This window comes from Rhodococcoides trifolii (assembly GCF_014635345.1).
Lineage (GTDB): Bacteria > Actinomycetota > Actinomycetes > Mycobacteriales > Mycobacteriaceae > Rhodococcoides > Rhodococcoides trifolii.
The window spans coordinates 400,448-861,820 of sequence record NZ_BMCU01000002.1 but is presented as its reverse complement, the minus strand read 5'-3'; the positions used below and the strand labels follow the sequence as shown (position 1 = coordinate 861,820).

The 461,373-nt window shown below is 66.1% G+C and carries 445 protein-coding genes, 4 tRNA genes, 1 other RNA gene, 2 pseudogenes and 1 riboswitch (2 of these 453 only partly in view); of the genes and pseudogenes, 159 read left to right on the top strand and 293 right to left on the bottom strand.

The features are described from left to right. The 3 genes in view from IEW02_RS11255 to thyX are tightly spaced (at most 21 nt apart) and all read right to left on the bottom strand, a layout consistent with a single transcriptional unit that may run on beyond the window. A protein-coding gene (locus tag IEW02_RS11255; protein ID WP_188544855.1) for a ribonuclease J crosses the window boundary here: on the bottom strand, positions 1-1,409 show its 5' portion. It extends 406 nt beyond the left edge of the window; 1,409 of the gene's 1,815 nt are visible here — the first part of the coding sequence; it begins with the start codon at positions 1,407-1,409; its stop codon lies off the left edge, out of view. Beyond that, positions 1,406-2,329, bottom strand: a complete 924-nt coding sequence (gene dapA / locus IEW02_RS11250; RefSeq protein WP_188544854.1) for a 4-hydroxy-tetrahydrodipicolinate synthase — start codon at positions 2,327-2,329, stop codon at positions 1,406-1,408. The genes IEW02_RS11255 and dapA overlap by 4 nt, the downstream gene beginning before the upstream one ends. A gap of 21 nt (positions 2,330-2,350) precedes the next feature. Beyond that, entirely contained in the window at positions 2,351-3,100 is a 750-nt protein-coding gene (gene thyX / locus IEW02_RS11245) for an FAD-dependent thymidylate synthase (RefSeq protein ID WP_371829933.1), read from the bottom strand. Between the two features lie 69 nt (positions 3,101-3,169). Between thyX and IEW02_RS11240 the strand changes: the two genes are divergently transcribed. Further along, positions 3,170-3,613, top strand: a complete 444-nt coding sequence (locus IEW02_RS11240) for a hypothetical protein (protein ID WP_188544852.1) — start codon at positions 3,170-3,172, stop codon at positions 3,611-3,613. Here the strand turns inward: IEW02_RS11240 and IEW02_RS11235 are convergent. Next, entirely contained in the window at positions 3,595-4,800 is a 1,206-nt protein-coding gene (locus IEW02_RS11235; protein WP_188544851.1) for a winged helix-turn-helix domain-containing protein, read from the bottom strand. The two genes, IEW02_RS11240 and IEW02_RS11235, sit on opposite strands and share 19 nt — an antisense overlap. 29 nt (positions 4,801-4,829) lie before the next feature. Here IEW02_RS11235 and IEW02_RS11230 point away from each other — a divergent pair, with 29 nt between their 5' ends. Together IEW02_RS11230 and IEW02_RS11225 are read left to right on the top strand one after the other, a co-directional pair. Continuing rightward, a complete protein-coding gene (locus tag IEW02_RS11230) occupies positions 4,830-5,174 on the top strand; it encodes a VOC family protein (RefSeq protein ID WP_188544850.1) in 345 nt (114 codons plus the stop codon). Beyond that, positions 5,153-5,449, top strand: a complete 297-nt coding sequence (locus tag IEW02_RS11225; RefSeq protein ID WP_188544849.1) for a hypothetical protein — start codon at positions 5,153-5,155, stop codon at positions 5,447-5,449. The genes IEW02_RS11230 and IEW02_RS11225 overlap by 22 nt, the downstream gene beginning before the upstream one ends. On the opposite strand, the gene IEW02_RS11220 is transcribed toward IEW02_RS11225, so the two are convergent. From IEW02_RS11220 to IEW02_RS11210, 3 genes are all read right to left on the bottom strand, one after another. Next, the gene (locus tag IEW02_RS11220) at positions 5,423-5,734 is read right to left on the bottom strand and encodes a hypothetical protein (protein WP_229745946.1); all 312 of its coding nucleotides are present in this window, start codon (positions 5,732-5,734) and stop codon (positions 5,423-5,425) included. The two genes, IEW02_RS11225 and IEW02_RS11220, sit on opposite strands and share 27 nt — an antisense overlap. Positions 5,735-5,809: 75 nt before the next feature. Beyond that, complete coding sequence (locus IEW02_RS11215; RefSeq protein ID WP_188544848.1) at positions 5,810-7,741, bottom strand: HNH endonuclease signature motif containing protein; 1,932 nt, start codon at positions 7,739-7,741, stop codon at positions 5,810-5,812. A gap of 100 nt (positions 7,742-7,841) precedes the next feature. Next, a complete protein-coding gene (locus tag IEW02_RS11210; RefSeq protein WP_188544847.1) occupies positions 7,842-8,267 on the bottom strand; it encodes a hypothetical protein in 426 nt (141 codons plus the stop codon). A gap of 126 nt (positions 8,268-8,393) precedes the next feature. Here IEW02_RS11210 and IEW02_RS11205 point away from each other — a divergent pair, with 126 nt between their 5' ends. Continuing rightward, positions 8,394-8,984, top strand: coding sequence for a class I SAM-dependent methyltransferase (locus IEW02_RS11205; protein WP_188544846.1), 591 nt, complete (start codon positions 8,394-8,396; stop codon positions 8,982-8,984). 1 nt (position 8,985) lies between these two features. Here IEW02_RS11205 and IEW02_RS11200 read toward each other — a convergent pair whose 3' ends face one another. Genes IEW02_RS11200 through IEW02_RS11175 form a run of 6 tightly spaced genes read right to left on the bottom strand, consistent with a single transcriptional unit; the run spans position 8,986 to position 16,162 of the window. Then, on the bottom strand, positions 8,986-9,426 hold the full coding sequence (locus tag IEW02_RS11200; RefSeq protein WP_188544845.1) for a flavodoxin family protein: 441 nt from the start codon (positions 9,424-9,426) through the stop codon (positions 8,986-8,988). Beyond that, on the bottom strand, positions 9,423-9,884 hold the full coding sequence (locus tag IEW02_RS11195) for a hypothetical protein (RefSeq protein ID WP_188544844.1): 462 nt from the start codon (positions 9,882-9,884) through the stop codon (positions 9,423-9,425). The genes IEW02_RS11200 and IEW02_RS11195 overlap by 4 nt, the downstream gene beginning before the upstream one ends. Then, positions 9,881-10,627 (bottom strand): 4-hydroxy-tetrahydrodipicolinate reductase, encoded by a 747-nt coding sequence (gene dapB, locus IEW02_RS11190; RefSeq protein ID WP_188544843.1) that lies wholly within the window; start codon positions 10,625-10,627, stop codon positions 9,881-9,883. Before dapB ends, IEW02_RS11195 begins: the two co-directional genes overlap by 4 nt. Before the next feature lie 9 nt (positions 10,628-10,636). Next, positions 10,637-11,746: an alcohol dehydrogenase catalytic domain-containing protein gene (locus IEW02_RS11185; RefSeq protein WP_188544842.1), complete on the bottom strand. Its 1,110-nt coding sequence runs from the start codon at positions 11,744-11,746 to the stop codon at positions 10,637-10,639. Positions 11,747-11,759: 13 nt separating this feature from the next. Beyond that, positions 11,760-14,438 (bottom strand): MGH1-like glycoside hydrolase domain-containing protein, encoded by a 2,679-nt coding sequence (locus IEW02_RS11180; RefSeq protein ID WP_229745945.1) that lies wholly within the window; start codon positions 14,436-14,438, stop codon positions 11,760-11,762. A 20-nt stretch (positions 14,439-14,458) separates the two neighbouring features. Continuing rightward, positions 14,459-16,162 carry an AMP-binding protein gene (locus tag IEW02_RS11175; protein WP_308933173.1) on the bottom strand — a complete coding sequence of 568 codons (1,704 nt, stop codon included), beginning with the start codon at positions 16,160-16,162 and terminating at the stop codon, positions 14,459-14,461. A gap of 89 nt (positions 16,163-16,251) precedes the next feature. On the opposite strand from IEW02_RS11175, the gene IEW02_RS11170 reads away from it, so the two are divergent. Beyond that, a complete protein-coding gene (locus tag IEW02_RS11170) occupies positions 16,252-16,917 on the top strand; it encodes an NADPH-dependent F420 reductase (protein WP_188544841.1) in 666 nt (221 codons plus the stop codon). On the opposite strand, the gene IEW02_RS11165 is transcribed toward IEW02_RS11170, so the two are convergent. The 8 genes from IEW02_RS11165 to IEW02_RS11130 all read right to left on the bottom strand — a co-directional run bounded on the left by IEW02_RS11165 (position 16,914) and on the right by IEW02_RS11130 (position 29,008). Then, entirely contained in the window at positions 16,914-17,708 is a 795-nt protein-coding gene (locus IEW02_RS11165; RefSeq protein ID WP_188544840.1) for an IclR family transcriptional regulator, read from the bottom strand. The genes IEW02_RS11170 and IEW02_RS11165 overlap by 4 nt on opposite strands. Before the next feature lie 11 nt (positions 17,709-17,719). Then, positions 17,720-19,633: a putative nucleotidyltransferase substrate binding domain-containing protein gene (locus IEW02_RS11160; protein WP_188544839.1), complete on the bottom strand. Its 1,914-nt coding sequence runs from the start codon at positions 19,631-19,633 to the stop codon at positions 17,720-17,722. After that, positions 19,630-21,147, bottom strand: coding sequence for a GMC family oxidoreductase (locus IEW02_RS11155; RefSeq protein WP_188544838.1), 1,518 nt, complete (start codon positions 21,145-21,147; stop codon positions 19,630-19,632). Before IEW02_RS11155 ends, IEW02_RS11160 begins: the two co-directional genes overlap by 4 nt. Further along, the gene (locus IEW02_RS11150) at positions 21,144-22,676 is read right to left on the bottom strand and encodes an APC family permease (protein ID WP_188544837.1); all 1,533 of its coding nucleotides are present in this window, start codon (positions 22,674-22,676) and stop codon (positions 21,144-21,146) included. The genes IEW02_RS11155 and IEW02_RS11150 overlap by 4 nt, the downstream gene beginning before the upstream one ends. Before the next feature lie 70 nt (positions 22,677-22,746). Then, on the bottom strand, positions 22,747-24,267 hold the full coding sequence (locus IEW02_RS11145; protein ID WP_371829932.1) for an aldehyde dehydrogenase family protein: 1,521 nt from the start codon (positions 24,265-24,267) through the stop codon (positions 22,747-22,749). Between the two features lie 13 nt (positions 24,268-24,280). Continuing rightward, a complete protein-coding gene (locus IEW02_RS11140) occupies positions 24,281-25,453 on the bottom strand; it encodes an aromatic ring-hydroxylating oxygenase subunit alpha (protein WP_188544836.1) in 1,173 nt (390 codons plus the stop codon). Further along, complete coding sequence (solA, locus tag IEW02_RS11135; protein ID WP_229746011.1) at positions 25,450-26,547, bottom strand: N-methyl-L-tryptophan oxidase; 1,098 nt, start codon at positions 26,545-26,547, stop codon at positions 25,450-25,452. Before solA ends, IEW02_RS11140 begins: the two co-directional genes overlap by 4 nt. Positions 26,548-26,587: 40 nt before the next feature. Continuing rightward, entirely contained in the window at positions 26,588-29,008 is a 2,421-nt protein-coding gene (locus IEW02_RS11130; protein ID WP_188544834.1) for a GcvT family protein, read from the bottom strand. Between the two features lie 251 nt (positions 29,009-29,259). Here IEW02_RS11130 and IEW02_RS11125 point away from each other — a divergent pair, with 251 nt between their 5' ends. The 4 genes from IEW02_RS11125 (at position 29,260) to IEW02_RS11110 (ending at position 32,332) form a co-directional block, all read left to right on the top strand. Then, positions 29,260-29,598 carry a bifunctional 3-phenylpropionate/cinnamic acid dioxygenase ferredoxin subunit gene (locus IEW02_RS11125; RefSeq protein WP_188544833.1) on the top strand — a complete coding sequence of 113 codons (339 nt, stop codon included), beginning with the start codon at positions 29,260-29,262 and terminating at the stop codon, positions 29,596-29,598. Next, the gene (locus IEW02_RS11120) at positions 29,595-30,773 is read left to right on the top strand and encodes an NAD(P)/FAD-dependent oxidoreductase (protein WP_188544832.1); all 1,179 of its coding nucleotides are present in this window, start codon (positions 29,595-29,597) and stop codon (positions 30,771-30,773) included. Before IEW02_RS11125 ends, IEW02_RS11120 begins: the two co-directional genes overlap by 4 nt. Before the next feature lie 72 nt (positions 30,774-30,845). Then, positions 30,846-31,916, top strand: coding sequence for a fused (3R)-hydroxyacyl-ACP dehydratase subunits HadA/HadB (locus IEW02_RS11115; RefSeq protein ID WP_188544831.1), 1,071 nt, complete (start codon positions 30,846-30,848; stop codon positions 31,914-31,916). 26 nt (positions 31,917-31,942) lie between these two features. Then, positions 31,943-32,332, top strand: a complete 390-nt coding sequence (locus IEW02_RS11110) for a thiol-disulfide oxidoreductase DCC family protein (RefSeq protein ID WP_188544830.1) — start codon at positions 31,943-31,945, stop codon at positions 32,330-32,332. 3 nt (positions 32,333-32,335) lie between these two features. Here IEW02_RS11110 and IEW02_RS11105 read toward each other — a convergent pair whose 3' ends face one another. The 4 genes from IEW02_RS11105 to IEW02_RS11090 form a co-directional block, all read right to left on the bottom strand. Next, positions 32,336-33,664, bottom strand: coding sequence for a M16 family metallopeptidase (locus tag IEW02_RS11105; RefSeq protein WP_188544829.1), 1,329 nt, complete (start codon positions 33,662-33,664; stop codon positions 32,336-32,338). 28 nt (positions 33,665-33,692) lie between these two features. Continuing rightward, positions 33,693-35,972: a polyribonucleotide nucleotidyltransferase gene (locus IEW02_RS11100; RefSeq protein WP_188544828.1), complete on the bottom strand. Its 2,280-nt coding sequence runs from the start codon at positions 35,970-35,972 to the stop codon at positions 33,693-33,695. Between the two features lie 301 nt (positions 35,973-36,273). Then, positions 36,274-36,543 (bottom strand): 30S ribosomal protein S15, encoded by a 270-nt coding sequence (gene rpsO / locus IEW02_RS11095; RefSeq protein ID WP_188544827.1) that lies wholly within the window; start codon positions 36,541-36,543, stop codon positions 36,274-36,276. 103 nt (positions 36,544-36,646) lie between these two features. After that, positions 36,647-37,621 carry a bifunctional riboflavin kinase/FAD synthetase gene (locus IEW02_RS11090; protein WP_188544826.1) on the bottom strand — a complete coding sequence of 325 codons (975 nt, stop codon included), beginning with the start codon at positions 37,619-37,621 and terminating at the stop codon, positions 36,647-36,649. 89 nt (positions 37,622-37,710) lie between these two features. On the opposite strand from IEW02_RS11090, the gene IEW02_RS11085 reads away from it, so the two are divergent. Continuing rightward, positions 37,711-38,382 (top strand): metal-dependent transcriptional regulator, encoded by a 672-nt coding sequence (locus IEW02_RS11085; RefSeq protein WP_229745944.1) that lies wholly within the window; start codon positions 37,711-37,713, stop codon positions 38,380-38,382. A gap of 9 nt (positions 38,383-38,391) precedes the next feature. Here the strand turns inward: IEW02_RS11085 and truB are convergent, their stop codons facing one another. The 11 genes from truB to rimP form a co-directional block, all read right to left on the bottom strand. After that, the gene (gene truB, locus IEW02_RS11080) at positions 38,392-39,306 is read right to left on the bottom strand and encodes a tRNA pseudouridine(55) synthase TruB (RefSeq protein ID WP_229745943.1); all 915 of its coding nucleotides are present in this window, start codon (positions 39,304-39,306) and stop codon (positions 38,392-38,394) included. A gap of 37 nt (positions 39,307-39,343) precedes the next feature. Further along, positions 39,344-40,015 carry a 4'-phosphopantetheinyl transferase family protein gene (locus IEW02_RS11075; protein ID WP_188544825.1) on the bottom strand — a complete coding sequence of 224 codons (672 nt, stop codon included), beginning with the start codon at positions 40,013-40,015 and terminating at the stop codon, positions 39,344-39,346. Positions 40,016-40,069: 54 nt separating this feature from the next. Beyond that, positions 40,070-41,005, bottom strand: a complete 936-nt coding sequence (locus tag IEW02_RS11070) for a metallophosphoesterase family protein (RefSeq protein WP_188545296.1) — start codon at positions 41,003-41,005, stop codon at positions 40,070-40,072. A gap of 2 nt (positions 41,006-41,007) precedes the next feature. Further along, on the bottom strand, positions 41,008-42,369 hold the full coding sequence (locus IEW02_RS11065) for an MATE family efflux transporter (RefSeq protein WP_188545295.1): 1,362 nt from the start codon (positions 42,367-42,369) through the stop codon (positions 41,008-41,010). Continuing rightward, complete coding sequence (locus IEW02_RS11060) at positions 42,362-43,333, bottom strand: DHH family phosphoesterase (RefSeq protein WP_188544824.1); 972 nt, start codon at positions 43,331-43,333, stop codon at positions 42,362-42,364. Before IEW02_RS11060 ends, IEW02_RS11065 begins: the two co-directional genes overlap by 8 nt. 10 nt (positions 43,334-43,343) lie before the next feature. Continuing rightward, complete coding sequence (rbfA, locus tag IEW02_RS11055; RefSeq protein WP_188544823.1) at positions 43,344-43,799, bottom strand: 30S ribosome-binding factor RbfA; 456 nt, start codon at positions 43,797-43,799, stop codon at positions 43,344-43,346. A 70-nt stretch (positions 43,800-43,869) separates the two neighbouring features. Further along, positions 43,870-44,160: a DUF503 domain-containing protein gene (locus tag IEW02_RS11050; protein ID WP_188544822.1), complete on the bottom strand. Its 291-nt coding sequence runs from the start codon at positions 44,158-44,160 to the stop codon at positions 43,870-43,872. Between the two features lie 83 nt (positions 44,161-44,243). Further along, positions 44,244-47,174, bottom strand: coding sequence for a translation initiation factor IF-2 (gene infB, locus IEW02_RS11045; RefSeq protein WP_188544821.1), 2,931 nt, complete (start codon positions 47,172-47,174; stop codon positions 44,244-44,246). A gap of 102 nt (positions 47,175-47,276) precedes the next feature. Beyond that, positions 47,277-47,576 (bottom strand): YlxR family protein, encoded by a 300-nt coding sequence (locus IEW02_RS11040; protein ID WP_229746010.1) that lies wholly within the window; start codon positions 47,574-47,576, stop codon positions 47,277-47,279. Between the two features lie 101 nt (positions 47,577-47,677). Next, complete coding sequence (nusA, locus tag IEW02_RS11035; RefSeq protein WP_188544819.1) at positions 47,678-48,694, bottom strand: transcription termination factor NusA; 1,017 nt, start codon at positions 48,692-48,694, stop codon at positions 47,678-47,680. Beyond that, entirely contained in the window at positions 48,691-49,323 is a 633-nt protein-coding gene (gene rimP / locus IEW02_RS11030; RefSeq protein ID WP_188544818.1) for a ribosome maturation factor RimP, read from the bottom strand. The genes nusA and rimP overlap by 4 nt, the downstream gene beginning before the upstream one ends. Positions 49,324-49,433: 110 nt before the next feature. Between rimP and IEW02_RS11025 the strand changes: the two genes are divergently transcribed. Then, positions 49,434-49,991, top strand: coding sequence for a hypothetical protein (locus IEW02_RS11025; protein ID WP_308933172.1), 558 nt, complete (start codon positions 49,434-49,436; stop codon positions 49,989-49,991). After that, positions 49,988-50,428: a ferritin-like domain-containing protein gene (locus tag IEW02_RS11020; RefSeq protein ID WP_188544817.1), complete on the top strand. Its 441-nt coding sequence runs from the start codon at positions 49,988-49,990 to the stop codon at positions 50,426-50,428. The genes IEW02_RS11025 and IEW02_RS11020 overlap by 4 nt, the downstream gene beginning before the upstream one ends. 29 nt (positions 50,429-50,457) lie before the next feature. Here IEW02_RS11020 and IEW02_RS11015 read toward each other — a convergent pair whose 3' ends face one another. Beyond that, on the bottom strand, positions 50,458-51,054 hold the full coding sequence (locus IEW02_RS11015; protein WP_188545360.1) for an O-methyltransferase: 597 nt from the start codon (positions 51,052-51,054) through the stop codon (positions 50,458-50,460). After that, entirely contained in the window at positions 51,051-52,823 is a 1,773-nt protein-coding gene (locus IEW02_RS11010; protein ID WP_188544816.1) for a proline--tRNA ligase, read from the bottom strand. The genes IEW02_RS11015 and IEW02_RS11010 overlap by 4 nt, the downstream gene beginning before the upstream one ends. 45 nt (positions 52,824-52,868) lie before the next feature. Here IEW02_RS11010 and yaaA point away from each other — a divergent pair, with 45 nt between their 5' ends. Further along, complete coding sequence (gene yaaA, locus IEW02_RS11005; RefSeq protein WP_188544815.1) at positions 52,869-53,618, top strand: peroxide stress protein YaaA; 750 nt, start codon at positions 52,869-52,871, stop codon at positions 53,616-53,618. Here the strand turns inward: yaaA and IEW02_RS11000 are convergent. The 9 genes from IEW02_RS11000 to mqo are packed head-to-tail and all read right to left on the bottom strand — an operon-like array spanning position 53,615 to position 64,474. Then, complete coding sequence (locus IEW02_RS11000) at positions 53,615-55,099, bottom strand: MFS transporter (protein ID WP_371829931.1); 1,485 nt, start codon at positions 55,097-55,099, stop codon at positions 53,615-53,617. The two genes, yaaA and IEW02_RS11000, sit on opposite strands and share 4 nt — an antisense overlap. 11 nt (positions 55,100-55,110) lie before the next feature. Beyond that, the gene (gene cobA / locus IEW02_RS10995; protein WP_188544814.1) at positions 55,111-56,328 is read right to left on the bottom strand and encodes a uroporphyrinogen-III C-methyltransferase; all 1,218 of its coding nucleotides are present in this window, start codon (positions 56,326-56,328) and stop codon (positions 55,111-55,113) included. 11 nt (positions 56,329-56,339) lie between these two features. Continuing rightward, complete coding sequence (locus IEW02_RS10990) at positions 56,340-58,043, bottom strand: alkaline phosphatase D family protein (protein ID WP_188544813.1); 1,704 nt, start codon at positions 58,041-58,043, stop codon at positions 56,340-56,342. Between the two features lie 4 nt (positions 58,044-58,047). Next, on the bottom strand, positions 58,048-58,446 hold the full coding sequence (locus IEW02_RS10985) for a cobalamin biosynthesis protein (RefSeq protein WP_188544812.1): 399 nt from the start codon (positions 58,444-58,446) through the stop codon (positions 58,048-58,050). Next, positions 58,436-59,830 (bottom strand): cobyrinic acid a,c-diamide synthase CobB, encoded by a 1,395-nt coding sequence (locus IEW02_RS10980; RefSeq protein ID WP_188544811.1) that lies wholly within the window; start codon positions 59,828-59,830, stop codon positions 58,436-58,438. The genes IEW02_RS10985 and IEW02_RS10980 overlap by 11 nt, the downstream gene beginning before the upstream one ends. Further along, complete coding sequence (gene cobO, locus IEW02_RS10975) at positions 59,824-60,444, bottom strand: cob(I)yrinic acid a,c-diamide adenosyltransferase (RefSeq protein ID WP_188544810.1); 621 nt, start codon at positions 60,442-60,444, stop codon at positions 59,824-59,826. The genes IEW02_RS10980 and cobO overlap by 7 nt, the downstream gene beginning before the upstream one ends. A 13-nt stretch (positions 60,445-60,457) precedes the next feature. Beyond that, entirely contained in the window at positions 60,458-62,404 is a 1,947-nt protein-coding gene (locus IEW02_RS10970; protein WP_229745942.1) for a VWA domain-containing protein, read from the bottom strand. A gap of 27 nt (positions 62,405-62,431) precedes the next feature. Further along, positions 62,432-62,908 (bottom strand): GNAT family N-acetyltransferase, encoded by a 477-nt coding sequence (locus IEW02_RS10965; RefSeq protein WP_188544809.1) that lies wholly within the window; start codon positions 62,906-62,908, stop codon positions 62,432-62,434. A gap of 12 nt (positions 62,909-62,920) precedes the next feature. Continuing rightward, complete coding sequence (gene mqo, locus IEW02_RS10960; RefSeq protein WP_229745941.1) at positions 62,921-64,474, bottom strand: malate dehydrogenase (quinone); 1,554 nt, start codon at positions 64,472-64,474, stop codon at positions 62,921-62,923. 92 nt (positions 64,475-64,566) lie between these two features. Between mqo and IEW02_RS10955 the strand changes: the two genes are divergently transcribed. Continuing rightward, entirely contained in the window at positions 64,567-65,607 is a 1,041-nt protein-coding gene (locus IEW02_RS10955; protein WP_188544807.1) for an alpha/beta hydrolase, read from the top strand. Beyond that, on the top strand, positions 65,604-66,971 hold the full coding sequence (gene mtr, locus IEW02_RS10950) for a mycothione reductase (protein ID WP_188544806.1): 1,368 nt from the start codon (positions 65,604-65,606) through the stop codon (positions 66,969-66,971). The genes IEW02_RS10955 and mtr overlap by 4 nt, the downstream gene beginning before the upstream one ends. A gap of 13 nt (positions 66,972-66,984) precedes the next feature. Here the strand turns inward: mtr and IEW02_RS10945 are convergent, their stop codons facing one another. Continuing rightward, entirely contained in the window at positions 66,985-67,500 is a 516-nt protein-coding gene (locus tag IEW02_RS10945) for an alpha/beta fold hydrolase (RefSeq protein ID WP_188544805.1), read from the bottom strand. Between the two features lie 113 nt (positions 67,501-67,613). On the opposite strand from IEW02_RS10945, the gene IEW02_RS10940 reads away from it, so the two are divergent. Genes IEW02_RS10940 through IEW02_RS10930 form a run of 3 tightly spaced genes read left to right on the top strand, consistent with a single transcriptional unit; the run spans position 67,614 to position 69,591 of the window. Beyond that, positions 67,614-67,973: a GntR family transcriptional regulator gene (locus IEW02_RS10940; protein ID WP_188544804.1), complete on the top strand. Its 360-nt coding sequence runs from the start codon at positions 67,614-67,616 to the stop codon at positions 67,971-67,973. Next, positions 67,970-68,863, top strand: coding sequence for an ABC transporter ATP-binding protein (locus IEW02_RS10935; protein ID WP_188544803.1), 894 nt, complete (start codon positions 67,970-67,972; stop codon positions 68,861-68,863). The genes IEW02_RS10940 and IEW02_RS10935 overlap by 4 nt, the downstream gene beginning before the upstream one ends. Beyond that, positions 68,860-69,591, top strand: coding sequence for an ABC transporter permease (locus IEW02_RS10930; protein WP_188544802.1), 732 nt, complete (start codon positions 68,860-68,862; stop codon positions 69,589-69,591). Before IEW02_RS10935 ends, IEW02_RS10930 begins: the two co-directional genes overlap by 4 nt. Before the next feature lie 9 nt (positions 69,592-69,600). Here the strand turns inward: IEW02_RS10930 and IEW02_RS10925 are convergent, their stop codons facing one another. The 7 genes from IEW02_RS10925 to dxr all read right to left on the bottom strand — a co-directional run bounded on the left by IEW02_RS10925 (position 69,601) and on the right by dxr (position 78,508). Beyond that, on the bottom strand, positions 69,601-71,112 hold the full coding sequence (locus IEW02_RS10925; RefSeq protein ID WP_188544801.1) for a cobyric acid synthase: 1,512 nt from the start codon (positions 71,110-71,112) through the stop codon (positions 69,601-69,603). Beyond that, on the bottom strand, positions 71,112-71,969 hold the full coding sequence (gene map / locus IEW02_RS10920) for a type I methionyl aminopeptidase (RefSeq protein ID WP_188544800.1): 858 nt from the start codon (positions 71,967-71,969) through the stop codon (positions 71,112-71,114). Before map ends, IEW02_RS10925 begins: the two co-directional genes overlap by 1 nt. Positions 71,970-72,089: 120 nt before the next feature. Next, complete coding sequence (locus IEW02_RS10915; protein WP_188544799.1) at positions 72,090-73,886, bottom strand: penicillin-binding transpeptidase domain-containing protein; 1,797 nt, start codon at positions 73,884-73,886, stop codon at positions 72,090-72,092. Positions 73,887-73,948: 62 nt separating this feature from the next. After that, positions 73,949-74,785 carry a GNAT family N-acetyltransferase gene (locus IEW02_RS10910; protein ID WP_188544798.1) on the bottom strand — a complete coding sequence of 279 codons (837 nt, stop codon included), beginning with the start codon at positions 74,783-74,785 and terminating at the stop codon, positions 73,949-73,951. 96 nt (positions 74,786-74,881) lie between these two features. Next, positions 74,882-76,039: a flavodoxin-dependent (E)-4-hydroxy-3-methylbut-2-enyl-diphosphate synthase gene (gene ispG / locus IEW02_RS10905; protein WP_188544797.1), complete on the bottom strand. Its 1,158-nt coding sequence runs from the start codon at positions 76,037-76,039 to the stop codon at positions 74,882-74,884. A gap of 85 nt (positions 76,040-76,124) precedes the next feature. Then, complete coding sequence (locus IEW02_RS10900; RefSeq protein WP_188544796.1) at positions 76,125-77,345, bottom strand: M50 family metallopeptidase; 1,221 nt, start codon at positions 77,343-77,345, stop codon at positions 76,125-76,127. After that, on the bottom strand, positions 77,342-78,508 hold the full coding sequence (gene dxr / locus IEW02_RS10895) for a 1-deoxy-D-xylulose-5-phosphate reductoisomerase (protein WP_229745940.1): 1,167 nt from the start codon (positions 78,506-78,508) through the stop codon (positions 77,342-77,344). Before dxr ends, IEW02_RS10900 begins: the two co-directional genes overlap by 4 nt. A gap of 75 nt (positions 78,509-78,583) precedes the next feature. On the opposite strand from dxr, the gene IEW02_RS10890 reads away from it, so the two are divergent. Continuing rightward, entirely contained in the window at positions 78,584-79,090 is a 507-nt protein-coding gene (locus tag IEW02_RS10890) for a DUF1990 domain-containing protein (protein ID WP_188544795.1), read from the top strand. A gap of 13 nt (positions 79,091-79,103) precedes the next feature. On the opposite strand, the pseudogene puuE reads toward IEW02_RS10890, so the two are convergent. Beyond that, a pseudogene (gene puuE, locus IEW02_RS10885) lies at positions 79,104-79,988 on the bottom strand (allantoinase PuuE); the annotation flags it as partial. A 184-nt stretch (positions 79,989-80,172) separates the two neighbouring features. Between puuE and IEW02_RS10880 the strand changes: the two are divergent. Continuing rightward, a complete protein-coding gene (locus tag IEW02_RS10880) occupies positions 80,173-80,427 on the top strand; it encodes a DUF2631 domain-containing protein (RefSeq protein WP_229745939.1) in 255 nt (84 codons plus the stop codon). Positions 80,428-80,438: 11 nt separating this feature from the next. On the opposite strand, the gene rlmN is transcribed toward IEW02_RS10880, so the two are convergent. Beyond that, positions 80,439-81,551, bottom strand: a complete 1,113-nt coding sequence (rlmN, locus tag IEW02_RS10875; protein WP_188544793.1) for a dual-specificity RNA methyltransferase RlmN — start codon at positions 81,549-81,551, stop codon at positions 80,439-80,441. A 157-nt stretch (positions 81,552-81,708) separates the two neighbouring features. Between rlmN and IEW02_RS10870 the strand changes: the two genes are divergently transcribed. Further along, positions 81,709-82,560, top strand: a complete 852-nt coding sequence (locus IEW02_RS10870) for an HpcH/HpaI aldolase/citrate lyase family protein (RefSeq protein WP_229745938.1) — start codon at positions 81,709-81,711, stop codon at positions 82,558-82,560. Here the strand turns inward: IEW02_RS10870 and IEW02_RS10865 are convergent. The 6 genes from IEW02_RS10865 to rpsB all read right to left on the bottom strand — a co-directional run bounded on the left by IEW02_RS10865 (position 82,547) and on the right by rpsB (position 87,417). Next, entirely contained in the window at positions 82,547-83,254 is a 708-nt protein-coding gene (locus IEW02_RS10865; protein WP_188544792.1) for a class I SAM-dependent methyltransferase, read from the bottom strand. The two genes, IEW02_RS10870 and IEW02_RS10865, sit on opposite strands and share 14 nt — an antisense overlap. A 12-nt stretch (positions 83,255-83,266) precedes the next feature. Continuing rightward, positions 83,267-84,142, bottom strand: a complete 876-nt coding sequence (locus tag IEW02_RS10860) for a phosphatidate cytidylyltransferase (RefSeq protein WP_229745937.1) — start codon at positions 84,140-84,142, stop codon at positions 83,267-83,269. Further along, positions 84,143-84,700: a ribosome recycling factor gene (gene frr / locus IEW02_RS10855; protein WP_188544791.1), complete on the bottom strand. Its 558-nt coding sequence runs from the start codon at positions 84,698-84,700 to the stop codon at positions 84,143-84,145. Between the two features lie 34 nt (positions 84,701-84,734). After that, positions 84,735-85,460 (bottom strand): UMP kinase, encoded by a 726-nt coding sequence (pyrH, locus tag IEW02_RS10850; RefSeq protein WP_188544790.1) that lies wholly within the window; start codon positions 85,458-85,460, stop codon positions 84,735-84,737. A gap of 118 nt (positions 85,461-85,578) precedes the next feature. After that, entirely contained in the window at positions 85,579-86,403 is an 825-nt protein-coding gene (tsf, locus tag IEW02_RS10845) for a translation elongation factor Ts (RefSeq protein WP_188544789.1), read from the bottom strand. A 96-nt stretch (positions 86,404-86,499) separates the two neighbouring features. Then, entirely contained in the window at positions 86,500-87,417 is a 918-nt protein-coding gene (gene rpsB / locus IEW02_RS10840; protein WP_188544788.1) for a 30S ribosomal protein S2, read from the bottom strand. A gap of 348 nt (positions 87,418-87,765) precedes the next feature. On the opposite strand from rpsB, the gene IEW02_RS10835 reads away from it, so the two are divergent. Next, positions 87,766-88,281 carry a M23 family metallopeptidase gene (locus tag IEW02_RS10835; RefSeq protein WP_188545287.1) on the top strand — a complete coding sequence of 172 codons (516 nt, stop codon included), beginning with the start codon at positions 87,766-87,768 and terminating at the stop codon, positions 88,279-88,281. Here the strand turns inward: IEW02_RS10835 and IEW02_RS10830 are convergent. From IEW02_RS10830 to IEW02_RS10725, 22 genes are all read right to left on the bottom strand, one after another. Then, the gene (locus IEW02_RS10830; RefSeq protein ID WP_188544787.1) at positions 88,272-89,408 is read right to left on the bottom strand and encodes a MinD/ParA family ATP-binding protein; all 1,137 of its coding nucleotides are present in this window, start codon (positions 89,406-89,408) and stop codon (positions 88,272-88,274) included. The two genes, IEW02_RS10835 and IEW02_RS10830, sit on opposite strands and share 10 nt — an antisense overlap. 152 nt (positions 89,409-89,560) lie before the next feature. Then, positions 89,561-90,469, bottom strand: coding sequence for a tyrosine recombinase XerC (locus IEW02_RS10825; protein WP_188544786.1), 909 nt, complete (start codon positions 90,467-90,469; stop codon positions 89,561-89,563). Positions 90,470-90,490: 21 nt separating this feature from the next. Further along, entirely contained in the window at positions 90,491-91,261 is a 771-nt protein-coding gene (locus tag IEW02_RS10820) for a siderophore-interacting protein (protein ID WP_188544785.1), read from the bottom strand. A 70-nt stretch (positions 91,262-91,331) separates the two neighbouring features. Further along, complete coding sequence (locus IEW02_RS10815; RefSeq protein ID WP_188544784.1) at positions 91,332-91,676, bottom strand: histone-like nucleoid-structuring protein Lsr2; 345 nt, start codon at positions 91,674-91,676, stop codon at positions 91,332-91,334. Between the two features lie 421 nt (positions 91,677-92,097). After that, a complete protein-coding gene (gene dprA, locus IEW02_RS10810) occupies positions 92,098-93,240 on the bottom strand; it encodes a DNA-processing protein DprA (RefSeq protein ID WP_188544783.1) in 1,143 nt (380 codons plus the stop codon). Further along, positions 93,237-94,745 carry a YifB family Mg chelatase-like AAA ATPase gene (locus tag IEW02_RS10805; protein ID WP_188544782.1) on the bottom strand — a complete coding sequence of 503 codons (1,509 nt, stop codon included), beginning with the start codon at positions 94,743-94,745 and terminating at the stop codon, positions 93,237-93,239. The genes dprA and IEW02_RS10805 overlap by 4 nt, the downstream gene beginning before the upstream one ends. After that, positions 94,745-95,098 (bottom strand): YraN family protein, encoded by a 354-nt coding sequence (locus IEW02_RS10800; protein WP_188544781.1) that lies wholly within the window; start codon positions 95,096-95,098, stop codon positions 94,745-94,747. The genes IEW02_RS10805 and IEW02_RS10800 overlap by 1 nt, the downstream gene beginning before the upstream one ends. 285 nt (positions 95,099-95,383) lie before the next feature. Then, positions 95,384-96,955 (bottom strand): NADH-quinone oxidoreductase subunit NuoN, encoded by a 1,572-nt coding sequence (gene nuoN, locus IEW02_RS10795; RefSeq protein ID WP_188544780.1) that lies wholly within the window; start codon positions 96,953-96,955, stop codon positions 95,384-95,386. Continuing rightward, the gene (locus IEW02_RS10790; protein ID WP_188544779.1) at positions 96,952-98,529 is read right to left on the bottom strand and encodes an NADH-quinone oxidoreductase subunit M; all 1,578 of its coding nucleotides are present in this window, start codon (positions 98,527-98,529) and stop codon (positions 96,952-96,954) included. The genes nuoN and IEW02_RS10790 overlap by 4 nt, the downstream gene beginning before the upstream one ends. Further along, on the bottom strand, positions 98,529-100,403 hold the full coding sequence (gene nuoL / locus IEW02_RS10785) for an NADH-quinone oxidoreductase subunit L (protein ID WP_188544778.1): 1,875 nt from the start codon (positions 100,401-100,403) through the stop codon (positions 98,529-98,531). Before nuoL ends, IEW02_RS10790 begins: the two co-directional genes overlap by 1 nt. 13 nt (positions 100,404-100,416) lie before the next feature. After that, entirely contained in the window at positions 100,417-100,716 is a 300-nt protein-coding gene (gene nuoK, locus IEW02_RS10780) for an NADH-quinone oxidoreductase subunit NuoK (protein ID WP_188544777.1), read from the bottom strand. After that, on the bottom strand, positions 100,713-101,474 hold the full coding sequence (locus IEW02_RS10775; RefSeq protein WP_188544776.1) for an NADH-quinone oxidoreductase subunit J: 762 nt from the start codon (positions 101,472-101,474) through the stop codon (positions 100,713-100,715). Before IEW02_RS10775 ends, nuoK begins: the two co-directional genes overlap by 4 nt. Next, entirely contained in the window at positions 101,471-101,995 is a 525-nt protein-coding gene (nuoI, locus tag IEW02_RS10770; RefSeq protein ID WP_188544775.1) for an NADH-quinone oxidoreductase subunit NuoI, read from the bottom strand. The genes IEW02_RS10775 and nuoI overlap by 4 nt, the downstream gene beginning before the upstream one ends. Further along, complete coding sequence (gene nuoH / locus IEW02_RS10765) at positions 101,988-103,307, bottom strand: NADH-quinone oxidoreductase subunit NuoH (protein ID WP_188544774.1); 1,320 nt, start codon at positions 103,305-103,307, stop codon at positions 101,988-101,990. Before nuoH ends, nuoI begins: the two co-directional genes overlap by 8 nt. Next, positions 103,304-105,691, bottom strand: a complete 2,388-nt coding sequence (locus IEW02_RS10760; protein WP_188544773.1) for an NADH-quinone oxidoreductase subunit G — start codon at positions 105,689-105,691, stop codon at positions 103,304-103,306. Before IEW02_RS10760 ends, nuoH begins: the two co-directional genes overlap by 4 nt. Next, complete coding sequence (gene nuoF / locus IEW02_RS10755) at positions 105,688-106,989, bottom strand: NADH-quinone oxidoreductase subunit NuoF (RefSeq protein ID WP_188544772.1); 1,302 nt, start codon at positions 106,987-106,989, stop codon at positions 105,688-105,690. Before nuoF ends, IEW02_RS10760 begins: the two co-directional genes overlap by 4 nt. A 1-nt stretch (position 106,990) precedes the next feature. Continuing rightward, positions 106,991-107,743 (bottom strand): NADH-quinone oxidoreductase subunit NuoE, encoded by a 753-nt coding sequence (gene nuoE, locus IEW02_RS10750; RefSeq protein ID WP_188544771.1) that lies wholly within the window; start codon positions 107,741-107,743, stop codon positions 106,991-106,993. Next, on the bottom strand, positions 107,740-109,032 hold the full coding sequence (nuoD, locus tag IEW02_RS10745) for an NADH dehydrogenase (quinone) subunit D (protein WP_188545286.1): 1,293 nt from the start codon (positions 109,030-109,032) through the stop codon (positions 107,740-107,742). Before nuoD ends, nuoE begins: the two co-directional genes overlap by 4 nt. Before the next feature lie 29 nt (positions 109,033-109,061). Continuing rightward, positions 109,062-109,730 (bottom strand): NADH-quinone oxidoreductase subunit C, encoded by a 669-nt coding sequence (locus tag IEW02_RS10740; protein WP_188544770.1) that lies wholly within the window; start codon positions 109,728-109,730, stop codon positions 109,062-109,064. After that, positions 109,727-110,281 (bottom strand): NuoB/complex I 20 kDa subunit family protein, encoded by a 555-nt coding sequence (locus tag IEW02_RS10735; RefSeq protein ID WP_188544769.1) that lies wholly within the window; start codon positions 110,279-110,281, stop codon positions 109,727-109,729. The genes IEW02_RS10740 and IEW02_RS10735 overlap by 4 nt, the downstream gene beginning before the upstream one ends. 40 nt (positions 110,282-110,321) lie before the next feature. Continuing rightward, positions 110,322-110,681, bottom strand: a complete 360-nt coding sequence (locus IEW02_RS10730; RefSeq protein ID WP_188544768.1) for an NADH-quinone oxidoreductase subunit A — start codon at positions 110,679-110,681, stop codon at positions 110,322-110,324. Between the two features lie 129 nt (positions 110,682-110,810). Next, positions 110,811-111,221, bottom strand: a complete 411-nt coding sequence (locus tag IEW02_RS10725) for a DNA-binding transcriptional response regulator (RefSeq protein ID WP_188545285.1) — start codon at positions 111,219-111,221, stop codon at positions 110,811-110,813. Positions 111,222-111,327: 106 nt separating this feature from the next. Here IEW02_RS10725 and IEW02_RS10720 point away from each other — a divergent pair, with 106 nt between their 5' ends. After that, positions 111,328-111,642, top strand: coding sequence for a hypothetical protein (locus tag IEW02_RS10720; protein ID WP_188544767.1), 315 nt, complete (start codon positions 111,328-111,330; stop codon positions 111,640-111,642). Between the two features lie 16 nt (positions 111,643-111,658). Here IEW02_RS10720 and IEW02_RS10715 read toward each other — a convergent pair whose 3' ends face one another. From IEW02_RS10715 to IEW02_RS10690, 6 genes are all read right to left on the bottom strand, one after another. After that, positions 111,659-111,964, bottom strand: coding sequence for a DUF2469 domain-containing protein (locus tag IEW02_RS10715; RefSeq protein WP_188544766.1), 306 nt, complete (start codon positions 111,962-111,964; stop codon positions 111,659-111,661). A gap of 130 nt (positions 111,965-112,094) precedes the next feature. Further along, the gene (locus IEW02_RS10710; protein ID WP_188544765.1) at positions 112,095-112,844 is read right to left on the bottom strand and encodes a ribonuclease HII; all 750 of its coding nucleotides are present in this window, start codon (positions 112,842-112,844) and stop codon (positions 112,095-112,097) included. After that, entirely contained in the window at positions 112,841-113,617 is a 777-nt protein-coding gene (gene lepB / locus IEW02_RS10705) for a signal peptidase I (protein ID WP_188544764.1), read from the bottom strand. The genes IEW02_RS10710 and lepB overlap by 4 nt, the downstream gene beginning before the upstream one ends. A 15-nt stretch (positions 113,618-113,632) precedes the next feature. Beyond that, positions 113,633-113,974: a 50S ribosomal protein L19 gene (gene rplS, locus IEW02_RS10700; protein WP_188544763.1), complete on the bottom strand. Its 342-nt coding sequence runs from the start codon at positions 113,972-113,974 to the stop codon at positions 113,633-113,635. Between the two features lie 197 nt (positions 113,975-114,171). After that, positions 114,172-115,026, bottom strand: a complete 855-nt coding sequence (locus IEW02_RS10695) for a hypothetical protein (protein WP_188544762.1) — start codon at positions 115,024-115,026, stop codon at positions 114,172-114,174. A 30-nt stretch (positions 115,027-115,056) separates the two neighbouring features. Beyond that, positions 115,057-117,372 (bottom strand): Tex family protein, encoded by a 2,316-nt coding sequence (locus IEW02_RS10690; RefSeq protein WP_229745935.1) that lies wholly within the window; start codon positions 117,370-117,372, stop codon positions 115,057-115,059. Between the two features lie 62 nt (positions 117,373-117,434). Here IEW02_RS10690 and IEW02_RS10685 point away from each other — a divergent pair, with 62 nt between their 5' ends. Continuing rightward, positions 117,435-118,358, top strand: coding sequence for a serine hydrolase (locus IEW02_RS10685; RefSeq protein WP_229745934.1), 924 nt, complete (start codon positions 117,435-117,437; stop codon positions 118,356-118,358). Here the strand turns inward: IEW02_RS10685 and trmD are convergent. From trmD to IEW02_RS10645, 8 genes are all read right to left on the bottom strand, one after another. Beyond that, positions 118,355-119,041: a tRNA (guanosine(37)-N1)-methyltransferase TrmD gene (gene trmD / locus IEW02_RS10680; protein WP_188544760.1), complete on the bottom strand. Its 687-nt coding sequence runs from the start codon at positions 119,039-119,041 to the stop codon at positions 118,355-118,357. The genes IEW02_RS10685 and trmD overlap by 4 nt on opposite strands. Position 119,042: 1 nt before the next feature. Continuing rightward, entirely contained in the window at positions 119,043-119,585 is a 543-nt protein-coding gene (gene rimM / locus IEW02_RS10675; protein ID WP_188544759.1) for a ribosome maturation factor RimM, read from the bottom strand. A 7-nt stretch (positions 119,586-119,592) separates the two neighbouring features. Beyond that, the gene (locus IEW02_RS10670) at positions 119,593-119,835 is read right to left on the bottom strand and encodes an RNA-binding protein (protein ID WP_188544758.1); all 243 of its coding nucleotides are present in this window, start codon (positions 119,833-119,835) and stop codon (positions 119,593-119,595) included. Beyond that, positions 119,832-120,281 carry a 30S ribosomal protein S16 gene (gene rpsP, locus IEW02_RS10665; protein WP_188544757.1) on the bottom strand — a complete coding sequence of 150 codons (450 nt, stop codon included), beginning with the start codon at positions 120,279-120,281 and terminating at the stop codon, positions 119,832-119,834. The genes IEW02_RS10670 and rpsP overlap by 4 nt, the downstream gene beginning before the upstream one ends. 208 nt (positions 120,282-120,489) lie before the next feature. After that, a complete protein-coding gene (locus IEW02_RS10660; protein WP_188544756.1) occupies positions 120,490-120,879 on the bottom strand; it encodes a universal stress protein in 390 nt (129 codons plus the stop codon). Continuing rightward, positions 120,876-122,402 (bottom strand): tripartite tricarboxylate transporter permease, encoded by a 1,527-nt coding sequence (locus IEW02_RS10655; RefSeq protein WP_188544755.1) that lies wholly within the window; start codon positions 122,400-122,402, stop codon positions 120,876-120,878. Before IEW02_RS10655 ends, IEW02_RS10660 begins: the two co-directional genes overlap by 4 nt. Continuing rightward, positions 122,403-122,921 carry a tripartite tricarboxylate transporter TctB family protein gene (locus IEW02_RS10650; RefSeq protein WP_188544754.1) on the bottom strand — a complete coding sequence of 173 codons (519 nt, stop codon included), beginning with the start codon at positions 122,919-122,921 and terminating at the stop codon, positions 122,403-122,405. Continuing rightward, positions 122,918-123,886: a Bug family tripartite tricarboxylate transporter substrate binding protein gene (locus IEW02_RS10645; protein ID WP_188544753.1), complete on the bottom strand. Its 969-nt coding sequence runs from the start codon at positions 123,884-123,886 to the stop codon at positions 122,918-122,920. The genes IEW02_RS10650 and IEW02_RS10645 overlap by 4 nt, the downstream gene beginning before the upstream one ends. 96 nt (positions 123,887-123,982) lie before the next feature. Between IEW02_RS10645 and IEW02_RS10640 the strand changes: the two genes are divergently transcribed. Then, on the top strand, positions 123,983-125,614 hold the full coding sequence (locus tag IEW02_RS10640; RefSeq protein WP_371829930.1) for a sensor histidine kinase: 1,632 nt from the start codon (positions 123,983-123,985) through the stop codon (positions 125,612-125,614). Between the two features lie 4 nt (positions 125,615-125,618). Continuing rightward, a complete protein-coding gene (locus IEW02_RS10635) occupies positions 125,619-126,284 on the top strand; it encodes a response regulator (RefSeq protein ID WP_188544752.1) in 666 nt (221 codons plus the stop codon). Here IEW02_RS10635 and IEW02_RS10630 read toward each other — a convergent pair. From IEW02_RS10630 to uraD, 16 genes are all read right to left on the bottom strand, one after another. Further along, positions 126,269-127,345, bottom strand: coding sequence for an amidohydrolase family protein (locus IEW02_RS10630; RefSeq protein WP_188544751.1), 1,077 nt, complete (start codon positions 127,343-127,345; stop codon positions 126,269-126,271). The genes IEW02_RS10635 and IEW02_RS10630 overlap by 16 nt on opposite strands. Positions 127,346-127,347: 2 nt before the next feature. Then, positions 127,348-128,910, bottom strand: coding sequence for a signal recognition particle protein (ffh, locus tag IEW02_RS10625; RefSeq protein WP_188544750.1), 1,563 nt, complete (start codon positions 128,908-128,910; stop codon positions 127,348-127,350). A gap of 50 nt (positions 128,911-128,960) precedes the next feature. After that, positions 128,961-131,420 (bottom strand): [protein-PII] uridylyltransferase, encoded by a 2,460-nt coding sequence (locus IEW02_RS10620; RefSeq protein ID WP_188544749.1) that lies wholly within the window; start codon positions 131,418-131,420, stop codon positions 128,961-128,963. A 103-nt stretch (positions 131,421-131,523) separates the two neighbouring features. After that, complete coding sequence (locus IEW02_RS10615; RefSeq protein WP_188544748.1) at positions 131,524-131,862, bottom strand: P-II family nitrogen regulator; 339 nt, start codon at positions 131,860-131,862, stop codon at positions 131,524-131,526. A gap of 3 nt (positions 131,863-131,865) precedes the next feature. Beyond that, positions 131,866-133,230 carry an ammonium transporter gene (locus IEW02_RS10610; RefSeq protein ID WP_188544747.1) on the bottom strand — a complete coding sequence of 455 codons (1,365 nt, stop codon included), beginning with the start codon at positions 133,228-133,230 and terminating at the stop codon, positions 131,866-131,868. A gap of 221 nt (positions 133,231-133,451) precedes the next feature. Further along, entirely contained in the window at positions 133,452-134,894 is a 1,443-nt protein-coding gene (gene ftsY, locus IEW02_RS10605; RefSeq protein ID WP_188544746.1) for a signal recognition particle-docking protein FtsY, read from the bottom strand. 25 nt (positions 134,895-134,919) lie between these two features. After that, positions 134,920-138,555, bottom strand: a complete 3,636-nt coding sequence (gene smc, locus IEW02_RS10600; RefSeq protein WP_188544745.1) for a chromosome segregation protein SMC — start codon at positions 138,553-138,555, stop codon at positions 134,920-134,922. Between the two features lie 37 nt (positions 138,556-138,592). Further along, a complete protein-coding gene (locus IEW02_RS10595; protein WP_188544744.1) occupies positions 138,593-139,525 on the bottom strand; it encodes an alpha/beta hydrolase in 933 nt (310 codons plus the stop codon). A 130-nt stretch (positions 139,526-139,655) separates the two neighbouring features. Beyond that, complete coding sequence (locus IEW02_RS10590; RefSeq protein ID WP_188544743.1) at positions 139,656-139,928, bottom strand: acylphosphatase; 273 nt, start codon at positions 139,926-139,928, stop codon at positions 139,656-139,658. Continuing rightward, a complete protein-coding gene (locus IEW02_RS10585; RefSeq protein WP_188544742.1) occupies positions 139,925-140,335 on the bottom strand; it encodes an OsmC family protein in 411 nt (136 codons plus the stop codon). The genes IEW02_RS10590 and IEW02_RS10585 overlap by 4 nt, the downstream gene beginning before the upstream one ends. Positions 140,336-140,387: 52 nt before the next feature. Then, entirely contained in the window at positions 140,388-141,113 is a 726-nt protein-coding gene (locus IEW02_RS10580) for a 2-phosphosulfolactate phosphatase (protein ID WP_188545282.1), read from the bottom strand. 22 nt (positions 141,114-141,135) lie between these two features. Then, on the bottom strand, positions 141,136-141,897 hold the full coding sequence (locus IEW02_RS10575; RefSeq protein ID WP_188544741.1) for an IclR family transcriptional regulator: 762 nt from the start codon (positions 141,895-141,897) through the stop codon (positions 141,136-141,138). A gap of 30 nt (positions 141,898-141,927) precedes the next feature. Next, on the bottom strand, positions 141,928-143,286 hold the full coding sequence (locus tag IEW02_RS10570) for a nucleobase:cation symporter-2 family protein (RefSeq protein WP_188544740.1): 1,359 nt from the start codon (positions 143,284-143,286) through the stop codon (positions 141,928-141,930). 9 nt (positions 143,287-143,295) lie between these two features. After that, positions 143,296-144,189 (bottom strand): factor-independent urate hydroxylase, encoded by an 894-nt coding sequence (gene pucL / locus IEW02_RS10565; protein WP_188544739.1) that lies wholly within the window; start codon positions 144,187-144,189, stop codon positions 143,296-143,298. A 3-nt stretch (positions 144,190-144,192) separates the two neighbouring features. Then, positions 144,193-144,534 carry a hydroxyisourate hydrolase gene (gene uraH, locus IEW02_RS10560; RefSeq protein WP_188544738.1) on the bottom strand — a complete coding sequence of 114 codons (342 nt, stop codon included), beginning with the start codon at positions 144,532-144,534 and terminating at the stop codon, positions 144,193-144,195. Then, positions 144,531-145,055, bottom strand: a complete 525-nt coding sequence (uraD, locus tag IEW02_RS10555) for a 2-oxo-4-hydroxy-4-carboxy-5-ureidoimidazoline decarboxylase (protein ID WP_188544737.1) — start codon at positions 145,053-145,055, stop codon at positions 144,531-144,533. The genes uraH and uraD overlap by 4 nt, the downstream gene beginning before the upstream one ends. Before the next feature lie 134 nt (positions 145,056-145,189). Between uraD and IEW02_RS10550 the strand changes: the two genes are divergently transcribed. From IEW02_RS10550 to allB, 7 genes are read left to right on the top strand one after another with little or no spacing between them, the layout of a single operon-like run. Beyond that, positions 145,190-145,582 (top strand): allophanate hydrolase-related protein, encoded by a 393-nt coding sequence (locus IEW02_RS10550; protein ID WP_188544736.1) that lies wholly within the window; start codon positions 145,190-145,192, stop codon positions 145,580-145,582. A gap of 11 nt (positions 145,583-145,593) precedes the next feature. Next, positions 145,594-146,397: a hydroxypyruvate isomerase family protein gene (locus tag IEW02_RS10545; RefSeq protein ID WP_188544735.1), complete on the top strand. Its 804-nt coding sequence runs from the start codon at positions 145,594-145,596 to the stop codon at positions 146,395-146,397. A gap of 11 nt (positions 146,398-146,408) precedes the next feature. Next, positions 146,409-147,290 (top strand): 2-hydroxy-3-oxopropionate reductase, encoded by an 882-nt coding sequence (locus IEW02_RS10540; protein ID WP_229745933.1) that lies wholly within the window; start codon positions 146,409-146,411, stop codon positions 147,288-147,290. 1 nt (position 147,291) lies between these two features. Then, complete coding sequence (gcl, locus tag IEW02_RS10535; protein WP_188544734.1) at positions 147,292-149,091, top strand: glyoxylate carboligase; 1,800 nt, start codon at positions 147,292-147,294, stop codon at positions 149,089-149,091. Between the two features lie 2 nt (positions 149,092-149,093). Then, a complete protein-coding gene (locus IEW02_RS10530; RefSeq protein WP_188544733.1) occupies positions 149,094-150,215 on the top strand; it encodes a glycerate kinase in 1,122 nt (373 codons plus the stop codon). Continuing rightward, a complete protein-coding gene (gene alc / locus IEW02_RS10525) occupies positions 150,212-151,267 on the top strand; it encodes an allantoicase (RefSeq protein WP_188544732.1) in 1,056 nt (351 codons plus the stop codon). The genes IEW02_RS10530 and alc overlap by 4 nt, the downstream gene beginning before the upstream one ends. Continuing rightward, entirely contained in the window at positions 151,254-152,570 is a 1,317-nt protein-coding gene (gene allB, locus IEW02_RS10520; protein WP_188544731.1) for an allantoinase AllB, read from the top strand. Before alc ends, allB begins: the two co-directional genes overlap by 14 nt. 31 nt (positions 152,571-152,601) lie before the next feature. Here allB and IEW02_RS10515 read toward each other — a convergent pair whose 3' ends face one another. From IEW02_RS10515 to IEW02_RS10490, 6 genes are read right to left on the bottom strand one after another with little or no spacing between them, the layout of a single operon-like run. Beyond that, on the bottom strand, positions 152,602-153,681 hold the full coding sequence (locus tag IEW02_RS10515; protein ID WP_188544730.1) for an XdhC family protein: 1,080 nt from the start codon (positions 153,679-153,681) through the stop codon (positions 152,602-152,604). After that, positions 153,681-155,123, bottom strand: coding sequence for an NCS2 family permease (locus IEW02_RS10510; protein WP_188544729.1), 1,443 nt, complete (start codon positions 155,121-155,123; stop codon positions 153,681-153,683). Before IEW02_RS10510 ends, IEW02_RS10515 begins: the two co-directional genes overlap by 1 nt. Then, complete coding sequence (locus tag IEW02_RS10505) at positions 155,120-157,459, bottom strand: xanthine dehydrogenase family protein molybdopterin-binding subunit (protein ID WP_229745932.1); 2,340 nt, start codon at positions 157,457-157,459, stop codon at positions 155,120-155,122. The genes IEW02_RS10510 and IEW02_RS10505 overlap by 4 nt, the downstream gene beginning before the upstream one ends. Next, the gene (locus tag IEW02_RS10500; protein WP_188544728.1) at positions 157,456-158,811 is read right to left on the bottom strand and encodes an 8-oxoguanine deaminase; all 1,356 of its coding nucleotides are present in this window, start codon (positions 158,809-158,811) and stop codon (positions 157,456-157,458) included. The genes IEW02_RS10505 and IEW02_RS10500 overlap by 4 nt, the downstream gene beginning before the upstream one ends. Next, positions 158,808-159,281: a (2Fe-2S)-binding protein gene (locus tag IEW02_RS10495; protein ID WP_188544727.1), complete on the bottom strand. Its 474-nt coding sequence runs from the start codon at positions 159,279-159,281 to the stop codon at positions 158,808-158,810. The genes IEW02_RS10500 and IEW02_RS10495 overlap by 4 nt, the downstream gene beginning before the upstream one ends. A gap of 2 nt (positions 159,282-159,283) precedes the next feature. Next, positions 159,284-160,150, bottom strand: a complete 867-nt coding sequence (locus tag IEW02_RS10490) for an FAD binding domain-containing protein (RefSeq protein ID WP_188544726.1) — start codon at positions 160,148-160,150, stop codon at positions 159,284-159,286. A 129-nt stretch (positions 160,151-160,279) separates the two neighbouring features. Between IEW02_RS10490 and IEW02_RS10485 the strand changes: the two genes are divergently transcribed. After that, positions 160,280-161,773, top strand: a complete 1,494-nt coding sequence (locus IEW02_RS10485; RefSeq protein ID WP_188544725.1) for a PucR family transcriptional regulator — start codon at positions 160,280-160,282, stop codon at positions 161,771-161,773. Between the two features lie 10 nt (positions 161,774-161,783). Here IEW02_RS10485 and IEW02_RS10480 read toward each other — a convergent pair whose 3' ends face one another. The 14 genes from IEW02_RS10480 to rsmD all read right to left on the bottom strand — a co-directional run bounded on the left by IEW02_RS10480 (position 161,784) and on the right by rsmD (position 177,466). After that, positions 161,784-164,156 carry a lysylphosphatidylglycerol synthase transmembrane domain-containing protein gene (locus IEW02_RS10480; RefSeq protein WP_188544724.1) on the bottom strand — a complete coding sequence of 791 codons (2,373 nt, stop codon included), beginning with the start codon at positions 164,154-164,156 and terminating at the stop codon, positions 161,784-161,786. A 36-nt stretch (positions 164,157-164,192) separates the two neighbouring features. Further along, positions 164,193-164,894, bottom strand: coding sequence for a response regulator (locus IEW02_RS10475; RefSeq protein WP_188544723.1), 702 nt, complete (start codon positions 164,892-164,894; stop codon positions 164,193-164,195). Then, positions 164,891-167,410: a sensor histidine kinase gene (locus IEW02_RS10470; RefSeq protein WP_229745931.1), complete on the bottom strand. Its 2,520-nt coding sequence runs from the start codon at positions 167,408-167,410 to the stop codon at positions 164,891-164,893. The genes IEW02_RS10475 and IEW02_RS10470 overlap by 4 nt, the downstream gene beginning before the upstream one ends. A gap of 7 nt (positions 167,411-167,417) precedes the next feature. Then, complete coding sequence (locus IEW02_RS10465) at positions 167,418-168,059, bottom strand: potassium-transporting ATPase subunit C (protein WP_188544722.1); 642 nt, start codon at positions 168,057-168,059, stop codon at positions 167,418-167,420. A gap of 3 nt (positions 168,060-168,062) precedes the next feature. Beyond that, positions 168,063-170,153 (bottom strand): potassium-transporting ATPase subunit KdpB, encoded by a 2,091-nt coding sequence (gene kdpB / locus IEW02_RS10460; RefSeq protein ID WP_188544721.1) that lies wholly within the window; start codon positions 170,151-170,153, stop codon positions 168,063-168,065. Next, positions 170,150-171,955, bottom strand: a complete 1,806-nt coding sequence (gene kdpA, locus IEW02_RS10455) for a potassium-transporting ATPase subunit KdpA (protein ID WP_188544720.1) — start codon at positions 171,953-171,955, stop codon at positions 170,150-170,152. Before kdpA ends, kdpB begins: the two co-directional genes overlap by 4 nt. 2 nt (positions 171,956-171,957) lie before the next feature. Beyond that, positions 171,958-172,056, bottom strand: a complete 99-nt coding sequence (gene kdpF, locus IEW02_RS10450; RefSeq protein ID WP_188544719.1) for a K(+)-transporting ATPase subunit F — start codon at positions 172,054-172,056, stop codon at positions 171,958-171,960. Between the two features lie 966 nt (positions 172,057-173,022). Continuing rightward, positions 173,023-173,895 carry a bifunctional DNA-formamidopyrimidine glycosylase/DNA-(apurinic or apyrimidinic site) lyase gene (mutM, locus tag IEW02_RS10445; protein ID WP_188544718.1) on the bottom strand — a complete coding sequence of 291 codons (873 nt, stop codon included), beginning with the start codon at positions 173,893-173,895 and terminating at the stop codon, positions 173,023-173,025. Position 173,896: 1 nt separating this feature from the next. Next, on the bottom strand, positions 173,897-174,676 hold the full coding sequence (gene rnc / locus IEW02_RS10440) for a ribonuclease III (RefSeq protein ID WP_188544717.1): 780 nt from the start codon (positions 174,674-174,676) through the stop codon (positions 173,897-173,899). Between the two features lie 14 nt (positions 174,677-174,690). Further along, entirely contained in the window at positions 174,691-174,873 is a 183-nt protein-coding gene (gene rpmF, locus IEW02_RS10435) for a 50S ribosomal protein L32 (RefSeq protein ID WP_188544716.1), read from the bottom strand. 53 nt (positions 174,874-174,926) lie between these two features. Continuing rightward, positions 174,927-175,451: a YceD family protein gene (locus IEW02_RS10430; protein ID WP_229746007.1), complete on the bottom strand. Its 525-nt coding sequence runs from the start codon at positions 175,449-175,451 to the stop codon at positions 174,927-174,929. Positions 175,452-175,572: 121 nt separating this feature from the next. After that, a complete protein-coding gene (locus IEW02_RS10425; RefSeq protein WP_188544715.1) occupies positions 175,573-176,346 on the bottom strand; it encodes a DivIVA domain-containing protein in 774 nt (257 codons plus the stop codon). A 77-nt stretch (positions 176,347-176,423) separates the two neighbouring features. After that, on the bottom strand, positions 176,424-176,906 hold the full coding sequence (gene coaD / locus IEW02_RS10420) for a pantetheine-phosphate adenylyltransferase (RefSeq protein WP_188544714.1): 483 nt from the start codon (positions 176,904-176,906) through the stop codon (positions 176,424-176,426). Further along, positions 176,903-177,466: a 16S rRNA (guanine(966)-N(2))-methyltransferase RsmD gene (rsmD, locus tag IEW02_RS10415; protein ID WP_188544713.1), complete on the bottom strand. Its 564-nt coding sequence runs from the start codon at positions 177,464-177,466 to the stop codon at positions 176,903-176,905. The genes coaD and rsmD overlap by 4 nt, the downstream gene beginning before the upstream one ends. Positions 177,467-177,537: 71 nt before the next feature. Between rsmD and IEW02_RS10410 the strand changes: the two genes are divergently transcribed. Both IEW02_RS10410 and IEW02_RS10405 read left to right on the top strand, forming a co-directional pair. Next, positions 177,538-180,807, top strand: a complete 3,270-nt coding sequence (locus IEW02_RS10410; RefSeq protein WP_188544712.1) for an ATP-binding protein — start codon at positions 177,538-177,540, stop codon at positions 180,805-180,807. Positions 180,808-180,905: 98 nt separating this feature from the next. Beyond that, entirely contained in the window at positions 180,906-182,285 is a 1,380-nt protein-coding gene (locus IEW02_RS10405) for an FAD-binding oxidoreductase (protein WP_188544711.1), read from the top strand. An 82-nt stretch (positions 182,286-182,367) separates the two neighbouring features. On the opposite strand, the gene IEW02_RS10400 is transcribed toward IEW02_RS10405, so the two are convergent. Continuing rightward, positions 182,368-185,775 carry a pyruvate carboxylase gene (locus IEW02_RS10400; protein ID WP_188544710.1) on the bottom strand — a complete coding sequence of 1,136 codons (3,408 nt, stop codon included), beginning with the start codon at positions 185,773-185,775 and terminating at the stop codon, positions 182,368-182,370. 64 nt (positions 185,776-185,839) lie between these two features. Continuing rightward, entirely contained in the window at positions 185,840-188,107 is a 2,268-nt protein-coding gene (recG, locus tag IEW02_RS10395) for an ATP-dependent DNA helicase RecG (protein WP_188544709.1), read from the bottom strand. Positions 188,108-188,283: 176 nt separating this feature from the next. Here recG and rpmB point away from each other — a divergent pair, with 176 nt between their 5' ends. Further along, positions 188,284-188,475, top strand: coding sequence for a 50S ribosomal protein L28 (gene rpmB, locus IEW02_RS10390; RefSeq protein WP_188544708.1), 192 nt, complete (start codon positions 188,284-188,286; stop codon positions 188,473-188,475). A gap of 77 nt (positions 188,476-188,552) precedes the next feature. Next, positions 188,553-189,332 (top strand): enoyl-CoA hydratase/isomerase family protein, encoded by a 780-nt coding sequence (locus IEW02_RS10385; protein WP_188544707.1) that lies wholly within the window; start codon positions 188,553-188,555, stop codon positions 189,330-189,332. A gap of 12 nt (positions 189,333-189,344) precedes the next feature. On the opposite strand, the gene IEW02_RS10380 is transcribed toward IEW02_RS10385, so the two are convergent. Genes IEW02_RS10380 through IEW02_RS10365 form a run of 4 tightly spaced genes read right to left on the bottom strand, consistent with a single transcriptional unit; the run spans position 189,345 to position 192,060 of the window. Next, positions 189,345-190,025 carry a uracil-DNA glycosylase gene (locus tag IEW02_RS10380; protein WP_188544706.1) on the bottom strand — a complete coding sequence of 227 codons (681 nt, stop codon included), beginning with the start codon at positions 190,023-190,025 and terminating at the stop codon, positions 189,345-189,347. Then, the gene (locus IEW02_RS10375; protein ID WP_188544705.1) at positions 190,022-190,546 is read right to left on the bottom strand and encodes a gamma carbonic anhydrase family protein; all 525 of its coding nucleotides are present in this window, start codon (positions 190,544-190,546) and stop codon (positions 190,022-190,024) included. Before IEW02_RS10375 ends, IEW02_RS10380 begins: the two co-directional genes overlap by 4 nt. Positions 190,547-190,570: 24 nt before the next feature. After that, positions 190,571-191,068, bottom strand: a complete 498-nt coding sequence (locus IEW02_RS10370; protein ID WP_229745930.1) for a GNAT family N-acetyltransferase — start codon at positions 191,066-191,068, stop codon at positions 190,571-190,573. Then, positions 191,053-192,060, bottom strand: coding sequence for a thiamine-phosphate kinase (locus tag IEW02_RS10365; protein ID WP_229745929.1), 1,008 nt, complete (start codon positions 192,058-192,060; stop codon positions 191,053-191,055). The genes IEW02_RS10370 and IEW02_RS10365 overlap by 16 nt, the downstream gene beginning before the upstream one ends. A 107-nt stretch (positions 192,061-192,167) precedes the next feature. Here IEW02_RS10365 and IEW02_RS10360 point away from each other — a divergent pair, with 107 nt between their 5' ends. Further along, positions 192,168-192,410: an Lrp/AsnC ligand binding domain-containing protein gene (locus tag IEW02_RS10360; RefSeq protein WP_188545277.1), complete on the top strand. Its 243-nt coding sequence runs from the start codon at positions 192,168-192,170 to the stop codon at positions 192,408-192,410. Between the two features lie 53 nt (positions 192,411-192,463). Continuing rightward, on the top strand, positions 192,464-192,988 hold the full coding sequence (locus tag IEW02_RS10355) for a DUF3515 domain-containing protein (RefSeq protein WP_188545276.1): 525 nt from the start codon (positions 192,464-192,466) through the stop codon (positions 192,986-192,988). A 1-nt stretch (position 192,989) separates the two neighbouring features. Here the strand turns inward: IEW02_RS10355 and IEW02_RS10350 are convergent, their stop codons facing one another. From IEW02_RS10350 to IEW02_RS10340, 3 genes are all read right to left on the bottom strand, one after another. After that, positions 192,990-194,093 carry a D-alanine--D-alanine ligase family protein gene (locus IEW02_RS10350; RefSeq protein ID WP_188544703.1) on the bottom strand — a complete coding sequence of 368 codons (1,104 nt, stop codon included), beginning with the start codon at positions 194,091-194,093 and terminating at the stop codon, positions 192,990-192,992. 63 nt (positions 194,094-194,156) lie between these two features. After that, a complete protein-coding gene (locus tag IEW02_RS10345; RefSeq protein ID WP_229745928.1) occupies positions 194,157-195,179 on the bottom strand; it encodes a cystathionine gamma-lyase in 1,023 nt (340 codons plus the stop codon). 65 nt (positions 195,180-195,244) lie between these two features. Then, the gene (locus tag IEW02_RS10340) at positions 195,245-196,243 is read right to left on the bottom strand and encodes an NAD(P)H-dependent glycerol-3-phosphate dehydrogenase (protein ID WP_188544701.1); all 999 of its coding nucleotides are present in this window, start codon (positions 196,241-196,243) and stop codon (positions 195,245-195,247) included. Positions 196,244-196,351: 108 nt separating this feature from the next. Here IEW02_RS10340 and cofC point away from each other — a divergent pair, with 108 nt between their 5' ends. The 3 genes from cofC to IEW02_RS10325 are packed head-to-tail and all read left to right on the top strand — an operon-like array spanning position 196,352 to position 200,319. Beyond that, a complete protein-coding gene (gene cofC, locus IEW02_RS10335; RefSeq protein ID WP_188544700.1) occupies positions 196,352-197,095 on the top strand; it encodes a 2-phospho-L-lactate guanylyltransferase in 744 nt (247 codons plus the stop codon). A 46-nt stretch (positions 197,096-197,141) separates the two neighbouring features. Continuing rightward, positions 197,142-199,340: an RNA degradosome polyphosphate kinase gene (locus tag IEW02_RS10330; protein ID WP_188544699.1), complete on the top strand. Its 2,199-nt coding sequence runs from the start codon at positions 197,142-197,144 to the stop codon at positions 199,338-199,340. Between the two features lie 43 nt (positions 199,341-199,383). Continuing rightward, positions 199,384-200,319 carry an NUDIX hydrolase gene (locus IEW02_RS10325; RefSeq protein ID WP_188544698.1) on the top strand — a complete coding sequence of 312 codons (936 nt, stop codon included), beginning with the start codon at positions 199,384-199,386 and terminating at the stop codon, positions 200,317-200,319. 81 nt (positions 200,320-200,400) lie between these two features. On the opposite strand, the gene IEW02_RS10320 is transcribed toward IEW02_RS10325, so the two are convergent. The 3 genes from IEW02_RS10320 to leuC all read right to left on the bottom strand — a co-directional run bounded on the left by IEW02_RS10320 (position 200,401) and on the right by leuC (position 203,313). Continuing rightward, positions 200,401-201,072 carry an HU family DNA-binding protein gene (locus IEW02_RS10320; RefSeq protein ID WP_188544697.1) on the bottom strand — a complete coding sequence of 224 codons (672 nt, stop codon included), beginning with the start codon at positions 201,070-201,072 and terminating at the stop codon, positions 200,401-200,403. A gap of 168 nt (positions 201,073-201,240) precedes the next feature. Next, entirely contained in the window at positions 201,241-201,840 is a 600-nt protein-coding gene (leuD, locus tag IEW02_RS10315) for a 3-isopropylmalate dehydratase small subunit (protein WP_188544696.1), read from the bottom strand. A gap of 51 nt (positions 201,841-201,891) precedes the next feature. Then, complete coding sequence (gene leuC / locus IEW02_RS10310) at positions 201,892-203,313, bottom strand: 3-isopropylmalate dehydratase large subunit (protein ID WP_371829929.1); 1,422 nt, start codon at positions 203,311-203,313, stop codon at positions 201,892-201,894. An 86-nt stretch (positions 203,314-203,399) separates the two neighbouring features. Between leuC and IEW02_RS10305 the strand changes: the two genes are divergently transcribed. Together IEW02_RS10305 and IEW02_RS10300 are read left to right on the top strand one after the other, a co-directional pair. After that, positions 203,400-204,101 (top strand): IclR family transcriptional regulator, encoded by a 702-nt coding sequence (locus IEW02_RS10305; RefSeq protein WP_188544694.1) that lies wholly within the window; start codon positions 203,400-203,402, stop codon positions 204,099-204,101. 60 nt (positions 204,102-204,161) lie between these two features. Then, positions 204,162-204,341 carry a DUF5302 domain-containing protein gene (locus tag IEW02_RS10300; protein WP_188544693.1) on the top strand — a complete coding sequence of 60 codons (180 nt, stop codon included), beginning with the start codon at positions 204,162-204,164 and terminating at the stop codon, positions 204,339-204,341. Positions 204,342-204,391: 50 nt separating this feature from the next. On the opposite strand, the gene IEW02_RS10295 is transcribed toward IEW02_RS10300, so the two are convergent. From IEW02_RS10295 to IEW02_RS10275, 5 genes are all read right to left on the bottom strand, one after another. Next, positions 204,392-204,464: transfer RNA gene (locus tag IEW02_RS10295), tRNA-Glu, on the bottom strand. Between the two features lie 82 nt (positions 204,465-204,546). After that, positions 204,547-204,618 (bottom strand) — tRNA-Gln (locus tag IEW02_RS10290). A 65-nt stretch (positions 204,619-204,683) separates the two neighbouring features. Further along, positions 204,684-205,682 (bottom strand): YihY/virulence factor BrkB family protein, encoded by a 999-nt coding sequence (locus IEW02_RS10285; RefSeq protein WP_188544692.1) that lies wholly within the window; start codon positions 205,680-205,682, stop codon positions 204,684-204,686. 6 nt (positions 205,683-205,688) lie between these two features. Further along, positions 205,689-207,221 (bottom strand): glutamate--tRNA ligase, encoded by a 1,533-nt coding sequence (gltX, locus tag IEW02_RS10280; protein ID WP_188544691.1) that lies wholly within the window; start codon positions 207,219-207,221, stop codon positions 205,689-205,691. Beyond that, positions 207,218-207,991, bottom strand: a complete 774-nt coding sequence (locus IEW02_RS10275) for a fumarylacetoacetate hydrolase family protein (protein WP_188544690.1) — start codon at positions 207,989-207,991, stop codon at positions 207,218-207,220. The genes gltX and IEW02_RS10275 overlap by 4 nt, the downstream gene beginning before the upstream one ends. A gap of 160 nt (positions 207,992-208,151) precedes the next feature. Between IEW02_RS10275 and IEW02_RS10270 the strand changes: the two genes are divergently transcribed. Next, positions 208,152-209,300 (top strand): MFS transporter, encoded by a 1,149-nt coding sequence (locus tag IEW02_RS10270; RefSeq protein WP_188544689.1) that lies wholly within the window; start codon positions 208,152-208,154, stop codon positions 209,298-209,300. Positions 209,301-209,322: 22 nt separating this feature from the next. Here the strand turns inward: IEW02_RS10270 and IEW02_RS10265 are convergent, their stop codons facing one another. From IEW02_RS10265 to IEW02_RS10245, 5 genes are all read right to left on the bottom strand, one after another. Continuing rightward, positions 209,323-210,333: a 3-isopropylmalate dehydrogenase gene (locus IEW02_RS10265; RefSeq protein ID WP_188544688.1), complete on the bottom strand. Its 1,011-nt coding sequence runs from the start codon at positions 210,331-210,333 to the stop codon at positions 209,323-209,325. Next, complete coding sequence (serA, locus tag IEW02_RS10260; protein ID WP_188544687.1) at positions 210,330-211,925, bottom strand: phosphoglycerate dehydrogenase; 1,596 nt, start codon at positions 211,923-211,925, stop codon at positions 210,330-210,332. The genes IEW02_RS10265 and serA overlap by 4 nt, the downstream gene beginning before the upstream one ends. Before the next feature lie 126 nt (positions 211,926-212,051). Next, positions 212,052-213,053: a ketol-acid reductoisomerase gene (gene ilvC, locus IEW02_RS10255; protein ID WP_188545275.1), complete on the bottom strand. Its 1,002-nt coding sequence runs from the start codon at positions 213,051-213,053 to the stop codon at positions 212,052-212,054. A 67-nt stretch (positions 213,054-213,120) separates the two neighbouring features. Next, positions 213,121-213,624 carry an acetolactate synthase small subunit gene (gene ilvN, locus IEW02_RS10250; protein ID WP_188544686.1) on the bottom strand — a complete coding sequence of 168 codons (504 nt, stop codon included), beginning with the start codon at positions 213,622-213,624 and terminating at the stop codon, positions 213,121-213,123. Beyond that, complete coding sequence (locus IEW02_RS10245) at positions 213,621-215,549, bottom strand: acetolactate synthase large subunit (protein ID WP_188544685.1); 1,929 nt, start codon at positions 215,547-215,549, stop codon at positions 213,621-213,623. Before IEW02_RS10245 ends, ilvN begins: the two co-directional genes overlap by 4 nt. Positions 215,550-215,795: 246 nt before the next feature. Here IEW02_RS10245 and IEW02_RS10240 point away from each other — a divergent pair, with 246 nt between their 5' ends. Next, a complete protein-coding gene (locus IEW02_RS10240) occupies positions 215,796-216,317 on the top strand; it encodes a PH domain-containing protein (RefSeq protein WP_229745926.1) in 522 nt (173 codons plus the stop codon). Here the strand turns inward: IEW02_RS10240 and IEW02_RS10235 are convergent. Beyond that, positions 216,314-217,111, bottom strand: coding sequence for a DoxX family protein (locus tag IEW02_RS10235; RefSeq protein WP_188544683.1), 798 nt, complete (start codon positions 217,109-217,111; stop codon positions 216,314-216,316). The genes IEW02_RS10240 and IEW02_RS10235 overlap by 4 nt on opposite strands. A 67-nt stretch (positions 217,112-217,178) precedes the next feature. Between IEW02_RS10235 and IEW02_RS10230 the strand changes: the two genes are divergently transcribed. Then, entirely contained in the window at positions 217,179-218,312 is a 1,134-nt protein-coding gene (locus tag IEW02_RS10230; RefSeq protein ID WP_188544682.1) for a PQQ-dependent sugar dehydrogenase, read from the top strand. 5 nt (positions 218,313-218,317) lie between these two features. On the opposite strand, the gene gatB is transcribed toward IEW02_RS10230, so the two are convergent. The 4 genes from gatB to gatC form a co-directional block, all read right to left on the bottom strand. Next, positions 218,318-219,823, bottom strand: a complete 1,506-nt coding sequence (gene gatB, locus IEW02_RS10225) for an Asp-tRNA(Asn)/Glu-tRNA(Gln) amidotransferase subunit GatB (protein ID WP_188544681.1) — start codon at positions 219,821-219,823, stop codon at positions 218,318-218,320. An 81-nt stretch (positions 219,824-219,904) separates the two neighbouring features. Continuing rightward, the gene (locus tag IEW02_RS10220; protein ID WP_229745925.1) at positions 219,905-220,939 is read right to left on the bottom strand and encodes a 6-phosphofructokinase; all 1,035 of its coding nucleotides are present in this window, start codon (positions 220,937-220,939) and stop codon (positions 219,905-219,907) included. 81 nt (positions 220,940-221,020) lie between these two features. Further along, positions 221,021-222,499: an Asp-tRNA(Asn)/Glu-tRNA(Gln) amidotransferase subunit GatA gene (gene gatA / locus IEW02_RS10215; protein ID WP_188544679.1), complete on the bottom strand. Its 1,479-nt coding sequence runs from the start codon at positions 222,497-222,499 to the stop codon at positions 221,021-221,023. Continuing rightward, positions 222,496-222,795 (bottom strand): Asp-tRNA(Asn)/Glu-tRNA(Gln) amidotransferase subunit GatC, encoded by a 300-nt coding sequence (gene gatC / locus IEW02_RS10210; protein ID WP_188544678.1) that lies wholly within the window; start codon positions 222,793-222,795, stop codon positions 222,496-222,498. The genes gatA and gatC overlap by 4 nt, the downstream gene beginning before the upstream one ends. 159 nt (positions 222,796-222,954) lie before the next feature. On the opposite strand from gatC, the gene IEW02_RS10205 reads away from it, so the two are divergent. After that, on the top strand, positions 222,955-223,605 hold the full coding sequence (locus IEW02_RS10205) for an ACT domain-containing protein (RefSeq protein ID WP_188544677.1): 651 nt from the start codon (positions 222,955-222,957) through the stop codon (positions 223,603-223,605). On the opposite strand, the gene ligA is transcribed toward IEW02_RS10205, so the two are convergent. The 8 genes from ligA to IEW02_RS10165 all read right to left on the bottom strand — a co-directional run bounded on the left by ligA (position 223,573) and on the right by IEW02_RS10165 (position 232,826). Further along, positions 223,573-225,720 carry an NAD-dependent DNA ligase LigA gene (gene ligA, locus IEW02_RS10200; RefSeq protein ID WP_188545274.1) on the bottom strand — a complete coding sequence of 716 codons (2,148 nt, stop codon included), beginning with the start codon at positions 225,718-225,720 and terminating at the stop codon, positions 223,573-223,575. The two genes, IEW02_RS10205 and ligA, sit on opposite strands and share 33 nt — an antisense overlap. 148 nt (positions 225,721-225,868) lie before the next feature. Beyond that, complete coding sequence (locus IEW02_RS10195) at positions 225,869-226,885, bottom strand: methionine synthase (protein WP_188544676.1); 1,017 nt, start codon at positions 226,883-226,885, stop codon at positions 225,869-225,871. Beyond that, the gene (gene mnmA, locus IEW02_RS10190) at positions 226,882-227,958 is read right to left on the bottom strand and encodes a tRNA 2-thiouridine(34) synthase MnmA (protein WP_188544675.1); all 1,077 of its coding nucleotides are present in this window, start codon (positions 227,956-227,958) and stop codon (positions 226,882-226,884) included. The genes IEW02_RS10195 and mnmA overlap by 4 nt, the downstream gene beginning before the upstream one ends. Positions 227,959-227,963: 5 nt before the next feature. After that, positions 227,964-229,175, bottom strand: coding sequence for a cysteine desulfurase family protein (locus tag IEW02_RS10185; protein WP_188544674.1), 1,212 nt, complete (start codon positions 229,173-229,175; stop codon positions 227,964-227,966). Further along, positions 229,075-230,046 (bottom strand): lysophospholipid acyltransferase family protein, encoded by a 972-nt coding sequence (locus tag IEW02_RS10180; protein ID WP_188544673.1) that lies wholly within the window; start codon positions 230,044-230,046, stop codon positions 229,075-229,077. The genes IEW02_RS10185 and IEW02_RS10180 overlap by 101 nt, the downstream gene beginning before the upstream one ends. Next, entirely contained in the window at positions 230,043-230,885 is an 843-nt protein-coding gene (locus tag IEW02_RS10175) for a GNAT family N-acetyltransferase (RefSeq protein WP_188544672.1), read from the bottom strand. Before IEW02_RS10175 ends, IEW02_RS10180 begins: the two co-directional genes overlap by 4 nt. Before the next feature lie 132 nt (positions 230,886-231,017). Beyond that, the gene (locus tag IEW02_RS10170) at positions 231,018-231,974 is read right to left on the bottom strand and encodes an electron transfer flavoprotein subunit alpha/FixB family protein (RefSeq protein WP_188544671.1); all 957 of its coding nucleotides are present in this window, start codon (positions 231,972-231,974) and stop codon (positions 231,018-231,020) included. Positions 231,975-232,025: 51 nt separating this feature from the next. Further along, positions 232,026-232,826 carry an electron transfer flavoprotein subunit beta/FixA family protein gene (locus IEW02_RS10165; protein ID WP_188544670.1) on the bottom strand — a complete coding sequence of 267 codons (801 nt, stop codon included), beginning with the start codon at positions 232,824-232,826 and terminating at the stop codon, positions 232,026-232,028. Positions 232,827-233,012: 186 nt separating this feature from the next. On the opposite strand from IEW02_RS10165, the gene IEW02_RS10160 reads away from it, so the two are divergent. The 3 genes from IEW02_RS10160 to IEW02_RS10150 are packed head-to-tail and all read left to right on the top strand — an operon-like array spanning position 233,013 to position 236,547. Then, a complete protein-coding gene (locus tag IEW02_RS10160) occupies positions 233,013-233,780 on the top strand; it encodes a class I SAM-dependent methyltransferase (protein ID WP_188544669.1) in 768 nt (255 codons plus the stop codon). A gap of 18 nt (positions 233,781-233,798) precedes the next feature. Further along, on the top strand, positions 233,799-235,289 hold the full coding sequence (locus IEW02_RS10155) for a 1,4-alpha-glucan branching protein domain-containing protein (RefSeq protein ID WP_188545273.1): 1,491 nt from the start codon (positions 233,799-233,801) through the stop codon (positions 235,287-235,289). Between the two features lie 7 nt (positions 235,290-235,296). After that, complete coding sequence (locus IEW02_RS10150; protein WP_188544668.1) at positions 235,297-236,547, top strand: glycosyltransferase family 4 protein; 1,251 nt, start codon at positions 235,297-235,299, stop codon at positions 236,545-236,547. Between the two features lie 73 nt (positions 236,548-236,620). Here IEW02_RS10150 and IEW02_RS10145 read toward each other — a convergent pair whose 3' ends face one another. Continuing rightward, a complete protein-coding gene (locus tag IEW02_RS10145; RefSeq protein ID WP_188544667.1) occupies positions 236,621-237,355 on the bottom strand; it encodes an acyltransferase in 735 nt (244 codons plus the stop codon). 47 nt (positions 237,356-237,402) lie between these two features. Here IEW02_RS10145 and IEW02_RS10140 point away from each other — a divergent pair, with 47 nt between their 5' ends. Then, positions 237,403-237,972, top strand: coding sequence for a dihydrofolate reductase family protein (locus tag IEW02_RS10140; protein ID WP_188544666.1), 570 nt, complete (start codon positions 237,403-237,405; stop codon positions 237,970-237,972). A gap of 70 nt (positions 237,973-238,042) precedes the next feature. After that, positions 238,043-239,371, top strand: coding sequence for an outer membrane protein assembly factor BamB family protein (locus tag IEW02_RS10135; protein WP_188544665.1), 1,329 nt, complete (start codon positions 238,043-238,045; stop codon positions 239,369-239,371). Here the strand turns inward: IEW02_RS10135 and IEW02_RS10130 are convergent. Genes IEW02_RS10130 through IEW02_RS10110 form a run of 5 tightly spaced genes read right to left on the bottom strand, consistent with a single transcriptional unit; the run spans position 239,360 to position 243,992 of the window. Then, complete coding sequence (locus IEW02_RS10130) at positions 239,360-240,532, bottom strand: THUMP-like domain-containing protein (RefSeq protein ID WP_188545272.1); 1,173 nt, start codon at positions 240,530-240,532, stop codon at positions 239,360-239,362. The genes IEW02_RS10135 and IEW02_RS10130 overlap by 12 nt on opposite strands. Beyond that, a complete protein-coding gene (locus tag IEW02_RS10125; RefSeq protein WP_188544664.1) occupies positions 240,529-241,551 on the bottom strand; it encodes a class I SAM-dependent methyltransferase in 1,023 nt (340 codons plus the stop codon). Before IEW02_RS10125 ends, IEW02_RS10130 begins: the two co-directional genes overlap by 4 nt. A gap of 33 nt (positions 241,552-241,584) precedes the next feature. After that, positions 241,585-242,364 carry an enoyl-CoA hydratase/isomerase family protein gene (locus IEW02_RS10120; protein WP_188544663.1) on the bottom strand — a complete coding sequence of 260 codons (780 nt, stop codon included), beginning with the start codon at positions 242,362-242,364 and terminating at the stop codon, positions 241,585-241,587. Between the two features lie 30 nt (positions 242,365-242,394). Then, on the bottom strand, positions 242,395-243,174 hold the full coding sequence (locus tag IEW02_RS10115; protein ID WP_188544662.1) for an NUDIX hydrolase: 780 nt from the start codon (positions 243,172-243,174) through the stop codon (positions 242,395-242,397). Beyond that, entirely contained in the window at positions 243,171-243,992 is an 822-nt protein-coding gene (locus tag IEW02_RS10110) for an ABC transporter ATP-binding protein (RefSeq protein ID WP_371829946.1), read from the bottom strand. The genes IEW02_RS10115 and IEW02_RS10110 overlap by 4 nt, the downstream gene beginning before the upstream one ends. A gap of 73 nt (positions 243,993-244,065) precedes the next feature. On the opposite strand from IEW02_RS10110, the gene glgX reads away from it, so the two are divergent. After that, complete coding sequence (gene glgX, locus IEW02_RS10105; protein ID WP_188544661.1) at positions 244,066-246,186, top strand: glycogen debranching protein GlgX; 2,121 nt, start codon at positions 244,066-244,068, stop codon at positions 246,184-246,186. Here glgX and yczE read toward each other — a convergent pair. The 4 genes from yczE to ctaD all read right to left on the bottom strand — a co-directional run bounded on the left by yczE (position 246,090) and on the right by ctaD (position 250,644). Further along, positions 246,090-246,725 carry a membrane protein YczE gene (yczE, locus tag IEW02_RS10100; protein WP_188544660.1) on the bottom strand — a complete coding sequence of 212 codons (636 nt, stop codon included), beginning with the start codon at positions 246,723-246,725 and terminating at the stop codon, positions 246,090-246,092. The two genes, glgX and yczE, sit on opposite strands and share 97 nt — an antisense overlap. A gap of 112 nt (positions 246,726-246,837) precedes the next feature. Further along, entirely contained in the window at positions 246,838-247,557 is a 720-nt protein-coding gene (locus IEW02_RS10095) for a peptidyl-tRNA hydrolase (RefSeq protein WP_188544659.1), read from the bottom strand. After that, the gene (gene serB, locus IEW02_RS10090) at positions 247,554-248,777 is read right to left on the bottom strand and encodes a phosphoserine phosphatase SerB (RefSeq protein ID WP_188544658.1); all 1,224 of its coding nucleotides are present in this window, start codon (positions 248,775-248,777) and stop codon (positions 247,554-247,556) included. The genes IEW02_RS10095 and serB overlap by 4 nt, the downstream gene beginning before the upstream one ends. A gap of 76 nt (positions 248,778-248,853) precedes the next feature. After that, on the bottom strand, positions 248,854-250,644 hold the full coding sequence (gene ctaD, locus IEW02_RS10085; RefSeq protein WP_188544657.1) for an aa3-type cytochrome oxidase subunit I: 1,791 nt from the start codon (positions 250,642-250,644) through the stop codon (positions 248,854-248,856). 156 nt (positions 250,645-250,800) lie between these two features. Here ctaD and IEW02_RS10080 point away from each other — a divergent pair, with 156 nt between their 5' ends. The 3 genes from IEW02_RS10080 to IEW02_RS10070 are packed head-to-tail and all read left to right on the top strand — an operon-like array spanning position 250,801 to position 252,848. Beyond that, a complete protein-coding gene (locus tag IEW02_RS10080) occupies positions 250,801-251,280 on the top strand; it encodes a hypothetical protein (RefSeq protein ID WP_188544656.1) in 480 nt (159 codons plus the stop codon). A 20-nt stretch (positions 251,281-251,300) separates the two neighbouring features. Next, positions 251,301-252,365 carry an ABC transporter substrate-binding protein gene (locus IEW02_RS10075; protein WP_188544655.1) on the top strand — a complete coding sequence of 355 codons (1,065 nt, stop codon included), beginning with the start codon at positions 251,301-251,303 and terminating at the stop codon, positions 252,363-252,365. Between the two features lie 9 nt (positions 252,366-252,374). After that, positions 252,375-252,848, top strand: coding sequence for an NUDIX hydrolase (locus IEW02_RS10070; protein WP_188544654.1), 474 nt, complete (start codon positions 252,375-252,377; stop codon positions 252,846-252,848). Positions 252,849-252,936: 88 nt separating this feature from the next. On the opposite strand, the gene nrdF is transcribed toward IEW02_RS10070, so the two are convergent. From nrdF to IEW02_RS10040, 6 genes are all read right to left on the bottom strand, one after another. Continuing rightward, positions 252,937-253,902: a class 1b ribonucleoside-diphosphate reductase subunit beta gene (gene nrdF, locus IEW02_RS10065; RefSeq protein ID WP_188544653.1), complete on the bottom strand. Its 966-nt coding sequence runs from the start codon at positions 253,900-253,902 to the stop codon at positions 252,937-252,939. Between the two features lie 97 nt (positions 253,903-253,999). Continuing rightward, positions 254,000-256,165, bottom strand: coding sequence for a class 1b ribonucleoside-diphosphate reductase subunit alpha (gene nrdE / locus IEW02_RS10060; protein WP_188544652.1), 2,166 nt, complete (start codon positions 256,163-256,165; stop codon positions 254,000-254,002). Positions 256,166-256,195: 30 nt separating this feature from the next. Beyond that, positions 256,196-256,633 carry a class Ib ribonucleoside-diphosphate reductase assembly flavoprotein NrdI gene (nrdI, locus tag IEW02_RS10055; RefSeq protein WP_188544651.1) on the bottom strand — a complete coding sequence of 146 codons (438 nt, stop codon included), beginning with the start codon at positions 256,631-256,633 and terminating at the stop codon, positions 256,196-256,198. A gap of 16 nt (positions 256,634-256,649) precedes the next feature. Next, positions 256,650-256,886, bottom strand: coding sequence for a glutaredoxin-like protein NrdH (gene nrdH / locus IEW02_RS10050; protein WP_188544650.1), 237 nt, complete (start codon positions 256,884-256,886; stop codon positions 256,650-256,652). A 342-nt stretch (positions 256,887-257,228) separates the two neighbouring features. Further along, positions 257,229-257,351, bottom strand: a complete 123-nt coding sequence (locus IEW02_RS10045; RefSeq protein ID WP_188544649.1) for a ribosomal protein bL36 — start codon at positions 257,349-257,351, stop codon at positions 257,229-257,231. 39 nt (positions 257,352-257,390) lie between these two features. Next, complete coding sequence (locus tag IEW02_RS10040) at positions 257,391-257,951, bottom strand: NAD(P)H-dependent oxidoreductase (RefSeq protein WP_188544648.1); 561 nt, start codon at positions 257,949-257,951, stop codon at positions 257,391-257,393. A 121-nt stretch (positions 257,952-258,072) separates the two neighbouring features. On the opposite strand from IEW02_RS10040, the gene IEW02_RS10035 reads away from it, so the two are divergent. Continuing rightward, positions 258,073-258,705: a TetR/AcrR family transcriptional regulator gene (locus IEW02_RS10035; protein WP_229746005.1), complete on the top strand. Its 633-nt coding sequence runs from the start codon at positions 258,073-258,075 to the stop codon at positions 258,703-258,705. Here the strand turns inward: IEW02_RS10035 and IEW02_RS10030 are convergent. Beyond that, positions 258,651-259,424 carry a fructosamine kinase family protein gene (locus IEW02_RS10030; protein WP_188544646.1) on the bottom strand — a complete coding sequence of 258 codons (774 nt, stop codon included), beginning with the start codon at positions 259,422-259,424 and terminating at the stop codon, positions 258,651-258,653. The two genes, IEW02_RS10035 and IEW02_RS10030, sit on opposite strands and share 55 nt — an antisense overlap. Positions 259,425-259,438: 14 nt before the next feature. Between IEW02_RS10030 and nadE the strand changes: the two genes are divergently transcribed. Further along, a complete protein-coding gene (gene nadE, locus IEW02_RS10025; RefSeq protein ID WP_188544645.1) occupies positions 259,439-260,263 on the top strand; it encodes an NAD(+) synthase in 825 nt (274 codons plus the stop codon). Positions 260,264-260,267: 4 nt separating this feature from the next. On the opposite strand, the gene IEW02_RS10020 is transcribed toward nadE, so the two are convergent. Continuing rightward, complete coding sequence (locus IEW02_RS10020) at positions 260,268-260,510, bottom strand: MoaD/ThiS family protein (RefSeq protein WP_188545270.1); 243 nt, start codon at positions 260,508-260,510, stop codon at positions 260,268-260,270. Then, entirely contained in the window at positions 260,503-261,564 is a 1,062-nt protein-coding gene (moaA, locus tag IEW02_RS10015) for a GTP 3',8-cyclase MoaA (RefSeq protein WP_188544644.1), read from the bottom strand. Before moaA ends, IEW02_RS10020 begins: the two co-directional genes overlap by 8 nt. Before the next feature lie 78 nt (positions 261,565-261,642). Between moaA and IEW02_RS10010 the strand changes: the two genes are divergently transcribed. Genes IEW02_RS10010 through IEW02_RS10000 form a run of 3 tightly spaced genes read left to right on the top strand, consistent with a single transcriptional unit; the run spans position 261,643 to position 264,234 of the window. Further along, the gene (locus IEW02_RS10010; protein WP_188544643.1) at positions 261,643-262,845 is read left to right on the top strand and encodes a molybdopterin molybdotransferase MoeA; all 1,203 of its coding nucleotides are present in this window, start codon (positions 261,643-261,645) and stop codon (positions 262,843-262,845) included. Then, positions 262,842-263,828, top strand: a complete 987-nt coding sequence (moaCB, locus tag IEW02_RS10005; protein ID WP_188544642.1) for a bifunctional molybdenum cofactor biosynthesis protein MoaC/MoaB — start codon at positions 262,842-262,844, stop codon at positions 263,826-263,828. Before IEW02_RS10010 ends, moaCB begins: the two co-directional genes overlap by 4 nt. Next, the gene (locus IEW02_RS10000) at positions 263,821-264,234 is read left to right on the top strand and encodes a molybdenum cofactor biosynthesis protein MoaE (protein ID WP_188544641.1); all 414 of its coding nucleotides are present in this window, start codon (positions 263,821-263,823) and stop codon (positions 264,232-264,234) included. The genes moaCB and IEW02_RS10000 overlap by 8 nt, the downstream gene beginning before the upstream one ends. 1 nt (position 264,235) lies before the next feature. Here the strand turns inward: IEW02_RS10000 and IEW02_RS09995 are convergent, their stop codons facing one another. Together IEW02_RS09995 and IEW02_RS09990 are read right to left on the bottom strand one after the other, a co-directional pair. Further along, the gene (locus IEW02_RS09995) at positions 264,236-265,228 is read right to left on the bottom strand and encodes a CobW family GTP-binding protein (RefSeq protein ID WP_229745923.1); all 993 of its coding nucleotides are present in this window, start codon (positions 265,226-265,228) and stop codon (positions 264,236-264,238) included. Between the two features lie 10 nt (positions 265,229-265,238). After that, complete coding sequence (locus IEW02_RS09990; RefSeq protein WP_188544639.1) at positions 265,239-266,309, bottom strand: N-acetylmuramoyl-L-alanine amidase; 1,071 nt, start codon at positions 266,307-266,309, stop codon at positions 265,239-265,241. A 239-nt stretch (positions 266,310-266,548) separates the two neighbouring features. Here IEW02_RS09990 and IEW02_RS09985 point away from each other — a divergent pair, with 239 nt between their 5' ends. Next, the gene (locus IEW02_RS09985) at positions 266,549-266,905 is read left to right on the top strand and encodes a histone-like nucleoid-structuring protein Lsr2 (protein ID WP_188544638.1); all 357 of its coding nucleotides are present in this window, start codon (positions 266,549-266,551) and stop codon (positions 266,903-266,905) included. A gap of 70 nt (positions 266,906-266,975) precedes the next feature. On the opposite strand, the gene IEW02_RS09980 is transcribed toward IEW02_RS09985, so the two are convergent. From IEW02_RS09980 to IEW02_RS09970, 3 genes are all read right to left on the bottom strand, one after another. After that, positions 266,976-267,048: transfer RNA gene (locus tag IEW02_RS09980), tRNA-Ala, on the bottom strand. A gap of 62 nt (positions 267,049-267,110) precedes the next feature. Next, complete coding sequence (locus tag IEW02_RS09975) at positions 267,111-267,854, bottom strand: DsbA family protein (RefSeq protein WP_188544637.1); 744 nt, start codon at positions 267,852-267,854, stop codon at positions 267,111-267,113. Positions 267,855-267,858: 4 nt separating this feature from the next. Beyond that, positions 267,859-268,350: a MauE/DoxX family redox-associated membrane protein gene (locus tag IEW02_RS09970; RefSeq protein WP_188544636.1), complete on the bottom strand. Its 492-nt coding sequence runs from the start codon at positions 268,348-268,350 to the stop codon at positions 267,859-267,861. 82 nt (positions 268,351-268,432) lie between these two features. Between IEW02_RS09970 and IEW02_RS09965 the strand changes: the two genes are divergently transcribed. Beyond that, entirely contained in the window at positions 268,433-269,173 is a 741-nt protein-coding gene (locus IEW02_RS09965; RefSeq protein ID WP_188544635.1) for a VIT1/CCC1 transporter family protein, read from the top strand. Here the strand turns inward: IEW02_RS09965 and IEW02_RS09960 are convergent. Genes IEW02_RS09960 through IEW02_RS09950 form a run of 3 tightly spaced genes read right to left on the bottom strand, consistent with a single transcriptional unit; the run spans position 269,102 to position 272,673 of the window. Beyond that, positions 269,102-270,346 carry an MFS transporter gene (locus IEW02_RS09960; protein ID WP_188544634.1) on the bottom strand — a complete coding sequence of 415 codons (1,245 nt, stop codon included), beginning with the start codon at positions 270,344-270,346 and terminating at the stop codon, positions 269,102-269,104. The two genes, IEW02_RS09965 and IEW02_RS09960, sit on opposite strands and share 72 nt — an antisense overlap. Further along, positions 270,343-271,983, bottom strand: a complete 1,641-nt coding sequence (gene pgm, locus IEW02_RS09955) for a phosphoglucomutase (alpha-D-glucose-1,6-bisphosphate-dependent) (RefSeq protein WP_188544633.1) — start codon at positions 271,981-271,983, stop codon at positions 270,343-270,345. The genes IEW02_RS09960 and pgm overlap by 4 nt, the downstream gene beginning before the upstream one ends. 48 nt (positions 271,984-272,031) lie before the next feature. Further along, positions 272,032-272,673 (bottom strand): LON peptidase substrate-binding domain-containing protein, encoded by a 642-nt coding sequence (locus tag IEW02_RS09950; RefSeq protein WP_229745922.1) that lies wholly within the window; start codon positions 272,671-272,673, stop codon positions 272,032-272,034. A gap of 75 nt (positions 272,674-272,748) precedes the next feature. Here IEW02_RS09950 and IEW02_RS09945 point away from each other — a divergent pair, with 75 nt between their 5' ends. Together IEW02_RS09945 and treZ are read left to right on the top strand one after the other, a co-directional pair. Then, positions 272,749-273,951 (top strand): lipase family protein, encoded by a 1,203-nt coding sequence (locus IEW02_RS09945; protein ID WP_229745921.1) that lies wholly within the window; start codon positions 272,749-272,751, stop codon positions 273,949-273,951. Further along, positions 273,918-275,741: a malto-oligosyltrehalose trehalohydrolase gene (gene treZ / locus IEW02_RS09940; RefSeq protein WP_268236728.1), complete on the top strand. Its 1,824-nt coding sequence runs from the start codon at positions 273,918-273,920 to the stop codon at positions 275,739-275,741. Before IEW02_RS09945 ends, treZ begins: the two co-directional genes overlap by 34 nt. A gap of 36 nt (positions 275,742-275,777) precedes the next feature. Here treZ and IEW02_RS09935 read toward each other — a convergent pair whose 3' ends face one another. Beyond that, positions 275,778-277,295, bottom strand: coding sequence for an MFS transporter (locus IEW02_RS09935; protein ID WP_188544630.1), 1,518 nt, complete (start codon positions 277,293-277,295; stop codon positions 275,778-275,780). Between the two features lie 93 nt (positions 277,296-277,388). Between IEW02_RS09935 and IEW02_RS09930 the strand changes: the two genes are divergently transcribed. Beyond that, positions 277,389-277,979 carry a TetR/AcrR family transcriptional regulator gene (locus IEW02_RS09930; protein ID WP_188544629.1) on the top strand — a complete coding sequence of 197 codons (591 nt, stop codon included), beginning with the start codon at positions 277,389-277,391 and terminating at the stop codon, positions 277,977-277,979. Here IEW02_RS09930 and IEW02_RS09925 read toward each other — a convergent pair. The 4 genes from IEW02_RS09925 to IEW02_RS09910 form a co-directional block, all read right to left on the bottom strand. After that, on the bottom strand, positions 277,903-279,816 hold the full coding sequence (locus tag IEW02_RS09925) for a primary-amine oxidase (protein WP_188544628.1): 1,914 nt from the start codon (positions 279,814-279,816) through the stop codon (positions 277,903-277,905). The two genes, IEW02_RS09930 and IEW02_RS09925, sit on opposite strands and share 77 nt — an antisense overlap. Beyond that, positions 279,813-281,243, bottom strand: coding sequence for a gamma-aminobutyraldehyde dehydrogenase (locus IEW02_RS09920; RefSeq protein ID WP_188544627.1), 1,431 nt, complete (start codon positions 281,241-281,243; stop codon positions 279,813-279,815). The genes IEW02_RS09925 and IEW02_RS09920 overlap by 4 nt, the downstream gene beginning before the upstream one ends. 113 nt (positions 281,244-281,356) lie before the next feature. Next, positions 281,357-282,754 (bottom strand): threonine ammonia-lyase, encoded by a 1,398-nt coding sequence (locus IEW02_RS09915; RefSeq protein WP_188545268.1) that lies wholly within the window; start codon positions 282,752-282,754, stop codon positions 281,357-281,359. A gap of 58 nt (positions 282,755-282,812) precedes the next feature. Then, positions 282,813-283,250, bottom strand: coding sequence for a nitroreductase family deazaflavin-dependent oxidoreductase (locus tag IEW02_RS09910; RefSeq protein WP_188544626.1), 438 nt, complete (start codon positions 283,248-283,250; stop codon positions 282,813-282,815). A gap of 116 nt (positions 283,251-283,366) precedes the next feature. Here IEW02_RS09910 and IEW02_RS09905 point away from each other — a divergent pair, with 116 nt between their 5' ends. Then, positions 283,367-283,585, top strand: a complete 219-nt coding sequence (locus tag IEW02_RS09905; RefSeq protein WP_188545359.1) for a hypothetical protein — start codon at positions 283,367-283,369, stop codon at positions 283,583-283,585. Between the two features lie 184 nt (positions 283,586-283,769). Beyond that, a complete protein-coding gene (locus IEW02_RS09900; protein WP_188544625.1) occupies positions 283,770-284,390 on the top strand; it encodes a hypothetical protein in 621 nt (206 codons plus the stop codon). On the opposite strand, the gene dnaE is transcribed toward IEW02_RS09900, so the two are convergent. Beyond that, the gene (gene dnaE, locus IEW02_RS09895; protein ID WP_188544624.1) at positions 284,353-287,892 is read right to left on the bottom strand and encodes a DNA polymerase III subunit alpha; all 3,540 of its coding nucleotides are present in this window, start codon (positions 287,890-287,892) and stop codon (positions 284,353-284,355) included. The two genes, IEW02_RS09900 and dnaE, sit on opposite strands and share 38 nt — an antisense overlap. 56 nt (positions 287,893-287,948) lie before the next feature. Further along, positions 287,949-288,884, bottom strand: a complete 936-nt coding sequence (gene rarD / locus IEW02_RS09890) for an EamA family transporter RarD (RefSeq protein ID WP_188544623.1) — start codon at positions 288,882-288,884, stop codon at positions 287,949-287,951. 93 nt (positions 288,885-288,977) lie between these two features. On the opposite strand from rarD, the gene IEW02_RS09885 reads away from it, so the two are divergent. After that, entirely contained in the window at positions 288,978-289,736 is a 759-nt protein-coding gene (locus IEW02_RS09885; RefSeq protein WP_188544622.1) for an SDR family oxidoreductase, read from the top strand. Here IEW02_RS09885 and IEW02_RS09880 read toward each other — a convergent pair. Together IEW02_RS09880 and IEW02_RS09875 are read right to left on the bottom strand one after the other, a co-directional pair. Beyond that, on the bottom strand, positions 289,648-290,550 hold the full coding sequence (locus IEW02_RS09880; protein WP_229745920.1) for an RNA polymerase sigma-70 factor: 903 nt from the start codon (positions 290,548-290,550) through the stop codon (positions 289,648-289,650). The two genes, IEW02_RS09885 and IEW02_RS09880, sit on opposite strands and share 89 nt — an antisense overlap. A gap of 55 nt (positions 290,551-290,605) precedes the next feature. Beyond that, a complete protein-coding gene (locus IEW02_RS09875) occupies positions 290,606-291,232 on the bottom strand; it encodes a LysM peptidoglycan-binding domain-containing protein (protein ID WP_229745919.1) in 627 nt (208 codons plus the stop codon). 135 nt (positions 291,233-291,367) lie between these two features. On the opposite strand from IEW02_RS09875, the gene IEW02_RS09870 reads away from it, so the two are divergent. Further along, positions 291,368-293,122: an ABC transporter ATP-binding protein gene (locus IEW02_RS09870; protein ID WP_229745918.1), complete on the top strand. Its 1,755-nt coding sequence runs from the start codon at positions 291,368-291,370 to the stop codon at positions 293,120-293,122. On the opposite strand, the gene IEW02_RS09865 is transcribed toward IEW02_RS09870, so the two are convergent. Continuing rightward, positions 293,083-294,342: a T6SS phospholipase effector Tle1-like catalytic domain-containing protein gene (locus IEW02_RS09865; protein WP_188544619.1), complete on the bottom strand. Its 1,260-nt coding sequence runs from the start codon at positions 294,340-294,342 to the stop codon at positions 293,083-293,085. The two genes, IEW02_RS09870 and IEW02_RS09865, sit on opposite strands and share 40 nt — an antisense overlap. Before the next feature lie 143 nt (positions 294,343-294,485). On the opposite strand from IEW02_RS09865, the gene IEW02_RS09860 reads away from it, so the two are divergent. Further along, complete coding sequence (locus IEW02_RS09860; protein WP_188544618.1) at positions 294,486-295,712, top strand: FAD-binding domain-containing protein; 1,227 nt, start codon at positions 294,486-294,488, stop codon at positions 295,710-295,712. On the opposite strand, the gene IEW02_RS09855 is transcribed toward IEW02_RS09860, so the two are convergent. Next, on the bottom strand, positions 295,697-296,488 hold the full coding sequence (locus IEW02_RS09855) for an endo alpha-1,4 polygalactosaminidase (RefSeq protein WP_188544617.1): 792 nt from the start codon (positions 296,486-296,488) through the stop codon (positions 295,697-295,699). The genes IEW02_RS09860 and IEW02_RS09855 overlap by 16 nt on opposite strands. Before the next feature lie 24 nt (positions 296,489-296,512). On the opposite strand from IEW02_RS09855, the pseudogene IEW02_RS25350 reads away from it, so the two are divergent. After that, a pseudogene (locus IEW02_RS25350) lies at positions 296,513-296,638 on the top strand (DUF2256 domain-containing protein); the annotation flags it as partial. Positions 296,639-296,653: 15 nt separating this feature from the next. After that, positions 296,654-296,905, top strand: coding sequence for a DUF3253 domain-containing protein (locus IEW02_RS25120; protein ID WP_229746003.1), 252 nt, complete (start codon positions 296,654-296,656; stop codon positions 296,903-296,905). A 3-nt stretch (positions 296,906-296,908) separates the two neighbouring features. On the opposite strand, the gene IEW02_RS09845 is transcribed toward IEW02_RS25120, so the two are convergent. After that, entirely contained in the window at positions 296,909-297,679 is a 771-nt protein-coding gene (locus IEW02_RS09845; RefSeq protein WP_188544615.1) for an MBL fold metallo-hydrolase, read from the bottom strand. 282 nt (positions 297,680-297,961) lie between these two features. On the opposite strand from IEW02_RS09845, the gene IEW02_RS09840 reads away from it, so the two are divergent. Further along, positions 297,962-298,357, top strand: coding sequence for a hypothetical protein (locus tag IEW02_RS09840; protein WP_229745917.1), 396 nt, complete (start codon positions 297,962-297,964; stop codon positions 298,355-298,357). Between the two features lie 30 nt (positions 298,358-298,387). Further along, entirely contained in the window at positions 298,388-299,029 is a 642-nt protein-coding gene (locus IEW02_RS09835) for a dihydrofolate reductase family protein (RefSeq protein WP_188544614.1), read from the top strand. Positions 299,030-299,034: 5 nt separating this feature from the next. Here IEW02_RS09835 and IEW02_RS09830 read toward each other — a convergent pair whose 3' ends face one another. From IEW02_RS09830 to lspA, 3 genes are read right to left on the bottom strand one after another with little or no spacing between them, the layout of a single operon-like run. Further along, on the bottom strand, positions 299,035-299,682 hold the full coding sequence (locus IEW02_RS09830) for a hypothetical protein (RefSeq protein ID WP_188544613.1): 648 nt from the start codon (positions 299,680-299,682) through the stop codon (positions 299,035-299,037). After that, the gene (locus tag IEW02_RS09825; protein ID WP_188544612.1) at positions 299,683-300,609 is read right to left on the bottom strand and encodes an RluA family pseudouridine synthase; all 927 of its coding nucleotides are present in this window, start codon (positions 300,607-300,609) and stop codon (positions 299,683-299,685) included. After that, positions 300,606-301,097 (bottom strand): signal peptidase II, encoded by a 492-nt coding sequence (gene lspA, locus IEW02_RS09820; protein ID WP_188545265.1) that lies wholly within the window; start codon positions 301,095-301,097, stop codon positions 300,606-300,608. Before lspA ends, IEW02_RS09825 begins: the two co-directional genes overlap by 4 nt. A 92-nt stretch (positions 301,098-301,189) precedes the next feature. Between lspA and IEW02_RS09815 the strand changes: the two genes are divergently transcribed. Further along, positions 301,190-302,122, top strand: coding sequence for a hypothetical protein (locus IEW02_RS09815; protein ID WP_229745916.1), 933 nt, complete (start codon positions 301,190-301,192; stop codon positions 302,120-302,122). Next, the gene (locus tag IEW02_RS09810) at positions 302,110-302,853 is read left to right on the top strand and encodes a hypothetical protein (protein WP_229745915.1); all 744 of its coding nucleotides are present in this window, start codon (positions 302,110-302,112) and stop codon (positions 302,851-302,853) included. The genes IEW02_RS09815 and IEW02_RS09810 overlap by 13 nt, the downstream gene beginning before the upstream one ends. Here the strand turns inward: IEW02_RS09810 and IEW02_RS09805 are convergent. The 25 genes from IEW02_RS09805 to IEW02_RS09685 form a co-directional block, all read right to left on the bottom strand. Beyond that, a complete protein-coding gene (locus tag IEW02_RS09805; RefSeq protein WP_188544611.1) occupies positions 302,833-303,339 on the bottom strand; it encodes a WKL family lipoprotein in 507 nt (168 codons plus the stop codon). The genes IEW02_RS09810 and IEW02_RS09805 overlap by 21 nt on opposite strands. Before the next feature lie 106 nt (positions 303,340-303,445). Next, entirely contained in the window at positions 303,446-304,771 is a 1,326-nt protein-coding gene (locus IEW02_RS09800) for a DNA polymerase IV (protein WP_188544610.1), read from the bottom strand. 5 nt (positions 304,772-304,776) lie between these two features. Further along, entirely contained in the window at positions 304,777-305,409 is a 633-nt protein-coding gene (locus IEW02_RS09795) for a peptide deformylase (protein ID WP_188544609.1), read from the bottom strand. Beyond that, a complete protein-coding gene (gene ileS / locus IEW02_RS09790) occupies positions 305,406-308,633 on the bottom strand; it encodes an isoleucine--tRNA ligase (protein WP_188544608.1) in 3,228 nt (1,075 codons plus the stop codon). Before ileS ends, IEW02_RS09795 begins: the two co-directional genes overlap by 4 nt. 227 nt (positions 308,634-308,860) lie before the next feature. Continuing rightward, positions 308,861-309,049: a hypothetical protein gene (locus tag IEW02_RS09785; protein WP_188544607.1), complete on the bottom strand. Its 189-nt coding sequence runs from the start codon at positions 309,047-309,049 to the stop codon at positions 308,861-308,863. Between the two features lie 31 nt (positions 309,050-309,080). Further along, a complete protein-coding gene (gene wag31, locus IEW02_RS09780; protein WP_188544606.1) occupies positions 309,081-309,941 on the bottom strand; it encodes a DivIVA-like cell division protein Wag31 in 861 nt (286 codons plus the stop codon). 166 nt (positions 309,942-310,107) lie between these two features. Then, on the bottom strand, positions 310,108-310,392 hold the full coding sequence (locus IEW02_RS09775; RefSeq protein WP_188544605.1) for a YggT family protein: 285 nt from the start codon (positions 310,390-310,392) through the stop codon (positions 310,108-310,110). A gap of 47 nt (positions 310,393-310,439) precedes the next feature. Next, complete coding sequence (locus IEW02_RS09770; RefSeq protein ID WP_188544604.1) at positions 310,440-311,081, bottom strand: cell division protein SepF; 642 nt, start codon at positions 311,079-311,081, stop codon at positions 310,440-310,442. Positions 311,082-311,151: 70 nt separating this feature from the next. After that, positions 311,152-311,889 (bottom strand): YggS family pyridoxal phosphate-dependent enzyme, encoded by a 738-nt coding sequence (locus tag IEW02_RS09765; protein WP_188544603.1) that lies wholly within the window; start codon positions 311,887-311,889, stop codon positions 311,152-311,154. Further along, positions 311,886-312,620 (bottom strand): peptidoglycan editing factor PgeF, encoded by a 735-nt coding sequence (pgeF, locus tag IEW02_RS09760; protein ID WP_188544602.1) that lies wholly within the window; start codon positions 312,618-312,620, stop codon positions 311,886-311,888. The genes IEW02_RS09765 and pgeF overlap by 4 nt, the downstream gene beginning before the upstream one ends. Beyond that, positions 312,617-313,798, bottom strand: a complete 1,182-nt coding sequence (gene ftsZ, locus IEW02_RS09755; RefSeq protein WP_188544601.1) for a cell division protein FtsZ — start codon at positions 313,796-313,798, stop codon at positions 312,617-312,619. Before ftsZ ends, pgeF begins: the two co-directional genes overlap by 4 nt. 179 nt (positions 313,799-313,977) lie before the next feature. Further along, the gene (locus tag IEW02_RS09750) at positions 313,978-314,742 is read right to left on the bottom strand and encodes a cell division protein FtsQ/DivIB (protein ID WP_371829928.1); all 765 of its coding nucleotides are present in this window, start codon (positions 314,740-314,742) and stop codon (positions 313,978-313,980) included. Continuing rightward, complete coding sequence (gene murC, locus IEW02_RS09745) at positions 314,739-316,217, bottom strand: UDP-N-acetylmuramate--L-alanine ligase (RefSeq protein ID WP_188544600.1); 1,479 nt, start codon at positions 316,215-316,217, stop codon at positions 314,739-314,741. Before murC ends, IEW02_RS09750 begins: the two co-directional genes overlap by 4 nt. After that, entirely contained in the window at positions 316,214-317,356 is a 1,143-nt protein-coding gene (murG, locus tag IEW02_RS09740) for an undecaprenyldiphospho-muramoylpentapeptide beta-N-acetylglucosaminyltransferase (RefSeq protein ID WP_188544599.1), read from the bottom strand. The genes murC and murG overlap by 4 nt, the downstream gene beginning before the upstream one ends. Next, positions 317,353-318,858 (bottom strand): putative lipid II flippase FtsW, encoded by a 1,506-nt coding sequence (gene ftsW / locus IEW02_RS09735; RefSeq protein ID WP_188544598.1) that lies wholly within the window; start codon positions 318,856-318,858, stop codon positions 317,353-317,355. The genes murG and ftsW overlap by 4 nt, the downstream gene beginning before the upstream one ends. Beyond that, on the bottom strand, positions 318,855-320,300 hold the full coding sequence (gene murD, locus IEW02_RS09730; RefSeq protein WP_188544597.1) for a UDP-N-acetylmuramoyl-L-alanine--D-glutamate ligase: 1,446 nt from the start codon (positions 320,298-320,300) through the stop codon (positions 318,855-318,857). The genes ftsW and murD overlap by 4 nt, the downstream gene beginning before the upstream one ends. Position 320,301: 1 nt before the next feature. Beyond that, positions 320,302-321,381, bottom strand: a complete 1,080-nt coding sequence (gene mraY / locus IEW02_RS09725) for a phospho-N-acetylmuramoyl-pentapeptide-transferase (RefSeq protein ID WP_188544596.1) — start codon at positions 321,379-321,381, stop codon at positions 320,302-320,304. Then, positions 321,378-322,871, bottom strand: coding sequence for a UDP-N-acetylmuramoyl-tripeptide--D-alanyl-D-alanine ligase (locus IEW02_RS09720; RefSeq protein ID WP_188544595.1), 1,494 nt, complete (start codon positions 322,869-322,871; stop codon positions 321,378-321,380). Before IEW02_RS09720 ends, mraY begins: the two co-directional genes overlap by 4 nt. Next, the gene (locus tag IEW02_RS09715) at positions 322,868-324,439 is read right to left on the bottom strand and encodes a UDP-N-acetylmuramoyl-L-alanyl-D-glutamate--2,6-diaminopimelate ligase (protein ID WP_188544594.1); all 1,572 of its coding nucleotides are present in this window, start codon (positions 324,437-324,439) and stop codon (positions 322,868-322,870) included. Before IEW02_RS09715 ends, IEW02_RS09720 begins: the two co-directional genes overlap by 4 nt. 77 nt (positions 324,440-324,516) lie before the next feature. Beyond that, positions 324,517-326,328 carry a peptidoglycan D,D-transpeptidase FtsI family protein gene (locus IEW02_RS09710; RefSeq protein WP_188545261.1) on the bottom strand — a complete coding sequence of 604 codons (1,812 nt, stop codon included), beginning with the start codon at positions 326,326-326,328 and terminating at the stop codon, positions 324,517-324,519. A 71-nt stretch (positions 326,329-326,399) separates the two neighbouring features. Then, entirely contained in the window at positions 326,400-327,185 is a 786-nt protein-coding gene (ftsL, locus tag IEW02_RS09705; RefSeq protein WP_188544593.1) for a cell division protein FtsL, read from the bottom strand. Further along, positions 327,182-328,210, bottom strand: a complete 1,029-nt coding sequence (gene rsmH, locus IEW02_RS09700; protein ID WP_188544592.1) for a 16S rRNA (cytosine(1402)-N(4))-methyltransferase RsmH — start codon at positions 328,208-328,210, stop codon at positions 327,182-327,184. Before rsmH ends, ftsL begins: the two co-directional genes overlap by 4 nt. Before the next feature lie 212 nt (positions 328,211-328,422). Beyond that, complete coding sequence (gene mraZ / locus IEW02_RS09695) at positions 328,423-328,854, bottom strand: division/cell wall cluster transcriptional repressor MraZ (RefSeq protein WP_188544591.1); 432 nt, start codon at positions 328,852-328,854, stop codon at positions 328,423-328,425. A 366-nt stretch (positions 328,855-329,220) separates the two neighbouring features. Further along, positions 329,221-329,649: an SCO2097 family morphological protein gene (locus IEW02_RS09690; protein WP_188544590.1), complete on the bottom strand. Its 429-nt coding sequence runs from the start codon at positions 329,647-329,649 to the stop codon at positions 329,221-329,223. A 167-nt stretch (positions 329,650-329,816) separates the two neighbouring features. Further along, a complete protein-coding gene (locus IEW02_RS09685; protein WP_308933170.1) occupies positions 329,817-330,275 on the bottom strand; it encodes an SAV_6107 family HEPN domain-containing protein in 459 nt (152 codons plus the stop codon). 152 nt (positions 330,276-330,427) lie between these two features. Here IEW02_RS09685 and IEW02_RS09680 point away from each other — a divergent pair, with 152 nt between their 5' ends. Genes IEW02_RS09680 through IEW02_RS09660 form a run of 5 tightly spaced genes read left to right on the top strand, consistent with a single transcriptional unit; the run spans position 330,428 to position 335,220 of the window. Continuing rightward, on the top strand, positions 330,428-331,048 hold the full coding sequence (locus IEW02_RS09680; RefSeq protein ID WP_188544589.1) for a GNAT family N-acetyltransferase: 621 nt from the start codon (positions 330,428-330,430) through the stop codon (positions 331,046-331,048). Further along, positions 331,045-332,646, top strand: a complete 1,602-nt coding sequence (locus IEW02_RS09675) for a phytoene desaturase family protein (RefSeq protein WP_188544588.1) — start codon at positions 331,045-331,047, stop codon at positions 332,644-332,646. Before IEW02_RS09680 ends, IEW02_RS09675 begins: the two co-directional genes overlap by 4 nt. A 20-nt stretch (positions 332,647-332,666) precedes the next feature. Next, positions 332,667-333,455, top strand: a complete 789-nt coding sequence (locus IEW02_RS09670) for a carotenoid biosynthesis protein (protein WP_308933169.1) — start codon at positions 332,667-332,669, stop codon at positions 333,453-333,455. After that, on the top strand, positions 333,398-334,090 hold the full coding sequence (locus tag IEW02_RS09665) for an LppM family (lipo)protein (RefSeq protein WP_188544586.1): 693 nt from the start codon (positions 333,398-333,400) through the stop codon (positions 334,088-334,090). Before IEW02_RS09670 ends, IEW02_RS09665 begins: the two co-directional genes overlap by 58 nt. Beyond that, complete coding sequence (locus tag IEW02_RS09660) at positions 334,087-335,220, top strand: glycosyltransferase family 2 protein (RefSeq protein ID WP_308933168.1); 1,134 nt, start codon at positions 334,087-334,089, stop codon at positions 335,218-335,220. Before IEW02_RS09665 ends, IEW02_RS09660 begins: the two co-directional genes overlap by 4 nt. Here IEW02_RS09660 and IEW02_RS09655 read toward each other — a convergent pair. Continuing rightward, positions 335,161-336,174 (bottom strand): methylenetetrahydrofolate reductase, encoded by a 1,014-nt coding sequence (locus tag IEW02_RS09655; protein ID WP_229745914.1) that lies wholly within the window; start codon positions 336,172-336,174, stop codon positions 335,161-335,163. The genes IEW02_RS09660 and IEW02_RS09655 overlap by 60 nt on opposite strands. Before the next feature lie 183 nt (positions 336,175-336,357). Here IEW02_RS09655 and IEW02_RS09650 point away from each other — a divergent pair, with 183 nt between their 5' ends. The 4 genes from IEW02_RS09650 to IEW02_RS09635 all read left to right on the top strand — a co-directional run bounded on the left by IEW02_RS09650 (position 336,358) and on the right by IEW02_RS09635 (position 341,613). Then, entirely contained in the window at positions 336,358-337,446 is a 1,089-nt protein-coding gene (locus IEW02_RS09650) for a polyprenyl synthetase family protein (protein ID WP_229745913.1), read from the top strand. After that, positions 337,446-338,990, top strand: coding sequence for a phytoene desaturase family protein (crtI, locus tag IEW02_RS09645; protein ID WP_188544585.1), 1,545 nt, complete (start codon positions 337,446-337,448; stop codon positions 338,988-338,990). Before IEW02_RS09650 ends, crtI begins: the two co-directional genes overlap by 1 nt. A 79-nt stretch (positions 338,991-339,069) precedes the next feature. After that, on the top strand, positions 339,070-340,656 hold the full coding sequence (locus IEW02_RS09640) for an alpha-(1->6)-mannopyranosyltransferase A (protein ID WP_188544584.1): 1,587 nt from the start codon (positions 339,070-339,072) through the stop codon (positions 340,654-340,656). Then, positions 340,657-341,613, top strand: a complete 957-nt coding sequence (locus IEW02_RS09635; protein WP_188544583.1) for a phytoene/squalene synthase family protein — start codon at positions 340,657-340,659, stop codon at positions 341,611-341,613. Here the strand turns inward: IEW02_RS09635 and IEW02_RS09630 are convergent. Beyond that, complete coding sequence (locus tag IEW02_RS09630; RefSeq protein ID WP_188544582.1) at positions 341,610-341,978, bottom strand: Rv2175c family DNA-binding protein; 369 nt, start codon at positions 341,976-341,978, stop codon at positions 341,610-341,612. The genes IEW02_RS09635 and IEW02_RS09630 overlap by 4 nt on opposite strands. Before the next feature lie 106 nt (positions 341,979-342,084). Between IEW02_RS09630 and pknB the strand changes: the two genes are divergently transcribed. Further along, the gene (gene pknB, locus IEW02_RS09625) at positions 342,085-344,076 is read left to right on the top strand and encodes a Stk1 family PASTA domain-containing Ser/Thr kinase (protein WP_188544581.1); all 1,992 of its coding nucleotides are present in this window, start codon (positions 342,085-342,087) and stop codon (positions 344,074-344,076) included. Positions 344,077-344,117: 41 nt separating this feature from the next. On the opposite strand, the gene IEW02_RS09620 is transcribed toward pknB, so the two are convergent. Both IEW02_RS09620 and IEW02_RS09615 read right to left on the bottom strand, forming a co-directional pair. After that, complete coding sequence (locus tag IEW02_RS09620; RefSeq protein ID WP_188544580.1) at positions 344,118-345,503, bottom strand: class II 3-deoxy-7-phosphoheptulonate synthase; 1,386 nt, start codon at positions 345,501-345,503, stop codon at positions 344,118-344,120. A gap of 17 nt (positions 345,504-345,520) precedes the next feature. Further along, a complete protein-coding gene (locus tag IEW02_RS09615) occupies positions 345,521-346,009 on the bottom strand; it encodes a polyadenylate-specific 3'-exoribonuclease AS (RefSeq protein WP_188545256.1) in 489 nt (162 codons plus the stop codon). A 61-nt stretch (positions 346,010-346,070) separates the two neighbouring features. Between IEW02_RS09615 and IEW02_RS09610 the strand changes: the two genes are divergently transcribed. After that, a complete protein-coding gene (locus IEW02_RS09610) occupies positions 346,071-347,354 on the top strand; it encodes a glycosyltransferase 87 family protein (protein WP_188544579.1) in 1,284 nt (427 codons plus the stop codon). Here IEW02_RS09610 and IEW02_RS09605 read toward each other — a convergent pair. The 6 genes from IEW02_RS09605 to IEW02_RS09580 all read right to left on the bottom strand — a co-directional run bounded on the left by IEW02_RS09605 (position 347,299) and on the right by IEW02_RS09580 (position 351,709). Further along, a complete protein-coding gene (locus IEW02_RS09605; protein ID WP_188544578.1) occupies positions 347,299-348,027 on the bottom strand; it encodes a lysophospholipid acyltransferase family protein in 729 nt (242 codons plus the stop codon). The genes IEW02_RS09610 and IEW02_RS09605 overlap by 56 nt on opposite strands. Before the next feature lie 116 nt (positions 348,028-348,143). Further along, positions 348,144-349,127, bottom strand: a complete 984-nt coding sequence (locus tag IEW02_RS09600) for an ROK family protein (protein WP_188544577.1) — start codon at positions 349,125-349,127, stop codon at positions 348,144-348,146. 57 nt (positions 349,128-349,184) lie between these two features. Next, positions 349,185-349,595, bottom strand: coding sequence for a hypothetical protein (locus IEW02_RS09595; protein WP_188544576.1), 411 nt, complete (start codon positions 349,593-349,595; stop codon positions 349,185-349,187). Then, a complete protein-coding gene (locus tag IEW02_RS09590) occupies positions 349,592-350,818 on the bottom strand; it encodes an ArsA family ATPase (RefSeq protein ID WP_188544575.1) in 1,227 nt (408 codons plus the stop codon). The genes IEW02_RS09595 and IEW02_RS09590 overlap by 4 nt, the downstream gene beginning before the upstream one ends. A gap of 26 nt (positions 350,819-350,844) precedes the next feature. Then, positions 350,845-351,282 (bottom strand): SRPBCC family protein, encoded by a 438-nt coding sequence (locus IEW02_RS09585; RefSeq protein ID WP_188544574.1) that lies wholly within the window; start codon positions 351,280-351,282, stop codon positions 350,845-350,847. A 49-nt stretch (positions 351,283-351,331) separates the two neighbouring features. Then, entirely contained in the window at positions 351,332-351,709 is a 378-nt protein-coding gene (locus IEW02_RS09580) for a polyketide cyclase / dehydrase and lipid transport (protein WP_188544573.1), read from the bottom strand. Between the two features lie 98 nt (positions 351,710-351,807). Here IEW02_RS09580 and IEW02_RS09575 point away from each other — a divergent pair, with 98 nt between their 5' ends. After that, entirely contained in the window at positions 351,808-353,616 is a 1,809-nt protein-coding gene (locus IEW02_RS09575) for an AMP-dependent synthetase/ligase (RefSeq protein WP_188544572.1), read from the top strand. Between the two features lie 2 nt (positions 353,617-353,618). On the opposite strand, the gene IEW02_RS09570 is transcribed toward IEW02_RS09575, so the two are convergent. The 5 genes from IEW02_RS09570 to IEW02_RS09550 all read right to left on the bottom strand — a co-directional run bounded on the left by IEW02_RS09570 (position 353,619) and on the right by IEW02_RS09550 (position 358,338). Beyond that, positions 353,619-354,746, bottom strand: a complete 1,128-nt coding sequence (locus tag IEW02_RS09570; protein ID WP_188544571.1) for a glycosyltransferase family 4 protein — start codon at positions 354,744-354,746, stop codon at positions 353,619-353,621. 16 nt (positions 354,747-354,762) lie between these two features. Next, complete coding sequence (locus tag IEW02_RS09565) at positions 354,763-356,091, bottom strand: hypothetical protein (RefSeq protein WP_188544570.1); 1,329 nt, start codon at positions 356,089-356,091, stop codon at positions 354,763-354,765. Continuing rightward, positions 356,061-357,107: a C40 family peptidase gene (locus IEW02_RS09560; RefSeq protein WP_188544569.1), complete on the bottom strand. Its 1,047-nt coding sequence runs from the start codon at positions 357,105-357,107 to the stop codon at positions 356,061-356,063. The genes IEW02_RS09565 and IEW02_RS09560 overlap by 31 nt, the downstream gene beginning before the upstream one ends. Before the next feature lie 155 nt (positions 357,108-357,262). Next, the gene (locus IEW02_RS09555; RefSeq protein ID WP_229745912.1) at positions 357,263-357,814 is read right to left on the bottom strand and encodes a C40 family peptidase; all 552 of its coding nucleotides are present in this window, start codon (positions 357,812-357,814) and stop codon (positions 357,263-357,265) included. Positions 357,815-357,857: 43 nt separating this feature from the next. After that, positions 357,858-358,025, bottom strand: a riboswitch (cyclic di-AMP (ydaO/yuaA leader). 115 nt (positions 358,026-358,140) lie between these two features. Beyond that, a complete protein-coding gene (locus IEW02_RS09550) occupies positions 358,141-358,338 on the bottom strand; it encodes a hypothetical protein (RefSeq protein ID WP_371829927.1) in 198 nt (65 codons plus the stop codon). Between the two features lie 226 nt (positions 358,339-358,564). Between IEW02_RS09550 and IEW02_RS09545 the strand changes: the two genes are divergently transcribed. Beyond that, positions 358,565-360,280 (top strand): DEDD exonuclease domain-containing protein, encoded by a 1,716-nt coding sequence (locus IEW02_RS09545; RefSeq protein ID WP_188544566.1) that lies wholly within the window; start codon positions 358,565-358,567, stop codon positions 360,278-360,280. 9 nt (positions 360,281-360,289) lie between these two features. Next, positions 360,290-360,565, top strand: coding sequence for an Lrp/AsnC family transcriptional regulator (locus tag IEW02_RS09540; protein WP_188544565.1), 276 nt, complete (start codon positions 360,290-360,292; stop codon positions 360,563-360,565). 4 nt (positions 360,566-360,569) lie between these two features. On the opposite strand, the gene trpD is transcribed toward IEW02_RS09540, so the two are convergent. Continuing rightward, a complete protein-coding gene (trpD, locus tag IEW02_RS09535) occupies positions 360,570-361,607 on the bottom strand; it encodes an anthranilate phosphoribosyltransferase (RefSeq protein WP_188544564.1) in 1,038 nt (345 codons plus the stop codon). A gap of 40 nt (positions 361,608-361,647) precedes the next feature. Beyond that, positions 361,648-362,121 (bottom strand): hypothetical protein, encoded by a 474-nt coding sequence (locus IEW02_RS09530; protein ID WP_188544563.1) that lies wholly within the window; start codon positions 362,119-362,121, stop codon positions 361,648-361,650. 140 nt (positions 362,122-362,261) lie between these two features. On the opposite strand from IEW02_RS09530, the gene ctaE reads away from it, so the two are divergent. The 5 genes from ctaE (at position 362,262) to IEW02_RS25345 (ending at position 367,045) form a co-directional block, all read left to right on the top strand. Beyond that, the gene (gene ctaE, locus IEW02_RS09525; protein WP_188544562.1) at positions 362,262-362,873 is read left to right on the top strand and encodes an aa3-type cytochrome oxidase subunit III; all 612 of its coding nucleotides are present in this window, start codon (positions 362,262-362,264) and stop codon (positions 362,871-362,873) included. Positions 362,874-362,986: 113 nt separating this feature from the next. Next, positions 362,987-363,862, top strand: coding sequence for a cytochrome bc1 complex diheme cytochrome c subunit (gene qcrC, locus IEW02_RS09520; protein ID WP_188544561.1), 876 nt, complete (start codon positions 362,987-362,989; stop codon positions 363,860-363,862). 56 nt (positions 363,863-363,918) lie between these two features. Further along, positions 363,919-365,058 (top strand): cytochrome bc1 complex Rieske iron-sulfur subunit, encoded by a 1,140-nt coding sequence (qcrA, locus tag IEW02_RS09515; protein WP_188545255.1) that lies wholly within the window; start codon positions 363,919-363,921, stop codon positions 365,056-365,058. Between the two features lie 15 nt (positions 365,059-365,073). Beyond that, entirely contained in the window at positions 365,074-366,810 is a 1,737-nt protein-coding gene (gene qcrB / locus IEW02_RS09510) for a cytochrome bc1 complex cytochrome b subunit (RefSeq protein WP_188544560.1), read from the top strand. A gap of 109 nt (positions 366,811-366,919) precedes the next feature. Then, on the top strand, positions 366,920-367,045 hold the full coding sequence (locus tag IEW02_RS25345; RefSeq protein ID WP_268236719.1) for a hypothetical protein: 126 nt from the start codon (positions 366,920-366,922) through the stop codon (positions 367,043-367,045). A 656-nt stretch (positions 367,046-367,701) separates the two neighbouring features. Here the strand turns inward: IEW02_RS25345 and IEW02_RS09505 are convergent. Both IEW02_RS09505 and ctaC read right to left on the bottom strand, forming a co-directional pair. Further along, positions 367,702-368,118: a cytochrome c oxidase subunit 4 gene (locus IEW02_RS09505; RefSeq protein ID WP_188544559.1), complete on the bottom strand. Its 417-nt coding sequence runs from the start codon at positions 368,116-368,118 to the stop codon at positions 367,702-367,704. Between the two features lies 1 nt (position 368,119). Further along, positions 368,120-369,163, bottom strand: coding sequence for an aa3-type cytochrome oxidase subunit II (ctaC, locus tag IEW02_RS09500; protein ID WP_442978696.1), 1,044 nt, complete (start codon positions 369,161-369,163; stop codon positions 368,120-368,122). Positions 369,164-369,386: 223 nt separating this feature from the next. Between ctaC and asnB the strand changes: the two genes are divergently transcribed. Beyond that, the gene (gene asnB, locus IEW02_RS09495) at positions 369,387-371,312 is read left to right on the top strand and encodes an asparagine synthase (glutamine-hydrolyzing) (RefSeq protein WP_188544558.1); all 1,926 of its coding nucleotides are present in this window, start codon (positions 369,387-369,389) and stop codon (positions 371,310-371,312) included. 5 nt (positions 371,313-371,317) lie between these two features. Here the strand turns inward: asnB and IEW02_RS09490 are convergent, their stop codons facing one another. The 3 genes from IEW02_RS09490 to IEW02_RS09480 all read right to left on the bottom strand — a co-directional run bounded on the left by IEW02_RS09490 (position 371,318) and on the right by IEW02_RS09480 (position 373,901). Continuing rightward, positions 371,318-372,295: a carbohydrate kinase family protein gene (locus IEW02_RS09490; protein WP_188544557.1), complete on the bottom strand. Its 978-nt coding sequence runs from the start codon at positions 372,293-372,295 to the stop codon at positions 371,318-371,320. A gap of 105 nt (positions 372,296-372,400) precedes the next feature. Next, positions 372,401-372,781: a HesB/IscA family protein gene (locus IEW02_RS09485; protein WP_188544556.1), complete on the bottom strand. Its 381-nt coding sequence runs from the start codon at positions 372,779-372,781 to the stop codon at positions 372,401-372,403. A 76-nt stretch (positions 372,782-372,857) separates the two neighbouring features. Further along, complete coding sequence (locus IEW02_RS09480) at positions 372,858-373,901, bottom strand: glycerate kinase family protein (RefSeq protein ID WP_188544555.1); 1,044 nt, start codon at positions 373,899-373,901, stop codon at positions 372,858-372,860. A gap of 95 nt (positions 373,902-373,996) precedes the next feature. Between IEW02_RS09480 and IEW02_RS09475 the strand changes: the two genes are divergently transcribed. Genes IEW02_RS09475 through IEW02_RS09460 form a run of 4 tightly spaced genes read left to right on the top strand, consistent with a single transcriptional unit; the run spans position 373,997 to position 377,031 of the window. Then, positions 373,997-374,641 carry a DUF3043 domain-containing protein gene (locus IEW02_RS09475; protein WP_188544554.1) on the top strand — a complete coding sequence of 215 codons (645 nt, stop codon included), beginning with the start codon at positions 373,997-373,999 and terminating at the stop codon, positions 374,639-374,641. An 11-nt stretch (positions 374,642-374,652) separates the two neighbouring features. After that, positions 374,653-375,180 (top strand): bifunctional adenosylcobinamide kinase/adenosylcobinamide-phosphate guanylyltransferase, encoded by a 528-nt coding sequence (locus IEW02_RS09470; protein ID WP_188544553.1) that lies wholly within the window; start codon positions 374,653-374,655, stop codon positions 375,178-375,180. 10 nt (positions 375,181-375,190) lie between these two features. Further along, positions 375,191-376,246: a nicotinate-nucleotide--dimethylbenzimidazole phosphoribosyltransferase gene (gene cobT, locus IEW02_RS09465; protein ID WP_188544552.1), complete on the top strand. Its 1,056-nt coding sequence runs from the start codon at positions 375,191-375,193 to the stop codon at positions 376,244-376,246. Beyond that, entirely contained in the window at positions 376,246-377,031 is a 786-nt protein-coding gene (locus IEW02_RS09460; protein WP_229745911.1) for an adenosylcobinamide-GDP ribazoletransferase, read from the top strand. Before cobT ends, IEW02_RS09460 begins: the two co-directional genes overlap by 1 nt. Positions 377,032-377,114: 83 nt before the next feature. On the opposite strand, the gene IEW02_RS09455 is transcribed toward IEW02_RS09460, so the two are convergent. Together IEW02_RS09455 and gcvT are read right to left on the bottom strand one after the other, a co-directional pair. Beyond that, positions 377,115-378,227, bottom strand: a complete 1,113-nt coding sequence (locus IEW02_RS09455; protein WP_188544551.1) for a branched-chain amino acid aminotransferase — start codon at positions 378,225-378,227, stop codon at positions 377,115-377,117. A 9-nt stretch (positions 378,228-378,236) separates the two neighbouring features. Next, the gene (gcvT, locus tag IEW02_RS09450) at positions 378,237-379,343 is read right to left on the bottom strand and encodes a glycine cleavage system aminomethyltransferase GcvT (protein WP_188544550.1); all 1,107 of its coding nucleotides are present in this window, start codon (positions 379,341-379,343) and stop codon (positions 378,237-378,239) included. Positions 379,344-379,437: 94 nt separating this feature from the next. On the opposite strand from gcvT, the gene IEW02_RS09445 reads away from it, so the two are divergent. Next, on the top strand, positions 379,438-380,949 hold the full coding sequence (locus IEW02_RS09445) for a leucyl aminopeptidase (RefSeq protein WP_188544549.1): 1,512 nt from the start codon (positions 379,438-379,440) through the stop codon (positions 380,947-380,949). Here IEW02_RS09445 and IEW02_RS09440 read toward each other — a convergent pair whose 3' ends face one another. Further along, a complete protein-coding gene (locus IEW02_RS09440) occupies positions 380,950-381,288 on the bottom strand; it encodes an oxidoreductase (RefSeq protein WP_188544548.1) in 339 nt (112 codons plus the stop codon). Between the two features lie 252 nt (positions 381,289-381,540). On the opposite strand from IEW02_RS09440, the gene sucB reads away from it, so the two are divergent. The 5 genes from sucB (at position 381,541) to IEW02_RS09415 (ending at position 386,955) form a co-directional block, all read left to right on the top strand. Continuing rightward, positions 381,541-383,376: a 2-oxoglutarate dehydrogenase, E2 component, dihydrolipoamide succinyltransferase gene (gene sucB, locus IEW02_RS09435; RefSeq protein ID WP_188544547.1), complete on the top strand. Its 1,836-nt coding sequence runs from the start codon at positions 381,541-381,543 to the stop codon at positions 383,374-383,376. A gap of 139 nt (positions 383,377-383,515) precedes the next feature. Continuing rightward, positions 383,516-384,403 (top strand): TIGR01777 family oxidoreductase, encoded by an 888-nt coding sequence (locus IEW02_RS09430; protein ID WP_188544546.1) that lies wholly within the window; start codon positions 383,516-383,518, stop codon positions 384,401-384,403. Beyond that, a complete protein-coding gene (gene lipB, locus IEW02_RS09425) occupies positions 384,400-385,152 on the top strand; it encodes a lipoyl(octanoyl) transferase LipB (protein ID WP_188544545.1) in 753 nt (250 codons plus the stop codon). Before IEW02_RS09430 ends, lipB begins: the two co-directional genes overlap by 4 nt. Before the next feature lie 10 nt (positions 385,153-385,162). After that, on the top strand, positions 385,163-386,173 hold the full coding sequence (gene lipA, locus IEW02_RS09420) for a lipoyl synthase (RefSeq protein ID WP_188544544.1): 1,011 nt from the start codon (positions 385,163-385,165) through the stop codon (positions 386,171-386,173). 38 nt (positions 386,174-386,211) lie between these two features. Continuing rightward, positions 386,212-386,955, top strand: a complete 744-nt coding sequence (locus tag IEW02_RS09415; protein WP_188544543.1) for a DUF4191 domain-containing protein — start codon at positions 386,212-386,214, stop codon at positions 386,953-386,955. A gap of 40 nt (positions 386,956-386,995) precedes the next feature. Here the strand turns inward: IEW02_RS09415 and IEW02_RS09410 are convergent, their stop codons facing one another. Further along, positions 386,996-387,466, bottom strand: a complete 471-nt coding sequence (locus IEW02_RS09410) for an RDD family protein (protein ID WP_188544542.1) — start codon at positions 387,464-387,466, stop codon at positions 386,996-386,998. A 219-nt stretch (positions 387,467-387,685) separates the two neighbouring features. On the opposite strand from IEW02_RS09410, the gene glnA (IEW02_RS09405) reads away from it, so the two are divergent. From glnA (IEW02_RS09405) to IEW02_RS09385, 5 genes are all read left to right on the top strand, one after another. Continuing rightward, positions 387,686-389,122, top strand: coding sequence for a type I glutamate--ammonia ligase (glnA, locus tag IEW02_RS09405; protein WP_188544541.1), 1,437 nt, complete (start codon positions 387,686-387,688; stop codon positions 389,120-389,122). A 156-nt stretch (positions 389,123-389,278) separates the two neighbouring features. Further along, on the top strand, positions 389,279-389,929 hold the full coding sequence (locus tag IEW02_RS09400; protein WP_188544540.1) for an ABC transporter permease: 651 nt from the start codon (positions 389,279-389,281) through the stop codon (positions 389,927-389,929). Next, complete coding sequence (locus tag IEW02_RS09395; protein ID WP_188544539.1) at positions 389,922-391,124, top strand: ABC transporter ATP-binding protein; 1,203 nt, start codon at positions 389,922-389,924, stop codon at positions 391,122-391,124. Before IEW02_RS09400 ends, IEW02_RS09395 begins: the two co-directional genes overlap by 8 nt. Further along, positions 391,121-391,912, top strand: a complete 792-nt coding sequence (locus tag IEW02_RS09390) for an ABC transporter permease (RefSeq protein ID WP_371829926.1) — start codon at positions 391,121-391,123, stop codon at positions 391,910-391,912. The genes IEW02_RS09395 and IEW02_RS09390 overlap by 4 nt, the downstream gene beginning before the upstream one ends. Further along, on the top strand, positions 391,909-392,892 hold the full coding sequence (locus tag IEW02_RS09385) for a glycine betaine ABC transporter substrate-binding protein (RefSeq protein WP_188544538.1): 984 nt from the start codon (positions 391,909-391,911) through the stop codon (positions 392,890-392,892). The genes IEW02_RS09390 and IEW02_RS09385 overlap by 4 nt, the downstream gene beginning before the upstream one ends. Here IEW02_RS09385 and IEW02_RS09380 read toward each other — a convergent pair. The 3 genes from IEW02_RS09380 to IEW02_RS09370 all read right to left on the bottom strand — a co-directional run bounded on the left by IEW02_RS09380 (position 392,889) and on the right by IEW02_RS09370 (position 398,955). Next, entirely contained in the window at positions 392,889-395,912 is a 3,024-nt protein-coding gene (locus IEW02_RS09380) for a bifunctional [glutamine synthetase] adenylyltransferase/[glutamine synthetase]-adenylyl-L-tyrosine phosphorylase (protein WP_188544537.1), read from the bottom strand. The genes IEW02_RS09385 and IEW02_RS09380 overlap by 4 nt on opposite strands. Before the next feature lie 88 nt (positions 395,913-396,000). Further along, positions 396,001-397,341: a type I glutamate--ammonia ligase gene (gene glnA / locus IEW02_RS09375; protein ID WP_188544536.1), complete on the bottom strand. Its 1,341-nt coding sequence runs from the start codon at positions 397,339-397,341 to the stop codon at positions 396,001-396,003. A 105-nt stretch (positions 397,342-397,446) separates the two neighbouring features. After that, positions 397,447-398,955, bottom strand: coding sequence for an alpha/beta hydrolase (locus IEW02_RS09370; protein WP_188545251.1), 1,509 nt, complete (start codon positions 398,953-398,955; stop codon positions 397,447-397,449). A gap of 82 nt (positions 398,956-399,037) precedes the next feature. On the opposite strand from IEW02_RS09370, the gene IEW02_RS09365 reads away from it, so the two are divergent. Continuing rightward, positions 399,038-400,753 carry an NAD+ synthase gene (locus IEW02_RS09365; protein ID WP_188544535.1) on the top strand — a complete coding sequence of 572 codons (1,716 nt, stop codon included), beginning with the start codon at positions 399,038-399,040 and terminating at the stop codon, positions 400,751-400,753. Between the two features lie 17 nt (positions 400,754-400,770). Here IEW02_RS09365 and IEW02_RS09360 read toward each other — a convergent pair whose 3' ends face one another. Further along, complete coding sequence (locus tag IEW02_RS09360; protein WP_188544534.1) at positions 400,771-401,652, bottom strand: DUF559 domain-containing protein; 882 nt, start codon at positions 401,650-401,652, stop codon at positions 400,771-400,773. A gap of 216 nt (positions 401,653-401,868) precedes the next feature. On the opposite strand from IEW02_RS09360, the gene panB reads away from it, so the two are divergent. The 4 genes from panB to IEW02_RS09340 are packed head-to-tail and all read left to right on the top strand — an operon-like array spanning position 401,869 to position 405,594. Then, positions 401,869-402,699 (top strand): 3-methyl-2-oxobutanoate hydroxymethyltransferase, encoded by an 831-nt coding sequence (gene panB, locus IEW02_RS09355; RefSeq protein ID WP_188545250.1) that lies wholly within the window; start codon positions 401,869-401,871, stop codon positions 402,697-402,699. A gap of 10 nt (positions 402,700-402,709) precedes the next feature. Beyond that, positions 402,710-403,111 (top strand): hypothetical protein, encoded by a 402-nt coding sequence (locus IEW02_RS09350; RefSeq protein ID WP_188544533.1) that lies wholly within the window; start codon positions 402,710-402,712, stop codon positions 403,109-403,111. After that, positions 403,111-404,061 carry a prolyl aminopeptidase gene (pip, locus tag IEW02_RS09345; protein ID WP_188544532.1) on the top strand — a complete coding sequence of 317 codons (951 nt, stop codon included), beginning with the start codon at positions 403,111-403,113 and terminating at the stop codon, positions 404,059-404,061. Before IEW02_RS09350 ends, pip begins: the two co-directional genes overlap by 1 nt. A 24-nt stretch (positions 404,062-404,085) precedes the next feature. After that, positions 404,086-405,594 carry a CYTH and CHAD domain-containing protein gene (locus tag IEW02_RS09340; protein WP_188544531.1) on the top strand — a complete coding sequence of 503 codons (1,509 nt, stop codon included), beginning with the start codon at positions 404,086-404,088 and terminating at the stop codon, positions 405,592-405,594. On the opposite strand, the gene IEW02_RS09335 is transcribed toward IEW02_RS09340, so the two are convergent. Continuing rightward, positions 405,591-406,988, bottom strand: a complete 1,398-nt coding sequence (locus IEW02_RS09335) for an RNB domain-containing ribonuclease (protein WP_188544530.1) — start codon at positions 406,986-406,988, stop codon at positions 405,591-405,593. The two genes, IEW02_RS09340 and IEW02_RS09335, sit on opposite strands and share 4 nt — an antisense overlap. 540 nt (positions 406,989-407,528) lie before the next feature. Beyond that, positions 407,529-407,960, bottom strand: an RNA gene (rnpB, locus tag IEW02_RS09330) — RNase P RNA component class A. 42 nt (positions 407,961-408,002) lie between these two features. Between rnpB and IEW02_RS09325 the strand changes: the two genes are divergently transcribed. Then, positions 408,003-408,530 carry a DUF1697 domain-containing protein gene (locus IEW02_RS09325; RefSeq protein WP_188544529.1) on the top strand — a complete coding sequence of 176 codons (528 nt, stop codon included), beginning with the start codon at positions 408,003-408,005 and terminating at the stop codon, positions 408,528-408,530. Continuing rightward, a complete protein-coding gene (locus IEW02_RS09320; RefSeq protein ID WP_188544528.1) occupies positions 408,527-409,756 on the top strand; it encodes an SLC13 family permease in 1,230 nt (409 codons plus the stop codon). The genes IEW02_RS09325 and IEW02_RS09320 overlap by 4 nt, the downstream gene beginning before the upstream one ends. A 26-nt stretch (positions 409,757-409,782) precedes the next feature. Here the strand turns inward: IEW02_RS09320 and IEW02_RS09315 are convergent, their stop codons facing one another. The 3 genes from IEW02_RS09315 to IEW02_RS09305 all read right to left on the bottom strand — a co-directional run bounded on the left by IEW02_RS09315 (position 409,783) and on the right by IEW02_RS09305 (position 412,863). Then, positions 409,783-410,880: a bifunctional RNase H/acid phosphatase gene (locus tag IEW02_RS09315; protein WP_188544527.1), complete on the bottom strand. Its 1,098-nt coding sequence runs from the start codon at positions 410,878-410,880 to the stop codon at positions 409,783-409,785. Next, on the bottom strand, positions 410,877-411,614 hold the full coding sequence (locus IEW02_RS09310) for a zinc ribbon domain-containing protein (RefSeq protein WP_188544526.1): 738 nt from the start codon (positions 411,612-411,614) through the stop codon (positions 410,877-410,879). Before IEW02_RS09310 ends, IEW02_RS09315 begins: the two co-directional genes overlap by 4 nt. Positions 411,615-411,735: 121 nt before the next feature. Beyond that, the gene (locus IEW02_RS09305) at positions 411,736-412,863 is read right to left on the bottom strand and encodes a Nif3-like dinuclear metal center hexameric protein (protein ID WP_188544525.1); all 1,128 of its coding nucleotides are present in this window, start codon (positions 412,861-412,863) and stop codon (positions 411,736-411,738) included. 178 nt (positions 412,864-413,041) lie between these two features. On the opposite strand from IEW02_RS09305, the gene IEW02_RS09300 reads away from it, so the two are divergent. From IEW02_RS09300 to IEW02_RS09290, 3 genes are read left to right on the top strand one after another with little or no spacing between them, the layout of a single operon-like run. Beyond that, complete coding sequence (locus tag IEW02_RS09300) at positions 413,042-413,719, top strand: HAD hydrolase-like protein (RefSeq protein ID WP_188544524.1); 678 nt, start codon at positions 413,042-413,044, stop codon at positions 413,717-413,719. Then, positions 413,703-414,176: a low molecular weight protein-tyrosine-phosphatase gene (locus IEW02_RS09295; RefSeq protein WP_188544523.1), complete on the top strand. Its 474-nt coding sequence runs from the start codon at positions 413,703-413,705 to the stop codon at positions 414,174-414,176. The genes IEW02_RS09300 and IEW02_RS09295 overlap by 17 nt, the downstream gene beginning before the upstream one ends. 16 nt (positions 414,177-414,192) lie before the next feature. Then, positions 414,193-415,095, top strand: a complete 903-nt coding sequence (locus IEW02_RS09290) for an SURF1 family cytochrome oxidase biogenesis protein (RefSeq protein WP_188544522.1) — start codon at positions 414,193-414,195, stop codon at positions 415,093-415,095. Here IEW02_RS09290 and IEW02_RS09285 read toward each other — a convergent pair. Genes IEW02_RS09285 through IEW02_RS09275 form a run of 3 tightly spaced genes read right to left on the bottom strand, consistent with a single transcriptional unit; the run spans position 415,015 to position 417,649 of the window. Continuing rightward, complete coding sequence (locus IEW02_RS09285; RefSeq protein WP_188544521.1) at positions 415,015-415,983, bottom strand: cobalamin biosynthesis protein; 969 nt, start codon at positions 415,981-415,983, stop codon at positions 415,015-415,017. The two genes, IEW02_RS09290 and IEW02_RS09285, sit on opposite strands and share 81 nt — an antisense overlap. Positions 415,984-415,992: 9 nt before the next feature. Continuing rightward, on the bottom strand, positions 415,993-417,156 hold the full coding sequence (locus IEW02_RS09280) for a type III PLP-dependent enzyme (protein ID WP_188544520.1): 1,164 nt from the start codon (positions 417,154-417,156) through the stop codon (positions 415,993-415,995). Beyond that, positions 417,125-417,649, bottom strand: coding sequence for a hypothetical protein (locus IEW02_RS09275; RefSeq protein ID WP_188544519.1), 525 nt, complete (start codon positions 417,647-417,649; stop codon positions 417,125-417,127). Before IEW02_RS09275 ends, IEW02_RS09280 begins: the two co-directional genes overlap by 32 nt. 140 nt (positions 417,650-417,789) lie before the next feature. Here IEW02_RS09275 and IEW02_RS09270 point away from each other — a divergent pair, with 140 nt between their 5' ends. Next, on the top strand, positions 417,790-419,301 hold the full coding sequence (locus IEW02_RS09270; protein ID WP_188544518.1) for a DHA2 family efflux MFS transporter permease subunit: 1,512 nt from the start codon (positions 417,790-417,792) through the stop codon (positions 419,299-419,301). A 36-nt stretch (positions 419,302-419,337) separates the two neighbouring features. Here the strand turns inward: IEW02_RS09270 and IEW02_RS09265 are convergent, their stop codons facing one another. Continuing rightward, the gene (locus tag IEW02_RS09265) at positions 419,338-420,855 is read right to left on the bottom strand and encodes an ATP-dependent DNA ligase (RefSeq protein WP_188544517.1); all 1,518 of its coding nucleotides are present in this window, start codon (positions 420,853-420,855) and stop codon (positions 419,338-419,340) included. A gap of 48 nt (positions 420,856-420,903) precedes the next feature. On the opposite strand from IEW02_RS09265, the gene IEW02_RS09260 reads away from it, so the two are divergent. Further along, the gene (locus tag IEW02_RS09260) at positions 420,904-422,499 is read left to right on the top strand and encodes an ABC-F family ATP-binding cassette domain-containing protein (RefSeq protein WP_188544516.1); all 1,596 of its coding nucleotides are present in this window, start codon (positions 420,904-420,906) and stop codon (positions 422,497-422,499) included. Here the strand turns inward: IEW02_RS09260 and IEW02_RS09255 are convergent. Then, a complete protein-coding gene (locus IEW02_RS09255; protein WP_188544515.1) occupies positions 422,496-423,758 on the bottom strand; it encodes a M23 family metallopeptidase in 1,263 nt (420 codons plus the stop codon). The genes IEW02_RS09260 and IEW02_RS09255 overlap by 4 nt on opposite strands. Before the next feature lie 73 nt (positions 423,759-423,831). Between IEW02_RS09255 and IEW02_RS09250 the strand changes: the two genes are divergently transcribed. Further along, entirely contained in the window at positions 423,832-424,449 is a 618-nt protein-coding gene (locus IEW02_RS09250) for a SanA/YdcF family protein (protein ID WP_188544514.1), read from the top strand. Here the strand turns inward: IEW02_RS09250 and IEW02_RS09245 are convergent. From IEW02_RS09245 to IEW02_RS09225, 5 genes are all read right to left on the bottom strand, one after another. Then, complete coding sequence (locus tag IEW02_RS09245; protein WP_188544513.1) at positions 424,436-424,903, bottom strand: hypothetical protein; 468 nt, start codon at positions 424,901-424,903, stop codon at positions 424,436-424,438. The genes IEW02_RS09250 and IEW02_RS09245 overlap by 14 nt on opposite strands. A gap of 88 nt (positions 424,904-424,991) precedes the next feature. Then, positions 424,992-425,297: a metal-sensitive transcriptional regulator gene (locus IEW02_RS09240; protein ID WP_188544512.1), complete on the bottom strand. Its 306-nt coding sequence runs from the start codon at positions 425,295-425,297 to the stop codon at positions 424,992-424,994. A 58-nt stretch (positions 425,298-425,355) separates the two neighbouring features. Then, a complete protein-coding gene (locus IEW02_RS09235; protein ID WP_371829944.1) occupies positions 425,356-426,444 on the bottom strand; it encodes an AbrB family transcriptional regulator in 1,089 nt (362 codons plus the stop codon). 2 nt (positions 426,445-426,446) lie between these two features. After that, entirely contained in the window at positions 426,447-426,845 is a 399-nt protein-coding gene (locus tag IEW02_RS09230) for a universal stress protein (protein ID WP_188544511.1), read from the bottom strand. Positions 426,846-426,857: 12 nt separating this feature from the next. Next, on the bottom strand, positions 426,858-428,231 hold the full coding sequence (locus IEW02_RS09225) for a CitMHS family transporter (protein WP_188545248.1): 1,374 nt from the start codon (positions 428,229-428,231) through the stop codon (positions 426,858-426,860). Between the two features lie 187 nt (positions 428,232-428,418). On the opposite strand from IEW02_RS09225, the gene IEW02_RS09220 reads away from it, so the two are divergent. After that, positions 428,419-430,077 carry a sensor histidine kinase gene (locus tag IEW02_RS09220; RefSeq protein ID WP_188545247.1) on the top strand — a complete coding sequence of 553 codons (1,659 nt, stop codon included), beginning with the start codon at positions 428,419-428,421 and terminating at the stop codon, positions 430,075-430,077. Further along, positions 430,074-430,727, top strand: coding sequence for a response regulator (locus tag IEW02_RS09215; RefSeq protein WP_188544510.1), 654 nt, complete (start codon positions 430,074-430,076; stop codon positions 430,725-430,727). Before IEW02_RS09220 ends, IEW02_RS09215 begins: the two co-directional genes overlap by 4 nt. Positions 430,728-430,764: 37 nt before the next feature. Here the strand turns inward: IEW02_RS09215 and IEW02_RS09210 are convergent, their stop codons facing one another. The 4 genes from IEW02_RS09210 to IEW02_RS09195 all read right to left on the bottom strand — a co-directional run bounded on the left by IEW02_RS09210 (position 430,765) and on the right by IEW02_RS09195 (position 433,654). Continuing rightward, on the bottom strand, positions 430,765-432,630 hold the full coding sequence (locus tag IEW02_RS09210) for a Na+/H+ antiporter (protein ID WP_188544509.1): 1,866 nt from the start codon (positions 432,628-432,630) through the stop codon (positions 430,765-430,767). 38 nt (positions 432,631-432,668) lie between these two features. Next, positions 432,669-432,743: transfer RNA gene (locus IEW02_RS09205), tRNA-Val, on the bottom strand. A 27-nt stretch (positions 432,744-432,770) separates the two neighbouring features. Continuing rightward, entirely contained in the window at positions 432,771-433,235 is a 465-nt protein-coding gene (locus tag IEW02_RS09200) for a peroxiredoxin (protein ID WP_188544508.1), read from the bottom strand. Beyond that, positions 433,232-433,654, bottom strand: coding sequence for a DUF3052 domain-containing protein (locus IEW02_RS09195; RefSeq protein WP_188544507.1), 423 nt, complete (start codon positions 433,652-433,654; stop codon positions 433,232-433,234). Before IEW02_RS09195 ends, IEW02_RS09200 begins: the two co-directional genes overlap by 4 nt. Before the next feature lie 365 nt (positions 433,655-434,019). Here IEW02_RS09195 and aceE point away from each other — a divergent pair, with 365 nt between their 5' ends. The 6 genes from aceE (at position 434,020) to IEW02_RS09165 (ending at position 442,389) form a co-directional block, all read left to right on the top strand. Beyond that, positions 434,020-436,758, top strand: a complete 2,739-nt coding sequence (gene aceE, locus IEW02_RS09190; protein ID WP_229745998.1) for a pyruvate dehydrogenase (acetyl-transferring), homodimeric type — start codon at positions 434,020-434,022, stop codon at positions 436,756-436,758. A 77-nt stretch (positions 436,759-436,835) separates the two neighbouring features. Beyond that, entirely contained in the window at positions 436,836-438,194 is a 1,359-nt protein-coding gene (locus tag IEW02_RS09185; RefSeq protein ID WP_188544505.1) for a PucR family transcriptional regulator, read from the top strand. Positions 438,195-438,322: 128 nt separating this feature from the next. Continuing rightward, positions 438,323-439,231, top strand: a complete 909-nt coding sequence (locus IEW02_RS09180) for an ACP S-malonyltransferase (RefSeq protein ID WP_188544504.1) — start codon at positions 438,323-438,325, stop codon at positions 439,229-439,231. Positions 439,232-439,319: 88 nt separating this feature from the next. Then, the gene (gene acpM / locus IEW02_RS09175) at positions 439,320-439,616 is read left to right on the top strand and encodes a meromycolate extension acyl carrier protein AcpM (protein ID WP_188544503.1); all 297 of its coding nucleotides are present in this window, start codon (positions 439,320-439,322) and stop codon (positions 439,614-439,616) included. 8 nt (positions 439,617-439,624) lie between these two features. Continuing rightward, the gene (locus tag IEW02_RS09170; protein WP_188544502.1) at positions 439,625-440,875 is read left to right on the top strand and encodes a KasA/KasB family beta-ketoacyl-ACP synthase; all 1,251 of its coding nucleotides are present in this window, start codon (positions 439,625-439,627) and stop codon (positions 440,873-440,875) included. Positions 440,876-440,955: 80 nt separating this feature from the next. Beyond that, positions 440,956-442,389, top strand: a complete 1,434-nt coding sequence (locus IEW02_RS09165; protein ID WP_188544501.1) for an acyl-CoA carboxylase subunit beta — start codon at positions 440,956-440,958, stop codon at positions 442,387-442,389. Positions 442,390-442,535: 146 nt separating this feature from the next. Here the strand turns inward: IEW02_RS09165 and IEW02_RS09160 are convergent, their stop codons facing one another. Continuing rightward, positions 442,536-443,048 (bottom strand): DUF3145 domain-containing protein, encoded by a 513-nt coding sequence (locus tag IEW02_RS09160; RefSeq protein ID WP_188544500.1) that lies wholly within the window; start codon positions 443,046-443,048, stop codon positions 442,536-442,538. 126 nt (positions 443,049-443,174) lie between these two features. Beyond that, complete coding sequence (locus IEW02_RS09155; protein ID WP_188544499.1) at positions 443,175-443,990, bottom strand: serine hydrolase domain-containing protein; 816 nt, start codon at positions 443,988-443,990, stop codon at positions 443,175-443,177. Between the two features lie 40 nt (positions 443,991-444,030). Between IEW02_RS09155 and IEW02_RS09150 the strand changes: the two genes are divergently transcribed. Beyond that, positions 444,031-446,166, top strand: a complete 2,136-nt coding sequence (locus tag IEW02_RS09150; RefSeq protein ID WP_188544498.1) for a molybdopterin-dependent oxidoreductase — start codon at positions 444,031-444,033, stop codon at positions 446,164-446,166. Here IEW02_RS09150 and IEW02_RS09145 read toward each other — a convergent pair. Further along, positions 446,135-447,967, bottom strand: a complete 1,833-nt coding sequence (locus tag IEW02_RS09145; RefSeq protein ID WP_188544497.1) for a putative bifunctional diguanylate cyclase/phosphodiesterase — start codon at positions 447,965-447,967, stop codon at positions 446,135-446,137. The two genes, IEW02_RS09150 and IEW02_RS09145, sit on opposite strands and share 32 nt — an antisense overlap. Positions 447,968-448,233: 266 nt before the next feature. On the opposite strand from IEW02_RS09145, the gene IEW02_RS09140 reads away from it, so the two are divergent. Continuing rightward, complete coding sequence (locus IEW02_RS09140) at positions 448,234-448,716, top strand: PAS domain-containing protein (RefSeq protein WP_188544496.1); 483 nt, start codon at positions 448,234-448,236, stop codon at positions 448,714-448,716. A 174-nt stretch (positions 448,717-448,890) separates the two neighbouring features. Here IEW02_RS09140 and IEW02_RS09135 read toward each other — a convergent pair whose 3' ends face one another. The 4 genes from IEW02_RS09135 to IEW02_RS09120 all read right to left on the bottom strand — a co-directional run bounded on the left by IEW02_RS09135 (position 448,891) and on the right by IEW02_RS09120 (position 451,485). Then, positions 448,891-450,051, bottom strand: a complete 1,161-nt coding sequence (locus IEW02_RS09135) for a tyrosine-type recombinase/integrase (RefSeq protein ID WP_188544495.1) — start codon at positions 450,049-450,051, stop codon at positions 448,891-448,893. Continuing rightward, the gene (locus IEW02_RS09130; RefSeq protein ID WP_188544494.1) at positions 450,052-450,270 is read right to left on the bottom strand and encodes a DUF3263 domain-containing protein; all 219 of its coding nucleotides are present in this window, start codon (positions 450,268-450,270) and stop codon (positions 450,052-450,054) included. Positions 450,271-450,284: 14 nt separating this feature from the next. Then, positions 450,285-450,713, bottom strand: coding sequence for an ImmA/IrrE family metallo-endopeptidase (locus IEW02_RS09125; RefSeq protein ID WP_188544493.1), 429 nt, complete (start codon positions 450,711-450,713; stop codon positions 450,285-450,287). 67 nt (positions 450,714-450,780) lie between these two features. Then, on the bottom strand, positions 450,781-451,485 hold the full coding sequence (locus tag IEW02_RS09120) for a hypothetical protein (protein WP_188544492.1): 705 nt from the start codon (positions 451,483-451,485) through the stop codon (positions 450,781-450,783). 231 nt (positions 451,486-451,716) lie between these two features. Between IEW02_RS09120 and IEW02_RS09115 the strand changes: the two genes are divergently transcribed. The 22 genes from IEW02_RS09115 to IEW02_RS09015 all read left to right on the top strand — a co-directional run. Beyond that, positions 451,717-452,007, top strand: a complete 291-nt coding sequence (locus IEW02_RS09115; RefSeq protein WP_308933167.1) for a helix-turn-helix domain-containing protein — start codon at positions 451,717-451,719, stop codon at positions 452,005-452,007. Continuing rightward, complete coding sequence (locus IEW02_RS09110; RefSeq protein ID WP_188544490.1) at positions 452,004-452,210, top strand: helix-turn-helix domain-containing protein; 207 nt, start codon at positions 452,004-452,006, stop codon at positions 452,208-452,210. The genes IEW02_RS09115 and IEW02_RS09110 overlap by 4 nt, the downstream gene beginning before the upstream one ends. Continuing rightward, positions 452,207-452,380: a hypothetical protein gene (locus IEW02_RS09105; RefSeq protein WP_188544489.1), complete on the top strand. Its 174-nt coding sequence runs from the start codon at positions 452,207-452,209 to the stop codon at positions 452,378-452,380. The genes IEW02_RS09110 and IEW02_RS09105 overlap by 4 nt, the downstream gene beginning before the upstream one ends. Positions 452,381-452,459: 79 nt before the next feature. Then, positions 452,460-452,786: a hypothetical protein gene (locus tag IEW02_RS09100; RefSeq protein ID WP_188544488.1), complete on the top strand. Its 327-nt coding sequence runs from the start codon at positions 452,460-452,462 to the stop codon at positions 452,784-452,786. After that, entirely contained in the window at positions 452,783-452,923 is a 141-nt protein-coding gene (locus IEW02_RS09095; protein ID WP_188544487.1) for a hypothetical protein, read from the top strand. The genes IEW02_RS09100 and IEW02_RS09095 overlap by 4 nt, the downstream gene beginning before the upstream one ends. After that, positions 452,920-453,462, top strand: a complete 543-nt coding sequence (locus tag IEW02_RS09090; protein WP_188544486.1) for a hypothetical protein — start codon at positions 452,920-452,922, stop codon at positions 453,460-453,462. Before IEW02_RS09095 ends, IEW02_RS09090 begins: the two co-directional genes overlap by 4 nt. After that, the gene (locus tag IEW02_RS09085) at positions 453,462-453,728 is read left to right on the top strand and encodes a hypothetical protein (RefSeq protein WP_188544485.1); all 267 of its coding nucleotides are present in this window, start codon (positions 453,462-453,464) and stop codon (positions 453,726-453,728) included. Before IEW02_RS09090 ends, IEW02_RS09085 begins: the two co-directional genes overlap by 1 nt. After that, positions 453,725-453,997, top strand: a complete 273-nt coding sequence (locus tag IEW02_RS09080) for a hypothetical protein (protein WP_188544484.1) — start codon at positions 453,725-453,727, stop codon at positions 453,995-453,997. Before IEW02_RS09085 ends, IEW02_RS09080 begins: the two co-directional genes overlap by 4 nt. After that, a complete protein-coding gene (locus IEW02_RS09075; RefSeq protein ID WP_188544483.1) occupies positions 453,997-455,436 on the top strand; it encodes a DNA cytosine methyltransferase in 1,440 nt (479 codons plus the stop codon). The genes IEW02_RS09080 and IEW02_RS09075 overlap by 1 nt, the downstream gene beginning before the upstream one ends. Further along, positions 455,433-455,777, top strand: a complete 345-nt coding sequence (locus IEW02_RS09070) for a hypothetical protein (protein WP_188544482.1) — start codon at positions 455,433-455,435, stop codon at positions 455,775-455,777. The genes IEW02_RS09075 and IEW02_RS09070 overlap by 4 nt, the downstream gene beginning before the upstream one ends. Next, the gene (locus IEW02_RS09065) at positions 455,777-456,019 is read left to right on the top strand and encodes a hypothetical protein (protein ID WP_188544481.1); all 243 of its coding nucleotides are present in this window, start codon (positions 455,777-455,779) and stop codon (positions 456,017-456,019) included. The genes IEW02_RS09070 and IEW02_RS09065 overlap by 1 nt, the downstream gene beginning before the upstream one ends. Beyond that, positions 456,016-456,873, top strand: a complete 858-nt coding sequence (locus tag IEW02_RS09060) for a PD-(D/E)XK nuclease-like domain-containing protein (protein WP_188544480.1) — start codon at positions 456,016-456,018, stop codon at positions 456,871-456,873. Before IEW02_RS09065 ends, IEW02_RS09060 begins: the two co-directional genes overlap by 4 nt. Beyond that, positions 456,870-457,811 carry a hypothetical protein gene (locus IEW02_RS09055; protein ID WP_188544479.1) on the top strand — a complete coding sequence of 314 codons (942 nt, stop codon included), beginning with the start codon at positions 456,870-456,872 and terminating at the stop codon, positions 457,809-457,811. The genes IEW02_RS09060 and IEW02_RS09055 overlap by 4 nt, the downstream gene beginning before the upstream one ends. Continuing rightward, positions 457,808-458,113 carry a hypothetical protein gene (locus tag IEW02_RS09050; protein WP_188544478.1) on the top strand — a complete coding sequence of 102 codons (306 nt, stop codon included), beginning with the start codon at positions 457,808-457,810 and terminating at the stop codon, positions 458,111-458,113. Before IEW02_RS09055 ends, IEW02_RS09050 begins: the two co-directional genes overlap by 4 nt. Before the next feature lie 41 nt (positions 458,114-458,154). After that, complete coding sequence (locus tag IEW02_RS09045; protein ID WP_188544477.1) at positions 458,155-458,568, top strand: DUF7171 family protein; 414 nt, start codon at positions 458,155-458,157, stop codon at positions 458,566-458,568. 1 nt (position 458,569) lies between these two features. Beyond that, on the top strand, positions 458,570-458,788 hold the full coding sequence (locus tag IEW02_RS09040) for a DUF2188 domain-containing protein (protein WP_188544476.1): 219 nt from the start codon (positions 458,570-458,572) through the stop codon (positions 458,786-458,788). A 103-nt stretch (positions 458,789-458,891) separates the two neighbouring features. Then, positions 458,892-459,035 carry a hypothetical protein gene (locus IEW02_RS09035; protein WP_188544475.1) on the top strand — a complete coding sequence of 48 codons (144 nt, stop codon included), beginning with the start codon at positions 458,892-458,894 and terminating at the stop codon, positions 459,033-459,035. A gap of 216 nt (positions 459,036-459,251) precedes the next feature. Next, entirely contained in the window at positions 459,252-460,049 is a 798-nt protein-coding gene (locus tag IEW02_RS09030; protein ID WP_188544474.1) for an HNH endonuclease, read from the top strand. Between the two features lies 1 nt (position 460,050). Then, positions 460,051-460,407, top strand: a complete 357-nt coding sequence (locus tag IEW02_RS09025; protein ID WP_188544473.1) for a hypothetical protein — start codon at positions 460,051-460,053, stop codon at positions 460,405-460,407. Between the two features lie 192 nt (positions 460,408-460,599). Next, the gene (locus tag IEW02_RS25535) at positions 460,600-460,830 is read left to right on the top strand and encodes a zinc finger domain-containing protein (protein ID WP_442978695.1); all 231 of its coding nucleotides are present in this window, start codon (positions 460,600-460,602) and stop codon (positions 460,828-460,830) included. Then, complete coding sequence (locus IEW02_RS09020; protein ID WP_188544472.1) at positions 460,827-461,000, top strand: hypothetical protein; 174 nt, start codon at positions 460,827-460,829, stop codon at positions 460,998-461,000. Before IEW02_RS25535 ends, IEW02_RS09020 begins: the two co-directional genes overlap by 4 nt. Continuing rightward, on the top strand, positions 460,997-461,373 hold the 5' portion of the coding sequence (locus IEW02_RS09015; protein ID WP_188544471.1) for a hypothetical protein. 241 nt of this gene lie beyond the right edge of the window; 377 of the gene's 618 nt are visible here — the first part of the coding sequence; its start codon is at positions 460,997-460,999; the stop codon falls past the right edge of the window. Before IEW02_RS09020 ends, IEW02_RS09015 begins: the two co-directional genes overlap by 4 nt.

The window sequence follows — 461,373 nt, the reverse complement described above, 5'->3', positions numbered from 1 at the left end:
ACGACGCCGTCCTCGGCGAGAACAATCCGCTCTTCGGGGACACCCGTCGCCGCGGCCAACGCCGCGTTGGCGCGGAGGTGACGCCACTCGCCGTGGACCGGCATCGCGTTGGTGGGTCGGACCGCGTTGTAGAGGTAGAGCAGTTCGCCCGCCGACGCGTGTCCGGACACGTGCACCTTGGCGCTCTGCTGCGTGATGACCTTCGCGCCGCGTTTCGCGAGACCGTTGACCACGGCGAACACCGAGTTCTCGTTGCCGGGGATCAACGACGATGCGAGCACGACCAGGTCGTTCGCGCGGATGTTGATCTGACGATGCTCACCGCGGGCCATCCGCGAGAGCGCCGACAGCGGCTCACCCTGCGACCCCGTGGAGATGAGCACGAGTCGGTCGTCGGCCAGCTTGGTGGCGGCGTCCATGTCGACCTCGACTCCCTCGGGCACCGTGAGGTATCCGAGTTCCTGCGCGATCGCCATGTTGCGGACCATCGATCGGCCGACGAACGACACCTTGCGGTTGTACCGGTGCGCAACGTCGATGACCTGCTGAATGCGGTGAACGTGCGAGGCGAACGACGCCACGATGACGCGGTTCTTCGCCTTGCCGATCACACCGTCGAGTACGGAGCCGATCTCGCGCTCCGGCATGACGAACCCGGGCACCTCGGCGTTGGTCGAGTCGACCAGAAACAGGTCGACTCCCTCGTCACCCAGACGGGAGAACCCGCCGAGGTCGGTCAGGCGACCGTCCAACGGAAGCTGATCGAGTTTGATGTCGCCGGTGTGCAGGACGACGCCGGCGTCGGTGCGGATGGCCACGGCCAACGCGTCGGGAATGGAGTGGTTCACGGCGAAGTATTCGCACTCGAACGGGCCGTGCTGGGTGCTCTCGCCCTCGCGCACCTCGACCAGATTGGGCCGCTGCCGGTGCTCTCGGCACTTCGCTGCGACCAGAGCGAGCGTGAACTTGGACCCGATGATCTTGATGTCCGGACGCAGACGCAGCAGGAACGGCACCGCGCCGATGTGGTCCTCGTGACCGTGCGTCAGGACGAGCGCCTCGACGTCGGCCATCCGGTTCTCGATGTGGCGGAAGTCCGGCAGGATGAGGTCGACGCCCGGCTGGGCGTCTTCGGGGAACAACACGCCACAGTCGACGATGAGCAGCTTGCCCTGGTGCTCGAAGACGGTCATGTTGCGACCGATCTCGCCGATACCGCCGAGAGCGACGACACGCAGCCCCTTGCGCGGCGCCTTGGGCGGGCTGCCCAGGCGGATAGTCTTGTCGACCGGCGTTCGCTGGTCCGGCCGCTGAATGTTGGCCGAGTTCTGTGGTGTGCGCGCGGGCCTGGCGGCAGGGGGACCTGCGCTGCGAGTCGCGCGTCCGCGCGTCCGTGAGGGACGGGTCATACGAGTACTCCTGCTGAGTGGAGATCGGCTGCGAGAGCGTCGAGCTGATCGGTTGACGGAGGAACTTGGGGGAGCCGCGGCTCGCCGACGTCGATTCCGAGAAGGCGAAGTCCGGCCTTGGACGCGGTGACGCCGCCGAGGCGCACGACCGAGTCGACGAGAGGGAGAAGGCTGACGTTGATGGCGCGGGCGCGCGCCGTGTCACCCGATTCGTACGCGGTGAGAAGCTCACGCAGGCGACCGGGAACGAGGTGCCCGATGACGCTCACGAAGCCGACGGCGCCGACGGACAACCACGGGAGGTTGAGCGGGTCGTCGCCGGAAAGGAACTGCAGACCGGTCGATTCGATCAGAGCCGCGCCGGCCGCGAGGTCGCCCTTCGCGTCCTTCACCGCCAGAATCCGGGGGTGCTCGGCAAGCCTGCGCAGAGTGTCGCTCTCGATGGGCACGATGGAACGAGGCGGAATGTCGTAGAGCATGACGGGCAGATCGGTGGCGTCGGCGACCGCCGTGAAATGGGCGTACAGACCGGCCTGCGGCGGACGTGAGTAGTACGGAGTGACCACCAGGAGTCCGTGCGCTCCGTCGCGCGCCGCGTCGCGCGCCAACTCGACACTGTGGGCGGTGTCGAAGCTTCCGGCGCCGGCCACGATGCGCGCGCGGTCTCCGACTGCCGCGACCACTGCACGAAGGAGATCCGACTTCTCCGGCTCCGTGGTCGTGGGAGATTCCCCCGTGGTGCCGGAGACGACCAAACCGTCGCAGCCGTGGTCCACCAGGTGAGACGCGAGGCTCACCGCACCGTCTATGTCGAGCTTGCCGTCCTTCGTGAAGGGCGTCACCATCGCGACGGACACGGAACCGAAGGGTCGGGCGCCCCGATCGGCGATCGCAGGCGTGGCAGGCTCACCAGTGGTCATGGTCGGAAGGTTACCCGTGAACTACACCTCGGTAGTAATGGGACTCTGCGCTACTTCGGTTCCGTCGGGAAGGGTCTCGATCTCGAAATCGCCGAAGACGTGTGGGGCCGTCGAGGCCAACTGGCGCAGACATTCGATGGCGAGTCGACGAATTTCGACGTCGGCGTGTTCGGTGGCGCGCATGGCCACGAAGTGCCGCCAAGCGCGGTAGTTACCGGTCACCACTACTCGGGTTTCGGTCGCATTCGGGAGTACTCCGCGCGCCGCCTGCCGAGCTTGCTTCCCACTCACCACGGCGGGCGAGTCGGCGCCCAACGCAGATTCGAGTGCGTCGAGCAACTCGGAGTACGCCTCTCGACTCGTATCCGTTGCCTTCGCGAACAATTCGGCAAGCGTCGGGTTCGCTTCGATGGCCGGAGGGAGCACGATGTTCGCGTCGCGCTCGGGCACCGACCGCTGCGAGAGTTGAGAGAAGGAGAAGTGCCGGTGCCGGATCAACTCGTGGCTGCACGACCGCGAGATGCCGGTGATGTAGAAGCTGACGTTCGCGTGTTCGAGCACCGACAGGTTGCCCACGGCCAGTAGGTGACCGAGATAGCCGCCGTTCGTCGCGGTCCGCGGGTTGGGCTTGGACCAGCTTTGATAGCAGGCCCGACCGGCGAATTCGACCAACGCTTGCCCGCCGTCGGCGTCCGTACTCCAGGGGATGTCGTCCGGTTGTTCGAAGTGGGTGGTTGCCACCATCCGAACCGACAGGCGAGCGGTATTCATGTCGGTGACTCTATCCATGACATCGCTGTGACAGTTGACTGATGTCATCTGTGACGTCACAGTGGTGTCATGAACCTGGACACATACACCGCCCGCCTGTCCGACGACCTCGTCGCTGCTGCCGCATTGGGCGACGAGCAGACCAAGAACGTGGCGGCTGCTCTCGGGGTAGCAGCGCAGAACTCTGCTCGGCTGATGCTGCTCGCCGCCCTGGCCGACATGGCCGCCGAGGTGTCGAATCAGGCCGACGGAATCTCCGTCCACGTGCGATTGTCCGGAGCCGACGCTGTCGTCGACGTCGTGGCCGCGGAGCCCGGGATGTCCGACGAACGGGTCGACCCCCGAACCGCGTTCGACGACGCTGCCGGCGACATCAGCCGCGTCACCCTGCGCCTTGCCGAGCAGATGAAGTCCCGCGCCGAGGAAGCGGCGCAGCAGAACGGGATGTCGCTCAACTCATGGATGTCGAAAGCCATGCAGGGGGCACTTCGCGATCAGTTGCGTAAGAACTGAGCGAGGTCGCCCCTCTCCCCCACGATCACGTCGTCGAGACCGAGCCACGACGCCATCTCACGAAGACTGTTCGTCAGGGCCGGGACGACCACCCCGCGATCGTGACCGGTTTCGAGGAACGCACCCGGCACCCTGAGCGCGTTTGCTGCTCTGTCCGCCTTGATGTCGACTCGTGCGCGCAACTCACCGTCCAGCAGGAACGGAAAGACGTAGTAGCCGAACTGCCGCTTGGGTTCGGGCGTGTAGATCTCGATGCGGTAATGGAAGTCGAAAATCCGTTCCGTGCGCGTACGGAAGAAGATCAGCGGATCGAACGGGCACAGCAGCGCTGCTCCCACACTCTTGCGTGGAACCGTCGCGTCGACGTGCAGGTACGCCGGACTACCCCACCCGCGGACCGTCACCGGTTCCAGGACGCCGTCGTCGATCAGGTCGACGATCGCGGGAGTGGTCTGCTCTCGTTTCAGACGGTAGTAGTCACGCAGGTCGGGCTCCGTCGCAATGCCCAGTGCGCGAGCCGATTTCGCGACCAACGCTCGGACTGCGTCGCCCTCGGACATATCTGTGCTCGCCAGTCCGGCCGGGAGTACCTTCTCGGGTAGCTCGTACTGCCGCGCGAAACCCACCCTCCGCTCCACCGACAGACGGCCCGACGCGAACAACTGCTCACACACCACCTTCACGTCGGTGGGGTCCCACCACGGGCCCTTCTTGGTGGTTCGCTGCATCCCGAGCAACTTCTCGAGGTCGGCCGAACTCGACGGCCCGACCTCGTCGATGATTGCGCGAATGTCTTGTCCCAACCGAGGATTGCGCTCCGTGACGTGATGGGCGTGGCCGTACCGACCGTTCTCGTACTTGCGCATTCGCCACTTCATCAACGGCCAGTCCTCGACCGGCATCAGCGCCGCCTCGTGCGCCCAGTACTCGACCAACATCCGCGGCTTACGAGCGGTGTGAGCCCACGTCGCAGTGTCGAGAAGGTCCCGGTCGTACGGCCCGATCCGGCTGAAGATCGGTGCGTAATGCGCCCGGACGGCCACCGACACCGAGTCGATCTGCAGAAGTTGCGTCGAGGCAAGCACTTTGGCGAGCGCGCGGCGGTCCGCCTTCACTGGAGGCTTCTGACCGAAACCTTGCGCGGCGACGGCAATGCGCCGAGCAGCGTCGGCCGTCATCTCTCGCACGTACTCAGGGTGCCACTAACATCGCCGCCATGATCGGGCGACTGGACGAAGTGGTGTTCGACTGCAACGACCCTGCAGTGCTGGCGGAGTTCTGGGCCGGGGTGTTAGGAGGCAAGCCGCATCGACGTGACGACGACTGGCACTACGTCGATCCACCGGGAACGCACCGCATCGCGTTCCAGCGGGTGCCCGAAACGAAGTCGATCAAGAACCGCCTGCACCTCGATGTCGATGTCACCGACATCGCGGCTGCAACCTCGGCCGCCGAAGCTATCGGTGCAGTCCGGGTGGGGAACGTGCACTCCGACACCGCCGGTTCGTTCCAGGTCCTGCTCGATCCGGAGGGGAACGAATGGTGCGTGGTGCACGTCTGATTTTCGTGCGGCGTGGGGACGGCCTGAGGTACACCTTCGAGTCGGAGGGTGCGCATGCCTTCAAGCGCGTCGACCTCGACGTGTGGTGCCGCCGGCTCCCCGACTTCGGGTGGGTGGTGTGCGACGGGGACGGCACCGTCTCGAGCCGGCCGTTCACCGAGGCGGGGACGAGTGACATGCCGCCCGAGGGTGTCTGGGTGAGCTACAAGGGTGATCGGTCCTACGTTTACGACATGACACGGATAGCGTCAGCCGACACGAAGCGCCGACAGTAGTTCGCTCGCCACATCGTCGACTTCACGACCTTCCGTGCTGATGACGAGATCGACCCTAGTCAGCAACACCATCGTGTCCGCAAGAGTGCGGGCGTTCCGGACCAAGTCGTCGAGGCCCGACCACGAGGCCGGCTCCCGGTCCCTGATGCGTCGCTGCAAGGTGTCGGGCTCGGCCTCGAGGCGGACAAGCATGGTGTGGTCGGCGTTCAGCGCGGCCATCCGCGCCGCCCGGTAGTCATTGTCCTCGATCGTGGCTGTGACGCAGACCGTCGCTGGACAGGACACTGCTTTTCCCGGACCCGGGTGGTCCGGTGACGATGAGCGCGAACACCGGTCGAGTATCGCCGACAAAACCGAGCGTCAGAACGGCGGCGGCTTCGCTAGATACCGCGCACGCAGGACTGCCCTGTGTTCGAGGTATTTGTTCCGCAGCCGCCTGGCCGTATCGCGATGCTCGGATGACTTGAGTCGGGCAATCGCGGACAACGTGAGATGCTCCCAAGCCTCGTGGTGCAGATGGTGCTTCTCCCACCAGGTCGGGGCGTCGATGTCGTCCGGCAACGGAGTCGAGAGTTTCCGCCTCCACGGTCCGTTGGGCTCAGGATCGGGCTCGGAGACCGCGGGGTCGTCGAATGCGAGGTTCGCCAACGCAACCACGGCAGGTGAGGGCGCGGTGATTCGAACCGCCCCGGTGTCGAGACGCCAGCACACGAACCCACCGGCAAGAAGCGAGGCACGCCATCGTTTCTCGGTCTTCGCCTGATGGTGCACCAGGCACAGAGGTTGGATGTTCTCGACGATCGACCACCCGCCGTTCAGGGGGTTGTCGTGGTCGAACTCGACGACGTGGTCGAGCTGGCAATCGTCGAACGGCCTCATGCACCCGGGCGCGGTGCAGGTGCGATAGCGAGCACGCACCAAGGCCGCAACTTCGACGGTGGGTTTGTAGCTGAGCGCCCCTGTGGGTGGAACTGTGTATCCGCCGTGCCCGTCGGGGTGTACGCCGAGCGCGAGCGCAGGGTTCTTCCGTATTCCCTCGAGCTGGGCATCGATGTGCGCGAGCAGCGCGGCGTGCCATCCGCGAAGGCGTGGGCGGTGCGGCTGTTCAGTACTCGGGTCCGGAAGTGGTGGCGGTTCGTACGTTCGACTGCGACGGCGCATGACGCGCACCCGTTTCAGGCAGGGCGGGGGTGAAGGAGGTGTCGGTGTCTTCGCCGGCTTCTCCGACACCTGGTCGTCTGCGTCGTTGGGCCCGCACTGGTCAGCCACCGCATCGACGTCGTCGTCGGACTCCTCTCGTTCCGACGGCGCGCCGTTGGCCCGACGCTCGATTTCCGGCGCCGCCAGTTCGACCATCTCGGTCAGGATGAGCTGCCATTGAGCATCGGATGCGATGAACCGCGCGATGTCAGGGGGCAACGGTGTTCCGTCGGCGAGGGTCGGCGGGTTCGAGGTCAGGCCGAGCAGCAGTTCGATGTCCATGTGCGCGACGATTCGCTTCGCCGGAGGCGGAACGATGTCGACATCCTTGACGGGGCAATCGGCGAGTCCGCACGCACAGCCGATGGCAGTATTTCCCTGCGCCATCGCGGTCACGGCGGCCGCCTGCAGCTGCCCCTTGGAACGCGTGTCGTTCTTGCAAACGGTGTCGGCTATCTCGGCGACACGAGCCACGAACTCGTCGGCGCTGTGTTCGTCGGTGGTGATGACCACGTCGGCGCCACCGTCAGGTCTCTTCGAGCGACGGACCCCAGTATTGTTGCGCAGGTTTCGCTTTCGCACCTCTGCAGCTTCGTCCGGGTTGTGGTCGAACCACAGTTCCCAGATCGTGTCGCGCAGGGATTTGGGGTTGTACAGCTGAGCCGCTGCGAGAACGTCGGGTTCGAGTACGGCGACGGTGTCGTCGGACGCCTGACGGAGGACGCCGGTAATTACTTTGATCCGAGCCAAATCCAATGTCCCTGCTGTGAATTCGGTATCGATCAGGGGAAGCCGGTGCCAGAGTTCTTCCCCGGCGTCGATCATGGTCGACGCCACGGTGAAAGACAGGTTCAGAGCTTGCGACACGTCGCATGCGGCGGTTCGGGACGCCCGCACATGGTCACCGTCTCCGCTGCGCGCCTCACGGTCGATCTCCGCGCTCAAGCGCAGATCGAGGAAGTCGTAAGCGTGATGCACCCGCACGGCGTCGAGGCGGTTGACCTCGGCCTGGGCGTGGGACAGGGCAGCGGTCAGCTCCGGTGCGGACTTGACCGCACCCAAGACACCACTGGAACCCCCCGGTTCGAACATGTGTTCCATACTAGCTGGTCTGGATCCGACTCGCAACCCAAAGAGTAACTACTGCAACAGAATACGACAGATCAAGTATGTCGTACCCGTGTGCATGGACTTACGCCGGCGCCAAGAAATCCACCGTCCCCGGATAGTTCCCGCCCGTACTCTGATTGGCCAGAACCTGGTGGCAGTGTCCGAACGCGCACAACGGCTGCGGGAGGAACACGACACCCTGCAGAATCCAGTACGTATCACCGATGACTCGGTAGTAGTCCCATTGCGCGGGAGCCGCATTGCCGTATTTGACGGCACGGATCTCCCCGCCCGGCTGCGTGTCGATGGCCCGGTCGGTGGTGAAGAAGTCCTCGACACTGCCAACGGTGAAGACGCGGTACATCTCGCCGCCGGCCTTGGTCGTGTAAAGGAATTCCGTGGACGGCGGCGCGGCCACCGAAGTCGGTTCGGCCGACGCGGGCCAAGAGGCCAATCCGAGGGAGGCCGCTAGAACGGCCAGAACGACGATCACCCGTTTGATGTGCATGAGGGGACGCTAGAACACAGACCTTCCGGTCCGATAAAAAACACGCTTCGGTCGGGTAACGACTCGAACTTGCCGGTTCAGCAAGTTAACTTGCCAAATCGACAGACCCGAGGTCACCATGAGCCCATGACGCACTCGTTCGACAAGAAGTACTGGGACGACATTTGGCAGAGCACGCGCGGCACCGCGATGGCCGACGGCGCACCCAACCCGTACCTGATGCACGAAGTCGCCGAGCTGACGCCCGGCACCGCATTGGAGGCTGGGTGCGGCGCAGGAACCGAGGCGATCTGGCTAGCTCAGCAGGGGTGGCGAGTCACCGGCGCCGACATTGCCGCCGACGCACTGGCCCACGCATCCGCCAGAGCGAGCGGCCTGGACATCGAGTGGGTCGAGGCGGACCTGTCCACCTGGAGGCCCGACGGCACGTTCGACCTGGTGACTACCCACTATGCGCATCCCGCCATGCCGCAACTCGAATTCTACGATCGGCTCGCGACCTGGGTCGCTCCCGCCGGCACGCTGCTGATCGTCGGCCACCTGCATCACGGCCATCACGGCGACCACGAGCCACCCGAGTCCGCGTCCGCCACCGCCGCCGGCATCACGGCGCTCCTCGACCCGGCGGAGTGGGAGATCGTGACAGCTCGGGAGACCAGTCGCCAAGCGCACGAGGCCGAGTTGCACGACGTGGTGGTCAGAGCCCGCCGACGGTGACCTACATCAACGTCGCAGCCAGCGTCCCACCCAGCTCGAGGCACCTCTCACGATCGACCGACTGCAACTCGAGGACTTCGGACGCCTGTGACAGCCCCCACCCCCTGGCGATCCGCTGAATGGACGCGGTTGCGCCCGCCGTGTCGTTGTTTCCGTACACCCATCCGCCCCACGGTTTCCCGGCCACGGCGCCCGAGCACGGGTAGTAGACGGTGTCGAAGAAGTGCTTCAGCGCACCGGACATGTAGCCGAAGTTGGCCGGCGTCCCGAACAGGAAGCCGTCTGCGGCGAGGACGTCCGAAATGGACGCACCGAGGGCGGGCCGCACCACCACGTCGACACCCGTGATCGACGGGTCCCGAGCGCCGGTCAGGACGGCGTCCAGAACGTCGGCGAGCGGGGGTGACGGGGTGTGATGGACAACCAGGAGTGTGGCCGTCACGCGCGTTCGTCACGCTCGAGATCGACCGCACGCTTCATCGTTTCGCGCGCCCGGCCGCGGTCACCCGCGTAGTCGTAGGCCCTGGCCAAACGGTACGAGTTTCGCCAATTGTCCGGGTCGGCTTCCCATTCGGACTTCACCTGCGCGAACAGCTCGTCTGCGGCCGCTCTCTCGATGCGTCCCGACGGCCGCCGCGGAAGATCGGACGGGTCGAGGTCGAGGCCTTCCTCGTGAATCCGACGCGCGAGGTGTTGGTGCGCGAATCCCGCGCGCAGAGTGGCCACCACGATCCACACGCCGATGATCGGCAAGATGATCACACCGATTCCCAAACCGATTCCGACCACACCACCGGACTGGATCAGTTCGATTCCGCGCCTGCCGAGCAGGATGAAATAGAACGCCAACACGGCGACCAGAACGGCAATGATCCCGACGACGCGGGCGGTGCGGTTCACAGATCCATCAACGGTTCGATACCGACGGTGAGTCCGGGGCGCGACGCGATGGCCCGGACTCCGAGCAGCACACCCGGAGTGAACGAGGTGCGGTCGATCGAGTCGTGCCGAATCGTGAGGGTCTCGCCCTGAGTTCCGAGTAGCACCTCCTGGTGCGCGACGAGACCCGCCAAGCGAACGGAATGCACTCGCACACCGTCGACGTCGGCGCCGCGAGCTCCGTCGAGTTCGGTGGTCGTGGCGTCGGGACTGCGGCCCACTCCGGCGTCCTTGCGCGCTTCGGCGATCAACGCTGCCGTCCGGTAGGCGGTTCCGGAGGGTGCGTCGGCCTTGTTCGGGTGGTGTAGCTCGATCACCTCGACCGAGTCGAAGAATCGTGCGGCTTGCTGCGCGAACTTCATCGACAACACGGCGCCTATGGCGAAGTTGGGTGCAATCAGCACGCCCGTCTCGGGTGAGTCCGCGAGCCAGGACCTGACCGTGTCCAGTCGAGCGTCGTCGAACCCTGTGGTCCCGACGACGGCGTGGATTCCCTGTGAGATCAGGTACTGCAGGTTGTCCATGACGACGTCGGGGTGGGTGAAGTCGACAACCACCTCGGTACCACTGTCCACGAACGTGGACAGTGCATCGTCCTTGTCGACTTCCGCCACCAATTCGGTATCCGCCGCGGCTCGGACGGCATCGCTCACTGCTTGTCCGACTTTGCCGCCTGATCCCAATACTCCGACACGAATAGTCACGACGAGAGCCTAATCGGCGAACTCGATCACCTGACGAATGGCTCGTCCGTCCGCCAACTCGTCCATTCCGGCGTTGATCTCGTCCAGTGTGATCGTCGAGGACACGAGCTTCTCGACGGGGAAGTTGCCGTCGCGCCACATCTGCTCGTACCGCGGGATGTCGCGCGCCGGTACGGCGGAGCCGAGGTAACTGCCGACGATGGTGCGCGCCTCCGCCACGAGTCCCAGCGGCGAGATGGACGATCGGGCGTCGGGTGCGGGAAGTCCGACGGTGACGGTCGTTCCGCCGGGAGCGGTTGCCGCAACGGCAGTTTCGAATGCGCGGGCGTTGCCGGCGGCCTCGACCACGATGGTCGCACGGATGCCCTGGTCGGCAACTTCCTGCGGGGTGAACACCCGGGTGGCACCGAGTTCGCGGGCGGTGACGAGCTTCTCCGGTACGGAGTCGACCCCGATCACGTCACCATGTCCGAGCGATGCCGCGGTGAGGACTGCGGCCATGCCTACACCGCCGAGCCCCACCACCATGATCGAATCTCCGGGCTGCGGGTGCGCGGCATTGAGGATCGCGCCTCCCCCGGTCAGCACCGCACACCCCAGTACCGCTGCCACGGCAGGTGGGACGTCGGACCCCACCGGGACCACGGAGCGACGGTCCACCACGGCGTGGGTCGCGAAGCCGGACACACCGAGGTGGTGTTTGACCTCGTTGCCGTCACGGTGCAGTCGCAAGCCGCCGCCCAGCAAGGTGCCCTCGTTGTTGGCCGCGCTGCCATTGACGCACGGCATGCGCCCGTTCGAGTCGCAAGCCGGGCAATCACCGCAGCGGGGCAGAAACGTCATGACGACGCGCGTGCCGACTTCGACGTCGTCGACTCCGGATCCGAGTTGCTCCACGATGCCCGCGGCTTCGTGACCGAGGAGCATCGGGACCGGTCGGACACGGTTGCCGTCGACGACGGACAGATCCGAGTGGCACAGGCCTGCCGCTTCGATCCGGACCAGGATCTCGTTCTCCCCCGGCGGGTCGAGTTCGAGATCGGAGACGGTGATGGGCCGGGAATCGGCGAACGGACGCTGCCGGCCGATCTCCTCCAGAACTGCGCCGCGGATCTTCATGATGCCAACGTACTTACCTCTGATGCGACGGGAGGGAGGGGTTCAGCAGATGCGCCACCAGCGCCGTCCATCCCGTCTGATGACTGGCACCGAGACCCTCGCCGGTATCGCCGTCGAAGTACTCGTTGAACGTGGGATGCGCGGACCACAACGGGTCGTCACTGGACTCGATACGGTCCCCGTCGGCCGGGCGTTTTCCGTTCACGGTCCGGAACAGATCGGCCAGTCCACGCTCGATGATGTTGGCCGCCTCGCGCAGCGTGACGACGTTGCCGGAACCGGTGGGCACCTCGATGGTGAAGGTGTCACCGTAGTAGCGGCCGTACGCCCGAATCTTGTCCGCGAGCAGCACATTGACCGGAAACCACACGGGCCCACGCCAATTCGAGTTCCCACCGAACATTCCGGTACGCGACTCCCCCGGTTCGTAGCCGATGGACAGGCTGCGACCGTCGACATCCATCGTCATGCCGTCGCGGTACGACGCCGACAGCGACCTGATCCCGAACGACGACAGGAACTCCTCCGAGTCGAACATCCGCTCGAGAATGCGCCGCAGTTTGTCGGGTTCGACGAGACTGAGCATGGTCTTGACCTTGCCGCCGGAATTGCGAATCAGCATGGGACTGATCGTCTCCGGTCGCCGGCGCGCCACCCAGCGGAACCGCGACATCAGGTCCGGGCACTCCTCGGCGACCCACGGGTGAATTTCGGTCGCCGCCAGGATCGGGAGCAGGCCGACCATGGAACGCACCCGCATGGGGAGGGCTTCGCCGTTCGACTGCACCAACACGTCGTAGAAGAAGCCGTCCTCCTCGTTCCACAGCGAGGTGTGCGCCGATCCGAACGACCCGACCGCGTTCGCGATGGACAGGAAGTGCGTGAAGAACTTGGTCGCGACGTCGTCCCAGGCCGAGTCGTATCGGGCCAGCTCCAGAGCAATTTTCAGCATCTGCTGGCAGTAGAACGCCATCCAGCTCGTGGCGTCGGACTGCTCGAGTCGAAATCCGGGGGGCAGCGGATCGGACCGGTTGAACAGTCCGATGTTGTCCATCCCGAGGAATCCGCCCTCGAACAGGTTGGACCCCTCTGCGTCCTTGCGGTTGACCCACCACGAAAAATTGAGCAGTAGCTTGGTGAAGACCCGGACCAGAAAGCTGCGATCGCGGTGCCCGTCGATGCGGTACACCTGCCACGCGGCCCAGGCGTGAACCGGTGGGTTGACGTCTCCGAACTCCCACTCGTACGCCGGCAACTGGCCATTGGGGTGCATCGCCCACTCCCGGCACATCAGTACCAGCTGTTCCTTGGCGAAGTCCGGATCGACGTGAGCCAGCGGGATGGCGTGGAACGCGAGGTCCCAGGCTGCGAACCACGGGTACTCCCACTCGTCCGGCATCGAGACGATGTCGGCGAGAGACAGGTGTGACCACGAGGCGTTGCGCGCTTTGGGACCCGAGCGCGAGTCGGGCGCATGCGCTCCCACCGGGTCGCCCTCGAGCCACTGATTGACGTCGTACCGGTACAGCTGCTTGCACCACAGCAAACCTGCGTAGGCACGGCGGGCGATGTGTCGGTCCTGTTCGCCGAGTTCGGGACCGATCACGTGATCGTAGAAGTGGTCGGCCTCCCGGTGCCGGTCGGCCAGGACCGCGTCGAAGCCCGACCCGAAGGTCTCGCTGTCGGGAACGGTGGTCGTCATCCGCAGGCGGATGCGGCGCGTACCGCCGGGTTCGACGTCGTCGAAACGGTAGAAGAACGCTGCCTTGGTACCGACTCCGTCCGGGTTGACGGTGTCCTCGCCCGCCACGACGTACCGGTCGATCCCGTCCTTCGTGTACGCAGACAGATTTGCCTCCTCGCCGAACAGGTCGACGAGATTGGATTCGTTGTCGCAGAACAACAGTTCGGGGTTGCTCTCGCCGGCGAGGAAGTAGCGGCCGAGGAATCCGTGCTCGACCTCGACCGCGGCGAGGCCGCTGACGAGGAGGCCGTTCGTGATGTCGCGGATGGACCCGCCACGGGTGTCGCGCCCCCACGACCATGTGTTGCGCAGCCACAGGTGGGGAAGCACATCCACCGACGCGGACTCCGGCCCGTGATTGGTGACGTCGACGACGATGCAGACGTCGTCCGGTGATGCCTTGGCGTAGGTCATCTGGACATCGAAGAACCGGTTCTCGGCCAGGATGCCGGTGTCGCCCAATTCGAACTCACGGTCGTCGCGTCCGCGGGCGGCACTCTGTGCGCGCAGCTCGGAGTAGGGGTACTCGGCGTGCGGGTACCGGTAGAGCCACTGCATCCAACTGTGGGACGGGGTGCCGTCGATGGACCACCAGTATTCCTTGGCGTCCTCCCCGTGATTACCTTCCCCGTTGGTGAGACCGAAAAGTCGTTCCTTCAGAATCGGATCCTTCCGATTCCACAGCGCAACAGCGAAGTTGAGGAATCCGAACCGGTCGCAGATTCCGCCCAGCCCGTCCTCTCCCCAGCGGTACGCCCGCGATCGGGCGTGGTCGAAAGGAAACGAATCCCAGGCGTTGCCGTCGGCCGAATAGTCCTCGCGCACGGTGCCCCACTGCCGACCGGACAGGTAGGGACCCCAGGTTCGCCAGGCCCCGAGAACGCCGGGTGATTCGGCGAGGCGGGCGTGTTCTGCGGTGGGATGCTCCACTGGCGTCTCGTCGGTCACCGAGACAGTGTGACGGGTGGCTAGTTTCCTCGCAGCGCGGGGAACTGGTCGTCTCGATATTCTCCGCTGATGCCTGCCGACTCCGCCAACTCGCGATTCCGCAACTCGACCCGTCGGATCTTCCCGGACATGGTCTTGGGCAGCTCGTAGAACTCGATTCGACGGACACGTAGGTATGGTGCGAGGTGCTCGCGCGCGTACTTCAGGATCTGAAACGCCGTGTCCTCGTTCGGTTCCCATCCGGCGGCGAGCGCGATGTACGCCTTCGGGACGGCCAACCTGGTCTCGTCCGGAGCAGGAACCACTGCCGCCTCCGCCACGGCGGGGTGCTCGATCAGTACGCTCTCGAGTTCGAACGGTGAGACCTTGTAGTCGGACGCCTTGAAGACGTCGTCGGTACGGCCGACGTAGGTGATGTAGCCCTCCGCATCCCGCGAGGCGACGTCGCCGGTGTGGTAGTAGCCGCCGGCCATCACCTCGGAGTTGCGTTCGGCATTGCCGACGTACCCCGTCATCAGGTTGAGCGGCCGAACCGTGAGGTCGAGGCAGATCTCCCCCTCGTCGGCCAGTTCGCCCGTGGCCGGATCGACGAGGACGACGGGCACACCGGGAAGCGGCCGGCCCATCGACCCCGACTTCAGTTCGGAGCCGGGCGAATTCGCCACCAGAGCGGTGGTTTCGGTCTGCCCGAATCCGTCTCTGATCGTCAGGCCCCACTCGCTGCGGATACGCCCGATGACCTCCGGGTTCAGCGGCTCCCCCGCGCCGATTGTCTCACGCAGCACGCCGGGCCCACCGGACAAGTCGGCTTGAATCAGCATGCGCCACACGGTCGGTGGGGCGCAGAAGGTGGTGACGTTCGCCCGCCGGATCTGATTCAGAAGCGACGGGGCGTCGAACCGCGAGTAGTTGTAGACGAAGATTGTCGCCTCAGCGATCCACGGCGCGAAGAAGCAGCTCCACGCGTGCTTGGCCCACCCGGGCGAGCTGATGTTGAGGTGCACGTCTCCGGGCTTCACGCCGAGGAAGTACATCGTCGTGAGATGGCCGACCGGATAGGACACCTGCGTGTGCTCGACGAGCTTGGGCCGGCTCGTCGTACCCGAAGTGAAGTACAGCAGGAGCCGATCCGTTGCAGCGGTTACGGTCTCGAACGGAGTGGGGTCGGTCACGTCGGACGCATCGCCGTAGGAGACCCATCCGTCCACGGAGGCGCCGACCGCAATCCGCAGGAAATCGCCCGGCACGTCGTCGAACTTGGCCGTGTCGGCCGATCCGACGATGACAGCTTTGGCGCCACCCCGGGTGACCCGGTCGGTCAAGTCGGCTGGACCCGCGGCGGCTGCGGTCGGCATCAGCACGGCGCCGAGCTTCATGACGGCGAGCATGGACTCCCACAACTCGACCTGATTGCCGAGCATGAGCATGACGGCGTCGCCTTTGCCGATGCCGCTGCGCTCGAGCCAGCGGCCCACCTGATCGGAGCGGTGCGCGATCTCGTCGAACGTGTACTTCGCTTCGTCGCCGTTCTCCTCGACGATCCACAGCGCCGTGGTGTCGTTCCCGCGTGCGATGCGGTCGAACCAATCGACCGCCCAGTTGAAGGTTTCGCCTACCTCGGGCCAGACGAATTCGCGTACGGCAGTGTCGTAGTCGTCGCGCGAGGCGAGCAGTCGGTCGCGGGCGTCGCGGAAGGCGTCGTAGGCCGGTGTGATCTGCGTCATGAATCAGACCCTACGGCCACGCTCGGAATTTCCCCATCAGCCCCACGGTTGCCGACTAGTACGCTCCGCTAATCGAAAGAAGGCTCATCATGAAGATCGGCATCATCGGCGCAGGAGACATCGGCGGCACACTGACCCGGCGACTCACCGCGCTCGGCCACGACGTCCGCGTCTCGAATTCCCGCAGCCCCGAGACCCTGGCGGAACTGTCGACGGAAACCGGCGCCACCGCCGTGTGGGCGAAGGACGCTGCAGCCGACGCCGACCTGGTGATTCTGAGCATTCCGCAGAAGAACGTGCCGGACCTCGCCGACGGCATCGTCGACGCCCGCAAAGATGGTGCGCCGGTGATCGAAACGAACAACTACTACCCGCAGCAGCGCGACGGCGCCATCGACGCGATCGAGAACGGCACTGCCGAGAGCGTGTGGGTCTCCGAGCAGATCGGTGCACCGGTCTACAAGGTGTTCAACGGCATCTGGTGGAAGCATCTTCTGAACAGTGCGAAGCCCGCCGGATCGGCCGACCGCATCGCACTCCCCGTTGCCGGCGAGGACGGACCCCAGAAGAACGTGGTGTTCGAGCTGGTGGACGAGCTCGGATTCGACCCGGTCGACGGCGGATCACTCGCGCAGTCGTGGCGTCAGCAACCCGGAACCCCGGTCTACGGCAAGGACTTCGGACGCGACGACGCGGAGAAGGCGCTGGCCGAGGCCACCGAGGAACGCACCGCAGAATGGCGTGCCGCGAGCTAACCGACGTAGCCCAATTTCCGACCGATCTCGTCGGCTGCGCCCCGTGCCTCCGCGGCGACCTCCGCGAAGGTCTCGGGGCGCAGCCTGTAGGACGGGCCCGACACGCTCAGTGCCGCAACGACATCCGACGTATGGTCGCGCACGGGTGCCGACACGGCATTGAGCCCGATTTCGAGTTCCTCGTGCACCGATGCCCACCCGCTGTCGCGGATGGAGGCCAGTTCCTTCTCCAGCGCACCCAACGTTCCGATCGTTGTCTCGGTGAACGTTTCGAGGCGGTGGTTCAGTCTGTCCCGAAGGTCTTCTGCGCTGAGTCCACTGAGTAGAACCTTGCCGCTCGACGTTGCGTGCGCCGGGCTGCTCTGACCGACCCAGGTCCGCAACGCGACCTCGGACTCCGATCGGGCTTCGACCACGTTGATGGCCCTGTCCCCGTCGAGTACCGCGAGGTTCACCGTCTCGCCGACCTTGTCCGCGAGAACGTCGCAGATCGACTGTCCGAGCCGGGCCAGGTCGCGCTGTGCCGTCGCCGACCCGGCCAGGCGCACGATCGAGAATCCGAGCCGGTACTTGCCCCGTTCGCCCATCTGCTCGACGTAGCCGCGCGCATCCAGGACACCGATCAGCCTCGATACCGTGGACTTGTGCACACCGAGCTCGTCCGCGATGGCCGTGACACCCGCACTTCCGTGCCGGGCGATGATCTCCAGGACCAACAGAGCGCGATCGACGGACTGGACTGCGGCGCCCCCGCGCTCCGCGGGTGTCTGGGTGGTCGTGGTCGGGTGCATTGCGGTTCAGCTTAACTACCGCCCGGTATACCCGGCATGGGCACTCCTGAGTTGGCGGCGATGTACCCCACTCTCTTCTGCACGGACGCGACTTCGCGGATGGCATCCATCAGCACGCTCCGCTCCAGCGGGGTCAGTTCGGTCAGGACCACGACGTCGCCCGGAATGTGGTTCTGCTCGATCTGAGATACCTGATGCGCGAATCGAAGACGCTGCAACAGCTCGAAGACTTCGGTGAGGACCCGCGCGTCCTCGGTGCCGATCATTCCGTTGCCGGCCGCCGCGGCGAGTCGAGCGGGTGTCGACGCGGACGCGACGCCCACACTCAACCCTCCCCAGCGTGCGAGGTTGACGATGGGAGCCACTGCGTGCGTCTTGAGGTCGACGGTGTTTCCTCGCCGAGCCAGTACGTCACGCAAGGATCGCACTCGCGCCCGTGTCGCCAACGCCTCTCGCAACTGCAACCGCAGCGCCTCGGGAAAGTCGGTGGCCATCGAACGATAGGACTCCGGGACCGTGTGCAGATCGGCGTTCCCCCAGACGACCCGGCCGTCCACCAACAGGGACGACATGATGATTCCCCGGTCTCCCAACGGGTCGTTCAGCCACTCACGGGCCGCGACGCGCCACTCGCTGGAGGACCGTGAGAACCGAACGCTGCTCGCCACGGCGTTGTTGGTGTCCGCCGGCAGTCCGCACGCGTCGAGTATGCGGTGGACGTCGGTTGCGAGAGCCCGAAGGTCTGCCTCGCGCCCGGCGAGGTGATCGGCCCAGGAGAGAGCACTGTCGACGTCGGAGGACGGCATCGCCTCCCGCCTGCCGACGCTGCCGAGCGAGAGCCAGGCCACGTCACGGGCGTCGATCGGGTCGTGGGCGCCGCGGTCGACGAGCGCGATCTCGACGGCCCGGCGCACCACCGCGTCCACGACGACCGACAGGATGCCGCTCGCAGCGCTCGCTGCGGTCCCGGTGCTGTACATGTCGATCAGCAGCGGCCGTATTCCGGTGCTCGCGGACACGAGCGCCTCGGCCGAGGTCGACATCGCAATGCGCCGGCGCAGTGAGAAGCTCTGCGCGGTCGAATCGGACAGCAGCTCGGAATTCTCGACCACTCCGACCAGACCACCACGGATGTCGACGACGACCATGTGCCGCACCCCGAGCTCGAGCATTTCCATGAGGACACCTGCGGGGGTGCGATCGGGGTCGACGGTCCGGGCCGGGGCACTCATCACGCGTTCCACGGGGGCGTCGACCGGAACCCCCGCGGCGACGACGCGGGTGCGCAGATCCCGATCGGTGAAGATGCCGAATCGCCCGTGTCGAAGCGGTACGACGACGTAGGAGCTGCCCAGCTCGGTCATGGTGCACACCGCATCGCGGATGGACGTGCCCGGATCGACGGTCACCGGCTGCGGCCGGACCAGGGCACCGACGGAGCCGCTGTCGGAACGTCCCATCACCGGATCGCCCGCTGCGGTGGGCAGTGCGGCGCGGGGTCGGGTGTCGAGCGGTCGGCCACCGAAGGACGCGGAGATCACCCCAGCCAGATACTTCGTTCCCGCCGGTCGCGCGAAATACGGTCGCACCGAGTGTCCCGGCAGCCGGTGCACGACTGCGTCCGTGAGCGCACGGGCCACGAATACCGTTCGAGAATCGGACAGCAGCGCCGAGAATCCGAACAACCCGCCCGCGGCGACGACGTCGAGTGGCGCAGATCCCTCGGCATCGTCGGGATGCAGCAGCGCCACGGTTCCGGACCGCACCATCCACACTGCGTCGACGTCATCGACGCCCCGGCCGACGATGGTGTCCCCCGACCGGAAGTGCTCGGTCGTCGCGGACTCGGCGAGCTCGTGCAGCTCGCTCTCGGTCAGCGTCTGAAACGGTGGGTGTCGGCTGAGAAAGTCGGCCGTATCACTCACTCACGCACCAGATCCGCGCATCGCTCGGCCATCGTCATCACGGTGATGTTCGGGTTGACGGCGGGCAACTTGGGCATCGCCGACGCGTCGACCACGCGAAGATTGCGGACGCCTTTGACTCGGAGTTGCGGATCGAGAACCGCCATCGGGTCGGTCGGCGCTCCCATCTTGGCCGTGCCGGCCGGGTGGTAGACGGTGTTGTGCGTCTTGTGAACGTAGTCGAGCAGATCGTCGTCCGTCACCGCGTCCGGCCCCGGCGCGAGTTCGCGTGCAACCCACTCCTTCAACTGTGGCTGATCGGCAATCCGACGGGCGAGTTTGAGGCCCGCGAGCATGACGCGATCGTCGTGCCCGTCCGAGTCGGTGAAGTACCGAGGATCGACCTTCGCGCGGTCACGGTAATCGCGCGACCGCAACCGCACCGTCCCTCGCGAAAGCCCCTGTGTGACATTGGGTGTCAGACAGAACCCGTTGTCGGTCGTGGGATAACCCCACCGCAGCGTGTTCATGTCGAACGGCACGCTGCCATAGTGCATCATGACGTCCGGGTGGTTCAGACCGTCCTGCGTGGTGGCGAAGAGACCGATCTCCCACCATTGCGACGAGGTGGTGACCATCGGCTTCGACGCTTCCCAGAACACCAAGCCCTCGACGTGGTCGTCGAGGTTCGCGCCGACTCCGGGCGAGTCGACCCGAACGTGAATCCCCATTTCGCGCAGATGAACCGAGGGCCCGATGCCGGAAAGCATCAGGAGCTTCGGCGTGTCGATGGCACCCGCGGTCAGGATGACCTCGCGTCGGGCGATGGCCGTGTCGTGACCGGTGAGGTCGGGACGCTGGTACCGCACACCGGTCGCGGTGAGCGTGTCGTCGATCAGGACCTCGCTCACCCAGCAATCGGTGAGCACCTCCAGGTTGGACCGTGTCCCCAGGATCGGGTGCAGATACGCGTGCGAGGTGGACATGCGCAGACCGTCGTCGGACGCATTGATCTGGAACCATCCGGCGCCGTTCAGGACCGTACTGCCGCGATTGAACTGCACCGTCGGAAGGCCGACGCCCGCAGCAGATTCGATGACGGCAGTGCCGCACGGGTCGAGCGGCGGTACGTCACGCAGGTGGACCGTGCCCGCGACCCGATCGACGAACGGCAGGATCTGCTCGGCTCCCCAGCCTGTGGCCCCCATCGCCTCCCAGTCGTCGAGCGCCTCGGCAGGCGTATGAAAGGCGATGCAGGAGTTGTGCGACGAGCACCCACCGAGCACCTTGGCGCGGGCGTGCCGCATGAAGCTGTTGCCCTTCTCCTGCGGCTCGACCGGGTAGTCCCAGTCGTAGCCGGAGTCGAGGAGGTGCATCCACTCGGACAGTTCGAGGATGGCCTTGTTGTCGACGTCGGTCGGGCCGGCTTCGACGAGCGCCACGGTGACGGACGGGTCCTCGCTGAGCCGTGCCGCCAGCACGCACCCTGCGGTGCCGCCACCGGCGATGACGTAATCGAAGGTGCGTTCGGTCACGCCGTTGTCTCCTTGGCCTCTACTGCATGGGATTTCAGCGTACCGATGTTCTTCTTGCCGACCGTGAAGTACCAGAGGTAACCGAGTCCCAGGATCACACCGATGTACACGAACGCTCCCCAGGTGTTGTACCAGGGCGTTCCGTACACCGCCTCGCGCGGCCACGCGAGATTCAGGGCCATCCCGGCGCCCCACACGACGGCGAAGATGTTGACCGGCAGACCCCACCGGCCCATCGTGAAGTAGCCACCCTCCTTCAGGTCCTTCGGCGGCCACTGCCCCTGCAGCCGCTTCTTCAGGAGCGGCCCGGTCACCATCAGATAGGCCAGGTAGATCATGATGATGGCGATCGAGGTGAGCACCGTGAAGATCTGCGGCTGACCGATGTTGATGACCAGAATGACGATTGCGATCAGCCCGATCACGACGGCCGGGACCACCGGGGTCTGGAACCTCGGGTGCACGCGAGCGAGCTTCTCCCCGAACGGAAGTGCGTTGTCTCGCGCCATGGCGAAGGTGAGTCGGATGGCGGCGGTGTGCACGGCCAGCGAGCACACGGTGACCGCTACGCCGATGCAGATCAGGAAGATCGTGCCAAGCGGTCCCCACATGACCGCTTCGACGATTCCCTGCAGGTTGCCGCTCTGCTCGCCCAGGGCGGGATCGTTCAGGTCGGGTGCGGCCATGATGGCGAACACCAGGATGGCGCCGCCGATGACGAACGACGCGAGGATGGCGCGCAGAATCGCCTTCGGGGCGGTGCGACGCGGCTCGACGGTCTCTTCGCCGAGCGAACTCGCGGTGTCGAATCCGTACATGACGTACCCGGACGCGAGCGAGGCGACGAGGAACGCGCCCAGGTAGCCCGAACTCTCCCCCGCGCCGTATCCGTTGGTGGAGAAGAAGACGCTGGGTCCGCGAGTGATGTTGGCCGCCAGCAGGATCGCGATGAGTACGGCCGCGATGAGCTCGATGAACACTCCGGCGCTGTTGATCCTCGACATGAGTTTGACGCCGCACGCGTTGATGACCGTGGTGAACACGATCATGATGGCGCCGAGTAGCACTGCGTTGGCGGCGAAGTCGGTGTCGCCGGTGCCGTCACCGATGATCTGGAACCCGCTCCACAGACGGGGCAGATTCAGTTGCAGGGCAAGAACGACGGCAGAGAGCGTCACGATGGATGCGGTGAGCATCAACCACCCGGACGACCAGCCGACGATGCGACTGCCGAGCAATTTGGCCCAGTTGTAGACCGACCCGGCCACGGGGTACTTGGCGGCGAGTTCCATGAAGCAGAGCGCCACCGCCATCTGACCCACGAACACGATGGGCCAGGACCACAGGTAGGCGGGGCCGGCCGTTCCGAAACCGAAGTAGAACAGCTGGAACGTGCCGGTGAGAATCGAGATGTAGCTGACACCCGCCGCGAAACTCGCGAACTTGCCGAGACTTCGGTCGAGCGATTCCTTGTACCCGAAATCGTCGAGTCCACTGCTGCCGTCGTTGCCTGCGTTGGTCGTGGTCACTTCTACCTCCGGTTGTACGGTGCCGCGTGATCACCTGCTCCGACGCTGCAGCGGTGAGCCGATCGTAGGGTCAGGACGCGCCGAACCACCCCGCTTTCGGCGACGTCGTGTTGTTCCAAATATGTTTCGTCTCCTGATATTCGGACAAACCGGTCGGGCCGAGTTCACGCCCGTTGCCGGACTTCTTGAATCCGCCCCATTCCGCCGCGGCCGTGTAGTAACCGAAGTCGTTGAGCCACACCGTTCCGTGGCGCAGACCGCGCACCATGCGCTCGGCCCTCGCCGGATCGGCAGTGCGCACTCCCGCGGCCAAGCCGTACTCGGTGTCGTTGCCGAGGCGCAATGCCTCGTCGTCGGTGGTGAATCGCTCGACAGTCAGGATCGGACCGAACGTCTCCTCCTGCACGATGCGCATCTCGCGCGAGCAGTGGTCGAACACGGTCGGCAGGAAGAAGCTCCCGTCGGCCAAGGCGGGGTCCGACGGCCGGGTACCTCCGGTCAGAAGCGTCGCGCCCTCGGACTTTCCCAACTCGACGTACTTCTCGATCTTTTCTCGCTGCGCCGTCGACACCAGCGGTCCCGTCTCGCTGGCGTCGTCGAGTCCGGGGCCCATCCGGATGGCCTCGGCGCGCGTGACCAACTCGGCGACGAACTCGTCGGCAACGGACTCCTCGACGATCAGTCGTGTCCCTGCCGAACAGACCTGACCCGAATGCAGGAACACCCCAGTGAGGACTTGGTCGACGGACGCGTCCATTCCTTCGGCGGTGGCGACCGCATCCGCGAAGACGATGTGCGGGTTCTTTCCGCCGAGTTCCACGGCCACCTTGGTGACGTGTTTCGCAGCGGTCTCGAGGATGATGCGACCGGTCGCGAGCCCGCCGGTGAACGAGATGAAATCGACGTCGCCGGTGTCGGTCAGGGCACTGCCGAGAGTGGCGCCGCTGCCCTGAACGAGGTTCACCACTCCTGCCGGTGCGCCCGCTTCCTCGACGAGGCGCACGAACGCAATGGTGCTGAGCGGAGTCACCTCGCTGGGCTTGAGCACCATGGTGCAGCCGGCGGCCAACGCCGGAGCGACCTTCCACGACATCTGCAGCAGCGGATAGTTCCACGGGGCGATCAGAACGCACACCCCGATGGGCTCGTGTACCACCCGCGAGATCACGGCCGGATTGCCGACGTCGACCACCCGATCAGGCGACACGGTGGCCAACTGGGCGTAGTACCGGAACACCGACACCACATCGTCGATGTCGATTCTGCTCTCCGGCAACGTCTTTCCGGTGTCCAGCGTCTCGATCAGCGACAGTTCTTCCTTGTCGCGCTCGAGCAGATCGGCGATCCGAGCCAGCAGCGCGGTGCGCTCGGCCATCGGCGTCGCCGGCCACTCACCACCGTCGAACGCTGCACGTGCGGCGGCGACCGCGGCGGTCGCGTCGGCCGGGGATGCCTCGTCGACGGTCACGATGACGTCACCCGTCGCCGGGTCGATCAACTCCCGCGTCTCCCCGGACGTCGACGCTCTCCAGCTGCCGTCGATGTACTGAACCGTCCCGAACAGCCTGTCCGTGTCCAACGTGGGTGTCACCGGGGTCCTCTCGCTAATGTCCGACCGGCCTCCGGCCTTCCCGCAGGCTCAACCGTTCGTTCAGCCAAGCATGAAAATCCCCGATGTGGTGTTCGGCGGGGACGAGCACGCCCCCGTTACGGTAAGCCCGCGACGACATCGCGGGTTGAGTACGTTCGCACGCGTCGAAATCTTGGACGTTGACCCGGTGGAACAACTCGACGGAGCGTGCGGTGTCCGCGCCCGCCGCGACCACGTCGGGAGCGTAGAGCCAGTCGCATTCCACGACGGTGCGGTCCGCCGACATCGGGAACATCCGGTGCACGATCACGTGGTCGGGAACAAGGTTGACGAAGACGGTCGGCTTGATCGTGATGGCGTAGTAGCGGCGATCCTGATCGGGGTCGAGACCGGGCAGGGACTCGAACCCGTCGGACCCGTCGACGGTGAAACCGCGTACCTCTTCGCCGAACTCGGCGCCGTGGCCGACGAAGTACTGGGCCGCCAGTCCGTCCGCGAACTCGGGAAGGACCTCGGTCAGTTCGGGGTGAATGGTGGCGCAGTGATAGCACTCCATGAAGTTCTCGACGATCAATTTCCAGTTCGCCGCGACGTCGTACACCTCGCGATGGCCGAGCGCGAGACCGTCCACTCCGTAGTGGCCGACCGCCTCGGCTGTCCCGAGACGTTCGGTGACTGCGCCGATGACGTCGTCCTCGAACGGTGGTGGTTCGTCGGCCAGGCACAGCCAGGCGTACCCGAGCCATTCACGCAGTGCGACCGGAATCAGGCCCCAGGCGACACGGTCGAGGTCGGCGCCCGAATCGTCCTTGAGCGACGCGAGATTCGGGGCGGCGATCAGTTTGCCGTCCAGCCCGTAGGTCCACGCGTGGTACGGACACTGCAGGTTGCGCTTGACCTGGCCCGACTCCTCGGTGCAGATCATCGCCCCGCGGTGACGGCACACGTTCAGGAACGCCCGCAGTGCGCCGTCTCGACCGCGCACCACCAACACGCTCTCGCGGCCCACGGTGACGCGTCGGAACGCACCCGGCGTCTCCAGATCCGCACTACGAACGCTGCAGAACCACATCTCTTCGAAGACGCGCTCCTGCTCCGCGGCGAAGATGTCCGCGCTGGTGTAGTACTCGCCCGCCAAAGTCGGCATCAACGACGTGGCGTCAGGGGTGTCCTCTACCGCGGTCATACTGTCACCAACCGTCGCGGATCGAACAGCGCGATCGGATGCTCGGTGCGGCCGGTCGTCGCGAGGTCGGCGAGGATCTCACCGACCACCGGAACGAACTTGAAGCCGTGTCCGGAGAAACCGCACGCCACAGTCACGTTGGCGGCGTCGGGGTGTCGGGCGATCACGAAGTGTTCGTCCGGGGTGTTCGAGTACATGCAGGTTGCCGTGTCGAGGCAATCACCGTCGAGGGCCGGCAACGTTTCGCTGACTCGCGTCCGCATCGCTTCGATCTCCTCGGGGTAGACGGTCCGGTCGATGGTGTCCGGGGTACATTCCTGACCCTTGCGGAAGAAGGCGACCTTCACACCACCGTCGGGGCCGTCGATTGCGGGAAAGCCGTAGTCCTGCATGCCGTCCGCTGCTTCGTGGATGAAGATCGGGTGGTGCTCGAACGGCGTGGTGCCGCCGACCGGATCGAACCAGTACAGAACTTGACGCTCGACGACGATCGGCACACCGAACTGCTCGAGCAGACCGGGCGCCCAGGCACCGGGGCAGATGACGACCTGACCCGCCGTGTACGAGCCCTTGTCGGTGACGACTCGGACGCCGCCGTCGATCTCCGCCCATTCGAGGACCGTTTCACCGAATTGCAGTGTGGCGCCGCGCTTGATCGCCAGATCGATGTGGGCCTGCACGGTGAGCTCGGGGCGGGCGAAACCGGCGGCCGCTTCGAACAGCGCGATCTCGTCGTCGTTCAGGTCGAACGCCGGGAACCGCGACTTCACCTGTGCTGCATCGAGAATCTCGTGCGGCAGCGACCACTGCTGCGAGGCTTTCAGGCTGCCGGCGACGGTGACCGAGTCCTCGCGTCCGATGAACAGGCCACCGGTGATCCGGTACACCTCCTCCCCCGACTCCTGCGCGAGTTGCGCCCAGAGTTCGTACGACCGCAGCAACAACGGGACGTAAGCGGGGTCTTCGAAGTACGACTGACGAATGATGCGGGATCCGCCATGGCTGGACCCCTTGTCGTGCGCCGGGGTGAATTTTTCCAGGCCCAGAACGTTCTGGCCGCGGTCGGCGAGATGGAAGGCCGCTGCACTGCCCATTCCGCCGAGCCCGATGACGATGACGTCGTAGTGCAAGTCTCTATCTCCTGATCAGCTCGCCGGACGGGTCGACGACAGCGTCGTCGGCGACCGTCGCGGTCAGGTCGTGGCCGAAATATGTTGCGGTGACGCTGTCTCCGACGGAAACGGTGAGCGGCAGCCACGCGTAGGCGATCGTGCGACCGATCGTGGCGGAATACCCCGCGCTGGTGACGTACCCGACCACCGCGCCGTCGACGGACACCGGTTCCTTGCCCAGAACGACAGCGTCTGCCGAATCGAACACGATGGTGCGCAGTCGTTTCGTCGCCGGTCGGCCTGCGAGGGCCTCTTTCCCGACGAACTCCTTGTTGTCACGGACCGCGAACTCCACTCCTGCTTCCGCCGGGGTGTGCTCGGAGTTCATGTCGTGTCCCCACGATCGGTAGCCCTTTTCGAGCCGCAGACTGTCGAACGCGAGTCGCCCCGCCGCGATCACACCGTGTTCCGCTCCGGCAGACCACAGCAGATCCCAGAGCGCCCCGCCGTGTTCGGCGCCGGTGTAGATCTCCCATCCGAGTTCGCCGACGTAGGAGACACGCAACATCGTCACCGGAATGGCCCCGATGTACGTCTGCACGGCGCGGAAGTATTTGAAGCCCTCGTGCGAGACGTCCGCGTCGCACAGCGGCGCAACGAGATCGCGCGCGCGCGGACCCCAGACACCGATACAGCAGGTGGCGCCGGTGATGTCGCGGACCGTGACGTCACCGGGTAGGCGGCGTGTCATCCAGTCGATGTCGAGGGGGCCGTTGGCTCCGACCTGATATCGGTCGGTCGCCAGGCGTGCGACGGTGAGATCGCTGCGCACACCGCCGAGTTCGTCGAGCATCAGGGTGTAGGTGACGCTGCCGATGGATTTGTCGACATTGTTGGTCGTCACTTGCTGCAGGAACGCTGCGGCGCCGGGCCCGGCTACCTCGTACCGAGTGAGGGGCGTCATGTCGAACATCGCGACGCGCTGACGCGTCACGGTGGCCTCGGCGACCGAGATCGGCGACCAGAACGAAGCGGACCAGTCGTCGCGGGGAGGAGCGGTCGAAGCTTCGGATGCGTTGGAGGCGTACCAGGCCGGCCGCTCCCAGCCGCCGCCCTGCACGAACTGAGCGCCCAACGCGACTTCCTGCGCGTGAAAAGGACTGCGGCGCAACCCTCTCAGCTTCTCGCGTTGCTGGCGCGGGTGCACGATGTCGTACACCTCGACAAATGCCTGCTTGCTCGTCTCCAGGATGAAATCGGCGCTGCGCTCGGTCTCCTCGAATCGGTAGAGGTCCGATTCGTGGATGTCGACCTCGGGTGCGCCGTCGATCATCCACTCGGCCACGGCTTTCGCGATGCCGGCCGAGTGTGTCACCCAGATCGCCTCGGCGACCCAGAAACCGGACAGCTCACGGTGTTCGCCGACGATGGAATGACCGTCGGGGGTGAAGGAGAAGATGCCGTTGAAACCCGACTCGACCTTCGAATCTCCCAGCGAGGGAAGCAGAGCCATGGATTCGCGCCACGCGGGGGCGAAGTCGTCTTCGGTGAACGGCAACATCGACGGCATCTGCTCGCCCGCCGTGTCGGACTCGAGTGTCGCCATGTCGACAGGCATGGGGTCGTGTCCGTAGTACCCGATCCCGATGCGATCACCGTGCTCGCGGTAGTAGAGGTCCTGATCCTGGTGCCGCAGAATCGGCAGACCCGCTTCGGCGACGTCGCTGTTGCGCCCGACCAGCGGTGCGATCTGTCCGGTCATCGCGTATTGGTGAGCCATGGGGACCAGTGGGACGGTGAGCCCCACCTGCTTGCCCAACTGCGCACCCCAGAACCCCGCTGCGGAGACCACGATGTCGGCGGGCACGTCGCCGTTCGGGGTGCGCACACCGGTCACGCGACCGCCCGCACTGAGGATCTCGGTGACGGGCGTGTGGCCGCGGAACACGGCTCCGCGCGCTTCGGCGAGCCGCGCCTGAGCTTCGGCTGCGCGTACTGCTTTGGCGAGTCCGTCGCTGGGAGTGTGGAATCCGCCGAGAATGCGCTCACGGTCGACCAGCGGGTGCAACGCGACGCATTCTGCTGGGTCGAGAAGCGTTCCCTGGATTCCCCAGGACTGTGCCCATCCCGCCTTGCGCTGGAGGTCCTCCCACCGCTCGGGTGTGGTGGCGACTTCGAGTCCGCCGAGGGTGTTGAAGCACCACCCGCCCTCGTGGTGCAGTCCGCGAAACTTGTCTGCGGTGTATGCAGCGAAGTTGGACATCGAGCGCGACGAGTTCGTCTGGAACACGAGGCCGGGTGCGTGGGAGGTGGAACCACCGGTCGAGAAGAGGGGACCTCGGTCCAGAACGGTGACGTCGGTCCACCCCCGGGAGGTGATTTCGTCCGCGAGGGAGGTGCCGACGATCCCGGCTCCGACAACGACGACGCGAGGTGAAGACACGCGGGACCTCTCATGTTGCAACTGTTGGGCTGTGTGTTGCGCTTTGCGCAACACGTCGTTCACTACGCAACAGTCTCCGGCGTCTGGATGAGTCCGTCAACCCGTGGAACAAAGAAAGGAACACGCCGCCCGCATCGGTTGACGAACCCCCGGTGTATCACGCATTCTGTTGCGCATCGGGATCCATGTTGCGCTCTCGACAACCAGACTTCGATTCCGACATACCGGTGACAATCCGGTGGGAGTGCCTGATGACCGAACTGCTCCAGACCAGTACCCCGTACCCGGTGTGCAACCTCGCGGCACTCCCGATCGGTGAAGTGGTCACGGTGACACCGCCGGGGTGGGACCCCATTTCCGTCTTCCACACCGACGAGGGCCTCTACGCCATCGACGACACGTGCACGCACCAGGACGCGTCTCTGGCCGACGGCTGGGTGGAGAACTGCGCCGTCGAGTGCCCGCTGCACGAGGCCTGCTTCGACCTCCGGACCGGGATGCCCTCGGGAACCCCCGCCAAGGTGGCCGTGCGGACACATGCGGTGGACGTCGTCGACGGTGTCGTCGTGCTCGAGCTCTACCGGCAGTGACCGACACCGCCCGATCCGTTGTCGTCGTGGGCGCGTCCCTGGCGGGCCTTTCTGCGGTACGAGCACTGCGCGACGAGGGGTTCACCGGGCACATTACCGTCGTCGGTGACGAGCGGCACCTCCCCTATGACCGCCCGCCGCTGTCCAAGGCGTTCCTCACCGGATCCGTCACCGACACCTCCCTCGTGACGGACGACGAGGAGTTGAACGTCGACTGGCTCCTCGGCGTTGCCGCAGCCGGACTGGACGGCTCGTCGGTCGTGCTCGACGACGGACGCACGGTCTCCGCCGACGCCACCGTCATCGCCACGGGCGCACGAGCTCGCACACTCATCGGCGCCGACGAACTGGCCGGGGTTCACACGCTCCGAACCCTCGACGACGCGGTGGCGCTCAAAGCATCCCTCGCCGCGGCTCGACACCTGGTCGTCATCGGGGCCGGATTCATCGGTGCCGAGGTCGCCTCCACCGCCTCCGCGGCCGGAATCGACGTCACCGTCGTCGAGGCGTCCATCGCACCGCTCTCCGGCCCACTCGGATTCGACATGGCCGAGCTGTGCGTCGGCATGCATGGTGCCAACGGCGTCGATCTGATCCTCGGTGCGGCTGTCGACACGCTCGTCGGCGTCGATGGAGCCGTGCAGTCGGTTCTCTTGGGTGACGGCAGGTCGCTGCCGGCAGATGTCGTCGTCATCGGCATCGGGGCCGTACCCAACACCGAGTGGGCTGCGGCGTCCGGGCTCGCGATCGACGGCGGCTTCGTCACCGATTCCACGTGCAGAACCACCGTCCCCGGCGTCTACGCCATCGGCGACTGCGCGCGCAGCTTCGACGTGGTTCTTCAGGACCACCATCGCAGCGAACATTGGTCCAATGCCATCACCCAGGCCGCGGTGGTCGCGCGGTCCATTCTGGGAAAGCCCGCACCCGACCGTCGGCCGGCGCCCTACTTCTGGTCCGACCAGTACGGCAAGCGCATCCAGTTCGCCGGATGGCGTCAACCCACCGACTCGGTGCGGGTGATCGAGGGAGATCCCGGCAACGGCCCGTTCGTCGCAATCTACGAACGCGGCGACGAGACCGTGGCCGTACTCGCGGTCGACACACCGCGAACCTTCACGCGCATTCGCAAGCAGCTCGCCACCACCGTTGTCGTCGACCCCGCGATCGCCTGACGTTCGTTGTGACCGACACAGACGTTGGCTCGTGATTATTGGGTACGGCGCGAACCCGGTAATCTCGCCGCGATGAGCATCGATGACCGGACCACAGAATCAAGCACGGACGCGGCGTTCGATCCGGCCGACCACGCTCGCGCCATGGTCGGGTACCACTACCGCGTGGACGACTACTACGAGGTCGGTCGCGAAAAGCTGCGTGAGTACGCCAAGGCCGTCCAGGACCTGAACCCCGTCCATTGGAGCGAAGACGCGGCTGCAGGTTACGGCTACGACGGCCTCATCGCCCCGCTGACCTTCATCTCACTGGTCGGAACCCTGGCGCAGAAGAAGCTGCTCGCTACCATCGCGACCGGATACGACCTCAGCCAGATGCTGCAGACCGACCAGGTCATCGAGTACTACACCCCCATCAAGTCAGGCGACCGCCTGGTGTGCGACGTCTCGCTCGACTCGTTCCGCCAGATCGTCGGGCGCGACATGATGGTCACCAAGAACATCGTGTCGAACCAGCTCAACGAGCTCGTCCAGATCACGTACACGACGCTGCTGATCGGCCGTAAAGGCGACATCGACGAGTCCGTGGCCGACGCCGCACGCGGGATGATCATGCACGGAATGACGTCGTTCGGGGCCGGTGGCGACGACACCGAAACCGAGCTCGAGGACAAGCCGACGTACGACGAGCCGGTGACCCCGCCGCACACCTCCGCTGCGACACAACGATTCGATGACGTAGCCGTCGGTGACGAACTTCCGCCTCGGACGGTCGAACTGACCCGCGGAGACCTGGTGAACTACGCCGGCGTGGCGGGAGACGCGAACCCGGTCCACTGGAGCGACGCGTTCGCGCACATGATCGATCTCGAGACCGTGGTTGCGCACGGCATGCTGACGATGGGAGTCGCGGCCGGCTACCTCACGACGTGGCTGGGCGACCCGGGTGCGGTCCGCGATTACACGGTGCGGTTCACCAGCCCGGTCAGCGTGCACCCGGACCGCCCGGCCGAGCTGCAGTTGGCGGGCAAGGTCAAGTCGCTCGACCCCGAGACACGCACTGCGGTCGTCTCTCTCGACGCCCGATTCAACGGCAAGCGCATCCTGGGGCACCGAGCGACCGCGACGGTTCAGCTGGCCTGAGTGGCGTGGGCGTGCACACTGGAGGTATGACCGACCGACCTCTGTTCCTGTACGACGGTGACTGCGCGTTCTGTTCGTCGTGCGCCCAGTTTCTGACTCGGCGGATACCGAACACCGCGGACGTCGTAGCGTGGCAGCACACGGACCTCGACGGTTTGCCGGTCACGCAGGACGACTGCGAGAACGCCGTGCAGTGGGTCGACGGCGGACGCGCCACCGCCGGGCCTCGTGCTATCGCCGATCTGCTGCGCACGAGCACAGGTGTCTGGAAGTTGGCCGGGCATGCCTTGGCGTTCCCGCCGATCGAGTTGCTGGCTCGGCCGGTGTACCGCGTGATTGCGAACAACCGCGACAAGCTTCCCGGCGGGACGCCCACATGCGCTCTCCCGCAGGCGGAACGGGACAAGCTCGCCTGAAACCTAGCCTGAGACCGCCGTTTTCACGGACGCCGGCAATTGTCGCGCGTTCTTGTACGGGCCGACGACGGCGGCTGCCATCGGGCGGGCGAGCAGGGTTCTCGCGACGTCGCGCACCTCGTCGTTGGTCACCTGATCGATCCTGGCCAACGTCTCGGACACGCTGCGGTGATTGCCGTAGTTCAGCTCGCTACGACCGATCCGGTTCATTCGTGAACCCGAATCCTCCAGTCCCAGAACGAGTCCGCCCCGCATCGACCCCTTGGCGCGCGCGCACTCGGCGTCGGTGATGCCGTCGGCCGCGACCGTGGCCAACACTTCGCGGACCAGTGTGGTCACCTCGCCGAGGTTCTCCGGCTGACACCCCGCATACACCGAGAACGCGCCGGTGTCGGCGAAGGTGTCCACCGACGAGTACACCGAGTACGCAAGACCGCGCTCTTCCCGAATCTCTTGGAACAGGCGCGAACTCAGCCCGCCACCGACCGCTGTGTTGAGCACCGACAGCGCCCACCGATTGCCTTCGTGGCGCCCGAAGGCACGCACGCCGAGCGACAGGTGGGCCTGTTCGCTGTCCCGCGTGGTCACACTGAGAGTGGGTGCCGTCTTGATGCGTCCACTTCCGGTGCGGCGAGGCGCCGGGACCGAGTCGCCCCCGATGCGATCGCCGAAACTGCGCCGAACGCTCGCGACGGTGCTCTCGTGGTCCACGTTGCCCGCAACGGCCACCACGATCCGCGGGGCGGTGTAGCGCCGCACATGGAAGGAGTGCAGCTGCGCTCGGGTCATGTCTTCGATGGACTCGACGGTCCCGATGACGGGCCGGCCGATCGGATGATCGCCGTACAACGCCTCCAGAAATGCGTCGCCGAGCAGATCCTCGGGGTCGTCGTCGCGCATCGAGATCTCCTCGAGCACCACCTGACGTTCGACGTCGACGTCGTCGGCCCGGCACCGCCCGCGCAGGACCACGTCGGCAACCAGATCGAGACCGAGGTCGAGGTCCTCGTCCAACACGTGTGCGTAGAAGCAGGTGTGTTCCTTGGACGTGAACGCGTTCAACTCACCGCCGACACCATCCATGACCTGCGCTATTTCGAGTGCCGTCCGCGTCGGCGTCGACTTGAACAGCAGATGCTCGAGAAAATGGGCGGCACCCGCCACCGATGGACCTTCGTCACGAGAGCCGACCGCCACCCAGACACCGACGGACGCGGAGCGCACACCGGGAACGAACTCGGTCACCACTCTCACCCCACCGGGCAGAGTCGTTCGCGACACGCCGGATTCCTGAGGGGTGCTCACGCGCGGACGGCGCAGTCCGGACTCCATGGACTGCGCCGTCGCGTTCGAGAATTTCTTAATCGGCGCTGACCTCTTCGGAGGTCTCGGCCGGAGCGTCCGCTGCGGGAGCAGCGGCGTCGTCCTCGACCGGAACGAGGCTGATCTTGCCGCGGTTGTCGATGTCGGCGATCTCGACCCGAAGCTTCGAGCCGACGCTCACCACGTCTTCGACCTTGTTGATCCGCTTGCCACTGCCGAGCTTGGAGATGTGGACCAACCCGTCGCGGCCCGGAAGCAGCGAGACGAACGCGCCGAAAGCCGTTGTCTTGACGACGGTTCCGAGGAAACGCTCGCCGACCTTCGGGAGCTGCGGGTTGGCGATGGCGTTGATCATGTCGATCGCGGCCTGCGCGGACGGACCGTCCGCTGCACCGACGTAGACCGTGCCGTCATCTTCGATCGAGATGTTGGCACCGGTCTGCTCGGTGATGGAGTTGATCATCTTGCCCTTGGGTCCGATGACCTCACCGATCTTGTCGACCGGCACCTTGATGGCCGTGACACGCGGTGCGTACGGGCTCATCTCGTCGGGGGCGTCGATGGCCTCGGCCATGACCTCGAGAATCGTCGTACGCGCATCCTTGGCCTGCGACAACGCGCCGGCGAGAACCTGCGACGGGATTCCGTCGAGCTTGGTGTCGAGCTGCAGGGCCGTCACGAAATCCTTGGTGCCGGCGACCTTGAAGTCCATGTCACCGAAGGCATCTTCGGCGCCGAGGATGTCGGTGAGTGCGACGTAGCGGGTTTCGCCGTCGACCTGGTCGGAGACCAGACCCATGGCGATGCCGGCCACCGGCGCCTTCAGCGGCACACCGGCATTGAGCATGCCGAGCGTGGACGCACAGACCGAACCCATGGACGTGGAACCGTTGGAGCTCAGCGCCTCCGACACCTGACGGATTGCGTAGGGGAACTCGGCTTGGCTCGGAAGCACGGGCAGAAGCGCACGCTCGGCGAGTGCTCCGTGGCCGATCTCGCGACGCTTCGGCGATCCCACGCGTCCCGTCTCGCCGGTGGAGTACGGCGGGAAGTTGTAGTGGTGCATGTAGCGCTTGCTGGTCTCGGGTCCCAGCGAGTCGATCTGCTGTGCCATCTTGACCATGTCGAGGGTGGTGACTCCCAGGATCTGGGTTTCACCGCGCTCGAACAGTGCGCTGCCGTGCGCGCGTGGGATCACGGCGACCTCGGCGGACAGCTCACGGATGTCGGTGATGCCGCGACCGTCGATGCGGAACTGATCGCGCAGGATGCGCTGGCGGACCAGCTTCTTGGTCAACGAGCGGAACGCTGCGCCGATCTCCTTCTCGCGACCTTCGAACCGGTCGCCGACGCTTTCGAGGATCTGCGCCTTGACCTCGTCGAGCTTGTCTTCACGCTCGGCTTTGCCGGCGATCGTGAGGGCCTCGCCGAGTGGGATCTGAGCTGCGCCCTCGACGGCCTCGAAGATGTCCGACTGGTAGGGCGGGAACAACGGGTAGTCACCGGTGGGCTTCGCGGCGCTGGCAGCAAGTGCCTTCTGCGCGTCGCAAAGCGAGGCGATGAACGGCTTGGCCGCTTCGATGCCCTCGGCCACGATGGCCTCGGTAGGAGCCTGCGACCCGCCCTCGATGAGCTCGAAGACGTTCTCGGTGGCCTCGGCCTCGACCATCATGATGGCGACGTCGGCGTCGGCACCCGATCCGGAGACGATGCGCCCCGCGACGACCATGTTGAACACGGCCTCCCCCAGCTGCTCGTTGGTCGGGAACGCCACCCACTGCTTGCCGATCAACGCGACGCGAACGCCACCGACCGGGCCGGTGAACGGCAGTCCGGCGATCTGAGTCGACGCGGATGCGGCATTGATGGCCACGACGTCGTAGAGATCCTTGGGATCGAGGCTCATGACCGTGATGACGACCTGGATCTCGTTGCGCAGTCCGTCGACGAAGGTCGGACGGAGCGGCCGGTCGATCAGGCGGCAGGTCAGGATTGCGTCGGTGCTGGGGCGTCCTTCACGGCGGAAGAACGATCCGGGGATGCGACCGGCGGCGTACATGCGCTCCTCGACGTCCACCGTGAGGGGGAAGAAGTCGAAGTGGTCCTTCGGGTTCTTCGAGGCGGTGGTCGCCGACAGGAGCATGGTCTCGTCGTCGAGGTAGGCGACGACGGATCCGGCGGCCTGGCGGGCGAGACGCCCCGTCTCGAAGCGGATGGTGCGGGTACCGAACGAGCCGTTGTCGATGACGGCGGTGGTTTCGTACACGCCTTCGTCGACCTCCACGGCCGCTTCTGTTGTCGTTTCTGCTGTAGTCATGTCTGCTCTCTCGTCCTCTCGTCTTCGCCGCTCCCACCCGGGCGCGCCAGACGGCCCGGTGGCCCTGGCGGCGTGTCCGAACGGCGGCGGAGGCGGTCCACGATCGAAACCCCTGGTGCCGCGCCCCGAACGTCGGGGCGGAACCGAGGAGTCACTACCGGAGACCGACCCGTGTGACCGATCGACCACGAGCGACTTCGTTACTGCTGGTTGTGCTGTGAAGCTGGTGCTGCGGAAACACGTTTAGCCAGCGAGGCTCAGTCTAAGCATGCCTCGCTGGCTAACAGTGCAGGGTGGATATTTATCGACGCAGTCCCAGACGCTCGATGAGCGAACGGTACCGGGCGACGTCGACCTTCTGAACGTACTTCAGCAGGCGACGACGACGTCCGACGAGCAGCAGGAGGCCTCGGCGGGAGTGGTGATCGTGCTTGTGCACCTTCAGATGCTCGGTCAGATCGACGATGCGCTTGGTGAGCATGGCCACCTGCGCCTCGGGCGATCCGGTGTCCGTCTCGTGCAAGCCGTACTCGCCGAGGACCTTCTTCTTTTCTTCGGTGGTCAAAGCCACTGCATAACTCCTGGTGATTGACGTTCGCGTGTGTTCAACGGTGGTGTGGCCGCCGCGAACCGCAGCACGCACCGAGAGAAGAGCCTACCAGCGCGCGACGGTCCTACCGACCATCGGCGACGGCGGTCAGGATCTCCCGTGCGCGAACGACGTCCCGATCCATCTGCTCGACCAGCTCGTCGACGGAGGCGAAGGCCTCCATGCCGCGCAGCCGCTCGACGAAGTCCACGGCAACGTGCTGCCCGTACAGGTCCGCGTCGCCGTCCATGACGAACGCCTCGACGGTGCGGGTCCGTCCGGAGAACGTCGGATTGGTGCCGACGGACACCGCGGCCTGACACCGTTTGCCCGATTTCACGGTGCCCACGACCGGACCGGCGCCCAGGACGGTGAACCAGCACGCGTAGACGCCGTCTGCCGGAATGGCGGCGTGCATGGGCGGCGCGACGTTGGCGGTGGGATAACCGATGGTCCGACCTCTACCGTCGCCGTGCACCACCACGCCCTCCACCCGGTGCGGACGACCCAGCGCTTCCGCCGCCGCCGACACGTCACCGGCGTCGACGCAGGCGCGGATGTAGGTGGACGAGAAGGTGACCGTGTGTTCGGCGAGGAGGTTGACTCCATCGACTGCGAAGCCGAATCTGCGCCCCGCCTGCTCGAGGAACGGCACGGTTCCGAGCGCCTTCTTGCCGAACGTGAAGTTCTCCCCCACGACCACCTCGGCGGCATGCAGACGTTCCACGAGAATGTCGTGGACGTAGCGCTCCGGCGTCAGCTTCATGAATTCCGCCGTGAACGGCATGACGCAGAACACGTCGATGCCGAGTTCCTCGGCGAGTTCGGCCCGGCGGGTGAGCGTCGTCAGTTGAGCGGGGTGACTCCCCGGTCGTACGACCTCCATCGGATGCGGATCGAAAGTCATGAGAACACTCGGAATGCCCCGCGCCGCGGCGGCTTCGACTGCCCGACCGATCAATTGCGCGTGACCTCGGTGCACGCCGTCGAACACACCGATCGTCAGAACGCACCGGCCCCAATCGGCAGGCACCTCGTCGAGACCTCGCCATCGCTGCACAGGAGAGAACACTACGGCCACATCGCGCGACGGTCACGCGCACATGTGTCGCGCGCGTGAGCGGGCACTGGTTTGCCTAAGCTGTGGTCGTGAACCCCCTCTTGCTGTCCGCCGTGGCACAGGACTACCTCAAGGTCATCTGGACCGCGAGCGAGTATTCCGACGAGCCGGTCAGTACCAAGATGTTGTCCGAGCGGATCGGCGTGTCGCCCTCCACCGTTTCGGAGGCCATTCGCAAACTGTCGGACCAAGGCATGGTCGACCACGCGCGCTACGGCGCCATCGCACTCACCGAGACTGGCCGTCGAGCCGCCGTCGCCATGGTTCGACGCCACCGCCTGATCGAGACGTTCTTGGTGCAGGAGCTCGGCTACGGATGGGACGAGGTGCACGACGAGGCCGAAGTGCTCGAACACGCCGTCTCGGATTTGTTGATGGACCGCATCGACATCAAGCTAGGCCACCCGGATCGTGACCCCCACGGCGACCCGATTCCCACTGCCGACGGCGACATCCCCGCTCCGCGCGCCATCCCCCTCAGCGAATTTCGTGTCGGCCAGGAGGGACGCGTAGCCCGCATCTCCGACGCCGACCCGGACATGCTCCGCTACTTCGACACGGTCGGCATCAGCCTCGATCTGACGATCGAGATGGTCGAGCGGCGCGATTTCGCCGGCACGGTCGCGGTGCGTATCGACACCGCCGACACCCCCATCGACCTCGGCCAGATCGCTGCCGAGGCCATTTGGATGACGGTGTAGCTCGACCGGTCAGTCCCGCAACGTCGCCGGCCGCACCACCATCACGGTGCTCGCCCGTTTGCCCCGTTCCTGAAGCAGCGCAATGGTATTGCCGTCCGGATCGATCGCTGCGTAGATGCCCTTCATGCCGATCGGGTCCAACCACCGACCCTGACTGATCGATTCCGCTTCCTCGGCGCTGACGCCGCGATGCTCGTACGCGGTCTTGGCCGCAGCGTCGATGTCGAGGCTGACCGCGGGGGCGGTCTCGAGTTCGGTCAGGGTGCGCGCGTGCTCGAGCGTGAACGGCCCGACTCTGGTGCGGCGCAGGACCGTCAGGTGCCCTCCGACTCCGAGCGCGTCACCGAGGTCGCGAGCCAGGGCTCGCACATAGGTTCCGGACGTGCAGTCGACCTCCACCTCGAGATCGACCACGCCGCCTCCCCGCCGCACCGAGGTCAGCTCGAAGCGGCTCACCGTCACCCGGCGAGGTTCGAGCACCACCGTCTCACCGTCGCGAACCAGCGCGTGCGCGCGTTTTCCGTCGACCTTGATGGCGCTCACACTCGACGGGATCTGGCTGATGTCACCGGTCAACCGCAGCATTTCCGTGTTGATGTCGGTGTCCGCCACCCCGGATGCGTCCGAGGTGGAAAGCGTCTCCCCTTCGGCGTCGTCCGTGGTGGTGGCCGAGCCCAGGCGAATCGTCGCCGTGTACGCCTTGGTCGTCAGGGCGAGCAGGCCCAGCATCTTGGTGGCGCGTTCCACCCCCAGCACCAGTACGCCGGTCGCCATCGGATCGAGGGTTCCGGCGTGCCCGATCTTGCGCGTCTTCAACAACTTTCGGCACGCCGACACCACGTCGTGGCTCGTCATACCGGGACTCTTGTCGATGATGAGCAGCCCGGCACCGACAAGTCCGGTGGGCGGTTTCACATGAGGCACGAGGGCCTATCCTGCCATCTGCTGCAAGGCCAAGACATCAGATCACGGTGATGGCGGTCACCACGAGACCGCGCGCCACTACCCACCGACCGTCGAACGAGCTCAACGGCGGACCGGTGGTGGTGTTGCCGGGCACGAGCAGATCCGTGTGGAAGGTCCCGGTGATGACCTCGGCGCCGGTCGGAGCGTCCTTCGCGAACGTGATGTGCGCGTCCTCGAACCCCAGCCATCGCCCGGTCAGCGGGAACCACGCCTTGTAGGTGGCCTCCTTGGCGCAGAACAACAGCTTGTCCCAGTGGACGGCGCCATCCTGAACGGTCGACAGCCAGCTGCGTTCCTGCTCGATGCTGACCGCGTCCAGCACACCGTCGGGCAGCGCCTCGTGCGGTTCGGCGTCGATCCCGATCGACCGCACCGCCAGAGCATGTCCCAGAGCGGCAGCGCGGTACCCGTCGGTGTGGGTGAGGCTGCCGACCACGCCGGACGGCCACTGCGGCGATCCCATCTCGCCACGCAGAATCGGCGCCTGGTCGACTCCCAGGCGGGTCATCGCCTTGCGTGCGCAGTACCGAGCGGACACGAACTCGCGGCGTCGTTTCTCGACGGCTTTGGCGATGAGGTGCTCCTCGCGAGGGTGCGGAGTCAGGCCCGGCGGATCCTCGAACAATTCCTCGGCCACCACCACGCCCGGCAGAATGCGCTCGATCATGCCGACCGACCTCCGGTCTTCCCGCTCATGCCGACCGACCTCCGGTCTTCCCGCTCATCTCGATCTCCTACCGGACGCGCGCATCTTCTCCACTTCCGCTTCCATCTCCGGCGTCACCGTGAAGTGACCGCCGAATTTGTTCAACGTTCCCGGTGGATACTCCGGGACTGGAAGTATCTGTCGCAGAACAGGATCCGGTAGCCCACGCCGCTTCCACTCTCGTGGGTAGCCGACGGAGACCTCTTCGAACCGAACGCCGTCGTAGTACGTGGTGCGCGGGATGTGCAGGTGCCCGTAGACAGCGCACAGGGCGTTGTACCGGGTGTGCCAGTCCGCGGTTTCCACTGTGCCGCACCACAATGCGAACTCCGGATAGAACAGGACGTCGGTGGGTTGCCGCACCAACGGGAAGTGGTTGATCAGCACGGTCGGGATCGACGGGTCGAGTTCGTCGAGGCGGCGGCGCGTGTACTCCAATCGAGCAGCGCACCACGCGTCCATGGTGGCGTAAGGAGTCGGCTTGATCAGAAACTCGTCCGTCGCGACCACGTTGCGTTCACGGGCGATCGCCAGTCCGTCCGTCTTGCCCGTCGCACCCGCCGGCAGGAACGTGTAGTCGTACAGCAGCGTCAGCGGCACCAGCGTGACCGGTCCACCCTCCCCGGTCCACACCGGATACGGATCCTCGGGCGTGACGACTCCGAGTTCGCGGCACATCGAGACCAGGTAGTCGTAGCGCGCGACGCCGTACATCTGAACCGGGTCCTTGGCCGTCGTGTAGAGCTCGTGGTTACCCGGTACCCAGATGACGGTGTGGAACTTCTGGGCGAGCAACTGCAGCGCCCATTTGATGTCGTCCGTCTTCTCCGAGACGTCGCCGGCCACGATGAGCCAGTCGTCTTCGCTCTCGGGCTCGAGGCCCTCGGTGACCGGTTTGTTGCCGTTGTGACCGATATGGATATCGCTGACGGCCCAGAGCTTGGCTGGCACACTCACGACCTTTCCTTGTTCGAGGGGTCGCGATTCTCCACGCCCACCGTGATCCACTTGCCGGATACCGTTCGCGCGACCACCGCGATCAGCCTGACGATGATGAACACCGCCAACCCCACCCAGATTCCGGCCAGTCCCCAGTCCAGGGTCAGCGACAGCCAGACGAACGGGAGGAATCCGAGAAGTGCGCCCACCAGTGTGGCGGTTCGCAGGAATGCCGCGTCACCCGCACCGAGCAGTACGCCGTCGAGTGCGAACACCACACCGGCGAGGGGAATCATGGCAACGAACAACCACCAGATCCCTCGCATCTCGTCCTGGACCGAGAGGTCGTCGGTGAACACCCCGGGCAGAACCGGGTAGGTCGCCGCGAACGCCGCCGCTAATCCCAGCGCGGCCGCAGTGGACCAGAGTGTGACGCGGCGCGCGAGCGTCATCACCACGTCGCCGTGTGAGGCTCCGAGTGCGGCACCGGTCAACGCCTGCGCCGCAATGGCGAGCGAATCCAGGATCAGCGCAACGAGATTCCACAACTGCAGGACGAGCTGGTGGGCACCCACCGCGGCCGCACCGAAACGTGCCGCCACCGTCGTAGCCGAAAGGAAGCACACCTGAAACGCGGCCGTTCGCAGAATCAGATCGCGTCCGAGTACCAGCTGCGCTCTCATCACCGGAAGCCGAACACCGAGCGGCACGCGCTCTCTCAGGATGGCGGACACGAACAACGTTGCCGCGACGAACTGTCCGACGACATTCGCCACCGCCGACCCCTCGAGCCCCATGTCGGGTGCCACGGACCAGCCGAACACGAGAACGGGACACAGCGCGGTCGACACGACCACACCCGCAACCACGAACCGCAGCGGTCGAACGGTGTCCTGCACTCCGCGCATCCACCCGTTACCGGCCAACGTGATCAGAATCAGCGGCGCACCGACGACGGCGATGCGCAGCCACCGCTCCGCCTCGGTGGAGATGTCTCCCCCACCCCCGATCACTCCGAGGATCGGCGACGCGAACAGCTGAACCGCGACGAGAAGCACCACACCGATCCCGACGGCCAACCAGGTGGCCTGCACGCCCTCGGCGACGGCGTCGCGGTCGCGCCCCGCACCGTGCAGTCGTGCTGCGCGCGACGTGGTGCCGTACGAGAGGAACGTCAGGGCGGTGCTCACCTGCGCGAGAACGATGCCGCCCACAGCCAGTCCCGCCAGAGCGCCGGCGCCGAGTCGACCGACCACTGCGGCGTCGAAGAGCAGGTAGACGGGCTCGGCGACCAGGACGCCGAGAGCCGGTAACGCGAGTCCGAAGAGTCGCCGCGCGGAGACGTCCCCCGTCGCGGGCCCGAGCGCCTCAGCCAAGAGCGGCGACGAGCGCAGCGATGTTGGTGCCGATCTCACCCGTTGCGGTGTAGCCGGCGGAGAAGCGATGTCCCCCGCCGCCGAGCGCAGTCGCGACGAGGGAGACGTCGACGGTGCTCTTGGCTCGAAGGGAGACGGACCACCCGCTCTCGACCTCCTTGAATACCGCGGCCACTTCCGCCTCGGCCGTGGTGCGCACGATGTCGACGACGCTCTCGATCTCCTCCGACCTCAGGCCGCGGGAATCCGCGGTCTCGATGACGGCGTACACGAGGCCCTGTCCGCCGGCTGCGTCCTGCACCAGACGCGCCGATCCCAGCACGGAACCGAGCATGGGGAGCCATGCGAACGGGTGGGTGTCGAGCAGCCGACGTGCGATGGCGGCGCCGTCGATGCCGGTGGCCAACAACCTCTCGGCCAGCGCATGCGACCCCGGACGCACCCACCGGAACGACCCGGTGTCGGTGACGAGACCGGCGAACAGACAATGGGCGATGTCGGCGTCGATCTCGACGGTCCACGCGTCGAACAGAGTCGCAATGACGGCGGTCGTCGATTCGGCGGCAGCGTCGATCAGATGTGCGGTGCCGTATTCGGTGTTGGACCGATGGTGATCGATGACCAGGGTGTGCGGAGCGAAATCGAGCCGGTCGCTCAACGCGCCGAGGCGGCCGCGGCTACCGCAATCGACGGTCACGACCAGGTCCACTTCCTGCCGCACCTCGTGCGGGGCCGCGAGAAAGCGAAGTCCGGGGAGGTCGCCCATCGACTCCGGCAGATCCGCCGGCGCGGAGAATGCCACCTGCACACTCTTCCCCCGCCGCTCCAGAGCCATGGCCAGGGCCAGCCCGCTGCCGATGGTGTCCGCGTCCGGTTGGACGTGACACAGCACCGTGACGGTGCTCGCCGTGTTCAGCAGGTCGATGGCCGCAGCCGTGTCGGTCGGCAGGGTGGTCTCGGTCATGCGCGCGCGCTCAGTCGTCGGCGTCGGCAGTATCGGAACGAGGAACCCGGTACGGATCGGGATCACCGGCGGGAGTAGCGGTTGCAGCAGTCTCGGCGACCTTGTTGTCGATCTCGCGTGCCCGTGCGAGCAGTTCTTCCATGTGACGGGCAGTGTCCGGCACGGTGTCCGCGACGAAGGTGAGGGTGGGCGTGTAGCGCACCCCGGTTCCGGCGCCGACCTTCGATCGCAAGACGCCCTTTGCCTTCTCCAACCCGAGCGCAGCGGCCTGGAAATCGGGTTCGGCGTCCAGCGTCTCGCCGAGGACGGTGTAGTACACCGTGGCGTCGTGCAGGTCGGCCGTCACCTTGGTGTCGGTGACGGTCACGAAGTTCAGCCGCGGATCCTTGATCTCGTGGTCGATCGCGGTCGCCACGATGGTGCCGATTCGCTTGGCAAGCTTGCGCGCCCTGGCCTGGTCAACCACGGTCGAACTCCTCTTCGTCGTCGTCGGCCGTAACCGACGCTGTTCACGTACTTCCGGGGAGGTGCAGGGATCAGTCCTCGGGACCGAACACTCGGCGCCTCACCGCGAGCAAATCGAGCTCCGGTCGTTCGGCGACGTGCCGCTCGCACGAGTCGAGAACACGATGCAGATGCTCCACGTCGCTCGTTGCGATCGCGACGCCAATCATGGATCGGCGGTAACGCTCCTGCTCACCGGTTTCCGCCGCGGACACGCCGAACTTGAGCAAGGCCGCCACGACAGGTTTGACCACCGAACGCTTTTCCTTCAGGGAATGTACGTCGCCGAGCAACACGTCCAACTCGAGGGCACCGAGATACATGGCTGCTCCTCACGCCTGTGGTGCGAACGGGGGCGGTGCGAGCGCGGTGGTCACCGCGCCCGCACCCCCGACTTCGATCCGACTCAATCGCGGGGCTTCTCGCGAAGCTCGTAGGCCTCGATGACGTCCCCGACCTTGATGTCGGAGTAGGTCACCGTGAGACCGCACTCGTAGCCCTCGCGTACCTCGGTCGCGTCTTCCTTCTCACGCCGTAGCGAGGAGATGGTGACGAGATCTTGGACCACCGTGTTGTCACGCAGCAGGCGAGCCTTCGCGTTGCGACGCACGATGCCCGAGGTGACGAGGCAACCCGCGATGTTTCCGACCTTCGACGAACGGAACAGCGCGCGGATTTCGGCCTGACCAAGAGTGACCTCTTCGTAGACCGGCTTGAGCATGCCCTTGAGGGCCTTCTCGATCTCGTCGATCGCCTGGTAGATCACCGAGTAGTACCGGATGTCGACACCCTCGCGGTTCGCCAGCTCCGTCGCCTTGCCTTCGGCCCGGACGTTGAAGCCGATGATGATCGCGTTGGACGCCGACGCCAGGTTGACGTTGGTCTCGGTGACACCACCGACGCCACGGTCGATGACACGAAGCTCGACCTCGTCGTCGATCGCGATCCCGACGAGGGCCTCTTCCAAGGCCTCGACGGTTCCGGAGTTGTCGCCCTTGAGGATCAAGTTGAGCTGCGAGGTCTCCTTCAGTGCTGCATCGAGATCGTCGAGGCTGATTCGCTTGCGCGACTTCGCCGCCATGGCGTTGCGCTTGCGCGCATTGCGACGGTCCGCGATCTGACGTGCGATGCGGTCCTCGTCGACGACGAGCAGATTGTCGCCGGCGCCGGGAACCGAGGTGAAGCCGATGACCTGCACCGGACGCGACGGGAGTGCTTCGATGACGTCGTTTCCGTGCTCGTCGACCATCCGTCGAACGCGGCCGTAAGCGTCACCGGCGACGATCGAATCACCGACACGCAAGGTTCCGCGAGCGATGAGCACTGTGGCCACCGGACCACGACCGCGGTCGAGGTGCGCCTCGATGGCGACACCCTGTGCGTCCATGTCCGGGTTGGCACGCAGGTCGAGCGCCGCGTCGGCGGTCAACAGCACCGCTTCGAGGAGGGCATCGATGTTGGTGCCCTGCTTGGCGGAGATGTCGACGAACATCGTGTCGCCGCCGTACTCCTCGGCGACCAGACCGTACTCGGTCAGCTGCTGCCGGATCTTGTCCGGGTTCGCGCCTTCCTTGTCGATCTTGTTGACCGCGACCACGATCGGCACATCCGCTGCCTGCGCGTGGTTGATGGCCTCGACCGTCTGCGGCATGACGCCGTCGTCGGCCGCGACGACCAGGATCGCGAGGTCGGTCGCCTTCGCACCACGGGCACGCATGGCCGTGAAGGCCTCGTGACCGGGGGTGTCGATGAAGGTGACGAGACGCTCGTTGCCTTCGAGCTCGGTGAGCACCTGGTACGCACCGATGTGCTGCGTGATGCCACCGGCCTCGCCTTCACGCACGGTGGCGTTACGGATGGAGTCCAGCAGTCGCGTCTTGCCGTGATCGACGTGACCCATGACGGTGACGACCGGCGGACGCTGCTCGAGCTCGTCCTCGCCGCCTTCGTCCTCGCCGTAGGTGAGGTCGAACGAGTCGAGCAGCTCGCGGTCCTCGTCCTCGGGGCTGACGACCTGCACGACGTAGTTCATCTCGCTGCCGAGAAGCTCCAGCGTCTCGTCGTTGACCGACTGCGTCGCGTTGACCATCTCGCCCAGGTTGAACAGGGCCTGCACCAGTGCTGCCGGGTTCGCGTCGATCTTGTCCGCGAAGTCGGACAACGACGCGCCGCGGGCGAGACGGATGGTCTCACCGTTGCCACGTGGGAGCCGAACGCCGCCGACGGCGGGCGCCTGCATGGACTCGTACTCGGCGCGCTTCGCACGCTTCGACTTGCGACCACGACGAACGGCGCCGCCGGGACGACCGAACGCGCCGGCTGCCGCACCGCGCTGACCGGGACGACCACCGCCACCGGGACGACCGCGGAAACCACCTGCGGGTGCTCCGGCTGCGGGAGCACCGGGTGCTCCGCCGCCGCCACCGCGGTAGCCGCCGCCGGCTCCGGCGCCGCCACCCGGACGACCGCCGGGAGCGCCACCGGGGCGACCCGGACGACCACCGGCTGCGGGTGCCGGTCGCGCGGAACGCGACGGCATTGCGCCGGGGTTGGGACGAGGAGGCATGGAGCCGGGGTTGGGACGCGGGCCGCCGGGACGGGGACCGCCCTGACCTGCGGGCGGACGACCTGTACCGCCGGTCGGAGCGCCGGCGCCGCCGGGACGCGGAGCGCCCTGACCGGGAGCCGGACGGCCTGCGGCGGGACGCGGTGCCTGACCCGGCGCGGGGCGAGGCGCGGGACGCTCCACCGGGGCCGAGGAGTACGGGTTGTTGCCGACGCGAGGCGCCTTGGGACCCGGCTTGGGTCCGGGCGCTCCGGGCTTCGACTGTGCCGGCGCCGCGGGTGCGGACGCCTGCGCAGCTGCCGGTGCTTCGGCGGCCGGAGCGGCAGCTTCCTGCGGCGCGGCTTGCGGAGCTGCGGGTGTTTCGGCTGCTGCTGGGCGGACGGGCTCGGGAGCGGGCGCTACCGGCTCGGGCGCGGCGGGCTCCGGCGCGGCGGCCGCAGGCTTCGGACCCGGACGCGGCGCGCCGGGCTTGGGGCCCGTGCCCCCACCGTTGGACGAAGCACCGTTCGACGAAGCACCGTTGGACGAAGCACCGTTCGATGCTGCGCGACCGTTGCTCGGCTTGTCGGCAGCGGGGGCGCTGGTCGAGGGGGTGCCGTCGGCAGGTGCCGACGAAGGGAACGATTCCCGGAGGCGGCGGGCGACGGGTGCTTCCACCGTCGACGACGCCGATTTCACGAACTCGCCCTGCTCCTTGAGCCGTGCGAGTAGATCTTTACTTGTGACACCGAGTTCTTTTGCCAACTCGTGCACGCGGGCCTTGCCTGCCACTGCTCTCCTCACTGAGAGGTCGAGCGTGGCTCCCGGTCAGGGTGCCCGCACGACCTCGGGTTATCTCCGATGGACGATCATCGACGACGCTTCACGTTGTGCTCATGAATTCGTGTACCTGTTCTCCTCGTGGACCGACTCGGTGTCGATCCGTGATGCCGACTGAAAAGTTTCGGTCAGCTCCGACGTGTCTATTCGTCCCGACACGCGCAGAGCCCGTCCGAAAGCTCGACGTCGCTCCGCCTGGTGCAGACAGTCGGGACGCAGGTGCAACCACGCACCACGCCCCGGCAACCTACGACGAAAGTCGATCACCGCCACGACGACACTGTCCGCATCGTCACGAGCCACGACCCTCACCAGCTCGGATATCAACTCTCGCTCCCGGCAGCCCACGCACATCCGCACCGGCAGGGCCGGTCGGCGAGTCGAGGACACGGAGAGCTCGTGTTGAGCCATTGACCACTCTAGCGCTGTCGAAGTGGGTTCGAACAATTCCACCCCTAGCCGCGCGGAGCGGAGACCGTGTCGGTGGCCGCCGCATCGCTTCGAATATCGATGCGCCACCCGGTCAATCGCGCGGCCAGACGTGCGTTCTGACCTTCCTTCCCGATGGCCAGCGAGAGCTGGTAATCGGGAACCACCACGCGTGCTGCGCGAGCGGCTTCGTCGACGACGGTCACGGAGACGACCTTCGACGGCGACAGCGCGTTTCCGACGAACCGGGCCGGATCGTCGTCGAAGTCGATGATGTCGATCTTCTCCCCACCCAGCTCGCTCATCACGTTGCGTACGCGCTGCCCCACGGGCCCGATGCACGCCCCCTTGGCGTTGAGGCCGGGAACCGTCGACCGAACGGCGATCTTGGATCGGTGACCGGATTCGCGTGCGACGTTCACGATCTCGACGGACCCGTCCGCAATCTCCGGGACTTCGAGTGCGAACACCTTGCGCACCAGATTGGGGTGGGTACGCGAGAGGGTCACCTGCGGTCCTCGATTTCCGCGCGCCACGCCCACGACGTAGCACTTGATGCGCTCACCGTGCTCGTACGTCTCCCCCGGCACCTGCTCGGCGGGCGGAATGGTGGCGTCCACTCCGTCGGCGTCGGTTCCGATCCGCACCACCACGGTCCCCTTGGCGTTCACCCGCGCGTCTCGCTGAATGACGCCGCCGACGATCTCCCCCTCGTGGGTGGAGAATTCGCCGAAGCTGCGCTCGTTCTCGGCGTCGCGCAAGCGTTGCAGAATGACCTGGCGCGCGGTGGTCGCAGCGATTCGACCGAAGCCCTCGGGAGTGTCGTCCCATTCCGATACGAGATTCCCGTTCTCGTCGATCTCGCGTGCCATGACGCGCACCCGACCGGTCTTGCGATCGACGTCGATGTACGCGTTGGACTGATGCCCGGCGGTGTGCCGGTACGCAGTCAACAAGGCGGACTGGATCGTCTCGATGACGGCGTCGATGGTGATGCCCTTGTCGGCCTCGATGGCGCGCAGGGCGGTGATGTCGATATTCATTTGTCCCTCTCTTCGTCTGTGTCCTCGTCGTCCTCGTCACCGAAGTCCGCTTCGGGTTGCTCGGGCGGGTTCAGCGGGTCGAAGCGACCGGGCGCGACGCCGCCGGCGAGCTCGAACTCCTCGCGATTCGGTGTCCTGAATTCGACCTGCACCACGGCGCTGTGCACCGATGCCAGCGGTACCGGGCGAACCGACGGACCGGTCTTCGACCGCACGACCAGGTCGACGAAGTCGGAGCCGCCGGACTCGGACCCGCCGGACAGGGCACCGACACGGCCCTCGACCTTCTCGATCTCGCCGGACTCGTCGGCTATCTCGAGGGCCACCCATCGACCGCGCGAGCGCCGCCAGTGGCGCGGTTCGGTCAGCGGTCGGTCGATACCGGGCGTGGTCACCTCGAGGTTGTACGGAGCATTTCCGAACTCTTCCAGGGAATCGAGAACCTCGGAGATTCGACGGCTGAGGTCCGCGGCGGCGTCGAGTTCGACGCCCTCGTCGCGGTCGACGACCACCTTCACGACACTGTGGGCACCTGCTCGGGAGACGGTAACGTCCTCGAGATCGAATCCGTTCATGAGCTCGCGGCCTGTGAGGAGCTCGACGACCCTCTCCCTGGATGGAACCGGCATCGTGGATCTGCTCCTCGTTCGTTCAGTTGTGGGCACCGCTGTCGGCGACGTGGACTCCGGTCGGAATGGCCGAACCGGAGAAGTAAGGATAGCGCGGCGACAGGCCGCCGGTGACCATCCACGAGGAGACGGTCCGCACCTGGCACGATGAGCGGGTGCGATCGCCCACCACGTCCCCGTCGTTGTCCAGAAGGGCCCTTCTGCGTCTCGCGGGTGGAGCCGCGGTCGTGGCCGCGTCGGCAGGATGCGCTGCCAACGACGAACCAGCCGCGGCCACTCCCGACGCGCTGCTGGCCGAGGCGACCCGCGCCCGCACCGACGCAGCAGACGCGACAGCCGTAGCGCTTGCGCGCCCCGAACTGGCCGGCGCCCTCGGTGTCGTTGCCGCCGAGCGGACCGCTCACGCCGATGCGCTGACGGCCGAAGTCGCCAGGCTGACACCACCGCCCACGTCGAGTGCCCCGCCGACGACGGACACTGCCACCGCGGCGGATCCCAGCGCGGCGGATGCCGCCCCGCCGCTCACGCTGGACGAGCTACGCGCCAACCTGACCGAATCGTCGACCTCTGCTGCGAATCTCGCCCGCACTCTGTCCGGCTACCGGGCGGGCCTGCTGGGCTCGGTCAGTGCCGCGTGCTCGGTACACGTGTCGGCGGTGCTGGCATGAGCAGCCAAGGACCGGAACAGCAGTCGTTGATCGACGCACTGAACGCCGAGTACGCGGCGGTCTTCGCGTACGGCATCGTGGCCGCGTTCTCGAACCCCAACCGCGGCGACCTGGTCGGGGCATGCGCCGCGGCCCACCGAGCGCGACGAGACTCGACGGTGGACGCACTGAAGGCGGCGAGTGTCAGCGCGCCCGAATCGGCGGCGGGGTACTCGGTTCCGTTTGCGGTGGTCGATCCGGTCTCGGCAGCGCAGTTGGCCGCTCAGGTCGAGGCGGACACCGCCACTGCGTGGCGCTCGGTCATCGAACGCAGCCGATCCGACGCGACCCGAGGTGTCGCAGTGACCGCCCTGACCGAGGCGGCCGGTCGCGCCGCGACGTGGCGAGCAATTCTCGGGACCGATCCGGCGACGGTGCCGTTCCCCGGTCAGCCCTGACCGACTGCAATCATTCGACGACCAGCGGGTCATTCGACGACCAGCGCCACCGCGAACCCGTCCCATCCCGCCGTGCCGACGGTCTGCAGCGCGGCAGCATCCAACCGGGGGTGAGACGCGAGCAGCGCGAGCACCTCGCGCGTGCCCCGCACAGCCGGGTCGCTCGAACTCTCGTCCAGGACCTCGCCGCCACGAACGACGTTGCCCAACACCACCACCGTGCCCGGTCGACCCAGCACCAGAGCCCATTCGACGTACTGCGCGGAGTTCTCGTCGACTGCGTCGACCAACACGAGGTCGAAGGACGAGTCGTCGTCGGTTCGGACGCTGTGCAGCGTCGTGACCGCAGGGCCGACCACGATTTCCACGGCCTCGGCCGATTCGGCACCCTCGAGGTCGGATCGCACCATCGACGCGTGCTCGGTGTTCGAGACGAGCGTGACGACGCGGCCCGACGGGCCTACGCCCCGCGCGAGCCACACGGTCGAACGCCCGTCCTGTGCGCCGATTTCGAGGACTCGCTTGGCATCGACCATGCGCGTCAACAGGTTCAGAAACTTCCCCGACCCGGGGCCGCCGAGCGTGTCGTCAAGGAACTCCTCGACGCCCGCCCAGTTGTCGGTCACGACAAGTCCCGACCGGCCTTCGGCCTGCCGATCGCAGCCAGAACCTCGCGCACCGCCGAGTCCGCCGGCACCTCTCGCACCTCGCCGGTGAAGCGATCGCTGAGTTCGACGGTCCCGTTGGCCCATCCGCGTCCGATCACGACGATCAGCGGAACACCGATGAGCTCGGAATCCTTGAACTTCACGCCGGGAGACACCTTGGGACGATCGTCCAGGACGACCTCGACGGCGTGCAGATCCAGTTCGGCCGCAATGCTTTCCGCACCCTCGCGCGCACCGGCGTCCTTGTTCGCGATGACGATGTGGACGTCGAACGGTGTGACGGCAGCTGGCCAGCGCAGACCCTTGTCGTCGTGCATCTGCTCGGCGATCACCGCGACCATGCGCGAGACGCCCACGCCGTACGAACCCTGAAGCAGGCGAACGGGTTTACCGTTCTCCCCCAGCACGTCGACCGAGAATGCGTCGGTGTACTTGGTGCCCAGTTGGAAGATGTGTCCGATCTCGATGCCGCGGGCCGCGACGAGAGGTCCCGCACCGTCCGGCGACATGTCGCCGTCCCGCACCTCGGCCGCTTCGATGGTGCCGTCCGGGGTGAAGTCGCGGCCCACGACGAGGTCCACCACGTGCTTCCCCTTCTCGTCGGCGCCGGTGATCCAGGCGGTTCCGCTGACCACTCGCGGATCGACGAGGTAGCGAACACCGTTGGCCTGCAATGCTTTCGGACCGATATAGCCTTTGACCAGGAACGGGTTCGCCGCGAACTCCGCGTCCCCGATCATCTCGAACTCGGCAGGCTCGAGCGATGCTTCCAGACGCTTCTCGTCCACGTCGCGGTCACCGGGAACGCCGACAGCCAGCAGTTCCCACTCGCCACCGGGAACTCGAACCTTGAGCAGGACGTTCTTCAGGGTGTCGGCAGCGGTGACGGTACGTCCGAGGTCGGCCCCGTTGGCCCAGTCGACGAGGGTGGCGATGGTGGGGGTGTTTCCGGTCTCGTACGCGACGGCCTCGGGCAGCCCGTCCAGCGGAATCGAATCGGGCGCGTGCGTCACGACGGCCTCGACGTTGGCCGCGTACCCGGACTCGACGCACCGAACGTAGGTGTCCTCACCGATCTCGCTCTCGGCCAGGAACTCTTCGGAGGCACTGCCACCCATGGCGCCGGACGTGGCCGCGACGATCACGTACTTCACCCCGAGCCGGGCGAAGATGCGCTGGTACGCCTCGCGGTGTGCGTGGTAGCTGGTCTTCAGTCCGGCCTCGTCGAGGTCGAACGAGTACGAATCCTTCATCACGAACTCGCGACCGCGCAGGATGCCCGCACGGGGACGTTCCTCGTCGCGGTACTTCGTCTGAATCTGGTAGAGCGTGACCGGCAGGTCCTTGTACGAGCCGTACTCACCTTTCACCGTCAGCGCGAACAGTTCCTCGTGCGTGGGACCGAGCAGCATGTCCGCACCTTTTCGGTCCTTCAGGCGAAACAGGCTCTGCCCGTATTCGGTCCACCGGTCGGTGACCTCGTAGGGGTCGCGTGGCAGCAGGGCGGGCAGCGAAATCTCTTGTGCGCCGATCGCGTTCATCTCCTCGCGCACCACGCGCTCGACCTGTCGCAACACCTTCAAACCCAGCGGCAGCCACGAGTAGACGCCCGGCGCGATACGCCGTACGTATCCGGCGCGCACGAGCAAGCGGTGGCTCGGAACCTCCGCGTCGGCAGGGTCGTCGCGGAGGGTGCGCAGGAACAGGTGGGACAGACGGGTGATCACAGGCCGAAATTGTAGTGGCAGCAGCCGTGGGTAGCGTTGCCGCCCGTGCTCGTTCTTCTCCCGCCCTCCGAAACCAAGTCCGACGGAGGACGTGGCGTCCCCCTCGACCTCGATCGCCTGTGGCTTCCGGAGCTGACCTCGACCCGTCGCACGCTCGTCGACGCTCTGGTGGCGCTGTCCGCCGACGTGGATGCCTCCCGCGCCGCCCTCGGTATCAGCCCGAAGCAACTGTTCGAGGTCGAACGCAACGCCGCGCTGCTCACCTCCCCGACGGCACCGGCCTTGGCGCGTTACACCGGGGTTCTGTACGACGCGTTGGGCGCGAGTGCGTTCACCAAGGCCCAACGGGCACGGGCGGACGCGCGGATCGCCATCGGTTCGGCTCTGTTCGGAGCGCTGCGTGCGACGGATCCCGTTCCCGCGTACCGACTGTCCGGCGGTTCGACCCTGCCGGGGTTGCCCACTCTGCGGGCGCTGTGGAAGCCCGACCTGTCCGAGGCCATCACCGCGGCAGCCGAGGGGCTCATCGTGGACCTGCGCTCGGGTACCTACCAGCAACTCGGTCCGATCGCGGGCGCGGTGACCGCCACGGTGCTCACCGAACAGCCCGACGGGTCACGCTCGGTGGTCAGTCATTTCAACAAACATCACAAGGGATTGCTCGCCCGAGCGTTGACCGTGACCCGTGCGGAACCGAGCGACGCGCGTTCGGTGGCGCGGGTGGCCTCGAAGGCGGGCTTGCGCGTGGAAGTGGCGTCACCGAACGAGGTCGTGGTTCTGACCGATTCGTACTAGACCGACAGATCCTGCGCGGCCTTCGCCTGTGCGACCTGGCCGGGGGTGTACCGAATGAACAGTGCCGCGATGCCGGCGACGACGGCGAGCACCGCACATCCGAGCAGGCCGAAGGTGTACCCCTCCCCGAGTGCGACGATCTGCGGGTCCGTCATCGACACGGCGGGGCCGGACGTGCCGCCGAGGGACAGCGTCTTCGACGTCGCCATGGCGGAGACCACTGCGAGCCCGATCGGCCCACCGAGGTTCTGGGCGACGAGCGAGATCGCGGTGAGCGGCCCGATGTGGTCGTGGTCGACGTTGGCGATGGCGCACAGCGGGAGGGCGATCACGGCGAGTCCGACGCCGAAGCCGATCCCGCCGATAGGCAGGAACAGGTTGGTCCAGTACTGCGCGCCGACGTCGAGGGTGGACGCGTAGATCAGGTATCCGCACGTGATCAGGGCGCCGGCGCCGATGATCCAACGAGGCGCCAGCCTGGGTGCGAGCCAGGACGACAGGACCGCCGCCAGTGCCATTCCCCCGCCGAACGGGATGAACGACAGGCCCGCATGGAGCGGGCTGTACCCGAGGACTTCCTGGACGAACACGGCGACGATGACCGTCATCGAGAACAGTGCCGCCCCGGAGAAGAAGATGGCGACGAAGGTGGCCACGCGGTCCCGGTCTCGAAACAGGGAGAACGGGAGCAGCGGGTTCTGTGCCGTGCGCTCGACGAGGAGGAAGGCGCCGATCAACACGAGCCCGATGACCACGGATGCCACGACGAGCGTGTCGGTCCAGCCTCGCTCCGGCCCCTCCACCAGACCGAGAACGACACCGAACGATCCGAGCGTCGCCAACACCGCTCCCGGCACGTCGAGAGGCGCCCGATCTGCACGGGTCTCCACCAGGGCCTTCGTGCCGAGCACCAGAATCAGCGCACCGATGGGCAGGTTGATGAGGAAGATCCACCGCCAGGACACCTCGGTCAGCGCACCACCGATGATCAAGCCGGAGAACGAGCCGACGCCGGTCATGGCGGCGTAGATGGCGATGGCTTGGTTGCGAACGGGTCCCGGTGCGAACGTCGTGGCCACGAGGGCGAATGCCGTCGGTGACGCGACGGCAGCGCCCGCACCCTGGATCACGCGGGCCGCGATCAACATGCCTTCGTCCTGCGCGAGTCCGCAGGCCGCCGACGCGAGCGTGAACAGGGCGACACCGGTGAGGAACATGCGCTTGCGACCGAACGCGTCTCCGAGGCGACCACCGAGCAGCATGAGTCCACCGAACGCCAGCACGTAGGACGAGACCACCCAGTTACGTCCGGCGTCGGACAGGCCCAGCTCGTTCTGCAGCGGCGCGAGTGCCAAGTTGACGACGGTCCCGTCCAGCACCGCCATCATCTGCATCCCGCTCAGAGCGATGATCGCGAGACCGAAGGCTCGGGTCGTGACGGGGTACGTCACGGCGGGCGATGGCGCAGCAGAATCGGACACGGGGATAGACGTTACTGCGCGTCTCGTCCGAACCCGGCGACCGGACCGATCACGATGATGGCCGGCGGGCGCACGTTCTCCTCGATCACGCGGGACGCCACGGTCTCGAGGTCGGCGGTGACGACCCGCTGCGATCGAGTGGTTCCTTCCTGTACGACGACAACCGGGGTGGTCGTCGGGCGCCCGTTCGCGATCAGGACGTCGGCGAAAGCGCCGATTCGTTCGACCGCCATCATCAGCACGATCGTTCCGCGCAGCCGCCCCAACGACGGCCAGTCCACCAGCGAGTCGGGGTGGTCGGGCGCCAGGTGCCCGCTGACGACGACGAACTCGTGCGTCACCCCGCGATGCGTCACCGGTATGCCGGCCGCCGACGGTACGGAGATGGCGCTGGTGATCCCGGGAACCACTGTCACCGCGACACCGGCGGCGGTGCACGCTTCGAGTTCCTCGTAGCCGCGTCCGAACACGTACGGATCGCCTCCCTTGAGGCGTACGACGAACTTGCCGGCTTTGGCGTGGGTGATCAGCGCGTCGTTGATCGCTTCCTGTGCCATGAACCGGCCGTAGGGAATCTTCGACGCATCGATCACCTCGACGTCGGGTCCGAGTTCGGCGAGCAGCTCCGGCGGCGCGAGACGGTCCGCAACCACCACATCGGCTCGGCTGAGCAAGCGCCGACCGCGCACCGTGATCAGATCGGGGTCGCCCGGTCCCCCGCCGACCAGGGCGACGCCGGCCGGGACGGGCTCCGTCGAGTCGCTGATCGCGCCGGACTGAAGTGCCTCGAGAAGGCCGGTGCGCACGGACGCGGATCGGCGGTGCTCACCGCCGGCGAGAACGCCGAAGGTCAGCCCGTCGTGCTGCGCGCTGGCCGGTGTGACCGCCGTGCCGTCGCGGGCGATGTCGGCGCGCACGCAGAAGATGCGTGAACCTTCCGCCTCGGCGACGATTGCGGCGTTGGTGTCGGGGTCGTCCGTGCACGCGACGGCGTACCACGCATCGTGCAGGTCTCCGGATGCGTAGTCGCGGATCTCGAGGGTGATCTGACCGAAGCTGGCCATCCCCTCGACGGCAGGCGTGGCCTCGCGCGTGATCACCGTGACGTGCGCCCCGCAGGCCACGAGCAGCGGAAGACGCCGCTGCGCCACGCTTCCGCCGCCGACCACCACCACGCGACGACCCGCGAGATTCAGGCCGACGAGATACGGAGATTCGGTCGCGTCCACGGGAAAAGACCCTACGTCACTCGCGCACGCGACTTTCTGGCACCCGCGCTGGTCAACGCCAATTGTGCTGTCGGACGCAAGGTTTGCTCACCGTCGACGACGCTCGCGTGGTCCACCCTGAGTTCGAGTGCACGATCGTGTGTCGTGAGCGACATGACACCGTTGTCGAACCAGGGTCCGGCCTCGGTGGTCCAGGTCGCATCCGGGGGATCGACCTTCGCCGCCCGCGCAAGTCTGCCGAGCGCGCGGGCCACGGGACGCCGGAACGCCAGGCGGTTGACCACGCGTACCGGCAGCTCGAGCGGGTTGCGGAACGGGGACATCGTGAGCTGGTACATGGCGGTCGAGGTCGGCACGTCGGTCTCGGCCTTGGCGACGTACGAGCAGTGGACGTCACCGGACAACCACACGATGCTCTTGGGGGCGGTGGTCGACGAGACCATGTCGTTCACCAGAGACACCATGTCGCCGAACGACTTTCCGAACGCGGCCCAGTGCTCGAGGTCGAGACCGATGCGGAGCTTTTCGCCCAGTTTCGCGAAGCGCTTGCCCCAGGCTCCCTGCGCGACGGCCTCGTTCCACCCCTCGATGTGGTGCAGGCCCGGAAGCATCAGGAACGGCAGCGACGACCCGAGAAGGATGTGGTGGGCATCGGTTTCGAGCGCGCGCTCGCGGACCCACGCCCACTCGACGTCGTCCACCATGGCCCGCCGGTCCGGGTTCAGGTCCCGCGAACAGCGTGAGTCGATCATGATCAGCCGGGTGCGGCCGAAGTCGCGGTGGTAGCTCCACCGCGCGGAACTGGGCTCGCGGTCGGCACGAAGTGCGAACTGCGCCAACAACTTCTCGCGCTCGAGATCCGAGGACGCCGACCGCACGGAGGCGTACATCTCGTCCGACGCGAGCTCGGACGGAGAGAGGTTGCCCAGGTGTTGGTACACCCAGTACGAGGAGAAGGCACCGATGACCCGGTCGTCGAACCACGGCTCCTTGCTCGTCTCCCGGCGCCAGTCGGCCGAGGAGTTCCAATCGTCGCGCAGGTCGTGGTCGTCGAGAATCATGCACGTCGGAATGGTGGCAAGAAGTTCTCGGACGGGTTCGCCACCCCACGACTCGTGGTACAGCCAGGTGTACTCCTCGAAATCGCAGATCTCGTCGGCGATCTCGTCGGACGTGGCGCCCGCGACCCGGTCTCCCGCCGCGCGCCGTGCGTGCAGGCGGTCGACGATCTCCGGCGACGGGTCGTCCGCGTAGACCTGGTCGCCGAGAAACACCAAGACGTCCGGCCACTGCGACGGGTCCTCGTCGTGGATGCGCTTCCCGAGCCCGGCGAGAGCATCGGCGCCGATGCGGGAGAGCGCGTCCTCGGAGTAGGTGTCGCCGCGTCGACAGGAGCCGAAGGCAATCGTGGCAGGCCCGTCGGCGCGGAACGGATGCACCACCGCGCGTCGGCCCGGCAGCGGCCACACCAGGTGATCGTCCAGTCGAACCTCGTAGCTCACCAACTCGTCCTCACCGAGGTCCGACACCGCCACCACGGCGTAATGGTGACCGTGCACGCCCCACGTCTGCTCGCTCACGGTCGACCCGTTGGACGTCGTGACGGTCACCGTGGTGGGCGCGCTGGTCTCGATCCAGAACGTGGCGCAATGCGAGTCGACGTAACGCACGAGCGGCCCCAGAACCACGCGTGGCGAAAGATTGTCCGTTTCCATCCCTCTACAGTGCCACTCGCGTTCGGTGGCACGCCATCGCGGCTGCGGCCACGATGACGGTTGCACTCTTGACTCGCACTGCCAGCAGATTGTCGGCCCCGGACGCGAGAAGCGCTGCCGCCTCGGCGACCGACGCGGTGCCGACCGCAGCTGCGGTGACGTCCGAGCTGCTCACCGTGTCGACGACGGCGAGCGATGCTGCGTCGTAGGCGAGGACGTCAGCACCCAGTTCGGCTGCCAGCTCCGTCACGGCCGGCTCCGCCGATCGCCGGTCCAGCGTGGCGATCACCGCGACGGTCCATTCCGGGCGCAGTACGGAGCGCACGAGGCTGCGGACATCGTCCGCCGAAGTACCCGGTCGCAGCCCGATTCCCAGTGCGACGGGGAACGCGTCAGTCGTCACCGAGGTATCGCCGACCGGCGTCGACGAACCGGCCGATCGCGTGCGGAACGGACGCGGGATGGGTGTGCAGGTACGACGCGTGCACGGACCCGGATACGACGCCTTCGCGCACGGGTGCCTGCTTGTCGCTCCATCCCCACGCGGGATCGAGGGCCTCGGCGCTGCGCACCAGGTGCGTGCGGTGGAACTCGTGCCCGGTGACGCGTTCTCCCACCCGGAACAGGACGGAATCCGTCAACGCCACCGCGGACCGGTAACCGAGGGTCAGTCGCGCGGAGAACGACGCGTCCGCGTCGAGGACGCCGGCCATCGTGTGGCCGTCGAGTGTCGCCCCGAGGTAGAGCAACCCGGCACACTCGCCGTGAATCGGCATTCCGCCCGACGCTCCGGCACGTACGTCGTTCAGCAGTTCGTCGTTGGCGGCGAGCTCGGCGGCGTGTTCCTCCGGAAAGCCGCCGGGCAGAACGAGTCCCGCGGTTCGCGGCGGCAACCGGTCGTGGCGGGGATCGAACGTGACGACGTCCGCGCCGGCTGCTGCGAGCAGTTCGCTGTGCTCTGCGTACGCGAAGGTGAACGCCGGACCACCGGCTACCGCGATCACAGGGCGTTCCGCGCCGCTCGAACCGGACCCGACCGCAGCTTCCGGCGACCACGCCGGTGCCGCGGGGATGCGGGCGGTAGCGGCCAGCCGTGCCACGGCAGCGACGTCGACATGTTTCTCGACCAGTTCGGTCATCGCCGCGACCGCCCGCCCGGCTGCGGATCCGTACTCGGTGGCGGTGATCAGACCGAGGTGACGCGACGGGACGTCGAGCTCGACGCTGCGCGGCAGCGAACCGACGACCGGGATGCCGACGCGCTCGCAGGATTGTCGCAGTACCTGCTCGTGTCGGTCGCTGCCGACGCGGTTGAGGATCACGGCGCCGATGCGCACGTTGTCGTCGTATGTCGAAAACCCGTGCAGCACAGCGCCGATACTCTGACTCTGACCACGGGCATCGATCACCAGTATCACCGGGGCGCCGATCGTCGCGGCGACGGACGCGGTGGAACCCTCGGCCGCCGCCGGGGGAAACGCGTTCTCGGACAGATCGATCCGGCCGTCGAACAGACCCATGACGCCCTCGACCACCGCGACGTCGCACCCCGCACTTCCGTGTTTCAGAAGGGGGACGATGGCGTCGGACCCGAGCATCACCGAATCGAGGTTGCGGCCGGGACGGCCCGAGGCCAACGAGTGGTAGCCGGGATCGATGTAGTCGGGCCCGATCTTGAACGGCGCAACCGACATTCCGACATTGCGCAAGGCGCCCATGATGCCCGTTGCGATGGTCGTCTTACCGCTGCCGGAACCCGGTGCGGCGACGACGACTGCGCCTACCATTCGATCCCGCGCTGACCCTTGCGGCCGGCGTCCATCGGATGCCGCACCTTGGTCATCTCGGTCACCAGGTCCGCCGCCTCGACGAGAGCCTGCGGGGCATCGCGACCGGTGATGACGACGTGCTGATTACCCGGCCGGGTGCGCAGCGTCTCCACGACCTCGTCGACGTCCACCCACCCCCACTTGAGCGGGTAGGTGAACTCGTCCAGCACGTAGAAGCGGTGGGTCTGATCGCGCAGCCGCCGGGCGATCTCACGCCACCCGTCGAGTGCGTCGGCCGCATGATCGGTCTCGCCGCCACGTTTGCGCGTCCAGGACCAACCAGAACCCATCTTGTGCCATTCGACGGCTCCGCCGGTCCCGTCCTTCTCGTGCAGTTCGCCGAGCGACTGGAAGACGGACTCCTCGCCGACCTTCCATTTGGCGCTCTTGACGAACTGGAACACCCCCACGTCGAAGCCCTGGTTCCACGCGCGCAGCGCCATACCGAACGCGGCTGTGGACTTTCCCTTACCGACACCGGTGTGGACCGCGAGGATCGGCAGATTGCGTCGTTGACGGGTGGTCAGTCCGTCGTCCGGGATGCTTCCCTCGACCGGAACTCCTTGTGGCACTGTCATTCTCCGTTCACGCGGCGGCGCGGACGACGCCGGCCACCTGTGAGGAGGACAATTCGGGAAGCGACACGTACGCCGCGCGGAGAGCGGTCGCCATGTCCTTGGCGAGGCCGAGTCGGATCATGCCGCTCTCGCAGTCGACCACCACGGACGCCACCGACTCGGCGACGAGGCGCGACGCCGCGATCTTCGCCCGCCCGACGGGATCGGTTCCGCCCGTGGCCCGCCCGTCGGTCAGGACCACCACGAGTGCACGCCGCTGAGGATCGCGCGCGCGCTCGCGAAGCACCAGTTCGCGGGTACGCAGGAATCCCTGAGCGAGGGGGGTGCGACCACCGGTCTTGAGATCGTCGAGCCTGCGGACCGCGATGTCGATCGACGACGTCGGAGGCAGCACCACGTCGGCATCGCTCCCGCGCATGGTGACCACGGCGACCTTGTCTCGACGTTGATACGCGTCGCGCAGCAGGGACACGACGGCCCCGGTCACCGCGGACAACCGGTCCCGCGCCGCCATCGATCCGGATGCGTCGACGAGGAACACCACCAGGTTGCCCTCGCGGCCCTCGCGAACGACACCGCGTAGGTCGCGGCCGTCGATGCGGACGCGCGACCCACCTCGTTCCGCGTGCTTCTCGGCTGCGGCGAGCAGGGTGCCCACCAGATGAATACCGTTGCCGCTGAACGCGGTAGAGCGCACAACCCGCCCCGATGCGCCGCGCGAACGCGAACGCCGTCCCGGGGCGCCGTCGCCGACGCCCGGTACCTGCAGCAGCCGGGCGCCGAACTCCCGGCCGGGTGTCGAGGACGAGTTTCCCGGCGAAGGGGCCGGCGGTGAATCCGCGGAGTCGTCGGGCGGTGTGGGCTCGCCGGGATCGCTCGGGGGCGTCTGTCCGCCGTCCGGGTCGTCGTCCGGGTCGTCGTCCGGGTCATCGTCCGGGCCGGGGTCGGACTCGTCGGCGGGTGGGTCCGCCTGCGCCGCTGCCTGTTCCATCTTCTCGTCGAGCTCGCCGTCGTCCAGGCCGGGAGCGTCGAACGGGTCGCGTCGTCGCCGGTGCGGCAGCGCCAGTTCGGCGGCCACGCGCACGTCGTCCTCGGTGACTTCGGTGGCGCCGCGCAGTGCCGCGTGGGCGGTGGCGGTGCGCGCGACGACGAGATCACCGCGCATGCCGTCGACGTCGAATGCCGCGCAGAGTGCGGCGATTCGTCGCAACTCCGTCTCGGGAAGGACCACGCCGTCCAGACGCTCACGCGCAGCGGCAATTCCGGCAGCCACCTCGGCGTCCTCCGCTGCGTACCCGGCGGCGAACGACGCGGAGTCACGCTCGTAGTCGAGGCGGCGGCGGACCACTTCCATGCGGACGTCGACGTCACGGGAAGCAGTGACGTCGACGGCCAATCCGAAACGGTCCAGCAACTGCGGGCGCAGTTCGCCTTCTTCCGGGTTCATGGTGCCCACCAGGACGAAACGCGCTGCGTGGGAATGGGACACGCCGTCTCGTTCGACGTGAACACGTCCCATCGCAGCCGCGTCGAGCAGAAGGTCGACGAGGTGGTCGTGGAGCAGATTCACCTCGTCGACGTAGAGAACCCCTCGGTGCGCCGAGGCCAAGAGGCCGGGTTGAAAGGCCCGCTCCCCGTCTCGAAGGATCTTCTCGAGATCGATCGACCCGATGACTCGGTCTTCGGTCGCTCCCACAGGAAGTTCCACCAATCGAGCCGGGCGCGAGCCGTTCTCGTCGTCGACCGGGGGCAGCAGCGCCGCGAGAGCACGCACCACGGTCGACTTCGCGGTGCCCTTCTCACCTCGAACCAGGACCCCACCGATCCCGGTGTGTACCGCGCACAGCACCAAGGCGAGACGGAGCTTGTCCTGTCCCACGATGGCGCTGAACGGGTAGCCGGCGGGCTGCTCTACTCCCGAATTGTGCAGGGACGTACTGGCAGGAGAAGACACCGTGTCAACACTAGTCGAACGGCTATCTCACCCGTTCTGGGCTGGCGTACCGCCTCCGCGGCGCATCGGCGTGTGCGGAATACCGTCTTCGAGGACTTCCTGACCGTCCGGCTCGAACCCGTGCTTGCGATACATGTCGACCAGGTAGCTCTGCGCGTTGATGCGGCACGGCGAGGACCCGACCTCCGCCAGAGCGGCCCGCAGGATGCGCACCGTGTGGCCTTGGCCGCGGGCCGAGCGCTGCGTGCAGAGCCGACCGATGCGGAAGGACTTCTCACCGTCGTCGTGCTCCTCGAGGAGGCGCAGGGTGCAGACCATCTCGCCGTCCCGTTCGAGCCAGAAGTGGCGGGTGTCGGAGAGCAGATCCTTACCGTCGAGTTCGGGGTAGGCGCATGCCTGCTCGACGACGAACACTTCGACTCTGAGTTTGAGAAGGTCGTACAGAGTCTGGTTCGACAGATCGAGTGCCCATGATCGTTTGAGAGTTGCTGTCGCTGTCGTCATCTCGTGTTGCTATCACACAGCCGCGGGCTGTGCGAACCGATCGGCCGTAGGAGTCGCCGTATCGAGTCGAAGAGCACTCGACGTACGCGCCCAGATCTCCTCGAACAGGCTCGGATTCTCGGCGAGCTTGGTGCCCAGCGACGGAACCATGTCCCGCAGCTTGGGCTCCCACGACGCGTACCGGTCGGCAAAGCACTTCTTCATGACGTCGAGCATGGCCGGCACCGCGGTGGACGCACCGGGCGATGCGCCGAGCAATCCGGCGATGGTGCCGTCGCTCGCGTTGATGACGGCAGTACCGAACTCGAGCTTGCCGCCCTTGCCCGTCGGCCGGATGACCTGGACACGCTGACCGGCCGTGACGAACTCGAAATCCTCGGCCTTGGCCGTCGGCATGAACTCACCCAGCGTCTCGATGCGATCGGCTTCGGTCTGCGCGAGTTCGGTGACCAAGTACTTCACCAGAGAGAGCTCGGTGACTCCGACGTTCAGCATGGGAAGAAGATTTCCGGGCTTGACCGACGAGAACAGATCGGTCGTCTTGCCTTTCTTGAGGAACTTGGGCGACCAACCGGCGTACGGGCCGAACAGCAGGCCGGGCTTGCCGTCGATCACACGGGTGTCGAGGTGCGGGACCGACATCGGCGGCGCACCGACCGATGCCTTGCCGTAGACCTTGGCCGAGTGCATCTTGATCAGCTCGGGGTTGGTGCAGCGCAGCCATTCCCCACTCACCGGAAATCCGCCGAATCCCTTGGCTTCCTTGATGCCCGACTTCTGGAGCAGGTGCAGAGCGCCTCCGCCCGCGCCGACGAAAACGAACTTGGCGTTGACCTTGCGGGTCTCACCGGTGCGGCGGTTCTCGACCTTGAGGGTCCACGTTCCGTTGGACTGCTTGGAGATGTCGTGCACCTCGTGGCCGAAGTGGATGGTGCCGCCGGAGGCCGCTCCGTAGTTCAGCAGCTGCTTGGTCAGCGCGCCGAAGTCCACGTCGGTGCCGCCGTCGCTCCAGTTGAGGGCCACCGGGTCGGAGAAGTCACGACCCGCGGCCATCAGGGGCAGGCGACGGCTGAACTCGTCCTTGTCGTCGATGTACTCCATGTCCGGGAACAGCGGGTTGCCGGCCAGCGCGTCGTACCGCGCGCGCAGGTACTTCACGTTCTCGGCGCCGTGCACGAAGCTGACGTGCGGTATGGGGTTGATGAAGTTCTTCGGATCGGACAGCACGCCGTTCTCGAGCGCATAGGTCCAGAACTGACGTGACACCTGGAACTGCTCGTTGACGTTCAGCGCCTTGCTGATGTCGACGCTGCCGTCCTTGTTCTGCGGCGTGTAGTTCAGCTCGCACAGTGCCGAGTGACCGGTACCGGCGTTGTTCCAGGGGTCACTGCTCTCGGCGGCAGCGGCGTCGAGGCGCTCGAAGGTGGTAATGGACCAGTTGGGCTCGACTTGCCGTAGCAAGGTGCCCAGAGTCGCGCTCATGATTCCGGCCCCGACTAGGACGACGTCCGTCGTGACGGGTGCGGATTGCTTCGAAAGCTCGTGTTCGGCCACTGGAGTCGACATCCTTACGTCCCTGGGTGCCCTCATTGGCACCGCATTCGTTTACCCGATTGTGCCCTTCCGAACCGACGAGTAATGCGCATTACGCTGTGAGTGTGACTACATGGACGCCCGACGTACTCGGTGACGGATACGAGCAGCTGACGATCCCCCTCGGACCGGACCCGGACGGCGAGGGAAACGCCGAAGCGACTCTTGTCCGATTCCGACCCGATCGGACCCCGGCTCCGTCGGGCAAGGTCGTTCTCTACGTTCACGGGTTCACCGACTACTTCTTCCAGGCGCACCTCGCGGAGCACTGGGCGGCGCGCGGCTATCGGTTCTACGCCCTCGACCTGCGCAAGTGCGGCCGTTCGCTGCGCGCCGGTCAGACACCGCACTTCACCACCGACCTCGCGTTCTACGACCAGGAACTCGGTCGCGCCCTCGAGATCGTCCGGGACGACACCGGCAGCGCCGAGATCGTGTTCATGGCGCACTCGACCGGCGGTCTGATCGTTCCGCTGTGGCTGGACCGGCTGAACGCAGCACCCGGAGGAACAGCCGCAGCAGGCATCCGCGGACTGGTTCTCAACAGCCCGTGGTTCGACCTGCAGGGTCCACCCGCCATTCGCAGTGTGGGCACGTCCTTCATCGACGTCATCGGCAAGGCTCGCCCCACGGCCACCGTTCCGGGAGGCGGTCTGGACACGTACGGCGTCAGTATCGCGGCCGGGTCCAAGGGCGAGTGGAACTACGACATGGACTGGAAGCCGTTGGCCGGTTTCCCCATCAAGTTCGGATGGATCCGCGCCGTTCGCCGCGGGCACGCGGCGTTGCACCGCGGACTGGACATCGGCGTGCCGTCGCTGATCCTGCGGTCCAAGGTCACCCGGTTCTCGAAGAAGTACGTTCCCGAGGTGGACGCGGCGGACACCGTTCTCGACGTTCGTCAGATTGCCCGCTGGGCAGGGTGTCTCGGCGACCGCAGCACCATCGTTCCCGTCGAGGGAGCCCGTCACGACGTGTTCCTGTCGACGAAGGAACCGCTCGCTCGAGCGTTCGCCGAACTCGACTCCTGGCTCGACTGGTTCGAGTCCTCCTCCACCGCCACCCACTCCGGTGGCGAACACGCAGAGATCAGAGCGGACGCATGACAGAGAAGCACTACGACGTCGCCATCATCGGATCCGGATCCGGTAACACGATCGTCGATCACCGTTTCGCGGACAAGTCGGTGGCCATCTTCGAGGAGAGCACGTTCGGCGGCACCTGCATCAATGTCGGGTGCATTCCGACCAAGATGTTCGTCTACGCCTCCGAGGTGGCCGAGATGATCCGAAAGTCCTCGCGCTACGGAGTCGACTCGCACATCGACGGGGTCAGGTGGACCGACATCGTGGACCGCGTCTTCGGTCGCATCGACCCCATCGCGGTCGGTGGGGAGAAGTACCGACGCGAAGGTTCCCCGAACGTCACGCTCTACTCCGGACACGCGAGTTTCGTCGGCCCACGCCGTATCGACACCGGAACCGGCGAGGTCGTCACGGCCGATCAGGTCGTCATCGCGGCCGGTTCACGGCCCGTGATTCCCGACGTGATCGCCGACAGCGGCGTGAAGTACCACACCAACGACGACATCATGCGCCTTCCGGAGCTCCCGGGGCGCCTGGTGATCGTCGGAAGTGGTTACATCGCAGCGGAATTCGCACACATCTTCTCTGCCCTCGGCTCGCAGGTGACCATTCTCGCCCGCAAGGACGCGTTGCTGCGCGGCCTCGACACCGAGGCCTCGAAGCACTTCACCGACCTTGCGCAGAAGAAGTGGGACGTTCGCCTGCATGTGAACACGGTCGGCGCCCGGACCGAGGGCGAGAAGGTGGTGGTGTCACTGTCCGACGGGTCCGAGGTGCACGGCGACGCACTTCTCGTGGCAGCGGGACGGTGGCCCAACGGCGACGGACTCAACCTCGACGCTGCGGGAGTCGAGATGCACGACGACGGTCGGGTGAAGGTCGACGAATACCAACGAACCACAGCCGAGGGCGTCTTCGCACTCGGCGACGTGTCCTCGCCCTACCAACTCAAGCACGTCGCCAACGCGGAAGCCCGTGTGGTGCAGCACAATTTGCTGAACCATGGGGCGCTCCGGACGATCGATCACCGCTTCGTACCATCGGCCGTCTTCAGTGACCCTCAGGTCGCCATGGTGGGTATGACGGAGGACGAGGCGCGCGACTCAGTCTCGGATATCACCGTCAAGGTCCAGAACTACTCGGACGTCGCCTACGGCTGGGCGATGGAGGATCACGAGGGGTTCTGCAAGGTGATCGCCGAGCGCGGCACCGGCCGCCTTCTCGGCGCTCACATCGTCGGCGCCCAAGCGTCGATGATCATTCAGCCGCTGATCCAGGCGATGAGTTTCGGGCAGACCGCGTCCGACGTCGCTCATGGTCAGTACTGGATTCACCCGGCCCTGCCCGAGGTGGTCGAGAACGCGTTGCTGGGACTCGATATCTAGGTTCGGCCCCGCATCACCACGCACTCGTGCGCATGACGATCTCCGTCGCCACGGACGGAGCGGCGTCCAGAGGCGCCGAGGCGCACGAGTCCAGCGTCACGATTCGGAAGTCGCCGTAGACCCATCGGGAGCTGGCATTCGCGGCGGCCTGCATTGCTGGATCCGCCACCACCACGGTGGTGCGCACCTCGACGGGCGGGCACTCTGCGCCGGGATGTCCACTGTCAATCGCGACCAGGCTGACGACGCGGCCGAAGGTGCGGGCGGCAAGAGACCACGCGATGTCGGCGCCCTCACGATTACCGACGAGGTTGACCCAGGGGATCGACAATTCGTCCAGGACCGCCAGTACGTCCGCGTCGGTGAGCCCGGCGACGGAGTCGATCGAGACGGTCCTGAGCTCGGAATTGTGCAGTCGCTCGGCGACGGCGTCCCACACGTCCGGTGAGTCGTCCGCCCCCGGGATGAGCAACACCGCGTCCCCCTTGGCAGGACCCCCCACACGTACCGGCACCGTCTGCTCCGTCATGGCGGAAAAGGCTACGCCACGCGACCTCTTGCGTTGACGCACAATCGGTCCTATGGTTAGTTACATGAGTGATGAACCAAGTAACCAACTAGCTTGCAGAGCTGGTGACGTGAATGGATGACGACCGGCCCCTGTTTCTGCAGATCGCCGAGATGCTCGAGAACCAGATCATCGACGGGACGCTCCCCGAGGAGTCTCGGGTGCCGTCGACCAACGAACTGGCCGCGTTCCACCGCATCAACCCGGCCACCGCCGGCAAGGGCCTGAACCAACTGGTCGCCGACGGCATTGTCTACAAGAAACGTGGCATCGGCATGTTCGTGACCACCGGATCGCGAGATGCCCTGCGCTACCGCCGGAGCGAGAGCTTCTCCGAGCAGTACGTCCGGCCATTGATCGCGGAAGCCGAGAAGCTCGGCATCACCACCGAAGAGCTCAAGAAACTTATCGACGCCTGGGAGGACGAACAATGACCGACACACGAGTAGTTGCCTCTGTACGCAACGCGCACAAGCGATTCGGTGACGTGACTGCGTTGGACGACGTCAGCTTCGACATCGAGGAGAATCGCATCTACGGCCTGCTGGGCCGCAACGGTGCCGGCAAGACCACCATCATGCAAATTCTCACCGGCCAGTCGTGGGCCGATTCGGGAACCGTCGAGGTGTTCGGGCACTCCCCCTACGAGAATGCGGGGACACTGAGCAACGTCTGCTTCATCAAGGAGAGTCAGCGCTATCCGGACGACTTCAGGGTGAAGCACGTACTGACCGCAGCGGCGAGACTACTTCCGCGGTGGGACAACGACTTCGCCGAGCTGCTGCTCGACGACTTCGACCTGCCGACGTCGCGCAAGGTCAAGAAGCTCTCCCGCGGAATGACTTCGGCGCTCGGCGTGATCATCGGATTGGCATCGCGCGCGCCGCTGACGTTCTTCGACGAGCCCTACCTCGGTCTCGATGCCGCCAGCCGGCAAATGTTCTACGATCGCCTGCTCGAGGACTACGCCGAGAACCCCCGCACCGTCATCCTGTCGACACACCTCATCGACGAGGTGAGCGACCTCATCGAACACGTCGTTCTGATCGACCGCGGAACCGTCGTCCTCGACGACGAGACCGACAATCTGCGCGGTCGGACGGTCAGCGTCTCGGGACCGGCGACGCGGGTCGACGAATTCACTACCGGCCACGGCGTCGTGCATCGGGAGAAACTGGGATCCCTTGCCCGCGCGACGATCACGGGCCACATCAGCGAGCTCGAACGGTCGCGTGCCCGCTCGCTCGGACTCGAACTCGAACCGGTGTCACTGCAGCAGTTGGTTGTCAGCAGCACCACGAACAAGAAGGAGACAGTCGCATGACCGCCACCCTCACGCCCCCACCCGCCAAGGCTGCCCCGCGCGTGGTCCAGGTAGCCCGAATGCATTCCGTCGCATGGCCTCTGGCCGTCGGCGCACCGGCAGCCATTCTGTTCGTCGCATTTGCTATCGGATGGGTTCTGTTCTTCGCCATTCCCAACCCGGACTCCAGAACGCAGTTCACCGGCGGGGTCACGTCGGTGTTCTTCTTCGGTATCGGTTTCTACGTCCAAGCCATGACGCAGACCTTCCCGTTCGCCCTCGGACTGAGCGTCACCCGACGCGAGTTCTTCACCGCGACGGCCTTGGCCGGTCTCGTCCAGTCCGTCGTGTTTGGAACGGTGATCTACCTGTTGTCGCTGCTCGAAACGGCGACATCCGGGTGGGGGGTGCACATGAGAATGTTCGGCATCCTCGACTACGTCACGACCAGTCCCGTGACACGCCTGTTCGCCCTGATCGCACTGTTCTTCCTGGTGTCGAGCATCGGTCTGCTGATCGGAACGATGTACCTGCGGTGGAAGCTGATCGGGCTGATGACCCTCAGCGCTGCGGCCGTCGTCGTGATCGGCGGAGCTGTCGTCCTGATTCTGTGGCGGCAATGGTGGTTCACCGTCGGCGATGCCATCGCCGACACACCGCGATTCGTCACGATGGTGGTGTTGCCCGCGGTCCTCGCCGCCGTGTCGCTGCTCGGAGGCTGGGCAGTACTGCGGCGGACCACACCGTAGAGGACGTCGTCACCCGATCGGGTCGGCCAGCCGGGAGTGCACCACCGGCCGCCGGCCCGATCGCCCGTCGGTGAGAGCGAGAACCGCATCGACGTCGACGTGCATCTCGACCAGATCGGCCAGGAGGTCCAACTGCGCGTGCCGCACCGCGGTCACGTCGGTGTTCGGCGCCACCACGAATCCCGAACGGTCCGAAAGCACTGCGACCTCCGTCAGGAACATCCGACGGAAGTCGTCGCTCTCGAACAACCCGTGCCAATGTGTCCCGAACACGGCGCCGCGACGGCTTCCCTCCCCGTCGACGAGGAAGTCGTCTCCGCTTCGCGTCACCCGCCCGTGGTGAATCTCGTACCCGCTCACGGCGGTTCCCCATCCAGTGCCGCTGACGCGCTGCAAGGTCTTGATCGGATCGAACGTGATGTCGAGGTCGAGCACGCCCAGCCCGTCGACCCGACCTGCGCCCGACTCCACGTCGTCGACGATGCTCCGACCGAGCATCTGGTATCCGCCGCAGATTCCCAGGACCGGGCGCCCCAGCCGCGCACGTTCGACCAGAGCCTGCGCAATTCCGTTCTGCCGCATCCACTCCAGGTCCGATACCGTCGCCTTCGATCCGGGAACGACCACGAGGTCGGCGTCGACCAGTCGTGACGGTTCGGTCGACCAGATCACGCTGACCCCGGGCTCGCACGCCAGGGCTTCGACGTCGGTGGAATTCGACACCCGCGGCAGTCGAACCGCAGCAACACGCAGCCACTGCTGCCCCACCGGTGTAGCCTGACGCCCGACCGGAGCGTCTGCGACGGTCGACAGCGAGTCCTCCGCGTCCAGCCACAGACGGTCGCTGAACGGAACGACGCCGTAGGTGGGCCGACCGGTCAACTCCTGCAACCGATCCAACCCGGGCGCCAACAAGCCGGGATCCCCGCGGAACTTGTTCACGACGAAGCCGGCAATCAATTCCTGGTCTTCCGGCTCGAGCACGGCCAGAGTTCCGAAGAAATGGGCCAGTACGCCTCCGCGGTCGATGTCGCCGACCACGATCACGGGGAGATCGGCGGCGCGGGCGAGCCCCATGTTCGCGAGGTCCGTTGCGCGAAGATTGATCTCGGCGGGTGATCCCGCACCCTCGCAGACGACCACGTCGAATTCGGCTCGCAGCGAGGCCAATTCGCCCGCGATCACCTCGCGCAGGTAGCTTCGGTGCTCCATGTAGTCGCGTGCGCCGACGTTCCCGGTGGCCTGCCCGCGCACCACCAACTGCGAGGTGCGGTCTCCGCCCGGCTTGAGAAGCACCGGATTGAACCGCACGCTCGGCTCGAGCCCGCACGCGAGCGCCTGCATGGCCTGGGCGCGGCCGATCTCGCCGCCGTCGAGCGTGACGACGGAGTTGTTGGACATGTTCTGCGCCTTGAACGGTGCGACGGACACTCCACGACGGGCCAGAAGGCGACAGAGCCCGGCCGCGATGACGCTCTTTCCGGCATCGGACGTCGTGCCGGCGACGAGCAGAGCACCCATCAGGGCAGGGTCAGTATTTCCGCGCCCGTATCGGTGACCAACAGTGTGTGCTCGAACTGCGCCGTCCACGACCGGTCACGAGTGAGCACGGTCCAGCCGTCGTCCCACATGTCCCACTCGATACCGCCGAGATTGATCATCGGTTCGATGGTGAACGTCATACCGGGTTCGATGACGGTGTCCACGTCGGGCTGGTCGTAGTGCAGAACCACCAGACCGTTGTGGAAGGTGGTTCCGATGCCGTGACCGGTGAAGTCCTGAACGACGCCGTACCCGAACCGGTGCGCGTAGGACTCGATGACGCGACCGACCACGTTGAGCGCCCGTCCCGGCTTGACCGCCTTGATCGCGCGCATCGTCGCTTCGTGGGTGCGCTCGACGAGCAGCCGCGCATCCTCGGCGACGTCGCCGGCGAGGAAGGTGGCGTTGGTGTCGCCGTGCACGCCGTCGATGTACGCCGTTACGTCGATGTTGACGATGTCGCCGTCCTGGATCACCGTCGAGTCCGGGATGCCGTGGCAGATCACTTCGTTCAGCGACGTGCAGCACGACTTCGGAAAACCCTTGTAGCCCAACGTCGACGGATATGCGCCGTGGTCGATCATGTACTCGTGAGCGATCCGGTCCAGCTCGTCCGTGGTCACGCCGGGAGCCACCGCCCTACCCGCCTCCTGCAGCGCCCGCGCTGCGATGGTCGACGCCAGCCGCATCTTCTCGATGGTTTCGGGAGTCTGCACCCACGGCTCGGAGCCCTCGTGTGCCGTCTTCTTCCACGCGTACTCGGGCGCTTCGATGGACTTCGGTACGGGCAGAACGGGTGACACGGTGCCGGGCGTGAGGGCGGTGCGAACGGACATGTGGGGAAGTTTAGGCGACCAGGGGCGGGCAGGCCGGAGGCCGGTCGGGAATGATCAGTAGCCAGGCCGGAGGCCGGTCGGGAATGATCAGTAGCCAGGCCGGAGGCCGGTCGGGAATGATCAGTAGCCAGGCGGAAGGGCGGTCATCATGTCTCGGGTGACGGCGACCGCATTGTCGGAGCTGCCTCCCCGCACCACCAAGGTCGCGAAGGCAAGGTCGCCGCGGTAACCGACGAACCAGGCGTGCGACCCGCCCTCGACCTCCGCTTCACCCGTCTTGCCGTACACCTCGCCCTGATCGGCGATACGGAGCGCCGTCCCGCTGGTGACCACCGTGCGCATCATTCCGCGCAGGCCGTCGACCATCGCCGGATCGATGGTCGGATGGTCTCCGTCGATGGTGGTGTCGTCACCCATGATCAGCTGGGGAACCGGAGTCGATCCGTGTGCGATCGTGGCGGCGGCCAGTGCCATGCCGAAGGTCGACACCAGCACCTTCCCCTGACCGAATCCGTCTTCGGTGCGCTGCACCAGGTCGGACGCCGGTGGTACCGAACCGGATTCGGTGGGCAGACCCACCACGCCGTAGTCGGGTCCGATACCGAACTTCGACGCGGACACCGTCAACGCATCGGCCGGCATCTCGCTGGCGAGCTTCGCGAACGAGGTGTTGCACGAGCGCGCGAAGGCCGTCTCCATGGATACGGTGCCGAGAGCGAACTCGTTGTAGTTCGGGATGCTCCGCTCCCCGATCTCGATGCGTCCGGGGCACGGAACCGAGGTGTCCGGGGTGGCCAGACCGGTGGCGATAGCAGCTCCTGCGGTCACGATCTTGAACGTCGATCCGGGCGGATACAGGCCCATGGACGCGACGGGCCCGTCGACGTCGGCGGCCTTGTTCTGAGCGACCGCCAGTACTGCTCCGGTGGACGGCTGAACGACGACCATCATCGCCTGGTCGGTGGGCACCGCGTCGACCGCGTTCTGGGCCGCCACCTGCACCGGACGGTCGAGGCTCACCGAGAAGGACGGAACGGGTTGCGGCGCAGTCTCGGTCAGCACTCCCACGTCGTTGCCGTTGGAATTGACCGCGACGACCGACCACCCGGCCTTGCCGTCGACGTCGTCCGAAACCGCCTTCTTCACCTGGGAGATGAGATCGGGCGCGAACGTGCGGTCGGTGGCCACCAGATCGGCCTGTTCCGACACGGTGACCCCGGACATCGTCGCCAACGGGGCGGCAACGGTCTGGTAGTCGTCGTCGCGCAGCGAGATCACCGAGTAGGGACCGGCGGCCGCGGTAGCGGATTCGACGATGGACTGCGCCGTGATCGAGGGGTCGAACGGAGCCACCGTGCGCTGGAGGAACGTTGCGGTTCCGACCACGTCGGACGATTCCGATGCGTCGAAGAGCACCTGATGCACTTCACCGGGTACGAGGACGTCCGACCCTGCGTGCTCGTTGACGCGAGCCCTCGGCGCAGCCGTCGAGCGCAGCACCATGGTCTGGGTGTCGCCCAGCTGGGGGTGCACGTCCGTCGCCGTCCACCGCACCACCCAGTCCCCGTCGCGCCGACCCATCTGCAGCCGGCCGTCGTAGGTCCACACGCGGTCCTTCGGCAGCTGCCAGGTGTAGGTGTAGTCCACGGTGGCGGTGTCACCGTCGACTGCGACGGCACCGGTGGTCGCGGTCATGGACTCCGCCTGCAGCCCGTTCCACACCCCGTCGAGCGCAGCCGCCGCGGTGTCCACACGATCGGTGTGCTCGGCGGCGGCCGCCGCATCGCGCTCTGCGAACGACGACACGAACTGCTCCGCTGCCGATTCCGGTCCGAGCGGCTTCGGGGTGCAGGCAACGAGGCCCGCCAGCAACAGCAGAACGGACGTCAGGACGGTACCGCGGCGAGGGAGAGACATTGCTTGACATCGTAAGTCGCCGAGTTGATTTCACCCCGTCACGAATCGCCGTCGGCGACAGCTCAATCCAGGAGAACGGTGGTGAATGTCGCGACCTGGCGGAAACCCACCCGTGCGTACGCTCGACGGGCAGCGGAGTTGAAGCTGTTGACGTACAGACTCGCGGTGCGGCCACCCGCAACGATGGATGCCGCGACGGACGAGGTCCCGGCCGAGCCGACCCCGTGTCCGCGAAACAGTGGATGCACCCATACACCCTGAATCTGGCCGACCGACGACGACATGGATCCGACCTCTGCCTTGTAGACGACTTGGCCCTCTTCGAAGCGTGCCCACGCTCGGCCTGCTGCGATGAGACCGGCGATCCGTCGACGGTATCCCCTGCCCCCGTCTCCAGCGCGCGGGTCGACACCGACTTCCTCGATGAACATGGCAATGGCCGCGGTGAGGTAGATGTCGAGTTCGTCCATCGTCACCAGTCGCACGCTTCGATCCGGCGCCACCGCCGGCGCACAGTCGAGCGCCAGCAACGGCTGCTCGGCCCGCAACTCCCGCGGCGGACCCCAATCACCTTCGAGCATCTCCCACAACGGAAGCGTCAGTTCGGCTCGGCCGACCAGTGACGAGCAGAGCCGCGGACCGCGGCTGGCGCGGTCGGCGAAAGACCGCAGATCGTCGATGTCCCCGCGCAGGGGAACGAGATTGGCACCGGAGTAACACAGCGACATCGACGGGCCCCCACGACTCCACATCTCCCCATGGATCAGCCGCGGCTCGACGCCGGATTCCTCGACGCGCGCCGCAACCATGCACGAGGCAACGGGATCGGCGTTCAGAACACGGAGGACTTCGCTGGTATCACGCACACCCAGCGGCTTGGCACCGAGAAGCTTGAGCACCCTTCGTCACCTCTCTTGCGCGCCGAGACCGTTGCGCGCCATACCGCCACGCCGCGAATACAGAATGCCATGAATGGCGCGCCGATCGGTGACGAATCAGCTCACCGACACGACAGGAGCTCCCGACTCCGCTTCACCTTCGTACTGCTCCGCGATGCGCATGGCCTCTTCGATGAGCGTTTCGACGATCATCGCCTCCGGCACGGTCTTGATGACCTCGCCCTTGACGAAGATCTGCCCCTTACCGTTTCCGGACGCCACACCCAGATCGGCTTCGCGAGCTTCACCCGGACCGTTGACGACGCATCCCATGACGGCGACCCGCAACGGAATCTCCATGCCTTCGAGTCCCGCGCTGACCTCATCGGCCAGGGTGTAGACATCCACCTGCGCACGCCCGCACGACGGGCACGACACGATTTCCAATTTCCGGGGGCGCAGGTTCAGCGACTGCAGAATCTGGTTGCCCACCTTGATCTCCTCGACCGGAGGCGCGGACAGGGACACTCGAATGGTGTCGCCGATGCCTTCGGAGAGCAGCGCGCCGAAGGCGACTGCGGATTTGATCGTGCCCTGGAATGCAGGGCCGGCTTCGGTGACACCGAGGTGCAGCGGGTAGTTGCACTGAGCGGCCAACTGGCGGTACGCCTCGACCATGATGACGGGGTCGTTGTGCTTGACCGAGATCTTGATGTCGCCGAACCCGTGTTCCTCGAACAGGCTCGCTTCCCAGAGCGCGGACTCGACCAGTGCCTCGGGAGTCGCCTTGCCGTACTTCTTCATCAGGCGCGGGTCCAGCGAACCGGCGTTGACGCCGATGCGAATCGGAATGCCGGCGGCGCCGGCCGCTTTGGCGACTTCTCCGACCCGACCGTCGAACTCCTTGATGTTGCCGGGATTCACGCGGACGGCGGCACAGCCCGCGTCGATCGCAGCGAAGATGTACCGCGGCTGGAAGTGAATGTCGGCGATCACGGGGATCTGCGACTTCTTCGCGATGATCGACAGCGCGTCGGCGTCTTCCTGACGGGGGCAGGCGACGCGGACGATGTCGCATCCCGACGCGGTCAGCTCGGCGATCTGCTGCAGGGTGGCGTTGATGTCGTGTGTCTTCGTCGTGGTCATCGACTGCACGGAGACCGGCGAATCGCTGCCCACTCCGACGGTGCCGACCTGCAGCTGGCGGGTGACGCGTCGCGGAGCGAGTGTGGGGGCGGGTCCAGATGGCATGCCCAAGCCGACCGAGGTGGTCACGGAATCCCTTCTTTCGTGATTCGTTCGACCTCCACTCTAGACGCGCCGGAGCCCCGTCGACGGTGACGTGAGTGCGAACACTTCTCTACCGGAAGAGCTGGATCGGATTGACGATGTCGGCCGTCAGCGTGAGCAACATGAATGCGCCGCCGGCAATGATCACCACATACGTCGCGGGCATCAGCTTCATGTAGTCGACGGGCCGCCCGGCCGGCAAACCCTTGCGGAACCGCAGCTTGTTGCGGATCCCCTCGTAGATCGTCACCGCGATGTGTCCGCCGTCCAGCGGGAGCAGCGGAAGCAGGTTGAACGCCCCGAGGAAGAAGTTCAATGTCGCGAGCAGACCGACGAACACTTCCCACAGTCCGCGCTCGGCGGCCTGACCGCCGATGACCGACGCACCGACCACGCTGATGGGGGTGTTGACGTCACGCTCGCCACCGGTGACCGCGGTCCAGAGCGCCCCCACCTTGGCGGGCAACTGGACGATCGCGTGGGCGGTCTGACCGAAGATGTATCCGGTGTAGCTCAGCGATCCCGGGATGGCCGTCAGCACGTTGTATCGGATGTTGGGCGGCCCGACGGTCGCGATGCTCATGCCGACCGCACCGACGGTGGTGGAGGTGAGCTCGCCCGATTCCGACTTCACGTAGCGCTGCACCTGCTGCAGTTGTACGGGCAGCGTCACTTGACGGTCGTCGCGGGTGATGCCCAGCTCGACGGTCCCGGTGAGAGGCTGCAAGGCGGACACCACGTCGTCGCTGGTGGGCGTAGACGTTCCGTTCACCGAGGTGATCACGTCGCCCTGCTGCAGTCCGGCCTGCTGCGCCGGTCCCGGCCCGCTGCACGCGGACAGCGACCCGTCCTGCGCCTGCGTCGGAGCGGCGCAACTGAGGCCGCCGACCTGCGCAGTGGGCGCGGTCTCGCGGTCCGGCAAGCCCCAACCCAAGGCCAACGCGAAGACGAGCGCGAACCCGAGCACGAAGTTCATGCCGATTCCGCCGAACATCACGATCAGACGCTTCCAGGTCTTCTGCTTGAACATGGCCCGATCGACCTCGTCGGGGGCAAGCTCGTCGACTGCGGTCATTCCGGCGATGTCGCAGAAGCCGCCTGCGGGAATGGCCTTGAGCCCGTACTCCGTCTCACCTCGGCGCCACGAGAAGATTTTCGGTCCGAAACCGATGTAGTACCGGCGAACCTTCATGCCGAGCTTCTGGGCGGTCCACATGTGGCCGGCCTCGTGCAACGCCACGGAGATTCCGATTCCGAGGGCGAAGAGAACCACTCCGAAAGCGAACATCACGAGAGCGACACCCCTTCACGATTGTCGACGAACGTCGCCGCGGCACTGCGCGCCCACGAGTCCGCCTCGAGAACGTCGCCCACGGTAGTCGGTTCCGCCGACCACCTGGCGGCGCCGGCCTCGACGACGTCCGACACGGCGTCGACGATGGCGGGAAACGACACCCGCCCGTCCAGGAACGCCTGTGCCGCAACCTCGTTGGCGGCGTTGTACACGGCGGTCATGCATCCGCCCAGCTCGCCTGCGCGACGCGCCAACGCCACCGCGGGAAACACCTCGTCGTCGAGAGGCTCGAAGTCCCAATGCGCGGCCGTGGTGAAGTCACACGCCAGGGTGGCATTCGGCACCCGGTCGGGCCACCCCAACGCGAGTGCGATCGGGAGCTTCATGTCCGGCGGGCTCGCCTGCGCGAGAGTCGACCCGTCGACGAAGGTGACCATCGAGTGGACGATGGACTGCGGGTGCACCGTGACGTCGATCCTGTCGTAGGGAATCCCGAACAAGAGGTGCGCTTCGATCACCTCGAGGCCCTTGTTGATCAGCGTCGCCGAATTGAGCGTGTTCATCGGGCCCATCGACCACGTCGGGTGCTTACCGGCCTGTTCGGGTGTCACCGACTCGAGCCCCTCGCGGTCCCAGTTTCGGAACGGTCCGCCGGACGCGGTCACGACCAGTCGGGCCACCTCGTCGGCACGGCCCCCGCGCAGGCACTGGGCAAGCGCCGAATGCTCCGAGTCGACGGGCACGATCTGACCGGGCGCCGCAGCTTTCGTCACCAAGGATCCACCGGCGACCAGGGATTCCTTGTTCGCCAGCGCCAACCGGGTACCGGTCTGCAGCGCGGCGAGTGTGGGCTCGAGACCGAGCGACCCGACCAGCCCGTTCAACACGACGTCCGCCTCGACGCCGCGGACGAGTTCCGTGGCCGCGTTCGGCCCGGTGCGTGGGGTGAGGCCATCGATCTCGGCTCCGGTGCGGGCAACGGCGACCTCGGTGACTCCGGTCTCCGCGATCTGCCTGTTCAGCAGGTCGATGTTCGCGCCTCCGGCAGCCAGGCCGACCACCTCGAAGCGATCCGGCCGCGCTGCGATCACCTCGAGCGCCTGGGTGCCGATCGAGCCCGTGCTGCCGAGGATGAGCACTCGGATTCGCTGTTGTCCCACCTCGCTATTGTGGCCGATCGATTCTGAGAGCCTCCTATGTATCCGGCGGAGGCCGTGCGTGTGAGGATCGGAGCCATGGATCTGAGCGCGTACGCCGACCGCCCACTGACTTACGACGAGGTCGGGGCCACCGCCGGTGACATGCCGCCGGGGTATCACCACGTCGATGTTCGACGACGGATCGGTCAGGGTCGGCAGGCATTCGATCTGGCGGGCCGCCGGATCCTCGAGTTCGACATGCACCGCGGAGCAGGCTTGCGCGTGCGGGCGTCCACCGTGCGCGCCGAGGAGGGATCGATCGTAGTGCTCGGACTGGGCCCGATCTCGATTCCGTGCCGGGTCGTGCGGATCGTCGACGAGCCGACCCGCCGAGGATTCGTCTACGGCACGTTGCCCGGTCACCCGGAGAGCGGTGAGGAGTCCTTCGTCGCCGAGTTCGATCCGGCGACCGAGGAGGTCAGCGCGCACATTCGCGCGTTCTCACGGCCCGGAAACAAGCTCGTCGCCCTGGGCGGCCCGTTCAATCGCGCCACCCAGAAGTTGATGACCGGCCGGTACCTGTCCGCGTTGGCCAGGCCGTAGAACCGCCGGGTGCGTGGTGGGCGTGCCAGTGGCGCGCAATGTCGACACGGCGGGTGATCCACACGTCGTCGTGGCTCTGCACGTGGTCCAGGAAACGCTCCAACGCCACGATCCGAGCCGGCCGCCCGACGATTCGACAGTGCAATCCCACCGAGAGCATCTTCGGCGCACCGTCGACCCCCTCGGCGTACAGCGCGTCGAACGCGTCGCGCAGGTGCGCGAAGAACTGCTCACCGGACGGGAATCCACCGGGCGAGGCGAACCGCATGTCGTTCGTGTCGAGCGTGTACGGGACGACGAGGTGATCGACCGAGGTGGTCCCCGTCGAGACCTTCTCCCAGTAGGGAAGGTCGTCGGCGTACGAATCGGAGTCGTACAGAAAGCCGCCGTGCTCCACGACGAGCGACCGCGTGTTCGGCGAGTCGCGGCCGGTGTACCACCCGAGCGGCGCTGCCCCCGTCAGCTCGGTGAGAATCGAGACTGCCTCGGCCATGTGTTCACGTTCGACGTGCTCGTCGATCAGCTGGTAGGACAGCCAGCGCAAACCGTGGCAGGCAATTTCGTGCCCGAGCTCACCGAACGCGGCGACCGCCTCCGGGTTGCGTTCCATGGCCTTGGCGACGGCGAACACCGTGAGCGGCAGATCACGCTTCTCGAAGGTGCGCAGAACCCGCCACAGACCGGCCCGCGATCCGTACTCGTACAGCGACTCCATACTCATGTGCCGGTTCGGAAACGCCTGCGCCCCTACCATTTCGGAGAGAAAGGTCTCCGACTTGGTATCCCCGTCGAGCACGTTGTTCTCCGCACCCTCCTCGTAGTTGAGGACGAACTGCACCGCAATCTTGGCGCCGTCCGGCCATTTCGGATCGGGAGCGTGGCGGCCGTAGCCGACCATGTCGCGCGGATAACCGTCGAGAGGGTGCGGAAGACGCGTCGAAGTCACGCCGGGAATTGTCGCAGCCCACGCGAGGACTCGCTGGAATGGGCGCGTCCCCGATGGCTACGACGGACGGTCGTATGCCAAGATTGCGGACAATGCGACGGGGAAACCCGCCCGACGAATGTTCAGGAGAGACACCGTGGCCGACAACAACAGTCCCGCATCGATCCACGATCTCACCACGGCCGCCGAGGTTCCCTCCGCTGCCTGGGGTTGGAGCGGCGAGGCTCCGCGTGCGTTCCGCGCGGCGGGGTGGATCGTGGCGCTCATGTTGCTGGTTCAGCTGATCGGTAACCACGTGGGCAAGGTCGAGGACCTGTGGCTGGTCGGGCTCGCGCTCGTTCTGATCCTGATGTTGGTCCTCGACATCGTCAAGCGCCGCCGCCAGCGGTAGCTCGCGCCGAGTCAGTTCTCCGCGGCGAGCTGGCCGCAGGCCGCTGCGATCTCCTGCCCGCGGGTGTCACGCACCGTGCACGACACGCCCTGTGCGATGACCCTCTTCACGAACTCGTCCTGTACGGGCTTCGGGCTCGCGTCCCACTCGCTACCGGGCGTCGGGTTCAACGGAATCAAATTCACGTGTACCAGCGCGCCGAGCGCCTTGTGCAGCTTCTTGCCCAACAGATCGGCACGCCACGGCTGGTCGTTGACGTCCCGGATCAAGGCGTATTCGATCGAGACCCGTCGACCGGTCTTGTCGGCGTAGTAGCGAGCTGCATCGAGAACTTCTTTGATGGCCCAGCGGTTGTTCACCGGCACCAGCGTGTCGCGCAGCTCGTCGTCGGGGCAGTGCAGCGACACGGCGAGCGTCACGGTGAGGCCCTCGTCGGCAAGTTTGCGTATCGCCGGGGCGAGCCCGACGGTGGACACCGTCACCGAACGCTGCGACAGACCGAGGCCCTCCGGTGCCGGTGAGACGATGCGTCGAACGGCGTCGACCACGCGCTTGTAGTTCGCGAGGGGCTCCCCCATTCCCATGAACACCACATTCGACAGGCGGCCCTCGCCCCCCTCGACTTCCCCGTCGCGCAGATCGGCGGCCGCCGAGCGAACCTGGTCCACGATCTCCGCGGTCGACAGATTGCGCTGCAGCCCGCCCTGACCGGTCGCGCAGAACGGGCACGCCATTCCGCAGCCGGCCTGGCTCGAGATGCAGAGGGTGGCGCGGCCCGGATAGCGCATGAGAACGCTTTCGAGCAATGTGCCGTCGCCGGCCTTCCACAGTGTCTTGCGCGTGTCACCACCGTCACAGGACAGGTGCTTGACCGGCGTGAGCAGAGTCGGGAACAGGGCGGTGCCGACGGCGTCACGAACCGATGCGGGGAGGTCCGTCATCTTGGCGGGGTCCGCTTCGAGCCGGCCGTAGTACTGCCGCGCGAGCTGGTCGGCCCGGAAGGCTGGCAGGCCCAGATCGGTGACCGCCTTTCGCCGCTGAGTCGCGTCGAGGTCGGCCAGGTGCTTGGGCGGCATGCCGCGGCGAGGTGCGTCGAAAACCAAGGGAAGCTGTGTTGTTGCCATGATGAGATCAGTGTCCCACTACCGACGGGTAAGTGGCCAATGCTGCTTCGGACAGGCGAAACTGCTGGTGAACAGTATTGACACAATCTTTCGCGAGGAGCGTACTCACGTGCACGATGGAGTTTCGACACCACCGACGACGAGCGAGGAACGCACCGTGACCACCTTTCTGGAGACTTCCGTGCAACCTGCCATCGCCGCCGACAAGGCGCGGTCGTGGCTGCTGGTTCCGGCCACCAAGCCCGAAACGTTCACCGCTGCAGCACAATCGGGCGTCGACGCTCTCATTCTGGACATCGAGGACGCGGTTGCCCCCGCTGCGAAGCCGGCCGCACGGCAGGCCGTGGTGGAGTGGCTGTCGAACGGCGGAACCGCCTGGGTGCGCATCAACGACGCCACCACCACGTTCTGGGCCGACGACCTCGCTGCGTTGTCCGGGGTCCCCGGACTGCAGGGCGTCATGCTTGCCAAGACCGAGAGTGGCAGCCAGGTCGAGATGACCGCGGACCGTCTGCCCGAGGGCACACGCGTCCTGGCGTTGATCGAGTCCGCGGTGGGCCTCGAAGCCACCCCCGAGATTGCTCGCGCCAATGCGACGTTCCGCCTTGCGTTCGGCAGCGGTGACTTCCGGCGTGACACCGGCATGAGCGACGAGCCGCTGGCCATGGCGTACCCGCGTTCACGACTGGTCGTGTCCTCCCGCGCCGCTCGCCTGCCCGGACCGATCGACGGACCGACCCTGGCGGCCAACGACGGCATGCTCAGCCGTGACAGTGCGCTCACGCTCTCGATGGGAATGTCCGGGAAGTTGTGCATGCATTCCGATCAGGCCGCGATCGTCAACCGTGAGCTCGCCCCGAGCCCGGCCGATGTGACGTGGGCCCGCGACGTCATCGACGCGCTCGGTGAGGACGGATCGCGCGTGCGCGACGGCAGTGACCTCCCGCGTCTGGCCAAGGCCAAGAAGATCACCGCTCAGGCGGCCACGTTCGGCATCACCGCAGGTTGATCAGTCCGGTGGGCTTGCGCCGCGTGTGCAGTCGGTAACGCACCGGGAACGACAGACCGGGAACGCTGTCGATCGCGCGGCGGGCGATCTTGCCGGAGAACTCGATCGACAGGACCTCCCGTAGTGAGCGCCTGTCGTCGAACCGCCACAACGTCTCGACCCGTCTCAGGTCGAACCCCTGTGCGTCGAAGAAGCGCTCCACGGCGACCGGGTCGTAGTGCGGCAGGTCTGCCCGCATCCAGTCGCCGTACGGCGACGCGGTGGCGTCGAGGTCTACGACGACCAGCACCCCGCCCGGCCGTAAGACCCGCAGCGCCTCGATGATTCCGGGTCCGCATCCGGCGCCGAAGAAGTAGGCGGTGCGCGCGTGCACGACGTCGACGGACTCGTCCGGCAGCGGTAAGCGTTCCGCGGATCCGAGCGCCACCGATACCGACGGTAGGTTGCGAACTCGCGCCGTGGCGGCCGGAAGGAGCGGCTGGTGCGGTTCGACTCCCAGTACCGACCGAGCGTCGGTGGCGAACCTCGGGAGATGGAATCCGGTTCCGCACCCGACGTCGACGACGTCCTTACCGGCCCAGTCGGCCACCTCGCGAAGCGCGGTGAACAGTGCGTCGTGTGCATCCTGAGCGCGGTTCTCCGCCTCGTACACCTCGGGCCAGTTCCAGATGTTGGGGCTCTTGATCACGGCCATGACAGGGCGGCGTCAGACGAGGGCGGTGAGCACGACCCACGTCACGAACACCGACGGCAGTACCGAATCGAGTCGGTCCATGATTCCGCCGTGACCGGGGAGCAGGGTGCCCATGTCCTTGATCTTGAGGTCTCGTTTGACCTGGGACTCGATCAGGTCGCCCAGGGTGGCACTGAACACCACGAGAATTCCGAGTAGAACACCGATGAGCGGGTTCGCGTGCAGCATGAACGTGACCGTGCACAGGCATCCGGCGATGCAGAACAGCAGTGACCCGCCGAGACCTTCCCAGGACTTCTTCGGGCTGATGGCAGGCGCCATCGGGTGTCGGCCGAACAGAACGCCCGCCGCGTAGCCACCGATGTCGGAGCACACCACCGCGATCATCAGGACCAGGACGCGGAAGCCGCCGTTGTCTTCGAGCGTCAGCATCGTCACGAATGCGCCGAGCAGAGGCAACCATGCGAGCACGAACACCGAGATGGCGGTATCCCGCAGGAAATTCTGGGGCGGAGCCGACAGTCCTCGACCCAGGAGCTGCCACACCATCATCACCAGCACCGTGGCGGTGAACGCAGTGACGGCGCCCATGGCGCCGTACGGCCAAGCGAACCACATCACCGCCTGACCGCCGACGATCAGAGGGATCCGCGGGACTTCGATTCCGCCCTCGCGCAGGCGTTTCGCCACTTCCCACGTCGCGATCGCGACAGCCACCGCGGCAACCCCGATGAACACCTTCGGGACGAAGACGAGCACGACGATGCACATGACGCCGAGGCTTCCCCCCACCGCGATGGCAGCGGGGAGATCGCGGCCGGCTCGGGAGGTCTTCGCCACCGCCTCGGGGTGCTCGGGTGTGTCGAGCGGGGCGCTATCGGAGGTCACTCATACCTCCATCAAGTCCGCTTCCTTGTTCTTCACGAGGTCGTCGATCGACGCGACGTACTTCGCGGTGGTCTTGTCGAGTTCCGCTTCGGCGCGCGAGACCTCGTCCTCCCCCGCCTCGCCGTCCTTCTGGATGCGCTTCAGTTCGTCCATCGCCTTGCGCCGGACGTTGCGAATGGACACCTTCGCATCCTCGCCCTTGCCCTTTGCCTGCTTGACGAAATCGCGACGCCGATCCTCGGTGAGCTGCGGAATCGAGATCCGGATGATGTTGCCGTCGTTCGACGGGTTGACACCGAGATCGGAGTTGCGGATCGCAGTCTCGATGGCGTTCAGCTGCGACTGCTCGTAAGGCTTGACGATGACCATGCGCGCCTCGGGCACGTTGATGCCGGCGAGCTGCGTGATGGGCGTGGGAGATCCGTAGTAGTCGATCACGATGCGATTGAACATGCCCGGATTCGCTCGTCCGGTACGGATGGACCCCAGGTCGTTCTGGGCAACCGTGACGGCCTTCTCCATTTTTTCTTCTGCGTCGAACAATGCTTCGTCGATCACGACCGGTCCTTCCGAATCTTGCTGTGTACGTTCACTATTTGACCAACGTCCCGATTTTCTCACCGCGCACGGCTCGGGCGATGTTTCCCTCGGTCAACAGGTTGAACACCATGATCGGCATCTGATTGTCCATGCAGAGGCTGAACGCGGTGGCGTCGGCGACCTTGAGACCCTTCTCGATGACCTCACGGTGACTGATCTGGTCGTACATCGTGGCGTCCGGATCCGTGCGGGGGTCCGCGGAGTAGACGCCGTCGACGGCCTTGGCCATCAGCACCACCTCGGCACCGATCTCGAGGGCACGCTGCGCGGCCGTGGTGTCGGTGGAGAAGTACGGCATGCCCATGCCCGCTCCGAAGATCACCACACGCCCCTTCTCCAGGTGACGCTGCGCGCGCAAAGGGATGTACGGTTCGGCGACCTGGCCCATGGTGATGGCGGTCTGCACACGCGTCGCGATGCCCTGCTTCTCCAAGAAATCTTGCAGCGCAAGGCAATTCATGACCGTTCCGAGCATGCCCATGTAGTCGGACCTGGACCGGTCCATTCCCCGCACCTGCAGTTCGGCACCTCGGAAGAAGTTCCCGCCCCCGATGACGACCGCAACCTGCACACCGGTCCGCACCACGTAGGCAATTTCCTCGGCGACCTTCTGCACCACGTCGGGGTCCAGACCCACCTCACCGCCGCCGAACATCTCGCCGCCCAGCTTCAGCAGCACGCGCCGAAAGCCAGGTCGTTCGGTTTCCGGTTCGGTCATGGAAAGCTCCTTAGGAGTACGTGGCGACTCTTCGCGGTCTCATCCTGCCTCATGCCCCACTCACGACTGTGCCGTCCACCCCTGAAGGATGAACGGCACAGTCGAGTTGTTCACGAGATCAGTTCGAGCCGACCTCGAAGCGAACGAAGCGGGTGATCGTGACACCTGCGTCGGCGAGGATGGCCTTCACGGACTTCTTCGAGTCCTGAACCGACGACTGCTCGGTCAGAACGACGTCCTTGAAGAAGCCGTTGACGCGGCCTTCCACGATCTTCGGCAGTGCCGCGGCGGGCTTGCCCTCTTCGCGGGCCGTCTCCTCGGCGATGCGACGTTCGCCGTCGACGATGTCGGACGGCACCTCGTCGCGGGTGACGTACTTCGCCTTGAGTGCGGCCACCTGCATGGCGGCGCCGCGAGCGGCCTCCGCTGCAGCGTCGCCCTCACCGGTGTACTCGACGAGGACACCGACGGCGGGCGGAAGGTCCGAGCTGCGCTTGTGCAGGTACGTGGCGACGGGTCCGTCGAAGGACACGACGCGACGGATCTCGAGCTTCTCGCCGATCTTCGCCGACAGCTCCTGCAACGCGACGTCGACGGTCTTGCCGTCGAGCGTCAGCGCCTTGAGCGCGTCCACGTCGGCGGGCTTGCCCTCGGCGGCGACATCGGCGATCGACTGCGCGAATGCCTGGAACTCGGCGTTCTTGGCGACGAAGTCGGTCTCGGAGTTGATCTCGACGAGGACGCCGCCCTTGGCGACGACCAGGCCCTCGGCGGTGGACCGCTCGGCACGCTTGCCGACGTCCTTCGCGCCCTTGATGCGGAGCTGCTCGACGGCCTTGTCGAAGTCTCCGTCGGTCTCGGCGAGCGCGTTCTTGCAGTCCATCATTCCGGAGCCGGTGAGCTCGCGGAGCCGCTTGACGTCAGCGGCGGTGTAGTTCGCCATGGTGGGCGAGCCTCCTCTTGATGTGTGGGATAGAGACAAAGTTCGAAAACCTGACGAAACAGCCCCGGCCAGAAATTCTGACCGGGGCCGCGTCGACTATGCCTGTGCGGCAGGAGCTTCCGTGGCGGCAGGTGCCTCCGTGGCGGCAGGCGCTTCCGTCGCGGGTGCGTCGGTGACCGGCGCCTCGTCGGCGGCGGGAACCTCCGCTGCTGCGGCCGTGGTGGCCTCGGCAGCCGGTGACGCCTGTGCGAGCTGCTCGAGCTCCCACTCGGCGAGAGGCTCGCCTGCGCCGACCTCGGGCTTGTCGTCCGAACCGGTGTTGCGGCCCGCACGCGCCTGCACGCCCTCGGCCACGGCAGACGCCACGACCTTGGTCAGCAGGGCTGCGCTGCGGATGGCGTCGTCGTTACCCGGGATCGGGTAGTCGACCACGTCGGGATCGCAGTTGGTGTCCAGGATCGCGATGACCGGGATGTTCAGCTTGCGCGCCTCGGCAACCGCGAGGTGCTCCTTGTTGGTGTCGACGATCCAGATTGCCGACGGGACCTTGGACATGTCCCGGATTCCGCCGAGGGTGCGGTCCAGCTTGGTCATCTCACGCGTGAGCATGAGGATTTCCTTCTTGGTGCGTCCCTCGAAGCCACCGGTCTGCTCCATCGACTCGAGTTCCTTGAGCCGGATGAGGCGCTTGTGCACGGTGCTGAAGTTGGTGAGCATGCCGCCGAGCCAGCGCTGGTTCACATACGGCATACCGACGCGAGTGGCCTCGGCTGCGATGGATTCCTGCGCCTGCTTCTTGGTTCCGACGAAGAGGACGGTGCCGCCGTGGGCAACGGTCTCCTTGACGAACTCGTACGCCTTGTCGATGTACGTCAGCGTCTGCTGCAAGTCGATGATGTAGATGCCGTTGCGGTCGGTGAAGATGAATCGCTTCATCTTCGGGTTCCAACGGCGGGTCTGATGCCCGAAGTGCGTGCCGCTGTCGAGCAGCTGCTTCATGGTTACTACAGCCATGGCTGAAGAACTCTCTTTCGTAGTGCCGGTTGTCGCGGGAAGCCGTGCTTTCCGCCCTGGCGCTCGTGGCCCCCGGACCTGCACTGCAGGACCAGCCGGAGGCTCGGTGTTCGGACTCCCCGAGGGGTGACTGAACGCGAACGCGCGAAGTCGACCCGTGATGACACGAGCCGCACAGCCAGTGTACGGCGTCGAAGCCGCAGGTCATAACCACGACCTGTTCGCAACCGTTCTGTCAAGACGAACGAACGATGTGTGGATGGCGGTACCCCGTCGTCCACAGGCCGCGAGAACCGCCGCCGCTACCCACCGGCGTCCGGAGATGCTGTCGAGATGGTCCGCCGAACGATGATTCTCCTGAATGCACTGTGTCTCCTAGGTGCACTGTGTCTCTTTAATGCACTGGGGCTGTTCGCTTCGGCGGACGCATCCGCGCAGAACGAGGGATTCGGGTGGCCACTGACGCCGCGCCCCCACGTTGTGAGGGCGTTCGATCTGCCCGACGAACGATGGCTGCCGGGCCACCGGGGTGTCGATCTTGCGACCGAACCCGGAGCGGCCGTGCTCGCTGCCGGAGACGGCGTCGTGGTGTACGCCGGGTTGGTGGCGGACAAACCCGTCGTCTCGATCGAGCATCCCGGCGGCCTTCGAACCACCTACGAACCGGTCGACGCCGGTGTCTCGGCAGGTGACCGTGTGCGGCGCGGACAACCGATCGGAACTGTGGCAGCCGGCCATCCCGGTTGCCCGACGACAGCGTGCCTGCACTGGGGGCTGCGACGAGACCGTGACTACCTCGACCCGACGGCGCTCGTGAACAGCCGACCGGTGCGGCTCGAACCCGTGGTTGCGACCTACCGTTGAGCAGTGGCGTGTCGACCGCCGGCGTCCGGGAAGTCGTCGGCCACCATCGCGGCGAGATCGGTGAACGCCGCTCGGGTGCGCGGGCGCAGTTTCTCCAGGTCGACGACCGACCCCTCCGCCAGATGCTCGTCGAACGGCACCACCACGACGGCTCGACACCTCGCCATGAAATGCCGAGTCAGTTCGTTCATGTCGATGCTGGCCGTTCCCGGGCGGTGCGCGCTCACGACGACGACGGTGCGCTCGACCAGATGCGAATACCCGTGCAGGCCCAGCCAATCCAGCGTGGCGGCCGCGCTTCGCGCACCGTCGACCGCAGGCGAGCTGACCAGGACCAGCGAATGCGCAAGGCTGAGAACGCCGTTCATCGCAGAGTGCATGATGCCGGTTCCGCAGTCGGTCAGAATGAGGTTGTAGTGCACGCGGAGCAACTCGATGACACCGCGATAGTCCGACTCGGTGAACGCCTCCGACGCCGCTGGGTCACGCTCGCCTGCAATCACTTCGAGCCGGCTGGGCGATTGCGACGTGTGGGCGCGAATATCGGAGTACCGGCGAATATAGGGCCCTGCGGCCAGGAGATCGCGCACCGTCGACTTGGTCTGCTGCGGAACCCGTTCCGCGAGCGTTCCGAAGTCGGGATTCGCATCGACGGCGACCACGTTGTCCCCGCGTAGCGACGCGAACGTCGAGCCGAGACCGACCGTGACGGTGGTCTTTCCGACTCCACCCTTGAGAGACAGGAAAGCAATCCGGTAATCACTGCTGATGGGCTGCCGGATGCGACTCACCTGCGATGCGAGCCGTTCTGCCGCCGTCGGCTCTCCGGAGTTGAACGCGCCCGCGGTGAAGCGCTGGATCGTGCGGCGCCATCCCTGCCGCGGATCGCGGTGCGACCGATCGAGCAGCGCGTCGGCACCCAACTCGTGGCCCACGTGCGGCCGCGCCGCTCCGCGTTGCGGCTCTTGCTGCTCGTGGACGTGATGACCGGTGTCGTACACGGTGTCGAAGCGAGTCGAGTCGGCTCGGAACACAGGCGTGGACGTGCTCGAGCCGGGAACCGACCACTCCTGCGACGGGGTTCCGGGCAGCCAGAACCGGTCTCGGTCGTTGACGTGACGATCCACGGTCCTCCCTCGTGCCGTCGACGGGGAATGTTCACCCGCCTGCTACCCGACCCTGCTGCTTCGAGACCGAAGCCTGTTCCACCTCACTACGAAATGGATGTTACTTCGGGTACACCGTACCAAATGGTGACGTACGGTCCGAAAAGGTCGGATTATGCGCGCGGATGCGCTTGATCGTGCACCGCTCGCAGGCGTTCTACCGAAACATGGGTGTACAGCTGCGTGGTCGCCAAGGATGCGTGCCCGAGAATTTCCTGGACCACGCGCAGATCCGCTCCGCCCTCGAGCAGATGTGTGGCGGCGGAGTGCCGTAGACCGTGCGGCCCCAGGTCGGGAGCACCTGGCACCACCGACAGCACATCGTGCACGATGCTCCGCGCTTGCCGCTGGTCGAGCCGCCCACCGCGCTTGCCCAGCAGCAGGGCCGGTCCCGACGCCGGTGCCGCGAGCGCTGGTCGCCCCACCCCGAGCCACGCGTGGACCGCGTCCGCCGCGGGCCTTCCGAACGGAGCCGACCGTTCTTTGTTGCCTTTTCCGATCACCCGCACCAGCCGGCGGCCCAGGTCGACGTCGTCCACGTCGAGTCCGCACAACTCGCCGACTCTGATACCGGTGGAGTACAGCAGTTCGACGACCAGACGGTCGCGAAGCGCGAGAGGGTCGTCCTGCGCAGCGCCCGACTCGGCGGCCGTGAGTGCGGCAGCCGCCTGATCCGCGCGCAACACGGCGGGCAACGTACGGCGCGATGTCGGCGCGACGAGGCGTGCACCCGGGTCTGCGTCCAAGACGCCTTCGCGAAACAGCCACGCGGTGAACGTGCGGGCCGACGATGCCCGACGAGAGACGGATGTGCGGGCGGACCCACTACGAGAGAGCGACGCGAGCCAGCTTCGCAACACGGTCAGGGTGATGTCCGACAGCGCGGAGTCAGGCGCCTCGCGTTCGAGATGGCCGACCAGGCTGCGGGCGTCGGACAGGTACGCACGAATCGTGTGTTCCGAACGCCCCCGCTGCAGCCGCAAGTGCGCGGCGTACCGATCCATCACCGCGCTGTCGGTCATTCGGTCGTCATCCGATCGCTGTCATGATTCGGCGGCGGCCAGTTCACGTTTCCACTCGCGGAAACCCTCTTCGGTGCGGCCGCGTCTCCAGTACCCGGAGATCGACGCCCACTCCGCCGGCACGCCTCGTTCCTTGCGAATGTACGGGCGGATGTTCTGCATCACAGCCTGCGCCTCGCCGTGTACGAAGACCTGAGCCTGTCCGGGCAGCCACTCGGTTGCGCGCACCGCAGCGATCAGCGGGGAATTGTCGCCGGCGTTGTCGTCCCCCACTTCGTTCGACGCTGCGCCCCGGTGAATCCAGGTGACGTCGACCAGTGCCAGCGTTTCCATGTAGATCTCGTCGTGCCGATCGGCAACTTCGATGAACACCTTCGCGATGGCGTCTTCGGGCAGCGATTCGACAGCCGCAGATATTGCGGGAATTGCCGATTCGTCGCCGGCGAACAGATGCCAGTCCGCATCCGGCCGAGGGGAATACGCACCACCGGGGCCGAACATCGTCACACTGGTGCCCGGCTGCACCGTCGACGCCCACGGTCCCGCAATTCCTTCGTCTCCGTGGACGACGAAATCGATGGCAATCTCTCGACGGACCGAATCCACGGACCGGACCGTGTAGGTACGGAGCGTGGGATCGTCGTCGTGCCCGAGATGGATCTTGACGTAGGAGTCGGTGAACTCGCTGGGTTCGAACGCGCCGAAGTCCGGGTCTCCCAAGAAGACCCGGACCATGTGCGGTGTCAGGCGTTCGGTTCTGACGACCGTGAGTGTGGTGGTGCGTCGCGCCACGGGTGCGCCCCCTTCCGGGATAGGTAAGTGTTACCTAATATAGCGCACCGCGCGTCGGCCGCACCGTTGCTCAGTGAGCAGCGTCGTACGCGTCCTGAATTTCCTGGCTGATGCGTCCGCGAGCCGACACGGCAAAGCCGTTGTCCTTGGCCCAGGCGCGAACGTCCTGCAAATCCTGGCGCCCCTTCTTGGGCGCAGCGGCAGTGGTGGAACGGCGAGCCTTGCGACCACCGGTCTTCTCGGCGTGCTCGACCCAGAATGCGAACTGGTCGTACAGCTCGTTGGCGTGCTTGTGATTGAGGTCGATGGTGTACGAAACCCCGCCGAGAGAGAACTCGACGGTTTCGCCTTGACCCTCCTTGATCAGCGATCCGTCGACATCGTCGATCATCTGGACAGTGGTGCGTCGTGCCATTTGTATTGTTCCCTCTCACGGTTTCGGCCCTTGCGTGGATGTGGCCGGCAAGGATTCGAATCGATCATATGCCGCGATAGAAACGAAAACACGCAAGACCCCCGTTGGAGGGCGTGTTCGAGTACATTCACCCGGTCGTCGAACCGACGGACATCGAATTCAGTGGCTGCTGATCATGTTGCGACAGAGGTACTTTGGTTCTTTCTATTCACGTACGCAGATTCTGTTCGGCGATTCTTTCGCAGGAAACAACAGACCGCCGGGTTCTTTATCTGCACGTTGGTTCGGTATCGATGTTCGCACCGAGGGGTAGGACGCGCGTACCGTTTTGCCGGTTTTCGTGCAGCGCCCGCCGGCCGTAATTTCGTTGCGCAAACCGGAGTCGGAAATCCGCACCGAGTTTTCACCGTCACCGATGCTTTCACCGTCGCCTCTGCGCACGCGCCCACCCGGTGTCGTCGCGAACCACCAGTGATTCCATTTCCAGCATCACCAATGCCGCCCGCACGTCGGACATCGGCACACCCGACAATTCCGAGATCTCGTGCGGTCCGAGCGAACCGGACCCTGGCAGCGCGTCGAGAACCAGAATCGCCGGTCCGGTGATGCGATCGTCTCCTCGTGAGAACAGGTGGTCCTGCTCGTCATCGCCCGAGAGCGCCGACCCGATCTCTTCGACGACGTCACGCGCATTCGACACCAACCGAGCCTCGGACTCTCGGATCATCCGATGGCACCCCGCCGACGACGCCGACGTCACCGGGCCGGGTACGGCCACCACCGGCCGGCCCAACGACCGGGCCCACGACGCCGTGTTCCGGGCGCCGCTGCGCCATCCTGCTTCGACCACCACCACTCCCTCCCCGAACGCCGCCACCAGACGGTTCCGTGCCAGGAAGCGGTGTTTGGCCGGAGTCGTCCCCAGCGCGTACTCGCTGACCACCAGGCCCGACGACGTGATCTGCTGCAACAGGCGGGCATGACCGGCCGGATACGCACGGTCGACACCGCAGGCCAACACCGCAACCGTCACTCCCCCGACACCCATCGCGGCCCGATGCGCCACACCGTCGATCCCGAACGCACCACCGGACACCACGGTCCACCCGTCGACGGCCATGTCGCCCGAGATCTCGCCGGCCACGTGCTCCCCGTACGCCGTGGCCGCCCGCGTTCCCACCACGGCCACCGCTCGTTCGGTGACATCGAGGAGAGAGCGTCCCCCGATCACCCACAGCGCCAACGGAACCGACGTGTCGGCGCGGCCGCCGAACTCCCCGGTCTGGAATCCGACGAGTCGCCACGCCGGCCACTCATCGTCCGTGGGAATCACCAGCCGCCCGCCCAACGCCGCGACTGCGTCCAGATCGGCGGCGGCAGTATCGATGTGAGCACGCGCCGACACCCGCTCCGCCACGACTCGGGGAACCACACCGGACTTGATGGCTCGTACCGCCTCCACCACCCCGTACCGTTCGACGAAATCCGACACCACACGCGACGGGCCCTGCGTCACCCTGGACAGATACGCCCACGCCACTCGCTCGGTCTCCCACGCAGTCACGCCGCACCCCGATCGCGAAATCCCATAGCTGCCATCACCGCGTCCGGACCCGGGGACGATGTCCCGGCGAGATCGCTCAGCGACCAGGCCACCCGTAGCGTGCGGTCCGCTCCCCGCGCGGTCAGTACCCCGCGTCGCAACGCTCGCTCGAGCGGGGCCACCGCATCACGGGACAACCGAAATTGTTGGCGCAGAGCAGGTCCGGGGACCTCCGCGTTGGTGTGCCACCCGAACTCGGCCCACCGTTCGACAGCAGCCGCACGAGCGCCGGCAACTCGCGTACGAACCTGCTCGGTCGACTCGCTGGGTTCGTCGGTCAACGCACCTGTCGACACGGAGTTCATCTGCACCCTCAAGTCCACTCGGTCGAGCAACGGACCGGACAGTCGGCCCAAGTACTTTCGGCGGACGGTCGGTGCGCACACGCAGTCCGCGGTTCTCGCCGACGCGCACGGGCACGGGTTCGCCGCCATCACAAGTTGGAAACGCGCCGGATATCGAGCAACCCCGTCGCGTCGCGCGATGCGCACCTCACCGTCCTCGAGCGGAGTGCGCAAGGATTCGAGGACACGGGCCGACATCTCCGCGCACTCGTCGAGGAACAGAACTCCGCGGTGTGCACGGCTGACCGCACCGGGTTTCGCAATGCCCGTTCCGCCGCCGACGAGGGAGCTGACGGAACTGGTGTGGTGCGGAGCGATGAAGGGTGCGGAGGTGATCAGCGGTCGATCACTCGTCAGCGTGCCCGCCACCGAGTGCACTGCCGTGACTTCCAACGCTTCGGCTTCGGTCAACGGCGGCAGCAGACCCGGAAGTCGCTGCGCCAGCATGGTCTTACCGATTCCGGGTGGTCCCGTGAGCATGATGTGGTGGGCGCCGGCCGCGGCCACCTCGATGGCCCACCTCGCTTCCGACTGACCCACCACGTCACGCAGGTCGTTCGTCTGGTCCTCGGGTTGTGTGCGTACCGGACCGGGCGGGGTCAAAGTTGCACGTCCGGCGAGCCACGCGATCACTTCGGCCAGATGTTTGGCCCCGAGAATGTCGATCCCGGTCACCAGACCGGCTTCGGCGAGACTGTCGACGGGCACGACGACGCGCGGCCACCCGGCGCTCCGTGCCGCGAGGACGGCCGGAAGAATGCCCCGGACGGAACGAACGCGGCCGTCGAGCGCCAACTCGCCCAACAGTACGGTTCGCGAGAGTAATTGACGCGGAATCACTTTCGCGGCGTCCAGCACCGAGCACGCCAGCGCCAGGTCGTAAACCGAACCGACCTTGGGCAGGGTCGCGGGTGACAGCGCGAGGATGACCTTCGAATTCGGCCAGGACTGGCCACTGTTGGTGACCGCCGCTCGGACCCGATCACGTGATTCCTGCAACGCAGTGTCCGGCAGTCCCACCACGTGCACACCCGGCAGTCCTCGTCCGATGTCGGCTTCGATCTCCACCAGCACGCCGTCGATTCCGGTGACCGCCACCGAATACGCACGTCCGAGAGCCATCAGAACACCGCCCGGTGATGCACGACCGTCGGTTGTCCTCCGGGAGTGGCGATCACGCCGATGACGTCGAACCGCACGGCTACGAACGGTCCCCCTCGCTCGATCAACCACAACCCGGCCAGTCGACGAATACGACCCTGCTTGGCCACCGTCACCGACTCCTCCGGTGAACCGAACATGGTGCCCGATCGCGTTTTCACCTCCACGAAGACGGTCGTGTCGCCCTCCCGCGCGACCACATCGAGCTCACCGTATCGGCACCGCCAATTACGCTCGACGACTTCGATTCCCGACGCGACGAGAAATGCCACTGCCGCATCCTCGCCCCGTGCACCCAACCCAGCATTCGACATCGTCTCGACCCCCCGACCGCTGTCCTCCGGTCCGAACCCGGAGGCACTCTTCCGAGAAGGATTGCGAACACGGCTGATTCGTCCGGATCGTCGACCTGCGCGGCGGATCGGTCTGTGGATGGGCTGTGCCTGTGGATGAATGGGATGGGGTGGCACCTGTCAGGCCCGGCACGGTATGCGCGCGGTCACGACACCGAGTGCGATCCGCTCACGACGTGGACAAAGGCACGCATCGAGCCGTGTGCCCATGGCAATTCCGTAAGCGAATCGCTCGAGCGCCGCCGATCAGCGCACGAACTGCGCCGCCGAATCCGCGAGGTCCAGGATGGGTTGAGGCGCCAGTCCCAACACGATGGTGACAGCCGTGGCGAGGAACAGAGCCACACCGGTCAGCGCACTGGGCACTACCACCACCTGCGTGTCCGACGTCGGTTCGGTGAAGAACATCGCCACGATCACCCGCACATAGAAGAACGCGGCAATGGCGCTGCTCAGAATTCCCACGAGCACGACCGGAGTGGCGCCACCCTGCACCGCCGCCTGGAACACGGCGAACTTCCCCACGAACCCACTTGTGAGTGGAATACCGGCGAACGCCAGGAGGAACAGCGCGAATGTCGCGCCGATCAGGGGCGAGCGCCTACCCAGACCCGCCCACTGCGACAGCACCGGCACCTCGCCGTCCCGGTCCCGAACCAACCCGACGACGGCGAAAGCGCCGAGGGTGCTGAACCCGTACGCGAACAAATAGAACATCGTCGACGACAGACCAGCCCTGTCCGCAGCGACGAGACCGGTGAGCATGAACCCGGCATGCGTCACCGACGAGTACGCAAGCATGCGCTTGACGTCCGTTTGAGACACCGCCAACACCGCGCCGACAAGCATGGTCAGGATGGCGACACCCCACAGCAACGGACGCCACTCGTCACGCAGGGCCGGCAGCGCGACGTAGAACATACGCAGCATGGCTCCGAACGCCGCCACCTTCGTGGCCGCGGCCATGAATGCAGTGATCGGGGTGGGCGCGCCCTGGTATACATCCGGAATCCACGAGTGGAACGGCACCGCACCGATCTTGAACAACAAACCCACCGCAACCAGACCGGCGCCGACGAGCAGCAACGTGCTGTTCTCCGTCCGCGCTTCCACGACGTCCCCGATGCCGGGTAGTGCCAGTGTCCCGGCGTACCCGTAGAGCAGCGCCACCCCGAAGAGGAAGAACGCGGACGAGAAAGCGCCGAGGAGGAAATACTTGAGCGCGGACTCCTGCGACAGCAGACGGCGTCGCCGAGCCAGTGCGCACAGCAGATACAGCGGAAGCGAAAAGACCTCCAGCGCAACGAACATCGTGAGCAGGTCGTTCGACGCCGGGAACAGAAGCATGCCGCCGACCGCAAACATGGTGAGCGGAAAGACTTCGGTTTGCTCGGCACCTGCGTCCGTGGCCTCGCGTTCGGCATCGCTACCCGGCACCGCCGACGCGCGGGGCGCAAAAGCATCTGCGCCCACCGCTGCGTGCGCCGCTCCCACACTCACGGCGTTCTCCACCCGCCGCTCCCCGATCAACAGGAGAGCGAGGAATGCCACGATCAAGATGGTGCCCTGGAGGAACAGTGTCGGGCCGTCGACCGCCACGGCGCCCATCACCGTGGCGGAACCGGGCGACGAGAAGTTCACGGCGAGCAGCACGACCGCAAGAACAGCTACCGCGGTTCCCCCCAGACCGAGCACCAGATGACTGGTACGTCGCAACCGTGCCGGAACGAAGGCTTCGACGATCACACCGGCGATCGCCACGGTGAAGATGACGAGCATCGGTGACAGCTGTGCGTATTCGACCGACGGAGTAGTCATCGATGTCCACCTTCCGCGCCTACTGTGGACCGATCACCGGAGACCGCGGGTAGCGGGTCCTGCTGATGCACCGCGGTGAGGGTGTGCCCGACAGCCGGGTTCACTATGTCGAGAACCGGTTTCGGGTACACCCCGAGCACGATCAGCAATGCGATCAGCGGAACGAGAACGACGGTCTCGCGCGGAACCAGGTCACGGATGCGAGCGTTTCCGTCGGCGACCGGCCCGGTCATCACTCGTTGGTAGAGCCACAGGATGTAGACGGCAGACAGTACGAGCGCACCGGCTGCGATCACCGCGGCGGCGTTGTAACGGGAGAAGGTACCGACCAGCACCAAGAACTCGCTGATGAACGGGGCCAGCCCGGGCAGGGACAGCGTCGCCAAACCTGCGACGAGGAACGTCCCGGCAAGGACCGGAGCCACTTTCTGCACCCCGCCGAACGACGCGATGGCCCGCGACCCACGCCGGGACACAAGGAACCCGGCAACCAGAAACAGTGCAGCGGTGGAGATTCCGTGGTTGACCATGTAGAGGGTCGAGCCGGACTGACTTTGCGTCGTCATCGCGAAGATGCCCAGAATGATGAACCCGAAGTGCGAAATCGAGGTGTACGCAATCAGTCGCATCATGTCCGTCTGCGCGATCGCCATGATGGCGCCGTAGAGAATTCCGACGACGGCCAACGTGACGATCACGGGAGCGAAATATCGTGACGCATCGGGAAAGAGCTGCAGACAGTACCGCAACATGGCGAAGGTGCCCACCTTGTCGACCACGGCCATCATGAGAACGGCAGTGGCCGGGGTCGATTCGACGGCGGCGTCCGGTAACCACCCGTGGAAGGGCCACAGCGGGGCCTTGACCGCGAACGCGAACATGAACCCGAGGAACAATGCTTTCAGAAGGGCGGGATCGGCGCCCGACTCGCCGGACGTCGCCGCCGCGACGATGTCGCGAAAGTCGAACGTGCCTGGACCGTTTCGGGTGGTCACCACGTACAACCCGATCACCGCGGCCAACATCACCAGACCGCCGACCAGGTTGTACAGCAGGAAGCGGACTGCGGCCGCAGATCTGTTGGCTTGGTCCTTCGCCCGTCCACCGAAGCCGCCGATGAGGAAATACATCGGAATCAGCATTGCCTCGAAGAAGATGTAGAACAGCAGGATGTCGAGAGCGGTGAACGACACCATCACCATGGCTTCGACGATCAGGGTCAGAGCGACATAGGTGTGCACGGTTCGTCCGCGTCCGTGTTCGCCGTCCGTGTCGTTCCAGCCCGCCAGCAGCAGAAGGGGAACCAGAACGGCCGTCAGCAGCACCAGCACCAGCGCGATGCCGTCGACCCCCAGGGTGTACCTTGTCCCGAACGCTGGTATCCACGAACGTGATTCGACGAACTGATATTGTGCACCACTCGGATCGAACCGGAGGGCCAACACGACGGCAAGAACGAGGACCATCGACGACACCACCAGACCGGCCGTCTTGGCGGTCCTGGAGTGCGCAGGCGGGAGCGCGAGTATCGCAACGGCACCGACGACGGGCAGCAGCCACAGAATCGACAGCATCAGCGCACCGCCACCATCATCATGACCGCGAGAACCGCCGCGGCGCCCGCGAACATCGCGAGTGCGTAGGACCGAACGAAACCTGTCTGAAGTCGACGAATGCGCTCTGAGGAGCCGGTGACCGCAGTCCCGACACTGGTCACCACACCGTCGACCACCCGGCGGTCGAGCAGTGCGGTGACCCGCACGAGCCACCGGCCCGAGGTCAGCACGACCTTCTCGTTCACTGTGTCGCCGTACAGGTCTCGACGCGCTGCCGTCGTCAGCACGGACACGTCCTCGGGTGCGACACTCGGGACGTCCCGCGTTCCGTAGGCGCGGTACGCCGCACCGACACCGATCGCCACCACCGCCAGCGTCATGGTGGTGACCACCCACACCGGAAGACCGCCCTCCGCGTGATGCTCCCCCACAACGGGTTCCAACCAGTTCTGCAGCGACGAACCGACGGCGAGCAGTGCGCCCGCACCGATCGAACCCAGAGCGATCACGACCATCGGAGCCGTCATCACGGTCGGTGACTCGTGTGGGTGTTCGTTGCCGTCCGCCCATCGAGGCGCGCCGAAGAAGGTCATCACCATGACGCGGGTCATGTAGAACGCAGTGAGCCCGGCGCCGAGAAGTGTGATCACCCCGAGGATCACGCCGGCGACGCCTCCGGCGCCGAATGCCACCTCGATGATCTTGTCCTTGGAGAAGAATCCGGCAAACGGTGGCACTCCGATGATCGCGAGGTAACCGAGACCGAAAGTCACGAACGTCACCGGCATCACCTTGCGGAGTCCCCCGTAGCGTCGCATGTTCACGTCGTCGTTCATTCCGTGCATCACCGACCCCGCCCCGAGGAACAGGCCGGCCTTGAAGAATCCGTGGGTGAGCAGGTGCATGATCGCGAATGCGTAACCGGCAGGGCCCAATCCGGCCGCCAGGATCATGTACCCGATCTGACTCATCGTCGACGCGGCGAGGGCTTTCTTGATGTCGTCCTTCGCGCATCCGATGACGGCGCCGAACAGCAACGTCACCGCCCCGACCACCACCACTGCGGCTCGCGCCACGGGCGCGAGGTCGAAGACGGCATTGGACCGCACGATGAGATAGACCCCGGCGGTGACCATCGTGGCCGCGTGGATCAGGGCGGACACCGGCGTCGGTCCCTCCATCGCGTCGCCCAGCCACGACTGCAGCGGAACCTGGGCCGACTTGCCGCACGCGGCAACCAGCAACATGAGCCCGAGGGCCGTCACCGTTCCCTCGCCCGCAGAGCCGACGCCGGAGAACACCTCCGCGTAGGAGACACTGCCGAACGTCGCGAACATGATCATCAATGCGATCGCAAGGCCGGTGTCACCGACTCGGTTGACGATGAACGCTTTCTTGGCTGCCGTTGCCGCGGAGGGCTTGTGGTGCCAGAACCCGATCAACAGGTACGACGCGAGTCCGACGCCTTCCCATCCGACGTAGAGGCCCAGGAAGTTGTCGGCCAGAACGAGGAGAAGCATCGCCGAGAGGAACAGATTGAGGTAGGCGAAGAACCGTCGCCGGTCGGGGTCGTCGGCCATGTACCCGGCCGCGTAGAGGTGAATGAGCGATCCGACTCCCGTGATGAGAAGCACGAAGCACATCGACAGTTGATCGAGCTGGAGGCCGAAGTCCACCTGCAGACCGGCCACCGGGATCCACGAGAACAGAGTGTCGACGACGGCGCGGTCGGCGGCGTCACGCCCGACCATGTCGGCGAACAGGCCCACGGCCACCCCGAACGATGCGAACGACGCGGCGACACCCAGCCAATGTCCCCACGCGTCGACGCGACGACCGAGCAACAGCAGCACGATCGCACCGGCCAGCGGTAGCGCGATCAACAACCACATGTCTCGGCCCCCGTCAGTACTTCAGTAGATTTGCGTCGTCGACCGATGCCGAACGGCGGGCACGAAAGATGGTCATGATGATGGCAAGACCCACCACGACCTCGGCGGCGGCGACCACCATGGTGAAGAACGCGAAGACCTGACCGTCGAGGTTGCCGTGCATGCGAGCGAAGGACACGAACGCAAGATTGGATGCGTTGAGCATGAGCTCGATGCACATGAAGACCACGACGGCGTTGCGCCGCAACAAGACTCCAGCGGCGCCGATCGTGAACAGCAATGCCGCGAGGTACAGGTAGTTGTCGGGATTCATCGACGCTCCCGTTCCTTCTCGGGAGCGTCTCTGTGCCCTTGCAGCATCCGGTTGACGGACAGCGGCGAGGACGAACCGTCGGGTAGTCGTGCGGGCATGTCCACCGCATTGTGCTGTGCGTAGACCCCCGGGTTGGGCAGCGGAGTCGCCCGTGCCCCGGCTCGAAAACGCATGACGGACAACTGTTTCTGGTCCTGGCGTTCGTGGAACGTCTCCCGGTGCGCCAACACCATGGCCCCGAGGGTGGCGGTGATGAGCAGTGTCCCGGTCAGCTCGAACGCCCACACGTACCGGACGAAGATCAGATCTGCGAGCGCCTGGACGTTTCCACCTGCATTCACCGCGTCGAGACCGACGTTTCCGATCTGCGCCGTGGCCGAACCGATCCCCGCGATCAGCAGTACCCCGAACCCCAGCCCCGCAGTAATTGCCGCCGCTCGCTGGCCCCGGAGTGTCTCGACCAGTGAGTAGGCCGAATCCACTCCGACCAGCATCAGCACGAACAGGAACAGCATCATCACCGCTCCGGTGTAGACGACGATCTGCACGACGCCGAGAAAGACTGCGCCCTGGGCGATGTAGAGAAGTGCGAGCATGATCATCGTCGTCGCCAGAAAGAGCGCGGAGTAGACCGCTTTGCCGGCGCAGACTGTTCCGAGGGCGCCGATCACGGCGACAACCGCGATCACCCAGAACTGCACTGCTTCCGCCGTGGACGTCGTTTCCGCTGCGAGGAGGACGGTCTGCGAGGCGGTCACTCGGTCTCCCCTGCCGACCCGGTCACGTCCCCGCGGTAGTAGTCCTCCGCACGGGTGCCCGGGGCCATCGGGTGCGGCGCCTCGGTCATGCCCGGCTCCATGGGTCCGAGCAGGCGAGTCTTGTCGTAGATCAGATCCGCGCGGTTGTCGTCGGCGAGTTCGTATTCGTTGGTCATGGTGAGCGCTCGTGTGGGGCACGCCTCGATGCACAGACCACAACCGATGCAGCGCAGATAATTGATCTGGTACGTCCGCCCGTACCGCTCACCGGGTGAGAACCGTTCCTCTTCCGTGTTGTCGGCACCCTCGACGAATATGGCGTCGGCCGGACACGCCCAGGCGCACAACTCACAGCCGATGCACTTCTCCAGACCGTCCGGATGCCGATTCAGCTGATGCCTCCCGTGATAGCGCGGGGCCGTCGGCGTCTTGACTTCCGGATAGTTCTCGGTGACGGGTTTTTTGAACATGGTCGAAAAGGTGACGCCGAACCCCGCGATGGGGCCCAGGAATTCAGGCATCGCTGCTCTCCTTGGTCGACGAAACACCGTCGCTCGTGCGTACCCGGCGGAATGCGGGCATGGTCTGGTTGGGCATCGGAGGCACCGGGAAGCCGCCGGCCATCGGGTCGAACGGCGCGGGATCGACGGGCCGCGGGTTGGACGAGGCTTGTTCTTCGGGAACCGATTTCGCAGCCTTTGTCCTGCGACGCAGCAATCCTGCGGCGACCACGACGACGATCAGACCGGCTACGACAAGGACGACGGACAGCGCCTCGTACCCCTCGTTGCGCAGCGCCCGAACCGTGGCGACGACCATGATCCAGACCAGCGACACCGGAATGAGAAACTTCCACCCGAGGTTCATGAATTGGTCGTAGCGCATCCGCGGCAGCGTCGCCCGAAGCCAGATGAAGCAGAACATGAACATCCATACCTTGGCGGTGAACCACACCAGCGCGAACCAACCGGAATCGGCTCCGTCCCGGAGGCTGAGCGGCCACGGTGCGTGCCACCCGCCGAGGAACAGTGTGGTCGCCAGCGCCGACACCGTCACCATGTTGACGTACTCCGCGAGCATGAACATGGCGAAGTTGAGCGAGGAATACTCGGTGTGAAACCCGCCCACGAGTTCGCCTTCGGCTTCGGGAAGGTCGAACGGAGCTCGATTGGTTTCCCCGACCATCGAGGTGACGTACACGAGGAACGACGGCAGCAGAAGGATCACATACCAGGTGCCCGTCTGAGCCTCCACGATGCCGGAGGTCGACATGGTCCCGGCGTAGAGGAACACCGCTGCGAACGACAGGCCCATGGCGATCTCGTACGAGATCACCTGCGCCGTCGACCGAAGTCCCCCGAGCAACGGGTAGGTGGATCCGGATGCCCACCCCGCCAACACGATTCCGTACACTCCCACCGACGTGACCGCGAGGATGTACAGCACGCCCACGGGAAAGTCGGTCAGCTGCAACGGTGTTCGTGTGCCGAAGATGGAGACGACCGGTCCGAACGGAATGACCGCGAACGCCATGAACGCGGGCACGGTGGCGATGATGGGTGCGAGCAGGTACACGGGCTTGTCCACGCCCTTGGGGATGATGCCTTCCTTCAGTGCAAGCTTGACGCCGTCCGCGAGACTCTGCAGCAATCCGCCGGGCCCGACGCGGTTGGGTCCGATGCGCATCTGCATCCACGCCATGACTTTCCGCTCGGCGAGGATCATCACCAGCACGGTCAGGACCAGAAAGACGAACACGGCCAACGCTTTGAGGACGACGAGCCACAGGGGATCGTGTCCGAAAGCCGACAGGTCCGTCGCAGCGAGGGTCATCGAATCTCGCCTTGCGCGAACCGGATTCGAACGATCTCGCCCGACTTCGATGCGAGTTGTCTGCGCACCGCCGAGCCGGGCGAGTTGACCGGGAGCCAGACCACCCGATCAGGTAGGTCGGACAGGGCCATGGGCAGCGTGATCGTTCCGCGCTCCGAGCTGACCTCGATCGGGTCCCCTTCCGACACGTACAACTCGGCGGCAGTGGCTGCGGACATCCGAACCACCGGAGTCCGCGCAGTTCCCGCCAAGTTCGGTTCTCCGTCCTGCGCACGGCCGGAGTCGAGCAACATTCGCCAGCCGGCGAGAACGGCCTCGCCCGGTCCGGGGACGGCGGGGGTCGCCCCGGGCATCGACGGGGCCGGAACCCGGTTCCCGGTCCACGGACCGAGCTCGTCGATCTCCGCGCGGACGTCGTCCGTCTCGGCCGTACCCAGGTCGGCACCGAGGGCGTCGGCCAACGCATGAAGGACCCGATGATCGGCCAGCGCGCCGACGGTCGGCAGCGCGGCCGCAGAGGGGCGTAGGCGCCCCTCCCAATCGAGGAATGCGCTCTTCTTCTCCGTCGTCGCGGCAACCGGGAACACGACGTCGGCGACGTCGGTCACGGCGCTGGCCCGGATTTCGAGGCTGACGACGAAACCCGGACCGGACAGCGCGGACAGCGCGGCGAGCGGATCCGCCAGATCGTCGACCTCGACACCACCGACGACGAGAGCGCCGAGCTCACCCGATCCGAGAGCAGAGAGCATCGAATCGGTATCGCGGCCGACACCGTCCGGCAGTTCCGGGGTGTCCCACAGGGCAGCCATCTCGGACCGCGCTCCCGGATCGGTAGTGGGACGACCTCCCGGCAGCAGGCCCGGCAGCGCGCCCGCTTCGAGAGCGCCGCGCTCGCCCGCGCGACGAGGAATCCATGCCGTGCGAGCCCCGGTGGCGTCCGCGAGGGCTGCGACCGCGGTCAGGGTGCCCGCGATCTCCGCGGCGCGCTCCCCTACCAGAATCACCGAGCCGGGCGCGCGCAGCGCTTCCCCCACATCGGAGCCGAGCACGGCATCGATGGCAGCGGGCTCCGTGCCGGGAACGGCACGGACGAGTCGTCCACCGAGCTTCTCGAGGCCACGCGAGGTGAAGGGAGCAACGGCGTGGACCACGAGAGATCCGGCCCGCACCGCCTTGCGCAACCGAAGGAAGACGATGGGTGACTCCTCCTCCGGCTCGAACGCAACGAGAAGTACGACGGGCGCGGCTTGGAGGTGCTCGTAGGTGACGTCCAGGGCATGCCCGGCAACACGTGCAGCCAGGAAGGCCGCCTCCTCCGCACTGTGCGGTCGGCTGCGGAAGTCGATGTCGTTGGTGCCGAGCACTGTTCGGGCGAACTTCGCGTAGGCGTACGCGTCCTCGACGCTCGTGCGGCCGCCGACCAGAACACCGGTGGGCGTGCCCGCCAGACCCCGCGCGGCGACCTCCATGGCCTCGGACCACGATGCCTCGCGCAGGGTGCCGTCCACGTCTCGGATCAGCGGGCTCGTGATGCGATCGCGAGCGCTCGTGTACGCGAACGCCCACCGGCCCTTGTCGCAGTTCCACTCCTCGTTGACCGAGGGGTCGTCGCCGGCCAATCGGCGCAGCACCGTTCCCCGGCGGTGGTCCGTCCGCTGCGCACACCCACTGGCGCAGTGCTCGCACGTCGAGGGGGTGGAGATCAGATCGAACGGTCGAGCACGGAAGCGGTAGGAGGTACCGGTGAGTGCACCGACGGGGCACACCTGCACGGTGTTACCCGAGAAATACGATTCGAAAGGCTCCGCACCGTAGATGCCGACCTGCTGCAGGGCACCGCGTTCGAGCAGTTCGATGAACGGGTCACCCGCGATCTGCTCGGAGAATCGCGTGCATCGCGCACACAGAACGCACCGCTCCCGGTCCAGCAACACTTGCGACGACAGCGGAATCGGTTTGGGGTACGTGCGTTTGACGTCCTCGAAGCGCGATTCCGGTCTGCCGGAGGACATTGCCTGGTTCTGCAGCGGGCACTCACCGCCCTTGTCGCACACGGGGCAATCGAGCGGGTGATTGATCAGGAGCAACTCCATGACGCCTGCCTGTGCCTTGGCGGCGTCGGGCGACGAATGCTGCGTCTTGACGACCATGCCCTCGGCGACGGTCGTGGTGCACGAGGCCAGAGGTTTACGCTGGCCCTCCACCTCGACGAGGCACTGGCGGCACGCCCCGACGGGTTCGAGAAGCGGGTGGTCGCAGAACCGCGGTATCTGCACGCCCATCTGCTCGGCAGCGCGAATGACCAACGTGCCCTTGGGAACACTGATGGGAATGCCGTCGATCGTCAGAGTGACCTTGTCGGTCACGGCGTCGGTACTCATGACATCGGTTCTCCCACCATGAGTTCGGCAAGACGGGGATCGAACGGGCATCCACGGTTCTCGACGTGGGCCACGTACTCGTCGCGGAAGTAGGTGAAGGACGACACGATCGGACTCGCGGCGCCGTCACCGAGTGCGCAGAACGACTTGCCGAGGATGCTTTCGCTGATGTCGAGCAACTTCTGCAGATCGGAGTCGTTGCCTTCGCCGCGTTCCATCCGCTGCAGGATCTGCACGAGCCAGTAGGTTCCCTCCCGGCACGGTGTGCACTTTCCGCACGATTCGTGGGCGTAGAACTCGGTCCAGCGCAACACCGCTCGCACGACACATGTCGTCTCGTCGAAGATCTGCAGTGCCTTGGTGCCCAGCATCGACCCGGCCGCCGCGACGCCCTCGTAGTCGAGAGGAACGTCGAGGTGTTCGTCGGTGAACATCGGCGTCGACGATCCGCCGGGCGTCCAGAACTTGAGCCGATGGCCGGTGCGCACCCCGCCGCCGTATTCGAGCAACTCGCGCAACGTGATTCCCAGAGGCGCCTCGTACTGGCCGGGGTTGTTCACGTGTCCCGACAACGAGTACAGCGTGAAACCCGGGGACTTCTCCGATCCCATGGACCGGAACCACTCGATTCCGTTCTGCAGGATGAGGGGGACGGACGCAATGGACTCGACGTTGTTGACCACCGTCGGGCATGCGTACAACCCGGCTACCGCGGGAAACGGTGGGCGAAGTCGCGGCTGTCCACGCTTGCCCTCGAGCGAATCCAGCAACGCCGTCTCCTCACCGCAGATATAGGCGCCGGCCCCGGCGTGCACGATCAGCTCGAGGTCGAACCCGGATCCCCCGATGTCCGTGCCCAGGTATCCCGCCGCGTATGCCTCGGCCACCGCCGTGTGCAGCCGGCGCACGACGGGAATCACTTCGCCGCGAACGTAGACGAAGGCGCGCGACGCGCGAATGGCGTACGCCGCGATGATGATTCCCTCGACGAGAACGTGCGGAGTAGCCATCAACAGCGGCATGTCCTTGCATGTGCCCGGTTCCGATTCATCCGCATTGACCACGAGATAGTGCGGCTTCCCGTCACCCTGTGGAATGAAGCTCCATTTCAGACCGGTCGGGAAGCCTGCGCCCCCGCGTCCGCGCAGACCGGCGTCCTTGACCGTTCCGATGACCTCGTCCGGTGACATGGCAAGAGCCGTGGTCAATCCGGTGTATCCGCCATGACGCAGATACGACTCGAGCGTCCACGAGGACGGCTCGTCCCAGTACCGGCTCAGAACAGGACTCAGGGCCATGTCAGTCCTCCTCCCGCGACGGTACGACCGGTGCCCGCATGTCGCGTTCGCGGGCGACGGTCAGGCCGGCGAGCGACGAATGTCCGGACGTGTCACCGACACCGGGCCGTGGATCGGGGAAGCCCGCAAGAATGCGCTCGGTTTCGCGGAACGTGCACAGCGGCTCACCTCGGGTGGGAACTGCGCCCGCACCCGACCGCAGATCATCGACCAGCGCCCTCGCCGATTCCGGGGTCTGATTGTCGAAATATTCCCAGTTGACCATCACCACGGGCGCGTAGTCGCACGCCGCGTTGCACTCGATGTGCTGCAGGGTGACCTTGCCGTCCGGGGTGCTGCCACCGTGCGCGGTGTCGAGATGATCTTCGAGGGCGGCCATCACGGCGTCACCGCCCATGACGGCACACAGGGTGTTGGTGCACACGCCGACCAGGTAGTCCCCCGTAGGACTGCGCCGGTACATCGAATAGAAGGTGGCGACCGAAGCGACCTCTGCACCGGTCAAGTGCAGATGGTGCGCGCAGAATTCGATACCCGCGGGGGTGATGTATCCGTCCTCGGACTGGACGAGGTGCAGCAGCGGCAGCAGCGCCGAACCCGGGTGCGGGTAGCGGGCGATGATCGTCTCCGCGTCGGCGTCGAGGCGTGCGCGCACGTCGAGCGGGTACGACATGGGCGCACCGGGAACCACCAGCTGGGCCGACTCGTCTTGCCGGGCACCGAGTGTCACGAAGACGGGTTCGCTCTGCGTCATCGGTCCACTCCTCCCATCACGGGATCGATGCTGGCGACGGCCGCAATGACGTCGGAGAGCATGCCGCCTTCGCACATCGCAGCCACGGACTGCAGATTGGTGAACGACGGATCGCGATAGTGCACTCGGAACGGGTGCGCACCTCCGTCACTGACCATGTGGACGCCGAGTTCGCCTCGCGGCGACTCGACCGCGCAGTACACCTGCCCCGCCGGTACTCGGAACCCCTCGGTGACCAACTTGAAATGGTGGATCAGCGACTCCATCGAGCTGTCCATGATGGTCCGCACGTGGGCGGGCGACTGTCCCAGTCCGTCCTTGCCGAGTTTCAGGTCGGCCGGCCAGGCGATCTTCTTGTCCTCGGCCATCACCGGGCCCGGACGCAGCCGGTCCAGACACTGTTCGACGATCTTCAGTGACTCGGTCATTTCGTCGACGCGAATCATGTACCGGCCGTAGGCATCACTCGTGGTGGCGGTGCAGACGTCGAACTCGTAGTTCTCGTATCCGCAGTACGGGTCGCTGACCCGCAGGTCGTGTGGCAACCCGGTGGCACGCAGAATGGGTCCGGTGATGCCGAGCGCCATGCATCCGGTCAGATCCAGGTATCCGATACCATCGGTGCGCGACTTCCAGATCTTGTTGTCGTCCAAGAGATTTGCCATGTCTCGCAGGCGGGTGGGCAGGAGCGTCAACAGGTCCCTGATCTTTCCCACCGCGTCGTCCGGCAGATCCTGCGCCAACCCTCCCGGCCTGACGAAGGCGTGATTCATCCGCAATCCGGTGATGTTCTCGAAGATGTCGAGGATCAGTTCGCGTTCCCGGAAACCGAACAACATCGCCGTGACCGCGCCGAGTTCCATCCCGCCGGTTGCGAGCGCGACGAGGTGGGAGGAAATGCGATTGAGCTCCATCAGCATCACCCGAATCACGTTGGCGCGCTCGGGAATCTGATCGGTCACGTCGAGCAGTTTCTCGACACCGAGGCAGTATGCCGTCTCGTTGAAGAACGGTGACAGATAGTCCATGCGGGTGACGAAGGTGACGCCCTGCGTCCAGTTACGGAACTCGAGCGACTTCTCGATGCCGGTGTGCAGGTAGCCGATTCCACAGCGTGCCTCGGTCACGGTTTCACCCTCGAGTTCGAGGACGAGACGCAGCACACCGTGCGTGGACGGGTGCTGCGGACCCATGTTGACGACGATGCGTTCGTCCTTCATCGTGCTCGCGGCGGCGACCACGTCGTTCCAGTCCTCGCCGCTCACGGTGACCCCGGTGTCGGTGCTCAGCGGGTAGGCCGGAGGCCGGTCGGTTTCCATCAGTGATACCCCCGTCGTTGATCCGGTGGTGCGATACGGGCGCCCTTGTACTCCACCGGTATTCCTCCGAGTGGGTAATCCTTGCGGCCGGGATGCCCGTTCCAGTCGTCCGGCATCTGGATGCGAGTGAGGGCAGGGTGACCGTCGAACACGATGCCGAAGAAGTCGTACGTCTCCCGCTCGTGCCAGTCGGTGGTGGGGTAGGTCGCGAAGAGGGACGGGATGTGTGGATCCGAATCCGGCACGGACACTTCCACTCGCACACGGCGATTGTGAGTGATCGACATGAGGGCGTACACGGCGTGCAGTTCGCGACCGGGCGAGTCCGGATAGTGCACACCGCTCACGCCGAGACAGAGTTCGAAGCGTAGGTCCTGTTCGTCACGAAGTCGGCCTGCCACCGCCGGCAGATACTCCCGCTCGACGTGCAGCGTCAGTTCGTTTCGGAACACCACCACGTCGAGAGCATCCGCGGCGCTGACTCCTACCTCCGCGAGGGATGCCTCGAGTGCATCGACCAACTCGTCGAACCAACCCCCGTACGGCCGAACTGTGCGCTCGGGCAACGACACCGGACGTTCGAGACGCCCGTAACCCGAGGTGTCACCCGTTCCGTGGACGCCGAACATTCCCCGCTGCGGGCTGGAGAACTGTCGAGGCCCGGTCATCGCAGCAGGCCGGTCATTTCGATCGTGGGCTTCGCGGACAGAGCGGCCTTTTCCACCTCGCGGGCAACCTCGTCGCGGTGGACGCCGAGAGGCATCTCCTGAATCTTTTCGTGCAGCTTCAGAATTGCGTGAAGCAACATCTCGGGCCGTGGCGGACAGCCGGGAAGATAAATGTCCACCGGCACCACGTGATCGACACCCTGCACGATCGCGTAGTTGTTGAACATACCCCCCGACGACGCGCAGACGCCCATGGCGAGAACCCATTTGGGCTCGGCCATCTGGTCGTAGATCTGACGCAGCACCGGCGCCATCTTCTGACTGACCCGCCCCGCGACGATCATGAGATCGGCCTGGCGTGGAGACGCGCGGAACGCTTCCATTCCGAATCGCGCAATGTCGAACCGCCCGGAGCTCGTTGCCATCATTTCGATTGCGCAGCAGGCAAGTCCGAACGTCGCCGGCCACAGCGATCCTTTACGGACATACCCGGCCAACCCCTCGACCGTGGTCAGCAGGAAACCGCTCGGCACCTTCTCTTCTATGCCCATGGCCGCTCAGCCTTCCGAAGGTCCGTCTCGATGCTGCAGGTCAATCCCAACTGAGCCCACCTCGTCGCCACTCGTAGGCGTAGGCCACCGCGGCGCTGAAGACGAAGAGCGCCATGGCGACGAGGCCGAAGAATCCGAGCGCGTCGAAATGCACGGCCCAGGGGTAGAGAAAAACGATTTCGATATCGAAAATGATGAAGAGCATTGCCGTCAGGTAGTACTTCACCGGGTAGCGCCCGCCGCCCATCGGAAGAGCCGTCGGTTCGATTCCGCACTCGTACGCGTCGAGCTTCGCCCGGTTGTACCGTTTCGGCCCGACGATGGACGCCACGACTACGGAGAACACTGCGAAGGCCACTGCGATCAGGCCCAGTACGAGTACCGGTACGTACGCGTTCATGACCCTCCTCGCGGACCGAAACTTCCGGTGCTTGTGATCTTGACCACAGAGTAGACGCGTTGTCGGTAACCGCGTATCGGTTTCGGGGCAGAAAGTTCGTTTTGGTGAGTACTCGACCGAAAAAAGCTGTTACGCAGGGAGTTCCGTGTTCGCGATGCGTGAGCGCAGCAGCGACACGACCGTGTCGGTCAGTACGAAGGGGTCGATCGGCCGGGGCACGGCCGCCTCGGCACCCGACCACGCCGCCAGCCAGGCGTCGTCGGCTCGCCCTGTGATGACCACGATCGGCGGGCAGCCCTCGATCTCGTCCTTGAGCTGCTTCGCTATGCCGATCCCTCCCGCGGGAGCAGCCTCGCCGTCCAGAATCACCAAGTCGATGCCGGCGGCGTCCAAGTGAGCCACCACGATGGGCTCGGACGCTACCTCGACGTACTCGAGCCGCGGCAGAGCCAAATGCGGGCGCACGCCGACGGCTCTCATCACCTGTCTCCTCGCGTCGGCGTTGTCGCTGTAGAGCAGAATGATCAGCGGCGCATCCATTCCGGGCACTGTGTCGTCGGTCACACCAGCGATGCTAGACCGACGACGCTGGACCACGGCGGCTATTCGGTACGCAGGACGGCCCGAGTGCTGACAGAATCTGTTCATGACGAGTCTCGTGGACCAGCGTGAGATGCGCAGCCTGCTGGACCCGATGCCGACCGGAGAGCGCTTCGTGCTCCGCAGACAACCGGAGATCGGGTTTCCCGACGACCCGTACCTACTTCTTCTCACCGTGACGGGCGGCCGAACCCCCGACATTCGCGCCCTCGAACGCGGCAATTACGCGTGGGCGCTGCGCAAGGCGCGGGAACTGCGTATCCCGGATTGCAACATTTCCCACGACTACGTCGAAACCGACGGCAGCGACGACGGTTACGAGGGGTGGCACCTCAACGCTCGCATCGTTCGCGGCGCCTGAGCTCCACCGTCGCCTTCTACTCCGGAAGCCGCAGGTCCGGCTTGTCCAGCTCTTCGATGTTGACGTCCTTGAAGGTGATGACCCGGACGTGTTTGACGAAGCGCGCGGGCCGGTACATGTCCCACACCCACGCGTCGGTCATCCGCAGTTCGAAGTAGATCTCGCCGTCCGCGTTGCGCGGAATCATCTCCACCGAATTGGTGAGGTAGAACCGACGTTCGGTCTCGACGACGTAGGTGAACTGTCCGACGATGTCCCGGTACTCGCGGTAGAGCGAGAGTTCCATCTCGGTTTCGTACTTCTCGAGATCTTCGGCACTCATCGGTGGCGACGTCCTCCTTCTGATTCCGACCGGCCTCCGGCCTGCCCGCTTCTGATTCCGACCGGCCTCCGGCCTGCCCGCTTCTGATTTCGACCGGCCTCCGGCCTGCCCGCTGTGCAGTGATGAGTCATCATCGCGCACGCGCGGCGTCGCGGTCCATTCGACCCATGACTGCCGCCACGTCGTCCAGGCCGTCTGCTCTGGTCGCCGCCGCGACGTTGGCGTAGGTCATCCGGTGTTCGCGGCTGGGTCCGAGGTCGGAAAGCATGCGTGCGTGCATCTTCGTGCTGTATCCCTTGTGGACCGAGAATCCGTAGCCGGGCAGCTCGGTGTCCATCTCCCGCATGATGCGGTCGCGATGGACCTTGGCCAGGACGCTCGCCGCTGCGATACACGCCGCCGATGCGTCCCCGCCGATGACAGGCAGCGACGGCGCGCACAGTCCGGGCACCTTGAAGCCGTCGGTGAGGACGTATCCGGGTGTGACACCCAGGCCGGCGATCGCTCGGCGCATGCCTTCGATGTTGGCCACATGGATGCCGATCCTGTCGATCTCCTCGGCGGGGAACGACACGATGCTCCACGCCGTCGCGTATCGCTTCACCTTGGGGTACAACGCTTCTCGCGTCCGCTCGGTGAGCTTCTTGGAGTCGTCGATATCGGCCAGAGACGACAGAGCCCGTTCACCGAGCACACACGCCGCCACCACCAACGGGCCGGCGCAGGCACCGCGCCCGGCCTCGTCGACACCGGCGACCGGACCCAGACCGGAGCGCAACAGGGCCGCTTCCATGGTCCGCAGCCCGGCAGCCTTGCGAATGACGACGCGCGGCGGCCAGGACGTACGAGAGAGCCGCGGAATCGACGTGCGGCGGGTCACTGACCTTGAATGGCCGGGGAGTCGAGCAGACCCCAACGCGACGGGGGCAACACGATCAGCTGCGCCTTGCCGATGACGTTGTCGATCGGGATAGTCCCCTGCAGCTCGTCCCCGACGTGATAGCGCGAATCCGCGGAGTTGCTCCGGTTGTCACCCATCACCCAGACGTTGCCCTCGGGAACGGTGACCGGGTCGAAGCATCGGCCGGACTTCAAAGGCGTATCGCAGGTCTGCTGGCCGGGGGTGAACGGAAAGTCCATCTTGATGTACGGCTCGTCGAGTGGTTTGCCGTCCACCAGAACCCGGCCCTGATCGTCGCAGCACTGTACGGTCTGGCCGCCGGTGGCGATGACACGCTTGACCAGATCGTTCTCGTCCGGTGCGACCAACCCGACCAGCGAGCCCAATTCCTGGAAGCCCCGCTTGATCGTGTTGGACGAGCGGGTGGAGACGAAGTCCCCGTCCCACGACTCCGGCCCCTTGAAGACCACCACGTCACCGGGTTGCGGATCGCCGAATCGGAAGGACACCTTCTCGACGACGATCCGGTCACCGGTGCAGCCGGCACAGCCGTGCAACGTCGGCTCCATCGATTCCGAGGGAATCAGATAGACCCGCGCGATGAACGTCTGCAAAAGAAAACTGAGTAACAGAGCAACGACGATGAGGATCGGAAGCTCACGCCAGAACGAGCGCTGCTTCTTCTCTTTCTTGACGGGTTGCTGAGACCCGTCTGGTTCGCTGCCGCTTTCAGGAGGAAGAGTCTGCGCCACCGGTTCAGGCTAGCGTCAGCGCTTCTCTTTGATCTTGGCAGCCTTGCCGCGGAGCTCACGCAGGTAGTACAGCTTGGCGCGACGCACGTCACCGCGGGTGACGACCTCGATCTGAGCGATGTTGGGGGTGTGCACCGGGAAGGTGCGCTCGACGCCCACGCCGAAGGAAACCTTGCGGACGGTGAACGTCTCGCGGATGCCGCCGCCCTGACGACGAATCACGACGCCCTTGAAGATCTGGACACGCTCTTTGGTGCCCTCGATGACCTTGACGTGCACGTTCAGGGTGTCACCGGCGCGAAATTCGGGGATATCGTCGCGAAGCGACTTGTTGTCCAGGAAGTCCAGGGTGTTCATATTCGTCATCCTTGCGTTGAATCGCGTGAGCAGAGGACCCGAGCGGCTACCGCCGATGCGTGACGCGCCGGCGATGCTCGACTGGTTCGTACTCCGAGTAGGTGTCTACCGCGGCACGACGAACAGAGCCGTGCGTAGGCAACCCGTCGATTGTGCCAGACGGACCCCGGACCGACGAAATCGTGGACCGACGAGCGCTAGATGGACACTCGTCGTCTGTCGTCCCCGGATGTGGGCGGTGGCGGTGCGGCAACCACGGTGCGATCGAGTTCGACCTCGGTGGCCTCGAGAACATGCTCGACGTTCGGCGTCCCGGCGATCATGTCCTGCGTCCAGATCTTGGCGCGGATGAGCGGGCGCCGAATGTTCTTCTCGCGGCGCAGTGCTCGCTCCATGCGTTTCGGCTTGCGGGTGTAGCGCCACCGTGCCCACGGGGCGCTCGGCCGGGACAGCCGGATGGCGCCGACGATCAGCAACGGGAACACGAAGAGTCCGACCAGTCCGGTCCAGATCTTCCCCTTGAGCAACACCATCCCCGCGAGCAGAAGGTTCACGACCGCCAGCGCGACGATCAGACCGCGAACCGCAGGGTTCGGGTCCTCGCGGAATCCCGACACGTCGAAGAGTTCGAGGGGGCGCAGACCGAACAGCAGCATCACGGTGACCGCGATGGCCACGAAGACCGCGTCGACCGACGCGCGACCCTGCTCGGCCCAGTAGACGTCGGCAAGGTAGAAGATCAGCGCGAACTCGTCGAGGACCAGCGCGGCGCCGATGCCGAAGAACGTCGCCAACACGGCGCCGGTGGTTTGCGTCCCGTCGACGTAGACCGCGATGAGCGCGATTCCCGAGGCCAGCATGCACACGACACCGAACACGACGTGATGCACATGATGGCCGCCCGGGGTCACGTTCCCCGGCCACCACCTCACCTGCGCGCGAATCAATCGCACGCTGACGCGAATGAAGACGAAGCCGACGATGAAGCCCACCAGAAAGAAGAGCAGCGGAAGACGTCCGTGCTCCGCGAGATGGTGCATCCACCGATCCATGATCGTGAGCTTAACTGCGACGCGACGGCGCTATTTGCCGAATCCGGCACGTCGCAGCGCGTCCGCCATCGAACCCGCGGCCGGTGGCGCACTCGCCGGACGCGAACCGCTCTGCTTCGGCGAGCGGTTGGGAGCGGCAGCGGGTTTGCTGCCCCCGCGAGGACGGTCCGCCGACTTGCGCGGACCAGCCGGTGCTCCCACCTCGTCGTCCAAACGCAGAGACAGGCCGATGCGCTGGCGTGGGAGGTCCACCTCCATCACCTTCACACGTACGACGTCACCCGACTTCACCACCTCGCGCGGATCCTTGACGAACGAGTGCGACATCGCGGAGACGTGGACCAGTCCGTCCTGGTGCACGCCGATGTCGACGAACGCACCGAACGCCGCGACGTTGGTCACCTGCCCTTCGAGAACCATCCCCGGCTTCAGGTCCGCGACCTTCTCGACGCCGGCTGCGAACGTCGCGGTCTTGAACTCCGGTCGAGGATCCCGGCCCGGCTTCTCGAGCTCGGCCAGGATGTCGGTGACCGTCGGGAGCCCGAACCGGTCGTCGACGAAGTCCGACGGCGACAATGTGCGCAGGACGGCGCTGTTGCCGATCACTTCGCGCACACCGACCCCCGCCTTGCCCACGATGCGGCGCACCACCGGGTAGGCCTCGGGGTGCACGCTGGACCGGTCGAGTGGATCGTCTCCGCCGGAGATACGAAGGAAGCCCGCGCACTGCTCGAAGGCTTTCGGGCCCAGTCTCGCAACGTCCTTCAGCGCACGGCGGTTGGGAAACGGTCCGTGCTGGTCGCGGTGAGCCACGATGGACTCGGCCAGCGAACCCGCCACGCCGGACACACGGGAGAGCAGAGGTACCGACGCGGTGTTGACGTCGACACCGACGGCGTTCACCGCGTCCTCGACCACGGCGCCGAGCGACCGCGCGAGCATCGTCTCGGACACGTCGTGCTGATACTGACCCACGCCGATCGACTTCGGGTCGATCTTGACCAGTTCGGCAAGTGGGTCCTGCAGACGTCGTGCGATGGACACGGCACCACGGATCGAGACATCGAGATCGGGAAGTTCCTGCGAGCCGTACGCCGAGGCGGAGTAGACGGACGCACCCGCCTCCGACACGACGACCTTGGTCAGCTTCGCATCGGGAAACTTGGTGATCAGTTCGGTTGCGAGCGTGTCGGTTTCGCGCGACGCGGTCCCGTTGCCGATCGCGATCAACTCGACCCTGTGCTTGGCGGCCAGTGCGGCGAGCGTCGCGAGGGCGTCGTTCCACTTGCCCTGCGGCTTGTGCGGGTAGATGGTCTCGTAGTCGAGGACCTTGCCGGTGGCGTCGACGACCGCGATCTTCGTACCCGTTCGGAAGCCCGGATCGAGTCCCATCGTGGTGCGGCTTCCCGCTGGTGCTGCGAGGAGGAGGTCCTTAAGGTTGGACGCGAAGACGTCGACCGCGTCCGCCTCGGCGCTCTGCCGCAACCGCATCCGGGTGTCGATCGCCAAGCTCAGCAGGAGCTTGGTGCGCCACGCCCAGCGGACGGTGTCGAGCAACCACGGATCCGCGGGCCGCCCGCGATCGGCGATGTCGAACCGCGTTGCGATGCGGCCTTCGTACACAGAACGGGCGCCGGGTTCCTGCTCGTCGCGCTCGGGTTCCATCGTGAGCGCCAGCACCTCCTCCTTCTCACCGCGCAGGGCGGCGAGAATGCGGTGCGAAGGCACTGTGGTGAACGGTTCCGAGAACTCGAAGTAGTCGGCGAACTTGGACCCTTCGTCCTCCTTGCCTTTACGCACTTTCGCCGTGAGCCGGCCGCGGGCCCACATCAGCTCGCGCAGCTCACCGACCAGGTCGGCGTCCTCGGCGAACTGCTCGACGAGAATTGCCCGAGCGCCGCTCAGCTGCTCCTCGGAGTACTGCGCGGGGTCGGCCGTCGGGTCCGAGATCAGCGCATCGGCGACGGGCTGGTGACCGGCCTCGCGGGCGATCTGCGCTTTGGTGCGACGCTTGGGCTTGAACGGCAGGTAGATGTCCTCGAGCCGCGCCTTGGTGTCGGCGAGAAGCAGGCTGCTCAGCAGTGTGTCGTCCAGCTTGCCCTGCGAGCGAATGGATTCCACGATCGACTCGCGCCGTTCGTCGAGCTCCCGAAGGTAGCGAAGGCGCTCGTCGAGGTTGCGCAGCTGGGTGTCGTCGAGGGTTCCGGTGACCTCTTTGCGGTAGCGGGCGATGAACGGAACCGTCGCTCCCCCATCGAGAAGATCGACCGCAGCGCGGACCTGTTCCTCACGGATCTGCAGTTCTTCGGCTATACGTTGGTTGACTGACTTCTGAACTTGCGTCACGGCGATGGACCCTACCGCGCCGGTACTGTCGGACGGGTATCGAGACCGAGGGGTAGAACGCGATGACGAGGTGGGCGTCTGCTTTCGCGGTCGTCGCGGTGCTCGGTGTCTGCGCATGCTCCGCGCCTGTCGTCGACGAGCCGCCCTCGGTGACCACACCGGAGTTCCCGGCTGCCGACATGGAGACCGCACCGGACCTCACCGGCCGCCTGCAGCAAGCCACGGACGGTGCCGCGGCTCGGGGTGCGCAGCTCTCCGTCGGATTCCTCGACCGCACCACCGGTACGTACATGGGAGTCGGGGACACCGATCCCATCGAAACGGCCTCTGTGGTCAAGCTTTTCATCGCCGACGACATCCTGTTCCGCGAGTCGCGCGGCGAGATCGTTCTGACGCAAACCGACCTGGACAACCTCGCCCCGATGCTGACGTCCTCGGACGACAGTGCCGCCGAGGTCCTGTGGAGTTCGTACGGGGACACCGACATCGTCACTCGCGTCGCCTCCCGGTACGGCTTGGTGGCGACGACTCCGCCCGCGAACGGCAGATGGTGGAACACCGAGACCACCGCCGCGGACATCGTCCGCTACTACGCATCGTTGCTCGACGGGACCGGCGGACTCGCGCGCGACCGCGCCGATCGCATCATCGGCCTTCTCGAATCGTTCACGCCCGAGGGCACGGACGGTTACCCGCAGTCGTTCGGCATTCCGTCGGCACTACCGGGCGAAACGACGCGCGGAGTCAAACAGGGCTGGATGTGTTGTGTCTCGAACCGATGGATCCATCTCTCGACGGGGTTCGTCGGTGACGGCGCACGGTACGTCGTGGCGGTCATGTCGCGCGAAGAGTTGTACCAAGGCGCGGACGGGGCGGCCGACGGTATCGACACCGCCCCCGCGGACGACGACGGCGCGAAGCACGCCCGCGCAACCGTGACGGGCGCACTGAAGATCCTGTTCCCGACCGGGACCGTGGCGGGCTAGGGCTGGTCCGGCAGCAAGTCAGGCCGACGCTCCCGTGTCCGTTGCAGCGACTGCTCCCGGCGCCAGGCCTCGATGCGCGCGTGATCGCCGGACAGAAGGATCGGGGGGACGTCGAGGTCGCGCCACGACACCGGGCGGGTATAACTAGGACCTTCGAGGAGACCGTCGGAGAACGAATCCTGCTCGTGCGATTGCTGATTGCCCAGTACACCGGGTACGAGCCGCGTGAACGCCTCGCACATCACCAGCACCGCCGCCTCTCCGCCGATCAGCACGTAGTCGCCGATGCTGACTTCCTCCACGCGAACACGGCGCGCAGCGTCGTCGACCACCCGCTGATCGATACCTTCGTAGCGGCCGCAGGCGAACACGAGGTGCTCCTCGTGCGACCAGCGCTGCGCCGTCTCCTGGGTGAAGGGCACGCCCGCGGGAGTGGGGACCACGAGTATCGAGTTCTCGTCCAGCACTTCGTCGAGCGCGTCCCCCCACACGGTGGGCTTCATGACCATTCCCGGCCCGCCGCCGTACGGCGAATCGTCGACGGCCTTGTGCACGTCGTGGGTCCACGAGCGGAGGTCGTGCACGCCGAGTTCGACGAGTCCCTTGTCGATTGCTTTGCCCAGCAGGGCAGTTCGCAACGGTTCGAGGTATTCGGGAAAGATGGTGACGACATCGATACGCACGTCAGTCCCCGTCCAGGAGACCTTCGGGAGGGTCGATCTCGATCGTTCGATCGTCACGGGACACGGACGTGACGATGGCTGCGACGAACGGAACCAACAGCTCTCCGGCATCCTGACCGGCGGGTCGGATGGACAGCAATTCGCCTGCAGCGGAATGCAGTACCTCGATCACCGTGCCCACCTCGACACCGGCCTGCGCGTGATCGGCCCCGAACCGCACGGCCATGCCTTCGAGTTCGTGGTCGTAGAACTCGTCCGGATCGTCCGACGGTGGCAGTTCCGATGTGTCGACGACGAACAGCACGCCGCGCAGGGCATCGGCCTCACCACGATCGGTGATCCCCTCGAGACGCAGCAGAAGCCGCCCGGAGTGTTCCCGGACGGCTTCCACCGTGTACTCGGTGACGACGTTCGAACGACGAGGCTTGCCGCGCAGCGTGTTACCCACTGCAAAGCGATCGTCGGGATCGTCAGTGCGTACTTCGACGACGAGCTCACCTTTGATGCCGTGCGACTTGGCCACACGACCGACGACGAGCTCCACTGCGCTGTTACTGATCCGTGTCGACGACGTCGACACGAATTCCGCGTCCACCGATGCCGGCGACGAGGGTCCGCAACGCTGTGGCGGTGCGACCACCACGGCCGATCACCTTCCCCAGATCGTCGGGGTGCACATGCACCTCGACGGTGCGGCCACGGCGGCCGGTGATCATCTCGACACGGACGTCATCGGGATTCGCGACGATGCCGCGAACCAGATGCTCGATCGCATCGGCGACGACGGTGCTCACTTCTCGGCGGCCTCGCCCGTTGCGTCGGCTGCGGTGTCAGCGGCCTCGTCGGTCTTGGCGGCCTTCTTCTTCTTCGGGGTGGTGGCGTCGCCGGTGGGGGCGTCGTCGGCCTGCGCGAGTGCAGCGTTGAACAGGTCGAGCTTCGACGGCTTGGGCTCGGCGTGGCGCAGGGTGCCTTCGGTGCCGGGAAGGCCCTTGTACTTCTGCCAGTCACCGGTGATCTTCAGGAGGGCCTCGACGGGCTCGGTCGGCTGCGCGCCGACACCCAGCCAGTACAGGGCGCGCTCGGAGTTGACGTCGATGAGCGACGGCTCTTCCTTCGGGTGGTACTTGCCGATGGTCTCGATGGCACGGCCACCACGGCGGGTACGCGCGTCGGCGACGACGATGCGGTACTGCGGGTTGCGGATCTTGCCGAGACGGGTGAGCTTGATCTTGACGGACATGCTGGTAGAGCCTCTTTCGATGATTGGTCACGGCGCAATTCAGCGGTGCGCATGGCATGTGCACCCGGTTTTGCGATGAAGGATGTCGTGACCGCCGCGCGGTACGTAACCGGAGACGGGCGAACAGCGGTCCATTCTGCCAGACCGCTGCCCGCCCACGAAATCCCGACCGGCCTCCGGCCTGCCCGCCCGCGAAATCACGCCACACTCACTTCAGCGGCTTCACCGCCAACACCGGCTTGGGGCAGTCCAGCAACACCCGCTGGGCGGTACTTCCCATCAGCAGTTTGCCCACCGGCGACCGGTGCCGGATCCCGATGACCAACAGATCGGCCGCGTCGTCCTCCATGGCTTCCAGAAGCGCCTCCACGAGATCGCTCACCACCGACTGGTCGAGGACGAATTCCAGCCCTGAGTTGTCCAGGGCCCCGCGCAGTTCCCCCACCTCACCGGAATCGGCGAAGTGCGGATCGGCCAGCGCGTCGCCCTTGGTCACGTTGAGCACCTTCAGCGAGGTGCCGCGTACGCGGGCTTCGGCAATGCCGTGTTCGAGTGCCGCGGCACCGTAGACATCCGGGGTGTAACCGACGACGATCATGCGTTTTCCTTCTCTCGGTCGGTCGGGAGGCTCGCGATCTTGGTGCGCGGGCCGATCAATTTGGCCAACAGGGGTGCGGCGAGGAGCACGACGATGATCACGTACACGACCACCGCAATGGGCTCGGAGAACACTCCGCTCCAGTCGCCGCCGTTCAACTGCAACGTCTGTCGAAGCTGACGCTCGATACGCGGCCCGAGGATGACACCGATGATCAGCGGCAGGACCGGTAGACCGAATCGGCGCATCATCAGCCCGAGCAGTCCGAACACCAGCAGGAGTGCGAGGTCGAGCCACTGCAGGTTGACGGCGAACGCGCCGAGGACGGCGAAGAACAGAATGCCGGCGTAGAGGTACGGCCGCGGCGTGCGGAGCAGCTTGGCCCACAACGGCGCCAGCGGGAGGTTGAGCACGAGCAGCAGGAAGTTTCCGATGAACAGGCTCGCGATCAACGTCCACACCAGCAGCGGCTCCTTGTCGAACAGCGTCGGTCCCGGCTGGATGCCGTAGGACACGAACGCCGTCAACATCACGGCCGCGGTGGCGTTGGTGGGAAGTCCGAGCGACAGCATGGGCACGAGAGTGCCTGCGGCAGAAGCGTTGTTGGCCGCCTCCGGACCTGCGACACCCTCGATGGCGCCCTTACCGAACTCCTCCGGGTGCTTCGAGAGCTTCTTCTCCGTGATGTAGGAGAGGAACGTCGGCAGTTCGGCGCCGCCGGCCGGAAGAGCGCCGAAGGGAAATCCGTAGGCGGTACCGCGAAGCCACGGCTTCCACGACCGTCGCCAATCGCTCTTGCCCATCCACGGCCGTCCGACCGGGATGACCTCCGCAGGCTTGCGGCGCAGATGCGCTGCGACCCAGAGTGCCTCGCCGAGTGCGAACACGGCCACCGCGATGACGACGATGTCGATGCCGTCCGAGAGCTGCGGGATACCGAAGGTCGCACGCGGTTGGCCGGTGAGGAAGTCGATCCCGACGAGACCGATCGCCAGACCGAGCAGCAGCGAGATGAGACCGCGCAGCTTCGAGCTGCCCAGAACGGCGGTGACGGCCACCATCGCCAGCAACATGATCGCGAGGTACGACGGTGCGCCGAGGGTGACGGCGAAGCGAGAGACCATGGGCGCGAACAGAACCAGCAACATCGTGCCGATCGATCCGGCGACGAACGATCCGATGGCGGCGGTGGCGAGCGCTTGCGCGGCCCGTCCCGCCTTGGCCATCTTGTTCCCCTCGATAGCCGTGATCACCGACGACGACTCACCGGGGGTGTTGAGCAGGATCGAGGTGGTGGAGCCGCCGTACATTCCGCCGTAGTAGATACCGGCGAACATGATGAACGCGGCGCTGGGGCTGACGTTGTAGGTGATGGGAAGCAGCAGCGCCACGGTCATGGCGGGTCCGATTCCGGGCAGCACGCCGACGGCGGTGCCGAGCAGAACGCCGATGCATGCGTAGAGCAGATTCATCGGTGTCGCGGCTTGGGAGAATCCCTCCAGAAGCCAGTCGAAGTTGTTCATCTAGAGGATTCCGTCCAGTATGCCTGCGGGAAGCGGGATTCCGAGTCCGACGTAGAACGCGTAGAAGCTGATGAGCGAGAGCACCAGACCGATACCGATGTTGCGGATCCAGTGCCGATTTCCGAGAACCGTTGCAGCGCCGCCGAACAGAAGCGCACCCATGATCACCCAGCCGAGCAGGTCGACGAATGCGATCGTGGCGACGAACAACCCGACCAGCAGTCCGACGGTCTTCCAGTCCGCCGGCGACGAGGTGTCGATGTCTTCGCCGTCGTCGGGCTCACCCTTGCTACCGCGAAGGGTTGCGATGACCAGGAGCACCGCACACACCAGCATCGCGATTCCGATGACCAGTGGAAACAGTTTGGGGCCCACCGGATCCACCTTGGCGAACTCGGCCGTCAACGACATCGCGTCGACGATGAGGAACACTCCGACCACCAGAAGGACTGCGCTGACCACGAACTGCGCACGATCCTGTGTCGGTGCCTGACGATCCGGCCGAACCGGGGCGCTCATACGAGACCCAGCTCGGTCAGCGTCGACTCGACACGCTTGTCCTGCTCCTGCAGGAACGTCTCGAATTCGTCGCCCGTGGAGAACGCGTCGATCCATCCGTTGGTCACGAGTGCTTCCTTCCATGCGTCGGTGCCGTGCAATTGCGTCAGGGCGGCGATCATCTCCGCCTTGACCTTGTCGTCGAGGCCGGGCGGGGCCAGGATGCCGCGCCAGTTGGTGAACTCGAGGTCGATCCCGGCCTCGGTCAATGTGGGGGCGTCTATCCCGGGCAGCCGCTCCGCGCCGGAGACGGCGAGCACCCGAACCTGACCGGCTTCGATCTGATCGACGTACTCCCCCAACCCCGAAGTGCCGGCGGTGATCTTGTTCCCCAGCAGCGCGGTCAGGAGGTCACCGCCACCGTCGTAGGCGATGTAGTTGACCGCGGTCGGGTCGATGCCGACGGCTTGGGCGGTTTCCATCGGAAAGAGGTGGTCGGGCCCACCCGGGGACGAGCCGCCGCCGATCGTGACCGTCGACGGGTCGGCCTTCCACGCGGCAATCAGGTCGTTGACCGTCTGGAACGGCGAATCGGCGGGGACGAGGATGCCTTCCTGCTCCTCGACCACCTTGGCCAGCGGTGTCGCGTCCGACACGCGAGCCGACGACCCGTTCGTGTAGACCGCACCGACGACGCCGAGGCCCATCATCATCATGAGGTCGTCGTTGCCCTCTTCGTTCATCAGTCGCGCCATGGCCACCGTGCCGCCGGCGCCGATGACGTTGAACACCTCGACGCGCCCGGTGATGTCGGTGTCCTCCATGATCTTCACCGCCGTTCGTGCGGTCAGGTCGTACCCGCCGCCGGGGCTGTTGGGCACCATCATTCGGATTCGGTGCAGGCCTTCGCCGTCGTCACCTCGGGTGACTCCGCACGACGCGAGCAACAGCAGCAGGGCCACGATGGCCACCAGCCGTCTCGTCATCGGTCCTCGTTTCGTTTGTCGGTTATGTGAGACTGTGATCGAGAGCAATCATGGGCTCGAACGTGAGGCAGGTCACGTATTCGGAGGCAAGGGAAGTTGAGTTCTTTGTGGTCACGACCGGCTGACCGAACGCGCCGACGAGGCCCGTCGTTGGCGGGGCAATTCCTCGTGCTGCAACTCGCGGTCGTCGCCGTCGTCCTGTCGGCCGTTGCCGCGGTGTCCATTCATCAGTCGACTCAGGAGTTTCGCGACCTGCGAGGCGCACGCATGTTGTCGGTCGCCGAGAATCTCGCGTCGACACCCGTCGTTCGGGAGCGACTCGGCGCGCCGCAGCCCGACCTGGTGCTGGCGCCCGAAGTGGACCGAGCGGTGGCGCTGTCCGGTGCGTCGATTGCGGAGGTCGTCTCACCGCAGCGTCGAGTGCTTGCTTCCTCCGATCCCACCCGCGTTCGAGGTGAGGCGGACCTGGGTGACAGTGACGTTCTGCGGGGCCGCGGGTGGTTCGGCGATGTCGACGTGGGCGGCGTTCGGTTCATCGCCGGCCACGTTCCCGTTCTCGATTCGAACGGCCGTGTCCTCGGTGTCGCGACCGTGGCAGAGGAGTATCCGTCGACGTGGACGTTGCTGTCCGACGCCGGGGCTCGGCTGCTGGTCTACCTGGGACTGGGTGCCGGTCTCGGTCTGGTCGGCTCGTGGCTGCTGTCGCGTCGAATGCGTCGACACACGTTCGGATTGGAGACTGCCGAGATCGCCAGCCTGGCCGATCACCGAGAAGCGTTGCTGCACAGCATTCGTGAGGGTGTGATCGCGGTCGGAAACGACGGTGCGATCACCATGATCAACGACAGTGCCAGCGTTCTGCTCGATCTCGACCCCGACGTCGTGGGACGTCGGGTGGCCGACGTGGGGATGGATCCGGGCGTTCGAGATCTCCTGCTTGCCGACGGCGACGTCGAAGATGTCGTGGTGACCACGGCGACGCGGGTTCTTGCGCTCAACCGCCGTAGCGCAACCAGCCGAGGCCAGCACATCGGCTCGGTCACCACCATGCGCGACAGCACCGAGCTTGCGTCGATGCAGAGCCAACTCACGTCGCACAAATCCGTGACGGACACCCTGCGCGCTCAGACCCACGAATTCGCGAACCAACTGCACACGATCTCTGGACTGGCCCAGCTCGGCAGCTACGACGAGGTGACTGCCCTGGTGGGAACGCTGACCCGCAGGCGCGCCGAGATCAGCGAATCCATCACCGCGCACATCAAGGACCCGGCCGTGGCCGCGTTGCTCATCGCCAAGACGTCGCTCGCTGCCGAGACCGGTGTGCGCCTGACCCTCGATCCCCACTCCGATCTCGGCGTCCTCGATCCGAGCATGGCGACCGACGTGATCACGGTGGTGGGCAACCTCGTCGACAATGCGCTCGACGTGTCGCGTCAGCACGGGGAGCGAGCCATCACCGTTGCGATCCGAGACGGCGACGATCTCACCGTCGAAGTCGAGGACTCCGGCCCCGGTGTGCCGCTGGAGCTGCGCGACGTCATCTTCTCGCGCGGAGTGTCCTCGAAACCGGACATGCCGGGTGGCCGCGGAATCGGGCTCGCGTTGGTGCGGTTGGTGAGTGTCCAGCACGGCGGCACCGCGTCGGTGGACGACGCCGAATCCGGGGGCGCACGGTTCCGGGTGCGAATTCCGCTGGCACAAACCAGCAGCGACGGGAGAGGGTGACTCGGTGCCCTCGGTGGTGGTGGTCGACGACGATTTCATGGTGGCGGACATCCACCGTCGTTTCGTCGACGCAACGGACGGGTTCACCACGGTTGCGGTGGCGCACTCGGCTGCCTCGGCTCTCGCGGCCGTGACCGAGTTCTCGCCCGACCTTCTTCTGCTGGACGTTCATCTTCCGGATGCGTCGGGGCTCGACGTACTGCGGTCGCTCCGCGCCGAAAGCAACCCGGTCGGAGTCATCATGATCACCGCCGCGCGTGAATTGGACACCGTGGCAAGCGCTTTGCACGGTGGGGCCGCCGATTACCTGATCAAGCCCTTCGAGTACCCGCAACTCCGGGAGAAGCTCGAAGCGTTCCGGGCGCGCGTAGAGACGTTGGCATCGGGTCGAGCCGACCAGAACCTGGTCGATTCACTCTTCGGGAAGAACGCAGCCGCGTCCGACACGAGTCGGCTCCCGAAGGGGATGTCGACGGAGACCGGTCGGCTCATTCTGCGGTCGTTGTCGTCCGGGACAGAGATGTCCGCGACCGAATGCGCCGACGCCGTGGGCATCTCCCGCGTCAGCGCCCGGCGGTACCTCGAGCACTTCCTTGCCACCGGAGCGCTCGACGTGCGCCTGCAGTACGGAAAGGCAGGGCGACCCGAGCGTCGCTACCGCGGCCGCTGAATCCGGCCGCCGAGCAGGACGAGGTCCGGCGCGGACAACACGTCCGGTCCGGTTCTCGGATCCTGTTCGTACACAACCACATCTGCAGGTGCGCCGTGTTCCAGTCCGGCCCGTCCGAGCCAGGTGCGCGCCGACCACGAGGCCGCACCCAGCGCCTCCGTGGGCGAGAGTCCCACCCGGGTGAGCGCAGCGACCTCGTCCGCGATGCGGCCATGCCTGATGGATCCGCCGGCGTCGGTTCCGGCGAAGATCGGTACCCCGGCGTCGTGGGCCCGCCCGACGGTGTCCGCGACTCGCGCATGGAGATCGCGCATGTGAGCTGCGTAGGCCGGGTACTTCGACGCCGAGTTCGCGATGTCGGGAAACGTCTCGATGTTGATCAAGGTGGGGACCAGCGCGGTGCCGTGGTCCACCATCATCGCCACGGTCTCGTCGGTGAGGCCGGTGCCGTGCTCGATGCAGTCGATTCCGGCGCCGATCAGTCCCGGCAGCGCATCCTCACCGAAGACGTGAGCGGTGACCCGGGCGCCTTCGCGATGCGCGGCGTCGATGGCGTCCTTCAGGATCCTGTCGTTCCACAGCGGGGCCAGGTCGCCGACGCTGCGATCGATCCAGTCCCCCACCAGCTTGACCCAACCGTCTCCCAGACGCGCTTGTTGCGCAACAGCTTCCGGCAGTTGTGACTCGTCTTCGAGATCGACGGCGAGGCCGGGGATGTATCGCTTCGGCATGGCGATGTGTCGACCGGCGCGGATGATGCGCGGCAGGTCCGGGTAGTCGTCGAGGACCCGGGTGTCGACCGGGGACCCCGCGTCCCGCAGAAGCAGCGCGCCTACATCACGTTCGGTCTCGGCCTGTTCTATGGCGCCGGGAAGGTCCTCGTGCCCGCCGCCGTACTTGATGCCCACGTGGCAGTGCGCATCGACGAGACCAGGCAGGATCCACCCACCGTCGCACACGGTCTGCGCGTTCGTGATCGGCTCGAAGGAGATGACCCCGTCGTGCACCCAGAACTCGATCGCGTCGCCGTCGGGGAATCCCACGCCGCGCAGGTGGTACACGGCTACTTCTTCGGAAGCTTCAACTGTGACAGATCGATTCCTTCGAGCCCTGGTGGCAACTGGTCGAGCCCCTTCGGCATTCCGGACAGGTCCGGCATACCGGCGGGCATACCACCCGCCATGCCCGGGAATCCGCCGCGCACCTTCGGCGGGGTGGGTCCGCGTCCACCCTTCTTGCCCTTCTTGCCCTTGACTTTTCGCTGATTGGCCTTGCGGGCGCCAGGCATTCCCATGCGACCGGCCATGGACGCCATCATCTTTCGCGCTTCGAAGAAGCGGTCGACGAGTTGGTTGACGTCCGAGACCTTCACCCCGGACCCGTTGGCGATGCGGAGTCTGCGTGACGCATTGATCATCTTCGGATCGGCGCGCTCTGCGGGCGTCATGCCGCGGATGATCGCCTGCACGCGATCGAGTTGCTTGTCGTCGACCGCCGCCAGCGCATCCTTCATACCCGCCGCTCCGGGGAGCATCCCGAGCAGATTGCCGATGGGACCCATCTTGCGGATTGCCATCATCTGTTCGAGGAAGTCCTCCAACGTGAGCTGGCCGGAACCGATCTTCGCTGCCGCGTCTTCGGCCTGCTGGGCGTCGAAGACGTTCTCGGCCTGCTCGATCAGGCTGAGCAGATCGCCCATTCCGAGGATGCGGCTCGCCATGCGGTCGGGGTGGAAGACGTCGAAGTCCTCGAGCTTCTCACCCGTCGACGCGAACATGATGGGTCGTCCGGTCACTTCGCGCACGCTCAGCGCGGCACCACCGCGGGCGTCGCCGTCGAGCTTGGTGAGCACGACACCGGTGAAGCCGACACCGTCCTGGAAGGCCTGCGCCGTACTGACGGCGTCCTGGCCGATCATGGCGTCGAGCACGAAGAGGGTTTCGTCCGGCTGAGTCGCGTCACGAATGCCGGCGGCCTGAGCCATGAGCTCCTCGTCGATGCCGAGGCGGCCGGCGGTGTCGACGATGACGACGTCGAAATGCTTGTTCTTTGCCTCGGCGATGCCGGCGCGAGCAACTTCGACCGGATCGGCTGCGGTGATACCGAGGGCGTTGTCCCCGCCGCCGATGGATGTGCCGGGATGCGGTGCGTACACGGTGGCACCGGCTCGCTCACCGACGATCTGCAGCTGGCTGACCGCGCCGGGACGCTGGAGGTCGCAGGCCACGAGCAGCGGGGTGTGGTTCTGGTCCTTGAGCCACTTGGCCAGCTTGCCCGCGAGTGTCGTCTTACCGGAGCCCTGCAGACCGGCGAGCATGATGACCGTGGGCGGGTTCTTGGCGAACTCGATGCGTCGGGTTTCGCCACCGAGAATGCCGACGAGTTCCTCGTTGACGATCTTGACGACCTGCTGGGCCGGGTTCAGCGCTGCGGAAACCTCGGCGCCCTTGGCGCGTTCCTTGATGCGCGTGATGAACGAGCGCACCACGGGCAACGCGACGTCGGCCTCGAGCAGCGCAAGGCGAATCTCGCGGCACACGGCGTCGATGTCGGCGCCCGACAGTCTGCCCTTGCCCCGAAGATCCTTGAGGCTTCCGGCCAACCTGTCGGAGAGGGATTCGAACACCGATAACGCTCCTGAACTGAACTATTACTGTGCAGCGGTCGCCATCCACCCTAGTCGGCTTCGGCGTCCTCGGGCTTCCTGGGTTCGAGGCCGGGAACCACGGCGAGGATCGCACGCTCGAGTTCCCGACGCGCCTCCGTGCTGTTCGCGCCCGGCATGTCGATGCAGAACGAATCCACGACGGACGACCCGAGTGTGGCGACCTTGGCCCAGCGCACGTCGGCGCCCTGATGCTCGAGCACCGACGCGAGCCGGCACAGCAGGCCCAGGCGGTCCTCGGCCCGGAGTTCGACGATGACCTGACCGGGCACCGCGGTGTCGAACCAGATGATGCGCGGCGGCGCCTGCGCGTAGAGCGGCACCGCCGACAACTCGTCGGCCGGCACGTCCTCGCGCGCGTCGAGTTCCTTCGCGTCCAGCACGGCGAGCAGGTCGAGTTCACCGTCGAGGGCCCGGATGAGTTCCTGTCGCAGCAGGCCGGGAGGCGGCGGAGCGCCGAACTTGGGCGCGACGACGAAGCGGTTGACGGCGGAACCCCTCGAACTGCCGACGGACGCCGAACTGCCCACGGACGCCGAACTGCCGACCGACGCCGACAGCACCCGTAGCGAGGCGAGGGCCAGAACCCCGGCGGCGTTGGACAGCAATCCCAACCGGTCGGGAGCGGTGACGGTGACCTCGTAGGTGTGCGGTCCGTCGGACGGAACGAGGTTGACGTCCACCTCCCCGTCCGCCGCGCGGGCGACGAGATCGGGATCGAGGGGGTCCGGAACGGGGAGCTCGTCACCCGCCATGACCAGTCGGCACCGACGGACGAGCTCACCGATCAGCGAACTCTTCCAGTCGCCCCAGACTCCGGGGCCCGTCGCCAGCGAGTCGGCTTCGGCGAGCGCATGCAGCAGTTCGAGCAGAGCCTGGTCGCCGCCGATCGCGTCGACGACACCACCGATGGTGGCTGAATCGTCCAGGTCGCGGCGGGTGGCCACCTCCGGAAGGAGTAGGTGATGCCGCACCATCGCGCTCAGCAACTCGACGTCGGTGGGCCAGAGTCCGAGGCGCTTGCCGACCTGGGTCGCAAGTTCGGCGCCGACGACGCTGTGATCCCCGCCGCGCCCTTTGCCGATGTCGTGCAGCAGCGCTCCGAGAACGAGCAGGTCGGGCCGCGAGACGCGGGTGGTCAGCGCGCTGGCGTAGGCCGCGGTTTCCATCAGATGCCGGTCGACGGTCCAGGTGTGAATGGCGTCGCGCGGTGGAAGATCGCGTACCGCACCCCATTCCGGCAGCAGACGGCCCCACAGGCCGGTGCGGTCGAGCGCTTCGATGGCCGCGATCGCACGACGGCCCGCCCCGAGAAGCACGAGCAGGTCGTTCAACGCTTCCTTGGGCCACGGCTCGCGGAGTTCGGGAGCGCTGTCGGACAACCGGCCCAACGTGGACGCCGACATCGGCATCCCGGTCTGTGCCGACGCCGCGGCCACTCTCATGATCAGTCCGGGGTCCTTCCTCGGCCGTGCGTCACGGGCGAGCACCACCTCACCGGCGTGCTCGACCACGCCCTCGTCGAGGGGACGCCGCACCGGAACGCGGCGCAGGCGGGACAGACCCCGCCGCGGGATGGCATTGCCGGCGGTTCTCATTCCGACGTCGACGGAATACCCGATGGTGCGGGCCGAGTCACTGAGCACCCGAGCGAGGTCGAAGCGGTCGCCGATGCGTAGCGCCGCGGCGATCTCGTCGGCGTCCTGCGCCCTGAGTTGGTCGCGTGCGCGACCAGCGATCCGGTGCAGTTCGGTACGCACGTCGAGCAACTTCTCGTGGGCAGCCGTCAGGCCCCCACCGGGAGAATCGGGACCGAGACCGGGCATGGCGTCGGTGAGTTGCGCAATGGAGAGCGCGTCGAGCAATTGCACGTCGCGCAATCCGCCGCGACCACTCTTGAGGTCGGGTTCGGCTCGGTGTGCAATCTCGCCGCTACGCGACCATCGGGACCGCGTCTGATCGACCAGACCGTCGAACCGATCACGTATTCCGGTGCGCCACTGACGGCGAACACCGCCGATGAGCAGGTTGCTGAGTTCGACGTCGCCGGCGATGTGCCGCGCGTCGAGCAATCCGAGGGCGGCGGTGAGGTCCTGCGCGGCCACCTGCAGCGCCTGCGGCACCGTTCGGACGCTGTGATCGAGCTTGATGTGTGCGTCCCACAAGGGGTACCAGAGTTGATCGGCGACCTGCGAGACCAGCGCGGGGTCGATGTCGTCGTGGAGCAGAACCAGGTCGAGGTCGGAGAACGGCAGCATCTCGCGCCGGCCCAATCCGCCGACGGCGACGATCGCGAACCCGCTGTCGGGTTTGATTCCTACGTCGGAACCCTTTGTGGTCAACCAGAATTCGTGTAGATCCGTGAGCGCCAGGCGTAGCGCCGGTGCGTCCAGACGACGACCGAGACTACCGCCCTGCAGCAACTGCTCACGGGCCGCGACGAGGTCGGAAGCAGCGTTGTTCCCAGCCATGGGCTCACCCCTTCACCGAATTTGATCCAGACACCGGTGGCCGCGTGCACGCCGACGAATCGACGCGGACGCGGCCACCGATCGAGCAGAGACTTGCGAACTCCTACAGGGCGTCGGTCCCGCGCTCGCCCGTGCGAACTCGGACGACCGCTTCGACCGGGGAGACCCAGACCTTGCCGTCACCGATCTTGCCGGTGCGGGACGCTTCGACGATGACCTCGACGACCTTGTCCACGGCAGCGTCGTCGACGACGACCTCCACCCGAACCTTGGGAACGAAGTCCACCGAGTATTCCGCACCGCGGTAGACCTCGGTGTGACCCTTCTGCCGGCCGTAGCCCTGCACCTCGCTGACGGTCATACCCAGGACTCCGGCCTGCTCGAGCCCGGTCTTGACGTCCTCGAGCGTGAACGGCTTGACGATTGCCGTGATCAACTTCATCTCTTACGCCTCCTTGCTGGACAAGCGGCCCAGCGAATTTCCACCGAGTGCAGCAAAATCGTATGCCGTCTCGGCGTGTTCGGACTCATCCACACCGAGAGACTCGCTCTCGTCGTCGGCACGCAGTCCGACGGTGAACTTGACGATGTACGCGATGATCGCAGTTCCGACCAGCGAGTACAGCAGAACCGCACCGGCACCGACGGCCTGGCGCCACAGCTGGTCGACTCCACCACCGTAGAACAGGCCTTCGACGCCCGCGGGGGCTTCGCTGGTCGCGACGAGCCCGACCATCAGGGTGCCGACGATGCCACCGACCAGGTGGACGCCGACGACGTCGAGCGAATCGTCGAACCCGAACTTGAACTTCAGTCCCACTGCGAGGGCACAGAGAACACCGGACACGACGCCGATGGCCAGGGCCCCGACCACGTTGACCGACGAGCAGGACGGAGTGATCGCGACGAGTCCGGCAACGATGCCCGACGCACCGCCGAGGCTCGTGGCGTGTCCGTCGCGGATGCGCTCGGTGAGAAGCCAGGCGAGCATCGCGGCGCAGGTGGCCACCACCGTGGTGATGAACGTGGCACCGGCGATACCGTTCGAGCCCACCGCCGAACCGGCGTTGAATCCGAACCAGCCGAACCAGAGCAGGCCGGCGCCGAGCATGACGAACGGGAGGTTGTGCGGGCGGAACGGAGTGCCCGGCCATCCCTTGCGCTTGCCGAGGATGATGCAGAGCACGAGACCGGCAGCGCCGGCGTTGATGTGCACGGCGGTACCGCCCGCGAAGTCCACGGCGGCGAGCTTGTTCGCGATCCAGCCACCCGTTTCCGAGGTGACACCGTCGAACGCGAAGACCCAGTGCGCTACCGGGAAGTAGACGACCGTGGCCCACAGGCCGGCGAACAGCAGCCAGGGGCCGAACCGCAGACGATCGGCGACCGCGCCCGAGATGAGGGCGACGGTGATGATCGCGAACATTGCCTGGAAGGCGACGAACACGGTTGCGGGGATGGTGCCGACCAGCGGAATCGCGGCATCGGCCACGGTTGCGCCCGCGTCGTCGGTCTCGGCGAGGTAGGCACCGCCGATCAGCGACTTCAGACCGAAGTACTGGAACGGGTCACCGACGAAGTTGCCTTTGTCCTCGCCGAACGCCATCGAGTATCCGTAGAGCACCCACAGCACTCCGACGAGTCCCATGGCGCTGACGCTCATCATGATCATGTTCAGCACGCTCTTGGCGCGAACCATGCCGCCGTAGAAGAACGCAAGACCCGGGGTCATGAGTAGCACGAGTGCTGCACTTGTCAGCATCCACGCCGTGTCACCGGTGTCGGGCGCACCGATAGTGGGGAAATCCACCTTGAGCCTCCTCCTTCATCCTCCAGCCCAGCCGGTCGCGGCTGATGACCTGCAGGCAAGAGTGCTGTGGCGAAGTTTCATCGACGACACTGTGGAGTTTCAGGGGTGTGAACGCATGGGCGGTTTATGTTTCGGCCTTGTTGCGTCCACCGGTTTCTCGCCCGATTCGGTGTCGCAGACCAATTGTTGTGACCGAGCACTCAGCTGTTGTGACCGAGCACTCAGCCCAGGAGAGCGTCGACGAACGCCGCCGGCTCGAACGGTGCGAGGTCGTCGGCACCCTCGCCGAGCCCCACCAGTTTCACCGGAACGCCGAGTTCGCGCTGCACCTGGAAGACGATGCCGCCCTTGGCCGTTCCGTCCAGTTTCGTGAGCACGACGCCGGTGATGTCGACCATTTGAGCGAACACACGCGCTTGGGTGAGCCCGTTCTGGCCGATGGTGGCGTCCAGAACCAGGAGCACGTCGTCGACGGGCGCCTTCTTCTCGATGACCCGCTTGACCTTGCCCAACTCGTCCATCAGACCCGTCTTCGTGTGCAGACGCCCGGCCGTGTCGACGAGCACGACGTCGACACCGTCGGTGATGCCCTTGGTCACGGCATCGAACGCCACCGCCGCGGGGTCGGCGCCTTCCTTGCCACGCACCACTTCGGCGCCCACCCGCTCGGCCCACGTCTGCAGTTGGTCCGCAGCGGCGGCACGGAACGTGTCGGCTGCCGCCAACACCACGCGACGACCGTCGGCGACGAGAACGCGCGCCAACTTGCCCGTCGTGGTCGTCTTTCCCGTGCCGTTCACTCCGACCACGAGGAGCACCGACGGACGGTCTCCGTGCGGAAGGGCGCGAATCGCTCGGTCCATGTTCGGGGAAAGCTGGTCGATCAGGACCTCTCGGAGCAGGGCACGCGCTTGCGCTTCCGTGCGCACGTTCCGCACGGCCATCTGCTCGCGCAGCGTCGTCATGATCTCGTTCGTGGTGGCGCTGCCCAGGTCGGCAACCAGCAGCGTGTCCTCGACCTCTTCCCACGAGTCCTCGTCGAGGTCACCGCCGCCGAGAAGTCCGAGAAGGCTACGTCCGACGGCATTCTGTGATCGGGACAGCCGCCCGCGAAGGCGGTCGAGGCGACCGGCCGTGGGATCGATGTCGTCGATGACGGGCGTGGCCGTCGCGATCGGGTCGGGGGCGATGTCCACCGGAGCCGGATCTTCGGCGGACGGGAAGTCGTCGCCTTCCACCTCGTCGGGGGTGGTGACGGTTTTCTCGACGACCGGCTTCTCGGCGACGGGCGTGTCGTCGACCGGCTGTTCGGCGACCGGATCGGGCAGACCGACGTTCGTGATGCCGCGCCTCGGTGCGTCGCGCGGGATCGCTGCGTCGTCACCGACCCGCGGCTGATCATCCGTATCCGTTCGCTCCACCGGCACGGGCGACGGCTTCGGCGGGTCCAGGGTGGGCGTCGACCCGCCCTGCGAGAAATTGAACCCGGTCCCGGCGGTGTACCCACCCGAGCGGTCCTTCTTCTTTCCCTCGTCGACGGCGGCTGTCGTGTCCGCGCTCGACAGCGAGATCCGACGGCGGCGCTGCAGAACCAGGCCGACAGCGAGGGCGATGATCAGGACGGCGACGACGACCGCGACGGCAATCCATGCTCCAGTAGTCACTCGATCATCCTGTCAGCCGGTTCGATCAGGATTCGACGGGGACCTGTGCCGCCGCCTCGGAGGCCGCCGGCTCCGCGACCGGAAGGTCACGTCCGCGCATGCGCTGGGAGATCACGGTGGTGATGCCGTCGCCGCGCATGCTTACCCCGTACAACGCGTCCGCCACTTCCATCGTCGGCTTCTGGTGGGTGATGACGATCAGCTGCGACTTCTCGCGCAGTTGTTCGAACAGGCCGATCAGCCGGCGCAGGTTGGTGTCGTCGAGAGCCGCCTCGACTTCGTCCATCACGTAGAACGGAGACGGGCGGGCGCGGAAGATCGCCACGAGCATGGCCACCGCGGTCAGCGACTTCTCCCCACCGGACAGCAGCGACAGCCGCTTGACCTTCTTGCCCGGTGGACGCGCCTCGACCTCGATGCCGGTGGTCAGCATGTCGGACGGGTCGGTGAGGATGAGCCGTCCCTCGCCGCCGGGGAACAGTTTGGCGAACACACCGACGAACTCGCGTTCGACGTCCAGCCACGCCTCGGTGAATACCTGGAGGATGCGGGCGTCGACGTCGGCGACCACACCCAGCAGGTCCTTTCGGGCACTCTTGACGTCTTCGAGCTGAGTGGAGAGGAAGTTGTACCGCTCCTCGAGCGCCGCGAACTCCTCGAGAGCAAGCGGATTCACCTTGCCCAGGGTGGCCAGGTCCTTCTCGGCGCGCTTCGCGCGACGCTCCTGGCTTGCCCGGTCGAACGGCATCGCCGCCGGGGCGACGACGGTTTCGCCGCGCTCCTTCGCCTGTTCGTATTCCGCCATCTCGAGTTCTGTCGGCGGCAGCGTGACGTCGGGGCCGTATTCGGCGACGAGATCGTCGAGTGCGATCGAGAACTGTTCCGAGATGGTCTGTTCGAGCTGCTCGATCCGTAACGCTGCTTGCGCACGTGCCACCTCGTCACGATGCACGGCGTCGTTGAGCTGAGCGAGCCGACCGGAGAGGGCTCGAACCTGTTCCTTCACCCGCTCGAGCTCGCCGGCTCGGTCCGCGCGTCGACGGCCGATCTCGTCTCGCCGGGTCGCGGCTTCCGTGACGGCAACCTGCAGACGGGCCGCTACCCGTGTGCCGGCATCGGCGACGGCAGACGCGACGGCAGCGGAGTGGGCTCGCGCGGCCATTGCCCGTTCCGCACGCACTCGTGCCTCCCGCTCGATCCGCGCCGTTCGACGTAGCGAATCTGCCTTGCCGCGAACGGATTCCGCTCTCTCTTCGGCAGTGCGGACAGCGAGGCGGGCCTCGACTTCCACGGCTCGAACCTCGACGAGGGCCGCGGCTGCCATCTCACGTTCGGCGGAGGTACCGGTGTTGTCGTCGGCGGTGTCGTCGTCCCCCTGGTCACGCTCCGCGTTACGAAGCCGCTCTTCCAGTTCGGCGAGGGAGGCGAACGCCCCGTCTCGCCCGGTCTCGGCAGCGTCACGCTGCGTCTGCAGCCGCGCCGATTCGGCATGGGCGGCCCGTGCCACCTGACCGAGCCGGCCCAGCTGCTCGTAGACCGCAGCCATGGCCGCGTCGGACTCGTTGAGTGCCGCCAGAGCCTGCTCCTCAGAATCGCGGCGATCGGACTGTTCGTCGAGAGCCCCGGACAGTGCCGCCGCCAGTTCGTCCGCGAGCCGTTCGGACGCCGCAAGCTCCTCGACCGACGAATCGATGGCGGACTGTACTTCGATGGTGCTCGGTTGGCGTTCCGAGCCGCCGGTGATCCATCCGGCGCCCATCAGGTCGCCGTCGCGCGTGACAGCTCGCAGATCCGGATTCGCTTCGGTGAGAGCAACTCCCGCGGCCACCGAGTCGACCAGGACGGTGTGGCGCAACAGCGCGGTGACGGCTCCGCGGACCGACTCCGACGCATCGACGACGGACAGAGCCCAACGGGCGTCGCCGATGGACCGGTCGACGTTCGCCGCGTCGGCTGCGATCCGATGGACGATGGCGGCCCGTCCCCCGTCACCGTCTTTGAGCGCTTGCACGGCAGCGCGGGCTCCGTCGGCGTCGTCCACGGTCACTGCGTCGGCGGCTGCGCCGAGGGCGGCTGCGACGGCAATCTCGTATCCCGACTCGACGGTGATGTCCGTGGACAGGCGCCCCCGTACGGTCGACGAATTGTCGCCGAGCCACGCACCGCCGTCCTTACGCTCGAGACCCATGGCCAGAGCGTCGATGCGGGCGCGCAGCGAGACGACGCGTTGGCTTGCTTCCCGTTCTGCCGCTTGCAGTTCCGTCACGCGCTCGTTCGCGATCCGGAGCGCGTCGACGGCGCGCTCGTGGTGCGTGTCGAGACCCACCTCGCCCGCGTCGAGGACGCCGATCTGTTCCTGGACGCTGTCGAACTCGACCTGTGCGTCGTCACCACGCCTGCGAGCTTCGTCGATTGCCGCGGCGAGGCGGCCCACTTCGGCGTCGATGGATTCTGCTCGCGTGCGCATGGTGTCGACCTGACCGGACAGTCGGGCCAGTCCTTCGCGCCGGTCGGCCACGGCACGAACGGCTGCGAAGTGTGCGCGTTCGGCGTCGGCTGCAGCCTCTTCACGTTCGGCGAGTTGCTCACGGGCGGCGTCCAGCGTGGCGCGTGCCATCTCGACGGCCTCGGTCAACTCGAGTTCTTCCTCGGCGACCCGATCGGCCTGCGCTTCGAGTTGGTCCGGGTCCGGCCCGCGCCGATCGTCGGGTGCACCCTCGAGGTGCCGGGCGCGTTCGGTGGCGATGCGCACGGTCGCTCCGACACGTTCGGCCAGCGCGGACAGTTGAAACCACGCCTGGCCCGCCGCTTCCGCACTCGGTGTGAGTTGCGCGAGGGCGTCCTCGTGTTCGAGCTGCACTGCGTTGCCTTCGGACAGCGCATCCTGGACCGCGGCGTACTCCTCCCGTGCTCTGCTCTCGTCGTGACTCTGTTCGGCCAGCTCGCGTCGGCGGGTGACCAGATCGTCGGCGGCGAGTCGCAACTTGGCGTCACGCAGGTCCGCCTGCACCGTCTGAGCTCGGCGGGCAACCTCGGCCTGGCGTCCGAGGGGTTTGAGCTGGCGGCGTAGTTCGGTGGTGAGGTCCGTGAGTCGCGCGAGGTTGGCCTGCATCGAGTCCAGCTTGCGGACGGCCTTTTCTTTCCGCTTGCGGTGCTTGAGCACCCCGGCGGCCTCTTCGATGAACGCCCGGCGATCTTCGGGACGCGATTCGAGGATCGCGGCGAGACGACCCTGGCCGACGATGACGTGCATCTCTCGGCCGATGCCCGAGTCGCTGAGCAGTTCCTGGACATCCATCAACCGGCACGAGCTGCCGTTGATCTCGTATTCGCCGGCGCCGTCTCGGAACATGCGCCGGGTGATCGACACTTCGGAATAGTCGATGGGCAGTGCGCCGTCCGAGTTGTCGATGGTCAGTGTCACCTCGGCACGGCCGAGCGGCGCCCGCCCGGACGTCCCGGCGAAGATGACATCCTCCATCTTCCCGCCGCGCAGCGCTTTGGCGCCCTGCTCCCCCATGACCCAGGTGAGCGCGTCGACGACGTTCGACTTGCCTGATCCGTTCGGTCCGACGACGCAGGTGATTCCGGGCTCGAAACGCAGAGTCGTCGCCGAAGCGAAGGACTTGAAGCCCTTCAGCGTCAGACTCTTCAGATACATGGCGGTTGAGGTTACCGGGTTGCCCGGCCCGCGCCCGTCACGCGCCGATGGCGCCCGCGATCATCGGCCACGAGTTGTACAGGTCGGCGGTGAACAAGCCCCAGGTGTGTGCACCTTCGGACCGCCGAACGTACGTCGCGGGGATGCCCAGTTCCGAGAGCCGCGACGCCATGGAGGCCGTGCACCCGTCCGCTACCGCCTCGACCGGACTGGGAACCACCAGCGGTCCGTCGATCGGGCCGGGAAGTCCGCTCGCGGCGGAGATGTAGATGGCCTTGCCGCGCAACTCACCGGCACGCAGCCAGGGGTCGTGGGCGGCCCACGAACCGCCGCCGGGCACTCCCCACATGTTCACGATGTTTCCACCGCCGCGGGTGACGACGGCGGCGGTATTCAGCACGCCCACAACGTCACTGGAACGGGCGCATCCGCTGTAGGAGCCGACGGCGCGGTACAGGGAAGGCGCCTGGATCGCAAGATCGAGGGCAGGTCCAGCCGACATAGACACGCCGCTGATGGCGTTCACCCGCGTCGTGTCGTAATGGTTGTCGATCACGCCGGGCAGTTCACGCGTCAAGTACGTCGTCCACTGGTTCCTGCCGAGGATCGGGTCGTCCGCCTGCCAGTCTGTGTACATGCTGAATCGGCCGCCGACCGGCATCACGACGTTCACGTTCTTGTTCGAGAAAAAGCCGACGACATCGGTGTTGTCGAACCACGAAATGCCGTCTTCGCCGCCGCCTGCGCCGGTCAGCAGGTAGAAGGTCGGTGCCCGCTGCCCGCCGACGGGGTGGACGACACGATTAGGAATGACCCGGTTCATCGACGGCGAGTAGACGTACACCACGTCGACGCGATCCGAGAGTCGGTCGATGTGGTCGATCCGGGCTCCCTCGGCGGAAGCCGGAGCGGCGTATGCCACCGACAGCAGAACTGCGGTGACGAGGAACAAGGTGATGCGTCGAAGCACTGCAGCAAACCTTCCGGATGGTCTATTACCGTCCGGGCAGCTTAACCTCGCTAATATTTCGCCTCGGTCACGAAGCAGTTGCGGAGTGGTGTGGAAGTGGTTCAACGCTGGACTGTTTCAGCTTTCGAGGTCAGCGTTCGACGAACCCGTCCAGTCCGCCCTTCGCCTGTTCCCACCTCTCGACCACGGTGTTCACCTGGCCTGGCGTGTCACCCGACCGCAGTTTCGCCAGCAACGATTCCAGCTGCAGGCGAGGTCCTTCCGCGACCACATGCACCCGCCCGTCGACGGCGTTGGTGGCCGAGCCCACCAGTCCGAGTTCGAGCGCGCGCGATCGCGTCCACCACCGAAAACCGACACCCTGGACGTGTCCGTGGACCCACGCGCTGAGGCGCTCGGTCACTGGTCCGCCTCGATGGTGAGGTTCACCGTCGTGCCTGCTTTCAGCGTGCGGCCCACGGTGCACACCTTGTCCACAGCACGACCCACGACCGACAGCAGACGTTCGCGCGCGTCCGGATCGAGCTCACTGAGGTCGAGTTGCAGCACCTCGTTCAGCTCGGGGTAGAGCTCGTTCTCGCGGTCTGCGTCACCGGAAACCTTGACCGTGGCGTCGTAGTCGTCGCCCAATCGTCGGGCAAGCGGCGTGTCCGAACTCATTCCCGTGCACGCCGCCAGGGCGATCTTGAGGAGTTCCCCGGGAGTGAAGACACCGTCGACGTCCTCGGAGCCGATCAGCACCTCCGCACCGCGTGAGCTCTTGCCGGTGTAGCGACGGGTTCCAGTGCGCTCGACCCATAGTTCAGCCATGGAGCAAGTGTAGTTCCGGGTCGGCGGAGGCTCGAGTGGAACTCCACGCCCATCACCCCGCTACGAACACGCCCGCACGGAGCACTGGAACCGACACGCTCGCGTTGACCTCGGTCGCGATGTCCACGTCCTGTGGGAACCCCATCGCTATCAGCTCACGGCCGGAGGCGCAGTCGCGCACTGCCGTCGACACGTTGTCTCGGACCGCAGCCCACGCATCGGCAGCAACATGCGCCTCGGGTGACGCAATCGAACCTGCTTCGATCAGCTCGAGGATCACCGCCCCTGCGCCCCACAAGTCCTCGACACAGGGCCTGAGGGACCCGTCCGGCCACCGCTCCCCTGCTGCAACGATCGACACCGTATCGAACTGTCGCGCAATGTGGTTCGCGACAGCTGACGCGTTGCGCAGGCACGCACCGATCACCGGCCTCGACTGGAGCCCCTGCGCGATGGTCGAACCGTTCGGCGACGGCAGCACCAGGCGTGCGGGCGTCGGCGCCGACCGGATCGTGGCCGGCGACAGGCTGATGTCGTCGGGGCCGGCCGTGCTGCGCGGCACGGCCAGTACGGCGTCGTTGCGCCGAGCGAAGTCGGCCGCCGACTTGTGCCACCGATACGGGAGCACCTCGATTCCCGCGTCGACAGCAACGGACAGCGTGGTGGTGAACGACAGCACATCCACGACTACGGCAGTGTCGGCGGCAATGGCCTCGGCACCGGTTCCGCCCCAGTCGAACCGGACGGCGTAGTCGAGTTGGCGGTGTTCACAGTTCACCGTGCCGACCTCCCGGCGCGCATCATCTGGTCGGTCCATCGCTGGCCAGATCCTTCGCCAACCTCTGTGCGGCCGAAACCAGCAGCGGCACATACCGATCGGCGGTGTCGAGGGTGACGCGGGCAGCCGGGCCGGCAATGGAAATCGCGGTCAGCGTGGGTGCCCCGACGACGGGTACCGCGAAGCATCGCACGCCGACTTCCTGCTCCCCTTCGTCGATCGAATACCCCCGCTCACGAATAACTGCGAGGTCGTCGAGCAACGCCGCAGTGGAGGTGTGGGTGTTCACGGTTTTCGCCGTCATGCCGGTTCGGCCGACCAGAGCGAGCACCTGATCGTCGGGAAGCTGTGCCAGCAGCGCCTTTCCGACTCCGGTGCTGTGGGGGTACACCCGCTGCCCCACCTCGTTGAACATGCGCATGGCGTGTTCCGACGGGACTTGCGCCACGTAGACCGCCATGTCGTCTTCGAGAAAAGCCATGTTCGACGTTTCGTGCGTGATCTTCACCAGCTCGGCCAGATAGGGTCGCGCCCAGGAACCGATGAGCTTCGTCGAGCTCTCACCGAGACCGATGAGCTTGGTTCCCAACGCATATCGCCTCGACGGCAATCTGCGGGCGTACCCGAGAGCGACGAGCGTCTTGAGCAGACGGTGAATGGTGGGCATCGGCAGCTCCGCTGCCTCGGCCAGTTCGCTGACTCCCACGGATCCGCCGGCCCCCGCCATGATTTCGAGCAGTTCGAAAGCACGTTCCACGGACTGCACGCCACCACCGGACTCCATACCGGCCACCTTATTCCACGAAGTGGAAGATCACTCGATCGGCGGTGAGGCTGCGAGCACGGAGGGTGAGGATCGCCGTCCCTTGGTGAACTCGTTGAAGAAGATGTTGAGCAGGACGGCCACGATGCTGGCGGCGCTGATGCCGGAATCGAACACCACATGCACCCATTCCGGGAATGCCGACCAGAAACCGGGAACGGCGATCGGCACGACGCCGAAGCCGATGGCAACCGCGACGATCACCAGATTGAGGTTGCCGTCGAAGTCGACCTTCGACAACGTCCGGATCCCGCTCGCCGCCACCGATCCGAAGAGAACGATGCCCGCGCCGCCGAGGACCGGAAGCGGCACGGCCGCAACCAGTCTGCCCAGAACCGGGAACAGTCCGAGGAAAAGCAGTACCGAGCCACCGGCCGCCACCACGAAGCGACTCTTGATACCGGTGACGGCGACGAGTCCGACGTTCTGCGCGAAGGCACTGGCCGGGAAGGTTCCGAAGATCGGCGCGACGGTGGTGGCAAGCATGTCCGCGCGAAGTCCGTCACCGACGCGTCGGGCGTCGACCTTGGTACCGACGATTTCGCCGACGGCAAGAATGTCCGCTGTCGTCTCGGTCATGATGACGAGGATGACCACCACCATCGAGATGACGGCGCCGATCTGAAATGTGGGAGTGCCGAACGCGAACGGCTCCGGAAAGCTGAAGAACGCGCCGGCGCCAAGATCCGAGAAGTCCGCCTTGCCGATGCACACGGCGAACACGGTTCCGGCCACGATCCCGATGAGGATGGACAGGCGGGAGAACGTTCCGGTGGCCAGACGGCTGACGATCAGCACCACCAGAAGGCTGAAGCCGGCGAGACCGATGTTCGACATCGATCCCCAGTCGGGCGCAGTCTGCACTCCCCCCATCGCCCACCGACACGCCACCGGCAACAACGAGACTCCGATGACGGTGATGATCGTCCCGGTCACGACGGGTGGGAAGAACTTCACGATCTTGCTGAAGAACGGTGTGATCAGAATGCCGATGGCGCCGGCCGCGATGATGGCACCGAACACCGCGTTCAGCCCGCCGGGACCGCTTGCCACCGCAACCATCGTCGACACCGAGGCGAACGAGATGCCCTGCACCAAAGGCAGTTTGGCACCCACATACGGAAGACCGAGCGTCTGCAGGAGGGTGGCCGCCCCGCTGACGAACAGCGCCGCCGATACGAGTATCGCGATGTCGGTGGTGGACAATCCCGCCGCGCCGCCCACGATCAGCGGCGGCGCGATGACGCCGCCGTACATCGTCAGAATGTGTTGCAAGCCGTACAGGTACGTCTTACCCAAACTCAACCGCTCGTCTTCTGGGCGGGCAGGATCGTGCGCCGGGTGCTTCATCGTGGGCTCCTAGCAGAATCCGGCGACGGTGTCCCAGGCGCGACCCGCGTCGGGGGCGTCGTCACGTTCGACGGTCGCTTCGATCAGTCCGTACGGCCTGTCCGCGGCGTAGAACACTTCACCGGGATTGTCCAGACCGAAAGGTTCGAGGTCGACGAGGAAGTGGTGTTTGTTGGGCATCGAGAACTTGATCTCACCGATCTCGGGGTGCGCCTCGAGAACGTTGGTCCCCATCTGGAACAGGCTCTGCTGCAGGCCGAGTGAGTGAACGGTCGCGAACGTGTCCAACATGATCGTCCGAACGTCGGTGAACGTCTTGTCGAAGTCGAGCTCGGTGGTGAGGTAGCGCCAGCGCGCACTGACGGACGTCGCGAGGATTCGGTCGGTCGTCTCCTTCAGTGTCGTGTAGTCGTCGGTGGGGAATCCCCAGAACTCCGACCCCGTCGACTTCAGGACGACGAGGTCGCTGAGCCCGGACACGACCCAGGTGTCGGGGCCCTCGATCGTCACGATGGTGGTGCGCTTCTCGTCGCCGGCACGGACGAAGGAATGGTCGTGCCCCTCCGGTCCGGTCGGAATGCGATCCCACGAGTACTGCTCGATCTCCCAGCGGCCGCCGGTGATCCAGTCGAAGTCTGCGGTGAAGTGCCGGCCGAGGCGCTGGGCGAACTCTTCGATGGCGCCGATTCCGTGACGCGCGAAGGCGTAGACGGTGTTCTTCTGGGTGTCGGTGGCGACGACGTGGCTGTTGTCACCGTCGGTGTGCGCAGCGGACAGGTCGCCGCGCAGTTGGGAGGTGACGCTGATGTCGGTGATGCGGTGACGCGGTGTGTCCCGATCGATGCGCACCAGCCGGCATTCTGCTTTGCCGTACTGATTTGCTCCGAGAACGATCTTGCTCATGGTCTAACTCCCTCGATAGGTGGTGAAAGCGAACGGGCTGAGGAGGATGGGAACGTGGTAGTGCTCGTCGACCGCCGCTATCTCCACCGTGATGTCGATGCGCGGGTAGAAGGTCGAGCGGACGTCACGGCCGAAGTAGGACGCGGTGTCGAACGTCAGTCGGTAAATTCCGGGCTCCAACGCGGCGGGGCCGAGATCGGAGATCCGACCTTGTTCGTCGGTAGTGCGGGAGGCCACCGCGTTCCAGCCGTCGGCAAGCAAAGCAAGCTCGACCGAAACGCCCTGCGCGGGTGATCCGTTGGCAGCGTCGAGAACGTGAGTGGTGATGTGACTGCGGTCGGTCATCGCAGCGCCCCGCCGGTCAGCCTGACGGCAGCGATCTCCCGTAGTTCGTGTTCGACGACCCCCAGTTCGGTCGCAGCGTCGTTCTGCAGTCGCCGCTCGAGCTCCCGCAGGATGTCGTCGGCGTCACGGCCGGCCGCTCGAATCAGGAATACACGACCGAAACGTGCCTCGTACGAACGGTTTCCGGTGTCCAGCCGAGCTCGAATCTGGACGTGAGTCGCGTCGACACCGGACTGCTCGGCGCGTGCGTTCGCCGCGTGTGCGTCGTCGCCTGTCGGTCTGTCCCCGATACGCGGGTGGTGCCCTAGCGCATTGTCGATCTCGTCGGACGTGAACGGTGCAGCGGCCGTCATGACCGCGTCGCGGAGAGCAGGACCGGTGAAGTATGGCCGCCCGTCGAGGAGTGCATCGACCCACCGGGGAATGTCGAGGCATGTACGGAGCAGGTCGCGTGCCTCGCTACGGAGCATGTCGTCGACCCGGAGCTCACCTGATTCCGCATTGCGAAACAAAGATTCCATATATTGCAGCGTGACAGCGGTCACAGCCAGTGTCAAGCCCTGAATTCGGCGGTTGACTTTGCTGATGTGACGCGCAACACTCGTCTGGCCAGTGGAATTTGTATTCCGCATTACGGATTTTGGAGGTTCGTTCGATGGCACACCTTTTCTGCAACGGCGGTGCGATGCGCGGCGGAAGTCTGCATCACAACGTCGCCGATCACACGTTCCTCGGAACTGTCCGCACCGTTCCCACCTATCGCTTCTATTCGGTTCGCGACGAATTCCCAGCCCTGGTTCTCGATCAGCAGGCCGGCGCCGCCATCGAGGGTGAGCTGTACGAGATTCCGATGGACGACATCCGCACCACCTTTCTGCCCGACGAACCACCCGAGCTCGAACTCACCGTCGTCGCTCTCGACGACGGACGCTCGGTACTCGCCGTGGGTCTGCGACCGGGGGTGCTCGACGGGCAATCGGGCGATCTGACCGACATCACCGAGACAGGGAGCTGGCGTCGATACCGCGGACTGCCCACACCTACATGAAAAGAGTTGACATGGAACAGTATTCCTTCGCCGTGAACTGCTCGATCCTGTTCACCGACGTGCCACTGCTCGATCGTCCGCAGGCGGCTCGCGACCACGGATTCGATCGCGTCGAATTCTGGTGGCCCTTCGCAGCGCCGGTTCCCACGGACACCGAGGTCGACGCCTTCGTCTCGGCCGTACAGGACGCGGGCGTCGAGCTCACCGGCCTCAACTTCGCCGCCGGCGACATGCCCGCGGGTGATCGTGGCATTCTGTCGGACCCTCAGCAGATCTCCGCCTTCCGCGACAACATCGACGTGACCGTCGGAATCGGCGAACGTCTCGGCACCACGGCGTTCAATGCTCTGTACGGCAATCGGATCGAGGGCGTCGATCCACAGACACAGGACGAGACAGCCACCGACAACCTCGTTGCCGCGGGCACGGCGGCCGCTCGCATCGGCGGAGTCGTCTTGATCGAACCGGTGAGCGGCGTCCCGGCGTACCCGCTGAAGACAGCCGCCGACGCGGTTGCCGTCATCGACCGAGTGAGCGCGCGCGGCGTCGACTCCCTCCGTCTGCTGGCAGATCTCTACCACCTCGACGTCAACGGTGACGACATCGCGCGAGCCCTCGACGCCTACGCCCCGCTGATCGGTCACGTGCAAATTGCCGACTCCCCCGGGCGCGGCGAACCCGGCACCGGCGCACTCGATCTCGCGAAGTACCTCGCCCAACTGAGGTCGAACGGCTACGACGGAACCGTCGGACTCGAATACAAGGCCACTCGCAGCGACACGTTCGACTGGCTCTCCCCCGCAGTCTCGAAGTAAGGACACATCATATGAGCACCATTGCATTCATCGGACTCGGCATCATGGGAAGCCCGATGGCCGTTCATCTTTCGAAGGCCGGTCACCAAGTGACCGGGTACAACCTGTCCCCCGATCGCACCGCCCCACTCGTCGAGGCGGGCGGATCGGCAGCCGACTCCATCGCCAAGGCCGTCATCGGGGCCGACATTGTCGCCGTCATGGTCCCCGACTCGCCGGACGTGCAGGACGTGCTCGCCGCAGAGGGTGGCGTGTTCGACAACGCACCCGCCGGCGCCCTGATCATCGATTTCTCGAGCATCCGCCCCGATGTCACGGCGAACCTGGCGCAAGAGGCCGAATCACGTGGCTTCCGCATCATCGACGCACCGGTGTCCGGGGGGCAGGCCGGCGCCGAGAACGCGAGCCTGTCGATCATGGTCGGCGGCTACGCGGAAGATTTCGAGGCGGCCAAACCCGTTCTCGACGCCGTCGGAAAGACGGTGGTCCACGTCGGACCCAACGGAGCGGGCCAGACGGTGAAGGCGGCGAACCAACTCATCGTCGCCGGCAACATCCAGTTGCTCGCCGAGGCCATCGCGTTCCTCGAGGCGTACGGCGTCGACATGCCGGCGGCCGTCGAGGTTCTCGGCGGTGGACTTGCCGGATCGGCCGTGCTGAACCAGAAAGCGCAGAAGATGCTGGACCGGTCGTTCGAGCCCGGCTTTCGAATCGACCTGCACCACAAGGACCTCGGCATCGTGACGTCCGCTGCTCGTGAAGCCGGCGTCATCACACCGGTCGGCGCTCTGCTGACCCAACTCATGGCGTCCGCGCGCGCGAACGGCGACGGTGGTCTCGATCACTCCGCGCTTTTCCGCGGCGTCGAACGGCTCGCAGGAAAGGTGAACTGACATGACACGCATGCGCGCGGCGGATGCCGCAGTGAAGATTCTCGAACTCGAGGGTGCCACCACGGCATTCGGGCTTCCCGGCGCCGCGATCAACCCCTTCTACTCGGCGATGAAAGCGCACGGCGGGATCCGCCACGTACTCGCGCGCCACGTCGAAGGTGCGTCGCACATGGCCGAGGGATTCACAAGATCCAAAGCCGGAAACATCGGAATCTGCATCGGCACTTCGGGTCCGGCCGGCACGGACATGATCACCGGGCTGTACTCGGCCATGGCCGATTCGATTCCGATCCTGGCGATCACCGGCCAGGCACCGGTGGCCAGACTGCACAAGGAAGATTTTCAGGCGGTCGACATCGCGTCCATCGCAGCACCGGTGACGAAGATGGCGATGACCGTGCTGGAGCCGGCGCAGGTGCCCGGCGCCTTTGCGCAAGCGTTTCACCTGATGCGGTCAGGTCGACCCGGCCCGGTTCTCATCGACCTCCCCATCGACGTGCAGATGGCCGAAATCGACTTCGACCCCGACACGTACCAGTCGCTGCCCGTACACAAACCGCGCGCGTCACGTGCGCAGGCTGAGAAAGCGATCGACATGCTGCTCTCGGCCGAGCGTCCACTGATCGTGGCGGGCGGGGGCATCGTCAACGCCGACGCGTCCGAGCTGCTGGTGGAACTGGCCGAAATCCTGAACGTGCCGGTCATACCGACTCTCATGGGGTGGGGAACCATTCCCGACGATCACCGTCTCGCGGCGGGCATGGTCGGATTGCAGACCTCGCACCGGTACGGCAACGCGACACTTCTGGCCTCGGACTTCGTGATCGGAATTGGAAACCGTTGGGCGAACCGGCATACCGGTGGTCTCGACACCTACCGAGGGAACAGGACGTTCGTCCACGTCGATATCGAGCCGACCCAGATCGGTCGCGTCTTCGCTCCGGACTACGGCATCATCTCCGACGCCGGAGCGGCACTGGAGCAGTTCGTCGCCGTGGCGCGAGAACGCCGTGCGGCCGGACGCATCCGCGATCTGTCGGGATGGGTCGAGGACTGTGCGACGCGCAAGCGGACGATGCAGCGACGCACTCACTTCGACGACATTCCGATCAAACCCCAGCGTGTCTACGAGGAGATGAACCGGGCTTTCGGCCGGCACACCCGCTACGTCAGCACCATCGGGCTGTCGCAGATCGCCGGCGGACAGTTCCTTCACGTCTACGAGCCACGGAACTGGATCAACTGCGGTCAGGCCGGACCGCTCGGGTGGACCATCCCGGCCGCTCTCGGAGTGGTGGCGGCGGATCCCGGTTCGACGGTCGTCGCACTCTCGGGTGACTACGACTTCCAGTTCATGATCGAGGAACTCGCCGTCGGTGCGCAGTTCAATCTGCCCTACGTGCATGTCGTGGTGAACAATTCGTACCTCGGCCTGATTCGTCAGGCCCAGAGAGCGTTCGACATGGACTTCTGTGTGCAGCTCGGGTTCGACAACATCAACCACACCGACCCGATCGACGAACAGCCGGGAATTCCCAAGGGGTACGGCGTCGACCATGTCGCGGTGGCCGAGGGTCTGGGATGCAAGGCGCTCCGCGTCACCGAGCCCGACAGGATTGCCGAAACGCTCACCAAGGCACGGTCGCTCGCAGCCGAACACAAGGTGCCCGTCGTGGTCGAGATCGTGCTCGAACGCGTCACCAATATCTCGATGGGTACCGAACTGGACAACGTGGGCGAATTCGAAGAGTTGGCGATGTCGTCGGCCGACGCCCCGACCGCCCTGCTCATGCTGGACTGATCGTGACCCGAGTTCTGTTGTCTCCGGACAAGTTCAAGGGATCGGTGACCGCGGCCGAGGTAGCCGCCGCGCTCGCCGCCGGGATGACCTCGGGTGATCCGACGTGGGACATCGTGTCCTTGCCGGTGGCGGACGGCGGCGACGGAACCGTCGACGCCGCCGTCGCGGCCGGATGGGACCGGGTGCGCGTCTGGACGACGGGCCCCACCGGTAGTCCCGTCGACACCTCCTATGCACGACGAGGCGAGGTCGCAGTCGTCGAGCTCGCCTCGTCGGTGGGATTAGGTCTGTTACCCAGTGGTGTTCCGGACCCCCTGGGCGCGAGCACGTTCGGTCTCGGAACCGTTGTCGCTCATGCCCTGACGGCTGGCGCACGCAGCGTGGTGATCGGACTGGGCGGGAGCGCATCCACCGACGGTGGCGCCGGCCTGCTCCGTGCGCTGGGGGCACGGATCCTCGACGCGGAGGGACACGACCTACCAGAGGGTGGCGGCTCGTTGCGCGAGGCCGCCGAACTCGACCTCGCCGGTGTTCTTCCGGCGGCACGTGCTGCCACATTCCAGCTTGCCTGTGACGTCGACAACCCGTTGCTCGGTCCACTCGGCGCCACCGCCGTGTACGCCCCCCAGAAAGGAGCCGACGCGGAACAACTGCTCGTCCTCGAACAATCGATGATGCACTGGGCGTCCCTTGTCGGCTACGACTCGACCGCGTCGGGGGCGGGTGCTGCAGGCGGAACTGCCTACGGCGCCATGGCGGTTCTGGGTGCCACCGTGCGGTCCGGTATCGACACCGTCCTGGAACTCGTCGATTTCCACACCCAGCTGCAGACCGCCGACCTCGTCGTCACCGGCGAGGGCTCACTCGACGAGCAGAGTCTGCACGGCAAGGCGCCCATCGGTGTGGCAACGGCTGCACACCGGTGTGGTGTTCCGGTCGTCACCGTCTCCGGACGAATCGTGCTGAGTCGCGACCGGCTGGCCGAGTACGGCGTCGTGGAGTCCTATGCCCTGTCCGATCTCGAACCCGACCTCGGGACGTCCATCCGATTCGCGTCGACTCTGTTGCGACGGATCGGCCGCACCATTGCAACATCAACACACATCTTCGAAGGAGTTTCATGACAACCCAGCCGTTCACCGGTTTCACCGACCTCGCCTCGCGAGCTCTGGGCGGCAGCGTGTGCGCCGCCAACGACGAGCTCTTTGCTCAGCGCGAGAACCTCATTCGGCCGGAGGCGCCGTTCTTCGATCCGAACGAGTTCGGACACAAGGGCAAGGTGTACGACGGGTGGGAAACGCGTCGTCGGCGCGACGACGGACACGACTGGGCGATCGTGCGACTGGGCGCCGCGGGCATCGTGCACGGGGTTGTCGTCGACACGGCTTACTTCCTCGGCAACTACCCGCCGTTCGTGTCTGTCGAAGCCGCATCCGTCGAGGGCTACCCCTCCGTCGACGACATCGAGAAGGCCGAGTGGTTCACGATCGTCGACAAGTCTGCTGCCGTCGGCGGCACGGCCAATGCCTACCCCGTCGACGACAGACGTCGCTGGACTCACGTGCGCCTCAACATCTTTCCCGACGGCGGGGTAGCTCGCTTCCGAGTGCACGGCGACGTGGTTCCGGACCCGCGGTTCCTCACGGGCACCGTCGACCTGCTCGCCGCGGAGAACGGCGCCACCCTGACGGCATGTTCCGACGCGTTCTACTCGTCTCCGGCGAACATCATCATGCCCGGCCGCGCCCGCAACATGGGCGAGGGATGGGAGAACTCGCGTAGACGTAACGGCGGCAACGACTTCGCGGTCTTCGCGCTCGCAGCGGCCGGCGTTCCCCGGCACCTCGAAGTGGACACCAGCTACTACGTGGGCAACGCACCCGGGTGGGTTCGGGTCACCACAGCCGACGCCCGTACATCGGACATCGAGAACGCCACAGCGTGGCAAGAACTGCTGCCTCGCACCGCAGTGCAGCCGGACACCCGGCACCGCTTCGCCCTCGAGACCGACGACGCCGCGACTCATCTGCGCCTCGACGTGTTTCCCGACGGCGGTCTGTCGCGCTTGCGGTTGTTCGGTGACCTGGACTCCGAATCGCTGGCCGACGCCCGCGCACGATGGTGGGACGCACTGCCCGCCGAGCACCGATCGCAGGTGCCACATGTCGGTGCCTGATCTCGACCTGATCGTTCATGCGCCGCGTGCCATCGTGGACGGCGTCGAGATCTCCTGCACCGTCGGCGTGCACGACGGCATCGTCGTCTCGATCGACTCCCGCTCGTCTGCAACAGAAGTCGTGCAACTGGGACCCGGCGAGGTCCTGATTCCCGGCTTGGTCGACACCCACGTTCACGTCAACGAACCGGGGCGCACGGAATGGGAGGGGTTCGCGAGTGCAACCAGGGCCGCCCGCGCGGGCGGCATCACCACCATCGTCGACATGCCGCTCAACAGCATCCCGCCCACGGTCGACGTCGACGCACTTGCAGTCAAGCGCGGTGTCGCCGCCGAACAGGCGAGTGTCGACGTCGGCTTCTGGGGTGGCGCAGTGCCCGGCAACCTCGACCAGTTGCGCCCGTTGCACGACGCCGGGGTCTTCGGTTTCAAGTGCTTCCTCCTCCACTCGGGCGTCGACGAATTCCCGCCCCTGTCGGCGGCGGAGCTCGAGAAGGCCATGATCGAGATCGCCGCGTTCGACGGGTTGCTCATCGTGCACGCCGAGGACGCGGCCACCATCGACGCAGCGCCGGCGCCGACCGGTTCGGCGTACTCCGGCTTCCTGAACTCGCGCCCGCGGTCGGCCGAGAACCGGGCAATCGCGCAGGTGATCGACCTATCGCGTCGGACCGGGTGCCGGGTGCATATCCTTCACCTCTCCAGCGCCGAGGCCCTGCCGATGATCGCGACCGCGAAGCGGGACGGTATCCGGATCACCGTCGAAACGTGCCCGCATTACCTGTGTTTCGATGCCGAGCACATCTCGTCGGGTGCAACGCAGTTCAAGTGCTGCCCTCCGATCCGCGAGGCCGGCAACCGAGAGTTGCTGTGGCAGGGCCTCGCCGACGGAGTCATTGACACCGTCGTCACCGATCACTCCCCCTGCACTGTGGACCTCAAGCAGCTCGATACGGGCGATTTCGGTGACGCGTGGGGCGGGATCGCGTCGCTGCAGATTTCGTTGGCGGCGGTGTGGTCCGAAGCCCGCACCCGCGGTTTTTCGCTGGGCGACGTAGTGCGGTGGATGGCCACGAACACGGCCGATCAGGTGGGACTGGCTGATCGCGGGCGTATCGCCGTCGGCTGCACCGCCGATCTCGTCGTCTTCGCGCCCGACGCCTCGTTCACCGTCGACGCGCAGACGCTGCTGCACAAGAACCCGGTGTCGGCCTACGACGATCGAACGTTGACGGGAATGGTGCGTCGGACGTGGGTGCGCGGGTCGGAGTCCGAACGGGGCCGGTTGCTCACGCGCGGTTGAGATGTGAGTACTCCGGCCTGAGCCGAGTACATCACGCTCTCATTCGATCCGAACCATGTGAAGCCCCGTGATGTATCGGCCCCTCGGTCACCGACAAGGGAACCCCGCTCCCCCCGCGCCGGACGGCCAGGAATTCGGCGGCGATGGCCACGGCGGTTTCCTCCGGCGTCCGCGCTCCGAGGTCCAGCCCGATCGGTGATTTCAGTCGACCCAGTTCTGTGTCCGTCATACCGATTTCCCGCAAGCGCAGAAGCCGGTCGTGATGAGTGCGCCGTGAGCCCATGGCCCCGACGAACGCCACCGGGAGGCGCAGCGCGACCTCGAGCAGCGGCACGTCGAATTTGGCGTCGTGCGTCAGAACACAGACGACGGTGCGCGAATCGATCTGTGTGCGAGCGAGATACGTGTGCGGCCATTCGACGATCACCTCGTCGGCGTCCGGGAAGCGAGTCTGCGTGGCGAACACTGGGCGCGCATCGCACACCGTCACGCGGTAGCCGAGGAAAGATCCGACGCGGGCCACAGCGCCGGCGTAATCGATGGCTCCGAAGATCAGCAACCGCGGCGGCGACGCGTACGACGAGACGAACATCTCGACGTCGGGCCGGCACCGGACCGACCTGATGCCGGTGCTGCCGGAGTCGAGCATGGCCCGAGCCTCACCGATCGCGACCTGATCGATATCGGCGAAACCCGTTGTGCCCACAACACGAGCATCCGACACAGCCATCATCGAACCGGCGTCGTCGAGCATCTGAACGGTGGCGACCGCATCGCCGAAGGATTCCACGATCGACCGCTCCGGGGCCGGTGCCACGAACACCTCGATCTCGCCACCGCACGTGAGCCCGACTGCGAACGCGTCGTCGTCGCTGTACCCGAAGGTCTGGCGAACCGAGACACCGGTAGCAAGCACCTCCTGGCACAGCGCGTAGACAGCGCCCTCGACACACCCTCCCGAGACGCTGCCCACTGCTTCGCCGTCGGATGCGACGGCCATGGCGGCACCGGGCGATCGCGGCGCACTGCCCGATACCGAGACGACCGTGGCCACGGCGTACCGAAGGCCCTCGTCGTTCCATGCGAGCAGCCGCGCCGCGATGTCCTTCATCAGGAAATGCCCAGCGCTTCCTCGAGGGGGTGCAATGCGAAGTACACCACGAAGATCGCGGACATCACGTACAGCAGCCAATGCGTCTGTCGGAACTTGCCTTTCGCGAGACGGACGATGGTGTACGAGAGCACACCGGCAGCGACGCCGACGGTGATCGAGTACGTGAACGGCATCAAGACGATCGTGAGGAAGGCAGGAATTGCGATCTCGGTGTCCTCCCAGTCGATCTTGCGAACGTGCGTCATCATCAACGCGCCGACGAGGACGAGCGCCGGTGCGGCGGCGCCGACCGGGACCACTCCGGCCAGCGGGGTGAAGAAGATCAGACTGGTGAGCAGACCGCCGGTGACCACGCTGGCAAGCCCGGTGCGCGCACCTTCGGCGACTCCGGCCGCAGATTCGACGACGGCCGTGTTTGCCGATCCGTTGATCGCGCCACCGACGATGGCACCGATGCCGTCGACGGTCAGGATGCGGCTCAGGCCGGGGAGCCGGCCTTCCTTGTCGACCAGTCCCGCTTCCTCACCGACGCCGAGGATGGTGCCCATCGCGTCGAAGAATCCGGACAGAACCAGCGTGAACAGAACCACCGATGCCGTTACGACGCCGGCGCGTGCGAACCCGCCGAAGATGTCGACGTTGAACAACAGATCGAATTGCGGTGTGGCGACGATGGAATCGGGCACCTTGGGTACCACTGGACCCCAGGATTCCGGCGCGATGTCGAATACCGAGTTCAGAATGATTGCCAGGTTGGTGGCGATGAAGATACCGATGAGCATCGCCCCCGGTACACGGCGGACGAACAGAATCATCATGATGACGAGGCCGACGCAGAAGACGAACACCGGCCAGCCGGCCAATTTCCCGAACACTCCTAATGTGACTGCCGTGGAGGAGTTGTCGCCGTAGCCGACGAAGCCGGCGTCCACGAGACCGATCAAGGCGATGAACGCGCCGATGCCCACTCCGATGGCCTGCTTCAGCACTCGCGGAATGGCGTCCATGATCAGCTGGCGAATCCCGGTGAGCGCCAGGATCACGATGATGACGCCTTCGAGCACCACCAGACCCATCGCCTGTGGCCACGTCATGTACGGAGCCGCCTGGAACACGACGATCGGCGTGACACCCAGCCCGGCCGCCATCGCGAGCGGTGCGTTACCGACCACGCCCATCAGCACGGTGGTCAAGCCGGCCGACAGTGCGACCATCGTGCTGAGCTGCGCAGGATCGAGCATGGCTCCGGTGACGTCCTTTGCGTCACCGATGATCAGCGGAATCAGCACGATGAGATAAGCCATGGCGACGAAAGTCGTGACACCGCCTCGGATCTCGCGGGAGATGGAGGACCCGCGTCCGGTGATGTCGAAGAAGCGGTCGATCTGAGATCGCCGGCCACCGGCGTCACGAGTGTTCGTGGGGTCGAGTTTGGTCATGATGACGCCCTCTCCGGATCCGCGGCGGGATCGGTGATGTGTTCGGGTCTGATGGGTACACGCGTCAACGCCAGTCCGGTGGCGTCGCGAACGGCCGCGACGATCGCGGGCGTCGAGGACAGGGTCGGGGGTTCGCCGGCACCACGAAGGCCGTAGGGCGCCAACGGGTCCGGGTTCTCCAGAATGTCCAGCTTCATGGTCGGCATGTCGAGGATGGTGGGGATCAGGTAATCGGTGAACGACGGGTTCTTGACCAGCCCGTTCGTCACGACGATCTCCTCCATGACGGCGAGGCCGAGGCCCTGGGCCGATCCGCCGTGAATCTGTCCCTCCAGCGACAGTCGATTCAGGATCTTGCCGACGTCCTGCACGGCCGACATCTCGACCACCTTCACCAGGCCGAGGTCGACGTCCACGTCGACCACCGCTCGGTGCACACAGAGCGCGAGCTGGGTGTGGCTGGCGCCCTGTCCGGTCACGGGGTCCATTCCCGTCGTGGGGCGGTGATGGAACTCGCGGGTCTGCTCGATCACCCGGTCTCCCAACACGTCTTCGAGGGTCGTGAGGACACCGTCGGTGGCAGAGACGATCTTGCCACCGTCGAGCGACAGGTCGGCGACGGCCCGTCCGAGGTGCAGCCCGGCGAGAACGAACACTGCTTCGCGCACCGCCTCGCACGCGACCTTGACTGCGCCACCGGTCATGTAGGACTGACGCGAGGCCGACGAGGATCCGGAGTTGCCGACAGTGGTGTCCGCGGGGTGAATGGTCACCTTGGTGACGCCCAACTCGGTGCGGGCGATCTGGGCTTCGAGCGTGACCAGGCCCTGGCCCACTTCGGCCGCGGCGGTGTGTACCAACGCCGTTGCTTCCCCGCCGATCACCTCGAGCCGTACCCGTGCGGTGGAGTAATCGTCGTAGTTCTCGGAGAAGCAGATGTTCTTCAGCCCCACTCCGTATCCGACACCTCGGACGACTCCTTCGCCGTGCGTCGTCTGCGACGCACCGCCGGGTAGGTTCCGGATGTCCGAGCTGTCGAGCGGCGACGGCATGGGCATGGCTTCGGCTCGTGCGAGCATCTCCGCCAACGGCGCGGGCGCCTCGATGACCTGCCCGGTCGCCAGGAGCGATCCTTGGCTGACGGCGTTGACCTGACGGATTTCGACCGGGCTCATTCCGCAGGCCTGCGCCAACTTGTCCATCATGGACTCGTACGCGAAACATGCTTGCACAGCGCCGAATCCGCGCATGGCGCCGCAGGGCGGGTTGTTGGTGTACACCCCGTAGGCGTCGATCTCGATGTTCGGAATGACGTAGGGACCGACGCCCAGGGATGCCGCGTTGCCGACGACGTTCAGGGTCGCAGAGGTGTAGGCGCCGCCGTCGAGGATGATCTCGACGTCCGCGAACACGAGCTTGCCGTCACGGGTGGCACCGTATTCGTAGTGCATCTGCGCCGGGTGGCGGTGCACGTGCCCGAAGAACGACTCGTACCGGTTGTAGACGATCTTCACCGGCTTGCCGGTGTGCATCGCGAGCATCGCGGCGTGGATCTGCATCGACAGGTCCTCACGACCGCCGAACGCGCCGCCGACGCCGGCGAGGGTCATGCGGATCTTTTCTTTGGGCAATCCGAGGCACGGACCGATCTGCTCGAGGTCGTTGTGCATCCACTGCGTGGCGACGTACAGGTCGACGCCCCCGTCCTCGCCGGGAATGGCGAGGCCTGATTCGGGTCCGAGGAACGCCTGGTCCTGAATGCCGACGCTGAAGTCGCTGCTGACGATCACCTCGGCTCGCGCACGCGCCGATGCGACGTCGCCCACCCGAACGGGCTGATGACGCGCGATCCCGCCTCGGTCCTGCACCTTCGGGTAGGTCGGGTCGAGCGCGGCGCGTCGGGCGTCGCACAGCGGTTCGAGGACCTCGTAGACCACCTCGATCTTTTCCATTGCGCGGCGGGCGGTTTCGGGATGATCGGCGGCGACGAGCGCGATCGGCTCACCTTCGTGGCGCACCTCGTCGAACGCGAGTACGGGCTGATCCCACGTCCCGTCCAGTCCGTAGCACTTGCGTCCCGGCACATCGTCGTGCGTGAGGACGGCTTCGATGCCGGGGACGGCGAGCGCCTTCGAGATGTCCACCGAGACGATGCGGGCACGTGGATGCGGGCTGCGCAGCGTGGCTCCGTAGAGCATGCCGTCGATGAACAGGTCGGACGAATAGGCGAACTCGCCCTTGACCTTCAGGGTGCCGTCGGGACGCAGGGGGCTGTCCCCCACCCGCCCGAGACCGGGGGCGGCGATAGCGCCCGGGAACGTCGTCGGGGCGCTCACAGGACGTCCTTCGCAAGCTCCATGAGGCGGCGGTGGGCGTCGGCACCGGCTCGGGCCGCCTCGTCCTGCGGCACGCTCACCAGAACGTCGTCCTCGACGATCGTGCGACCACCCACGAGAAGGTGCGCCAACGGCGGGGTCTGCCCGTACGCGAACGCCACGATCGGATCGTCCACCGCCGAGTAGAAGCCGGTGGTCCGCCAGATCGCGATGTCCGCGAGCTTGCCGACCTCGAGGGACCCGATCTCGTCCTGACGTCCGAGAACGCGGGCGCCGCCGAGTGTGCCGATTTCGAGTGCCTGGCGAGCGGTCAGTGCCGTGGGCCCGTACTTCGCCCGCTGCATGTACATCGCCTGCCGCACTTCGCCGGCGAGCGGGACCATTTCGGCGGAGGCCGATCCGTCGACGCCCAGGCCGACGGATGCGCCGGCCGCGAGCAGGTCCGAGATGCGGGCGATGCCGGCCCCGAGTCGTGCGTTCGAGCTGGGGCAGTGCGCGACACCTGTGCCGGTGGCGGCGAGTGTCGCGATGTCCTTGTCGTGCAGGTGGACTGCGTGCGCGAACCACACGTCGTCACCGAGCCAACCGACCTGCTCCATGTATTCGACCGGGGTGCAGCCCATCTGCTCTATGCAGTGTTCTTCTTCGTCAAGCGTCTCGGACAGGTGCGTGTGCAATCGAACACCCTTGGCGCGAGCCAGAGTCGCCGATTCGACCAGGAGGTCCTTGCTGATGGAGAACGGTGAGCACGGCGCCACCGCGATCTGCAGCATCGACCCGAACGATGCGTCGTGGTAGGTGTCGATCGCGTCGGCCGTCGCAGCGAGAATGTCGTCCAGCGTCTCGACCACCTCGTCCGGCGGCAACCCGCCGTCGGACACACCACGGTCCATCGATCCCCGGCACGGCTGGAACCGAACTCCGATGCGCGCTGCGGAGTCGATTTCCGCGGCGAACAGGTCGCCGCGGCCCTTCGGAAAGATGTAGTGGTGGTCCGTCGTGGTGGTGCAGCCCGTCTTGGCGAGCCAACCCAGTCCCGCGAGTGCGGCTCTCCCCACCACGTCGGCATCCATCTTGGACCACGGCTTGTACAGCGCAACAAGCCATTCGAAGAGCGTGTTGTCCTTCGCGAGGCCTTGAGACGCCCACTGATAGAGGTGATGGTGGGTGTTGACCAGACCGGGGGTCACGAGGCCACCTCGGGCGTCGATCAGTTCGGCTCCCGGAGTCGTCGGCGCGGGCCCGGAGCCGATCGCGCTGATGGTCGTACCGTCGATCACCAGGTAACCGTTGGCGATTTCCTTTCCGACGATGGGGGCGATGTATGCGTTGTGAATGATGCGGACGGTCATCGGGCGTCGGCCTTTCGAGTGGCAGCGAGGCGCACCGCGTCGAGAATCTTCTCGTAACCGGTGCAGCGACAGAGGTTTCCGGCGAGAGCTTCTCGTATCTCGACATCGGAGGGGTCGGGTACGCGCTCGATCAGATCGTGCGCCTGCACCACGAGTCCCGGGGTGCAGAAGCCGCACTGGACGGCGCCGCATTCGACGAACGCCTCCTGCATCGGGTCGAGCTTGTCGCCGTCGGCCAGACCTTCGACCGTCCTGATCTCGCGACCCTCCACCTGTCCCGCTGCGACCAGGCACGCACACGCCGGAACACCGTCGAGATAGACCGTGCACGAACCGCATTCGCCCTGCTCACACGCATTCTTCGAGCCGGGAAATCCCATCCGCTCACGCAGGAGGAAGAGCAGGCTCTCGCCCTCCCAGACGTCGTCGGCACTCTGTTCGGAACCGTTGACCGTGCAGTTGACACGCATGTTCAGGCCGCCTTCTTCTCGCTCGTGTAATCGCGCCACGCCCAGCCGAGCGTTCGCTTCGCCATGACCGACAGCGCATGTCGCCGGTAGTTCGCGGTGCCCCGAACGTCGTCGATCGGGCTGGCTGCCTCGCGCACCAGGTCACCGAACCGCTGCGTCACCGCATCGTCCAGATCGGCGTCCCAGTCGAGTTCCGCCGCGAGAAACTCCTCGGCAGCGTAAGCCCGCCGCGGTGTGGGTGCAGCGGAACCGATTCCGGTGCCCACGCGGCGCTCGTCCGGGAACAGCGCGATCGAGAACGAGCACACCGCGATCACCATCGCGTTTCGGGTGCCGATCTTCGAGAAGTATTGCGGCCCTGCGGCGGGCGGCAGGTGGAAGGCGCGAATGAGCTCGTCCGGTTCGAGGCAGTTGCGTTTGACGCCGAGATAGAACTCCGTTGCCGGAATCATGCGGGTTCCGCGGGCAGCGGATTCGGCCTCGATGACCGCGCCGCCGGCCAACAGCGGTGCGTGCAGATCGCCGGCGGGCGATGCTCCCCCGAGGTTGCCGCCGACCGTCCCGCGGTTGCGGATCTGGGGGGACCCGACGGTTCGCGATGCCTGCGACACGCCCGGCAGGCGGTCCCCCAGCTCGGAGATGATGCGCACGTACGGCACCCCAGCACCGACCCGAAGGGTGCCGTCTGGAGCTTCCTCCCAGGTCGCCAATTCGGCAACCGGATTCAGATCGAGCAACGCCGCCGGCCGGTGCAGGTCGAAGTTCATTTCGACCATGACGTCGGTACCCCCTTGAATGGGCACGGCATCGACGTCGTCCGCCTTGGCGGCGAGTGCATCCGCCCAGGTCTGAGGCCGTAGAAAATCCATGTGTGTCAGCTCTCCGCTCGAAGATCGTCGTCTGTCACATCAGTACAGCCCTCGATCGGCCCGCGAGCGAGACGCAGGAACGACAGACTATGACCCCCATCACAGCGTGCAGCCTGTAGGTTCCTACGAATGAGGGTGCACGACCTGCTTGCCATGCCGGAGTTGGGCCTCGACGTCCTGGTCCCGGACAGTCACCGCGACCCGACCATCCGCTGGGTGGTCACCACCGACATGATCGATCCGAGCCGGTACCTCACCGGTGGTGAGCTGGTGCTGACCGGTCTGATGTGGCGCACCGATGCTCACGATTCTGACGTCTTCGTCCGATCCATCGCAAAGGCGGGTGTCGCTGCGCTCGCCGCGTCGAAGGACGGTGTGGTGCCCCCGGACCTCGTCGACGCGTGCCGCCGACACGGCGTTCCGCTCTTTCTCGTTGCGGCGACGGTGTCGTTCGCGACGGTGACCGAGACGGTCGTGCGACAACTCTCCACCGGACGCGCGTCGGATCTACGTTCCGTACTCGACCGTCACCGCCGCCTCGTGGCCACCGCCGGCGGCAGCGGTCTGGGCCCCCTGCTGGAGTTGGTCGCGGAGGAGTTGGGGTTGGACTGCGCAGTGCTGACACCGAGCGGCCGCGTCCTCGCCCCCACCACCCCCATTCCCGACGGTATCCGCCCCGAGACTCTCGCTCGCGCGTTCCTGACCGCACGTCTGGTCCCTCACGTCGAGCAGGGAATCTCGCTGTTCGCCGTGGACGGCGACTCCGCCTCCCGGGTCGTCGACTGGATTGTCGCTTTCGGAAGTGATTGGCAGAGTTGGCCTCCCGAGCGTCTGGCCTTGGCCGAGGAGCTGGTGGCGATCGTCGCTCTCGAGCGTGAGCGCACGGACGACAGGCTGGGAGTCTCGGGCCGGTTGGCGCAGCAGTTCGTTCGTTCGGTGGTGTCGGGCGAACGGGTGAGCGAGCAGATGCATCTGATCGGTCTCGACGAGGCGAGCCGTTACGTGGTGGTGGCCGCGAGTGTGTCCGGCGGCACGGTGCGACTGGGTGAGGTCCGATATTTGTTGCGAGACTTGCTCGGCGGCGAACCTGCGATCGGTGTCGTCGACGGTGAGGTGATCGCGGTGGCGCCCACCTCCGACGACATCACTGCCGGCGTGGCCCGCGCGGTGACGCGGCTCGGACCGGGACTGATCGACAGCGACCTCTCGATCGGGGTGAGCGGTGTCGTGGCTGCGGGTGAGTTGCGTAGCGCCGTCGAGGAAGCCCGTCAGGCTCGACGGCTGGCGGCTCGGCGCACCGACGACGTTCGCGTCGTCGGTCACGACGAGCTTGCGACCCTGGTGCTGCTTCTTGCCAGTGTGCCGGACGACATGCGTCAGCTGTTCCGGTCGCGCCTGCTCGATCCGTTGCGGGTGTACGACGCCAGTCATCAGAGCGAACTGATTCCGACGTTGGCGACGTTCCTGGACTGCAACGGGTCCTGGACGACCTGCTCGGAACGCCTTCACCTGCACATCAATTCGGTGCGTTACCGCATCGCGCGAATCGAGGAGCTGACCGGCCGTGACCTCTCGCGCCTGGAGGATCGTGTCGAGTTCTTCCTGGCGCTACGCATGACCTGATTTTCGAACCTCAGATCATCTCTTTCTTACCGAGCCACCGCAGCGTCGGCCAGCCGAGGAACACCGGCAGCCAGCAGGTGAGCACTCGGTAGAGCAGCACCGACGGAACCGCGATACTCGCCGGGAGCCCGAAGGCCGCCAACCCGCCGATCAGCGCTGCTTCCACGGCACCCACTCCGCCCGGTGTCGGCGCGGCGGACGCGAGGGTGCCGCCGATCATCGTCACGACGGTGACGGTGACGAAGGTGGTTCCGCCGCCGAACGCCTCGATGCTGACCCAGAGTGCGAACGCCGCACCGAGAGTGGTTGCGCCGCAGCCCAGGACGATGAGCAGGAAACGTCTGGGGTCGCGGGCGAGTTCGAGGAGATCGCGCGTGACCTCTGCGAGCTGCGGGCGCACGGCTGTGCGCAACCACCGCCGTAGGGTCGGCACGAAGAGCACGGTTCCCAGAACACCCAGCGCTACACCGGAGATCAGATACAGCACGGTCGGGTCGGGTACGAATTTCGTCAACTCTGCCGACGTTCCCGCGACCACGCTGAAGAGCACGAGCAGCGTGACGTGGGTGATCACCTGCATGGACTGCTGCAGCGCCACCGCGGCCGTGGCGCGGGTGACGCCGAGACCACCCTTCTGCAGGAACCGCACGCTCAGCGCCAGGCCGCCGACACCGGCGGGAGTGGTCGTGGCGGCAAATGTGTTGGCCACCTGCATGATCGTCAGATTCTTGAAGCTGACGAGTCCGGATGCGCATGCCCACAGTGCCGCGGCGGCACCGACATAGGTGAGCGCGGACACGGCCAAACCTGCTGCGGCCCAACGCCAGTCGATCGAGCCGAGTTCGGTCACGAAGGTCGGGACGGCGCTGAAGAACGGGTACGCCACGTACACGAGCGCGAACAGGAGAACCAGCTGAATGATCTGGTTGCGGGTGAAGCGGGTGACCTTCTCGGTGGTGATCGACGTGGCACCGGTCCGGTCGAGCACGGTGTCGCGGACCGTCGTCATGACTTTCTTCGCCTCGGGAACGGCACTGCGAACTCGCCGCGGGATCGCTGCCCGCGTCAGGCGCCCGGACGCGGCGAGCACCACGTCCTCCCCGAGGGTGTCCACCGCTGCCGTCACCGACGGTCCGTCACCGTAGATGGCGGCCGTGGTCAGCAGCAGCTGGGCCACGTCCGACTGCAGTTGCGCATCCGTCGCGCCCAGCTCCGCGGCGCCGAAACCGTCGAACGTCGCTGTGCCTTCGGACACGCGGAGCTCGGCGGCGCGGAGGTCACCGTGCGATATCTGCCGGCTGTGCAGTTCCCCGAGCGAGCGCCAGACGGCGTGGACGTCCGAGCCACGTTCGGGTTCGAGTAGTTCACCGCGAGCGGCACTGTGCGCGTAGAGCATCCACCCGCGTTCCAGCGATGCGACCGCGAGCGGTGTGCTGGCCGCCAAGGCAAGGTCGCCGATGGCGATGGACATGAGAGCACGGTGCTCCACGGCCCGTTGCAGGGATGCGTGCAGTGGCGCCGTCTCGCTCGGCCGGAACGTGGCCACGCGCCAACCCTGGCTCAGCGCGCCGCCGCTGCGCTGGTTCAGCCCGTACAGCTCGACGACCACCTCGGGTGTCGCGTCGTCCGACGCGGCCGAGAGCACCAGTGGGCCGCGACCGGCCGGCGACAACACCGTGAACGAGGTGACCGAGATACCGCGCCGATCGAGCACGCGTACGGCCGAGGCCAACGGCACCTCCAGCGCCGGCGTCCCGACCACCCAGACCACCACGGCGCCGGTCAACCACCCGACGACGAGTCCGAGCAGCGAGCGCGCGGGCACGACGGTGCTCACCACGAGGTGGATCGGGATGAACGCGAGGAGCAGCGTCCACCAGGTGCGGCGCCACTTGGTCGGCAACCCCGGACCGGACACCGTGAGCACGGCCGCCACGATGGCGATCCACCGTGGGTCGTCGAGGAACTGCGAGAGCAGGGTGTCGATCCGCGTCGATTCGTCGATGTGCCAATTCGGCGCGGACAATCCGGTACCCGAAATAGACAATGCGAACGCCGCCAGAAACGCAGCTGCGACGAAACCGCCCAGCAGTTTCCACCGGCGAGCGCCGATCAACCCGATGAGAATGGTGAACGGGAGAGCAAGAATGGACACGCCGTAGACGATGTACACCACATTCGAGACGCCCGGACTGAGCACGCCGACGATATCGGAAACGGACCGTTCGAGCGCTTCCCATTCGCCGCGGGTGACGAGCGAGGTGACCACCACGGCCACGAGCACGACTGTGGCCACCACAACTCGCACGATGTCACTCGTCCTGCGGGTCAACGGCTGCAGCAGACTCCCTGCCACCGTGATCTCACGTCCATCGACTCGCACGAGAAGTCAACTTACGCGACTCCGGTGGTCGAACCGTCATTCGCGGAAGCGATAACCCATTCCGGCTTCGGTCAACAGATGTCGAGGGTGCGCCGGATCCGGCTCGAGTTTGCGCCGCAATTGGGCGAGATAGACGCGCAGGTAATGCGTCTCCGTCTCGTAGGCCGGTCCCCACACTTCCCGCAGCAATTCGCGCTGACCGACGAGTTTGCCGCGGTGCCGCACCAGAGTTTCCAGCATTCCCCACTCGGTCGGTGTGAGGTGCACGGCCGCGCCGTCCCGGGTGACCGTCTTGGCCGACAGGTCGACGGTGAACGCGTCGGTGACGACGACGGGTTCCGCCTCCACCTCACCGGACGCAGCGCCCCGGCGTACGGCGGCGCGGAGTCGGGCGAGGAACTCGTCCATTCCGAACGGCTTGGTGACGTAGTCGTCGGCCCCCGCGTCGAGGGCGTCGACCTTGTCGGAGGAATCAGTGCGCGCGGAGAGCACCACGACCGGCACCTGCGTCCACCCGCGCAACCCGGCCAGGACCTCGGTGCCGTCGAGATCGGGCAGTCCGAGGTCGAGCACCACGACGTCGGGGCGCGTCTCCGCCGCGGCCCGAAGTGCACCGGCACCGGTGGACGCCGTCGTCACCTCGTATCCCCGCACACTGAGGTTGATGCGAAGGGCCCGGAGAATCTGAGGTTCGTCGTCGACCACCAGAACCCGGGTGGGCGCCTGCCGGTCGCTCACCGCGCCGCCGTCATCGCCGGGTCCGCAGGAAGGTCGACGGTCATCCGCACGCCGCCGCCCGGTGTCTGCGACGCTGTGACCGACCCGCCCATGGCTTCGGTGAACCCCCGGACGACCGACAATCCCAGCCCGACTCCGGTGGTGTTGTCGCGATCGCCGAGCCGCTGGAACGCGTCGAACATCGTGCCGGCGCTGTCGGCGTCCACGCCGGGTCCCTGGTCTGCGACGCTCAACAGGACACGCCCGTCGGCAGGCACGGCCGACACCGACACCGCGCTGCCGGCGCCGTGTCGGACCGCGTTGTCGATGAGGTTCGCCACCACGCGCTCGAGCAACCCGTCGTCCGCCAGTACCGACAGGTCCCCCACGTCGACCGTCAGCCGAGACCGCGCGGGCCCGACCGCTGCCGACGCTCGGTGCACGACTTCGTCGAGGAAGACCGGGGCGGAGATCGGTTTCACGGCGCCCGCGGCGAGACGCGAGGAATCGAGAAGGTTGCCCACCAGGGCGGTGAGCTGATCGGTCGACTCCTCCACCGTCGCAAGTAATTCCGCGGTGTCCTCCGGCGAGAAGTGCACGTCGTCGCTGCGCAGGGAGGACACCGACGCCTTCACCGCGGCGAGTGGCGTGCGCAGATCGTGCCCGACAGCGGAGAGCAACGCCCGACGCAACCGATCCGACTCCGCCAAAGCTGTTGCCGCCGACGCCTCCTCGGCGAGCTGTTCCTGGCGTATCAGCCCGACGGCCTGATTCGCCACCGCGACGAGCACCCGGCGATCACCGGCGCGGGTGCGCCCACCCGCGAGCAACAGTGCGTAGTCCCCTCCCGACACCTCGATGGCGGTGTCGGCGGCATCCACGGTGTCCGGCGGGTCCTGTCCCACCGATTCGACCACCTCGTGTCCGCCGCGCACCACGGCGACGGCCCGCTGCCCGTAGGTTTCGCGCACCCGTTCGAGGAGCGCCGGAAGGTCGGCGCCGCGCAGCACCGAGCCCGCGAACAGGGCGAGCAACTCCGCCTCCTGCGATGCTCGGCGGGCCTCGCGGGATCGTTTCGCGGCCGAATCCACCAGCACCGCAACGGCAACGGCGACCATGAGAAGCACGACCGTGGTGACGAAGTTGTCCGGCTCGGCAATGGTGAAGCTGTAGAGCGGATCGGTGAAGAAGTAGTTGAGCAGCAACGCCGAGAACAGTGCCGACAGAGCCGCCGGCGCCACTCCACCCAGAAGTGACACCGCCAGCACCACGACGAAGAACAGCGCGCTCTCGCCGCCCAGTTCGAGGTAGTCGTCGAACAGCGAGATGAGAGCGGCTGCGAGGGCGGGGACGACAACGGAGGCTGCCCACGCCAGCGGTCGCCGCAGCGCCGGCGCCGCGGTCCGCCTGATGCCGCTGCGCGCTTCCTCGTGGGTGACCATGTGGACGTCGATCGTTCCGGAATGCTGCACCACCGACGAGCCGATTCCCTCGTCGAAGATCCGCGCCCACCGCGAGCGCCGGGACGTGCCGAGCACCAGCTGGGTCGCGTTCACGCCGCGAGCGAATTCGAGAAGGGTGGCCGGGACGTCGTCGCCGACGATGCTGTGCACGGACGCGCCCAACGCCGAGGCGAGAGTGCGCACCTTGCCCATGTTCGATGCCGAGACACCGGCGAGGCCGTCGCCCCGCACGACGTGCAGCACCATCAACTCCGCGCTGGACTTGGCGGCGATTCGGCTGGCCCGGCGCAGCAGGGTTTCCGATTCCGGCCCCCCGGTGACCGCGACGACGAGACGCTCGCGTGCCTCCCAGGTGTCCTCGATGGCGTTGTCGGCGCGGTATCGGGCGAGGGCGGCGTCGACCTGATCGGCCAACCACAGCAACGCCAGTTCCCGTAGAGCAGTGAGGTTACCGCGCCTGAAGAAGTTGCTCAGGGCCGCGTCGATCTTCTCGGCCGCATAGACGTTTCCGTGAGAGAGTCTGCGGCGCAACGCCTCCGGCGTGATGTCGACCAACTCGACTTGAGCCGCGGCCCGCACGACCGCGTCGGGGACCGTTTCACGTTGCACGACGCCGGTGATGCGCTGCACCACGTCGTTCAGACTCTCGAGGTGCTGGACGTTCAACGTCGACACCACGTCGATCCCGGCGTCGAGGAACTCCTCGACGTCCTGCCAGCGTTTGGCGTTTCGACTTCCCGGGGTGTTGGTGTGGGCCAGTTCGTCGATCAGCACCACCTCGGGCGCGCGGCTCAGGACACCGTCGACGTCGAGTTCGGCAGCCTCGGATCCGCGATACTCGATCGTCGTCGGGGGAAGGACCGTGATTCCCTCCAGCAGTTCTGCCGTTCCACGCCGACCGTGCGTTTCCACGACGCCCGCGAGAACGTCGCATCCTCGCGTCTGCCGTCGGTGCGCCTCCCCCAACATCGCGAAGGTCTTTCCCACACCCGGCGCCGCGCCGAGATAGATGCGCAGTTCCCCCCTGGTCCCGGGGGTGGTCCGCTCGTCGTCGGCGCCGGCGTGGGTGCTCACCTGCCCATCATCCACCCGACGTCGAGCAATCCGGCGCAGTGAGCCCCAGGTCGACGTTCAGCGTGGTGACGTTCACGGTCGGCTGTCCCAGGAATCCGAGCTGACGACCGTCGGTGTTGTTCGACACTAGCGCCCGCACCTCGTCCTGCGACCTGCCGGTCGCCGCCGCGACGCGCGGGATCTGGATGGCGGCGTACTCCGGGCTGATGTCGGGGTCCACACCCGACCCGGAACCGGTCACTGCATCGACCGGAACCGCCGCGGGGTCGACGTTCTCGCGCGCCGCCACCGCAGCGCGTCGCTGCTCGACGAAGGACGCGAGGGTGTCACTGCTCGGGCCCTGGTTCAGCGGAAGCGAGGCCGACGGGTCTCCGGGTGCGAAGGGATCCTCGGCGGACACCGACCCGGTCACCCGAGCGTGGAAATACGGGTCAGGGCCGTCCCCGACTGCGGTGTCGACACCGAGCAGAGAGCTGCCGACCACACATCCGTTGGCATCCGTGAGCGGTGACCCTTCGGCCGAGTGGGACCCGATGCGGCTCACCGCCCAGACCGCAGCGGGATATGCGACACCGAGGACCGCGGTCAGCGCCAGCAGGACCGCGAAACCGGCCACGATCTGTTTGAAGAACACCGAAAATGTACGCATTGCTCAGCCCATTCCAGGAATCAGTCGAACCACGAGATCGATCAACCAGATACCGACGAACGGCGAGATCACGCCGCCCACCCCGTACACGGCCAGGTTGCGACCGAGAAGCTTCGATGCGGTGGACGGTGTGTACCGAACACCTTTCAGCGCAAGAGGAATCAGCGCCACGATGACCAGTGCGTTGAACACCACGGCCGAGACGATGGCCGACTGCGGCGTGGCGAGCCGCATGATGTTGAGCGTGTCGAGCTGCGGATAGAGCGCACTGAACATGGCCGGCAGAATCGCGAAGTACTTCGCGAGGTCGTTCGCCAGCGAGAACGTCGTGAGTGCACCGCGGGTGATCAGAAGCTGTTTTCCCACCTCGACCACCTCGATGAGTTTGGTGGGGTCGGAGTCGAGGTCGACCATGTTGCCGGCCTCCTTGGCAGCGGACGTCCCGGTGTTCATCGCGACTCCGACGTCGGCCTGGGCCAGCGCGGGGGCGTCGTTGGTGCCGTCCCCCGTCATGGCGACGAGCCGGCCACCGTTCTGCTCGCGGCGGATCAGGGCCAGTTTGTCTTCCGGCGTCGCCTCGGCGAGAAAGTCGTCGACACCCGCCTCGGCCGCGATGGCCCTCGCCGTCAGCGGATTGTCACCGGTGACCATCACGGTTCGGATGCCCATTGCCCGCAGCCGCGCGAACCGTTCCGCAATGTGCGGCTTGACTACGTCCGACAGCTCCACGACGCCCAGAACACGGGCCCCGCCGGCTGATTCGGCGACAGCGACGACGAGCGGTGTGCCGCCCGCCTCGGACACCGACTCGACCGAATCACGTACCGCAGTGTCGACCGCGTCGCCTCCCTGTTCGCGAACCCAGGTGAACACGCTGTCGGAGGCGCCCTTTCGAATCTGCCGCCCGTCGACGTCCAGACCACTCATGCGGGTCTGAGCGGTGAACGGAACGAACTCACCGCCCGCCGCCGCATCCATGTCCCCACCGAAGTCGCGTGCGACGAGTTCGACGATGCTGCGCCCTTCGGGTGTTCCGTCGGCCAAACTCGACAGTCTGGCCGCGTCGGCCAACTCCTGCAACATGATTCCCGGTGCCGGATGCAGTGCCGTGGCCCTGCGGTTGCCGAAGGTGATCGTGCCGGTCTTGTCCATGAGCAGGGTGTCGATGTCCCCGGCCGCCTCGACTGCCCGGCCGGACATGGCCAGCACGTTGCGCTGCACCAGCCGGTCCATGCCGGCGATGCCGATGGCCGAGAGGAGCGCTCCGATGGTCGTCGGAATGAGGCACACCAGAAGCGCGATGAGCTTGACCGGGTCCTGCGCCGAGCCTGCGTAGATTCCCATAGGTCCGATCGCCACGACGGCGAGGAGAAACACGATGGTCAACGAGGCGAGCAGGATGTTCAGCGCGATCTCGTTCGGCGTCTTCTGCCGGGACGCACCCTCGACCAGTGCGATCATTCGGTCGACGAACGTTTCGCCCTGTGCAGCAGTGATTTTCACGACGATACGGTCCGACAACACCGTGGTGCCGCCGGTGACGGCACTTCGATCGCCACCCGACTCACGCACCACCGGCGCCGATTCGCCGGTGATGGCGGACTCGTCGACCGACGCGATGCCGTCGATCACGTCACCGTCGCCGGGAATGATTTCGCCCGCGGTGACGACGACCTCGTCGCCGACCCTCAGGTCGGTGCCGGCCACGCTCTCGACGGAGCCGTCGGGCAGCCGCCGGTTCGCGAGCGTGTCCCGTTTGACGTTGCGAAGGCTGGCCGCCTGCGCTTTCCCTCGGCCTTCGGCAACGGATTCGGCGAGGTTAGCGAACAGCACCGTGAACCACAGCCAGCCCGTGACGAGCCAGGAGAACACCGACGGGTCGACGACGGCCATGATCGTGGTGATGACGGAGCCGACGAGAACGACGAACATCACCGGATTGCGGGCCTGGTGTCGTGGATCGAGCTTGCGGAATGCGCCGGGTAGCGAAGTCCACAGTTGCTTGGGACTGAAGTAGCCGGAGGTGACGGCAGCGGGGGCACCCGCGTCGGGTGTTGCCTCCGACTGGGTGGGACGGTCGTTGACCAGTGTCATTGCAAAGCCTCCGCGAAGGGTCCCAGTGCGAGCGCCGGGAAGAAGGTGAGCGCCGCGACGAGCACGATCGTGCCGGTCAGCAGACCGACGAACAGCGCTCCCGTGGTGGGCAAGGTGCCGGGCCCGGCAGGACTGCGTCGCTTGGTGACGAGCGAACCGGCGAGTGCCAGCACGAACACGATGGGCAGGAATCGGCCGAACAGCATGGCGATCCCGAGCGAGGTCTGGAACCAGTCGCTGGTCACGGTCAGTCCGCCGAACGCACTTCCGTTGTTGTTCGCTGCCGACGCGAAGGCGTAGAGCACCTCGGTGAATCCGTGGATCGACCCCGGCGTCCCGGGATCGCCGCTGTTGCCCAGCGCTCCGCTCGTGGAACCCAGGATTACCGAGATACCGGTACCGATCAGAACGAGGGCCGGCATGACGAGGACGGACAGCGCGGCCATGGTGATCTCGCGCTTGCCCAGTTTCTTGCCCAGATACTCCGGGGTGCGTCCCACCAGCAACCCGCCGACGAACACGGCGATGACAGCGAGCACGAGCATTCCGTAGAGCCCGGTTCCCACTCCGCCGGGCGCAACCTCCCCGAGGAGCATGTTGAGGGTGATCGCTCCGCCGCCGAGGGCCGACATGGAATCGTGCGCCGAGTTCACAGCGCCGGTGGAGGTTCCGGTGGTGCTGACTGCGAAGAGGGCAGATCCGGGAATGCCGAAGCGTTGTTCCTTCCCCTCCATCATGGCCCCGGCAGCCTGCGCGGCAACGCCTCGCGTGGTCGATTCTGCGGCGAGGGTCACCGCGAGGAGCGCTCCCCACAGCAAGGTCATGACCGCCAGGATCGACAGGCCCTGCTTGCGTTCTCCCACAAGGGTTCCGAACGTGCGGGTCAACGCGACGGGAACGAGCAGCAACGCGATGATCTCGACGATGTTGGACAGCGGCGTCGGGTTCTCGAACGGGTGCGCCGAGTTGGCTGCCAGGATTCCGCCGCCGTTGGTACCGAGCTCTTTGATCGCTTCCTGAGAGGCGACAGGAGCGAGAGCATTCGTGATCGAGCTACCGTCCAGACCCGTCGACGCGAAACTGCTGTGGAACGACATGACGACGCCCTGCGTCAGCAGGATCAACGCCACGACGAACGACAACGGCAGCAGGATCCGCAGGACGCCGCGCGTGAGATCGACCCAGAAGTTTCCGAGTTCACCTCCACTGCGCACACGGACGAACCCGCGGATCACTGCAACCGCCACGGCCAATCCCACTGCGGCAGAGACGAAGTTCTGGACTGCAAGACCGAGAGGTTGGGTCAGATTGCTCATCGTCGTCTCGGGTGAGTACGACTGCCAGTTGGTGTTGGTGACGAAGGAGACGGCCGTGTTGAACGCGACCGAGGGACTGACCCCCGGTAGCGAATTGTTCAGCGGCAGAACACCTTGAACACGTTGCAGCACATACAGAAACAGCACGCCGGCGGCCGAGAACCCCAGCACGCTCAGTGCGTAACCGACCCAGGTCTGTTCCGAGCGGGGATCGATACGGCACAGGCGGTAGAGGAGCGACTCCACGCGCCAGTCGGCCGAGGCCGTCGCCGATCGATTCTGCGGCTGTGGAGCTGATGTCGTCGTCGTGGTGGTCGTCGATCCGTGGGCCTGTTGCGCAGCAGAGCCGACGAGTTCCGCACGCGCGAGAGCATCTCTCGGATTGGTGAACACGCGCGCCATGTAGTCGCCGAGGGGAACGTAGGCGGCAGCGAGCACGATCACGACGGCCGCGATCTGCAGCCCGGCTGCGAGTGCGGGGTTCACGCTCAGAACCTTTCGGGGTCGAGCAGCGCGATCAGCAGGTACACCGCGAGGAGTGCCGCGACCACGATGAGGATCACGCTCTCGATTCCGGCGGCGGTCACTTCTTCACCGTCCGCCCGAGTGAGACGACGGTCAGCACCAGTGCAGCGAAACCTGCTGCGGCGGTGAGTAGATAGGCCAGGTCAGCCATGGGTGCAATCCTCGTGAAACGGCGACGAACTGCCGGCGGTTGCGCGGCAGCTACGCCAGCGTCCACCCCCTACCCGCTCATCTCGGCCTCACTGACGCTCTGTTGACGCCGCGAGCAGGCGTTTTGATGCGATCTTTACGCCCGCCGCGGGGATGACTCGCGCGCTGCACGTCGGCCCCCGTCTGCACTGTGTGTCGGCGCCGGCTTGTGAAGCTTTTTCCGCGGGTAGCGCGGCATTTCCTTCACAACCGTTTTCGGCCGCGTTCCGGCTCGCGGCCTACGGTCCCGCCTCGCGGAGTACGCGCACCGGCCATACGTACGCACCCGCTGCACCCTTGGCCCAGGTCTGCACCGTGCGCGTATGGCTGATCGGCCGGCTTGTGAAGCTTTTTCCGCGGACAGCGCGGCATTTCCTTCACAACCGCTTTCGGCCGCGTTCCGGCTCGCGGCGTACGGTCCCGCCTTCCGGAATACGCGCACCGGCCAGACGTACGCACCCGCTGCACCTCCGGCCCCCGTCTGCATCGTGCGCTTTGTGGCTGATCGGCCGGCTTGTGAAGCTTTTTCCGCGGGCAGCGCGGCAATTCCTTCACAACCGTCGACCCGCACCCGCTGCACCCTCGGCCCACGTCTGCACCGTGTGTCGGCGCCGGCTTGTGAAGCTTTTTCCGCGGACAGCGCGGCATTTCCTTCACAACCGCTTTCGGCCGCGTTCCGGCTCGTGGCGTACGGTCCCGCCTTCCGGAATACGCGCACCGGCCAGACGTACGCACCCGCTCACCCTCGGCCCACGTCTGCACCGTGCGCGAATCGCTGATCGGCCGGCTTGTGAAGCATTGTCCGCGGGTAGCGCGGCATTTCCTTCACAACCGACGCCCTACCCCCGCCTCACCCTCGGCGCCGGCTGACACTTCGGGCAGCTGAAGGACGAGCGATTCATGAACTTTTCGCGACGGATCGCAGTACCGCACCGAGGGCACGGCCGACCCTCCTGCCCGTACGCGGCGAGGGATCGGTCGAAGTACCCGGACTGACCGTTCACGTTCACGTACAGCGCGTCGAAGGACGTTCCGCCCTGCGCCAACGCTTCGCCCATGACGGCGTGAGCGTTGTTCAGCAGACGACGCACCGCGGGTCTCGTCAGCGAATCGGTGAGACGGTTTCCGTGAATCTTGGAGCGCCACAACGCTTCGTCGGCGTAGATGTTCCCGACACCGGACACCACGGTCTGATCGAGAAGTGCGCGTTTGATCTCGGTGTGCTTGCGGCGGATGGCCGCGACCGCCAGTTCGGCGTCGAACAGCGGGTCGATCGGGTCGCGGGCAATGTGCGCGACAGGTTCGGGAACGATGGTTCCGTTCACCTCGACCAGGTCGGCCAGCGCCCACCCGCCGAACGTACGTTGGTCGACGAAGCGCAGCTCGGAACCGGAGTCGAGCATGGTGCGAATGCGCAGATGCTTCTCGTCCGGCGCTGTGGGCGGCTGCACCAACATCTGACCGCTCATGCCGAGATGGACGACGATGGCAAGATCGTCGCCGCCCCGCTCCGCCGTGAGCCACAGGTACTTCCCCCGGCGATCGGCCGCGACAATCGTTCGCCCGGCGAGTTGGGCTTCCAAGTCGAGACTGCCCTGAACGTGCCGACGAGCCGCCCGCGGATGCATCACTTGGACGTGCTCGATTCGCGATCCCACGACGTGCGCATCCAAGCCTCGCCGGACGACCTCTACTTCGGGGAGCTCGGGCAACCTAGGACGACTTCTCCGGTGCGGGAGGCTTCAGCGTGGCCAAGGTCTTCTCCGGAGATTCCGACAGCAGAGTCCATGCGGTGCTGGCGGCACGCTGCTCGGCTTCTTTCTTGGACCGGCCGACACCACCTCCGAGAGCCGATCCGCCGACCAGGACGGTGGCGGTGAACTCCTTGTCGTGATCGGGTCCGGTCGCGGAGATCTCGTACGCCGGCACGCCGAGTCCCCGCTCGGCGGTCAGTTCTTGCAAACTGGTTTTCCAATCGAGACCTGCTCCCAACTTGGGGGCACGCTCGAGCAGCGGCGCGAACAGGCGCAGCACTACTTCGCGAGCGGTGTCGATTCCGTGTTCGAGGTGGATGGCACCCAGGAGGGATTCCATACCGTCGGCGAGGATGGACGGCTTGTCTCGTCCGCCGGTCATCTCTTCACCCTTGCCGAGCATGAGGTACTGCCCGAGTCCACCGTCGCCGAGTTCGCGGGCAACCTCGGCCAGCGCGTGCATGTTGACGACGCTGGCCCTGATCTTCGCCAGCTCGCCTTCGGACTTCTCCGGGAACCGGATGTACAGCGCTTCGGTGACGCTGAGTCCGAGAACCGAGTCGCCGAGGAATTCGAGGCGTTCGTTGGTGGGCAGTCCACCGTTCTCGTACGCGTAGGACCGGTGCGTCAGAGCGAGCGTCAGCAAGGACGGTTCCATGGAAACGCCGAGAGCGACGAGAAGCGATGCGTGATCGCTTTCGTCGCTCTCGGTCGGTGACGCTACGTGTGTGTCGGTCACGGTCTATGGCCGAATCAGACGGCTGCTTGGACCTGACGACCCTTGTAGGTGCCGCAGGACGGGCACACCGTGTGCGGGAGAGTCTGCTCGCCGCAACCGCGGTTCGGGCAGGTGATCAGGGTGGGTGCAGTGGTTTTCCACTGGCTGCGTCGCGATCGGGTGTTGGACCGCGACATCTTGCGCTTCGGAACAGCCACTTCTATTACTCCTCGTACTCGTTCGTCTCACGACGCTTGTCAGTATGTGAAAGTTACTGCTGGTTCTCGGTGCCGAACTTCCCGGCGAGGCCTGCCCAGCGAGGGTCAAGTATCTCATGACCATGGCCAGGTTCGGCAATCGCCAGGCGGACGCCGCATTCCGAGCACAGGCCCTGGCAGTCCTCGGTGCACAGCGGTCGCAGCGGGAGGGTCAGCCCGGCGAGGTCGACCAGTAGCGGTTCGAGGTCGATCGCATCGTCCTCGACGCGGTACACGTCATCGGCGTCGGTGGTCTCGTCCGTGACGCTGTCCGGATACGCGAACAGCTCGGTGATGTTCAGGTCGACGTGCGATTCGAACGGCTCGAGGCAGCGCGAGCACTCCCCCGCCGTGACGGCCGAGACCGTGCCGGAGACCAGCACGCCCTCGGACACCGATTCGAGACGCAGGTCGAGGTCCAGATCTGCACCTTCGGGGATCGCAACGAGGTCGAGGCCGATACGCGACGGAGACGGAACCACGGTGTCGACGGTGATCATGGATCCGGGTCGACGACCCAGGCGCCGCGTGTCCAGCACGAGACCGGAATCGGTGCTCGTGTGGTTACGTTTCGTCTGGGGCGACACTGTGAATCCTTCTACTGATCGGTCTGGGCAACCACTCCACGGTACGGCACGCGGTGGTGTATGGGCAAAACGATCAGTTGAAGCGGCGACCCGTGCGGCCGGCGTCACCGAAATCGGTGCCGTAGTCCGGCACACCGGATCCTGTCCGCAGCTGCTGACGGCCTCTGCCGACCGATCGGATGGTCCCGGTGAGGAACTCCTCGAACTCGGCCAGCTTGGTGTCGACGTACAAATCGCATTCGCTTCGCAGGCGGTCGGATTCGGCGTGGGCCGAGTCGATGACCCGTGCCGACTCGGCGTGGGCGGCCTGCACCACCTCGGTATGCGATACGAGTCGGTCCTGCTCGGTCTGCCCCTCGGCGACAGCTCGCTCGTAGGTGGCCTTACCGGACGCCACCAGGCGCTCGGCCTCGGCGCGCGCTCGACCGGTCGTGACTTCGTACTCGCGCTCCGCATCGGCGATCGTCGCTTCGGCGCTCGCGGTCGCATCGGCGACGAGTTGATCGGCGTGGGCGGTGGCCTCGGCGACCATGCGGTCGGCGTGCGATTTGGCGTCCGCCAGTAAGCGGTCTGCCTCCTCGCGCGAATTCTCGATGGTCGCGGTGGCCTCGTTGTTGGCCGTCGTCACGGTCTTCTCGGCGGTCAGTCGTGCATCGCCGACCAGTTTGTCGCGATGATCGAGCACGTCCTGCGCGTCGTCGAGTTCGCCGGGGATCGCGTCGCGAACGTCGTCGAGAAGCTCCAGAACATCACCGCGAGGGACGACGCAGCCCGCCGTCATCGGCACACCACGTGCCTCTTCGACAATTGCTACGAGCTCGTCGAGAGCCTCGAATACCCGGTACACGTGCCTGTTACCCCACTAGGTTGTCGCAAACGGAAAGATATGCGTGACCAGTGTGCCCCGACGGGCGGCCAAAACCGTTACTGCAGTTCGGCGAGTCGCGCCAGCAACCGGCTGTGCACCGATGCCGGCACCATGTCCGACACGTCTCCGCCGTACTTCGCGACTTCCTTCACCAACGAGCTCGACAGGTACCCGACGGTCGGGTCGGCTGCGACGAACAGGGTGTCCACTGCAGTCAGCTTGCGGTTCATCTGTGCCATCTGCAGCTCGTAGTCGAAGTCGGCAGCACTACGCAGACCCTTGACGATGGCGCCGATGCCCTCCTGCGCAGCGAAGTCGACGAGCAAGCCCTGCCACGACGCGATGCGCACCTTGTCCAGATGTGCCGTGGCCTCGGTCATCATCTCGATGCGCTCGTCGATCGTGAAGAGCCCCTTCTTGTTCGGGTTCACCACCACCGTCACGACAACTTCGTCGAATTGCTCGGCGACGCGGGTGATCACGTCGAGGTGGCCGTTGTGGATGGGATCGAAGGATCCGGGGCAGAGGGCGCCGCTCATGGCGCGAACTCTACCGACGCGATCTCGATACGCGCCTCGCCGTACTTCTTGTCCTTCTCCGGTCGTAGACCGTCGGGCCACCGCGTGAGCGGTGACCGGGAGGATCGCTCGACGACCACCAGCGCGTCGTCGGACAGCCACTGTCCGTCCATCAGACTTGCGAGTACGCCGGCTACGGCATCGTCGGACGTCGAGTACGGCGGATCCGCCATGACGAGGTCGTACCGCCGATCCGGAGTTCCGGCCAGCACCGCCGCCACAGGTGCCGTGCGTGCGAGTGCTCCGGGAAGCGCGACGGTGGCGATGTTGCGCGCGAGGACACCGGAGGCGCGCGCGTCGGATTCGACCGACAACAGGTGCCCGGCGCCTCGGGAGAGAGCTTCGAGGCCCAGCGCGCCGGACCCCGCGTAGAGGTCGAGTACCGCAGCGCCGTCGAAATCCATGCGCGCTTCCAACGCGCTGAACAGCGCTTCGCGAACTCGGTCCGACGTCGGCCGAGTTCCGCTCGCCGGTACGGCGAGTCGCCTTCCACCCGCAATTCCGGCAACGATTCTGGTCACGGCGTCAGAATGTCACGAGTCGCCCGATTCGCGCTGACAGCAGGGGATGTGGCCGATATCATTCGCCCGTCATGAGCAATCCGTCCGTGAACATTCGCGTGTTCGGCGCGCTGCGCGTCGAGGTGGACGGGACAGCCGTGGGCGTCGGTGCTCGCACACAACGTGTCGTGCTCATGCGTCTGCTGATCGCGCGGCGTCGGGTGGTCAGCACGGACCTGCTCATCGAAGATCTGTGGGCGAACGACCCACCGCCGCGCGCACTCGCGTCGCTGCAGGTGTACGTGTCGAATCTGCGGCGAGTCCTCGAACCAGCGCGACCCTCCCGGAGCCCGGCCGCCGTGGTCGTCAGCGCGCCGCCCGGTTACCTTCTCGACCTGCCCGACGACGCAGTCGACGTGTGGGATTTCGAACGCCGGGTGATCGACAACCGTCCCGCCGACGCGCTGAAGCTCTGGACGGACCTGCCCTACCGGGAAGTGGCCGACGCACCGTGGATCGCCGGCGAACTGGACCGCCTTGCCGACCTTCGTCGCACCGCAACGGAACGCGAGGCCGCGGTGCTTCTCGCCCGCGGTTCGCACGGTTCGGCCATCGCGGTTCTCGAGCCCAACGTGCGGGAATCACTGGGACGCGAGGAGTCCGTGCGACTGCTGGCGCTGGCGCTGTACCGGTCCGGCCGGCAGACCGACGCACTCGCGGTGCTGCGACGCTGCCGGGTTCACCTTGCCGAAGACCTCGGACTGGACGTCGGCCCCGCGTTGCAGTCTCTGGAATCGGACATTCTCTCGCACAACGACATCGGGGTCGCCGACGTCGCCGTGACACCATCGCCCGATCCCGTCGCGCACCCCGAGCCCAGCGCTCGGCGGGACGAGCGGTCCACCGGCCTGCCCCGAACCAACGGCCGCCCGCGGGAACTCGCCCGTTCGATGGACCTTGCGTTGTGCGTCTTGGGCGGCGGCATGTCGGTCAACTGGATCCGAGGGGAAGCCGGCGAGGGCAAGACCACATTGGCACGGTTGCTCGCTCACGCCCTCTCCGAGAGATCGTGGCGTGTCGGGTGGGGCCGGTGTCCCGAGATCGACGGTGCGCCGCCCGGGTGGGCGTGGCGCGAGATTCTGGCCGCCCTCGACGACACCGCGCCGATGGACGACGCGACACGCATGCGCCTGTCACCCATCATGTCGGACGACCTACCGAATTCGGTTCCTGTGCAATCATTCTCGATCGCACGTGCGGTTGCCGACTATCTATCGGCCATCAGCCGGTCCACCCCTTTGCTGGTCGTACTCGACGACGTCCACCGGGCCGACACCACCACGATGTCGATCGTGCGGTACCTGGCCGCCACCGACCTCGGAACGGGCGCGGTACATCTGGTCGCAACCTACCGCGCTTCGGAGACCACCGACGACCTGCGGGCCGCGTGGGCGACCCTGCACGACACCCGCTCTGCCCAGATCGAACTGGCCGGACTCGATCGCCCGCACCTCGTCACACTCGCCGCCGAGCACGGTCTGTCTCGCCCCACGTCGGTGCAGGTGGACTTGCTGGCCCAGCGCACAGGCGGCAACCCCCTGTTCGTGCGCGAACTGGCACGGCTGATGGCCTCCGAGGGCAGGTCGTCGGGACGCGGGGAGGTGCCGACGGGGATCGCGGACGTCCTGCGGCGCAGACTTTCTCGCCTCCCCGAGCGCACCCTCACCGTCCTGCGCATGGCGTCGATCCTCGGTCGGGCCGTCGACGTCGACACCCTGCGTGACGCGCTCGACATCGGCGACGACGACCTGCTCGACGCCGTCGAACCCGCGGTACTGGCCGGCCTGCTCGTCGAAACCGACCGCGATACAGTGCGTTTCGCGCACGTTCTCGTCCTCGACACCCTGTACGCAGACCTCCCCCGGCTGCGGCGCACCCGCATGCACGCGAGGGTGTTCGCCGTCCTGTCCGCGCGACGACCGGACGACATGGCCGCCTTGGCGCGGCACGCGGCCGAGGGGGCCACCGGCCACACCGCAGCGAAGCTCGTACCCACCATCGTCGCGGCCGCGCGTCGAGCAGAGTCTCTGGGCTCGCACCGAGACGCGTTGGAGCTGTGGCACTCCGCTCTCGCCACGTCCGAGATGTCCGGGGAGTTGGATCGGCGTGGACGACTCGACCTTCTCGTGGCGCTGGTGCCGTCCCTGGCACGAGCGGCGGATACCGAGAACGCGCGTGCTCGAAGGAACGAGGCCATCGAGATCGCGACGTCCCTGGGTGAGACCGGACCGCTCGTCGCCGCTCTGTCGTCGTGGCAGGCTCCGGTCATCTGGCACATCCGAGGCATGACGGCCGATCGTGTGGTTCTCGACCCGCTGGAACGTCTGCTTGCCGATTCGAACACGGACGATCACACCCGCGCTGCCCTCATGGCGACCGCGGTGTTCGAGATCGAGGGGCTCGATTCCGCGCAGGCGAGTACCTACGCCGAGTCTGCCGTGCGCATTGCGGACAGTCTCGCCGATCCGATGCTGACACGCGTCGCGTTGAACGCCTTCGGGTACGTCGCCTTCGGGCCGGATCACGACGACGGTCGCCGGCCACGAGCGCACCAACTGCTCGCTGTCGCAACGGAACACGGTATGGCGGAGTATCAGGCGCTGGCGCACTTCCAGCTGTATCTGGCCGCTATGTCGGCGGCGGATCTGACCGGTGCTCGCCGGCATCTCTCGGACAGCCTGCGGTGCGCGAGCGGTGCGGCGCTGACCCAGTTGCTCGGGGTGTTGGCGCTGTTCGACGCCGTGGTCGACTTGATCGCCGGACGGTTCGACTCGGGCCGAACCAGGTACGACGCCGTTGCCGATTACCTCGATGCCGAGGGAACCTCACACGGGACCGAGATCCGTGAGTTGGGTCGCATGTCCGTCGCGATTGCGACCGACACGCTGGACACGCTCGTGACGGACCTGGAGCGACTCGATCACGACATGCCCGTGTACCTGCGACCCGCGTGGGTCCTCGGTCTGATCCGCGCCGGAGATCTGGACCGGGCGCGCGAGCTCTGGGCCGACGATCGACCCGCACCGCGGGATTACTACTGGCGTGCCATGACCGTCCTACGTGCCACCGCCGCCGCGTCGTTGCGCGACCTGGAGGTCTGTCGCTCCTGCTATGACGAGTTGCTTCCGTTCGCCGGGACCTTTGCCGGCGTGGACAGCGGGTCGCTGTTCTGTGGACCCGTCGACACTGCACTCGCCGCGGTGGCGTCGGCCTTGGGACGAGAGGACGACGCGGACGGACACCGGCGCGGAGCCGCAGATCTGCTCGCCCGAACCGAGGCCGCGCTCGCGGCTTGGTCCTGACGACAGGCGCCACTCCAAGTCGAGGCCAAGCGGACCTCAAAACGTTCGTGGTCCTCTTCTGGCACACCGAGAACCGAGACGAGAAGGAACCCACCGCGATGACCATGCTCGACGAGACCTCTCCCCGCACTGCAGTGACGCACCAGCTGGACACCGCCACCACCGGCGCCGTCTGGACTCCACTCGATCCCCAATACCGCGACGAGCTCACCGGATTCAACCTCAGTGCCGTGCACGCGGCCGCTGCGGTTGTCGTCGCCGCGGACACTGCGGACGTCGCTGCCGCCGTTCGTGTCGCGGCCGAGCACGGCCTTCGCGTTGCGGTGAGCTGCACCGGACACAGTGCAGCTTCCACCGAATCCGACACGGTCGTCGTCTCGACCAGGCTGCTCGACACCCTCGTCATCGATCCCGTGGCACGAACGGCCACGGTCGGATCCGGCGTGCGATGGCAACCGGTGCTCGATGCCGCCGCACCGCACGGCCTGGCGGCGCTAGCGGGCTCCTCGACCACGGTCGGGGTCGTCGGCTACACCCTCGGCGGCGGCCTGAGTCCGGTCGGGCGCACCTTCGGCTACGCGGCCGATCACGTGCGCAGTCTGACACTCGTCACCGGCGATGGCACCGTTCTGAACGTGAGTCCCACCGAGAACGCGGAACTGTTCTGGGCGGTGCGGGGCGGCGGAGCGGCGTTCGGCATCGTGACCGAGATCGTGATCGATCTGTTCCCGGTCGCCACGATCGTCGGCGGCGGACTCTTCTTCGACGCGGCCGACGCACCGTCGGTCCTGCGGGCGTGGCGCGACTGGACCGCGACCGTACCGGACAACGTGTCGACTTCAGTTGCTGTGCTACATCTTCCGCCCGTGCCCGAACTTCCCGAACCGTTGCGCGGCCGCACGGTGCTGCACCTGCGGGTGGCATACGTCGGGGACATCGAGACGGGCCTGGCCACGGTCGAACCGCTGCGCAGGCTCGCGGTGCCGATCCTCGATTCGGTGGGCGAGATTCCGTTCCAGGCCCTTGCCTCCATACACATGGATCCGACGAATCCCATGCCCGGCATCGATCGTGGGATGACGCTCGAAGACCTCACCGACGACGCGCTCGATCTCTTCCTGGATGTACTGGACATGCCGCTGGCCGTTGCCGAGATCCGGCTCATGGGCGGCGCATTGAGCCGACGTCCGCACCATCCCAACGCTGTCGGGATTCGGTCCGCGTCATTTCATGTGATGGCCGTCGGCGTTCTCGTTCCGCCGATCGCCGAGGCCGTACTTCCGTCGATCGACCGTCTGCTGCAGCAGCTGTCACCGTGGAGTCGGGGCACGGCATACGTGAACATGGGCGGTTCCCCGACCGGAGCAGCTGCCGACCGAGTGCGCGCGGCCTGGGACGAGAACACCTACGCCGCACTGGAACGCATCCGAGTCGAGGTCGACCCGTCGAACCGCTTCTCCGCTGCGGCACGCTGGTAGGTCCTCCCCGCGCAAAATCCGACCGGCCTCCCCGCCCGAACTCGACCGGCCTCCGGCCTACCCGCCCGCACCACCGGCCCGTCTAGGACGGGTCGGTGGTGTCTCCGACGCTGATGACGGCGATGAGGTCGCCGCCCTCGACCTGCGCGATGCCAGTGATGGCGAGGCGGCTGATCCGCCCACTACGGGGTGCGGTGATCGCCGCTTCCATCTTCATCGCCTCGATCGTCGCGACGGTGTCACCCGCAGCAACCGAATCACCCTCCGCAGCAACCAGTGTCACCACACCGGCGAACGGCGCCGCCAGATGCGACGGGTCCGACCGGTCCGCCTTCTCCGACGCCGGTGCGTCCGCCGAGATGGAACGATCACGCACCGACACCGGCCGCAGTTGCCCGTTCAGGATGCACATCACCGTCCGCATCGCCGCCTCGTCCGGCTCGGAGATCGCTTCGAGCCCGATGAGCAACTCCACACCCTTCTCGAGCTGCACCCGATGCTCCTCGCCTTGGCGCAGACCGTAGAAGAACTGGTTCGCCGACAGCGACGAGGTGTCTCCGTACTTCTCCCGATGCTCGGCGAGTTCTTTCGCCGGACCGGGGAACAGCAACCGGTTCAGCGTCTGCTGACGGCCCTCACCACCGGTGTCGAGCGCCTTCTCGTCCTCACCGGACAACGGTGTCTCCCCCCGGCCCTCCCCGCGGCCGGCGAGCGCCTTCTCGCGGAACGGTTCCGGCCACCCACCCGCCGGGGTACCGAGGTCCCCGCGCAGGAACCCGATCACCGAATCGGGGATGTCGAACTTGCCGGGATCGGCAGCGAAATCCTCGACCGACACTTCCGCGCCGACGAGGTGCAACGCCAGATCGCCGACCACCTTCGAGGACGGGGTGACCTTGATCAACCGGCCCAGCAACCGGTCGGCGTCGGCGTACGCCTTCTCCACCAACTCGAACCGGTCCCCCAACCCCAACGCGATGGCCTGCTGGCGCAGGTTCGAGAGCTGCCCACCGGGAATTTCGTGCGTGTACACCCGACCCGTGGGCGAGGGAAGCCCACTCTCGAAGGGCGAGTACACCTTTCGCAGCGCCTCCCAGTACGGCTCGAGGTCGCACACGGCCTGCAGACTCAGCCCCGTGTCGCGCTCGGTGTGCGCCGCCGCCGCGACGATCGCCGAGAGCGCCGGCTGAGACGTGGTGCCCGCCATCGGCGAGGACGCACCGTCGACGGCGTCCGCGCCCGCCGTCCACGCCGCCAGGTACGTCGCCAACTGCCCACCCGGGGTGTCGTGGGTGTGCACGTGCACCGGCAGATCGAAGTTCTTGCGCAGCGCGGTCACCAACGTCGTCGCCGCCGGGGCGCGCAGCAACCCGGCCATGTCCTTGATCGCCAACACGTGTGCCCCGGCGTCGACGATCTGCTCCGCCAGCTTCAGGTAGTAGTCCAGGGTGTAGAGGTTCTCCCCCGGGTTCGACAGGTCACCGGTGTAACTCATCGCTACTTCCGCGATGGTGGTGCCGGTCTCGCGCACCGCGTCGATGGCCGGACGCATCTGATCGATGTTGTTCAGCGCGTCGAAGATCCGGAAAATGTCCACCCCGGTGGATGCAGCCTCGGCGACGAACGCCGTCGTCACCTTCTCCGGGTACGGGGTGTAGCCGACCGTGTTGCGCCCGCGCAGGAGCATCTGCAGACAGATGTTCGGTACCGCCTCGCGAAGCGCCGCGAGCCGCTCCCACGGGTCCTCGTGCAGGAACCGCAGCGCCACATCGTATGTCGCACCGCCCCACGCCTCGATGGAGAACAACTCCGGCGTCAGCCGCGCCACGTGCGGCGCCACCCCCAACAACCCGGTCGTGCGCACCCGGGTCGCCAACAGGGACTGATGCGCGTCACGGAACGTCGTGTCCGTCACCGCAAGAGCCTTCTGCTCCCGCAACGCGCGCGCAAAACCATCAGGCCCCAGCTCGAGCAAGCGCTGCTTGCTCCCCGGCGGCGGCGCAATGCTCAGGTCGAGCTCGGGCAGCTTGTCCTTCGGATACACCGTCGACGGGCGCTCCCCGTTCGGCTTGTTCACCGTGATGTCCGCGAGGTAGGACAAGATCTTGGTGCCGCGGTCTCCCGAGGACCGAGCCGTCAGCAGCTCTGGCCGCTCTTCGATGAACGATGTCGTCACCCGACCGGCACGGAAGTCCGGGTCGTCGAGCAGACCTTGCAGGAAGCCGATGTTCGTCGACACACCGCGAATGCGGAACTCCGCCAACGATCGCTGCGCCCTCGCGACCGCCGCCTCGAACGTACGGCCGCGGCAGGTGAGCTTGACGAGCATCGAGTCGAAGTACGCCGAGACCTCCGCCCCGGTGGTGGTGCCGCCGTCCAGACGCACACCGGCGCCGCCCGGGGTGCGGTAGGCAGTGATGCGCCCGGTGTCCGGGCGGAACCCGTTCGCCGGGTCCTCGGTGGTGATGCGGCACTGCAGCGCCGCACCGCGAATCTTGATGTCCTCCTGCCGAAGTCCCAGATCCTCGAGCGACTCACCCGAGGCGATCCGCAACTGCGACTGCACCAGATCGATGTCGGTGATCTCCTCGGTGACCGTGTGCTCGACCTGGATCCGCGGGTTCATCTCGATGAACACGTGGTTGCCGCTCTTGTCGACCAGGAACTCCACCGTCCCGGCGCAGGAGTAGTCGATCTCCTTCGCGAACGCGACCGCATCCGCGCAGATCTTCTCCCGCAGAGCCGGATCGAGGTTCGGCGCCGGCGCCAACTCCACCACCTTCTGGTGGCGGCGCTGCACACTGCAGTCCCGCTCGAACAGGTGAATGACGTTGCCGGAGGTATCGGCGAGAATCTGCACCTCGATGTGCCGCGGCTCGATCACCGCCTGCTCGAGGAACACCGTCGCATCGCCGAACGCCGACTCCGCCTCGCGCGCAGCCGCTTCGATAGCCTCACGCAGATCCGAGATCTCCGCCACCCGGCGCATCCCGCGCCCCCCGCCGCCCGCGACGGCCTTGACGAACACCGGGAAGGTCATGCCCTCGGCCGCCGTCATCAGCTCGTCCACATCCGACGACGGCTCCGACGACGACAGCACCGGCAGCCCCGCCGCTTTCGCCGCTGCAATGGCGCGGGCCTTGTTACCCGTCAGCTCCAGCACGTCCGCGGACGGTCCGACGAAGGTGATACCCGCCTGCGCGCACGCCGCCGCAAGATCTGGGTTCTCCGACAAGAAGCCGTAACCGGGATAGATCGCATCCGCACCCGCACGCACCGCCGCGTCGACGATCGTCTCCACCGACAGGTAGTTACGCACCGGATGACCGGGCTCGCCGATCTCGTACGCCTCGTCGGCTTTGGTCCGATGCACCGAGTTGCGGTCCTCGAACGGGAACACCGCCACCGTCCCCGCACCCAGTTCGTACGCAGCTCGGAAAGCTCTGATTGCGATCTCGCCACGGTTGGCGACCAACACCTTGGAAAACATCGGTCAAAGGTACCTGGCGGCACGGCATTTGCGGGAGAGACTCAACACTTGTTGGGATCGCGCACTAACTTTTGTCGAGGAAATCCAGGCGGTCGACGTCGATGGCCGCGTTCTTCATGCCGGCGAGCCCCGGATGCGAGTGCAGGTGCGGATCAACCTCGATGACCGCACGCGCGAAGGTCTGGGCCTCCGCGATCACGTCCAGATGGTCGAGCAACGACAGCAGCTTCAAATTCCGCACGCTGCCGGACTGCGCGGCGCCGAGCACGTCACCCTCGCGCCTCGTCCGCAGATCGAGCAGCGCCAACTCGAACCCGTCGTTGGTTCCGGCAACCGCGTTCAACCTCGCCATCGTCGGCGACGCCTCCGCGAGTTGGCTCACGAGAATGCACAGACCTTGGTGTCCACCACGGCCGATGCGACCCCGCAACTGATGCAGTTGGCTGACTCCGAACCGTTCGGCGTCGGAAATCACCATGACCGTGGCGTTGGGCACGTCGACACCCACTTCGACGACGGTGGTGCAGACGAGCACGTCGATGTCGCCGTTCGTGAAGTCCTGCATCACCCCGTCCTTCTCGTCGGACGGCAACCGTCCGTGCAGAAGGCCGACCGTCAGATGCGCGAGCGCGCCCTCACCGAGCGCCTTGAACATGTCCAGAGCGGACGTGGCGGGCGGCGGGCCTTCCTTCTTCGGTTTGCCCTCCTGGATCCGTTTCTCCTCTTCGGCCGCTTCCTTCTCCGGATCGCCGATACGCGAGCAGACGACATACGCCTGCCGCCCCTGCTGCACTTCCTCCGAGATCCGCGCCCAGGCACGAGCAACCCACGCGGGCTTGTCCTTGATCGACACCACGTTGGTCTTGATCGGCGATCGCCCGCGAGGCAACTCGCGCAGGGTCGACGTCTCGAGATCACCGAGGGTGGTCATCGCGATGGTGCGCGGAATCGGAGTGGCGGTCATCACCAGGAGGTGGGGGCTGATTCCCTCTTGCGCCTTGGCTCGCAACGCGTCTCGTTGCTCCACACCGAAGCGATGCTGTTCGTCGACGACCACCATGCCGAGGTCGAAGAACTCCACGTGATCCTGGATGAGCGCGTGCGTCCCGATCACGATGCCCGCCTCACCCGTGACCGCCGCGAGCAAGGTCTTGCGCTTGGCAGCTGTCGTGAGCGACCCGGTGAGCAGTTCGATGCGCGTCGCGGAGTCGTCGCCGCCCAACTCCCCCGCCGACGCCAGCGGACCCAGCAGCATCTTCAGCGATCGATAGTGCTGCGCGGCAAGCACTTCGGTGGGCGCAAGCAGCGCACACTGGTAGCCCGCATCCACGACCTGGAGCATCGCCCGCAGCGCCACGATGGTCTTGCCCGATCCCACTTCGCCCTGCAGCAGACGGCTCATCGGATGCGGCTGCGTGAGATCGACCTCGATGTCGCCGGCTACTTCCTTCTGCCCGGCCGTCAGCTCGAACGGCAACATGCGTTCGAATCGCGCCGCGATGCCGTCCGACGCGGGTGTGCACGGGTGCGCGGCCCGCGCCTTCATCTCGTGCCGACGATCAGCGAGGACCAGCTGCAACGCGACGGCTTCGTCGAACCGCAGCCGCTCCCGCGCCTGATCGATCTCGGCTTTCGTCGTCGGGAAGTGAATGGTACGTAGGGCGTCGTCGAGATCCATCAAGCCGCGTTCGGCTCGCAACGTCTCCGGCAACGGATCCTCGACGAGGTCGAGTTGGTCGATCACCTGTCGGACGCACCGCAGGAAGGTCCAACTCTCGACCTCCTTGGTTGCCGCGTACATCGGCAGGAACGGCAACTCGAACATCGTCATGTCCACCGCGCCGGACTGGTCCTTCGCGCCGCGCGCGATCCCCGCGAGGTCTCCGCCGCCGCGACCGGACGTCTCGACGGCGTTGTCGTCGGTCTCGTCCACCAGTAGATAGCTCGGGTGACTCAGCGACCACGACCTGCCGAACGTCTTCACCGTTCCGGAGAACATCACCTTCACACCCGGCTGCAGGTTGTACTTGACCTTGTGGCCGTTGAAGAAGGTGGCCGACACGGTCTGACCGGCGCACGAGAGCGCAACCTTGAGCATGTGGCCACGACGGTTCCGCATCGGCGCCAGGTCCGCCTTCGTGATGGTGCCGATGACCGTGATGTGCTCACCGTCGGCCGGGTCGGACTGACCCAGCTCCTGCCCTTGACTGACGTACCGGAACGGGTAGTGACGAAGCAGGTCTTCTACCGTCTCCATGGAGAACGCGTCGAAAAGCGGCTCCGAGGCCTTGCGGCCGAGCAGGTGATCGAGCCGATCGGTGAGTGTTGCCACACCGACAGCATTCCCCGGGCCGCCGACAACGACCCGGGGTGCACCGGTTTGGTCATTCGAGGTGCGGCCCGTTATCCTTGCAGGGTTGCCCATCGCGGCGTGCGGTCACCTGTGCGCTGTCGGGCAGAAGTAACACGTACTCGATCCGCCCCTCGAAAACCAAGGAGTTCGCGACTATGGCTGCCGTCTGCGACCTATGCGCCAAGGGACCCGGCTTCGGTAAGTCGGTTTCGCACTCGCACCGCCGTACCAACCGTCGCTGGAACCCCAACATCCAGACCGTTCGCGCGCAGGTTGCGCCGGGCAACACCCGCCGGCTCAATGTGTGCACGTCGTGCCTCAAGGCCGGCAAGGTGGTCCGGGGCTGACGTTCCGCGCATCTGCTAGACCAACGAAACCCCGCCACCTCACGGTGGCGGGGTTTCGTGTCGTTTATGGTGCGTGAATGACTGCATCCGAACAGCCGCTCGTCTCCGTCGCCGATGGCGTTCTGCGAATTGCCGTGTCCACGGCGGCCGCGGGCACATCGCTGAACTTCGAGGCCGTCTCTGCGGGAACCGACGCGGTGAAGAACTCCGGATCCGAGGTCGGCGCGGTGCTGCTGGTGGGGACCGGTGCCAACTTCTGTGCCGGCGGCAACGTGATGGCCTTTGCCGCCGCCGAGGACCGGACGACATACGTTCGCGACGCCGCCGACACCCTCCACGAGTTCGTCGCCGCCCTCGAGTCGGTCGGCGTGCCCGTCGTCGCCGGGGTGCACGGATGGGCCGCCGGAGCGGGGATGAGTCTGGTCTGCCACGCGGACATCGCTATCGGCAGCCGCTCCACCAAGTTCCGGCCCGCTTACCCCGCGCTGGGTTTCACCCCGGACGGAGGCATGTCGTGGGCCCTGCCACGCATCGTCGGTCCGCGCCGCGCACGAGACATCCTGCTCTCGGACACCGTTCTCGGTGGCGAAGAGGCACATCGGCTGGGGCTGCTCACTCGCCTGGTCGGTGACGACGTGGTGGTCTCCGAGGCCGAACGCGTTGCTCGTTCACTGGCTGCCGGACCCGCGGAGACCATCGGCGCAACCAAACGCCTGCTGGCGCAGTCGGATACCAACTCGCTGGCCGAGCAGCTCGAAGCCGAAGCCGTGTCGATTTCGACGCTCGCCGGATCGCCGACGGGCCGCGAGGGTGTCGACGCGTTCGTGGAGAAGCGCCGGCCGGACTTTCCGCGCTGATCGATCGACCGCCTAGGGCAACCGCCACTCCACCGGCTCGTCGCCGAGCTCGTCGAGCAACCCGTTGACCGCACTGAAGGGGCGGGAGCCGAAGAAGCCGCGCGACGCCGACAGTGGCGAGGGGTGCGCCGATTCCACCGTCGGCACGTCTCCGAGCATCGGTTTGAGGGTCGAGGCGTCCTTCCCCCACAGCACCGCGACGAGACCGCGACCCTCGCGATTCACCAACGCTTCGATCGCGCACTCCGTGACCGCTTCCCATCCCTTGCGCCGATGCGACGCGGGCTGACCGGGGGTCACCGTCAGCACTCTGTTCAGCAGGAGCACGCCCTGATCGGCCCAGGGCGTGAGGTCGCCCGACGTCGGGGTCGGATAGCCGAGATCGGCGGAGTACTCGGTGAAGATGTTCGCGAGACTGCGCGGCACGGGGCGCGTCTCCGGCGACACCGAGAAACTCAGTCCGACAGCGTGTCCCGGCGTCGGATACGGGTCTTGTCCGACGATCAGCACACGCACCTCGTCGAAGGGCCGAGTGAAGGCGCGCAGCACGTTCGCGCCGGCGGGAAGGTACCCGCGTCCCGACGCATTCTCTTCCCGCAGGAAATCACCCATCTCGGCGATCTTTGCGGCGACGGGCTCGAGCGCGGTGGCCCAACCGGTTTCGATGATGTCGGGCAGCGGCTTGGCGGTCATTCCGCGACCTTCCTCAGTGCGTCGCGGTAGTACGCGGCGTTGGCGGCGTACATCTTCACGTTGAGCTCGACGTGACCCTCGGGCACCTCGTAGCCTTCGCGCACACGAGCCGGTACCCCGAGTGCCATTCGCCGCGCCGGCACCTGGAACTTGAACGGAACGACGGCTCCGGCGCCGACGATGGACCCGGCGCCGATCACGGCGCCGTTCAGCACCACCGAACCGGACGCGATCAGGCAGTCGTCGCCGATGTCCGCGCCCTCGACGTGGGCGTTGTGCCCGATCACGCAGCCGGCGCCGATGGTGGTGGGATCGATGGGGGTGCAGTGCACCACCGTCCCGTCCTGAATGTTGGTATTCGCCCCGACCGTGATGGTGCCGTAGTCGCCGCGAAGTACCGCACCCGGCCAGATCGACACTCCCGCAGCGAGAGTCACGGCGCCGATCACCACGGCATCGGGGTGGACGTAGGCGCTCGGGTCGATGTCGGGTTCCCGGTCACCCAGTGCGTAGACAGTCATGCAACTCACCCTGTCATCCGTTCGTCACGGACTCGCGCTCAGGTCCTTCACCATGCAGACCGACGATTCCTCGTGTCGGTAGTGCCCGAACTTCGGGACCATCGGGTCGAAACCGTTCGATGCGTAGAGAGCAAGCGCTTCCGGTTGCGCCGTGCCGGTCTCGAGGATGAGGCGTCGGCGGCCTGCGCGCGCCGCGGACTCCTCGATGGCGCCCAGTACGCGCCGTGCGATCCCCCGCCGTTGCGCGGTAGGACGTACGTACATCCGCTTGATCTCGGCGTCTCCGGCCAGGATGCCGTCGCGGTCGTTCTCGTGTGCGCGCCAACCACCCATGCCGACGGCACGTCCGTCGATTCGGGCGACGAACATGACACCGGCGGGCGGAACGAACTCGCCGACGAACAGTGGCGTGTCGTCCGGACCTCCGTACCGCCGTACGTATTCCTGCTGCACCTCCTCGATCATCTCGAGGACGTCCGGATCGTCGAGGCGGCAGGTGGTCACGGTCAGAAGCTCGTCCACCCGGGCGTTCCTTCCACCGGCCGACCCTCGACGGTCACCGACCCGCCGCCGCCGGTGACGCGTCCGATGCGGCGCCATCCGTCGGGCAGCGTCGCGGTCGACGGGAACGTCCCGACGAGTGCGTGATCCTCACCGCCCGTCAGAATCCACTGCAGGGCGTCCAATCCGAGACTCTCTGCAGCAGAATTCAGTTCGTCGGACGGGGTGAGCACTTCGGAATCCAGGTCCACATCGACCCCTGAGGCCTCCGCGATATGCGTCAGATCGGCCACCAACCCGTCGGAGATGTCCGCCATGGACGTTGCTCCGGCAATCGCCGCTGCAGGACCGGATTCGTAGTGCGGCTGTGGAACCCGGTGCGAGAGGATCAGTTCCGGGAAGCGGACGTCACCGGCTTCCAGTAATGCCAGTCCCGCCGCCGATCGGCCCGAGTCGCCACGCAATGCCACGACGTCGCCCGGCCGAGCGCCGGATCTGAGCACAGGGCGCCGACCTTCGAGATCCCCGAGCGCGGTGATCGAGATCACCAGCTGGGTCGATCCGACCACGTCGCCCCCGACGACCGCGGCACCCGCACGCACTGCTTCCTCCCACATGCCCTCGTTCAACTCGTCGACCACGCTCACCGAGAGAGACGACGGGCAGCCGAGAGCGACCAGAAATCCGGTGCACCGTGCACCCATGGCGGCGATGTCGGCACCGTTCTGAGCGATGGCCTTGCGGCCGATGTCACGTGGTGACGACCAGTCGAGCCGAAAATGCTTGTCCTGCATCAGCATGTCCGTCGTCGCCACGACGCGCCCGTCGGGTGCAGCGACCACCGCGGCATCGTCACCCGGACCGAGCAGGGTGCTCGGTGGGTGAACGCGACCGCGCACGCTGCGGTCGATGAGGGCGAACTCACCGATGTCGGCGACGGTGACCGACGGATCGAGTGCGTCGATGGCAGGCTCCTTCTTCGGATGGACAACGCAGTGGGTCCAGCGTCTCACTGCGCGGAGAGCCCGATGTCTCTGCGGTAGGTTCGGGCTCTGGCATTAACACTGCTGTGGCACGAATATTGTTCTGGCACGAAGAATTCAGTGGGAAGGGGCGCACCATGGTGCAGGCGTACATCTTGATTCAGACCGAGGTCGGCCGTGCCTCTCTCGTCGCGCAGCAGATCTCGGCCCTCGACGGGGTGGTGTCGGCCGAGGACGTCATCGGACCCTACGACGTCGTGGTGCGGTGCTCCGGGGATTCCGACGCCGCACTCGCCGACGCCGTCGCGGCGATCCAGAAGGTCGACGGCATCACCCGCACCCTCACCTGCCAGCTGGCCGGGACCCCGGTCCGACCGTGAGCTCACCCGACGAACCCGTCGCCGAGGAGACGCAGGTCCATCCGCGAACGGGCATGCATCCCGCGCTCCTCGCGACGGCGATCGCGCTTCCTGTCGCCCTGGTGGTGGGTGTGATCGTCGCCGCGGTGATCGCCACCCGCACGCCCGTCCGTGAGCCTGTTGTCGTGGGGGCGGTTCCCGCACCGCAATCCGAATCCGCGCAGTGCGGCAGGTTGCTCGGCGCCCTTCCGGAGTCCTACGGCGACTACTCCAAAGCCGCGCTCGCCGAGCCTGCGCCCGCCGGCGCAGCGGCGTGGCAGTCGGACGCTGCGGATCCGATCGTCCTGCGGTGCGGCCTCGATCGTCCGACCGAATTCGATCAGGCGTCGCCGCTGAACGTCGTCGACGACGTCCAGTGGTTCCAGGTTTCGGGCGCCGACCAAGGCCTGCAGTCGTCCACGTGGTACGCCGTCGACCGCGAGGTCTACGTGGCGGTGACCATTCCCGACAACTCCGGACCCACACCGCTGCAATCGATTTCGGATGCGGTGACCGCGACGCTGCCCGAGACTCCGATCGACCCGAATCCGATCAACTGATTCAGCGCAGGCCGGTGCCGCGCGCCAGTGCCGTCTCCACCAGAGTCGAGACCAACGCGGCGTAGTCCACACCAGTCGCTTCCCACATACGCGGGTACATCGAGATCGAGGTGAACCCGGGCATCGTGTTGATCTCGTTGATGACAGGCCCGTCGTCGGTGACGAAGAAATCGATGCGCGCCAGCCCCTGACAGTCCACCGCGCGGAAGGCGCGGACCGCGAGGTCGCGCAGTTCGTCGCTCACGGCGTCGTCGAGCTTCGCGGGGATGTCGAACCCGACGACGTCGTCGAGGTACTTGCTGTCGAAGTCGTAGAACGCACCTGAGTCGTCGTCGGCGCCGATCATCCGGATCTCGGCCACCACACTCGCGCGGACGTCCCCGTTCGGGAACTCGAGCACACCGCACTCGACTTCCCGCCCCACGATGCCTGCCTCGACGATGACCTTCGGGTCGTGTTCGCGTGCCGCCGCAATGGCCGCGGGCAGCTCGTCCCAGGAGGTGATGCGTGTGATGCCGATCGACGACCCGCCGCGGGCAGGTTTGACGAACGCCGGCAGCCCGAGCCGCTCGCGATCGGACCGAGACACGGTGTCCGTGCCGGCCCGGAGCACGACCTGAGTTCCGATCGGGAGACCGTCGGCCGCGAGGAGCTTCTTCGTGAACTCCTTGTCCATGGACGCGGCGCTCGCCAGCACCCCGGGTCCTACGTACGGAATTCCGGCCACCTCGAGCATGCCCTGGATGGTCCCGTCCTCGCCGAACGCGCCGTGAAGCACCGGAAACACCACGTCCACGGTCGAGAGCAGCTGGACCGCGGCACCGTCGTCGACCACGGAGATCGATCCTGCTCGCTCCGGATCCACGCTCAACGCGATCGGCGACGACGACTGCACCGACGGCAGAGTTCGATCGCGGATGGTGAGCTCCGCGGGATCCGACGTGCCGACGACCCACGTGCCCCCTCGGGTGATGCCCACGGGAACGACGTCGTACTTGTTCGGGTCGAGGTAACGCATCACACTGCCGGCGGACACGCAGGACACGGAATGTTCGTTGCTGCGACCACCGAACACGACGGCCACCTTGATGCGCCTGCTGTTCACGGGAGAACCGTACCGGCGCAACGGGCCGAGCGCAGACTCGCCCCGTCGGCTGCAACCGACCTGTCAGTTCAGTGCGCGCTCGATGTCGGCCACCAGATCGACCGTGTCCTCGATCCCACACGAGAGCCTGACGAAGCCGTCGGGAACGGGATCTCCCCAGCGCTGCCGCCGGTCCGCCGTGGTGTGAATGCCCCCGAAACTGGTTGCTGCGGAGATCAACTCGCTCTTCTTCACGAATTCGTGCACAGCGCGGGCTGATCCGAGGTCGAAGGAGACCAGGCCGCCGAATCGTCGCATCTGGGCGGACGCGACGGCGAAGGATGGGTCCGCCGGCAGCCCCGGGTATCGCACACCCGAGACGGTGGACGTGCCGGACAACGATTCGGCCACGGCGAGAGCGTTCTCACACTGGCGGCCGAAGCGCAGTCCCGCAGTCCCTAGGCTCCGATGCGCAAGCCACGTCTCGAACGGTCCGAGAACCGACCCGGAGAGCAGCCGTTCGCGTGCGAACGCGGTGTGCAGGTCGGCGTCGTTCGTTCCGATGTACCCGGCGAGCAGATCACTGTGCCCGCTCAACGCTTTGGTCCCGCTGGCCACGACCACGTCGGCGCCGAGCGCGACGGGGTTCTGTCCGAGCGGAGTCGCCGTCGTGTTGTCGACCACCAACAGACCCGTCGTCGCCGCCGCGACAGCGGCGAGGTCCACGGTGTCGAGAGTGGGATTGGACGGAGTTTCCGCTATCACCACCGCAGCACCGACGGCCGCGTCCACCATCTCGTGGACGGACGCCTCACGAATCTCGATTCCCCAGCGCGCCAGCCGTTCTCGTGCGTAGAGCCGGACCTGGTAGTACCCGTCGGACGGCACCACCAGGACGTCGCCCGCCGACAGAACGGATCGCAGGACGACGGTGATGGCCGACATTCCCGACCCCGTCACGAGGGCGTGGGACACACCCTCGAGCTCTGCCAATGCCGATTCGAGGCCGGTCCACCCGGGGTTGGACGCGCGGGCGTAGGTGTGCGGCTCGGAGCCCTCGTCCTCGCTGAGGTGATACGGCGCAGCGAGGACGGGCCCCATCTGCATGGGTGTTCCCGGAACAGCCTCTGCCGCAACGGCCGCTACCGTTCTGGTGGAATCTCCCGGGCCGCTCACTCCGATTTGTGCCGACGGCCGAGCAGACTCTGGACCGCGTCCGGAACCGACAGACCCTCGTGACACACACGGTGCACCGCGTCGGTCAACGGCATCTCGACGTCGTAACTCTCCGCGAGCGCCCGGATGGACGTGCAGGACTTCACCCCTTCCGCCACCTGCCCGTTCGCCGCCTCCTGAGCGCTCTCGAGCGAACCACCCGAGCCGAGTCGCTCGCCGAAGGAACGGTTGCGCGAGAGCGGGGACGAACACGTTGCCACGAGGTCACCCACCCCGGCCAGACCGGCGAGTGTCGAGGGGCTGGCTCCGAGCGCGACACCCAGTCGGGTGATCTCCGCGAGTCCACGGGTGATGATGCTGGCCACCGAGTTCTCCCCGAAACCCACCCCCGCGGCCATTCCACAGGCGAGGGCGATCACGTTCTTGCAGGCTCCGCCGATCTCGCACCCGATAACATCGGAGTTCGTGTAAGGGCGGAAATAGCTTGTTGCACAGGCTTTCTGAAGCTCGATCGCCCGATTGGAATCGGGGCAGGCGATGACGGTTGCCGTGGGCTGTTCGGCCGCGATCTCCTTCGCCAGGTTCGGCCCGGACAGGGTGCCGACCCGAGACGGGTTCGCTCCGGTGACCTGGCAGATCACCTGGCTCATCCGCATCAGCGTTCCGGTCTCGATCCCCTTGGCCAAGGACAGCAGGGTCGCATCGGGACCGATGAGCTCGGTCCACTCTCCGAGGTTCTGGCGCAATGCCTGCGACGGCACCGCCAGCACCACGACCCGGGCGCCGTCGAGTGCCTCCGCAGCGTCGGTGCTCGCGCGCACGGACGACGGAAGCGTCGTCCCGGGGAGGTAGTCGACGTTCTCGTGATCGGAGTCGATGGACTTGGCGACCGACTCGCGGCGTGCCCACATGGTGACGTCGGACCCTGCGTCCGCCAACACTTTCGCGTAGGCGGTTCCCCACGAACCGGAACCGAGTACTGCTGCCTTCACCATCGCGCACCCCTCGATTTCTGCTGCATGCGCGCCACCCTAATCCGCGGCGAGGCATCCCGGATGCAGTCCGCGGATATGGCGCGGCGTCGTGACTGGCAGGATCGACCCATGCACTCACCTCGGCGGCACGACACCGACCGGGCAGGCCGGAGGCCGGTCGTAGAGTCGGACCGGGCAGGCCGGAGGCCGGTCGCGCATTCCAGTGCCACCGCCCATCTGGTGGTCGCGGTGAAGGATCTCGACGCGGCAAAATCGCGCCTCGCCGACCGATTCCCGGCGTCGGCGCGCACGTCGCTGGTACTGGCGATGTTGCACGACACGCTCGACGCCGCCGCGGCAGCCGTCCCGGTCTCCGGTTGGTCGGTGGTGACGCCCGATTCGCGAGTGGCTCGCTTCGTACATGATCTCGGTGGGCACGTCATTCCGGAACCGCCGCTCGCCGGGTCCGTCGACGACCGCCTGAATACCGCCCTGGCGTCGGCGGACCGCCACGTACGCGGGACGAACGGTGTCGTCGACGTGATCGCATTGCAGGCCGACCTGCCCGCGCTGCGCACCGACGAACTCGAAGAGGCGTTCACCGAATCCGACCCACAGGGCCGTTCCGTCGTGGTCGACCACACCGGAACCGGCACGGCAGCGCTCATCGTGCGCGGCACGGCCGATCCGCTCGGACCGCAGTTCGGCGAAGATTCGGCGCGTCGGCACATCGAGTCCGGGGCCGCTCCCCTCACCGGCAACTGGCCGGGTCTGCGACTCGACGTCGACACCGCGGTCGACGTCCGCGCCGCGGTCGAACTCGGGGTCGGGCCGCATACCGGACGACTTCTCGGTGAACTCGGTTGGCTCTGACCCCTATCGGGTGCTGAAGGAGCACCGGGTGAGGGATGATCGTCGGGTGACCGACAACGAGGCGACCGATACCGACACCGAGACCCCCGCAGCGGAGACTTGGAGTGCCCCCCTGGCGAACACTCCTCCGTCCGCACCCACCGCACCGCCGGCCGCTACCGCCGAGGTCGCGGTCACTGTCGACCTGCTGCCCGAAGACAGGTACCTCAATCGTGAATTGAGCTGGCTGGACTTCAATTCGCGCGTGCTCGCCCTTGCCGAGGACTCGTCGCTGCCGCTGCTCGAGCGCGCCAAGTTCCTGGCGATCTTCTCCTCCAATCTCGACGAGTTCTACATGGTGCGCGTCGCAGGGCTCAAGCGTCGCGACGAGACCGGGTTGTCGGTCCGTTCCGCGGACGGTCTCTCTCCGCGCGAACAGTTGTCGCTCATCGGGCGTCGCACGCAGGAGATCTCGGTCCGGCACGCCCGCTTGTTCATCGACAAGATCCTTCCCGAACTCGCCGGTGAAGGAATTTCGGTCATTCGCTGGTCGGAGGTCAACGAGGTCGAACGTGAGCGTCTGACACGCTATTTCATCGAACAGGTGTTCCCGGTTCTCACTCCCCTGGCCGTCGATCCGGCGCACCCGTTCCCCTACATCAGCGGTCTGAGTCTCAATCTCGCAGTGACGGTGAAGGATTCGACCACCGGCGGTGAACACTTCGCTCGTGTGAAGGTGCCCGACAACGTCGATCGCTTCGTGCGCCTCGATCGTAGCGAGGACTCGTCCTCGATTCCGGCGTTCATTCCGATGGAGGAACTCATCGCGGCGCACCTCGACGTTCTCTTCCCCGGCCTGGAGATCGCGGAGCATCACGCGTTCCGCATCACCCGAAACGCCGACTTCGAGGTGGAGGAGGATCGCGACGAGGACCTGCTTCAGGCTCTCGAACGCGAGCTCGCCCGCCGGAGATTCGGGTCGCCGGTGCGTCTCGAGGTCGCGGACGACATGACCGAGCACATGCTCGAATTGCTGCTGCGCGAACTCGATGTCGATCCCGGTGACGTCATCGAGGTACCCGGGCTCTTGGACCTGTCGTGCCTGATGCAGATCTACGGTGTCGACCGCCCGAGCCTGAAGGACGCACCGTTCGTGCCCGCGACACATCCCGCGTTCGGTGAACGCGAGACACCCAAGAGCATCTTCTCCACCCTTCGCGACGGCGACGTACTCCTGCACCACCCGTACGACTCCTTCTCCACGAGCGTGCAGCGATTCATCGAACAAGCTGCCGCCGATCCGCACGTCCTCGCCATCAAGCAGACGCTCTACCGAACGTCCGGTGATTCCCCGATCGTCAACGCGCTCATCGCCGCTGCGGAAGCCGGCAAGCAGGTGGTGACCCTGGTGGAGATCAAGGCGCGCTTCGACGAACAGGCCAACATCGCCTGGGCACGCAAATTGGAACAGGCCGGGGTGCACGTGGTCTACGGACTTGTCGGCCTCAAGACGCACTGCAAGACGTGCCTGGTGGTTCGACGCGAAGGTTCCACCATTCGGCGTTACTGCCATATCGGTACCGGTAACTACAACCCCAAGACCGCGCGTCTGTACGAGGACGTCGGATTGATCACGGCGGCACCGGAAATCGGCGCCGACCTGACCGACCTCTTCAACTCGTTGACGGGTTACTCCCGCAAGGAGGACTATCGAAACCTGCTCGTGGCTCCGTACGGGGTGCGGGCCGGCATCATCGAGCGCATCGACGCCGAGGTCGAGGCCAAGCTGTCCGGGGCCGACGCGCGAATTCGGTTGAAGGCCAATGCTCTCGTCGACGAGCAGGTCATCGACGCCCTCTACCGTGCGTCTGCGGCCGGTGTGCCCGTTCAGGTCGTCGTCCGCGGCATCTGCGCATTGAAGCCGGGTGTTGCGGGGCTGAGCGAGAACATCGAGGTGCGGTCCATTCTGGGCCGGTTCCTCGAACATTCCCGGGTGATGCATTTCGATGCGATCGACCAGACCTGGATCGGCAGCGCCGACATGATGCACCGTAACCTCGACCGCCGCGTGGAAGTCATGGTGCAAGTGAAGGATCCGCGGCTCACCGACCAACTCGACAGCATGTTCGACTCGGCGCTCGACCCGACCACTCGGTGCTGGGTACTCGAACCCGACGGAAGTTGGCTGGCGTCGCCCGCCGACGGCGAGAAGGTGCGCGACCATCAGGTATCCCTCATGCGGCAGCGTCGCTACACGGGATCGTGAGAACGACCAACCGCGACAACGCTTCCGACGAAGGGATCATCCGGTGACGCCGTCGTCACACTCCAAGGACACCACGGTGTACGCCGCGGGCGCCGTGCTCTGGCGGCACTGCGGTGACGGGATCGAGATCGCCCTGGTTCACCGCCCGCGCTACGACGACTGGACCTTTCCCAAGGGGAAGGTCGAGAAGGGTGAGGTGCCGTCCGCCGCAGCGGTACGAGAAGTGGCCGAGGAAACGGGTTTTCGTGCCGTTCTGGGACGAAGCCTGTCCGCGGTGACCTACCGACTGCCCTCGTCCAAGAAGAGCAAGCACAGCGGCGACAAGCACGTCGACTACTGGGCGGCCGAGGCGGTCGACGGATCGTTCGCCCGCAACGACGAAGTGGACGAGTTGACCTGGGTTCACCCGGAGGCGGTTCGCGACGCACTGTCCTACGACATCGACGCGGAGGTGTTCGAGCGCTTCGAGCATGTTCCCGCGGACACGTCGACGGTGATTCTCGTTCGGCACGCGCGTGCCGGGAGCAAGTCGCGTTATCGCGGCGACGACAGAGAGCGCCCACTCGACAGCCTGGGCGTGCAACAGGCAACCGCACTGGTCCCCATGCTCTCGGCGTTCGGCGGTACCCGAATCCATTGCGCCGACCGGGTTCGCTGCATCCAGACTGTCGAGCCCTGGGCGCGTGCCACCGACACCGCCATCACGACGGACACTCTGCTGACCGAAGAAGGTTATGCAGCGAACCCGGATTCGGCCCGTGCGCGCGCCCTGGCCATCGCCACCAGCGGCCATGGTGTCCCGGTGATCTGCAGTCAGGGCAAGGTCATTCCCGACCTCGTGCAGTGGTGGGCGGACAAGGACGGGTTGAAGCTCGAGCGCACGCGCTCACGGAAGGCGAGCGTCTGGGTGTTGTCGCTGCGCGGCGGTTCGCTCGTTGCCGCCGATCACATCGACTCGCCCCTGCCGCGCATGGCCTGACCGCCACTGGCACAAGACAATCGACCCCGCACCCTTCGAGAGAGGTGCGGGGCCGATCGCGTCGGTGCGAGGAAGCGAAGCCTACTTGCGAGCAGTCTTCTTGGCGGGGGCCTTCTTGGCCGGAGCCTTCTTCGCGGGGGCCTTCTTGGCCGGTGCTGCCTTCTTGGCTGCAGTCTTGGCGGGAGCCTTGGTTGCGGGCGCCTTCTTGGCCGGAGTGGTCTTCTTGGCGGCGGTCTTGGCGGGAGCCTTGGTTGCGGGCGCCTTCTTGGCCGGAGTGGTCTTCTTGGCTGCCGTCTTGGCAGGAGCTGCCTTCTTGGCGGCGGTCTTGGCGGGAGCCTTGGTTGCAGGCGCCTTCTTGGCGGGGGCCTTCTTGGCCGGAGCAGCAGCCTTGGTGGCGGTGCGCTTGGCGGCGGTCTTCTTCGCGGGTGCAGCAGATGCCCCACGCTTGACGGCCGGACCGGAAGCCGAAAGCTTCTGTCCCCCGGCGATGACTGCCTTGAACTGAGCGCCCGGACGGAACGCGGGAACGGACGTCGGCTTCACTTTCACCGTCTCACCCGTGCGCGGGTTGCGGGCAACGCGGGCCGCGCGGCGACGCTGCTCGAAGACACCGAAACCGGTGATGGTGACGGACTCGCCCTTGTGTACGGCGCGCACGATGATGTCGACGACGTTCTCGACGGCTTCGGTTGCGCTACGACGATCGGCACCGGTTTTTTCGGTGAGGGCGTCGATCAGTTCTGCCTTGTTCATGAATTCCTCCGCGTTGACTGATGGCCCATCGTCGGACCGACTGCCCCCTACGGTAAACCGGAAAACGGCACTAGTCCACGAGCCACGCCAAATCAAGGGGGTATGGCGAGATGTTTGCCCCCCCATAGCGTGTCGCGGCGGAGCTCGGAATCGGGATCCCGGTCGGACTCAGGAAGCGGTCTCCGTCGTCACCGGTTTCCATGACGGCCTTGACTTTTCGTACTCGGAAATGGCCTCTACCTGCCGCAACGTCAGACCGATGTCGTCCAGACCCTCGAGCAGACGCCACCGCGTGTAGTCGTCAATGTCGAAGCGCACCACTAGCGTTCCGGCACTGACGGTCTTGGTTTCGAGGTCCACAGAAATTTCCAGACCCGGCTGCTGTTCGAGTGCTTTCCAGAGCAATTCGACGTCCGATTGTTCGACCTGAGCCGCGAGGAGCCCCGCCTTTCCGGCGTTTCCGCGGAAGATGTCGGCGAAGCGAGAGGCGATCACCACCCGAAATCCGAAGTCGGAGAGGGCCCAGACGGCGTGCTCACGAGACGACCCCGTACCGAAGTCGGGGCCCGCGACCAGAACCGAACCCTTGTCGTAGGGCGCAACGTTCAGAACGAACGACGGATCGTTGCGCCACGCAGCGAACAGACCGTCCTCGAATCCCGTGCGCGTCACCCGTTTCAGGTACACCGCGGGAATGATCTGGTCGGTATCGACATTGGATCGGCGGAGCGGTACACCGATTCCTTTGTGCTTCTTGAACTCGTCCACGGGAAATTCTCCTACCGAAAGTCGTTGTTGCGCGATGAAATGTGAACCGGGTCAGGCGAGGTCCGCCGGCGCGGAGAGCCGACCCCGAACCGCGGTGGCGGCCGCAACGGCGGGCGAGACCAGATGGGTGCGACCACCTTTGCCCTGTCGGCCTTCGAAATTCCGGTTGGACGTCGACGCCGAGCGCTCACCGGGAGCGAGCTGATCCGGATTCATCCCGAGGCACATGGAGCATCCCGCCTGCCGCCATTCGGCGCCGGCCGCGGTGAAGATCTCTCCCAGTCCTTCCGATTCCGCCTGTGCGCGAACGCGCATGGAACCGGGTACGACGAGCATACGCACGCCGTCCGCCACCGTTCGACCTTCGAGAATCTTCGCGGCAACGCGTAGATCCTCGATGCGTCCGTTGGTGCATGATCCGAGGAACACCGTGTCGACGGCGATGTCGCGCAACGGAGTCCCGGGGGTCAGCCCCATGTAGGACAACGCCTTCTCCGCGGACTGGGCGTCGCCCTCGTCGGCGATGGCCGCTGGATCGGGTACCGAGTCACCAAGCGGCGCACCCTGTCCCGGGTTGGTTCCCCAGGTGACGAACGGGGTGAGCGAGCTGCCGTCGATGCGGACCTCTTTGTCGAACACCGCACCCTCGTCCGTGACGAGGGTGCTCCACTCGGCAACTGCGGCATCCCAGTCGGCACCCTTCGGTGCGTGGGGGCGGCCCTCGATGTAGTCGAACGTGGTCTGATCGGGCGCAATCATGCCCGCGCGTGCACCGGCCTCGATCGACATGTTGCAGATGGTCATTCGGCTCTCCATCGACATCTTCTCGATGGCTTCGCCTCGGTACTCGATCACATGACCTTGTCCGCCACCGGTTCCGATCTGAGCGATCACCGCAAGGATGAGGTCCTTGCTACTGACGTCCGGACCGAGAACGCCGTCGACGGTCACCGCCATCGTCTTGAACGGGCGCAGCGAGAGGGTCTGCGTCGCCATGACGTGCTCGACCTCGCTGGTGCCGATTCCCATTGCGATGGCGCCGAATGCACCGTGTGTGGAGGTATGGGAGTCACCGCAGACAACTGTCATACCCGGCTGCGTGAGACCGAGCTGCGGTCCGATGATGTGCACGATTCCCTGATCGATGTTTCCCATCGGATACAACCGCACGCCGAACTCCTCGCAGTTGCGCCGGAGCGTGTCGACCTGGGTGCGTGAGACGAGATCGGCGATGGGCTGGTCGATGTCGATCGTCGGAACGTTGTGGTCCTCGGTGGCGATCGTCAGGTCCGGGCGCCGAAGTCCGCGGCCGGCCAGTCGCAGTCCGTCGAAGGCCTGCGGACTGGTGACCTCGTGGACGAGGTGGAGGTCGATGTAGATCAAGTCCGGTGTCTGGGCGTCGCCGTCGCCCCCTCCAGCAACCACGACATGCTGATCCCACACCTTCTGCGCCAACGTTCTTGCACCACTCACGAGCGTCACTCCAATGTCGATGGTTCGGCTGTTCGCTTCGATCCCGCATTCTTTGTTCTCAGCATTCGGGATACTAGTATCGAACTATGAGACAGCATAGCGGCATCGGTGTTCTCGACAAAGCGGTGAGCGTGCTTCATGCGGTGGCGGATCAACCCTGCAACCTGACCGATCTCTGCGCGCGAACCGGCCTGCCCCGCGCAACGGCGCACCGGCTCGCCGTCGGCCTCGAAGTGCACCGATTGATCGCACGCGATCCGGACGGTCTGTGGAGGCCGGGACCGTCACTGGCCGAGCTCGCCGCCAAGGCCGACGACCCACTGTTGGACGCTGCGGCTGCCGTCCTCCCGAGACTGCGCGAGATCACTGGTGAGAGCGTGCAGCTCTATCGTGTCGAAGGGTCCTTCCGAGTCTGTGTGGCCTCGGTCGAGCCTCCGACCGGTCTGCGAGACACCGTGTTGGTCGGGGCGCGCCTCCCCCTCACCGCCGGGTCGGGCGCGAAGGTTCTCCTGGCGTGGGCCGACCCCGCGTTGGTGCGAGCGGTGCTCCCGGCTGCGGCGTTCGGCGAACGCGTGCTGGCCGAGGTCCGTAAACGCGGATGGGCGCAGAGCGCTGCCGAACGTGAAGCCGGGGTGGCCAGCGTCGCGGCACCCGTCAGAGATGCAGCCGATACCGTCATCGCCGCGATTTCGGTGTCGGGACCGATCGACCGCATGGGACGACGGCCCGGATCTCGTTGGGCTGCAGACCTTCTCGCGGCCGCGGACGCCATCTCGAAGCGTCTGTGATCATCGCTTGTCATAAAAAATCGGCGACACCGCGCGGACCGAAGAGTACATTTCGGAACCATGACCGACGACACACCCACCGAGTCCGACGCAAGCGCCCAGAAGCGAAAGTTCCGAGAGGCACTGGAGAAGAAGAAGGCCAAGAACATTCCGACGGAGAGCCACAAGGGTGGCTCGAAGGTCGATTCTGCTCACGGCCCCGCAGCGCACGCGCCGATGTTCAGGCGCAAAAGCATCTAGCTCCGAACGACGAAAGACCCTCCGGTTGCCCGGAGGGTCTTCTCGTGTTGTAGCCCCGACGGGATTCGAACCCGCGCTACCGCCTTGAGAGGGCGGCGTCCTAGGCCGCTAGACGACGGGGCCAGGAACTTCCGGTAGTGCATGGTCAAGCTGCAAGAGCTTAGCCGGTGAGGAAATCGAAGACCAAATCGTCTTCGCTTCGACGCTGGGGTACCAGGACTCGAACCTAGAATGGCGGTACCAGAAACCGCTGTGTTGCCAATTACACCATACCCCAATGACCCGTCTCCGAGCCGAGGAGAAGACTACCAAACACCTACGCCGGTTCTCCAAATCCGCTGGTCAGGGGCTCTTGCTCTCGGCGGGATCGGGCTCGGTCGTCGTCGGTGGGTCGCTGAACGTGACCTCGATCTCCTCGAAACCTTTGCTGCGCTGAGCTTCTGCCTGGGCGGTGTAGGCATCCTTGTCGCCGTCGGTCAGCTCGACGTTGTCCGTGAACGGCGTCAACAACGACCTGGGGTGCAATCTGTCGACCCGAACGGCGTTGACCTCGAGGCACAGCACCAACATCAGCGACGCGATGTAGAGGAACGCGAGCAGACCCAGCACGATCGCGAACACGCCGTTGGTGGTGCTGGCGTTGCCGACGACGTACTTGATGTAGACGCTGCCGAACGACTGCATCCCCTGCCACGCCACCGCAGCGATCAGCGCGCCCGGCAGAACGTCACGTATGGAGAGGGCGCGGGTGGAGCCGATGATGAACGCGCCGACGAACGTCGCGGTGTTGACCACCAGCGCCGCGGCGAGGACGAGCAGGTGCGCGGACGGACCGAAGAACCCGGCGGAGTTGAATCCGTTCAGAATCGTCACGCCGATGATCGCCGAGCCGACGGTGCCGAGCAGAAACAACCCGCGCACGCGCGCGCGGACGGGATCCGGTCGCAAATTCTTCGGCACCGACCACACGACGTTCATGGCGTTCTGTACCGCCACCGCCACGCCGAGTCCGCCGTACAGCGAGCCGGCGATCCCGATCACGATTGCAGGCGTGCCGCCGCTGAGGCGATCGGGCTGACCGAGCTGATCACCGATCAGAGGAATTTGATTCAGAGCGGAATCGAGGATGGTCTGCTGCAACTCCGGATTGCCGGACAGAACGATGCCCAGCACCGTCGAGGCCAGCAGGAGCAAGGGGAACAGCGAGACGAAACCGTAGTACGCGATGAGGGCGGCGAGGTAGCCCCCCTGATCGTCGAAGAACTTATAGAACACAGCGAGGGGGAAACCCGCTGCGGGATGGCGCTGTTGGAACCGGTCGATGCGATCGGTGACGCCCATGATCGGCTACTCCGACCCGATCGACGCCCGAGCGTCACGCAACCGTGCAAGCGAGGTCTCACGACCGAGCAGTTCCATCGACTCGTACAGCGGCGGGCTGATGTGGGATCCGGTGACCGCAACTCGTACCGGTGCGAATGCCTTGCGCGGCTTCAGTTCCAGTCCGTCGATCAGCGCTGCTTTCAGTGCCTCCTCGAGCTCGGCCGCCGTCCACGCGTCCACACCCTCGGCGGCTGCGATGGTGGCGTCGAGCACCGGCGCAGCATCCGCGCCCAAGTTCTTCGCCGCGGACGCCGGATCGACGACGAACTGCTCGGCCGGCAACAGCAGGAACTTCAGCAGGTCCCACGCGTCGGACATGACGACGATGCGGGTCTGCACCAATTCGGCAGCCTCGACGAAGACGGCGTCGTCCACCCCGGCAGGCAATTGCCCCGAGTCCGAGAGGAACGTTCTCAGGCGCGCCGCGAAGTCCGCAGGCTCGAGAAGCCGAATATGCTCGGCGTTGATCGCGTCGGCCTTCTTCTGGTCGAAACGTGCCGGGTTCGAATTCACGCGTGAGATGTCGAACGCCGCAACCATCTGGTCGAGCGAGAACACGTCGTGGTCGTCGGCGATGGCCCACCCGAGCAGAGCCAGGTAGTTCAAAAGTCCCTCGGGGATGAAGCCGCGATCACGGTGCAGGAACAGGTTGGACTCCGGATCGCGCTTGGACAGCTTCTTGTTGCCCTGCCCCATCACGAACGGTAGATGCCCGAATTCCGGTGTGGCGTCGGCAACCCCGATGCGGACGAGCGCTTCGTACAGCGCCAACTGCCGGGGCGTCGAAGACAACAGATCCTCACCCCGCAGAACGTGGGTGATCTTCATTAAGGCGTCGTCGACGGGGTTGACGAGTGTGTAGAGCGGGTCTCCGCTCCCGCGGGTCAACGCGAAGTCGGGGACCGTGCCGGCGCGGAACGTGGTCTCGCCTCGAACGAGATCGGTCCAGGTGAGGTCGTGGTCCGGCATCCGCAACCGCACCACCGGCGGGCGCCCCTCGGCAACGAACTCGTCACGCTGCTCGTCGGTCAGATCTCGATCGAAGTTGTCGTAGCCCAGTTTCGGATCGCGGCCGGCGGCCTTGTGTCGGGCTTCGACTTCCTCTGCGGTGGAATACGATTCGTACGCCTCCCCCGCCTCGAGCAACTTCCGGACCACCTCCAGATGCTGATCTCGACGCAGCGACTGCCGATACGGCTCGTAGGGGCCACCCACCTCGGGGCCCTCGTCCCAGTCCAGTCCCAGCCACCGGAGCGCGTCCAGAATGGCTCGGTACGACTCCTCGGAGTCACGGCTCGCGTCCGTGTCCTCGATACGGAAGACGAAGGTGCCGCCGTGATGTCGCGCGAACGCCCAATTGAACAGGGCGGTCCGCACCAACCCGACATGCGGAGTTCCCGTGGGAGACGGGCAGAAACGAACGCGAACATCACTTTCCGACCGGCCTCCGGCCTCCCTGCTCCTTTCCGACCGGCCTCCGGCCTCCCCGCCGCTCACGGCTTGTCCACCACGGGATTGGTCAGTGCGCCGATGCCCTCGACCTCGACCGTCACCGACTGGCCGGCCACGATGGGGCCGACTCCCTCGGGCGTGCCCGTCAGGATCACGTCGCCGGGCAGCAAGGTCATCACCGCCGAGATCCACTCGATGATGTCGGGAATATCGTGCAGCAGAAGCGATGTGCGGCTGCGCTGCTTCACCACACCGTCGACCGTCGTGGTGATCTCGAGGTCGGACGGATCGATCGCGGTTTCGATCCACGGTCCGAGCGGGCAGAAGGTGTCGTACCCCTTGCCGCGTGTCCACTGCCCGTCCGCTTTCTGCTGATCGCGTTCGGTGACGTCGTTGGCGACGGTGTACCCGAGGATGACGTCCTTTGCCTTGGCGGCCGGGACGTCCTTGCACGGGCGGCCGATCACGACGGCCAGTTCACCCTCGTAGTGGACGTTCCGCGCACCTAGCGGCCGCACGATGTTCGCGCCGGGACCGACGATGGACGTGTTCGGCTTGATGAAGATCACCGGATTCTCCGGTGCTTCGGAGCCCATTTCTGCGGCGTGCGCGGCGTAGTTCTTTCCGACACAGATGACCTTGCTCGCCAGGATCGGCGCCAGGAGTCGCACGTCGTCCAAAGCCCAACTGCGCCCGGTGAACGTCGGCGTTCCGAACGGGTGCTCGGCGATTTCGCGCGCCGTACGACCGTCCCCTTCACCTTCGATTCCAACGAACGCCACACCGTCCGGACTTGCCACTCGACCCAATCGCATGGGCGAAGTCTATCCAGGTGCCGTACCGTCTCGCGGACGCCAGGAGTAGAGTTCACCATACAGGAACGTAATCTCACTAGGTGAGACGGAATGGCGAGGGGTCCCACCGGTGTCGATCGAGAACAGCACGGACACAATCACTTCCGCTCGGCGGTGGTCGATGCTCGCTTTGAGCATGCTCACCACTGCCGCGGCCGCGTTGTTGATCAACGGTGCGGCATTCTTGCTCCCGTCGCTCGTCGCCGATCGCGGCCTCACCCTCTCGACCGCCGGGATCGTCGTGGCAATGCCGACGGTAGGCGTGCTCCTGACCCTCTTTCTCTGGGGAGCGCTCGTCGATCGCTACGGCGAACGAGGCGTACTGGTGGCCGGCTCGCTGCTCACGGCCGGAGCGGCCGCCGGTGCCGCAGCGACCGACACCGACACTGGCCTGTCGATCTGCCTGCTGCTGGGCGGGATGGCCGCGGCGAGCGCCAACAGTGCCACCGGGCGAGTCGTGGTCGGTTGGTTTCCCGCCCACCGACGCGGCCTCGCCATGGGCATCCGTCAGATGTCGCTCCCTCTCGGAGTTGCGTTGTCCTCGTTGACTATTCCGACCCTCGCGCGCGACCACGGCATCGGAACCGCGATGCTTCTCCCCGCCGGGGCATGCCTACTCGCCGCTGTGGGGTGCGCCGTCGGAATTGTCGATCCGCCGCGCCCGTCGCGCAGCGACGCACTCGACGGCGGAATGTACGACAACCCCTATCGTGGCTCGGATTCGCTGTGGCGCATACATCTCGCGTCGGTTCTGCTGGTCGTACCCCAGTACGTGGTGTGGACCTTTGCGCTGGTGTGGCTGATGACGGACCGCAACTTCACGGAGGAATCCGCGGGGCTGCTCATCACCGCCACCCAGATCCTGGGTGCGTTGGGCCGAATCGGCGCCGGCGCCCTGTCCGATCGCGTCGGCAGCCGAATGCGGCCGTTCCGGTGGATTGCCATCGCCACGTCGGTCACGATGGGCCTGCTCGCCCTCACCGACGAACTCGACTCGTGGGTGTCCATCGCGCTTCTCGTCGTGGCGTCGGTGGTGACGGTGGCACCGAACGGCCTTGCCTTCACCGCTGTCGCCGAGATCGCGGGCCCGTTCTGGTCGGGCCGCGCTCTCGGCACGCAGAACACGAGCCAATATGTTGCGGCGTCGTTGGTGCCACCGCTGTTCGGCGCGGCAATCACTGCCTTCGCGTTCCCGGTGGCGTTCGCCATCTCGGCGATCTTTCCTGCGCTCGCTGTGCCGGTGATTCCGAGGGATCGGTCGATGGAGTAGGCCCGAGCGCCAAGCCCCGGCGCTACAGACTCGCCGCGATCCGATCACCGATCTCGGTGGTGGACGCCGCATCGGTTCCGCGCGAGGCGAGATCTGCAGCGACTGCCTTCTCGACCCGGGCAGCGGCGTCGTGTTCACCGAGGTTGTCGAGCAACAGCGACACCGACAGGATCGCTGCCGTGGGATCCGCTTTGCCCTGCCCCGCGATGTCGGGAGCGCTCCCGTGCACGGGTTCGAACATGGACGGGTTGGTCCCGGTTCCGTCGATGTTCGCGCTGGCCGCCAGACCGATGCCGCCGCTCACCGCAGCTGCGAGGTCGGTCACGATGTCGCCGAACAGGTTGTCGGTGACGATGACATCGAAACGACCGGGATCGGTGACGAGGTGAATCATCGCGGCGTCGATGTGCTGGTAGGCGACCTCGACACTCGGGAACTCGGTGGCGACCTCGTCGACCGTCCGCTTCCACAGCGAACCGGCGTATGCGAGAACGTTGGTCTTGTGCAGCAGCGTCAGATGGTTGCCACGGGCCTGCGCACGGGCGAACCCGTCGCGCACCACGCGCTCGACCCCGAAGCGCGTGTTCAGCGAGACCTCGGTCGCCACCTCGTGTGGCGTGCCGGTACGGATGGCACCGCCGTTCCCGGTGTACGGACCTTCGGTCCCCTCGCGCACCACGACGATGTCGATGGGCTTGTTTCCCACCAGCGGCCCGACGACGCCGGGGTACAGCTTGGACGGCCGCAGATTGATGTGGTGATCGAGAGCAAAGCGCATGTTGAGCAGCAACCCGCGCTCCAGCACACCGCTGGGCACGGACGGATCGCCGATCGCACCGAGGAGGATGGCGTCGTGTCCGCGGATCTCGTCGAGCACCGAACCGGGCAGCAGCTCGCCGGTCGCGTGGTAGCGGCGAGCACCCAGGTCGTAGTCGGTCTTCTCCGCACCCGGCGCAACGACATCGAGCACCTTCAGCGCTTCGCTGACGACCTCGGGACCGATTCCGTCGCCGCCGATCACCGCCAGTTTCACGACAGGTCCACCAGCTCGATCAGGGTGGCGGCGACCGAGTCGGTGATCGCGGCGCGCACATCGGTGGGCACGTCGCGGTCGACGCGCAACAGCACGGTTGCGCTGTCACCCTCGGCGTCCTGGCTGAGAGCAGCGGCCTGGATGTCGATGCCCGCGTCCCCGAGGGCGGTGCCGATGCGGCCGAGAGAGCCGGGCTTGTCTCCGTAGGAGACGATCAAGTTCTTGCCCTCGGCACGCAGGTCGAAGTTGCGTCCGTTGATGTTCACGATCTTCTCGACCGCCTGCGGTCCGGTCAGGGTGCCGGCGACGTTGACGACGGAGCCGTCGCCGAACACGGCGCGAAGGTCGACGACGCTGCGGTGGTTGGGGCTCTCCGGGGTCACGGTCACCTCTGCGGTGACTCCGCGATCGGCGGCCAACGACGGTGCGTTGACGAAGGTGACGGCCTCGTCGATGACGGCCGAGAACACTCCGCGCAGCGCCGAGAGCTTCAGGATTTCGACGTCCTCCGATGCGAGCTCACCGAAGACGTCGATGGAGACCGAGGTGGGGACGCCGTCGGACAGAGCGCCGACGATCAGACCCTGCTTGCGCACGATGTCGAGCCACGGCGCGACCTCCTCGCCGACGGCGCCGCCCTTGACGTTGACCGCGTCGGGAACGAACTCCCCTGCGAGAGCGAGCAATACGGACTTCGCGACGTCGGTGCCCGCGCGATCCTGCGCCTCGGAAGTCGAAGCACCCAGGTGCGGGGTCACCACGACCTGTGGCAGCTCGAACAGCGGGCTGTCGGTGCACGGTTCGCTGGCGTAGACGTCGATGCCGGCGCCGAAGACGTGACCGCTGGTGATCGCATCGGCGAGAGCTTGCTCGTCGACGAGGCCACCGCGGGCGGCATTGACGACGATGACGCCCTTCTTGGTCTTGGCGAGCGCGTCCTTGTCGATCAGGCCGGTGGTCTCGGGCGTCTTCGGAAGGTGGACCGAGAACATGTCGGCCCGCTCGAGCAGCTCGTCGAGGCTGACCAGCTCGATACCCAATTGTGCTGCGCGAGCGGCAGATACGTACGGGTCGTACGCGATGATGTGGGTCTCGAAGGCCGCGAGGCGCTGCGCGAACAGCTGCCCGATGCGGCCGAGGCCGACGACACCGACGGTCTTGCCGAAGATTTCGACACCGTTGAACTTGCTGCGCTTCCACTCGTGGTTGCGCAGAGTCGCGTCGGCGGCAGGGATCTGGCGAGCCGCGGCGAGCAACAGCGTCACGGCGTGCTCGGCGGCGGTGTGGATGTTCGACGTCGGCGCATTGACGACGAGGACACCGCGCTCGGTGGCCGCGGGGACGTCGACGTTGTCCAGGCCGACTCCGGCGCGGGCGACGATCTTGAGCTTCGGCCCCGCAGCGAGCACCTCGGCGTCGACGGTCGTCGCCGAGCGCACGAGCAGCGCATCCGCTTCGGGAACAGCAGCGAGGAGAGCGGGACGATCCGGACCGTCCACCCACCGGACCTCGACTCCGTCACCGAGTGCGTCGACGGTGGACTGGGCGAGCTTGTCGGCGATGAGGACGATTGGACGGCCTGGCTGGCTCACGTGAGGAACTCCCTGACGGTGGTTGGTGGGCGGGGACAGCTTAGTCGGCGGTTCCCCCATGAGTCAGGGGCACCCTCGGTCGATCTGCTGGTGTGAGGATGCCCCTGAGTACGAAAAGAGAAAAGGTTACGCAGTTTCGGTGATCGGCCGGTCGACCCAGCTCATCAGGTCGCGCAGCTTCTTGCCGGTGACCTCGATGGGGTGCTCGGCGTTCTCCTTGCGGAGGCCTTCGAGCTCGGTGTTGCCGTTCTCGACGTTGGCGACGAGGCGGCGAGTGAACTCACCGGATTGGATGTCGGCGAGGATGGCCTTCATGCGCTCCTTGGTGCCGGCGTCGATGACGCGCGGTCCGGAGAGGTAGCCGCCGAACTCCGCGGTATCGGACACCGAGTAGTTCATGCGGGCGATGCCGCCCTCGTACATGAGGTCGACGATGAGCTTGAGCTCGTGCAGCACCTCGAAGTACGCCATTTCGGGGGCGTAGCCGGCCTCGACCATGACCTCGAAGCCGACCTTGACGAGTTCTTCGGTGCCGCCGCAGAGCACGGCCTGCTCGCCGAAGAGGTCGGTCTCGGTCTCTTCCTTGAACGTGGTCTTGATGACGCCGGCGCGGGTGCCGCCGATGCCGCGGGCATAGGACAGGGCGAGCGCCTGTCCGTCACCCTTGGGATCCTGATCGATGGCGATGAGCGCGGGAACGCCCTTGCCGTCGACGAACTGACGACGCACCAGGTGGCCGGGGCCTTTGGGCGCAACCATGCCGACGGTGACGAAGTCCGGCGCGGTGATCAGGTCGAAGTGGATGTTGAGGCCGTGACCGAAGAACAGCGCGTCGCCGTCCTTGAGGTGCGGCTCGATGTCCTCGGTGAAGATCTTCGCCTGTGCGGTGTCGGGGGCGAGCAGCATGATCACGTCGGCCCATTCGGACACCTCGGCGGGCGTGCCCACTCCGAGGCCCTGCTCGGCAGCCTTGTCGCGCGACTTCGAGCCTTCCTTCAAACCGATGCGGACGTCGACGCCCGAATCGCGGAGGCTGAGCGAGTGCGCATGGCCCTGGCTTCCGTATCCGATCACAGCAACCTTGCGGCCCTGGATGATCGAGAGATCGGCATCGTCGTCGTAGAACATCTCGACTGCCACTGTGGTTTCCTCCTTGGTTGTCCGGGCCGAAAAGCCCGGCATGGTTCGGTGAATGTTAACGAGACGCGGTGATCGACTTCGGTCCACGCCCGACTGCAACCACACCCGACTGCACGATCTCTCGGATCCCGTACGGGTCGAGCATGCGCAGCAACGCGTCGAGCTTGGAGCGAGTGCCCGTGGCCTCGACCGTCACCGCTTCGGGCGAGACGTCGATAACCTTGGCGCGGAAGAGGTTCACGGTCTCGATGACCTCGCTTCGCACGCTGGCGTCGGCGCGCACCTTGATCAGCAGCAGTTCGCGTGCCACCGAGGCATCGTCTTCCTGCTCGACGATCTTGATGACGTTGACGAGCTTGTTGAGCTGCTTGGTGACCTGTTCGAGCGGGAACTCGTCGACGGTCACCACGATGGTCATGCGCGAGATCTCGGGAATCTCGGTGCCGCCCACGGCAAGTGAGGCGATATTGAATCCGCGACGGGAGAACAGCGACGCCACGCGGGCGAGAACGCCCGGCTTGTCCTCCACGAGGACGCTCAGAGTGTGACTGGTGCTCACAGCACTGTGCCTTTCGGTTGATCGAGGGACGTGGCTTCGACCGAAGGAACGAGAGTCGGCTCCTCGGCCGATTCGTCGTTGTCGAACAACGGCCGGATGTCACGCGCGGCCATGATCTCGGTGTTCGACGTGCCTGCGGCCACCATGGGCCACACCTGCGCGTCGGCACCGACGATGAAGTCGATGACCACCGGGCGGTCGTTGATCGCCCGTGCCTGTGCGATGACGGCGTCGACGTCTTCCTCCCGCTCACAGCGCAATCCGACGCACCCGAGGGCCTCGGCGAGCTTGAGGAAGTCCGGGATGCGGACGTCGCCGTGCGTACCGAGGTTGGTGTTGGAGTACCGCTGCTCGTAGAAGAGGGTCTGCCACTGACGCACCATGCCGAGGTTGCCGTTGTTGATGACGGCGACCTTGATCGGGATGCCTTCGATTGCGCAGGTGGCCAATTCCTGATTGGTCATCTGGAAGCAGCCGTCACCGTCGATGGCCCACACCTCGGTGTCGGGCATGCCCATCTTGGCGCCCATCGCGGCCGGGACGGCGTATCCCATGGTGCCCAGTCCACCCGAGTTCAGCCACGTGCGCGGCTTCTCGTAGGCGATGAACTGCGCGGCCCACATCTGGTGCTGACCGACACCGGCGCAGTAGATGGCGTCGGGTCCGGCGAACTTGCCGATCGAGGAGATGACGAACTCGGGCGACATGCTGCCGTCGGACGGCCGGTCGTAGCTGAGCGGGAACGTCTTGCGGATCCGATCGAGATACGCCCACCAGGGCGCGATGTCGATGACCGTGCCGGTGGCGCGGTCGTTGCGGATGGCTTCGACGAGTTCGACGATGACCTCACGGCAGTCACCGACGATCGGCACGTCCGCGTAGCGGTTCTTGCCGATCTCGGCGGGATCGATGTCGGCGTGGATGACCCGCGCGTTGGGAGCGAAGGAGTCCAACCGACCCGTCACGCGGTCGTCGAAGCGAGCGCCGAGGGTGATGAGCAGATCGCTGCGCTGCAGCGCCGCGACGGCCGCGACGGTGCCGTGCATTCCGGGCATCCCGAGGTTGAGGTCGTGACTGTCCGGGAAGACGCCGCGGGCCATCAGGGTCGTGACGACCGGGATGCCGGTCAGCTCGGCCAGTTCCAGCAGTTCCTTCGCCGCATTGGCCTTGATCACGCCGCCGCCGACGTAGAGGACCGGCTCGGACGCGTCGGCGATGAGGCGAGCTGCTTCGCGCACCTGCTTGCCGTGCGGCTTCGTCACCGGGCGGTACCCGGGCAGACGCATTTCCGGCGGCCACGAGAACAGCGTCTCCGCCTGCAGCACGTCCTTCGGGATGTCCACGAGCACGGCACCCGGTCGACCCGAGGAGGCCAGGTAGAACGCCTCGGCCATGATCCGGGGGATGTCCGCGCCGTCGGTGATCAGGAAGTTGTGCTTGGTCACCGGCATGGTGATGCCGGAGATGTCGGCCTCCTGGAAGGCGTCGGTGCCGATGAGCGCGCGGCCCACCTGGCCGGTGATGGCAACGATCGGGACCGAGTCCATCTGGGCGTCGGCGAGCGGCGTCACGAGGTTGGTGGCACCGGGACCGGACGTGGCGATGCAGACGCCGACCTTGCCGGTCGCCTGGGCGTAGCCCGTTGCCGCGTGGCCTGCGCCTTGCTCGTGCCGAACGAGGACGTGACGCACCTTGACCGAGTCGAAGAGCGGGTCGTACACCGGGAGTACGGCGCCGCCGGGAATTCCGAAGATGGTGTCGACGTCGAGCTCCTCGAGGGAGCGCACGACGGACTGTGCGCCGGTGACGCGCTCGGGCGGAAGTTGGCGACGGACCACCGTCGTCGACTGCTGCGGAGCGGGCTGGCTGCCGGCGGGCGACGACTTGCGTGCCGTGGGGCCGGGCCGTGCGGTTGGTGCGCTCACTGCTGTGTCCTTAGATCCTCATCCGGGCAAGAAAAAACCCTCGCCAGCGAATGCTGTGCGAGGGTGGCGCGTCGTGGCTGAATCGAGTCGAACTATCGGCTCACGCGACGACGCGCCTGCCGATTACGAGCAACTCTTTTTGCTTCACGCGTCGAACGGTAGGCGCGTGCGGCTGTATCAGTCAAACCTGGCGAACATCTGATCCCATTATGTGGGATGGCGTGTGTGCAATGCGAAGATGAAAGGGTGTCGTCTCCGCAGCAGTCCGAACCACCGTCCACAGTCTCCCACACGCCGCCGTCGACTCCGTCGCAGGTCATCCGCGTCCAGCCGCTCGCGCTGGCCGTCGTGGCGCTGACCCTGTTCGGCGTGTCTTTCCCCGCTCTCGGCTGGCCCCTGGGCTTCGGTTGGCTTCTGATCCTGCCCGTCGTCGCCGCGTACTGGGTGCTGCGTGTGCGCACGACGGTCACCCCCGACGGTCTCCGCACTCGAAGCATGTTCTCGTCCCGCACGGTGGCGTGGTCCGAGGTGTCCGGGCTCCGCTTCCCGAAGCGCCGGTGGGCACGCGCAGCTCTCACCGACGGAACGGAAACCGTGTTGCCCGTCGTGACGATCGACGATCTACCGCGTGTCGCCGCGGCGAGCGGCGGGCACGTTCCCGACCCGACACCGCCCGAGGCGGACGACGACGTCGTCGATCACACCGACGCGGTCGAACCGGCCCCCGACACGGAGGACCGGTCCGACCCGGACGACGGACAGCGCTAGACGAGCGGGTTCGCGCCGTTCAACAGAATCCACACCGTGACACCACCGGCGATACCGAGCAGCAGGACGATCACGGATCCGAAGAAGGGCCGCTTGGACCACTTGCGGCCACCGTCGAGCGCGATGCGGCCAGGACCAGTCAGGGCGATGCACCCCGCGGCGATACCGAGCAGAGTCTCGTACTCGACGCCGGTCGGCGCGAAGAACTGCAGCCCGGGTTCGGCGGTCTGTTTGAAGCACCAGGCGTTGATCATCACCGCGACCACGGACGCAGCCGCGAACGGGGTTGCCAGCCCGAGGATCAGCAGTGCGCCGCCGGCCGTTTCACCGATCGCGGCCAGCAACGCCAACAGCGACGGCTGATCGAAACCCGATTGGGTCAGCAGATCCTCGAACCCGCCCAGACCCGGGCCGTTGAACGCTCCCGTGAGCTTCTGCAGGCCGTGCACGAGGACGATCGCGCCGACCGTCACGCGCAGGACGAGCAGTCCGAGGTCCGTCGTTCCCCGACCTTCGCGCACCACCTCGGTGCGCGTCGCCGTCGGCGTCGTGGTGTCGGCGGTGTCGGACGTCGCCGCGAAATTGGTGGTCGGCGCGTTCGAGTCCGGATCGGCGAACGACGAATCGCGGTAGCGCGTGTTGGACGACGACGTACTACCGAAGCTCAACTCGTCCTCGGTGCGCGGCACGGACGTGCGCTGGCCCGGCGGGAACTTCTCCGTCGGCTGGTCGTAGGGACTGGAGGCGCCTTCGTAGGCCGAATCCCCCGATGTGTCTTTCGGCTTCTCACTCACACCGGTCACCCTAGATCAGCAGGCCCGTCCACCGATCGCACGAATCGCCGACCACATCCGTACGGTGATGACCATGAAGGGTCGAAGCGTCCGGCGCACTGCCGCCGTCGTGGCGGTTGCGTCGGTGACCATGGTGGGATGCGCACGGTTCGACGACTCGGCGTCGTCGCCGTTCAGTCCCGAACCCAGCGCCGACCCCGCTCAGATCGAACCCGTCGAGCCGAACGCGCCTCGCAGTTCCACCCCGCCGCCTTCGGTACCGCCCGGCCCGTGCGTCGACCCCGACGCGAACGTCGTGGCCACGTGCCTCGACCCGCTCTCGGGTCTCGTCGTCCTGCCCGACGGGGTGAGCGCTCTGGTCGCCGAGCGCAAGACCGGACGCATCCTGCAGGTGGCGTCCGGAGCCAGTCCGGTGGAGGTCGCGAAGGTGACCGTCGACGGGTCCGGAGACGGCGGGTTGCTCGACGTCGCCCTCTCCCCCACCTACGCCGAGGACCGGCTGATCTACGCGTACATCACCACATCGTCGGACAATCGCGTCGTGCGTATTGCACCGGGTGACGTCCCGAAACCCGTCTTGACCGGCATCCCTCGCGGGGGCTCCTCGAACGCGGGCGCCATCGATTTCATCGGCTCCCGCCTGCTCGTCCTGACCGGCGACGCCGGAAGCCCTTCGGCTGCAACCAATCCCGCGTCGTTGGCCGGAAAGGTGTTGCGAGTCGACGACATCGGGACCGACACCGGCTCCAAAGCGCCCCCGCAGGTGTTGATGTCGGGAATCGGCCGAGCCGGCGACATCTGCCTCGATTCGAACGGCAGCACCTACGTCACCGATGCGACCGCCACCGAGGATCGCCTCCAGCGCATCACGCCGGAGGGCACGACGGTGCCGTCGCCGGTGTGGACCTGGCCCGACCGACCCGGCGTCGCCGGTTGCGCTACCGGTCAGGGGTCGGTAGCAGTGGCACTCACCGGGCAACGCGCCGTCGCCGTCCTCGCCGTCGACCCGCAGACCAACGTCGTCACGACGGCGCCGTCCCTCGTCGCCCAGGATCAGTACGGCCGACTCTCCGGCGCAGCTGTGGGTCCCGACGGTCTGATCTGGGTGTCGACGGTCAACAAGGACGGCGGCACGCCGACCGCCACCGACGACCGGGTCGTGAAGATCCCGCTTCCGGCCGGCGGGGGCAGTACGGTCTGACCGGGCTAGCTGCAGGCCTCGATCACGAGCTCCTTGACCCGAGCCGCATCCGCTTGTCCGCGTGTGGCTTTCATGACCGCACCGACGATGGCTCCGGCGGCCTGGACCTTGCCGCCTCTGATCTTGTCCGCCACACCGGGGTTCGCTGCGAGCGCCTCGGCCACCGCTGCCTGCAGAGCCGAATCGTCCTGCTGAGAACCGAGATCCCGCGCCGCCATGACGGCGTCCGGCTCTCCTTCACCGGCGAGCACGCCGTCGACAACCTTGCGCGCGTTGGCGTTCGTGAGTTTCTTGTCCGCCACCAGCGCCGCGACGGCCGCGACCTGAGTCGGCGTGATCGGCAGATCCTTCAGATCCACACCCCGCGTGTTCGCCTGCTGCGCAAGGTAAGCCACCCACCAGCTGCGAGCCGCGTCGGCGTCGGCACCCGCGGCGACCGTGTCCATGATCAGGTCGAGAGCGCCGGCGTTCACGACGTCGCGCATCACCAGATCGGACCACCCGAGCTCGGCCTTGATCTTGTTGCGTCGCAACCACGGCAGCTCCGGCACGGTGGCACGCAGCTCCTCGATCCACGCGGCGTCGGGAGCGACCGGTTCGAGGTCGGGTTCCGGGAAGTACCGGTAGTCCTCGGCCGTCTCCTTCTTGCGTCCGGCGGTCGTGCTGCCGTCCGCTTCCTGGAAATGCCGGGTCTCCTGCACGATCTCACCGCCGTCGGCGAGAATCGAACCCTGCCTCCGCATCTCGTACCGAACGGCCACCTCGACGCTCTTGAGCGAGTTGACGTTCTTGGTCTCGGTTCGGGTACCGAACTCGGTGGCGTCCTTCGCCATCAACGAGACGTTGGCGTCACAACGCAGTGACCCCTGATCCATTCGGACGTCGGACACACCGAGCGCACCGATGAGCTCGCGCAACGCGGTCACGTAGGCGCGCGCCACCTCCGGTGCACGCTCGCCGGCGCCTTCGATGGTCTTGGTGACGATCTCGACCAGTGGAACGCCTGCGCGGTTGTAGTCGAGCAGGGAGTGGCTCGCACCCTCTATTCGCCCGGTGGCGCCGCCGACGTGCAGCGACTTTCCGGTGTCCTCCTCCATGTGGGCGCGCTCGATCTCCACACGCCAGGTGGTGCCGTCGTCGAGCACCACGTCGAGGAAACCCTCCACGGCGATCGGTTCGTCGTACTGCGAGATCTGATAGTTCTTGGGCTGATCGGGGTAGAAGTAGTTCTTCCGCGCGAACCGACCCCACGGGGTGATGCTGCAGTTCAAGGCGAGCCCGATACGGATCGCCGACTCCACCGCCTTCTGGTTGACCACCGGCAGCGCACCGGGAAGTCCGAGGCACACCGGGCACACCTGCGTGTTGGGCTCGGCCCCGAATTCGGTGGGGCAGCCACAGAACATCTTGGTGGCGGTGTTCAGCTCGACGTGAACTTCCATGCCCAAGACGGGATCGAACCGGGCGATCACCTCGTCGTAGTCCATGAGGGAGGCGGTAGCGGCAGTCATAGGACTAGTTTACGGGTAGGCCGGAGGCCGGTCGACGATAAAACAGTCGGGTAGGCCGGAGGCCGGTCGACGACATCGCAGTCACCCGAAGATGACCCGCATCTCCTGGTAGCGCTCCTTCGGAACGGTCTTGTGGTTGGCGAGGGCCTCGTCGAATCCGACCCGTGCGATGTCGGTTCCGTGCAGCGCGACCATCTTTCCCCAGCCGCCGTCGGCGACGAGGTCGACGACGGCCATGCCGAGGCGGGTGGCCAACACCCGGTCGAACGCGGTCGGCACACCGCCCCGTTGTATGTGCCCGAGAACCGTCGACCGCGTTTCGATTCCGGTTCTGGACTCGATCATCGGCGCCAGCCGTTCGCCGATCCCACCGAGACGCGGACGGTCGAACCCGTCGAGCCCCTTGGTCGAGTGCGCTTCGGACATGTCCGGCAGCGTGAACCCTTCGGCGACCACGACCATGGGCGAACGCCCGCGGTCCCGGACGCTGACCGCCCATGCGCAGATCTGATCGATGCTCTCGGGCTGCTCGGGAATCAGAATGGCGTGGGCGCCGCCGGCGATTCCGGAGTGCAGCGCGATCCACCCGGCGTGCCGGCCCATCACCTCGAGCACCATGCAGCGGTCGTGCGAGTTGCCCGTGGTGCGCAATCGGTCGATCGCCTCGGTAGCGATCTCGACCGCCGTGTCGAACCCGAAGGTGTAGTCGGTGGCGTCGAGATCGTTGTCGATCGTCTTGGGGACGCCGGCGATCTTGATTCCGTCTTCGAACAGCCGCTTGGACGCACTCGCAGTTCCTTCACCGCCGATTGCGATGACTCCGTCCACGCCGAGTGCGTCGAGCGTCTTCTGGATGTTCTTGGCGCCGCCGTCGGGTTCCTGATACGGGCCGACCCGACTGGTACCGAGGATTGTTCCACCTTGATTCGACAGCCCACGCACTCGACTGCGATCGAGTGGGATGATGTCGCCGTTCACTAGTCCCCGCCAGCCGCCGAGGAACCCGACGAAGTCCTGCCCGTACACCGCGGAGCCCTTCAGGACGGCGCCGCGGATCACGGCGTTGAGTCCGGGACAGTCCCCACCGCTGGTGAGGATGCCGATTCTCGTCATCAAGGACCTCCGTGCTCTTCGGTAGTGCGGGGCGTGCACGTCAAACCTAGGGAAGTCAGGCCCGCATTTCTTGTCGAGTGCCGATCAGATCGGCGGCTGTGGCAACTCACCGCGCGCCGCCTCGTACGCTGCCCCCACCCGATAGAGTCGATCATCGGCCAGCGCGGGGGCCATGATCTGCAGTCCCACGGGCAGTCCGTCCGCCAGACCCGACGGCACCGACATCGCCGGATGGCCCGCGAGGTTCGTCGGCAGGGTGCACAGGTCGTAGAGGTACATCGCGATCGGGTCGTCGACCTTCTCCCCTAGGAGGAACGCCGTGGACGGGGTCGTCGGCGAGACCAGAACGTCCACGCTCTCGTAGGCCTTGTCGAAATCGCGTGCGATGAGCGTACGGACTTTGAGCGCCTGACCGTAGTACGCGTCGTAGTAACCGGCCGACAGGGCATACGTGCCGATCATGATGCGGCGCTTGACTTCCGGACCGAATCCGGCCGCTCTCGTCATCGCCATGACCTGTTCGGCGCTGTGCGTGCCGTCGTCGCCGACTCGCAGTCCGTATCGCATTGCATCGAAGCGCGCCAGGTTCGACGAGACCTCGGACGGGAGGATCAGATAGTACGACGCGAGGGCGTGTACGAAGCTCGGGCAGGAGACCTCGACGACTTCGGCTCCCAGTTCGGTCAACTGCGCGACAGCAGCATCGAAGGAGGAGATGACGCCGGGCTGGTACGCGTCGGAGTGCAGTTCCTTCACCACACCGACCTTCACACCCTTCAGATCACCCGAGGCACCGGCGCGGGCAGCCGCGACCACCGCGGGTACGGGCGCGTCGACGGACGTCGAGTCCCGCGGATCGTGGCCGGCGATGACCTCGTGCAACAGAGCCGTGTCGAGCACCGTGCGGCCGCAGGGACCACCCTGATCCAGCGACGACGCGCACGCGATCAAGCCGTACCGCGAGACGGTGCCGTACGTCGGTTTGCACCCGACCGTGCCGGTGACGGCGGCAGGCTGACGGATGGAACCTCCGGTATCGGTGCCGATCGCCAGCGGAGCCTGGAACGACGCGAGCGCAGCGGCGCTGCCACCGCCCGACCCACCGGGCACGCGGGTGGTGTCCCACGGGTTGCGCGTCGGGCCGTATGCACTGTTCTCCGTCGACGAGCCCATCGCGAACTCGTCCATGTTCGTCTTGCCGAGCAGGGGAATTCCCGCGGCGCGCAAGCGCGAGGTGACCGTCGCGTCGTACGGCGACGTCCACCCTTGGAGCATCTTCGATCCCGCGGTGGTGGGCATGTCCGTGGTGGTGAACACGTCCTTGAGGGCGAGCGGAACACCGGCGAGACCGGACGCCGGCGCCTCACCCGCCGCGCGGGCAGCATCGACGACGGCGGCGGCGGCGAGCGCTTCGTCGCCGGCCACGTGCAGGAAGGCATGCAATCCGCCGTCGACCTCGGCGATGCGGTCGAGGTGAGCCTGCGTGACTTCGGCGGCGGAGACGTCTCCGGCTTGAATCTGCGCGGCGAGTTCGGCGGCGGTGTTCCTGGTGAGGTCGCTCATGCCTCCTCCCCCAGAATCTGTGGGACGGCGAACCTGCCCTGCTCGGAATTGGGCGCCTCGGCGAGCGCCTGCTGTGGGGTGAGACCCGGAATCACGACGTCCGGGCGGGTCACGTTGGTGACCGCGTGCGGGTTCGACGTGGGCGGCACGTCGTCGGCAGCGACGGCGGCAATGGATTTCACGTGAGTCAGGATCGAATCGAGCTGACCGGCGTACTCGTCGAGTTCGTCGTCGGAGAGGGCAAGACGGGACAGCCGGGCGAGATGGGCTACCTCGTCGCGGGAGATGGCAGGCATTGCCCGAGCCTAGTTGTCGCGCGTCCGGTGGATCAGCGCGGGCGTTGACCGGTTACCGCGTGTGTCGTGTAGGTCACGAGTGGTGTGTGCGGTCGATTGTCGGTGCCGGGAGTGCAAGGATGACGCGGCGGGCCGATCGTCGGGCCGGATGGGAGTGACGTGGCATATCTGTTGCGCGTGCAGCTCCCCGATCGCCCGGGTAGCCTCGGCGCCCTGGCTGTCGCATTGGGCAGCGTCGGGGCCGACATTCTGTCCCTCGACGTGGTCGAGCGGGGCGCGGGCTTCGCCGTGGACGACCTCGTGGTCGACGTGGCTCCGGGCGCGCTGCCGGACACTCTCATCACGGCCTCGGAGAAGATCGACGGTGTCCGTGTCGACTCGATCCGGCCGTACTCCGGCATTCTCGACACTCATCGCGAGCTGGAACTGATCGATCGGGTGGCCACGGCTCACGACGACCGTCTTCAGGTTCTCGTCGACGGCGCACCGCGGGTGCTCCGTGTGTCTTGGAGCACGGTGGTCGGCATGGGCGATCACGGAGCGCACCAGATCGTGGGCAGTCCGGGTGCACCGGAAACCCTGGCCAGCGAACTTCCCTGGATGCCGCTCGAGAAGCCGACCGTCCTCGATCCCGACGCGGACTGGGTGCCCGAGGTGTGGAAGAACATGGACACGCGCCTGGCCGCTGCGCCGCTCGGTACCACCGGCAAGGTGCTCGTGCTCGGCCGTCCCGGCGGCCCCGACTTCCGACCGTCCGAGGTGGCGAGGCTCGGTTACCTAGCCGGCATCGTCGCCACCGTTCTGTTCTGACTCCGGCGTGTCCGGTGCCTCGGGCCCGGCGAGCGGCGTGACAGCGTCCGGTCCGTCCGCGAGCAGCACCCGGAACCCGTCCTCGTCGAGAACGGGTACTCCGAGCTGAATTGCCTTGTCGTACTTGGTTCCCGGTGAATCGCCGACCACCACGAATGCGGTCTTCTTCGACACCGACGACGCCGCCTTTCCGCCCCGGCTGAGGATCGACTCCTTCGCACCGTCACGGGTGAACGTGTCGAGCGATCCGGTGACGACGATGGACAGGCCTTCGAGGTTGCGTGGAATCGATTCGTCACGGGCGTCTTCCATCCGAACACCCGCCGCGGCCCACTTGTCGACGATCTCGCGGTGCCAGTCGACGTCGAACCACTCGACGACCGCGCGGGCGATGGTGGGCCCCACCCCGTCGGAGTTCGCGAGTTCCTCTTCGGAGGCGTCGCGGATGCGCTGGAGGCTTCCGAATTCGCTCGCGAGGGCGCGCGCGGCGGTCGGCCCCACGTGCCGGATCGAGAGTCCGACGACGACGCGCCAGAGCGCCTTGTCCTTTGCCTTGTCGAGGTTGTCGAGCAGTCGGCGGCCGTTGGCGGACAGCGACCCCGCCTTGGTGGTGAACAGGTTCGTCTCGCGCAACGTCTCCTCGGTCAGCCCGAACAGGTCTCCCTCGTTCCGGACCACACCGGCCTCGAGCAAAGCAGTGGACGCCTCGTACCCCATGACCTCGATGTCGAAGACGTTGCGGCTCGCGATGTGAAAGATACGCTCCCGCAACTGAGCCGGACACCGCTCGGAGTTCGGGCAGCGAATGTCCGCATCGCCTTCCTTGGCCGGCGCCAACTCGGTCCCGCACTCGGGGCAGTGTGTGGGCATGACGAACGCATACTCGTCACCGGTACGCGCGTCGACGACGGGACCGAGCACTTCGGGAATGACGTCGCCGGCCTTGCGAATCACGATCGTGTCGCCGATCAACACCCCCTTGCGCACCACCTCGGACGCGTTGTGGAGGGTCGCGCGCTCGACGGTCGAACCCGCGACCAGCACCGGCGTCATGAACGCGAACGGGGTGACGCGGCCCGTCCGGCCGACGTTGACCTTGATGTCCTCCAACTTCGTGGTGGCTTCCTCGGGCGGGTACTTGTAGGCGATTGCCCACCGCGGCGCCCGCGACGTGGACCCCAACCGCCGGTGCAACGCCATTTCGTCGACCTTGATCACCTGGCCGTCGATCTCGTGCTCGATGTCGTGGCGGTGTTCACCCCAGTACGCGATTCGCTCGATCACCGCGTCGGCGCCCTGCACGCGGCGGGTGTGGGTCGACACGGGCAGTCCCCACGCAGCCAACGCGTCGTACGCCTGCGACTGCGACTCGGGTGAGAAGCCCTCGATGCGGCCGAACCCGTGACACGTCATGTGCAGTGTGCGACGCGAGGTCACCGCCGGGTTCTTCTGACGCAGCGACCCGGCAGCGGAATTGCGTGGGTTGGCGAAGGGCGGCTTTCCCTCGGCGACCAACGACGCGTTCAGCTTCGCGAAGTCCTCGAGCCGGAAGTACGCTTCCCCGCGCACTTCGAGGACATCCGGAATCGGGAATTCGTCGGTCGGCGTGAGCTTTTCGGGAATGTCGTCGATGGTCCGCGCATTGAGCGTGACGTCTTCACCGGTGCGGCCGTCGCCACGCGTCGCGGCGCGAATCAACCGGCCTTTCTCGTAGACCAGGTTCAGCGCGACGCCGTCGATCTTGACCTCGCACAGGTAGTGCAGATCCGTGCCCGTCTCCGCTTCGACCTTGCTGATCCAGGTACGCATCTCGTCGGTGTCGAAGACGTTGTCCAGCGACAACATTCGCTCGAGGTGGTCGACCGCGGTGAACTCGGTGGCGAACCCACCGCCGACCAGTTGGGTGGGCGAATCGGGCGTCAGCAGGTCGGGATAGTGCGCTTCCAGCGACTCCAGTTTCTTCAGGAGCGCGTCGAACTCACCATCGGTGACGACGGGTGAATCGCGGACGTAGTAGCGGAACTGGTGGCCACGAACCTCTTCGGCGAGCTCGACCCATTCGTCGCGCACCTCTCGAGGAGCAGGCACCGGTTCGCTGAGCTGGGTTTCCGCAATCTCGTCCACCAATGAAGGGTATCGGAGCACTCCGACACGAAGCCGGTCGATTCCGAGGTGCGAAACGGTTCACGTTCGTGCACTGTCGACGGAATCCCGCGCGGCGTCGCCGATAGTGAACCGTGTCGCATGCACTGGTCGACAGGGTTCAGAGCGAGTCCGGATCGTCCCCCAACGCCCGCTGCACGTCACCGACCAACGCCAGGGCCGTGCGCGCCCACGACAGCGACGCACCGGACAGACCACACACCGGCGAGACCGAGATCTGGTCCCGGAGCACACTGCGCTCGAAACCGAGCCGGTCGATCAGTTCCACCACCGGCGTCACTGCTTCACGCCAGGTCGGAACCCGTGCGGGCTCGGTGGTCGGCACAACGCCCGCGACGAGGGTGCCGCCTGCCTGCAGGATCTCCCCCACCGCGTCGTAGCGGTCCGGAGTGAGCAAGGACAGGTCGAACGACACCGCGGACAGGGTCGAGCGGCCGAAGACTTCGAACGGAACATCGCGAGCGCACGAGTGCACGGCCACCGGACGCCCGATGCGCGCCACCGCCTCGTCGAGGATCGACACGACGTCGGGGGCCGGGACCGCACGAGCCGAGTCGAGACTCGTGACGTCGCGGACCGTGCCGGCGAGTACCTCGGCCAGTCGCGGTTCGTCGAACTGGACCAGCACGTCGGCCCCCAACCGGCGAGCAACTTCGTCGGCATGGACGGCGACACCTTCGGCGATGGAGGCGGCGATGTCGCGCAGCGCGCCGCGATCGGTCAACGCGCGATGCCCGTTGCCGAGCTCGATCTCGGCGGCGATGGTGAAGGGGCCTGCGACCTGCACCTTGAGAAGACCGCTTCCGCGCAGACCCGCTGTCTCCCACACCTCTTCGAGGACGTCGAGGTCCTCGGCGAGGAAATCCGCTGCAAGGCGGCCGGTCCGGCTCGGGCGGGTCGAGATGCGGTAGCCGGACGTGGCGGCGTCCAATTCGATGTCGACGAGAAGTGCGCCCGCGCGTCCGATCATGTCGGCTCCCAGACCCCGCTTCGGGAGCTCAGCGAGGTGGGGCAGCAGGGGCAGCTCGCCGACGACGGAGGCAGCGGCCTCGCGTACGTCGGTTCCGGGCCACGACCCGACTCCCGTTGCGACCCCCGCAAACGGAGAAACGGTCACGCGGTGGCCGCGATGGTCCCGCTGCCGAGCACCACGTCGCCAGCGGAGTCCGGCCGGTACAGAACGGCCGCCTGCCCGCGCGCGACACCCGTCAGGGGCGCGCGGAGCGCGATCGTCGTCTCACCGTGCACCTCTTCGGCCACGGCATCGGCGAGTCCGCCGTGCGCGCGAACCTGCACAACGCACTCCACGGGGCCCTCGGGCGCCGAGCCGGACGTCCACACGGGCTTGGTGGCGGTGATGTTCCACACGTCGAGATCCGCAGCGGACCCGACCCGGACCGTTCCGGTCTCCGGCTCGATGGCCGTGACGTACCGGGGACGCCCGTCCGCGGCCGGGCCCTCGACGCCGAGCCCCTTGCGCTGACCGATCGTGAATCCGTGCACGCCGTCGTGTTCGGCGAGCACCGCGCCGCTGTCGGCGTCGACGACGGCGCCGGGCCGTAGACCGATGCGGGCGCCGAGGAACGCTTTGGTGTCTCCCGACGGGATGAAGCAGATGTCGTGACTGTCCGGCTTGTCGGCTACGGCAAGGCCGCGCGCAGCGGCTTCGTCGCGCACCGCAGGCTTCGGGGTGTCGCCGATGGGAAACATGGCACGCGCGAGCTGACGTGCGGTGAGCACGCCCAGAACGTAGGACTGATCCTTGTCGGCGTCGACCGCGCGCCGCAGGACACCGTCCTGCAGCCGGGCGTAGTGACCCGTCGCCACGGCATCGAAGCCGAGGGCCTCGGCCCGGTCGGCGAGCGCGGCGAACTTGATCTTCTCGTTGCACCGCAAGCACGGGTTCGGTGTCTCACCCGCGGCGTAGGAGGCGACGAAGTCGTCGATCACGTCTTCCTTGAACCGATCGGCGAAATCCCAGACGTAGAAGGGGATCCCGAGAACATCGGCAGCGCGACGCGCGTCACCCGCGTCCTCCTTGGAGCAGCACCCTCGTGACCCGGTGCGCAGAGTTCCCGGCGCCGTGGACAGAGCCAGGTGCACCCCGACCACGTCGTGACCGGCGTCGACGGCCCGCGCTGCGGCGACCGCGGAATCGACGCCGCCGCTCATGGCAGCAAGTACTCGCATTTCTCTTACCTTCCTGAGGCTGTGGCAGCCGATGCTCCGGCCATCCCGGCGGCCCGCGCCCGCTCGATCACGGTCGGCAGCGCGACGAGAACCGCCTCGATGTCGGCCCGAGTTGTAGTGTGTCCCAATGAGAATCGCAACGAGCCCCGCGCGAGCTGTGCACTGACACCCATCGCGAGCAACACGTGCGACGCGCTGGCCACACCCGCCGTACACGCCGAACCGGTGGAGCACTCGATGCCCGCGGCGTCGAGGAGCATCAGCAGCGAATCACCCTCACAGCCCGGAAAGCTGACGTGGGCGTTGCCCGGCAGCCGCTCGTCACCGAGTGGGCCGTTGACCGTCGCGTCCGGCACTTCGTCGAGGATGCCGCGCAAGAGTTCGTCGCGCAGGCCCTCCAGGTGGGACACGCTGTCGCTGCGCGAGGCGGTGGTGAGGCGCAGCGCCGTCGCCATGCCGACCGCTCCGGCCGTGTCGGGAGTTCCCGAGCGCACGTCGCGCTCCTGTCCACCCCCGTGAAGCAGGGGCTCGCACGCCACCGTTCGACCGAGGAGCAGAGCTCCGACGCCCTGCGGTCCACCGAACTTGTGGGCCGCGATGGACAGCGCCGACAGTCCGGAGCCGGCGAAGTCGATGGGCCGCGCGCCGACCGTCTGCACGGCGTCACTGTGGATCGGGATACCGAATTCCTGTGCGATCGAGGCAAGTTCGCGAATGGGCATGATGGTGCCCACCTCGTTGTTGGCCCACATGATGGTGATCAGTGCCACGTCCTCGTGTCCGGCAGCCAGCACGTCCCGCAGCGTCGAGGGCCGCACTCGGCCGTCGGCGTCCACCGGCAACCAGGTCACGTCGGCTCCCTCGTGGGCCACCAACCATTCGACCGTGTCGAGGACGGCATGATGTTCGACCGAACTGGCGATGACCCGTCGACGCTTGGGATCGCTCCCCCGGCGGGCCCAGTAGATGCCCTTGATTGCGAGGTTGTCGCTCTCGGTGCCGCCGGAGGTGAACAGGACCTCCGAGGGGCGCGCGCCGAGGTCGGCCGCGATGGATTCGCGCGATTCCTCGATTCGGCGCCGGGCTGCTCGACCCGCTCCGTGCAGCGAGGAGGCGTTACCGACCGACGAGAAGACGGCCGTCATCGCCTCGATCACTGCGGGCAGCATCGGGGTGGTGGCGGCGTGGTCCAGATACGCGACGTGTTGAGGTGCCATATCGCCTACCAGGATAACCGCTCCGCGACATCGCGACTTCCAGCAGATCGTGGTCGCGGCGGTGCACCGCGCGATGACTTGCAAGTGCCATCGTGCGTCGGTCGGTGTTCGGTACGACCTCGGACACGTCGACGCGTGCGCTCACGCCGCGGGTCCCGATGATCCCGTCGAGCGAGGACCCCATGGATTCGTCCCCGACGAACGCCGTCGCAGTACTCGGGACGCCTCCCTCCCCGACGTAAGAGATGGCAACAGGGAGGACCTGAGCGCCCGAGTCGATCGCGGCCTGGAACATTGCGGGACGGAACGATCCGAACGCGGTCCCGCACCACGTCGTACCCTCCGGGAACACGACAACGGTGCTGCCCTCGCGGAGGAGCTGCGCCACCGTGTCCACCGTCGAGGGAAGCGACCGCAACCGGGCTCGATCGATCGGCACCACGCGCACCAGGCGCGCGATCGTTCCCAGGACCGGCCACGCGAGGATGTCGCCACGTGCGACGAAGCGAGCCGGAAACAGCGCGGCGAGAACCAGGATGTCGGTCCACGACACATGATTCGCGACGATCAGGGTCCCCCGCCCGTCGGTGGTCGGCCGGGTGCCCGAGGTCGAGGTCGAGGTCGAGGTCGAGGTCGACGGAGCGTCCAGCCGGATTCCGACCGCGAACAGCAGGGCGCGCGCGCCGGAGGCCGCCACCGCGCGTCGCGCCCGTACGGGGAGGAATCGTGCGGCCATCAACAGTGGGAACACGAGCAGCACTGCCGCAACCAGCGCCCAGCGCGCCGCCAGGGTGACGAACCGGACCCGGTTGTCGCGGCCGTGGACACACTTCGCACCGCACGGACTCGACGGCATCCATGCGTGGCTCATGCCCGGCCCGATTCCACGTACGCCGCCGCGGATCGCAACCGGTCGAGGTAGCGGACGTTGGCGTCGGACACCCGAAGCAGCGACACGAAGTCCGCGACTCCGAAGTCGGGGTCCAGGGCCGGCTCACCGCAGAACGTCGCACCGAGCCGTAGGTATCCCCGCAGCAGCGGGGGCATCGCGGGCTTCGCCGAGGCGGGAATGTCGTCCAGCGAAACACCCTCCACGACAACCGGATTGAAGGGAACCGCACGATACGAGGACGAGTGCCGACTCATGAGCTGGTCGCGTACCCCACGGACGTGCGCGCCGACGGCCTCGCCGTCTCCGGAGTCCATCGGCACGGACACGCATCCCATGACGGCGTCGTGGCCGGTGAGGTCGAGGTAGCGCAGAATTCCGGACCACATCAGGCCGAGAACCGAGCCCGACCGGTGATCGGGTCGCACACACGCCCGTCCCATCTCGACGACGCGGTTGTTCTGTGCGTCGATCTCGGTGATGTCGAATTCCGTTGCGGTGTAATAGCCTCCGGCTGCGACGGCCGCCTCCGGTGGAAGCATGCGGTAGCACCCGACGAAGTCACCGGTCGCGTCCTCACGAACGAGCAGGTGATCGCAGTAGTCGTCGAAACGGTCGGCGTCCAGGTCGGCGCAGCCGGCGGGGAGTCGAAAACCTGGTTCGGAGCGAAACACGGCCGCGCGCAGTCGTTGTGCGGCGACACGGTGATGACGGTCGGTGGACACGACGAGGGAGTAGCGGCGGTCGACCGCGAGAACGTCGGGAACGAGAATGTCGGAGGCGAGAGCTGCGGAAGAACCTGTCATGACTGAACTGGTCATGGCGTCTGTCTATCGAGCGGGTACGACCCCAGCGCATCGCACGGGTTGCGTGTCGGCGGCAGTCCGGTAAACAGCGAACGAGGCGCACCTCGGGCGGGTGCCCGAGATGCGCCTCGTCGTGGAGAAAGGAAATCAGCCCTTGCGCTTCTTGACCGCGTCGGTGAGCTGCGGAGCGACGTTGAACAGGTCGCCCACCACTCCGTAGTCGGCGATCTCGAAGATCGGCGCCTCTTCGTCCTTGTTCACGGCGACGATGGTCTTCGACGTCTGCATGCCGGCGCGGTGCTGGATGGCGCCGGAGATGCCGAGTGCCACGTACAGCTGCGGGGAGACCGTCTTGCCGGTCTGACCCACCTGGAACTGACCCGGGTAGTAGCCGGAGTCGACGGCGGCGCGGGATGCACCGACTGCGGCACCGAGCGAATCGGCCAGGTCCTCGACGACGGAGAACTTGTCCGCGCTGCCGACGCCACGTCCACCGGACACCACGACCGAGGCCTCGGTCAGTTCCGGACGGTCGCCGCCGACGAGCGGGTCCTTCGACGTGATGCGGACGACGGCCTCGTCCTGTGCGGGGACCTCGACGTCGACGCGCTCACCGGCGCCGGGCTGGGGGTCGGCGTCGATGGCGCCGGGACGCAGGGTGATGACGGGGGTTGCGCCGTTGGACTTGGCCTCGACGATGAACGCACCGCCGAAGATGGAGTAGGTGGCGGTTCCGTCGGAGCCGATTCCGACGACGTCGGAGTGCAGTCCGGATCCGAGGCGAGCGGCCAGACGACCGGCAACTTCCTTGCCCTCGGTGCTCGACGCAGCGAGAATGGCTGCGGGAGAAACAGATTCGGCCAACGACGCGAGAACGTCGACCTTGGGGGTGATGAGGAAGCCGTCGATGTCGTCCGACTCGGCGACGTAGATCTTCGCGGCGCCTGCTTCGGTCAGCGCGTCGGCGACCTTGTCCGCGGTTCCGGCCGGGCCGGTGACGACCGCGGACGGCTCACCGAGCGCGCGCGCGGCGGTGATCAGTTCGCTGCTGACCTTCTTGAGCGTGCCGTCGGCATGCTCGATGAGTACGAGTACCTCTGCCATGAGTTCTTCTCCTGTGACTGTGACGAAAGTTCGGTGTCTACCGGGCGCGATCTAGATGATCTTCTGGCCGACGAGGTACTCGGCGATCTTGTCGCCGCCTTCTCCTTCGTCGGTGACGCGCTCGCCGGCCGTCTTCGGCGGCTTCGGGGTGGAGGAGGTGACTGTCGTGCCGGCGTTCGCCACGCCGACGGTCTCCGGGTCCACACCGATGTCGGCGAGGGTCAGGGTCTGCACGGTCTTCTTCTTCGCGGCCATGATGCCCTTGAAGGACGGGAACCGCGGCTCGTTGATCTTCTCGGTGACGCTGACGATCGCGGGCAGATCGGCCTCGAGGCCGAACACGCCCTCGTCGGTCTCGCGCTCGCCGCTGATCTTGCCGCCGGCCAGAACCAGCTTGCGCATCTGCGTGAGCTGAGGAATGCCCAGGTACTCCGCGATGATGGCGGGGACGGCGCCGATACGGCCGTCGGTGGCCTCGTTGCCGGCAATCACGATGTCGGCGGCTTCACCGTTCTCGAACTCCACCTGGCCGAGTGCGGCGGCGAGCGCCCACGAGGTCTGGATGGCGTCGGAGCCGTGCAGCGCGGGGTCGTTCAGGTGCACTGCGCTGTCGCATCCCATGGACAGGGCCTTGCGAATTGCCTCGGTGGCGCGGTCGGGGCCCGCCGAGAGAACCTTGACCTCGCCGCCGTCCTTCTCCTTGAGGAGGAGGGCTTCCTCGACAGCGCGCTCGTTGATCTCGTCGAGAACGGCGTCGGCGGCATCGCGGTCCAACGTGTAGTCACCGTCGGAGAGCTTGCGCTCGGACCATGTGTCCGGAACCTGCTTGATCAGTACGACAATGTTCGTCATGGGTCTTCGTCGACCTCCTGGTCTTGTCATCGCTGAACGCTGGTGCGTCAGTGCTGGGACCCTGCAAAGGGTGTGTACCGGACGTTACCCCATAGTTGGTTACTCGTCAGTAACTTACCCCGGATTGAGTACGAGATCACTGGTCGCGTGCCAGATCGACGGTGCGCAGGCATTAACCTCGCCCGAATGAACGACACGACGGCACTGCCCCTCACCGGCGAACGCACCGTGCCGGGAATCGACGAGGAGAACTACTGGTTCCGTCGACACGAGGTCGTCTACCGAGATCTCGCGCATCACGTCACCGATCGCATCGTGCTCGAGGCCGGATCGGGTGAGGGGTACGGGGCGGACCTGCTCGCGGCCACGGCGTCGCGGGTCATCGGTCTGGACTACGACGCGTTCACTGCCGACCACGTCGCCGTGAAGTATCCGCGGGTGTCGATGGTGCGCGGCAACCTCGCGACACTGCCTCTCGCGGACGGCTCGGTGGACGTGGTCGTCAATTTTCAGGTGATCGAACATCTCTGGGACCAAGTCCAGTTCCTCTCGGAGTGCCATCGCGTCCTGGCACCCGGCGGCATCCTGCTGATCAGCACCCCGAACCGCATCACGTTCTCACCGGGGCGCGACACACCGCTCAACCCGTTCCACACCCGCGAGCTGAACGCTGCCGAGTTGCGAGAGTTGTTGGAAGACGCCGGATTCGACGTGGACGACCTCACCGGTGTCCACCACGGCCCACGCCTGCGCGAGCTCGACGCCAAGCACGGCGGCTCGTTCATCGACGCCCAGATCGAACGAGCACTCGCCGGTCAGCCGTGGCCGCAGGAACTCGTCGACGACGTCACGAGCATCGGCGCCGACGATTTCGCTCTCACTCCCGACGACATCGACTCGAGTCTCGACCTCGTGGCCATCGCGTCGAAACCTGCACCGAAAGCCGTCACCTAGGTGGCCCGCGAAGCGGGAATGTTCTCCCTCGTTCTGCACTCCCATCTGCCCTGGCTCGCGCATCACGGACGGTGGCCGGTGGGCGAGGAATGGCTGTACCAGTCCTGGGCAGCGTCGTATCTCCCCGTCACACGGGTCCTCGAGAAATTGGCCGCCGAAGGCCGCACCGGGCTCGTCTCGCTCGGCGTGACTCCCGTGCTGGCAGCGCAACTCGACGATCCGCACAGTCTCGACGGCATGCATCACTGGCTCGCGAACTGGCAGCTCCGCGCCCGCGAGGCGGCCGGGTCCGCAGACGGCGATCGACGGGCGCTCGGAGTACGTGAACACGCGTTGTCGGCCGCTGCCCTCGACGACTTCGAAACACGGTGGCGGCATGGCGGATCGGGCGTGCTGCGCGGCTTGATCGACACCGGGGCCGTCGAACTTCTCGGCGGTCCGCTGATGCACCCGTTCCAGCCGCTCCTGAATCCTCGCCTGCGTGACTTCTCGCTCCGCGAAGGTCTTCTCGACGCACATCGTCGCTGGGGATCGACACCGTCCGGCATCTGGGCGCCGGAATGCGGATTCACCCCGGGAATGGAAAACGGTTACGCCGCAGCCGGAGTCGAACATTTCGTGGTCGACGGACCGGCTCTGCACGGCGACACCGCACTCGGCCGGCCGGTGGGTGAGACCGATGTGATCGCATTCGGTCGGGACCTGCCGGTGAGTTATCGGGTGTGGTCACCCAAGTCCGGCTACCCCGGCCACGCGGCGTACCGCGACTTCCACACCTACGACCACGTGAGCGGACTCAAGCCGGCCAGGGTGACCGGACGCCATGTCGCGGGCGGCGACAAGTCGCCCTACGACCCCGAGGCCGCATCGGCGGCCGTGGCCACTCATGTCGCCGATTTCGTCGACGTCGTCCGTGCGCGGCTGCGCAGCGAGTCCGAACGGCTCGGGCGACCCGCGCTGGTCGTCGCCGCGTTCGACACCGAACTCTTCGGACACTGGTGGCACGAAGGCCCGGAGTTCCTGGCCGCCGTGCTCCGCGCACTTCCCGACGCGGGGATCGACATCGGCACACTCGCCGATGCGCGGGACAGGGGCTTCGTCGGCGAACCGATCGCCCTCACCGACTCGTCGTGGGGATCGGGGAAGGACTGGCGAGTGTGGGCGGGTGAGCAGGTGGCCGACCTAGTGTCCCTGAACGACGAGGTGGTGCAGACCGCTCTCGACGCGGTGGACAAGGAGCGGGGGCAATCGGGCCTGCGCAACCGAGTGAACGACCAGGTACTGCGCGAAGCACTTCTCACGGTGTCGAGCGACTGGGCGTTCATGGTCAGCAAGGACTCCGCAGCGCAGTACGCTCGCGACCGAGCTCATCTGCACGCCCATGCCGTGCGCGAGATCACCGAGGCACTGATGCGGGGGCGTAGCCGTCGCGCCTCGGAACTCGCGTCCGGGTGGAACCGAGCGGACAACCTGTTTCCCGGTCTCGACGCCCGGCGACTGTCGAAATGAGGCGACGGTGAAAGTCCTGATCGTCTCGTGGGAGTACCCGCCCGTCGTGGTCGGCGGTCTCGGTCGCCACGTCCACCACCTCGCCACGGAACTCGCCGCAGCAGGCCACGAAGTGGTCGTGCTCTCGCGTCGGCCGACCGGTACGGACGCGTCCACTCACCCGACGATCAGCACCATCTCCGACGGTGTACTCGTGGTCGCCGTCGCGGAGGATCCCGCACACTTCGAGTTCGCCACCGACATGCTCGAGTGGACGCTCGCGATGGGTCACGCGATGGTCCGGTCGGGGCTCGCACTGGGCAAGCCCGGCCTCGGCGACGGGTGGCATCCCGACGTCGTGCACGCCCACGACTGGCTCGTCGCGCACCCGGCGATCGCCCTCGCCGAATTCTTCGACGTGCCACTGGTGTCGACGATTCACGCCACCGAAGCGGGTCGTCACAGCGGGTGGGTCTCGATGCGCGTCAACCGTCAGGTTCATTCCCTCGAATGGTGGCTCGCGAACGAATCCGACTCCGTCATCACGTGTTCCGCATCCATGGACGACGAGGTGAACCGTCTGTTCGGTCCGCTCGCGACGCCCGGGACCGTGATCCACAATGGAATCGACGTTCGCACGTGGCACTTCGAGCCTCGTCGGACACGCACCGGATCGCCACGTCTGCTGTTCGTGGGACGTCTCGAATACGAGAAGGGAATCCAGGACGCCATCGCGGCGCTCCCCCGAATCCGGCGAACCCATCCCGGCACGACACTGACGATCGCCGGTGACGGAACGCAGCTCGGGTGGTTGACGGAACTTGCTCGGACACACAGGGTGTCGAGATCGGTTCGGTTCGTCGGCACCCTCGATCACCAGCATCTGCTCGCCGAACTCCACGCGGCCGACGCCATCGTTCTGCCCAGCCGGTACGAGCCGTTCGGAATCATCGCCCTCGAGGCCGCCGCTGCCGGAACGCCCGTGATCGCGTCGACCGCCGGTGGTCTCGGCGACGCGGTGATGGACGGAGTCACCGGATCGTCGTTCGCACCGGGCGATGTGGCCGCCCTCGCGCGCGCGGTCCGGGGAGTACTCGACGACCCCGATGCGGCGCAGGCACGAGCCGTGGCCGCACGCGAGCGCCTCACCGTCGAATTCGGTTGGCCGGCAGTGGCAGCAGCGACCGTGCAGGTCTATCAACGCGCCAAGCGGCGGGTGCGGTTCCCATTGGGGAGACCCACGATCGCGGAACGGTTGCTGCCGGAACGGGATTCGTAGAGTTCGAGAGCCGAGCGCGAGTTCGAGAGGCCTGCAGGGCTATCGGGAGTGGGTTCGGCTCTCGAACGCAGGGTCAGAGCGCTTTCTTGCGCGCGATGTCCTCGAGCGCGGCAGCGTACTTCGCGCGATCCGCGGCCCCGGCGTCCCAGTCCGCCTTGCGGTTTCGCACCACTCGCGCCGGAGCGCCGACCGCGATGCTGTAATCGGGGATGTCGCCCTTGACGACGGCGTGCGATCCGAGCACGCACCCGCGACCGACGCGCGTCTCGCGCAGCACGGTGACCTTCGCGGCGATCCAGGTGTCGGGACCGATTCGAACGGGCGACTTGACGATGCCCTGATCCTTGATCGGCATCTCGATGTTGTCCATCCGATGATCGAAATCGCAGATGTAGCACCAGTCCGCGACCAGCGTGGACGCACCGATCTCGATGTCGAGGTAGGTGTTGACGACGTTGTCCTTGCCGAACACCACTTTGTCGCCGATGCGCAACGACCCCTCGTGACACCGGATGGCGTTGCCGTCACCGATGTGGACCCATCGACCGATCTCGAGGCGCGACAGATGCGGAGTCGAATGGATCTCCACTCGCCGTCCCAGGAAGACCATGCCCTTGAGAATCACGTGCGGATTGGCCATCTTGAACCGCAGCAGACGCACGTAGCGCACGAGGTACCAGGGTGTGTAGGCCTTGTGCTCGACGATCCACCGCAGCGAGGCCAGGGTGACGAAACGGGCCTGTTCGGGGTCACGGCGTCGGGACCCTCGCCATCGCGTCCGGAGCGGCGCGTTCCACATGCTCGTCATGGGTGCTCACCCTACGATGCTGAGCAGCCGGACGAACGGAGCCCTGGATGCGCAAGCTCGTGTACTACATCGGGACGTCACTGGACGGCTACATCGCCGGTCCGCAGAACCAGTTCGACTTCTTCCCGCTGTCCGACGAGATGGCCGCGTGGATCAATGCGCGCTACCCGGAGACGGTCCCGACGCACATCCGAGAGCACGTCGGCCTTCTCGACGCAGACAACCTGGCCTTCGACACGGTGCTCATGGGAAGGGGCACCTACGAACCGGCACGGTCGGTCGGCATCTCGAGTCCGTACGCGCACCTACGCCAATTCGTCGTCTCCACCTCGCTGGGTCCGATCGAAGACGACGCGGTCACCCTGGTGACCGACCCGGAGGACACCGTGCGGGCCCTCAAAGCCGAGGACGGCCTCGACATCTGGTTGGCGGGCGGCGGCGTACTCGCCGGCGCGCTGCTCCCCCACATCGACGAGTTGATCGTCAAGCGCTACCCGGTGGTGGCCGGATCGGGCGTCCCCATGATCTCGGGTTCGTTCGCTCCGACTCTGTTCGAGCCCACCCGGACGGAGAGCTTCCCGGGAGGTACAACGGTGACGTGGCTCGCGCGCCGATGACGATCCGGTCGGGTGCGCCCGTTAGTCTGTGCCTTCGGTCCATTCGCCTACCGCAGAAGCAGGAGTGTCCATGCTCGGCCATCGGTTCCCTCGGCGGTTGCTCACGTCGATCGCACTGGCCGCGGTAGGAGCACTCACGCTCGGCGGGTGCGGATCCGACGCGTCGGCCCCCATCGACATTCTGGCCACGCCGGGCTGGCCCGGATCGTTGGCGAACTCGCACAACAGCAGCTACTCCGAGGTCACCGGATCGCGGGATCTTTCCCTCGCATGGTCGCGTCCCCTCGGAGCGATCACGTCGACGCGGGCGACGGTCGGGCCCGAAGGTCAGATCACCCTCACCGTCGCTCCGAACGAGTCGAACGGGGGGTGCGTCGTCGCCTCGTTCCAGGACGAGTCGGGCCGCAAGCGCTTCTGCAACGGACTCGGGCCGTCTGCGGTGTCGTCGAGCGCGGTGTCCGACACCGTCTCGAACCTGTACGTCGGTGACGACGGCGGTATGACCTCGTTGAACGAACACGGTCAAGAACGTTGGCGCACACCGGTGTACGGGGTTCCGCGCTCGCCGCAGTTCACACCCGACGGGCGACTCCTCGTCGTCACCCAGTTCGGGCAGGTCAACGTGCTGTCGACGCAAACCGGTGTTGCCGAGGCTCCGACCTTCGATCTCGTTCCCCCGCCCGCGGCGTTGAACGCACCGGACACCTCACTCCTACCCGCCGACGCCGGCCTGGGGGCCTGCATCAACGGCGGCCCGGACTGCCCGGTGCCGTCGTCGCCCGCCTTCGACCTGGACAAGTCGATCGTCTACCTCGTTCTGTGGCGTCCCGGCGCCATCGCGCCCCAGCTGGTCGCCCTGACCTACACCGGCGGTGACTCGCCGTCCGTGGCCGAAGCGTGGTCGTCGCCACTCCTCGCCGCCTCCGCGACCTCGAGCCCGGTGCTCTCGTCCGACGGCGGGTCCATCTACCTGACCGATGTCGAGGGCACCGTGCGCGCGTACGACACCGCGCAGGGCAACGAGAAGTGGGCCTATTTCACGGGGCACCGCGCCACGGGCAGCCCCGCCGTCACACCCGACGGGTTGATCGTCCCGGCCGGCGGCGACGGTGCCCACCTGCTCGCGCTCCGGGACGCGGGTGATCGTCCCGAGGTGGTGTGGGAACGCGCCGACGTGGTGCAACAGGGCGCACCGGCACTGGCCTCCGGCAACACGGGATACACGGTGACCGGGACTCCGAATGCGTTGTCCGTCACGACCTTCGACACCGAAAACGGGACCACACTGGGGACCGTCGACCTCCCCGGCGCCGTCGGGTACTCGACGGGAACATCCATCGGCCCGGACGGTGAGGTCGTGGTGCCGACCGCGCTGGGCGAAGTCTTCCTACTGCGCTGACCCCCGCGCACGTGCTGTGCAGACGAAAGCGACCGCGCCGCGGCCGATTCGGGTGATCACGACAGCCATGGGACGAGTTCCCTTCAATTTCAGCCTGGGCCGCAGCACCGCGGGGTCCACGTCGATTCCGCGGACCAGGATCTCGGCCGACCCGCACTCGTGTGATGCCAACGCTTGCCGAAGCCCCTTCTCCGAGAACGTGATGCGATCGACGATCTCGAAGCCGTCGATACCCGGTGGCAGCGCGTCACCGGTCAGATACGCGATCCGCGGATCGAGTTGCCACAAGCGGTGTTTCGCGGCGAAGTGACGCACCAACCCGGCGCGGACCACGGCGCCGTCCGGGTCCACCAGGAATCGTCCGGGCGCGCGTTCGGGAATGTCGTCCGGCGCCGCGTCGGTGATCTCCCACGCCGTGCCGTCGTCGGCGAGTACGGAGGCGCGGCGGCGAACGCCCTCCTCGGCCAACCCGGGCGACCACAGGCATGCTTCGCGCACACCACCCGCCAGAGAGACGATCTCCACCTCTCCGTCCCACCCCAGCCGGTCGAAGTCGAGACCGGGTGCGCACTTGACGACGATGTCCCGATCCCGGTACGCGGCAACGAGATCGGGCAACGGCGGCTCCAGTGCGGCGGGATCGTGTCGGCGTCGCCCGCCCGCCCGTCGCCCGGGATCGGCCACGATCACGGTGCCGCGGGTCACCGGCACGAGTGCGTCCGCGCGCAGCACCGGCACATCGGGAACGTTGACCTGCGCCATGGCCAACCGCACACGATCGAGATCACTGCCCACCACCGTCTCGGCGCATGTCCGAAGCGAGTCGAGCTCGGATCCGATCGAACAGGTGACGTCGTGTACCCGTCTGCCGACCAGTCGCCGCGCACGGCGTCGCGCCACCAGCTCGGGAGTGGACTGCTGCAGAGAATCGTCGGTGAACAGCCAGCCCCGCGCGGACGGCAGCTTCGCAGATGCCTTGCGTCGCAAGCGAACCGTCTCGATCAGAGCGGCGGCGCGGTCACCGAACAAACCCCGTGCCCGCGTGATGTCGACGATGTGCGAGGCAGGGGTGAGGGCGAACGAGTCGATCTCGGTGAGAGCTGCGTCGGACGTGGCCCCCGAGAGGTAGGCCACATCTTCGGCAGTGAAGGTGTAACTCAGTTGTTCGGCTTCACGCCGGTGATCATCACGTTGTAGAAGAAGCCGCGGGGTACGACGTGCTTGAGAACCTTGTCGTCGACCCAGCTGAGGGACTTCCACCCGTTGAACGCGAACTTGGCCCAGCCCCAGCCGAGCTTCTCCGCAGGAACTGCAGCTTCGAAGGTACGCACCGGCCAGCCGAGCAGCGCGGCGGCGAACTCCTCCGTCTTGGCCTGCACACCCACTGCTCCCGCCGCTCGCGCGATGTTCTCCAGTTCCGCAGGGTCGAACGTGTGCAGGTCGACGACCGCTTCGAGTGCCGCGGCGCGCGAACTCTCGTCGAGCTCCGTCTGCGACTTGCGCCAGTCGGCCAGGAACGGCAACCGGGTCGCGCGCGTCGTCGTCTCCCAAGTGAGGCGTCCGAGCCAGCGAGCGTAGAAGTTGCCGACGGTGGTGGGCTCACCCGCGAACACGAAGCGGCCACCGGGTTTGAGCACGCGAAGCACCTCGCGAAGCGATTGCTCCACGTCCGGAATGTGATGCAGCACAGCGTGTCCGACGACGAGATCGAACGTGTCGTCGTCGTACGGGATGGTCTCGGCGTCCGCTACGCGGCCGTCGACGTCCAGTCCCAGATTCTCGGCGTTGCGCAGGGCAACCTTGACCATGCCCGGCGAGAGGTCGGTGACCGATCCCGTGGCCGCGACCCCACCTTGCATCAGGTTGAGAAGAAAGAACCCGGTGCCGCAACCCAGTTCGAGGGCGCGTCCGTACGGCAGCTTCTCTCCCCCGGCAACGGCGTCGAAGCGTCCCCGCGCATAGTCGATGCAGCGCTCGTCGTACGAGATCGACCACTTGTCGTCGTACGTCTCCGCTTCCCAGTCGTGGTAGAGCACCTGGGCCAGCTTCGTGTCCGAGCGTGCCGCTTCGACCTCTTCGGCACTCGCGTGTGGCCGGGGAGCCGGATCGCCTTCCTGGCCGCCGGGTAGGCCGGAGGCCGGTCCGGTTTTGTGCGGTCGATCGTCGCGGCTTGCAGTCATTACGGCAGCCTAACTGTTGCGCCGCCCGGCGAACTAGTCGCCGGTGAACTCCGCCTTGCCCGGACCGTTCTCCACGAAGGACGTCATGCCGATCGTGCGGTCCTCGGTCGCGAAGAGCGCGGCGAACAGGTGCGCCTCGATCTTGAGACCCGTCACGAGGTCGGTGTCCAGGCCCTCGTCCACCGCGGCCTTCGCAGCAGCCAGGGCGCGGGCGGCGCCGGTGGTGAACTGCGACGCCCATGCCCGTGCCGCGTTGTACACCTCGTCGGGCGCCACGACCTCGTCGACCAGGCCGATACGCAGCGCTTCCTCGGCGCCGACGAAGCGACCCGTGAAGATCATGTCCTTCGCCCTACTCGGGCCGATCAAGCGCGCCAACCGCTGCGTCCCGCCGCCGCCGGGAATCACGCCGAGCGTCGTTTCCGGTACACCGAGCTTCGCGTTGTCACCGGCAATGCGGCGGTCGGCCGACAACGCGACCTCGAGCCCGCCGCCGAGTGCGTACCCGGTGATCGCGGCCACTGTCGGCTTGGGAATCGATGCGACAGCGCCGAGTCCGGCCTGCAAGCTTCCGATGGCGTCGGTCATCTGACCGAACGACATCTGCGCCATTTCCTTGATGTCGGCGCCCGCGGCGAAGACCTTCTCCCCGCCGTAGACGATCACCGCGCGCACGGAACGGTCGTCCGTCGCCGCCTGCGCGGCCGCGCCGATCTCGTCCTGCATCTGCCGGTTCAGGGCGTTCATGGGTGGGCGAGCCAAGCGAATGGTGCCGATACCGTCCTGGACCTCGAGGGTCACGAATTCAGCCATGCCCGGACAGTACCGATGGAGTGCGAACGTTCAGGCGGAGGGCATGTCCGCGTAGTACTGCTCGGCGCCATCGAAGTCGACGCGAACGGCCTCCCCCGTCGTCACGACCACGGGCTGCACCGGTGCGAGATCGGGGGCGTCGGCGAGCACGTCGGCCACCCGATCGTGGTGCGCCAACCGCCGCAGCATCGCCCACGTGGGCGGCATCAGGGCGCGTCTGCCGTCTCGGAAGTCCGCCAGCGCCGACTCCGCGGTAGACCACCCGGCGTCCGTGGCCTCCGAGGTCGCGTCGTCGGCAACCTGCCCCTCGGGCGCGACCGCGACGAAGAATCGGGTGTCGTATCGACGCGCCGCTTCACCCTCCGGAGTGATCCAGTTGGCCCACGGTCGCAGCAGGTCGGTTCGCACCACCAAGTCGTTGTCGACGAGGAACTGCCCGAACGGGAGGTCCCGCGCCTCGACGCGTCGCCGCTCCCCGGAGAAGGCCGTCGAGTCGGAGACGATCGTCGACTCCGTCGGGCCTGCAAGTAGAACGCCGCATTCCTCGAACGTCTCGCGTACCGCGGCGAGCACGAGAGCCCGACCCCGCGGGACGTCGACCGACAGGCGTTCCGCCCACCACGAGGGCGCCGGACCCGCCCAGCCCGCGGTCGCCGTCGCGTCGGACGGGTCCACACCGCCGCCGGGGAAGACCGTCATACCGGCCGCGAAGGCCATGCCGCCGACCCGGCGCTGAAGGAACACCTCGACCCCGGACCGACCGTCCCGAACGAGGATGACCGTCGATGCGTCGCGGACCGGTGTGCTCACCGCCGGTGCCGAGGCTTGGGCCTGGTGCGGCGGGCGAAGAAGCGGCCGTCGGCCGACTCCAAGGTGATCGACTGGCTGAACGCCTCGCTGAGGTTCTCCGCGGTGATCACGTCGTCGATGAGCCCCTGCGCCACGGCGCCCCCCTCCTTGAGGAGCAGGGCATGCGTGAAGCCAGGGGGGATCTCCTCGACGTGGTGAGTGATCAGCACGGTCGCGGGGGCGTCGGCGTCGAGCGCCAGATCCGTCAGCAGCGCCACCAGGTCCTCGCGGCCACCGAGGTCGAGGCCGGCGGCGGGCTCGTCGAGAAGGAGCAGCTCGGGGTCGGTCATCAGTGCTCGCGCGATCAGTACCCGCTTGCGCTCGCCCTCGGACAACATCCCGTAGGTCCGCTCGGAGAGGTGCTCGATGCCGACGCTCTCGAGCATGTTCACCGCGCGTTCGGTGTCGACGTCGTCGTACTTCTCCCGCCACCGCCCGAGTACCGCATACCCGGCCGAAACCACCAGATCGCGCACGACCTCGTCGCCCGGAATGCGATGGCCGAGCGCAGCGGAAGACAGACCGATGCGGGGCCGCAGCTCCGTGACGTCGACGCGGCCGAGCCGCTCACCGAGAACGTGCGCGACGCCGGACGTCGGATGGATCTCGGCTGCCGCAATGCGCATGAGCGAGGTCTTACCCGCGCCGTTCGGACCGAGAACGACCCACCGTTCGTCGAGTTCGACGTTCCACGACACGGGTCCGACGAGGGTCACCCCGTTTCGTTTCACTGTGACGTCGTCGAATTCGATCAGCAAATCTTCGTTGGGTTCCGGCAAATCTTCAGTAGGTTCCGACACGGAGACCATCTTGTCCCACCGAGAGCCCGGTTTCACGGCAGGATCTCGAAGCGTGTCGGATGATCTTGCAACTGAGCCCGGTTCGCCGTTCCCCCTCGGAGCCACCGTCGGTGCGCGCGGCGTCAACTTCGCCGTGCACGCCCCGGACGCCGAGGGCGTCGAGCTGTGCCTTGTCGACGGTTCCACCGAAACTCGGGTGGCACTCACGGAACGGACGTACGGCATCTGGCACGGCGCCGTCTCGGTGCCTGCAGGCCAGCAGTACGGGTATCGGGTGTCGGGCCCGTGGGACCCGTCGAACGGCTACCGATTCAATCCACACAAGTTGCTCGTCGACCCGTCGGCGCGGCAGGTCACCGGCGACTTCGGAGACGCCCACGCACTGCTCGCGTTCGCCGACGACCCGTTCGGTCGCCCCAGCACCGTCGACTCTCTCGGACACGTTCCCCTCGCGGTGGTGACCGCCTCGGAACCGGCCGACGGCGTGCGGCTCGAGACACCGTGGGATCACACGGTGATCTACGAGCTGCACGTCGGTTCGTTCACCGGTGCGCACCCCGACGTACCGGAGCATCTTCGCGGTACCTACCTCGCGCTCGCCGAACCCGTGGTGCTCGAGCATCTGGTGTCCCTCGGTGTCACGGCCGTCGAACTTCTGCCCGTGCAAGCGTGTTTCACCGAGCCCGGTGTGCGCGCACGCGGCATGCGCAACCACTGGGGATACTCGACGGGGTCCTACTTCGCTCCGGAGACCTCGTACGCGTCCGAGCCGGGCAACGAGAGAGCCGAGTTCCGAGCCATGGTCGCGGCGCTACACGCGGCCGGGATCGAAGTGATTCTGGACGTCGTCTACAACCACACCTGCGAAGGTGGCGTGGACGGACCGTCCATCAGCTGGCGCGGATTCGACGCCCGCGGCTACTACCTGCTCAACTCCCGTGGCCAGGACATCGATCTGACCGGATGCGGCAACACCCTCGACGCGGCGTCACCGGCCGTGGTGCGGATGGTGTGCGACAGCCTGCGGTTTTGGGTGACCGAGATGGGCGTCGACGGTTTCCGATTCGACCTGGCAAGCACGCTCGGCCGGCCCGGCGGGTACGGGTTCGACCCTCGCGCTCCACTCTTAACCGCCATCGCCTCCGACCCCGTGTTGTGCCGAGCCAAGCTGATCGCCGAACCGTGGGACGCCACCGGCCCGGGCTATCAGGTCGGTGGATTCGGACCGGTGTGGAGCGAATGGAACGACCGGTACCGAGACACGGCCCGCCGATTCTGGGCGGGCCAGACCGGGGTACGCGAGTTGGCCTCGCGCATGGCCGGTTCCGAGGACATCTACGGCGGGAGTGGGCGACGGCCGTGGTCGTCCATCAACTTCGTGACCGCGCACGACGGGTTCACCGCGCGAGACCTGGTGTCGTACAGGCACAAACACAACGAGCGCAACGGCGAGGACAACCGCGACGGCACCGACAACAACTCGTCGGTCAATCACGGGGTCGAGGGCCCGACCGACGACCCGGCGATCCTGAACGCGCGCGATCGACACGTGCGCGCGCTGCTCTCGACCCTCGTGATGTCCACCGGGACACCGATGTTGTTGGCGGGAGACGAGTTCGGGCACACGCAGAACGGAAACAACAATGCCTACTGCGTTTCTCGCGACGTGGCACCCGGTGCTGCGTGGGCGCTGGACTGGTCGACCCGTGACACCGCACTGACGTCCATGCTCGCTCGAGCTCTCCGAGTCCGCCGGGCCGCACCGGTTCTCCGACAGCAGGAGTATTTCTCCGGCCGCGACACACCCTCCGGGAGACCGGATCTGGCGTGGTTCGACGCGGACGGTGTCGAGTTCGGGCCCGAGCGGTGGAACGACGATTCGGTCCGCACCATGCAGGCGTGGGTCGACGGCAGCGACGTACGCATCTCGACGCCGCTCGAGGACGAGCCGTTCTCGTCGCTGGTGGTGCTGCACTCGGGAGGTCCCGCCGAGATCGTGCTTGCCGATCCGGAGTGGTCGACGGGATCGTTCGTGCCCGTGTTCGATTCGGCGGCGCCCACCGGCGTGCCCGCCGATCAGGCTGCGGTCGCGCCCGGTTCCACTGTCTCCGTTGCCGGTTCGGTCGTCCTGGCGTTTCGATGCGAACCGGGCATCACTGCCGAGAACAGGTGAACGAGCGGACCGATGCCGAGGGCGTACACGACGGTACCGACTCCGACCGACCCGCCGAGTGCCCAGCCGATTGCGAGAACCGTGATCTCGATCGCCGTGCGTACCAGTCGAATCGAACCGCCGGTGCGCGCGACGAAGCCCGTCATCAGCCCGTCGCGCGGACCCGGTCCCATTCCGGCTCCGATGTAGAGAGCGGTGGCGAACGCATTGGTCACGACCGCCGCGAGCATGACCGCAATCCGAGCGGCGAGCGGTTCGACGGTCGGAATCAACGCGAGTGCTGCGTCCACCGACACGGCGATCACCACGACGTTCGCGACGGTTCCGAAGCCGGGCCGTTGGCGCAGCGGGATCCAGATCAGCAGTACCACCACACCGGTCAGGGCCGTGACCGTCCCGAAGCTCAGTCCCGTGTTGTCGGCGACGCCCTGATGGAACACATCCCACGGATCGAGTCCGAGGCCGGCGCGCACCATCATCGCCATCGACACCCCGTACAACACGAGTCCGATGAAAAGGGAGGCCAGTCTGTTCGTCATGGCTCCACTCTGTGCGGAGCCGGACGCCTTCCCAATAGCCAGTTCTGCGACTCTGGACGTTCTGCGACTCTGGACGTTCAATGACGCTGGACGTTCTACGACGCTGGACGCTTTACGAGGGAACGGCGATCACCGTCGTCGACCCCGGTGCCACCTCGGTGAAGCCCGCATCCCGCACCCCGACCGCACGCCCCGCCGATTCCTCTGCTCGAAGGTGGGCCCACCGATCGCGACTCGCGTCGCGGACCGAGCAGGCGTAGCCGCTCTCGTACCACGCTTCGGCATCACGGGCGGACATCGAACCGGCCAGGATCATGACCGAATGCCCCACCTGCGCAGCAGCTTTGCCGAGCGTCATCTCCAGACCGGCGTCGATCCACAGAACCGGAAAGCGCGGATCGGGGTCACCGGGCTCGTCGGCCGGGAGATCGGTACCGCCGATCTGCAGCTTCTTCAGGCGGGGGTCGAGATCCCCTACCCGACCCGGCACGTACGCGCGCGCCTGCGCGTCTCCGACCGTGACGGTCACCCCGTCCACCTCCTCCGCGGCGGTCCATTGGGCTCCCCGCGCGCGTCGCGACACCTTGCGAATGCGGGCCCCGGTCCAGTCCACCACCGCGTCGTGCCACGGACCGTCGACGTCCACCCGCTCGTCGAGGCAGAGCGAGATGGTCGCGATCGCGGCGGCTTCGAGCAGACTGCTGCGCGGCGGCGGATCGGACTTGGGGATGTGCAGAACAATCGGCATCGCCAGAACGTCGGCAGGATCGGGTGGATCGTCGACCCCTCCATAGCCCTGCGCCAACCTCGCGTGCCGGTCGGCGAAGGTCATGGGATCGGTATCCGCGTGGTCAGCCCGTCGATGGAGTCGGCCGCCTCGATTTCGTCGCGGGTGACACCGAGGACGAAGAGCAATGCGTCGAGGAACGGATACGACAGAGCAGCGTCGGCCACTTCTCGCAGCGCGGGCTTGGCGTTGAACGCGATACCCAGGCCCGCGGCGGTCAGCATGTCGATGTCGTTCGCACCGTCTCCCACCGCCACGGTCTGTTCCATCGGAACACCGACCTCCGACGCGAATTGGCGCAGCGCAACAGCTTTGGCTGCCCGGTCGACCACGTCACCGATCACTCGGCCGGTCAGTTTTCCGTCCACGATCTCGAGGGTGTTGGCCTTCACGAAGTCCAGTTCCAGATCGTGAGCCAAACCGTCGATGACCTGGCGGAAGCCGCCGGAGACCACGCCGCAGTGATATCCGAGGCGACGCAGCGTGCGGATGGTGGTGCGGGCACCGGGCGTCAGTTCCAGCTCGTCCGCGACGTCGTCGATGACCGACGCGTCCAGACCGGCGAGGGTAGCGACGCGACGGTGCAACGACTCGGCGAAGTCGATCTCGCCGCGCATCGCCGATTCGGTGACCGCGCGCACCTCCTCCTCCACACCGGCGTGCGCGGCCAACATCTCGATGACCTCGCCCTGCACGAGTGTCGAGTCGACGTCGAAGACGATCAAACGCTTGCCACGCCGAGCGAGGCCACCGCGCTCGACGGCGATATCGATCCCGACACCGGACGCGATCACAGCCAGCGATTGCCGCAACTTCGCATCCGCCTCGTCCCCCACGTTCGTGACGGAGACCATCAGCTCCAGACCGGTCACGGGGTAGTCGGCAATCCCTCGGATCGAGTCGATATTGACGCCCTGGCTCGCCAGCTCGCGAGACAGAACGCTGATTGCGCGCGCGGTGACAGGCCGGCCCAGGACCACCACAGCGTGCGTCGACAGGCCGGCGCGACCACGCGCAGCGCCGACCTCGACGTCCACATCGACACCGACCGTGTGCATCGCGTCGACGAGCTCGTCGTGGAGCGCATCGAAGTCTCGCGGACACGAGCCGAGGACTCCGAGTGTGAGCCGCCCGCGGATGACGACCTGTTCGACGTCCAGTACATCCACCTCGTGCCGCGCCAGAGCGGCGAAGAGGACGGACGTGACTCCGGGCTTGTCGCCTCCCGTCACGGTGACGAGGACGGTCGTCTCGGTCGAACTCACCTGACTTCGGTATCCCTTCCAAGGGAGAAGCCCCTCACCGACTGCGGGGAGGGGCTTCTCGGTTGAAGAATTTGTGTTACTTCGGATTCGGGTCGGCGGAGCTTTCGTGATCACTGGTGGCGATCGGAGCGCGGCGCGCCTGCTCCATGACCTCGGTGATCTTGCCGCCGCCGTGGCCGGGTCCGACGTGAGCTTCCTCGCGGAGTCGGTCGACCATGTGCGGGTAGTGCAACTCGAACGCAGGACGCTCGGAGCGGATGCGCGGCAACTCGGTGAAGTTGTGACGCGGCGGCGGGCAGCTGGTGGCCCACTCGAGGGAGTTGCCGTAGCCCCACGGATCGTCGACCGTGACGACCTCGCCGTAGCGGTAGCTCTTGAAAACGTTCCACAGGAAGGGCAGCGTCGACGCGCCGAGAATGAAGGCACCCACGGTCGAAATCGAGTTGAGCACCGTGAAGCCATCGGTCGGCAGGTAGTCGGCGTAGCGGCGCGGGAAGCCCTCGGCGCCCAGCCAGTGCTGCACGAGGAACGTCAGGTGGAAGCCGACGAAGGTGGCCCAGTAGTGCCACTTGCCCAGCTTCTCGTCGAGCAGGCGACCCGTCATCTTGGGGAACCAGAAGTAGATTCCGGCGTACGTCGCGAACACGATGGTGCCGAAGAGCACGTAGTGGAAGTGGGCGACCACGAAGTACGAGTCGGTGACGTGGAAGTCGATCGGCGGGCTGGCGAGCAGCACACCGGACAGACCACCGAAGAGGAACGTCACGAGGAAGCCGACCGAGAACAGCATCGGCGTCTCGAACGTCAACTGACCCTTCCACATCGTGCCGATCCAGTTGAAGAACTTCACGCCGGTCGGAACCGCGATGAGGAACGTCATGAATGAGAAGAACGGCAGCAGGACTGCGCCGGTCGCGTACATGTGGTGCGCCCACACCGCAATCGACAGTGCCGCGATGGCAATGGTGGCGTAGATCAGACCCGTGTAGCCGAACAGCGGTTTACGGCTGAAGACCGGGAAAATCTCGGACACGATGCCGAAGAACGGCAGCGCGATGATGTAAACCTCGGGGTGGCCGAAGAACCAGAAGAGGTGCTGCCAGAGCAGCACACCGCCGGTGGCCGGATCGAAGAGGTGCGCGCCGAGGTGCCGGTCGGCCGCGAGACCCATGAGGGCTGCGGTGAACAGGGGGAACGCGAGAAGAACCAGAATCATCGTGACGAAGATGTTCCAGGTGAAGATCGGCATGCGGAACATCGTCATGCCGGGTGCGCGCAGGCAGATGACGGTGGTGATCATGTTGACGCCACCGAGGATGGTGCCGAGGCCGGCGACCGCGAGGCCCATGATCCAGAAGTCGGCACCCATGCCGGGCGAGTGCACGGCGTCGGTCAGCGGCGTGTAGGCCGTCCACCCGAAGTCGGCTGCGCCACCGGGAGTGATGAAGCCGGCGGAGGCGATGAGCGCGCCGAACAGATAGAGCCAGTAGCTGAACGCGTTCAGACGCGGGAACGCCACGTCCGGGGCGCCGATCTGCAGCGGCATGATGTAGTTCGCGAATCCGAACACGATCGGCGTTGCGTAGAGCAGCAACATGATCGTGCCGTGCATGGTGAACAGCTGGTTGTACTGCTCGTTCGACAGGAACTGCATTCCCGGAACGGCCAACTCCGCACGCATGAGCAGCGCGAGAACGCCACCGAAGAGGAAGAAGAAGAACGAGGTGACCAGGTACATGATCCCGAGTGTTTTCGGATCAGTGGTCGTCACCGCCTTGTGGATGAACGATCCCTTGGGTCCCGTCCGAGGCGGGTACGGCCGTGTGGCCGTCAGCTCGGGGACCGGCTGAGGAGCTAGGGCAGTCACTGATCCTCCGTAAGTGCGCGTCATCCCCGATTCGCGAGGCGGACGGTGTCTATTCGTGCGCTCTTCGAATCGTAGACCGTGGTGACACGATTCGCGGAGCGGGTCCTACTCTGTGTCGTATTCGCGGCGGCTGTCGCGATTTCTCGAGGGTGGCTCATGTTCAAGCTGGTAACGATGATCGCCGTGGTCGCCGCGATTGCAGGGTGTTCTTCCTCTGATTCGGCGCCCTCAGCCGAGTCGACCACCGCTTCTGCGTCGTACACGGGTTCCGCCTCGGTCTGCGCGGATCTGCAGACCATCGCCGATGCGGACGAACGCACCAGAGACCCGGCGGCGCAGAGCTGGGAACAACAGCGCGCCGTCATTCTCGACGGTCGGAACTCGGGGCTCGACGCGTTCGACAGGGCCATCGGCGACGCCGAGTCCGTCCGCGACGCAACCCTGGCCGACGATCTCGAAGCCGTCCGTGCCTTCACCGTCGACACGATCGAGGCGGTCCGGTCGTCGACGAACTTCGACGACTTCTCCGCGCAGATCCAGGCACTGGATTCGACGGCCGCAGCGGCAGCCGGCGAGCGTCTGAACGACTACTCGATCGCGACGTGCGGGTTCCCGCTGATCGCGGACGGTCCGTGACCTCTAGTACCGTCTCCGCCATGTCTGTCGCCCTACCTCGACGTCGACGAAGAACCCTGTTCGCCGGACTTGCCGTTGCAGTACTGGCGCTCACAGGGTGCTCCAGCGACACGACCGACGAACCGTCGTCGAACGTCGTTCGTAGTACGACCAACATCGCCGGCGCCGGTGTCGTGGGAGTCGAACGCGACACGGTGGGGCTGTGCCCCCTCCTCGCACCACCGGACGATGTGGGCAGGCAGGGAGATTCACGTCTCGTTCTCGGGAGCGGCAAGGCCACCACCGTGCCCGCCGACCCGCAACGGATCGTGGTCCTGGACACCCCGTCTCTCGACGCGGCATGCACGGTCGGCATCTGGGAACGCGTCGTCGGTGCCGCGACGGCGCCCGCGCTCAACGCACCGGACGCGCTGCGGCCCACATATCTGGGAACGGGGATCTCGCAGATCGCCGGCGTCGGTCCGGTGGGATCGCCCGACCTGGCCCAGATCGCTGCGCTGTCCCCGGATCTGATCGTCGGCTCCGACTCGCTGGGTGCCGAGATGTCGGCGCGCATCGGTGAGATCGCTCCCACGGTCCTCACCCGCTCGTCGGCGTCCTGGTCCGACCGTTCGCTGCTCGCCGCCACGGCAATGGGCCGCCGGGAGGCCGCGACTGCCGAGCTCGCGAAGTTCCGAACCGACGCGGCCGACATCGGTCGGCAGATCGTCGCATCGCAGACCGAGGCGTCCGTCGTGCGGTTCGGCCCGGACTACGGACAGATCCCGGGATCCGACAGCTTCGCGGGTCAGGTCCTCGGCGCTGCTGGGGTTCGGCGACCTTTTGCGCAGATGTCGACCACCACGAACTTCGACACCGCCGACCCGGCGCCCGCCGAAGGCGATCTGATCTACGTGATGTTCGCGCCGGGCGGGCTGGACAACGGCACCGCGATTCTGCGAACCGACGCGTGGCGGGACCTCGGCGCGGTAGTCGACGGCCGCGTGTTCGCGGTCGACGACGCCGTGTGGTCCGGTGAGGGCATCATCGCCGCCGAGACGATGCTGACGGACCTGAAGAACTCGCTCAACGCCTACGTCTCGTAGCGTGGCGCCATGCCGATTCCCGAGTTCATCACCGCATTGCGCGCCAAGATCGGTAACGACCCGTTGTGGCTCTCGGGCGTCAGCGCCGTGGTCGTCGACGACGCGGATCGTGTGCTTCTGACCCGTCGCGTCGACAACGGCAAGTGGGCCGTGGTGTCCGGTGTCCTCGAACCGGGTGAGGAGCCCGGCCCCGCCGCCCTCCGCGAGATTCTGGAGGAGACCGGTGTCGTGGCGTCGCTGTCGCGGCTGTCCAGCGTCGACGTGACGGAGCCGATCACGTACCCGAACGGTGACCGAACGCAGTACGTGGACATCTGCTTCGTCGCCCTGTACCTGTCCGGGGACGCACATGTGGCCGACGACGAAAACTTGGACGTCCGCTGGTTCGCCCGTGACGAGATCCCCGCGGATCTGACGGAGACGTCGGCGCTGCGTATCGCCAAGGCGCTCGACCACGGGCCGGAGGCCTGGTTTCGTCGATGACCCCCGCACAACAAACCGCGCACCGAATGTGTTTCCGCGCAACTCTTGTCACGGGGTGCACACTCGATGCGCGGATCGGTGGAGCGGGTCAGAAGTCCCAGTCGTCGTCTTCGGTGTTGACGGCCTTACCGATGACGTAGGAGCTGCCGGAGCCGGAGAAGAAGTCGTGATTCTCGTCCGCATTCGGTGACAGTGCCGACAGGATCGCCGGGTTGACGTCCGTCTCGTCCTTGGGGAACAGGCCTTCGTAGCCGAGGTTCATCAAGGCCTTGTTGGCGTTGTAGCGCAGGAACTTCTTGACGTCCTCGGTCAGGTTGACCTCGTCGTAGAGGTCCTGGGTGTATTCGACCTCGTTCTCGTACAGCTCGAACAGCAACTCGAAGGTGTAGCCCTTGAGCTCTTCCTTCTCCGCTGCGCCGAGCTTCTCGAGACCCTTCTGGTACTTGTAGCCGATGTAGTACCCGTGCACGGCCTCGTCGCGGATGATCAGGCGAATGAGGTCGGCCGTGTTGGTGAGCTTGGCGCGCGAACTCCAGTACATCGGCAGATAGAAGCCGGAGTAGAAGAGGAACGACTCGAGCAGGGTCGACGCGACCTTCCGCTTGAGCGGGTCGTCACCGTGGTAGTACGACATCACGATCTGCGCTTTGCGCTGCAGATTCTCGTTCTCCTCCGACCAGCGGAACGCGTCGTCGATGTCGCGGGTCGAGCACAGGGTCGAGAAGATCGAGCTGTAACTCTTGGCGTGTACGGACTCCATGAACGCGATGTTGGTCAGCACCGCTTCTTCGTGCGGCGTGACGGCATCGGGAATCAACGAGACGGCGCCGACGGTGCCCTGAATGGTGTCGAGCAGCGACAGGCCGGTGAACACCCGCATGGTGAGCTGCTTCTCGACCTCGGTGAGCGTGGCCCAGGACGGGATGTCGTTGGAGACCGGCACCTTCTCGGGAAGCCAGAAGTTACCGACGAGGCGGTCCCAGACCTCGGAGTCCTTGTCGTCCTGGACGCGGTTCCAGTTGATCGCACTGACGCGATCGATGAGCTTCACCATGATGCTGCCTGTCTGACTCGATGTTCGATCTGGTTACCCCTCGTGAGTACTTTTTTACCCGCGGAGGTACAAAAACGCGTAGAGGTGCCAGCGGCGCTCATAGCATGCAGCTGACGCAACCTTCCACCTCAGTCCCCTCCAGAGCCATCTGGCGAAGACGGATGTAGTACAACGTCTTGATTCCCTTGCGCCATGCGTAGATCTGCGCCTTGTTGATGTCACGCGTGGTGGCGGTGTCCTTGAAGAACAGAGTCAAGGACAAGCCCTGATCCACGTGCTGCGTCGCGGCGGCGTAGGTGTCGACGATCTTCTCGAACCCGATCTCGTACGCGTCCTGGTAGTACTCCAGGTTGTCGTTCGTCAGGTAGGGCGCCGGGTAGTAGACGCGGCCGATCTTGCCTTCCTTGCGGATCTCGATCTTCGACGCAACCGGGTGGATCGACGACGTCGAGTAGTTGATGTACGAGATCGAGCCGGTCGGCGGGACGGCCTGAAGATTCTGGTTGTAGATGCCGTGCTCCTGCACCGACGCCTTCAGCTCGGTCCAGTCCGCCTGCGTGGGGATGTGAATCCCTGCATCCGAGAACAGCTCTCGCACGCGCGCCGTTTCCGGCTCCCACACCCGGTCGGTGTACTTGTCGAAGAATTCACCCGACGCGTACTTCGACTGCGGGAATCCCGCGAAGTACGTGCCGCGCTCGATCGAGAGTCGGTTCGACGCCCGCAGCGCGTGGAACAGCACGGTGTAGAAGTAGATGTTGGTGAAGTCGATGCCCTCGGTGCTGCCGTAGAAGATGCGCTCGCGGGCCAGGTAACCGTGCAGGTTCATCTGGCCGAGGCCGATGGCGTGCGAGGCGTTGTTGCCTTCTTCGATGGACGGCACCGAGGTGATGTGCGTCTGATCGGACACGGCCGTCAAGCCGCGGATCGACACCTCGATGGTCTTCGCGAAGTCCTCGGAGTCCATCGTCTTGGCGATGTTGAGCGACCCGAGGTTGCACGAGATGTCCTTGCCCACATGGTCGTACGACAAATCGTCGTTGTAGGTGGACGGCGTGGAAACCTGCAGGATCTCCGAGCACAGGTTCGAGTGGGTGATCTTGCCCTCGATCGGGTTCGCGCGGTTCACCGTGTCCTCGAACATGATGTACGGGTAGCCGGATTCGAACTGCAGCTCGGCGAGCGTCTGGAAGAACTCACGCGCCTTGATCTTGGTCTTGCGGATGCGCTTGTCGTCGACCATCTCGTGGTACTTCTCGGTCACGTTGATGTCGGCGAACGGAACGCCGTACACGCGCTCTACGTCGTACGGCGAGAACAGGTACATGTCCTCGTTCTTCTTCGCGAGCTCGAACGTGATGTCGGGGATGACGATTCCGAGCGACAGGGTCTTGATGCGGATCTTCTCGTCGGCGTTTTCGCGCTTGGTGTCGAGGAAGCGGTACACGTCGGGGTGGTGCGCGTGCAGGTACACCGCACCGGCGCCCTGGCGTGCACCGAGCTGGTTGGCGTAGGAGAAGGAATCCTCGAGGAGCTTCATGATCGGGATGACACCGGAGCTCTGATTCTCGATGCGCTTGATCGGCGCGCCCGACTCACGAATGTTGCTCAGCAGCAACGCGACACCGCCGCCGCGCTTGGACAGCTGCAGCGCCGAGTTGATCGAGCGACCGATGGACTCCATGTTGTCCTCGATGCGCAGCAGGAAGCACGACACGGGCTCGCCGCGCTGCTTCTTGCCCGAGTTCAGGAACGTCGGCGTGGCCGGCTGGAACCGCCCGGCGATGATCTCGTCGACGAGATCGGTTGCCAGAGTTTCGTTTCCGGCGGCGAGGGTGAGCGCCACCATGCATACGCGGTCTTCGAAGCGCTCGAGGTAGCGCTTGCCGTCGAACGTCTTCAGTGTGTACGAGGTGTAGTACTTGAAGGCACCGAGGAACGTCGGAAACCGAAACTTCTTGCTGTACGCGTGCTCGATCAGACCCTTGACGAACGAACGCGAGTACTGGTCGAGAACCTCTGCCTCGTAGTAGTTCTCTTCGACCAGGTAGTCCAGCTTCTCGTCCAGGTTGTGGAAGAAGACCGTGTTCTGGTTGACGTGCTGCAGGAAGTACGCGCGCGCAGCCTCCCGATCCTTCTCGAACTGGATCTCGCCGTTCGGTCCGTACAGGTTGAGCATCGCGTTCAGCGCGTGGTAATCGAGTTCCGAATCGTCGCGCGCCTGGCTGCGGGCCGGCGCTGCGTCGGTGATGGTCGGTGCCATGGAAACTCCCAAGATGTCGGTGTGATTGGTCTACAGATGAGAGGCGCGCGCGAACTGGTCTTCCCAGAATTCGCCGAGGCCTTCCCGGACACGATCGACGTCCTCGGGAGTGCCCATGAGTTCGAAGCGGTAAAGGAAAGGAACGTTGCACTTCTGCGAAATGACGTCTCCGGCAAAGCAGTAGGAGTCACCGAAGTTGGTGTTACCCGCTGCGATGACGGCCCTGATGAGCGAGCGATTGTGCGTATCGTTCAGAAACTTGATCACCGGCTTCGGCACGTAGTTCGTGTCTCGGCCGTGATGATTGGTCCCTCCCCCGTACGTCGGAACGATCAGTACGTACGGGGAGTCGACCTGAAAGCCACCGGTCGAGCGGATGGGTATTCGCGTGGCGGGAACCTGGAGCCGCTGAACGAATCGATGCGTGTTCTCCGAGGCACTCGAGAAGTAGACCAGAGAATCAGACATCGAGATCCGGTCCGCTTCAGGCTGCAGCGGTCACCAAGGTCTTGATGCGATCCGGACGGTAACCCGACCAGTGATCGTCGCCGGCGACGACGACGGGAGCCTGGAGGTATCCGAGGGCCATCACGTAGTCACGGGCGTCGGCGTCCTGCGAGATGTCGACGATCGTGTACTCGATGCCCTGCTTGTCCAGCGCCTTGTAGGTGGCGTTGCACTGGACGCAGGCGGGCTTGGTGTAGACGGTGATGGCGCTCATGATCGTCCTCTTGGTGGTCGTGTCCGGTCAGGTTCAGCAAGCGAGCTGTGGAGCCGAAAAAGCGTGGTGTGGAGCCGAAATCCGTGGGGAAAACCGGCGCTTCGTCGGTGCGAAGCGGTGTGGTCTCCCAGTGCTCAAGACACTACACCTAGTGTCCGACATCGCAAGAGAACACCACAGTTTGTATGACACGAGTGTAATGACATCGATGGAATACCTGGTCGGGGGCTTCTCGGACGTGGGCACGTACGCGTTGGTCGGCGTGTCGCGGCGGGCGTCGAACGACGCCGTCCCCCGACCCGAACTAAACGGGGCGGGGGACGGTTTTTTTCGGGCGCCGGTTCAGCCCTGGCGCGCCTTGTAACGGGGATCCTTCTTGTTGATGACGAAGACCACTCCGCGGCGACGGACCACCTGGGCGCCGGGGTTGTTCTTCATGGATGCGAGAGAATTGCAGACCTTCATACTGCGACCCTACACCTATCGACAACCATTGTCATTAACTCAGGCGGCAGCAGCAATTCCTGCATCGACCAGGGCGGTCACGACCTTCGCGATGTCACCCGACACCTCGGCATTTTCGCGGGGGTGCAGATCACCGAACTTCTCGCCGACGCCGCCGATGGCGAGATGAGCATCGTCGACGAGCGACCCACCCGCGACGGTCGCTGCCTTGACCGTGTCCGCCTGCGACCACTTGCCGGCGTTGCCACTGATCGACGAGCTGATGACAGCCGTCGGCTTACCGCTGATCGCCCCGACGCCGTAGGGACGCGAGAGCCAGTCGATCGCGTTCTTCAGCACGGCCGGGATGGTGCCGTTGTACTCGGGGGTGACCAACAGCAAGCCGTCGGCGTCACCGACCGCAGTGCGCAGCTTCTCGACGGAGTCGATGGTTCCGGGGACGTCGATGTCCTCGTTGTAGAACGGAATGTCACCGAGACCGTCGTAGACGACGACGTCGACACCCTCGGGTGCGACGGACGACGCGGTCTCCGCCAGGCGGCGGTTGACGGAATCGGCGCGCAGGCTTCCGACCAAGGCGATGACGCGAGACTGGGACATGGTGAACCTTTCGTGGGGAGTCGATCTCTTCCTGTAAACGGACCATAGTCCATTTATGTTCCGAGCAGGTATTCTGGTCCTCGTGACCGGACCCCTGCTACCGATCGATTCGGTTCTGCCCATGGCTGGAGCCGAGACCGAGCGGTGTGATGCCGCCCGCAACCGGCAACGGTTGCTCGAGGCCGCGGTATCTCTCGTCGACTCGCTCGGGGCGGACGCAGTCACGATGGATGCCGTCGCGGTTGCCGCCGGTGTGGGCAAGGGAACGGTGTTTCGCCGCTTCGGAAACCGCGCCGGCCTGATGCTTGCGCTGCTCGATCACACCGAACGTGAGCTCCAGCACGGGTTCATGTTCGGTCCGGCCCCGCTCGGCCCTGGAGCCGAACCGGTCGACAGGCTGGTGGCCTTCGGACACGCACGGCTCTCGCTCGTGCACGTCCAAGGTGAGGTCCTGCGTGCGGCGGAAAGCTCCCCCGGGTCCCGGTACTCCGCGCCGGCCCACAACGTCAGCATGACGCACATCTCGTCACTGCTGCGCCAGGTCCCGGTGCACGGTGACATTGCGATGCTTGCCTACGCGCTCGTGACGACGCTCGAAGCCACCTTGGTCCTGCACCAAATGCGAGACCTCGGAATGACGATCGACAGGTTGGCCGACGGGTGGACCGATCTGGTGCACCGAGTGACCCGAGACCCCGATCAGCCGAACACGGCCAGCGTCGACTCCGCAGCCTCGGCGAGCGCGACGCCGTAACTACGGCCGTGACCTGCCGCGTGGACCGCGAGTGGATGAAGTTGGTGTACCGGGACTCGATCGGCGACACCGGGACGAAGCGGGTGCGCGTCGTCGTAGGACTCGATGATCTCGTTCAGGAACGAACAGCCGAACAGCGCCAGCATTGCCAGATCCGTCTCCCGGTGGCCGCCATGGGCCGCCGGATCGATCAGCACTACCCCGCCCGGTGACCAGAACACGTTGCCGCTCCACAGATCGCCGTGCAGTCGCGACGGCCGCTCGCCGTCGTCGAGGACACCGGACGCGACCACCGAGCACGCACGCTCGATCACCGTCGCCTCGGTCGACGTGACGTTTCCGGCGTCGACGGCGATCCGCAGGAAGGGAAGCACCCGCTCGGCGACGTAGAACTCGCCCCACACGTGACGAGTGGTCGACGACATGGGTCGACTTCCGATGAACAGCTGCCCCGTGAATCCATTCGGCGGGCTGCCGAATCGGTCCGCACCGGCGTCGTGCATCCGCGCGAGCCGGGTGCCGAACTCACGGGCGGCCGAGACCGAGGGCCGGGCAGGTTCCAGCCGGGCAAGCTCGATGAAATCGCCGCCGCGATCGATCACGTCGACAACCGGGGCCCCGCCCTCTCGCAGCCACGCCAGTCCCGCCGCCTCCGCGGCGAAGAAGTCGGGGTGCGCGCCTGCGCGCCTCTTCGTGAAAGTCGGACTGTCGAGCGGCATCCTACGATGGTGACATGAGCGATCTACAGAACGCGATCATCGACGAGCTCGCCGTGCGCCCGACCATCGATCCGGCGACGGAAATCGAGACTCGAGTCGGTTTCCTCGCGGCATATCTGGCCGCCACTCCGGCGCGCGGCTTCGTGCTGGGCATCAGCGGAGGTCAGGACAGCACCCTCACGGGCCGACTGTGTCAGCTTGCGGCCGAACGGGTTCGCGCGGATGGTGGCGAGGCGGAATTCGTTGCCGTGCGACTCCCCTACGGCGTGCAGGCCGACGAGGCGGACGCGGTCATCGCACTCGAATTCATCCGACCCGACCGCACCGTCACCGTGGACATCGCACCGGCCGCAGACGCCAACGGGGCTTCGGCTGCATCTGCTCTGGGTGTCGACCGGTTGCGAGACTTCGTGCGCGGCAACATCAAAGCACGCACCCGCATGGTGGCACAGTACGCATTGGCCGGTGAGCTCGGGCATCTCGTGGTCGGTACCGACCACGCTGCGGAGGCCGTCACCGGGTTCTTCACCAAGTTCGGTGACGGCGGCGTCGACCTGACTCCGCTCACCGGTTTGACCAAACGACAGGGTGCCGCTCTCCTTCGTCACCTGGGCGCGCCGGACAGCACGTGGAGCAAGGTACCCACCGCCGATCTCGAGGACGACCGTCCGGCGCTTCCGGACGAGGTCGCACTCGGTGTGACCTACAGCCAGATCGACGACTACCTCGAGGGTGAGACGGTCTCGGAGGAGGCCGCAGAGCGCATCGAGACGATGTTCGTGCAGACCCGCCACAAGCGCACCGTCCCCGTCACACCCGCGGACGACTGGTGGAAATAGCGGTCTAACCGCCCGCGAACGGCGGCAGCACATCCACTCGCGGTCCCACGACAACGCTTCTGTCCCTGGTCAAGTCGTCGCCGACCAGGAATGCGGAGACGCTGAGGATTTCTGCCAGCTTGGAACCGTGCGAGTCCGACAACACCGCGGACAGCTGCGCGAGATCGGCGCCGTCGGGCAAGGACACCGTCTCCTTCTCGGTCCCGGCGGCGTCGGCGGCGGCCGCGAAATACCGCACCTCAACCACCGATCGCACCCATCGAGCGTGCCGGCGGTTCGAAGCCCTCGGCGTCGATACCGTGGCCGGCCCACTTGTTCCACATCGCGCCGCGCCAGAGGTCGGCGATCTCCTCGTCCGTGGCGCCGCCGCGCAGAGCCCCGCGAATGTCGGTTTCGGTGTCGGAGAACAGGCACGACCGCACGGTGCCCTCGGCGGTCAGGCGGGTTCGATCGCAATCGGAGCAGAACGAACGCGTCACGGAGGCAATGATTCCGACTGTCGAGGGCCCGCCGTCGACTTCCCATTCCTCGGCCGGCGCGGACGGATCGTCGCGGCCTACCTCGGTGAGATCGAACCGGCGGCCGAGGACGTCGAGCAGAGTCTCGGCGTCGACCATCGAGCTTCGGTCCCATTCGTGGTCTGCGTCGAGCGGCATCTGTTCGATGAAGCGGAGGCGGACCCCGCGATCGAGACACCACGCAAGCAGATCCGTTGCACCGTGCAGTGTTTCGGGCATCAGCACCGCGTTGATCTTCACCGGCGACAGACCTTCGGCGAGGGCGCCGTCGATTCCGGCCATCACCGCGGGTAGGCGGTCGCGGCGCGTGAGAGTTTCGAAGTGTCGGCGATCGACGGTGTCGAGCGAGACGTTCACCCGAGTCAGGCCCGCCTCGGCGAGGCTGCGCGCGCGCCGGTCGAGGCCGATCGCATTGGTTGTCATCGCCATCGACACACCCGGTGCCGCTGCGGAGCAGCGTGCCACGATGTCGACGAGGTCTCGGCGCACCAAAGGTTCTCCACCGGTGAAGCGAACGTCCTGGATTCCCAGACGGTGCACGGCAATTCCCACCACCCGCGCGATCTCGGCTGCCGACAGCAGCTTCTCGGGCGCGATCGCCGGTAGGCCCTCGGCCGGCATGCAGTACGTGCAGCGCAGGGAGCACTTCTCGGTGATCGAGATCCTCAAGTCGCGCGCGACGCGTCCGAAACGGTCCAGCAGCAGCGGTTCGTCGGGCCGATCGTCGGTGGCAGAAGGTGTGGACAGTCGCAGAGTCGGTATGCCCATGCTCACCGCCGTCATTCGCTCACCACTCCCACTCATCCCATGTTTCGTGTCTGTTCGCTCCAGTATGCCCAACCGGTGCCTAGGATAATCGCCATGTCCGGTGCGCACGTGGTCTCTCCGCCATCGGTCGACGAGCATTCTGCCCTGATCGCCTCGATGCTGGGGGCGATTCTCGAGGCCTCCACCGAGGAGTCGTCGGTGTCCGACGCCCTCGGCCGGGTCGTCGCCGAGTCGGTCCTCGCCCCCGTCGACCTCCCGTTGTTTCGTAACTCGCAGATGGACGGATTCGCTGTCGACGCTGTTTCGGTCGCGTCCGCGCCGGTGGCCCTGGACATCCTCGGCACCATCGCAGCCGGTGACCCTGTGGGCGACGCGCACGTTCCGGGGACCGCCCGACGCATCATGACGGGCGCACCGGTTCCGGACGGCGCCGACGCCATCGTTCCCGTCGAGGACACGGACGTTCGGGGCGACACCGTCACCGTTCGGGTCGCACGCCGAACGGGCGAATTCGTACGCGACCGGGGCAGTGACATCAGCGCCGGGTCCACACTTCTGCCCGCGGGTGTCGTTCTGCGTCCACGTCATCTCGGCGCACTCGCCGCCGCCGGGTTGTCCGTCGTCCCGGTGCGTCGACGGCCGCGCGTCGCGGTGATCGCGACGGGCAAGGAACTGGTCGACGTCGGCCACACCCTTGGGCCCGGCCAGATCTACGACTCGAACGGTCTGACGTTGGCCACGAGCGTGATCGACGACGGCGGGGACGTCGTGTTCCGGGCGCGCAGCACCGACTCGCTCGACGAGTTCTCTCGAATCCTGCGTCACGCCATCGCTGTCGCGGACGTCGTACTCACCTCCGGCGGGGTGTCGATGGGCGACTTCGAAGTGGTCCGCGACGTCCTGACTCCGCTCGGCGGCCGGTTCGGACACGTGGCGATGCAACCGGGCGGGCCGCAGGGAACGGCAACCGTCGAGGGCACACCGATCTTGAACTTTCCCGGAAATCCCGTGAGCACTCTCGTCTCCTACATCGTGTTCGCGAGGCCGCTGATTCGCCGTGCGGCCGGACTGCCGGTGGCCGAACCGGAGTTCGCGACGCTCGACGCCGCCGTGCGTTCGGTGCCGGGGCGGAGGCAGTTCCTGCGGGGCCAACGCACCCCGACGGGTGTCGTCACCACCCGCGGCGCCGGCTCGCACCTCGTTGCGACGATGGCGAGCGCAGACGTTCTCGTCGACATCCCCGCGGACGTCGTCGACGTGGCGCCCGGTACCCGTGTGCGAGTGTGGGAGCTGTGAGCGAGACTTCTTTTTCCCACGTCGACGGCGACGGCAGGGCCCGCATGGTGGACGTGAGCGGTAAGGCCGACACCGTCCGGGTGGCCGTGGCCGCCGGTGAGCTACGCACGACGGCCGAGGTGCTGCGGCTCGTGCGCGCCGACGGCATGCCCAAGGCCGACGTGCTCTCCACTGCGCGCATCGCCGGAATTGCCGGTGCCAAGCGGACAGCGGACCTCATCCCGTTGTGCCACCCACTTGCGTTGTCGTCGGTGGTGGTGTCGTTCGGCTTCACCGACGTGTCCATCACCATCGAGGCCACGGCAAAGACGACAGGTCCGACCGGTGTGGAGATGGAAGCGCTGACGGCGGTGTCGATTGCAGGATTGACGTTGCACGACATGGTCAAGGCGGTCGATCCGGCCGCATCGATCGAGAGCGTCCGATTGATCAGCAAGGACGGCGGCAAGCGAGGTCACTGGCAGCGCGAGGGTTCTGCACCCGCGGGGGCACCCGCGCGCTGCGGTCCACGATCGGCAGTGGTCGTCGTTGCCTCGACCGGCGGCGCGCTGGGAACGCGGGAGGACACCACCGGGCCTCGGATCGCAGAGTGGTTGTCGCAGCGCAACTTCGACGTTCGCGGCCCGCTCGTGGTGGCCGACGCCGACATCGCGTCCGGTATCGACGACGCGCTGCGTGGCGGCCCGAGCCTCGTCGTCACCACCGGTGGCACCGGCGTCTCTCCCACCGACGCGACCCCCGAAGCGACCAGGGCGGTACTGGACCAAGAGCTGCCCGGGTTGGCGGAAGCCATTCGCCAGAAGGGAATTGCGGTCACTCCCCATGCGTCGCTCAGCCGCGGACTCGTCGGTGTCGCCGGGCGGACCGTGGTGGTCAACCTCCCCGGGTCACCGGGAGGAGTCAAGGACGGGTTGGCCGTGCTGGACCCCGTCGTCGAGCATCTGATCGCTCAGGTAGCCGGGAAGGGAAGCCACGATGAGTGACGTCGTCGCCGTCATCACCTCCGATCCGATCGACCCCGCCACGGTCGATCGAGCCGTGTCCGGTCCGGAACACGGTGCTGTGGTCACCATGTCGGGAGTCGTCCGCAACCACGATCACGACCGCACCGTGTCGGCGCTCGAGTATCAAGCACACCCCGACGCAGAGCGTTTTCTTCGAACCTGTTGCGAGAGCATCTCTTCGGAGTTCGGTTTGCCCGTGGCGGCGATGCACCGCGTCGGTCCCCTCGTGGTCGGCGACATCGCGCTCGTCGCATCCGTCGCGGCGCCGCACCGGGGCGACGCCTTTGCGGCGTGCACTGCCCTCGTCGATCGCATCAAGGTCGAAGTGCCCATCTGGAAACGGCAGCAATTCCCCGAAGGCACGTCCGAGTGGGTCGGGTTGTAGATCACCGCACGTAGCGGTGGACCACCAGCATCTGCGCGTCGGTTGCCGGTTCGGCTCGCTGCATGGCCGTCAGTTCGGACTCGATCGCACCGGTGTCGGTGCCCGATCCGATGAGGACCAACTCCGTTCCGGGCCTCCTCACCGGCTCGAAGGCGATGTGTCGACCGACGGTGTGCACCAGGAAACGCCGCCCGGCGCCGCCGAAGTCGACGAAACCCTTCGACCGATACAACCCGACCGGCGGGTTCTCCAGGAACGCGACGAACGCACGCGGGTCCAGAGTCTCGGCGCGGAAGGTGAGCGCGGAGAACCGGTCGTGCAGGTGGGTGTCGTGATCGTGGTCGTCCTCCCGCAGAAGATCGTCGAGAGTCATCTGCACCGGCACGGTGGCGGGTCCGCGGTCGGGGAGGTCGAACAAGAGACCGACGTCGACCACACCGCGCGACGTCGCCACGATGGGAACCTCCGGGGCTGTCGTCCGTACGGAGTTCGACAATGCCTCGATGTCCTCGGGTGCAACCCGATCGGCCTTGTTGAGGACCACGAGGTCGGCCAGTGCGAGGTGGGTCGCGAGTTCCGGATGATCCGCGGACGTGTGCTCGAACTCCGCGGCGTCGACCACCACGACCAGACCGCCATACCGCAACCGGTCGTTCTCGGACCCGAGAACGAGTCGAATCATGTTGCGCGGCTCGGCGAGTCCGCTCGCCTCCACGACGATTGCATCGACCGGTGAACCCGGACCGGTGAGCACCGCGAACATCTCGTCGAGATCACTGACATCGACCGCGCAGCACAGGCATCCGTTGCCGAGCGATACGACTCCGTCGACCTGCCCTGCCACCAACATCGAATCGATGTTGACCGAGCCGAAGTCGTTGACGACGACGCCTATCCGCAGGCCGTTGTTGTACCGGAGAAGATGGTTGAGCAGGGTCGTCTTGCCGGAGCCCAGAAACCCGGCGACGACCAGGACCGGAATTCGTTCCACCACGTCGACAGTCTCACCCGCCCGAGGACGGCGCGGCCAGCAACTTTCCGAAGAGGGTACTGACGATGGTGAGGACTGCATCGACGTTCTTGTCGGTCAGCAGTCGATCGATTCCGGTGAGGCCGAACGACTCCAGCAGTGGCGTCAGCACGGACAACTGTTTTGCGAGCCCGCTGGGCAATGTTGTCGCCCCTGCCGCGGCGGGCGTGGAGGGGACGGGAGCGGCGGTCGGTGCGGACGGCGGTGTCGCGGACGGCATCGTGGTGGTCGGCGGTGTCGCGGTGGCCGGGGTGGCAGCCGGCGTCCCGGTCAGCAAGTAGTCCACGATGCCCGTGGTGATGGCGATGGCGTGTTTGACCTGTCCCTCGGTGCTTTCGAGGATCTTGGCGTCGTCCGGGTTGGACCCGTTGCCCATTTCTAGGAAGACGTCGGGAACGGTGGTGAGAGTCGGCCCCGCGATGTCGCTGCGTTCCTGGATGCCGTCCTTGACGTCGGCGTAGTTCGCGCCGGTGAATCCGGCCTTTTCGTATGCGTCGCGCATGTCGGTCGACGCGGTGCGTCCGGCACCGGTCTGCACCTCGTTCGCGGTGGCGTCGGGGATGGGAAGTGTCGGCACGATCACGTGGAAGCCGTGGTTCTGCGCGTCCGATCCGGTACTGGTGGAATCGGCGTGAATGCTGACCGCCACCTGAGCTCCGGATGCGTTGGCAGCCTTGGCACGGTCGTCGACGCAGCCGCCCCACCCGGAGTCGTCGGCGCGGCTCATGACCACCTTGGCGCCGACGCTTTCGAGGCTGGTCTTGACCAGTTGAGCCACGTTCCAGGTGATCGTGTGTTCCGGAGTTCCGCCGAGAGCGGTCATTCCGGTGGTCTGACAGTCCTTGGTTCCGCCGCGACCGTCGCTCACCTGCTTGGACAGGTTCTCCGTGTGGTTGGTTCCCTGGTGCCCGGGGTCGAGGAAGACCGTCTTGCCCGCCAACTCCGTTCCGGTGGCGGGCGCCGCCTGCGCCAAGGGCGCGGTGGTCACAGCGGATGCGAGGAACACGCCTGCGCACAGGCCGGCGGCGGTCACGAGTTTCTTCACGTTTCTCCTCAGCAGCTAACACACACAACTTCAGTCACATCTGTACCAGAAGCCTTCGCCGGGCGACAGGAGCTGATCGAATCGGTAGCCGGCCGTGACCGCGTCGTGACCTCAATTTCGTTAAAACATTAATCTTGCGTTCCGGACCAATAGAACATTCACGCCCGATTCAGTTATCCAAGACAATGGGCGTAATGTCGAATTGAAATCCGAAACTATGACCCCGAGAGAAGCAATACATGGCTAAGAAGGTCGTGGTTCAGCTGGTCGACGATATCGATCAGGAGCCGATCGAAGACGGTGGCGAGCACATCCAGTTCGCCGTCGGTGGCGTCGAATACGAGATCGATCTCAACGACGAGAACGCAGCGGAGTTTCATCGAAAACTCGATTACTACATCGACTTCGCGACCAAGATCGACGGACGGCGAAGTCGATCGACCTCTCCGGCGACAACCCAGCGTCGTGACCCCGATCTGACCAAAGCCGTTCGTGAGTGGGCGCGCGAGAACGGTCACACAGTGTCCGCACGGGGTCGCATCTCCGCCGACATACAGCAGGCCTACGACGCTGCACACAATGGACGTCACCGGTAGTACGACGCGCACACAACGACGAGATCCCCGCACCGACTCGGTGCGGGGATCTCGTTTTCTCGTTCTTCGGTGGAGCTAAGGGGACTCGAACCCCTGACCCCCACACTGCCAGTGTGGTGCGCTACCAGCTGCGCCATAGCCCCGAGCAGAACGCCCGACCGAAGTTACACCACCATTGCGGCGACCGACAAATCGCGTCGACGCGTCAGAGATCGGCCACCCAGTTCTTGTTTCCCAGAGCGTCGACGATGCCCCCGTCCACGACGACGGTCGGCGTTCCCGACGACCCCGTGGCGGCCAGAGCCTGACGAGCGGCAGCTGCGTTGGACGCGGCCGACGACGCCTGCGCCCCGTTCGTGATGCACTGGGCCGAGGCGTCCGATCCTCCGGAATCACGTGCGAGCTGGGCCAGATCGTCGTTGGAATGATCGCTGCTGCCCTTCTCCGCGGGCTGGAAGTCCGGCGCGAAGAGCGTGCTGTGGAACTTCGAGTAGACGACTGCGGACTCCGATGCCGCGACACACTGCGACGCCGCAACCGCACGGGTGCTGTAGTCGCCGCTGGCCGACAGTTGGTTCAGGAAATCGAGCATGTGGTAGCGGACGGTGACCGCTCCGGCGTCGATCTTCTGCGCAAGTTCTTGACCGTGCGTGTTCTCGAGCTCGGCGCAGTACGGGCACATCGGGTCCTCGTACACGTCGACGGTCTTCGTCGCAGACGGCAGTCCGACGCTCACGATCCCTTGTTCCAGAACGGCGATCTGGACGTCCGCGTTCTGCACGGTGCCGTACCCGTCGGCGCGCGGCTCACTTCTGCTCTTCTGCCAGAAGACGCCGCCGATCACCACGGCAGCAATGACCAGAATGGCCAGTCCGCCGAGAATGTATGTGGATTTACTCGAGGTCGGCTGGGGGTTGTACTTGCTCGGCCTGGCTTTCTTGTCGGTCACGAAATTACTGTGCCATGTCCGACTGAGTGCGCCCTGAGAAGGTTCCCGAGCGCGACCGAGGCCCCAGTGCACCCGGGGTCCGTGGGAATGCGATCAGCCACCCGGCCAGCACCATGAATCCGAGATCGCGGGCAATTTCTCGAACGTAATCCCATGCATCGACGTCCGCCGCTCCCCCGCCGCCGAAACATCCACAATCGATCGACATTCCGCGGGCCCACACACTGACGATCACCGAAATCAGAACGAGCAGCACCACCGCGGACAGCGAGGCCACGACGCGCACACCCAAGCCGATCAGAAGGAACAACCCGAGCCCGATTTCGAGGAACGGCAGCGCGTTCGCGACCGGACGCACCCAGTCCTCCGACAGCAGGCGATAGGCGCGCACGGCCACGATCGTCTGCGTCGGATCGACGGCCTTGAGGCCACCCGAGACGAGCCACACAGCGGCCAGCCCGACGCGCGCCACCACCGAGATCCATTGCCTCCACACCCCGGACACAGTACCGGCGTACTGCGGTAGGTATGCCAAAGCTTGCTGGTAGAGGACTCACGACGCGAGTACTTTCGCCAGCGTGACCGACACGAATGCAACCGCCAGGACCGCTGGTGATCCCGCTCCACACGACTTCGACCACTCCCACGCCGACGTGTCCGGTGGCTGGTTGCGCGCAGCCACCTTCGGAGCGATGGACGGGCTGGTGACCAACACCTCACTGATCGCCGGCGTCGGCGGTGCGGGTGTGTCCTCGCACACTGTCGTCCTGTCGGGTATCGCCGGGCTCGTCGCTGGGGCGTTCTCGATGGCTCTCGGCGAGTTCACCTCCGTCTCGACGCAGAACGAGCAGATCGACGCCGAGGTGAACGTGGAGAAGGCAGCATTCGCGAATCATCCGGAAGCCGAGCGTGCCGAACTGGTCACCATGCTCACCGACATGGGCATGAGTGACGGGACAGCGGAAACGGCCGCAACCGAGATTCACGCCGACTCCGACCGTGCGGTCAACTTTCACATTGCGCAGGAACTGGGTATCGATCCGGACGAGAAGCCCTCGCCCTTCGTCGCGGCCGGATCGTCGTTCGTGTTGTTCGCACTCGGTGCGATCGTCCCGCTGCTTCCGTACCTGCTCGGGTTCGCCTCACTGACTGCCGGTCTGGCTTGTGGCGCAGCCGGTCTGGTGGTGGCGGGGGCGCTGGCGGCGCACTACACGTCTCAGTCCACGCTCGTGGGCGCAGCTCGGCAACTAGCCTTCGGTGCGGTTGCCGTCGCCGCGACCTACGGCGTCGGCGCTCTCATCGGCGTCGGGATTGCCTGACCGGACGAGGGTGTCGGGAACGACGACCCACGCCAGGGCGGCCACCACGAGGATGGCGCCGGTGACGCCGAACGCGACGCCGTAGGACACCCCGATCAGCATGGCCGCGACGATGGGACCGATCACGGCGCCGACGTCCGACGCCATCTGGAACGCGGCAAGTACCGGGCCCCCACGCGCCTTCGATCCGACGATGTCGGCCACTGCGGCCTGCTGCACGGGATTGATGGCGCCGCTGCCGAGCCCCGCCACGAACGTCACCACCAGGAACACGACGAGGTTCTGCGAGAGGCCCATGGCGATGGTGGCCACCCCACACACCGCGAGGCCCGCGACGAGGAAGGGTTTGCGCCCGCGCCGATCGGACAGTCGTCCCGCCTGGAACAGCGTCAACGCATTACCCACGGCGAACACCGTGAGTACCACGCCAGTCACGGCCGCCGAGCGGTTCAGTGCCTCGACGACGAACAGCGGGACCACCGCGACTCGCACCCCGAACACGGCCCACCCGTTCGCGAAGCTGGACGCGAGCGCCGCCCGATACGGCGACATCGCCCACGCGTCGCGCAGCCGGAGCGTGACGGGCTCTTCTCCCGACGTGACGGCAACCTCGGCCGGAGTCTTCAGGGCGACGAACACCACGAATGCGGCGATCACCAGCGCGACGGCGTAGATGAAGAACGGCACCCTCAGCCCGAACCCGACCAGCGCGCTTCCCACCAGGGGGCCGCCGATGGTTCCGCCCAGGAAGCTGGTGGCGTACAAGCCGGCGACTCGACCGCGACTTTCCGGCGGGCTGACACGAATGAGCAATCCGAGTGCGGACACCGTGAACATCGTGGATCCGATCCCGCCGATCGACCGAAAGATCAGCAGCTGTGGGTAGTTCGCCGCGAACGCGCACGCGGCCGTCGACACGGCCACGATCAGAAGACCCACCAGGTAGACCGGACGCTCTCCCCATCGCTGCACCAGCCAGCCTGCAGGTGGTGCGAACACCAGACGCATGAGCGCGAACAGCGACACGATGGCCGAAGCAGCGGTGACGCTCACGCCGAACTCGCGCGCGAACAGAGGAAGCGCGGGTGCGACGATTCCGAAGCCGAGAGCGATGACGAAGCTCGCCGAGATCAGAATCCAGATCTCACGACCTATCGGTGCGGGGCGACTCACGCTCCGCTCAGGACGGACGACACCAGATCACGTGCCGCCGACTGCACTTCGGCCAGATGCTTGTCACCGAGGAACGACTCGGCGTAGATCTTGTACACGTTTTCCGTACCCGACGGCCGCGCCGCGAACCAGGCGTTCTCGGTGGTGACCTTGAGTCCGCCGAGGGCTGCGTCGTTACCGGGCGCCGTGGTGAGGATTGCGGTGATGGGTTCGCCCGCGAGCGTCGTGGCCTTCACCTGATCCGCAGACAGCTTGGCCAGCAACGCTTTCTGTTCCCGATCGGCCGGTGCGTCGGTTCGCGCATACGTGGGCGCGCCGAACCGGTCGGCGAACTCGGCGTACCGCTGCGACGGGGTCTTGCCCGTCACCGCGGTGATCTCCGAGGCGAGCAGCGCCATGATGATGCCGTCCTTGTCGGTGGTCCACACTCGACCGTCCTTGCGCAGGAACGACGCTCCCGCCGACTCCTCACCGCCGAAGCCGAGGTTGCCGGTCAGCAGACCCGGAACGAACCACTTGAACCCGACCGGAACCTCGAGCAGAGGGCGCCCGAGAGATTCCACGACACGGTCGATCATCGACGAACTGACGAGCGTCTTGCCGACCTTGGCGGACGGCGACCATCCCGGCCGGTGCGAGAACAGGTAGTCGATCGAGACGGCGAGAAAGTGGTTGGGATTCATCAGACCGGCGTCGGGGGTGACGATCCCGTGACGGTCGGAATCGGCGTCGTTGCCGGTCGAGATGTCGTAGTCGTTGCGCGCAGAAATCAAAGAGGCCATGGCATTCGGCGAGCTGCAGTCCATCCTGATCTTGCCGTCGGTGTCGAGGGTCATGAACCGCCACGTGGCGTCGACCAAGGGATTGACGACGGTCAGATCCAGGTTGTGCCGCTGGGCGATGGCGTCCCAATAGTCCACGCTCGCACCACCGAGTGGGTCGGCGCCGATCCGCACGCTCGCACCACGAATGGCGTCGATGTCCAGGACGGAGTCGAGATCGTCGACGTAGGTGCCGAGGTAGTCGTACTTCTCGACCGAACCGGCGAGTGCCCGCGCCAGCGTGACGCGCTTGACCGACGAAACACCCTTGCGCAGAATCTCGTTCGCGCGGGCAGCGATGACGGATGTCGCATCCGTGTCGGCGGGTCCACCGTTGGGCGGGTTGTACTTGAACCCACCGTCGCGCGGTGGATTGTGCGACGGCGTCACGACGATACCGTCGGCCTGCGCGCTCGGACCGGACGCGTTGTGTCGCAGAATGGCATGTGAGACAGCGGGAGTCGGCGTGTAGCGATCACCCGAATCGATCAGCACGGCAACGTCGTTGGCGGCGAGCACCTCGAGCGCAGTGGTCCACGCCGGCTCCGACAACGCGTGTGTGTCGCGCCCGATGAACAACGGCCCGGTCGTCCCCTGCGCCGCGCGGTACTCCACGATCGCTTGCGTGGTCGCGATGATGTGCGCTTCGTTGAACGCACCGTCGAGACTCGACCCACGGTGCCCGGACGTTCCGAAGGCGACCTGCTGATCCGGATCGTCGACGTCCGGTGTGACGCTGTAGTAGGTCGTCACCAGATGAGGCAGATCCTCCAGATCCGACGGCGCCGCAACTTGTCCTGCCCGATCGTGTGCCACGACTTCTCTCCTTGGTCGTCATTCCCCGACCCATGACATTAGCGCCCATCAGGACGGCAGGCGTGAGAACTCCGCGACCGCAATGACGTCGTCCAGAGCGTCGGCGAGTGCGGCGACGCGAGCCTCGACGTCAGGCGCGGCGAGAATACGCAACCGGTCCGACGGTCCGAGCGGAAGTGCCGCCGCGAGCGCGAAGACGTCGTCCTCGGTCAACGCGTCGAGAATGGGCAGTGACGGCGGCGCTTCACCTTGCGCCGCAGCCAGTTCCGACAGGATGTCCAGGAGCGTCCGCGTGCGTTCGACCACGGGTCCCAGGTTCACCGCGACGGTACGCGGCTCGTCCGGCCAGTCCCGCAGCATCGCTCTCGGATAGGGGTCGTCCTCGAGCCATTCGGTGACCTTCGCTCGCGTGCGGCCCACACACTCGAGAACGTACCTGCCGTCGGGCAGCGGGAGACACCGTCCGATCTCCGCCACCGTCACGATGTCGCCGCGGGTGTCACCGCCGCCCACCTCGTGTCCACGCTCGATGAGAACGACTCCGAAGCGCGGCCCGTCGTCGGCCGCCATGCAGGCGTCGACCATTGCCCGGTACCGCGGTTCGAAGACGTGCAGCGGCAATGCCTCACCCGGCAGCAGCACAGATCCGAGGGGGAACATCGGGAGCTCGTAAACACCGGTATCGGACACCTCTTCAGCATGCACCTTCTCTCGGTTGTGCCGGAAGACCCATCCGGCACCTGCAGCGGTAGCGAAGTGCTTCGCGTGACATCACGCACCGCACGGCTGTCCATCCGCTCGTTGATCGCCGTCGCCGCGGCGGTGGGAACGGTCGTCGCGGTGCCCGGTACAGCATCGGCCGCACCCATCTATCCGGCTCCGGACGCAGACGGCTTCTATTCGGCCCCGGGCAATCTCGGGTCTGCGCGTGACGGCGATGTCCTGCGGACGAGGTCGGTACCGGCTGTCGGTTTCCCCGGTGCCACCGCAACGCAGGTCCAGTTCCGGTCCGAGAACTCCGCCGGAGATCCGATCGCAGCCGTCACCACCGTGTTGGTACCTCCGGGCGGTGGGAACAATCGTCCCCTCGTGTCGTACCAGCCGTTCACGAATGCTCTCGGACTGCAGTGCGCACCGTCGCACACTCTGTTCGCCGGCGGCATGCAGGAAGCGCCCGTTCTGAACGCCCTGCTCGCGCGGGGATGGGCCGTCGCGGTTCCCGATCACCTCGGCCCCACCAGCGCATACGGCGCGGCGAAGCTCGGTGGCCGCATCGTTCTCGACGGTGTACGCGCGGCACAACGGGCAGGCGAACTCGGTCTCGGGGCGAGCCCGGTCGGCCTGGCCGGATACTCCGGGGGCGGCATGGCGTCGGAATGGGCAGCCGCACTGGCACCCTCGTACGCGCCGGAGCTGAACATCGTCGGCGTTGCGGCGGGTGGCGTACCTGCCGACATCGGCCGACTCGGCGCGGAGGTGGGATCCTCGCCGTCCGACTCGTTCGGACTGGGCTTCGCCGCCTCGATGGGCCTCGAACGCGAGTACCCCGGACGCTTCGACTTCGGCGCTGCGCTGAACGACAACGGGCGCTCCCTCGCCGGCCGAGTGGCCAATGCGTGCACGGACCAGATTCTGGCCGACGGGCGCGGCGGCAGTCTCCCCTCGGTGACCACCACCGACTTCGCCGCCGACCCGTCCGCGCGAGCGGTACTCGCGGAGAACAGCCTTCAGTTCTACCCCGGCGTCCCGACCGCACCCGTCTATCAATATCACGGTGGCGCAGACACTCTGGTCTCGCTGGATGCGGTGCAGCAAACGGTCGGCCGGTACTGCGCGTCCGGCGCTCGCGTCCAGTTCGCGGTCCTACCCGGAGCCGATCACGGGGCCGCAATTCTCGCCGGTGCACCCGGTGCGTTCGGGTACCTGGGCGATCGATTCGCCGGGGTTCCTGCACCCACCAACTGCTGAGTCCCGCGCCACGTCCGTCTCGGTGTTCGTACGGGGCGGAACTGGGTAAGGATGTCAACATGGAATCCCACGTATTCGAGGTCTGGGCCCCGACTCCCGACACCGTCCGAGTATCGGTCGACGGCACCGTTCATCCGATGACGAAGTCGTCACAGGGCTGGTGGACCGCCGAGGTCCCTGCTGCCGACGGCGCCCGGTACGGGTTTCTGATCGACGACGACGATGCCGTGATTCCCGACCCGCGGTCGCCGCGGCAACCCGACGGAGTCCATGCAGCGTCGGCCCTGCACACCCTCGACACCGACGTGTGGACCGACGAGTCCTGGACCGGGCGCCGGCTACCCGGTTCGGTGATCTACGAATTGCACATCGGAACGTTCACTGCCGAAGGCACGTTCGACGCGGCGGCCGCGAAGCTCGACCACCTCGTCGATCTGGGTGTGACGTTCGTCGAGATCATGCCCGTCAACGGGTTCAACGGCACGCACAACTGGGGCTACGACGGCGTTCTCTGGTACACCGTGCACGAGGGATACGGCGGACCCGACGGACTGCAGCGTCTGGTGAACGCGTGCCACGCCAGAGGAATCGGCGTGGTTCTCGACGTGGTCTACAACCACCTCGGGCCGTCGGGGAATTACCTGGAGAAGTTCGGGCCGTACATGTCGCAGGGCGCCAACTCCTGGGGTCAGACCGTCAACGTCGCCGAAGAACATTCGGACCCGGTGCGGCGCTACATCATCGAGAACGCGCTGCGCTGGCTGTCGGATTTCCACGTCGACGCGCTGCGACTCGATGCCGTGCATGCCCTCGCCGACAACCGCGCTGTGCACATCCTCGAGCAGCTGGCCATCGAGACCGAACGACTGTCGGCACACGTACGGCGGCCGTTGTCCCTGATCGCGGAGAGCGACCTCAACGACCCGAAACTGATCTCCCCGCGGGCTGCGGGCGGGTACGGCCTCGACGCACAGTGGGACGACGACATCCACCATGCGATCCACGCAGCCGTCTCCGGTGAGAAGCAGGGTTACTACGCCGATTTCGGTCATCTGGAAACGCTGGCGACGACGCTGCGCCGTGGCTTCTTCCACGCCGGCACCTACTCGTCGTTCCGCGGCCGCGTACATGGAAAGCCGATCGACGTCCGCACCATCCGCGGTAGCTCGTTGGTCGCGTACACCACCACCCACGATCAGGTGGGCAACCGTGCCATCGGCGACCGCCCCGGCTTCTACCTGGACGGCGGACAGCTCGCCATCAAGGCGGCACTGGTGTTGACCTCGCCCTACACCCCGATGTTGTTCATGGGCGAAGAGTGGAATGCATCGTCTCCGTTCCAGTTCTTCACCTCGCACCCGGAACCGGAACTGGGCAAGGCCACGGCGGAGGGTCGCAAATCCGAGTTCGCGTCACACGGCTGGGACAGTGACGACATCCCCGACCCGCAGGACGTCGCCACCTACGACCGGTCGAAGCTGATCTGGGACGAGGTGTCGGACGACGAGCACGCCCGAGTACTCGATTGCTATCGGTCGCTGATCGCATTGCGACGCGACCGCATCGAGATCACCGACCCCTGGTTGGACCACATCGGCGTCGACTACGACGAGGACAAGGGCTGGATCTCGGTGAACCGTGCGGGTGTGAGGTTGGTGTGCAACCTCTCGCCGGACCCGGTCACCGTACCGTTCGGCGGCGTCCCGCTGTTGTGGTGGGATGCGCCGACACAGGACGAGACGGCGTCCACCACAACGGTTCCGGGGCATTCGTTCGTCGTGTTGGACTAGCGAGCGCGTCTCCCGCTTCAACCTGCCCGGTGCGCGCTACCTACGCAGCAGCCGTAGTACGAGTCCCGCGGTCGCGAGCAGGACCACGGCGGTGATACCGGACGCAACATGCATACCGCCGACGAAGGCGGCGTGCGCGGAGTCGAGGACGGCGCCGGCTGTGTCCCCGGGTTGCGAATTCGCAATGGCCACAGCCGAACCCAGCGTTTCCCGAGCAGCCGCGGCGTCACCTGAGGACAGCGCGGTGACGTCGAGCCCGGACCGGAACATCGCCATCACCACGGAGCCGAGAATGGCAACGCCCAGGGCAATTCCCAGTTCGTAGCCGGTCTCGGACACCGCGGATGCGGCACCGGCCCGAGCGGGTTCGACCGAGCTGATCACCAGATCCGAGGTCAGCGTCAACGCGACACCCGAACCGAAGCCGACCAAGACGAATCCCGCGACGAACAGCGCGGGTCCACCGTCCACGCGCAGCCCGATGAGGAGAAGCGCGCCGACCGCGGCCGCGATCAGGCCGACAGCCAGAACGGTTCCCGGTTGCCAGCGCCGAACGAGGGCACTCGCGGCGAGCGATGCGACGATCGACATCGCGGTTCCCGGCAACAGGAACAGACCAGCCTCGAGCGGGCTGGCTCCGAGCACCAACTGCAGATACTGCGAACCGAAGAACAGCACTCCGGCCAGGGCGAAGATCGACAGCAAATTGGTCAGGACCGCGGTGGTGAACATGGGCCGCAGGAACAGATCCAGGTCGATCATCGGATGCGACAGCCTGCGCTGACGGCGGACGAACACCCACGCGGACGCGATGCCGATCGCGGCCATGACCGCGAGCGACCAGTGCAGTCCGTGCACTGCACCTTCCTTCACCGCGTAGACCAGAGGAACCATCGTGGTGATCGACAGTGCCGCGCTGACGAGATCGAACTGTCCGGGGTTCGGATCTTTGGCCTCCGGGATCACCCATGGGCCGACGAGGACCAGCACCAGCATGATCGGCACGTTGATCAGGAACACCGAGCCCCACCAGAAATGCTCGAGCAGCCAGCCACCGACCAGCGGTCCGGCAGCGGCTCCACCACCGGCCATTGCTCCCCACACACCGATGGCCAGGGTGCGCTGACGCGGAACCGTGAAGATGGTGCGAATGAGACCGAGCGTCGCGGGCATGAGCGTCGCACCCGAAATACCCTGCAGCACACGCGCTGCGATCAGCATCTCCGGGCTGACGGACCAGGCCGCGATGACAGAAGCGATGCCGAACCCGACCGCACCGATGAGCAACAGGCGTCGGCGACCGATGCGATCACCGAGCGTGCCCATCGTCACCAGGAGGCCGGCGAGCACGAAGGAGTACACGTCGATGATCCACAGCAATTCGGTACTGCTCGGTGCAAGGTCGGCACTCACGAAGGGCAGCGCCAAGTCGAGGACCGTGCCGTCGACAGCAATCAACAGCACCGCGAAGGCGAGGACGACCAGACCCAGCCAGTCCTTGCGCGTCGCCTTCCTTTCGTTCGACTGCGCGTCGGCAGCCGTCACGACAGACATCTCCACTCTCCCTCGAACACATTCACCACCGACCGTCCAGCCGGTACAGTCACCCACCGTATCAACAACCGTCCAGCCGGTACAGTTCTTTTCATGACGACCTCGACACGCGACCGAATTCTCGACGCACTCGAGGCGCTGCTGCTCGATCAAGGACTCACACAGGTGACCCTCGAAGCCGTGGCCGCGAAGGCAGGTGTGTCCAAGGGCGGTCTGCTCTACCACTTCCCCACCAAGGAAGCCATGATCGCCGGAATGGTCCGCCGACTCGGCGACCGATCGGACGCGCAACGCGAAGAGGCTGCCGCCGGCGGAACGTCCGTCGCCGAGTGGTACCTCCAGCAACCGGACACCAGCACGACGGAAGAACTCGCCCTGTACCGCTCCACGATCGCCGCCCTGCGCAGCGTCGACGGCAAACCAGGCGAGGTTCAGCAGGCGGTCACCGACGTCATGCGGCTGTGGGACGAGGGTCTGCGCGCCGAGTTCGACGATCCGGTGCAGGCCGAGATCGTCCGACTCGTCGGTGACGGCATCTACCTCGCGGCGCTGCTGGACCTACCGACCACGGACCCCGACCTGCACCGTCAGGTGGTGGAGCGACTGCTCAGGAGTGGCAGTGACCCGTCTGACTCGGCGCCACGTTCAACGCCGGATTCCGATCGAAGAACCCCACCGGCTTGAGCCAGAAGTTCACCGTGTCGACGGGCATGACCGGCCAGTCCTCCGGCCGCGTGATGTGGTGGATGCCGAAGACGTACCAGACGACGACGTCGGTGTTCTTGATCGAACGATCGGCCGCCGTCCACTCCGGGAGACCGTGGTCGACACTGGACTGATTGACGAATTCGCCCGACGGCCAACGCTCGTCGGGACTGTTGGGCGTGACCCACACCGTGTGGCCGATCGCCTGTGCACGCTGGAACACCGGTGACGCCGGGTCGAACATCGACGGAATGGCCGCTCCTGGAACGAGTTTGTACGCGGGCCGGGTCCCGAGTCCGTTGGTGACGTTGTCGTTCACCACTTTCCACGCGCGCTGGCTTTGCCAGTCGAAATCCTGCTTGCCGGCGCTCTCGGTCTCGAGCGGGGTGTTCTTCTGCGTCAGTGCCAGCCCGTAGGGATTGTCGGGCCCCATCGGCACCACTTCGGTTTCCGTCGCGTAGACGGTGTTGTCGGTACCGTCGACGTCCAGATCGAGCCGCGCCACGAGGAAATGCTGGTGGTAGGGGGCGTAGGTCCGCGTGTCGACGAGTGTCCCGCTGGGATGCGCCTGCCCCTCGGGGAAGTGGCTGACGACCATGATGCCGGTGGCGCGCACCTCGCACTCGATGTTGCCGTCCTGATAGAACCGCCAGTAGGTCAGGTACTCGTAGTTGGCGACGGTGACGTGGAACGACACCGTCAGCCTGCGCATACGACGCACTTCCGCGCTGTCGTGATCCACGTGCTTCCAGAGCACGGCCGCGTCTTCCTCGTGGATACAGACCGCGTTCGTGATCGTGTACGGCTCACCCTTGCTGTTGTGCAGAACCGCGTCGAGGTAGCGGATCTCTCCCAGGCAGTCGCATCCCAACTCGAGCGAGGTGGTCATGAAGCCGATGCCCCACTCACCGATGTCGAACGCGGTACGGCGGTAGTGATCGGTGGAATGTTCCCGGTACGGGACCACCATCTCCGAGAACGACAACCGATTGGCGATCGACCGTTCCCGGCCGTTGTCGTCGTAGGTGATCGCATGCAGGGTCATGCCCTCGCGGTAGTTGAAACCGACTCGCAGAGACCAGTTCTGCCACGTCAGGTGATTACCGTCGAGCGTGAACGACGGGCCCTCCGGCTGCGTGATCTCGAGTGGTTTCAGCGGCTCGCGCGTTGCCTTGAACCGGTCCGGGATGTGCCGAGGTACGTACTCCCCCATGATGTCCGGACGCTCGACGGTGAACGTATCCTCGATCTCGAGCAACTCCATGGAGTTGACGTCGATGACGCAGTGGAAGCCGTTGACCGGACCCGCGTAGGGGTTGGCGCCGTCGGCCTTCTTGACCCAGGTGTCCGACCATCCGAGTCGCCGGCCGAGGTACTTCTCCGGAGTCACGGCGGCGCCGTAGGTCCAGGTGTCCATGAACACCAGGCTCATGTCGGTGATCCCGCGCTTCGCCAGGGCGGCAATCACATCCGGATGCGCGCGGAGTACGGCGTCGGCTTCCTCCCACTCGTCCACGGTGAAGTTCGGCTGCACGTCGGGGATGTGTGTCCAGGAGATCACTGCGTCGTCGGTGAGCGACAGCACGGCCTTGTAGGTCGCGTTCTCGGACCTGTTCAGACACACCACGACAGCGCGACGATCGGGTCGAGTTCCGTCCGCGTCGAAGGCGGCCACCTCTGCCTTGGGCGGCTCCACCATCTCCATCGACGCGAAACGCCAACCGTCTCCGACCTGATGCTCGCGGCCCAGAAGAGCTGCTGCAGCGCTGAATTCGTCGGCAGTCAGCGGGTCCAGTGGGTGAAAGGTGTCGGTCACGAGTTGGAGCTCATCACGTGCTTGATACGGGTGTAGTCCTCGACGCCGTACGCCGAGAGATCCTTGCCGTATCCCGAATACTTGAACCCTCCGTGCGGCATCTCGGCAACGAGGGGGATGTGGCAGTTCACCCAAACCGCACCGAAATCGAGTGCCGCGGTGACACGTTGCACCACACCGTGATCCTTCGTCCACACACTCGACGCCAATGCGTACTTGACGTCGTTGGCCAGGTCGATTGCTTCGGACTCGTCGGAGAAGGTCTGCACGGTCACGACCGGCCCGAACGTCTCCTCCTGCACGATGTCGTCCGTCTGCCGCACACCCGTGATCACGGTGGGCGCGTAGAAGAAGCCGCTCTCGCCGACCCGGTGACCTCCGGTCACCACCGTCGCGTGCTCACCCACGGCGGCGACCTTCTCCGATACCGCCGTGAAATGCCGAATGTTGTTGAGCGGACCGTAGAACGCGTCGGGGTCGTCGGGCATACCCGGTTTGAGCCCGTCCGCGGCCTTGACCAGGGCACCGACCAGCTCGTCGTGAATGTCCTCGTGCACCAGGACGCGGGTGACCGCGGTGCAGTCCTGGCCACCGTTGAAGAACGACGCCTCTGCGATTCCCTGTGCGGCAGAGGCGATGTCGACGTCGCCGAAGACGATGGCAGGAGCCTTGCCACCGAGCTCGAGGTGCGCTCGCTTGAGCTGCTGGGCGGCCGCCACGGCGACGGCGATGCCGGCGCGGACCGATCCGGTGATCGACACCATCGAGACCTTGGGGTGCGAGACAAGTGCTGCACCGGTCCCACCGTCACCGAGCACGATGTTGAGGACTCCGTCGGGAAGGATGTTCTTGGTGATCTTCGCGAGCACCAACGTGCTCTCGGGAGTGGTATCGCTCGGCTTGAGCACCACCGTGTTTCCTGCCGCGAGCGCCGGTCCGATCTTCCAGATGGCCATCATCAGCGGGTAGTTCCACGGGGTGACCTGACCGATCACGCCGACGGGCTCACGCCGAACGTACGAGGTGAACCCCTCCATGTACTCACCCGCGGACTTTCCTTCGAGCATGCGGGCGGCGCCGGCGAAGAAGCGGAGCTGATCGGCGCCGACCGTCACCTCCTCGGCCGCGATGACGGCCTTCGGCTGACCGGTGTTGCGACTCTGTGCGTCGACGATCTCGGCGCTGTGCGCTTCGAGTGCGTCGGCGAACTTCAGCAACGCGGCTTGACGCACCTTCGGCGTCGTCTTGCTCCACGACGCGAACGCCCGTTCGGCCGCGGCGACGGCGGAATCGATGTCGTCCGCGGTCGAAATGGGCGACCGCGCAACGACCTTCTCGTCGGTGGGGTCGACGACGTCCATCGACTCGGTTCCGGACGACGGCACGAAGCGACCGTCGATGTAGTTCTGCAACAGCTCGTTCGACACGCGTGCTCTCGTTTCGCTGTGGGGGCGTTGCACACGATTATGCGCAGATTTGCCGCCTGCCGTGGGGCAACGAAATGTCCAAAGCGTGACCGGCAACACACCACAGTGTCGAATCAGGTCAGATAGCGGTAGGCCGGGCTTCCTGGTTCGAGGTGTTCGACGTGGACGGGAGCGGAGTCCATCCTCTCGAGCAACGCAGAAAGTCCACGGGGCGAACCCAATTCGATGCCCACCAGGGCTGCGCCGGTCTCCCGGTTGTTTCGCTTGACGTACTCGAAGACGGTGATGTCGTCGTCCGGGCCCAGCACGTCGTTGAGGAATCCGCGCAACGCGCCGGGCTTCTGTGGGAAGTCGACGAGGAAGTAGTGCTTGAGACCGAGATGAACCAGGGACCGCTCGAGGATCTCGCCGTACCGCGAGACGTCGTTGTTGCCACCGGAGACCAGACACACGACCACCTCACCGGGGCTCGCGTCGATGTGTCCGAGGGCCGCAACCGACAGTGCGCCCGCGGGTTCGGCGATGATCCCCTCGTTCTGGTACAGCTCGAGCATCGCGGTGCAGATGGCACCCTCGTCGATCTGCGTCACCACGAAGGCCCCGTCTGGTTCGATCCGACCGGCCTCCGGCCTGCCCGCTGGTGAGATCCGACCGGCCTCCGGCCTGCCCGCTGCTGAGATCCGACCGGCCTCCGGCCTTCCCGCGGACTGCACCGGCAGAGCGGAGTGGGAGACGACGCGTGCACCCAGAGCGGACACCATCGCGTACGGAACCGCCCCGACGCGCTTGACCGATGCACCGTCGACGAAGGGGTCGATGTCCGGAAGGGTGACGGGACCGCCGGCAATGAGTGCGGCGGTCATCGATGCGGCCCCCGACGGCTCGACCCCGATGATGGACGTGCTCGGTGACCGCTCCCGGAGATAGGTGGCCACTCCGGTCAGGCAGCCTCCCCCGCCGACGGGGACGATCACGGTTCCGGGAGCCTCACCGAGTTGCGCCAGAATCTCGGCGGCGATGGTGCCCTGACCTGCGGCGGTGCGGGCGTCGTCGAACGGCGGAACCATCGTCGCGCCGGTGCGCTCGACGTCCTCGCGTGCCGCCTGCGCGGCAGCGTCGTAGGTGACACCGGTGGAGATCACCTCGACGAAATCGCCGCCGTGGAACGCGATGCGGTCGCGCTTCTGCTTCGGGGTGGTGGTGGGTACGTAGATTCGCCCCCGCACTCCCAGTCGCCGACACGCGAAGGCGACGCCCTGCGCGTGGTTCCCGGCGCTGGCCGCCACGACGCCGATTGCGCGCTCGGCGTCGTCGAGCTGCAGCATCAGGTTGTATGCACCGCGCAACTTGTACGAGCGGACCTTCTGCAAGTCCTCGCGCTTGAAGTAGACGCGGGCGCCGGTCGCCACCGACAACCGGTCGCTGAATTCAAGAGGCGTCTGCAGAACGACATCGGCAATACGTACTGCGGCCTGGTCGATGTCGTCCGCCGTCAGGGCAGGCCGCACCATGGATTCAGTCGACTCGGTCACCCGATCATGCTGCCACTGTGCCCTGGCAGAGCTGCGCTCAGGATGCCTTGGACAGCACGAACACCGGGATCTCGCGATCGGTCTTCTTCTGATAGTCGGCGTAGTCGGGGTACGCAGCGACACTGCGTTCCCACCAGACCGCCTTCTCGTCGCCAGTCACCTCGCGGGCAACCATGTCCCATTTCTCGGTTCCGTCGCGAAGCTCGACGTGTGGGTCTGCCTGCACGTTGAAGTACCAGACCGGATGCTTCGGTGCCCCTCCCAGAGACGCCACGGCCGCGTACTCGCCGTTGTGCTCGACCCGCATCAACGGCGTGCGACGCAGCTTGCCCGACTTGTTGCCGATGGTCGTCAGCAAGATGACGGGCATCCCGTTCATCGTCGTGCCCTCGGTACCGCCGGAGCTCTCGTAGAGGTCGGCCTGATCTGCGGCCCACGTGGATGGGCTCGGTTCGTATTCACCTGTCAATGGCATGTAGTCCAGTACACACGAGGCCCGTCGACCCGGCAACGATCGATTTGTTCGGTACACCGAACTCCAGTTTGCGTGTAACCTGACAGTCACTACCGGTACACCCGAAACGAGGCGCAATGACGGTCGATATCGCTGGCACCGCGTGGCCCGTGTACAAGCTCGAATCATTGGCCCTCGGGCTGATGGTCTTCCTCGCCACGTTCGCCCTCGCCGCGTCTCTGCAGCCGGCCGTACTTCTCGGCGCAGCGATCGCCGTCGCAGCCTGGCTGGGGCTCCCCGCTGTACAGAAACAGCGACCGGCCGAGTCCCGAGGACTCGACCGGTCGCTGTCGTAGATCGACGGTCAGGAACCGAAAGGCAGCGTTCCGGGCTGCAAGTACAGGCCACTGCTTCCGGCCGCGACGCCGCCGACGGCGCCGAGAAGCAGGTTGATGAAGTTCGTGATCATGCGGCACTTCCTTCGTTCGGTTGGATAGTTTTCGCCTCGACGGTACCTGCCGAAACCTGGACGATTGCTGTGTGCACCTCTGGTACGTCAGTTACGGATCGAACCTGCTCGCCGAACGCTTCCACACCTACCTGACCGGATCCGACGCGGCGAGCCGCTTCGGTGTCCATCCACCTGCCCCCGACCCGACACTCCCTGTCGACGATCGGTGGTTGTGGATCGACCACGCCCTGTACTTCGCAGGGGTGTCGAAGCGGTGGGGCGGGTCGTCGGCGTTTATCTCGTGGGAGAACGGCGCAGAAGCGCCATCGCTCGCCCATGCCTACCTGATCACCCGCGATCAGTTTGCACACGTCGCGGCAACCGAGAACGGCGTGAACCACATCGATCTGCCCGATGGCATCGGCCGCGGCGACTGGGCTCCGTTGCCACTTCCCCGCACCGTCGAACCGCACCGCGGAAAATACGATGCGCTGCTTCGCCTTCCGGACATCGACGGTGCGCCGGCATGGACGGTCACCAGTTCCGTCGTTCGGGAACGCGGAGTTCCGTCGGATGCCTACAGAGCAACGATCGCACGCGGACTCGAGGACAGCACGCTACCGATCGACGGCGAGACCTACCTCGACGTTGCCGTCGGTCGATCGAGGACCATCACCCTGCCAAGCAGGCCGGGCCCAGCAACGCCTTGAGGTCGCCCATCAGGGCCGACGACGGGGTGACGCGCAGGCTGTCGTCCAGGCGCAGCATCGTGATGCGCTCGCCGCTCACCAGCCGTAGGTGCACGTCCGACGAACCGGGATGACTCGCCAAGACCTTCTTGAGGGCACCGACCTTGTCGGCGGTGCACAGGCGAGTCGGCAGGCTGACCGCCAACGGCTTCGCAATTCCGATTGCCGAAAGGTCGGGCACAGCAAGGTCGTTCACGATCAACGACGGTCCCCGGTCGTCGCGCTGCGAGACGCGAGCTTTCACCAACACCACCGAGTCCTCGGACACGTCGGCACCGAGCACCGAGTACGCCTGCGGGAAGAACAGCACCTCGATGCCACCGGTCAGATCTTCGAGTTGCGCCGACGCCCACGTCAGACCGTTCTTGTTCACCCGGCGATTGACCGAGGTGAGAATGCCGCCGACGGTCACCTGGGTGCCGTCCTTTATTCCGCCTTCGAGAATCGCGGGGATGTTGGTGTCGGACTGCGACGCCAACACGTGCTCGACACCGTTGAGCGGATGACCGGAGACGTAGAGCCCCAACATCTCTCGCTCCAGCGCGAGGCGGTGCTTGGTGTCCCACTCTTCGTCGGGAATCTTGACGTTGAAGACGGAGTTGATCGACTCGTCGGCGTCGACCCCACCGAACAGGTCGAACTGGCCCATCGCCTCGGCCTTCTTGGTGCCCAGGACGGCATCGATGGCGTCGGCGTGCACCAGCATCAAACCCTTGCGCGGGTGGCCCAGTGAGTCGAATCCACCTGCCTTGATGAGGGATTCGGTGACCTTCTTGTTGCACGCCGTCGCGTCGATCTTTCCGAGATAGTCGGAGAAATCCTGGAACGCAGTCTTCTCTTTGCGCGCCGCGATGATGGACGCGACGACGTTGGACCCGACGTTGCGTACCGCACCGAGGCCGAAACGGATGTCCTCGCCCACCGACGCGAAGTTCAGTTCGGACTCGTTGACGTCCGGTGGGAGCACGGTGATGCCGAGCCGTCGGCAATCCGCGAGGTAGATCGACGCCTTGTCCTTGTCGTCGCCGACGCTGGTGAGCAACCCAGCCATGTACTCGGCCGGGAAGTTGGCCTTCAGATACGCGGTCCAGTACGACACGAGTCCGTATCCGGCGGAGTGCGATTTGTTGAACGCGTAGCCGGCGAACGGAAGCACGGTGTCCCACAGCGCCTTGATGGCCGCCTCGGAGAAGTCGTTGTCCAACATGCCTTGCCGGAACCCGGCGTACGCCTTCTCCAGCTCGGAGAGCTTCTTCTTACCCATGGCGCGGCGGAGGAGGTCGGCTTGGCCGAGCGAATATCCCGCTACCTTCTGCGCCAGCTGCATGATCTGCTCCTGGTAGACGACCAGGCCGTACGTCTCGCCGAGAATGACCTTGAGCGGTTCCTCGAGCTCGGGGTGGATGGGTTTGACTTCTTGGCGGCCGTTCTTGCGGTCGGCGTAGTCGTTGTGCGAGTTCATGCCCATGGGTCCGGGCCGGTACAACGCGAGCACCGCGACGATGTCCTCGAAGCCCGTCGGCTGCATCTTGCGCAGCAGATCGCGCATGGCCGTTCCGTCGAGCTGGAAGACTCCCAGAGTGTCTCCGCGCGAAAGCAATTCGAACGTGGCGGGATCGTCCAGCGGCAGCGCATCGAGATCGATCTCGATTCCGCGGTTGGCCTTGATGTTCTCGATGGCGTCACCGATGACGGTGAGGTTGCGCAGACCGAGGAAGTCCATCTTCAGCAGACCGATGGCCTCGCAGGACGGATAGTCCCAGCCGGTGATGATGGCGCCGTCCTGAGCGCGCTTCCAGACCGGGATTGCGTCGGTCAGCGGCTCGGACGACATGATGACCGCGCAGGCGTGCACGCCCGCGTTGCGGATCAGACCCTCGAGCCCCTTGGCTGTTTGGTAGATCTTCGCGACGTCGGGGTTCGAGTCGATCAGCGAGCGAACTTCCGACGCCTCCTTGTACCGCTCGTGGGCCGGATCGGTGATGCCCGCGACCGAGATGTCCTTGGCCATGACCGGCGGCGGCAGCGCCTTGGTGATCTGGTCGGCGATCGCAAAACCCGGCTGGCCGAACTGAACTCGCGCGGAGTCCTTGATGGCGGCCTTGGTCTTGATGGTGCCGAAGGTGATGACCTGCGCGACGCGATCGCTGCCCCACTTCTCGGTGGCGTACCGCACCATCTCGCCGCGGCGACGGTCGTCGAAGTCGATGTCGATATCGGGCATGGACACGCGCTCGGGGTTGAGGAATCGCTCGAACAGCAGCCCGTGGGGCAAGGGATCGATGTTGGTGATGCCCATCGCGTATGCGACCAGCGAACCGGCCGCGGAACCTCGACCGGGGCCGACTCGGATTCCGACGTCCTTCGCGTGGTTGATGAGGTCACCGACCACGAGGAAGTACGCCGGGAATCCCATCTCGAGGATGACCTTGATCTCGTACTCGGCGCGCGAGAGGTATTCCTCGGTCGGGCCGTTCGGGAATCGGCGGTCGAGCCCGTCCATGACCTCCTTGCGGAGCCACGTTCCCTGCGTGTATCCCTCGGGAACCGGGAAGATCGGCATACGGTCGCGGTGCTCCCACACCTCGTCGTACGGCTGCACCCGCTCGGCGATCAGCAACGACGAGTCGCAGGCGCCGGGGACCTCGTCGTCCCACAGCGCGCGCATCTCCTGAGCAGACTTCAAGTAGTAGCCGTCACCGTCGAACTTGAATCGTGTGGGGTCGCTGAGGGTCTTGCCGGTCTGAATGCACAGCAGTGCTTCGTGATTGACCGACGCGTCCTTGGTGACGTAGTGGCAGTCGTTGGTGGCGAGCGGCGGGATCCCGAGCTGCTTGCCGATGTCCAGCAGACCCTCACGCACGCGCCGTTCGATCGACAGGCCGTGATCCATCAGTTCCAGGAAGAAGTTGTCGGGGCCCCAGATCTCCTGCCACTTCGCCGCCGCCTCGAGCGCCTCGCGGTCGTGACCGAGTCGCAATCGGGTCTGGATCTCGCCGGACGGGCACCCCGTGGTGGCGATGATGCCGTCGGCGTGCGTGGCGATGAGCTCCTCGTCCATACGAGCCCATTTGCCGAGCTGACCTTCGATGGAGGCAAGCGACGACAGCTTGAAGAGATTGCGTAGGCCGGTTGCGTTCTCGGCCACCATCGTCATGTGGGTGTAGGCACCACTGCCGGACACGTCGTCCGACTTCTGACTGCGATCGCCCCACAGCACGCGTTTGGTGTCGAAGCGCGATGCGGGAGCAACGTACGCCTCGATGCCGATGATGGGCTTGATGCCGGCCTTCTTGGCCTCGTTGTAGAACTCGCTGGCCCCGTACATGTTCCCGTGGTCGGTCATGCCCACCGCGGTCATTTCCAGGCGCGCTGCCTCGGCGAACATGGGCGCAATCTTGGCCGCGCCGTCGAGCATCGAGTACTCGGTGTGATTGTGAAGATGTACGAACGAGTCAGCCACGGGAGCCACTCTAGGGGGTCCCACCGACACTTCCGGACGCGTCGCGGCGTGTCCGCTCAGGTCGTGACGGGTGTTACCGATGTTGCCTGCTGTTCATGCCGTGTACGCCTGATCCGGCCCACTGCGTCGACCGTGAACACGACCAGCGCACACCAGATCAACGCAAATCCGATCCACCGTGACGCCGGCATGTCCTCGTGAAGTACGAACACTCCCCACAGCAGCTGCAGACCCGGAGTCAGGTACTGCAGGAGACCCATCGTCACCAACGGAACACGCTGGGCAGCGACCCCGAACAGCAGGAGCGGCACAGCCGTGATCGGCCCGGCCAACGCGAGCAGCAGCGCGTGCGGCACGCCCGCCGACAACGCCGTCGCTCCCCCGGTCAGTCCGAGGACGATCAGGAACACCACAGCGACGGGTGCGCCCACGATGCCCTCGGCGGTCAGTGACGTTCGTGGATCCAGCGGCACGATCTTCTTCATCACGCCGTAGAGAGCGAACGAGAACGCCAAGGTCAAAGAGATCAGCGGCGGCCTGCCGTAGTCGACGGTCAGGACCACCACCGCAATCGCGGCCAGCACGACGGCGGCCACCTGGAGTCGAGACAGTCGCTCCCGGAAGAACACGACACCCAGCAGAACACTGACCAACGGGTTGATGAAGTAACCCAGCGCAGCTTCGACCACGTGGCCGGACAGAACCGCGTAGATGTAGACGCCCCAGTTGACGGAGATGAACGCCGAGGCCAGCGCCACCAGCCCCCAAGTGCGTCCGCCGAGTCCGCGCAGTGTGCCCAACCTGCCGGTGACGGCCGACACGAGAAGCATCAGAACGAGTGTCCAGACGATGCGGTGGGCGAGAATCTCCACCGGACCGGCGAAGGTGAGCAAGCCGAAAAATGCCGGGAAAAGTCCCCACAGGCCGTAGGCACCCACCCCGCTGAGCAGACCGACGCTGCCGGCGGAGCGGGGCTCTCGACCTCGTGTCACTGGTTCACGGTACTTCCGTGCGTCACGAAGTCCGATGCTGCCCTGTCATAGATGACGAAACGCAATTCGGTGCAAGGCTCGAAGGGAGCAACCATGTCGACGATCGTCGTCACAGGATGGACAGGACAGCTCGGGGCGCCCGTCACGGCCGGACTCCGCGCTGCCGGGCACTCGGTTCGCGGTCTCAGCCGTCGCGGCGGAACGGGATCGGTGGCCTGCGACCTGGTCACGGGCGCGGGTCTCGTCGACGCACTGCGTGAGGTCGACACCGTCGTTCATCTGGCGACCAGCAACGGATCGAAGGACGTCGTGATGGCCGAGAATCTGGCGAACGCTGCGGTAACGGCGGGTGTCCGCCATCTGGTGGTGATGTCCATCGTCGGAATCGAGAAGATCCCGATCGGCTTCTATCGGGATCGAGTGCGCATCGAGGAGATCCTCCGTGCCTGCGGCGTTCCCCTCACCGTGCTCCGGGCGACGCAGTTCCACTCCTTCGTCGAGCGGTTGTTCACCGCTCAGCGATTCAGCCCGGTGATTCTCGGGCCGACGATGCGATTCCAACCCATCTCGGTCGACGACGTCGCAACTCGTCTCGTGGAACTGGCGGGAGGAGCCCCAGCGGGTCGGGTCGACGACATCGGCGGACCCGAGCAGAACACTGTGCGAGAGTGGCACCGCAGGTGGGCGTCGGCGACGGGGAGCCGTCGACCGATGGTGCCGATTCGGCTGCCGATCGAACTCTTCCGCGCGCTGGGCGACGGCCCTAACCTGGTTCCTGGCCGACCGTTCGGCCATCGGACTTTCGAGCAGTACCTAGCCGAGACAGCTTCGACGGCTCGAGAACGATCATGACCTTCGCGATTCCCGCAGCTGTTCCCTCGATGGTGCACACCCCGACGACGTCGCCGGCGCGGGAGAACCGCGCTGCCGCTCGGCCGTTGACCTCGACGATGTCGACGCTCATTCCCTGACCGAACTTGCCGATGACGCCGAGCAGGAATTGCGAGACCCGCGCCCGGCCGACGACGGGAACCCGTGCTGCCGTGACTTTTCCGCCTCCGTCCGACAACGAGACGACCGACTCGGTCAGTACCGCCTCGAGTCGGGCCATGTCACCGGCGCCGGCCGCGCCCAGGAAAGCATCGAGCAGCAGGCGATGCCCTTCCCGGTCCACCGGCGCGGAGCGGCCGGACTGCACGTGGTCGCGTGCACGCCGAAAGATCTGACGCCCGTTGCTCTCCGTGATATCCACTGTCTCGGCGATGGCCGCGAAGGAGTAGCCGAACGCCTCTCGCAGCACGAAGACGGCGCGCTCGGTCGACGTCAGCTTCTCCATCAAGAGCAACACAGCGAAGTCGACGGCCTCGGCTCGCACCGCCCCCAGTGCCGGATCTGCCTGCGTGTCCACCGGTTCCGGTAGCCACGGCCCCTGGTAGGTCTCTCGCCGAGCCCGTGCGGAGGTCAGGGCATTGATGGCCAGTCGTGTCACGATCGTGGTCAGGAAGGCCGCCGGATCACGGACCGCGTTCCGGTCGACAGCTGACCATCGAAGCCACGTGTCCTGCACCAGATCCTCTGCGTCGGCGGCACTTCCGAGCATTCGATAGGCGACGCCGAAAAGACGAGGCCTGGCCCGCTCGAACTCCGCTGCACTGTCGGCCGTCACGCCTCCGGAGTCTATGCAGCGAACCCGTGCGGAGACCATGGAGTCTGCGCGCCGATCAGAACCCGATCATCTCGGGAAAGAACACGATTCGACCGACCTCGATGCGATTCGGATCGGCGATGTGGTTCGCCGCCGCCAGTAGGTTCGCGGCACCGGCGTCGCCCATGTAGTACTGGGCCAGGTGAGTCAGGGTGTCGCCCGGTTCGACCGTGTAGCGGCGATTGAGGCCCGGACGAATCAACACCGAGCCGGTCTCGATGCGATCCGGGTCGGGGAGCCGGTTGGCCACGGCGATCACCGGGTACAGGCTCGGTTCGCCGTACCAGCGGGTCGCCAGTTCACCGAGCGTCTCGCCGGGCGTCACCGTGTGATGACCCACATCTGCGAGTTCGGGAACCAGGAGCCACGTTCCGACGTCTATCCGATTCGGGTCGGCCACATGATTGGCGGACGCGACGACCGGATACAGCGACGCGTCCCCGTAGAAGCGCTGCGCCAACGCCGACATCGTGTCACCCGGCGCCACGCGGTGGCGGTACGTCACGTAGGGAATCAGGAGTTCCTGCCCGACGGTGATCACGTCGGGGTTCGCCAGGGTGTTCGCGATCGCGATCACCGGGTACAGGCCTGCGTCGCCGTAGAACCGATCCGCCAGAGCCGCCAACGTATCGTGCTCGCTCACTTGATGTTTGAAGACCATGATGCTTCCCTCCGACCCGGCCGCCCGAGTGGCGGTGTGTACAGGAAAGTCTCCGGCCTCGCGCACTGACAGGGCACGAGTAATTCACTACCCGGATCACGCGGATACCCTGCGAACATGGACCTTGCCGACGGCGCCACCGGGCGCTCGTTCCCCAACATGCGACTGCTCTGGTCGTACATCGCGCCTCACCGCCGGGTGCTGTTCACCGGCCTCGGGCTGGGTCTTCTCGTGACGGCGTCGTCACTCGCGACACCGCTGGTGACCAAACGACTGCTCGACTCGTTCGGCGTTCCCGGCGCCACGACGTCCGCGATCGTCGTTCTGGTGGCCCTGCTCGCGGTCGGCGTCGTGGTGGGACTGGCTCAGCGGCTGCTTCTCGGGACCATGGCCGAGCGGGTCGTGCTGAACGCGCGGTCGTCGATGGTCCACCGGTACTTCGGCGCGACGATCGGCTCGGTGACGTCCCGTCCGACGGGTGAGATGCTCACGCGCGTCACGTCGGACACTGTTCTGCTGCGCGAGGCGTCGTCCTGGGCTCTGGTCGAGATCGTCAACGGCATCATCGCCATCGTCGGGGTCATCGCTCTCATGGCCTTCCTCGACCTCCCACTGCTCGGCACGGCGCTGGCCGGAATCATCCTGATCGCAGTTGCCGCAGGAACTTTGATGCCCGCAGTTGCCCGCGCACAGAAGGATGCGCAGGCCGCGATGGGTCGACTGGGCGCCATGCTGGAGGGTGCGCTTCGTGCCGTACGCACGGTCAAGGCCAGCCGGGCGGAAGAGCGTGAGGGCAACCGGATCGTCGAGGAAGCGAAGACGTCCGCGGGCTTCGGTATCAGAGCGGTGAAGCTCGAGGCGTGGGCGTGGACGATCACCGGCACCGGAGTTCAGCTGACGATCATCGCGGTGCTCGGGTTCGGTGCGTACCGAGTCAATGCCGGAGCCCTCGAGGTATCCAGTCTCGTTGCGTTCCTGCTGTACTCGTTCCAGCTCGTCGCCCCGGTCTCCCAGGTGACCCTGTACGTCTCGCAGCTCCAACGCGGCATCGCCGCCGCGGCGCGCATACGCGAAGTTCAGGAACTCGAACTCGAATCGTCGCCTCCGGCAGAGCTTCTGGAATTGCCGGCGCGCATCCCGGCGTCGTCTCCCGCTCTCACGTTGAGAGCCGTCACCGCCGGATACGGAGGCGACGAGCCCGCCGTTCGAGCCATCGACATCTCGATCCCCTCTCGCGGTCACACGGCGGTCGTCGGACCGTCGGGGGCGGGCAAGACGACGCTGTTCTCCTTGGTTCTCCGCTTTCTCGAACCGGAGGACGGCGAGCTGTCCCTGGGCGGAATCCAATACGCCCGCCTGTCCAACAGTCAGATACGCGGAAACATCGGATACGTCGAGCAGGCGACGCCGACCTTGCCGGGGACGATCGCTGACAATCTCCGCCTCACCCACCCCGACGCGTCGGACGCCGAGCTGTTCTCGGCACTTGACCGGGTTCGGATGACGGAGAAGATCGACCATCTTCCGCTGGGCCTCGAGACCGAGTTGCGCGATTCGGCGGTGTCCGGTGGAGAACGCCAGCGAATTGCGTTGGCCCGTGCCATCGTTCGGCCGCCGAACGTACTGCTTCTCGACGAGGCCACCGCGCAGGTGGACGGGCGGACGGAAGCGGCTATCCACGACGCGATCAGGGAGCTCTCTCGCGAGGGCGCCGTGGTCACCATCGCCCACCGACTCTCGACGGTGATCGACGCCGACACCATCTTCGTGCTCGAACGGGGCCGGGTGCGGGCGCAAGGAACGCACTCGGAGCTGCTCGAGACCGATGACCTCTACCGAGAACTGGTCGCGGCACTGCGGATCGCGGTGTAACTCGACGGCGACACGGCCACCGACGGAAACCGCGTGTCGTACCACCGGACGTCGTCGTCGAATCCGACGTCGATCGCTCCGCCTCCGCCTGCCGTGATGCGGTCGCGGACACTGGCGTGCAGCCGATCGATTCCGACCTGTGGGCGTCTGGTCCTGCTTCCGGCAAGTCTCCAGATCCGGCTGTTCGCGTTGCACGGCTCGTTCGCCATGGCCCGATCGAGAACCGGGAGGCCTCGGTCTTCTGCGCGCTGCCGGAGAACGATGTGGCGACCGACGGCCCCCGCCAACACCCACATCAGGGTGATGTTGCCCAGACCGGTGTTGCGCGGCTTGCTTCCCCCGATGTCGGAATGTATTCCTGCGAACCAGCTTTCCTCGATGTCAGGGTTCGCCGCGTACGGGGTCGTCGCGTTCGGACGGGGAACGACCGTCCTCGGCTGGAACGGTAGGCGACGTTCGTGGAGGGAGACTGCGTGTCGTCCGTGCCTGACGTTCTCGAGCGAATCCGCACAGGGAAACAACATCTCCCGGCGGAAGATGCCGGGGGCGCTGACGGTGTCCCACAACCCGAGGTACTCGACCGGCACCGAGAACTTCGACGTCTGCGATTCGCCGGCGCGAGCCGCGACTCGCTCGGCCGGGTCGCTTACTGCGACTCGACAGACCGTCCGCCGGAAGTTCTCGGCGCTGTCGTAGTCGTCGGGGCCCCACTTCTCCGTCCGACGTGCGTACGCATTGATGGCGTACTGCACCAGATTCTCCGACGATCGACGCGGAATGCCGATGACGTGCAGCAGACCGGCGAGCGCCCGGGCCGTGAAGGCACCACGACTGAAACCGAAAATGTAGATCCGGTCTCCGGGGTTCCAGTTGTTCATCAGGAACGTGTACGCCTCGGTCAGGTTGGTCTTCATCCCGAGACCGAACGCCTGACCCGCCATGCGAGACACCCAGCGCCCGAACGGAGTCCACACACTCGGCGACGAAAAGGTTCCGACGCCCGGGTCGTAGTAGAGGAATTGCTGCGGACGATACCTCGGGCACGGATCGGTCTCGTAATGGTCGGTATCGGTGAACGGACAGTCCGGAGAATGGTCGGCCATGTTGTTCTCCGACAGTGCCTGCAGTATCCGCACCACATTGGTGTTTCCGTGGGCACGTATCTCGTTGGACGTTCCGTCCAGGCAGATGACCAGATTCTTCGGCGCGGTCGTGGCCATGACGACACTCCTTCGGGGTTGGGTACGGTCCCACCCTGTTCGGTTCCCCGGGTCGGCACACGAGTACCGGGCTACCTGTTCCAGAGCCCCACTGGTTCGTGCGGGGGCGATTCGGTGTCGGTGCTGTGGGGAACAGTGACACTGTGCCCCAACTATCGACGCCCCCGACCGACACCGACGACGTGATCGCATGGGTGGCCGAACACCTCGGCGACCTGACGCGCGAAGGACCCCACGGTGTCACGTCGGGGGGATTCAAGGGTGGACAGAGCGCAGCGGACGCTGCGCTCGCCACCCTCGACATCGACCGCTACGCGTGGACGCGCAGCACCGTTCTTCCGGTGTCCCGCCGGGGCGCCAGCCGGATGTCGCCCTACATTCGACACGGCCTGCTGACCCTTCCGATGGTTTGGGACGCCGTGGCCGACGCACCGCCGAAGGACCGCACCAAGTATCGAGACGAACTGATGTGGCAGGAATATGCGCGCCACCTCTACGCACGGGTGGGCACCGCCAACGGCAAGTCCCTCACGCGAGCGCAGCCGCAGACGTCCACCTGGACGCGCGACCCGTGGCCGGCCGAGATGAACTGCATGGCAACCGTCGTCGACGAACTGCACACCGACGGGTGGCTGGTGAACCAGACCAGGATGTGGTTGTCGTCGCAGTGGGCCGTACGCGCCGGAGCGCCGTGGCGCGAGGGCGAAGACGAGATGTTCGCGCACCTGCTCGACGGATCGCGCGCAGCCAACCGGTTGGGTTGGCAGTGGACCGTCGGGACCGGCAGCGGAAAGCCGTACGGATTCAGCCGGTGGCAGGTGAACAAGCGCGCCCCGCAGTTGTGCCGCGAGTGCGCGCTCAGCAACGCGTGCCCCATCGAGGACTGGCCGAGCAGCGATCCGGGCCCGCACGTGGACGGACCGGACCTGAACACGGGCCCGGTGCCGGCAGGACCGTCGACGACGGAGACGACCGGGACCGCTGAGGCGGTGTGGCTCACGGCAGAGTCGTTGGGAGACAACGACCCTGCGCTCGCCGCCGATCCGGACCGGCCCGCGGTGTTCGTTTTCGACGAGCCTCTCCTACGAACCTTGCGACTGTCCGGCAAGAGGCTCGTCTTCTTGGCCGAGGCGTTGGGCGAGATGGCGACGGTACGGCCACTCGAGGTCCGCCGAGGCGTCGTGGCGGAGGAGCTCACCGGCCGTTCCCTTGCCGCGACGTGGACACCCGTTCCGGGGTGGGCGCGTATTTCGGCGCACCTGTCGATCGACGAGCTGCATCCGTGGCCGTGGTTGGTCCGGCCCGAGACGTCGTCGCTACGGTCCTTCAGTGCGTGGCGCAGGAGTCACCGGGGTCAGCACGCTCGGTAGAAATAGTCGGGATCCCCGGCCGCCTCGAGATTCCGATCCCGCACGACGGTCATCGTGATTCTGTTCGGCGAGGCACACACGTCGTCCACGCTGCCGCGAAGCGCGTCGGTGTACTCGACGTCGATCACTTGATCTCCGTAAACGTCTGCGTACGAAGCACATTCGTCGAAGAACACACACTCCTCGGACGTCGCGAAATCGAACCCGATGGTCTGCTGCAGGTACTCGGCGTCGTCCGCCGAGTTCTTCTGGCCGATCGCGAGCCCGGCGCGGTGCGCACGTTCGGCGTACGAGCCGGCGAGGTCCAACGCCGCCTGCCGATCGATCATCTCGGGGAACCGGGTGTAGGTGTCGAGGTTGTCGATCTCGACCGCGTCGAAACCCGTGGCCCGACAACCGTCGATGACCCCGCCGATCACGTCGAGGATTTGCCCCCGCTTCTCGGGAGTGGAGGGATCGAGAACGAATTCGTCCGGCCAGTTCGGGTCGGTCACCGGTTCACCGGCTGCGTCCCGCACGAACAGATCCGGACTCCATCGATCCGCGTCACCCGGCTGTGTCTGGAACCCGTTGACGTAGCAGATCGAATAGGCCCCGGACAGGGGCGTAGCCGTCGAGTCGCGGGTCACCAGATCCACCCGATCGGCGGGGTCGTACGAGCCACCCAGCTGATAATCGATCCGACCCGATGTCGGAAAGGCGGACGGGTCTGCGGCACCACACCCGGCCGACGCAGCACACACCACCGCGCAGGCCACGAGCACCGATCCCCTCATGACGGCGAGAATACAATCGACGGCATGGCCCATTCGAAGAAAGTGTCCACGACGCACCCGGACAAGGTGTGCGCGTCGTGCGGGCGGCGCATCGAGTGGCGCAAGAAGTGGGAACGGGACTGGGACAACGTCAAGTACTGCAGCACGACCTGCCGGAGGAACTCGGTGACCGAGACCGATCACGACCTCGAGGGCCGAATCCGCACGCTGCTCGCTTCTCGTGCCGCCACGTCGAGCATCTGCCCCTCGGACGTAGCACGAGCGGTGTCCCCGGACGATTGGCGGCCCCTGATGGAACCGGTGCGCAAGGCAGCACGCCGCATGGTCGACGCCGGTGAGGTGGAGATCACCCAGCAGGGTTCGGTGGTCGATCCGTCCACGGCTCGTGGACCGATTCGGATTCGCCGCTCCCGCTGAGACTTACGCGTCTCGCAGGTCCTGCGCCCGCGCGACCGCAGCGCCGATCTCACCGCGATGCATCGGTCCGTGCCCGGGAAGCAGTGTGTCCACCGCCAGATCGGCGAACACGTCCAGAACGGCGAACTCCGCCGGTGCGTCGTGCGCGAACATGGGCGGCAGCAACTGCGGCCCCACGTCCCGTGACAGCGCGTGCGCGGTGACGAGCGCGTCACCGGAAATCAGGACGCCGGTGTCCCTCAGAAGATAGGCGGTGTGACCTGACGTGTGGCCCGGGCTGGCGATCGGCGTCGGCGAACCGGGAAGATCCAGCGGTCCGTCCGGATCGACTCCGGTGACCGCGTCGAAACCGTCCGCATCGCCGACCGCACCACGCTGCAGTGCGCCGGCGCGCACGATGCGCAACGACCAGGGAATCATGCCCCGCGTGGCCACGTGTGAGAGCAGCACGGAGGGTGGGGTCTGCTCGAGGTACTCCCGACGCGCGTGCCGTGCCTCGGTGTCCGAGGTGAGCACCGGAGTGCCGTAGGTGGACGCGAAGTGTGCGGCGCCGCCGATATGGTCGATGTGCGCGTGCGTCAGCAGAATCGCGCGCACGTCCTCGGGGCGTCGGCCGATGCGTCGCAGGGACTCGAGCACTGCACCCACGTAGCGTGGATAGCCGGTGTCGACCAGCGTGACGCCGTCCCCGTCGGTCAACAGAATCCAGTTGGCGTCCTGTCCGGTCGCGAGGTGGACACCGTCGGCTGCGGTCACGACGTCGAGGGCGGTCATCGGTGAACAGTATTGTCGCTCCACGTACGTCGCGGAAGACGCGCCGGTGTGTGGGGCGGTGGCGAAAATCGTTAGTCCGCTTGTGCAGTAAGCTGGTTCGACGTGATCGACGTTGCAACTCTCCCTTACTCAGCTCACCCCGACAACGACTTGTCTCGAGCCGGCGAGGCCTGCTCGTGGTGCGATCGCACCGATGACGTCGAGACTTACCGAAACGAACCACGGTGCGGCACATGCCGGGAACACGAAACGGTCATCGACGCAGCACGACGCTTCATCGGTATGTACGGCCTGCGTCCTCTCGGTGGGTCCGTCACCTCGGAGGACGAGGACGAGCTACGGCACCGCACCGACGCGCGGGCAGCACGAGCCGCTCTGGACAGCACCCGTTCCGCGAAGGCGGCGAAGCCCCGCAAGCCGCGTGCGACGACCCAGCGGCCCGCGACCCAGCGCGCCACGAGCCGGGTTTCCAAGACCGACACCGTGGACGTGGCCGCACTCGGCATCCGCGTGACCGCGCTCCTCGAGCAGTTGGCCACCATCGACGCCGAGATCACCGATCTCGACGGTTCCACCGGACTGCCGGCGCGCGCGCGGATGAGCGACCTCGAGCGTCAACGCACCACCGTGATGACCACGCTGGCTGCGCTGGAGAAAGCACGCCGCAACGCTCGATGAGTTCTGTGGCGGTGAATAGTCTTCACTGTCATGGAACAACTTCTTCGAGTGCACAACTTCTGCGTGTCGAGCGACGGGGTGGCCGCAGGACCCGACCAGAGCATGGACAGTCCCTTCGGACTGGATCAAAGCAAGCTGATGTTCTGGGTGATGGGCACGGCGAGCTGGGTCGGTCGCAGTGAAGTCGGTGGAACGCGCGGGCTCGACGACTACTTCACCCGAGAATTCTCCCGCAACATCGGTGCGGAGATCATGGGGCGTAACAAGTTCGGCCCTCAGCGCGGTCCGTGGACCGATCACGAGTGGCGTGGCTGGTGGGGCGAGGACACCCCGTTCCATACCCCGGTCTACGTGATGACCCACCATGAGCGGCCGTCGTTCGAGGCCGGCGACACCACCTTCCACTTCGTCGACGGCGAGCCCGCAGACATTCTCGCGCAGGCCAAGCGGGCCGCCGACGGACGCGACGTCCGGCTCGGGGGCGGTGTCACGACCATCCGAGAGTTTCTGGACGCGGATCTCGTCGACACGATGCACGTCGCGGTGTCGCCGGTCCGATTCGGATCGGGCCTGCGGCTCTGGGATTCCCCCGACGAACTGCGCGACCGCTTCGATCTCGACGTCGTTCCGAGCCCGAGTGGCGTCGTACATCATCTCTTCTGGCGGAAGTGAGCACACTACCGATCGGGAACGGCGCCGTCGTCGGGCTGGACCAGCGATGTGTCGACCGTCTGCGGGAGCAGGGGCGTCACGCTGAACGACCCGTAGACAGCGTCGGCCGGTAGGGCCTCCACAGCCCGGACGGCCGGCGCCGCGGACAGCTCTCGCAGGTCCGGCACCGAGTCACGCACCAGAAGGGCAGCAACGCAGGCACAGTCGGCCAGCATGCGCGATCGCGTCACGGCGGCAACGGCCTCCCCGCGGCTTCCCGCCGCGGACGGCACCTTCTCGGCAGCTATGCGCACCGCGTTGGCCAAGGACACCGGATGCGCCGAGACGGACACCACCACCACCGGCGTCTGCACCCGGTCGATCGCGACATGCACGAACACCTGAGAGACGCGCGTGTCACCCATCACGGCAGCCACCCCGTCGGTGGTCGAATCGGACCGCAGCGACACCAACGCCCAATGTTCTGCGCCGTCGTCTCCGGTGAGTGTGGACTGCGCGTACGACACGTAGTCGTCGACACTCTGCCCGGTGTCCGGCCCCAACCGATCCGTGCCCACCCGAGCGGTGCGCACCGGATTGGTCACGCCGAGAACGACAACCGCGACAGCGAGTATCACGACCGCAAGCGCGGCGGCTCCGAGGCGAGAGGACACTCAGACTGCCCTCAACACCTCGAGTGCATGCTCGAGGTCGTCGGGGTACGGGCTGGAGAACTCGACGTACCGTCCGTCGGCCGGGTGCGTGAAACCGAGTGAACGGGCGTGCAACCACTGACGTTCGAGTCCGAGACGCTCGGCCAGACGGGGGTCGGCGCCGTAGGTCAGGTCGCCGCAGCACGGATGGTGCAACGCGGAGAAGTGCACGCGAATCTGATGCGTACGACCGGTTTCGAGGTGCACGTCGAGCAAGCTTGCCGACTGGAATGCCTCGACCGTGTCGTAATGCGTCACGCTCTCCTTGCCGTCCGCCATCACCGCGAACTTCCAGTCGTTGCTGCGGTGCCGACCGATGGGCGCGTCGATGGTTCCGCTGCTCGGATCCGGATGTCCCTGCACCAGAGCGTGATACCGCTTGTCGATGGTCCGTTGCTTGAAGGCCCGCTTGAGCAGCGTGTACGCGCGTTCGCTGGTCGCGACCACCATGACCCCCGAGGTTCCGACGTCGAGTCGGTGCACAATGCCCTGCCGCTCGTGGACACCGGAGGTCGAGATGCGGAAGCCGGCCGCCGCCAGTCCGCCGATGACCGTCGGACCGGTCCACCCCACGCTCGCGTGCGCCGCGACGCCGACGGGCTTGTCCACCACCACGATGTCGTCGTCGGAGTACAGAATCTCCATGCCCGGCACGGCCTGCGCCTCGATCGTGAGCGGCTGCGGCGGTTCGGGGAGCTCGACCTCGAGCCACGACCCCGCGGGCAGGCGGTCCGACTTGCCGACCGCGGAGCCGTCGAGCTGCACGGCGCCCTCCTCTGCCAGTACGGCGACCACGGTCCTCGACAGCCCGAGCAGCCGCGCCAGTCCGGCGTCGACACGCATTCCGTCGAGCCCGTCGGGGACGGGCATGGACCGCGTTTCCCTCACGACACCGCCTTCTTCTCGTCCACTCGCCGGGTCCCGTCGGCCTCTATCCCGAACACCGTGAGTGCGACCAGCAGGATCGCGCCACAGACGATGGACGAATCGGCGACGTTGAACACGGGCCACCACCCGATGGACACGAAGTCCACGACGTGTCCTTGCAGCGGGCCCGGGGAGCGGAAGAACCGGTCGATCAGGTTGCCGAGCGCGCCACCGAGCACCAGTCCGAGGCCGACGGCCCACCACGACGATCGGAGCGTGCGCCCCATTCTGATCACCACGATCACCACGATCACCGCGACGAGAGTCAGGACCCAGGTCAAACCAGTGGCCATGGAGAACGCGGCTCCCGGGTTGCGAATCAGCGTCAGCGTCACCGTGTCGCCGATGATCTGGACCGGCCGGCGTGGGTCGATCAGTGCGACGGCCGCGATCTTGGTGGCCAGGTCCAGGAGCAGGATCACCGAGGCGAGAACGATCAGCGCTTTCATCCGGCGCGGGGAGCGGGAGGGCCGGACATCGGTCGGGATCGGCGGTTGGTGGTCGGTCACCCCTCCATCATCCCTCACCTAACCTGGTGGGCGTGACACCTGTTCGTAAGACTGCCGCACTCGCCCTCACCGTGCTCGCCTTCACTGCGCTTGCCTCCACTGCAGCCTGCAGTTCCGACAACGGCGCCGACGCACCGTCCACCGACGCGCCCACGACCAATTCCGCCGCGATCGCTCTGCCCGTCTCGCCGGTGACGATCGCAATACTGGATCCTGGATCGGAGCCGCGTGCGGTGGTGGCGAGGACGCCGGCAGAGTCGGACCAGCAGGTGACTCTGTTCACGTCGTCGACCATCGCCCAGCAGATCGGTAATTCACCGTCGCAGGACTTCTCGACTCCGGCGCTGACAATCCCTCTGACTGCCGCCACCGATCCCGCCCGGGGGACGACCGCCGTGGACCTCACCCTCGGCGCCGTCACCACCCCCGACGGGACGCTCGCATCCAATCTCGGGCCCACCGAGGGCTCCGGGGCGGGGCTCACGACGGACGCCTCGGGCGCCGTCACCGCCCTGAGCATCGATCCCGCACCCGATTCACCGGACGTGGCCCGGTCCGCAGTGGAACAGGCATTGAATCAGGCCGTCTACAGCGCGGTTCCGTTTCCCGCCGAACCCATCGGCGTGGGGGCGCAGTGGACGGTGACGTTGGAGGTGCAGAGCGCCATCGCGTTGCGGCAGGTCACCACGGCCACGTTGCGGAGCCTGACCGATGGTGTTGCGACAGTGGACGTCTCGGTGACACAGACGCCCGACAACCCGGTCTGGACCCTGCCGGACGGTCAGGGGACCTTGAACATCGACAGCTTCGTGATGACCGGTCAGGGATCGTTGACGTCGGACCTGTCCCGACCGCTTCCCACGGGCGGAACCATCACGGTCGGTGGCGACCAGGTGTATCGAGATCCCAACAGCAACACCATCTTGCGGCAGAACACGCAGAACACGGTGACGTGGACGTCGTGATGCGCCGGGCCGCGGTGTCGTGCGTGGTCGTGGCTGCCGTGATTTCGGGGTGCGGATCGCAGAGCGAGCCGACGCCTGCTGCCGCGCCGAGCCTTCCCGGGCTCGGCGCCCCGGTGACTGCGCCGTCCGCGACGTCCCCGCCCATCACCGATTCCGGTGTGCTCGCGGCGGCGATGATCACGGCAGACGATCTACCGGCAGGCTACGTATCCCTCGAATTGCCGCCGGCCGATCTCGCCGACCCCACGACCGGCGCCGAACGTCCGGACGAGTCGAGTACGGATCCGGCGGAATGTGCTGCAGTGCTGGCGCCGGTGTCGTCGCAGTCCGTCGGCGCGACAGCCACTGCTGCAGTGGCGTATTCGGGCCCGGACTTCGCCTCGATCGACGAGGACGCCGCGAGCTACTCCGGCGGCGGGAGTGCGGCGACGTTCGCAGACATGCAGAACACGCTGCGCAGGTGCGGGACGTTCTCCGGCACCGATGCGGACGGCGTGCGAGTGGACTATCGAGTCGGCGCCCTGGACGCTCCCCGCGTCGGTGATGCATCGAGCGGCGCGCGCGTCGACATCACCAGCGACGGGCTGACTTTGACGTCGGACCTGGTGATCGTCGTGGTCGGATCCACGGTGGTGCAGCTGACCGCGACGGCGCAGGAACCGGTGGAACCGGATGTCCTGGACGCCGTCGCGACAGCTGCGGTCGGCCGCTTAGGAGGGGCAGGCCGGTGAGGTGATCTGTGCCAGCGAGACGATCTGGCACGCGTTGGCGTTGGCCAGCTTCCAGACGCCGTCTTCGGCGACGAAGGCAACCTGAAGCGGGTTGGCCTGGCCGTTGACCGTGATCGTGCCGTTGGCGCTGAGCGTTCCGTCGCCGAGGTCGGTCACGTCGTTGACCGTCACGGTTGCGTTGTTCTGACGCGCTGCGTCCGCAACCTTGGTGATGAGGTCGGGATCGGCCTCGGCGCCCTGCACCAGTCCGACCTTCTCCGACACCGGCACGGCCGGGTCGAGTCCGCGCTGCAGATCGGCGTTCAGATCCGCTGCAGTCGGCACGGGTGGCAGATCGCCCGCCGGTGCGGTCGCCGTGGTGGTGGCCGCTGCCGTTGTGGTGGTGGCCGGTGCGTCGTCCCCGCCCGAGCTGCATGCCGTCATCGTGAGTGCGGCGGCGATCGCCATTCCGCCGACCAGTACACGTCCGCTGTTACGAAGCTTCAACTTGGTTCCTTTTCGCTCGTGAGTCTTGTTTCCCCGAGAGCAGAGTTCCCCCTACTTCAGAGGTAGACCTTACTGACCGGTTCTGTGGGCAGGTTAAACCCGCCCGTCACTGCAGGCTGTCGAGTGCATCGGCGTGGACCAGCGCTGCGTCGTCGGACGCGAAGGTCCTGGCGACCCCCGGTCCGGTCGAACGGGTCTCGAAGCGGACCGTCACCACGTCGTGTCCGGCTCCCTGCACCCATCCGTGACCGAACTCGGTGTGCCGCACATCCATTCCCGGCCGCCAGAGGTGTCCGACTTCGACCGGTGGCGGCGCCGGCACGGCGTCCACGGTGATCTCCGACGGCTCCTCGCCGTGGTCGAGATCGGGAAACAGCGACTCCTGCCGGACCGTCGACAGGCCGCCGAGCCCCACACCCACCAACCTGATCGCGCCCAGTTCCTGCGGATCGATGGCCTGACGCTGCGCCGTGGCGACGATGGTCTGCAGGTCGATCGTGGCGTAGGGCAGCGTGATCGAGCGGGTGACGATGCCGAAGTCGGACTTGCGCAACTTCAGTACCACGGTGCGAGCGGCGCGGCCGTCGCGCATCAGACGGGCGTGCGCCGCGTCGGCACTGGCTGCGATCGCCGTCCGCAGTTCGCTCATCGAGACGATGTCGGTGGCGAAGGTCGATTCCGCGCTGACTTGTTTCGCCTCGGCTCGCTCGGCCACCGATCGGTCGTCGATCCCCCGCGCCAGCCGGTGCAAGCTCGGACCGACGGCACTGCCTAGCACCGACGCGGCCTCCGATTCGGGCATCGCCGCGAACGCGCCGACCGTCACGACGCCGAGCTTGCGGAGCTTCTCCTCCGCCACCGGCCCGATCCCCCACAGCTTCCGAACGGGAAGGGTCTCGAGCAACTCCGCCTGCGCGTCACGCGTCACGACTGTGATGCCGTCCGGCTTCGCGAGACCGGAGGCTATCTTCGCGATCTGTTTGCCCGATCCGGCGCCGATCGACGCGACGAGGCCCGATGCCTGCATGACCGTGCCACGCAGGCCTTCACAGTAGGCCTCGACCGTCGCGGCGTCGGCGTCCACCAACTCGGCCGGCTCACCGAATGCCTCGTCGAGGGAGAGCATTTCGATGATCGGCATCTTCTCCCGCAGAGCGTCGAAGACGGTCTTGCTCAGAGCGGAATACAGGGTGAATCGCGGCGGCATCACCACGGCGGCCGCGCCGACGAGCCGACGTGCTTGATGCATCGGCATCGCCGAACGCGCACCGAAGACGCGAGCTTCGTAGCTGCACCCGGCGACGACGCCGCGACCACCCATGCCGCCGACGAGCACCGGCCGGCCGCGCAGGGTGGGCCGGGTGAGCTGCTCGGCGGACGCAAAGAACGCATCCATGTCCAGGTGCACGACCCACCGGCGGTTCGTCGTCATCGGTGTCAGAGCGAGAAACCGAGCGCGTCTGCTGCGCTCGCGGGGGACGGATCGGCCCAGCGGCGAGCGTAGGTCGCGTTCTCGGCGAGCGACCTGATCTCGGCGCGGTCGATGTACAGAGTGCCTGCGAGATGGTCGGTTTCGTGCTGCACGATGCGGGCCGGCCACCCGTCGAACCGTTCGTCCACCTCGGCGCCGGACTCGTCCCGGCACCGCAGACGTACGCCGGCGTGACGCCGCACCACCGCCTGATACCCAGGCATACTCAGGCACCCTTCGTAGAACGATCGCGATCCGTCGATGCCCTCGTACGTGGGATTCACCAGGACGCGGAAGGGTTGCGGCGTGCGTTCGCGAACCTCGGCGACACCAGCGTCCACGTCGTAGAGATCCTCGATCACGGCCACCTGCAACGGTATTCCCACCTGCGGTGCCGCGAGCCCGACTCCGGGCGCGTCGTACATGGTCGCGCGCATGACCGTCAGCAGCCGGCCGAAGGTCGCCTGCGGCAGCGTGAAGTCGTACTCGGTGGCCCGCGTTCGCAGGACCGGGTCACCTGCGGTGACGATGGGAACCACGTCGCCGACCGCCGACGCCAGCACGGCGTCGACGATCGTCGCGATGTCGCGTTCGGTCATGCCTTCGTGATGCTCGCCCGGACGCCGTCACCGAGATCGACTCCGCCCGCGGCGACCTCGCCGACGGACAGTGCGGTGGCGAGGATCTCCCCGGCGATCAGGTCCTGGTGGGTGTCGAACCAGGCGCGCCGTTCCTCGGGCACCTCGACGATCACGCGGATACGGTCCGAGACATCCAGGCCTGCCGACCGTCGTGCGTCCTGGAACTCACGAATACGGTCCTTGGCCCAGCCCTCGGCTTCGAGTTCCTCGGTGACCTCGGAGTCGAGGACGACCAGGCCCCCGTTTCCGGGAAGGGCAGCCGTCGACTCCGGTTCGGCGGCAACGAGTTTGCGGGTGTACTCCTCCGGCAGGAGGTCTACTCCCGCGGCGTCGGGAGCGGAGCCCGCGGAACGACCCGGATGCACAGTGACCACTCCGTCGGTCTCGGTCCAGTCGCCGGCCTTGACCGCCTTGATGACGGTCTGGACGGCTTTGCCCAGACGAGGTCCCGCGGCTCGGGCATTGACGACCAGTTCGAAACGACCGTGGACGTCCACGTTCTCGTCCAGATCGACCCGCCTGACGTTCACCTCGTCCTCGATCAGTCCGACGAAGGGTCGCAGGCGCTCGGCGCCCTCGGCGGCAACGGTCAACTCCTGCAACGGAAGTCGCACCCGAAGGTTCTTTGCCTTGCGGAGGCTCAGAGCCGCACCGCATACTGCGCGGACCTCGTCCATCGACGACACCAGCTCGGGATCCGCGGGGAGATCGCCGGGCGCCGGCCAGTCGGCCAGGTGCACGGACCGACCACCGGTCAGACCGCGCCACACCACCTCCGTGACGAGCGGAAGCAGCGGCGCCGCAACGCGAGTCAGGACCTCGAGGACGGTGTGCAGCGTGTCGATCGCATCGCTGTTCTCGTCCCAGAAACGCTGACGTGAGCGGCGCACGTACCAGTTGGTGAGTGCATCGCAGAACAGGCGCACCTCGTCGCACGCACCGGCGATGTCGACCTTCTCCAGGTCCTCGGTGACCGCCTCGGTGGTCGCGGCGAGCTTCGCGAGGATGTAACGGTCGAGGACGTTCGGTGAGTCGGTGCGCCACACACCGGGTTTCGACGCGTACAGCTGAAGGAAGCTCCACGCGTTCCACAGCGGAAGCAACGCCTGCCGCACACCCTCCCGGATGCCCTGCTCGGTGACGACGAGGTTCCCGCCGCGCAGGATGGGCGACGCCATCAGGAACCACCGCATCGCGTCGGAACCGTCGCGGTCGAACACCTCGTTGACGTCCGGGTAGTTGCCCTTGGACTTGCTCATCTTGAGACCGTCCTCGCCGAGGACGATGCCGTGCGCCGCAACGGTCTTGAACGCAGGACGGTCGAACAAGGCAGTGGCGAGGACGTGCAGGGTATAGAACCACCCACGGGTCTGCCCGTTGTACTCGACGATGAAGTCGCCCGGATTGTGCGCCGGGTCCGCAGCGTTGCCGTCGAGATTCCCCGTCGCTTCGCTCGCCCCGTCGAGATTCCCCGTCGCTTCGCTCGCCCCGTCGAACCAGTCCTTGGACTCGAACGGGTAATGCACCTGAGCGAACGGCATGGACCCCGACTCGAACCAGCAGTCGAGCACCTCGGGCACTCGACGCATGACGGACTTACCCGTCGGGTCGTCCGGGTTGGGACGGGTGAGATCGTCGATGAACGGCCGGTGCAGATCTGTCGGCCGCACCCCGAAGTCGGCCTCGAGCTCGTCGAGGCTGCCGTACACGTCGGTACGGGGGTAGGCGGGGTCGTCGGACACCCACACCGGAATCGGGCTGCCCCAGTAGCGGTTTCGGCTGATATTCCAGTCGCGAGCGCCTTCGAGCCACTTGCCGAACTGACCGTCGCGGATGTGTTCGGGCACCCAGGTGATCGACTTGTTCAGCTCCACCATGCGGTCGCGGAACGAGGTCACCGCCACGAACCACGACGGCACCGCCATGTAGATCAGCGGCTGGCCGCTGCGCCAGCTGTGCGGGTAGGAGTGCTCGATGGTCTCCTGCCTGAACAGCTTGCCGATGGCCTTGAGGTCCTTCGTGATCACCGGATTGGCGTCGAAGATCATCAGACCCTCGTACGGCGGCACCATCGAGGTGAACTTGCCGCCGGCGTCGAGCGGCTGCACCACGTCGATTCCGTTCGCGGTTGCCACGTCCATGTCCTCCTCACCGAAAGCCGGTGCGAGGTGGACGATTCCGGTACCGGAATCGGTGGTGACGTAATCGGCGGACAGGACCCGGTGGGCGTTCGGGTGTCCGAGGAAGAAGTCGAACGGCGGCGTGTATTGCAGGCCGACGAGGTCGGTGCCGGTGTGCTCGGAGACCACGGTCGGTTCGTCCCCGAGTTCGCGGGCGTAGTGCGACACGCGATCGCGGGCGAGCACGACGCGTCCACCCTCACCGTCCTCGAGTTGGACATAGTCGATGTCGGGACGCACTGCCATGGCCAGGTTGGACGGGATGGTCCACGGCGTGGTGGTCCAGATCAGGGCATCGGCACCGTCGAGCGGTGAACCCGGCGCGGACAGCGTCATCCGGACGGTGACGGCAGGGTCCTGACGCATCTTGTACGCGTCGTCGAGGCGGGTTTCCTGGTTCGACAGCGGGGTCTGTTCGTACCAGCTGTACGGCAGAACCCGAAAGCCCTGGTAGACCAGGCCCTTGTCCCACAGCTCCTTGAACGCCCACATGACCGACTCCATGAAGTCGAGATCGAGCGTCTTGTAATCGTTGTCGAAGTCGACCCAGCGAGCTTGGCGGGTGACGTAGTCACGCCACTCCCCGGTGTACCGCAACACGGACTGTTTGCAGTAGGCGTTGAACTCCGCGAGACCCATCGAGTCGATCTGCGACTTGTCGGTGATACCGAGCTGCTTCTCGGCCTCGAGCTCGGCCGGCAGACCGTGACAATCCCAGCCGAAGCGGCGTTCGACCTTCTTGCCCCGCATCGTCTGGAACCGCGGGATCAGGTCCTTCACGTAGCCGGTGAGAAGGTGCCCGTAGTGGGGCAGACCGTTGGCGAAGGGCGGGCCGTCGTAGAAGACGTACTCGTCGGCGTCGGCGCGCGCATCGACGCTGGCGCGGAAGGTTCCGTCGTCGTCCCAGGTCTTCAGGACCTGACCCTCCAACGCGGGGAAATCGACACCCCCGGAATTGCCACGCGTGGTGCCGTAGTCGACGAGCGGATAGCTGTCTGTCACGAGGTACTCCTGTGCCGTGAAGGTACTGGGCACGGGGACGACATCGGGCGCGTCTGCGCCGGAGCCGCGGTACCACCCCGCTTGACCGCTCGCGGCTATCGTTCACCGCAGGCAATCCACTCGACAACGAGGTGATGACGGACCTCAGCCGCTCGGTTCTAATGAGCTGCCCACGCAGCCGTTCTTCCGAAATGCTCCCCGGTGATGGCCGGATCTACGCAGCAAACCTAAGCGATGTCATCGTACTCGTCCGCGGGCAACCTGCGACGGCCGGACAACGCACCGACCAACAACACGATCGCGCCGATGACACAGATTCCGATGCATCCCCACGCCCACAGGACGGAACCCGTGGTGATGGCGGCAACCAGCAGACCGAAGCCCACTCCGGCGAGGACGAGCGTCAAGATCAGCACGTCACAGTCGCCTCATCCGTGTGGCGACGAGTCAGTTGTTGCCCTTGGCGTAGGACTGGCCGTACGCGTTGGACGAACCGTTGTCCTTGCCGAAGTTGTCCTGACCGTTGTCGACCGGCAGAGCGGACGAACGCTGGTCCAGTTCCTGCAGCTGCGACTCGAGGTAGGACTTGAGGCGAACCCGGTACTCACGCTCGAACGTCTTGAGACGCTCGATGCGCTCTTCGAGAACCGAACGCTGCTGGTTGATGGTGGCCATGATCTCGGTGTGCTTGCGCTCCGCGTCGTTCTCGAGTGCGTCGGCCTTCTCCTTGGCCTGGCGCAACTGCGTCTCGGATCGCGTCTGGGCGTCGGCGAGAAGTGCCTCCGCCTTCTGGCGGGCCTCGGAGACCATCGCGTCCGCGCGGCTGCGGGCATCGCCCACCATCCGCTCGGAGTTGGTGCGCGCGCTACCGAGCAGCTGCTCGGATTCGCTCTTCGCATCGTTGGTGAGGCGGTCGGCCATCTCCTGCGCCAGCCCGAGGATCTTGGCTGCCTGCAGGTTCGAATCTCCCGATCCGCCGCCGGACGGTGCAGCGGCGACCGGCGCCGGCGCTACGACGGGCGCTGGTTTGGGAGCTTCCACAACCGGACGGACCGGTTCCGGCGCGGGAGCCGGCGGTTGCTGGACGGGAGAAGACCCACCCGAGCGCGCCGAACTCTTGGCGTCGGCCAGCTCCTGATCGAGCTCGCCGACACGCTGACGCAGATCAGCGTTGTCCTCGATCAGCCGCGACAGCTCTTGTTCGACCAGGTCGAGGAAAGCATCGACCTCGTCTTCGTTGTAACCGCGCTTACCGATGGGCGGCTTGCTGAACGCGACGTTGTGCACATCAGCGGGAGTCAGCGGCATGGAAGGGTCCCTTCACGCGTCTTGTGAGCAGTCGAGCAAGCATTCAGTTATATCGCACAGACTGGGAAAGTTCCCCAACGAGCCATAACTGTAGTCCATTCTGTCACACCAGACTCGCAGGTCGCTGCCGGATCGGTGCGGGAGGACAATTCCCTGGGAGAACGCGTCAGCCGACGCCCTGGACGACGCGCATCAGAATGAAGACGACGAACAGCAGAACCATGATCGACAAATCCAGCCGAACGCCGCCCAGATTCAGCGGCGGAATGATCCGGCGAAGCAGCTTCACCGGCGGATCCGTCACTGTGAAAATCGCCTCGAGCAGGACGACCATCACGCCGGACGGATGCCAATCCCTCGCGAACGAGCGAATGAATTCGACGATGATCCGGCCGATCAGCAGAAGCCAGAAAACGAAGAGAGCGAAATAAATGACCGCGAACAAGGACACACCTTCACTCTGCGAGTACGGACGACAAGGTCTGTGTCCATAGTGCCCTACTGCTGGTTGTAGAAGCCCGTCTCGGCAATGCGACGACGCTCTTCGGCAGAGACGTCGACGTCTGCGGGTGAGAGGAGAAACACCTTCGTGGCAACCTTGTCGAACGAACCCCGCAGCGCGAAGGCCAGACCCGCGGCGAAATCGACGAGGCGCTTCGCATCGGCGTTACTCATCTCCACCAGATCCATGATGACGGGGGTTCCGTCTCGGAAACGCTCGCCGATCGTGCGTGCCTCGCTGTAGTCGCGGGGGCGGAGGGTGGTGATGGTCGCGACTGCGCCGCCGTCGTCCGGCACCACGGCGCGGCGCGGTTCCGGATTGCGGAGCTCGGATCGCGTGTCCATGGCGAGTGCACCGCGAGTGGACGGGCGGGTCGCACCGCCACCGGGTCGACCACCACCGCGCGCTGTCAGCGGTGCGACACGAGTGCTGTGCCGGGGAGCCGCTCCGGCGTACGCCGGCTCCGGGTAGTGCTCACGGTCGTTGTAGGCGTCACGGTCGTCGTCACGATCGTCGAGCTCGTAGCCGCCCCGACCTCGCGAAGGCCGCGGAGCGTCCGTCTCGTCGAGGTAGTCGTCTTCGTAGTCGTCGAGCGGGACCATGCCGAAGTAAGCCTTGAACTTGTGCATCGTGCTCATCGGTCGAACCTCCGGGGCGTGGGGCGTACGGCGAAAACGGTACGGATGTGACTGGTGTTGTTCGTCGCTGTCATGGCGAGGTTATCGGCCGGGGGCCCAGGATCGCGGTACCGACACGCACACACGTGGAACCGTGTCGCACAGCTTCTTCCAGATCCCCGGTCATACCCGCGGACCGCTGCAATGCCTCGGGATGGACACGCAGCAGGTTCTCGTGAATCGCGGCCAGGTCGGCAAACGCCGCATCGGCATCGGACTCGATCGGCGGCACCGCCATCACCCCGGCGAATCGCAGTGCGGTCGATTCGGCGACACGATCTGCCAACTCCGCCAACTCTTCTCGCGGCGCACCGCCGCGATGAACGTCGCCGTCCAGACTCACCTGCAGTAGCACGTCGAGGGGCGCAGCTCGGTCGCCGTCGTCGAGTGCACCGCGAACAGCCTTGTCCAGGGCGGTGATCAAGCGGGCACTGTCCACCGAATGGATCGAATACGCCCAAGCGGCAACGTTCTTGGCCTTGTTGCGCTGCAGGTGGCCGATCATGTGCCAGCGGATACCGTCCGATCCGAGCTCGACCACCTTGCTCGTCGCGTCCTGCTCGCGGGACTCTCCGAACTCGCTGCATCCGAGTTCCCGCAGGATCTCGATATCGGACGCAGGGAAGAACTTGGTGACGGGGAGAAGCGTGACCTCGCCGGGATCACGATCTGCGGCAACGCATGCCGCGGTGAGGCGGTCACGTACGGCGGTCAACGCATTCTCGATGTCGGCCCGCCTGTTGCCGCCGTTCGCATCACCCTCACTCATCGGGAGGTATCCATCCAGATCACGCTCGCCAGTCTGCCTGTCGGCGCGGCGCGGCGGTGGCTGTACAGAGTGCGGTCGGCCATCGTGTCACGGGGATCCTGCGCGACACCCGAGATACCGGCAGCCAGAAGCTGTTGGCGCACACCGGCTCTGATGTCGAGGCCGGGTGTCCCCTTCTTGGTCTTGGTGGCGCTTCCGGGAAGGTGCTTCTCGACGTCGGCACGCATCGACGCAGGCACCTCGTAGTAATCACCGCTCGCTGCGGGCCCGAGGAACGCGCCGATGTCGCCAACGGACGCACCGACGCTCACCATGGCCTCGAGTACCCGCGGAACGATGCCGATCCTGGCTCCGACGCGCCCTGCGTGCACCGCAGCGATCACGCCCGCGCGTTCGTCGGACAGAAGAAGCGGGACGCAGTCCGCCGTGAGCACGACCAGCGCAAGATCACGTTGCGTGGTGACGACCGCGTCGGTGGCGTCGAGGGGCTCCTCGACCGGCCCGGTGACCACCTGCACCGTCCGAGAGTGGATCTGGTCCATCCACACCAGCCGGTCAGGGGTCAGACCGATCTCACGCGCCAGCCGAGCCCGATTGGACGCGACCGCTGCAGGGTCGTCCCCGACGTGGTCGCCCAGGTTGAAGGTGTCGTAGGGAGGCTCCGAGACCCCACCTGCACGAGACGTGACAACTCTCCGCACCCGGAAGGGGGAAGCGGGCGAGTCGGTCACCGTCGCATGAAGGAGGGCACGTCGACGTCGTCTTCGCCCTCGTCGTCCGCAATCGGAACGCGGCGTCCGTTGCCCGGATTGCCGAGCGGCGGAAGGCTGCTGGGAGCCGACGGCGAGGTGTCGCGGAAGACCGCAGGTCCGGAATCGTCCGAGGAGAGCTCCCCCGCGCGTCCGTTGCCCACCTGTGCCCGAGCGTGCGTTCCGGCGGACTCCACGGGTCGACGGGCGGGCGCGCCGCTGTCGAATCCGGCAGCGATGACGGTCACGCGCACCTCGTCTCCGAGCGAATCGTCGATGACGGTGCCGAAGATGATGTTCGCATCGATGTGCGCAGCTTCCTGCACGAGCGATGCCGCTTCGTTGATCTCGAACAGTCCGAGATCGGATCCACCGGCGATCGACAGGAGGACTCCGCGTGCGCCTTCCATCGAAGCCTCGAGGAGTGGGGAGTTGATGGCCGACTCGGCGGCCTTGATGGCGCGACCCTCACCACGTGAGGATCCGATTCCCATCAACGCGCTTCCGGCGCCGGACATGACGCCCTTGACGTCGGCGAAGTCGACGTTGATCAGACCGGGTGTGGTGATCAGGTCGGTGATGCCCTGAACGCCGTTGAGGAGAACTTCGTCCGCGCTCCGGAACGCGTCCATCAGGCTGACGGCGGCGTCGCCCAGCTGCAGGAGACGGTCGTTCGGAATGACGATGAGGGTGTCGCACGACTCGCGAAGCCCCTGAATGCCCACGTCGGCCTGGCCGCCGCGACGCTTGCCCTCGAAGGAGAACGGGCGCGTGACGACGCCGACGGTGAGCGCCCCGAGCTTGCGCGCGATACTCGCGACGACGGGCGCTCCACCGGTACCGGTGCCGCCACCCTCGCCTGCGGTGACGAAGACCATGTCGGCGCCCTTGAGCACCTCTTCGATCTCGTCCTTGTGGTCTTCGGCAGCCTTGCGGCCGACCTCGGGGTCGGCGCCGGCGCCCAGCCCACGGGTGAGCTCGCGGCCGACGTCGAGCTTGACGTCCGCGTCGGACATGAGCAGCGCCTGCGCGTCGGTGTTGACCGCGATGAACTCGACTCCCTTGAGTCCTTGTTCGATCATGCGGTTGACCGCGTTGACGCCGCCGCCGCCGATGCCGACGACCTTGATTACGGCGAGGTAGTTGTGCGGGGGCGTCATGGGCTCTCGCCTTCCGTGGTTATTTCTGCTTCGAACTGTGCGGTCTGTGAGATGTGCCAAACCCTCAACCTGAACCATAGGTTCATAGTTATGTCAAGTGCTCGACTGTCAAAACCGTAGAGACACTCGCGCGGACGGTCGATTAGGCGCGCCGACACACGAGGAGAAAGTTGATCGACTCAGCGCGTGGTGGGTAGATCGGGGCTCGACACGTCGTACGTCTGGCCCGGCTGCGTCAGCAGCGGAAGTGCAACGGCTGCTTTGTGTTCGGAATCGTCGCTGCTCCCCCACACCACCACGCGACCGTCCAGCAATGTCAGCGACACGGCCGAGATGCTCGGCGCGTCGATGCGGGCGACCTGAATCCGCAGCGACTCGGACAGCGACGTGAGAACGGCGAGCGCGGCGCGTGTTTCGAGATTGCCGAACGAGGGCGACGCGACCACCAGTTGCACGACACCCGGCGGCGGCGGTTCCACGGCGAAGTCCACCCCCGCCGCGTCCATGAGGTGCGTCCCGTCCGGCGCGTCGAAGAACACCACGGGAACCCGTTCCTCGACCGTGACTCGCACGGTAGACGGGTACACCCGCTGGACACGTACCGACGCGACCTTGGGAATGGCCGCCACCCGCGTTGCTGCACCGTCCGTGTCCACGCGTGGGAGCGGTTGTCCCACGGGAACATCGAGCGTGGAGACTATCTGCTGCGTGTCGACCGCCAGGTTGCCCTCGACGTCGATCGCCTTCACCGCCAGGACGGGACCGAAGTATCCGACGCCCCCGAGGACACCCAGCAGCGCGACCACGATCACACCGATGATCCAGGTGCGGCGCCGTACCCGGCGAGGCGGCCGGGCCGGTGTGCGCCGGGCCCGCGAGCGGTCGGGCGGGACGCGTCGCGGCGTCGCAGCCGGGCGCGTTCTGGTCGATCCTCGCGAACTCACGACCGGTCTCGGTTCGCGGTGGTCGCCCGCAGCGCGTCGAGAATCTGCGACCCCAGCATGGTGACGTCTCCCGCGCCCATCGTGACGACGATGTCGCCGGCCTGGCACAGAGCGGCAACCTGGCGGGGCACCAGGGACAGATCCGGTTGGTAGTGAACAGGTTTGGTGACGGCCCGCGCCACGAGCGCGCCGGTCACACCGGGTACCGGTTCCTCACGAGCGCCGTACACGTCGAGAACCACGACTTCGTCGGCGAGGTCGAGCGCGCCGGCGAACTCGGTTCCGAACATCTCGGTCCGCGAATACAGGTGGGGTTGAAAGACGACCACCACACGGCCGGCCGGATCACCGGGAGACCCGGCGGTGGCTACGAGTTCGGCTGCCGCGCCGAGGACGGCGCGCACCTCGGTGGGATGGTGGGCGTAGTCGTCGAAGACGCGGACTCCGCGCTCGCGGCCGCGCAACTGGAAGCGGCGGTGCACGCCACCGAAGCCGGCGAGCCCTTCGAGGACCTCGTCGACGGCGGCGCCGGACTCGGTCGCCGCTACGAGAGCGGCCAACGCGTTCAGTGCCATGTGTTTCCCAGGGACAGCGAGGCGCACGGTGCGCGCACGCTCCTCCCCCGCCAGGTGGAACTCGACGACGCCGCCGACGTCCTTGGGCTCCCAGCCGAGGAATTGCACGGCGAACTCGACGCCCGAGTCGGCGGCGGGGGGCTCGCTGCCGTACCCCAGTACGCGGACGGCGGGCAACGCGGAGGCCGCTCGGAGTGCGAATTCGCGTGAACCCGGATCGTCCAGGCACACGAGCAGCACACCTCCGTCGCTCAAGCGCGCGGCGAAGCGGTCGAACACGTCGACATAGGCCTCGACGCTGCCGAAGTAGTCGAGGTGATCGGCCTCGATGTTGGTCACGACGACGAGATCCGGGTCGTACTGCAGCAACGATCCGTCGCTCTCGTCCGCCTCCGCCACGAAGACGTCGCCGCTTCCGTGGTGCGAATTGGTTCCAGCCTCGTTCAGCTCACCGCCGACTGCGAACGACGGATCGAATCCGCAGTGTTGCAACGCCACCACGAGCATGGACGTGGTCGACGTCTTGCCGTGCGTACCGGACACGAGCAGAGTGCGGTATCCCGTCATCAACGAGGCGAGAACGGCCGGCCGCAGCAGAACCGGAATTCCTCGCCGGTTGGCTTCCACCAGTTCGGGATTGGTCTTCGGGATGGCGGCGTGCGTCGTGACCACCGCAGTCGGACCCGCAGGCAACATGTCGAGAGCGCTCGCGTCGTGCCCGATTCGAATCTGGGCACCGCGGGCTCGGAGCGCGACGACACCGCGGCTCTCCTTGGCGTCGGACCCGGAGACCTGGCCGCCACGTGCGAGCAATATCCGGGCGATGCCCGACATGCCGGCACCACCGATTCCCACCATGTGTACCCGCTGAAGTTCGGGAGGCAGAGGAGCATCGTTCATGGGCGCGGTCCCCGCGCGACATCCAGGACGATCCGCGCGACCTGCGTGGCCGCGCCCTTGTGACCGGCACCCGCCGCCGCCGCACTCATGGCGGCGATCCGAGGCGCATCGGTCAAAAGGTCGACGACTTCGGTCGCGACGAACGACGTCGTCAAGTTCGCGTCGGTGACGAGAACACCGCCGCCGGCGGCAACGACCGATCGCGCGTTCAACTCCTGCTCTCCGTTGCCATGGGGCAAGGGTACGTAGAACGCGGGCAATCCCACCGCAGACACTTCGGCGACGGTCATGGCGCCGGATCGGCAGACGGTGGCGTCGGCGGCGGCGTACGCGAGATCCATCCTGGTCAGATACGGCACAGCCACGTACGGCGCGCGCGGATCGGTGTGTTCGACGGTCACCGTGTTCTTCGGCCCGTGTGCGTGCAGAACCGATACTCCGGCCGCGGCCAGAGCAGACGCGGCGCCCGACACCGCGTCGTTCAGCGAGCGCGCTCCCTGTGATCCGCCGGTCACCAACAGCACGGGCCCCTGAGCGGGCAGGCCGAAATGAGCACGGGCTTCGGCGCGCAACGCGGGGCGATCGAGATCGGTGATGGTCGGACGTACGGGAATTCCCACGATCTCGGCGTCGGGCCGGCCCCGTCCGGTGACACCCGACCCGGCTCGAGCCGCGAGAACTCGGGCCGCGATGCGGGCACCGACCTTGTTGGCGATGCCCGCGCTCGCGTTGGCTTCGTGCACCACGACCGGCACTTTGCGTGACCGTCGCAGCGGGCCACGTCCGGCTGCGAGGTAGGCCGACACCGACACGTATCCGCCGAATCCGACGATCACATCGGCGTCGGTTCGATCGATGACGCGGCGGGTCGCGCGTACGGACGACATCACGCGCGCCGGCAGCTTGAACAGTGACCCGGTGAGCTTGCGCGGCAACGGAACCGGCGGAACCAGCGCAAGTTCGTAGCCGCGCGCAGGGACCAGAGTCGTTTCGAGCCCCCGCTCGGTACCGAGAGCGGTGATGCGGACGGTCGGATCGAGTTCGCGCAGCGCATCGGCGACCGCGAGGGCCGGTTCGATGTGTCCCGCCGTGCCTCCGCCGGCGACGATCACCGAGAGTGTTCTCGGAGTGGAACTCACCTGCGCGGTCTCCGTTCGTGTGTCTCGGTGCGGCGCGGTTCGGTACGTCGCTGTTCGGTACTTCGCGGTTCGCCGCGTCGGCCGGGTTCGGCGCGGCGAGGCGCGGACCCGACGGCCTTCTGTGCCCTCTGCGCCTTCTGTGCCGTGCGTGCCGTCATCGGTTTCACGGGTGGTACCGGCTTACGGGTGGAACGTGCTCGTGCCACCGCCGCTCGCGTGGCCGAATAGGGTTCGGGCATGGGAAGTTTGAGCAGGCGCCCGAACTTTCCGTCTCGCCCCGCGGCCAGCGCGGCGATGGCTTCGGGCTCGTGTCGAGCCGCATTGGCGATGATGCCGAACATCATCAACGTGATCGCCGTCGACGAGCCGCCGTAGGACACGAGCGGTAACTGCAGGCCGGTGACCGGGAGCAAGCCGATCACGTAGCCGATGTTGATCACGGCCTGACCGAACACCCACGTCGTCGACGCGGCAGTGAGCAAGCGCAGGAACGGATCTGCCGATCGCATGGCGATGCGGATGCCGGTGTAGACGAACAGTCCCAGCAGACCCAGGATGACCAAGCATCCGATCAAACCGAGTTCCTCGCCGATGATGGCGAAGATGAAGTCGTTGTGCGCGTTGGGAAGATAGTTCCACTTGGCGCGAGACTGACCGAGACCGCGTCCGAACAGGCCGCCGTCGGCGAGGGAGTATTTGGCCTGCTGCGACTGGTAGCCGAGTCCCTGGGGGTCGTCGCCGGGGTTGAGGAACGCCTTGACGCGGTCCGATCGGTAGCCGGCAGTGAAGGCCAGCGTGGTCGCCACGGCCATACCGCCGCCGAAGATACCCGCGAAGAGTCGGGCATCCACACCGGAGAACCACAGCAGCGCAACGAGAATGATGCCCAGAGCGATAGCGGTGGACAGGTTGGGCTGCAGTACGACCAGGCCACACATGAGCAGTGCGGCCGGAACCAGCGGAATCAGAATTGCTTTCAGAGGCGCGCCCTCGCTGCGGCGCGAGGCGAGAAGGTGCGCTCCCCACATGGCCAGGGTCACCTTGGCGAATTCGGACGGCTGAAAGGACACCGATCCGAGCACGAACCACCGACGCGCTCCCTGTGCCTCGGAACCGATTCCGGGGATGAGCACCAGGACGAGCATGACGATGGAGAGAAGGAACAGCGGGAACGACAGCTTGCGCAGCAGCCGCACGGGCACGCGCAGTACGAGGCAGAACGCGATCAGGCCCAGACCGACACCGATGAGCTGCTGTGTGAAGAGACTGTAGGCGGACCCGTCACTGGAGATGGCCTCGACGGACGATGCCGAGAGGACCATCACGAGACCGAGTGTGGTGAGAAGAGCCGCCACCGTGACGACGAGATGGAACGACGCCAGTGGGCGGTTGGTCCAGGCGTCCATGCGCAGGCGCACGGCACCGACCGATCTGCGTTGTGGTGGACCGGACGGTGCCTCTTGGTGGCCGCTGTACTGGGGAGGGGCGCCGACCCGGCTCATCGCGTGTGTCCGGCCAGGTCGCCCGCGGTCAACGCGAGCGCTGCGGCTGCGAAGCTGTCGCCTCGATGGCCGTAGTCACGGAACTGATCGAACGACGCGGTGGAGGGCGCCAGGAGCACGGCGGACCCCGGGAGCGCGCGGGACGCTGCCTCCCGAACGACCCTTCTCATCACTTCGTCACCGTCAGTCACATCAGTATCATCGACCACATCAGCATCGTCCCCTGACAGGACCCGAACCACGGGAACATCGGGTGCGTGTCGCGCCAGAGCCCCGGCAATCTGGTCCGCGTCCCGGCCGAACACGACTGCGGCGATCAAGCGCGATGCGACGTCGCGAACCAGGTCGTCGACTACCGCTCCCTTGAGCAAGCCCCCCGCCAGCCACACGACGCGGTCGTGAGCGAGGATCGACGACCGGGCGGCGTGCGGGTTGGTGGCCTTCGAATCGTCGACGAACACCACTCCCCCGAGTTCGCGAACAACCGCGGCGCGGTGCGGGCCCACGCGAAAGCCGCGAAGTCCGTCGGCGACGGCACCCGCGGAGACGCCCACAGCCCTCGCCACACTTGCCGCTGCCAGAGCGTCCTGCAGACCTGCCGGCCCGGACGGTTCGATGTCCGCGACATCGGCCAACAACTCGCCGTCGGCGAAGACTCGGTCGACGAGGTGACCTGCTTCCACCCCGATCCGGCCCGGCCCCGAGGTCTCTGCGGTGAACCCGAACGTTTTCTCGGCACTCGCCCGCGGGAGCAACGTGCCTGCGATGGGATCGTCGAGACCGACGACACCGATACGACCGGAAACGGCACGAAGCTTGGCCTCGACGTATGCATCCATGCTGCCGTGCCAATCGAGGTGATCTTCTGCGATGTTCACGACGACTCCGGCGTCGGGCCGCACCGACGGCGCCCAGAACAGCTGGAACGAAGACAACTCGATGGCCAGGACGTCGGCCTGCTCGACATTTCTCAGGGCGTCGGCCACGGGAACCCCGATGTTTCCGCACGCGACCGCGCGTCGGCCGTCCGCCCGCAGGATCAACTCCAGCATCGACGTGGTGGTGGTCTTCCCGTTGGTTCCGGTGACGACCGCCCAGGTGCGCGGCGGGCCGTAGACACCGGCCCGGTCCACTCTCCATGCCAGTTCCACGTCGCCCCAGATCGGCACACCGGCAGCGGCTGCGGCGTCCAGCGGCGATGCATCGGGTCGAAAACCGGGGCTGGTGACCACAAGAGCGAATTCGGACACCGCGGCGGCGTCGAGCTCCGAGATCACGACCGTCTCGGCGCCCAGGGCAGCGCACCGCTCCAACTCACCGGAATCGGAGTCGGCGACGGTCACCCGGGCACCGAGGTCGAGTAGGACCGGCACCACGGCGCGTCCGGTCACCCGGCCACCGGTCACCAGAACCCGCTTACCGGCGAGTGATTCGAGCACCATGTCAGTCGCCGACAGCAGAGAGGTACTCGCTGTAGAACAGGGCGAGACCCACCGCCGACGATATCGCCGCCAGCAGCCAGAACCGGATGATCACCGTGGTTTCCGCCCAGCCGCCGAGCTCGAAGTGGTGATGGAACGGTGCCATCCTGAAGACACGGCGCCGGCTGGACCGGAACACCGCCACCTGAATCACGACCGACGCGGCCTCGGCGACGAACAGCGCACCGATGACGACCATGAGCAGTTCGGTGCGGGTCACGATGGACAACCCGGCCAACAGACCGCCGAGGGCCAAGGATCCGGTGTCACCCATGAAGATCTTGGCGGGAGCTGCGTTCCACCACAGGAATCCGATGCACGCACCTGCGGCCGACGCACAGATCAGCGCCAGATCCAGAGGATCACGCACGTCGTAGCAACCCGGGCCCGGGCTCGTGGAGCACGCCTGTCGGTACTGCCAGAAGGTGATGACCGTGTACGCGCCGAGCACGAGCGTCATGGACCCCGCGGCAAGACCGTCGAGTCCGTCGGTGAGGTTCACCGCGTTGGACCACGCGCTGACCAGCAGGTAGCAGAACAGGATGAAGACGATGCCGCCCATCGACACGGTCGCGATGTCGCGAACATACGACAGCTGCACGCTGCCCGGTGTGAGCCCGCTTCCACCGTTGAACTGAAGTGCCAGAACGCCGAAGATGACGGCGGCGAAGAGCTGGCCGACCAGTTTGGCGGTCTTGTTCAAGCCGAGGTTGCGTTGCTTGCGAATCTTGATGAAGTCGTCGAGGAATCCCACCACGCCGAGGACGGTGGTCAGACCCAGGACGAGCAGAGCCGACACGGAGGGACCGTCGGCGTCGTAACCGATGCCGATCAGGTGCGAGCCCCAGTACCCGGCCCACAGACCCGCCAGGATCGCGACGCCGCCCATGGTGGGCGTACCGCGCTTCGACTGGTGACTGGCCGGACCCTCGACACGGATCTCCTGCCCGAATCCCTGCTTGGAGAACGCCTTGATCAGTACCGGAGTGAGAAGGATGGCCACCGCCAGCGCAATTCCGCCGGCAAACAGGATCTGCCTCAACGACTCTCCTCCTGCTGGTCGCCCTGCGCGAGCAGTGCGTCCGCGACCGACCACAGGCCGATCGACTGCGAGGCCTTCACCAACACGACATCCCCCGGTTCCACCTGTGCTGTCAACAACTCGATCGCGGCGGCCGCGTCGGGAACGAGGACGGCTTCGTCGCCCCACGACCCTTCCATCACCGAACCCTGGTACATGGCATGACTCGGCCGCCCCGATCCCACCACGATGAGCTTGCTCACCGCGAGACGAACGGACAACCTGCCTATCCGGTCGTGTTCGATGACGGACTCGTCGCCCAACTCACCCATCTCACCGAGCACCGCCCACGATTTCCGGCCGCCGTCACGTCCGCTGCGAGACATGGTGACCAGCGCCTTGAGCGCCGCGCGCATCGAATCGGGGTTGGCGTTGTAGGAATCGTTGACGACGGTCACGCCGTCGGCACGCGTGCGCACATCCATGCGCCGCTGCGAGGCGGCTTCCGCACCGCTGAGCGCAGTGGCAACCTTGTCGACGCTCATCCCGACCTCGAGCCCCACGGCGGCGGCGGCCAACGCGTTTCCGACCTGATGCTCGCCGTGGACCAGAAGCGACACCCGAGACGTCCCCGCCGATGTCACCAGGTCGAACGACGCACGCGCAGTGTCGTCCAGCGTCACGTTCTCGGCGCGAACATCGGCCGAGTCCGCTTGTCCGAATGTGACGACACGCGCCGCGGTGCGCGCCGCCATGGCCGACACCAGGTCGTCGTCCGCATTCAGAACGGCGAGACCCTCGGCGGGCAAGGCCTCGACCAGCTCGCCCTTCGTCTCCGCGATCGCCTCACGTGACCCGAACTCGCCGAGGTGTGCGGTGCCCACGTTCAGGACGACACCGATCCGGGGCGGCGCGATCTCGGCCAGAGCGGCGATGTGGCCGCGGCCGCGGGCCGACAACTCCAGCACGAGGAAATCCGTCGACTCGTCGGCCCGTAGCGCGGTCCAGGGGTGACCGAGTTCGTTGTTGAAGGATCCGGGAGGAGCGACGGTCGACCCTGCCGCGCTGAGGACGGCGCGCAGCAGATCCTTGGTCGACGTCTTGCCCGACGACCCGGTGACGCCCACGACCGTCAGGCCGTGCGATGCGGTGAGTTGCGTGACGGATTCCCTGGCCAGTCGAGCGAGCGCCTCCAACACCGCAGCTCCCGACCCGTCGGCGTCGTGCTCGAGTGCCATGGCCCGGCTGCTGTGTGGAGTCTTCTCGACCACGACGGCCGCGACACCGACCGGGCGCGCCGCCACCACGGCGACCGCACCGGCCTCTACGGCAGCGACAGCGTGATCGTGCCCGTCGACTCGGTTACCGGGCAGAGCGAGAAACAGACCACCGGATGTTGTTGCGCGCGAGTCGAATTCGACGGTCCCACTCACCACGACCGATGGGTCGGGCACGTCGTGCAAAGTGCCCCCGACGATGTCGGCGATGGCGCCGATCGAGAGCGGAATCATTGCAGTCCCCCAGTACGTGTGATGACGGTGTCGATGGCCTCCGCGAGGACCGTCCGATCGTCGAACGGATGCTTCACTCCGTCGATCTCCTGCCCCACCTCGTGACCTTTGCCGGCAACGAGAACAACGTCGCCGGCGCGCGCCCACTGCACGGCTGCATCGATCGCATCGCGTCGACCGTCCACCACGCGAATCTCCGCACGCCTGTCGGCGGGAACGGTACGAGCGCCGGCGGCAACGGCGGCCCTGATGGCCGCGGGATCCTCGCTCCGCGGGTTGTCGTCGGTGATCACCGCGAGGTCGGCACCGGCTGCGGCCGATGCGCCCATCAACGGCCGCTTGTCCGCGTCGCGGTCACCGCCCGCCCCGAACACGACCGCGATGCGCCCGTCGACCTGAGTACGCAGGGTGGCCAGCACGGCATCGAGAGCGGCCGGCTTGTGTGCGTAATCGACGACGGCGAGGAACGGCTGGCCCCTGTCGATGCGCTGCATCCGGCCAGGGACATCGACGTCGGACATGGCCCCGAGGGCAGCTGCCGGGTCGACGCCGACCGCAGCGCACGTCGCGGCCGCGAGCAGGGCGTTGGCCACGTTGTATCGACCGGGAAGGCGCAGTGATGCACGCAGTTCACCGGGTTCGACGGTGAACGTCTGCGCACCGTCGGCGTCCCCGGTCCAGTCGGTGACCGTCCAGTCCGCATCGTCGGCGACCCCACCGACGGTCACGACGTGGTCCGCGCCAGCGCGCGCGATGCCCGCCATCCGCTTGCCCCAGTCGTCGTCCACGCACACGACCGCACGATCCGCGTGCACCGAGGACTCGGACGCGAAGAGCCGACTCTTCGTGAGGAAGTAGTCCTCGAAGCTCTCGTGGAAGTCCATGTGGTCCTGCGAAAGGTTGGTGAAGGCACCGACCGCGAAGTGCGTGCCGTCCACGCGCCCCAGTGCCAGCGCGTGCGACGACACCTCCATCACGACCGTGTCGACGCCCTGCTCGAGCATGGCGGCGAACATAGCGTGCAGGTGCGGCGCCTCCGGGGTGGTGAGCGCACTCGGCACCGGCCGTTTCCCGATCCGCGTCTCGATGGTGCCGATCAGACCGGGTGAACGGCCGGCGGCGCGCAGTGCGCTCTCGATCAGGTAGGAGGTGGTGGTCTTTCCCGATGTTCCGGTGATCCCGATGACGTCCAAGCGGGAGGACGGATGACCGTAGACCGTGGCGGACACCTCGCCCAGCACCGTGCGGGGAGCCGCGTGCACGAGCACCGTGAGCGGCGTGCGAACGTCGAGCTCACGGATCGATTCCAGCCCGTCCGGGTCCGTCAGGACCGCTACCGCACCGCGCTCGACAGCGTCCGCGACGAATCGGGCACCGTGCGAGCGGGCACCGGGAAGGGCGGCGAACAGGTCACCGGGCTCCACGTTCTGGGCGCGCAGTTCGATGCCGGTCAGCTGGGCCGCGCGTTCTCCCCCGAACGGCACGATCGTCGCCCCGATCTGCTTCGCCAGCACCGACGCCGACGTCACCGGCGGTCGCTCCGGCCTGAGGGGAGAATGAACGGGCACGAGCTCTTCGGCTCCTTTCGGGTGCTGACACTGGGATTGGGCCGACGTGTCAGGTTACCGGCGAGCCGATTTCGACTTCAGTCGGCCTGCAGGGTCAGACGCTTCCCTGCGGTCGACAGCGGAACCCCGTCGCGCTGCAACATCCACGACGCGATGCTGTGGAAAAGCGGAGCCGAGGACTGTCCTCCCGACCCGTCGGAGCTGCGGGTCGGAGCGTCGAGCATGATGCCGATGACGTATCGAGGGTCGTCCGCGGGAGCAATGCCGGCGAAGGTGATCCAGTAGTTGGAGTTGGAGTAGCACTTGCACGCCGGATCGACCTGCTGCGCCGTACCGGTCTTGCCGCTGATCTGATATCCGTCGATTGCGGCCGCCACACCGGTGCCACGCTGGTTTCCGTTGTCGGCCTGGGTGACCGCCCGGAACATGTCGCGCACCGTGCTCGCCGTCTGCGGGCTGACCACCTGAACACCCGCGGGACGTTCGGCGTCGGTGGCGTTGCCGTTGGCATCGACAGTCGCCTTGACGATGCGCGGAGGGACGCGCACCCCGTCGTTGGCGATCGCCTGATACATCCCGGTCATCTGCAACAGGGTCATCGACAGACCCTGCCCGATCGGCAGATTGGCGAACGTGCCCCCGGACCACTGATCGCGACTCGGCACGTCACCGGAGCTCTCGCCCGGGAGCCCGACGTCGGTGCGCTGACCGAGGCCGAACTTCTGCAGCATCTCGGCGTAGCGGTCCTCACCGACGCGTTGCGCCAGCATGAGTGTTCCGACGTTGGAGGACTTACCGAACACACCCGTCGTGGTGTACGGCGCCACCCCGTGGACCCAGGCGTCGTTGACCGTGACCCCGGACATCGTGATGTTTCCCGGAACCTGCAACACCTCGTCCGGGTTGGTCAGGCCGTATTCGATTGCAGCGGAGGCAGTCACGATCTTGTTGACCGAACCGGGCTCGAACGGTGACGTCACGGGCAGGTTGCCCATCTGGGCGGTCGGCGAGTTGTTCCCCACACCGATCGAGGGGTTGAACGTGCCGTCGTTGGACATGGCCAGCACTTCGCCGGTGTGTGCGTCCAACACCACTGCCGACGCGTTCTTCGCACCGGACAGGTCTTTCGCGGACTGCACCTGCTGCTGCACGTAGTACTGCAGGTCGGAGTCGATGGTCAGTTCGACGCTGGACCCGTTGACCGCCGATTGCTGATCGCGCCAGCTGCCGGGGATGACGGCACCATCCGATCCCCGGTCGTACGTCCGCGACCCGTCGGTTCCCGCCAATGTGGAATCCAGCGAACTCTCGAGCCCGAGCAGTCCGTGTCCGTCCCACCCGGTGGCACCGACCAGGTTCGCGCCCAGTGATCCACCGGGGTATTCGCGAATGTCCTGACGTTCCAGGCCGACCTCGGGAAACTCGGTGTTGATCTTCGCAGCAGCCGCCGGGTCCACGCTGCGGACCAGGTAGACGAACGTCTCCGTGGACGTCATCTTCGCCAACACGTCTTTCTCGGTCACGACCGAGCCGAGCGCGGACGCGACGCCGGCGGCGATCTCGTCGATACGCCGATCGGGGTCGGGCTCCGAGGGGTCCTTGGCCTTCGCCGCTTCCAGATCCGCCCGCACCTTGGCGGGCTGGAACGTCAGGGCCTTGGCTTCCATCGTGAACGCGATCGGACTTCCGCTGCGATCGAGGATGGACCCGCGGGTGGCGGGGTCGACGATCGTGGTCGAGCGCTGATTCGCCGACTGGGCGGAGAGCGTCGGACCTTGGAAGACCTGAATCCACAACAGTTGCAGCGCAGCAACTCCGAGTACGGCGAACATGACGAACCGACCCACGCGGAAGCGCGAGCCGGACCCGTCCGGCCGACGGGAGACCATTCGTGAGGACCCGCGAGGCGCGGCGGGGCGCGGCGGGGCCGTGCGATGCGGGGGACGGCGGGTCGGTGTACTCACGCCGGTACCTGCTGTTCGCCTGCGGGTGCGGCCGGTGCGGGTGCAGCCGGTGCGGGTGCGACGGCTGCGGGAGCCGGCGTCGTGGTCGGTGCCGAAGGAGCCGGAGCCGGAGCCTGAGCCGAGGTGGGCGCTGAGGATGCCGACGGCGTCGCCGAAGCGGTGGGTGTCGGAGTCGCCGAGGCGGACGTGGTCGACGTCCCGGATCCCACGGGAGTCAACGCCTCTCGGCTCAGCGCGGTGGCCCCGGCCGTATTGGGCGAGCCCACGACGGGACCTGTCGGCGCGGCGGCGTCGAAGTCGGGGGCGGGCGGGCCGGCCGCGGGAGCCGGTTTACCGATGACCTGCACGGAGCCGTCGGGAGCCACGACGAGCCGCGGGACGTCCTTGGTGGGAATCATGCCGAGTTCCTTCGCGCGCTTCGCCAATTCTGGTGCCGAATTGGCCGTTTCGACGTCGCGCTCGAGGCCGGCAGCCTGTTCGGCGAGACTCTGATTCTGCTGACGCTGGGCCGTCAGCGCGTAGGAATCTTCCGTGGAGCGGGTGGTGAGCAGCAGCGTGAGAGCAAGCCCGACCGACAACAATCCGATGACGAGGGTGACGAAGGGAATGCGCGCCGCGATCGATCCACCCGCGCGAGGTGAGTCCGAACCCGACTTGGTGTGTACCTGCGCGCGTTGCTGACGCTTGTCGTACGCCCGCTTGGCCGCACCCGTCCGCGACGTCCGCGTGGACGGCCTGGAGACCTCGAGATCCCTCCGTGGGGATGTGACCGGGACGCTCATGCAGACCTCCTGGAGACTCGCTCTGCAGCGCGTAACCGAACAGGCGCCGACCGGGGGTTGTCGACGATTTCTTCTTCGGACGCTTTTTCGGCCCCGCGGGTGAGGAGCCGGAACTGCGGTCCGCTGCCGGGCAGTTCGACCGGAAGACCTTCGGGGCTCGTCGACCGTGTGAGGGGCGTCAGCTCCTGCTTGACCACACGATCCTCGAGCGATTGGTACGACATGAAGACGACGCGTCCACCCACACGCAGGGACGCGAGTGCCGGTGCGATGGCATCGCGTAGGGAGTCGAGTTCACGGTTGACCGCGATTCGCAGCGCCTGGAACGTCCGCTTGGCCGGGTGCCCGCCTGTACGTCTGGTCGCGGCCGGGATGCTCGCATACAACAACTCCACCAACGGACCACTGGTGGTGAACGGCGTTCGCTCGCGCCGGCGCACCACGGCGGAAGCGATTCGGCCGGCGAACCGTTCCTCACCGAACGTGCTCAGGATGCGGGCGATTTCGCCGTGCGTGGCGGTGTTCAGAATGTCGGCCGCAGTCGGTCCCTGAGTCGGGTCCATCCGCATGTCGAGCGGGGCGTCCACGGAATACGCGAATCCACGATCGGTCGAGTCGAGTTGCATCGACGACACTCCGAGATCGAACAGGATGGCGTCCACGGAGTCCTCTGCGTCGAGACCCGCTTCGATCAACGCGTCGGCGATCCCGTCGTAGGTGGTGCGAACGAGGGTGACTCGATCACCGAACTCGGCCAGCCGCTGCGCAGCCATGGCCAGTGCGTCGGGGTCGCGATCGAGTCCGACGAGGCGCAGGTCCGGGTAGCTGGAGAGAAAATGCGCCGAATGCCCACCGAGACCGAGGGTGGTGTCGACGTACACCGGCGACGACGCAGCGGTGATGGCCGGACCGAGCAGATCGTCGGCGCGGTGCAGTCGAACGGGAACGTGCGAGAAGCTCGGAGGCCGGTCGTCGTTCTCTGAGAAACCGGGAGCGGGGGGTTGGCCTTTCTCGCCATCCGCCATGCGCTGTCCTCCGGCCAAGATCGAACTCGATGAGTGTTACCGCGGTCCGGTGGGTACTGCGAGGTCTCTGTCCGAGGCGAGAACCTGGCGTTGGGGAAGTACGTCAGGGTCTCTCCCGGCACCTGGCGCTGGGGAAGTGCGTCAGGGTCCGGTTCGGGCAGAGGCCACGCAGTAACCACCACGGGCCGGTCGTGCAGTGAATCGCTGGTGCTTTACAACAATCCTTGGAGCGCTTCGTCGACCGCCTGAGAGAAGTCGTCTTCGTGTTCGTCGGAGTAGGAGTTCCAGGCTTCGGCGTCCCACAGTTCGAGGTGGTCGACCGATCCGAGAACGACACATTCCTTGGTAAGCCCCGCGTACTGCCGGTGCGCGGGGGCGATGGTGATGCGACCCTGCGAGTCCGGGTGCTGCTCGTCGGCGCTACCCGCGAAGTTGCGGATGAACGCACGCGCACTCGGATTCGACCGCGACGCTTGAGCCAGCCGCTCGGCTCGTTCCGCGAAGACAGCACGGGGGTAGATGTCCAAGCTGTGGTCCTGCCCTTTGGTCACCATCACCCCTCCTGCCAACTGATCACGAAACTTGGCCGGCACGGTCAGCCGGAACTTGTCGTCGAGCTTGGGCGTGTAGGTACCGAGAAACACTCGACACCTCCACTCGCGCCCACCGCGGGCTTCCGTCTCCCGCTGTCCACCACTTTACCCCACTTTTCTCCACACACAATCTTATGGAGGCACGAGTTCTGTGAATGGTCACCATTTTCGCAGGTCGACGATGTGGGTCCCGGTGGGAGCAAAATCGGAGACAGGGAACTGAAACTTACCGACAACGGCGTTCGAGCCCGCGTTCGAGCACGAAAGGCCGTGGTGACAGGACTCTCGACCCCTCGAGTGGGGCGCGGTGGGAAATCGGCGGCCACCGGGGGGCGTGGTGGGGAGTCCGGGGGGAAGAACGACAAAAGCGCGGCACCCGTGGGTGCCGCGCTTGCGTCTGATGTCGAGCCTGTCGCCCTACTCCTGGTCGAACCGCTTTCTGAAGCGATCCTCCATACGGGACGTGAATCCCTTACGACCGCCCCGCTTCGGGGTACCGGCGCTACGTGGCGCACTGCCGGTAGCGGCGGTCGACCCCTCGTCGGCGCCGCCGTTGGGCGGAACCTTCTTCGAACTCTTCAGGAGTAGGAGCACTCCCGATCCGAACATGAAGACGAAGCCGATCAGGCTGATGACCGGAAAGCCGCCAGGCTTGAACGGCAAGGCGACTCCGGCGATGAGTAGTACGAGCCCGATGACGAACAGGGCAGCCGCTTGGAAGCGGCGCCTGGTCGACGCAACCCTCATACGTCCACCGCGAACTGTGGACGCGAATTTGGGGTCTTCGGCATAGAGAGCGCTCTCGATTTGATCGAGCATGCGCTGCTCGTGCTCGGAGAGTGGCACGGTACCTCCCCCGGCACTTGATGGTGGCAACCGTTTCTTGCCAGAAACGGTGGATAGCCGACGTTGGCGGCTACCTGTTGTCGATGATACGAGCAGAATCGGCGGCGTACCACCTACCCGTTACACGTGTTCTCCAGAATCTCTCTACGAGCTGTGCCGAACGGCCCTCACGCCGAGATCGAAACCGGGATTTCCGACCGGTGAACACGATCGTCGACGGCGTGCAGAAAGCGTCCGACCTGCACGAAGAAGCCGTCGGCATCGTCTGCGGTCATTCGGTCGACCGAACCGGCCTCGACCGAGGCGCGCACAGAGGACCACCCCGCGAAATAAGCCGACCACTCGGCCAGATCCGGAGCGGACGAACCGATTCGAACCCAAGCGCTACGCGAGCGACCTCTTTTGGGTGCCGGGTCGACCGCAGCCAGTAAGGCCCCCGCGCCCCGCAACGCGGCGATGTACGCAGCCAGAAAACGCTCCGCAGGATCGGTAGCGCCGGCCGCCTCTTCGAGAAGCGCATCGGCACGGCGAAGCAAGACCCGAGCCTGAGGAGACAGCGGAGGACCGTCGCTGCTGCCGAACCGTCGATCGACTCCCCGCGCCGCTTCTTCCTGCCTCATCTTCATGTCCTCCTTCTGTGTCCCACATGGACCGCTGCGCATCCGATCCGTACTCGATGTAAGCATTGAGGTCGGACATTCGATTCCCAGCACTTATCGAACACATGTTCGATACGTCGAATATAACCCCGACCACTGACAGAAAGCGAGAGGAAGAGGTGAGTACGGTCCATCCCCACGCCGTCCCGGCACCGGTTCCTGTCGAGCTGTCCGCACACGAACTCCGAAGTCGACTACCCGAAGCGCTGTCCGTCTACGTCCAGGCCATGGGCTATCCCCACGGCACGGAACATCACCGCGCCCCCATGTGGGCCGAACACATCCTGCGTCCCGGGTGGCGTGCCGTCGGTGCGATGTCGCCGAGCGACGGAACCCTGGTCGCAATCGCCTACGGCTACAGCGGGGCCGGCCACCAGTGGTGGCATCGGCAGGTCCGCGACGGCATGCGGCGGGCAGGCTGGGACCGCGGTGCCGCCGAGGAGATGCTGTCCGACTACTTCGAACTCACCGAGTTGCACGTACTGCCCACCGCACAGGGCCAACGACTCGGCGAAGCCCTTCTGGCCGCTCTGCTGGACGGTCGGACCGAGAAGCACGTCCTGCTCTCGACTCCGGAAGTCGCCGGTGAAGACAACCGTGCGTGGCGTCTGTACCGCCGGTCGGGCTTCCGTGACGTCATCAGACGGTTCCACTTCGCAGGCGACACCCGACCGTTTGCGGTGCTCGGCCGCGAACTACCCATGACACGACACCCCGACAGCCTGGAGGCTCCCCAGTGATCGACGCCGTAGTGGTCGGATCCGGCCACAACGCACTTGTCTCGGCCGCCTATCTCACCGACGCGGGGTGGTCCGTGCGCGTGATCGAACGCGACACCGAGATGGGGGGCGCGGTCTCGACCGTGGAACGGTTCCCCGGACACGCCGTCGACCGAGGTTCGTCCGCACACATCATGGTGCGGCACTCCGGCATCATCGAGGAACTTCGCCTCGCCGACCACGGCCTGACGTACATCGACTGCGACCCGTGGGCGTTCGCGCCGGCGCCGCCCGGTAGCGACGAACCCGGAATCGTGTTCTCCAGCAGTCTCGACGACACGTGCGCGTCGATCGAGCCGGCGTGCGGGCAAGCCGACGCCGACGCGTACCGCGCATTCGTCGGCGTGTGGGGCCCACGCAGCGAACGCGTCATGAAGGCCTTCGCCCAGCCGCCGACAGCACGCGGGTTGTTCTCGTCCTTCTGGGGTATGGACGCCTCCGACGGCGGCAGCGAACTCTCACGCCAGTTTCTGACCACCGGTGACGCTCTTCTCGACGGGCTGTTCGACAGCGAACGACTGAAGGCCGCACTCGCGTGGTTCGGCGCACAATCCGGCCCGCCGATGTCCGAGCCCGGGACGGCGTCGATGGTCGGCTTCGCAGCTCTGATGCACACCCTCGGGCCGGGACGGGCCGTGGGAGGCAGCGGGTCGCTCAGCAAGGCGCTCGCGGCCAAGGTTCGGGCCGACGGCGGAACCGTGACGCTCGGCGACGCCGTCACCGAGATCAGGCGCCGCGGCGAAGGCTGGGTCGTGCGCACAGCGAGCGGTGAAGAAGTGGCCGCCCGTACCGTCATCGCCGGGTGTCACATCCTCACCACACTGGACCTCCTCGACAACGGCGGCTTCGATGCCGCTGTGACGGCAGGCTGGCGCAAATCGGTGCGTGTCGGACCGGGAATCGGCATGGTGGTTCGCGCATCGACGTCGTCTCTTCCCATCTATCCGAGTGCGCCCGACCTAGCGTCCTCGACGCACGGACTTCAGCTTCTCGTGCACGACCGTGCCCAACTTCGCCGCGCCCACGGCGCAGCAATGGCGGGTGACCTTCCGCCCAAGCCGGTGGTCCTCGCGATGAGCTTCAGCGCCGTCGATCCGTCCATCGCCCGGCCGGGTGAGCATCAGGTCTCGCTGTGGTCGCAATGGCACCCGTATCGGTTGTCCGACGGGCGCACCTGGCGCGGCGGGAGTGGGCGGGAGGTCGCAGAGCTCGAAGGTGACCGCATCATTGCCGAAACCGACTCGTACGCACCGGGATTCGCCGATTCGATCCTGCAGCGCCACGTTCAGTCGCCGTGGGATCTCGAGCAGGAACTCGGCTTGATCGGCGGTAATGTGATGCACGTGGAGATGTCGCTCGACCAGATGATGATGTGGCGACCGCTGCCCGCACTGTCCGATCAGAAAGTCCCGGGCGCCCCGTCGCTGTTCCTGACCGGTGCGTCGATGCATCCCGGTGGTGGCGTATCCGGGTCGAGTGGACGCAGCGCAGCTCGTCTGGCCATTGCCGAGCGGCGCGGCAGTCTGCTGCACCGCACTGTCGGTCGGCTCAAGCGGTGAGGTTCGGGCGGATACCGGCTGTGTTCGCAGTCGGTGCGGTGCTGGCGCAGATTTCCTATCCGCTGGTGTCCGGATCCGCCCGTGATGCCGTCACCTTCGCCGTGGTCGCACTGCTCGCTGCGGCGTGCTTGGCTCACGCCGTACAGACCCGAGGGCCGGCGTGGGCTCTCGCCCTGCTCGTCGTCACCGCCGGTGTAGGCCTCGTCGCGGAGATCATCGGTTCCAAGACCGGCTACCCCTTCGGTGACTACGCCTACGCGCAGGGACGCATCGGGCCCAGCGTGCAGGGTGTTCCCCTGGTGGTCCCCTTCGCCTGGACGGTCGGGCTCTACCCGGCCTGGTGTGTCGCCACCCAGCTGACGGTCAAGCCGCTCCCCCGTGTCGCGCTCGTGGCGGCAGGACTGGTCGGGTGGGATTTCTACCTGGATCCGCAGATGGTGCTCGACGGTCAGTGGACGTGGTTCAGCGACGCCGCGCAGCTCCCCGGCCTCCCCGACATCCCGTACACGAACTTCCTCGGGTGGGTACTGGTCGCGCTGATCATGGCCGTCGGGATGGAAGCGCTCGGACGTGTGCCCGCACGCACGACTGCCTATCCGGCGGTGCCCGTCGCCCTGTTCCTGTGGACGTGGCTCGGGTCGGCACTGGCCCACGCAGTGTTCCTGCCGGGGCTCGGATGGTCCGCCTTGTACGGCTTGGTCGCCATGGGAGTTGTCGGAGTTCCGCTGCTGGTGTCGCTACGATATCGCGTGTGTCACGACCTCCACTCGCGCGGCGATCGCGCAGGCTCTTCTCCGTCATCGCTCTGACCGTGCTCGTCGCTCCACTGCTGGCCGGTTGTCTGCGCGTGCAGGTCTCGATGGGTGTGTCCGCCAACGACCGGGTGTCCGGTCAGATCGTCGCGGCGACCATTCCGACGTCGGACTCCGATACCGGCCCCACACTGAATCCGCCGGATTCCATCGCGAGCAAGATTCGAGTGCAGCCGTACAACTCGGACGGATACGTCGGCAGCGAGGCATTCTTCAGCGATCTCACCTTCGGGGACGTGCAACAGCTCGCTGCGTTGTCCGATCAATCCGCCGGGGCGTATCAGCTGACTCTCACTCGCGCCGGGGACCTCGTGACGCTGGCCGGCCAGGTCGATCTGACCTCGGTTCCCGTACAGGGCACCGATGTTCAGTTCACCATCGCCTTCCCTGCCCGAGTGGCGACCACGAACGGCACCCGCGACGGAGACAACATCGTCACGTGGAAATTCCCCGCCGGCGAGAACACCACCGTCCGCGCCGAGGTTCGGTACTCCGATCCCAACACCCGGAGCTTTGCGGGCTGGGCGGGAATCGTCGGAGGTGTGACGGTCGGAGTGGCGGCAATCATCGCCGGTATGGCCTACGTGTCCAGGAACCCACCCGTTCGCCGGCGCGAGACGTCGGACACTTGATCGCTGGTGTGGTGCGGACGGGTACCGCCGTCAGCCTGCTCGGGGCCGCACTGGCCGCGGTCAACACGCTCACCGCGCCCCGCGTACGTCCGAACCCGACAGACACGTCGGCCGCCGAAACCATCACCGTCTGTATCCCGGCGCGCGACGAGGAACGCGACCTGCCGCTTCTGATCGCCGATCTTCGCGCTCAACGGGTCGCCGCGCCGATGCGTGTGCTCGTCCTCGACGACGGGTCGACCGACTCCACCGAAGCGGCGGCAACGCGCGCGATCGGCGGCGACGACAGGTTCACCATCCTCGACGGCGGCGTCGACGGCCAGGGAGGCGTCGGAAAGTCGGTGGCGTGCATCGAGCTCGGACGCGTTGCGCTGCAAGGCGAGTGCAGCGTTCTGATCTTTCTCGACGCCGATGTTCGGCTGGTTCCGGACGCCCTCGCGTCGGCCGTCACGGAACTGCGACGTGGGGGAACATCGTTGCTCAGTCCGTGGCCGCGACAGGATGCCGTCGGACTCGCCGAGCGTCTCGTCCAGCCGCTGCTCGTCTGGTCGTGGACCTCCACGCTCTACCTTCGGGGTGCGAACGCATCGCTGCGAGCGTCGACTGCGGTGGCGTGCGGTCAATTCCTCGTCCTCGACGCGCTCGCCTACCGCGCCATCGGAGGACACGAGTCGACTCGGTCGTCGGTGACCGACGACCTCACTCTCGCGCGCCGCTTTCGGGCTTCGGGATTCCCGACGGCGGTGGCCTACGCGGGCGAAGTCGCGTCCTGCCGGATGTACACCAGCACCCGAGAGGTCCGCGTCGGCTACACACGCTGGCTCTGGTCCGCATTCGGCCGGCCGGCCGCGATGCCGCCGGCCCTGCTGCTCGCGGTGACGGCCTGGGTCGTTCCCCCGATCGCGGCCGTGGTCGGCACCGGGTCGGTCCGGCGGTGGGGTCTGCTCGGGTACGCGGCGGCCGTCGCATCCCGTTCGATCACGCGTCGAGCCGAAGGACTGGGGCTCGATGTGCCTGCAGCCGCAACGCATCCCGTGTCGGTGTCGGCCGGCGTGGCGCTCGTCGTCGAATCAGCTCGCGGCCGCCGGCGCGGCACGCTCACGTGGAAGGACCGACGCCTGAGCGTCTGACGCGAACTCGGGTCGCGGCGCCGCGAGACCCAGGTTGGCCAGCACCTCGCTGGTCGCCCGGGCAAAGTTCAGGGTGATGAAGTGCAACGCCGGCGCCCCCTCCGCGATGAGCCGCTCCCCCATCGACGTCGCGAGGTCGATTCCGATGGCGCGCACTGCGGCGCGGTTCTCTTCCGGTCCGGAGCCGGCCGCGTGCTCGAGGCGCTTCTCGACTGCCGAAGGCAGACGCGATCCCGACAGTTCCACCGCACGCTTGACCGACCGGAGCGATGTGATCGGCATGATCTCCGGAATGATCGGCTTGCGACCCTGTTCCTCGTCGTAGGCCTCGACCCGGTCGCGCAGACGCAGGTAGTCCTCGACGTCGAAGAACATCTGGGTGATCGAATACTCGGCTCCGGCACGAAGTTTCGCGACCAGATGCTTCGTGTCGGTCTCGAGGTCCGGCGCTCGGTGGTGACCCTCCGGGAACGACGCGACACCCACGTGGAAGTCCCCGAGTCCACAGACCAGCCGCACCAGTTCCTCGGCGTACTCAACGCCGTCCGGGTGCTTCTCCCACGGGCCCAAAGGATCGCCGGGAGGGTCGCCGCGTAGCACCAGGATGTTGGAGATGCCGCGGTCCGCGTAGGCACCGACCATCGAGCGGAGTTCCGCGATGCTGTGCGAGACCGCCGTGAGGTGCGCGACGGGCAGGAGCGTGGTGGTCTCCGCCAGATCGCCGGTCACGCGAACCGTGCGGTCGCGGGTCGAACCGCCCGCCCCGTAGGTCATCGACACGAACGCCGGCCGCATCTGCTCGAACGTTCGGACGGCGCGCCACAGCCGCGCCTCGGCCTCGGCGTCGCGGGGTGGTGAGAACTCGACGGAGAACGGGATCCGAGATTCACGTGGTGCGGCGAGGCGATCCACCACCGAAGGCGTGCCGCTGGCGTGTCCCACTGCGTCCGTCACGTGTTCAGCATAGGTTCCGCCGTCCTACCGAGCGGTAACCGGTAGTGCTCGTCGGCATCGGGGTACGGCTCCGAATACGGCGCTAGAGTGGGACAAACCGTGCCACTCGTCTTCGTTGCACGTTCCTTGTTGCCGTTACCGACCAGGAGGCCCGCTCTGTCTGCCGGACCGCACGCACCCCGAGTGACCAGCCGACCGGTGACGGCCGACGGTTTCGTCGAATCGGTCGAGGACACCCTGCGGACGTTCGTGAACAGCCGGCGCGAGCTGGTCCAGGGGGTCAGCCCTGTCTACAGCGACGCCGTGGACGAACTGGTGTCGTTCGTATTACGCGGCGGCAAGCGGGTTCGTCCCGCGTTCGCGTGGACCGGATGGGTCGGCGCAGGCGGTGACCCGTCGTCGGCAGGCGCTCCTGCGGTGTTGGCAGTGTGTTCTGCCCTCGAACTCGTTCAAGCGTGCGCGCTGATCCACGACGACATCATCGACAGTTCGCTGACCCGCCGCGGGTTTCCTACCGTCCACGTCACGTTCGCCGAACGCCATCGCGCGCAAGGGTGGTCGGGCGACCCGGACCGATACGGCGAGTCCGTCGGGGTGCTGCTCGGTGATCTCGCGCTCTGCTGGGCAGACGACATGGTGCGCTTCGCGGACCTCGACGCGGACGCGGCCGGACGGGTCGCACCGGTGTGGTCGGCCATGCGCACCGAGGTCATGGGCGGCCAGCTTCTCGACATCACGGTCGAAGCCAGCGGCGACGAGTCCGTCGAGGCGGCACTGCGCATCGATCGGTACAAGACCGCGGCGTACACCGTCGAACGTCCACTGCTGATCGGTGCGGCCTTGGCCGACGCGGACCCCGCTCTCATCGCGGCCTATCACCGATTCGGCGCGGACATCGGCGTCGCGTTCCAACTGCGCGACGACCTGCTGGGCGTGTTCGGCGATCCGGAGATCACGGGTAAACCGTCGGGCGACGACCTGCGCGAGGGCAAACGAACAGTGCTGCTCGCGGTTGCTCTCGCAGCAGCCGATCGCGTCGCGCCCGACTCCGCGGCGATGATTCGGTCCAAGATCGGAACCGATCTCTCCGACGACGAGGTCGACACCCTGCGCAGTGCGCTCATCGACCTGGGTGCCGTCGACGACGTCGAATCGCGCATTTCTGCGCTCACCGACTCCGCGCTCGCGGAACTGGATCTGTCGGACGCCACGGCGCCGGCGAAGGAAAGGCTGCGCTCGATGGCATGGTCCGCAACTCGGCGGGAGTACTGATGACCCGCACGGTGTCCGGTCCCACGGATCACGTGGTGGTCGTGGGCGCAGGTCTGTCGGGTCTCGCTGCCGCACTTCACCTTCGGGGTAGTGGACGCGATGTCACCCTGATCGAGAAAAACGACACGGTCGGTGGCCGTGTGGGATCCGTCGAGGCGCCCGGTTATCGAATCGACACGGGCGCAAGCGTTCTCACCATGCCGAGCCTCATCGCCGAGGCGCTCGCCGCGGTCGGCGAGACGTTCGAGTCGACGACTCCGAAAATCGAACTGGTACACCTGAATCCGGCGTATCACACCCGATTCGCGGACGGCACCAGCATCGATGTCCATTCCGACCCGAAGCGCATGATCGACGAAGTGACGGCGAAGTGCGGACCCGAAGAGGCGGCACGCTACCGCCGATTGCGCCAGTGGCTCAGCGACGTCTTCGACTCCGAATTCGACCGATTCATCGACGCCAACTTCGACTCGCCACTGGACCTGATCCTCGGGAAAGGCGCACTGAAGGACACGCTGCGGCTGGTCGCACTCGGTGGATTCGGCAAGCTCGGTGCTCGCATCGACAAGCTCGTGACCGATCCCCGATTGCGCCGCATCTTCACCTTCCAGGCGTTGTACGCCGGTGTCGCACCGCGTAAAGCGCTCGCGGTCTACGGCGCGATCGCGCACATGGACACGTCCATGGGGGTGTCGTTTCCCATCGGCGGCATGCGCATCATCGCCGAATCGATGGCGGACGCGTTCGTCGGAGCCGGCGGAACCCTGCTGCTCGGGACGGGCGCTCGCAGCATCGAGTACGCGGGCGGCCGAGCACGCGCGGTCGTGACCGAGGACGGTGTCCGCCACGCCTGCGATGCGCTGGTGTTGACGCCCGACCTGTTGGTCACCGATCGACTGCTCCGTGACGCCGGTATAGAGGTCAAGCGCAAGACCCGCGTCTCACCGTCGTGTGTCGTGGTGCACGGCACCGTACCGACGTCGATCAGTAGCGCGTGGGAATCTCAGTCGCACCACACGATCGACTTCGGCGAGAACTGGGAGCAGACGTTCACGGAACTGACCGCGACCCGCGGCCGAGGTCGCCTGATGTCGGACCCCTCCCTGTTGATCACGCGCGTGTCGCAGTCGGACTCGTCTCTGCGCGTGACTCGTGACGGCGTCACCGCAGAGCCCATTTCCATTCTCGCGCCCTGCCCCAACCTCGAGAGTGCTCCGCTCGACTGGGACGCCTTGACCGACCCGTACGTGCAGGACGTACTCGAGACACTCGATCGTCGCGGCTACGGCGGGCTGCGCGAAAGCCTGACCATCGACCACATCGACACTCCGAAGACGTGGCTCAAGCAGGGGATGATTGCGGGAAGCCCGTTCTCCGCGTCGCACATCTTCCGCCAGACCGGCCCGTTTCGGCGTTCCAACGTGGTTCGCGAGGCACAGAACATCGTGCTGGCCGGCAGCGGAACCACACCAGGAGTCGGGGTTCCGACCGTACTGGTGTCCGGCAAGCTGGCTGCGGCGCGAATCGACGCGCAGATTCGCTGACTTTCCGCTGCAGCCAGTAAACTCGGTTCGCGTGCCGCACGGCCCGTCGGTCCGTCGCAACATCCGAGCTGGGAGGAACATGTCGACGTCCTCCCCCACTCGGACCGCGGACGGCCGATCCACGGTCGGTCGAGTGCGTGCCGTGAGGCAGTTCGCCGCAGGTTCTGCGGGCAGGGCAGCGTTCGTCGGTCTCGTCGGGTCCGTCCTGATCACCTTCGGTGGGTTCGGGTCCGGAGGAGTACGCCGTCGTGATCCCCTGCTCGAAGTCATGCATCTGTCGTGGCTGAGATTCGGGCACGGACTCGTGCTGTCCACCGCCATGGTGTGGATCGGTGTCTTGCTCATGATCGCGGCGTGGGTTCGCATCGGACGTGCGACGCTCGCCCATCGCACCACCACCCGTCAGCTGCTGTGGGTGGTTCCGCTGTGGATCACGCCGCTGCTTCTGGCCGTCCCCATGTTCAGTCGCGACGCGTATTCCTACCTCGCTCAGGGTGCGTTGTTGCGCGACGGTTTCGACCCGTACGCCGTGGGTCCCGTCGCCAATCCCGGCATCATCCTCGACAACGTGAGCAACGTATGGACCACGACGACGGCTCCGTACGGGCCGTTGTTCCTGCTCCTCGGCGAGGGAATCACGTCGATCACCGGGGACAACGTGGTGGCCGGGACAATGTTGCTGCGGCTCACGATGCTTCCCGGACTCGCGCTCACGATGTGGGGCGTGCCGAAGATCGCCCGGCACTTCGGCGCCGACCCCACCGTGGCGCTCTGGCTGGCGGTGCTGAACCCGCTGGTCCTCATTCACCTCATCGGTGGAGTGCACAACGAGATGCTCATGGTCGGACTCATGACCGCCGGAATTGCACTCGTTCTCGATCGACAGCACATCGCCGGCGTGGGCCTTGTCGCCGTCGCCGTGGCCATCAAGGCCACCGCGGGTATCGCGCTGCCGTTTCTGGTGTGGGTCTGGATGATCCACGAGCGGGAGAAGGAGGGCGAGGCGCAGCGCACGGGCCGTAAGCCGGTGCTGTTGTTGTTCGCCAAGACAGCCGGAATCGGGTTGGCCGTGTTCGTGGCGGTGTTCGTGGCCAGCTCCCTCATCGCGGGCGTCGGCATCGGCTGGCTGACGGCACTGTCCGGCTCCGCGAAGATCATCAACTGGCTGTCGCTGCCGACCATCCTCGCGCACCTGGTGACCGTCTCGACATCGTGGTTCACGGGTGTTCAACTCGCTCCGGTCCTCGAAGTGACGCGCATGCTGTGCGCAGTCGCTCTCGTGGTCATCCTCGCGTGGGCCTGGTGGCGGTTCCGGCGCACCGAACGCGACGCCGTCAACGGCATCCTGATCTCGCTCGTCGCGATCGTCATCCTGTCCCCCGCGGCCCTGCCCTGGTACTACTCGTGGCCGTTGGCCGTCGCCGCCGGGCTCACGATGAGCACCGGAACCCTGGCCGTTCTCGTCGGCCTGTCGGCCTGGTTGATGCTCGTGTTCCAGCCCGACGGGTCCATCGGTCTCTACACGTTCCCGCACGTCCTGCTCGCCACGTTCGCCGCCGTGGTGGCTGCCGCCTCGCTCCGAACAGTGGATCCGCTGCGGCTGCGATCCGTTGCCAGCAGGGTCGACACCCACGACAAAGTTTCCCGAGGAGCAGTGGAGCAGTAGATGGATCCGACTCTGTCAGAGGCATATCGGTTGTGCAGGTCCATTGCGGCCGAACACGGAAAGACCTACTTCCTCGCGACGCGGCTGCTTCCGGCCGAGCGCCGACCTGCCGTACACGCGCTGTACGCGTTCGCGCGCATGGTCGACGACATCATCGACGTCGACATGATCGCCGATCGCGACGACCCGGACGCCGTCGCCGACGGAACCACAGCACTGTGGTCCATCGAGGAAGCTCTCCTCGCCGGTCTGGACCATCGCACGGCGTCGGTCGATCTCGGTTCGAAGGAGCGTTCCCTCGTCCTGGCGGCCCTGCTCGACACCGCCACGCGGTACGACATCCCCACCGAATACTTCACCGCGTTCATGACGTCCATGCAGATGGACGTGCCTACCTCACCGCTGTACCGGTCGCGGTACGCCGACATGGACGAACTGCGGACGTACATGTACGGATCGGCCGCCGTCATCGGACTGCAGATGCTGCCCGTTCTCGGCACCGTCGTGGACGTCGAGGAAGCGCGCCCCTCCGCCGCCGCACTCGGAGAAGCGTTCCAGCTCACGAACTTCGTTCGCGACGTGGGCGAGGACCTGGACCGCGATCGCATCTACCTGCCCGCCGACGATCTCGCCGCATTCGGTGTCGACGAGGACCTACTGCGGTGGAGTCGGCAGACCGGCCGGACCGATCAGCGCATCGTGCGGGCACTCGCGCACACCGTCGCGCTCACCCGCGCCCTGTACCGCAGTGCGCAACCCGGGATCGGCATGCTCGAACCGCGGGCACGCGCCGGCATCGGTGTCGCCTTCGCGCTCTACGGCGAAATACTCGACGCAGTGGAGAACGACGGCTTCACCGCGCTCACCACACGCTCGCACGTACCGAACCGTCGGCGCCTCGCGGTTGCCACGTCGGCGGCCACCCGCGGTGTCCGGACTCGATTGGTGCAGCGCTAGAACGCCATTGCCTGCGCCCTGCGGATCACCTCACGGGCGTGCTGACCGCGGAGTACGTCGATCGGCGTGCCCGGCAGGGTGTCGTCGGGCGTGTACAGCCATCGCAGAATCGCAGGGTGGCCGTAGCCACCGTCGAGCATGACGGCGATCAGACCGGGAAGCTGCTTGAGCGGTTGGCCGTCGTCACCCAGGAACTTGGTCGGAATCGAGACGACACCGTCTCGGCGCAGAGCGATGAGCTTCTGATCTCGCACGAGCTGGTGCACCCTCGACACGGACAGACCGATGAGGTCGGCCGCGTCGGAAAGCGGCAGGACCGACTCGTCGGCAGGCAGGACGTCGTCGCAGAATGGAATGGCACTCACAGGTGTCAACGGTAGTCACCGGCCGTCGTCCGTCGGTCGGCTGGCTACCATCGAACCCGAGACAACCTCCGGTGAACGACTCGGTGACTGAAATGAGGGGGCGTAGGTGATTCCGTCAGGACGGAGCTTGCTCGGTGCGATCGTCGACGGTCGATACCGTGTCGATGCCCCGATCGCGCGCGGCGGAATGTCCACGGTCTACCGCGGCCTGGACACCCGCCTCGACCGGCCGGTCGCCATCAAGATCATGGATCCGCAGTTCGCGGCGGACCCGGCGTTCGTTCAGCGCTTCGAGTTCGAGGCGCGGGCGGTGGCCCGGCTCAGTCACCCCGGTCTGGTCGCCGTGTACGACCACGGCCGTGACGGCGAGCTCGCCTTTCTGGTCATGGAGCTGGTCGAGGGCGGAACGCTGCGCGAGCTCCTGCGCGAGCGCGGGCCGATGCCTCCCCACGCCGCTGCCGCGGTGATGCAACCGGTGCTCGACGCGCTGGCCGTCGCGCATCGGGCGGGCCTGGTGCACCGCGACGTGAAACCGGAGAACGTGCTGATCTCCGACGGCGGTGAAGTCAAGATCGCCGATTTCGGGCTCGTACGCGCCGTCGCTGCGTCGACGACGACGTCCAACAGCGTGATCCTGGGCACCGCCGCCTACCTGTCACCCGAGCAGGTGACCGTCGGGAAGGGCGATGCACGCAGCGATGTCTACTCGGCCGGCATCCTGCTGTTCGAGGTGCTGACGGGCGGCACCCCGTTCACCGGAGACACGTCGCTGTCCATTGCCTACCAGCGCATCGAGAACGATGTCCCGCCGCCCAGTTCACGCATTGCCGGTGTCCCACCCCAGTTCGACACGCTCGTGCGCCACGCGGCGGACCGGAACCCCGACGCCCGTTTCGCCAACGCGGACGCGATGGCCGAGGCACTGCGCTCGGTGTCGCGCACATTGCATCTGCCGCCCTATCGGGTGCCCGCACCGTCGAAGTCGGCGGAGCACCTCAGCGCCGAGACGCTGGCGTCGCCGCGCCCTTACGCACCCGAAGCGCCGCGCACCCCGGAGACAGCCATGGTGGCCGTCCCGCACGGCGACGTGGTGCGCGACGCGGGCCCGCACCAGACCCGCATGGTCACCACCGCCACGGCGCGAGAGAACGACCCGGAACCACCGCCTCCCCCGCCCAGCCGTGGGTTCGCGTTCCCGGACTTCGACGCCGAACGTCGGAAGTCCCGGCGGACGGTGATTGCGTGGCTGCTGGTGATCTTGCTGCTCGCACTGGCGGTCGGATTCGGCGGATGGTGGATGGGATCCGGTCGATACACCGCAGTCCCGGCAACCGACGGCATGAGTCGGACCACCGCCGAGGCGGCACTCGAGGCCGCCGACCTCACCACCACCGTGCGTGGAACGTACTCCGACACCGATCCACCCGATCGACTGCTCGGAACCGATCCCGTGGCCGGGTCACGCATCGCGAAGGGCGCGAGCGTGGCCCTTCTGGTTTCCCTGGGACAACCGGCGGTTCCGTCGCTCGCCGCGACGTCGAACCGTGGAGAGGTGGAGCAGGCCCTCCGCGATCGAACGTTCAAGCCTGTCTCCGGCGGTGAGGCGTTTTCGACCACTGCGGCCGTCGGTACCGTCGCCGCGCTCGACCCGCCGTCCGGCACCACGCTGCCCGTCGGTACCACCGTCAAGATCGTCTTGAGCAAAGGCGCTCCGCCCGTTCAGGTTCCGAACGTCGCCGGTGCGAGCGAGGCGGAGGCGCGGGCCGCACTCGAATCGGTCGGGATCTCCGTAGGAACCGTCGACACCACGTTCGACGAGAACGTCGACGCAGGCAAAGCCATCGCCACCGACCCGCCGGCGGGGCAGACCGTCACCGCCGGATCCGAGATCACCTTGTCGGTCTCGAACGCCGTCCCGGTTCCGTCCGTGGTCGCGAATTCGGTCGGAACCGCCCGCAACACACTTCAGGCTCTCGGACTGAAGGTCGTCGTGCGGCAGGTTGCGCAGACCGACCGCTCCTTCGTGCTGTCCCAAACCCCCGGCGCAGGAGAGCGAATCGAGCCGGGCGGCACCGTCACGCTGGTGTCGCTTCCCTAGCCCCGGAGCATCCAGTCCCCGGGCATCCAGTCCCCGAGCATCTAGTCCCTGAGCATCTCCGCGACCAAGAACGCGAGTTCGAGCGACTGCTGCGTGTTCAGGCGAGGGTCACAAGCGGTCTCGTAGCGTCCCGACAGGTCGAGGTCCGAGATGTCCTGCGCGCCACCGAGGCACTCGGTGACGTTCTCTCCGGTCAGTTCCACGTGGATGCCGCCCGGGTGGGTTCCGAGTCCGTTGTGGACCTCGAAGAATCCCTGCACCTCGTCGACGATCCGGTCGAAGTGACGCGTCTTGTAACCGGTGGACGCCTCGTGGGTGTTGCCGTGCATCGGGTCGCACTGCCAGATGACCTGATGCCCGGTCGCCTGCACTTTCTCGATGATGCCCGGCAGGATGTCGCGCACCTTGCCGTTGCCCATCCGTGAGATCAGGGTCAACCGGCCCGGCTTGTTGGTCGGATCGAGCCGCTCGACGTACTCGACGGCCATTTCCGGCGTGGTACTCGGACCGATCTTCAGACCGATCGGGTTCGACACCATCTCGGCGAACGCGATGTGCGCCCCGTCGAGTTGGCGGGTGCGGTCGCCGATCCACAGGAAGTGCGCTGACAAGTCGTACAGCTTGGGATGGTCACTGTCGTTGTCCAGGCGCAGCATGGCCCGTTCGTAGTCGAGCACGAGCGCTTCGTGGCTGGCGAAGATGGTGGCCTGGTGCAGGTTCGGGTCCTGCACTCCGCACGCGTCCATGAATCGCAGTCCGCGGTCGATCTCGGCCGCGAGCTGTTCGTAGCGCGCTCCTGCGGGTGAGTTCTGTACGAACTCACGGTTCCAGTCGTGGACCTTGTGCAGGTCCGCCATACCGGCGCCCGTCAGAGCCCGTACGAGATTCATCGCGGCACTGGCGTTGGCGTAGGCGCGGACGAGACGCGAAGGGTCGTGCACGCGGACCGCGTCGTCGGCCACCAGTGAGTTGACCATGTCGCCGCGGTAGGACCGCAGGCCCAGTGCATCGGTGTCCGACGAGCGAGGCTTGGCGTACTGCCCTGCGATGCGGGCAACCTTCACGACGGGGACGGATGCGCCGTAGGTGAGCACGACCGCCATCTGCAGCAGGGTCCGGATGTTGCCCTTGATGTGCGGCTCGGTGTTGTCGACGAAGGTCTCTGCACAGTCGCCTCCCTGCAGCAGGAAGGCCTCCCCACGGGCCACGGCCGCAAGATTGTCCGACAGCGTCTCGACTTCGCTGGCCACCGTGATCGGCGGGACACTCTCGAGCACCTTGCGCATGGCCTCGGCCTGGTCGGCCGGCCAGTTCGGCTGTTGCGCGGCGGGCTTCGTCAGCGCCTCGTCGAGCTGATCGCGCATGGCGGCAGGGAGGGGCGGCAATTCGGGCAGGCGCTCGATGGGAACATCCACAGTCCAGTTCACCCGTACAGGGTAGTTGCTCACCAACTGCGCGCGACGGCGGCCTCGATGGCTCTGAACTTGGCAAGGTTGTGGCGTGCATCGGCCAGTGCGTCGTGCGAATCGTCGGGAACCGGCGGAAGAGGCGGACTGCCCGAGTCCTCCCACAACTGCTTGAGTTCGCGCGTGAAGCGCGGCATGGCACGAGGCAGCGCAGTCATGGGCCCCCACAGCTGACACACCGCCACGTGGTCGTACGCGGCGACCCACGCCCACAGCTCGACAGACGGCGCAGCCGTAAGGAACTCGAGCAGCTCGTCGCGGATCTGCGTACGTGAGCGCCACAATGGTGACGAGAACGGCGGAAGCTTGGGCAGCACGTTCCGACGTACCCATTTACCTGCACGTTCGGGGTCGAACTCGGTGGAGACCGCATAATATTCACGGCCGTCCTCGGCGGCGACGCCGATGGACACCAGCTCGATTGTGCGACCATCCTCGATGAACTCGCAGTCGTAGAAATAGCGCACCGGACCAGCGTAGGTCACCGAACCACAGCATGAATTATCAGGACGGACGAGTACTGCACCGATGAGCACACCAACCCCGACCGAATACAGCGGCCCGACGGTGAGCGTGCCCGGTCCGGTGCGGCTGCTCGGAAAGGTCGTCGTGTCGGTCGCGGTGGTCGTCGGGATTCTCTACAACCTCGCGGGCTTCCCGCCCCTGCGCGAGTTCGGATTTCCCTATCGAATCGACCTCGACGTCTACCGCATCGGCGGCGGCGCGCTTCTGCACGGTGTCGATCTCTACGGCCCACTTCCGCGCACGTTCTACGACATACCGCTCCCCTTCACCTATCCCCCGTTGGCGGCGATCTCCTTCAGCCCGATGGCGGCCATTCCGCTGAACGCCGCCGGGACGATCATGTCGTTGATGTCGATGGGGACCCTCGCGATCACGGTGTTTGTCGCACTCCGCGCACTCGTCACACTGACCGTCTCGACCACCCTGTGGATCACCGCCGCGGTCGGCGCAGTCGCGTTCGCCCTCGAACCGGTGTGGTCGACGTTCGACTACGGTCAGATCAACATCGTGCTGATGTGCCTCGTCACTCTCGACGTGTTGCTGAAGAAGACGCCGTGGCCGCGCGGAACCCTCATCGGGGCGGTCACCGCCATCAAGCTGACGCCCGCTGTGTTCGTTCTGTATTTTTTGGTCAAGCGCGATTACCGCTCCGCTGTCGTCACCGGAATCAGCTTCCTCGTGTTCACCGCCATCGGCTTTGCGATCACGTTCTCGAATTCGGTCCGGTACTGGACCGAGGTGCTGATCGACTCGTCTCGCATCGGCAACCCGCCGTACATCTCGAATCAGAGCATCACGGGATTGCTGGCACGGCTGGGTATGGACGAATCGCTGCGCACGAAGCTGTGGATCGTCATCAGTGCAGTGGTGCTCGCGATCGCCGTGGTCGCCATTCATCGAGCCCTTCGCGCCGGCCAGCCGTTGCTGGCACTGTGCGTGAACGCAGTTCTCGGGCTGCTGGTGTCGCCGGTGTCCTGGTCTCACCACTGGGTCTGGGCGGTCCCGCTGATGGTCGCGCTGGGGTACGTCGCACTGACACGCCGAAGTGTCGTGTTCGCCGCTCTGGTGGTCTCCGGGATTCTGCTGATGCACTATCCCGCGCATTGGCGACTCGGGCAGGGCCGTTGGAACGGTCTGGACTGGCCGCTGCAGGATCAGATGATCGCGTCGTCCTACGTGTGGTGGGGGTTGGCGTGCATCGTCGCCGTGGCACTACTGCCCGACGGACGCGTCAGGAGGCCTTCGCGTCCGGAAGTCGAGACGAGGCCTGCGCCGTCCCCGGCGTAGCCGGCTTCTCCTTGAGGCTCGCGGCGTAGACGTCGACGTACTCCTGCCCACTGAGCTTCATGAGGTCGTACATCACCTCGTCCGCCACAGCGCGCTCGACGAACCGGTTGCCGGCCATGCCCTCGTATCGCGAGAAGTCCAGCGGCTCACCGATCTTGATGGTGACCTTGGCCGGCTTCCAGATGCGGGACCCGATGGGATTGACCTTCTCGGTGCCGATCATGGCGACAGGGATGACGGTTGCGCCCGATTCGAGAGCGAGGCGAGCCAGCCCGGTCTTGCCCTTGTACAGACGCCCGTCGGGTGAGCGAGTTCCCTCGGGGTAGATGCCGAGAAGTTTTCCCTTGCCCAGCACCCGCATGCCCGCGTCCAACGCGTCCTGCGCGGCGTCGGCTCCGGTGCGATCGATCGGAACCTGACCCATGGCCGTGAAGAATCGACGTTGGAACGCCCCCTTCAGACCGGTACCTGTGAAGTACTCGCTCTTGGCGAGGAACGTTATTCTGCGCGGGACGACGAGAGGCAGGAAGAACGAATCGAGCACCGCCTGATGGTTGCTCGCGAGAATCGCCTTCCCGTCGGTGGGAACGTTTTCCAGTCCGACAACGGTCGGGCGACCGAGAAGACGGAGAAGAGGACCGACCGTCAAGTACTTCACAACCCAGTACCACATGCCTGCGTCCCTCTTTCCGACTGTGTTCGTTGGCCCCGCGACACTGCGAACTCTACTCACGGTTTATGACAGCAGCCACACTCGCAAGACACTGTTGGACACATCTCACATCTCGGTCAGGCGTGTGCGGCGCCGACCTCGACGCGGGCCAACTCGGCTGCTCCGATCATGCCGGCGGCCTCACCGAGTTGCGTCGCCCTGATCCGAGCGAGTGGACGGTGGCCCGCGCCGGTGATCTGCGTGGCGTAGTGCTCGCGCGCCGCATCCAGGAACAGTGCGGACGAACTCGCGACGCCACCGGCGATCACCATCCGGTCGGGGTCGTATACGTCGGACACCATCGCGAGACCGATTCCGAGCCACCGCGCGAATTCGGCAATGGTGTCGAGTGCCACCACGTCGCCGTCCTGCGCGGCCCCTGCGATCCGCCGACCGGTCAGTGATCCGGGATCGAGGAAGGCTTCACGCGCCAGCACCGTCGACCCGCGAGGGTTGGCGGCCAGCAACTCGACGGCCGTATCCACCAGCGCCGTTCCGCTGCAGTAACGCTCCCAGCACCCGCGCTTGCCGCAACCGCACTGACGGCCGTCGGCGACGACCTGGAGGTGGCCCAACTCGGGCGCGATGCCGTAGCTCCCACGGTAGATCTTGCCGTCGATCAGCAGGGCCGCCCCGATTCCGGTGCCGATCGCGATCATCACCACGTTGCCGGCTCCGGCGGCCGCGCCGAATCGATGCTCGGCCCACGCAGCCGCGTTCGCGTCGTGCTCGAGGATGACCGGTACGCCGAGACGCTCGGTCATCTCCCGTGCCACCGGACGGTTCACCCACGGCAGGTGCGGCGCGAACCGTACGACAGTGCGATCGGAGTTGATGAAACCCGCCACCGCCAAACCCACGGCCGCGATGTCGTGGCGACTCGCCAACTCGCGTACAGCCCGGTCGATTCCGTTCTCGAGTGCGCGTGAACTCTGGGGGGTCGGCGCCTGCGTCGAGTCGACGACCTGACCGTCGACGTCGACCACGGCGGCCCGGATGCTCGTGCCACCGACGTCGATCCCGATCGTCAGAGGGCGTCGAACCCGAGAATACGAACTCATCCCAGCGTGTCCCTCTACTCCGGCCTGTTTTCGGCCTGCCCGTTGCAGGCCGAAGTGTCATTCTTTGACCGTTACCGTAATCGGCTCGTACGTGCGCTTTCGCCTGGCCTCGCCCCAACCCGTCGGCGCCCCGATCGGGGACTGCGACTCCGCGGCCGACTCCGAAGTCGAATCTTGTTGATGTGCAACAGGATCGGTCGATGCCGGCTTCTGTACGTGCTCGCCGAGGAGGTCGCGCACCAGCGTGAGAATCTGTTCCATCTCGCCGCCGGCCAACGACAGGAGGTCGTGTCGTTCGCCTTTCAGAAAGGCGGCGGCGGCGCACAGTGGGCACCAGCTGCAGCCCTGCCATTCCGCGCCGGTGCCGGCACCTTCGTCGAGGCGGCGGATCACCGGCTCGAGCCGGTCCAGGACGGTCTCGACGAGAACACGGAAGTCGGCTGCGAGGTCGCGTTCTCCGGAACTCACGTCGGCCAGACCGATGGATCGGGGACGAAGCGAACGGTCAGGGTGGCGTCGTCGAGTTCGGCTCCGACCACATCACAGCGACGCAGCACCGACGCGAGACGGAAGCGTCGGCGTACCCGCCCGGCACTCACGATCACGTCGTCCTCCACCCGCCCCACACTCACCGTGTCGGGATCGACCAACGGCAGTTCCACCGTCATCACGTACACGGAATCGAGACCCGCTCCGGACTCGTGCCGAACCTGTGGTTCGACCCTCGGGAACGGATCATTGCCCGATGCGTTGCGCTCGTCGACCAGGTCGTCGGCGATCGCATCGAGAGACGTCAACCCTACCGGCTCGTGCAATGCCGACCGCACCCTGACCACCCGGAGGGTGGGTAATTCTCGGACCAGAATATCGAGCTGCTGTTCCTGATCCGAGCGCATGGCCTCGAACCAGAAGACCGACGGGTGAGTCCCGAGGACGGTGGTGGGCGCAGAGCCGAACTGAGGGACGAGCATGTTGACGACCACCGACGACGTCGTGATCCCGAGAATGGAGTTCGCTGCGAGCAACTCCCTGGTCTCGGCCAGTACCACGGCGTTCGCTGTCGTCACCACGGTCGCGGTCGTCCCGGGATCGGTCAGCATGGCGGCGACCTCGGCCGCCCCGGAATCCATCCGCTCGAGCAGCGAGACGACGACCGCGAGTCGCGGATCGCCGCCGACACCCGCGGTGACGCGGCTGTGCCGCGGCCAGATTCGTTCCAGATAATCGCCGACGAGCGAGGGAACGGTGGCCATCGCGAGCCAATCCGCAGTAGCCGGGCAGTCCACGACGATGTCGTCCCACCGACCGCTACCGACGAGATCACGAACGGTGTCCAGCCCGGCCAGGTCCTGAACCCCCGGTACGGACGTCAGTTCTTCGGGATCGAGCATCGCGAGTCCGGAGTCGTGTCGGTGCGCTCCTGCTGCAGTCGCCAGGGCGGCGAGTGAGCGATAGCGCGATTCGAGAACACCGAGAGAGTCGATCTCGACCATGTCGAGGTTGTCAGCGACGGAGCGCACCGCCGCAGGTTCGCCCACCGGACTGGCGGCGGCACCGATAACCGAGGTGAGCGAGTGAGCCCGGTCGATGGACGCGAGCAGAACGCGTCGGCCCGCACGCGCGGCAGCCACGGCCGTGGCCGCCGCCATGGTGCTCTTCCCGGTACCGCCCTTGCCGACGAACAGCTGCACGCGCGAGCGCGCGACCGCGTCGGGTGTCAGCCCTCGACCCGCTTCTTGAGTTCCTTGAGCGCCGTGTCGGTGATGACCTTCTCCGCCTTGCGTTTGAACAACCCGATCATCGGGATGGTGAGGTCGACGGTGAGCTCGTAGGCCACGTCGGTGGTGCCGTCCGCGTTGTCGACGAGCGTGTAGGAACCGACCTGAGACTTCTGCATCTCACCCGAAACCAAGTGCCAGTCAACCGATTTCCCGTTGGCGGCCCAGTCGTACTTCAGCTCGTAGGTGTCCTTGACCATGCCGGCGTCGAGAACGAACCGCACGCGCTCGGCGCGCCCGGACGCGGCGACCTCGAGCACCTCGACGGACTTGGCGGCCGAGACCCAATCGGGATATGCGGGGAAGTCCGCGATCACATCCATCACCTTGTCGGACGACGCATCGACGACGATCGACCTCTTGGTCTGCTCTGCCATGGCGGGTGTTGGATCCTTCCATCGGTACGTGCACGTCTATTCCACATGATCAGGGGCCCGCGTACAACGGTGGCTCCCCCGGCGCGCGCCCACGCTCGGTCTCGGCCTTCAAATCGAACGACATCGTCTTGCCTGCGATGCGGCGTGTGCGGGTGATCGCCGCCGGGTCTCCACAGCCGGCCGGCTCCGCGTGCAAGAAGTAATGGACTATGACTCCGTCGAGCGACGGTTCGAGCCAGACCTCCATGGTGCCGACGAGCTCGCCGCCGACCACCCACCGCACACCTTTTCCGCCGCGATCTTCCTTGACCTGCACGTCGAGACCGGGAAACCACCGACGCCATCGGCGCCGTTCACCGAGAACCTGCGCAACCACTTCTCCCGGGGCCGCCACGAAGGTCTGGTCGGCAACCTGAACGCTGCTCATGCGGCAAGCTTCACACACTGCCGACTGTGCGAATCCGGGCAGGGTTAGTGTGTCAACCGTTCCATCTGCGCAAGTAACAGCATCATCGGAGGATCCCCGTGCGCGAGTTCAGCGTTCCCGCCCCGTTCGACATCGGCGACGACGAATCGGTCGTGGACACCGTCTACTCCCACGAATCCACGCGGCCCGACGTGATCGTCTTCCGCCGCAAGTCCGATTCCGGATGGGACGACGTGCGCGCAGCGGACTTCGCCGCTCAGGTGCGGGCGGTGGCCAAAGGCCTCGTGGCCGCCGGGGTGAAACAGGGCGATCGCATCGCGCTGATGTCCGCCACCCGGTACGAATGGGCGCTGATCGACTACGCCATCTGGTCGGCGGGAGCCGTCACCGTGCCGATCTACGAGACGTCCTCGGCAGGGCAGGTGCAGTGGATTCTCGAAGATTCCGGAGCAGTCGGAGCCGTCGTCGAGTCGGTTGCACATTCGAACATCCTCGCCGACATTCTTCCCGAGCTTCCCGGCGTGAAGCACGTCTACCAGATCGACACCTCGACCGAGAAGATCGGCGCCGTGGACGTTCTGACCGAATCGGGTTCCGCCGTCGCCGACTCCGAGATCGCCTCTCGCGTGGCTGGTTTGAAGGCGTCGGACCTGGCGACGTTCGTCTACACCTCGGGCACCACCGGTCGTCCGAAGGGCTGCCTTCTCACCCATTCGAACCTGATCGCCGAGTCCCGCGGTATCCGCGCCACCAGCTTCGGTGAGGTGCTCACCGAAGGACGACGCACGTTGATGTTCCTGCCGATGGCGCACGTGCTCGCACGCGCTGTGAGCATCGCGTCGTTCGATGCAGGGGCCACCCTCGCGCACACGGGCGACATCCCCAACCTCGTGCAGAGCTTCGGGTCGTTCGGTCCGGACTTCATCCTCTCCGTTCCCCGCGTGTTCGAGAAGGTCTACAACACCGCGCGCCAGAACGCGCACTCCGACGGCAAAGGAAAGATCTTCGACACGGCCGCCGACACCGCCGTCGCGTGGAGCGAAGCTCAGGACACCGGTGGGCCGTCGATTGTGCTCAAGGCCAAGCACACGGTGTTCGACAAGCTGGTCTACTCCAAGCTGCGCACGGCTCTCGGCGGCCGGTGCGAACTCGCGATTTCCGGTGGCGCTCCCCTCGGCGACCGACTTGCACACTTCTATCGCGGCATCGGTGTCACCATCTACGAGGGGTACGGACTCACCGAGACCACAGCAGCGGCGGCGGTGAACACCCGCAGCGAGCAGCGCATCGGAACCGTCGGAAAGCCGTTGCCCGGCAACGCTGTTCGCATTGCCGACGACGGTGAGATCCTGCTCTCGGGCGGGGTGGTGTTCGGTGGCTACTGGCACAACGACGAGGCCACCGCCGACTCGCTGACCGACGGGTGGTTCCACACCGGTGACCTCGGGGCGGTCGACGAGGACGGGTACATCTCGATCACCGGCCGCAAGAAAGAACTCATCGTGACTGCCGGCGGCAAGAACGTCGCCCCGGCCGCCCTCGAGGATCAGCTCCGTGCCAGCCCCCTGATCAGTCAGGCCATGGTGGTGGGCGACCAGAAGCCCTTCATCGGTGCCCTGATCACCATCGACACCGACGCCTTCCCCGGCTGGAAGAAGCGCAACGGAAAGGACGAGTCCGCGACCGTCGCCGACCTCACGGACGACCCCGACCTCATCGCGGAGATCGACTCCGCCGTCGCCGACGCCAACAAGTCCGTCTCGCACGCCGAGTCCATCAAGAAGTACCGAATCCTGCCCGTGGACTTCACCGAGGAGACCGGTGAGCTCACTCCGACCATGAAACTGAAGCGCAACGTCGTCAAGGAGACGTACGGGGACGACATCGAAGCCATCTACGCCAAGTAGCGTCAGCCGAGGTGGCGCCGGAGCCTCTGCGCGAGAGTGTCCCAGCGCCACTCGGTTTCGACGAAGCGTCGCCCGGCCGCACCCATTCGCACAGCTGCGTCACGATCGGAGAGAATCGTCACGACGGCGTCGACGATCTGCGCGACCGACGTCCCCTCGACGGTCAGACCCGTGGCGCCCACCCGCACGGTCTCCGGCGCACCGCCGGACAGCCCGGCGATCACCGGAACTCCGCACGCCGAGGCTTCGAGGTAGACGATGCCGAGCCCCTCGACGTCGAGACCGGCTCCGCGAGTTCTGCTCGGCATCGCGAAGACGTCGGCGATCGTGTGATGGGCCGCAAGCTCGGCGCTCGGTACCGATCCGGTGAAGATCACGTGCTCGGAGACCCCGCACTTGTGGGCCAGATTCCGGAGGGTGTCCGCATAGGGCCCTCCGCCGACGATCACGAGCACGGCCCCGTCGATCTTGTCGCGAGTCTGCGAGAGCGACCGAATGAGATAGTCCTGACCCTTTCTCGGCACGAGGCGGGACAGGCACAGGACAGTCGGCCGATCCCCCAGCCCGTATCGCGCCCGAAGCTCCTCGCGCGCAGCGGGATCGGGCCGGAAAACCGTACTGTCCACACCCGGCGGAACGTGTTCGAGCGCAGCGTCCGGACCGAATGCGGAGGAGAACCTTCCGCGGGTGTACTTGCTGACGTAGGTAATGACATCGGTGTGGGTGCCGATGTGCCGCAACGCCTGTCGAGCAGCGGGCAGCATCGACCACCCCACCTCGTGGCCGTGGGTCGACGCGACGATTCGGTTCGCACCCGCACGCCGCATCGCCGGCGCGAGCAGCGCGAGTGGCGCCGCCGCACCGAACCAGACCGTCTCGATGTCGTGAGCGCGAATCAGTTCGGCTGCGCGGTGCGCGACGAACGGCGTCGGCAGCATCAGGGTGGTGGGGTGTCGGCTCACCGAGAACGGTTGCGCCGCATCGAACTTCACGTGCGAGTCGCCACGCCACCGCGGTGCGTACACCACGAGGTCGTCCGCCGGGAGCAAGGACGCGAACGTGTGCAGGTAGGACTGGATGCCGCCCTGCCTCGGCGGGAAATCGTTCGTCAGAAGCAGAGTTCGACGCATCGCACCACCGTAACCGCTACGAGTTCGCGCGTTCGTTCACCCACGCGCCCCAGCCGTTCAGGAAATCGTCCGTGCCGACTCCCAGTGTCCGTCGCAGATTGGCGTCGAGCACGGTCGGGTTGGAAGGGCCCGCCGCCACCGCCCGGTACAGCGTGCGCAACATCGGTTCGCCGAACCTGTCGGCCACGTACGCGCTGACCGACCACGCCGATTCGTAGGCCGTCGCCCCGCGTGCGCCGCCCGCACCGAAGTCGGCGTCGATAGGGAGCACTCGCGGCGGGCCGGCGGCGCGAACGACCGCGGCCAGAGTCGGGGCCAATTCCGTGAACGAACGTCCACTCCCTCGGTAACCGGAATAGTCGGCGAAACCCTCCAACATCCACAGCGGTGCGGTGTCCACCGTCGCCACCCGCGCCGCGACGTGAGTCAGCTCGTGTCGAAGAACCGTACTGCGGGTGAAGTCGGTCAGCCGATCCTGCGCGCCGGGGCTGAAGACGACACGCTGCCCGGTCACGAGGCCCGACGTGACGGGATCGGAGACAGTGGTCGCGGCCGTGTCGGTGTTGCTCGTGGTGGTACCTGTCGTTGCCGCGAACTCGGCGTCCGAGCTGGCGACGACGACGACTGCGCGCCGGGACCAGCCGACGCCCCAGAAATCCGTCACAGCCGGAACGGCGGCCGCGGTCTCGGCGGCGAGCGCGTCGATCGTGGCGCGGCGGTCCTCGTGTCCCAAGACCAAGGACGTGGTGCCGGCGGTGTCGACCGATCGGACGACGACGGATCCGAAGTCCCACGGACCGCGCCAGGTGGTTCGGGTGCTGCCGGGAAGGGTCGAGTCGGACACCAGTTTCCAGTCGTCACCGCGGCGCGCGACGAGCAGCGCCACGGGTCGGCTGGTCGGGCCGATGTCGGCACCGGCGTAGGCGTAGCGCAGCACGACCGGAGGCGCCCATACGTCCGTGGCGCCGGCGATGGCATCGGCAGTCTCCGAGGGGACCGGCGTCTCGGTGGTGTCCGGGTCGATCCGGTACCCGAACTCGGCGAGCGGAACGCCGACGAGGTTCTGCGCTCGACGAATCTCGGCGTCGACGAATGCGGGGTCGGCGGACGAGTCGAAGAGCGAGCGCAGTGCGGCGACGTCATCGGATCGAACGGCTGTTCCCCACGCCTCGAGCAACCGGTCGAGTCCGTCGGTCCGCTCTTGTTCGAAAGTGGATGCGGACGTGGTCGGCGGGGCGGTGGGCACCGGTTCGGATCCGCAGCCGGCCAGACCGACCGTGCCGACGAGAACGAGCAGAGCCGCTCGCCACCGCGTCAGTAGCGTCGCGCTCCGTAGAACGGCCACCGCGCCATCGACTCGACCTTGACCGGGACACCGAACGTGGACGCGTGAATGACGTTTCCGTTGCCGACGTACATACCCACGTGCGTCGCACCGGGATAGAAGATCACGAGGTCACCGGGCTGAAGATCCTTTTGGTCCACCGGTGTTCCACCGGCGGCCTGGGCCTGACTGGATCGCGGCAGCGTGATGCCCACCTGCTTGTACGACCACACCATGAGCCCCGAGCAGTCGTACCCGTCGGGTCCCGTCGCACCCCACACGTAGGGCTTGCCTATCTGAGTGAACGCAGCCTGCAACGCTCCCATTCGAGAGCCGGGGGTGAGCGCGGACAGGATGGTCGCGGGATCGAATCCGGGTGGGTACGGCGTTCCGGCGAGCGCTGCCTTGTCCGCGCCGGTGAGAGCGCCGAACGCACTCATCACCTCGCCGATCTGGGTCTGAAGTTGGCTCTGCTTGTTCTGCAGGTCGTCGCTGACCGCCCTCGCCTGTTCTGCTGCCACCCGAGCTGCCTCGGCCGACTGCTGGGACGCGTCCTTCGCGGTCTGCGCCGCAGCGGTCGCCGACAGGAACACGTCGACCTTGTCCCGCGTCTCGCCGGAGATGACGTCCAGCGCAGACATCTGATCGAGCATCTGCTGAGGGGAGTTGCTGACCATCAGAGCGAACAGACGATTGGTGCGGGCACCCTGGTAGTTGGCCTGCGCAATCTTGTCGATGGTGGGCTGAACGGCATCGATCTGCGTTTGTGCGGCGTCGAGCGCAGCCTGGTTCTGCGCCAGCACCGCATTGGCCTGGTCACGTGCGGCCGTCTTGGCGTCCAGGTCGATCTGCGCGTTGTGCATCGCCTCGGTGGTCTCTTCGGACTGCCGAGACAACTCCGCCAGTTGCGACTGGGGATCCCCGGCCGGCACCGGGTCGGCACCGGCAACGGTGGAAGGACCCACGAGTAGCCCGATCGTGACGGCCGCCGTCACCGTGAGACGGCGCAGTGAACGCTGGTGGTCCGGGAACGACACGGTGGGTGTTTCTCCTGTTCTGGCAAAGCTGGGGAACGCGAGTGCGTGGGCCTCGAGCGTAAAGGTACTACCGAGTAGCTCCCCGTTACGACGAATGGAGGCAAACCAAAAGATTGGTTTGCCTCCATCTATCGAACTTCGAGTCGGTCACAGCATCAGGCGAAGCGGGTTGCCCCGTCGAACGGCATGGATGCGAGCGGCGCGATCTTGACCGGCACGCCGGACGTCGATGCGTGCACGACGTTGCCGTTGCCGATGTAGATGCCCGAGTGCGAGCCACCGTAGAACGACACGACGTCACCCGGCTGGAGGTTCGCCTGGGACACGGAGACACCGGCGGATGCCTGCTCGTAGCTGGTACGAGGGATCTGCAGTCCGGCCTGCTTGTACGCCCACTGCACGAGACCCGAGCAATCGAACGCGTTGGGCCCCGATGCGCCGTAGACGTACGGTGCACCGATCTTGCTCTCGGCTGCGTCGACGGCTTGCTGCGCGGCCGACGTGGCCGGCGCGGGAGCGGAGGGAAGTTGGGGAATGGCGGGGATCTGCGGCAGCGGCGGAAGCGCCTGCAGAACCTGGTCGGGAACATCGAAGGTGCCGATACCCGGAATGGTGACCGGGGCTGCGAACGCGGGGGCCGCGGGGATCGCGATGGCGCCGGTGGTGAGGGCTCCGGCTACGAGGACGCTGCGGACCGGCCGCGACATGCTCGATGGTTTGCGGTGTTTCGCCACGAGTGAGAAGTACTCCATTTCTTCCATTCGTCCGCCGACCGAGTTAGCTGACGGGTTCGGGCTGGGAAGATCAGCCCTACCCGTCGACGCCGGATTGCGGCTCGACGGGATTCACCCCAAATGAAACGGTGGGTTCCCGGTACGACCACCCGAATGGAGGTGGCCGATTAGGCGGTGACGCTGCGATGCGATCCCTGATGGAGCTGCATGACTTCGCAATGTCTCGGAAAGATTACGAAATGGCATCGCTGATGTCGAGTCCTGTCTGACAACGTGTCGCCGAAAGGTCACGAATCGGTCTACCCGGCGGCGTGTGCACCCCCTCCGGATCGGGGTTGGCCGGGCTGTGGCGGGGGTACCGGAAGGGCGGAGGTGACCAACCTCAGACGGGGCACGAGACCGCTCTCGGCGAGCACCGCCATCGCGTCCCGTTCCTCCTGCTCGAGGTTGATTCGAAGGTCCTCGTGACGGTCGAAATCCATCCCGCTCTCAGGCATGCCGGGCTCCCCCAGAAGCACCGTGACAACGCAGTCCCGGCATGCGTCGCCGCGCACCAAACATTCTCCGCAGTCCACGATCATGTGATCCTCGTCTCACTTGGGAATTCGTCCGGATCGTTACCCGAACTGCCGAGAACGTAACCGGCACCACCGACACGTTCGTTCGGCTCCTCGACCACCGGAGCACCGACGTTGTCGGTGCCCCCACCTACCGTCTCGTCTCGTGATCGCTCGACCCGCGTCCTCCGGACACCAGCTCGCGTTCGACGAGCTCGACCTCTCGTTGCGCAACACCACGTTCGTCGTGGTCGACCTCGAGACCACCGGCGGACGCCCGAACGAGGACGCGATCACGGAGATCGGCGCAGTGAAGATCCGAGGGGGCGAGATCCTCGGCGAGATGGCCACCCTCGTCGACCCCGGCCGCACGGTTCCCCCGTACATCGTCGAACTCACCGGGATCACGACGGCAATGCTGGTCGGCGCACCGCGGATCGAACGAGTTCTACCGAGCTTCATCGAGTTCGCCCGCGGATCGATCCTCGTCGCGCACAACGCACGGTTCGACGTCGGCTTCCTCAAGACCGCCGCCGCGCGGATGGACGTGTCGTGGCCACCCTTCCAGGTCTTGTGCACGGTGAAGCTGGCCAGACGCGTCCTGACCCGAGACGAGGCACCGTCGGTCAAGCTGTCGTCTCTCGCACTGCTGTTCGGTGTCGGCACCAGGCCCACTCACCGGGCTCTCGACGATGCGCGGGCAACCGTCGAGGTGTTGCACAACCTGATCGAACGCGTCGGAAACCAGGGGGTGCACAGCTATCCGGAACTGGTCGATTACCTGCCCGCGGTCTCCGCTGCACACCGCGCGAAACGGCACCTCGCGCACGGATTGCCGCACGCACCCGGGGTCTACCTGTTCCGGGGGCCGTCGGACGAAGTTCTCTACGTCGGGACCTCGGCCGATCTACACCGCCGAGTGCGCAACTACTTCACCGGTTCCGAGACACGTGGGCGCATGAAGGAGATGGTCGCGCTGGCCACCCGCGTGGACCACGTCGAGTGCGCACACGCGATCGAGGCGGGCGTTCGGGAATTGCGGCTTCTGGTCGCCCACGCCCCGCCGTACAACCGCCGGTCGAAGTTTCCCAAGCGTGGATGGTGGATCGCCCTCACCGCCGAGGCCTTCCCTCGGCTGTCGGTGGTCCGGACTCCGACAGCGCAGAGCCTCGGACCGTTCGCCGGACGCACCGCCGCAGTCGAGGTGGCGGCGCTCGTCGCCGAGACCTGCCGACTCCGAACGTGCACGCGCCGGATTGCTGCATCGAGACGACACGACGGATGCGCGGTCGAGTCGGTCGGTGGATGCGCTGCAGCGGCGGACGGGCCACAGGACGCCGAGACGTACGCCCCCGTCGCGCAGAAATTCCGAGACCTCTCCGACGGGATCAGTTCGTCCGTGATCGACGAACTGCTCGCGCGGATCGACGCGCTCGCCGAGGTGGAACTGTTCGAGACGGCCGCCCGCCTGCGTGACCGCACCGAAGCACTCGTCACCGCCCTGCGTCGGATGCAACGGCTCGGGTCCCTCGCACGGATCGAGCAGTTCGTGGCCGCGCGACCTGCACCTGCCGGGGGGTGGGAGTTCGTCGTCGTCCGATACGGCCGCCTGGCCTCCGCGGGAGTCGCTCGACGCGGCGTGCCCCCGATGCCCGTCGTCGCCGCGCTCGTTGCTGCGGCCGAGACCGTCTCGCCGGACGACACCCCGTTGCGCGGCGGATCGCCCGAGGAGATCGCGCTGGTCGCACGGTGGCTCGAGTCCGACGGCGTTCGCGTCGTCAGCGCCACCGAGGGCTACTGCGAGCCGGCCAATGGCGCGGGCCGATACGCGCGATGGTGCCGTGCGGTCCGAGACATCTCCCGTCGGGAACGTGACAACTAGGGTGAGTGCATGATCACCGCCATCGTTCTCATCCACGCCGAGGTGCACCGCATACCGGAGACGGCGCGCGCCGTGGCGGACGTGGCCGGCGTCGCCGAGGTCTACTCGTGCGCGGGCGACGTGGACCTGATAGCCATCGTCAAAGTTCGCGACCACGCTCAGATCGCCGACGTCGTCACCGAACACGTCAACCGCGTCGAGGGGGTCGTACGCACCGACACGCACATTGCGTTCAAGTCGTACGCGAGTGCCGACGTCGACGCCGGGTTCTCGATCGGCGAGTGAACCGCTAGAGCGTGTGAGTCAGAGCGGCCCACTCGCTCAGCAGGCGCTCGGCTGCTCCGGAGTCCACCGCAACGGCAGCTGCCGCTATGCCGTCGCGGAGCGCCCCGTTCAGGTCCCCGTTCACACCGCGGAACGCCGCGATCGCGGCCCCTGCGTTCAGAAGGACTGCATCTCGTACCGCTCCCGGTTCTCCGGAGAACGTCCGGCGCGCGATGGCAGCGTTGGTCTCGGCGTCTCCTCCGCGCAACGCGTCGAGCGGGACGCGCGCGATGCCGAGATCGCGAGGATCGAGCCGTGACAGGGTCACCGACCCGTTCTCGACGACGTAGACGTGCGACGTACTCGACGTCGTGATCTCGTCCAGACCGTCGTCACCCCGCACGACCAACACCGAATTACCGCGTGCTGCAAACACTCCCGCAATCACCTCGATCAGCTCTGGGAAGGCGCACCCCACCAGACCCGCGCGTGGACGAGCAGGATTGGTGAGCGGTCCCAGCACGTTGAAGACCGTGGGAATGCCGATCTCCTTGCGCGGCGCCCCCGCGAAACGGAGCGCGGGATGGAACACCGGTGCGAAACAGAAGCCGATTCCCAGGGCGGCAACGCTGGCCGCCACTTGCTGCGGACCGAGATCTATTCGCACGCCCAGCTTTTCGAGCACGTCGGCGCCACCGCTCTTCGACGACGCGGCTCGGTTGCCGTGCTTGACCACACGAATACCGCTGGCTGCCACCACAATCGACGACATGGTCGAGATGTTCACCGTGTGCGACCGATCACCTCCGGTACCCACGATGTCCACCACATCCGCGTCGACCGGAACGGCGACCGCATGGGACAGCATCGAGTCCGCCAGCCCGGTCAGCTCCCCCGAGGTCGGGCCCTTCATCTTGAGAGCGACGCCGAAGGCCGCGATCTGCGCGGGCGTCGCGTTGTCGCTCATGATCTCGTCCATCGCCCACGCGGCGTCGTCGGGCGTGAGATCACGCCCTCCGGTGAGTTCGCCGAGCACGTACGGCCATGCGCGAGGAGCGTTCATGGGATGCGAGCCTAGTGGTCCACACCGCGCGCGATCGCGGCTACTGCTCGCCGGTCACAGCCGGTTGCAGCGCGTCCCATCCGGACACCGTACCGCCGCGCCGCTGAGCCAGACCCGCCATGCGTGAACGCTCCTGAGAACAGTGCAGCGCGTCGAGAACCTGGACGCGTTGGAGCACCAGAGGGCGTCCGTCCTCGACCGGAGCCGACGTCGACGACAACTCAGCTGGTGGCGGACCCGACTCGGGCGTGCTGTACCCGTCCTGGGCGGCCACGGCGATGGCGTCGTCGATCGTGTCGGCGGGCAGGACGAGGTGATGGCGCAGAACGACCTGATCGTCCCTCGCCCACGTCGGATCGGTCCCCTCCGCGCGGTCGAGGGTCGTGCTGGCGGCCTCGGCGTCGTCGAAGCACGACGCAACGACGACGAGGTCGGTGCGGGCCGGGTCCAGAGCCGACGCCGAACCCTTCCCGAACAGCCGACGCCACCAACGATCCTTGCCTGCGACAGCCATGGCTCCAGCCTGCCAGAAGGGCAATCGAGTACTGCTTCGTTTCCCGGTCGAACCGGTCGACGACGTTCCTGTCCCGACACGACGCGCCACTGCCGGACCCGGATATGCCATCCGTACTACGACGGGTCATACTTCATTCTGTGACGAGCGCAGTAGGGACTTCGGGATCCGCCATCACCCAACGCGTGCACTCGCTGAACAGACCCAACATGGTCAGCGTGGGCACCATCGTGTGGCTGTCCAGTGAGCTGATGTTCTTTGCCGGCCTGTTCGCGATGTATTTCGTCGCGAGGGCGCAGGCAGCGGGGAACTGGCCGCCGGAGCCGACGGAGCTCAACCTCGCGCTCGCGGTGCCCGTGACGGCCGTGCTGATCGCGTCGTCGTTCACCTGCCAGCTCGGCGTGTTCGCCGCGGAGCGTGGCGACGTGTTCGGCCTTCGCCGCTGGTACGTCCTCACCCTCATCATGGGCGCGTTCTTCGTCGCCGGTCAGGGCTACGAGTACTACCACTTGGTGCACGAGGGCACGACGCTCTCGAGCAGCGTCTACGGCTCGGTGTTCTACATCACGACCGGTTTCCACGGCCTCCACGTCATCGGCGGCCTCATCGCCTTCGTGTTCCTGATCACTCGAACTCTGGTCAGCAAGTTCACGCCGGCGCAGGCAACGGCAGCGATCGTGGTGTCCTACTACTGGCACTTCGTCGACATCGTCTGGATCGCCCTGTTCGCGACGATCTACTTCATCCGTTAGGTCAGCACCACCGCTTCACCCGCACAGCCCGATGGCGTCGAATTCTTCACAGACCGGAAACAGCTCGATCCGGCGCCACCGCACCGAAGCCGAAGACACGACAAGGGATACAGATGAGTTCAGCTCCCCCCTCAGCACCCGGCGATGACAGCGTGGCCGGTGGCACCGACGCTGTCGCCGCGACGCAGGTCCGGCGTAAGCGCAAGGCCAAGCGTCGCGTCAGCGGTGCGCTCGTTCTCCTGATGGGTCTGGTCGGCGCAGGTTTCCTCGCCGCCGCCCTCACCCCCGATGCACAGGTCGCCACTGCGCAGGAAGACTCCGCGGCACTCGTGCGCGAGGGTCAGCAGATCTACGACACGTCCTGCGTCACGTGCCACGGCGCGAACCTCCAGGGTGTGGCCGATCGCGGCCCGAGCCTCATCGGCGTCGGCGAGGCAGCGGTGTACTTCCAGGTGTCGTCCGGACGTATGCCCATGGCCAAGAACGAAGCGCAGGCCATGCGCAAGCCCCCCAAGTACAACGAAGCACAGGTCGACGCACTCGGTGCGTACATCCAGGCCAACGGCGGCGGACCCACGGTGGTCCGCAACGAGAACGGCGAGATCGCCCAGGAATCCCTCGTCGGCGGCGACGTCGCACGTGGTAGCGAGTTGTTCCGTCTCAACTGCGCGTCCTGCCACAACTTCACGGGCCGTGGTGGCGCGCTGTCGGGTGGCAAGTTCGCTCCGAACTTGGATCCCGCGAACGAGCAGCAGATCTACCAGGCCATGGTCACCGGCCCCCAGAACATGCCGAAGTTCTCCGACAGGCAACTCACGCCCGAAGAGAAGGAAGACATCATCGCGTACGTGAAGTCGTCGTCCGACACAGCGCCTCAGGGTGGATACGGCCTCGGCGGGTTCGGACCGAGCACCGAGGCTCTCGCCATCTGGATCGTCGGCATCGGCGCAGTCATCGCCGCAGCAATTTGGATCGGAGCCAGGTCATGAGCGACGAAAAAGGCAAGGACGACGGCGCAACCGCCCTCGACTCCACCGATCGCGGAATGATGGACACCACGCGCACGTATTCCGACGAAGAGCTCGCCGGCATGAGCCGCGACGAACTCGTCAAGCTCGGAACCAACCTCGACGGCGTGGACGTCGCGTTTCGTCGTCACCGCTGGCCCGTGCCGGGTACCAAGGCCGAGAAGCGCGCCGAGCGCAACGTCGCGGCGTGGGTCTTTCTCGCCGGTATCTCCGCTGTCGCCTTCATTGCCATCTATCTGTTCTGGCCGTGGCAGTACGCCGGCATCGGCGACGAGAACTACGGGCTCTACAGCCTGTACACACCGCTGATCGGCCTGACCATGGGTCTGGCGATCCTCGGTGTCGGTGTCGCGGCCGTGCAGTTCACCAAGAAGTTCATTCCCGAAGAGGTGTCCATTCAGGATCGCCACGACGGTGGCTCGAGTGTCACGGATCAGAAGACCTTGGTCGCCGAGCTCGGCGATTCCTTCGACACCTCCACTCTCGGTCGCCGCAAACTGATCAAGCGCAGCTTGTTCTTCGGCGGCGGCGCCCTCGGAATCATGGCGATCATGCCTCTCGGCGGCCTGATCAAGAACCCGTGGGCCGATGGAGATGATTCTTCTCTCTGGGTATCGGACTGGACTCCGAAGTATCCTGGAGAGACGATCTACCTTCGGCGCTACACCGGTCGAGCAGAAGACATCGTGCTGGTGCGTCCCGAGGACATGGACGCAGGTGCAATGGAGACTGTTTTCCCCTTCCGCGAGGAAGATCGTGGTGACGAGGAAGCTCTGAACCACTCTCTCAAAGGGATCCGAAACGCCGTCATGCTCATCCGCTTGCGCACCGAAGACGCCGACCGCGTCATCAAGCGCAAGGGTCAGGAGAGCTTCAATTACGGCGACTACTTCGCGTACTCGAAGATCTGCACGCACCTCGGCTGCCCGACATCGTTGTACGAGCAGCAGACAAACCGCATCCTCTGCCCCTGCCACCAGTCGCAGTTCGATGCACTCGAATACGCCAAGCCGGTGTTCGGCCCCGCCGCACGCGCTCTCCCCCAGCTCCCGATATCTGTAAACACGGACGGATATCTCGTGGCAACCAGCGACTTCCTCGAACCCCTCGGCCCCGCTTTCTGGGAGCGGCCTGACGGCGTTCACACTTCCGGTTAGCAGGAGGGAACTTCAATGAGTCCATCCATCGCGACTCTCGCGGCCAAGCAGGCCGAAGGAGTCGATTCGAGATATCACCTGTCGCCGGGTATGCGTCGACAGATCAACAAGGTCTTCCCGACGCACTGGTCCTTCCTTCTGGGCGAGATCGCGCTGTACAGCTTCGTCATCCTTCTCATCTCGGGTGTGTACCTGACGCTGTTCTTCGATCCGTCGATGGCAGAAGTCACCTACAACGGTGTCTACGGTCCGCTCCGTGGCGTCGAGATGTCGCGGGCGTACGAGACCGCACTGAACCTGTCCTTCGAGGTGCGCGGCGGGCTGTTCGTTCGACAGATCCACCACTGGGCAGCACTGCTGTTCGCGTGCTCGATCATCGTGCACATGTTCCGCATCTTCTTCACCGGAGCATTCCGTCGTCCCCGTGAGGCCAACTGGGTCATCGGTTCGCTGATCCTCATCCTGGCGATGTTCGAAGGCTTCTTCGGCTACTCGCTCCCCGACGACCTGCTTTCGGGAACCGGCCTCCGCGCCGCCTTCTCCGGCATCACGCTGAGCATCCCGGTCATCGGATCCTGGATGCACTGGTTGATCTTCGACGGCGACTTCCCGGGCACGATCATCATTCCGCGCCTGTACGTGGCTCACGTTCTGCTGCTGCCGGGCATCATTCTCGCCCTCATCGCGGCTCACCTGGCCCTCGTCTGGTACCAGAAGCACACGCAGTTCCCCGGCCCCGGTCGCACCGAGAAGAACGTCGTCGGCGTTCGCATTCTCCCAGTGTTCGCGGTCAAGTCCGGCGCGTTCTTTGCCATGACCTTCGGTGTCCTCGCCGTCATGGGCGGCGTTCTGCAGATCAACCCGGTGTGGGCCCTCGGCCCGTACAACCCGGCACAGGTCTCCGCAGGTTCGCAGCCCGACTTCTACATGATGTGGACGGACGGCCTCGCTCGCCTGTGGCCCGCGTGGGAGCTCTACATCGGCAACTACATGATCCCCGCCGTGTTCGCGGTGGCGCTGATCATGGGCCTGGTCTTCACGATCATGATCGCCTACCCGTGGATCGAGAAGCGCTTCACCAAGGACGACGCACACCACAACCTGCTGCAGCGTCCGCGTGACGTGCCGGTTCGCACCGGACTCGGCGCAATGGCGATCGCGTTCTACGTGGTCCTGACGCTCTCCTGCGTCAACGACATCATCGCGTACAAGTTCGACATCTCCCTGAACGCGATGACGTGGATCGGTCGTATCGGATTGCTCATCGCTCCCCCGATCGCCTACTTCCTCGCCTACCGGTTCTGCATCGGCCTGCAGCGCAGCGACCGTCAGGTGCTCGAACACGGTATCGAGACCGGCGTGATCAAGCGTCTGCCCACCGGTGCGTTCGTCGAGATCCACCAGCCGCTCGGACCGGTCGACGACCACGGCCACCCGATCCCGCTCGAGTACCAGGGTGCCGCCGTCCCGAAGAAGATGAACAAGCTCGGATCGGCCGGCAAGCCAGGTTCCGGCAGCATCTTCACCCCGGACCCGATCGAGGAGAGCCGAGCGCACGAGCAGGCGCTGCACAAGGGCGAGCACGACCAGCTCACGATGCTGCGGGCAATTCAGACCAAGACCTTGGCCACCAATGGCAACGGCAACGGTTCGAACGGCCACAGCAACGGGAACGGTTCGTCCAACGGGCACAGCAACGGCTCGAACGGCAACGGTTCGAACGGCAACGGCTCGAACGGCGACAGTCACTGATCGCTTCGCACAACAGCTGAAAGGGCGTCACCCTCGCGGGTGGCGCCCTTTTTGCTGCCCGGAGGCCTGCCCTCCCCTCCCCCACCGATGGAGCAGATCGCGCGAACGCATGAGTTCAGCCAACATCCTCGCGCCGGCGTACGAGCAGATTCGGACCGTCCGTGACGGTGGAGTCGAGCCAGGCAGCGGCGACGTTGCACCTGCCCTGATGAGTGCTGAGGCGCACGAGGAGTAAGTCCGGGGGACGCAGGCCCCACTCTGTGCCTCCAGGCGACTCAGGGCGCCCCACACCGTCCGACCGATTGAGGGTGACCCTCGGTCGGTCCGAGCTGAGGTAGGGGGCCGACGCCCGGGCGCCGCTGTGCTGTCAGCCGCACACAGCGTATCCGCGCTTTCAATACGTATCCGCGCTGGAAACTTTCAGCGCGGATTCACAATCGCAGCGCAGATAGAGCTGGGCCCCGCAAATATGGGCCAGGCCTCCGTTTAGCGCCACCCTGCGGAAGGAACGCACACATACAGACTCAGGGCGCCCCTCACACCGTCAGACCGACTGATTGTGCCCCTCAGTCGCTTGTGCAGGCAGGAAGCCGGACACGGGCAAACTTTTCCGCGCGCTCGGTTGACATCCGCGCTGGATACTTTCAGCGCGGATACGCAATTGCAGCGCGGATAGGGCTGGGTCTCGCAAGTGGGGCCGTACCCCGCAAATAAGGGCTATGCCCAGCAATTAGTACCGCCGCCCCCTACACCCCCCGGACTCAGGGCGCCCCTCACACCGTCAGATCGACCAGGGGTGCCCTTCAGTCCTCCGACCGAACCACAACCCGCCCCGCACAGCACAACGGGCCGCACCCCCCTGAGGGATGCGGCCCGTGGCCAAGAACGGATCTAGTGCTTCTCGGGCCCGACGTGGTATTCGAACACCAAGCCGGCCGCTGCGGCGATGATTCCGACCGCGCCCAGTGCCAGCATCCACGGCTCGAAGAATGCGAAGGCCAAGGCCATGAACGCAGCTGCACCGGCCAGGATGATCGGCCAGAAGCTTCCGGGGCTGAAGAAGCCCAAGTCGCCCGCGCCGTCGGCGATCTCGGCGTCGTCGTAGTCCTCGGGGCGAGTGTCGAGTCGACGGGCCACGAAGCGGAAGTACGTGCCGATGATCAGTGTGAGACCAGCGGTCAACACGATCGCCGTCAGACCGGCCCACTCGATTCCGGTACGTGAGAAGCCCGTGAAGACGCCGTACAGGATGCCGGTGAGGATGAAGAACACCGTGAGGATCTCGAAGAGTTTCGCTTCGATCTTCATGTCAGTTTCCTTCCGCCACGGTCGCCGACTTCACGGTGCGCTGCGTCTCGAACGGAACCGTCGTGGTCGAGACCGGAGACTGTCCGATGGACGCAAGCGCCTGCGCGTTGGTGGACCCGCTTTCGCGTGCTGCGAAGTACGTCTCGAAGTCCTGCTCGCTCACGGCGCGCACTTCGAAGTTCATCATCGAGTGGTAGGTGCCGCACATCTCGGCGCAACGCCCGACGAACGCGCCTTCCTTCTCGATCTCGCTGATCTGGAAGACGTTGTCCGAGTGGTTCGCCTTCGGGTTCGGCATGACGTCGCGCTTGAAGAGGAACTCCGGGACCCAGAACGCGTGGATGACGTCCGAGGAAGCCATCTGGAATTCGATGCGCTTGCCGACCGGGAGGACGAGGACGGGGATTTCGTTGCTCGATCCGACGGTCTCGACCTTGTCGTACTGCAGGTATGAGAGGTCGGACTCTTCGCGACCGAACACCGGTCCAGGCTCTTCGCCTTCGGGGGTGCTGCCCTGCGCCTCGGCAGCGGCTTCCTTCTCTTCGTCGATGCCGCTGTACTTCTGAGACCCGTTCTGGAGGTCGATCGTCCGATAGCCGAACTTCCAGTTCCACTGGTAGGCCGTGATGTCGACGACGACGTTCGGGTTGTCCTGCTTGTCGTTGACGAAGTTCTGCACGACGACGGTGAAGTAGAAGAGGACGGCGATGATGACGAACGGCACGGCCGTGTAAAACAGCTCGAGCGGAACGTTGTACGCGGTCTGGCGCGGGAACTCCGGCGAGTCCTTCTTCTTGCGGTGGAACATCACCGTCCAGAAGGTCAGACCCCAGACGATCACGCCCATGATGAGTGCAGCGATAACCGACCACGTCCACAACTCGCGCATGCGAGTGGCCTGCGGGGTCACGCCCGACGGCCACCCGAAACGCAGAACGCTGTTGTCGATGCCGCAGCCCGACAACATCAGTGCGGCCATGCCGAGTGAGACGACCAGACCGGCCCGCCTCACGATTCGACTGCCGGATCCAACACTTTGCGTCACGTTCACGCCTTCCTGATAAACCACGGTCGAGTCGAGGATCCCATTGCGTCGGCTCGCACAGGACACGCTCTATGTACTACGCAGCGTAGACCAAAGCGGGCCGCTATTCCCTGCCGGGTCGACGTGGTGTGGCGTGCGCACCGTCCCCGAGGATCCGCACTCGGTGCGGCATACTCGACCGGGATCTACGGGGGCCCCGAACAAGGAATAGAGGACTGTAACTGTGTGTGGACTGCTGGGACTCTTGACGCCGAACGCATCCGCGGAGGATGTAGTCGACGCTGTCGGCAAGGCCAGCCACTGCATGCGGCACCGGGGCCCGGACGAGCCGGGGACCTGGCACGACGCCGATCTCGCCTACGGCTTCAACCGGCTGTCGATCATCGACATCGAGCACTCGCACCAACCTCTCCGGTGGGGACCACCCGAGAACCCCACCCGGTACGCGCTGACGTTCAACGGTGAGATCTACAACTACCTCGAGCTGCGCGACACTCTCGCCCGCGAGCACGGAGCCGTGTTCGCCACCGAGGGCGACGGCGAGGCCGTGGCCGCCGCGCTGCACTACTGGGGTGACGACGCGGTACGACGCCTGCGCGGCATGTTCGCCATCGCGCTGTGGGACACCGAGACGCGCGAGTTGTTCCTCGCGCGGGACCCCTTCGGCATCAAGCCGATGTTCTACGCGACCGGGCCCGGCGGCACCGCGTTCGGCAGCGAGAAGAAAAGTGTGTTGGAGCTTCTCGGGCCGCTGGGCTCGACGGAGGATCTGGACCCGCGCGCCATCGAGCACTACACCGTTCTCCAATACGTCCCCGAGCCGGAGACTCTCCACGCGTCGATCCGCCGGCTCGAGTCGGGGACGTTCGCCCGCCTCCGGCCGGGCGGATCCATCGAGCCGGTTCGCTACTTCCGGCCGACGTTCCCCATCCGTCCGTTCACCGCCGACTCGCAGGAGCGGCGCTACCGGGAAATTGCCGAGGCGCTCGAGGACTCGGTCGCGAAGCACATGCGTGCCGACGTGACCGTCGGCTCGTTCCTCTCGGGCGGCATCGACTCCACCGCCATCGCCGCGCTCGCGATGCGCCACAATCCGAACCTCATCACCTTCACAACGGGATTCGAACGCGACGGCTATTCCGAGGTCGACGTCGCAGCGGAGTCGGCTGCGTTGATCGGTGCCAAGCACATCGTCCGTGTGGTGGGACCCGAGGAGTTCGCCGCCTCGATTCCCGAGATCGTGTGGTACCTGGATGATCCGGTGGCAGACCCGGCTCTCGTGCCGCTCTACTTCGTGGCGAAGGAAGCGCGTAAGCACGTCAAGGTCGTGTTGTCGGGGGAAGGCGCCGACGAGCTCTTCGGCGGTTACACCATCTACCGGGAACCGTTGTCGCTCAAGCCGTTCGAAGCCCTGCCCGGCGGTCTGCGCAAGCTGGCCGGACGCCTCAGCGAGCGCATTCCCGACGGGACCCGCGGCAAGAGTCTGCTGAACCGTGGCTCGATGTCGCTGGAGGAGCGCTACTACGGCAACGCCCGCAGCTTCAACGACGCCCACCTGCGGTCGGTCCTGCGCGAATTCAAGCCGGAGTGGACGCATACCGACGTGACCGCACCGATCTACGCGATGTCCGCCGGGTGGGATCCGGTGGCGCGGATGCAGCACCTGGACCTGTTCACCTGGCTGCGTGGCGACATTCTGGTCAAGGCCGACAAGATGACCATGGCCAACTCGTTGGAGCTGCGCGTGCCGTTCCTCGACCCCGAGGTGTTCGCCGTCGCCGAACAGGTGCCGTTGGAGCAGAAGATCACGAAAACCACCACCAAGTACGCGCTGCGCCGCGCTCTCGACGGCATCGTCCCGGACCACGTGTTGAACCGAGCCAAGCTCGGTTTCCCTGTGCCGCTGCGGCATTGGCTGCGCGGGCCGGAACTGTTCGACTGGGCGCACCAGCAGATCGCCGATTCCGGCACCGATCATCTACTCCACAAACCGGCGATCACGCAGATGCTGAACGATCATCGAGAGGGCCGCGCCGACCACAGCCGGCGCCTGTGGACGGTGCTGATCTTCATGGTGTGGCACGGCATCTTCGTCGAAAGGCGGATCGTGCCCACCATTGCCGAGCCGACCTACCCAGTACACATCTAGGTCGGTCAGGAAGGCAAGATCTCGGCAATTTCGGATGCGACGTCGGATCCGTACGCGTCTCCGAGTCGCTTGACGGCGTCGTCGCGTACGAGCGTCCACTCCTGTGTTCCCGTCGTTTCGAGTACGAGCACCGCGACGAACGAGCCGAGCTGCGCCGCTCGTTCGAGCGACAAGCCACGGGTGCGGGCGTACAGGAATCCGGCGCGGAACGCGTCGCCGACGCCGGTGGGGTCGATCTTGCTGGTCTCCGGCACGACGCCGACGCGGACGTCGGTTCCGTCGGCACCGACGATTTCGACTCCGCGCTTGCCCAGCGTCGTGATACGCAGTTCGACCATCTCACGCACGTCGGAGTCGGTGAGTCCGGTCTTCTGCTTCAGCAGGCCCCACTCGTACTCGTTGGTGAACAGGTACTTGGCGCCGGTGATCAACGCACGTGCCTGATCCCCTGTCAGTCGCGCCAACTGCTGCGACGGGTCCGCTGCGAACGGCACTCCCGCGTCGCGGCACTGCTGCGTGTGCGTGATCATGCCGTCGGGATCGTGCGCGCCGATCAGCACCAGTTCCAGATCGTGCTTCGCGACGAGGTCGGTGATCGAGATGCTGCCCGACTCGCTCATCGCACCCGGGTAGAACGACGCGATCTGCGCCATGTCTTCGTCGGTGGTGCAGACGAAACGCGCGGTGTGCTGGGAGTCGGAGACCGCGACTGCGCTGCAGTCGACCCCGTTGGCTTCGAGCCAGGGCTGGTACTCGGTGGCGAAGTCGGCGCCCACCGCTCCCACCAGCAGTGGCGAACCGCCCAGGACTCCCATCGCATAGGAGATGTTTCCGGCCACACCGCCGCGACGGATCACCAGGTCGTCGACCAGGAAACTCAGCGACACGTGCGCGAGCTGATCGGCGAGGAACTGATCGGCGAACCGACCGGGGAAACGCATGAGGTGATCGGTGGCAATCGAACCGGAAACGGCGATGGTCACGAACGGGCCTTTCGATAGAAGATCGTCGTACACCCGCAGGCTACCCACTGTTCCGACAACAAATCACCGGCCCGCATTGCGGACCGGTGATTCGGAGGGGTTACGTCAGTTGAACGAGTCGCCGCAGGCGCAGGACCCGGTGGCGTTGGGGTTGTCGATCGTGAACCCCTGCTTCTCGATGGTGTCGACGAAGTCGATGGATGCGCCCTCGACGTACGGTGCACTCATCCGGTCGACGGCCAGCGTGACGCCGTTGAAGTCCTTGACCAGATCGCCGTCGAGCGAGCGATCGTCGAAGAACAGCTGGTATCGCAGGCCGGCGCAGCCGCCGGGCTGAACTGCGATGCGCAGCGCGAGGTCGTCACGACCTTCCTGGTCGAGCAGCGCTTTCGCCTTCGAGGACGCGGCCTCGGTCATGATGACGGCGTGGGTGGCCACGTCTTCGGTCGAGACGTCGCTCGTGGCGACATCGTTCTGCACAGTCATGGGCTCTCCCTATCGTTCGTACAAGACCCGCGAACAAGTCAACGGTACTCCCGCACCCTCTATTCCACACGCCGCCTCACCAGTCGGACGCGACGCGGGCCGCCAGAGCTGTGAGCTGGTTGCGTGCGTCGGACATCGCGACATCGACCGACCCTGCGAACTCGGTGACGGAATGCGCCGCGGTGACGCCGGCGTCCGCGACCTGCCGATCGGTGAGAACGACCTGACCGGCCAGCACGACGGTCCTGACGCTGAAGCGCCCACCGGCAGACGCGAGTGCGGTGACCAACTTCCCACGCAAGGATTGCGAATCGAACTTTCCTTCGCCGGTCAGCACGAGATCGACGTCACCCAGCACGGCGTCCTGGTCCGTGTATTCGGCGACCAGCTCGGCTCCCGACCGACGACGGCCGCCCAGAGCCAGGAGCGCCGCACCGATGCCCCCGGCAGCGCCGGCCCCGTCCCGCTCGTCCACGGCCTTCCCGGTCACGGCGCGCAGCACCTCCGCCCAATCCGCATTGCGGTCTTCGAGAACGTCGAGTGCGGCAGCGTCGGCACCTTTCTGCGGCCCGAAGACCGCGGCGGCGCCCAGTGGCCCGAGCAACGGATTCTCCACGTCGGACGCCACCACCAGCTCGACGTCGCGCAGCTTCGACATGGCTTCACCCAGTCCGCCCAGCGCCCGGACCATTCCGCGTCCGCCGTCGGTGCAGCTGCTTCCGCCCAGACCCACCACGACGGTCGTCGCGCCGGCGCCGAGTGCCGCGTCGATCATCTCCCCGACGCCGCGGCTGTGCGCGGACAGCGATGTCTGCGGGTCCGGTGCGCCGCCGAGCAACCCGAGACCGCACGCCTGTGCGACCTCGACGAACGCCGTGCTGCCGACCAGAAGCCACCGCGCATCGACCGAGTCGACAAGCGGCCCGCTGACGTACTCCGTCCGCACATCTCCTCCGCGGGTGGCGAGCACGTCGACAAATCCCGGTCCGCCGTCCGACTGCGGCATCAGCACCAGGTCGTCCTGCGGACGAGCCGAGGCCCACCCGTCGGCAATGGCGTGAGCTGCCTGTACGGCGGTGAGGGTCTCGCCGAAGGAATCCGGGGCAATCATGACTCGCATCGGAGGGATTTTAGGGCCGACCAACCTCGCGGGCACGGCGAGAAGTCGGACATCCGGTGTTCACCGGAGGGCAGTTGTCGAATAGCCTGGACTCCGTGAAGCTATTTCCCCTCGGAAGCTCCGACAAGTCGGAGAAGGTCGACCCGGAGATCACCGAGTCCTCGATCGAGGACACGGTGAACCTCGGCAAGGGTCGACCCACGCCGAAGCGCCGCGACGCCGAGGGCAGGCGACGCGGACCCGTCGCTCCGGCCCCCCTCACCGCGAAGGAAGCTCGAGCCCGCCGCAAGGCGACGCGCGGTTCGAAGGACGACCGCAAGCAGGCGTCGGCCGAGCGCCGGGCGGCGTCCGCCGAGCGTCGCGCGCGAATGCTGGCCGGTGAGGACAAATACCTCCTCCCCCGCGACAAAGGGCCGGTCCGTGGGTTCGCTCGCGACATCGTCGATTCCCGACGCAATCTCGTGGGTCTGTTCATGCCGCTTGCCCTGCTTCTCATCGTCGCCATGTTCCTGACGCCGGCGCTGCAGTCGATCGTCACGCTCGCGATGCTGATCATGATGGTGTTCATGGGAATCGACGGGTATCTCCTCGGCCGCCGCGTGAACAACCAGGTTCGTGAGCGCTTCCCGGACACCGCGGACGGCGGGTTCAAGCTCGGTTGGTACACGTTCGTGCGGGCGTCGCAGATTCGCAAGATGCGTGCACCGAAGCCGCGCGTCGGCGCCGGAGACGCGGTCTGACCGACGCATCGATGCGTTCGCTGATCCTCGGGGGCGCCCGCTCCGGTAAGTCCGCGCACGCCGAAGGGTTGGTCGCTCGCGCAGAGCCCGTCCGCTACGTCGCCACCGGAAGGCGAAATCCGTCCGACGACGACTGGAGTTCGCGGATCGACCGGCACCGCGACTCGCGGCCTGCCCACTGGCTGACCGTGGAGGTGGCCAGCGCCGCCGATCTCGTTGCGGTGCTGTCCGATTCACACCGAGGTCCTACTCTCGTCGACGACCTGGGGACGTGGTTGACCGGCGCGTTCGACGATCTGGCCGCGTGGGACAGCCCCCGCGGAACCGTCACGCCTGCGGTCGACGCCCTGGTGGACGTCGTGGCGCGGTACACCGGCGATCTCGTGATGGTCACTCCGGAAGTGGGACTGGGCGTCGTCCCGGAATCCGCGGCAGGGAGACTGTTCCGGGACGAGATCGGTTCTCTCAACTCGCGTCTTGCAGACCAGTGCGACTCCGTACACCTCGTCGTCGCCGGTCTTGCCGTCGAACTCAAATGAAAGGCCAACGGTGACAACGGATTCGGCTGACCTGTTCGCGCCGGTCGACCTACCCGACTCCTCCGCGGCTGCGGCCGCACGTGAGCGGCAGACCACCTTGACCAAACCCGCGGGTTCCCTCGGCCGCCTCGAAGCGATCGCGGAATGGGTGTCCGCGTGCCAGGGTCAGTGCCCCCCACAGGTGTTCGCACGCCCCCGAGTGGTCGTGTTCGCCGGTGATCACGGCGTCGCCCGCGCCGGTGTGTCCGCCTATCCGAGCGAAGTCACCGCCCAGATGGTCGCCAACATCCTCGGCGGGGGCGCTGCGGTCAACGTGCTCGCATCCGTCGCCGGAGCAAGTGTTCGGGTCGTCGACATCGCGGTCGATGCCGACACCGACGCGTCGATCTCGTCCTACAAGGTTCGACGGTCGAGCGGTTCGATCGACCGCGAGGACGCACTCACCCCCGACGAGACCACGGCTGCCTTCACCGCGGGCCGAGCGATTGCCGACGAAGAGGTGGACGGCGGTGCCGACCTGCTCGTCGCGGGCGACATGGGGATCGGAAACACCACGCCCGCAACGGTTTTGATCGCGTCTCTGACCGGCACGGAGCCTGTGGCCGCGGTAGGCCGCGGCACCGGAGTCGACGACGAGGGGTGGTCGCGCAAGACAGCCGCGGTACGTGACGCCATGCGTCGCGCTCGTCCGGTTCTCCGAGATCCCTACGCTCTCGTCGGCGCGGTGGGCGGAGCCGACTTCGCCGCAATGGCCGGGTTTCTCATCCAGGCCGCAGTACGCAAGACCCCGGTGATTCTCGACGGCGTCGTCGTCACCGCAGCCGCACTGATCGCGAACGACATCGCCGCGAACGCCAAGGAGTGGTGGATTGCGGGACACCGATCCACCGAGCCGGCACATTCGCTCGCGTTGACGCATCTGCGTCTCGATCCTGTCGTCGAGTTGTCCATGCGACTGGGAGAGGGTTCCGGTGCGCTGATGGCTCTGCCGATCGTCACGGGGGCCGTCGCAACCCTGGGCGCCATGGCGACCTTCGCCGACGCCGGTGTCAGTACCGAGGCGTAGTGCCACTGCCTGAACGATTCCGACCGGCCTCCGGCCTTCCCGAGGGCATCCGCCTCGCCACGTCGTGGTTGACCGTGCTTCCCGTCCGCGGGCCGGCGGACGTGAACCGCGATGCCGGTGGCCGAGCGATCACCGCAACGCCGGTCGTCGGTGCCGGACTCGGCGCCGTGGCGGCTCTCGTGGCCTGGCTGGGGACCGCCGCGGCACTGCCGGCCGTACTGGTGGGACTGCTCACCGTCGCCGCGCACGCCCTCCTCACTCGCGGGATGCACATCGACGGACTGTCGGACACGATCGACGGACTCGGGTGCTACGGACCGCCGGAGCGAGCGCAAGCAGTGATGAAGTCGGGAGGGGCCGGGCCGTTCGGCGTTGCCGCACTCGTGATCACGCTCGGCGCTCAGGGGGTTGCGATAGGTGAGCTCGCGAACCGCGGCTGGTGTGCGACGATCGTGATCGCGATGTTCACCGGCCGCGTCGCCGTGGTCGGCGCCTGCCGGGTCGGGGGGCACGCGGCCTCGCCCGACGGCTTCGGCGCTCTCGTGGCCGGAACTCAGCGTATCGGAGTCATCGCGTCCTGGACCGTCGCATCTGTCGCCGTTGCAGTGTTCGCCGTTCCCGGACGATGGTGGCAAGGCCCCATCGCCGTCGCTCTCGCGCTGGTGCTGGCATCACTGTTCGCGGCGCATTGCGTGAAGCGATTCGGCGGCTTGCCCGGCGACGTGCTGGGCGCCTGCATCGAGGTGACCACCACGGTGGTTCTCGTCGCCTGCCTGATCGGATGACGGTGGCTGTTCGAGAGGCGTCTTGCTTCCCGCGAGCCCTGTTGGGAACTCCGACAACCGGAAAACTCTCTGACCGGGCGGCCTCAGGGCGCGGGACGCAAGGTGCTCATCCACCCGTGCGTGTCCGCGAAAGTTCCGCGCTGAATTCCGGTCAACGTGTCCCGGAGCGCCATCGTCAACTCACCTGGCTCTCCCCCACCGATCGTGAACTCGCCTTCCGCGGACTTGACGCGTCCGACCGGGGTGATGACCGCCGCGGTTCCGCAGGCGAAGACCTCGGTGATCTCGCCGGAGTCGGCCTTCTTCTGCCATTCGTCCGTGCCGATCTTGCGTTCTTCGACCGCGAACCCGGCGTCGGTGGCCAGCGCGAGAAGTGATGACCTGGTGATGCCCGGCAGCAACGAGCCGGACAGCGAGGGGGTGACCAGACGTGCGTCCGGGCCACTTCCGAAGACGAAGAACAGGTTCATCCCGCCCATCTCCTCGACGTAGCGACGCTCGATGGCGTCGAGCCACACCACCTGATCACATCCTTCGTCGGATGCCTGAGCCTGCGCGAGGAGGGAAGCCGCGTAGTTGCCCGCGAACTTGGCCGCACCGGTGCCGCCCGGGGCCGCGCGCACGTATTCGGTCGAGAGCCACACGCTGACCGGCTTGACGCCCTGCGGGAAGTAGGCGCCCGCCGGTGAAGCGATCAGCATGTAGCGGTAGGAGTGCGCCGGGCGCACCCCGAGGCCGGCTTCGGTCGAGAACATGAACGGTCGCAGATACAGCGCGTCCTCCCCGCCCGCGACCGGCACCCACTCGTGATCGACCGCGAGAAGCTGCTGGATCGATTCGCGGAAGAGCTCGGCCGGGAGCTCCGGCATGGCGAGCCGGGCAGCGGACGTCTGGAGGCGCTCGGCGTTGTCGTCCACCCGGAAAGAGGACAGGCTTCCGTCGGGCTGCCGGTAGATCTTCAAACCTTCGAAGATTGCCTGCCCGTAGTGGAGAACCATTGCAGCAGGGTCGATCTCGAACGGTGCGTACGGCGTCACGACGGCGTTGTGCCATCCCTTGTCGACGGTGTAGTCGATGACCACCATGTTGTCCGTGAAGTACCGGCCGAACCCGGGCGCGGCGAGAACGGCCTCGCGCGCCGACGCGTCCAGCGGCGACGGGTGCGGCACGCGGGTGAATTCGAGAACGCCAGTCATGGGTTCATCCTAATCCACCTGCGATTTCGTCTTGGTGTCGACGAAAGGCGGCTTCACGACGTCGCACGCAACCGCCCGTCCGCGCACGTCCACCTCGACGACGTCGCCGACCGACACTCCGGCGGACGAGTCGAGCAGCGCGAGCGCAATTCCGGCCTTGAGCGTCGGGGAGAACGTTCCCGAGGTGGTGACGCCGACCGGCGTTCCGTCGCGCACCACGTGGAGATCGGGCCGCAGCACGCCGCGACCGCTGGCGCGAAGGCCGACCAACGTGCGCGGTGCTCCGCTCTCCTTCTGCGCCGCCAGTGCGTCGCGGCCCCAGAACGTGTCCTTCTTCCACCCGACGGCCCAGCCGCACCGGGCTTCGAGCGGCGAAATCGATTGTGAGAGTTCGTGACCGTGCAGCGGATATCCCATTTCCGTTCGCAAGGTGTCCCGCGCCCCGAGACCGGCCGGTTCACCGCCCGCGTCGCTCACAGCCGCCACCAGCGCGTCGAACAGCTGGCCACTGCCCTCCCACGACGGCAGCAGTTCGTACCCGTACTCCCCCGTGTAACCCGTTCGGCAGACTCGCACGGTCCCGCCGGCGAAGGGTGCGTCGGCGAAGCCCATGTACTCGAGATCGGTAGGCAGGCCGACGGCGTCGAGCACCGTCGCGGACCTCGGTCCCTGCACCGCGAACACACCGTAGGACCGGTGCAGGTCGGTCACGGTGACGCCGTCGGGCGCCCTCGCGATCAACGCGGCGACGATCTCGGCGGTGTTCGCGGCGTTCGGTACCAGGAACACCTCCTCCTCGCTCACCTCGTAGGCGATCAAGTCGTCGATCACTCCGCCGGAATCGGTGCAGCACAACGTGTACTGCGCTTTGCCCGGCGCGATACGCCCAATGTCATTGGTGAATGCGGTGTTCGCGAATTCCACGGCACCGGGCCCGGTGATGGACGCCTTGCCGAGGTGACTCACATCGAACAAGCCGACTCGCTCCCGAACGGCCACATGCTCTTTGACCGTTCCCGCATAGGACACCGGCATGGACCAGCCGCCGAATTCGGCAAATGTCGCACCGAGTGCGACGTGTCGGTCGTGGACTGGTCCCTGCAGCAATTCACCCATGGGGAGCAACGGTATCGGATGTGGGCAGGCCGACGGCCTGTCGGATTGTGGGCCTAGCATCGAAGATCACCGACGACTACGAGGAGACACACACGTGAGCACGCAGCAGTCCCGAACCCTCGGACCCGAGATCGCCCTGGCCGGTGCGATCGGCGCCAAGACCGACGTGGTGGTGGTCGGCTTGATCAAGGCCGACGACGGACTGCAGGTGGTCGGCGGGTCTCTGCTGAACGATCACGCCGCTGCTGTCCTGTTGGCGCTGAAGGCTGTCGGAGCGACGGGTCGCGCCGAGCAGATCACGCGTGTTCCCGCTCCGGCCGGGCTGGGTGCGACGAGTGTCGTCGCGGTCGGGCTCGGCACGGACGACGAGAGAAGCCCCGACTCGGTCCGCCGCGCCGCGGGCGTCGCGGCTCGGTCGTTGTCCGGTACCGATACCGCCACCACCACGCTGTCGACGCTCGACATCGGCGCCAGCGCCGAAGGCTTCTACCTGGGCGCGTACCAGTTCAGCGAGTTCAAGTCCGCCAAGAGCGCGCCGAAGGAGGACGCCGCACCGGTGCGCCGGATCGAACTGCTCGTGGACTCCCCGCGCAGCTCGGACGCGAAGTCCGCCCTTGCCCGCGGGCTCGCCATCGCCGAAGCGGTGGCCACTGCGCGTGATCTCGTGAACACCCCACCGAGTCACCTGTTCCCCGCGGAGTTCGCCGATCGGGCCAAGACGCTCGGCACCGAGGCCGGACTCGCGGTGCAGATCCTCGACGAGAAGGCACTGGAGAAGGGCGGCTACGGGGGCATCATCGGCGTCGGCAAGGGGTCGTCGCGGCCGCCCCGGTTGGTGCGGATGACCTACAAGGGCGGCAAGCGCGGAAAGCCGTCGGTGGCATTGGTGGGCAAAGGCATCACCTTCGACACCGGTGGCATCTCGATCAAGCCGGCCGCAGGCATGGAGAACATGACGTCCGACATGGCGGGTGCTGCCGCCGTCGTCGCCACCGTGGTGCTGGCCGCGAAACTGAAGCTTCCCCTCGACGTCACCGCGTGGGTTCCGATGGCGGAGAACATGCCGTCCGCCACCGCGCAACGGCCCGGGGACGTCTTGACTCAGTACGGCGGCACCACCGTCGAGGTCATCAACACCGATGCCGAGGGCCGTCTGGTGCTGGCCGACGCGATGGTCCGTGCGTGCGAGGAGAACCCCGACTACCTCATCGACACCGCGACGCTGACCGGTGCGCAGACAGTCGCTCTCGGCAACCGCACGCCCGGCGTGATGGGGACCGAGGTGTTTCGTGATCGGGTCGCCGTCATCTCGCAGACCGTAGGTGAGGACGCGTGGCCGATGCCGATGCCGAAAGAGCTGCGGGCCGATCTCGACTCGAAGGTCGCCGATCTCGCGAACGTCACCAACCACCGCTACGGCGGCATGCTCGCTGCGGCGCTGTATCTGAAGGAGTTCGTCGCCGAGGGTGTCCAGTGGGCACACATCGACGTCGCCGGCCCGGCCTACAACACCTCGGGTCCGCACGGGTACACGTCCAAGGGAGGCACCGGAGTTCCGGTGCGCACCATGTTCTCGGTGCTCGAGGACATCGCCGAGAACGGCTGATCACAGCCCCTGTTCGCGCCGCCGGATGATCTTCTGCCGGGCGTCGTGATCACGCATGCGCTGCGGGTACCCGACCTTGCGCACGTCGTACACGGGGATCTTCAGGTCTTCGCCCAGCTTGCGCGCGCCCTTGTCACCGCCGACGGCTCGTCGCGTCCACTCCCCGTCGGACGCGACGAGCACGACGGTCACCGGGGTCACGGTGGTCTCCGGTTCCACGTACGCCTCGACACCGATGTGCGATTGCGTCCAGTCGGCGAGGTGTTGACGGTCGACGGTACTGACACCGCCCTTGTTCCCCCGAGACCCCCGTCGCATCAATCTGCCGAACATTCCCACGTCGAGTCTCCTGTTTCGTCTACGGCGCTCGAACCAGTGTGCCAAACGACACGCTTGCACCCTCTGGACGCGAAGACGGTCGTCAAGTGACAGGATGGCTGCCGTGAACGGTTCGGTCTCTTTCGACAGCGCATCAGCGCACGAGCCCGTCACATTCACGCAACCAGCCACACAATGGGCTCGGCGCCAGCAGAATGGTTCACGACCACGAGTCGGCAACACCCACTTACAACTGTCGAGGAGTCAACAGACATGGCCTTCTCCGTCCAGATGCCAGCTCTCGGTGAAAGCGTCACCGAGGGAACTGTCACAAGGTGGCTGAAACAGGAAGGCGACACGGTCGAAGTCGACGAGCCTTTGCTCGAGGTATCGACCGACAAGGTCGACACCGAGATTCCGTCGCCGGTAGCCGGAGTCCTGACCAAGATCGTCGCTCAGGAAGACGACACGGTCGAGATCGGCGGTGAGCTGGCCACGATCGGTGACGAGGGCGACGCCCCCGCCGACGACTCCTCGTCCGACGATTCGTCTGCAGACGAAGCCCCCGCCGACGAACCCGAACCCGAGGAAGCCGACGCAGGTCCGTCCGACGAGGCGGAGAAGGCATCCGTCGAAGGCGAGTCCGAGGCCGAGTCGACCGACAGCGCTCCCGCGAGCAGCAGCGGCGGCGAGGGAACTCCCGTCACGATGCCCGAGCTCGGCGAATCCGTCACCGAAGGGACCGTCACCCGCTGGCTGAAGGCCGTGGGCGACGACGTCGCGGTCGACGAGCCCCTGCTCGAGGTCTCCACCGACAAGGTAGACACCGAAATCCCGTCTCCCGTCGCGGGAACTCTCCTCGAGATCACTGCGGAGGAGGACGACACGGTCGAGGTCGGCGGACAGCTTGCCGTGATCGGATCCGGATCACCCGCCGAAAAGAAGGCGCCCGAGCCCGAACCCGAGCCCGAGGCCAAGTCGGAGCCCGAGAAGAAGCCCGAGCCCGAAAAGAAGCCCGAGCCCGCGAAGAAGTCCGAGCCCGAGCCCGCGATGGCCGAGAAGACACCGGACGCCAACGAATCGAAGCCGGAGGCTCCGAAGGCCGACGCGAAGGCGGAGGCTCCCAAGGCGTCATCCGGTTCGTCCGAGTCCAGCCCGTACGTCACTCCCCTGGTTCGCAAGCTGGCGACGGACAACAACGTCGAACTGGGAACCGTCAAGGGAACCGGTGTCGGCGGCCGGATCCGCAAGCAGGACGTTCTCGCCGCCGCCGAGGCAGCCAAGGCTCCGGCGGCCGCACCGGCGAAGGAAGCTCCTGCAGCCGCTCCGGCGCCGCAGAAGTCTGCTCCGGCAGCGTCGGCCGGCGTCCGACCGGAACTGGCACATCTTCGCGGCACCACGCAGAAGACGAATCGGATTCGCCAGATCACGGCGAAGAAGACGCGTGAGTCGCTCCAGACGTCTGCTCAGCTGACGCAGACGTTCGAAGTGGACATGAGCAAGATCTGGGCACTGCGGGCAAAGGCGAAGGCCACGTTCAAGGAGCGAGAGGGCGTGAACCTCACGTTCTTGCCGTTCTTCGCGAAGGCGGTCGTCGAGGCGCTGAAGGTTCACCCGAACGTCAACGCCAGCATCGACGAAGACAAGAAGGAAATCACCTACTACGACTCCGAACACCTCGGAATCGCAGTGGACACCGAGGCCGGTCTGCTTTCCCCGGTCATCCACAACGCCGGTGACCTGTCGCTCGGCGGCATCGCTCGCGCCATCGCCGATCTGGCCAACCGTGCACGGTCCAACGGTCTCAAGCCGGACGAGCTTGCCGGTGGCACCTTCACGATCACCAACATCGGCAGCCAGGGTGCGTTGTTCGACACGCCGATTCTGATCCCGCCGCAGGCGGCGATGCTGGGAACCGGCGCCATCGTCAAGCGCCCGGTCGTGGTGAAGGACGACTTCGGCAACGAGTCCATCGGTATCCGCTCGATGTGCTTCCTGCCGATGACGTACGACCACCGTCTGGTCGACGGCGCCGACGCCGGTCGTTTCCTGTCGACGATCAAGCAGCGGCTCGAAGAGGGAGCGTTCGAAGCGGACCTCGGTCTGTAGGCTCGTTCCTACGGCACAACGCATGGTGAGGGCATCACCTACGGGCATCACGGCCGTGGGTGATGCCCTCCCTGCGTAGGACCGAGAAGGCGTTCACAACAGATGCGTCCGGTTCTCGTTCTACAAGGAGGCATTCATCGTGCGAGTGGTCATTGCAGGTTCGTCCGGGCTCATCGGAACCTCCCTGGTTGCGGCTCTACGCAGCAAGGGCCACGAGGTGGACCGCCTGGTGCGTCGGCGTCCCGCCGGCCCCGACGAAGCACAGTGGGACCCCGAGAGCGGATCCCTCGACCCGTCCGTGCTGAAGGGCGCCGACGCGGTGGTCAATCTGTGCGGTGTCGGCATCGGTGACAAGCGATGGACGGGCGCCTACAAGCAGGCCATTCGCGACAGCCGCATCACCCCGACCGACGTTCTCGCGCGCGCCGTCGTGGATGCGGGGGTCTCCACCCTCGTCAACGCAAGCGGAATCAACTTCTACGGCGATACCGGCGACCGAACGGTCGACGAAACGTCACCCGTCGGAACGGGTTTCCTCGCCGAGGTGTGCCGCGACTGGGAAGATGCGACGCGTCCTGCGGTGGAGGCCGGCGTCCGAACAGTCACCTTGCGAACCGCAGCAGTCCTGTCCCGTCGCGGGGGCATGATGGGCAAGTTGCGACCCCTCTACCTGTTCGGTCTGGGTGGCCGGTTGGGCAGTGGTCGTCAGTACTTCCCGTGGATCACTCTCGCCGACGAGGTGGGCGCAATCGTGTTCGCCATCGAGAACTCGGCGGTGAGCGGCCCACTGAATCTCGCGGGTCCCGCCCCGATCACGTTCGCGCAGTTCAATTCTGCGATGTCGAAGGCCGTGCACCGGCCGGCGCCGTGGATCGTTCCGGGGTTCGTGATCTCGGCGATCATCGGCGAGTTCGCGAACGAGGCGATCCTGTCGGGTCCGCGTGCAATTCCGGCGGCACTGGAGAAGGCCGGATACGCGTTCGAGCACAACACGATCGGCGAGGCACTCGCCGCAGTGACCTCATGACCTCCGCACGCGCCAGCACCGATCCGGTCGTGGTTCGCGAGCTGGGTACCATCGACTACCTCGACGCGTGGGACCTGCAGCGGTCGATCGCCGAGCAGCGCGCCGTGGGTGCGGGCAGTGACACGTTGCTGTTGCTCGAGCACCCTTCCGTGTTCACTGCGGGCCGCCGGACTGCCGACACCGATCGCCCCACCGACGGCACTCCGGTCATCGACGTCGACCGTGGCGGCAAGATCACCTGGCACGGCCCGGGTCAGCTCGTGGGATATCCCATCGTGGCGCTGGCGTCGCCCATCGACGTGGTGCGCTATGTACGACGCCTCGAGCAAGCGCTGATCACGGTGTGTACCGACCTCGGTCTTCGGTGCGGCCGCGTCGAGGGCCGGTCGGGTGTCTGGTTCTCTTCGGGAGTCGTCGGCGGTGTGTGGCAGCCCGAACGCAAGGTTGCTGCCATCGGCGTGCGCGTGCAGAAAGGTGTTGCGCTGCATGGCTTCTCCCTCAACTGCAACCCGTCGCTGGAGTCGTTCGGCACCATAGTTCCGTGCGGAATTCCGGACGCCGGGGTGACCACGCTTTCGAACGAACTGGGTCGAGACGTCGACGTCGCCGAGATGATTCCCCCGGTCACGGCGGCGATCACGGCCGCTCTGGACGGCGAGATCGAGGTGGTCGAGCACAATATCGAGCGCGTTGAAATCTCCACGTCAGGACGCCAACCGGAGTTCACCACGATGAGGTTCGGCGCGTAGCCTGGACACCGTGACTGTCGCACCCGAAGGCCGCAAACTTCTCCGCCTCGAGATCCGAAACGCGGAGACCCCCATCGAACGCAAACCGAGTTGGATCAAGACTCGCGCGAAGATGGGCCCCGAATACTCCGAGCTCAAATCCCTGGTGAAACGCGAAGGCTTGCACACGGTGTGCGAGGAAGCGGGTTGCCCCAACATCTTCGAATGCTGGGAAGACCGCGAGGCGACGTTCCTCATCGGCGGGGAACAGTGCACTCGCCGCTGTGACTTCTGCCAGATCGACACGGGCAAGCCGGACGATCTCGACCGCGACGAGCCCCGCCGCGTCGCCGAATCCGTCCAGGCGATGGGTCTGCGCTACTCCACGATCACCGGTGTCGCACGCGACGACCTCGACGACGGCGGCGCCTGGCTCTACGCCGAGACGGTCCGCGAGATCAAGCGCATCAATCCCAACACGGGCGTCGAGTTGCTGATCCCCGACTTCAACGCCAAGCCCGACCAGCTCGCCGAGGTGTTCTCCTCACGCCCCGAGGTGCTCGCGCACAACGTCGAGACGGTCCCCCGTATCTTCAAGCGCATCCGGCCGGCCTTCCGGTACCAGCGCAGCCTCGACGTCATCACCGCAGCCCGCGACGACGGTCTGGTCACCAAGTCCAACCTGATCCTCGGCATGGGCGAGACGTTCGACGAAGTCACGCAGGCGATGCAGGACCTGCACGACGCCGGATGCGACATCCTCACCATCACCCAATACCTGCGTCCCTCGCCGCGGCACCATCCGGTCGACCGGTGGGCAAAGCCGGAAGAATTCGTCGAGCACTCCAAGGCCGCCGAGGCCATGGGATTCGCCGGTGTGCTTGCAGGACCGCTCGTGCGCTCCTCGTACCGCGCCGGCCGTCTGTACGCACAAGCGATGGCGCATCACGGTCGCGAGTTGCCCGAGTCGATGGCTCACCTCACCGAAGGTGGCGAGGCGTCTCAGGAAGCCAGCTCGCTGATGGCGCGGCTGGCCCGGTAATTCACTCCCGGGTGAGCTGAGCGCCTATTCTGTGACGTATGGCGAAAGGCACTAACGCAAAGCCCTCCAAGGAGGCCAAAGCTGCGGCGAAAGCTGCACGCAAGAAGGCATCGAAGGAGCGGCGCTCACAGCTCTGGCAGGCGTTCCAGCTGCAGCGCAAGGAAGACAAGCTGCTGCTGCCCTTGATGATCGGGTCGATCGTCGGGCTCGGACTGATCTTCTTCCTGATCGGCCTCGCCTTCGGAATTCCGTGGCTTCTGCTGCCGATCGGCATCCTCGTCGGTGTTCTGCTTGCGTTCGTCATCTTCGGGCGACGCGTGCAGAAGTCGGTGTACGGCAAGGCCGAGGGTCAGCGCGGTGCGGCTGCATGGGCACTCGACAACCTGCAGGGGTCGTGGCGAGTGTCGAACGCGATCGCCGGCACCACTCAGCTCGACGCCGTCCACCGCGTCATCGGTCGTCCCGGCGTCATCCTCGTGGCCGAAGGTGCGCCTCAGCGCGTGAAGTCACTGTTGGCGCAGGAGAAGAAGAAGACGGCTCGGCTCGTCGGCGACACCCCGATCTACGACATCGTGGTCGGCAACGACGAGGGCCAGGTTCCCCTCTCGCAGCTCCAGAAGTACATGAGCAAGCTGCCCAAGAACATCGACAGCAAGCGCATGGACAGCATCGAGTCCCGTCTCGCGGCACTCGGTAAGCGCGGCGGACCGGCGCTCCCGCAGGGCCCGATCCCCGGCGGCGCCAAGATGAAGGGTATGCAGCGCACGATGAAGCGCCGCTAGTCCTACCGCGAGTAGACAGGCCTACCGCGAGTAGACAGGCCTAGCGCGAGTACACCAGCGCCGTCCCCGTCGCCCTGTCGTGCATCCCGCGACTGTCCACGTCGGTGACGACGGCCGGGACCACGAAGACGATGAAGAACGTGCGAACCAGTGCTCGAACGAAGCCGACGCGGCCCGGGCCGTCGACGCGCGCGACCTGAATCCCCATGCACAGCTGCCCGGGGGTGAACGAGAACAGGCTCACGCTCGCCACGCCGACGACGAACCACACGCCGAGGGTGATGGTGGAGATCGATCCGCCGACGTTTCCGCCGAGGATCAGCGCGGAGACTCCCAGGCACATCAGCCAGTCGATGAAGATCGCGGCCACGCGCCGCGGAGTGGGCGCCAGCGCGCCGGGACCGAACTTCGGCAGGCCCAGGTTTTCACCCTGATATGCCTGCTCCTTGCGTTGGCCGTCCGGAAGAGCTGCGCTCGGACCGGACAGCCAGGATCCCGTCATGCGTGCCATGTCGTCGCTCCCTGTGTCATAGAGTCCAGGATAGGTGGACACGCCGAGGACGTCCGAAACACAGTGCGGACACCGAGGCGTAACACCGATGAAACAGAAGGTTGACGACTGCGCAATACCGCGTCCCTACCGTCGGCGGGGCGCAGCCGCACGTGGTCACACGTGCGCACGGCTCATGAGCCAACTGCTTTACGGAATCGACATCGAAGGAGTACGAGCGTGGCGTTCAGCACGGCCGAAGACATCATCAAGTACATCGAGGAAGAGAAAGTCGAGTACGTCGACATTCGCTTCACCGATCTTCCCGGCATTCAGCAGCACTTCTCCATCGCCGCCAAGGCGTTCACCAAGGACACGATCGAAGACGGTCTGGCGTTCGACGGTTCCTCCGTCCGCGGCTTCCAGTCCATCCACGAGTCGGACATGATTCTGCTGCCCGATTACGGCACCGCGCAGATCGACCCGTTCCGGCACGCGAAGACGCTGAACCTGGACTTCTTCGTCCACGACCCGTACACCCGCGAGTCCTACAGCCGCGACCCCCGCAACGTCGCCCGTAAGGCCGAGGAGTACTTGGCCAGCACCGGTATCGCCGACACCGCGTACTTCGGTCCTGAGGCCGAGTTCTACATCTTCGACTCGGTGCGCTACGACTCGCAGATGAACGGTGCGTTCTACGAACTCGATTCGAGCTCGGGCGCATGGAACACCGGCGCCGAGACCGAGGCCGACGGTTCGCCGAACCTCGGTTACAAGGTTCGCCCCAAGGGCGGTTACTTCCCCGTCGCGCCGTACGACCACTACGTCGACATCCGCGACGCCATCTCCACCAACCTGCAGAACGCCGGCTTCGAGCTCGAGCGTGGGCACCACGAGGTGGGCACCGGTGGCCAGCAGGAGATCAACTACAAGTTCAACACCATGCTGCGCGCAGCCGACGATCTGCAGCTGTTCAAGTACATCGTCAAGAACACCTGCTGGCAGCACGGCAAGTCGGCGACGTTCATGCCGAAGCCGCTCTTCGGTGACAACGGCTCGGGCATGCACGTGCACCAGTCGTTGTGGAAGGACGGCAAGCCGCTCTTCTACGACGAGAAGGGCTACGCCGGTCTGTCGGATCTGGCCCGCCACTACATCGGCGGCATCCTGCACCACGCGCCGTCTCTGCTGGCGTTCACCAACCCGACGATCAACAGCTACCACCGCCTGGTGCCGGGCTACGAAGCCCCCATCAACCTGGTGTACTCGGGTCGTAACCGCTCCGCTGCGGTCCGTATCCCCACCACGGGCAACAACCCGAAGGCCAAGCGCCTCGAGTTCCGCGCACCGGACGCGTCGGGCAACCCGTACCTGTCGTTCGCCGCGCAGATGATGGCCGGCCTCGACGGCATCAAGAACAAGATCGAGCCGCTCGCTCCCGTCGACAAGGATCTCTACGAGCTCCCGCCCGAGGAAGCGAAGAACATCCCGCAGGCACCCACCTCGCTCCCCGCGGTCATCGACCGCCTCGAGCAGGATCACGAGTACCTCACCGCCGGTGGCGTGTTCACCACCGACTTGATCGAGACCTGGATCTCGCTCAAGCGTGAGGCGGAGATCGCACCGGTGAATCTTCGTCCGCACCCGTACGAATTCCAGCTGTACTACGACTGCTGAGTCCGTTCCGAATCCCGAAATGCCCGTTCCGACCACCGTCGGAGCGGGCATTTCGTCGTTTAAGGTGCACATTTGCGCAATCTCGCGTTTGATTGTCGTTACGCGGGGTACAGATGACCATCCGGTTTAGCCCTCGAGCCGAAGGACCACAACTGCATGGACGCACTATGGAATTTCATAGTGGGTCGACGTCAGCAATTACTCGTCGACTCCTATCTGCATGTCTCAGCAGTGATTCAGTGCGTGATCATCGCAACGATCATCGGCGTCCTGGTCGGGATCGTGGTGTATCGCAGCCCGATCGGGTCGACCGTTGCCACCGCACTCGCGAGCACCATCTTGACCATTCCGTCCTTCGCGCTGCTGGGACTTCTCATTCCCATTCTCGGACTGGGTGTCCCACCCACGGTGACGGCCTTGGTTCTCTACGCGCTGCTGCCCATCATCCGTAATACCATCGTCGGTCTGGCCGCCGTCGACCCCGCAATCAGCGATGCCGCAAAGGGAATCGGCATGAACCGGGTGAAAGTGCTTCGCAAGATCGAACTTCCGCTCGCGTGGCCTGCGATCCTCACCGGTATGCGCGTGAGCACGCAGATGGCGATGGGCATCCTGGCCATCGCCGCGTACGCCAAGGGGCCGGGCCTGGGAAACCTGGTGTTCTCCGGCCTGTCTCGCGTCGGCAGCCCCACCGCTGTTCCACAGGCCCTCACCGGCACCGTCTTCATCGTCATTCTGGCGCTGGTTCTCGACGGCATCTACGTTCTGATCGGCAAATTGACCACCTCGAGGGGTATCCGTGAGTGACTCGACCAGCAAGACAACCGTTTCCGGTGCCGAGATCGTTCTCGAAGGCGTCACCAAGAGCTACGCCGGCCAGAAGGCACCCGCTGTCGACAACGTGTCGATGACGATCCCGGCCGGTGAGGTCGTCGTTCTCGTCGGCCCGTCCGGCTGCGGCAAGACCACGACGATGCGCATGATCAACCGGCTCATCGAGCCCACGTCGGGTCGCATCACCATCGGCGGCAAGGACGCGCTGTCGATCGATCCGAACGAGTTGCGCCGCACCATCGGTTACGCGATTCAGCAGTCGGGCCTGTTCCCGCACATGACGATCGCGCAGAACGTCGGCATGGTGCCTGGTCTCATCGGGTGGGACAAGAAGCGCATCAACGCCCGCACCGACGAGATGCTCGACCTCGTGGGACTCGATCCCGGCCAGTACCGCGGCCGCTATCCCCGCCAGCTTTCCGGTGGACAGCAGCAGCGCGTCGGTGTGGCTCGCGCTCTCGCCGCCGATCCGCCGGTTCTGTTGATGGACGAGCCCTTCGGCGCCGTGGACCCCATCACTCGCGGTCTGCTGCAGGACGAGTTGATGCGTCTGCAGGCCGAACTGGGCAAGACCATCGTGTTCGTCACCCACGACTTCGACGAGGCCGTCAAGCTCGGTGATCGAATTGCCGTGCTGGGCAACCAGTCCGCGATCCTGCAGTACGACACTCCGGAAGCCGTGTTGGCCAACCCCGCCGACGAGACCGTTGCCGGATTCGTCGGTGCGGGTGCAGCTCTCAAACAGCTCACTCTGATGCGGGTACGCGACATCGAATTGTCCGACGTGCCCGTAGCCCTGGAAACCGATCCGGTGTCCACTCTCGGTGACGCACTCGGCAACGACCCGCAGGCATGGGGACTCATCCTCGACGATCGCAGGCGTCCGGTCCGCTGGACCGACCGCCGCCACCTCGCCGGCGCGAGCAGCCTCCAAGGCGTCGGAGTGCCGATGGGCGAGCTGGTGTCGACCCAGTCCACGCTCCAGGACGCGCTCGAAGCCCTTCTCGCGGAAGGCAACGCGACGGCGACCGTGACCGGCATGCGCGGTGAATACGTCGGAACGGTCACCATCGAGGCGTTGATCGACACCATCCGCACCATCCGGTCCGAGCACGCTCACGATCACGACGAGGACACTGCGTCCCGGGCACCGGTGAGCACCTCATGAGCCAAGAAGTCGACGTCGTCATGGACACGCCGCCGGAGGAGCAGGCTCGGCCCGCTAAGACTGCCGAGCGCATCCGGCTGTTCGCGCAGCCGGCCATCGTCGTCGTGGTCACCGCGATCCTGCTCGTCTACACCTTCACTCGCGATCTCACTGCGACGCAGAAGGAGACGCTCAACTTCTCCACGATTTCCGGTGCTGTGACCACTCACATCGTGATCACGTTCGTGGTCACGGCGATCGTGCTGGCCATCGCGGTCCCGCTCGGAATCATTCTGACGCGCAAGGGATACGACAAGCTGGCGCCGATCTTCATCGGCATCGGCAACATCGGGCAGGCCGCACCGGCTGTCGGTCTTCTCGTGCTGTTCTTCCTCGCGACGGGCAAGACCGGGTTCTGGATCGGCGTCCTGCCGATTGCGTTCTATTCGCTGCTTCCGGTGCTGCGCAACACGATGCTCGGTTTCCAGCAGGTCAACCCCAGCTACATCGACGCCGCCAAAGGTCAGGGAATGTCGTCCGGCGGCATTCTGTGGCGTATCGAATTCCCGCTCGCGGTGCCGTACATCCTGGCGGGGCTGCGCACCTCGCTGGTTCTCGCCGTGGGTACCGCAACCCTGAGCTTCCTCGTGGGAGCCGGCGGACTCGGCATCCTGATCGACACGGGGTACAAGCTCAACCAGCAACTCATCCTCGTGGTGGGAGCTGTTCTCGCCGTGGCGCTTGCGCTGCTGATCGACTGGTTCGGCGCCCTCGCCGAGCGCTTTCTGGGACCGAAAGGCCTTCGATGAAGTTTGCCAAGAGCGTCGGTGCGCTCGGTTGTGTTGTCCTCGTCGGTCTCTCGTCCGCATGCGGCCTCCAGTCGGGCGGCGCTTTGCCCCTGTCGGTGGAACCCGGCAGCATCAAGCCCATGCCGGGCCTCGAAGGCGCGGAACTGACCGTCGGATCGAAGGACTTCACCGAGCAGATCATTCTCGGGTACATCCTCGAATTCGCGTTGGCTGCAGGCGGAGCGGACGTTCGAGACCTCACGAACATTCAGGGGTCCAACAGCACGCGCCAAGCCATGATCTCGGGTCAGGTCGACGTCACGTACGAGTACACCGGCACCGGGTGGGTCAACTACCAAGGCAACGAGAAGCCCATTCCGGACGCGACGGAGCAGTTCGTCGCCGTGCGTGATGCGGACGTGGCGAACGGCATCACGTGGGTCAATCCTGCGCCCATGGACAACACCTACGCCCTGGCGATGAATCAGCAGACCGCCGACGCCACCGGGGTCAAGACGTTGTCCGATTACGCCGCGTTGGCCAACAGCGATCCCGCTGCCGCCCAGACCTGTGTCGAATCCGAATTCAACTCCCGCCAGGACGGTTTCCCCGGAATGGCTGCCACCTACGGTTTCGACGCGGCTGCCGTGCCGCGCGAGATTCTGCAGACCGGCATCATCTATCAGGCCACCGCCGACGGTTCGCAATGCAAGTTCGGTGAGGTCTTCACCACCGACGGCCGTATCAAGGGCCTGAACCTCGTTCTGGTCGACGACGACAAGGCGTTCTTTCCCCGCTACAACGCCACCGTCGTCATGCGCTCCCCCATCGCCGAGCAGTACCCCCAGATCGCCGAGATCACGGCGCCGATCTCGGCGGCGTTGACCAACGACGAGATCACGGAACTGAACAAGCAGGTCGACGTCGACGGACGCGAGCCCGCCGACGTGGCACGCGACTGGATGGTGAAGGAAGGCTTCGTGACCGCCGGGAGCGACTAGCCCTGCAGTCCGCCGAAGGTCCTCTCCACCACTGCTTTCGCGCGGCGCGTCACCCGCAGGTAGTTGTCCAGGAATTCCCCTGCGTCGTCGCTGGACCACCCGGCCACCTGCGCCACCGCGGACAGGATCTTGCCCTGACCCGGAAGCTGGTCGGTGGGTTTGCCTCTCACGAGGACGAGGGCGTTACGGGCCTTCGTCGCGGTGAGCCACGCCTGGCGGAGCAGGTCGACGTCCCCGGGACTCATGAGCTCGGCGGCACCGATGGCGTCGAGCGACTGCAACGTGGACGTGTTGTGCAGCGCAGGAATTCGGTGCGCGTGCCGCAGCTGGATGAGCTGTACGGTCCACTCGACATCGGCGAGTCCGCCGCGACCCAATTTGGTGTGTGTGGTCGGATCCGCGCCCTTCGGCAACCGTTCCGCGTCGACACGGGCCTTGATGCGCCGAATCTCGCGGACGGCGTCCTCCGACACTCCACCCTCGGGGTACCTGACCTTGTCGGCCATGAGCAGGAATCGCACGCCGAGATCCTGGTCGCCGGCGACCTGGTGCGCTCGCAGCAGTGCCTGCACTTCCCACGGCTGCGCCCACTGCGAGTAGTACGAGTCGTAGGCGGACAGGGTGCGGACGACCGGCCCGTTACGCCCCTCGGGACGAAGTCCGGTGTCGACCTCGAGCGGCGGGTCCTGGCTCGGCGACCCCAACAGCTTGCGCACCCGATCGGCAATCGTGTTGGCCCACTTCACCGCGTCCGAATCCTCGTTGTCCCCGACGGTTTCGCACACGAAGAGCACGTCCGCATCGGAGCCGTAGCCGAGTTCGTTGCCTCCCAGCCGGCCCATGCCGATGATGGCGATGGTTGCCGGCGCAGGTTCTCCTCGTTCGGCCACACTGGCACGCACGGCAGCATCGAGCGCGGCGTTGATCACGGCGGACCACACCGACGACAGCGCGCGGCACACTTCGGGTACGTCGAGCAGACCCAGGATGTCGGCCGAGGCGACCCGCGCCAGTTCGTAGCGCCGCAGTGATCGTGCGGCGCCGACAGCGCGTACCGGGTCCTCGTAACGAGCAGACGAGGCGAGAATCGCGCCGTAGGTCTCCACCGGGTCCACGTCGAGCAGGCGCGGCCCGGTCGGACCGTCCGCGAACAGTCGAATGACCTCGGGTGCGTTCTGCAGCACGTTCTGCAGATACGCAGACGATCCGAGCACCTTCATGAGCCGGTAGGCGACCGGCCCCTCGTCGCGGATCAGACGCAGGAACCACGGCTGATCCGCCATGGACTCGGACAGCCGGCGGTAGGCCAGCAGACCCGCGTCGGGATCCGGTGTCTCGCCGAGCCATTCGAGCAACGTCGGCAGAAGCACCGATTGGATTCGCCCGCGGCGTGCGCCCATGCCGACCAACGCCGAGAGGTGCCCCAGGGCGTTCTCCGGCGTCGAGTACCCGAGTGCGGAGAGCTGCCGAGTGGCGGAGCCGGGGCTCAGATGCAGCGATTCGGCGTCCATGCTGGCGACCGATTCCAGCAGCGGGCGGTAGAACAGGCGCGCGTGCAGCCGGCGAATACGCATGGCGTTGCGCTTGATCTCCTCGCGCAGGACACCGAGCGAGTCGTTGATCCCGTCGGGACGCATGTGGGCGGCGCGTGCGAGCCAGCGCAACGCCTCCTCGTCGTCGGGCGGCGGAAGGGTGTGTGTGCGTTGCATCTTCTGCAGCTGCAGACGGTGCTCGATCAACCGCAGGAATTCGTACGACGCGGTGAGGTTGGCTGCGTCGTCGCGACCCACGTACCCACCGTCGGCCAGGGCGGCCAACGCGTCGACGGTTCCGGCGCGGTGCAGGGAGTCGTCGAACCGCCCGTGCACCAATTGCAGGAGCTGAACGGCGAATTCGACGTCCCGCAGACTGCCGCGGCCGAGCTTGATCTCGCGCTCGCGCAGTTCCGCGGGCACCATGTCCTCCACGCGCCGGCGCATGGCCTGCACTTCGGGAACGAAGTCCTCACGTTCGGATGCAGTCCACACGAACGGGTTCACCGCGTCGGTGTACGCGGTGCCGAGGCCCGGATCACCGGTCATGGCACGCGCTTTGAGCAAGGCCTGGAACTCCCAGGTCTTGGCCCATCGCTCGTAGTACGCGATGTGCGAGTCGAGGGTGCGCACCAGTTCGCCCTGTTTGCCCTCGGGGCGCAGCGCGGCGTCGACCTCGAAGAACGCCGACGATCCCACGCGCATCATTTCACCGGCGAGGCGGGAGCCCAGTGCGTTCGCCGGCTCGCACACGAACACGACGTCGACGTCGGAGACGTAGTTGAGCTCTTGCGCACCGCATTTGCCCATCGCGATCACGGCGAAACGCACTGGACACGGATCACTCGGGAACGTGACGGCTACCGCCACGGACAGCGCCGCGGTCAGGGCGACGTCGGCCATGTCCGAGAGGTGGCGACTGACCACCTCGTAGGGGACCACCGGTTCGTTCTCCACGATGGCCGCGAGGTCGGCTGCGGCGAGCAGCATGAGTTGGTCGCGGTAGGCCCGGCGCAGCGCGATGATCGCCGGCGGGCCGGTGATCGCGGCACGGAAGAGATTCTCCGATGCGTTCGGCCCGGTTTCCGGTGTCGCATCGACCACACCCAGAAACGACTGTCTCAGTTCGTCTTTGGTCGGGAGCACCGTGCGGTAGGTGGCCAGCATGCGCCATTTGGACGCGTCGGAGACGAGGTGGTCGGCCAGCTCGCTCGACGAGCCGATCAACGCGAACAACCGCCCCCGCAGCTTCTTGTCGCTGCGCAGTTCCGAGTCCAGTTCGGCCCATTCGCCACCGAGGACGTCGAACAACCGCACCAGGGTGCGTAGCGCCAGGTCGGCGTCGGGAGATCGCGACAGCGACCACATCAACTCGACGCTGTCGGCGGTGTCCCAGCCCAGCCGAGACAGATCGGCCGGAGCCGTCTTCTTCACCAGACCGAGGCGGCCCGCACTCGGGATGACCGAGCGGGAATCCGGGGGCGTCACCTTGCGGTCCTACACGTGGTGGTCGTCGTACACGGGGTCGTAGAACGCAGTCGCATCATGGCGGACCCAGGTTACGCGACCCTCAGGGCTACAAACTCAGGTAGGTCTTGAGCTCGTAAGGCGTGACGTGGCTGCGGTAGGACTCCCACTCGCGGCGCTTGTTACGCAGGAAATATTCGAAGACGTGCTCGCCCAGCGCCTCGGCGACCAACTCCGAACCCTCCATCGCCTCCAGCGCCTCGTGCAGGCTGCCCGGGAGTTCCTTGTAGCCCATGGCTCGGCGCTCGGCCGAGGTCAACGACCACACGTCCTCTTCGGCCTCGGGCGGGAGGGTGTACCCCTTCTCCACCCCTCGGAGGCCGGCGGCCAGCAGTACGGCGAACGTCAGGTACGGGTTGCAGGCGGAGTCGGGGCTGCGGATCTCGACGCGACGCGACGACGCCTTGTTCGGGGTGTACATCGGGACACGAATCAGCGCGGACCGGTTGGACGGACCCCAGGACGCGGCAGTCGGAGCTTCGCCGCCGTGAATGAGTCGCTTGTAGGAGTTGACCCACTGGTTGGTGACGGCACTGATTTCGTTGGCGTGCTCGAGGATGCCGGCGATGAACGCCTTACCCGTCTCGGACAGCTGCATCGGATCGTCCGGGTTGTGAAAGGCGTTGTTGTCGCCCTCGAACAGCGACATGTGCGTGTGCATCGCCGATCCGGCCTGATCGCTGAACGGCTTGGGCATGAACGACGCGCGCACGCCCTCGTTGATCGCCACTTCCTTGACCACGTAGCGAAAGGTCATGACGTTGTCGGCCATCGACAGCGCGTCGGCGTAGCGCAGGTCGATCTCCTGCTGGCCCGGCGCTGCTTCGTGGTGACTGAACTCCACGGAGATGCCCATCGACTCCAGTGCGTCGATGGCGTGGCGGCGGAAGTTCGGCGCGGCGTCGTGCACGGCCTGATCGAAGTAACCGCCGGTGTCGGCGGGAGTGGGAGGTGAGCCGTCCTCCGGTGCGTCACTGAGGAGGAAGAACTCGATCTCGGGGTGCACGTAGCAACTGAATCCGAGGTCTCCGGCCTTGCTCAGCTGACGACGCAGGACGTGGCGCGAATCGGCCCAGGACGGCGACCCGTCGGGCATGGCGATGTCGCAGAACATGCGCGCGGAGTGCTGGTGACCCTTGCTGGTGGTCCACGGGAGAACCTGGAACGTCGCGGGGTCGGGCTTGGCGACAGTGTCTGCTTCGGACACGCGTGAGAAGCCTTCGATGGCCGAGCCGTCGAAACCGATTCCCTCTTCGAAAGCGCCCTCGAGCTCGGCAGGCGCGATGGCCACCGACTTGAGATAGCCGAGGACATCCGTGAACCACAGGCGGACGAAACGGATGTCCCGCTCCTCCAGAGTGCGCAGCACGAATTCCTTTTGACGATCCATGACCGTCAGGCTAGGCACGCCCTGTTAAATCCGTGTTACGGCAGAAAATCGGTCTTGCTGTCCCACGCCTCACACGACGAGCTGATTGCCTGTGAGAACGGTGGATCAGCAGGTCAGGCCCTGCTCCGGAATCGTCAGGTCGACGAGGTAGGACACCAACGGCTCGTCGACACAGTCCTCCCCGGAGAAGGCGACGGTGTGCTGTGTCCCTCGGTAGGTGATCAGAGATCCGCCCAGATCGGCTGCGAGGGCGACCCCGGCTTCGTACGGCGTCGCCGGGTCCTCGGTCGTCGAGACCACCACCGTGGGCGCCAGGTCCGACACCGTGATCCGGGGCGTCCCCTCACTGGGCACCGGCCAGTAGGCACAGACGTCCAACGCTGCCGATCCGTTGCCACGCCCGTCGTCGAGGAACGGCGCGGCCTCACGGAACCGGGTGTCGAGCTCCCCCGCCTGCGCCGGGTTCGTGATCGGCGGATCGTCCACGCACCGCACGGCGTTGAACGCGTCCTCCAGATTGGAGTACGACCCGTCGTCCAGCCGTCCGTTGTACAGGTCGGCCAGCGACAGCAGGACGTCTCCACTCCCGTCGGCGAGCTGACCGAGGCCGACGCGCAGCGCCCGCCACAGAGTGGGTGAGTACAGCGCCTGCTGCACCCCGGTGTTGGCGTCCTCGTAACTCAATCCACGCGGGTCGGTGGTCCGAGCGGGATTCACCAGCAGCGGATTCACGAGCCTGCGGAACTGACCCACCGCCTGTTCGGGCGACGTTCCGAGCGGGCAGCTCGTAGTCTTCGCACAGTCCGCGGCGAAGTCGTCGAAAGCCTTCTGGAACCCCGCCGCCTGATCGACCACCTCGTCGACGGGGTTCTGCTCCGGGTCGATCGCGCCGTCGAGCACCAAGGCGCGTACGCGGTCGGGAAAGAGCTCCGCGTAGGTGGACCCGATGCGCGTGCCGTACGAGTAACCGATGTAGGAGAGCTTGTCGTCGCCCAGCACCGATCGGATGACATCCATGTCGCGTGCGACGTCCTCGGACCCGACGTGGGCGAGGAACCCGCGACCGGTGCGTTCGGCACACTTGGCCGCATAGTCCTTGTTCTCCGCTTCGGTCGCGGCAATACCTGCCGGCGAGGTGTCGGTGTCGTCGTCCGCGCGCTCGGCGTCCGTCTCCGGACCGGTGAGGCATCGCACCGCCGGTGTCGACGCCCCGATACCTCGCGGATCGAACCCGATCATGTCGAACCGGGCCGCGATGTCGGTGGCCTCCCCGGTCGTCGCCGCCGACAGGCCCGACGCGCCGGGCCCACCCGGATTCACCAGGATCGAGCCGATCCTGTCCCCGGTGGCGGGCGCGCGTGACAGGGCGATCCGAGCGGTGTCTCCGGTGGGGTTCGAGTAGTCGACCGGGACGGTGATCCTGGCGCACTGGAGGTTCGAGGGGAGGTCGTTGCCGTCGGTGGCGTACCCGTCGCAGGTCCCCCAGTCGACCGACTGCGCGCCGAAGTCGGTCGGCGCAGCCGGCGTGGTCACCGTCGGCGACGGTTCCGGCGCCTCGGAGACTTCGGCGCTGCACCCGACCAGAACCAGCGTCAGCGCCACGACAGCGGACATCGAGGCGCGCGCAGAGTTCACGCTGCCGATCGTGCCATGCGGCCGCCGCGACACCCCGGCCCGTCGCGGTTAGGTTGGCGAGGTGGACGCTCTGCGAATAGCTCTCGCACAAATCAATCCGACCGTCGGCGACCTCACCGACAACAGCCGTCTCGTCGTCGAGTGGTCGACCCGCGCCGCCGCGGCGGGTGCGCGACTGGTCGTCTTCCCCGAGATGGCACTCACCGGCTACCCGGTCGAGGACCTCGTGTTGCGTCCGTCGTTCGCTGCTGCGTCCGTCGACGCCCTGCATCGGCTGGCCGTCGATCTCGACAGGGCGGGGTGCGGCGACATGGCGGTGGTTGTCGGGTACCTCGATCGCGACGCATCCGGCTCGCGCAACAGTGCGGCGACTCTGTTCCGCGGAGAAGTGATGGGGCGCTACGACAAGCACTCCCTCCCCACGTACCGCGTGTTCGACGAAGCCCGGTACTTCGCGCCGGGAACACGCCTGGCCATCGTGACCGTCGACGGTTTCCGCGTGGGCACCACCATCTGCGAGGACGTGTGGCAACCGGGCGGTCCCGTGACGGCCTACGCAGCGGCGGGCGTCGACCTGCTCCTCTGCCCGACGGCAAGTCCCTTCGAGATTGCCAAGGACAGTATCCGGAAGTCGGTGCTGGCCACCCGAACTCGGGAAGCCGGCGTTCCCATCGCGTACGCCAATCTCATCGGGGGCCAGGACGAGTTGGTGTTCGACGGCGGCAGCATGGTCGTCGCACCGGACGGGTCGATACTCGCTTCGGCGCCCCAGTTCGTGGAGGACCTGCTGGTCGTCGACATCGCGCGTCCCGCACACCCCGCTCGGCGCAAACGCGACCCGCAACTGGGCCGCTGGCGGATCGAGCGCGTCGAGTTGCCCGAGGTAATCGTTCCCCAGTTCGCCGCGACCCCTGCGCCGGTGCCGCCGGTGATGTCGGTACCGGAGCAGGTGTGGGGTGCGCTCGTCACCGCGCTCCGAGACTACGTGCACAAGAACGGCTTTCGAACCGTGGTGCTCGGACTGTCGGGCGGAATCGACTCCGCGGTCGTCGCGGCGGTCGCGGTCGATGCGTTGGGCGCCGACTCGGTGTACGCCGTATCCATGCCGTCGCAGTATTCGTCCGATCATTCCCGAAGCGACGCAGCCGATCTCGCCCGTCGCACCGGACTGCACTTCACCGAGCAACCGATCGCGGAGATGGTGGCCGCGTTCGTCGGGCAGCTCGAGCTCACCGGGCTGGCCGAGGAGAACATCCAGGCTCGCTGCCGCGGCATGACCTTGATGGCACTGTCCAACTCGGACGGCCACCTCGTGTTGGCCACGGGTAACAAATCCGAACTGGCCGTGGGTTATTCGACGATCTACGGTGATGCTGTCGGCGGCTACGCTCCCATCAAGGACGTGCCGAAATCCATGGTCTGGGACCTCGCCCGGTGGCGCAACGCCGCGGCACAGGGGCGCGACGAGACTCCCCCCATTCCGGAATCCAGTATCGCGAAGGAGCCGTCCGCCGAGCTGCGCCCCGGCCAGCTCGACACGGATTCCCTCCCCGACTACGAGTTACTCGACGCTTTGCTTTTCCGCTACGTCGACTGCGATCAGGGACTGGAGGAGATCGTGGCCGCCGGGTACGAGCCGGACATGGTGCGCGACATCATCCGCAAGGTCGACCTGTCCGAGTACAAGCGCCGGCAGTACCCCATCGGCACCAAGGTCACGTCGCGGGCGTTCGGGCGGGATCGCCGGATGCCGATCACGAATCGGTGGAGGGAGTAGTGCACGATCTGTCTCGGCTAGCGAGATGAATCCTGCGAAAGTGCGCCCTTCACGTCATCAATTACGCCTGTCGGGTCCCCCGCCACACGGTGATATGTGAATCGCAGGACTCGCCATCCGGCGTTGCTCAGGATGTTCTGACGCTCGGCGTCGTGGTCGAAACGTTCGACGCCCCGATGCCATGCCCATCCGTCGACCTCGATGACGACCCTGGCACGGACGAACGCCACGTCGACTTCGAAACTGCCGATCCTCACGTGAGTTCGCCAACCCGCGATTCCCGCCCCGCGCAACAACCGCAACAACATCCGCTCTGCCTCCGAGTGCCCGCCCTCGGCCGCGATCCGAAGTAGCCGTCCCGCGGCGTCACTCCCGCGCCGGCCCGCATGCAACTCGTGTACCGCCTGAAGGATTGGCAGAGTCGTGTGTCGTTGCAACGCCCGGTCCATCAATTGAGATCCGTTCGGCACCAACACGCACGCCTCCAGCACGGCCAGGGGCAGTACGGTGACCGGAAGTCCCCTGATCTTTTCGATGTCGCGCCACTGCAGATCACGCCGCCGAGTTCGAATACCATTGCCACGCTTGATGTATCGCGCGCTGGGCGCGTTCACCCACAACTCTCGGGGAGCCCGGTCGACGATTCCGTGCCACCACACCGCACTCGGACCGAAGGCGCACACCCCATTTCCTGCACCCAGTACGGCAGCTCGGAGCTTGGCCGAGTCCGTCAGCTGACGGTCTCCGCTCAGGTACACACCGGGCCCGACGGACCGCCACAGACCCCGAGCAACCCGTCGGCCGATGGCCGCACGGCTCATGCCCAGGTTCATGGCTTGGCCTGCACTGATGACGCCGTCCTGTCTCGCAAGAAGACGACCGAGTTCCGAGTCCCGCACACTGTGTTCGACGCACCAAAACCCAATCGGTTCCCTCGAGACTCAATTCGCACGATTCTTCTCGGTGGACGAGACAAATTCAGCAGTGTTCGGTGTGACCAACTGCACTCGTCCAGGTCGAGTCTCCGGTGGCAGACTGAGCACGTCATCACCTACACCCGGGGACCTGCCAGCCAGGCCTCGAGGACGAAAGGGACAACGATGTCCAACGATCAGATGTCCGAGCACACCGTGTACGGCGCTGTGCCCACCGGCCGCAAGACCCGCACCCACCACCTCCATGCGATGAAGGCCAGCGGCGACCGCTGGGCCATGCTGACCGCGTACGACTACTCGAGCGCCCGCATCTTCGAAGAGGCCGGTATCCCCGTCCTTCTCGTGGGCGACTCCGCTGCCAACGTCGTCTACGGCTACGACACCACGGTGCACATCGGCATCGACGAGCTCATCCCGCTGGTCCGCGGAGTGGTCCGCGGCGCCCCCAACGCACTCGTGGTCGCCGACCTGCCCTTCGGCACCTACGAAGTCTCCCCACAGCAAGCCGTGGAAACGGCCGTTCGCTTCATGCGCGAGGGGCAGGCCAACGCGGTCAAGCTCGAAGGCGGCGAGCGTGTCGCCGAGCAGATCGCCGCGATCACAGCCGCCGGCATCCCCGTCATGGCGCACATCGGTTTCACCCCGCAGAGCGTCAACGGCCTCGGCGGTTTCCGTGTGCAGGGCCGCGGCGACGCGTCCGAGCAGTTGGTGGCCGACGCCATCGCTGTCCAGGAGGCGGGTGCGTTCGCGGTAGTCATGGAGATGGTTCCCGCGGAGCTGGCCGGTCAGGTCACGCGCAAGCTGATGATCCCCACGGTGGGTATCGGAGCCGGAAACGAGTGCGACGCACAGGTTCTCGTGTGGCAGGACATGGCCGGCTACACCAGCGGCAAGACCGCGAAGTTCGTCAAGCGCTTCGGCAACGTCGGCGACGAACTACGCACGGCTGCGGCCACCTACGCCGCCGAGGTCCGCTCCGGTGCGTTCCCCGCGGAGGAGCACAGCTTCTAAACTGCTCATCATGCGCAAACTACTGATCGCGGGTGCAGCTGTTCTGGCCGTCGCGGGGTGTGCTGGCGGCGCCACCACCGAGCCGTCGGCGACCACCACCACCACCACCACGGTTCCGGTCACCACCACCCCGGCAGGCCCGACGGTCACCGACGCCCAGGCCCAGAAGTTGTGCTCCGACATCGACGCCCAACTGCAGAACTGGCGTGTGCAAGGTCCGACCCTCGGCCGCGCCGGGCTGAACATCCTGGTCCAGACGTGGGCGGCGGAGAGCGGCACCATCAACCTTTCGGTGTTCCAGGATCGCGCGCTCGTCGACCGTGTCACCACCGACAGCTGCGCAGACGTCAGAACGCAAGCCGTCCAGGAACTTGCCATACCCGACTTGGCGTCGGGTCTGGTGGGCATCTGATGAGGGAGCTGTACCCGCCCGTGGAGGCGTACGACAGTGGGCATCTCGACGTCGGTGACGGCCAGAGCATGTACTGGGAGGTCAGCGGCAACCCCGAGGGCAAGCCCGCGGTGTTCGTCCACGGCGGGCCGGGTGGCGCGACGACGGGTGCGCAGCGCCGCTTCTTCGATCCCGACGCGTACCGCATCGTGTTGTTCGATCAGCGCGGATGCGGCCGGTCGACTCCGCACGTGGCCGACGGGGCCGACCTCTCGGTGAACACCACTCCGAAACTGATCGGTGACATGGAGGCTTTGCGCACCCACCTCGGCATCGAGCGCTGGCTGGTCTTCGGTGGGTCGTGGGGTTCGACGCTGTCGCTCGCCTACGCGCAGGCTCATCGTGACCGGGTGACCGAACTGGTTTTGCGGGGCATCTTCTTGCTGCGCCGCAGCGAGATCGATTGGTACTACAACGGCGGGGCCGGGCACGTCTTCCCCGAGCTGTGGGACGCGTTTCTCGATCCCGTACCGGCCGACGAGCGCGGCGGCGATCTGGTCGAGGTGTACCACCGCTTGCTGCATTCCGACGACGCTCACCTGGCGGAACGAGCGGCCGTGGCATGGTCGTCGTGGGAAGGAGCCACCTCCACCCTGCTTCCCGAGCCGGAACGAGCGACCCAGATGTCCGAGCCCCGCTTCGCGCTGGCGTTCGCCCGCATCGAGAACCACTACTTCCACAACCGCGGGTTCCTCCACACCCCGTTGTTGGGCGGCATGGACCTGCTCGCCGACGTTCCGGGTGTGATCGTGCAGGGCAGATACGACATGGTGTGCCCGGCAACCAGCGCATGGGCGTTGCATCGCAGTTGGCCGGCCTCCGAACTTCGAATCGCCGCGGACGCAGGACATTCGGCCAACGAACCCGGAATCACACACCATCTCGTGGAGGCAACCGACGCATTCCGTTAACCAAGAAGTGGTACAGATGTCACCATGAGTTCATCCCGTCACGCCGAAATCGAGACGAAGTACGACGTCGGAATCGAGACTCCGGTTCCCGACTTACACGGCGTCAAGGCCGTTCGGTCGGTGTCACCACCCGAGCTCACCCACCCGTCGTCCACGTACTTCGACACCCGCGACTTCGACCTCACTCGCCGACGCATCACGTTGCGTCGGCGGACGGGTAGCTCGGACGCAGGCTGGCACATCAAGCTCCCGGTGAGCGCCGACGAACGACTCGAGGTGCGCAGCCCCCTCTCGGCCGGCGGCAACGACCATCAGGTGCCGGACGACGTGATCGGTCAGGTGCGAGCCCTCATACGCGGCAAGGATCTGGTTCCTGTGGCGCACATCGAGACTCGACGCACCATCACCCGAATCGCGACGGCCGAGAGCGAGCACGCAGCCGAATTGTGCGACGACGCCGTCACCGCGAAGAACCTTCTCGCCGACACCACCACGCAGTGGCGTGAATGGGAAGTCGAACTGGTCGAGGGCGACCGGAAGATCCTGAAGAAACTGGACACGTACCTCCTCGCACACGGCGCCGAGACCGGCTCCTCACCCTCGAAACTCAGCCGCGCGCTGGGCGCGTCCGCACCGACCGCCAGAGCGTCCGTGCACCCACCCGTCGCCAAGTCGACTGCGGGAGAAGCACTTCTGTTCGCCATTCAGGCCGACATCGACGGCTTGCTCGCGGCCGATCCTCGGGTGCGCGAGGACGAGCACGACTCGGTCCACGCGATGCGCGTGGCCACCCGCCGGCTGCGCAGCGTGCTGCGTTCCTACCGGTCCCTGCTCGATCGCGAGACCGTCGACGCCGTCCGCGGTGAATTGTCCTGGCTGGCAGACATTCTGGGAACCGCACGAGACGCCGAGGTCATGGCGGCCCGCTACGACTCCGCGATCGACGCGCTGGAGCCCGACCTGTCCCACGGCGACGTCGTCGACCGCCTGGCCGGGACTCAGCGCCGCGTCTACGAACTGGCGCACACCGAGATCCTCGAGCAGCTCGGCGGCGACCGCTACTTCGCGCTGCTCGACAGTCTCGATGCCCTCGTGGAGAACCCGCCGTTCACACCGCGCGCAGCCAAACCCGCACGCGGAATCTTCCGGAAGGTGTTGCGGCGCCAGTACGACCAGGTCGCGGCCGACGCACTCGCGGCGAACGCCGACGACAATCCCGACGCCGTGCACGAGGTACGCAAGTCGGCGAAGAAGCTGCGTTACGCCGCCGAGCCTGCGGCACTCGTCCTGGGCGACCGCGCCGAGAAGGTAGGCAAGGCCGCAAAGGCGCTGCAATCGGTCCTCGGGGATTACCACGACACCGCGGTGTCGCAGGACAACATCATGGTCGAGGTGGCCAAAGCCCGTGAGGACGGGGAAGACACGTTCGCGTACGGCGTGCTGTACGAGCGTGAAGGGCACGCCGGCGCCGAGTATCTGGTCGGGTACCCGTCGGCGCGGGCCCGGTTGGACCGGGCAGCGCGGGTCCTCTAGGCGGGCGAGAACCGCACGGTTCTCGCCCCGGCGTCGGCGGTGTCGAGCCGTACACGCACGCGTGTGCCCTCGGCCGGTTCGCCGCTGCAGTCCGCTACGACGGGCGGATCGGTGACGAACACCTGAGCCGACTTCTTGCCCTCCTTCCCACGCAACACTGCAGCGTCGAAAGTCTCCCCGACACGGGGTGCCAGAACGGTCGACTCGGTGAGGTCGACGCAGGCACGATCGACCTTGTTCGCAACCGAATCGCTGCGGCGCATGTCGTCGGGCAACGTCGGCATCGCGTCCGTGACCCATGTGGGAACAGCCGTGTCGGACGCGATGCTCAGACAGATCTCCGTCGCGAATCGGTCGACCAATCGTCGCAACGGAGCAGTCACATGGGCGTACGGCCCACCGATTCCAGAATGATTCGGCTGTTCCGGCGTCTGTCCGTCGAAGGCGACGTAGTCCGCCCCGCGCAGCAGCCGCGTGGCTTCGGTCATCATCGCGAGCGTTGCGGGTTCGGCCGGGTCGAGGGTCGCCAGAAGCGCACCGGGCCCCGTACCCGCAGGCCAGTCGATTCCCAGGGCATTCGCCGCCCGTCGGAGCGAGTCGACGTCACGCTCGGCCGGTGGCGGCAGGGTCCGCAACAAGCCCACTCGTGCGTCGATCATCATGGCGGCGGCGCACATTCCCGTCATCAGCGACATCTCGGCATTCCAGTCGTCGACATCGGTCCGAGGCGCCTGCTCGACGCGCCACCCGTCGCCGTCGGCCACCACTTCTTGTTCCGGCAATTTCAGTTCGATGGCGCCGCGATCGAGGGCGCGCGCCACGCGCAGGCGGCCCAGATCCGGCAACGGCTCGAGCGACGGATGAACGGCGGCATCGTCGACGGACTGCTGCACCTCGGCGTAGGTGAAGCGCCGGACAGAGCGCACGAGCGCCCGCTCGACCGTCCACGACACTGCATTCCCGTCCGAATCCACGTCGATGGTCCACAGCGCAGCCGGTCGCGTCGTGTCCGGCAGCAGACTGGCGGACCCCTCCGACAGCTCGAGCGGATGCAACGGCACCGAGCCGTCGGGCAGATAGACGGTTTGACCGCGCCGGCGCGTTTCGGCGTCCAGAGCACCTCCCGGCGCGACCACCGCCGCGACGTCGGCGATCGCATAGTGCAGCCGGAAACCGTCGGACGTTCGAGTGACCAGCAAGGCCTGGTCCAGATCCATAGAACCGGGCGGGTCGATGGTGACGAACGCGAGATCGGTGGCGTCTCGGCGACCGGCGGCGGCACTGTCGACAGCTGCGACGGCCTCGGCAACCGCCTGCGCGGGATAGACGCCGGGAAGATCGAACTCGGCTCGGATGCGGTCGAAATTCACTGCCCCAGCCACCAGACGCCTCATGACGAGCAGTCTCCCCCGGGGCATTTCCGGAGCCTCCACCCGGTAGTATCGGAGCCGATCGCAGGCCCGAGTTCACCGAATGGAGTTCGTCATGTCGACCATCATCTTCGATAATCTTCTCCCCTACCTCGGGGCCGAAGCTGCCCAGTACTGGGCCAATCTTTTGGTGATCAACCCGCTCTGATCCGCACCCGAGTTATCGACGGCCCCTGCCGGACAATGGCCGACGGGGGCCGTTTCGTGCAAAGAGATAACGATTATTTCGCCATTTCGACATCCATTCGTTGCCACCGTTCGAGGTGCATCGGGGCCGCAGCGATGCCAGACTCGGTCGCGTACCTGTTCACGAACGAAGGAGAATCACCGTGCCGCTCGACCTCGCATTTTTCGCGGATCTCTTCAGCGCATTGTCGGACATCTTCGGCGGACTGGACTTCTTCGCCGGTCTGAGCTGACCGACGCCAGGCGGTCCGGCTCTTCCCACCGAGTCGTCTCGGCCGGGCCGCCTGACCCCCGCGGGTCACCTCGAGAAAAGTGGAGCGGGCGAGTCGGCCTCTAAGCCGGATCCTGTCCTCGCGATCTCTCGATCCCGAGTGGCGACCATCCATCTGGACACACCGTCGCCGGGTGCCTCTAGCGGTCCACCCGCAGGCTCGGGCGAGCAGCCCTCGAACACCTGCGCAGTCGCACGCACCGCAAGCGGGTGTGCGACCTTCGACCTTGCTCCGGGCGGGGTTTACCTAGCCACCTCGGTCACCCGAGGTGCTGGTGCGCTCTTACCGCACCGTTTCACCCTGACCGGCGTGGCACGAATGCCCCGCCGGCGGTCTGTTTTCTGTGGCACTGTCCCGCGAGTCGCCTCGGGTTGCCGTTAACAACCGCCCTGCTCTGTGGAGTCCGGACTTTCCTCGGCACGAAGCTTGACGACACGCGGTCGCCAGTTCTCCTCGCCGCGGCCGCCCGGCCAACTCGTCCGCGTGAGTGATCGTACGGGCACCGAATAGAATTCGACCAATGAGGTTCGTCGTCCTGCTGCGCGGGGTCAATGTCGGGGGAATCAACATAAAGATGGCGGACTTGCGGGCGGCGCTCGCTCCCTCCGAGTTCCGAGGTGTGCGCACCGTGCTGGCGTCGGGGAACGTCGTGGTCGACACGGACGAAAGCGATCCGGGGGTCGTCAAGGCGAAGATCGAGCGGGTTCTCTCCGACACCTTCGGCTACACCGCGTGGGTCATCGTGCTCGACGTCCCGACTCTCGAATCGGTGGTTGCAGACTTCCCGTACGACGCGGCGGATGCTGCCCGGCACCCGTATGTCGTCTTCTCCTCCGACGGTGTCTCGACGACCGAGCTGAGCGAACTCGCCGATACCCTCGATCCCGGCGTCGAGCAGTGCGTTCTGGGTGAACACCACGTTCTGTACTGGCAGGTGATCAAGGGCAACACACTGGACAGCGTGATCGGGAAAGCGTCAGCCCGTGCCCGCTACAAGTCCACCACCACGACCCGAAACCTCCGGACCCTGCAGAAGATTCTCGCGTGAGCATTCTGGCTCTGGCCCTCGTGGCCGTCGTTCTCGTCTTCGCCATCGTCAGGCCCCGAGATCTACCCGAGATCGTCGTCGCACTGCCCGCTGCCATCGTCGCTGTCGTCGTCGGCGTCGTGACCGTCGGACAAGCCCGAGAGGAAGTCACCGAACTCGCGCCCACCGTCGCGTTCCTGGCTGCCATCCTGGTTCTCGCGCACCTGGCCGACGCCCACGGTGTCTTCGACTGGATCGCAGTACTTCTGCGGCGCAGCTCCGTGGGTAACCCACGCCGTCTTCTCGTCCTCGTGTTCGTCGCGGCGTCGCTCACGACGGCTGTCCTGAGCCTCGACGCGACGGTCGTGCTGCTGACGCCGGCCATCATCGGCGCAGCACGCGCGTCGGGAATGTCGACGCGTCCGCACAGTTATGCCGTTGCGCACCTGTCCAATTCGGCCTCGACGGTGCTGCCCGTCTCGAACCTGACGAATCTTCTCGCGTTCTCGGCGACGGGACTGACGTTCCTGCAGTTCACCGCCTACATGGCGGCGCCGTGGCTTGCCGCCATCGTCGTCGAATTGCTCGTGTTCCTCGTATTCTTCCGAAAGGACCTGCGGGGGGCGGTGTCCGAGCCGGAACCGATCGTCGCGCGGGACGCACCCGTGCTCGCCCTGTGGATCATCGGTGCCGCACTCGTCGGTTTTGGAGTCTCCGGTTTCGTCGACGTCGCGCCCGCCTGGATTGCCGCTGCCGCGGCCGTCGCACTGGCCGTACCAGGGGTGCGCCGCGGCGTCACCAGTCCGAAAAAAATCGTCGTCGCCGCCGATCTGTGGTTCTGCGCCTTCGTCTTCGCACTCGGTGTCGTCGTGGCCGGCCTCGCGGCCGGACCGATCGGAACGTGGGTGGCGAACCTTCTGCCGACGTCGACGACGTTCACCGCGTTGTTGGCGACGGCAGCGATCGCCGCTGTTGCCTCGAACGTGCTGAACAATCTGCCCGCGACGCTGTTGCTGGTGGCGGCCCTCGGGGCGGGTGCACCCCCGGCGTTGCTCCTCGCGATGGTGATCGGGGTAAACCTCGGACCAAACCTGACCTACGTAGGCTCGCTGGCAATCATGCTGTGGCGCAGGGTCGCTCGCGCGCAGGGCGAGAGTCCGCAACTGTCGACGTTCACCGCTCTGGGTGCGATCACGGTGCCGTTGACCTTGGTGGCGGCCGTCGGCGCCCTGTGGTTGGTCGTCTGAAGATCGGTCGTGTGAAGGCTGGTCACCTAGGCCCAGATGTACGACGTGTCGTTGACCAGACGGACCGACGCGCGGTCGTCGTCGAACCAGTCGACAATGGACAGGGACGCCAGATCGAGGTGCATGCGATACAGAATCGACGGGCCGACGTCGAGCGCGAACTGGAGCATGGTCTTGATCGGCGTCACGTGCGTCACCACCACGACGGTCTGACCGGAGTACTTCTGCAACAACCGGTCTCGTGCCTCACCGATGCGTTCGCGGACCGCGTCGAAACTCTCACCGCCCGGCGGAGCCACCGACGTGTCCGCCATCCATTTTTTGTGCAGCTCCGGGTCACGCTCGCTCACCTCCGCGAACGTCATGCCCTCCCACGCGCCGAAATCGGTTTCCGTCAGACCCTCGTCGATCACCACGTCCACACCGACGGCCGCGGCGACGGCGTCGGCAGTTGCTCGCGCCCGCACCAGCGGAGACGAGACGATCGCGTCGACTCCGCCCATGAAGTCGATCCGCTTGGCAGCCGCAGCCGCTTGCGCCACTCCGGTATCCGTCAGTTCCGGGTTGCCGCGTCCGGAGTAGCGCCGGTCCACCGACAGCGGTGTCTGGCCGTGGCGCAGCAGCATCAACCGCGTGGCCGAACCCGTGACCGCTTGCCAAGCAGGAAGATCCCGCGCCGGCGGAGCAGCGAGAGCCGCATCGGGGGCAGTCTCGACCTTCCCGTCCATCGCCTCGTTGGCCAACCGGTCGGCGTGCGAGTTCTCGGCACGCGGAATCCAGGTGTACTCGACCCGGTCGAACGCGGACGCCTGCAGAGTCGCCTGCCGGTGCAGCGGAATCATGTCCGGGTGCTTGACCTTCCACCGTCCCGACATCTGCTCGACGACAAGCTTGGAATCCATGCGCGCAGACACCTCCCGCGCGCCGAGTGCGGCCGCAGCGTCGAGGCCGGCTATCAGTCCCCGATACTCGGCGACATTGTTGGTGACCACTCCGAGCGATTCCTTGCGCTCGGCGAGCACGGCGGAACGGTCGGCATTCCAGACCACCGCGCCGTATCCGGCAGGTCCCGGGTTGCCGCGGGAGCCCCCGTCGGCCTCGATGACGACTTTCGTGACGGTCACAGGCCGGATTCTTTGGTGCGCACCATGATTGCGTTGCATTCGGGGCAGCGGACCAGGGTGTCGGCATCCGTCGCCGTTATTCGTGCAATCTCTCCGCGATCGATCTCGATGCGGCACGCTCCGCACCGTCGGGCACGCAACGCCGCTGCACCGATACCGCCGCGCTCGCGCTGCTTCTCGTAGATGCTCAGCACCTCGGCGGGGAACCCGTCGGCCAGCTCGGATCGTTGTGCACGACGGGCACTTTCGGTGCGATCGAGGTCGGCGACGGCATCGTCGCGGCGCCTGACGACATCGATCAGCTGATCCTCGACCTGATCTACCTGCGCACCCGCGTGGTCGTAGTCGTTCTGCGATGCTTCGCGGCGTTCCATCACCTCGAGCAGTTCGTCCTCGAGGATTCCCTGGCGGCGCTCGAGCGAGGTCAACTCGTGCTGCAGTTCGGTGAGCTGCTTGGCGGGGGCGTTGCCACCGGCCAGCGCCGCCCGATCCTTTTCCTCCCGCATGCGGACAGCGTCGATTTCGCCTTCGAGTTTGCGGATGTCGCGGTCCAGATCGTCCAGCGAGATCTGCACGGCCACCGCAGCGTCCTTGCGCGAGAGACGTTCCGTCTCGAGTCGATCGAATTCGGCCTGTTCCGGCAGCGTTCGCCGTCGGTGCGCGAGCTGCGAGAGCTCGGTGTCCAGCGCGGCAAGGTCCAGAAGTTTCAGTTGTACCCGATGATCGACGTTCACGGCTGCAACCGTACAGCTCAGGGGAACGCCTACCCGCACATTCCCGACCGGCCTCCGGCCTACCCGCTACATTCCCGACCGGCCTCCGGCCTACCCGCTACATTCCCGACCGGCCTCCGGCCTACCCGCACGTCCAGGGATCGGTCCGCACCGTCGTCAACGCCGTTGCCCAGCCGGCCCGCTGTCCGAAACGACTGTCCAGCATGTCCTTGGCCTGCCGGCACCAGGGGAACTCCCCCGCCCAGTGCGCCACGTCGATCACCGCGGGGCCGCCGGCGCGCAGGTGCTCGTCCACCACGTGGTGACGCAGGTCGGACGTTACGAAGACGTCGACCCCGGCCTTCGTGGCCGCCCCCAGCATGGAATCACCGGCACCACCGCTCACAGCGGCTGTCGTCACCAGCGCGTCCGGGTTGCCCGCGGCGCGAACACCCCACACCGTCTGCGGCAACGCGGCCTTCACCGAGGCGGTGAAGTCGCGCAGCGTCGTGGGTGCTCTCAGCCGGCCCACGCGGCCGAGCCCACGGCCCGAGGGCAGTGACGCCATCTCGAGTACGTCGAACGCAGGCTCCTCGTACGGGTGAGCGTGTTTCAGCGCGGCCAGCATCGATGATCGGACACCGCGATGCGCCACCATCTCGAGACGGCTCTCGTCGACGAACTCCACCGCGCCGACCGTGCCGATCACCGGGTGCGCGCCCTGCGTGGGACGGAACTGCCCGAGACCGGTGACGCTCCAACTGCATTCGCGGTAGTCGCCGATCTCCCCGCCCCCGGCGGCGAACATGGCCTCGCGCACGGAATCGGCGTCGGCGACAGGAACGAACACCACCCACTTGTCGATGTTCGGGGCGGGCTTCTCGTCGAGGGGCCGCAGGTCCACGAGTCCCACCGCGTCGGCCAACGCGTCGGACACCCCCGGCAGGGCCGAATCCGCGTTGGTGTGCGCGGTGAACAGCGCGCAGCGAGAGCGAATCAGCTTGTGTATCAGCGCGCCCTTCGGGGTTTGCGCGCCGACGGTGTCGACACCGCGCAGCAACAGCGGGTGGTGCACGATCAGCATCTGCGCTCCCCACGCCAACGCCTCGTCGACCACACCGGCGGTCGCGTCGACGGCGAACATGACCTTCGCTGCCGGCTCGGACGGATCGCCGCACACCAGTCCGACCGAGTCCCAGTCCTCCGCCAGGTGCGGTGGGTAGGCGTCGTCCATTGCGGCGATGACCTCGGCGACTGTCACTTCATCCATGTCACGACCCTAACGAGCGGGGGTGGCGTCGTACCGGCAGCCGGGATCCAATCGCTCCCGGCCGGTCGGACTACACCGGGAAGGCCGGAGGCCGGTCGGACTACACCGGGAAGGCCGGAGGCCGGTCGGACTAACACCGGGAAGGCCGGAGGCCGGTCGTTTTACATAGACTGGTTGCATGGATTACCGCGCCGACACCGTGCTGTTCGACCTCGACGGCACCCTCACCGATTCGGCGCCGGGGATCTTCGCCGGCTTCCGGCACGCCCTCGACACGGTCGGCGCCCCCGCGCCGACTCCGCAGATGCTGAGCCGGGTCATCGGACCGCCACTGGTCGACTCGTTCCATGCGTTCGGTTTCGACGAAGACCGCACTGCACGCGCACTCGCGGCCTACGTCGCCCGGTACGACGAGCTTGGGTGGGCGGAGAACGCGGTGTACGAGGGAATCACCGCGGTGCTCGACGGCCTGACCGCGTCCGGCACGACCCTGGCGGTGGCAACCTCAAAGAACGAGAAGTTCGCCAACCGCATCCTCGACCATTTCGAGCTGTCCCACTATTTCGAGTTCATCGCGGGAGCGAGCGACGACGGCAGCCGCCGCGCCAAGGCAGACGTCATCGCACGCGCGCTCGGCGAAGTCGGCAAGACGCCCACCGCGGCCACCGACGGCGGAACCCCCGCCGTCGTCATGGTGGGTGACCGTGAGCACGACGTCTACGGCGCCGCGCACTGGGGCATCCCGGCTGTGCTCGTGGAGTGGGGATACGGGCACCCGTCCGAACACGCCGACGCGCGCTGGTCCGTCACCTCCACGAGTGAACTGAGCAAGGTCCTCGATGCCGTCACCGTCTGAGCTTCACGTCACGTTCGTGTGCACCGGCAACATCTGCCGATCACCGATGGCCGACAAGATCTTTGCCGACGCCATCGCCCGGGAAGGGTTGAGCGATCGGGTGCGAGTCACCAGCGCGGGCACCGGTAGCTGGCACGTCGGAGACGGCGCCGACCCGCGCACGGTGGCCGAACTCGAGGCCAACGGGTACCCGTCGGAGCACCGTGCGCGCACGCTCGACGACGACATTCTTGCCGCCGACCTCGTGGTCGCACTCGATACCGGTCATCGACGGGACCTACTGCGGGCCGGGGTCCCCGAGGAGAGGTTGGCGCTCCTGCGCAGTTTCGACCCGGACGCGGACAGCGAATCCGTCGACGATCCGTACTACGGCGACGCGCAGGATTTCGAAACGGTGCGCGTTCAGGTCGAGGCCGCTGTACCCGGCCTCCTGGCCTGGGTTGCCGATCGCGTCTAGCGCTACCGTGGTAGCTGTGCGCCGGTTGTCCTACTTCCTCAAGCCGGGTTGGCTCGTGCTCGCCGGCGTCGTGGCACTGTTCGCCTACCTGTGCTTCTCGATCCTGGCGCCGTGGCAGCTGGGCAAGAACTCGACCACCACCGAGCGCAACGATCAGATCGCGCGTTCGTTGGAAGCGGACCCCGTCCCCGCCGACGCCCTGATCTCCGGCGGACAGGTCACCACCGACGACGATTGGCGCAGGGTCACCCTCGCCGGGACCTTCACGCCGAACGCCGACGTTCTGGTGCGCCTTCGCAGCGTCAACGAGACGCCGTCCTACGAGGTACTGACCCCGTTCCGCACCGAGTCCGGACCTACCGTCGTCATCAACCGCGGCTACGTTCTGCCGAACGAGAGCAATCAGCCACCGACCATCGATCCGCCCCCGACCGGCCAGGTCGTGCTGGACGGTCGACTGCGCGTGGACGAGACTCCGTCCCCGGAGCGCAACCCCATCGCCGGCTCGGGCGGGAGCCTGCCGCAGGTCTATTCGATCACCGCAGCTCAGGTGGGCGCACTGACCGGAACCACCCCGGTCGACGGTTACGTCCAGCTCGCCGACGCCCAGCCCGGCGGCTTGGGCACCATCGCCCTGCCGCAGCTCGATGCCGGCCCGTATCTGTCCTACGGCTTGCAGTGGATCGCGTTCGGCATCATGGCCCCGTTGGGACTGGCGTACTTCGTGCGGGCCGAACTGCGCGAGCGCAGGAAAGAGAAGCAGGCACCCGAACCCGAGCCACTCGTCCTGGACGACGACGAGCACGACGATCTGGACCGACTTCTGGTGCCGCGCAGATCATTGCGTCGGAAGAAGTCCTCGCCCACGACGCCGACCGACGCGACGAGTTCGCGCATGGCCGACCGTTACGGCAAGTAGCACCGACACCGCGGCCGCTGCAGTCTGCACGCGAGAGGACAGATCGACTGCGCGCGACAGATCGGACGGCGTCGGCGTCGGACCCGTTCCGAGGGTCGGCCGCAGTTCGACCCCGTGGCTGTATTCGGTTCTCCCCCCGAGCATGACGCCGAGCGTTCCGGCCGCGGACGCTTCGGCGACGCCGGCGTTGGGGCTGGGGTGCTTACGGGCGTCACGCCGCCATGCCGTGATCGCGCCGCGTGGGTTGCCTCCGACCGCAACGGTCAGCGCACCGGTCGATCGCGCCGGGACGAGATTGACGACATCGTCCAATCGTGCTGCGCACCAACCGAAGTGAAGATACCGATCGGAGCGGTACCCGATCATCGAGTCGAGAGTGTTCACCGCGCGGTATCCGAGAACACCGGGCAGACCGGCCACGGCACCCCAGAAGAGAACGCCGACGGCAGCGTCCGAGGTGTTCTCGGCGATGGATTCGAGTGCGGCGCGGGCAAGTCCGTCGCGGTCCAGAACCGACGGGTCCCGGCCACACAGCGACGGCAGAATGGCGCGGGCCGACACGAGGTCACCCTGAGCCAGCGCGTCGGACATCCGCCGACCGGTCCGGGACAAGGTGGTGCCGCCGAGGCAGTAGTAGGTGCATACGCATGTGAGTGCGAGTTCCGCCCGGGGGCCGAGCTGCCGCGCACGGGTGCCGATCAGCACCGTCGTTCCGACGAGAATCCCGACGTGAAGGACACCGGCGAGACGCGTCGGGCGGTAGGTGAGCCGCTCCACCGCCGCGGCGGTAGTGCCGAACGCCGCGACCGGGTGGTGTCGTGCCGGATCGCCCAGCGCGCGATCGGCGAGAAACCCGGCCAGAAGGCCCGCGGCGACAACTGAGCGCATCTCCGAAATCTATCGAACGACGACGATCGGGGTCGGTGGCAGTCCGTTGAATCGCGACGCCGACACCGCGGTGTATGCGCCCATCATCGGGCTCACGAGGATGCTGCCGATCGCCAGGTGGGGCATCGGGTAGTCCCGAGCGACGACGTCGACGCTGTCGCATGTCGGCCCGGCCAGCACCACCGGGCGCATCGGGCCCACACTCTCGCCCTGAATCTCGGACAAGGTCAGTATCGCGGGGTGCACGTCTTCGGCCAGGACGTTCGAATAGCTGCCGTACACGCCGTCGTCGAGGTAGTGCCACACCTGCCCGTCTCGCTCCGCGGACCCGACGACGCTGGTGAGCAACGTCGCGGCCGACGCCACGACGTAGCGGCCCGGCTCGGCGAGCACGGTCACCCGATCTCGTACCGGCGCGAGTGCGGTGTCGATCACGGACGCGATCTCGGTGATGCTCGGCATGAATTCGCGGTAGGACACCGGGAACCCACCCCCGATGTCGAGTGTGTCGAACCGGATCCCCGACGACGACTCCACTCGGCTCATGAGGTCGATGGTCTCGTCGATCGCCCGCGCGAACGGCTCGATGCCGCGCCCTTGGCTGCCGACGTGAAAGCTGAAACCGCTCACCCGCATTCCTCGGCTCAGCAGTTGTTTCACCACGAGCTCGGCGTGCTCGGTCGACACACCGAACTTGGCCGACAGATCGGATTTCGCGGTCGGATCCGGGAACGCCAATCGCACCAGAATGCCTGCGTCGCGGTGCCGCGCGTCGAACTTCTCGACTTCACCGATGCTGTCGACCACGAAGGTCCGCACCCCGGCATCGAATGCGTGGTCGATGTGGGCAGACTTCTTGACGGGGTGGGTGTGCACGACCCGCCGCATGTCGACCCCCAGCGTGCGGAGGTGGTCGACCTCCTGAGACGTTGCGGCGTCGAACCACCCGTCTCGCGACACCACCGCCGCGATGACAGCCGGATGCGGTAGAGCTTTCACCGCGTAGTGAAACCGGATGTAGGGCAACAGTTCCTGTAGTTCGGCGTAGCGCCTCTGCACCTCCCGGGGGTCGAGGACCAGCAGTGGCGTGCCGTGTCGCGCGGCGAGATCCGCCCACGTCGGCGCCGCCTCCCGCAGCTCGTCAGCCAGCCTGCGTCGCCGCTGCGGTTCCATCACGCTCCCGCGATGTCGCCGGTCCCGGAGTCGGCGCCAGCCTCGTCTTGTTGATCTCGTAGCTTGCGATGGCGCAGGCATAGAAGCCCACGTCTGCCACGAGCTTCGCGGTGAGCCACCCGGCCAGCGTGTTGCCGATCACGGACAGACCGACGTACCAGGAGAGGGGCCGAACGCCGAAGGAGTCGATCACCTCGGCGGGGCCGAATTCCAGCGTCAGACTGCGCAGCGCCAGCAGCACCGCGAACACACGCCGGCGCAGCCCCGTCCGTACCAGATCCGTTCGGTAGTAGGCCACGATCGCCCGGTGAAACGAGACCCAGTAGTACCCGACGGACGCTCCGACGGTTCCGGCCACCGCTGCCGCGACGAACGACCCGGTGATCGCGTAGGAGAGGGCGGCCCCGCCGAACTCCCCGACGGTCGCCGCGATCTCCGCCGGAAGATAGCGGCGCACCCATTCCTTCGCTCGAGCTCGATTCATACCTGTCATGCGACCGATACTCGAGGTCGGAACCGCTCGGGACACGCGTAGTGCACTACTCGATCGGGTACTCGTTTTCGTCCGCCCATGGTCGGGCGACGAATAGACACTGCCCTGCATCGACGAACTTCTCGAGAGGCTCTACCCGCATGTCCCGTTCCACCGACACGGCACACCCCACCGAGATCCCCCGCAGCGCGTGGCAAGCGTTGATCGTGCTGCTGCTCGGCATGTTCATCGCTCTGCTCGACACCACGATCGTCAACGTTGCTCTTCCGACGATCAGGGTCAGCCTCGACGCGTCCGAGGCCACCCTGTCGTGGATCATCTCCGGATACGCCCTGGCGTTCGGGCTCGCGCTGATCACCGCAGGTCGGGTCGGGGATCGCGTCGGCCACAAGTGGGTCTTCTTCACCGGTCTGGCGCTGTTCACCGCGGCGAGCCTCGCGTGCGGGCTCGCCACCAACGATCTGTCGCTCGTCATTGCGCGCGTCGTGCAGGGTCTCGCCGGCGGCATCTTCGTTCCCGCCGTCACCGCCTACATCCAGCTGCTGTTCCCACCGCAGGCACGAGGCAAGGCGTTCGCGATCATGGGCGCCGTGATCGGAGTGTCGTCAGCCCTCGGACCCATCATCGGTGGCGTCATCATCGAGCTTCTCGGCGAGGAATCCGGCTGGCGCGGCGTCTTCTTCGTCAACCTTCCGATCGGCATTCTGGGCCTCGTCCTCGCCGCCAAGTTCCTGCCTTCCAAAGCGGAGACCGACCGAAACACGTCCTCCTCCCCCGGTGACCAGGGAATCGACTGGATCGGGTTGGTGCTGATCACCGCCGGACTCGTGGCGTTGCTGGTCCCGCTCATCGAAGGTCAGGATCTGGGATGGCCCACCTGGACGTACGCCACGCTGGCGGTGGGGGCGCTGCTCATCGCCGCCTTCGGCGCCTGGGAAGTGTTCCACTCCAAGCGCGGTCACACCCCCCTGGTTCCGCCGCGGCTGTTCACCCGTCCTGCGTTCACCGGCGGCACGATTCTCGCCCTCGTCTATTTCGCGGCCTTCACGTCCATCTTCTTCACCATCTCCATCCTGTGGCAGACCGGTCTGGGCAATTCGGCCCTGCAAGCCGGCCTCGTCTCCTTGCCCTTCGCCGTCGGCAGCATCGTTTCGTCGGCGCAGAGCAATCGCCTGACGCTGGCGCTCGGCCGCAACGTCCTGGTGCTCGGCGCCGGGTTGGTGACTGTGGGCCTCGGGTGGTTGTGGCTCACCTTGCTGTTCACCGACTCCTCGGACCTGACGCTATGGAAGACGTTGCCGCCGTTGCTCGTTGCCGGTCTGGGTAACGGCTGCTTCATCGCGCCGAACGCTCAGTTCATCGTCGCGACCGTGGAGCGCGAGGACGCAGGATCCGCCAGCGGAGTCATTTCCACGATGCAGCGGGTGGGCAGCGCGGTCGGTATCGCCGTGATCGGCAGCGTCCTGTTCGGGTCCCTGACCGTCGCCGGACCGGGTCCGAAGGCCGTGGCCGACGGTTTCACGCACGCTGCCGCTCAGGCGATGGGCGTCAGCACCGCCTTCGCCTCGCTCGCGTTCCTGCTCGTGTTCGCGCTGCCGAGGAAGGTGCAGTCCTACGGCGGGCCGCCGGCGAAGGCGAAGCAAGCAGCCTGAGCGGGCGGGCATGCGGGCCGGGGTCAGGCAGGCCGCTCAGTTTCGGCCTGGCAGCAGCGCCCGAATGTCGTCGAGGGTGCTCGCGTCGGCCGGGTTCTTGTCCGGCCGGTACCGCAGCACCCGTGCGAATCGCAAGGCGACTCCGCCGGGGTACCGGGTACTGACTTGGGCGCCGTCCAGTTCGATCTCGACGACAAGGATCGGGTTCATGTGCACGGCGTACTTGTCGCGTGAGGACTCGTGCTTCGGGAACTCCTCGGTCTGCCATCGCAGCAGTTCGTCGGTCAGCCCCTTGAACGTCTTGCCGACCATGATCGGCGGGCCCCCGTCCACGTCACGCGCTCCGAGATGGAGGTTGGACAGGAATCCAGTGCGGCGGCCGTATCCCCATTCCGCTCCGATGACCACCAGGTCGAGTGTGTGTTCCGGCTTGACCTTCTGCCACGACTTTCCGCGCCGTCCCGCCGCGTACGTGGAGCCGAGCGCCTTGATCATGATGCCCTCGTGCCCGGCGTCCAGCGCCGCGTCGAGGTGTGCTTCGGTGGCATCGAGGTCGGGTGTCCGCAGGGACGGAATCAGGTGCTGCCCCGCTACGGACGTCAACGCCGCGAGTCGTTCGGAGAGCGGCCGATCGAGCAGGTCCTCACCGTTCAATGCCAGGCAGTCGAAGAAGTACGGCTGCAGCAACAGTTCGCGTTCGGACGTGGCGCCGAACCGGCTCATCGTCTCCTGGAACGGGCGGGGCCGGCCGGAGTCGGTGAGCGCCAGGGTCTCACCGTCGAGAACCACACTGCTGCAGTCCAATCCGAGCACCAGCTCCACCAGTTCGGGAACGGACGACGTGATCTCGCGGAGGGTACGGGTGAAGATGTGCACCTCGTCGCCGTCGCGGTGCACCTGAATGCGGGCACCGTCGAGCTTGAACTCGACGCTGACGTCCCCTCCCAGATCGGCGTGCGCGTCGGCCACCGATTCGGCGGGCGAGGCCAACATGGGACGCACCGGCCGCCCGACCTGCAACCTGAATTCGGCCAACGCGTCCGCGCCGCCGCTCATCGCGGCGACGGCCGTTGCCGGCAATCTGCCCGACAGCATGAAGGCACGCCGCACGACGTCGAGTTTCTGACCCGACGCCACCGCGATGGCGTCGGTCATGACGCCTTCCAGGGCGCCGTGCCGCACCTCACCGGTGATCAACCTGAACAGAAAATCCTGCTCCTCCGCCGTCGCGCGCGAGAAGATCGACGCGAGCAGTTCGAGGCGCAGCTTGGCCGACCCGGCTCCCGACGTCGACGCCAACTCGTCGAACACTGCGTCGACCTCGGCCACGTCGAGCGTCGGCTCTGCGGCACCGTCACCACGGGCGCCGACGAGTGTGCGACCTCCGACACCGATGCGACCCTGCAGCGTCTCCCCCGACAACCACGCCACCACGGGTGCGAGCTCGTCCGCGGACGCCGACTGCACCAGTTCCGCGATCGTCGCGGTCTTCGCCTTGCGCGACCGGGTGGCGCCGACCTCGGCGCTGGCGGTGACGATCGAATGCAAAAGCATCTACTCAACGTAACGCGGCCCACCGACAGTGACCTACAGTTCACCTACGTGAGCTGGATACGACTGAACGACGTTGCCAAGGGCTACGAGCAGAAAGTGATCCTGCGCGAGGTCTTCTTTCGACTCGGCGACGGAGACCGCATCGGCCTCATCGGGCGCAACGGGACCGGTAAGACCACCCTGCTGCAGCTGCTCCTCGGCCGGGACGCACCCGACAGCGGAACCGTCGACGTCACCGACGGTGCGCGTATCGGATACTTCTCCCAGTTCTCGGAGCTGAACGGCGACAGCAGCATTCGCACCGAACTCGAAGCGTTGTTCGCCGAGATTCGCTCCGTCGAAACGGAACTGACCGAAGTCGAGCAGCTGTTGGGCGGGGACATCGACGAGAAGGAGATGTACCGACTCGTCGACCGCCAGGCCGAGTTGCTCGACGCCATGGAACACCGCGGTGGGTGGACCTATCACCAGGCCATCGACACGGCGCTGTCGATGCTCGGGTTCGACGAAGAACGTCGAGACCTCCCCGTCGACAAGCTCTCGGGCGGGTGGCGAAACCGGGCGGCTCTGGCAAAGATATTGCTCGAGGCACCGGACGTGCTGCTGCTCGACGAGCCGACGAACTTCCTCGACGTCGCCGGAATAGCGTGGCTCGAGCGGTGGCTGCGCGATTTCCGGGGGGCGCTTCTGGTGGTCTCGCACGACCGGCATTTCCTCGAGCAGGTGGTCACATCCATCGTCGAGATCGAGAACAACCACCTTCAGACGTACGACGGCAGCTACTCCGACTACGTTCAGCAGAAGCAGTTTCGACTCAAGAACCTCGAACGAGAGTTCAGCAACGAGCAGCAGTTGCTGGCGTACGAGCAGGATGCGATCGCGGATCGTAAAGAGGCGCAGAAGAATCCGTCGGGCGTGCTGAAACGACGCCTCGCAAACATCAAGAAGAGCAAGAATCCGCGCCCGGTCGATCAGGTCATCACCAGTATCTACGGCGGGTTGCACGTGCACGACGATCTCTGCGTCGTCGAGAATCTCACGAAGGCGTTCGGCGATCGCCCACTCTTCGCGGACGTGTCCTTCGAGATCCATCGGGGTGACCGCATTGCGGTCACGGGACCGAACGGGTGTGGAAAGTCCACTCTCGTCGACGTGCTGACCGGGGCACAGGAACCCGATTCGGGTCGCGTGAAGTGGAAGACCAAGGCGCCGAGTTTCATTCACTACAACCGCGTGCTCGACGATCTCGACGACGACGACACCGTCACCCACTCGGTCAACGCCATGCCCGACAGCCTCGCCCTCACCGCGACCAAGAAGGACGTCGCTCGCTTCCTGACGCTCCTCCAGTTCTCCGAGCTCGACCAGAAGGCTCGGATCGGGACCCTGTCGGGCGGTCAGCGGGCACGTGTCGCGCTGGCGCAATGCTTGTTGTTCGGCGCCGGGACCATCGTGCTCGACGAGCCCACCAACCACCTCGATCTACCCAGCACACAGGTACTCGAACGAGCACTCGTCGCATTCCCCGGTGCTGTCGTCATCGTGAGTCACGACCGATTCTTCGTCGAGAAGGTCGCGTTGCGTCAAATCGCGTTCGACGGACAGGGTTCGGTCCGGCAGATTGCCGGCGTCGAGATGAACTAGCTCGGGAAGCTCACCACGTCCATGAACATCGGCATCTCGTTCGTTCTGGCTTCGGTCGTGACACCGGGTTCGAGCTGGGCCGGTGCGCTCACGTCGAGCAGCCGGTCCACGGCGTCCGACGACGCGAATTTCCCGGTGGTGTCGAAGGATTCGAACTCGAACGGCAGCCCGTTCGACACGAGCGGATCGATTCCGTCCATCACGTGGAAATGCAGGTGTGGTGAATCGGTGTTACCCGAATTGCCGAGCAGACCGAGGACGTCCCCGGTCTTCAACTCGTCGCCGACCTTCACCCGAGACGTGCTGCCGGTCTGCAGGTGCGCGTAGAACGCATAGTGCCCGTTGCCGATGTCCTGCACCACGTGGTTGCCGCCGTATTGGTCGACGGACAGTCCACTGGGATTGGCGCCGGGTGTCTGTTCCGGAAGCCCGTCGACGACCGCAACCACCCTGCCGTCGGCCACGGCCATCACGTCGTCGCCGAAGTACGGGTAGCTTGCGGTCGACGTCTTGTCGCCGGTGAACAACCTGTTCTCGGCGTCCAGCTGCACCCAGTCGATGGCGAACCGTTCGGGCGCCCAGAGCTTTCCGTTCAACGGGCTGACCGCGCCCCGGTGGGCGGTCACCGAGCAGCATCCGTTCCCGTCCACCCACCGCTCTCCGCGAAGCGGAGGTGAAATCCGTACGGGCTCCACCTTGTCCACGGTCACCGGGGCGATCGAATACGTCAACGACGCGGGAAGGATGGGAGGGCTTGGGTTTGCCAGCGTCACCGAAATGCGGTTCTCGAGTGTGTCGGGTACCTGATCCATCGAATCCACCACCGCGTCGATCCACACCAGACCGCTCTGACCGGGTCCGAAAGTCGTCCCGGGCTCGGTTGTTCCGAAGACCTTGGTCCATTCGGGCAGCACATCCGAGGTCAGATTCTGCAACACGGTGTCACCGTCGCTCACGGTGATCGACTGCACCGTCACCGGTTGACTGACGAAGTTGGTCAAGTCGAGCTCGTATGCGAGATGAACTTTCCCGTCGGTCCCCGGGACGGGGTTCGGCGGGGCCGTGATCGAGCCGACGATGGGTGTCAGCTCGGCAGGGGTCGCTGTCGTACTGGGCGGCGCCGACGTCGATGTGCCCGCCGGAGACGACGTTGCGGGGGCGGTGGTCTCGGGGGTGTCCGTCGACGCGGACGAGCAGGACGCCACCGACAGTGCGGCGACCGAGAAGAATGCGAAACACACAACCGAAGTCCGCTTCATGAATTTGCAGACTAATACGCGGACGCGTTCCCGGTTTCAGAATTACCACAGAACAGACCGTTAAGTTCTGGTCATGAAGACCGTGCTCGCCCGTTCCGCCGTCGCGATCGTGTCAGCGGCAATTCTGGTCGTGCTCGGCTCGGCGGCGTGGGTGGCGTACCTCGCGTCGGGCCGTGTGCACGACGTCGCCGAGGCGCCGACGGCTCCGACCGTCATCGTGCTGGGTTCACAGGTGCGGGACGGGAAGCCGATGAAGTTCTTACAGGGTCGTCTCGACGCAGCAATCGAACTGGTCGAAGCCGGAAGAGCGTCGGACGTATTGGTGTCCGGAGATGCCGACGGCGCCTCGGGCAACGAGATCGCAGCCATGACCGACTATCTGGTCGCCGCCGGAATCGATCCCGACGCAATCGTCGGCGACCCGCACGGCGTCGACACCTACGACACCTGCGCACGCGCTGCCACGACTTACGGGATCCACCGTGCACTCGTCGTGACGCAGGGACTGCACGTCTCGCGTGCCGTCGCACTGTGCCGGGAGAAGGGAATCGACGTCGACGGGGTGGACGCGTCGTGCGACTGCAACCGACTTGCGTTGCTGCGCAACTACGCTCGCGAGTGGTTGGCCCGTCCGAAAGTGGTGTTGGACCTGCTGTCGGGGCGGGAACCCGCGACAGTCACGACGGGATAGGTGCCGGGCATGCGCCGGTCGCCTCCCCGATCGAGTTGATTTCCGCGTTCGACCGCGGGTCACCGGCATAGTCGATCTGATTGGTGCAGCGATCGTCCGGGACAGGTTCGGGTGATGGCAGGGACGTGCTCGGTTGCGGGCACACACCGGTCGACTCACCGATGGAATTGATCTCCGCGTTCGATCGCGGGTCGTCGGCATAGTCGATCCGATTGGTGCAGCGCTCGGCCTCGACCGGCACCGACGCGTTGCTTTCCGGCGAGGACGTCTGGACCGGCGCGGCCGGAGCGGCGGCCGGCTCGGTGGTGGGCGCCGGGGTCGTCACGGAGGTGGTCGGCGCAATCGTCGTAGTGGTCGACGGTGTCGGCGCGCCCGTCGATCCGCCCCCACATCCGGAGAGCACCAGAGCGGCGCCCAACGCGACGAATCCCATAAGCCAGCGGCGTGCGGCCATCTCGAACACCCTTCTCGACGTGTGTTGAATCACTCCGTCTATCCGGGCCATCATGAAAGTCGTTAACAGAGCTAGCGTTACGGTCCGGTCACGACCGTACGAGTCGGGCAATCGCCTTCGACGCCTCGGCGAGCTTTTCCGCCCCTGCCTCGTTGCTTTCCTGCACGGCGTCGGCCACGCAGTGCGCGAGGTGATCGTCCAGCAGCCCGAGGGCGACGTTCTGCAGCGCCGCTGTGAGCGCGGAGATCTGAGTCAAGATGTCGATGCAGTACTGCTCTTCGTCGATCATGCGGGCGACGCCACGAGTCTGACCCTCGATCCGCTTGAGACGGTTGAGGTACTTCGCCTTGTCACCGATGTAGCCGTGATGCGCGTCGGCGTCGGGTGCTGTCATGGCCTCATTGTCCCCCGACCGGGACGGGGCGTGCGTATCGGACACGCTTCCCCACCCATCACGCACGCTTCGCCGCCCGCCTCGCGTACAACTTGGCCGCCACCGGTGCGGACACGAGCATCGACACCAGCCTGATCAGCTGCACGCACGCCACGAAGGTCACCCCCGCGCCCGTCGACGCGGACACGGCCAGCACAGCTGCCAGCCCACCCGGCGTCGTGGCGAGGTAGCCGGTCAGCATGGACACGCCCGTGGTCGCAGACAGAGCCCACCCGAGGAGCGCGCAGATGCCGGCGATCACCAGCACCAGCGCCGCCGCGTACGGGAAGATGCGACCGATCGCGCGCAGGCTCGCCATGGTGAACGCGAGCCCGGCCTGCCAGCCGATGGCCATGAACGCGATCGGCAGGATCAGCTCCGGGACGGCAATGTTCTGCGGCCACCCGAGAAGCTCGCACGTGCCCGCCACGAACAGTGGCCCGAGCGTGGCCGGTGCGGGAAGCCGGATCAGGGTGCCGACGGCCACGCCGATCACGATGGCTCCGAGGAGGAACACCGTTCCCCACCAATAGGATCCGTCCTCCGCGACTGTGGGTCCCGACGACGACTGCTCGTGGAAGACGAATGTCACCACCAGCGGCATCGTGACCACCACGAGCGCCACGCGGAGGTACTGCACCACGGCCACGATCCGTTCGTCCCCGCCGAGCTCCTTGGCGATGGCAACCAATCCCGTTGCGCCACCCGCGATCAGGGCCAGCGCGCCGGTGATCGGGTCCACGTCCCGATGCAGGGCCAACAGTGCGCCGCAGCCCGCACTGACGACGAGTGTCGCCAGACCGACGAGGACTGCGGGGATCCAGTTGTCGCCCAACGCGCTCAACGTCTCCGTGTCGACCATCAAGCCGATGGTCACCGCGAGCGTCCCCTGCGCGGCCATCGACAGCGGCCTCGGGAGCCGTCGCGGACCGATGCCCGTCAGCGCGAAGACGACAGCCACGACCAGGGCTGCGAACAACGACGGCGCGGTCAGGCCGAGCGCGTCGAACAGGAACCACCCACCGGTCGAGACCAGCGCCAGACCCACCCAGCGCAGCGCTGTGCGCGCTACCCCACGGTGGAGGTAGCGCGCACGGGGTGGAGCGATGTTCAAGACTTGACCAGCAACACCGGAATCCGCGATTCCAGCAGAAGCCTCTGAATCGGCTGACCCATCAGGAACTTTCCGACGGCGGAGCGGTGGCGGGATCCGACCACCACCAGCTCGGCATCGGCCTTGTCGATCATGGCCAGCAGGGTGGACGTGGCGTCCGGGTCCGGTTGGCCGGTGGAGACGCTCCAGACGAGGTCTCCGGCCGATTCGATCTCCGAGAACGCTGCGGTCACCGCGTTCTCGACAGCCGCCGCCTCGCTCTCTTCGGCGGCCTGCGAGCCGGAGAACGCGTGCAGGACGATCAGGTCGGTGGAGCGGGTCCGTGCTTCTCGAACCGCCTCGGTGAGGGCGACACGGCCCTCGGCCGAGTTACTGTGCAGTACTGCGACACTCATGTGCTAACCGTTTCAGCCGAAGGGGATCTGGCCGACGAGGACGCCGACGACCAGCATGGAGATCGAGACCACGGCCGCTCGCCACAGAACCTTCTTGTGGTGGTCGGCGAGCGAGACGCCGGCGAGGGTGACCAGGAGCAGGATGGCCGGGACCAGCGGGCTCTGCAGGTGGACTGCCTGGCCGGTGATCGAGGCGCGTGCCATTTCGACCGGCTCGATGCCGTACTTCGCGGCGGTCTCCGAGAGCACGGGGAGGATGCCGAAGTAGAACGCGTCGTTGGTCATGAAGAAGGTGAGCGGGAGGCTCAGGACACCGGTGATGACGGCAAGGTAGGGGCCCATTCCCGACGGGATGACGTTGAGCAGCCACTGCGCCATCGCTTCGACCATGCCGGTTCCCTGGAAGACACCGGTGAGGATGGCGGCGGCGAGAACCATCGCGACCACCGAGACGATCGAGGAGGAGTGCCGGGCAATTGCCTCGCCCTGCTCCTTGACCTTCGGGAAGTTGAACGTCAGCGCGATCGAGGCGGCGATCATGAAGAGCACCGGGATCGGGAGGATGTCCATGACGAGGACGACGAGGAGCGTGACGGTCAGGATCGCGTTGAACCACAGCAACTTCGGGCGCAGCGTGTCGCGGTTCGGGTCGAGGCCGTCGATGAAGCGTCCGGTGTCGCCGCCGTCGTCGTTACCGTCTCCGGTTCCGCCGCCGGTCGTGGTCTTCGACGTTCCTGCACCCTGCTTGACGAGCTGATTCTCGAAGACGAGCGAGCCGAGGCGACGGCGCTCCATGATGCCGAGGTGGATCGAGAACAGGACCACGATGATCAGACCGACGATGAGCGAGGGGACCATCGGGATGAAGACGTCGGACGGGGAGATTCCGAGTGCCGATGCGGCGCGGACGGTGGGTCCGCCCCACGGGATGATGTTCATGGTGCCGTTGGCCAGGCCGGCCACGACGGTCAGGATCACCGGGCTCACACCGAGTTTGAGGTAGAGCGGCAGCAGTGCGGACGTAACGATGATGAACGTGGTCGATCCGTCGCCGTCGAGGGAGACGACCATGGCGAGCACCGCGGTGCCGACCACGAGCTTCATCGGGTCGTTCTTCACCAGGCGCAGGATGCCGCGCACCAGCGGGTCGAACAGCCCGACGTCGATCATGATTCCGAAGAAGATGATCGCGAAGAACAGCAACGCTGCCGTCGGGGCGAGGGATTTGATGCCGTCGGTGATCATGTCACCGATGCCGAGACCGGCTCCGGCGAGCAGACCGAAGATGACGGGCACCAAGGTCAGGGCGACGACGGGCGTCGCTCGTTTGGTCAGAATCAGGAACATGAACGCGGCTACCATCAGGAAGCCGAGGATCACCAACATCGTGAACTCCTTGTCGAGGTGTGTTCTCTGGGCCACTCGGCCCGGGGGTTGTGACCGAAGTTACGTGCGAGCCGTCACATCTCCTCGCTTGTGCGCACTACCCGCGCAACCGACGTTCCCGCGAGTTTTGCGCATTGTGCTCACCGTCTCGGACTAGCCTGGGGACGTGCGTGCGGGAAGGCGATCCATCCGGCTGAGGACCCAGGTCCTGCTGCTGCAGGCCGCCTTGGTCGCGTTCACCCTGCTCGCGGCCTTCGCCGCGTTCGCTTTCACCAGTGGGCAACGTCTGTCGGACGAATACGGCCAACGCGCACTCGCGATTGCCCGCGCGGTGGCGGCTGATCCCGAAGTGCGTTCCGAGGTGACCCAGTTCGCGACCGCCGACACTGCGGGCACTCCCGCCGCGCCGGCAGCGGTCCTGGCGAACGGGTCGTTGCAGCGAGCGGCCGAGAGTTACCGGGTGCGAACCGACGCGTTGTTCGTCGTCATCACCGACGATCGTGGCCTTCGGCTGGCGCATCCCGATCCGACCGTTCTGGGTCAGGTGGTCAGCACCGACCCGACGGCGGCCCTGGCGGGGAACGAGGTCGTCGAGCAGGAGCGCGGCACCCTCGGTGATTCCGTCCGAGCGAAAGTGCCTGTGTTCCAGCCGGGTTCGGACGAGGTGGTCGCGGGCGAGATCAGCGTCGGAATCTCCACCACCGCCGTCCGCGGAGAGCTGTTTCGCGATCTCGTCAACGGCGGTCTGGTCACGGGCGCGGTCCTCGCTCTCGGTGTCCTCGGCTCCATTCTCCTGGCGCGGCGGTGGAAACGGCTGACGCTCGGCCTCGAACCGGAGGAGCTCACCGAGCTGGTGCGCGAACAGGAGGCGGTGCTGCACGGAATCGGCGAAGGAGTCGTCGCCGTCGACGCCGCGGGAGTGGTCACCGTCGTGAACGACGAGGCACGAACGCTGCTGGCCATCGCCGGCGACGTCGGATCCGACGTCGGAACCATCGGGCTGACACCGCGCCTGTCGGACGTCATCGCCGACGCCACCGGCGAACCTCTGCTCGCCTCCGTCGAGGACCGAGTGGTGATTGCGTCGGCGCGGCAGGTGATGCGCGACGGACGGAACCTCGGAACCGTGCTGACCGTGCGTGACCGCACCGACGTCGACACCCTGACCCGCCAACTCGATGCGGTGCAGTCGATGAGTTCGGCGCTTCGAGCGCAACGCCACGAATTCGCGAATCGGTTGCATCTCATCTCCGGGCTGCTGCACGACGAGCACCCCGAACGTGCTGCCGAATACATCGACGAGATACTCGGGGTAGGGCCGCGGGCCGAGTCGCTGAGCGGCATCGACACGGTGTCCGACCCCTACCTGAGCGCATTCCTCACCGCGAAGGCCGCGCACGCCAGGGAAAGCGGCGTGCGGTTGCTGCTCGGGGAGAACACCTGGGTCAGCGACGCGGTCGCGGTGCCTGTCGACGTCACGACGGTCGTCGGCAATCTGATCGACAACGCGGTCGACGCTGCTCGCCTCGGAGCGCGACGGCCCGCGGAGGTCGAAGTCGAACTGCTACAGGAGGACTCCACATTGCACATCACCGTCGCCGACACCGGTGACGGTGTCGAGCTCGACCCCGAGTCGGCGTTCACCGAAGGCGTCACGACGCGCACGACGACGGCGCCGGGCGGCCGCGGGCTGGGGCTCGCCCTGAGTCGGCAGATTGCGCGTAGCCGCGGTGGGGACATCCGGATCGCCGACTCGGGTGGCCGGCCCGGCCCCGACAACACCCGCGGCGGAGCGGTGTTCATCGCCCGTCTCCCCCACGCCCTGACGACCGGAGCCGACGTATGAGCCTGTCCGTACTCGTCGTCGACGACGACTTCCGAGTGGCCAATCTTCACGCAAGCCTTGTCGATTCACTCGACGGGTTCGCAGTGACAGCGCAGGCCAACAGCATCGAACAAGCTGACGCACTGCTCGCCACCACCTCGTTCGACCTCGCGTTGGTCGACGTCTACCTTCCCGACGGCTCGGGAATCGACCTGGTGCGCCGATTGCACTGCGATGCAATCGTTCTGAGCGCTGCGGCCGACAGCGCGTCCATCCGATCGGCCGTCACGGCCGGGGCGTACACCTATCTGATCAAGCCGTTCCCGCGATCGGCACTGGTCGACCGATTGCAGGCGTACGCGCGCTACCGCGGCGCCGTGGACCGACCGGACGACATCAGCCAACCCGAACTCGACGCGGCGCTGGAGGCGTTGCGAGCTGTCGCCAAACCCGATGTCGCTGCATCGCACACCGTGACCCGAGACCTGGTTCTGACGGCCGTGCGCGGTGCCGACTCCCCGATGTCGGCCGGCGAGGTCGCGACCGCGATCGGCATTTCCAGAGCCACCGCGCAGCGCTATCTCGCCGCACTCGTGTCGAAGCAGCGCCTGCGCATGCAGCTTCGATACGGGTCGACCGGGAGGCCGGAGCAGGAGTACACGGCCGGCTGACGACGCTGACCCGGCCGGCCTGCGGCCTTCCCGCACATCACGCCGTGTAGTGATGCACGAAGCACCACCGCCAACTCTCCCCCGGCTCCGCCGACTCCATCACCGGGTGCGTCGTTTCGTGGAAGTGTTCCGTCGCATGCTGTTTGGGTGAGGAGTCGCAACACGCCACGTGCCCGCATTCGAGACACTGCCGAAGCGCGACCCACTCGGTACCGTCGCGCACGCACTCGTGGCAGATGCCGTCGGACTGCGTGTCGACCTCCGGGTATCGATCCAGTTCATCGCAACTTTTGCTGTGCCCCGCCCGCAGCATGTTGGACGACCTGATGTCGCTGCGTGCTTCGTCGGCCCGGTCGATCATCGATTCCTCGACGTCGAGCATCGCCAACACCTCCCCGATCACTTCCGACGGGACGGTGCCGGACCTGCGGATTTCCAGAATTCGGTGACGTTCGGCGTCGATCATGGTCTGCCGTACCCGCGAGTACAGCTCGCTGGGCGTCTCCTGATCGGGTGTGGTGCCCAGACGCTCCCACGCGGCGAAGTTGCGCTGATCGACACGTTGGCGGATCAGCGCTTCCACGTCGTGCGGATCCTCGTACTCCAGCTCGTCCAACGCCTTGTAACCGGCCTTGGACGCCTGCTGCAGCAACGTGGCGCGGGCGAGCGCGTCGTCCATGGGGTCGGGCGACGGCACCTCGAGCCGGCGCGCGAGCCACGGCAGCGACAGTCCCTGAACGAAGAGTGTGCCGGCCACGACGGTGAATGCGATGAGCAGCAATATCTCTCGGTCCTGCGTTCCGGCGGGGATGACGAACGCGGCAGCGAGTGTGACCACGCCGCGCATCCCGGCCCAACCGAGGAGCAGGGTGTAACGCCAGGACGGCTTGGTTCCGGTGACGCGATCGGCACCGGGTCGCACCAGCACCCATCGTGCGAGGTACACCCAGACCATGCGCAGCACGATCACCGCGACGAGCGTCGACGCACAGACGGTGACGATGGTGACCGCCGAGAGCGAACTCTTGCTCACATCGGCGAGCAGCCACGACGCCTGCAGACCGATCAGGAGGAAGACGGCGTTCTCGAGGATGTAGGCGATTGTTCGCCAGTTCATTCGTTCGGCGATGCGCGATTGCGCCGACTGCAGAATCGGGGCCTTGTGACCGAGCAACAGACCCGAGATGACGACGGCGAGGACACCGGAGGCGTGGATCTCTTCGGCCACGAGGTAGGCGGCGAACGGAATCACGAGCGAAATCGCAGTGTCGAGAACAGGATTCGCGAGTCGGCGCCTGATCTTGGCGACCACGAAGAAGGTGGCGAGACCGACCACGATGCCGCCACCGGCCGCGAGGAGGAAGTCGAACCCGATCGTCCACGGGTGCACGGAGTTGCTCAGCGCGTAGATCGCCGTGCTGAGGGCCACCAGCGCGGTGGCGTCGTTCAGCAGTGATTCACCCTCGAGAATCGTGACGATGCGCCGAGGCAACCCGATCCGTCGCCCGATCGCGGTGGCGGCGACGGCATCGGGCGGCGCGACGACAGCGCCGATGGCGAGCGCGGCTGGCCACGAGATGTTCGGCACGATCAGATGCACCACCGCCCCCACTCCCACGGTGGTGAACGCGACGAGGCCGACCGACAGCAGCAGGATCGACCGCCGGTTCGCGTTGAAGTCGACCAGAGAGGACTGGATAGCCGTGGCGTAGAGCAGCGGCGGCAGCAGGCCGATGAGCACAAGCTCGGGCTCCAGGCGGATTTCCGGCATCGCCGGTACGTACGACGCCGCAACGCCCACCACGATGAGTGCCAGCGGCGGCGGGATGTCGAGGCGTTCAGCGAACGCGGTGACGGCGAGAACGCCGGCGACGAGCGCGACGAGAAAGACAGCTATTTCCACTTGGTGATTCTGCACCGCCCGGTCGAGGGACGCGTGATTGGTGGGCGCAGAGGGGTTCGAACCCCCGACCGCTGGTGTGTAAAACCAGAGCTCTACCGCTGAGCTATACGCCCCTGAAGTTCCTCGGACACTGCAAGCATCTAGGAATCTAGCGCGAGCAGCGCGTTCTCCCAAGCTCCCTGGTCACGAGCCTCCCCGGGGCCCATCATCTCGGCGAAGCGCACGATGCCCTCGGTGTCGATGACGAAGGTTCCGCGATTGGCGAACCCGAGCTTGTCGTTGAAGACGCCGTACGCCTGGGCAACCGCTCCGTGCGGCCAGAAGTCCGACAGGAGCGGAAAGAGATACCCCTGCTCGGCTGCCCAGATCTTGTGGGTGGGCGGCGCACCGACCGAGACGGCCAGCACTGCCGTCGTGTCGTTCTCGAACTTCGGCAGCTCGTCCCGCACCTGGCACAGCTCGCCTTGGCACGTGCCGGTGAACGCCAGCGGGTAGAACACGAGCAGCACGTTCTTGGAGCCGCGATACGACGAGAGCGTCACGTCCTGGTTGTTCTGATCCTTGAGCGTGAAATCGGGCGCGAGCGCGCCCACCTCGGTGGTCATCGCTTGGTCGGCTGAGCCTTGGGCTGCACCAATCGGCTCCCGGACCACAGTCCCAGGTTCGCGGCAGAGGTCTGCGTGAGCCCCGCTGTCGGCGCCGACTCGGCGATCTCGCTGGGTTCGACATGCCCGGACTGGCCGGTCTTGGGAGTGAGCACCCAGACGAAACCCTCGTCACCGAGGGGCGTGATGGCGTCCATCAACGCGTCCACCAGGTCACCGTCACCGTCGCGCCACCACAGGATGACCACGTCGATGACCTCGTCGGAGTCCTCGTCGAGGGTCTCGGCGCCGATCATCTCCTCGACATCGGCCCTGATGTCCTCGTCGGTGTCCTCGTCCCAACCCAGTTCCTGGACCACCATGTCTCGCGTAATTCCGAGCTTCTGAGCAAAATTCTGGGCGTCGGCCGCGGCGACCACGGTGGTGTCCTCCTCTGATCTGGGTGTTCTCGGGTGCTGGGTGTCGTGCGATTAGGGAAAGCGAACAGGGTCGGACGCCTCAGCGCAAGCTGGCACGTCGTTTCGGTGTTCATTAATTTCAGGGCTACCCATTCGGCGACCTGATGTACCAGGACGGCTCCGATGTAGCAGGATTGACGAGGATCACCGTCAGGGGATTATGCGGCCCGGCGTCACACAGCCGAGTCGCAGGATCGGATGCACCACCGTGCAGCCACCACATCGAGGAGATAAAGACGTTGTCGGAGTCGACGAGCGAGAAGAACGCACCTGCGGGAAGGCCGGAGGCCGGTCGGGATCGCGGTAAGAGCGAGCGGGTCCGTGTCATCAGAGAAGGGGTGGCCTCGTACCTCCCCGATATCGACAGTGACGAGACCGGTGAATGGATGGAGTCGTTCGACCAGCTCCTGGACCGTTCCGGCCCGGCGCGTGCGCGATATCTGATGTTGCGGTTGCTCGAGCGAGCCGGCGAGAAGCACGTTGCGATTCCCGCGCTGACGTCGACGGACTACGTCAACACCATCCCCACCGAGAACGAGCCGTGGTTCCCGGGCGACGAGAGTGCCGAGCGCAAGTACCGCGCCTGGATTCGCTGGAACGCCGCGATCATGGTGCACCGCGCGCAGCGTCCCGGTGTGGGCGTCGGCGGCCACATCTCCACCTACGCCTCGTCGGCCGCGCTGTACGAGGTCGGCTTCAACCACTTCTTCCGCGGCAAGGATCACCCCGGCGGCGGTGACCACATCTTCATCCAGGGCCACGCCTCCCCCGGTATCTATGCCCGCGCGTTCCTCGAGGGTCGTATCCCGCCGGAGCAGATGGACGGCTTCCGCCAGGAATACAGCCACGCGGACGAGGGCGGCGGCCTGCCGTCCTACCCGCACCCGCGTCTGCTGCCCGACTTCTGGGAGTTCCCGACGGTGTCGATGGGCCTCGGACCGATGAACGCCATCTACCAGGCCCGCTTCAACCATTACCTCGAAGACCGGGGAATCAAGGACACGTCCGACCAGCACGTCTGGGCGTTCCTCGGCGACGGTGAGATGGACGAGCCCGAGTCCCGCGGTCTCGCGCACGTGGCCGCGACCGAGGGCCTCGACAACCTCACATTCGTCATCAACTGCAACCTGCAGCGCCTCGACGGCCCGGTCCGCGGCAACGGCAAGATCATCCAGGAGCTGGAGTCGTTCTTCCGCGGCGCCGGCTGGAACGTCATCAAGGTCGTCTGGGGACGCGAGTGGGATGCGCTCCTGCACAAGGACCGTGACGGCGCGCTGGTGAACCTGATGAACACCACACCCGACGGCGACTTCCAGACGTACAAGGCCAACGACGGCGGGTACGTCCGCGACAACTTCTTCGGTCGCGATCCGCGCACGAAGGAATTGGTCAAGGATCTGACCGACGACGAGATCTGGAACCTCAAGCGCGGTGGGCACGACTACCGCAAGGTGCACGCCGCCTACGCGGCCGCGATGCAGCACAAGGGCCAGCCGACGGTCATCCTGGCGCACACCATCAAGGGCTACACCCTCGGCAAGCACTTCGAGGGACGCAACGCGACGCACCAGATGAAGAAGCTCACGCTCGACGATCTGAAGGCGTTCCGCGACATTCAGCACATCCCGATCTCCGACGAGGAGCTCGAGAAGGATCCGTACCTGCCTCCGTACTACCACCCGGGTGCGGACGCACCGGAAATCCAGTACATGCAGGAACGTCGTCGGGTGCTCGGTGGGTTCGTCCCCGAGCGGCGCACCGACGCGAAGCCGTTGCCGATGCCGCCCGACTCCACCTACAAGTCGATCATGAAGGGGTCCGGCAAGCAGGAGGTCGCCACGACGATGGCGCTCGTGCGTGTGATGAAGGAACTGCTGCGGGACAAGGAGATCGGACACCGCATCGTGCCGATCATTCCCGACGAGGCCCGCACGTTCGGTATGGACTCGTGGTTCCCCTCGCTAAAGATCTACAACCGCAACGGTCAGCTCTACACGTCCGTCGACTCCGAGCTGATGCTCGCCTACAAGGAGAACTCGGCCGGGCAGATCCTGCACGAGGGCATCAACGAGGCCGGCTCGACGTCGTCGTTCACCGCGGTGGGCACCTCGTACGCCACCCACGGCGAGCCGATGATCCCGCTGTACATCTTCTATTCGATGTTCGGTTTCCAGCGCACGGGCGACGGCCTGTGGGCGGCAGCCGATCAGATGGCCCGCGGATTCGTGCTCGGCGCCACGGCCGGTCGCACCACGCTGACCGGTGAAGGTCTGCAGCACGCGGACGGACACTCACTGTTGCTCGCGTCCACCAACCCCGCTGCGCTCGCCTACGACCCGGCGTTCTCGTTCGAGATCGCACACATCGTCAAGGACGGGCTGCGTCGGATGTACGGCGGAACCGACGGTGTCGAGGGCTTCGGCGGCGAGAACGTCTTCTACTACATCACCCTGTACAACGAGCCCTACCAGCAACCGGCCGAGCCGGCGGACCTCGATGTTGAGGGACTGCTCAAGGGCATCTACCTCTACAAGAAGGGGTCCGGGGACGGCCCCAAGGCACAGCTGCTCGTCTCGGGCGTCGGCATGCCGTCGGGCCTGCGCGCGCAAGAGCTGCTCGCCGAGGACTGGGGAGTGTCGGCGGACGTCTGGTCGGTCACTTCGTGGAGCGAGCTGCGCCGTGACGGTGTGGAGGCGGAGACCCACGCCCTGCGTCATCCCGACGAGGAGTTCCGGGTGCCGTACGTGACGCAGAAGCTCAACGACTCGGACGGTCCGTTCATCGCGGCCTCCGACTGGATGCGGGCCGTTCCCGACCAGATCCGTCAGTGGGTTCCCGGCGACTACGTCACTCTCGGCACGGACGGGTTCGGTTTCTCCGACACCCGCACTGCTGCGCGCAGACACTTCAACGTCGACGCCGAGTCCATCGTCGTCGCAGCGTTGGCCGCCCTCGGAAAGTCGGGCGAAATCGATGCGTCGAAGGCGATCGAAGCCGCGAAGAAGTACCAGATCGACAACGTGTTGGCAGCTCCGGTGTCGACGTCGGATCCCGGCGTCGCCTGATCTCCCTTCGACCGCGCCCCGCGGTGACCGGCGATGTCGGTCACCGCGGGGCGCCGTCGTCGGCGTAGGTTTTTCCCATGGCCGACACCCCCGCCGACGACACGGTGCCGCGGGACGAGGTCCCGGTGCACCTTCCCGAGACTCGGGACCACTACGCGAACGACGGTCACATCTTCGGATCCGGTCTGCGCCGAACCCCCCGAAATCGAGTCCCGCTCCCCGACGCGCTGCTGCGGCGGGTCAAGCAATTCTCCGGACGGCTCTCCACCGAGGCCATCACGTCGATGCAGGACCAGCTGCCGTTCGTCGGTGACCTGGACGCGGCACAGCGAGCCAGCGTTCAGTTGCTGGTCCAGACGGCCATCGTCAACTTCCTCGAGTGGTTGCAGGACCCCGAGAGCGACATCCGCTTCAGCCTCGACGCGTTCCAGGTCATCCCCCAGGACCTCGCCCGCCGACTGACGTTGCGACAGACCGTCGACATGGTTCGAGTTGCGATGGAGTTCTTCGAGCAGTGGCTGCCCGCGCTGGCCCGTAACGACCAGCAGCTCGTCGCCCTCACGGAGGCGATTCTGAGATACGGCCGCGAACTCGGTTTCGCCGCCGCCTCCGTCTACGCCAGTGCCGCGGAATCGCGTGGAGCCTGGGACACCAGGCTCGAAGCGCTCGTCGTCGACGCCGTGGTGCGCGGTGACACCGGGTCGGACATGCTCTCGCGCGCGGCGACGCTCAACTGGGACGCGACAGCGCCGGCGACGGTCCTCGTCGGCTCGCCGCCGCCGAATCAGGGCGTGTCGGTGGTCGGAACGGTGCACACCGTCGCCCAGAAGCACGGCCGCGCCGCGTTAGCGGTCGTTCAGGGCACCAGACTGGTGATGGTGGTCAGCGGACATATCGACGGGTCCGCGACCGGGACCGCGTTCCTGCACGACCTGATGAGCAATTTCTCCGAGTCGCCCGTTGTGATCGGTCCTACAACCCGCACGCTGGGGGCCGCGCACAGCAGCGCGCTCGAGGCATTCGCAGGAATGGCAGCCGTGGTGGGATGGCGCGGCGCTCCCCGACCGGTCCACGCCGGCGAACTGCTGCCTGAACGGGCTCTTCTCGGCGACTCCGCCGCGATCGCCACGCTCGGCGACGCCATCGTGACACCCCTCGCGGCCGCCGGATCGGCACTCGCCGACACCCTCGACGCCTACTTGGACTCGGGCGGCGCGGTCGAGACCTGTGCGCGGTCACTGTTTGTTCATCCAAATACGGTGCGGTATCGCCTCAAGCGTATTGCCGAAGTCACAGGCCGTGATCCAACCAACGCGCGAGACGCGTACGTGCTTCGAGTCGCCGCTACCGTAGGACGATTGACCCAATCACGTAACGAATCTTCGTCATTGATCACAACAGCAACATCTGACCCAATGGGCGACCTGCTGAGGTAACACCCCGGGGCTCGATAACGATGCAGTCCGGTTCTCTGGCCTTTTGTAGGGTTCTGACAAATACGGGCTTCAGAGTTCATCGCGTAGGACATGCTCCCCGGGCCCTTTCACAGTGTTCTCTTAGACCCGTGATCGCGTTGCTTGCGCCCGGCCAGGGCTCCCAGACTCCCGGAATGCTCACGTCGTGGCTCGAAATGCCCGGCGCGGCGGACCGGCTCGCACTGTGGTCGAAGGCGTCCAGACTGGACCTGACTCGCCTCGGCACCACCGCCACGGCGGAGGAAATCACCGACACGGCCGTCACCCAGCCGCTCGTCGTTGCGGCGGCACTGCTCGCCTACGAGGAGATCGGCAACCGCGGAGAACTGCCGTCGAGCCTCATCGCCGCCGGGCACTCGGTCGGTGAGCTGGCCGCCGCAGCCGTCGCCGGCGTCATCTCCTCCGACGAGGCCGTCATGCTCGCCGCGGTCCGCGGAGCCGAGATGGCGAAAGCGTGCGCCCTCGAACCCACCGGCATGTCCGCCGTACTCGGAGGTGACGAGGACGACGTCCTCGATCGTCTGGCCGAACTGGGTCTCGAACCGGCCAACCGCAACGCCGCCGGCCAGATCGTCGCCGCGGGCCTGCTGAGTGCACTCGCGGAACTCGCTGCGAACCCGCCGGAGAAGGCACGTGTGCGCGCCCTTCCGGTTGCCGGGGCGTTCCACACCCGCTTCATGGCTCCCGCGCAGGATGCAGTGGCCACCGCTGCTGCCGCCATCACCCCGTCCGACCCCGTCACGACCCTGCTGTCGAACTCCGACGGCAAGCCGGTCACCTCGGGCGCCGACGCGCTGGACAAGTTGGCTGCGCAGGTCACCCGTCCGGTCCGTTGGGACCTGTGTACTGCGACGTTGCGCGAGGCCGAGGTCTCCGCACTGGTGGAATTGCCGCCCGCCGGCACGTTGGTCGGTATTGCCAAGCGCGAGATGCGCGGCACCACGACCCGTGCCCTCAAGACCCCGGAAGATATTTCCGGATTGGCCGAGCTCTCCTAGCTCGGCCCCAAGTAAGGACCGCGGCGACGACGCCGCGCGATCCACGCTGTACATCGCAGCTTCACACGAATCAGAAGGGAGCCACTCAGTGGCCGCCACTCAGGAAGAACTCATCGCCGGACTCGCGGAGATCATCGAGGAAGTCACCGGCATCGAGCCGTCCGAGGTGACGATCGAGAAGTCCTTCGTCGACGACCTGGACATCGACTCTCTCTCGATGGTCGAGATCGCAGTGCAGACCGAAGACAAGTACGGCGTCAAGATCCCGGACGAGGATCTCGCCAGCCTGCGGACCGTCGGTGACGCCGTCTCGTACATCCAGAAGCTCGAAGCCGAGAACCCGGATGCTGCACAGGCGATCAAGGCCAAAATCGAAGGCGAGTGAGATAAGCCGTGACTACGCCAAGCACAGCCAATGGGGGCTTCCGTAACGTCGTCGTGAGCAGCCTTGCTGCCACCACGTCGATTGCGGGTGACGTCGACGCGACGTGGAAAGGCCTGCTGAACGGCGAGAGCGGCATCGACGTACTCGAGGACGATTTCATCACCGAGTACGACCTGCCAGTCAAGATCGGGGGGCACCTGGCCGTCAGCCCGACGTCGCTTCTGAGTCGCGTTGAACAGCGGCGCATGAGCTACGTCGAGCAGATGGCGTACGTGCTCGGCAAAGAGGTGTGGAAGAACGCCGGTAGCCCGGAGGTCGACCACGAACGGCTCGGCGTAGTCATCGGCACCGGACTCGGCGGCGGCGATGCTCTCGTCGACGCCACCGACAAGATGAAGGCGGGCGGCTACCGCAAGGTGTCCCCGCTGTCCGTCCAGATGATCATGCCCAACGGCCCGTCGGCCGTCGTGGGCCTCGAACTCGGTGCTCGCGCCGGCGTCATCACGCCGGTGTCCGCCTGTTCGTCGGGCTCCGAAGCCATCGCTCACGCGTGGCGCATGATCGTCATGGGTGACGCCGACATCGTCGTCACCGGCGGAGTCGAGGGGTACATCGACGCGGTGCCGATCGCGAGTTTCTCGATGATGCGCGCGATGAGCACTCGTAACGACGATCCCAAGGGCGCATCGCGTCCGTTCGACAAGGATCGTGACGGCTTCGTCTTCGGTGAAGCCGGCGCGTTGATGGTCATCGAGTCCGAGGACCACGCGAAGGCTCGCGGAGCAACCATTCACGCACGACTTCTCGGTGCCGGAATCACCTCCGACGGGTACCACCTCGTGGCCCCCGATCCGGAGGGAACCGGCGCTGCGCGTGCGATGAAGCGTGCGATGGAGACCGCCGGTCTGGCCAAGTCCGACATCAAGCACGTCAACGCACACGCCACGGCGACACCCATCGGTGACACCGCGGAGGCCAAGGCCATCACGGCTGCGGTCGGCACCGAGGCTGCCGTGTATGCCCCGAAGTCGGCCCTGGGACACTCGATCGGCGCCGTCGGCGCACTCGAGTCGGTTCTGACAGTGCTCAGCCTGCGGGACGGGGTCATCCCTCCCACACTGAACCTGGAAAACCAGGATCCAGAAATCGATCTCGACGTCGTATCGGGTGAAGCCCGCCGCGGCGAGTTCGATTTCGCGTTGAACAACTCGTTCGGGTTCGGTGGGCACAATGTAGCGCTCGCCTTCGGTCGGTTCTGAGAACCGTTCGGTAGCAACAGGTTCGGGTGGGGGTCGGTGTTCATACGGCCCCCGCTCGAGCCCAGTAGAGGGAGAACGCGATGACCGTCTTGGCCCCCAACACCCGCTCCAACTCCTCGGCCGATCCTCGGGATCCGTTGTTGCGGCTGGAGAAATTGTTCGACGCAGGCAGCACCGTTCCGCTTCACACCCGCGACAAGTCCGGAGTCCTCGCCGCATCCGGTGAGATCGACGGCGTTCGCACCATCGCCTACTGCTCCGACGCGACCGTCATGGGCGGCGCCATGGGAGTCGACGGTTGCAAACACATCGTCGCCGCGATCGACGAGGCCATCGACACAGAGGCCCCGATCGTCGGAATCTGGCACTCCGGTGGAGCTCGGCTCGCCGAAGGTGTCGAGGCACTGCACGCCGTCGGCCTGGTCTTCGAAGCCATGGTCCGCGCGTCCGGCCACATCCCGCAGATTTCCGTCGTCCTCGGGTTCGCGGCGGGCGGCGCCGCCTACGGCCCGGCCCTGACCGACGTCGTCATCATGGCCCCGGAAGGCCGCGTGTTCGTCACCGGACCCGACGTCGTCCGCTCCGTGACCGGCGAGCAGGTCGACATGAACTCGCTCGGCGGCCCCGACACGCACTACAAGAAGTCCGGCGTCTGCCACATCGTCGCGCACGACGAACTCGACGCCCTCACTCGTGGTCGGCGCCTGGTGTCGATGTTCAGCGAGCAGGGGACGTTCGACCTCGCGGCCGCCGCACACGGCGACACCGACCTCAAAGCGCTTCTGCCCGAATCGAACCGGCGGGCCTACGATGTCCACCCCGTCATCCACGAGCTGCTCGACAACGTCGAAGGCGAATCATCGTTCGAGGAGTTCCAGGGCGGCTGGGCGCGCAGCATCGTCACCGGTATGGGTCGACTCGGTGGCCGCAGCGTCGGCGTCATCGCCAACAACCCCATTCGGCTCGGTGGGTGCCTCAACTCCGAGAGTGCCGAGAAGGCAGCACGATTCGTGCGCCTGTGCGACGCCTTCGGCATCCCCCTGGTGGTCATCGTCGACGTCCCCGGGTACCTGCCCGGTGTCAGCATGGAGTGGGAAGGCGTCGTGCGCCGCGGCGCAAAGCTGTTGCACGCCTTCGCCGAAGCCAAGGTCCCCCGCGTCACCCTGGTGACCCGCAAGATCTACGGCGGCGCATACATCGCGATGAACGCCCGTTCGCTCGGCGCCACTGCCGTCTACGCCTGGCCCGAGTCCGAAGTCGCAGTCATGGGAGCCAAAGCGGCCGTGGGCATCCTGCACAAGAAGGCCCTCGCAGCGGCGCCCGACGACGAGCGCGAGAACCTGCACGACCGGTTGACCGCGGAACACGAAGCCATCGCCGGCGGCGTGGACCGGGCCGTCGCGATCGGCGTCGTGGATCAAGTGATCGATCCCTCCAAGACCCGCAGCATCATCACCCGCGCATTGGCCGATGCGCCGGCTCGCCGTGGGCGGCACAAGAACATTCCGCTGTAGGCGCTACTACCGGCTGCGACTCAGGGGCACCCTCACATCGACAGACCGACCGAGTGTGCCCCTGACTCATGTGCCCCGTTCCGACTCAGGGGCACCCTCACGTCGACAGATCGACCGATTGTGCCCCTGAGTCCAAAAAACCAGCCCTACCCCGCACTCCGCGCCAACCACGTCACCTCTGCGCCGACGCCGCCGAGGCGGAACGGTTCGAGCGCTTCGTCCCACGCCGTACCCAAGGCGTACTCCAGCTCACCGGCCACGTTGGCAGCACCGCGCTCGAGGATGGACTTGAGTCGTTGCTCCCCGACGGTCACGTCACCGTTCGCGCTGGTCGTCCCGTGCCACAGGCCTAGTCCGGGTACGTGCGAGAAGCGTTCACCGTCGACACCGTCACTGGGATCCTCGGTCACTTCGAAGCGCAACATCTGCCACGAGCGCAGCACACTCGCCAGTCGTGAGCCGGTTCCGACCGGTCCGACCCAGTTGGTGGTCGCTCGGAGTTGGTTGTCGTACGCGGGTTGCGTCGACCATTTCAGATTCGCCCTGCAGTCGAGTGCATCGGACAGGGCCCACTCGACATGCGGGCACAGCGCGGCAGGCGACGAGTGGATGTACACGACACCCGTTGTCGCCTCCGCGAACTGGTTCATTCCATGCACCGGTTTACCTCCAGCTTCGACGAGGGACGTCTTCCCCAACGACCTTGCGTCTGCACTGGTGTTTCCGTTACTCCCCAGTGTGCCTCGAGTTACCCCTGTTACACCAGTCGTACGGCGCGTCGGATGTTATTGCTGTGGCGAACCTGGCAGAGTGCTGTCGCTCAGCGCCGGCCACAGCGGCTTGGCCCAGTCGCCGAAGTCACGGTCCGTCAACACGACCAGTGCTTGCCGAGCCACCGGATCGACCCACAGGAACGTCCCCGACTGACCGAAGTGCCCGTAGGTGCCCTCGGAGTTGCGAGCCCCCGTCCAGTGCGGATCCTTGTGCGACTTGATCTCGAAACCGAGTCCCCAGTCGTTCGGGCGCTGCGATCCGTACCCGGGCAGGATGCCGTCGAGACCGGGGAACTGCACGGACACGGCGAGGGCGTGCGTCTCCCCCGACACGAGCGTCGGGTTCAACAGTTCCCCGGCGAAGGCGGCGAGATCGGACACGGTCGAGCGAGCCCCGTGCCCGGCCGGGCCGGGGAGTGACGTTCGCGTCATCCCCAACGGATCGAGTACCGCCTCCTGCAGGTAGTCCGCGAACGTGAACGTGGTCTTCTCCGCCGTGAAGTCGGCCAGCGCTTCGAACCCCGCGCTGGAGTAGATGCGCTTGGTCTCGGGCGGGCTCTGCACCCGACGCTCACCGAAGGCGAGACCCGACGCGTGTGCCAGCAGATGCCGCACCGTCGATCCTTCCGGACCAGCTGGGTCGTCGAGTTCGAACGCACCCTCCTCGACCGCCACCAATACCGCGTACGCGCTGAGCAACTTGGTCACCGACGCCAACTCGTAGACCGCGTCGATGTCGCCGTACGTCCCGTCGATCCAGCCGTCGCCGATCACGGCAGCCGCCACCGACGAAACAGGCCAGTCGTCCAGTGCAGTCAAAGAAGTCACTACGGCAGCCTACGAGTCGGCGCCCGGTTACCGTGAACGCATGACCACCACTGCCTACGGCTCCTGCAACCTCTGCGAGGCAATGTGCGGACTCGAGTTCACCGTTGCCGACGGCGTCGTGCAGTCCATCCGCGGTGACAAGGAAGATCCGCTCTCCCGCGGCCACATCTGCCCCAAGGCCACGGCGCTCGTCGACATCCATTCCGATCCCGACCGCCTGCGTCGCCCCGTTCGCAGGACGAACGACGGGTGGCAGGAGATCGGATGGGACGAGGCCTACGACCTCGTCGTCGACGGACTCGTGGGGGTGCGTGAGAAGTACGGCGCCGACGCGGTGGGCGTCTACGCCGGAAATCCGAACGTGCACAGCCTGGGAGCGATGACGCACGGCATCCCGTTCTTCGGCCTGCTCCGCACTCGCAACCGGTATTCGGCGACGTCCCTGGACCAGCTTCCCCATCAGTTGGCGAATCGACTCCTGTACGGGCATCAACTGCTGCTTCCGATCGCCGACATCGACAACACGGACTTCTTCCTCGTGCTCGGCGCCAATCCGATGGCGTCGAACGGCAGCATGATGACAGTGCCCGATTTCGCGAAGCGCGCCAAGGCACTTCGGGCCCGCGGTGGACGAATGATCGTCGTGGACCCCCGCCGCACGGAGACCGCCGACATCGCCGACACCCACCACTTCATTCGGCCCGGGACCGACGCCTACCTTCTGTTGGCCCTCATCCACACCATCATCTCCGACGGTTCTGCCTCTCCCGCACCGTACGTCGATGGGCTCGAGGAGGTCGGGCAGGCCGTTCTCACGTTCACCCCGGAGGCCGTGGCCCCCGTGGTCGGCATCGAGGCCGCCGAGATCCGAGCTCTCGCGGCGGATCTCGCGGGTGCGGACCGCGCGGCGGTGTACGGCCGGATGGGCGTGTCGACGCAGCGGTTCGGGTCGGTGTGCCAGTGGGCAATTCAGGTGTTGAACATCATCACCGGAAATCTGGACCGCCCGGGCGGCACGATGATGACCGATCCGGCCATCTCCCTGGTGTCGGCGGGGGTGATCGGCCGAGGTCATCTGGACAAGTGGCGCAGTCGAGTTCGCGATCTTCCGGAGTTCGCGGGTGAGCTGCCGTGTTCGACTCTGGTGGACGAGATCACCACGGAGGGCAAGGGCCAGATCAAGGCGATGGTCGTCTCGTCGGGCAATCCGGTGCTGTCGATGCCGGGTGGGGAGCGTTTGGACGAGGCGTTTGCCGGGCTCGATTTCATGGTGTCCTTCGACATCTACGTCAACGAGACCTCTCGGCACGCCGATGTGATTCTGCCGCCGACGTCAGCACTCGAACGTGATCATTACGATTTGATCTTCCACACGTTCGCGGTGCGCAACACCGCCAAGCTCTCCCCTGCCGTACTGCCGAAACCTGATGGCGCCAAGCATGATTGGGAGATTTTCCGCGATCTCGCTCTGCGCTACACGGCGCGCCGCAACTCGAATGTCCTGAAGCGGCTGCACCCGCGTTCGGTGGTACGCGAGGTTCGATTCCGGTTGTCTCCCACCGCGTCGATCGACCTTCTGCTGCGCCGCGCGCGTAAGGGTCTGTCCGTCTCCGCTCTGCGCAAGAACCCCCATGGCATCGATCTCGGGCCGTTGCAGCCGGGTCTGCCCGGCAAACTGAAGACCCGGGACAAGCGAATTTCGTTGATGCAACCGACCATCACCTCGCACCTACCGGAGTTGGCCGCGTTGTTGACCGAGACGCCCACCTCGGGACTGTTGCTGATCGGTCGACGCCACGTGCGCAGCAACAACTCCTGGATGCACAACTCCGAGCGACTCGTCAAAGGGAAACCGCGCCATCACCTGCTGGCGCATCCCGAGGATCTGGCCGCCCGCGGCATCGGCGACGGCACTCTCGCTCGGGTCGTCTCGGCCGCCGGCGTCGTCGACGTGGAGGTCTCGGCGAGCGATCGGATGATGCGTGGGGTGGTGAGCCTGCCGCACGGCTTCGGGCACGGAAAGTCGGGAAGCAAGCTGTCCGTCGCGACCGGCGTCGCGGGGCCGAGCATGAACGACCTGACGGACCCCGATCAGGTGGACGCTGTATCGGCCAACGCCATCCTGAACGGTGTGCCGGTGGAGGTCACAGCGTCACCAGCGGCTCCGCCGACTTAAGCAATCGGACGAACGTGTTCTCGTCCACCGGGTTGGACACGTAGGCGCCTTGGACGTGAAAACAGCCGAGGTCGAACAGGATTCGCGCCGCCCGTTCCGACTGCAACCCCTCGGCGACGATGTCCAGCTCTAGCGAGCGTGCCAGTTCGACGGTGGCGTGCACGATCACCAGATCGTCGGCTTCGGTCCCGAGACCGACGACGAAATCGCGGTCGATCTTCAGCACGTCGAACGGCAGTTCCTTGAGGTGGAGCAGCGAGCTGAACCCGGTACCGAAATCGTCGATGGCAATACGGATTCCGAGATCCTGCAGTCTGGCCAAGACGATGCGGGTACGCACGATGTCGTGGACAACCGCTACTTCCGTGACCTCGAGGCAGAGCCGATTGCCCGGCACAGCGTGACGTAGCAGCGTGTCGGCCACCGACTGGACGAAATCGGCGCTGAGCACCTGGGCCGGGGACACGTTGGTTCGCACGATCACATCGTGGTTGGCGCCCTCGCACCGCCAGCGGGCCAGAGCTGCGCACGAGCTGTCGATGACCCATCTCCCCAGTTGGCCGGCGAGATTCGTCGCCTCCGCCACGGGAACGAAATCGGCGGACTGCAGTCGCCCACGCGTCGGGTGATCCCATGCGGCGATGGCCTCGACGGCCGTGATCAGCCCCGTGCGCAGGTCGACCTCCGGTTGGAAGTCCAGGAGCAGTGCATCGCCCGCGATGGCCGCCTGCAGGTGGATTTCGATGTCGTTGCGCAGATCGCTCTCGGACCGCATCTGGTCGGTGAACGCCATCACCGCATTTCCGCCGGCGGCTTTCGCCTCCATCGCGGCCCGGTCGGCGGCGAGAACGGCCTCGTTGGCGGTGATCGCTCCCGGATCGGCCACGTAGACACCGATACTTGCGTTTCGGCTCACCCGCTCGTGACCCAGTTCCACCTGCTCGGAGATCAGTTCTCGGACGGTGGCCGCTCGTGCGATGGCCTCGTCGCGAGTGTGCGACCCCCCGAGCACGATCACGAACTCGTCTCCACCGAGCCTGGCGATGAAGTCGCCGGGAATCAACCTCTCCTGCAACCGCTTCGAGACAGCCTGGATGTACTGGTCGCCCGCAACGTGGCCGAGGAAGTCGTTGAGCGCCTTCAGTCGGTCGAGATCGACGAAGAGAACGGCGACAGGGCCCGGATGTCCCATCGCGAGCCGACCTTCCAGATGAGCGGTCAGACTGCGGCGGTTCGACAATCCGGTGAGGTCGTCGTGCAGCGCGAGAAAACGCAGCCGGTCTTCGGCCGACACTCGCTCCTGCAGTTGGGCGAGAAGCGTGGCGATCGCTTTGAGCGCCGCCAGATCGTCCTCCGGCCAGTCACGATCGCCGAAACGCACGAATCCGAGGATGCCGGTCGGACGCCCACCCGCCACGAGAGGAACCGAGACCATCGTGGTCGTCACGACAGCCGACGCGGTGGATCCCGTGCCCCGAGCACCGCCGCTCCGGTCGGAAGGCCGGAAGATGCCCACATCGCGTTGATACTCGATGGCCGCGAACATCGGATCCGCATCGTCGAAGAACACCACACCGAGCGGATCCGGATCCGGAATGTGCTCGCGAGGCGGCCATTCCGCCACCAGAATCGTCGCGCGCCGAATGTGATCGTTGTGGCGCAGAAAACAGGAATCGATGTCGAAATATTCGACGAGATCGCGCAGAATCACCCGGTAGGCATGGTCGACCGTCGTGGCGTCCACGCCCATGAGACGCGAAGCCACGTCGGCGACCAAGACGTCGAGAGGCCGGCGCGGCACGTTCCCTCCTTCTGGAGAAACTGATTCTGCGGAGCCTACAGTTCGTTGATCAACATCGCGCTCGCCACGCGTTTCGTGGTTCTCGCGGCAGAACGACGATGCCGGCTCGTTACCTGTCGATCGGTATGCAATGCGCGTTCAAACAGCGACGGGACAGGCTTGAAACAGGCATTGAGTTACCCGCGGTTCTTCTATCGACGTCGATCGGACCGACTCTCGATCGAGACCGCATGACACGGACGAATGGTTTGTGCCAAAATATTTTCATGGAGAGCACGGAAAACGGCTCGATGCCGAGTTTCGACGAGGCGCAGCGCGCCGATTCGGCCACCGGATCCAATAACTCCGCCAACGCTGAACTTTCGGCATTCTTCTACTTGATCGTCACGTGCAGCCAGGCCACCTCGGTGCACGACGAGCAGGGTGCGCTGGTGCTGTTCAACCCGTCGTGCACTTCCCTGCTGGGTTACGAACGCGGTGAGCTCTCCGTGATGGAGACTCCGAACATCGTCCATCCCGAGGACGCACACCTGCTGCACGCCGCAGCCACCCCGGTCGTCACGTCGGAGACGGAACGAGCAGCCGCTCGGGTTCGGTTGATTCGCAAGAACGGCGATTCGATTTCCGTCGAGCTCGACATCAGCGTCGCCCGAGTCGCAGGGCGACAGTTCACGGTGATCGTGTCGACCCCGATCGACGACGACGCCGAGACCGACCGCACCGTCACGTGGGCACACGCCTTCGGCTGACCTGGCGTTTCGTTCCGATCACGGTGGGGCGGGCGGGGCTCGAACCCGCGACCAATGGATTATGAGAGCTATTCAGCTCACTAACACTCACGCACACTGAGCGACATTCTCCCACGTCAGAGGCACTATGTGCCGGATCTGAAACCACACTCACCGACACTCACCCACAATCAATCACAACGCTTCTGCTGCACGACCTGCAGCACGACCCGGCCCATCAAGCACAGCCCGCACCCCATCCCACTGCGACTGCGCCAGATGTGCGTACCGCTCCGTCACCGTGATCGACGAATGCCCCAGTAGTTCCTTCACCTGCAGAAGTGGCACACCCGCGCGCACCAACCGCGACGCATATGTGTGCCGCAGGTCGTGCACCCGCACATGACCCACCGGAAGCCGCGCATCATCAGGACCAGTGGACGCCCACCCCACAGCACGATGGAACCGCTTCCGGAACGCGTGCGAATCCATCGGCATCCCATCCCGCCCAGGAAGCACCAAACCAGTGCGCGCCCGCAACGCATCCCCGTAATCGATCGGCGCCGGCCGACCGGGGCCACGCTCCCCCAGTTCCTCCCGCAGCAACTCCGCCAACCTCATCGAGATGGGCACCACCCGCTGCGCGTACGACTTCGGCGCCTTCATGATGCCGCCGCCGTCATCGAACGACCTGTTGACCAGAACAGTGCGGCGCACCAGGTCCACTGACTCCCAATGCGTACCGAATCCTTCGCCCAGGCGCATGCCGGTACCCACGAGAAGTTCGGCGGCGAACCGGTCGCGCGCGTCGAGGTGCTCGAAAATCGCGACCTCTTCGTCGTCCTCGAGGTACCGGTCCGGTGCGGGGCCGGCCTCAGGTAGCGCTATCTGCTGGCACGGTGTCGCCGCGAGGACTCGCGCTTTCACCGCTGCCTTCATGCTGTTGGAGAACAGTCTGTAGCACAGCGTGACGGTGGCTGGGGCCATCCGTTGCCCGCGCGCCGTGGTGGTGCCCGCCATCACCTTCACCCACTGCTGAACATCTTCCGAGGTGATGGACCGCAGCACCCGTTTGCCCCAATAAGGCTGCAAGTGGATGTCGAGGCGTCGGGCGTCAGCGCGGGCGGTGGACGCGGCGATCATGCGTGACGCTTCCCAGCGGGGCCGCCAGTCTCCCCAGGTGAGTCGCGCAGCTTCGGCTGGGGTGGGCAGATCCCGCTCCGCTTTCTCGGCGGCCGCAGCTTCGTTCTTCGCTTGGTTCTGCCGCGGATAGGTGCCCGCGGTGCGGACCCCGCCGGCGCTGTCGCGGTAGCACGCCTGCCACTTCCCGGACGGCAGTTTCCTTGCCCACGCCATCTACGCTTCCTTCCGCTGCCGCCGCGCCTGCGCACGGCTGTCACGAAGTCGTCTCAACCGTTTCACCAGCAGCGGTTCGGCGGCCATCGCTTCCGGTTCGTCGAGCAGCCGGTTCAAAAGCTGGTAGTACCGAATAGGCTTGAGGTCGAACGTCTCTCGGATCTGTTCTTCCTTCGATCCAGCGTGGTGATAGTACGACTTCTCGAAGTCGAGCATCATTCTCTGTGTTGCGTTCACGGCTGCCTCCGGGAGAGTTCTGTGTCGATGTATCGGCGTTCTTCGTCGGTGAGGGTGCGCACCCGAGTGATGAGGGTGGGTAGGTCGACCCACAGTTCTTCGGCGGCTTCGTCGTCCACCCGGTAGCGGTTCCAGGCGAGGACGTCGATGAGCGCGTCGAGCGCAATCAGGCGATGCGCTGTGAGGCGGTCGACGGTGGTCTCCTCCCGCCGCGCCAATCGCACGTCGTTCGGGACCGGTCCACGCTCGAGGTGCACGATTTCATGCGTGAGGGTGCACCGTCGTTCCCGCTGATTGGATCGTGGGTTGATCTCGATGCTGCCGTTCAACCACCGGCCGAGGCACCCACTGTCGTGTCGGTGGAACTCCACGTCGACATCAGGGTGCTCGGTGCGGAGGTGTCTCCACGGGTGCCATCGAGTCATGAGCACACTCTGCGGTTCGGTACCGACAAACTACGCAGGTGTAATTAGCCGACCTGCGGTTTTGCTGTCAGTCGTAGGGAATTCCAAGCCGCTCGCGTGCTTCGTCTTCCGTTTCGCCGTCGCGTCGCGCTAGCTCGTAGTCAACTTGTCGACCTTGATTGTCCGAAGTCGAGTCTGCAGCGTTGACAGGCTTGCGCTCGGCTCGAGCATCTTGCATCTTTTCCGGCCGGCCAGTGATCGCTCGGCCGGCACGAGCCGCCCCCGCGCGAGCTCTCGCGTTGCGCTCAGCCAGCGCGGCCGCGAACGACGCTTCGTCGCCGAACATGTCGATGGCCGCTCGCCGGGCACGGACGGTAAGGCCGCCCACTTCGTCCACGAGGTTCTCGACGTCCGAGCTCAGCTGCTCGTAGCTATCCGGGTCGGACGCGTCGGCGTACGTCTCGATCGACCCGACCTGGTCCTCGACGGCCTCGATCGCCAGCACCAGGCTCAGCATGGATCGGCGGGCTTTGCTGCCGCCGATGCTTTCTGGCTCCGCTGTGGCGAGCAGATATTCGGTGTCGACGAGCGCTGCCCGCAGTACGGCGAGGTACCCCACGCCCGTCAGCTCCGACACCGCGTTCAGCAGACGCTTGTCGGGGAGCTGGCGTAGGCCGCGCTTCTTCCACGAGTTGAGGGTCTGCGGACTGCTGTTCATCCGACGCGCGAACTCGGCCTCGGAGACGCCGACGCTGTCGAGATGTGACTGGATGATGTTCCAAATTTCGCTCATGACTCAACCGTTCTGGATCGCTTCCGCAGCGTCAACGAGACCCGACACCGAGCCGTCTACCGTCTCGGCACGCCGATTCAGTCACGACCGTCTACCAACTATCCGCGCTGATTGTGCCCCATATACGCAGGCTGCGGAAAAACACTGATGTAATTCCTTGACTACCGTCTACCGACTGCGTAAGAATCATCCGCAATTGCTTGACACCGAGCCGTCTACCAAGGAGCATCAATGGCGTCATACAGACGATGGCCGAAGGGAAGTTGGATGCGACTCACCTCGCAAGACACACTCCGAGCCCTGATGAAGCAGAGGGGGTTCTCGATGGATCGTCTGGGCAGATATGCGGGTTGCTCGAAGAGCTTCATCTCTCACCTGTGCTCGGGTCACAAGAAAAGCTGCACGAACGAGCTGGCCGTTCGCATCGCGGAGGCGCTCGAAGTACCCATTGAGCTGCTTTTCGTGAACGAACAATCCGCAGCTAGCGGACGAATCATCCGCTCTCAGAAGGTCCCGGCATGAGCAACTCACCGTGGATGACGCCGCAGCAGGCAGCCGACTACGCCGACGTGCACATCAACACCATCCGCCACGCCCTATGGGACGGCCGCCTCCGCGGATACCAGCGCACCGCACCCAAGGGGATATGGCGCATTCATGTAGACGACCTCGACGCTTGGATCCGCGGCGACGTGGTCTCGAAACGGAAGCTGCGCAGCGCATGACCGAACAGGAGCTGGCCGACCGCCGCGACTCGATGACGTTGCTCGAACGTGTCGTCGCCCGCCGCGAGCTCGACCAGGCCGCCGGCATCACCTACGAGGTTCCCCCGCACCCGGACGTGCACCACACCGCTCGAGTGATGGAACCGGGTGTGCGACGACTCGTCGCCTGAAACGTAAGTCGGCCGGTCAGGAGTCCCGTCCCGACCGGCCACCCCACCAAGAAGAACACCCTCGAAAGGAACACTCCTGATGGATTCCCCCACTGTATCGGCGGGCACCAACTTGGCGTCGGATCTGCGGCGCCTCGCGGACATCGTCGACATCAATCCCGTTCTCGCCGAACTGCTGCGAGTCAACCTCAAGTCGGGGCTGAACGTGTTCCCGAACTCGTTCGGCGTCGACTGCGGCAGCGTCGTCGAATCGCTGTCCGACGCCGGTCTCACGATGACCGCGGATCCGACGCATCTGCCCGAAGGGTGGGCGCCGTCCGCCGTCGCGACGTTGCCTGCGGGCGCAATCGCGATTCACGTGCAGCCCGGGCGAAGCGTGGCCGCGCCGCTGGAGGCCGTCGCATGAGGTTCATCGGATACCTGTGGGAAGCTGCCGCCGCGTCGGTCCTCGCGTACTACGGAGGCACCGCACTCATCGCGACACTCCGACCACCACTTGAGGTTTGGCACGTGAACAACGGAGAACTGGTGGTGGTCGCATGAACACCGTCAACGACGCATTGTTCGTACGCACCCTGAACTACGTCACCGACCACCCCGACCAGTTGGACATGTCGTGGTGGCGCACCGAAGATGCTCGCTGCTTCGGCGGGTGGGCGTCGTACCTCGCCGGTGGCCGGTTCATCAGCAGCAACGACAACACCGACACCATCATCATCAACGGGCACAGTCATTTCCGTGCGTCGGTGGTGCGCACCCCGGCGGGTGAGCTGATGCACGTCGAGGACTACGCAATACGCGAGCTCGGCATCGACGAAGAGACAGCGGATGCGTTGTTCTCCGACGACAACACGATCGAGGATTTGACGCGGATGGTGTCGTTCCTCATCGACTACGGAGTGACGTACGACCCCACACCCGCAGGGCCGCCTGTCGATCCGTCCGCCGATGGGCCGCCTCGGGATTACCCGGTGGGTGAGTCTCCTGGCTTCAAAGGTCTGGCGTCGTCCGTCGTGATGCTCGCCACCCTCGCCGCCCTCAGCCTCTCGGCTTGGGGCTCGTACCTGCTCGGCGGTGCGTGATGGAGAAGAAGGACCTGCAGGACCTGGCCGCTTTCCTTGGAAAGCACTCCAGTGGCGGCACCTGGCGCGAAACCACGTACGCCGAGTTCCACCGCCATGAGCGTGACGACCTGCCCGTGTTGACGTTGGAGTACTCCGCTGACGAAGGCACCTACGAAGCGGTGTGGCTTGTCGTCGACCCACCTCGCACGGATGACGACCCGGGTGCAGCGGCCGACGCCGCGTACGCCGTCGGCATCGACCATGCGCTCGGAGTCGGGCTGTGACCGGGAGGCGGCCGGACACCGTGCACGACCGCATCGCAGACGACGCACTCGCGTTGGCTGTGGCGATCCGCGACGAGGATCCCGTGAAGCTGTACAACTCGCTGATCCTGAAGTGCCGTAATCAACCGGAGAAGGCCGCGCAGATCATGATGGCGCTGGCTGCGTTCACCCCGGTGGATGAGCCTGTGCTGTCGACGATTCACCGAGTCGAGGCGATCGTCGACGCCCGCGTCGCGGTGGTGCGCCGAGTGATGGCGAAGGCCAGCTGATGATCACTTTGACCGACATGTTCTGCGGTGCAGGCGGTTCGAGCACCGGCGCGATTCAGGTGCCTGGCGTCTCAGTGCGCCTCGCTATGAATCACTGGGACCTTGCCATCGAGACGCACAACACGAACCACCCCGACGCCGACCACGCCCTGGCGGACATCTCGGCGGCCGACCCGCGCCGGTACCCGAAAACGGACATCCTGTGGGCGTCACCGGAGTGCACGAATCACAGCGTGGCGCGGGGGAAGAAGCGCAACGCCGATTCCACTCCCGACCTGTTCGGCGAGACGTTGCCCGACGAGGCGGCCGACCGGTCGCGGGCCACAATGTGGGACGTCCCGCGGTTCGCCGAGCATCACCGGTATCGGGCGATCATCACCGAGAACGTCGTCGACGCTGCCCGCTGGGTGCTGTTCCCAGCGTGGCTGCAGGCAATGGCACTGCTCGGCTACGAGCACCAGGTCGTGTATCTGAACTCGATGCACGCCCAGGCCGCCGGCCTTCCGGCCCCGCAGTCAAGGGACCGGATGTACGTCGTGTTCTGGCTCAAGGGCAACCGCGCACCGGACCTGAACCGGTGGACCCGCCCGCACGCGTACTGCTCGACGTGCGACGAGACCGTCACCGCGATGCAGGGATGGAAGAAGCCGCAGCCCTGGGGCCGCTACCGCTTCCAATACGTCTGGCGGTGCCCGAACGTGGCGTGCCGCAACGCCGTCGTCGAACCCGCATGGCTGCCCGCGTCGTCCGCCATCGATTGGAACATCGAGGGCGAACGCATCGGAGACCGTGATCGACCGCTGGCGGCGAAGACGATGGCGCGCGTCCAGGCCGGGCTCGACAAGTTCTGCGCCCCGTTCACGGCCGAGGTCGCGGGAAACACGTTCGAGCGCCGACCGGGCGTTCGAACGTGGTCAGTCGACGACGTCCTTCGCACCCTCCACACCACACCGTCGAAGGCACTGCTCGTCCCGGCGGGCGGTACCTGGAACGAGAGCGCGACATCAGTCAACGACGTCATGCGAGCTCGCACCACCCGCGAGAACGAAGGGCTGCTGGTCCCCGTCGAAGGACGCGACGGCAAGGTCGCGGCCTCGACCGCAGAACCGATGCGCACGATGACCACTCGCAACGAGACCGCGTTCGTCGTGCCGATGCGGGCGAACAACGTACCGAAGCTCGTCGAGCAGCCGTACGACACGTTCGCCGCGAACGGGAATCACCACGGTCTCGCACTCGCGCAGTCCATCTCGATCGACGACTGCCAGTTCCGGATGCTCTCGCCCACCGAGATCACGCGGGGCATGGCGTTCACCGAGGGCTACGTCATGCTCGGAACGAAGCGGGAACAGGTCCGCCTCGCTGGCAACGCCGTCACACCACCGGCCGCGCGGGACCTCGTGTCGGCCGTGGCGGAATCGCTGGGGGTGGCGGCATGACGGAGCCGTTCGTCCCTCGGGACGTCACCTCATGCAAGGCGTGCGGTGCGCGCATCTTCTTCGCCGAGACGAAAACGACTGAGCGGATGCCCGTCAACGTCGAACCCGACGACCGCGGCAACCTCGCCGTGTACGCCGGCACCGGCAACAAGGTGCACGCCAACGTGATCCGCCCCGGCCAGGCCGCTGGTATGCGCGCTGCTGGACTCCCCACGTTCGTCAGCCACTTCTCCTCCTGTCCCCGCGCAGACGAGTTCCGCCGAAAAGCGCGCCGCGACAACGCCGACCGCGCCAACCACCTCCGCAGACAATCCGCCAACCGAGCGAAAGCGAGACGCTGATGACTGTCACCGACCTCATCACCACCTGCGAAAGATGCCACCTCGCCCTCGAACCCGCCGTCGACAAACTCGGCAACCACTACCGGGTGCACTGCGACACCGGTGGCATCCGCTGCCCCGGCGACGACAAAGCCATCGGCGCCTACCTGACACCGAACCGCAGGCCGCACACCTGCTCCTGCGGCAACCCCACCAACGGCACCACCGAATGCGCGAGCTGCGTGAGAGGACACATCGAATGACCGCCGCCACACAGATACTCGACACCGCCCCCACAGAACCAGGCGCTTATCAGGGCATCTCCGACACCGTCTATCACGCAGACCGTGGAAGCCTCTCCTCCACCGGCGCACGACAACTGCTGCACCCGTCGTGCCCCGCCATCTTCCGGTGGGAGCAGGACAACCCGCCCACCTCCACCGCCACCTTCGACTTCGGACACGCCGCACACATGATGGTGCTCGGCGCCGGCGCACCCATCATCGAAGTGCAAGCCCCCGACTGGCGGACGAAGGCCGCAAAGGAGAAGCGCGAAGCAACGCACCTCGCCGGGATGATTCCGCTGCTGACCCACGAGGTGCACCAGGTGCACGCGATGGCCGCCGCGATCCGTCAGCACCCCATCGCATCCGCGCTCCTCAGCACCGGCGGCACACCCGAGGAATCGCTGTACCACCGCGACCCCGCCACCGGCGTGATGCTCCGAGCGCGCCCCGATTGGCAGATCAAAATTGGAAACCGCTACCTGATCGTCGACTACAAGACGTCCGCATCGGCGCAGCCACAAGCCTTCGGGCAGAAAGCATTCGACTACGGCTACCACAGCCAAGACGCCTGGTACGTCGACGCTGTCACCGCCCTCGGTATCGACGACAACCCCGCGTTCGTGTTCATCGTGCAGGAGAAGACGGCGCCCTACCTCGTGTCCGTCGTCGAACTCGACCCCGAAGCTGTGGCGCTCGGCCGCCGACAGAACCGTCGCGCCATCAACACCTACGCCGAGTGCCTCGCCACCGACACCTGGCCCGCGTGGGATCAGACCATCTACCCCATCAGCCTGCCGAAGTGGGCATACAACCAGGAGGAATCCGAATGAGCACCAGTACCGACGTCACCGCGTACGAGGCCCCCGGCGGTGTGGAGATCCTCTCCCCCACCGTCTCCGACGACGCCCGCACCCAGCTCGTCCGCCACGCCGAAACGATGGCGACTGCGAAGCAGCTGGCGGACGCGATGTGCGGATCCGACCTCGTGCCGGCCATCTACCGCGGCAAGCCCGCCAACGGTGCAGCCGCGATTCTCTACGGCGCCGAACTCGGACTCAACCCCATCCAGTCGCTGCAGCAGATATTCGTGGTGCACGGCTCCCCCGCCATCTACGCCCGCACGATGGTCGCGCTGGTGAAGTCCCGCGGCCACAAACTGTGGACCGAAGAATCCACCGACCAGTCCGTCACCGTGTGCGGGCAGCTGCGCGGCGACGACCACATCGAACGATCCACCTGGACGTACGAGCGGGCCCGCAAAGCCGGGTACACCAGCAACAAGAAGTACGACACCGACCCGCAGGCCATGCTGTACGCCAAAGCGGCCACCGAAATCTGCCGGAAGATCGCACCCGACGTTCTCCTCGGCATCGCGTTCTCCCGCGAAGAGTTGGAGCTCGAGCACTACGCGAACACCCCACGGCACGTGGAGGTGCAGCAGGGCTGGCAGGAACGTCTTGGTATCACCTCCGCAGCCGAGCCGGAACCGACCGACATCTCACACCTGCAGGAGGCCCCGGCCGACGAGCAGCCGCCGACCACCGAGCAGACCAGCGACGACGCGGTCGCGATGGCCACGCAGGCGCAGGTGACGAAGCTGAACATCCTGCTGAAGGAGGAGAAGCTCGACACCCGCGAAGCGAAGCTCGAATACTTGTCGAACACGTTCCACCGCCCGATCGGTTCGTCGAAGGAACTGACCCGCGTCGAGGCCGGAGACCTGATCACCTACCTGGAGTCGGAGCAGGCGAAGGAAGCCGGTCAGTGACCACCGCTGACGAGCTCGCAGCCGAGTCGCTCAGTCTCGCGCGGCAGGCCCTCGCGAGTGTGGAGCGCCTGCACCCAGATGACGGCACCCGCATCCTCGTGACCGCGGCGGCCGCCACCGCCATCGCGATCCTCGCCGCCCAGGCCGAACTGCGCGAGCAGACACCGAAGGCATCGACCGTGCACTACCACAGCGCGAACGGAGGCCACGGCGGCAACGGAGGCCCCGGCTACGGCGGTGGTGGCGGTGGCGGTGGAGGTGGCGGATTGCCGCCATTCAAACCGCAGCACCCCCGCTACTGACCCCCTGCTCCACCCACCCCCGATAGGAAGGCACCACCAGCATGGCCATCGTCAAGACCAACCCCAACGGAGACAAGTCCACCGTCGACGGCATGGCGAAGTACTCCTTCTCCGGCTCCCCCACCGACCAGTTCGAGCACATCGCCGAAGTCAACGAGATGCGCACGATGACCATCACCGTCATCTGCCGCGCCTCCGGCAAAGAGACCATCGAAGATGGCGAACGCACCCACGTGAAATGGCGGGTGGTGAACGCCGAACTAGGCAAGTCGGTCGACAAGCCCGCAGCTGACCCCGAGCTCGACTACGACGGCGAGGGTGGCGGCGAGTACGGCGACTACACCGACTCTGACAGCAACTCTGACAGCAACTCCAACACTGACTCTGACAACGACACGCCGCCCGCCGCAACAGAATTCGACGGCGGACCGTCGTTCTCCGGAAAGGACAACTGACATGGCCGCACGCAAAGTGGATGTCGAGTTCGACGGTATCGACGGCTGGACCTGGACCCTGTTCGCCAGCAACGGCGGAGTGTTGGCCAAGGGCGGACAGACTTTCACTCGCCGCGCCGACGCGGTCAAGGCCGCTCGCCGTGCACTGGACCAGACGCCGACGAAGCTCCGTACGTTCGAGCGCGACGGCCTGGTGCACGAGCTGCACGACTCGCTGTGACTCTCGCTCGGGTGGCCGTGGGGACAGCGCTCCTCGCGGCCGCCGGGGTGGCCACCGGCGTCGCCATCATGCTCACCGCCGCCGCCGACACACTGGCCGACTGGTGACGTTCTACATCGTGTGCGGGCTGATCATCCTCGCCGGCGTCATAGGAGTGATCCGCGCCGCCACCGACGACACCGCAGACAAACTCGCCGGCCTCGACCCCACCGCGTACGAGCACTTCTTACTCACCCAGGAGGACTGACATCTTGTTCGACGCGGATACAGTCAGCACCGTTTCCGGCGCGCCGGTCGGTATGGTGGGACGAACTGCCCCCGCGCTGCGGACAACAGCCGGGGGCACGACCCACCCCGATGACCTACGCGAAAGGGGGTGAGTAGGCACAATGCTATGGCCTACCACCGACACTGTCACGCTCGTACGTGGACACAGTGAACAGTCACCATTACGAGTCACCCGATGACCGTAAGCAAGCGGCTCCGATTTGAGATCCTCCGTCGCGACAACCACACCTGCCGCTACTGCGGAGCCACTGCACCGAATGTCACATTGCAGGTCGACCACGTCACAGCTAAAACGCTGGGCGGCACCGACCACCCCACCAACCTCGTCACCGCCTGCAGTGATTGCAACAGCGGCAAGAGCGCCACAATTCTCTCGGCGCCCACCGTCGAGGACATCAGCACACACACCACCGCGTGGCACCAGGCCAAGCTCACAGCAGCGCAGGAACACTCCGCCGCTCGCGAACGACTTGCCACTGTCAGCGATGCCCTGCAAGCCACATGGGTGTACACCCTGCCGTCGAACTTCCGTAATTCCATCCGTGCGTTCCTCGCAGCGGGCCTCGACGAAGCAACCATCCTGGAGATGGCCGAAGTCGCCCAGGGCGCGAGCGGAGTCAATGGCAGCCGCTGGAACTACTTCTGCGGATGCTGCTGGAAACGAGCCCGTCAGATCGAGGACGCAGCCGCCGCCATCACCGGGATCGAAGCATCGCCACGGGTAGGCGGTCTCCGTCTCGATGACGACAAGATCCGCGCGTACTGGGACCAGGTGAACACACGCCACAGGCAGCTTTACGAAGGCGACTACTCGATCCCGGAATGCGAATGCGGGTCGGAGTTCTGCGGCGGCCCGCTGTGCCAGTTGCTCAGCGCGAAATACCACGACGCATGGCTCGACGCGGTAGAGATGTCCAGCTGGAAGCGGGACAACATCATCGACACAGCAGCGCTCGCCGGAATCGAGGGCTGACGTGGGACTGCCATGGGTACGACTAGATACGAACATCAACACGCACGACAAAGTTCTCACACTTCTCGACGGCGGATCGAAGGGCAAACAGGCCGGGTTCGTGTACTGCATGTCCATCGCCTACGCCGCCGGCCACGGCACTGACGGAGTCATCAAACGCGCCGCGCTCCCCTTCATCCACGGCACCCAGGCCGACGCCAAACTCCTTGTCATGGCCGAGCTTTGGGAATGCGTCGAAGGTGGCTACCGCATCAAGAACTGGGGCAACCGCAACGTCGTCGGAGCGACCCAGCAGGTGCTGTCGGACATCCGATCCGAGGCTGGCAAGAAGGGAGCACAAGCCCGATGGGACAACTGATTTGCCATATGGCAAAACGTGTAGCAACCGGATGGCACCCACCCGGTTTGCCAGTTTCGTTTGACAATGGCTTTAACGTACGGACGAACGGACGGACGGACTTACGTAGACACCAACTAAAGCAAAAGATCGTTGTCTCACCTAAGCCACGCGCACGAATTCGGGCCAGATTTTCGTCCGAGGTGAGCGCACATGCCTGACGGCCGCCGCACCCCCAGCCTCGATCAGCTCACCGACCGAGGGTTCGCCGAAACCGTTGCGTGCCAATCATGCAAAGCATCAGCCGGCGAAACCTGCACCCGCGCTGACCCGCACACCGGGGAACGCGTACCCGTCACGAACTTCCCTGCGCACCACTCCCGGCTCAAACGAGCCGAACGCATCCAACGCCTCAACGCCGAACCGACACAGGAGGATTCATGACCGCACCCAGACCACGTCCCTCGGACCGCGCCACACGCGAACTAGCCCTCGCCCACGCCACCACGATCATCGCCTCAGCCGCCCGCACGAACCAGGTCACCACCGACCAAACCATCAAGTTCGCGATCCAATTCGAGGATTACCTCAACGGCGGGTGGGCCGACAAGTGACCACCGTGATAGGCCTCGACCTGTCCCTCGTCTGCACGGGCATCGCCCACATCGCAACGAACCGCCCCGACCCCATCGTCCACCTCGTCACCAGCCGCGGACACCGCACCGACACCCGCGCCACCAAAGGCGCACGCATCCGCGACATCCGAAACCGCATCATGAACACCATCCCCCGCAACACCACCCTCGTTGTCCTCGAAGGCATCAGCTACGCCAGCAACAATCCCGGCACCGACGAACGCCACCACCTCTGGTGGCTCATCTCAGACGCACTCGACCACCTCGACATCCCCCTCGCCGTGTGCCCACCCGCCACCCTGAAAAAATTCGTCTGCGACAAAGGCAACGCACCCAAAGCTGCCGTCGTCGC

Bases quoted from the DNA above. Each gene is read 5' to 3' on its own strand.
- dapA (WP_188544854.1), bottom strand. From the start codon at position 2,329: ATGACCACTGGTGAGCCTGCCACGCCTGCGATCGCCGATCGGGGCGCC.
- thyX (WP_371829933.1), bottom strand. From the start codon at position 3,100: ATGAATACCGCTCGCCTGTCGGTTCGGATGGTGGCAACCACCCACTTC.
- IEW02_RS11240 (WP_188544852.1), top strand. From the start codon at position 3,170: ATGAACCTGGACACATACACCGCCCGCCTGTCCGACGACCTCGTCGCT.
- IEW02_RS11230 (WP_188544850.1), top strand. From the start codon at position 4,830: ATGATCGGGCGACTGGACGAAGTGGTGTTCGACTGCAACGACCCTGCA.
- IEW02_RS11225 (WP_188544849.1), top strand. From the start codon at position 5,153: ATGGTGCGTGGTGCACGTCTGATTTTCGTGCGGCGTGGGGACGGCCTG.
- IEW02_RS11215 (WP_188544848.1), bottom strand. From the start codon at position 7,741: ATGTTCGAACCGGGGGGTTCCAGTGGTGTCTTGGGTGCGGTCAAGTCC.
- IEW02_RS11210 (WP_188544847.1), bottom strand. From the start codon at position 8,267: ATGCACATCAAACGGGTGATCGTCGTTCTGGCCGTTCTAGCGGCCTCC.
- IEW02_RS11205 (WP_188544846.1), top strand. From the start codon at position 8,394: ATGACGCACTCGTTCGACAAGAAGTACTGGGACGACATTTGGCAGAGC.
- IEW02_RS11185 (WP_188544842.1), bottom strand. From the start codon at position 11,746: ATGAAGATCCGCGGCGCAGTTCTGGAGGAGATCGGCCGGCAGCGTCCG.
- IEW02_RS11175 (WP_308933173.1), bottom strand. From the start codon at position 16,162: ATGACGCAGATCACACCGGCCTACGACGCCTTCCGCGACGCCCGCGAC.
- IEW02_RS11170 (WP_188544841.1), top strand. From the start codon at position 16,252: ATGAAGATCGGCATCATCGGCGCAGGAGACATCGGCGGCACACTGACC.
- IEW02_RS11165 (WP_188544840.1), bottom strand. From the start codon at position 17,708: ATGCACCCGACCACGACCACCCAGACACCCGCGGAGCGCGGGGGCGCC.
- IEW02_RS11140 (WP_188544836.1), bottom strand. From the start codon at position 25,453: ATGACCGCGGTAGAGGACACCCCTGACGCCACGTCGTTGATGCCGACT.
- solA (WP_229746011.1), bottom strand. From the start codon at position 26,547: ATGGGCAGTGCAGCGGCCTTCCATCTCGCCGACCGCGGCCAGAACGTT.
- IEW02_RS11125 (WP_188544833.1), top strand. From the start codon at position 29,260: ATGACCGAACTGCTCCAGACCAGTACCCCGTACCCGGTGTGCAACCTC.
- IEW02_RS11115 (WP_188544831.1), top strand. From the start codon at position 30,846: ATGAGCATCGATGACCGGACCACAGAATCAAGCACGGACGCGGCGTTC.
- IEW02_RS11110 (WP_188544830.1), top strand. From the start codon at position 31,943: ATGACCGACCGACCTCTGTTCCTGTACGACGGTGACTGCGCGTTCTGT.
- IEW02_RS11105 (WP_188544829.1), bottom strand. From the start codon at position 33,664: ATGGAGTCCGGACTGCGCCGTCCGCGCGTGAGCACCCCTCAGGAATCC.
- IEW02_RS11100 (WP_188544828.1), bottom strand. From the start codon at position 35,972: ATGACTACAGCAGAAACGACAACAGAAGCGGCCGTGGAGGTCGACGAA.
- IEW02_RS11075 (WP_188544825.1), bottom strand. From the start codon at position 40,015: ATGATCGAGCGCATTCTGCCGGGCGTGGTGGTGGCCGAGGAATTGTTC.
- IEW02_RS11060 (WP_188544824.1), bottom strand. From the start codon at position 43,333: ATGACCGAGACCACCCTGCCGACCGACACGGCTGCGGCCATCGACCTG.
- IEW02_RS11050 (WP_188544822.1), bottom strand. From the start codon at position 44,160: ATGTATCTCGGTGCCCTCGAGTTGGACGTGTTGCTCGGCGACGTACAT.
- IEW02_RS11040 (WP_229746010.1), bottom strand. From the start codon at position 47,576: ATGTGCGTGGGCTGCCGGGAGCGAGAGTTGATATCCGAGCTGGTGAGG.
- nusA (WP_188544819.1), bottom strand. From the start codon at position 48,694: ATGAATATCGACATCACCGCCCTGCGCGCCATCGAGGCCGACAAGGGC.
- rimP (WP_188544818.1), bottom strand. From the start codon at position 49,323: ATGCCGGTTCCATCCAGGGAGAGGGTCGTCGAGCTCCTCACAGGCCGC.
- IEW02_RS11020 (WP_188544817.1), top strand. From the start codon at position 49,988: ATGAGCAGCCAAGGACCGGAACAGCAGTCGTTGATCGACGCACTGAAC.
- IEW02_RS10990 (WP_188544813.1), bottom strand. From the start codon at position 58,043: ATGGAAACGGACAATCTTTCGCCACGCGTGGTTCTGGGGCCGCTCGTG.
- IEW02_RS10980 (WP_188544811.1), bottom strand. From the start codon at position 59,830: ATGGTAGGCGCAGTCGTCGTCGCCGCACCGGGTTCCGGCAGCGGTAAG.
- IEW02_RS10965 (WP_188544809.1), bottom strand. From the start codon at position 62,908: ATGACGACAGCGACAGCAACTCTCAAACGATCATGGGCACTCGATCTG.
- mqo (WP_229745941.1), bottom strand. From the start codon at position 64,474: ATGTCGACTCCAGTGGCCGAACACGAGCTTTCGAAGCAATCCGCACCC.
- mtr (WP_188544806.1), top strand. From the start codon at position 65,604: ATGACAGAGAAGCACTACGACGTCGCCATCATCGGATCCGGATCCGGT.
- IEW02_RS10945 (WP_188544805.1), bottom strand. From the start codon at position 67,500: ATGACGGAGCAGACGGTGCCGGTACGTGTGGGGGGTCCTGCCAAGGGG.
- IEW02_RS10940 (WP_188544804.1), top strand. From the start codon at position 67,614: ATGGATGACGACCGGCCCCTGTTTCTGCAGATCGCCGAGATGCTCGAG.
- IEW02_RS10935 (WP_188544803.1), top strand. From the start codon at position 67,970: ATGACCGACACACGAGTAGTTGCCTCTGTACGCAACGCGCACAAGCGA.
- IEW02_RS10930 (WP_188544802.1), top strand. From the start codon at position 68,860: ATGACCGCCACCCTCACGCCCCCACCCGCCAAGGCTGCCCCGCGCGTG.
- IEW02_RS10925 (WP_188544801.1), bottom strand. From the start codon at position 71,112: ATGGGTGCTCTGCTCGTCGCCGGCACGACGTCCGATGCCGGAAAGAGC.
- map (WP_188544800.1), bottom strand. From the start codon at position 71,969: ATGTCCGTTCGCACCGCCCTCACGCCCGGCACCGTGTCACCCGTTCTG.
- IEW02_RS10915 (WP_188544799.1), bottom strand. From the start codon at position 73,886: ATGTCTCTCCCTCGCCGCGGTACCGTCCTGACGTCCGTTCTGCTGTTG.
- IEW02_RS10890 (WP_188544795.1), top strand. From the start codon at position 78,584: ATGGATCTGAGCGCGTACGCCGACCGCCCACTGACTTACGACGAGGTC.
- rlmN (WP_188544793.1), bottom strand. From the start codon at position 81,551: ATGGCAACAACACAGCTTCCCTTGGTTTTCGACGCACCTCGCCGCGGC.
- IEW02_RS10865 (WP_188544792.1), bottom strand. From the start codon at position 83,254: ATGGCCGTGATCAAGAGCCCCAACATCTGGAACTGGCCCGAGGTGTAC.
- pyrH (WP_188544790.1), bottom strand. From the start codon at position 85,460: ATGACCGAACCGGAAACCGAACGACCTGGCTTTCGGCGCGTGCTGCTG.
- tsf (WP_188544789.1), bottom strand. From the start codon at position 86,403: ATGGCGAACTACACCGCCGCTGACGTCAAGCGGCTCCGCGAGCTCACC.
- rpsB (WP_188544788.1), bottom strand. From the start codon at position 87,417: ATGGCTGTAGTAACCATGAAGCAGCTGCTCGACAGCGGCACGCACTTC.
- IEW02_RS10835 (WP_188545287.1), top strand. From the start codon at position 87,766: ATGATTCTCCTGAATGCACTGTGTCTCCTAGGTGCACTGTGTCTCTTT.
- IEW02_RS10825 (WP_188544786.1), bottom strand. From the start codon at position 90,469: ATGACCGACAGCGCGGTGATGGATCGGTACGCCGCGCACTTGCGGCTG.
- IEW02_RS10815 (WP_188544784.1), bottom strand. From the start codon at position 91,676: ATGGCACGACGCACCACTGTCCAGATGATCGACGATGTCGACGGATCG.
- IEW02_RS10805 (WP_188544782.1), bottom strand. From the start codon at position 94,745: ATGGCTCTCGGACGTGCGTATTCGGTGGCGGTCACCGGAATCGACGGC.
- IEW02_RS10800 (WP_188544781.1), bottom strand. From the start codon at position 95,098: ATGTCGAATGCTGGGTTGGGTGCACGGGGCGAGGATGCGGCAGTGGCA.
- nuoN (WP_188544780.1), bottom strand. From the start codon at position 96,955: ATGACTACTCCGTCGGTCGAATACGCACAGCTGTCACCGATGCTCGTC.
- IEW02_RS10790 (WP_188544779.1), bottom strand. From the start codon at position 98,529: ATGCTGTCGATTCTGTGGCTGCTGCCCGTCGTCGGTGCCGTTGCGATA.
- nuoL (WP_188544778.1), bottom strand. From the start codon at position 100,403: ATGTGGTTGTTGATCGCGCTACCGCTGGCCGGTGCGATCGTGCTGCTG.
- nuoK (WP_188544777.1), bottom strand. From the start codon at position 100,716: ATGAATCCCGACAACTACCTGTACCTCGCGGCATTGCTGTTCACGATC.
- nuoI (WP_188544775.1), bottom strand. From the start codon at position 101,995: ATGCCTGAATTCCTGGGCCCCATCGCGGGGTTCGGCGTCACCTTTTCG.
- nuoH (WP_188544774.1), bottom strand. From the start codon at position 103,307: ATGACCCTCGCTGCGACGGACCTGTCGGCTTTCGGACACGATCCCCTG.
- IEW02_RS10760 (WP_188544773.1), bottom strand. From the start codon at position 105,691: ATGAGTACCGACGCCGTGACCGACAAGGTCACTCTGACGATCGACGGC.
- nuoF (WP_188544772.1), bottom strand. From the start codon at position 106,989: ATGGCCCTGAGTCCTGTTCTGAGCCGGTACTGGGACGAGCCGTCCTCG.
- nuoE (WP_188544771.1), bottom strand. From the start codon at position 107,743: ATGACGCAGAGCGAACCCGTCTTCGTGACACTCGGTGCCCGGCAAGAC.
- IEW02_RS10740 (WP_188544770.1), bottom strand. From the start codon at position 109,730: ATGACCGGGCCTCGACAGTTCTCCAGCCCGCAGCGGGGAATGTTCGGC.
- IEW02_RS10735 (WP_188544769.1), bottom strand. From the start codon at position 110,281: ATGGGCATAGAAGAGAAGGTGCCGAGCGGTTTCCTGCTGACCACGGTC.
- IEW02_RS10730 (WP_188544768.1), bottom strand. From the start codon at position 110,681: ATGAACGCGTACGTACCGGTACTCGTACTGGGCCTGATCGCAGTGGCC.
- IEW02_RS10725 (WP_188545285.1), bottom strand. From the start codon at position 111,221: ATGGATGCGCCGCTGATCATTCTGCTCTACAGCGACAACGCCGACGCG.
- IEW02_RS10720 (WP_188544767.1), top strand. From the start codon at position 111,328: ATGACGAGTCTCGTGGACCAGCGTGAGATGCGCAGCCTGCTGGACCCG.
- IEW02_RS10715 (WP_188544766.1), bottom strand. From the start codon at position 111,964: ATGAGTGCCGAAGATCTCGAGAAGTACGAAACCGAGATGGAACTCTCG.
- rplS (WP_188544763.1), bottom strand. From the start codon at position 113,974: ATGAACACCCTGGACTTCCTGGACAACAAGTCGCTTCGCGACGATATC.
- IEW02_RS10695 (WP_188544762.1), bottom strand. From the start codon at position 115,026: ATGGATCGGTGGATGCACCATCTCGCGGAGCACGGACGTCTTCCGCTG.
- IEW02_RS10685 (WP_229745934.1), top strand. From the start codon at position 117,435: ATGACGAGGTGGGCGTCTGCTTTCGCGGTCGTCGCGGTGCTCGGTGTC.
- rpsP (WP_188544757.1), bottom strand. From the start codon at position 120,281: ATGTCCGTCAAGATCAAGCTCACCCGTCTCGGCAAGATCCGCAACCCG.
- IEW02_RS10660 (WP_188544756.1), bottom strand. From the start codon at position 120,879: ATGATCGTCGTCGGTTACACCCCGGATGTCTACGGTGCCGCGGCACTC.
- IEW02_RS10655 (WP_188544755.1), bottom strand. From the start codon at position 122,402: ATGAACAACTTCGACTGGCTTCTGGAGGGATTCTCCCAAGCCGCGACA.
- IEW02_RS10650 (WP_188544754.1), bottom strand. From the start codon at position 122,921: ATGAGCGCCCCGGTTCGGCCGGATCGTCAGGCACCGACACAGGATCGT.
- IEW02_RS10645 (WP_188544753.1), bottom strand. From the start codon at position 123,886: ATGACGAGACGGCTGGTGGCCATCGTGGCCCTGCTGCTGTTGCTCGCG.
- IEW02_RS10620 (WP_188544749.1), bottom strand. From the start codon at position 131,420: ATGGCTGGGAACAACGCTGCTTCCGACCTCGTCGCGGCCCGTGAGCAG.
- IEW02_RS10615 (WP_188544748.1), bottom strand. From the start codon at position 131,862: ATGAAGTTGATCACGGCAATCGTCAAGCCGTTCACGCTCGAGGACGTC.
- smc (WP_188544745.1), bottom strand. From the start codon at position 138,555: ATGTATCTGAAGAGTCTGACGCTGAAGGGCTTCAAGTCCTTCGCTTCG.
- IEW02_RS10585 (WP_188544742.1), bottom strand. From the start codon at position 140,335: ATGGCTGAACTATGGGTCGAGCGCACTGGAACCCGTCGCTACACCGGC.
- IEW02_RS10575 (WP_188544741.1), bottom strand. From the start codon at position 141,897: ATGGAGTCCGGTGGTGGCGTGCAGTCCGTGGAACGTGCTTTCGAACTG.
- IEW02_RS10570 (WP_188544740.1), bottom strand. From the start codon at position 143,286: ATGAAGCACCCGGCGCACGATCCTGCCCGCCCAGAAGACGAGCGGTTG.
- pucL (WP_188544739.1), bottom strand. From the start codon at position 144,189: ATGAGCAAGATCGTTCTCGGAGCAAATCAGTACGGCAAAGCAGAATGC.
- uraH (WP_188544738.1), bottom strand. From the start codon at position 144,534: ATGACCGACCGCAGTCACATCACCACTCACGTTCTCGACGCTGCCAAC.
- uraD (WP_188544737.1), bottom strand. From the start codon at position 145,055: ATGGAATCTTTGTTTCGCAATGCGGAATCAGGTGAGCTCCGGGTCGAC.
- IEW02_RS10550 (WP_188544736.1), top strand. From the start codon at position 145,190: ATGGCACACCTTTTCTGCAACGGCGGTGCGATGCGCGGCGGAAGTCTG.
- IEW02_RS10545 (WP_188544735.1), top strand. From the start codon at position 145,594: ATGGAACAGTATTCCTTCGCCGTGAACTGCTCGATCCTGTTCACCGAC.
- IEW02_RS10540 (WP_229745933.1), top strand. From the start codon at position 146,409: ATGAGCACCATTGCATTCATCGGACTCGGCATCATGGGAAGCCCGATG.
- gcl (WP_188544734.1), top strand. From the start codon at position 147,292: ATGACACGCATGCGCGCGGCGGATGCCGCAGTGAAGATTCTCGAACTC.
- alc (WP_188544732.1), top strand. From the start codon at position 150,212: ATGACAACCCAGCCGTTCACCGGTTTCACCGACCTCGCCTCGCGAGCT.
- allB (WP_188544731.1), top strand. From the start codon at position 151,254: ATGTCGGTGCCTGATCTCGACCTGATCGTTCATGCGCCGCGTGCCATC.
- IEW02_RS10515 (WP_188544730.1), bottom strand. From the start codon at position 153,681: ATGAAGGACATCGCGGCGCGGCTGCTCGCATGGAACGACGAGGGCCTT.
- IEW02_RS10510 (WP_188544729.1), bottom strand. From the start codon at position 155,123: ATGACCAAACTCGACCCCACGAACACTCGTGACGCCGGTGGCCGGCGA.
- IEW02_RS10500 (WP_188544728.1), bottom strand. From the start codon at position 158,811: ATGACCGTCCGCATCATTCACAACGCATACATCGCCCCCATCGTCGGA.
- IEW02_RS10495 (WP_188544727.1), bottom strand. From the start codon at position 159,281: ATGCGTGTCAACTGCACGGTCAACGGTTCCGAACAGAGTGCCGACGAC.
- IEW02_RS10490 (WP_188544726.1), bottom strand. From the start codon at position 160,150: ATGGATTTTCTACGGCCTCAGACCTGGGCGGATGCACTCGCCGCCAAG.
- IEW02_RS10485 (WP_188544725.1), top strand. From the start codon at position 160,280: ATGAGGGTGCACGACCTGCTTGCCATGCCGGAGTTGGGCCTCGACGTC.
- IEW02_RS10465 (WP_188544722.1), bottom strand. From the start codon at position 168,059: ATGCGTACATTTTCGGTGTTCTTCAAACAGATCGTGGCCGGTTTCGCG.
- kdpB (WP_188544721.1), bottom strand. From the start codon at position 170,153: ATGACACTGGTCAACGACCGTCCCACCCAGTCGGAGGCAACACCCGAC.
- coaD (WP_188544714.1), bottom strand. From the start codon at position 176,906: ATGAGCGGCGCCCTCTGCCCCGGATCCTTCGATCCCATCCACAACGGC.
- IEW02_RS10410 (WP_188544712.1), top strand. From the start codon at position 177,538: ATGAGCAATCCGTCCGTGAACATTCGCGTGTTCGGCGCGCTGCGCGTC.
- IEW02_RS10405 (WP_188544711.1), top strand. From the start codon at position 180,906: ATGACCATGCTCGACGAGACCTCTCCCCGCACTGCAGTGACGCACCAG.
- IEW02_RS10400 (WP_188544710.1), bottom strand. From the start codon at position 185,775: ATGTTTTCCAAGGTGTTGGTCGCCAACCGTGGCGAGATCGCAATCAGA.
- rpmB (WP_188544708.1), top strand. From the start codon at position 188,284: ATGGCTGCCGTCTGCGACCTATGCGCCAAGGGACCCGGCTTCGGTAAG.
- IEW02_RS10385 (WP_188544707.1), top strand. From the start codon at position 188,553: ATGACTGCATCCGAACAGCCGCTCGTCTCCGTCGCCGATGGCGTTCTG.
- IEW02_RS10380 (WP_188544706.1), bottom strand. From the start codon at position 190,025: ATGACCGCCAAGCCGCTGCCCGACATCATCGAAACCGGTTGGGCCACC.
- IEW02_RS10375 (WP_188544705.1), bottom strand. From the start codon at position 190,546: ATGACTGTCTACGCACTGGGTGACCGGGAACCCGACATCGACCCGAGC.
- IEW02_RS10360 (WP_188545277.1), top strand. From the start codon at position 192,168: ATGGTGCAGGCGTACATCTTGATTCAGACCGAGGTCGGCCGTGCCTCT.
- IEW02_RS10355 (WP_188545276.1), top strand. From the start codon at position 192,464: ATGCATCCCGCGCTCCTCGCGACGGCGATCGCGCTTCCTGTCGCCCTG.
- IEW02_RS10345 (WP_229745928.1), bottom strand. From the start codon at position 195,179: ATGCAGATGGGGCCCGTCCTCGCTGCGCCGTATCACCTCAGCGAGGAC.
- IEW02_RS10340 (WP_188544701.1), bottom strand. From the start codon at position 196,243: ATGGTGAAGGCAGCAGTACTCGGTTCCGGTTCGTGGGGAACCGCCTAC.
- cofC (WP_188544700.1), top strand. From the start codon at position 196,352: ATGCACTCACCTCGGCGGCACGACACCGACCGGGCAGGCCGGAGGCCG.
- IEW02_RS10320 (WP_188544697.1), bottom strand. From the start codon at position 201,072: ATGAACAAGGCAGAACTGATCGACGCCCTCACCGAAAAAACCGGTGCC.
- IEW02_RS10305 (WP_188544694.1), top strand. From the start codon at position 203,400: ATGAGACAGCATAGCGGCATCGGTGTTCTCGACAAAGCGGTGAGCGTG.
- IEW02_RS10300 (WP_188544693.1), top strand. From the start codon at position 204,162: ATGACCGACGACACACCCACCGAGTCCGACGCAAGCGCCCAGAAGCGA.
- IEW02_RS10285 (WP_188544692.1), bottom strand. From the start codon at position 205,682: ATGGGCGTCACCGATCGCATCGACCGGTTCCAACAGCGCCATCCCGCA.
- IEW02_RS10275 (WP_188544690.1), bottom strand. From the start codon at position 207,991: ATGCGATTGGGTCGAGTGGCAAGTCCGGACGGTGTGGCGTTCGTTGGA.
- IEW02_RS10270 (WP_188544689.1), top strand. From the start codon at position 208,152: ATGCTCGCTTTGAGCATGCTCACCACTGCCGCGGCCGCGTTGTTGATC.
- ilvC (WP_188545275.1), bottom strand. From the start codon at position 213,053: ATGTTCTACGACGACGATGCCGATCTCTCGATCATCCAGGGCCGCAAG.
- IEW02_RS10230 (WP_188544682.1), top strand. From the start codon at position 217,179: ATGACCATGAAGGGTCGAAGCGTCCGGCGCACTGCCGCCGTCGTGGCG.
- gatB (WP_188544681.1), bottom strand. From the start codon at position 219,823: ATGACTGCCGCTACCGCCTCCCTCATGGACTACGACGAGGTGATCGCC.
- gatA (WP_188544679.1), bottom strand. From the start codon at position 222,499: ATGAGCGACCTCACCAGGAACACCGCCGCCGAACTCGCCGCGCAGATT.
- gatC (WP_188544678.1), bottom strand. From the start codon at position 222,795: ATGCCTGCCATCTCCCGCGACGAGGTAGCCCATCTCGCCCGGCTGTCC.
- mnmA (WP_188544675.1), bottom strand. From the start codon at position 227,958: ATGCGAGTACTTGCTGCCATGAGCGGCGGCGTCGATTCCGCGGTCGCC.
- IEW02_RS10185 (WP_188544674.1), bottom strand. From the start codon at position 229,175: ATGGCACCTCAACACGTCGCGTATCTGGACCACGCCGCCACCACCCCG.
- IEW02_RS10180 (WP_188544673.1), bottom strand. From the start codon at position 230,046: ATGAGCCACGCATGGATGCCGTCGAGTCCGTGCGGTGCGAAGTGTGTC.
- IEW02_RS10175 (WP_188544672.1), bottom strand. From the start codon at position 230,885: ATGACCAGTTCAGTCATGACAGGTTCTTCCGCAGCTCTCGCCTCCGAC.
- IEW02_RS10170 (WP_188544671.1), bottom strand. From the start codon at position 231,974: ATGGCAGAGGTACTCGTACTCATCGAGCATGCCGACGGCACGCTCAAG.
- IEW02_RS10165 (WP_188544670.1), bottom strand. From the start codon at position 232,826: ATGACGAACATTGTCGTACTGATCAAGCAGGTTCCGGACACATGGTCC.
- IEW02_RS10160 (WP_188544669.1), top strand. From the start codon at position 233,013: ATGAACGACACGACGGCACTGCCCCTCACCGGCGAACGCACCGTGCCG.
- IEW02_RS10155 (WP_188545273.1), top strand. From the start codon at position 233,799: ATGTTCTCCCTCGTTCTGCACTCCCATCTGCCCTGGCTCGCGCATCAC.
- IEW02_RS10145 (WP_188544667.1), bottom strand. From the start codon at position 237,355: ATGACGAGCATGTGGAACGCGCCGCTCCGGACGCGATGGCGAGGGTCC.
- IEW02_RS10140 (WP_188544666.1), top strand. From the start codon at position 237,403: ATGCGCAAGCTCGTGTACTACATCGGGACGTCACTGGACGGCTACATC.
- IEW02_RS10135 (WP_188544665.1), top strand. From the start codon at position 238,043: ATGCTCGGCCATCGGTTCCCTCGGCGGTTGCTCACGTCGATCGCACTG.
- IEW02_RS10125 (WP_188544664.1), bottom strand. From the start codon at position 241,551: ATGACTGCAAGCCGCGACGATCGACCGCACAAAACCGGACCGGCCTCC.
- IEW02_RS10120 (WP_188544663.1), bottom strand. From the start codon at position 242,364: ATGGCTGAATTCGTGACCCTCGAGGTCCAGGACGGTATCGGCACCATT.
- yczE (WP_188544660.1), bottom strand. From the start codon at position 246,725: ATGACGAACAGACTGGCCTCCCTTTTCATCGGACTCGTGTTGTACGGG.
- IEW02_RS10095 (WP_188544659.1), bottom strand. From the start codon at position 247,557: ATGACCTTCGCCGACCGGCACGCGAGGTTGGCGCAGGGCTATGGAGGG.
- IEW02_RS10080 (WP_188544656.1), top strand. From the start codon at position 250,801: ATGTTCAAGCTGGTAACGATGATCGCCGTGGTCGCCGCGATTGCAGGG.
- IEW02_RS10075 (WP_188544655.1), top strand. From the start codon at position 251,301: ATGTCTGTCGCCCTACCTCGACGTCGACGAAGAACCCTGTTCGCCGGA.
- IEW02_RS10070 (WP_188544654.1), top strand. From the start codon at position 252,375: ATGCCGATTCCCGAGTTCATCACCGCATTGCGCGCCAAGATCGGTAAC.
- nrdF (WP_188544653.1), bottom strand. From the start codon at position 253,902: ATGGTGAAGCTCATCGATCGCGTCAGTGCGATCAACTGGAACCGCGTC.
- nrdE (WP_188544652.1), bottom strand. From the start codon at position 256,165: ATGGCACCGACCATCACCGACGCAGCGCCGGCCCGCAGCCAGGCGCGC.
- nrdI (WP_188544651.1), bottom strand. From the start codon at position 256,633: ATGTCTGATTCTCTGGTCTACTTCTCGAGTGCCTCGGAGAACACGCAT.
- nrdH (WP_188544650.1), bottom strand. From the start codon at position 256,886: ATGAGCGCCATCACCGTCTACACCAAGCCCGCCTGCGTCCAGTGCAAC.
- IEW02_RS10045 (WP_188544649.1), bottom strand. From the start codon at position 257,351: ATGAAGGTCTGCAATTCTCTCGCATCCATGAAGAACAACCCCGGCGCC.
- IEW02_RS10040 (WP_188544648.1), bottom strand. From the start codon at position 257,951: ATGTCCCAGTCTCGCGTCATCGCCTTGGTCGGAAGCCTGCGCGCCGAT.
- IEW02_RS10035 (WP_229746005.1), top strand. From the start codon at position 258,073: ATGGCTGGAGCCGAGACCGAGCGGTGTGATGCCGCCCGCAACCGGCAA.
- IEW02_RS10030 (WP_188544646.1), bottom strand. From the start codon at position 259,424: ATGCCGCTCGACAGTCCGACTTTCACGAAGAGGCGCGCAGGCGCGCAC.
- nadE (WP_188544645.1), top strand. From the start codon at position 259,439: ATGAGCGATCTACAGAACGCGATCATCGACGAGCTCGCCGTGCGCCCG.
- moaA (WP_188544644.1), bottom strand. From the start codon at position 261,564: ATGACGGCGGTGAGCATGGGCATACCGACTCTGCGACTGTCCACACCT.
- IEW02_RS10010 (WP_188544643.1), top strand. From the start codon at position 261,643: ATGTCCGGTGCGCACGTGGTCTCTCCGCCATCGGTCGACGAGCATTCT.
- IEW02_RS10000 (WP_188544641.1), top strand. From the start codon at position 263,821: ATGAGTGACGTCGTCGCCGTCATCACCTCCGATCCGATCGACCCCGCC.
- IEW02_RS09985 (WP_188544638.1), top strand. From the start codon at position 266,549: ATGGCTAAGAAGGTCGTGGTTCAGCTGGTCGACGATATCGATCAGGAG.
- IEW02_RS09935 (WP_188544630.1), bottom strand. From the start codon at position 277,295: ATGTCTGTCGTGACGGCTGCCGACGCGCAGTCGAACGAAAGGAAGGCG.
- IEW02_RS09930 (WP_188544629.1), top strand. From the start codon at position 277,389: ATGACGACCTCGACACGCGACCGAATTCTCGACGCACTCGAGGCGCTG.
- IEW02_RS09915 (WP_188545268.1), bottom strand. From the start codon at position 282,754: ATGGTGCGGCCTGCCCTGACGGCGGACGACATCGACCAGGCCGCAGTA.
- IEW02_RS09910 (WP_188544626.1), bottom strand. From the start codon at position 283,250: ATGCCATTGACAGGTGAATACGAACCGAGCCCATCCACGTGGGCCGCA.
- IEW02_RS09905 (WP_188545359.1), top strand. From the start codon at position 283,367: ATGACGGTCGATATCGCTGGCACCGCGTGGCCCGTGTACAAGCTCGAA.
- IEW02_RS09885 (WP_188544622.1), top strand. From the start codon at position 288,978: ATGTCGACGATCGTCGTCACAGGATGGACAGGACAGCTCGGGGCGCCC.
- IEW02_RS09870 (WP_229745918.1), top strand. From the start codon at position 291,368: ATGGACCTTGCCGACGGCGCCACCGGGCGCTCGTTCCCCAACATGCGA.
- IEW02_RS09865 (WP_188544619.1), bottom strand. From the start codon at position 294,342: ATGGCCACGACCGCGCCGAAGAATCTGGTCATCTGCCTGGACGGAACG.
- IEW02_RS09855 (WP_188544617.1), bottom strand. From the start codon at position 296,488: ATGAGGGGATCGGTGCTCGTGGCCTGCGCGGTGGTGTGTGCTGCGTCG.
- IEW02_RS09845 (WP_188544615.1), bottom strand. From the start codon at position 297,679: ATGACCGCCCTCGACGTCGTGACCGCAGCCGACGGTGTCCACCTCGCG.
- IEW02_RS09840 (WP_229745917.1), top strand. From the start codon at position 297,962: ATGTACGGCCTGCGTCCTCTCGGTGGGTCCGTCACCTCGGAGGACGAG.
- IEW02_RS09835 (WP_188544614.1), top strand. From the start codon at position 298,388: ATGGAACAACTTCTTCGAGTGCACAACTTCTGCGTGTCGAGCGACGGG.
- lspA (WP_188545265.1), bottom strand. From the start codon at position 301,097: ATGAAAGCGCTGATCGTTCTCGCCTCGGTGATCCTGCTCCTGGACCTG.
- IEW02_RS09800 (WP_188544610.1), bottom strand. From the start codon at position 304,771: ATGACGACGAACCGCCGGTGGGTCGTGCACCTGGACATGGATGCGTTC.
- IEW02_RS09795 (WP_188544609.1), bottom strand. From the start codon at position 305,409: ATGACCGAACGCGACATCGCGACGATCGTCGACGCCGTGCTGGCGTCG.
- wag31 (WP_188544606.1), bottom strand. From the start codon at position 309,941: ATGCCGCTGACTCCCGCTGATGTGCACAACGTCGCGTTCAGCAAGCCG.
- IEW02_RS09770 (WP_188544604.1), bottom strand. From the start codon at position 311,081: ATGAGCACGATGCACAAGTTCAAGGCTTACTTCGGCATGGTCCCGCTC.
- IEW02_RS09765 (WP_188544603.1), bottom strand. From the start codon at position 311,889: ATGAGTGAGGGTGATGCGAACGGCGGCAACAGGCGGGCCGACATCGAG.
- ftsZ (WP_188544601.1), bottom strand. From the start codon at position 313,798: ATGACGCCCCCGCACAACTACCTCGCCGTAATCAAGGTCGTCGGCATC.
- murC (WP_188544600.1), bottom strand. From the start codon at position 316,217: ATGAACGATGCTCCTCTGCCTCCCGAACTTCAGCGGGTACACATGGTG.
- ftsW (WP_188544598.1), bottom strand. From the start codon at position 318,858: ATGAGCCGGGTCGGCGCCCCTCCCCAGTACAGCGGCCACCAAGAGGCA.
- murD (WP_188544597.1), bottom strand. From the start codon at position 320,300: ATGGTGCTCGAATCACTCGCCGGTAAGCGGGTTCTGGTGACCGGTGGC.
- IEW02_RS09720 (WP_188544595.1), bottom strand. From the start codon at position 322,871: ATGATTCCGCTCTCGATCGGCGCCATCGCCGACATCGTCGGGGGCACT.
- IEW02_RS09710 (WP_188545261.1), bottom strand. From the start codon at position 326,328: ATGGTCTCCCGTCGGCCGGACGGGTCCGGCTCGCGCTTCCGCGTGGGT.
- ftsL (WP_188544593.1), bottom strand. From the start codon at position 327,185: ATGAGCGTCCCGGTCACATCCCCACGGAGGGATCTCGAGGTCTCCAGG.
- rsmH (WP_188544592.1), bottom strand. From the start codon at position 328,210: ATGGCGGATGGCGAGAAAGGCCAACCCCCCGCTCCCGGTTTCTCAGAG.
- IEW02_RS09685 (WP_308933170.1), bottom strand. From the start codon at position 330,275: ATGAAGATGAGGCAGGAAGAAGCGGCGCGGGGAGTCGATCGACGGTTC.
- crtI (WP_188544585.1), top strand. From the start codon at position 337,446: ATGACCCGCACGGTGTCCGGTCCCACGGATCACGTGGTGGTCGTGGGC.
- IEW02_RS09640 (WP_188544584.1), top strand. From the start codon at position 339,070: ATGTCGACGTCCTCCCCCACTCGGACCGCGGACGGCCGATCCACGGTC.
- IEW02_RS09635 (WP_188544583.1), top strand. From the start codon at position 340,657: ATGGATCCGACTCTGTCAGAGGCATATCGGTTGTGCAGGTCCATTGCG.
- IEW02_RS09610 (WP_188544579.1), top strand. From the start codon at position 346,071: ATGAGCACACCAACCCCGACCGAATACAGCGGCCCGACGGTGAGCGTG.
- IEW02_RS09605 (WP_188544578.1), bottom strand. From the start codon at position 348,027: ATGTGGTACTGGGTTGTGAAGTACTTGACGGTCGGTCCTCTTCTCCGT.
- IEW02_RS09600 (WP_188544577.1), bottom strand. From the start codon at position 349,127: ATGAGTTCGTATTCTCGGGTTCGACGCCCTCTGACGATCGGGATCGAC.
- IEW02_RS09585 (WP_188544574.1), bottom strand. From the start codon at position 351,282: ATGGCAGAGCAGACCAAGAGGTCGATCGTCGTCGATGCGTCGTCCGAC.
- IEW02_RS09580 (WP_188544573.1), bottom strand. From the start codon at position 351,709: ATGAGCAGCGTTCAGGTTGCCGACCAGACCTTCGTGGCGGCCCCGGGA.
- IEW02_RS09570 (WP_188544571.1), bottom strand. From the start codon at position 354,746: ATGCGTCGAACTCTGCTTCTGACGAACGATTTCCCGCCGAGGCAGGGC.
- IEW02_RS09555 (WP_229745912.1), bottom strand. From the start codon at position 357,814: ATGTCGCGGCCGGTCCGCAGCGTCCTCGTAGCCGGAGCCCTCACCACC.
- IEW02_RS09550 (WP_371829927.1), bottom strand. From the start codon at position 358,338: ATGCCTGAGAGCGGGATGGATTTCGACCGTCACGAGGACCTTCGAATC.
- IEW02_RS09540 (WP_188544565.1), top strand. From the start codon at position 360,290: ATGATCACCGCCATCGTTCTCATCCACGCCGAGGTGCACCGCATACCG.
- trpD (WP_188544564.1), bottom strand. From the start codon at position 361,607: ATGAACGCTCCTCGCGCATGGCCGTACGTGCTCGGCGAACTCACCGGA.
- IEW02_RS09530 (WP_188544563.1), bottom strand. From the start codon at position 362,121: ATGGCTGTCGCAGGCAAGGATCGTTGGTGGCGTCGGCTGTTCGGGAAG.
- qcrC (WP_188544561.1), top strand. From the start codon at position 362,987: ATGAGTTCAGCTCCCCCCTCAGCACCCGGCGATGACAGCGTGGCCGGT.
- qcrA (WP_188545255.1), top strand. From the start codon at position 363,919: ATGATGGACACCACGCGCACGTATTCCGACGAAGAGCTCGCCGGCATG.
- qcrB (WP_188544560.1), top strand. From the start codon at position 365,074: ATGAGTCCATCCATCGCGACTCTCGCGGCCAAGCAGGCCGAAGGAGTC.
- IEW02_RS25345 (WP_268236719.1), top strand. From the start codon at position 366,920: ATGAGTTCAGCCAACATCCTCGCGCCGGCGTACGAGCAGATTCGGACC.
- IEW02_RS09505 (WP_188544559.1), bottom strand. From the start codon at position 368,118: ATGAAGATCGAAGCGAAACTCTTCGAGATCCTCACGGTGTTCTTCATC.
- IEW02_RS09485 (WP_188544556.1), bottom strand. From the start codon at position 372,781: ATGACTGTGCAGAACGATGTCGCCACGAGCGACGTCTCGACCGAAGAC.
- IEW02_RS09480 (WP_188544555.1), bottom strand. From the start codon at position 373,901: ATGCGAGTCATGATTGCCCCGGATTCCTTCGGCGAGACCCTCACCGCC.
- IEW02_RS09470 (WP_188544553.1), top strand. From the start codon at position 374,653: ATGCGTTCGCTGATCCTCGGGGGCGCCCGCTCCGGTAAGTCCGCGCAC.
- IEW02_RS09455 (WP_188544551.1), bottom strand. From the start codon at position 378,227: ATGACTGGCGTTCTCGAATTCACCCGCGTGCCGCACCCGTCGCCGCTG.
- gcvT (WP_188544550.1), bottom strand. From the start codon at position 379,343: ATGGGTGAATTGCTGCAGGGACCAGTCCACGACCGACACGTCGCACTC.
- sucB (WP_188544547.1), top strand. From the start codon at position 381,541: ATGGCCTTCTCCGTCCAGATGCCAGCTCTCGGTGAAAGCGTCACCGAG.
- lipB (WP_188544545.1), top strand. From the start codon at position 384,400: ATGACCTCCGCACGCGCCAGCACCGATCCGGTCGTGGTTCGCGAGCTG.
- IEW02_RS09415 (WP_188544543.1), top strand. From the start codon at position 386,212: ATGGCGAAAGGCACTAACGCAAAGCCCTCCAAGGAGGCCAAAGCTGCG.
- IEW02_RS09410 (WP_188544542.1), bottom strand. From the start codon at position 387,466: ATGGCACGCATGACGGGATCCTGGCTGTCCGGTCCGAGCGCAGCTCTT.
- IEW02_RS09400 (WP_188544540.1), top strand. From the start codon at position 389,279: ATGGACGCACTATGGAATTTCATAGTGGGTCGACGTCAGCAATTACTC.
- IEW02_RS09390 (WP_371829926.1), top strand. From the start codon at position 391,121: ATGAGCCAAGAAGTCGACGTCGTCATGGACACGCCGCCGGAGGAGCAG.
- IEW02_RS09385 (WP_188544538.1), top strand. From the start codon at position 391,909: ATGAAGTTTGCCAAGAGCGTCGGTGCGCTCGGTTGTGTTGTCCTCGTC.
- glnA (WP_188544536.1), bottom strand. From the start codon at position 397,341: ATGGATCGTCAAAAGGAATTCGTGCTGCGCACTCTGGAGGAGCGGGAC.
- IEW02_RS09370 (WP_188545251.1), bottom strand. From the start codon at position 398,955: ATGTCCGCTGTCGTGGCGCTGACGCTGGTTCTGGTCGGGTGCAGCGCC.
- panB (WP_188545250.1), top strand. From the start codon at position 401,869: ATGTCCGAGCACACCGTGTACGGCGCTGTGCCCACCGGCCGCAAGACC.
- IEW02_RS09350 (WP_188544533.1), top strand. From the start codon at position 402,710: ATGCGCAAACTACTGATCGCGGGTGCAGCTGTTCTGGCCGTCGCGGGG.
- pip (WP_188544532.1), top strand. From the start codon at position 403,111: ATGAGGGAGCTGTACCCGCCCGTGGAGGCGTACGACAGTGGGCATCTC.
- IEW02_RS09340 (WP_188544531.1), top strand. From the start codon at position 404,086: ATGAGTTCATCCCGTCACGCCGAAATCGAGACGAAGTACGACGTCGGA.
- IEW02_RS09335 (WP_188544530.1), bottom strand. From the start codon at position 406,988: ATGAGGCGTCTGGTGGCTGGGGCAGTGAATTTCGACCGCATCCGAGCC.
- IEW02_RS09325 (WP_188544529.1), top strand. From the start codon at position 408,003: ATGAGGTTCGTCGTCCTGCTGCGCGGGGTCAATGTCGGGGGAATCAAC.
- IEW02_RS09305 (WP_188544525.1), bottom strand. From the start codon at position 412,863: ATGGATGAAGTGACAGTCGCCGAGGTCATCGCCGCAATGGACGACGCC.
- IEW02_RS09300 (WP_188544524.1), top strand. From the start codon at position 413,042: ATGGATTACCGCGCCGACACCGTGCTGTTCGACCTCGACGGCACCCTC.
- IEW02_RS09295 (WP_188544523.1), top strand. From the start codon at position 413,703: ATGCCGTCACCGTCTGAGCTTCACGTCACGTTCGTGTGCACCGGCAAC.
- IEW02_RS09285 (WP_188544521.1), bottom strand. From the start codon at position 415,983: ATGCGCTCAGTTGTCGCCGCGGGCCTTCTGGCCGGGTTTCTCGCCGAT.
- IEW02_RS09280 (WP_188544520.1), bottom strand. From the start codon at position 417,156: ATGGAACCGCAGCGGCGACGCAGGCTGGCTGACGAGCTGCGGGAGGCG.
- IEW02_RS09275 (WP_188544519.1), bottom strand. From the start codon at position 417,649: ATGACAGGTATGAATCGAGCTCGAGCGAAGGAATGGGTGCGCCGCTAT.
- IEW02_RS09270 (WP_188544518.1), top strand. From the start codon at position 417,790: ATGTCCCGTTCCACCGACACGGCACACCCCACCGAGATCCCCCGCAGC.
- IEW02_RS09265 (WP_188544517.1), bottom strand. From the start codon at position 420,855: ATGCTTTTGCATTCGATCGTCACCGCCAGCGCCGAGGTCGGCGCCACC.
- IEW02_RS09255 (WP_188544515.1), bottom strand. From the start codon at position 423,758: ATGAAGCGGACTTCGGTTGTGTGTTTCGCATTCTTCTCGGTCGCCGCA.
- IEW02_RS09250 (WP_188544514.1), top strand. From the start codon at position 423,832: ATGAAGACCGTGCTCGCCCGTTCCGCCGTCGCGATCGTGTCAGCGGCA.
- IEW02_RS09245 (WP_188544513.1), bottom strand. From the start codon at position 424,903: ATGGCCGCACGCCGCTGGCTTATGGGATTCGTCGCGTTGGGCGCCGCT.
- IEW02_RS09240 (WP_188544512.1), bottom strand. From the start codon at position 425,297: ATGACAGCACCCGACGCCGACGCGCATCACGGCTACATCGGTGACAAG.
- IEW02_RS09230 (WP_188544511.1), bottom strand. From the start codon at position 426,845: ATGAGTGTCGCAGTACTGCACAGTAACTCGGCCGAGGGCCGTGTCGCC.
- IEW02_RS09225 (WP_188545248.1), bottom strand. From the start codon at position 428,231: ATGTTGGTGATCCTCGGCTTCCTGATGGTAGCCGCGTTCATGTTCCTG.
- IEW02_RS09215 (WP_188544510.1), top strand. From the start codon at position 430,074: ATGAGCCTGTCCGTACTCGTCGTCGACGACGACTTCCGAGTGGCCAAT.
- IEW02_RS09200 (WP_188544508.1), bottom strand. From the start codon at position 433,235: ATGACCACCGAGGTGGGCGCGCTCGCGCCCGATTTCACGCTCAAGGAT.
- IEW02_RS09185 (WP_188544505.1), top strand. From the start codon at position 436,836: ATGGCCGACACCCCCGCCGACGACACGGTGCCGCGGGACGAGGTCCCG.
- IEW02_RS09165 (WP_188544501.1), top strand. From the start codon at position 440,956: ATGACCGTCTTGGCCCCCAACACCCGCTCCAACTCCTCGGCCGATCCT.
- IEW02_RS09150 (WP_188544498.1), top strand. From the start codon at position 444,031: ATGACCACCACTGCCTACGGCTCCTGCAACCTCTGCGAGGCAATGTGC.
- IEW02_RS09140 (WP_188544496.1), top strand. From the start codon at position 448,234: ATGGAGAGCACGGAAAACGGCTCGATGCCGAGTTTCGACGAGGCGCAG.
- IEW02_RS09135 (WP_188544495.1), bottom strand. From the start codon at position 450,051: ATGGCGTGGGCAAGGAAACTGCCGTCCGGGAAGTGGCAGGCGTGCTAC.
- IEW02_RS09130 (WP_188544494.1), bottom strand. From the start codon at position 450,270: ATGATGCTCGACTTCGAGAAGTCGTACTATCACCACGCTGGATCGAAG.
- IEW02_RS09125 (WP_188544493.1), bottom strand. From the start codon at position 450,713: ATGACTCGATGGCACCCGTGGAGACACCTCCGCACCGAGCACCCTGAT.
- IEW02_RS09120 (WP_188544492.1), bottom strand. From the start codon at position 451,485: ATGAGCGAAATTTGGAACATCATCCAGTCACATCTCGACAGCGTCGGC.
- IEW02_RS09115 (WP_308933167.1), top strand. From the start codon at position 451,717: ATGGCGTCATACAGACGATGGCCGAAGGGAAGTTGGATGCGACTCACC.
- IEW02_RS09110 (WP_188544490.1), top strand. From the start codon at position 452,004: ATGAGCAACTCACCGTGGATGACGCCGCAGCAGGCAGCCGACTACGCC.
- IEW02_RS09105 (WP_188544489.1), top strand. From the start codon at position 452,207: ATGACCGAACAGGAGCTGGCCGACCGCCGCGACTCGATGACGTTGCTC.
- IEW02_RS09100 (WP_188544488.1), top strand. From the start codon at position 452,460: ATGGATTCCCCCACTGTATCGGCGGGCACCAACTTGGCGTCGGATCTG.
- IEW02_RS09095 (WP_188544487.1), top strand. From the start codon at position 452,783: ATGAGGTTCATCGGATACCTGTGGGAAGCTGCCGCCGCGTCGGTCCTC.
- IEW02_RS09090 (WP_188544486.1), top strand. From the start codon at position 452,920: ATGAACACCGTCAACGACGCATTGTTCGTACGCACCCTGAACTACGTC.
- IEW02_RS09085 (WP_188544485.1), top strand. From the start codon at position 453,462: ATGGAGAAGAAGGACCTGCAGGACCTGGCCGCTTTCCTTGGAAAGCAC.
- IEW02_RS09075 (WP_188544483.1), top strand. From the start codon at position 453,997: ATGATCACTTTGACCGACATGTTCTGCGGTGCAGGCGGTTCGAGCACC.
- IEW02_RS09070 (WP_188544482.1), top strand. From the start codon at position 455,433: ATGACGGAGCCGTTCGTCCCTCGGGACGTCACCTCATGCAAGGCGTGC.
- IEW02_RS09065 (WP_188544481.1), top strand. From the start codon at position 455,777: ATGACTGTCACCGACCTCATCACCACCTGCGAAAGATGCCACCTCGCC.
- IEW02_RS09060 (WP_188544480.1), top strand. From the start codon at position 456,016: ATGACCGCCGCCACACAGATACTCGACACCGCCCCCACAGAACCAGGC.
- IEW02_RS09055 (WP_188544479.1), top strand. From the start codon at position 456,870: ATGAGCACCAGTACCGACGTCACCGCGTACGAGGCCCCCGGCGGTGTG.
- IEW02_RS09045 (WP_188544477.1), top strand. From the start codon at position 458,155: ATGGCCATCGTCAAGACCAACCCCAACGGAGACAAGTCCACCGTCGAC.
- IEW02_RS09040 (WP_188544476.1), top strand. From the start codon at position 458,570: ATGGCCGCACGCAAAGTGGATGTCGAGTTCGACGGTATCGACGGCTGG.
- IEW02_RS09030 (WP_188544474.1), top strand. From the start codon at position 459,252: ATGACCGTAAGCAAGCGGCTCCGATTTGAGATCCTCCGTCGCGACAAC.
- IEW02_RS25535 (WP_442978695.1), top strand. From the start codon at position 460,600: ATGCCTGACGGCCGCCGCACCCCCAGCCTCGATCAGCTCACCGACCGA.
- IEW02_RS09020 (WP_188544472.1), top strand. From the start codon at position 460,827: ATGACCGCACCCAGACCACGTCCCTCGGACCGCGCCACACGCGAACTA.